This is a genomic window from Streptomyces sp. NBC_00503, from assembly GCF_036346895.1.
In the GTDB taxonomy this organism is placed as follows: domain Bacteria; phylum Actinomycetota; class Actinomycetes; order Streptomycetales; family Streptomycetaceae; genus Streptomyces.
In genome coordinates this window covers 5,206,984-5,662,033 of the sequence record NZ_CP107855.1, presented here as the reverse complement: position 1 = coordinate 5,662,033, position 455,050 = coordinate 5,206,984, and the positions used below count along the sequence as shown (strand labels likewise).

Annotated in this window: 399 protein-coding genes, 3 tRNA genes, 1 pseudogene and 3 riboswitches (2 of these 406 running past the window's edge); of the genes and pseudogenes, 161 read left to right on the top strand and 242 right to left on the bottom strand. The window is 71.4% G+C overall.

Annotation, left to right across the window (positions count from 1 at the left end; translation table 11 throughout):
• Positions 1–347, top strand: the 3' portion of a protein-coding gene (locus OG490_RS26285; RefSeq protein ID WP_330298739.1) for a quinone oxidoreductase family protein. Its footprint begins 577 nt before the window's first position; only the last 347 of its 924 coding nucleotides appear in the window; its start codon lies off the left edge, out of view; it ends in the stop codon at positions 345–347.
• 84 nt (positions 348–431) lie between these two features.
• Here OG490_RS26285 and pruA read toward each other — a convergent pair whose 3' ends face one another.
• Together pruA and OG490_RS26275 are read right to left on the bottom strand one after the other, a co-directional pair.
• Positions 432–2,063: an L-glutamate gamma-semialdehyde dehydrogenase gene (gene pruA, locus OG490_RS26280; RefSeq protein WP_330298738.1), complete on the bottom strand. Its 1,632-nt coding sequence runs from the start codon at positions 2,061–2,063 to the stop codon at positions 432–434.
• 59 nt (positions 2,064–2,122) lie between these two features.
• On the bottom strand, positions 2,123–3,049 hold the full coding sequence (locus OG490_RS26275; RefSeq protein ID WP_330298737.1) for a proline dehydrogenase family protein: 927 nt from the start codon (positions 3,047–3,049) through the stop codon (positions 2,123–2,125).
• Positions 3,050–3,250: 201 nt separating this feature from the next.
• Here OG490_RS26275 and OG490_RS26270 point away from each other — a divergent pair, with 201 nt between their 5' ends.
• On the top strand, positions 3,251–4,519 hold the full coding sequence (locus OG490_RS26270; protein WP_330298736.1) for a PucR family transcriptional regulator: 1,269 nt from the start codon (positions 3,251–3,253) through the stop codon (positions 4,517–4,519).
• A gap of 44 nt (positions 4,520–4,563) precedes the next feature.
• On the opposite strand, the gene OG490_RS26265 is transcribed toward OG490_RS26270, so the two are convergent.
• The gene (locus OG490_RS26265; protein ID WP_330298735.1) at positions 4,564–5,154 is read right to left on the bottom strand and encodes a TetR/AcrR family transcriptional regulator; all 591 of its coding nucleotides are present in this window, start codon (positions 5,152–5,154) and stop codon (positions 4,564–4,566) included.
• A 133-nt stretch (positions 5,155–5,287) separates the two neighbouring features.
• Between OG490_RS26265 and OG490_RS26260 the strand changes: the two genes are divergently transcribed.
• Complete coding sequence (locus tag OG490_RS26260; RefSeq protein WP_330298734.1) at positions 5,288–6,823, top strand: MFS transporter; 1,536 nt, start codon at positions 5,288–5,290, stop codon at positions 6,821–6,823.
• 83 nt (positions 6,824–6,906) lie between these two features.
• Here OG490_RS26260 and serA read toward each other — a convergent pair whose 3' ends face one another.
• The 6 genes from serA to OG490_RS26230 all read right to left on the bottom strand — a co-directional run bounded on the left by serA (position 6,907) and on the right by OG490_RS26230 (position 16,726).
• Positions 6,907–8,496: a phosphoglycerate dehydrogenase gene (gene serA / locus OG490_RS26255; RefSeq protein WP_330298733.1), complete on the bottom strand. Its 1,590-nt coding sequence runs from the start codon at positions 8,494–8,496 to the stop codon at positions 6,907–6,909.
• Between the two features lie 275 nt (positions 8,497–8,771).
• Complete coding sequence (gene ilvC, locus OG490_RS26250; protein ID WP_330298732.1) at positions 8,772–9,773, bottom strand: ketol-acid reductoisomerase; 1,002 nt, start codon at positions 9,771–9,773, stop codon at positions 8,772–8,774.
• Between the two features lie 125 nt (positions 9,774–9,898).
• Complete coding sequence (gene ilvN / locus OG490_RS26245; RefSeq protein WP_053677671.1) at positions 9,899–10,423, bottom strand: acetolactate synthase small subunit; 525 nt, start codon at positions 10,421–10,423, stop codon at positions 9,899–9,901.
• Between the two features lie 31 nt (positions 10,424–10,454).
• Positions 10,455–12,344 (bottom strand): acetolactate synthase large subunit, encoded by a 1,890-nt coding sequence (locus tag OG490_RS26240; protein ID WP_330298731.1) that lies wholly within the window; start codon positions 12,342–12,344, stop codon positions 10,455–10,457.
• 215 nt (positions 12,345–12,559) lie between these two features.
• The gene (locus OG490_RS26235; RefSeq protein ID WP_443065980.1) at positions 12,560–15,496 is read right to left on the bottom strand and encodes a putative bifunctional diguanylate cyclase/phosphodiesterase; all 2,937 of its coding nucleotides are present in this window, start codon (positions 15,494–15,496) and stop codon (positions 12,560–12,562) included.
• A 282-nt stretch (positions 15,497–15,778) separates the two neighbouring features.
• Positions 15,779–16,726: a 2-hydroxyacid dehydrogenase gene (locus OG490_RS26230; protein ID WP_330298730.1), complete on the bottom strand. Its 948-nt coding sequence runs from the start codon at positions 16,724–16,726 to the stop codon at positions 15,779–15,781.
• A 79-nt stretch (positions 16,727–16,805) separates the two neighbouring features.
• Between OG490_RS26230 and OG490_RS26225 the strand changes: the two genes are divergently transcribed.
• The 3 genes from OG490_RS26225 (at position 16,806) to OG490_RS26215 (ending at position 19,508) form a co-directional block, all read left to right on the top strand.
• The gene (locus OG490_RS26225) at positions 16,806–17,807 is read left to right on the top strand and encodes an aldo/keto reductase (RefSeq protein WP_330298729.1); all 1,002 of its coding nucleotides are present in this window, start codon (positions 16,806–16,808) and stop codon (positions 17,805–17,807) included.
• A gap of 261 nt (positions 17,808–18,068) precedes the next feature.
• Positions 18,069–19,286 (top strand): PQQ-dependent sugar dehydrogenase, encoded by a 1,218-nt coding sequence (locus OG490_RS26220; protein WP_330298728.1) that lies wholly within the window; start codon positions 18,069–18,071, stop codon positions 19,284–19,286.
• Between the two features lie 42 nt (positions 19,287–19,328).
• Positions 19,329–19,508, top strand: a complete 180-nt coding sequence (locus OG490_RS26215; RefSeq protein ID WP_330298727.1) for a DUF6191 domain-containing protein — start codon at positions 19,329–19,331, stop codon at positions 19,506–19,508.
• Here OG490_RS26215 and OG490_RS26210 read toward each other — a convergent pair.
• The 6 genes from OG490_RS26210 to OG490_RS26185 all read right to left on the bottom strand — a co-directional run bounded on the left by OG490_RS26210 (position 19,505) and on the right by OG490_RS26185 (position 27,305).
• On the bottom strand, positions 19,505–22,591 hold the full coding sequence (locus tag OG490_RS26210; RefSeq protein ID WP_443065979.1) for a helix-turn-helix transcriptional regulator: 3,087 nt from the start codon (positions 22,589–22,591) through the stop codon (positions 19,505–19,507). The genes OG490_RS26215 and OG490_RS26210 overlap by 4 nt on opposite strands.
• A gap of 80 nt (positions 22,592–22,671) precedes the next feature.
• Positions 22,672–22,839 carry a hypothetical protein gene (locus OG490_RS26205; RefSeq protein WP_330298725.1) on the bottom strand — a complete coding sequence of 56 codons (168 nt, stop codon included), beginning with the start codon at positions 22,837–22,839 and terminating at the stop codon, positions 22,672–22,674.
• A 188-nt stretch (positions 22,840–23,027) separates the two neighbouring features.
• Positions 23,028–23,633, bottom strand: coding sequence for a hypothetical protein (locus OG490_RS26200; protein WP_330298724.1), 606 nt, complete (start codon positions 23,631–23,633; stop codon positions 23,028–23,030).
• A gap of 169 nt (positions 23,634–23,802) precedes the next feature.
• A complete protein-coding gene (locus OG490_RS26195) occupies positions 23,803–24,357 on the bottom strand; it encodes a GNAT family N-acetyltransferase (protein ID WP_330298723.1) in 555 nt (184 codons plus the stop codon).
• A gap of 39 nt (positions 24,358–24,396) precedes the next feature.
• Positions 24,397–26,646 carry an MMPL family transporter gene (locus tag OG490_RS26190; RefSeq protein WP_330298722.1) on the bottom strand — a complete coding sequence of 750 codons (2,250 nt, stop codon included), beginning with the start codon at positions 26,644–26,646 and terminating at the stop codon, positions 24,397–24,399.
• Positions 26,647–26,834: 188 nt separating this feature from the next.
• Positions 26,835–27,305, bottom strand: a complete 471-nt coding sequence (locus OG490_RS26185) for a signal peptidase I (RefSeq protein ID WP_330298721.1) — start codon at positions 27,303–27,305, stop codon at positions 26,835–26,837.
• Between the two features lie 60 nt (positions 27,306–27,365).
• Here OG490_RS26185 and OG490_RS26180 point away from each other — a divergent pair, with 60 nt between their 5' ends.
• Positions 27,366–28,202 carry a GNAT family N-acetyltransferase gene (locus OG490_RS26180; RefSeq protein ID WP_330301074.1) on the top strand — a complete coding sequence of 279 codons (837 nt, stop codon included), beginning with the start codon at positions 27,366–27,368 and terminating at the stop codon, positions 28,200–28,202.
• 185 nt (positions 28,203–28,387) lie between these two features.
• On the opposite strand, the gene OG490_RS26175 is transcribed toward OG490_RS26180, so the two are convergent.
• Positions 28,388–29,086 carry a siderophore-interacting protein gene (locus OG490_RS26175; RefSeq protein ID WP_330301073.1) on the bottom strand — a complete coding sequence of 233 codons (699 nt, stop codon included), beginning with the start codon at positions 29,084–29,086 and terminating at the stop codon, positions 28,388–28,390.
• 142 nt (positions 29,087–29,228) lie between these two features.
• Between OG490_RS26175 and OG490_RS26170 the strand changes: the two genes are divergently transcribed.
• Together OG490_RS26170 and OG490_RS26165 are read left to right on the top strand one after the other, a co-directional pair.
• Positions 29,229–31,349 carry a penicillin acylase family protein gene (locus OG490_RS26170; protein ID WP_443065879.1) on the top strand — a complete coding sequence of 707 codons (2,121 nt, stop codon included), beginning with the start codon at positions 29,229–29,231 and terminating at the stop codon, positions 31,347–31,349.
• Positions 31,346–31,957, top strand: a complete 612-nt coding sequence (locus OG490_RS26165; protein WP_330298719.1) for a GNAT family N-acetyltransferase — start codon at positions 31,346–31,348, stop codon at positions 31,955–31,957. The genes OG490_RS26170 and OG490_RS26165 overlap by 4 nt, the downstream gene beginning before the upstream one ends.
• Here OG490_RS26165 and OG490_RS26160 read toward each other — a convergent pair.
• Positions 31,917–32,720, bottom strand: a complete 804-nt coding sequence (locus OG490_RS26160) for an alpha/beta fold hydrolase (RefSeq protein WP_330298718.1) — start codon at positions 32,718–32,720, stop codon at positions 31,917–31,919. The genes OG490_RS26165 and OG490_RS26160 overlap by 41 nt on opposite strands.
• A 106-nt stretch (positions 32,721–32,826) precedes the next feature.
• The gene (locus OG490_RS26155) at positions 32,827–33,378 is read right to left on the bottom strand and encodes a hypothetical protein (RefSeq protein ID WP_330298717.1); all 552 of its coding nucleotides are present in this window, start codon (positions 33,376–33,378) and stop codon (positions 32,827–32,829) included.
• A 153-nt stretch (positions 33,379–33,531) separates the two neighbouring features.
• On the opposite strand from OG490_RS26155, the gene OG490_RS26150 reads away from it, so the two are divergent.
• Positions 33,532–35,409, top strand: coding sequence for a protein kinase domain-containing protein (locus tag OG490_RS26150; protein WP_330298716.1), 1,878 nt, complete (start codon positions 33,532–33,534; stop codon positions 35,407–35,409).
• 83 nt (positions 35,410–35,492) lie between these two features.
• On the opposite strand, the gene gatB is transcribed toward OG490_RS26150, so the two are convergent.
• The 11 genes from gatB to OG490_RS26095 form a co-directional block, all read right to left on the bottom strand.
• Positions 35,493–37,001, bottom strand: coding sequence for an Asp-tRNA(Asn)/Glu-tRNA(Gln) amidotransferase subunit GatB (gene gatB / locus OG490_RS26145; RefSeq protein ID WP_330298715.1), 1,509 nt, complete (start codon positions 36,999–37,001; stop codon positions 35,493–35,495).
• 15 nt (positions 37,002–37,016) lie between these two features.
• A complete protein-coding gene (locus tag OG490_RS26140; RefSeq protein ID WP_330298714.1) occupies positions 37,017–37,262 on the bottom strand; it encodes a hypothetical protein in 246 nt (81 codons plus the stop codon).
• Positions 37,259–38,761 (bottom strand): Asp-tRNA(Asn)/Glu-tRNA(Gln) amidotransferase subunit GatA, encoded by a 1,503-nt coding sequence (gatA, locus tag OG490_RS26135; protein WP_330298713.1) that lies wholly within the window; start codon positions 38,759–38,761, stop codon positions 37,259–37,261. The genes OG490_RS26140 and gatA overlap by 4 nt, the downstream gene beginning before the upstream one ends.
• A gap of 4 nt (positions 38,762–38,765) precedes the next feature.
• A complete protein-coding gene (gene gatC / locus OG490_RS26130; RefSeq protein ID WP_007266718.1) occupies positions 38,766–39,062 on the bottom strand; it encodes an Asp-tRNA(Asn)/Glu-tRNA(Gln) amidotransferase subunit GatC in 297 nt (98 codons plus the stop codon).
• 186 nt (positions 39,063–39,248) lie between these two features.
• Positions 39,249–39,695, bottom strand: coding sequence for a nucleoside 2-deoxyribosyltransferase domain-containing protein (locus OG490_RS26125; RefSeq protein ID WP_330298712.1), 447 nt, complete (start codon positions 39,693–39,695; stop codon positions 39,249–39,251).
• Between the two features lie 20 nt (positions 39,696–39,715).
• Complete coding sequence (locus OG490_RS26120) at positions 39,716–41,917, bottom strand: putative bifunctional diguanylate cyclase/phosphodiesterase (RefSeq protein WP_330298711.1); 2,202 nt, start codon at positions 41,915–41,917, stop codon at positions 39,716–39,718.
• 388 nt (positions 41,918–42,305) lie between these two features.
• Positions 42,306–44,516, bottom strand: a complete 2,211-nt coding sequence (gene ligA, locus OG490_RS26115; protein ID WP_330298710.1) for an NAD-dependent DNA ligase LigA — start codon at positions 44,514–44,516, stop codon at positions 42,306–42,308.
• Positions 44,517–44,547: 31 nt separating this feature from the next.
• Positions 44,548–45,531 (bottom strand): methionine synthase, encoded by a 984-nt coding sequence (locus tag OG490_RS26110; protein ID WP_330298709.1) that lies wholly within the window; start codon positions 45,529–45,531, stop codon positions 44,548–44,550.
• The gene (locus OG490_RS26105) at positions 45,528–46,217 is read right to left on the bottom strand and encodes an SDR family oxidoreductase (RefSeq protein ID WP_330298708.1); all 690 of its coding nucleotides are present in this window, start codon (positions 46,215–46,217) and stop codon (positions 45,528–45,530) included. Before OG490_RS26105 ends, OG490_RS26110 begins: the two co-directional genes overlap by 4 nt.
• 109 nt (positions 46,218–46,326) lie before the next feature.
• Positions 46,327–46,671 carry a DUF1330 domain-containing protein gene (locus OG490_RS26100; protein ID WP_330298707.1) on the bottom strand — a complete coding sequence of 115 codons (345 nt, stop codon included), beginning with the start codon at positions 46,669–46,671 and terminating at the stop codon, positions 46,327–46,329.
• A 53-nt stretch (positions 46,672–46,724) separates the two neighbouring features.
• A complete protein-coding gene (locus tag OG490_RS26095) occupies positions 46,725–47,714 on the bottom strand; it encodes a GlxA family transcriptional regulator (RefSeq protein WP_330298706.1) in 990 nt (329 codons plus the stop codon).
• A 99-nt stretch (positions 47,715–47,813) separates the two neighbouring features.
• On the opposite strand from OG490_RS26095, the gene OG490_RS26090 reads away from it, so the two are divergent.
• Positions 47,814–48,737 (top strand): NADP-dependent oxidoreductase, encoded by a 924-nt coding sequence (locus OG490_RS26090; protein WP_330298705.1) that lies wholly within the window; start codon positions 47,814–47,816, stop codon positions 48,735–48,737.
• Positions 48,738–48,745: 8 nt separating this feature from the next.
• Here OG490_RS26090 and mnmA read toward each other — a convergent pair whose 3' ends face one another.
• Positions 48,746–49,882, bottom strand: a complete 1,137-nt coding sequence (gene mnmA / locus OG490_RS26085) for a tRNA 2-thiouridine(34) synthase MnmA (RefSeq protein ID WP_330298704.1) — start codon at positions 49,880–49,882, stop codon at positions 48,746–48,748.
• A gap of 69 nt (positions 49,883–49,951) precedes the next feature.
• Here mnmA and OG490_RS26080 point away from each other — a divergent pair, with 69 nt between their 5' ends.
• Positions 49,952–50,647, top strand: a complete 696-nt coding sequence (locus OG490_RS26080; protein WP_330298703.1) for an N-acetylmuramoyl-L-alanine amidase — start codon at positions 49,952–49,954, stop codon at positions 50,645–50,647.
• Positions 50,648–50,749: 102 nt separating this feature from the next.
• On the opposite strand, the gene OG490_RS26075 is transcribed toward OG490_RS26080, so the two are convergent.
• From OG490_RS26075 to OG490_RS26060, 4 genes are all read right to left on the bottom strand, one after another.
• On the bottom strand, positions 50,750–51,832 hold the full coding sequence (locus tag OG490_RS26075; protein ID WP_330298702.1) for a transglycosylase family protein: 1,083 nt from the start codon (positions 51,830–51,832) through the stop codon (positions 50,750–50,752).
• Positions 51,833–52,001: 169 nt separating this feature from the next.
• Positions 52,002–53,339, bottom strand: a complete 1,338-nt coding sequence (locus OG490_RS26070; RefSeq protein WP_330298701.1) for a C40 family peptidase — start codon at positions 53,337–53,339, stop codon at positions 52,002–52,004.
• A gap of 236 nt (positions 53,340–53,575) precedes the next feature.
• The gene (locus tag OG490_RS26065) at positions 53,576–53,827 is read right to left on the bottom strand and encodes a hypothetical protein (RefSeq protein WP_330298700.1); all 252 of its coding nucleotides are present in this window, start codon (positions 53,825–53,827) and stop codon (positions 53,576–53,578) included.
• A 30-nt stretch (positions 53,828–53,857) separates the two neighbouring features.
• The gene (locus OG490_RS26060; RefSeq protein WP_330298699.1) at positions 53,858–54,016 is read right to left on the bottom strand and encodes a hypothetical protein; all 159 of its coding nucleotides are present in this window, start codon (positions 54,014–54,016) and stop codon (positions 53,858–53,860) included.
• Positions 54,017–54,277: 261 nt separating this feature from the next.
• Between OG490_RS26060 and OG490_RS26055 the strand changes: the two genes are divergently transcribed.
• Positions 54,278–55,264 carry a helix-turn-helix transcriptional regulator gene (locus tag OG490_RS26055; RefSeq protein ID WP_330298698.1) on the top strand — a complete coding sequence of 329 codons (987 nt, stop codon included), beginning with the start codon at positions 54,278–54,280 and terminating at the stop codon, positions 55,262–55,264.
• A 51-nt stretch (positions 55,265–55,315) separates the two neighbouring features.
• On the opposite strand, the gene OG490_RS26050 is transcribed toward OG490_RS26055, so the two are convergent.
• The 11 genes from OG490_RS26050 to OG490_RS26000 form a co-directional block, all read right to left on the bottom strand.
• A complete protein-coding gene (locus tag OG490_RS26050; RefSeq protein WP_330298697.1) occupies positions 55,316–56,479 on the bottom strand; it encodes a cysteine desulfurase family protein in 1,164 nt (387 codons plus the stop codon).
• A gap of 121 nt (positions 56,480–56,600) precedes the next feature.
• The gene (locus OG490_RS26045) at positions 56,601–57,467 is read right to left on the bottom strand and encodes a thioesterase family protein (RefSeq protein WP_330298696.1); all 867 of its coding nucleotides are present in this window, start codon (positions 57,465–57,467) and stop codon (positions 56,601–56,603) included.
• A gap of 100 nt (positions 57,468–57,567) precedes the next feature.
• Complete coding sequence (locus OG490_RS26040) at positions 57,568–58,224, bottom strand: trimeric intracellular cation channel family protein (protein WP_330298695.1); 657 nt, start codon at positions 58,222–58,224, stop codon at positions 57,568–57,570.
• Positions 58,225–58,424: 200 nt separating this feature from the next.
• A complete protein-coding gene (locus OG490_RS26035; RefSeq protein ID WP_443065878.1) occupies positions 58,425–59,546 on the bottom strand; it encodes an ABC transporter ATP-binding protein in 1,122 nt (373 codons plus the stop codon).
• A complete protein-coding gene (locus OG490_RS26030; protein ID WP_330301071.1) occupies positions 59,543–60,619 on the bottom strand; it encodes an ABC transporter ATP-binding protein in 1,077 nt (358 codons plus the stop codon). Before OG490_RS26030 ends, OG490_RS26035 begins: the two co-directional genes overlap by 4 nt.
• 68 nt (positions 60,620–60,687) lie before the next feature.
• On the bottom strand, positions 60,688–61,689 hold the full coding sequence (locus OG490_RS26025; RefSeq protein ID WP_330298694.1) for an ABC transporter permease: 1,002 nt from the start codon (positions 61,687–61,689) through the stop codon (positions 60,688–60,690).
• Between the two features lie 182 nt (positions 61,690–61,871).
• The gene (locus OG490_RS26020; RefSeq protein ID WP_330298693.1) at positions 61,872–63,638 is read right to left on the bottom strand and encodes an ABC transporter substrate-binding protein; all 1,767 of its coding nucleotides are present in this window, start codon (positions 63,636–63,638) and stop codon (positions 61,872–61,874) included.
• Between the two features lie 40 nt (positions 63,639–63,678).
• Positions 63,679–64,671, bottom strand: coding sequence for an ABC transporter permease (locus OG490_RS26015; protein ID WP_330298692.1), 993 nt, complete (start codon positions 64,669–64,671; stop codon positions 63,679–63,681).
• Positions 64,672–65,157: 486 nt separating this feature from the next.
• Positions 65,158–65,898 (bottom strand): enhanced serine sensitivity protein SseB C-terminal domain-containing protein, encoded by a 741-nt coding sequence (locus OG490_RS26010; protein WP_330298691.1) that lies wholly within the window; start codon positions 65,896–65,898, stop codon positions 65,158–65,160.
• Positions 65,899–65,965: 67 nt separating this feature from the next.
• Positions 65,966–66,676, bottom strand: coding sequence for an enhanced serine sensitivity protein SseB (locus OG490_RS26005; RefSeq protein WP_330298690.1), 711 nt, complete (start codon positions 66,674–66,676; stop codon positions 65,966–65,968).
• A gap of 90 nt (positions 66,677–66,766) precedes the next feature.
• On the bottom strand, positions 66,767–67,564 hold the full coding sequence (locus OG490_RS26000) for an AAA family ATPase (RefSeq protein ID WP_330298689.1): 798 nt from the start codon (positions 67,562–67,564) through the stop codon (positions 66,767–66,769).
• A gap of 167 nt (positions 67,565–67,731) precedes the next feature.
• Positions 67,732–67,834: riboswitch (glycine riboswitch) on the top strand.
• Positions 67,835–68,018: 184 nt separating this feature from the next.
• On the opposite strand from OG490_RS26000, the gene gcvT reads away from it, so the two are divergent.
• The 5 genes from gcvT (at position 68,019) to OG490_RS25975 (ending at position 74,257) form a co-directional block, all read left to right on the top strand.
• Positions 68,019–69,134, top strand: a complete 1,116-nt coding sequence (gcvT, locus tag OG490_RS25995) for a glycine cleavage system aminomethyltransferase GcvT (RefSeq protein WP_330298688.1) — start codon at positions 68,019–68,021, stop codon at positions 69,132–69,134.
• A gap of 115 nt (positions 69,135–69,249) precedes the next feature.
• On the top strand, positions 69,250–69,633 hold the full coding sequence (gcvH, locus tag OG490_RS25990) for a glycine cleavage system protein GcvH (RefSeq protein ID WP_330298687.1): 384 nt from the start codon (positions 69,250–69,252) through the stop codon (positions 69,631–69,633).
• Between the two features lie 15 nt (positions 69,634–69,648).
• Complete coding sequence (glyA, locus tag OG490_RS25985) at positions 69,649–70,905, top strand: serine hydroxymethyltransferase (protein ID WP_266881241.1); 1,257 nt, start codon at positions 69,649–69,651, stop codon at positions 70,903–70,905.
• Between the two features lie 167 nt (positions 70,906–71,072).
• Positions 71,073–72,731, top strand: coding sequence for an APC family permease (locus OG490_RS25980; RefSeq protein WP_330298686.1), 1,659 nt, complete (start codon positions 71,073–71,075; stop codon positions 72,729–72,731).
• Between the two features lie 143 nt (positions 72,732–72,874).
• Positions 72,875–74,257, top strand: a complete 1,383-nt coding sequence (locus OG490_RS25975; protein WP_330298685.1) for an L-serine ammonia-lyase — start codon at positions 72,875–72,877, stop codon at positions 74,255–74,257.
• A gap of 130 nt (positions 74,258–74,387) precedes the next feature.
• Here the strand turns inward: OG490_RS25975 and OG490_RS25970 are convergent, their stop codons facing one another.
• Together OG490_RS25970 and OG490_RS25965 are read right to left on the bottom strand one after the other, a co-directional pair.
• The gene (locus OG490_RS25970) at positions 74,388–74,909 is read right to left on the bottom strand and encodes a hypothetical protein (RefSeq protein WP_330298684.1); all 522 of its coding nucleotides are present in this window, start codon (positions 74,907–74,909) and stop codon (positions 74,388–74,390) included.
• Entirely contained in the window at positions 74,906–82,165 is a 7,260-nt protein-coding gene (locus tag OG490_RS25965; protein ID WP_330298683.1) for a polymorphic toxin-type HINT domain-containing protein, read from the bottom strand. Before OG490_RS25965 ends, OG490_RS25970 begins: the two co-directional genes overlap by 4 nt.
• Positions 82,166–82,559: 394 nt before the next feature.
• Here OG490_RS25965 and OG490_RS25960 point away from each other — a divergent pair, with 394 nt between their 5' ends.
• The 3 genes from OG490_RS25960 (at position 82,560) to OG490_RS25950 (ending at position 88,107) form a co-directional block, all read left to right on the top strand.
• On the top strand, positions 82,560–86,858 hold the full coding sequence (locus tag OG490_RS25960) for a ricin-type beta-trefoil lectin domain protein (RefSeq protein WP_330298682.1): 4,299 nt from the start codon (positions 82,560–82,562) through the stop codon (positions 86,856–86,858).
• A 270-nt stretch (positions 86,859–87,128) separates the two neighbouring features.
• Positions 87,129–87,443, top strand: a complete 315-nt coding sequence (locus OG490_RS25955) for a hypothetical protein (protein WP_330298681.1) — start codon at positions 87,129–87,131, stop codon at positions 87,441–87,443.
• A 256-nt stretch (positions 87,444–87,699) separates the two neighbouring features.
• The gene (locus OG490_RS25950; RefSeq protein ID WP_330298680.1) at positions 87,700–88,107 is read left to right on the top strand and encodes an SsgA family sporulation/cell division regulator; all 408 of its coding nucleotides are present in this window, start codon (positions 87,700–87,702) and stop codon (positions 88,105–88,107) included.
• A gap of 17 nt (positions 88,108–88,124) precedes the next feature.
• Here OG490_RS25950 and OG490_RS25945 read toward each other — a convergent pair whose 3' ends face one another.
• Complete coding sequence (locus OG490_RS25945; RefSeq protein ID WP_330298679.1) at positions 88,125–88,826, bottom strand: flavodoxin family protein; 702 nt, start codon at positions 88,824–88,826, stop codon at positions 88,125–88,127.
• 116 nt (positions 88,827–88,942) lie between these two features.
• A riboswitch (cobalamin riboswitch) is annotated at positions 88,943–89,136 on the top strand.
• 29 nt (positions 89,137–89,165) lie between these two features.
• Here OG490_RS25945 and OG490_RS25940 point away from each other — a divergent pair.
• The 5 genes and pseudogenes from OG490_RS25940 to OG490_RS25920 all read left to right on the top strand — a co-directional run bounded on the left by OG490_RS25940 (position 89,166) and on the right by OG490_RS25920 (position 92,462).
• Positions 89,166–89,864, top strand: coding sequence for an energy-coupling factor ABC transporter permease (locus tag OG490_RS25940; RefSeq protein WP_330298678.1), 699 nt, complete (start codon positions 89,166–89,168; stop codon positions 89,862–89,864).
• Complete coding sequence (locus tag OG490_RS25935; protein WP_330298677.1) at positions 89,864–90,232, top strand: energy-coupling factor ABC transporter substrate-binding protein; 369 nt, start codon at positions 89,864–89,866, stop codon at positions 90,230–90,232. Before OG490_RS25940 ends, OG490_RS25935 begins: the two co-directional genes overlap by 1 nt.
• Positions 90,233–90,235: 3 nt before the next feature.
• Positions 90,236–90,966, top strand: a pseudogene (cbiQ, locus tag OG490_RS25930) (cobalt ECF transporter T component CbiQ).
• Entirely contained in the window at positions 90,963–91,796 is an 834-nt protein-coding gene (locus tag OG490_RS25925; protein WP_330298676.1) for an ATP-binding cassette domain-containing protein, read from the top strand. The pseudogene cbiQ and the gene OG490_RS25925 overlap by 4 nt, the downstream one beginning before the upstream one ends.
• A 102-nt stretch (positions 91,797–91,898) precedes the next feature.
• Entirely contained in the window at positions 91,899–92,462 is a 564-nt protein-coding gene (locus tag OG490_RS25920) for a PadR family transcriptional regulator (protein ID WP_330298675.1), read from the top strand.
• 64 nt (positions 92,463–92,526) lie between these two features.
• Here the strand turns inward: OG490_RS25920 and OG490_RS25915 are convergent, their stop codons facing one another.
• Positions 92,527–92,739, bottom strand: coding sequence for an EF-hand domain-containing protein (locus tag OG490_RS25915; RefSeq protein WP_330298674.1), 213 nt, complete (start codon positions 92,737–92,739; stop codon positions 92,527–92,529).
• A gap of 254 nt (positions 92,740–92,993) precedes the next feature.
• On the opposite strand from OG490_RS25915, the gene OG490_RS25910 reads away from it, so the two are divergent.
• Both OG490_RS25910 and OG490_RS25905 read left to right on the top strand, forming a co-directional pair.
• Positions 92,994–93,755 (top strand): tRNA-dependent cyclodipeptide synthase, encoded by a 762-nt coding sequence (locus tag OG490_RS25910; protein WP_330298673.1) that lies wholly within the window; start codon positions 92,994–92,996, stop codon positions 93,753–93,755.
• Positions 93,752–94,990: a cytochrome P450 gene (locus tag OG490_RS25905; protein ID WP_330298672.1), complete on the top strand. Its 1,239-nt coding sequence runs from the start codon at positions 93,752–93,754 to the stop codon at positions 94,988–94,990. Before OG490_RS25910 ends, OG490_RS25905 begins: the two co-directional genes overlap by 4 nt.
• 69 nt (positions 94,991–95,059) lie before the next feature.
• Here the strand turns inward: OG490_RS25905 and OG490_RS25900 are convergent, their stop codons facing one another.
• The 8 genes from OG490_RS25900 to OG490_RS25865 form a co-directional block, all read right to left on the bottom strand.
• The gene (locus OG490_RS25900; RefSeq protein WP_330298671.1) at positions 95,060–96,247 is read right to left on the bottom strand and encodes a YncE family protein; all 1,188 of its coding nucleotides are present in this window, start codon (positions 96,245–96,247) and stop codon (positions 95,060–95,062) included.
• The gene (locus tag OG490_RS25895; RefSeq protein ID WP_330298670.1) at positions 96,244–97,074 is read right to left on the bottom strand and encodes a polysaccharide deacetylase family protein; all 831 of its coding nucleotides are present in this window, start codon (positions 97,072–97,074) and stop codon (positions 96,244–96,246) included. Before OG490_RS25895 ends, OG490_RS25900 begins: the two co-directional genes overlap by 4 nt.
• Positions 97,075–97,410: 336 nt before the next feature.
• Positions 97,411–97,914, bottom strand: coding sequence for an ATP-binding protein (locus OG490_RS25890; protein ID WP_330298669.1), 504 nt, complete (start codon positions 97,912–97,914; stop codon positions 97,411–97,413).
• 253 nt (positions 97,915–98,167) lie between these two features.
• Positions 98,168–98,935, bottom strand: a complete 768-nt coding sequence (locus OG490_RS25885; protein WP_330298668.1) for an enoyl-CoA hydratase/isomerase family protein — start codon at positions 98,933–98,935, stop codon at positions 98,168–98,170.
• 105 nt (positions 98,936–99,040) lie between these two features.
• Positions 99,041–100,270, bottom strand: a complete 1,230-nt coding sequence (locus OG490_RS25880; RefSeq protein ID WP_443065877.1) for a L,D-transpeptidase — start codon at positions 100,268–100,270, stop codon at positions 99,041–99,043.
• A 127-nt stretch (positions 100,271–100,397) separates the two neighbouring features.
• Positions 100,398–101,153, bottom strand: a complete 756-nt coding sequence (locus OG490_RS25875; protein ID WP_330298667.1) for a L,D-transpeptidase family protein — start codon at positions 101,151–101,153, stop codon at positions 100,398–100,400.
• 162 nt (positions 101,154–101,315) lie between these two features.
• Entirely contained in the window at positions 101,316–103,484 is a 2,169-nt protein-coding gene (locus OG490_RS25870; RefSeq protein WP_330298666.1) for a choice-of-anchor A family protein, read from the bottom strand.
• Between the two features lie 130 nt (positions 103,485–103,614).
• Positions 103,615–104,835, bottom strand: a complete 1,221-nt coding sequence (locus tag OG490_RS25865) for a L,D-transpeptidase (protein WP_330301069.1) — start codon at positions 104,833–104,835, stop codon at positions 103,615–103,617.
• A 180-nt stretch (positions 104,836–105,015) separates the two neighbouring features.
• On the opposite strand from OG490_RS25865, the gene glgX reads away from it, so the two are divergent.
• Positions 105,016–107,433, top strand: coding sequence for a glycogen debranching protein GlgX (gene glgX / locus OG490_RS25860; protein WP_443065876.1), 2,418 nt, complete (start codon positions 105,016–105,018; stop codon positions 107,431–107,433).
• A 24-nt stretch (positions 107,434–107,457) separates the two neighbouring features.
• Here glgX and OG490_RS25855 read toward each other — a convergent pair whose 3' ends face one another.
• The gene (locus tag OG490_RS25855; RefSeq protein WP_330298665.1) at positions 107,458–108,039 is read right to left on the bottom strand and encodes a TetR/AcrR family transcriptional regulator; all 582 of its coding nucleotides are present in this window, start codon (positions 108,037–108,039) and stop codon (positions 107,458–107,460) included.
• Between the two features lie 81 nt (positions 108,040–108,120).
• Between OG490_RS25855 and OG490_RS25850 the strand changes: the two genes are divergently transcribed.
• Positions 108,121–109,599 carry an MDR family MFS transporter gene (locus OG490_RS25850; RefSeq protein WP_330298664.1) on the top strand — a complete coding sequence of 493 codons (1,479 nt, stop codon included), beginning with the start codon at positions 108,121–108,123 and terminating at the stop codon, positions 109,597–109,599.
• On the opposite strand, the gene OG490_RS25845 is transcribed toward OG490_RS25850, so the two are convergent.
• From OG490_RS25845 to OG490_RS25835, 3 genes are all read right to left on the bottom strand, one after another.
• The gene (locus OG490_RS25845; protein WP_330298663.1) at positions 109,575–110,252 is read right to left on the bottom strand and encodes a hypothetical protein; all 678 of its coding nucleotides are present in this window, start codon (positions 110,250–110,252) and stop codon (positions 109,575–109,577) included. The two genes, OG490_RS25850 and OG490_RS25845, sit on opposite strands and share 25 nt — an antisense overlap.
• Before the next feature lie 13 nt (positions 110,253–110,265).
• Entirely contained in the window at positions 110,266–113,040 is a 2,775-nt protein-coding gene (locus OG490_RS25840) for a LamG-like jellyroll fold domain-containing protein (protein WP_330298662.1), read from the bottom strand.
• Between the two features lie 252 nt (positions 113,041–113,292).
• Positions 113,293–114,768 (bottom strand): sugar transferase, encoded by a 1,476-nt coding sequence (locus OG490_RS25835; RefSeq protein ID WP_443065875.1) that lies wholly within the window; start codon positions 114,766–114,768, stop codon positions 113,293–113,295.
• Between the two features lie 381 nt (positions 114,769–115,149).
• Between OG490_RS25835 and OG490_RS25830 the strand changes: the two genes are divergently transcribed.
• Together OG490_RS25830 and OG490_RS25825 are read left to right on the top strand one after the other, a co-directional pair.
• Positions 115,150–117,420 carry a M4 family metallopeptidase gene (locus tag OG490_RS25830; RefSeq protein WP_330298660.1) on the top strand — a complete coding sequence of 757 codons (2,271 nt, stop codon included), beginning with the start codon at positions 115,150–115,152 and terminating at the stop codon, positions 117,418–117,420.
• Between the two features lie 227 nt (positions 117,421–117,647).
• On the top strand, positions 117,648–119,135 hold the full coding sequence (locus tag OG490_RS25825; RefSeq protein WP_330298659.1) for a nitronate monooxygenase: 1,488 nt from the start codon (positions 117,648–117,650) through the stop codon (positions 119,133–119,135).
• A 73-nt stretch (positions 119,136–119,208) separates the two neighbouring features.
• Here the strand turns inward: OG490_RS25825 and OG490_RS25820 are convergent, their stop codons facing one another.
• Together OG490_RS25820 and OG490_RS25815 are read right to left on the bottom strand one after the other, a co-directional pair.
• Positions 119,209–119,778 (bottom strand): hypothetical protein, encoded by a 570-nt coding sequence (locus OG490_RS25820; RefSeq protein WP_330298658.1) that lies wholly within the window; start codon positions 119,776–119,778, stop codon positions 119,209–119,211.
• Between the two features lie 209 nt (positions 119,779–119,987).
• Positions 119,988–121,535: an MFS transporter gene (locus OG490_RS25815; protein WP_330298657.1), complete on the bottom strand. Its 1,548-nt coding sequence runs from the start codon at positions 121,533–121,535 to the stop codon at positions 119,988–119,990.
• Between the two features lie 138 nt (positions 121,536–121,673).
• Here OG490_RS25815 and OG490_RS25810 point away from each other — a divergent pair, with 138 nt between their 5' ends.
• Positions 121,674–122,684, top strand: a complete 1,011-nt coding sequence (locus OG490_RS25810; protein ID WP_330301067.1) for an Lrp/AsnC family transcriptional regulator — start codon at positions 121,674–121,676, stop codon at positions 122,682–122,684.
• A 35-nt stretch (positions 122,685–122,719) separates the two neighbouring features.
• On the opposite strand, the gene glgP is transcribed toward OG490_RS25810, so the two are convergent.
• Together glgP and OG490_RS25800 are read right to left on the bottom strand one after the other, a co-directional pair.
• Positions 122,720–125,365 (bottom strand): alpha-glucan family phosphorylase, encoded by a 2,646-nt coding sequence (glgP, locus tag OG490_RS25805; protein WP_330298656.1) that lies wholly within the window; start codon positions 125,363–125,365, stop codon positions 122,720–122,722.
• Between the two features lie 110 nt (positions 125,366–125,475).
• Positions 125,476–126,333, bottom strand: a complete 858-nt coding sequence (locus tag OG490_RS25800) for a hypothetical protein (RefSeq protein WP_330298655.1) — start codon at positions 126,331–126,333, stop codon at positions 125,476–125,478.
• 403 nt (positions 126,334–126,736) lie between these two features.
• Here OG490_RS25800 and OG490_RS25795 point away from each other — a divergent pair, with 403 nt between their 5' ends.
• From OG490_RS25795 to glgB, 4 genes are all read left to right on the top strand, one after another.
• The gene (locus OG490_RS25795) at positions 126,737–128,731 is read left to right on the top strand and encodes an alpha-1,4-glucan--maltose-1-phosphate maltosyltransferase (RefSeq protein WP_330298654.1); all 1,995 of its coding nucleotides are present in this window, start codon (positions 126,737–126,739) and stop codon (positions 128,729–128,731) included.
• Positions 128,728–130,422 carry a maltose alpha-D-glucosyltransferase gene (gene treS, locus OG490_RS25790; protein ID WP_330298653.1) on the top strand — a complete coding sequence of 565 codons (1,695 nt, stop codon included), beginning with the start codon at positions 128,728–128,730 and terminating at the stop codon, positions 130,420–130,422. The genes OG490_RS25795 and treS overlap by 4 nt, the downstream gene beginning before the upstream one ends.
• Before the next feature lie 153 nt (positions 130,423–130,575).
• Positions 130,576–132,015 (top strand): maltokinase N-terminal cap-like domain-containing protein, encoded by a 1,440-nt coding sequence (locus tag OG490_RS25785; RefSeq protein ID WP_330298652.1) that lies wholly within the window; start codon positions 130,576–130,578, stop codon positions 132,013–132,015.
• Positions 132,012–134,345, top strand: a complete 2,334-nt coding sequence (gene glgB / locus OG490_RS25780; protein WP_330298651.1) for a 1,4-alpha-glucan branching enzyme — start codon at positions 132,012–132,014, stop codon at positions 134,343–134,345. Before OG490_RS25785 ends, glgB begins: the two co-directional genes overlap by 4 nt.
• On the opposite strand, the gene OG490_RS25775 is transcribed toward glgB, so the two are convergent.
• On the bottom strand, positions 134,323–134,706 hold the full coding sequence (locus OG490_RS25775; RefSeq protein ID WP_330298650.1) for a thioredoxin family protein: 384 nt from the start codon (positions 134,704–134,706) through the stop codon (positions 134,323–134,325). The two genes, glgB and OG490_RS25775, sit on opposite strands and share 23 nt — an antisense overlap.
• A 58-nt stretch (positions 134,707–134,764) precedes the next feature.
• Positions 134,765–135,139 (bottom strand): MerR family transcriptional regulator, encoded by a 375-nt coding sequence (locus OG490_RS25770; protein WP_330298649.1) that lies wholly within the window; start codon positions 135,137–135,139, stop codon positions 134,765–134,767.
• A 398-nt stretch (positions 135,140–135,537) separates the two neighbouring features.
• Here OG490_RS25770 and OG490_RS25765 point away from each other — a divergent pair, with 398 nt between their 5' ends.
• The gene (locus OG490_RS25765; protein WP_443065978.1) at positions 135,538–136,161 is read left to right on the top strand and encodes a helix-turn-helix domain-containing protein; all 624 of its coding nucleotides are present in this window, start codon (positions 135,538–135,540) and stop codon (positions 136,159–136,161) included.
• Between the two features lie 166 nt (positions 136,162–136,327).
• Here the strand turns inward: OG490_RS25765 and OG490_RS25760 are convergent, their stop codons facing one another.
• Complete coding sequence (locus OG490_RS25760) at positions 136,328–137,353, bottom strand: ATP-dependent 6-phosphofructokinase (RefSeq protein WP_330298647.1); 1,026 nt, start codon at positions 137,351–137,353, stop codon at positions 136,328–136,330.
• 362 nt (positions 137,354–137,715) lie between these two features.
• On the opposite strand from OG490_RS25760, the gene pta reads away from it, so the two are divergent.
• The 3 genes from pta (at position 137,716) to pyk (ending at position 142,550) form a co-directional block, all read left to right on the top strand.
• Positions 137,716–139,797 carry a phosphate acetyltransferase gene (gene pta, locus OG490_RS25755; protein ID WP_330298646.1) on the top strand — a complete coding sequence of 694 codons (2,082 nt, stop codon included), beginning with the start codon at positions 137,716–137,718 and terminating at the stop codon, positions 139,795–139,797.
• A gap of 44 nt (positions 139,798–139,841) precedes the next feature.
• On the top strand, positions 139,842–141,056 hold the full coding sequence (locus OG490_RS25750) for an acetate kinase (protein WP_330298645.1): 1,215 nt from the start codon (positions 139,842–139,844) through the stop codon (positions 141,054–141,056).
• A gap of 63 nt (positions 141,057–141,119) precedes the next feature.
• A complete protein-coding gene (pyk, locus tag OG490_RS25745; RefSeq protein WP_330298644.1) occupies positions 141,120–142,550 on the top strand; it encodes a pyruvate kinase in 1,431 nt (476 codons plus the stop codon).
• Between the two features lie 113 nt (positions 142,551–142,663).
• Here pyk and OG490_RS25740 read toward each other — a convergent pair whose 3' ends face one another.
• From OG490_RS25740 to OG490_RS25725, 4 genes are all read right to left on the bottom strand, one after another.
• The gene (locus tag OG490_RS25740; RefSeq protein ID WP_443065874.1) at positions 142,664–143,980 is read right to left on the bottom strand and encodes a hypothetical protein; all 1,317 of its coding nucleotides are present in this window, start codon (positions 143,978–143,980) and stop codon (positions 142,664–142,666) included.
• A complete protein-coding gene (locus OG490_RS25735; RefSeq protein WP_330298642.1) occupies positions 143,970–144,557 on the bottom strand; it encodes a DUF6114 domain-containing protein in 588 nt (195 codons plus the stop codon). Before OG490_RS25735 ends, OG490_RS25740 begins: the two co-directional genes overlap by 11 nt.
• Positions 144,558–144,647: 90 nt before the next feature.
• Complete coding sequence (locus OG490_RS25730; protein WP_330298641.1) at positions 144,648–145,298, bottom strand: DUF6230 family protein; 651 nt, start codon at positions 145,296–145,298, stop codon at positions 144,648–144,650.
• Positions 145,299–145,939: 641 nt separating this feature from the next.
• Positions 145,940–146,944 carry a co-chaperone YbbN gene (locus OG490_RS25725; RefSeq protein WP_330298640.1) on the bottom strand — a complete coding sequence of 335 codons (1,005 nt, stop codon included), beginning with the start codon at positions 146,942–146,944 and terminating at the stop codon, positions 145,940–145,942.
• 266 nt (positions 146,945–147,210) lie between these two features.
• Here OG490_RS25725 and OG490_RS25720 point away from each other — a divergent pair, with 266 nt between their 5' ends.
• The gene (locus OG490_RS25720; RefSeq protein ID WP_330298639.1) at positions 147,211–147,876 is read left to right on the top strand and encodes a TetR/AcrR family transcriptional regulator; all 666 of its coding nucleotides are present in this window, start codon (positions 147,211–147,213) and stop codon (positions 147,874–147,876) included.
• On the opposite strand, the gene OG490_RS25715 is transcribed toward OG490_RS25720, so the two are convergent.
• The 5 genes from OG490_RS25715 to OG490_RS25695 form a co-directional block, all read right to left on the bottom strand.
• Positions 147,806–148,363 (bottom strand): hypothetical protein, encoded by a 558-nt coding sequence (locus tag OG490_RS25715; protein WP_330298638.1) that lies wholly within the window; start codon positions 148,361–148,363, stop codon positions 147,806–147,808. The two genes, OG490_RS25720 and OG490_RS25715, sit on opposite strands and share 71 nt — an antisense overlap.
• Before the next feature lie 92 nt (positions 148,364–148,455).
• Positions 148,456–150,156 (bottom strand): acyl-CoA mutase large subunit family protein, encoded by a 1,701-nt coding sequence (locus OG490_RS25710; protein WP_330298637.1) that lies wholly within the window; start codon positions 150,154–150,156, stop codon positions 148,456–148,458.
• A gap of 95 nt (positions 150,157–150,251) precedes the next feature.
• Positions 150,252–150,581, bottom strand: coding sequence for a DUF3817 domain-containing protein (locus OG490_RS25705; RefSeq protein WP_330298636.1), 330 nt, complete (start codon positions 150,579–150,581; stop codon positions 150,252–150,254).
• A gap of 230 nt (positions 150,582–150,811) precedes the next feature.
• On the bottom strand, positions 150,812–151,321 hold the full coding sequence (locus tag OG490_RS25700; protein ID WP_330298635.1) for a MarR family winged helix-turn-helix transcriptional regulator: 510 nt from the start codon (positions 151,319–151,321) through the stop codon (positions 150,812–150,814).
• 86 nt (positions 151,322–151,407) lie between these two features.
• Complete coding sequence (locus OG490_RS25695; protein WP_330298634.1) at positions 151,408–152,679, bottom strand: MFS transporter; 1,272 nt, start codon at positions 152,677–152,679, stop codon at positions 151,408–151,410.
• 140 nt (positions 152,680–152,819) lie between these two features.
• Between OG490_RS25695 and OG490_RS25690 the strand changes: the two genes are divergently transcribed.
• Together OG490_RS25690 and OG490_RS25685 are read left to right on the top strand one after the other, a co-directional pair.
• On the top strand, positions 152,820–153,809 hold the full coding sequence (locus OG490_RS25690) for an ArsR/SmtB family transcription factor (protein ID WP_330301066.1): 990 nt from the start codon (positions 152,820–152,822) through the stop codon (positions 153,807–153,809).
• Positions 153,810–153,957: 148 nt separating this feature from the next.
• Complete coding sequence (locus tag OG490_RS25685) at positions 153,958–154,974, top strand: glycoside hydrolase family 6 protein (protein WP_330298633.1); 1,017 nt, start codon at positions 153,958–153,960, stop codon at positions 154,972–154,974.
• Between the two features lie 31 nt (positions 154,975–155,005).
• Here the strand turns inward: OG490_RS25685 and OG490_RS25680 are convergent, their stop codons facing one another.
• The 7 genes from OG490_RS25680 to OG490_RS25650 all read right to left on the bottom strand — a co-directional run bounded on the left by OG490_RS25680 (position 155,006) and on the right by OG490_RS25650 (position 161,820).
• Positions 155,006–157,009: a kelch motif-containing protein gene (locus tag OG490_RS25680; RefSeq protein ID WP_330298632.1), complete on the bottom strand. Its 2,004-nt coding sequence runs from the start codon at positions 157,007–157,009 to the stop codon at positions 155,006–155,008.
• Between the two features lie 3 nt (positions 157,010–157,012).
• A complete protein-coding gene (locus OG490_RS25675) occupies positions 157,013–158,767 on the bottom strand; it encodes a glycosyltransferase family 2 protein (RefSeq protein ID WP_330298631.1) in 1,755 nt (584 codons plus the stop codon).
• A 190-nt stretch (positions 158,768–158,957) separates the two neighbouring features.
• Entirely contained in the window at positions 158,958–159,599 is a 642-nt protein-coding gene (locus OG490_RS25670) for a TetR/AcrR family transcriptional regulator (RefSeq protein WP_330298630.1), read from the bottom strand.
• Positions 159,596–160,276: a DUF4166 domain-containing protein gene (locus OG490_RS25665; protein WP_330298629.1), complete on the bottom strand. Its 681-nt coding sequence runs from the start codon at positions 160,274–160,276 to the stop codon at positions 159,596–159,598. The genes OG490_RS25670 and OG490_RS25665 overlap by 4 nt, the downstream gene beginning before the upstream one ends.
• Positions 160,273–161,001: a hypothetical protein gene (locus OG490_RS25660; protein WP_330298628.1), complete on the bottom strand. Its 729-nt coding sequence runs from the start codon at positions 160,999–161,001 to the stop codon at positions 160,273–160,275. The genes OG490_RS25665 and OG490_RS25660 overlap by 4 nt, the downstream gene beginning before the upstream one ends.
• A 181-nt stretch (positions 161,002–161,182) precedes the next feature.
• Complete coding sequence (locus OG490_RS25655) at positions 161,183–161,479, bottom strand: MTH1187 family thiamine-binding protein (RefSeq protein ID WP_330298627.1); 297 nt, start codon at positions 161,477–161,479, stop codon at positions 161,183–161,185.
• Entirely contained in the window at positions 161,476–161,820 is a 345-nt protein-coding gene (locus tag OG490_RS25650) for a DUF3817 domain-containing protein (RefSeq protein WP_330298626.1), read from the bottom strand. Before OG490_RS25650 ends, OG490_RS25655 begins: the two co-directional genes overlap by 4 nt.
• 158 nt (positions 161,821–161,978) lie before the next feature.
• Between OG490_RS25650 and OG490_RS25645 the strand changes: the two genes are divergently transcribed.
• The 5 genes from OG490_RS25645 to OG490_RS25625 all read left to right on the top strand — a co-directional run bounded on the left by OG490_RS25645 (position 161,979) and on the right by OG490_RS25625 (position 165,384).
• Positions 161,979–162,617 carry an AIM24 family protein gene (locus tag OG490_RS25645; protein ID WP_330298625.1) on the top strand — a complete coding sequence of 213 codons (639 nt, stop codon included), beginning with the start codon at positions 161,979–161,981 and terminating at the stop codon, positions 162,615–162,617.
• Entirely contained in the window at positions 162,617–163,267 is a 651-nt protein-coding gene (locus OG490_RS25640) for an AIM24 family protein (protein ID WP_330298624.1), read from the top strand. Before OG490_RS25645 ends, OG490_RS25640 begins: the two co-directional genes overlap by 1 nt.
• Positions 163,268–163,278: 11 nt before the next feature.
• Positions 163,279–164,082 (top strand): AIM24 family protein, encoded by an 804-nt coding sequence (locus OG490_RS25635; protein ID WP_330301065.1) that lies wholly within the window; start codon positions 163,279–163,281, stop codon positions 164,080–164,082.
• A gap of 69 nt (positions 164,083–164,151) precedes the next feature.
• Positions 164,152–164,628, top strand: a complete 477-nt coding sequence (locus OG490_RS25630) for a MarR family winged helix-turn-helix transcriptional regulator (protein ID WP_330301064.1) — start codon at positions 164,152–164,154, stop codon at positions 164,626–164,628.
• Between the two features lie 123 nt (positions 164,629–164,751).
• Positions 164,752–165,384: a PepSY domain-containing protein gene (locus tag OG490_RS25625; protein WP_330298623.1), complete on the top strand. Its 633-nt coding sequence runs from the start codon at positions 164,752–164,754 to the stop codon at positions 165,382–165,384.
• Positions 165,385–165,483: 99 nt separating this feature from the next.
• Here OG490_RS25625 and OG490_RS39230 read toward each other — a convergent pair whose 3' ends face one another.
• From OG490_RS39230 to OG490_RS25615, 3 genes are read right to left on the bottom strand one after another with little or no spacing between them, the layout of a single operon-like run.
• Positions 165,484–165,558: a 50S ribosomal protein bL37 gene (locus OG490_RS39230; RefSeq protein ID WP_099895366.1), complete on the bottom strand. Its 75-nt coding sequence runs from the start codon at positions 165,556–165,558 to the stop codon at positions 165,484–165,486.
• A gap of 40 nt (positions 165,559–165,598) precedes the next feature.
• Positions 165,599–166,585: a methylmalonyl Co-A mutase-associated GTPase MeaB gene (gene meaB, locus OG490_RS25620; RefSeq protein WP_330298622.1), complete on the bottom strand. Its 987-nt coding sequence runs from the start codon at positions 166,583–166,585 to the stop codon at positions 165,599–165,601.
• A 56-nt stretch (positions 166,586–166,641) separates the two neighbouring features.
• On the bottom strand, positions 166,642–167,841 hold the full coding sequence (locus OG490_RS25615) for an acetyl-CoA C-acetyltransferase (protein ID WP_330298621.1): 1,200 nt from the start codon (positions 167,839–167,841) through the stop codon (positions 166,642–166,644).
• A gap of 137 nt (positions 167,842–167,978) precedes the next feature.
• Here OG490_RS25615 and mce point away from each other — a divergent pair, with 137 nt between their 5' ends.
• From mce to OG490_RS25580, 7 genes are all read left to right on the top strand, one after another.
• Positions 167,979–168,407 carry a methylmalonyl-CoA epimerase gene (mce, locus tag OG490_RS25610; RefSeq protein WP_330298620.1) on the top strand — a complete coding sequence of 143 codons (429 nt, stop codon included), beginning with the start codon at positions 167,979–167,981 and terminating at the stop codon, positions 168,405–168,407.
• 180 nt (positions 168,408–168,587) lie between these two features.
• A complete protein-coding gene (gene scy / locus OG490_RS25605; RefSeq protein WP_330298619.1) occupies positions 168,588–173,177 on the top strand; it encodes a polarized growth protein Scy in 4,590 nt (1,529 codons plus the stop codon).
• A 201-nt stretch (positions 173,178–173,378) separates the two neighbouring features.
• Complete coding sequence (locus tag OG490_RS25600) at positions 173,379–174,317, top strand: cellulose-binding protein (protein ID WP_215033977.1); 939 nt, start codon at positions 173,379–173,381, stop codon at positions 174,315–174,317.
• Between the two features lie 85 nt (positions 174,318–174,402).
• A complete protein-coding gene (locus OG490_RS25595; RefSeq protein ID WP_330298618.1) occupies positions 174,403–175,455 on the top strand; it encodes an ABC transporter ATP-binding protein in 1,053 nt (350 codons plus the stop codon).
• A 2-nt stretch (positions 175,456–175,457) separates the two neighbouring features.
• Complete coding sequence (locus tag OG490_RS25590; RefSeq protein ID WP_330298617.1) at positions 175,458–176,234, top strand: ABC transporter permease subunit; 777 nt, start codon at positions 175,458–175,460, stop codon at positions 176,232–176,234.
• A gap of 133 nt (positions 176,235–176,367) precedes the next feature.
• On the top strand, positions 176,368–177,519 hold the full coding sequence (locus tag OG490_RS25585; RefSeq protein ID WP_330298616.1) for an ABC transporter ATP-binding protein: 1,152 nt from the start codon (positions 176,368–176,370) through the stop codon (positions 177,517–177,519).
• On the top strand, positions 177,516–178,379 hold the full coding sequence (locus OG490_RS25580) for an ABC transporter permease (RefSeq protein ID WP_330298615.1): 864 nt from the start codon (positions 177,516–177,518) through the stop codon (positions 178,377–178,379). Before OG490_RS25585 ends, OG490_RS25580 begins: the two co-directional genes overlap by 4 nt.
• A 34-nt stretch (positions 178,380–178,413) precedes the next feature.
• Here the strand turns inward: OG490_RS25580 and OG490_RS25575 are convergent, their stop codons facing one another.
• On the bottom strand, positions 178,414–178,755 hold the full coding sequence (locus OG490_RS25575; protein ID WP_330298614.1) for an ATP/GTP-binding protein: 342 nt from the start codon (positions 178,753–178,755) through the stop codon (positions 178,414–178,416).
• A gap of 272 nt (positions 178,756–179,027) precedes the next feature.
• Between OG490_RS25575 and OG490_RS25570 the strand changes: the two genes are divergently transcribed.
• The gene (locus tag OG490_RS25570; RefSeq protein WP_330298613.1) at positions 179,028–180,071 is read left to right on the top strand and encodes an LLM class flavin-dependent oxidoreductase; all 1,044 of its coding nucleotides are present in this window, start codon (positions 179,028–179,030) and stop codon (positions 180,069–180,071) included.
• A 114-nt stretch (positions 180,072–180,185) separates the two neighbouring features.
• Here the strand turns inward: OG490_RS25570 and OG490_RS25565 are convergent, their stop codons facing one another.
• The gene (locus OG490_RS25565) at positions 180,186–180,578 is read right to left on the bottom strand and encodes an SCO5389 family protein (protein WP_030660337.1); all 393 of its coding nucleotides are present in this window, start codon (positions 180,576–180,578) and stop codon (positions 180,186–180,188) included.
• Between the two features lie 220 nt (positions 180,579–180,798).
• On the opposite strand from OG490_RS25565, the gene nucS reads away from it, so the two are divergent.
• Positions 180,799–181,470, top strand: coding sequence for an endonuclease NucS (gene nucS / locus OG490_RS25560; protein ID WP_330298612.1), 672 nt, complete (start codon positions 180,799–180,801; stop codon positions 181,468–181,470).
• A 63-nt stretch (positions 181,471–181,533) separates the two neighbouring features.
• On the opposite strand, the gene OG490_RS25555 is transcribed toward nucS, so the two are convergent.
• The 3 genes from OG490_RS25555 to OG490_RS25545 form a co-directional block, all read right to left on the bottom strand.
• Positions 181,534–183,981 (bottom strand): ATP-binding protein, encoded by a 2,448-nt coding sequence (locus OG490_RS25555; RefSeq protein ID WP_330298611.1) that lies wholly within the window; start codon positions 183,979–183,981, stop codon positions 181,534–181,536.
• A gap of 188 nt (positions 183,982–184,169) precedes the next feature.
• The gene (locus tag OG490_RS25550) at positions 184,170–184,493 is read right to left on the bottom strand and encodes an STAS domain-containing protein (RefSeq protein WP_031150506.1); all 324 of its coding nucleotides are present in this window, start codon (positions 184,491–184,493) and stop codon (positions 184,170–184,172) included.
• Between the two features lie 200 nt (positions 184,494–184,693).
• Positions 184,694–185,542: a 3-hydroxyacyl-CoA dehydrogenase family protein gene (locus OG490_RS25545; protein ID WP_330298610.1), complete on the bottom strand. Its 849-nt coding sequence runs from the start codon at positions 185,540–185,542 to the stop codon at positions 184,694–184,696.
• Between the two features lie 217 nt (positions 185,543–185,759).
• On the opposite strand from OG490_RS25545, the gene OG490_RS25540 reads away from it, so the two are divergent.
• Positions 185,760–186,332, top strand: a complete 573-nt coding sequence (locus OG490_RS25540) for a cob(I)yrinic acid a,c-diamide adenosyltransferase (protein WP_330298609.1) — start codon at positions 185,760–185,762, stop codon at positions 186,330–186,332.
• A 10-nt stretch (positions 186,333–186,342) separates the two neighbouring features.
• Here OG490_RS25540 and OG490_RS25535 read toward each other — a convergent pair whose 3' ends face one another.
• Positions 186,343–186,894, bottom strand: a complete 552-nt coding sequence (locus tag OG490_RS25535; RefSeq protein ID WP_330298608.1) for a hypothetical protein — start codon at positions 186,892–186,894, stop codon at positions 186,343–186,345.
• 172 nt (positions 186,895–187,066) lie between these two features.
• Here OG490_RS25535 and OG490_RS25530 point away from each other — a divergent pair, with 172 nt between their 5' ends.
• From OG490_RS25530 to OG490_RS25520, 3 genes are all read left to right on the top strand, one after another.
• Positions 187,067–188,320, top strand: coding sequence for a sensor histidine kinase (locus tag OG490_RS25530; RefSeq protein WP_330298607.1), 1,254 nt, complete (start codon positions 187,067–187,069; stop codon positions 188,318–188,320).
• The gene (locus tag OG490_RS25525) at positions 188,317–188,961 is read left to right on the top strand and encodes a response regulator transcription factor (RefSeq protein ID WP_330298606.1); all 645 of its coding nucleotides are present in this window, start codon (positions 188,317–188,319) and stop codon (positions 188,959–188,961) included. The genes OG490_RS25530 and OG490_RS25525 overlap by 4 nt, the downstream gene beginning before the upstream one ends.
• A 201-nt stretch (positions 188,962–189,162) precedes the next feature.
• Positions 189,163–191,028 carry a glycosyl hydrolase family 18 protein gene (locus OG490_RS25520; protein ID WP_443065873.1) on the top strand — a complete coding sequence of 622 codons (1,866 nt, stop codon included), beginning with the start codon at positions 189,163–189,165 and terminating at the stop codon, positions 191,026–191,028.
• An 82-nt stretch (positions 191,029–191,110) separates the two neighbouring features.
• Here the strand turns inward: OG490_RS25520 and OG490_RS25515 are convergent, their stop codons facing one another.
• The 25 genes from OG490_RS25515 to OG490_RS25395 all read right to left on the bottom strand — a co-directional run bounded on the left by OG490_RS25515 (position 191,111) and on the right by OG490_RS25395 (position 217,366).
• Entirely contained in the window at positions 191,111–191,560 is a 450-nt protein-coding gene (locus tag OG490_RS25515; protein WP_330298605.1) for a DUF2550 domain-containing protein, read from the bottom strand.
• Between the two features lie 156 nt (positions 191,561–191,716).
• The gene (locus OG490_RS25510; protein WP_330298604.1) at positions 191,717–192,091 is read right to left on the bottom strand and encodes a F0F1 ATP synthase subunit epsilon; all 375 of its coding nucleotides are present in this window, start codon (positions 192,089–192,091) and stop codon (positions 191,717–191,719) included.
• 129 nt (positions 192,092–192,220) lie between these two features.
• Entirely contained in the window at positions 192,221–193,660 is a 1,440-nt protein-coding gene (atpD, locus tag OG490_RS25505) for a F0F1 ATP synthase subunit beta (protein ID WP_330298603.1), read from the bottom strand.
• A complete protein-coding gene (locus tag OG490_RS25500) occupies positions 193,660–194,577 on the bottom strand; it encodes a F0F1 ATP synthase subunit gamma (protein WP_330298602.1) in 918 nt (305 codons plus the stop codon). Before OG490_RS25500 ends, atpD begins: the two co-directional genes overlap by 1 nt.
• A gap of 20 nt (positions 194,578–194,597) precedes the next feature.
• Positions 194,598–196,193, bottom strand: a complete 1,596-nt coding sequence (atpA, locus tag OG490_RS25495; protein ID WP_330298601.1) for a F0F1 ATP synthase subunit alpha — start codon at positions 196,191–196,193, stop codon at positions 194,598–194,600.
• Positions 196,194–196,323: 130 nt separating this feature from the next.
• Entirely contained in the window at positions 196,324–197,139 is an 816-nt protein-coding gene (locus OG490_RS25490) for a F0F1 ATP synthase subunit delta (RefSeq protein ID WP_330298600.1), read from the bottom strand.
• Entirely contained in the window at positions 197,136–197,675 is a 540-nt protein-coding gene (locus OG490_RS25485; protein ID WP_330298599.1) for a F0F1 ATP synthase subunit B, read from the bottom strand. The genes OG490_RS25490 and OG490_RS25485 overlap by 4 nt, the downstream gene beginning before the upstream one ends.
• Before the next feature lie 42 nt (positions 197,676–197,717).
• Entirely contained in the window at positions 197,718–197,951 is a 234-nt protein-coding gene (gene atpE / locus OG490_RS25480) for an ATP synthase F0 subunit C (RefSeq protein WP_030857147.1), read from the bottom strand.
• 79 nt (positions 197,952–198,030) lie between these two features.
• Positions 198,031–198,870 carry a F0F1 ATP synthase subunit A gene (gene atpB / locus OG490_RS25475; protein WP_330301062.1) on the bottom strand — a complete coding sequence of 280 codons (840 nt, stop codon included), beginning with the start codon at positions 198,868–198,870 and terminating at the stop codon, positions 198,031–198,033.
• A 210-nt stretch (positions 198,871–199,080) separates the two neighbouring features.
• Positions 199,081–199,518: a hypothetical protein gene (locus OG490_RS25470; protein WP_330298598.1), complete on the bottom strand. Its 438-nt coding sequence runs from the start codon at positions 199,516–199,518 to the stop codon at positions 199,081–199,083.
• A 275-nt stretch (positions 199,519–199,793) separates the two neighbouring features.
• Positions 199,794–201,116, bottom strand: a complete 1,323-nt coding sequence (locus OG490_RS25465) for an MraY family glycosyltransferase (RefSeq protein ID WP_330298597.1) — start codon at positions 201,114–201,116, stop codon at positions 199,794–199,796.
• Between the two features lie 117 nt (positions 201,117–201,233).
• Positions 201,234–202,466, bottom strand: coding sequence for a serine hydroxymethyltransferase (gene glyA / locus OG490_RS25460; RefSeq protein WP_330298596.1), 1,233 nt, complete (start codon positions 202,464–202,466; stop codon positions 201,234–201,236).
• Positions 202,467–202,576: 110 nt separating this feature from the next.
• Entirely contained in the window at positions 202,577–203,209 is a 633-nt protein-coding gene (locus OG490_RS25455; RefSeq protein ID WP_330298595.1) for an arsenate reductase/protein-tyrosine-phosphatase family protein, read from the bottom strand.
• A complete protein-coding gene (locus tag OG490_RS25450; protein WP_266881144.1) occupies positions 203,206–203,853 on the bottom strand; it encodes an L-threonylcarbamoyladenylate synthase in 648 nt (215 codons plus the stop codon). Before OG490_RS25450 ends, OG490_RS25455 begins: the two co-directional genes overlap by 4 nt.
• Before the next feature lie 55 nt (positions 203,854–203,908).
• Positions 203,909–204,754, bottom strand: a complete 846-nt coding sequence (gene prmC / locus OG490_RS25445; protein WP_330298594.1) for a peptide chain release factor N(5)-glutamine methyltransferase — start codon at positions 204,752–204,754, stop codon at positions 203,909–203,911.
• 96 nt (positions 204,755–204,850) lie between these two features.
• Positions 204,851–205,930 (bottom strand): peptide chain release factor 1, encoded by a 1,080-nt coding sequence (prfA, locus tag OG490_RS25440; RefSeq protein WP_330298593.1) that lies wholly within the window; start codon positions 205,928–205,930, stop codon positions 204,851–204,853.
• Positions 205,931–206,041: 111 nt separating this feature from the next.
• Positions 206,042–206,257 (bottom strand): 50S ribosomal protein L31, encoded by a 216-nt coding sequence (gene rpmE / locus OG490_RS25435; RefSeq protein WP_254384240.1) that lies wholly within the window; start codon positions 206,255–206,257, stop codon positions 206,042–206,044.
• A gap of 201 nt (positions 206,258–206,458) precedes the next feature.
• Positions 206,459–207,562, bottom strand: coding sequence for an LCP family protein (locus tag OG490_RS25430; RefSeq protein ID WP_330298592.1), 1,104 nt, complete (start codon positions 207,560–207,562; stop codon positions 206,459–206,461).
• A gap of 345 nt (positions 207,563–207,907) precedes the next feature.
• Positions 207,908–210,043, bottom strand: coding sequence for a transcription termination factor Rho (rho, locus tag OG490_RS25425; RefSeq protein ID WP_330298591.1), 2,136 nt, complete (start codon positions 210,041–210,043; stop codon positions 207,908–207,910).
• Between the two features lie 466 nt (positions 210,044–210,509).
• Positions 210,510–211,436, bottom strand: a complete 927-nt coding sequence (gene thrB / locus OG490_RS25420; protein WP_330298590.1) for a homoserine kinase — start codon at positions 211,434–211,436, stop codon at positions 210,510–210,512.
• A 346-nt stretch (positions 211,437–211,782) separates the two neighbouring features.
• On the bottom strand, positions 211,783–212,853 hold the full coding sequence (gene thrC / locus OG490_RS25415) for a threonine synthase (protein ID WP_330298589.1): 1,071 nt from the start codon (positions 212,851–212,853) through the stop codon (positions 211,783–211,785).
• Between the two features lie 6 nt (positions 212,854–212,859).
• Positions 212,860–214,152, bottom strand: a complete 1,293-nt coding sequence (locus tag OG490_RS25410) for a homoserine dehydrogenase (RefSeq protein WP_330298588.1) — start codon at positions 214,150–214,152, stop codon at positions 212,860–212,862.
• 126 nt (positions 214,153–214,278) lie between these two features.
• Positions 214,279–215,670, bottom strand: coding sequence for a diaminopimelate decarboxylase (gene lysA, locus OG490_RS25405; protein ID WP_330298587.1), 1,392 nt, complete (start codon positions 215,668–215,670; stop codon positions 214,279–214,281).
• Positions 215,671–215,767: 97 nt separating this feature from the next.
• Positions 215,768–216,742, bottom strand: a complete 975-nt coding sequence (gene nrtL / locus OG490_RS25400) for an ArgS-related anticodon-binding protein NrtL (protein ID WP_330298586.1) — start codon at positions 216,740–216,742, stop codon at positions 215,768–215,770.
• A 147-nt stretch (positions 216,743–216,889) separates the two neighbouring features.
• Positions 216,890–217,366 (bottom strand): response regulator, encoded by a 477-nt coding sequence (locus OG490_RS25395; RefSeq protein ID WP_371619799.1) that lies wholly within the window; start codon positions 217,364–217,366, stop codon positions 216,890–216,892.
• A gap of 101 nt (positions 217,367–217,467) precedes the next feature.
• Between OG490_RS25395 and OG490_RS25390 the strand changes: the two genes are divergently transcribed.
• The 6 genes from OG490_RS25390 (at position 217,468) to OG490_RS25365 (ending at position 223,970) form a co-directional block, all read left to right on the top strand.
• Positions 217,468–217,539 (top strand) — tRNA-Arg (locus OG490_RS25390).
• Positions 217,540–218,052: 513 nt separating this feature from the next.
• The gene (locus OG490_RS25385) at positions 218,053–219,036 is read left to right on the top strand and encodes an XdhC family protein (protein ID WP_330298584.1); all 984 of its coding nucleotides are present in this window, start codon (positions 218,053–218,055) and stop codon (positions 219,034–219,036) included.
• Between the two features lie 84 nt (positions 219,037–219,120).
• Positions 219,121–219,519, top strand: coding sequence for a DUF6479 family protein (locus tag OG490_RS25380; protein WP_330298583.1), 399 nt, complete (start codon positions 219,121–219,123; stop codon positions 219,517–219,519).
• A 721-nt stretch (positions 219,520–220,240) separates the two neighbouring features.
• Positions 220,241–220,684, top strand: coding sequence for a hypothetical protein (locus OG490_RS25375; RefSeq protein ID WP_330298582.1), 444 nt, complete (start codon positions 220,241–220,243; stop codon positions 220,682–220,684).
• Positions 220,685–220,760: 76 nt separating this feature from the next.
• Positions 220,761–222,977: a hypothetical protein gene (locus OG490_RS25370; protein WP_330298581.1), complete on the top strand. Its 2,217-nt coding sequence runs from the start codon at positions 220,761–220,763 to the stop codon at positions 222,975–222,977.
• Between the two features lie 30 nt (positions 222,978–223,007).
• Positions 223,008–223,970 (top strand): hypothetical protein, encoded by a 963-nt coding sequence (locus OG490_RS25365; protein ID WP_330298580.1) that lies wholly within the window; start codon positions 223,008–223,010, stop codon positions 223,968–223,970.
• Between the two features lie 58 nt (positions 223,971–224,028).
• Here the strand turns inward: OG490_RS25365 and OG490_RS25360 are convergent, their stop codons facing one another.
• Together OG490_RS25360 and ligD are read right to left on the bottom strand one after the other, a co-directional pair.
• Positions 224,029–224,931, bottom strand: a complete 903-nt coding sequence (locus OG490_RS25360) for an ATP-dependent DNA ligase (protein ID WP_330298579.1) — start codon at positions 224,929–224,931, stop codon at positions 224,029–224,031.
• A 145-nt stretch (positions 224,932–225,076) separates the two neighbouring features.
• The gene (gene ligD / locus OG490_RS25355; protein ID WP_330298578.1) at positions 225,077–225,961 is read right to left on the bottom strand and encodes a non-homologous end-joining DNA ligase; all 885 of its coding nucleotides are present in this window, start codon (positions 225,959–225,961) and stop codon (positions 225,077–225,079) included.
• A 31-nt stretch (positions 225,962–225,992) separates the two neighbouring features.
• Here ligD and ku point away from each other — a divergent pair, with 31 nt between their 5' ends.
• The gene (gene ku / locus OG490_RS25350) at positions 225,993–227,069 is read left to right on the top strand and encodes a non-homologous end joining protein Ku (protein ID WP_330298577.1); all 1,077 of its coding nucleotides are present in this window, start codon (positions 225,993–225,995) and stop codon (positions 227,067–227,069) included.
• A gap of 192 nt (positions 227,070–227,261) precedes the next feature.
• Here ku and OG490_RS25345 read toward each other — a convergent pair whose 3' ends face one another.
• Positions 227,262–228,053 (bottom strand): nuclease-related domain-containing protein, encoded by a 792-nt coding sequence (locus OG490_RS25345; RefSeq protein ID WP_330298576.1) that lies wholly within the window; start codon positions 228,051–228,053, stop codon positions 227,262–227,264.
• Between the two features lie 373 nt (positions 228,054–228,426).
• On the opposite strand from OG490_RS25345, the gene OG490_RS25340 reads away from it, so the two are divergent.
• The 3 genes from OG490_RS25340 to OG490_RS25330 all read left to right on the top strand — a co-directional run bounded on the left by OG490_RS25340 (position 228,427) and on the right by OG490_RS25330 (position 231,297).
• Positions 228,427–229,047, top strand: coding sequence for a hypothetical protein (locus OG490_RS25340; protein ID WP_330298575.1), 621 nt, complete (start codon positions 228,427–228,429; stop codon positions 229,045–229,047).
• Between the two features lie 109 nt (positions 229,048–229,156).
• Positions 229,157–230,047, top strand: a complete 891-nt coding sequence (locus OG490_RS25335) for a hypothetical protein (protein ID WP_330298574.1) — start codon at positions 229,157–229,159, stop codon at positions 230,045–230,047.
• On the top strand, positions 230,044–231,297 hold the full coding sequence (locus OG490_RS25330) for a HAMP domain-containing sensor histidine kinase (protein WP_330298573.1): 1,254 nt from the start codon (positions 230,044–230,046) through the stop codon (positions 231,295–231,297). The genes OG490_RS25335 and OG490_RS25330 overlap by 4 nt, the downstream gene beginning before the upstream one ends.
• 23 nt (positions 231,298–231,320) lie before the next feature.
• Here OG490_RS25330 and OG490_RS25325 read toward each other — a convergent pair whose 3' ends face one another.
• The 3 genes from OG490_RS25325 to OG490_RS25315 form a co-directional block, all read right to left on the bottom strand.
• Positions 231,321–231,608 (bottom strand): hypothetical protein, encoded by a 288-nt coding sequence (locus tag OG490_RS25325; protein ID WP_330298572.1) that lies wholly within the window; start codon positions 231,606–231,608, stop codon positions 231,321–231,323.
• Positions 231,609–231,618: 10 nt separating this feature from the next.
• Entirely contained in the window at positions 231,619–232,335 is a 717-nt protein-coding gene (locus tag OG490_RS25320; RefSeq protein WP_330298571.1) for a TetR/AcrR family transcriptional regulator, read from the bottom strand.
• 181 nt (positions 232,336–232,516) lie between these two features.
• Positions 232,517–233,446: an AurF N-oxygenase family protein gene (locus OG490_RS25315; RefSeq protein WP_330298570.1), complete on the bottom strand. Its 930-nt coding sequence runs from the start codon at positions 233,444–233,446 to the stop codon at positions 232,517–232,519.
• A 176-nt stretch (positions 233,447–233,622) separates the two neighbouring features.
• Here OG490_RS25315 and OG490_RS25310 point away from each other — a divergent pair, with 176 nt between their 5' ends.
• Complete coding sequence (locus OG490_RS25310) at positions 233,623–234,729, top strand: ferritin-like domain-containing protein (protein ID WP_330298569.1); 1,107 nt, start codon at positions 233,623–233,625, stop codon at positions 234,727–234,729.
• On the opposite strand, the gene OG490_RS25305 is transcribed toward OG490_RS25310, so the two are convergent.
• The 3 genes from OG490_RS25305 to OG490_RS25295 are packed head-to-tail and all read right to left on the bottom strand — an operon-like array spanning position 234,726 to position 238,097.
• On the bottom strand, positions 234,726–235,175 hold the full coding sequence (locus OG490_RS25305; protein WP_330298568.1) for a DUF3291 domain-containing protein: 450 nt from the start codon (positions 235,173–235,175) through the stop codon (positions 234,726–234,728). The genes OG490_RS25310 and OG490_RS25305 overlap by 4 nt on opposite strands.
• A gap of 43 nt (positions 235,176–235,218) precedes the next feature.
• The gene (locus OG490_RS25300) at positions 235,219–236,694 is read right to left on the bottom strand and encodes a penicillin-binding transpeptidase domain-containing protein (protein WP_330298567.1); all 1,476 of its coding nucleotides are present in this window, start codon (positions 236,692–236,694) and stop codon (positions 235,219–235,221) included.
• Positions 236,691–238,097 carry an FtsW/RodA/SpoVE family cell cycle protein gene (locus tag OG490_RS25295; RefSeq protein ID WP_330298566.1) on the bottom strand — a complete coding sequence of 469 codons (1,407 nt, stop codon included), beginning with the start codon at positions 238,095–238,097 and terminating at the stop codon, positions 236,691–236,693. The genes OG490_RS25300 and OG490_RS25295 overlap by 4 nt, the downstream gene beginning before the upstream one ends.
• A gap of 109 nt (positions 238,098–238,206) precedes the next feature.
• Between OG490_RS25295 and OG490_RS25290 the strand changes: the two genes are divergently transcribed.
• The 3 genes from OG490_RS25290 to OG490_RS25280 all read left to right on the top strand — a co-directional run bounded on the left by OG490_RS25290 (position 238,207) and on the right by OG490_RS25280 (position 240,408).
• Positions 238,207–238,596, top strand: coding sequence for a DUF6325 family protein (locus tag OG490_RS25290; protein ID WP_330298565.1), 390 nt, complete (start codon positions 238,207–238,209; stop codon positions 238,594–238,596).
• Positions 238,596–238,967, top strand: coding sequence for an SHOCT domain-containing protein (locus OG490_RS25285; RefSeq protein ID WP_330298564.1), 372 nt, complete (start codon positions 238,596–238,598; stop codon positions 238,965–238,967). Before OG490_RS25290 ends, OG490_RS25285 begins: the two co-directional genes overlap by 1 nt.
• Positions 238,968–239,079: 112 nt before the next feature.
• On the top strand, positions 239,080–240,408 hold the full coding sequence (locus tag OG490_RS25280; RefSeq protein ID WP_330298563.1) for a C40 family peptidase: 1,329 nt from the start codon (positions 239,080–239,082) through the stop codon (positions 240,406–240,408).
• Here the strand turns inward: OG490_RS25280 and OG490_RS25275 are convergent.
• From OG490_RS25275 to OG490_RS25255, 5 genes are read right to left on the bottom strand one after another with little or no spacing between them, the layout of a single operon-like run.
• Entirely contained in the window at positions 240,321–241,619 is a 1,299-nt protein-coding gene (locus tag OG490_RS25275) for a styrene monooxygenase/indole monooxygenase family protein (RefSeq protein ID WP_330298562.1), read from the bottom strand. The genes OG490_RS25280 and OG490_RS25275 overlap by 88 nt on opposite strands.
• Positions 241,620–241,630: 11 nt before the next feature.
• Complete coding sequence (locus OG490_RS25270; RefSeq protein ID WP_330298561.1) at positions 241,631–242,293, bottom strand: GTP-binding protein; 663 nt, start codon at positions 242,291–242,293, stop codon at positions 241,631–241,633.
• Complete coding sequence (locus OG490_RS25265) at positions 242,274–242,663, bottom strand: DUF742 domain-containing protein (protein WP_330298560.1); 390 nt, start codon at positions 242,661–242,663, stop codon at positions 242,274–242,276. The genes OG490_RS25270 and OG490_RS25265 overlap by 20 nt, the downstream gene beginning before the upstream one ends.
• Positions 242,660–243,151, bottom strand: coding sequence for a roadblock/LC7 domain-containing protein (locus tag OG490_RS25260; RefSeq protein ID WP_330298559.1), 492 nt, complete (start codon positions 243,149–243,151; stop codon positions 242,660–242,662). Before OG490_RS25260 ends, OG490_RS25265 begins: the two co-directional genes overlap by 4 nt.
• On the bottom strand, positions 243,148–246,000 hold the full coding sequence (locus tag OG490_RS25255) for a sensor histidine kinase (RefSeq protein WP_330298558.1): 2,853 nt from the start codon (positions 245,998–246,000) through the stop codon (positions 243,148–243,150). Before OG490_RS25255 ends, OG490_RS25260 begins: the two co-directional genes overlap by 4 nt.
• Before the next feature lie 568 nt (positions 246,001–246,568).
• On the opposite strand from OG490_RS25255, the gene OG490_RS25250 reads away from it, so the two are divergent.
• On the top strand, positions 246,569–247,342 hold the full coding sequence (locus OG490_RS25250) for a hypothetical protein (RefSeq protein ID WP_330298557.1): 774 nt from the start codon (positions 246,569–246,571) through the stop codon (positions 247,340–247,342).
• Between the two features lie 81 nt (positions 247,343–247,423).
• On the opposite strand, the gene OG490_RS25245 is transcribed toward OG490_RS25250, so the two are convergent.
• Positions 247,424–247,909: a MarR family winged helix-turn-helix transcriptional regulator gene (locus tag OG490_RS25245; protein WP_371619797.1), complete on the bottom strand. Its 486-nt coding sequence runs from the start codon at positions 247,907–247,909 to the stop codon at positions 247,424–247,426.
• A 77-nt stretch (positions 247,910–247,986) separates the two neighbouring features.
• The gene (lon, locus tag OG490_RS25240) at positions 247,987–250,383 is read right to left on the bottom strand and encodes an endopeptidase La (RefSeq protein ID WP_330298555.1); all 2,397 of its coding nucleotides are present in this window, start codon (positions 250,381–250,383) and stop codon (positions 247,987–247,989) included.
• A 205-nt stretch (positions 250,384–250,588) separates the two neighbouring features.
• Here lon and OG490_RS25235 point away from each other — a divergent pair, with 205 nt between their 5' ends.
• Positions 250,589–250,999: a DUF4259 domain-containing protein gene (locus OG490_RS25235; RefSeq protein WP_330298554.1), complete on the top strand. Its 411-nt coding sequence runs from the start codon at positions 250,589–250,591 to the stop codon at positions 250,997–250,999.
• An 87-nt stretch (positions 251,000–251,086) separates the two neighbouring features.
• On the opposite strand, the gene OG490_RS25230 is transcribed toward OG490_RS25235, so the two are convergent.
• The 4 genes from OG490_RS25230 to OG490_RS25215 form a co-directional block, all read right to left on the bottom strand.
• On the bottom strand, positions 251,087–251,842 hold the full coding sequence (locus OG490_RS25230) for a DUF4097 family beta strand repeat-containing protein (protein WP_330298553.1): 756 nt from the start codon (positions 251,840–251,842) through the stop codon (positions 251,087–251,089).
• A gap of 105 nt (positions 251,843–251,947) precedes the next feature.
• Positions 251,948–252,817 carry a sulfurtransferase gene (locus OG490_RS25225; protein WP_330298552.1) on the bottom strand — a complete coding sequence of 290 codons (870 nt, stop codon included), beginning with the start codon at positions 252,815–252,817 and terminating at the stop codon, positions 251,948–251,950.
• 124 nt (positions 252,818–252,941) lie between these two features.
• Complete coding sequence (locus OG490_RS25220; protein WP_330301061.1) at positions 252,942–253,349, bottom strand: hypothetical protein; 408 nt, start codon at positions 253,347–253,349, stop codon at positions 252,942–252,944.
• Positions 253,350–253,449: 100 nt separating this feature from the next.
• Positions 253,450–254,892, bottom strand: coding sequence for a hypothetical protein (locus OG490_RS25215; protein WP_330298551.1), 1,443 nt, complete (start codon positions 254,890–254,892; stop codon positions 253,450–253,452).
• A gap of 195 nt (positions 254,893–255,087) precedes the next feature.
• Here OG490_RS25215 and OG490_RS25210 point away from each other — a divergent pair, with 195 nt between their 5' ends.
• The gene (locus OG490_RS25210) at positions 255,088–255,705 is read left to right on the top strand and encodes a hypothetical protein (RefSeq protein ID WP_330298550.1); all 618 of its coding nucleotides are present in this window, start codon (positions 255,088–255,090) and stop codon (positions 255,703–255,705) included.
• A gap of 52 nt (positions 255,706–255,757) precedes the next feature.
• Here OG490_RS25210 and OG490_RS25205 read toward each other — a convergent pair whose 3' ends face one another.
• Positions 255,758–256,456 (bottom strand): TetR/AcrR family transcriptional regulator, encoded by a 699-nt coding sequence (locus tag OG490_RS25205; RefSeq protein ID WP_330298549.1) that lies wholly within the window; start codon positions 256,454–256,456, stop codon positions 255,758–255,760.
• A 151-nt stretch (positions 256,457–256,607) separates the two neighbouring features.
• Between OG490_RS25205 and OG490_RS25200 the strand changes: the two genes are divergently transcribed.
• Positions 256,608–257,894, top strand: a complete 1,287-nt coding sequence (locus OG490_RS25200; RefSeq protein WP_330298548.1) for an MFS transporter — start codon at positions 256,608–256,610, stop codon at positions 257,892–257,894.
• A 12-nt stretch (positions 257,895–257,906) separates the two neighbouring features.
• Here the strand turns inward: OG490_RS25200 and OG490_RS25195 are convergent, their stop codons facing one another.
• The gene (locus OG490_RS25195; protein ID WP_330301060.1) at positions 257,907–259,115 is read right to left on the bottom strand and encodes an RNA-guided endonuclease InsQ/TnpB family protein; all 1,209 of its coding nucleotides are present in this window, start codon (positions 259,113–259,115) and stop codon (positions 257,907–257,909) included.
• Positions 259,116–259,402: 287 nt separating this feature from the next.
• Between OG490_RS25195 and OG490_RS25190 the strand changes: the two genes are divergently transcribed.
• The 4 genes from OG490_RS25190 to OG490_RS25175 all read left to right on the top strand — a co-directional run bounded on the left by OG490_RS25190 (position 259,403) and on the right by OG490_RS25175 (position 267,395).
• Positions 259,403–261,202: a glycoside hydrolase family 3 protein gene (locus OG490_RS25190; RefSeq protein WP_330298547.1), complete on the top strand. Its 1,800-nt coding sequence runs from the start codon at positions 259,403–259,405 to the stop codon at positions 261,200–261,202.
• A 182-nt stretch (positions 261,203–261,384) separates the two neighbouring features.
• Positions 261,385–262,128 (top strand): response regulator transcription factor, encoded by a 744-nt coding sequence (locus tag OG490_RS25185; protein ID WP_330298546.1) that lies wholly within the window; start codon positions 261,385–261,387, stop codon positions 262,126–262,128.
• 62 nt (positions 262,129–262,190) lie between these two features.
• Positions 262,191–263,243 (top strand): HAMP domain-containing sensor histidine kinase, encoded by a 1,053-nt coding sequence (locus tag OG490_RS25180; protein WP_330301059.1) that lies wholly within the window; start codon positions 262,191–262,193, stop codon positions 263,241–263,243.
• 258 nt (positions 263,244–263,501) lie between these two features.
• Entirely contained in the window at positions 263,502–267,395 is a 3,894-nt protein-coding gene (locus tag OG490_RS25175; protein WP_330298545.1) for a multifunctional oxoglutarate decarboxylase/oxoglutarate dehydrogenase thiamine pyrophosphate-binding subunit/dihydrolipoyllysine-residue succinyltransferase subunit, read from the top strand.
• Between the two features lie 200 nt (positions 267,396–267,595).
• Here the strand turns inward: OG490_RS25175 and OG490_RS25170 are convergent, their stop codons facing one another.
• Entirely contained in the window at positions 267,596–268,816 is a 1,221-nt protein-coding gene (locus tag OG490_RS25170) for an aKG-HExxH-type peptide beta-hydroxylase (protein WP_330298544.1), read from the bottom strand.
• A 139-nt stretch (positions 268,817–268,955) separates the two neighbouring features.
• Here OG490_RS25170 and OG490_RS25165 point away from each other — a divergent pair, with 139 nt between their 5' ends.
• Positions 268,956–269,144, top strand: coding sequence for a DUF6104 family protein (locus OG490_RS25165; protein WP_330298543.1), 189 nt, complete (start codon positions 268,956–268,958; stop codon positions 269,142–269,144).
• A 103-nt stretch (positions 269,145–269,247) separates the two neighbouring features.
• On the opposite strand, the gene sodN is transcribed toward OG490_RS25165, so the two are convergent.
• Positions 269,248–269,643 carry a superoxide dismutase, Ni gene (gene sodN, locus OG490_RS25160; protein WP_330298542.1) on the bottom strand — a complete coding sequence of 132 codons (396 nt, stop codon included), beginning with the start codon at positions 269,641–269,643 and terminating at the stop codon, positions 269,248–269,250.
• 206 nt (positions 269,644–269,849) lie between these two features.
• On the opposite strand from sodN, the gene sodX reads away from it, so the two are divergent.
• Entirely contained in the window at positions 269,850–270,332 is a 483-nt protein-coding gene (gene sodX, locus OG490_RS25155) for a nickel-type superoxide dismutase maturation protease (protein ID WP_443065977.1), read from the top strand.
• Here sodX and OG490_RS25150 read toward each other — a convergent pair.
• Positions 270,236–270,865, bottom strand: a complete 630-nt coding sequence (locus OG490_RS25150; protein WP_330298540.1) for a CGNR zinc finger domain-containing protein — start codon at positions 270,863–270,865, stop codon at positions 270,236–270,238. The two genes, sodX and OG490_RS25150, sit on opposite strands and share 97 nt — an antisense overlap.
• Positions 270,866–271,057: 192 nt before the next feature.
• Between OG490_RS25150 and OG490_RS25145 the strand changes: the two genes are divergently transcribed.
• Entirely contained in the window at positions 271,058–271,747 is a 690-nt protein-coding gene (locus OG490_RS25145) for a class I SAM-dependent methyltransferase (protein WP_443065976.1), read from the top strand.
• A gap of 104 nt (positions 271,748–271,851) precedes the next feature.
• Here the strand turns inward: OG490_RS25145 and OG490_RS25140 are convergent, their stop codons facing one another.
• From OG490_RS25140 to OG490_RS25130, 3 genes are all read right to left on the bottom strand, one after another.
• The gene (locus OG490_RS25140) at positions 271,852–272,604 is read right to left on the bottom strand and encodes an amino acid ABC transporter ATP-binding protein (protein ID WP_330301058.1); all 753 of its coding nucleotides are present in this window, start codon (positions 272,602–272,604) and stop codon (positions 271,852–271,854) included.
• A gap of 11 nt (positions 272,605–272,615) precedes the next feature.
• The gene (locus tag OG490_RS25135) at positions 272,616–273,566 is read right to left on the bottom strand and encodes an amino acid ABC transporter permease (protein WP_330298538.1); all 951 of its coding nucleotides are present in this window, start codon (positions 273,564–273,566) and stop codon (positions 272,616–272,618) included.
• Between the two features lie 70 nt (positions 273,567–273,636).
• Positions 273,637–274,581, bottom strand: a complete 945-nt coding sequence (locus OG490_RS25130; protein WP_330298537.1) for an ABC transporter substrate-binding protein — start codon at positions 274,579–274,581, stop codon at positions 273,637–273,639.
• Positions 274,582–275,106: 525 nt separating this feature from the next.
• On the opposite strand from OG490_RS25130, the gene OG490_RS25125 reads away from it, so the two are divergent.
• From OG490_RS25125 to OG490_RS25110, 4 genes are all read left to right on the top strand, one after another.
• Positions 275,107–276,312 (top strand): NAD(P)-dependent malic enzyme, encoded by a 1,206-nt coding sequence (locus OG490_RS25125; protein WP_330298536.1) that lies wholly within the window; start codon positions 275,107–275,109, stop codon positions 276,310–276,312.
• A gap of 267 nt (positions 276,313–276,579) precedes the next feature.
• Positions 276,580–277,542, top strand: coding sequence for a zinc-binding dehydrogenase (locus OG490_RS25120; protein ID WP_330298535.1), 963 nt, complete (start codon positions 276,580–276,582; stop codon positions 277,540–277,542).
• A 68-nt stretch (positions 277,543–277,610) separates the two neighbouring features.
• Entirely contained in the window at positions 277,611–277,820 is a 210-nt protein-coding gene (locus tag OG490_RS25115) for a helix-turn-helix domain-containing protein (protein WP_215015209.1), read from the top strand.
• Positions 277,820–278,383, top strand: coding sequence for a Clp protease N-terminal domain-containing protein (locus OG490_RS25110; RefSeq protein WP_330298534.1), 564 nt, complete (start codon positions 277,820–277,822; stop codon positions 278,381–278,383). The genes OG490_RS25115 and OG490_RS25110 overlap by 1 nt, the downstream gene beginning before the upstream one ends.
• A 338-nt stretch (positions 278,384–278,721) precedes the next feature.
• On the opposite strand, the gene OG490_RS25105 is transcribed toward OG490_RS25110, so the two are convergent.
• The gene (locus OG490_RS25105) at positions 278,722–279,660 is read right to left on the bottom strand and encodes a PadR family transcriptional regulator (protein WP_330298533.1); all 939 of its coding nucleotides are present in this window, start codon (positions 279,658–279,660) and stop codon (positions 278,722–278,724) included.
• Between the two features lies 1 nt (position 279,661).
• A complete protein-coding gene (locus OG490_RS25100) occupies positions 279,662–280,582 on the bottom strand; it encodes a DUF4097 family beta strand repeat-containing protein (RefSeq protein ID WP_330298532.1) in 921 nt (306 codons plus the stop codon).
• Positions 280,583–280,729: 147 nt separating this feature from the next.
• On the opposite strand from OG490_RS25100, the gene OG490_RS25095 reads away from it, so the two are divergent.
• Entirely contained in the window at positions 280,730–281,566 is an 837-nt protein-coding gene (locus tag OG490_RS25095; RefSeq protein WP_330298531.1) for a hypothetical protein, read from the top strand.
• An 8-nt stretch (positions 281,567–281,574) separates the two neighbouring features.
• Here OG490_RS25095 and OG490_RS25090 read toward each other — a convergent pair whose 3' ends face one another.
• Positions 281,575–282,519: a LysR family transcriptional regulator gene (locus tag OG490_RS25090; protein ID WP_330298530.1), complete on the bottom strand. Its 945-nt coding sequence runs from the start codon at positions 282,517–282,519 to the stop codon at positions 281,575–281,577.
• 205 nt (positions 282,520–282,724) lie between these two features.
• On the opposite strand from OG490_RS25090, the gene snpA reads away from it, so the two are divergent.
• Complete coding sequence (gene snpA / locus OG490_RS25085; RefSeq protein WP_330298529.1) at positions 282,725–283,393, top strand: snapalysin; 669 nt, start codon at positions 282,725–282,727, stop codon at positions 283,391–283,393.
• 26 nt (positions 283,394–283,419) lie between these two features.
• Here the strand turns inward: snpA and OG490_RS25080 are convergent, their stop codons facing one another.
• From OG490_RS25080 to OG490_RS25065, 4 genes are all read right to left on the bottom strand, one after another.
• Positions 283,420–283,620 carry a hypothetical protein gene (locus OG490_RS25080; RefSeq protein ID WP_330298528.1) on the bottom strand — a complete coding sequence of 67 codons (201 nt, stop codon included), beginning with the start codon at positions 283,618–283,620 and terminating at the stop codon, positions 283,420–283,422.
• Positions 283,621–283,810: 190 nt separating this feature from the next.
• Positions 283,811–284,413: a GNAT family N-acetyltransferase gene (locus tag OG490_RS25075; protein WP_330298527.1), complete on the bottom strand. Its 603-nt coding sequence runs from the start codon at positions 284,411–284,413 to the stop codon at positions 283,811–283,813.
• Positions 284,414–284,625: 212 nt separating this feature from the next.
• The gene (locus OG490_RS25070) at positions 284,626–285,705 is read right to left on the bottom strand and encodes a family 2 encapsulin nanocompartment cargo protein polyprenyl transferase (RefSeq protein ID WP_443065975.1); all 1,080 of its coding nucleotides are present in this window, start codon (positions 285,703–285,705) and stop codon (positions 284,626–284,628) included.
• Positions 285,696–287,102, bottom strand: a complete 1,407-nt coding sequence (locus OG490_RS25065; RefSeq protein WP_330298525.1) for a family 2B encapsulin nanocompartment shell protein — start codon at positions 287,100–287,102, stop codon at positions 285,696–285,698. The genes OG490_RS25070 and OG490_RS25065 overlap by 10 nt, the downstream gene beginning before the upstream one ends.
• A gap of 227 nt (positions 287,103–287,329) precedes the next feature.
• Here OG490_RS25065 and OG490_RS25060 point away from each other — a divergent pair, with 227 nt between their 5' ends.
• The 4 genes from OG490_RS25060 to OG490_RS25045 all read left to right on the top strand — a co-directional run bounded on the left by OG490_RS25060 (position 287,330) and on the right by OG490_RS25045 (position 290,820).
• Complete coding sequence (locus OG490_RS25060; RefSeq protein WP_330298524.1) at positions 287,330–287,782, top strand: Rrf2 family transcriptional regulator; 453 nt, start codon at positions 287,330–287,332, stop codon at positions 287,780–287,782.
• A gap of 181 nt (positions 287,783–287,963) precedes the next feature.
• Entirely contained in the window at positions 287,964–289,160 is a 1,197-nt protein-coding gene (locus OG490_RS25055) for a globin domain-containing protein (RefSeq protein WP_330298523.1), read from the top strand.
• A gap of 107 nt (positions 289,161–289,267) precedes the next feature.
• The gene (locus tag OG490_RS25050) at positions 289,268–289,858 is read left to right on the top strand and encodes an N-acetylmuramoyl-L-alanine amidase (protein WP_330298522.1); all 591 of its coding nucleotides are present in this window, start codon (positions 289,268–289,270) and stop codon (positions 289,856–289,858) included.
• Between the two features lie 71 nt (positions 289,859–289,929).
• Positions 289,930–290,820, top strand: coding sequence for a 1-aminocyclopropane-1-carboxylate deaminase/D-cysteine desulfhydrase (locus OG490_RS25045; RefSeq protein WP_330298521.1), 891 nt, complete (start codon positions 289,930–289,932; stop codon positions 290,818–290,820).
• A 19-nt stretch (positions 290,821–290,839) separates the two neighbouring features.
• Here the strand turns inward: OG490_RS25045 and OG490_RS25040 are convergent, their stop codons facing one another.
• Positions 290,840–292,420 carry a Na+/H+ antiporter gene (locus OG490_RS25040; protein WP_330298520.1) on the bottom strand — a complete coding sequence of 527 codons (1,581 nt, stop codon included), beginning with the start codon at positions 292,418–292,420 and terminating at the stop codon, positions 290,840–290,842.
• A 64-nt stretch (positions 292,421–292,484) separates the two neighbouring features.
• Between OG490_RS25040 and OG490_RS25035 the strand changes: the two genes are divergently transcribed.
• From OG490_RS25035 to OG490_RS25025, 3 genes are all read left to right on the top strand, one after another.
• On the top strand, positions 292,485–292,745 hold the full coding sequence (locus OG490_RS25035) for a UBP-type zinc finger domain-containing protein (RefSeq protein ID WP_330298519.1): 261 nt from the start codon (positions 292,485–292,487) through the stop codon (positions 292,743–292,745).
• A gap of 227 nt (positions 292,746–292,972) precedes the next feature.
• On the top strand, positions 292,973–293,386 hold the full coding sequence (locus OG490_RS25030) for an anti-sigma regulatory factor (protein WP_053676432.1): 414 nt from the start codon (positions 292,973–292,975) through the stop codon (positions 293,384–293,386).
• A complete protein-coding gene (locus OG490_RS25025; protein WP_330298518.1) occupies positions 293,383–294,480 on the top strand; it encodes an RNA polymerase sigma factor SigF in 1,098 nt (365 codons plus the stop codon). The genes OG490_RS25030 and OG490_RS25025 overlap by 4 nt, the downstream gene beginning before the upstream one ends.
• 60 nt (positions 294,481–294,540) lie before the next feature.
• Here the strand turns inward: OG490_RS25025 and OG490_RS25020 are convergent, their stop codons facing one another.
• Positions 294,541–294,978 (bottom strand): hypothetical protein, encoded by a 438-nt coding sequence (locus OG490_RS25020; RefSeq protein WP_330298517.1) that lies wholly within the window; start codon positions 294,976–294,978, stop codon positions 294,541–294,543.
• Positions 294,979–295,062: 84 nt separating this feature from the next.
• Between OG490_RS25020 and OG490_RS25015 the strand changes: the two genes are divergently transcribed.
• Both OG490_RS25015 and OG490_RS25010 read left to right on the top strand, forming a co-directional pair.
• Positions 295,063–296,028, top strand: a complete 966-nt coding sequence (locus tag OG490_RS25015; RefSeq protein WP_330298516.1) for a diacylglycerol/lipid kinase family protein — start codon at positions 295,063–295,065, stop codon at positions 296,026–296,028.
• Positions 296,029–296,360: 332 nt separating this feature from the next.
• Positions 296,361–296,618 (top strand): WhiB family transcriptional regulator, encoded by a 258-nt coding sequence (locus tag OG490_RS25010; RefSeq protein WP_003953983.1) that lies wholly within the window; start codon positions 296,361–296,363, stop codon positions 296,616–296,618.
• A 170-nt stretch (positions 296,619–296,788) separates the two neighbouring features.
• On the opposite strand, the gene OG490_RS25005 is transcribed toward OG490_RS25010, so the two are convergent.
• On the bottom strand, positions 296,789–298,255 hold the full coding sequence (locus OG490_RS25005) for a sensor histidine kinase (RefSeq protein ID WP_330301057.1): 1,467 nt from the start codon (positions 298,253–298,255) through the stop codon (positions 296,789–296,791).
• Positions 298,256–298,680: 425 nt separating this feature from the next.
• Positions 298,681–299,274 (bottom strand): TetR/AcrR family transcriptional regulator, encoded by a 594-nt coding sequence (locus OG490_RS25000; RefSeq protein ID WP_330298515.1) that lies wholly within the window; start codon positions 299,272–299,274, stop codon positions 298,681–298,683.
• Between the two features lie 82 nt (positions 299,275–299,356).
• Between OG490_RS25000 and OG490_RS24995 the strand changes: the two genes are divergently transcribed.
• Positions 299,357–300,118 (top strand): SDR family oxidoreductase, encoded by a 762-nt coding sequence (locus tag OG490_RS24995; protein WP_330298514.1) that lies wholly within the window; start codon positions 299,357–299,359, stop codon positions 300,116–300,118.
• A 143-nt stretch (positions 300,119–300,261) separates the two neighbouring features.
• Entirely contained in the window at positions 300,262–301,047 is a 786-nt protein-coding gene (gene nagB / locus OG490_RS24990; protein ID WP_330298513.1) for a glucosamine-6-phosphate deaminase, read from the top strand.
• Between the two features lie 143 nt (positions 301,048–301,190).
• Here nagB and OG490_RS24985 read toward each other — a convergent pair whose 3' ends face one another.
• The 4 genes from OG490_RS24985 to OG490_RS24970 all read right to left on the bottom strand — a co-directional run bounded on the left by OG490_RS24985 (position 301,191) and on the right by OG490_RS24970 (position 305,932).
• On the bottom strand, positions 301,191–302,693 hold the full coding sequence (locus OG490_RS24985; RefSeq protein WP_330298512.1) for a glycoside hydrolase family 3 protein: 1,503 nt from the start codon (positions 302,691–302,693) through the stop codon (positions 301,191–301,193).
• 6 nt (positions 302,694–302,699) lie between these two features.
• Positions 302,700–303,581, bottom strand: coding sequence for a carbohydrate ABC transporter permease (locus tag OG490_RS24980; protein ID WP_330298511.1), 882 nt, complete (start codon positions 303,579–303,581; stop codon positions 302,700–302,702).
• Positions 303,578–304,570, bottom strand: a complete 993-nt coding sequence (locus tag OG490_RS24975) for a carbohydrate ABC transporter permease (RefSeq protein WP_330298510.1) — start codon at positions 304,568–304,570, stop codon at positions 303,578–303,580. The genes OG490_RS24980 and OG490_RS24975 overlap by 4 nt, the downstream gene beginning before the upstream one ends.
• Before the next feature lie 75 nt (positions 304,571–304,645).
• Positions 304,646–305,932 carry an extracellular solute-binding protein gene (locus tag OG490_RS24970; protein WP_330298509.1) on the bottom strand — a complete coding sequence of 429 codons (1,287 nt, stop codon included), beginning with the start codon at positions 305,930–305,932 and terminating at the stop codon, positions 304,646–304,648.
• Between the two features lie 295 nt (positions 305,933–306,227).
• Here OG490_RS24970 and OG490_RS24965 point away from each other — a divergent pair, with 295 nt between their 5' ends.
• The 3 genes from OG490_RS24965 to OG490_RS24955 all read left to right on the top strand — a co-directional run bounded on the left by OG490_RS24965 (position 306,228) and on the right by OG490_RS24955 (position 309,563).
• A complete protein-coding gene (locus OG490_RS24965) occupies positions 306,228–306,992 on the top strand; it encodes a GntR family transcriptional regulator (RefSeq protein ID WP_328304082.1) in 765 nt (254 codons plus the stop codon).
• A 223-nt stretch (positions 306,993–307,215) separates the two neighbouring features.
• A complete protein-coding gene (locus OG490_RS24960) occupies positions 307,216–309,369 on the top strand; it encodes a carbon starvation CstA family protein (protein WP_330298508.1) in 2,154 nt (717 codons plus the stop codon).
• Positions 309,366–309,563, top strand: coding sequence for a YbdD/YjiX family protein (locus tag OG490_RS24955; RefSeq protein ID WP_330298507.1), 198 nt, complete (start codon positions 309,366–309,368; stop codon positions 309,561–309,563). Before OG490_RS24960 ends, OG490_RS24955 begins: the two co-directional genes overlap by 4 nt.
• Before the next feature lie 53 nt (positions 309,564–309,616).
• On the opposite strand, the gene OG490_RS24950 is transcribed toward OG490_RS24955, so the two are convergent.
• Entirely contained in the window at positions 309,617–310,201 is a 585-nt protein-coding gene (locus OG490_RS24950) for a Uma2 family endonuclease (protein WP_330298506.1), read from the bottom strand.
• A 78-nt stretch (positions 310,202–310,279) separates the two neighbouring features.
• On the opposite strand from OG490_RS24950, the gene OG490_RS24945 reads away from it, so the two are divergent.
• From OG490_RS24945 to OG490_RS24920, 6 genes are all read left to right on the top strand, one after another.
• Positions 310,280–310,777: a GNAT family N-acetyltransferase gene (locus tag OG490_RS24945; RefSeq protein WP_330298505.1), complete on the top strand. Its 498-nt coding sequence runs from the start codon at positions 310,280–310,282 to the stop codon at positions 310,775–310,777.
• Between the two features lie 66 nt (positions 310,778–310,843).
• Positions 310,844–310,984: riboswitch (cobalamin riboswitch) on the top strand.
• Between the two features lie 157 nt (positions 310,985–311,141).
• The gene (locus OG490_RS24940) at positions 311,142–313,574 is read left to right on the top strand and encodes a ribonucleoside-diphosphate reductase subunit alpha (protein ID WP_330298504.1); all 2,433 of its coding nucleotides are present in this window, start codon (positions 311,142–311,144) and stop codon (positions 313,572–313,574) included.
• 74 nt (positions 313,575–313,648) lie between these two features.
• Positions 313,649–314,605, top strand: coding sequence for a ribonucleotide-diphosphate reductase subunit beta (locus OG490_RS24935; RefSeq protein ID WP_330301056.1), 957 nt, complete (start codon positions 313,649–313,651; stop codon positions 314,603–314,605).
• A gap of 52 nt (positions 314,606–314,657) precedes the next feature.
• The gene (locus tag OG490_RS24930) at positions 314,658–315,203 is read left to right on the top strand and encodes a helix-turn-helix domain-containing protein (RefSeq protein WP_330298503.1); all 546 of its coding nucleotides are present in this window, start codon (positions 314,658–314,660) and stop codon (positions 315,201–315,203) included.
• Positions 315,204–315,250: 47 nt separating this feature from the next.
• Positions 315,251–315,709 (top strand): DUF3703 domain-containing protein, encoded by a 459-nt coding sequence (locus tag OG490_RS24925; protein WP_330298502.1) that lies wholly within the window; start codon positions 315,251–315,253, stop codon positions 315,707–315,709.
• A 129-nt stretch (positions 315,710–315,838) separates the two neighbouring features.
• Positions 315,839–316,819 (top strand): helix-turn-helix domain-containing protein, encoded by a 981-nt coding sequence (locus OG490_RS24920; protein ID WP_330298501.1) that lies wholly within the window; start codon positions 315,839–315,841, stop codon positions 316,817–316,819.
• A gap of 9 nt (positions 316,820–316,828) precedes the next feature.
• Here OG490_RS24920 and def read toward each other — a convergent pair whose 3' ends face one another.
• From def to OG490_RS24880, 8 genes are all read right to left on the bottom strand, one after another.
• The gene (gene def, locus OG490_RS24915) at positions 316,829–317,473 is read right to left on the bottom strand and encodes a peptide deformylase (protein ID WP_330298500.1); all 645 of its coding nucleotides are present in this window, start codon (positions 317,471–317,473) and stop codon (positions 316,829–316,831) included.
• 73 nt (positions 317,474–317,546) lie between these two features.
• On the bottom strand, positions 317,547–318,554 hold the full coding sequence (locus OG490_RS24910; protein WP_330298499.1) for a tetratricopeptide repeat protein: 1,008 nt from the start codon (positions 318,552–318,554) through the stop codon (positions 317,547–317,549).
• Between the two features lie 127 nt (positions 318,555–318,681).
• Entirely contained in the window at positions 318,682–319,941 is a 1,260-nt protein-coding gene (locus OG490_RS24905) for an HD-GYP domain-containing protein (protein ID WP_330298498.1), read from the bottom strand.
• A complete protein-coding gene (locus OG490_RS24900; protein WP_330298497.1) occupies positions 319,938–321,506 on the bottom strand; it encodes an HD-GYP domain-containing protein in 1,569 nt (522 codons plus the stop codon). Before OG490_RS24900 ends, OG490_RS24905 begins: the two co-directional genes overlap by 4 nt.
• 232 nt (positions 321,507–321,738) lie before the next feature.
• On the bottom strand, positions 321,739–322,086 hold the full coding sequence (gene rsrA, locus OG490_RS24895) for a mycothiol system anti-sigma-R factor (RefSeq protein ID WP_330298496.1): 348 nt from the start codon (positions 322,084–322,086) through the stop codon (positions 321,739–321,741).
• A complete protein-coding gene (locus tag OG490_RS24890) occupies positions 322,083–322,727 on the bottom strand; it encodes a sigma-70 family RNA polymerase sigma factor (RefSeq protein ID WP_008741505.1) in 645 nt (214 codons plus the stop codon). The genes rsrA and OG490_RS24890 overlap by 4 nt, the downstream gene beginning before the upstream one ends.
• Positions 322,728–322,992: 265 nt before the next feature.
• Entirely contained in the window at positions 322,993–323,652 is a 660-nt protein-coding gene (locus OG490_RS24885; protein ID WP_330298495.1) for an alpha/beta hydrolase family protein, read from the bottom strand.
• A gap of 24 nt (positions 323,653–323,676) precedes the next feature.
• Entirely contained in the window at positions 323,677–324,492 is an 816-nt protein-coding gene (locus OG490_RS24880) for an SOS response-associated peptidase (RefSeq protein ID WP_330298494.1), read from the bottom strand.
• Positions 324,493–324,545: 53 nt separating this feature from the next.
• Between OG490_RS24880 and OG490_RS24875 the strand changes: the two genes are divergently transcribed.
• The 4 genes from OG490_RS24875 (at position 324,546) to OG490_RS24860 (ending at position 328,165) form a co-directional block, all read left to right on the top strand.
• Positions 324,546–325,259 carry a M50 family metallopeptidase gene (locus OG490_RS24875; protein ID WP_330298493.1) on the top strand — a complete coding sequence of 238 codons (714 nt, stop codon included), beginning with the start codon at positions 324,546–324,548 and terminating at the stop codon, positions 325,257–325,259.
• A 100-nt stretch (positions 325,260–325,359) separates the two neighbouring features.
• Positions 325,360–326,712, top strand: a complete 1,353-nt coding sequence (gene aroA, locus OG490_RS24870) for a 3-phosphoshikimate 1-carboxyvinyltransferase (RefSeq protein WP_330298492.1) — start codon at positions 325,360–325,362, stop codon at positions 326,710–326,712.
• Positions 326,713–326,720: 8 nt separating this feature from the next.
• On the top strand, positions 326,721–327,731 hold the full coding sequence (rsgA, locus tag OG490_RS24865) for a ribosome small subunit-dependent GTPase A (RefSeq protein WP_330298491.1): 1,011 nt from the start codon (positions 326,721–326,723) through the stop codon (positions 327,729–327,731).
• A 110-nt stretch (positions 327,732–327,841) separates the two neighbouring features.
• Positions 327,842–328,165: a DMT family transporter gene (locus OG490_RS24860; protein WP_330298490.1), complete on the top strand. Its 324-nt coding sequence runs from the start codon at positions 327,842–327,844 to the stop codon at positions 328,163–328,165.
• Here the strand turns inward: OG490_RS24860 and OG490_RS24855 are convergent.
• Entirely contained in the window at positions 328,131–328,739 is a 609-nt protein-coding gene (locus tag OG490_RS24855; RefSeq protein WP_330301055.1) for a TetR/AcrR family transcriptional regulator, read from the bottom strand. The two genes, OG490_RS24860 and OG490_RS24855, sit on opposite strands and share 35 nt — an antisense overlap.
• 137 nt (positions 328,740–328,876) lie before the next feature.
• On the opposite strand from OG490_RS24855, the gene hisN reads away from it, so the two are divergent.
• Together hisN and OG490_RS24845 are read left to right on the top strand one after the other, a co-directional pair.
• On the top strand, positions 328,877–329,680 hold the full coding sequence (gene hisN / locus OG490_RS24850; RefSeq protein ID WP_330298489.1) for a histidinol-phosphatase: 804 nt from the start codon (positions 328,877–328,879) through the stop codon (positions 329,678–329,680).
• A 148-nt stretch (positions 329,681–329,828) separates the two neighbouring features.
• Positions 329,829–330,224, top strand: coding sequence for a CBS domain-containing protein (locus tag OG490_RS24845; protein WP_330298488.1), 396 nt, complete (start codon positions 329,829–329,831; stop codon positions 330,222–330,224).
• Between the two features lie 78 nt (positions 330,225–330,302).
• Here the strand turns inward: OG490_RS24845 and OG490_RS24840 are convergent, their stop codons facing one another.
• Positions 330,303–331,757 carry a catalase gene (locus OG490_RS24840; RefSeq protein WP_330298487.1) on the bottom strand — a complete coding sequence of 485 codons (1,455 nt, stop codon included), beginning with the start codon at positions 331,755–331,757 and terminating at the stop codon, positions 330,303–330,305.
• Positions 331,758–331,906: 149 nt separating this feature from the next.
• Here OG490_RS24840 and OG490_RS24835 point away from each other — a divergent pair, with 149 nt between their 5' ends.
• Positions 331,907–332,323 carry a Fur family transcriptional regulator gene (locus tag OG490_RS24835; RefSeq protein WP_330298486.1) on the top strand — a complete coding sequence of 139 codons (417 nt, stop codon included), beginning with the start codon at positions 331,907–331,909 and terminating at the stop codon, positions 332,321–332,323.
• 107 nt (positions 332,324–332,430) lie between these two features.
• On the opposite strand, the gene OG490_RS24830 is transcribed toward OG490_RS24835, so the two are convergent.
• Both OG490_RS24830 and OG490_RS24825 read right to left on the bottom strand, forming a co-directional pair.
• Positions 332,431–332,504 (bottom strand) — tRNA-Met (locus tag OG490_RS24830).
• Between the two features lie 47 nt (positions 332,505–332,551).
• On the bottom strand, positions 332,552–333,169 hold the full coding sequence (locus tag OG490_RS24825) for a TetR/AcrR family transcriptional regulator (RefSeq protein ID WP_330298485.1): 618 nt from the start codon (positions 333,167–333,169) through the stop codon (positions 332,552–332,554).
• A 107-nt stretch (positions 333,170–333,276) separates the two neighbouring features.
• Here OG490_RS24825 and OG490_RS24820 point away from each other — a divergent pair, with 107 nt between their 5' ends.
• Positions 333,277–334,488, top strand: coding sequence for an NAD(P)/FAD-dependent oxidoreductase (locus tag OG490_RS24820; protein ID WP_330298484.1), 1,212 nt, complete (start codon positions 333,277–333,279; stop codon positions 334,486–334,488).
• A gap of 52 nt (positions 334,489–334,540) precedes the next feature.
• Here OG490_RS24820 and OG490_RS24815 read toward each other — a convergent pair whose 3' ends face one another.
• The 3 genes from OG490_RS24815 to OG490_RS24805 form a co-directional block, all read right to left on the bottom strand.
• Positions 334,541–336,469 carry a tetratricopeptide repeat protein gene (locus OG490_RS24815; RefSeq protein ID WP_443065872.1) on the bottom strand — a complete coding sequence of 643 codons (1,929 nt, stop codon included), beginning with the start codon at positions 336,467–336,469 and terminating at the stop codon, positions 334,541–334,543.
• A 235-nt stretch (positions 336,470–336,704) separates the two neighbouring features.
• Positions 336,705–336,778: transfer RNA gene (locus tag OG490_RS24810), tRNA-Met, on the bottom strand.
• Between the two features lie 44 nt (positions 336,779–336,822).
• The gene (locus OG490_RS24805) at positions 336,823–339,720 is read right to left on the bottom strand and encodes a UPF0182 family membrane protein (RefSeq protein ID WP_330301054.1); all 2,898 of its coding nucleotides are present in this window, start codon (positions 339,718–339,720) and stop codon (positions 336,823–336,825) included.
• Positions 339,721–339,868: 148 nt separating this feature from the next.
• Between OG490_RS24805 and OG490_RS24800 the strand changes: the two genes are divergently transcribed.
• On the top strand, positions 339,869–340,441 hold the full coding sequence (locus tag OG490_RS24800) for a PPA1309 family protein (protein WP_330298482.1): 573 nt from the start codon (positions 339,869–339,871) through the stop codon (positions 340,439–340,441).
• A gap of 55 nt (positions 340,442–340,496) precedes the next feature.
• Here OG490_RS24800 and OG490_RS24795 read toward each other — a convergent pair whose 3' ends face one another.
• The 4 genes from OG490_RS24795 to OG490_RS24780 form a co-directional block, all read right to left on the bottom strand.
• The gene (locus tag OG490_RS24795; RefSeq protein WP_330298481.1) at positions 340,497–341,585 is read right to left on the bottom strand and encodes a YlbL family protein; all 1,089 of its coding nucleotides are present in this window, start codon (positions 341,583–341,585) and stop codon (positions 340,497–340,499) included.
• A gap of 80 nt (positions 341,586–341,665) precedes the next feature.
• Complete coding sequence (locus OG490_RS24790) at positions 341,666–341,872, bottom strand: hypothetical protein (RefSeq protein ID WP_330298480.1); 207 nt, start codon at positions 341,870–341,872, stop codon at positions 341,666–341,668.
• A 130-nt stretch (positions 341,873–342,002) separates the two neighbouring features.
• Positions 342,003–342,464 carry a molybdenum cofactor biosynthesis protein MoaE gene (locus OG490_RS24785; RefSeq protein ID WP_330298479.1) on the bottom strand — a complete coding sequence of 154 codons (462 nt, stop codon included), beginning with the start codon at positions 342,462–342,464 and terminating at the stop codon, positions 342,003–342,005.
• Positions 342,465–342,721: 257 nt separating this feature from the next.
• Entirely contained in the window at positions 342,722–343,831 is a 1,110-nt protein-coding gene (locus tag OG490_RS24780; protein ID WP_330301053.1) for an SDR family oxidoreductase, read from the bottom strand.
• Positions 343,832–344,100: 269 nt separating this feature from the next.
• Between OG490_RS24780 and OG490_RS24775 the strand changes: the two genes are divergently transcribed.
• Both OG490_RS24775 and OG490_RS24770 read left to right on the top strand, forming a co-directional pair.
• Positions 344,101–345,516: a zinc-dependent metalloprotease gene (locus OG490_RS24775; RefSeq protein ID WP_330298478.1), complete on the top strand. Its 1,416-nt coding sequence runs from the start codon at positions 344,101–344,103 to the stop codon at positions 345,514–345,516.
• Positions 345,513–346,043 carry an NUDIX hydrolase gene (locus OG490_RS24770; RefSeq protein ID WP_330298477.1) on the top strand — a complete coding sequence of 177 codons (531 nt, stop codon included), beginning with the start codon at positions 345,513–345,515 and terminating at the stop codon, positions 346,041–346,043. The genes OG490_RS24775 and OG490_RS24770 overlap by 4 nt, the downstream gene beginning before the upstream one ends.
• A gap of 73 nt (positions 346,044–346,116) precedes the next feature.
• Here the strand turns inward: OG490_RS24770 and OG490_RS24765 are convergent, their stop codons facing one another.
• The 5 genes from OG490_RS24765 to OG490_RS24745 all read right to left on the bottom strand — a co-directional run bounded on the left by OG490_RS24765 (position 346,117) and on the right by OG490_RS24745 (position 351,372).
• Positions 346,117–346,872 (bottom strand): AIM24 family protein, encoded by a 756-nt coding sequence (locus tag OG490_RS24765; RefSeq protein ID WP_330298476.1) that lies wholly within the window; start codon positions 346,870–346,872, stop codon positions 346,117–346,119.
• A gap of 17 nt (positions 346,873–346,889) precedes the next feature.
• A complete protein-coding gene (locus OG490_RS24760) occupies positions 346,890–347,570 on the bottom strand; it encodes an AIM24 family protein (protein WP_330301052.1) in 681 nt (226 codons plus the stop codon).
• A gap of 29 nt (positions 347,571–347,599) precedes the next feature.
• Positions 347,600–349,252: a TerD family protein gene (locus OG490_RS24755; RefSeq protein ID WP_330298475.1), complete on the bottom strand. Its 1,653-nt coding sequence runs from the start codon at positions 349,250–349,252 to the stop codon at positions 347,600–347,602.
• A 136-nt stretch (positions 349,253–349,388) separates the two neighbouring features.
• Positions 349,389–349,985, bottom strand: a complete 597-nt coding sequence (locus OG490_RS24750; protein ID WP_443065871.1) for a M48 metallopeptidase family protein — start codon at positions 349,983–349,985, stop codon at positions 349,389–349,391.
• 88 nt (positions 349,986–350,073) lie between these two features.
• The gene (locus tag OG490_RS24745; RefSeq protein WP_330298473.1) at positions 350,074–351,372 is read right to left on the bottom strand and encodes a hypothetical protein; all 1,299 of its coding nucleotides are present in this window, start codon (positions 351,370–351,372) and stop codon (positions 350,074–350,076) included.
• 233 nt (positions 351,373–351,605) lie between these two features.
• Here OG490_RS24745 and OG490_RS24740 point away from each other — a divergent pair, with 233 nt between their 5' ends.
• The gene (locus OG490_RS24740; RefSeq protein WP_330298472.1) at positions 351,606–352,772 is read left to right on the top strand and encodes a TOMM precursor leader peptide-binding protein; all 1,167 of its coding nucleotides are present in this window, start codon (positions 351,606–351,608) and stop codon (positions 352,770–352,772) included.
• A gap of 107 nt (positions 352,773–352,879) precedes the next feature.
• Positions 352,880–354,211, top strand: a complete 1,332-nt coding sequence (locus OG490_RS24735) for an ABC1 kinase family protein (RefSeq protein WP_330298471.1) — start codon at positions 352,880–352,882, stop codon at positions 354,209–354,211.
• 100 nt (positions 354,212–354,311) lie between these two features.
• Here the strand turns inward: OG490_RS24735 and OG490_RS24730 are convergent, their stop codons facing one another.
• From OG490_RS24730 to OG490_RS24710, 5 genes are all read right to left on the bottom strand, one after another.
• Positions 354,312–354,518 carry a hypothetical protein gene (locus tag OG490_RS24730; RefSeq protein ID WP_330298470.1) on the bottom strand — a complete coding sequence of 69 codons (207 nt, stop codon included), beginning with the start codon at positions 354,516–354,518 and terminating at the stop codon, positions 354,312–354,314.
• 136 nt (positions 354,519–354,654) lie between these two features.
• Positions 354,655–354,987, bottom strand: a complete 333-nt coding sequence (locus tag OG490_RS24725) for a hypothetical protein (protein ID WP_330298469.1) — start codon at positions 354,985–354,987, stop codon at positions 354,655–354,657.
• Positions 354,984–355,355 carry a WhiB family transcriptional regulator gene (locus tag OG490_RS24720; protein ID WP_214949242.1) on the bottom strand — a complete coding sequence of 124 codons (372 nt, stop codon included), beginning with the start codon at positions 355,353–355,355 and terminating at the stop codon, positions 354,984–354,986. The genes OG490_RS24725 and OG490_RS24720 overlap by 4 nt, the downstream gene beginning before the upstream one ends.
• A 197-nt stretch (positions 355,356–355,552) precedes the next feature.
• Positions 355,553–356,002 carry a hypothetical protein gene (locus OG490_RS24715; protein WP_330298468.1) on the bottom strand — a complete coding sequence of 150 codons (450 nt, stop codon included), beginning with the start codon at positions 356,000–356,002 and terminating at the stop codon, positions 355,553–355,555.
• Between the two features lie 114 nt (positions 356,003–356,116).
• Positions 356,117–358,330 (bottom strand): ATP-dependent DNA helicase UvrD2, encoded by a 2,214-nt coding sequence (locus OG490_RS24710; protein WP_330298467.1) that lies wholly within the window; start codon positions 358,328–358,330, stop codon positions 356,117–356,119.
• Positions 358,331–358,487: 157 nt separating this feature from the next.
• On the opposite strand from OG490_RS24710, the gene OG490_RS24705 reads away from it, so the two are divergent.
• Positions 358,488–358,748, top strand: coding sequence for a mycoredoxin (locus OG490_RS24705; protein WP_330298466.1), 261 nt, complete (start codon positions 358,488–358,490; stop codon positions 358,746–358,748).
• A 74-nt stretch (positions 358,749–358,822) separates the two neighbouring features.
• Here OG490_RS24705 and nudC read toward each other — a convergent pair whose 3' ends face one another.
• The 5 genes from nudC to OG490_RS24680 all read right to left on the bottom strand — a co-directional run bounded on the left by nudC (position 358,823) and on the right by OG490_RS24680 (position 369,073).
• The gene (gene nudC / locus OG490_RS24700) at positions 358,823–359,758 is read right to left on the bottom strand and encodes an NAD(+) diphosphatase (RefSeq protein ID WP_330298465.1); all 936 of its coding nucleotides are present in this window, start codon (positions 359,756–359,758) and stop codon (positions 358,823–358,825) included.
• A 114-nt stretch (positions 359,759–359,872) separates the two neighbouring features.
• Positions 359,873–361,282 (bottom strand): dipeptidase, encoded by a 1,410-nt coding sequence (locus OG490_RS24695; protein ID WP_330298464.1) that lies wholly within the window; start codon positions 361,280–361,282, stop codon positions 359,873–359,875.
• Positions 361,283–361,292: 10 nt separating this feature from the next.
• Positions 361,293–364,913 carry a UvrD-helicase domain-containing protein gene (locus OG490_RS24690; RefSeq protein ID WP_330298463.1) on the bottom strand — a complete coding sequence of 1,207 codons (3,621 nt, stop codon included), beginning with the start codon at positions 364,911–364,913 and terminating at the stop codon, positions 361,293–361,295.
• Positions 364,914–364,957: 44 nt separating this feature from the next.
• Positions 364,958–368,467 (bottom strand): ATP-dependent helicase, encoded by a 3,510-nt coding sequence (locus OG490_RS24685; protein WP_330298462.1) that lies wholly within the window; start codon positions 368,465–368,467, stop codon positions 364,958–364,960.
• Positions 368,468–368,713: 246 nt separating this feature from the next.
• Positions 368,714–369,073 (bottom strand): MGMT family protein, encoded by a 360-nt coding sequence (locus OG490_RS24680; RefSeq protein ID WP_330298461.1) that lies wholly within the window; start codon positions 369,071–369,073, stop codon positions 368,714–368,716.
• 131 nt (positions 369,074–369,204) lie between these two features.
• Between OG490_RS24680 and OG490_RS24675 the strand changes: the two genes are divergently transcribed.
• From OG490_RS24675 to OG490_RS24660, 4 genes are all read left to right on the top strand, one after another.
• A complete protein-coding gene (locus tag OG490_RS24675) occupies positions 369,205–371,892 on the top strand; it encodes a lysylphosphatidylglycerol synthase transmembrane domain-containing protein (protein ID WP_443065870.1) in 2,688 nt (895 codons plus the stop codon).
• Positions 371,893–371,984: 92 nt separating this feature from the next.
• Positions 371,985–372,575 carry a hypothetical protein gene (locus OG490_RS24670; RefSeq protein WP_330298459.1) on the top strand — a complete coding sequence of 197 codons (591 nt, stop codon included), beginning with the start codon at positions 371,985–371,987 and terminating at the stop codon, positions 372,573–372,575.
• Between the two features lie 9 nt (positions 372,576–372,584).
• Entirely contained in the window at positions 372,585–373,736 is a 1,152-nt protein-coding gene (gene solA / locus OG490_RS24665) for an N-methyl-L-tryptophan oxidase (RefSeq protein ID WP_330298458.1), read from the top strand.
• Between the two features lie 15 nt (positions 373,737–373,751).
• Entirely contained in the window at positions 373,752–374,588 is an 837-nt protein-coding gene (locus OG490_RS24660; protein ID WP_330298457.1) for a class I SAM-dependent methyltransferase, read from the top strand.
• Here the strand turns inward: OG490_RS24660 and OG490_RS24655 are convergent.
• Positions 374,568–375,314 carry a YwiC-like family protein gene (locus OG490_RS24655; protein WP_330298456.1) on the bottom strand — a complete coding sequence of 249 codons (747 nt, stop codon included), beginning with the start codon at positions 375,312–375,314 and terminating at the stop codon, positions 374,568–374,570. The genes OG490_RS24660 and OG490_RS24655 overlap by 21 nt on opposite strands.
• A gap of 228 nt (positions 375,315–375,542) precedes the next feature.
• Here OG490_RS24655 and OG490_RS24650 point away from each other — a divergent pair, with 228 nt between their 5' ends.
• The 11 genes from OG490_RS24650 to OG490_RS24600 all read left to right on the top strand — a co-directional run bounded on the left by OG490_RS24650 (position 375,543) and on the right by OG490_RS24600 (position 392,236).
• Positions 375,543–379,238, top strand: a complete 3,696-nt coding sequence (locus tag OG490_RS24650) for a nitrate reductase subunit alpha (RefSeq protein WP_330298455.1) — start codon at positions 375,543–375,545, stop codon at positions 379,236–379,238.
• Positions 379,239–379,242: 4 nt separating this feature from the next.
• Positions 379,243–380,772, top strand: a complete 1,530-nt coding sequence (gene narH, locus OG490_RS24645) for a nitrate reductase subunit beta (protein ID WP_330298454.1) — start codon at positions 379,243–379,245, stop codon at positions 380,770–380,772.
• Complete coding sequence (gene narJ, locus OG490_RS24640) at positions 380,769–381,467, top strand: nitrate reductase molybdenum cofactor assembly chaperone (RefSeq protein WP_330298453.1); 699 nt, start codon at positions 380,769–380,771, stop codon at positions 381,465–381,467. Before narH ends, narJ begins: the two co-directional genes overlap by 4 nt.
• Positions 381,467–382,192 carry a respiratory nitrate reductase subunit gamma gene (gene narI, locus OG490_RS24635; RefSeq protein WP_330298452.1) on the top strand — a complete coding sequence of 242 codons (726 nt, stop codon included), beginning with the start codon at positions 381,467–381,469 and terminating at the stop codon, positions 382,190–382,192. Before narJ ends, narI begins: the two co-directional genes overlap by 1 nt.
• Positions 382,189–383,406 (top strand): TIGR04053 family radical SAM/SPASM domain-containing protein, encoded by a 1,218-nt coding sequence (locus OG490_RS24630; RefSeq protein ID WP_330298451.1) that lies wholly within the window; start codon positions 382,189–382,191, stop codon positions 383,404–383,406. Before narI ends, OG490_RS24630 begins: the two co-directional genes overlap by 4 nt.
• A gap of 63 nt (positions 383,407–383,469) precedes the next feature.
• Positions 383,470–384,849 carry a protoporphyrinogen oxidase gene (gene hemG / locus OG490_RS24625; protein WP_330298450.1) on the top strand — a complete coding sequence of 460 codons (1,380 nt, stop codon included), beginning with the start codon at positions 383,470–383,472 and terminating at the stop codon, positions 384,847–384,849.
• 201 nt (positions 384,850–385,050) lie between these two features.
• Positions 385,051–385,725 (top strand): two-component system response regulator CseB, encoded by a 675-nt coding sequence (gene cseB, locus OG490_RS24620; RefSeq protein WP_443065974.1) that lies wholly within the window; start codon positions 385,051–385,053, stop codon positions 385,723–385,725.
• Positions 385,726–385,730: 5 nt separating this feature from the next.
• Complete coding sequence (locus OG490_RS24615; RefSeq protein WP_330298448.1) at positions 385,731–387,038, top strand: HAMP domain-containing sensor histidine kinase; 1,308 nt, start codon at positions 385,731–385,733, stop codon at positions 387,036–387,038.
• A 133-nt stretch (positions 387,039–387,171) separates the two neighbouring features.
• Positions 387,172–387,951: an ABC transporter ATP-binding protein gene (locus OG490_RS24610; protein WP_443065869.1), complete on the top strand. Its 780-nt coding sequence runs from the start codon at positions 387,172–387,174 to the stop codon at positions 387,949–387,951.
• A 72-nt stretch (positions 387,952–388,023) separates the two neighbouring features.
• The gene (locus OG490_RS24605; RefSeq protein ID WP_330298447.1) at positions 388,024–390,561 is read left to right on the top strand and encodes an ABC transporter permease; all 2,538 of its coding nucleotides are present in this window, start codon (positions 388,024–388,026) and stop codon (positions 390,559–390,561) included.
• An 82-nt stretch (positions 390,562–390,643) separates the two neighbouring features.
• The gene (locus OG490_RS24600) at positions 390,644–392,236 is read left to right on the top strand and encodes an alpha/beta hydrolase (protein WP_330298446.1); all 1,593 of its coding nucleotides are present in this window, start codon (positions 390,644–390,646) and stop codon (positions 392,234–392,236) included.
• A 90-nt stretch (positions 392,237–392,326) separates the two neighbouring features.
• Here OG490_RS24600 and moeZ read toward each other — a convergent pair whose 3' ends face one another.
• From moeZ to OG490_RS24540, 12 genes are all read right to left on the bottom strand, one after another.
• Positions 392,327–393,505 (bottom strand): adenylyltransferase/sulfurtransferase MoeZ, encoded by a 1,179-nt coding sequence (moeZ, locus tag OG490_RS24595; RefSeq protein WP_330298445.1) that lies wholly within the window; start codon positions 393,503–393,505, stop codon positions 392,327–392,329.
• 83 nt (positions 393,506–393,588) lie between these two features.
• On the bottom strand, positions 393,589–394,335 hold the full coding sequence (locus tag OG490_RS24590) for a spherulation-specific family 4 protein (protein ID WP_330298444.1): 747 nt from the start codon (positions 394,333–394,335) through the stop codon (positions 393,589–393,591).
• Positions 394,323–395,360: an NAD-dependent epimerase/dehydratase family protein gene (locus OG490_RS24585; protein WP_330298443.1), complete on the bottom strand. Its 1,038-nt coding sequence runs from the start codon at positions 395,358–395,360 to the stop codon at positions 394,323–394,325. The genes OG490_RS24590 and OG490_RS24585 overlap by 13 nt, the downstream gene beginning before the upstream one ends.
• A 107-nt stretch (positions 395,361–395,467) precedes the next feature.
• A complete protein-coding gene (locus OG490_RS24580) occupies positions 395,468–396,367 on the bottom strand; it encodes a hypothetical protein (protein WP_330298442.1) in 900 nt (299 codons plus the stop codon).
• Positions 396,364–398,034 (bottom strand): DUF3492 domain-containing protein, encoded by a 1,671-nt coding sequence (locus tag OG490_RS24575; RefSeq protein ID WP_330301050.1) that lies wholly within the window; start codon positions 398,032–398,034, stop codon positions 396,364–396,366. Before OG490_RS24575 ends, OG490_RS24580 begins: the two co-directional genes overlap by 4 nt.
• Positions 398,035–398,206: 172 nt before the next feature.
• Positions 398,207–399,997, bottom strand: a complete 1,791-nt coding sequence (locus OG490_RS24570; RefSeq protein ID WP_330298441.1) for an ABC transporter ATP-binding protein — start codon at positions 399,995–399,997, stop codon at positions 398,207–398,209.
• Positions 399,994–400,986, bottom strand: coding sequence for an ABC transporter permease (locus OG490_RS24565; protein WP_330298440.1), 993 nt, complete (start codon positions 400,984–400,986; stop codon positions 399,994–399,996). Before OG490_RS24565 ends, OG490_RS24570 begins: the two co-directional genes overlap by 4 nt.
• Positions 400,983–401,966 (bottom strand): ABC transporter permease, encoded by a 984-nt coding sequence (locus OG490_RS24560; protein WP_330298439.1) that lies wholly within the window; start codon positions 401,964–401,966, stop codon positions 400,983–400,985. The genes OG490_RS24565 and OG490_RS24560 overlap by 4 nt, the downstream gene beginning before the upstream one ends.
• Entirely contained in the window at positions 401,963–403,717 is a 1,755-nt protein-coding gene (locus OG490_RS24555; RefSeq protein ID WP_330298438.1) for an ABC transporter substrate-binding protein, read from the bottom strand. Before OG490_RS24555 ends, OG490_RS24560 begins: the two co-directional genes overlap by 4 nt.
• Positions 403,718–403,945: 228 nt before the next feature.
• Positions 403,946–404,041, bottom strand: coding sequence for an Ms4533A family Cys-rich leader peptide (locus tag OG490_RS24550; RefSeq protein WP_330298437.1), 96 nt, complete (start codon positions 404,039–404,041; stop codon positions 403,946–403,948).
• Positions 404,042–404,087: 46 nt separating this feature from the next.
• Positions 404,088–405,428, bottom strand: coding sequence for a DUF3152 domain-containing protein (locus tag OG490_RS24545; RefSeq protein WP_330298436.1), 1,341 nt, complete (start codon positions 405,426–405,428; stop codon positions 404,088–404,090).
• Between the two features lie 241 nt (positions 405,429–405,669).
• Entirely contained in the window at positions 405,670–406,692 is a 1,023-nt protein-coding gene (locus OG490_RS24540) for an alpha/beta fold hydrolase (RefSeq protein ID WP_330298435.1), read from the bottom strand.
• A 121-nt stretch (positions 406,693–406,813) separates the two neighbouring features.
• Here OG490_RS24540 and OG490_RS24535 point away from each other — a divergent pair, with 121 nt between their 5' ends.
• From OG490_RS24535 to OG490_RS24520, 4 genes are all read left to right on the top strand, one after another.
• Positions 406,814–407,029, top strand: a complete 216-nt coding sequence (locus tag OG490_RS24535) for a hypothetical protein (RefSeq protein ID WP_330298434.1) — start codon at positions 406,814–406,816, stop codon at positions 407,027–407,029.
• Between the two features lie 167 nt (positions 407,030–407,196).
• Positions 407,197–407,835: a TetR/AcrR family transcriptional regulator gene (locus OG490_RS24530; RefSeq protein ID WP_330298433.1), complete on the top strand. Its 639-nt coding sequence runs from the start codon at positions 407,197–407,199 to the stop codon at positions 407,833–407,835.
• Positions 407,836–408,063: 228 nt separating this feature from the next.
• Positions 408,064–408,291 (top strand): DUF3107 domain-containing protein, encoded by a 228-nt coding sequence (locus tag OG490_RS24525; protein ID WP_330298432.1) that lies wholly within the window; start codon positions 408,064–408,066, stop codon positions 408,289–408,291.
• Between the two features lie 131 nt (positions 408,292–408,422).
• Positions 408,423–408,725 (top strand): hypothetical protein, encoded by a 303-nt coding sequence (locus OG490_RS24520; protein ID WP_330298431.1) that lies wholly within the window; start codon positions 408,423–408,425, stop codon positions 408,723–408,725.
• Between the two features lie 114 nt (positions 408,726–408,839).
• Here the strand turns inward: OG490_RS24520 and OG490_RS24515 are convergent, their stop codons facing one another.
• Positions 408,840–409,598 (bottom strand): ferritin-like fold-containing protein, encoded by a 759-nt coding sequence (locus OG490_RS24515; protein ID WP_330298430.1) that lies wholly within the window; start codon positions 409,596–409,598, stop codon positions 408,840–408,842.
• 456 nt (positions 409,599–410,054) lie between these two features.
• On the opposite strand from OG490_RS24515, the gene OG490_RS24510 reads away from it, so the two are divergent.
• The 3 genes from OG490_RS24510 to OG490_RS24500 all read left to right on the top strand — a co-directional run bounded on the left by OG490_RS24510 (position 410,055) and on the right by OG490_RS24500 (position 413,416).
• On the top strand, positions 410,055–412,160 hold the full coding sequence (locus OG490_RS24510; RefSeq protein ID WP_330298429.1) for a DEAD/DEAH box helicase: 2,106 nt from the start codon (positions 410,055–410,057) through the stop codon (positions 412,158–412,160).
• Positions 412,161–412,269: 109 nt separating this feature from the next.
• The gene (locus OG490_RS24505; protein ID WP_330298428.1) at positions 412,270–413,163 is read left to right on the top strand and encodes an alpha/beta fold hydrolase; all 894 of its coding nucleotides are present in this window, start codon (positions 412,270–412,272) and stop codon (positions 413,161–413,163) included.
• A 100-nt stretch (positions 413,164–413,263) separates the two neighbouring features.
• Entirely contained in the window at positions 413,264–413,416 is a 153-nt protein-coding gene (locus tag OG490_RS24500) for a hypothetical protein (RefSeq protein ID WP_330298427.1), read from the top strand.
• A 106-nt stretch (positions 413,417–413,522) separates the two neighbouring features.
• On the opposite strand, the gene OG490_RS24495 is transcribed toward OG490_RS24500, so the two are convergent.
• The 4 genes from OG490_RS24495 to OG490_RS24480 form a co-directional block, all read right to left on the bottom strand.
• Entirely contained in the window at positions 413,523–414,128 is a 606-nt protein-coding gene (locus tag OG490_RS24495) for a MarC family protein (protein WP_330298426.1), read from the bottom strand.
• Between the two features lie 132 nt (positions 414,129–414,260).
• Positions 414,261–415,127: a PHP domain-containing protein gene (locus OG490_RS24490; RefSeq protein ID WP_330298425.1), complete on the bottom strand. Its 867-nt coding sequence runs from the start codon at positions 415,125–415,127 to the stop codon at positions 414,261–414,263.
• A 54-nt stretch (positions 415,128–415,181) separates the two neighbouring features.
• Positions 415,182–415,823, bottom strand: coding sequence for a DUF6758 family protein (locus OG490_RS24485; RefSeq protein ID WP_330298424.1), 642 nt, complete (start codon positions 415,821–415,823; stop codon positions 415,182–415,184).
• Between the two features lie 80 nt (positions 415,824–415,903).
• Positions 415,904–416,488 (bottom strand): suppressor of fused domain protein, encoded by a 585-nt coding sequence (locus OG490_RS24480; RefSeq protein WP_330298423.1) that lies wholly within the window; start codon positions 416,486–416,488, stop codon positions 415,904–415,906.
• 380 nt (positions 416,489–416,868) lie between these two features.
• Here OG490_RS24480 and OG490_RS24475 point away from each other — a divergent pair, with 380 nt between their 5' ends.
• A complete protein-coding gene (locus OG490_RS24475; RefSeq protein ID WP_330298422.1) occupies positions 416,869–417,993 on the top strand; it encodes a magnesium and cobalt transport protein CorA in 1,125 nt (374 codons plus the stop codon).
• Positions 417,994–418,049: 56 nt separating this feature from the next.
• On the top strand, positions 418,050–418,562 hold the full coding sequence (locus OG490_RS24470) for a hypothetical protein (RefSeq protein ID WP_330298421.1): 513 nt from the start codon (positions 418,050–418,052) through the stop codon (positions 418,560–418,562).
• Positions 418,563–418,594: 32 nt separating this feature from the next.
• On the opposite strand, the gene OG490_RS24465 is transcribed toward OG490_RS24470, so the two are convergent.
• Positions 418,595–419,386, bottom strand: coding sequence for a hypothetical protein (locus OG490_RS24465; RefSeq protein WP_330298420.1), 792 nt, complete (start codon positions 419,384–419,386; stop codon positions 418,595–418,597).
• A 222-nt stretch (positions 419,387–419,608) separates the two neighbouring features.
• Between OG490_RS24465 and OG490_RS24460 the strand changes: the two genes are divergently transcribed.
• From OG490_RS24460 to OG490_RS24450, 3 genes are all read left to right on the top strand, one after another.
• On the top strand, positions 419,609–420,916 hold the full coding sequence (locus OG490_RS24460; protein ID WP_330298419.1) for a magnesium transporter MgtE N-terminal domain-containing protein: 1,308 nt from the start codon (positions 419,609–419,611) through the stop codon (positions 420,914–420,916).
• A 193-nt stretch (positions 420,917–421,109) separates the two neighbouring features.
• Positions 421,110–421,616 (top strand): DUF1003 domain-containing protein, encoded by a 507-nt coding sequence (locus tag OG490_RS24455; protein ID WP_330301049.1) that lies wholly within the window; start codon positions 421,110–421,112, stop codon positions 421,614–421,616.
• Between the two features lie 42 nt (positions 421,617–421,658).
• Positions 421,659–422,828: an Mrp/NBP35 family ATP-binding protein gene (locus OG490_RS24450; RefSeq protein ID WP_330298418.1), complete on the top strand. Its 1,170-nt coding sequence runs from the start codon at positions 421,659–421,661 to the stop codon at positions 422,826–422,828.
• 98 nt (positions 422,829–422,926) lie between these two features.
• Here OG490_RS24450 and OG490_RS24445 read toward each other — a convergent pair whose 3' ends face one another.
• The 5 genes from OG490_RS24445 to sigE all read right to left on the bottom strand — a co-directional run bounded on the left by OG490_RS24445 (position 422,927) and on the right by sigE (position 428,153).
• On the bottom strand, positions 422,927–423,646 hold the full coding sequence (locus OG490_RS24445; RefSeq protein ID WP_330298417.1) for a hypothetical protein: 720 nt from the start codon (positions 423,644–423,646) through the stop codon (positions 422,927–422,929).
• Positions 423,647–423,801: 155 nt separating this feature from the next.
• Complete coding sequence (locus tag OG490_RS24440; protein ID WP_330298416.1) at positions 423,802–424,257, bottom strand: sec-independent translocase; 456 nt, start codon at positions 424,255–424,257, stop codon at positions 423,802–423,804.
• Between the two features lie 115 nt (positions 424,258–424,372).
• Complete coding sequence (locus OG490_RS24435; protein WP_330298415.1) at positions 424,373–426,175, bottom strand: S1C family serine protease; 1,803 nt, start codon at positions 426,173–426,175, stop codon at positions 424,373–424,375.
• Positions 426,176–426,684: 509 nt separating this feature from the next.
• Complete coding sequence (locus OG490_RS24430) at positions 426,685–427,377, bottom strand: zf-HC2 domain-containing protein (RefSeq protein WP_330298414.1); 693 nt, start codon at positions 427,375–427,377, stop codon at positions 426,685–426,687.
• Positions 427,374–428,153: an RNA polymerase sigma factor SigE gene (sigE, locus tag OG490_RS24425; RefSeq protein WP_330298413.1), complete on the bottom strand. Its 780-nt coding sequence runs from the start codon at positions 428,151–428,153 to the stop codon at positions 427,374–427,376. The genes OG490_RS24430 and sigE overlap by 4 nt, the downstream gene beginning before the upstream one ends.
• Before the next feature lie 143 nt (positions 428,154–428,296).
• Between sigE and OG490_RS24420 the strand changes: the two genes are divergently transcribed.
• The gene (locus OG490_RS24420) at positions 428,297–428,959 is read left to right on the top strand and encodes an O-methyltransferase (protein ID WP_330298412.1); all 663 of its coding nucleotides are present in this window, start codon (positions 428,297–428,299) and stop codon (positions 428,957–428,959) included.
• Positions 428,960–429,077: 118 nt separating this feature from the next.
• Here the strand turns inward: OG490_RS24420 and OG490_RS24415 are convergent, their stop codons facing one another.
• Positions 429,078–429,245 carry a DUF3117 domain-containing protein gene (locus OG490_RS24415; RefSeq protein ID WP_003966491.1) on the bottom strand — a complete coding sequence of 56 codons (168 nt, stop codon included), beginning with the start codon at positions 429,243–429,245 and terminating at the stop codon, positions 429,078–429,080.
• 330 nt (positions 429,246–429,575) lie between these two features.
• On the opposite strand from OG490_RS24415, the gene OG490_RS24410 reads away from it, so the two are divergent.
• Positions 429,576–430,379, top strand: a complete 804-nt coding sequence (locus OG490_RS24410) for an enoyl-CoA hydratase/isomerase family protein (RefSeq protein ID WP_330298411.1) — start codon at positions 429,576–429,578, stop codon at positions 430,377–430,379.
• A 219-nt stretch (positions 430,380–430,598) separates the two neighbouring features.
• Here the strand turns inward: OG490_RS24410 and OG490_RS24405 are convergent, their stop codons facing one another.
• Both OG490_RS24405 and OG490_RS24400 read right to left on the bottom strand, forming a co-directional pair.
• Positions 430,599–431,177 carry a DNA-3-methyladenine glycosylase I gene (locus OG490_RS24405; protein WP_330298410.1) on the bottom strand — a complete coding sequence of 193 codons (579 nt, stop codon included), beginning with the start codon at positions 431,175–431,177 and terminating at the stop codon, positions 430,599–430,601.
• Positions 431,174–431,527, bottom strand: a complete 354-nt coding sequence (locus OG490_RS24400; RefSeq protein ID WP_330301048.1) for a DivIVA domain-containing protein — start codon at positions 431,525–431,527, stop codon at positions 431,174–431,176. Before OG490_RS24400 ends, OG490_RS24405 begins: the two co-directional genes overlap by 4 nt.
• Positions 431,528–431,604: 77 nt before the next feature.
• On the opposite strand from OG490_RS24400, the gene folP reads away from it, so the two are divergent.
• On the top strand, positions 431,605–432,465 hold the full coding sequence (gene folP, locus OG490_RS24395; RefSeq protein ID WP_330298409.1) for a dihydropteroate synthase: 861 nt from the start codon (positions 431,605–431,607) through the stop codon (positions 432,463–432,465).
• 19 nt (positions 432,466–432,484) lie between these two features.
• Here the strand turns inward: folP and OG490_RS24390 are convergent, their stop codons facing one another.
• Both OG490_RS24390 and dapE read right to left on the bottom strand, forming a co-directional pair.
• A complete protein-coding gene (locus OG490_RS24390) occupies positions 432,485–433,243 on the bottom strand; it encodes a TIGR00730 family Rossman fold protein (protein WP_330298408.1) in 759 nt (252 codons plus the stop codon).
• 64 nt (positions 433,244–433,307) lie between these two features.
• The gene (gene dapE / locus OG490_RS24385; protein WP_330298407.1) at positions 433,308–434,387 is read right to left on the bottom strand and encodes a succinyl-diaminopimelate desuccinylase; all 1,080 of its coding nucleotides are present in this window, start codon (positions 434,385–434,387) and stop codon (positions 433,308–433,310) included.
• 50 nt (positions 434,388–434,437) lie between these two features.
• Between dapE and OG490_RS24380 the strand changes: the two genes are divergently transcribed.
• Together OG490_RS24380 and OG490_RS24375 are read left to right on the top strand one after the other, a co-directional pair.
• Positions 434,438–435,475: a hypothetical protein gene (locus tag OG490_RS24380; protein ID WP_443065868.1), complete on the top strand. Its 1,038-nt coding sequence runs from the start codon at positions 434,438–434,440 to the stop codon at positions 435,473–435,475.
• 247 nt (positions 435,476–435,722) lie between these two features.
• Positions 435,723–436,082, top strand: a complete 360-nt coding sequence (locus tag OG490_RS24375) for an ATP-binding protein (RefSeq protein WP_330298405.1) — start codon at positions 435,723–435,725, stop codon at positions 436,080–436,082.
• 98 nt (positions 436,083–436,180) lie between these two features.
• Here the strand turns inward: OG490_RS24375 and dapC are convergent, their stop codons facing one another.
• Positions 436,181–437,281 (bottom strand): succinyldiaminopimelate transaminase, encoded by a 1,101-nt coding sequence (dapC, locus tag OG490_RS24370; protein WP_330298404.1) that lies wholly within the window; start codon positions 437,279–437,281, stop codon positions 436,181–436,183.
• A gap of 166 nt (positions 437,282–437,447) precedes the next feature.
• Positions 437,448–437,777, bottom strand: a complete 330-nt coding sequence (gene fdxA, locus OG490_RS24365; RefSeq protein WP_030868357.1) for a ferredoxin — start codon at positions 437,775–437,777, stop codon at positions 437,448–437,450.
• Positions 437,778–437,894: 117 nt separating this feature from the next.
• Here fdxA and OG490_RS24360 point away from each other — a divergent pair, with 117 nt between their 5' ends.
• Both OG490_RS24360 and OG490_RS24355 read left to right on the top strand, forming a co-directional pair.
• Positions 437,895–438,890, top strand: coding sequence for a GNAT family N-acetyltransferase (locus OG490_RS24360; RefSeq protein WP_330298403.1), 996 nt, complete (start codon positions 437,895–437,897; stop codon positions 438,888–438,890).
• Positions 438,887–439,681 carry a transglutaminase-like domain-containing protein gene (locus OG490_RS24355; RefSeq protein WP_330298402.1) on the top strand — a complete coding sequence of 265 codons (795 nt, stop codon included), beginning with the start codon at positions 438,887–438,889 and terminating at the stop codon, positions 439,679–439,681. The genes OG490_RS24360 and OG490_RS24355 overlap by 4 nt, the downstream gene beginning before the upstream one ends.
• 20 nt (positions 439,682–439,701) lie before the next feature.
• On the opposite strand, the gene OG490_RS24350 is transcribed toward OG490_RS24355, so the two are convergent.
• The 15 genes from OG490_RS24350 to OG490_RS24280 form a co-directional block, all read right to left on the bottom strand.
• The gene (locus tag OG490_RS24350; RefSeq protein ID WP_330298401.1) at positions 439,702–440,319 is read right to left on the bottom strand and encodes a response regulator transcription factor; all 618 of its coding nucleotides are present in this window, start codon (positions 440,317–440,319) and stop codon (positions 439,702–439,704) included.
• Positions 440,316–441,461: a sensor histidine kinase gene (locus OG490_RS24345; RefSeq protein WP_330301047.1), complete on the bottom strand. Its 1,146-nt coding sequence runs from the start codon at positions 441,459–441,461 to the stop codon at positions 440,316–440,318. The genes OG490_RS24350 and OG490_RS24345 overlap by 4 nt, the downstream gene beginning before the upstream one ends.
• Before the next feature lie 77 nt (positions 441,462–441,538).
• Positions 441,539–442,279: an ABC transporter permease gene (locus tag OG490_RS24340; protein WP_330298400.1), complete on the bottom strand. Its 741-nt coding sequence runs from the start codon at positions 442,277–442,279 to the stop codon at positions 441,539–441,541.
• Positions 442,276–443,241, bottom strand: a complete 966-nt coding sequence (locus OG490_RS24335; protein WP_443065867.1) for an ABC transporter ATP-binding protein — start codon at positions 443,239–443,241, stop codon at positions 442,276–442,278. Before OG490_RS24335 ends, OG490_RS24340 begins: the two co-directional genes overlap by 4 nt.
• Positions 443,242–443,422: 181 nt before the next feature.
• Positions 443,423–445,546 (bottom strand): hypothetical protein, encoded by a 2,124-nt coding sequence (locus OG490_RS24330; RefSeq protein WP_443065866.1) that lies wholly within the window; start codon positions 445,544–445,546, stop codon positions 443,423–443,425.
• A gap of 258 nt (positions 445,547–445,804) precedes the next feature.
• Complete coding sequence (locus tag OG490_RS24325; RefSeq protein WP_330298398.1) at positions 445,805–446,188, bottom strand: DUF6113 family protein; 384 nt, start codon at positions 446,186–446,188, stop codon at positions 445,805–445,807.
• A complete protein-coding gene (mshB, locus tag OG490_RS24320) occupies positions 446,185–447,081 on the bottom strand; it encodes an N-acetyl-1-D-myo-inositol-2-amino-2-deoxy-alpha-D-glucopyranoside deacetylase (RefSeq protein ID WP_330298397.1) in 897 nt (298 codons plus the stop codon). The genes OG490_RS24325 and mshB overlap by 4 nt, the downstream gene beginning before the upstream one ends.
• 76 nt (positions 447,082–447,157) lie before the next feature.
• Positions 447,158–447,352, bottom strand: coding sequence for a hypothetical protein (locus OG490_RS24315; RefSeq protein ID WP_330298396.1), 195 nt, complete (start codon positions 447,350–447,352; stop codon positions 447,158–447,160).
• A 358-nt stretch (positions 447,353–447,710) separates the two neighbouring features.
• Positions 447,711–448,772 carry an ABC transporter ATP-binding protein gene (locus OG490_RS24310; RefSeq protein WP_330298395.1) on the bottom strand — a complete coding sequence of 354 codons (1,062 nt, stop codon included), beginning with the start codon at positions 448,770–448,772 and terminating at the stop codon, positions 447,711–447,713.
• The gene (locus OG490_RS24305) at positions 448,765–449,739 is read right to left on the bottom strand and encodes an ABC transporter ATP-binding protein (protein ID WP_330298394.1); all 975 of its coding nucleotides are present in this window, start codon (positions 449,737–449,739) and stop codon (positions 448,765–448,767) included. The genes OG490_RS24310 and OG490_RS24305 overlap by 8 nt, the downstream gene beginning before the upstream one ends.
• 12 nt (positions 449,740–449,751) lie before the next feature.
• A complete protein-coding gene (locus tag OG490_RS24300) occupies positions 449,752–450,765 on the bottom strand; it encodes an ABC transporter permease (protein WP_330298393.1) in 1,014 nt (337 codons plus the stop codon).
• A complete protein-coding gene (locus OG490_RS24295; RefSeq protein WP_330298392.1) occupies positions 450,758–451,681 on the bottom strand; it encodes an ABC transporter permease in 924 nt (307 codons plus the stop codon). Before OG490_RS24295 ends, OG490_RS24300 begins: the two co-directional genes overlap by 8 nt.
• Positions 451,682–451,711: 30 nt before the next feature.
• A complete protein-coding gene (locus OG490_RS24290; RefSeq protein WP_330298391.1) occupies positions 451,712–453,343 on the bottom strand; it encodes a peptide ABC transporter substrate-binding protein in 1,632 nt (543 codons plus the stop codon).
• Between the two features lie 141 nt (positions 453,344–453,484).
• Entirely contained in the window at positions 453,485–454,411 is a 927-nt protein-coding gene (locus tag OG490_RS24285; RefSeq protein ID WP_330298390.1) for a GNAT family N-acetyltransferase, read from the bottom strand.
• Positions 454,412–454,561: 150 nt separating this feature from the next.
• Positions 454,562–455,050 carry the 3' end of an ABC transporter ATP-binding protein gene (locus OG490_RS24280; protein ID WP_330298389.1) on the bottom strand. 567 nt of this gene lie beyond the right edge of the window, so the window shows 489 of its 1,056 coding nt (coding positions 568–1,056); its start codon lies off the right edge, out of view — the gene reads right to left on this strand; its stop codon occupies positions 454,562–454,564.

Below are 455,050 nucleotides of genomic sequence, written 5' to 3'. Positions count from 1 at the left end.
GCCCGTACGAGGTGATCCTCGACGGCGTCGGCGGAGACCTGCTCGGCCCCGCCGTCCGGGCGCTGGCCACCGGCGGCCGGCTGGTGGCCTTCGGTTCGGGCGGCGGCACGGTCGAGGCGTACGAGCTCCTGCTCCGCGGCGCCTCGGTGATCGGCTTCCAGATGCGGGCGATCGCCACCGGCAAGCCCGCGCTGTACGAGCGCTGGCGGCGCGAGCTGTGGGAGCTGCGCGACGCGGGCACCCTGCGCACCGCCGTGCACGAGGAGATCCCCCTCGCCGAGGCGGCCCGGGCGCATGCCCTGATCGAGCAGCGCCGCAACCTCGGCAAGGTCGTGCTCGTCCCGTAGGGCCGCGGCCGCCGGGAAATGGAAACCGCCCCCGCTCCGGACTTGGGGGTACCGGAGCGGGGGCGGGGTTCGATGGGGCCGGGGTCAGCCCATGTGGGGGTAGCCGTACTCGGTCGGCGGGACCAGGGTCTCCTTGATGGAGCGGGTCGAGGTCCAGCGCTGCAGGTTGGTCGCCGCGCCCGCCTTGTCGTTGGTGCCCGAGGCGCGGCCGCCGCCGAAGGGCTGCTGGCCGACGACGGCGCCGGTCGACTTGTCGTTGATGTAGAAGTTGCCCGCCGCGAAGCGGAGCTTCTCCATCGCGTCGGCGGCCGCGTAGCGGTCCTGCGCGATGACGGCGCCGGTCAGGGCGTACGCCGAGACGGACTCCATCTGCTCCAGCATCGCGTCGAACTCGGCGTCCTCGTAGACGTGGATCGCCAGGATCGGGCCGAAGTACTCGGTCGTGAAGACCTCGTTCGACGGGTCGGTGCAGGCGATGACGGTCGGGCGGACGAAGTAGCCCTTGGAGTCGTCGTACGTGCCGCCCGCGACGATCTCGCAGGTCGGGTCGGCGATGGCCCGGTCGATGGCGGCCTTGTTCTTCGCGAAGGAGCGCTCGTCGATGACCGCGCCGATGAAGTTCGTCAGGTCGCGGACGTCACCCATGGTGATGCCGTCGACCTCGGCCGCGAAGGCCTCCTTGAAGCCGTCGTTCCAGATCGAGGCCGGGACGTAGGCGCGCGAGGACGCCGAGCACTTCTGGCCCTGGTACTCGAAGGAACCGCGGGTCAGGGCGGTCTTGAGGATCGCGCGGTCCGCGGACGGGTGCGCGACGACGAAGTCCTTGCCGCCGGTCTCGCCGACGAGGCGCGGGTAGGACTTGTACTTCTCGATGTTGGTGCCGACCGTCTTCCACAGGTACTGGAAGGTCTTGGTCGAACCGGTGAAGTGGATGCCCGCGAGCTCCGGGTGGGTCAGCGCCACGTCGGAGACGGCGATGCCGTCGCCGGTCACCAGGTTGATGACGCCCTTGGGCAGGCCGGCCGCTTCCAGCAGCTCCATGAGGAGGACCGCGGAGTGGGTCTGCGTCGGGGAGGGCTTCCAGACGACCACGTTGCCCATCAGGGCGGGGGCGGTCGGCAGGTTGCCGGCGATGGCCGTGAAGTTGAACGGGGTGATCGCGTAGACGAAGCCCTCGAGCGGGCGGTGGTCGCTGCGGTTCCACACGCCGGCGGAGTTCGCGCCGGGCTGCTCGGCCAGGATCTGGCGGGCGAAGTGGACGTTGAAGCGCCAGAAGTCGACGAGCTCGCACGGGGTGTCGATCTCGGCCTGCTGCGCGGTCTTGGACTGGCCGAGCATGGTGGACGCGGCCAGCTTCTCGCGCCACGGACCGGACAGCAGCTCGGCGGCGCGCAGGATGATCGCGGCGCGGTCGTCGAAGGACATCGCGCGCCAGGCCGGGGCGGCGGCCAGGGCGGCGTCGACGGCTTCCTGGGCGTCGGCCTGCGTGGCGTTCGCGTAGGTGCCGATGACCGCCTTGTGGTCGTGCGGCTGCACGACGTCGAAGCGCTCGCCGCCGCCCATCCGCTTGACGCCGTTGATGGTCATCGGGAGGTCGATCGGGTTCTCGGACAGCTGCTTGAGCTGCGTCTCGAGGCGCGCGCGCTCCGGGGTGCCGGGGGCGTACGAGTGGACCGGCTCGTTGACCGGCGCGGGGACCTGGGTCACAGCATCCATGGGGCTGGTAACTCCTTGAGCTGGGGGGAGGAGGAGGGGCCTTGAGCTGGCGGGGGTGCCTAGTTCTTGGTGATCATCGAGCGGAGGAAGAAGAGCAGGTTGGCCGGCTTCTCGGCGAGGCGCCGCATGAAGTAGCCGTACCAGTCCGTCCCGTACGCCGTGTAGACGCGCATCCGGTGGCCCTCCGCGGCCAGCCGCAGGTGCTCCTCGCCGCGGATGCCGTACAGCATCTGGAACTCGTACTCGTCGAGCTTGCGCCCCGCCTGGCGGGCGAGCTCCTGGCCGATGGCGATCAGGCGCGGGTCGTGGGACCCGATCATCGGGTAGCCCTCGCCCTCCATCAGGATCTTCATGATGCGGACGTACGCCTTGTCGATCTCGGCCTTGTCCTGGTACGCGACCTCGGCGGGCTCCTTGTAGGCGCCCTTGACGATCCGTACGCGGCTGCCCGCGGCGGCCAGGCGCCGGGCGTCGGCCTCGGTGCGGAAGAGGTACGCCTGGATCACGCAGCCGGTCTGCGGGAAGTCGCGGCGCAGCTCCTCGTGGATGGCGAACATCGAGTCGAGGGTGGTGTGGTCCTCGGCGTCCAGGGTGACGGTGGTGCCGATGGCGGCGGCGGCCTCGACGACCGGGCGGACGTTGGCGAGGGCGAGCTCGTGGCCACCCTCCAGCGCCTGGCCGAACATCGACAGCTTCACGGACATCTCGACGGTCTCGCCGAGGCCCAGGTGGGCGAGCTGCTCGATGAGCTGGAGGTAGGCGTCGCGGGCGGCGTGCGACTGCTCCACGGCGGTGATGTCCTCGCCGACGACGTCGAGGGTCACCTCCAGTCCCTTGCCCGTGAGGTCCTCGACGATCGGGATGACCTGATCGACCGTCTCACCGGGGATGAACCGGTTCACCACGGGCTTGGTCACCGGGGCGGCGGAGACGATGCGGCGCATCTTGTCGCTGCGTGAGGCGGCGAGGATCACGGGACCCAGCACGGGTACCTCCAACGGGTGGCGGGCAGAAGCCGACAAAAGGCCGATGCCGGGGCGACGGCGGCCATCAGGAAAACGTAAGTAAAACCACCGTGAAACCTAGGGATCTCCACGATCCTCTGCCATCGACAGCTGTCACGCATCCGTGGCCCGGATCTCATACATCTGTCTGAAGACCCGGTCGCGAGGTGGGAGAATGTCCGCGTGAAGGGCGATTACCAGGACCTGGTCGACGAGATCTCGGCGCTGCTCGGCGCTCCGGCGACGCTGGAGAACCGGGACTTCCGCCTCATCGCCTTCGGCGCGCACGACAGCGACGACGACTCGGCCATGGACCCCGTACGGACCCGCTCGATCCTCACCCGCCAGTCCACCGCGGCCGTCCGGTCCTGGTTCGAGGGCTTCGGCATCGCCCGTGCCTCCGGCCCCGTCCGGATCCCGGCGGCCCCGGAGGCCGGGGTCTTCCGGGGCCGGATCTGCCTGCCGGTGCGCTACCGCGGGATCGTCCAGGGCTACGTGTGGCTCCTCGATCAGGAGCCCGGCATCGACGCGGGGGCGCTGGCCGCGGCCATGGAGGTGGCCCAGCGGATCGGGATCCTCCTCGCGGAGGAGGCCCGCGCGGGGGCCGACCTGTCCCGGGAGTTCCGCGCGGTGCTCACCGCCGGGCGCGGCTGGCAGCAGGACATGGCGGTGGCGGCGCTACGGGTGGCACTCGGTCCCGGTGCCGACGGACCGCACGCGGCGGTGTGCGTGAGCCCGTGGCCCGGGGAGGCTCCGGCATCGGTCCCCGGCGCGGCGGCGGTCTGCGTGGCCCCCTGGCGGGCAGTCGCGGAGGAGGAGCCCGGCGCCGGCGCGGACGGCCCGGCCGGCGGCAGCGGCCCGTCCGGGCGTTCGCTGGCGGTGCTGGTCCGGCTCCGCGGCACGGACGCCCTGGCTCCGGCCCTGACGGCCGTCTCCCGCCTGCTCCCCCGCGCGACGGCGGGGACGGGCACCACCGGAGCAACCCCTGGGGCCACCCCCGGGACCACCATCGGGGTCACCGCCGGGGTCACCGCCGGGGTCACCGCCGGGGTGTCCGATCCCCTGCGGACCCTCGCCGGGCTGCCGACGGCCTGGCAGCAGGCCGCCGCGGCGGCGCGGGCCGCCATCGCGCAGCCGCGCCTCGGACCGGTCGCGCAGTGGTCCGCGATCGGGCCCTACCGGATGCTGGCCTCCGTGACCGCGGAGGCCCTGGACGACCCGGCGGCCCGCACCCTGCTCGGCCCCGCCCACACCGAACTGGCCCGGACCGCCGAGGTGTTCCTGGACTCCGCCGGGCAGGCGGGCCGCGCGGCGGCGGCCCTGGGCATCCACCGTCAGACCCTGTACTACCGCCTCGCCCGGGTGGAACAGCTGACCGGCCTGGACCTGGACGAGGGCGAGGACCGGCTGTTGCTCCACATGTCCCTCAAGGCGGCCCGGCTGCACGGGTAGTTCCCTGGCGGGCGGGTGGTTCACGACCAGGAAGCCGGCTCCGCTCAGCCCGCGTCCGGCGTCTTCGCCTTCGCCATCGCCTCCACTGCCCGCCGCATCCCCTCGGTCAGGTCCGCCGGGCTCGCGGCCGACGCCGGATCGAAGAGCCACTGGAGCATGAACCCGTTGAGCAGGGCCTGGTAGAAGACGCCGGTCGTCCGCAGGTCGTCCTCGGTCACCTCCTCCTCGGGCACGCCGGTGAACATCGAGATCAGCCCCTTGCGCCCCTCCCCCTGCGAGGCGGCGAGCAGTTTCCGCAGCTCCGGCAGCCCCTCCCGGGTCAGCGCGACCTCCATGCTGGCCGCCCAGATCGGGCCCGACTCCTCATGTCCGGCGTGTACCCCCTCCCACACGGAACGGAAGCGCTCCAGCGAGCCGCCCTCACCTTCCACACCGGCCGTGAACCCGTCGCCCCACTGCTCGACCAGGGCGATGAACGCCTGCGTCAGCAGGGCGTCCTTGGAGCCGTAGTGATAGCCGATGGAGGCCAGATTCGCGCCCGAGGCCTTGACGATGTCGCGCGCGGTCGTGCGCACGAAACCCTTGTCGACCAGGCACTTCTTGGCGCCTTCCAGCAGATCTTCGCGATGTCCCATGGCTCCACGGTAGCAAGACATCCGTATAAGACAACTGTCCCACACAGCCGTCCCATGCCCCCACGGAGGGCGCTCCCAAAAATCTATACAGCCGTACTAGACAGATGTTTATGACGCTTGTACATTACTGCTCATGACGAACCCCGCAGCACGTCTCGCCGGTCGCCGGGAATGGATCGCCTTCACCGTTCTCGTGCTCCCCCTGCTCCTGGTCTCGATGGACGTCTCCGTCCTCTACTTCGCCATCCCGGCCATCACCCGGGAGCTCGACCCCAGCTCCACCCAGCAGCTCTGGATCTTCGACAGCTACGCCTTCGCCCTCTCCGGCCTGCTGATCACGATGGGCTCGCTCGGGGACCGGATCGGCCGCCGCAAGCTCCTGCTGATCGGCGCGGCGGCCTTCGGACTCGCCTCCGTCGCCGCGGCCTACGCCACCAGCGCCGAAATGCTCATCGCGGCCCGCGTCCTGCTCGGCATCGGCGGCGCGACCCTGATGCCCTCCACGCTCGCCCTGGTGCGCAACCTCTTCCAGGACGACAAGCAGCGCGGCAAGGCCATCGCCATCTGGTCCGGCGCCATGACCGGCGGCATCGCGCTCGGTTCGGTGCTGAGCGGCGTGATGCTGAACCACTTCTGGTGGGGCTCCGTCTTCCTGATCAACGTGCCCGCGATGCTGCTCCTGCTCGCCCTGGTCCCGGTGCTGGTCCCCGAGTTCAAGGACCCGGCCCCCGGCCGCTTCGACCTGCTGAGCGTGCCCCTGTCCATGGCCGCCGTACTGCCGGTGGTCTACGGCCTCAAGGAGATCGCCGCCGAGGGCTTCAGCCCGCTCTACGCCGCCTGCATCGCCGCCGGCCTGGCCTTCGGATACGCCTTCCTCCGCCGCCAGCGCACCCGTGACGACGCCATGGTCTCCCGGGCCCTCTTCCGGGTCCGCGGCTTCGGCGCCGGCATCGGCCTGAACACCATCGCCGCCTTCGCCATGATGGGCTCGGCCTACTTCAACACCCAGTACCTGCAGTCGGTGCTCGGCATGGGCACCCTCGAAGCCGCCCTCTGGAGCCTGGCGCCGTCCCTCCTCATCGGCGCCGCCGCCCCGGTCAGCGCCGTGCTCGCCCAGAAGACCGACCGGGCCTACGTCATCGCCGGCGGCTTCGTCCTCGCCGCCGCCGGGTTCGCCCTGATCAGCCTGGTCGCCGTCGACTCCCTGTGGCTGCTGCTGACCGGCGCCGGCGTCCTGGCCAGCGGCATCGTCACCGTGATGTCCCTGGTCTCCGACATGGCGCTCGGCGCCGCCCCCGCCGAGAAGGCGGGCTCCGCCGCCTCCCTGCTGGAGACCGGCCAGGAGTTCGGCGGCGCCCTCGGGATGGCCGTCCTGGGCAGCCTCGGCACCGCCGTCTACCGCTCCGACCTCGCGGACTCCGAGCCCGCCGTACGGGAGACCCTGGGCGGAGCCGTCGCCACGGCGCAGCAGCTCGGCGGCGCACCGGGCGAGCAGGTCCTGACCCTGGCCCGCGAGGCCTTCGTCCACGGAATGCAGTACGCGGCCTGGGGCGGTACGGTCCTGCTCCTCGCGGCGGCGGTGCTCGCCACGGTCCTGCTGCGGGGCCGCGCAGCCCCCGCCCCGGCCGGGGCGGAGCGGGCCGCGGGCGGCGAAGCCCTCGCGCACTGAGCCCCGTAGAGGACGAGGCGCCGTACGCACGAAAGGGCCCGGGGAAACCCCCGGGCCCTTCGCGTATGACTACTGGCGGTGGATCAGCCGAGGCTGACCGTGCGGGCCGAGACGGCGCCGATCTCGGTGGAGATGTCCGCGAGGACGTTCACCGGAACCTCGGCGTCGACGGTGAGGACGACGAGCGCCTCGCCGCCCTCCTCGGCGCGGGCGACCTGCATGCCCGCGATGTTCAGGCCGGCCTCGCCGAGGATGCGGCCGACGGTGCCGACCACGCCCGGACGGTCGGTGTAGCGCAGGACGACCATGTGGTCGGCGAGCGCCAGGTCCACGTCGTACTCACCGATGCCGACGATCTTCTGAAGGTGCTTCGGGCCCACGAGCGTGCCGGAGACCGACACTTCCGAGCCGTCCGACAGGGTGCCGCGGACGGTCACCACGTTGCGGTGGTCCGGGGACTCCGAGGAGGTGGTCAGACGGACCTCGACGCCGCGCTCCTGCGCGAACAGCGGGGCGTTGACGTAGGAGACCGTCTCGTCGACGACGTCCTCGAAGACACCCTTGAGCGCGGAGAGTTCGAGCACCTTGACGTCGTGCTGGGTGATCTCGCCGCAGACCTCGACGTCGAGACGGACCGCGACCTCGCCCGCCAGCGCGGTGAAGATGCGGCCGAGCTTCTCGGCGAGCGGCAGGCCCGGACGGACGTCCTCGGCGATGACGCCGCCCTGGACGTTGACCGCGTCCGGCACGAGCTCGCCGGCGAGCGCGAGGCGCACCGACGTGGCGACCGAGACACCGGCCTTCTCCTGGGCCTCGTCCGTGGACGCGCCGAGGTGCGGGGTGCAGACGACCTGGTCGAGCTCGAACAGCGGGGAGTCCGTGCAGGGCTCCTTCGCGTACACGTCGAGACCGGCGCCGGCGACGCGGCCCTCCTTGAGGGCCGAGTACAGCGCGGCCTCGTCCACGATCCCGCCGCGGGCGGCGTTGACGATGCGCACGGACGGCTTCACCTTGTGCAGGGCCTCGTCCCCGATGAGACCGAGGGTCTCGGGGGTCTTGGGCAGGTGCACGGTGATGAAGTCGGCGACCTCGAGGAGCTCGTCCAGCGTCAGCATCTTGACGCCCATCTGGGCGGCGCGCGCGGGCTGCACGTAGGGGTCGTACGCGACGATCTTCATGCCGAAGGCCGACATCCGCTGGGCGACCAGGACGCCGATGCGGCCGAGGCCGACGACACCGAGGGTCTTCTCGCTGAGCTCGACGCCCGTGTACTTGTTCCGCTTCCACTCGCCGTTCTTCAGCGCGGTGTTGGCCTGCGGAATGTAGCGCGCGGTGGCGACGAGGAGGCCACAGGCCAGCTCGGCGGCGGTGACGATGTTGGAGGTCGGGGCGTTCACGACCATCACGCCGGCCTTGGTGGCGGCGGAGACGTCTACGTTGTCCAGACCGACTCCGGCGCGGGCGACGACCCTCAGCTTCTTCGCGGCGGCGATGGCCTCGGCGTCGACCTTGGTCGCGGAGCGGACCAGGATGGCGTCTACGTCCGCGATCGCGGGGAGCAGCTCAGCGCGGTCGGCGCCGTTGCAGTGCCGGATCTCGAAATCCGGGCCGAGCGCCTCGACGGTCGCCGGCGACAGCTCTTCGGCAATGAGTACGACAGGTTTCGAGCTCACGTGGGTCCTCACAAGTCCAGTGCGGACGGCCGTCCCGACGGCCGCAGGCGGTGGAGGGGGTAGCCGCGTGGAAGACGCACGACACTGTGGGCCTGACGCGTTGTGTTGAGCAGTGTAGTGGCGGAATCGGGAAGGATTTCCGCCGCTACGGAAGGATCACCCGTCCGTGATTGGCCGGGGTGGACAAGCGGGCCTCCGAGAGGCCGCATTCCGCGTGCAGGTGGTGCGGTGCGCAGGGGCCGGGACGCACCGTCCCGGCCCCTCCACGTGCGAGATCAGCTCTCGTCGTTGTCGACCCAGCTCATGAGCTTGCGGAGCTTCTTGCCGGTGGTCTCGAGCAGGTGGGCCTCGTCGGCCTTCTTGTACTCGTTGTACTTCGGCAGGCCGGCCTTGTACTCGGCCATCCAGGTGTTGGCGAACTCGCCGTTCTGGATCTCCGCGAGGACCTTCTTCATCTCGGCCTTGGTGGCGTCCGTGATGATGCGGGGACCGGTGATGTAGTCGCCCCATTCGGCGGTCTCGGAGACCGACCAGCGCATCTTCTCCAGGCCGCCCTCGTACATCAGGTCCACGATGAGCTTCAGCTCGTGCAGGCACTCGAAGTACGCGATCTCCGGCTGGTAGCCGGCCTCGGTCAGGGTCTCGAAACCGGCCTTGACCAGAGCCGAGGCACCACCGCAGAGAACGGCCTGCTCACCGAACAGGTCGGTCTCGGTCTCCTCGGTGAAGGTGGTCTTGATGACACCGGCGCGGGTGCCGCCGATGCCGGCCGCGTAGGAGAGCGCGAGCTGGAACGCGGAACCGGTGAAGTCCTGCTCGACGGCGGCGATGCAGGGCACGCCGCGGCCTTCCTCGTACTGGCGGCGGACCAGGTGACCCGGGCCCTTCGGCGCGACGAGGGCGACGTCCACGTTGGTGGGCGGCTTGATGAAGCCGTAGCGCACGTTGAAGCCGTGACCGAAGAAGAGCGCGTCGCCCTCGTTGAGGTGCTGCTCGATGGACTCGGCGTAGATCTCGGCCTGGAGCGGGTCCGGCGTCAGGATCATGATGACGTTCGCCCACGCGGCCGCCTCGGCGACGGGCAGGACCTTCAGGCCCTGCTCCTCGGCCTTGGCCTTGGACTTGGAGCCCTCGTGCAGACCCACGACGACGTCGACGCCCGAGTCACGGAGCGACAGCGCGTGGGCGTGGCCCTGGCTGCCGTAACCGATGACCGCGACCTTGCGGTTCTGGATGATGGACAGGTCGGCGTCGTTCTCGTAGAACAGCTCGGCCACTGGGAACTCTCCTTGATGCGCTGGTGTTGCTCCCACCGTACGGCGGGGAACGGAATGGGTGTTTCTCGGTCTCGCCATCCGAGCGGCCGGACCGGTCTCCGGTGGACCGGCGCCGCCCGGTCGGCTCAGGCGCTGCGGTCGAGCGCGCGCAGGCTGCGGTCCGTGATGGACCGGCCGCCGCGCCCTATGGCGATCGTGCCGGACTGGACGAGCTCCTTGATGCCGAAGGGCTCCAGCATCTTGAGCATCGCGCCCAGCTTGTCGGTGCCGCCGGTGGCCTCGATGGTGACGGCCTCCGGGGAGACGTCGACGGTCTTGGCGCGGAACAGCTGGACGATCTCGACGATCTGCGAGCGCGTTTCGTTGTCGGCGCGGACCTTCACCAGGACGAGTTCGCGCTCGATGGCGTTGTGCTGCTCCAGCTCGACGATCTTGAGCACGTTGACCAGCTTGTTGAGCTGCTTGGTCACCTGCTCCAGCGGGAGGTCCTCGACGTTCACGACGATGGTGATGCGCGAGATGTCGGGGTGCTCGGTGACACCGACCGCGAGGGAGTCGATGTTGAACCCGCGGCGGGAGAACAGCGCGGCGATCCGGGCGAGGATGCCGGGCGTGTTCTCGACCAGGACGGAGAGCGTGTGCTTGGACATGTGAGTCTTTCTCTCTCTCGGCTCTCTCGGCTCAGTCGTCTTCGTTGTCGCCGAAGTCGGGACGGACGCCCCGGGCGGCCATGACCTCGTCGTTCGAGGTGCCGGCGGCGACCATCGGCCACACCATGGCGTCCTCGTGGACGATGAAGTCGATCACCACCGGGCGGTCGTTGATCGCGTTGGCCTCGGCGATGACCCGGTCCAGGTCCTCGGGGCGCTCACAGCGGATCGCCACGCAGCCCATGGCCTCGGACAGCTTGACGAAGTCCGGGACGCGGGTGCCCTTGCGGGGGGCGCTGGACTCGCCGAGCTGGGAGCCGACCGCCGTGTCCTGGCCGGTCTCGTCCGCGTGCAGCACGGTGTTGGAGTACCGCTGGTTGTAGAAGAGGGTCTGCCACTGGCGGACCATTCCCAGGGCACCGTTGTTGATGATCGCGACCTTGATCGGGATGTTGTTCAGCGCACAGGTGACCAGTTCCTGATTGGTCATCTGGAAACAGCCGTCACCATCGATCGCCCAGACCGTACGGTCCGGCATGCCGACCTTGGCACCCATCGCAGCCGGAACCGCGTAACCCATCGTTCCGGCACCGCCGGAGTTCAGCCAGGTGCGGGGCTCCTCGTACTTGACGAAGTGCGAGGCCCACATCTGGTGCTGGCCGACACCGGCCGCGTAGATGGTGTGCGCGGGGGCCAGCTCGCCGATGCGCTCGATGACCTGCTGCGGGGACAGCATGTCCTCGGAGGGCTTCTCGTAGCCCAGCGGGTACGTGTCGCGCCAGCGGCTGAGGTCCTTCCACCAGGCGGAGTAGTCGCCGGCGTTGCCCTCGGTGTGCTCGGCCTGGACGGCCTGGATCAAGTCGGCGATGACCTCGCGGGCGTCACCGACGATCGGAACGTCCACCGCACGGTTCTTGCCGATCTCGGCCGGGTCGATGTCCGCATGGATGATCTTCGCGAACGGGGCGAAGCTGTCCAGCTTGCCGGTCACACGGTCATCGAAACGGGTCCCCAGCGCGATCAGCAGGTCCGACTTCTGCAGCGCCGTCACCGCGGTCACCGCACCGTGCATGCCCGGCATGCCCACATGCAGCGGGTGACTGTCCGGGAACGAACCCAGCGCCATCAGGGTGGTGGTGACCGGGACGCCGGTCAGCTCGGCCAGGACCTTCAGCTCGGCCGTCGCACCGGACTTCATCACGCCGCCACCGACATACAGCACCGGACGCTTCGCCTGACAGATCAGCTTGGCGGCCTCACGGATCTGCTTGGCATGCGGCTTCGTCACCGGCCGGTAACCCGGCAGGTCCTGGACCGGCGGCCACGAGAACGTGGTCTTCGCCTGCAGCGCATCCTTCGCGATGTCCACCAGCACCGGGCCGGGGCGGCCCGTGGAGGCGATGTGGAAGGCCTCCGCGATCGTCCGCGGAATGTCCTCGGCCCTGGTCACCAGGAAGTTGTGCTTGGTGATCGGCATCGTGATGCCCACGATGTCCGCCTCCTGGAAGGCATCCGTACCGATCGCCTTCGAGGAGACCTGCCCGGTGATCGCGACGAGCGGGACCGAGTCCATGTGCGCGTCGGCGATGGGAGTGACCAGGTTGGTGGCACCCGGGCCGGAGGTCGCCATACAGACGCCCACCTTGCCCGTGGCCTGCGCATAGCCAGTGGCGGCGTGGCCGGCCCCCTGCTCGTGACGGACCAGGATGTGACGGACCTTCTTCGAATCCATCATCGGGTCGTACGCCGGGAGGATGGCCCCGCCCGGGATGCCGAAGACGGTGTCGCACCCCACCTCTTCGAGAGAGCGGATGAGGGACTGCGCACCCGTGACGTGCTCAACTGCAGCGGACTGATGTCCGCCGTTACGGGCCCGCGGCTGCGGATGGTGGGCCCCGGTGGCCTGCTCGGTCATCGGCATTCTCTTCTCGAAGCTGAGGGTTTTACGAGGAGGGTCTAACGAGATTCGACGTTGCCAGTGCAACAAAAAACCCCTCGTGCCGGGAGGCAAGCGAGGGGAGCGCGTCGGGTGCGTTGAGCGGGGACATGCTGGTCCCAGCTTCAGCCGACGCGCTTTCCAAGTACGAGAATTCGGGTGCGCATGGCATTGACCCTCCCTCCGGCGGGAGGGTGATGTCAAGCGGGTGGGACGGGCGTCTCATTATGTGAGCCTCTGTGGATGACCATGGAGCCCCCGAGTGAACCACCGGCCCATGCGGGTTGGGCCGCACCGCCCGGTACTGGGAACGTACCTCTCACGAGCGCGCGGCGCAGCCTGTACTCGTCCAGAGGGCCAGAGAAGGCCATCCCCTGGCCGTGGGTGCAGCCCATCGCGCGCAGGGCCATGACCTGCTCGGGCAGGTCCACCCCTTCGGCCGCGGACTGCATGCCGAGGTCGTTTGCGATCCGCAACAAACCTGCGGTGATCTTGTGGAGGCGGGGGGACTCCACGACCCCTTCCACCAGGCCGCTGTCCAGCTTGAGCATGTCCACCGGGAGCCGCCGGAGGGCGCTGATGGCCGCGTAACCGCTGCCGAAGCCGTCCAGGGCGATCAGCACCCCGAGCCGGCGCAGAGCCGCCAGGCGGCGCTCCAGGTCGTCGAAGGGCACTCTGGGGTCGGAGACCGCGAGCTCCAGGACGAGCGCCCCCGAGGGCAGCCCGTGCCGGGTCAGCAGTGCTTCCACGGAGCCCAGCGGCATCGACCGGTCCAGCAGCCGCTGCGCGGTCATCCGTACGGCGACGGGCACGTCGTGCCCGGCCCGGTGCCGCTCGGCGGCCTGCCCGACGGCCTCCTCCAGCAGCCAGCGGCCCAGCTCGGCGGTGCGCGAGGCGTCCGGCAGGGCGGCGTGCCCGAGCCCTTGCCCTTGCCCGTGCCCCGGCCCCTGCCCGGCGAGCCCGTGCCCGCCGCCCTCGCTGTACTCGGCGACCCGCAGGAACTCGGCCGGAGTGAACAGGATCCCCTGGGCCGAACGCCACCGGGCCTGCGCGGCCACCGCGGCGATCTCGCCGGTGGCCAGGGAGACCACGGGCTGGTGCAGCAGGGCGAACTCCCCGTCGTGCAGCGCGGTGCGCAGCCGCCCCGCCAGCTCGGCCTTGCGGACCACCTCGGCCTGCATCTGGGGCGCGTACATCTCCACCCGGTTCTTGCCGCCCGCCTTGGCCCGGTACATCGCGAGATCCGCGTTGCGCATCAGGTCCGAAGGGGTGATGCCGGGGTCCGCGAAGGCCACGCCGATGCTGGCGGCGACCCGTACCTCGCTGCCCGCGATCCGGTACGGCTGGGAGAGGGTGGTGCGCAGCCGGTCGGCGATCTCGTGGACCTGGTACTCGCGGGCGCTGCGGTCGCGGCTGCCGTCGCCCAGGATCAGCGCGGCGAACTCGTCGCCGCCGAGGCGGGCCGCGGTGTCCCCGGCCCGGACCGATTCCTGGAGCCGGCAGGCGGCCTCGATGAGCAGCTCGTCGCCCGCCTGGTGGCCGATGGTGTCGTTGACGGCCTTGAAGCCGTCGAGGTCGATGAAGAGCACGGCGGTGCTGTGGTCCCCGGCCCGCCTGCCGGTCAGCGCCTGGCGGACCCGGCGGGTGAACAGGGCCCGGTTGGGGAGGTCGGTGAGCGGGTCGTGTTCGGCGCTGTGCTGGAGCTGCGCCTGGAGGCGGACCCGCTCGGTGACGTCGCGGCTGTTGAGGATGAGCCCGCCCTGGTGGCGGTTGACCGTGGATTCCACGTTGAGCCACTCGCCGCCGCCGGACTTGAAGCGGCACTCGATGCGGGTGGTCGGCTCCTCGGTGGGCGGGGCCGCCAGGAAGCGGCGTACCTCGTGGACCACACGGCCGAGGTCTTCGGGGTGGATCAGGGTGGCCAGCTCGGTGCCGACCAGCTCCTCCGCCTCGCGGCCGTAGACCCCGGCGGCGGCGGGGCTGACGTAGCGCAGGGTCCCGGTGGGTGCGGCGATCATGATGACGTCGCTGGAGCCCTGGACCAGGGAGCGGAAGTGGTTCTCCTTCTGGGCCAGTTCCTGGGTCAGCGCGATGTTGTCGAGGAGCATGATGCCCTGCCGGACGACCAGTGCCAGCACCACCGTGCAGCCGGTGAAGACGACGACCCGGTCGACCTTCCGGCCGTCCACCACGTTGTAGAGGATGCCGAGGGTGCAGACGGCCGCCGCGAGGTACGGGGTCAGGGCGGGCAGCGAGCCGGTGATGGGACGGCTGTGCGGCCGCTCGGCGCGTACGGGGGCGGGCGGCGGTACGGGGACCGGGCTTATGCGGCGGGCGCCCCACGGCGCGTACGCGAGGAGCAGGGAGCCCGCGAACCACCCGGCGTCGAGGAGCTGGCCGGACTGGTACCCGTCGCTGAGCAGGGGCGAGGTGAACAGCGCGTCGCTGAGCACGGTCAGTGCGAGGGCCGCGATCGCGGTGTTCACGGCGGAGCGGTTGGCCTCGGAGCGGCGGAAGTGCAGGACGAGGACCATCGAGACGAGCGCGATGTCCAGGAGCGGGTAGGCCAGCGAGAGCGCCGCGCGCGGGACGCTCCCGGGGGCGCCCGACTGCGCGGTGCGCGCCGCGTGCGCGAGGGCCAGGCTCCAGGACAGGGTGAGCAGGGAACCGCCGATGAGCCAGGAGTCGAGCGCGAGGCAGACCCAGCCGGCTCTGGTGACCGGGCGCTTGGCGAGGACGAGCAGGCCCACGATGGCGGGCGGCGCGAAGCACAGGAAGGCGAAGTCGGCGATGGAGGGCTTCGGCACCGCCTCGCCGAGGATCACCTCGTACCAGCCCCAGACGGCGTTGCCGCAGCCGCCCATGAGCGAGGAGAACGCGAACAGCAGCCACGCGGGGCGTTCACGGCTGTCGATGGCCCGCGCGTACGTGAAGCAGGAGACGGCGGCCAGCAGGCCTGCGGCGCTGAGGCCGAAGTCGCCCATGACCTCGGCGAGTTCCTCGGAGCCCCAGCCGAGCGCGGCGCCGACGGCGTACCCGCTGCAGACCACTGCGAGGAGGAGCTGCATCGCCAGGTTCTTGGCGCCGCCGCCGGCGAGGGGCTGACGGGTCAGGAGCGCGACCCCCGGGGCGCTCACCGGTCCCCCTCGCTGGCTGGTTTCGGTGCGGCCCAGTCCCGGCACCGTCGCCTCCGGCGGCTTCGCCGCGTCGGATCCTTCGTCCATTGGCCGTACATCGCCCGTCGCCCCCCAAAGTGTCCGATCACTCCCCAGCGCCAGACGTTCGTGGCGCAGCCCCTTGTTCCGGACGATACACCACTTTCGTCACTCAGGGACATAGCTTCTCTACTCTCCGTCACCAACTGGGGAGTTGTGTCCACTGAGCGCATCCGTCCGACTGCGGAGCGTGCGCACCGGGCGTCACTCCGTGATCAACACCGTGTTCTCCACGGGCTCCCCGGCGGCGAGCCGGCGGAGCTGCCGGGCCAGCAGGCGCTTCGCCCGGGGCTCGAACGCCGAGCTGCTGCCGCCCACATGGGGCGTGATCAGGACACCCGGAGCATGCCAGAGCGGGTGGCCTGAAGGCAGTGGTTCCGGATCAGTGACGTCCAGCGCGGCGCGCAGCCGGCCCGACTCCAGCTCCAGGACGAGGGAGTTGGTGTCGACGACGGGACCGCGCGCCACGTTCACCAGCAGCGCCCCGTCCTTCATGCGGCCGAGGAACCCGGCGTCCGCGAGTCCGCGCGTCTCGTCGGTGAGCGGTGTGGAGAGAATCACCACATCGGCCCGGGGCAGGAGTTGGGGCAGATCGGCGAGGGCGTGCACCGGCCCGCGCGCCGTGGTGCGCGCCGTCCGCGCGACCCGCTCGATCCGCTCGCACTCGAAGGGCGCGAGCCGGTCCTCGATGGCCGCGCCGATCGCCCCGTAGCCGATGATGAGTACGGACTTGTCCGCGAGGGCCGCGTAGAACCCGGAACGCCACTCCTCACGGTCCTGGCCGCGCACCATGCCGGGGATCCCGCGCAGGGAGGCCAGGGTGAGGGTGAGCGCCAGTTCGGCGGTGCTCGCCTCGTGGACGCCCCGGGCGTTGCACAGCCGTACGCCGGGGCGCAGGTCGCCGAGGCCGCCCAGGACGTGATCGATGCCCGCGGTCAGGGTCTGGACGACCCGCAGGCCGGGCATCGCAGCCAGCGGGCGCACGGTGACGGCCGGGGACTTCATGTACGGGGTGACGTAGAAGACGCAGGCGGCCGGGTCCGCCGGGAAGGTCTCCTCACCGTCCCAGTGGCGGTACCGGAAGGAATCGGGCAGGCCCTCGATCTCCTCGGCGGGGAACGGGAGCCAGACGTCCGGAGTCTCTGTAGTCATGATCACGAGGCTATGCCAGGGGATCCGGACCGAGCCGTTAGTTTGTGTGCGGACCGGGAGGACCAGGGGGGACGCACGGGTGGAGCGCAGGTCGATCGGAGCGGGGGCGCTGACGGTGGGCGCCGTCGGGCTCGGCTGCATGCCCATGAGCGGGGCGTACGCGCCTTCGCGCAGGCGGCGCGAGGACTCGCTGCACACCGTGCACACGGCCCTGGACCTGGGCGCGAACCTCCTGGACACCGCCGACCTCTACGGCCCCTACACCAATGAACTGCTGCTGGGCCGGGTGCTGTCGGAGCGCCGGACGGACGCCTTCGTGTCCGCCAAGGCGGGGCTGCGGGCCGACGGGCTGCACGTGGTGGCCGACGGGCGGCCGGGATACCTGCGGCGGGCCTGCGACGCCTCGCTGCGGCGGCTGCGCACCGACGTCATAGACCTGTACCAACTGCACCGGGTGGACCCGGACGTGCCGGTCGAGGAGACGTGGGGCGCGCTGGCCGATCTGGTGGGCGCGGGGAAGGTGCGGGCCCTGGGGTTCTCCACGCTCGGCGCCGGAACCGGGCCGGGCGCGGGACGGCGCGGGGACCGGGCGTACGAGACGACCCTGCGCCACCTGGAGCGGGCGCAGCAGGTGTTCCCGGTGAGCGCGGTGCAGGCGGAGCTGTCGCTGTGGTCCCCGCAGGCGGCCTGGCAGTTGCTGCCGTGGTGCGCGGCGCGCGGGGTGGGGTTCCTGGCGGCGATGCCGCTGGGGAGCGGGTTCCTGACGGGGACCCTGACTCCGGGCGAGGGGTTCGAGCCGCAGGACGTGCGGGCGAGGCATCCGCGGTTCACGGCGTACGCGATGGCGGCGAACCAGGTGCTGGTGGCGGGGTTGCGGCGGGTCGCGCGGCGGCACGGGCCCGAGGTGACGGCGGCGCAGGCGGCGCTGGCGTGGGTGCTGGCGCAGGGGCCGCAGGTGGTGCCGGTTCCGGGGGCCGGGCAGGCGCGGTGGGCGGCGGAGAACGCGCGGGCGGCGGAGGTCAGGCTGACCGCCGAGGACCTGGCGGAGCTCTCGGAGCTGCCGGCGCCGATGGGGGCCTGATACCGGGTCCGGGGCGGGGGCCTGGCGGGATCCGGGGCGGGCCGGGGCGACCCCCACAACCACTCGATCGAGTGTACGAGCGCCGGAACTTCGGGTATGACCGCGGCGGTTGAGACGTGTGAAGGCGTGAGCGACGGACCGGAGGGGTGCAGGACGATGCGAAACGAACGGAACGGCGAACGGAACGACGAGCGGAATCAGGGGCGGAGTCAGGGGCGGGCGGCCACGGCCGAAGGGCGACGGGAGCGGATCCGGGTACCGATGTCGTACGTCGCCCCGCGCGCCCGCGTCCGCGGAGTGCTGACGGCGTTCGCCCTGGCCGGATGCGGGGCGCTGCTGGCGGCGGGATGCTCCCCGCCGGGCGGCGCCGGGGCCCGGCCGGGCGCCTCGCCACCGGGCCCGGAGTCCGGCCGGTCGGCGCCGGGCTCCGCGGACGGGGCCTCCGCGTCTGCGTCCGCGCCGGCCTCGGCCTCGGGCCCGCCCGCCAAGGGCGGGGTGACGGTGACCGGCGTGGTCGCCAAGGACCTGGAGGCCCCGTGGGGCGTGGCTCCGCTCCCGGACGGGAATCTGCTGGTCGCCTCCCGGGACAAGGGCACGATCAGCCGGGTCGATGTGGCCACGGGCGCGGTGACCGCGGTCGGCAAGGTGCCCGGGGTGGCCCCGGGCGGGGAGGGCGGGCTGCTGGGCCTGGCCCTGTCCCCCTCCTTCGCTTCGGACCGCATGGTCTACGCGTACTTCACCACCGAGTCCGACAACCGCATCGCCCGGCTGCGCTACGACGACAAGAGAACGGCCGGCGACCAGCTGGGCGCACCCGACACGGTGCTCCGCGGCATCCCCAAGGGCCTGATCCACAACGGCGGCCGGATCGCCTTCGGCCCGGACAAGATGCTCTACGCCGGGACGGGCGAGAGCGGTGAGACCGGGCTCGCGCAGGACAAGAAGTCGCTGGGCGGCAAGATCCTGCGGATGACCCCGGACGGGCAGCCGGTGCACGGGAATCCCGAGGCCGACTCGGTCGTCTACTCCTACGGGCACCGCAATGTCCAGGGACTCGCCTGGGACAAGGACAAGCGGCTGTGGGCGGCCGAGTTCGGCCAGAACACCTGGGACGAGCTGAATCTGATCGAGCCCGGCGCCAACTACGGCTGGCCCGAGGCGGAGGGGAAGGCGGGCAAACCGGGGTTGCGCGATCCGGTGGCGGTGTGGAAGACCGACGAGGCCTCGCCGAGCGGGATCGCCTGGGCAGAGGGCTCGATCTGGATGGCCGGGCTGAAGGGTCAGCGGCTCTGGCGGATCCCCCTGTCCGGGGCGGACCCGGTGGCGGAGCCCGAGGCCTTCCTGGAGGGTCAGTACGGCCGGCTGAGGACCGTGGTGGCCCTCGGCGGGGACAGGTTGCTGCTGGTGACGAGCGAGACGGACGGGCGCGGGTCGCCGGAAGCCGGCGACGACAGGATCCTGACACTGACGGTGCGATGACCGGCGGGCCCCGACGGGGGGCCGAAAGGCACGGTGGGCGCGATGTTCAACATGATCGAGGAGCTCTTCAGCCCGGGACGCAAGCACGCGCACGACGAGAAGAAGCGGCTGGAGCTTTCCCGGACCGATGTGAACGACAACGATCCGGGAAAGGGTCCGATAGACCTGGACTCCGGCAAGGTGCTCATACGCCCGCAGGAGGACCCGGGAGAGCCGGGCTAGCGCACCGCCTGGGCCTGCCGGTCCTTCTGGGCCGGGCTCGGGGCCGCCTGGCTCGGGGCGGCCGGTCCGAAGAGCCGTAGCCGGTGGGCCAGGGCGGCCGCTTCGCCCCGGCCCGCGACACCGAGCTTCGCCAGGATGTTCGACACGTGGACGCTGGCCGTCTTCGGGGAGATGAAGAGCTCCTCGGCGATCTGGCGGTTGGTGTGGCCCACCGCGACCAGGCGCAGTACGTCCTGCTCGCGGCTGGTCAGGCCCAGCGCCTCGACCGGGTCGGCGCCCGGCGCGGTCCGGCCCTTGGGGGTCCGGTCGGGGGTGAGCGGGAGCCGGGCCCGCTGCGCGAGCAGGGCCAGGTCCTCGCGGAGCCTGCGGGCTCCGAGCTCCTCGGCGGTCGCATAGGCCTCGTGGAGCGGCCCGGCAGCGGCCTCACGGCTGCCTCCGGAGCCGAGCAGGGCCTCCACGAGCCGGTGCCGGGCCCTGGCCAGCAGATACGGGCGCTCCAGGGGGCGTACGGCCTCCTCCACGCCCGTCCAGTCGGCGACGGTGTCCAGGTCCTCGACGCGCAGCAGCTCCGCCCGGACGTACTCCGAGTGGGCGATCCACACCGGGACCGGAGTGGACAGGGTCCGTGCGGCCTCGCGCAGCGTCCTCAGCGCCGCCGCGCGGCCCGCTTCGGCGGCCGGGAGGCCGCGGGAGTCGGCCTCGGCCGAGGCCGCGGCGAGCAGCAGCGGCCAGGCGTAGCGGTGGTGGCCGAGCGGGAAGCCCTGCTCGATGGCGGCGGCCACCTCGGCGCGGACGTCGGCTATCCGCCCCTCCCCCGCGGCCACTCCGACCGCGAGGCGGAAGAGCGGGAGCCGGTGCTGGGGCTGGGCGTCGTGGACGCCGAAGCAGTTGCGGGCCACGGCCAGCTGGGTGGCGGCCTCGGTGAACTCGCCGCGGGCCAGGGCCAGGTAGGCCAGCCGTGCGGCGGCGGAGCCGCGCGGGGTGGAGGTGCTGACGAGGGTCAGGGTCCGCCTGGCCTCCGCCTCGGCTTCCTTCCAGCGGCCGAGGCTGTACAGGCTCTCCGCCAGGTTGCCCCGGACCCATGCCTCGGAGTCCAGCAGCTGGGACCTCTTGACCAGGGCTACACCACGTTCGGCCAGTTCCACGGCATCGCGGGACCGGCCCAGGCTTTCCAACTGAGAGGTGAGGTTGATATGCGCACGTCCCGCGAGTGCGCCGAGCCCGAGCTCGGCGGCCCGGTCCTTGACCGCGAACATCTCGGCGAGGCCGCGTTCGGGTTCCCCGGCATCGGTGAGCAGGCTGCCGATGGTGATCCGGGCGTCGAGCTCGGTCTCTTCGGCTCCGACCATCCGCGCGTACTCCACGGCGCGTTCGGCGGCCGCCAGGTTGTCGGGGCCCGGGTTGTGGAGCATCCCCCAGTTCGCGGCCCGGACCAGGACGTCGGCGTGCACCTGGGACGGGGGCAGCCCCTGGACGAGCTCCTGCGCCTTGGCGAGCTCCTCCCAACCGTCTCCGCGGGCGAGGCCGGCGATCAGCCGGGAGCGCTCGGTCCAGAACCAGGCGGCGCGCAGCGGGTCGTGGCCGTCCTCCAGGGATCGCAGGGCGGTCTTGGTGATCTTCAGGGCCCGTTCGCGTTCGCCTCCGAAGCGGGCCGCGACGGTGGCCTCGGCCAGCAGGTCGAGGCGTTGCAGCGGGGTGGTGGCGGGGTCGCAGCCGCAGGGCGGGTAGACCTCGGTGTAGTCCGCCGGGCGCAGTTCGGCGCGGATCTCCTCCGGGACGCCTTCCCACAGCTCCATGGCCCGTTCCAGCAGCCTCAGTTGTTCGGAGTAGGCATGCCGGCCGCGGGCGGCCACGGAGGCCGCGAGCACGGCGGGCAGGGCCTTGATCGTGTCGTTGGCGTAGTACCAGTAGTTGGCGAGCCGGATGACCCGCTGCTCCTCGGCGCGGATCAGCGAGTCGTCGGCCTCCAGCTCCTCGGCGTAGCGGCGGTTGACCCGGGCCCGCTCGCCGGGCAGCAGGTCGTCGGAGACGGCCTCGCGGACCAGGGAGTGGCGGAAGCGGTAGCCGTCCCCGTCGGGGGTGGCGAGGAGGATGTTGGCGCCGACCGCCGACCGCAGGGCCTCGATCAGCTCGTCCTCGGTGAGCCGGGTGACGGCCCGCAGCAGGTCGTACTCCACCGTGGAGCCGCCCTCGGCGACGATGCGCACGACCCGCTGCGCGGCGTCCGGGAGGACTTCGACGCGCACGAGGAGGAGGTCGCGCAGGGATTCGGTGAGGCCGGTGAGGCAGCCGCTGGAGCGGGAGGCGACGAGTTCCTCGACGAAGAAGGCGTTGCCGTCGGAACGATCGAATACCGATTCGACGAAGTCCTCGTCGGGCTGGGAGGCCAGGATCCCGGCGAGCTGGCGGCGCACCTCGGCCCGGTTGAAGCGGGGCAGCTCGATGCGCTGGACGGTGCGCAGCCGGTCCAGTTCGGCGAGGAGGGGACGCAGCGGGTGGCGGCGGTGGACGTCGTCGGCGCGGTAGGTGGCGACCAGGACGAGCCGTCCGCTGCCGAGCGCGCGGAAGAGGTACGAGAGCAGGTGCCGGGTGGAGGTGTCCGCCCAGTGCAGGTCTTCCAGGACGAGGACGACGGTGCGCTCCGCGGCCAGCCGCTCCAGCATCCGGGCCGTCAGCTCGAAGAGTCGGGCGGTGCTTTCCTCGTCGTGCGGGCCGCGCGGGGTCTCGCCGAGTTCGGGGAGGATGCGGGCGAGCTCGTCCTCCTGGCCGGCGGCCGCGGCGGCCAGCTCGCCCGGGAGCAGGCGGTGCAGGACGCGCAGAGCCGTCGAAAACGGGGCGAAGGGAAGTCCCTCCGCCCCGATCTCCACACAGCCTCCGACGGCCACGACCGCGCCACGGCGGTCGGCCTCGCAGAGGAACTCCTCGGTGAGGCGGGTCTTGCCGACCCCTGCCTCCCCGCCTATCAGCAGTGCCTGCGGCTCCTGGCCGGCGGCACGCGTCAGGGCGTCGGTGAGTATGGACAGTTCGTCGGCTCGGCCGACGAACACCGGGCTGACAGATCTGGTCTCCACGCCGCCGAGCATCGCACAGAGGCCCTGCTCATCGGCACTGGATATCGGTGCGCTTCTCATCACGTGTCGGTCCACGTGGTCCCCCGCCCGGCTTACGCGGCGCGGCTGAAGCGAGCCCGGTGCCCTCTCACCGACCCTTCGGGGTTCTGGCTTCGAGAGAAGACCCGGTGGGCCTTCTTGGCCTCCACGGCCAGGCGGTACGCGTCGGCCTCGCGGATGAGGTCTGCGCGGCGGGCGGTGGCGATCTCGTACTCGAACATCTCGTACTCCCTGGTTGCGTTTCCCGGACACCTCGTTCGGTGTGATCCAAGAATCGCTTCCCAGGGGGTACCGGCACATCGGGAGCATGCCGCATCTGTGCGGGCCGGGGGGCCTTAGGCCGGGGACTTACGTCACCGAGGTGGTCTAAGGCAGTGCCTAGGCGGGCAGCCGGGCGGCATCGAACGGCTTAGACGGCGGGGGCCGTCGGGAGGGGGTAGAAGTACATGACGCCGAAGACGATCACACCGAGGGCCGCGATGGCGACGGCGGCCCAGGACACGGCGCGGACCCAGGTGGGGAGCGTACGGCCGGGAGCGCCGAAGGCGGGGCGGGCCAGGACGAAGACGGCGAGGAGCAGCGCCAGCGTCGACAGGACACCGTTGAACAGGGCGGTCATGTGCCAGGCGTTGCCGTACAGCGCCTCGATCTTCGCCTCGGTGGTGGTGGCGTTGGCCGAACCGATCTGGCCGATGAGGGTCTCGCGCTCTCCGACGATCCGGGAGACCCAGCTGCCGCTGAGGGCGACCAGGCCGAGACCGGCGGCGACGATCGCGGAGGCGCCGGCGCCGACACCGCTGGACTGCGCGGCGGACTCCTCGAGCTCCTCGTCGAGGCCCTCAGCGTCCTCGGCGTCCTTGGCGTCCTCGTTGAGGACCGCTTCGGTGGTGGCGTCCGTGACGTCCGTGTCCGCGTCGGCCGTGGCGGCGCTCTCGGCGGTGGCGTCGGCCTTCTTCAGGTCGGCCGGGGAGTCCGCCTCGGGAGCGGTCGGGGCGGGGGTCTTGGTGGTGTCCATGCGGGGCACCGTAGGCGCCTTGTCTGAGAGGTTTCTGAGAATCCGGCCGAAAGGCCGCCCGCGCCCGGCCACTGGTGCACGGGGTGCCCCGGGAGGGGACGGACGGGGTGCGCCGGCCCCGGGTGCACGGGGTGCCCCGGGGCGGGTGCGGGCCGGGGTGTCGGACCGGTTACGCGGGCTGGGCCGGCGGCCATTCGTGGGTGAGGACCGACCAGACCTCGGTGTCCTGGCGCAGGCCCCGGTAGAGGTCGTTCTCCCGCAGGACGCCCTCACGGGTCATGCCGAGGCGCTCGGCGACCGCGATGCTCTTCTTGTTGGCGGGGGCGACGTGCCACTCGACGCGGTGCATGCCGCGGTCCTGGAACGCCCAGTCGATGATGGTCCGGCAGGCCTTGGTGACCAGGCCGCGGCCGGCGGCCGTGGGCTCCAGCCAGCAGCCGGCCTCGCACGTGCCGCTGCCGGTGTCGAAGGTCCGGAACAGGACCCCGCCGACGAGGACCCCGTCCACGCGGATGCCGTAGAGCCGCCCGGTGTCGTTGGCCGCCCGCTGGGCGTAGGTCCCCAGGTAGGACCGTGCTCCGTCGAGGTCGGCGACCACGTCCGGCAGCCCGACGTACTGGCCGATGAAGGCCCGGCCGCGGTTCATGTGCGCCAGGAACTCCTCGGCGTGGCGGACCTCCAGCGGGAACAGCTGGGCGCCTTCGGCGAGGTCTATCGAGAACATGCGGGCTTGTCCTTGGGTCTCAGGCGGCGGTTGGCCGGGTCACCGGGATGCTGTGGCGGGCTCGGTGCCGTCCTCGCTCGTGGCTTCGCCGGTACCGGTCCGCTGTGCCGGAAGTCTCGCACGCGACCGGCGCTCGGGGGGCTCGATGCTGATGCGGGGCAGCCGCCGGTCCAGCCAGGCCGGCAGCCACCAGTTCGCGCCGCCGAGCATGTGCATCAGGGCCGGGACCAGCAGGGTGCGCAGGACGAACGCGTCGAGGGCGACGGCCGCGGCGAGCGCGATGCCGAACATCGCGATGAGCCGGTCGCCACTGAGCACGAAGGCCAGGAAGACGGAGATCATGATGACGGCCGCCGAGTTGATCACGCGGCTCGTCTCGGCGAGCCCGACGCGGACGGCCCTCTTGTTGTCCCCGGTCTCCAGCCACTCCTCGTACATCCGGCTGACGAGGAAGACCTGGTAGTCCATGGAGAGCCCGAAGAGCACCGAGACCATGATCACCGGCAGGAAGGGCTCGATCGGGCCCGCGCTGCCCAGGCCCATCAGTTCGCTGCCCCAGCCCCACTGGAAGATCGCGACGACCACGCCGAAGGAGGAGGCGACGGCGGCCACGTTCATCGCGGCGGCCTTGACCGGGATGCCGATGGAACGGAAGGCCAGCAGCAGGAGCGCGCAGCCGAGGGCGACGACCACTCCGACGAAGAGCGGCAGCTTGCCGATGATGACGTCGGCGAAGTCGTCGTAGCCGGCGGTCACGCCGCCCACGTGCACCTGCACGGAGCTGCCGTGCCCGGCGTGCGGGATGACGTCCGCGCGGAGCGTGTCGACGAGGTCGCTCGTGGCCCGGGACTGCGGCGAGGAGGCCGGTACGACGGTGACGACGGCGGTGTCGCCGCTCCGGTTGAGGACGGCGGGTCCGGCGGAGGCGACGCCGGGCGTCGTGCGGAGCGCGTCCGCGAGGCGGTCCACGGCCACCCGGTCGCCGGCGCTCTCGAGGCGGGCGACGACGGTCAACGGACCGTTCATCCCCGGCCCGAAGCCCTCCGCGAGCAGGTCGTAGGCCTTGCGGGTGGTGGACGTGGCCGGGTTGTTGCCCTGGTCGGACGTGCCGAGGTGGAGGAAGAGCGTGGGCAGCGCCAGCACCACCATGACCGCCGCGGCGAGGAGGCCGAGCAGCTTCGGACGGCGTTCGACGAAGGCCGACCAGCGGGCGGCGAAGCCGGTGGGCGACTCGGCCCGCGGGCCCTCGGCGGCCAGCTTGCGGCGCTCGCGGCGCGAGAGGGCCCGCATGCCGATGCAGGAGAGGAGGGCGGGCAGCAGCGTCACCGAGGCGGCGACCGTCAGGACCACGGTGAGGGAGGCGGCTATCGCGACACCGTTGAGGAAGTTCAGCCGGAGCACCAGCATGCCGAGCAGCGCGATGCAGACGGTGGCCCCGGCGAAGACCACGGCCCGGCCGGTGGTGGCGACGGCGTTCTCGGCCGCCTCCTCGACCGGGAGGCCGCGCTGGAGGCCCTTGCGGTGGCGGGTGACGATGAAGAGCGCGTAGTCGATGCCCACCCCGAGTCCTACGAGGGTGCCGAGCATCGGGGCGAAATCGGCCACCGGCATCGCGTGCCCGAGGAGGGTGATGCCGAAATAGGCGGTGCCCACGCTGACCAGGGCGGTCGCGATGGGCAGCAGGCTCGCGGCGAGCGAGCCGAAGGCCAGGAACAGGACGAGGGCCGCGATGGCCACGCCGATCACCTCGGCGAGGTGCGCGCCGGGTGCCTCGGTGAGGCCGATGGCCCGTCCGCCGAGTTCGACCTGGAGGCCGTCCGCCTCGGTGGTCGGGTTCTTCGCGGCGTCGACGACGGCCTTCGCCTGGGCCTTGGGGACCGAGTCCGCCTGCCGGTCGAAGGTGACCACTGCGTAGGCGGTGCGGCCGTCGGGGCTGATCCTGGCGGCGCTCTCGGGGTCGGCGCCGTAGGGGCCGGCCACCGAACCGACGCCGGGCAGAGCGGCTATCGAGTCCAGCGCCCGCGCCATGCGTTCCGCGACGGCCGGGGTACGCACGCTCTGCTGGTCCGGGGCCCGCCACACGATGGTGTCGGTGTCGCCGCCCTGGCCGGGGAAGCCCTCGCGGAGCAGGGCGTGCGCCTTGCTGGACTCCGTGCCGGGGACCTCGTAGTCGTTGGAGAACGCCGCTCCGGCGCCGACCGCGGCCGCGGCGGTCCCACCGAACGCGAGGATCCAGAGCAGGACGGCGACGAGGCGGTGCCGCATGCACCACCGTGCGATTGCTGCCAACGGACGAGCTCCCTGGTGGTTCGGATCTTCACCGGGACGGCCCGTCGCAAAGAACACTTGAACACTGAACGCTGAACGTCTCAAGACTTATGACTTGTGGTCTACACCTTCACGATCGCAGCGTTGCGTGATCCTTGGCGGCCATCGTGGGCAGCGTCACAGGCCGCCGGACAGGTGCGGGACCATGGTCACACGGGGTTCGGAGCGGAGGTCCGGCCGGACTGGCCTTCGGGCCGGTCGAGGGGCTGGTTGTCGGTCCGGCTGTCGGATTGGCCATCGGACCGGTCGTCGGTCCGGTAACCCGGCAGCGAGGGCCAGCGGACGGTGAGCACCACCGAGTCCTCCTCCGCGCACCAGGAGTGGTCCACGCCGCGCCCCCACACCACGTAGTCCCCCTGTTCGGCCAGTACGACGCTGCGGCCGGGGAACTCCAGCCGGAACCGGCCGCTGATGAGCACCTGCAGGGCCGTGCGCGACTCGCCGCGCACCCACTGCGCCCGCTCGTCACCCTTGGGGTGGACGCCCCACTTGATCTCCACGTCCTCGCTGTGGCGGGGATCGCCCGGCTCCTTGAAGTGGCCGAGCAGCCAGCCCCGGTCCACGGCCGCGTCCGGGGTGGCCCTGCCCGTGTAGATCGCGGGGGTGGGGTGTGCGTTCACCGGGGTGAGGTTAATGCAGTTGTGGGGGTGGGGGGCGGCTGGTGAGCTGGTCGGATGACGATGAATGCTGATGACCTGCTCGGCGTGCGCGCCGAGTTCGACGCCGAGATGCGCCGCGACGCCCAGCCGGACACCGCCGACGCGCGGGTGGAGCGGGTGGGCGGGGCCGATGGCGCCGGCGGCGCCGGCTGTGTCCTACGGCAGATCGCGCCCGGGGCGGGTGGGAACGCCGTGCTCTGGTCCGACCTGGACGAGCGGACGGCGGACGCGGCGATCGCGGAGCAGGTGGCGTTCTTCACGGAGCTCGCCGCCCGGGGCGAGGCCGCGGACGCGGGGTTCGAGTGGAAGCTCTACGACTACGACCGCCCGGCCGACCTCGGGGACCGGCTGCGCGCGGCCGGCTTCGTCGCCGAGCCGGCGGAGACCCTGCTGATCGGCAGGACCTCGGAGCTCGCGAAGATCCCGGTGGAGCCGCCCGCGGGGATCACGCTGCGGGTGGTGACCGACGAGGAGGGCGTCGAGCTGATGATGGAGGCCCACCGCGGCGCCTTCGGTAAGGACCGCCCGCGCATCAGGGAGGTGATGCTGAACCTGCTGCGGGAAGAGCCCGACACGATCGAAGCGGTCGTCGCGATGGCGGGCGACACCCCGGTGTCGGCGGCCCGGATGGAAATGCGCCCGGGGACCTCCTTCGCCGGCCTGTGGGGCGGCGGCACGCTCCCGCAGTGGCGCGGCCGCGGCATCTACCGCCTCCTGGTGGCCCACCGCGCCCGCGTGGCGGCGGAGCGGGGCATCCGCTACCTCCAGGTCGACGCCTCCGAGGACAGCCGGCCGATCCTGGAGCGGCTGGGCTTCCAGGTGCTGGGGGTCACGGTGCCGTGGATGTGGGAGGGGTAGGAGCGGATGCCGCACGCGGGCCGGGGGCCGCGCGCGGGGCGGGGGCCGCACGCGGGGCGGGGGCCGCACGCGGGGCGGGGGCCGCACGCGGGGCGGGCGCCGCGCGCGCGGGCCGGGCGCCGCGTCATCGCGCAGCGGCTGACGGTCTGCGTGGCCCAGCCGTGTCGCGCCGGCGGCCGCTCCGGTCAAGGGCGCCAGTAGCCCAGGGCGTTGACGCGGTCCTTGGGGATCCCGAGGTCCTTGCGGAGCCAGCCGGTCAGGGTGCGGGTGGTGGCCGTGTCGCAGGCCAGCCAGACGTAGGCCGACCCGGCCTCGCCGAGGAGGGGCGGGAGTTCGGCGCGGACCCGGTCGGTCAGGGCCTTGCCTCCGCCCGCGCCCCGCTCGACCCGGCGTACGTCGTGGCGGTCCGCGTGCGCTCGTAGAGGCAGTTCGGTGTCGCTCGTGTGCTGCGTCTCGAACCAGACGGTCGCCGGGGTGTCCGGGTGGGCGTCCAGCAGGGAGTTGATCGCGGGCAGCGAAGCCGGGTCGCCGATGACCAGGAGTCGGGCGGGCGCCGGGTCGGGGGCGGTGAAGCCGGTGCCCTGGACGGTCGCCTCGATGGTGTCGCCGGGCGCCGCGCGCCGCGCCCAGTGGCTCGCGACTCCGTCGTGCAGGGCGAATTCGAGCGAGAAGGTGCCGGTGGCGGGGTCCGGGTCGACCAGGGTGTAGGCCCGCTGGTGCGGTTTGCCGTCGGCGGCGGCAAACCAGAGCCGGACCCACATCGTCGGGTGCAGCGACTGCCCGGCCGCCGAGAGCAGCCCGCCGTCCTCCAGCCGTACCCGCCGGAAGTGCTCGGTGACCTGCTCGGCCCCCGTGACCGTGAACCGGAAGTCCTTGGCCCGCATCAGTCTGAGGACCACGCCCTCCCAGCCCTTGGCCGTCCGGGCCCTCCTTGCCGTTCCGGCCGTCCCTGCCGTCCCGTCCGCCCCGCTCGCGACGCTCATCGCACTCCCACCTTCCCCTTATAGTTAGGGCAGCCTAACCTAAATGCACTTGGGGAAGAGTGTGAGCCGTGTGAGCAGCACCGACGAGAGCAGCACCGACGACGCGAACGCGTACGGAGAGAACTACGAGCTCTACCGGGACGCCTGGGGCATCCCGCACCTCCGCGCCCCCGATCCGCTGCGCCTGTCCTGTGCCCAGGGCCGCACCACCGCCCTCGACCGCGCCTGGCAGCTGGAGATCGAGCGACTGCGCGCCGAGGGTGCGAGCGCCTCCCTCCTCGGCCCCGAGTCCGTCCCCTGGGACCGCTTCGCCCGCCAGAGCCGCCTCGCCGACACCGCGCGCCAGTGCTATGAGGCCCTCGACCCGGAAACTGCCGACTGGGTCCGGGCCTACGTCGCCGGGGTCAACGACGGGCTGGCCTCCGGCGCCGCCCGCGACCCTCGCTTCGTGCAGGCCCCCGAGCCCTGGGAGCCCTGGGTTCCGCTCGCCATCTGGATCTCCACCCACATCCTCTTCGCCGGCTTCGCCACGAAGCTGTGGCGCGATCGCGTGGCCCGCGTCCTCGGCGACGAGGCCGCCACCCTGTTCGCCACCGACGGCCCCGGCACCGCCGGAAGCAACGGCTGGCTGGTGCCGGGCGGCCGGACCGCCACGGGGGCGGCGATCATCGCGGGCGACCCGCACCGGTTCATCGAGGACCCGGGCGTGTACCAGCAGATACGTATCTCCTGCCCTGAGTACGACGTCCTCGGCCTCGCCGTCCCCGGCGTTCCCGGCCTCGCCCACTTCGGGCACACCGGCGGCGTCGCCTGGGCCATCACCAACGCCATGGCGGACTACCAGGACCTGTACGAGGAGCAGTTGCGGGAGCTCGAGAGCGGCCGGATCGAGGCGCTCGGGCCGGACGGAGTGTGGGAGGGCGTCGACCGCCGCACCGAGACCATCGTCGTGGCCGGAGCCGAGCCCGTCGAGGTGGAGGTGCTGGAGACCGCCCGCGGTCCGGTCGTCGTGCGGCCGGAAGGGGAGCGAAGCGGCCAGACCCTCTCGCTGCGCTATCCGCCCCGCGTCCGTCGCGACCTCGGCTTCGCCGCGCTGCCCGCCCTGCTGCGCGCCCGCAGCGTCGCCGACGTCGACGCCGCCCTCGACGGCTGGGCCGAGCCCGTCAACGTGGTCCACGCCGCCGACTCCGAGGGCGGCCTGCTGCACCGCGTCGCCGGGGCCGTCCCGCTGCGCGACCCCTCGAACCGGCTGCGCCCCGTCCCCGCCTCCGACCCCCGCCACGTCTGGCAGGGCTGGGCGCAGACCCCCGCCGAGCCGGTCCAGGGCTTCGCCGTCATGGCGAACGCGCGGGGGATCGCCTCGCCGCTGGGCGTGGAGTTCGCGCCCCCGCACCGCGCCAACCGCATCCGCGAGCTGCTCTCCGGCTCGGCGGACTGGACGCCGAAGGCGATGGCCGGCGTACACGCGGACACGCATCTCGCCTCCGCCGCGCCGCTGCTCGCCCTGCTGCCCGGGTTCGAAGGCCTCTCCCCCGCCGCCGAAGCGCTGCGCGCCCGACTGCTCGGCTGGGACCGGCACATGGACGCGGACAGCGCCGACGCCACCGTCTTCTCGGCCTTCCGGGCGGCGACCGTACGCCGCTTCGCCGCCGACCCGGTCTTCGCCGGCCTCGCCGACGCACCGGACGGCCCGGAGGTGTTCCACCCCTGGCTGTACCTGCTCCCCCGGGTCGGCTACGCCCTGGAGGGGCTGCTCACCACCAGCCTCCTGCCCGCGTTGGACCGGGCCGGACACGTCCGCGCAGCCCTGGAGGAGACGGCGGCCGCGGGCGCGCCCGACACCCCCTGGTCCGAGGTCCACCGCCTGGCGCCCTGGTCCGCGCTGCCCGATCCGGACGCCGAGTGGCCGGGGCTCGGCGGCGACCACGACTGCGTGAACGCCACCTCCACCGTCCCCGGTTTCACCGACCTCACCGCCCGCGCATCGGCGGCCCGTTACGTCTGGGACCTGGCCCGCCGCGAGGACAGCCTCTGGGCGGTCCCGCTGGGCGCGGACGGAGTCACCGGCAGCCCCCACCACCGCGACCAGCTCCCGCTCTGGGCGCGCTGCGAACTCGTCCCGGTCGTCACCGACTGGGCCCGCCTCACCAAGGAATCCGCATGACCACCTCCCCCGCCACCCGGCCCGCCGTCCACACCCAGACCGTCGAGGGCTTCGGCACCGTCACCCTGGCCCCCGTCGACCCCGCCGCCGACTCCGCGCTGATCCACGGCTGGGTCAACGAGGAGCGGGCCGCCTTCTGGGGCATGGGGGGCGCCAGCCGCGAGCTGGTCGAGGAGATCTACGCGGACGTGGACCGCCGCACCACCCACCACGCGTACCTCGCCCGGCGCGACGGGGAGCCGGTCGCGCTGTTCCAGACGTACGACTGCGCGGAGGACCGGGTGAGCGAGTGCTACGAGGTCCAGCCCGGGGACGTCGGCGCGCACCTGCTGATCGGCCCCGACCACGGCGCCGCGGAGGCCGGTTTCACCGCGTCCCTGATGGCCGTCTTCATGACGTACGTCCTGTCCGACCCCGGCACCCGCCGCGTCATAGCCGAGCCGGACGCCCGCAACGTCAAGGCCATCGTCCGCCTGCAGCGCACCGGTTTCGTGCTCGGTCCGGAGGTGGAGCTCCCGGAGATCGACCTGCCCGAGGTCCACCTCCCGGCCAAGCAGGCCCGTCTGCTCATCCTCGACGTGTCGGGAGCTCTGCCAGAAATCCGCTGACCAGCGCCGCCCACTCCTGCGGGAGCTCGGCGAACGGCAGGTGTCCGGTGGGCAGTTCCGCCCACCGGGCGCCGGGCAGCGCGTCGGCCACCTCCCGCTGGAGCTCCAGCGGTACGAGGCGGTCGGCGGTGGTCGCGATGACGAGCGCGGGTACGTCGATCCGCGCGAGTTCGGCGCTCAGGTCCGCCCCCTTGACCAGCGCGGCGTGGTCCCCGCCGCCGGGCGGGAAGGACGCGGCGGTGGCGCGCACGGCCGCCGCCACCTGCTCCTCGGTCAGCCCCTCCAGCGCCTGCGGGCTGAGGGTGAGCGGTACGAGGAGCTGCGCGAGCAGCTCGTCCTCCCCGCGCCGGGACAGCTCCGACCAGAGGTCGGTGATGAGCCCGAGCCACTGCCCGGCGCGGGCGAAGGTGGCGGTGAGCACGAGCCCGGTGACCCGCTCGGGATACCGGGCGGCGATGCGCACGGCGACGTTCCCGCCGAGGGAGTACCCGAGCACGGCGAACCGCTCCAGCCCCTCGGCGTCGGCGGCGGCCACCAATTCATCGGCGAGCACGTCCAGTTCCAGCGGCCCGGTGGCCCGCGGGGTCCCTCCCGTACCCGGATAGTCGACTCCCACGACACTGTGGCCTTCGGCCAGGACATCGAGGATCGGACCGAAATTCGACTCCACCGAACCGCCTCCCCCGTGCGCGAGCAGGAGGCCGGGCCCGCCGCTCTCCTTGCGGACGGTACGGGCGTAGGTGCTGGTCAGTGCGGTGCCCATGAGGTTCCCCCTAGTTTCCGTAGCGGTCGCTACAGAAAGAACCGTACACGCTTTAACTATCGACCGCTACAGAATCATGTGTTGGGTACGGGTGCCGACAGACCGCTTACATGCGGGGAGGGGGCGGCGGGCCCGGCTGCCCGCCCGACACTCCGAGGTCGGCGCGCATGGCTGCCCGCATCTCCCGGAGCGGGCCCCAGACGCCCTGTTGGGCCTCCGACGCCGACTCCATCGACTCCCCCGGGTCCGGCGCACCCCGCTCCAGGCGCTTCACCTGCCCGTAGACGCCCGACAGGGCGTGATTGACCACTGTGGCGGGTGCGAGGACGGGGTCGGGGGCGATCATCTGGGCTTCGGAGTAGCGATCGCGGAAGGCATCCTTCGCGACGTCCAGCGCGGCCCGGTCGGCGTCCTCCACTCCGCGCTCCCGCATCGCGTGCAGATGCCGGTTGAGGGCGGTGGCGAACTGCCGTGCGTCCCGGTTGAGGTCCGCGTAGCAGGTGCGCCGCAGCAGCAGGTTCTCGCGCAACGCGTCGTGCCTGCGCACGAGTTCGATCTCACGGGCCTTTGCGCGCGCCGCGCCCCGCTGGGACAGCAGCGCGCCCCCCAGCGTGCCCGCGACACCCGTCACGGCGATCACCATCGCACCGATTTCCACCGGTCCCCCTCCCGAGTCCGCTTTCCCCGCGCACAGTCTGCCGGGCCCCTGCCCCGGAGGCCCGATGGGGGTGCGGGGGCCGATTCCCATTGACCCCGCCAACCACCGCACGGGAAGCTGTCAATCCATCAATAACTTGGCGCTGGGGGGAAATTGACCAGCCAGAATCTGCACATCGGGCCGGACGCGGCAGCAGACCGCTACCGCTTGCTCCGTTCCATCGGACGCGGCGGGGAAGCCGTGCTCTATCTCGCGGAGATCGAGCTCGCCGGAGGGTCCGAGCCCGTCGTGGTGAAGGTGCTCGACTCCAAGACCACGATCACCCCGGACGTCTTCGACCGCATCAGCCAGAAGTGGAACGAGCAGGCAGAACTGCTGCGCTTCGTCCACCGGCCGGGCGTCGTGGGCGTACGGGAGCACTTCGAGGGGCCGCCGATCCACCGGCCCGGCGAGTCCGGGACGCTGACCGGGCGGGCCCTCGTGCTCGTCATGAACCACGTCGACGGGCTGGACCTGCGCGACTGGCGGGCCGAGCGGACGCTCGCCACCGCCGCCGAGCGGCGCGAGGTGATGCGCACGCTGGAACAGCTGGCCGACGTACTGGACTGGCTGCACTCGGGGAAGGCCACCCCGTCCGGGCGCCAGGTCATCCACGGTGACCTCTCCCCCGGCAACGTCATGGTCGACGCCCACGGGCAGGCCACCCTGGTGGACTTCGGCCTCAGCAAGCTGACCGCCGACCACCAGACCGCCGAGGTGTGGTTCACCCCAGGCTACGCGGCTCCCGAGGTCTTCGACGGGAAGCGGACCCCGGGCGCGGACCGGTACGCCTTCGGGGCCATCGCGTACTTCCTGCTGAGCGGGGAATCCCCGCCCTCGACCCCGGATCTGCTGGCGCAGGCCCTCGTACGGCTGCCGCAGTTCGCGGTGCTGGACGCGGAGCAGCGGGCGCGGATCGCCTCCATCTACGCCTCCGATCCGCTGAAGCGGCCGGTGAACCTGGCCGGCTGGATGAAGGACATCCGGCATGCCGTGGTGTCCACCACCACCTCCACCTCGCAGCGGGTGGTCCGGGAAGTGCCGCCGGTCCCGGCCGCGCCCCCGGCACAGGCCGCGGCTCCGCCGAAGCCCGTGGCCCCGCCCCAGCCGACCTACACGCCTCCGCCCGCACAGCCGGCGTACACGCCTCCGCCCGCGCAGCCGGTCTACGTCCCGCCGCCTGCCGAGCCCGTGTACACCCCGCCGCCCACCGAGCCGGCGTACAGCCCGCCGCCGGTGCAGGCGAGCGTGCCGCAGGGGTACGGTCCCGCGCCCGTGGCCGAGTCCCGTACGGAACCGGCAGCCGTACCGCCCCCGCGCAAGAAGCGGCGTACCGGGCTGGTGCTCGGGGCAGTGCTCGCGGTGCTGGTCGTGGCCGGCGGCGCGGTGATCGGCGTAAAGCTGATCGGGGACAAGAAGGACTCGGGCGGCGGGAACACGGCGGGCGGCGGGGACAAGGCCGCCTCGTCCCCCGTATCCCCCTCGGCCTCCACGAACCCGACACCCGCACCGTCGGCATCGGCGTCGGCCTCCGAGGCCGGCACTCCTACAGCCCAGCCCACCGCCACGGGCTCCCAGCCCCCGTCGGGGATCGCACCGGACATCAAGGCCGCCGACCTGACGGTCATGGGTCCGGTCAAGGACCTGGGCGGGTTCGACGTCGGGCCCGCCAAGATCAACACCAAGCAGTACGGGGCCGCCTTCATCCAGACCCCCAGCTGCAACTTCGACGCCCAGGCGGAGTTCGACCTCAACCGCGAGTGGAAGACGCTGGAGTTCACCGCGGGGATCGACGACGGCTCGACGAACAAGAAGGGGCGCGTCACCATCTCGCTCGACGGCCAGCCCGCCGCCTTCTCCGAGCTCGTGGAACTGGGCAAGCCGATCACCCACACCGTGGACGTGAGCGGCGCCCTGCGGCTGAGCATCAAGGTGGACAAGGGCTGCGAGAACGGCACGACCGTCATCGCCGCCCCCCAGCTCAAGCGGTAGCCCCCGCAGGCCCGTACGACGGCGGCCCCGCACCGGAGAACCGGTGCGGGGCCGCCGTCTGCGTACGGTGCGAACTACTCCAACTACTCGGAGACGCCCAGGCGCTCCAGGATGAGCTCCTTGACGCGCGCCGCGTCGGCCTGGCCGCGGGTGGTCTTCATGACCGCTCCGACCAGCGCGCCGACGGCGGCGATCTTGCCGCCGCGGATCTTGTCGGCGATGCCCGCGTTGCCCGCGATGGCCTCGTCCACGGCCGCGCCGAGCGCGCCCTCGTCCGAGACGACCTTCAGACCGCGCTTCTCGACGACCTCGTCCGGGGTGCCCTCGCCGGCGAGGACGCCTTCGAGGACCTGGCGGGCCAGCTTGTCGTTGAGCTCACCGGCCGCGACCAGGGCCGCGACGCGCGCGACCTGGACGGGGGTGATGGGCAGCTCGTCGACGACGACGCCCTGCTCGTTGGCGTTGCGGGCCAGCTCGCCCATCCACCACTTGCGGGCGGCGGTCGAGTCGGCGCCGGCCTCGATGGTGGCGACGATGGAGTCCACCGCGCCCGCGTTGAGGATCGACTGCATGTCGTGCTCGGTGACGCCCCACTCCTGGAGGAGGCGGTTGCGGCGCACGCGCGGCATCTCGGGCAGGCCCGAGCGCAGCTCCTCGACCCAGGTGCGGGCCGGGGCGATCGGGACCAGGTCGGGCTCCGGGAAGTACCGGTAGTCCTCGGCGTTGTCCTTGATGCGGCCGGCCGTGGTGGAGCCGTCCTCCTCGTGGAAGTGCCGGGTCTCCTGCACGATCGAGCCGCCGGACGAGAGCACCGCCGCGTGGCGCTGGATCTCGAAGCGGGCGGCGCGCTCGACGGAGCGCAGCGAGTTGACGTTCTTCGTCTCGCTGCGGGTGCCCATGGGCACCTCGGGGCTCGTGCGCAGCGACAGGTTGACGTCGCAGCGCATCTGGCCCTTGTCCATGCGGGCCTCGGAGACGCCGAGCGCCTTGATGACCTCGCGCAGCTCGGCGACGTACGCCTTGGCGACCTCGGGGGCCCGCTCGCCGGCGCCCTCGATCGGCTTGGTGACGATCTCGATGAGGGGGATGCCGGCGCGGTTGTAGTCCAGCAGGGAGTGGGACGCGCCGTGGATACGGCCGGTGGCGCCGCCGACGTGCAGCGACTTGCCGGTGTCCTCCTCCATGTGGGCGCGCTCGATCTCCACGCGGAAGATCTCGCCGTCCTCCAGCTGGACGTCCAGGAAGCCGTTGAAGGCGATGGGCTCGTCGTACTGGGAGGTCTGGAAGTTCTTCGGCATGTCCGGATAGAAGTAGTTCTTCCGGGCGAAGCGGCACCACTCGGCGATCTCGCAGTTCAGCGCGAGACCGATCTTGATGGCGGACTCGATGCCGATCTCGTTCACGACCGGCAGCGCGCCGGGCAGACCGAGGCAGACCGGGCAGGTCTGCGAGTTGGGCTCGGCGCCCAGCTCGGTCGAGCAGCCGCAGAACATCTTGGTCTTCGTGCCGAGCTCGACGTGGACCTCGAGGCCCATGACGGGGTCGTACGACGCGAGGGCGTCCTCGTACGACAGCAGTTCGATGGCAGTCACAGTGGAAATTCCCTCTCAGCCCAGCAGGATGTCGTCGTCGCCGAGACGCTTCAGTTCGCGGTACAGGATCGCGAGGCCGGTGACGATGGCCGCGGCGGACACGACGGCGTCGATCAGCTTCAGCGTGTCGTGCTCGCTGCGGGCCTTCTTGGCCTGCTTGACCACGCTGAAGGCGCCGAAAGCGGTGGTGCCGATCGACAGGTACGTACCGGACTTGGACTTCTTGAAGCCCTTGGCCTTGGACAGCGCACTCGAACTCACAGCGACGGAGCCTCCTCAAGCAGCGGGTGACCCCAGCGTGCGACGAAGGCAGCCTCGACGGCGGCGCCGACCTTGTACAGCCGGTCGTCCTTCATCGCCGGGGCGATGATCTGCAGCCCGACCGGGAGACCGTCCTCCGGGGCCAGGCCGCAGGGCAGCGACATGGCGGAGTTGCCGGCCAGGTTGGTCGGGATGGTGCACAGGTCCGCGAGGTACATCGCCAGCGGGTCGTCGGTGCGCTCACCGATCGGGAAGGCGGTGGTGGGCGTGGTCGGGGAGACGATCACGTCGACCTGCTCGAAGGACTTCTCGAAGTCCTGCGTGATGAGCGTGCGGACCTTCTGGGCGGAACCGTAGTACGCGTCGTAGTAGCCGGAGCTGAGCGCGTACGTACCGAGGATGATGCGGCGCTTGACCTCGTCGCCGAAACCGGCTTCGCGGGTCAGGGCGGTGACGTCCTCGGCGGACTTGGTGCCGTCGTCGCCGACGCGCAGGCCGTAGCGCATGGCGTCGAAACGGGCGAGGTTGGAAGAGCACTCGGACGGCGCGATCAGGTAGTACGCGGCCATCGCGAGGTCGAAGGACGGGCAGTCCAGCTCCACGATCTCGGCGCCCAGCTCCTTGAGGAGCTCGACCGACTCGTTGAAGCGCTGGACGACGCCCGCCTGGTAGCCCTCACCGGCGAACTGCTTGACCACACCGACGCGCATGCCGGCCACCGAGCCGTTGCGCGCGGCCTCGACGACCGGCGGGACCGGGGCGTCGATGGAGGTGGAGTCCAGCGGGTCGTGGCCGGCGATGACCTCGTGCAGCAGCGCCGTGTCCAGGACGGTGCGGCCGCAGGGGCCACCCTGGTCGAGGCTGGAGGAGAAGGCGACCATGCCGTATCGGGAGACCGCGCCGTAGGTGGGCTTCACGCCGACGGTGCCGGTGACGGCGGCGGGCTGGCGGATCGAACCGCCGGTGTCCGTGCCGATCGCCAGGGGCGCCTGGAAGGCGGCCAGCGCGGCCGCGGAGCCGCCGCCCGAGCCGCCGGGGATCCGGGTGAGGTCCCAGGGGTTGCCGGTGGGCCCGTAAGCACTGTTCTCGGTCGAGGACCCCATGGCGAACTCGTCCATGTTGGTCTTGCCGAGGATGACGACGTCGGCCTCCTTCAGCTTGCGCGTCAGGGTGGCGTCGTAGGGCGGGATCCAGCCTTCGAGGATCTTCGAACCCACGGTCGTCGGAACCCCGACGGTGGTGAAGATGTCCTTGAGCGCGAGCGGGACGCCGGCCAGCGGGCCCAGCTTCTCGCCGTTGGCGCGCTTGGCGTCCACGGCGGCGGCCTGGGCGAGGGCGCCCTCGCGGTCGACGTGCAGGAAGGCGTGGACCTTCTCGTCGGTCGCCTCGATGCGGGCCAGGTGGGCCTCGGTGACCTCGACGGCCGTCAGCTCGCCGGAGGCGATCTTCTCGGCGGTCTGGGCGGCCGTGAGCCGGATGATGCTGTGCGTGTCGGTCATGTTCTTAGTCCTCACCAAGGATCTGCGGCACCTTGAAACGCTGCTGCTCCTGGGCGGGGGCGCCGGAGAGCGCCTGCTCGGGGGTGAGCGAAGGACGGACCTCGTCCGCGCGCATGACGTTCGTCAGCGGCAGCGGGTGGGAGGTCGGCGGAACGTCTTGGTCGGCGACCTCGGAAACGCGGGCGACCGCGCCGATGATGTCGTCGAGCTGTCCAGCGAAGTGGTCGAGCTCTTCGCTCTTCAGCTCCAGACGTGCCAGCCGAGCGAGGTGGGCGACCTCCTCGCGCGTGATGCCAGGCATGCAGCGATCCTCTGGGGGTGGTGAGTGTGTAGGTTTCAGGCCCAATCCTATGGGGCTCGGCCCCTGGTCGACGCCCCGGTTTCCTCCGGGGCGGTACGGAGCCTCGTGCGCGGGCCCGATTCCGCCCGTGCGGCGGGGCCGCCTGCGGGCCGCGCCGCACGGGGCGGAGTCCCGCAGGGCGGCGGGTCAGCCGAGGGCGGTCAGCTGGGCTCGGGCCGCGGCCACGGCTTCGGGCAGCGTCCGGTGGACCGGGAGGTCCGGGCGGGCCAGGGCGAGCTGCGCCACGACGTCCGCGCGGCGCGGGTACCCCGGGTCGGCGCCGACGACCAGCCGCCGGGCCGGCACGGCCACGGCCGCGCCGAGCTCGTACAGCGTGATCGGCTGCACCGTCAGCGCAGCGTCACACGCCGGGAACCAGAACAGCGTCACGTCGGCCAGCATCAGGTGCCGGTACTCCCACGCGATCTGGACGTCCGTCTGCGAGGGGTCGGACACGTCGAAGTCCGCCCGGCGCGGGTTGAGGACGACGAAGTCGGCCAGGGCGCGCGCCGCCTGCGGCTGCCACGGCGGGCAGTGGGTGATCCCGCCCGCCAGGAAGACGGACGGCGGATCCTCCGCCGAAGGCACGTGCACCGCCGGTGCCTCGAAGTACCTCACTGCGTCTGCGCGGCCGCGGCCTCCGCCGCCAGTTCCGCCGTGATGTCCGCCGGGCGGCGCCAGCCCCGCTCGCCGCGGGCCAGCAGCCAGGCCGTGGCCTCCTGCGGAGGCATCGCGGCGGCGACGAGCCAGCCCTGGACGGCGTCGCAGCCGAGGTCGCGCAGGCGCTCCCAGGTCTCGTCGTCCTCGACGCCTTCGGCGACGACCAGCAGGCCGAGCGAGTGGGCCAGGTCGACCGTGCAGCGGACGATCTCCGCGTCCTGCGCGTCCACCGCCAGCCGGGCCACGAAGGAGCGGTCGATCTTCAGCTCGCTGACCGGCAGCCGCCGCAGGTGGACGAGGGAGGAGTAGCCGGTGCCGAAGTCGTCCAGGGACATCTTCACGCCGTGGCCCGTCAGGCCCGCCATCGTGTCGGCGGCCCGCTGCGGGTCCTCCAGCAGCACGTGTTCCGTTATTTCGAGCTGGAGCCCGCTCGCCGGGACCCCGTGCCGGGCGAGGCGCGCGGCCACGGCGCCCGCGAAGCCGGGGGTGTGGACGTCGCGCGGCGAGACGTTGACGGCGACCGGGACCTTGAGGCCCTGGGCCCGCCACCGGGCGACCTGCGCGAGCGCGGTCTCCAGTACGTACTCGGTCAGGTGCGGCATCAGTCCGGAGGTCTCGGCGATGGCGATGAACTCGTCCGGGGAGACCCGCCCGCGCTCCGGGTGGACCCAGCGGACCAGCGCTTCGAGTCCCGCCACCTGTCCGTCGAAGCGGACCTTGGGCTGGTAGTGGAGCTCCACTTCGCCCGCGTCGAGCGCGCGCCGCAGGTCGCCCAGCAGGCCGAGCCGGTCGGGGGTGTTGCTGTCACGCTTGGACTCGTAGACCTCGACGCCCGTACGGTCCCGCTTCGCCTGGTACATGGCGACGTCGGCGCGGCGCAGCAGTCCTTCGGCGTCGAGGGCGTGGTCGGGGAAGACGGCGAGGCCGGCGCTGGCCTCCAGGACCAGGGTCAGGCCGTCCAGGTCGAGCGGGGAGCTGAGCTCGGCGACCAGGTGTCGGGCGACCCGCTGGGCGCTGGTGGTGGAGTCGGCGAGCGGGAGCAGGACGGCGAACTCGTCGCCGCCGAGGCGGGCGGCCTCGGCGTCCGGGGGCAGGGCCTGGCGCAGCCGGTCCGCTATCTGCAGGAGCAGCCGGTCGCCGGCGAGGTGGCCGAGGGTGTCGTTGACCGCGCGGAAGCGGTCCAGGTCGATCAGGACGAGCGCCGAGCGGGTGCCCAAACGTTCAGCCTGGTCGAGGGCGCTCCAGGCGCGCTCCAGGAGCCACTGCCGGTTCGGCAGTCCGGTCAGCGGGTCGCGCAGCTGTTCCTCGGCGCGGGCGCGGGCGATCCACAGGGTGGAGTCGAGGGCGATCAGCGGTACGGCGAACAGCGGCAGCAGGACCGGCTGCGCTTCGGCGACCACGCAGATCAGCGGGGCGATGCCGAGCAGGGCGACGGCCACCAGGGCCTGGCGCACCAGTGCGGTACGGGCCACGGTGGGCAGTCCCCCGCCGCTCGGCGCGAGGGCGAGCCAGAGCAGGATGCGGGTGACGAGCAGGTAGGCGAGGGCCACCAGGATGACTTCGGGGATCGCTTCGATCCCCCAGCTGGTGGGCAGCCACGGGTGCTCGACGGAAGGGTCCTGGCCGGAGGCGGCGAGTACGAGGGCGCCCGCGCCGATCCCGAGGATGTCGGTGGAGCCGTGCAGCAGTCCCTGGCGCCAGCGGTGGCGGCGGGCCGCGCCGACGAGGGTGACCACGGCGAGGGAGACCAGGCCGGCGGGGACCCATCCGTAGAGGATGAGGACGCCGAGGGTCAGGGCGGCGCCCGAACCGGTGCCGCCCCACCAGCGGTCGCGGCCCAGCGCGACGAGGTGGCCGACGATGATGCCGGTGAGCAGGGCGAGCGCCCAGCCGACCGCGCCCCCGGGGAACAGGGCATGACTGCTTGTCAGGGCGGTGATGATGCCGACGGCGAGCACCACGGCGGCGACGCCCACGACGACGAAGGGCAGCGCGGCGTGCCGCAGCCCGGCTCCGCCCGCGCCCGGTCCGGTGCCGGTGCCGAGCGGCCGGGAATCAGGTGTCCTGGAACGCAGGACACCGAGTCGGCCCGCCCGCACCGGCGGGAGTTCCCCGCCGAAATCTGGTGACGGGTCGGCGCTTTCGGTGGGTTTCATGCCCGTCCCTCTCACAGCCGGCAATGCCGATGCCACGCAATGGCCCCGATGTCATGCCATCACGACTGGATACGCATCAAGCAGCCGTGCACGACGGGCGCACCCCTCAACAGTAGGACGCGAGAGGCACCCAGGGGCAGCGGTCGGCGGCGGTTGCCCGAATACGACCCAGCCATCCTCATCAGTACGGTATCCGCCGAACGGGTGAGTTTGGACCAGGACCCTCCAGTCACCCGTCTGATGATCCGACAGCCAACCACGCCTCGACCAGCCTTGTACCGGCCTTGCGGCCGCCGTGTACCGGCCGTTCGCCTCCGGGTGCCACCGCCCCGAGCGCCTGGCGTGCGCCCGCTCCCACGGCCGCACGCCACGCATCTGTTCGCCTTCGCTACTCCGCTTCGGCGGCGCCGACCACCGGAAGCGCGGCCGCGCGGGCCGCGTCCGGGCCCTCTTCGAGGAGGACGGCGAACCCGGCGTCGTCGAGGACGGAGAGCTTCAACTGCATTGCCTTGTCGTACTTGGAGCCCGGATTGTCACCGACCACGACGAACGAGGTCTTCTTCGACACCGACCCGGTCACCTTGGCGCCGAGGCTCTGCAGGGCCTCCTTCGCGCCGTCCCGCGTGTGGCTCTGCAAAGTGCCGGTGACGACCACGGTCAGCCCCTCCAGTGGACGCGGGCCCTCTTCCTCGCCGGAACCTTCCTCCTCCATCCGGACACCGGCTTCCCGCCACTTGCGCAGGATTTCCTGGTGCCAGTCGACGGAGAACCATTCCTTGAGGGAGGCCGCGATGATCGCGCCGACCCCGTCGGTGGCGGCCAGTTCTTCCTCGGTGGCCTGTTCGATGCGCTCGATGGACCTGAACTCGCGGGCGAGCGCCTCGGCGGCGACCGGTCCGACGTGACGGATCGACAGGCCGTTGATGATGCGGGCGAGCGGGCGGTCCTTGGCGGCCGCGATGTTCTCCAGCATCGACAGGGCGTTCTTCTTGGGCTCGCCCTTCTGGTTGGCGAAGACCAGGACGATCTTCTCCTCGCCCGTCTTCGGGTCCCGCTTGGGCAGCCCGCTGTCCTTGTCGAGGACGTACGCCTTGATGGGCAGCAGCTGCTCGATCGTCAGGTCGAAGAGGCCGCCCTCGTCGTGCAGCGGCGGGTCGGCCGGCTCCAGGGGGCGGGTGAGCGCGGCCGCGGCCACCTCACCGAAGTTCTCGATGTCCAGGCACTGGCGGCCGCCGAGGTAGGAGAGCCGCTCGCGCAACTGCGCCGGGCATCCCTGCCCGTTGGGGCAACGCAGGTCGATGTCGCCCTCCTTCATCGGCCGCAGCGGCGTCCCGCACTCGGGGCATTCGGCCGGCATGACGAACTCCCGCTCGCTGCCGTCCCGCAGGTCCGTGACCGGACCGAGGATCTCGGGGATGACGTCGCCCGCCTTGCGCAGTACGACGGTGTCCCCGATGAGCACGCCCTTGGCCTTGACGACCTCCTGGTTGTGCAGGGTCGCGAACTCCACCTCCGAGCCCGCCACCGTCACCGGCTCCACCTGCGCGTACGGGGTCACGCGCCCGGTGCGGCCCACGCCGACCTTGATGTCGATCAGCTTGGTGTTGACCTCTTCGGGGGCGTACTTCCAGGCGATGGCCCAGCGCGGGGCGCGCGCGGTGGCGCCGAGGCGGCCCTGGAGCGGGATCTCGTCCAGCTTGACGACGACCCCGTCGATCTCGTGCTCGACGGAGTGCCGGTTCTCGCCGAAGTACGCGATGAACTCCCGGACCTCGGCGAGCGAGGACACCGCCTTGTTGTGCTTGGCGGTGGGCAGGCCCCACTCGTGCAGCAGCTCGTAGGCGTGGGAGAGCTTGTCGATCTCGAAGCCCTCGCGGGCGCCGAGGCCGTGGACCACCATGTGCAGCGGGCGGCTGGCGGTGACCTTCGGGTCCTTCATGCGCAGCGAACCGGCCGCCGCGTTGCGCGGGTTGGCGAAGGGCTTGTCCCCGGCCTCGACGAGGCGGGCGTTGAGCTCCTCGAACTTCTCCATCGGGAAGAAGACCTCGCCGCGGATCTCGACCAGGGCCGGGATCCGGTCGCCCTTGAGGCGGTCCGGGATCTCGGCGATGGTGCGGACGTTGGGCGTGATGTCTTCGCCCGTGCGGCCGTCGCCGCGGGTGGCGGCACGGGTCAGGCGGCCGTTCTCGTAGGTGAGGTTGACGGCGAGGCCGTCCACCTTGAGCTCGCACAGGTAGTGGTAGTCGGAGGTGTTGGCGTCCCGGGCCACGCGCTCGGCCCAGGCCGCCAGTTCCTCGTCGTCGAAGGCGTTGTCGAGGGAGAGCATCCGCTCGCGGTGCTCGACGGAGGCGAAGCCCGTCTCGTACGCCCCGGCCACCTTCTGGGTGGGCGAATCGGGCGTGCGCAGCTCCGGGTACTCCGCCTCCAGCGCCTCCAGGGAGCGCAGCAGCTTGTCGAACTCGGCGTCGCTGACGACCGGCTGGTCGTTCACGTAGTACCGGAAGCGGTGCTCCTCGACCTGCTCGGCGAGCAGCGCGTGCTGTTCGCGCACCGCCGCCGGTACGGCCGTCTCGCTGCCCTGCTTCTGTTCGGCTGCCATGCCGTGTCCTCCCGTGGCCCGTCTCAATCCATCACTCAGGGTTGTCGGCGAGCGACCTCGCCGCCCTGACGCAGTGCGCCTGAACCGCCCGCGCGTAGGCGGGCGAAGCGCCCGCCAGACCGCACGAGGGGGTGACCACGACGGACTCCGCCAGAGTCCCCGGGGCCAGCCCCAGCCTGCGCCAGAGCTTCCTGACCCCCATGACGCTACCGCCCGGGTCCGACAACGGGCCGTCGGTGCCGGGCACCACTCCGGCGAAGAGTTTCATGCCGTCCTCGACGGCTTCCCCGATGACGTCATCCTCGCGCTCGGTGAGCAGGGAGAAATCGAACGACACGCCCGAGACGCCGGCGCGTCGCAACAGCGCGAAGGGGACCTCGGGTGCGCAGGAGTGCACGATCACCTCCCCGTCGTGGACGGCGAACAGCTCGCGCAGCGTCCCCTCGACGACCTGCCGGTCGACGGCGCGGTACGTGCGGTAGCCGCTGGCGGAGCGCACCCGTCCGAGCAGGACCGAGGTGAGCGAGGGCTCGTCGTACTGGAGCACGATCTCGGCGCCGGGGATGCGCTTCTGCACGTCCGCCAGGTGCTCGCGCACGCCTTCGGCGAGGGATCCGGCCAGGTCCCGGCAGGCGCCCGGGTCGTGGAGCATGGCCTCGCCGCCGTGGGTCTCCAGGGCGGCGGCCAGCGTCCACGGCCCGACGGCCTGGACCTTGAGCTTCCCCTGGTAGCCCTGGGTGAACTCCTCGAGGGCGTCGAGGTCCTCGCCGAGCCAGGAGCGGGCCCGCTTGCTGTCGCGGCCGGGCCGGTCGCTGATCCGCCAGCCGCTCGGCTCCACGTGCGCGTACATGTCCACGAGCAGCCCCAGCGACCGGCCGATCATGTCCGCGCCGGGCCCGCGGGCGGGCAGCTCGGCGAGGTACGGGAACTCCTCGAAGGAGCCCGTGACCGTCTTGGCGGCCTCGCGGGCGTCCCCGCCGGGCAGCGAGCCGACCCCCGTCGCCGAGGCGGTCACCGGCCGGGCCGCACGGAGAGGTCGGACACCACGGCGTCGCGGGGCAGGTCCACGGCCATCACGATGGTCGTCGCGACGGACTCGGCGTCGATCCAGTCGGCGGCGTCGTAGGACTCGCCCTCCTGGGAGCGGACCTTCGCCTGCATGGGGGTGGCGGTGCGGCCCGGGTAGACGGAGGTGACGCGGATGCCGTTCGCCTTCTCCTCCTCGCGCAGCGAATCGGCGAGGGCCTTGAGCCCGTGCTTGGAGGCGGCGTAGGCGCTCCACTCGGCGTGGGCGGCGAGGCCGGCGCCGGAGTTCACGAAGACGATGGTGGCGTGCGAGGCGCGCAGGGTGGGGAGCAGCAGGCGGGTCACCTCGGCGGGGGCGATGAGGTTGACGTTGAGCTGCTGGTGCCAGGTCTTGGGGCGCAGTTCGCCGACGGGTCCGAGGTCGACGATCCCGGCGATGTGGAGGAGGGAGTCGATCCGCTCGGGAATGGCCTGCTTGGAGAAGGCCCAGGAGAGCCGGTCGGGGTCGGCGAGGTCTCCGACCAGGGCGGTGGATCCGGGGTACCGGCCGGTGAGCTGCTTGGCGCGGGCGGCGTCGCGTGCGAGCAGGACGAGGTCGTCGCCACGGGCGTGCAGTCGGTCCGCGACGGCGGCGCCGATGCCGGACCCGGCACCGGTGATCAGGTGAGTAGCCATACCGCCCATGCTCGCACCCTGACCGGGTCCGGAGGCCCGCTGGGCCCGGACCGCCGGACCCGCCGGAGGTCCGGGGCCGTCGTCGGGGGCCGTCGTCCGGGGCCCGCCCTCAGAGGCCGGCGGCTTCGCGGAGGCGGGCAGCCGTCGCCGACGCGTCGTAGTCGGGGGCGACGCCCTCGACCAGGACGACCTCGCCCGCTATGTGGCGGGTGCGCTCCGGGAGGATCGCCTGGTAGGCGTCGGAGGCGTACCAGGCGCGGGCGCTCTCGATGTCCGGGAAGGCGATCACGACGACCGAGCCGGGGAAGGGGCCCTCCATGACCTCGACCTGCTTGCCGTGCACCAGGAACCGGCCTTCGAAGGGGTCCATCGTCGACTGGACCACGCCCATGTAGTGCAGGATCTCTTCGTTCATGGTCTCGGGGCGCAGGTGTCCGATGGCGTAGGCGGTCATGTTCTTCTCCCTGGTCCGGGGACCCGGTGTTCCGGGCCGTTGGAACGAGCCTGTCAGCCGGCCGCCGCGCGGTCGATTACCTCCGGGGTCATGCGGAAGGTGCGGCGGTAGCCGATCGGGGAGACGCCGAGGGTGGAACGCATGTGCTGGCGCAGGGAGTTGGCTGAGCCGAAGCCCGAGCGGTGGGCGACCAGGTCGACGGGGAGGTCGCTGGACTCCAGCAACTGGCGGGCGATTTCGATGCGTTGGCCGGTGAGCCACTGCACCGGGGTCATGCCCACCTCGTCGCGGAAGCGCCGGGTGAAGGTGCGCAGGCTCATCCGGGCGTGGGCGGCCAGCTCGGCCAGGGCGATCGGCTCGGCGAGGCGTTCCAGGGCCCAGGCGCGGGTGGCGGTGGTGGTGGCGACGGTGGGCTCGGGGACGGGCCGGACGATGTACTGGGCCTGCCCGCCGTCACGCCAGGGCGGCACGACGCACAGCCGCGCGGCGAGGTTGGCCACCGCGGTGCCGTGGTCGGCGCGCACCAGGTAGAGGAGGAGGTCGATGCCGGCGGCCACCCCGGCCGAGGTGAGGATGTCGCCGTCGTCGACGAAGAGCACGTCCTCGTCGAGCTTGACGCGCGGGAAGGCCCGCCGGAACTCGGCGGCCTTGTACCAGTGGGTGGTCGCGGGCCTGCCGTCGAGCAGTCCGGCCGCGGCCAGCACGTACGAACCGGTACAGATCGACACGATCCGGGTGCCGGGCCGGATCGCGGCGAGGGCGTCGGTCAGCGTCTGCGGGAGGGGTGCGCCGCGGGTCAGCTCGTCCATGGCATGGGTGGGCGGAATGATCACCGTGTCGGCCGCGGCGAGCGCCTCGGGACCCGAGGAGACACCGATGGTGAAGCCCGCGTCGCTGGCCACGGGCTTGCCGTCGGCGGTGCAGACCGTGACCTCGTAGAGGGGGTTCTCGTCGTCGTCATAGGCATTGCCGAAGACCCGGGAGGGCATCCCGAGCTCGAACGGAGGGACACCTTCGAGGGCGAGTACAGCGACACGGTGCATGGCCAGATCCTGTCACATGGTGGCCGTACGGCCAATACCACGGCGGCCTCCCCGCGCCGAAGCTGGTCGCACAGCAACACCGACCGTAGGAGAAACACCATGCGCGCCATCGTCGTCAGCCAGTGGGGCGGACCCGAAGTTCTCACCGAGACCGAGATCGAGCGGCCGGAGCCGGGCTTCGGCGAGATCCTCGTACGGGTCCACGCGGCCGGCGTGAACCCGGTGGACTGGAAGACGCGGGCCTCGGGCGCGCTCATCCCCTGGGGGCCCATCCCGATGGTCGGCTGGGACGTCTCCGGCACGGTCGAGGCCGTCGGACCCGGCGTGACCCTCTACCAGCCGGGCGACGAGGTCTTCGGCATGCCGCGCTTCCCGGTCCCGGCCGGCGGGTACGCCGAGTACGTGGCGGCCCCGGCGCGGCACTTCGCCCGCAAGCCCGCCTCCATCGACCACGTCCAGGCCGCCGCCCTCCCGCTGGCCGCGCTCACCGCCTGGCAGTCGCTGGCCGACACCGCGGGCCTGCGGGCCGGGCAGCGGGTGCTCGTCCACGCGGCCGCCGGCGGCGTCGGGCACTTCGCCGTCCAGATCGCCAAGGCGCTCGGCGCGTACGTGATCGGGACGGCCAGCGCCGCCAAGCACGATCTCGTCCGCTCGCTCGGGGCGGACGAGGTGATCGACTACCGGACCACGGCCTTCGAGGACGCGGTCTCCGCAGTGGACGTCGTGCTCGACACCATCGGCGGCGACTACGGCACGCGCTCGCTGAAGGTGCTGCGCCCCGGCGGGCACCTCATCACCCTCAACGGCCCCGACGAGGTGCCGGCCGAGGCCGAGGGCTTCCGCACCGGCTGGACGCTCGTCGAGCCCGACTACGCCGGCTTGAAGGCCATCGCCGCGCTCGTGGCCGAGGGCAAGCTGCGCCCGTTCGTCGACGCGGTCCTGCCGCTGTCCGAGGCCTCGAAGGCCCACGAGATCGGCGAGCGGGGCCGGACCACCGGCAAGATCGTCCTGACGGTGGTCTGACCGCCGCCTCAGACCGCGGCGGCCGTTGCCCGGGTGGTCGTCGCGATGGTCGCGGAGCCGACCACGCGCGTGCCGTCGTAGAGGACGATCGCCTGGCCGGGGGCCACGCCGCGCACCGGCTCCGTGAAGGAGACCCGCAGTTCGCCGTCGGCCATTTCGGCGAAGACCTCGGTCTCGCCGCCGTGGGCGCGCAGCTGCGCGGTGTACGTGCCCGGGGCGGCGGCCGTGGAGCCGCACCAGCGCGGGCGGATCGCCGTGAGGGCCGTGACGTCGAGGGCCTCTACGGGGCCCACGGTGACGGTGTTGTTCACCGGAGAGATGTCGAGGACGTAGCGCGGCTTGCCGTCGGGGGCCGGGTGGCCGATCCGCAGGCCCTTGCGCTGGCCGATGGTGAACCCGAAGGCGCCCTCGTGGGTGCCGACCTTCTCGCCGGTCGCCTCGTCGACGATGTCGCCCTCGGCCTTGCCGAGCCGGCCGGCGAGGAAGCCCTGGGTGTCGCCGTCGGCGATGAAGCAGATGTCGTGGCTGTCGGGCTTCTTCGCGACGGCCAGGCCCCGCGCCTCGGCCTCGGCGCGGATCTCTTCCTTGGTGGTCAGGGTGTCACCCAGCGGGAAGAGCGCGTGGGCGAGCTGCTTCTCGTCGAGGACGCCGAGGACGTACGACTGGTCCTTGGCCATGTCGGAAGCGCGGTGCAGCTCGCGCGCACCGTCCTCGGTCAGGACGACGGTGGCGTAGTGGCCGGTGCACACGGCATCGAAGCCGAGGGCCAGGGCCTTGTCGAGCAGCGCCGCGAACTTGATCTTCTCGTTGCAGCGCAGGCACGGGTTCGGGGTGCGACCGGCCTCGTACTCGGCGATGAAGTCCTCGACGACGTCCTCGCGGAACCGCTCGGCGAGGTCCCAGACGTAGAAGGGGATGCCGATGACGTCGGCGGCGCGGCGGGCGTCGCGGGAGTCCTCGATCGTGCAACAGCCGCGGGCTCCGGTCCGGAAGGACTGCGGGTTCGCGGAGAGCGCGAGGTGGACACCGGTCACGTCGTGCCCGGCTTCGACCGCGCGGGCGGCGGCGACGGCGGAGTCCACGCCGCCGGACATGGCGGCCAGGACGCGAAGGGGGCGGGTGCTGCTCGGCAGGTTCTCAGTCATAGCACCGTCCAGGGTACGGGGAACCGCGCCGGGTCACAGCGCGTTATCGGCTCTGGGGGGTGGATCACCATGGGGAGCAAGGGCAACAAGGCAGGCAAGGGGACCGCAGGGGGCCCGGCCGAGTCGGGGAGCAGGAAGCCCGGGCGTACGCGCAGGGCGGTGCTCTTCGGCGGGCTGGGAGTCCTCGCGGTGGCGGCGGTCGCCGGGCGCGAGGAGATCGGGCGGGCCTGGTGGCTGGTGCCCGGGGTGACGAAACCGCGCCAGGAAGGTGCGCTGGATCACGCGGGGGCCTCCTGGACGGCCGCCTCGCCGGCGAACTGGCGGCTCGCGGACCGGCCGGCCGACTACCGGGTGGACCGGATAGTCGTCCATGTCACACAGGGCAGCTTCGAGTCCTCGGTGGACGCCTTCAAGAATCCGTTCCACAAGGCGTCGGCCCACTACATAGTCGGCCAGGACGGCCACATAGAGCAGATGGTGCGCGAGCTCGATGTCGCCTTCCACTCCGGCAACCGCTCCATGAACGAGCGCAGCATCGGCATCGAGCACGTCGGCTTCGTCGACCGGCCGCAGGACTTCACCGACGCGATGTACGAGGCTTCGGCGCGACTGGCCGCCGACATCTGCCGGAGGTACGACATACCCGCCGACCGCAAACACATCCTGGGCCACTCCCAGGTCCCGGGCACCGACCACACGGATCCGGGCCCCCACTGGGACTGGAACCGCTACGTCCGCCTCGTCGGAGACGCCCTGCGATCTTGATGCCCCGCGCCCGGCACTGCCGGGTGGCCCGGACCGGGACACCGCGAGGGGCGGTCCCGGGTGGGACCGCCCCTCGAACGGGATGGTGTGGCTCCGTGCGGCTCAGCCGGCGAAGTAGAGGCGGCCCTTCATCCCTGCGTAGCCGCTGCTGACCTGGTGGAAGTCGGTGAAGCCGTCGCCGGTGCTGCGGCCCATGACGACCGTGCCGTCGTCCTGGAGGCCGAGGATGTCGGCCTTGGCGTCACCGTTGACGTCGGCGAAGTAGAGGCGCCCCTCCATGCCCTTGTAGCCCGAGCTGATGGCGTGGAAGTTGGCGAACCCGTTCCCCGTGCCCACACCCATCACGACCGAGCCGTCGTCCTGGAGACCCAGGATGTCGGCCTTGCCGTCGCCGTTGACATCGGCGAAGGACAGCCGGGCACCCATGCCCTTGAAGCCGCTGCTGATCTGGTGGAAATCGGTGAAGCCGTTCCCCGTGCTCACACCCATCACGACCGTGCCGTCGTCCTGGAGACCCAGGATGTCCGCCTTGCCGTCACCCGTGACATCGGCGAAGTAGAGACGACCCTCCATACCCTTGTAACCGGAGCTGACGGTGTGGAAGTTACTGAACCCGTTCCCCGTACCCACGCCCATCACGACCGAGCCGTCGTCCTGCAGGCCCAGGATGTCGGCCTTCCCGTCACCCGTCACATCGGCGAAGGACAGACGCGCACCCATACCCGTGAAACCACTGCTGATCTGGTGGTAGTCGGTGAACCCATCACCGAACCCACGACCCATCACGATCGCGCCATCCGTCTGAAGCCCAAGAATGTCGGCCTTACCGTCACCCGTCAGGTCCAGCGTCCGCTGCGCGGGGAACGGGTCCCGGTGGTCGTCTCCCAGCCCGTACTTCGGTCCACAGTTCGGCCACGCGCCCTCGCCCTGCCCCTTGAGGACCTTCTCCCCGATGAGGATCTGCTGCTGCTTGGTGGCGAGGTGGGCGGAGGAGGCGTAGTCCGTGCCGCCGTACGCGGCCCACGTGGACGGGGTGAACTGCAGGCCGCCGTAGAACCCGTTGCCGGTGTTGGCGCTCCAGTTCCCCGAGGCCTCACATTCGGCGACCTTGTCCCACGTGGAGACTGCCGCCGCGCTGGCGGGAGTTGAGGCCATCAGGCAGGAGCCCGCGATGGTGGCTGCCATCGCGGCGACGGTGGCGGAGTTGCGTATGGTCCGGCGAAGTGTGCGCATGGCGGAAGAGCGACTCTTTCTGGGGTGATGGATCAGAAGACTGCGGAAGGGGTGGCGCGCACGCGGGGCTCCGGTCCGGGCGGAGGGAGCAGAGCCCCACTGCGGGCGCCGAGGCGCGGGGTCAGCCGGCGAAGTAGAGGCGGCCCTTCATCCCTGCGTAGCCGCTGCTGACCTGGTGGTAGTCGGTGAAGCCGTCACCGAAGCTGCGGCCCATCACGACCGTGCCGTCGTCCTGCAGACCCAGGATGTCGGCCTTGCCGTCGCCGTTGACATCGGCGAAGTAGAGGCGGCCTTCCATGCCCTTGTAGCCGGAGCTGATCTGGTGGTAGTCGGTGAAGCCGTCACCGAAGCTGCGGCCCATCACGACCGTGCCGTCGTCCTGCAGACCCAGGATGTCGGCCTTCCCATCGCCGTTGACATCGGCGAAGGACAGCCGGGCACCCATGCCCTTGAAGCCGGAGCTGATCTGGTGGTAGTCGGTGAAGCCGTCACCGAAGCTGCGGCCCATCACGACCGTGCCGTCGTCCTGCAGACCCAGGATGTCGGCCTTGCCGTCACCCGTGACATCGGCGAAGTAGAGACGACCCTCCATACCCTTGTAACCGGTGCTGACCGTGTGGAAATTGCCGAAGCCGTTCCCCGTGCCCACACCCATCACGACCGTGCCGTCGTCCTGCAGGCCCAGGATGTCGGCCTTGCCGTCACCGTTGACATCGGCGAAGGACAGACGGGCCCCCATACCCGTGTAGCCGCTGCTGATCTGGTGGTAGTCGGTGAACCCGTCACCGAACCCACGGCCCATCACGATCGTGCCATCCGTCTGAAGACCCAGGATGTCCGCCTTCCCGTCACCCGTCAGGTCCAGCGTCCGCTGGGGGGCGTCATCGACGATCTTCTTGTAGCGCAGCGCCTTGTAGTCGCCGTTCGGGTGGGCATCGATCGTGGGGTCGCTGATCGACTTGCCCGTGACGTGCTTCACCGGGGTCGAGCCGAACGAGTAGTACGAGAAGGTGGTGTGGGCGGCGTCATCCCACTTCTCGAAGAGCAGGACGTGGTCTTCGTAGCTGTTGAGGATGTCCCCGGCCTTGAGTTCGCCGCGGGAGATCTCGACCGTCTCGCTGTTGGCCAGGGCCCTCGTGTCGGCGCTGTCCGAGAGGTGCCAGGCCATCGAGACGTAACCGGAGCAGTCGGTGCGGTAGTTGCGGCCGCTGGAGTCCGCGAAGAGGCCGCCCTGGTTGTAGGGGATGCCCTTGCCGAGCCAGTACTGGGCCCGGCTGATCACCTCGGTCCGGGTGATCGCGCCGCCGACTTCGGAATCGGCGGCCGCGGCGGCGAGAGCGACCGGTGCCATGGCCGGCGCAGCGGCCTGCGGCGTGGCCGCCTGGGCCAGGCCGGAGCCGGTCAACGTGAGGGCGGCGACGACGGCGGCGGACAGGGCAATGCGGTTGGGCAGGTTCATGCCAAGCTCCTGAAAGGTGTGGTGGGACGGCGGGGTGCGCGGAGCAGTGCCCGGTCGTCGATGAGCGGCGTTCGTGACCGGCTTCCGGTGGCGCTCGGAGCGACCACCAGGCGTCACGAAGGAACGCCGGTGAAGCGGAAGTCTGTTGACGTGCGGCTGGGGGTGTGTCGCCGTACGGGGTCCGGTGCTGCCGCGAGCGGCGGCCTGCGGACCGGGCCTTCGGACGAAGCCCGTGGTCAGTCGGGCAGGTCACCCAAGACGTAGCCGAGGGATTGGAGCGGGGAGCGGGACCGGTCGAGAACCGCTCGGGCACTCAGCAGGGCCGCCGCGTCGGAGGGGGCCTGGAGGAAGAGGAAGACTCGCAGGCCCTGTTCGGCCCGGCGGGACGTGATGTGCTCGAGGCCGTCGGAAGGGAGGGCGTGTGCCCACAGCAGATCGTGTACGACGGCGAGGACCGAATCGGTGGCGCCGGCCGGCGGGGCACCCATAAGGGGGGCTCTGATGACCCTCATGGAAGGTCAGTCCCAGCTGATGCTGTTCACAGCGACCTGCGGCTTCGGCGCATCCCAGCTGATGCTGCCGGGGGTGGTGGTCGCCGCGGCCGCGGTGGTGACGGTGGCGGCGCAGAGCAGGGCGGAGAGGACGGCGGCGGCGGCGAGGCGGCTGGTGCGGAACATCGGGGACTCCAAAGGGCTTCGAATCAGATGGACTTGCTGTGCGCGCCGTGCGGCCCGGAACGTCCTCTCGGCCCTGGCCTTGGGCGGTGCTGGTGCGCCGCCGTTCCGGTGAGCACCATCCTGCTCGGGCCGCCACCGACCGGGAAGGGGTTTCCGGTGGCACCAAAAGGCCTGGCACCTTGAGGTCAGATCGAGGACCGTCGATATGATCACTTCACAGCGTCACAACACGGCGTTCGTATTCGGCTGGGGGGCTGAAAAATGCTGGAAGCACTGGGTCTGGCGCCATGCGTCGAGGCCATATACCGGGGCATGCTGGAGAATCCCGCAGGGGGCGTGGCCGATTTGAGCCAACGGCTGGGACTCACCGAGACCGAGGTCCGCGAGGGACTCGATCGCCTGGTCGACCTGGAACTCTTGAGGCCCACTCGGGAAGTCCACGGCGGATTGCGCGCCGTCAGACCCGATGTGGGATTCGAGACGATCCTGCGCCGCCAGGAAGAGGAACTTGCAAAGAAACAGCAGGAATTGGCCCGCAACAAAGAGGCCGCCGCGCGACTCGCATCCGATTTCGCCGACTTGCTGCCCAATACCGAGATCGACGGCGCGGAGCGCCTGGTGGGTCTGGACGCCATCCAGTCCCGTCTGGAGACCCTGGCCATCGGCATCACCCGCGAATGCCTCGCCATCCTGCCCGGGGGCGCTCAGTCGGAGGCCAGCCTCGATGCGTCCCGCCCGCTGGACGAGCGGGCGCTGCTGCGCGGCGTCGAAATGCGGACCGTCTACCAGGACAGCGTCAGGAACGACCCTGCGACCCTCGGCTACGCGCGCTGGCTCACCGGGCTCGGCGGCCAGGTGCGCACCGGACCGCTCCTGCCGCAGCGCCTCCTGATCTTCGACCGCACCACCGCCCTGATCCCCATCGACCCGAGCAATTCCCGGCTCGGCGCGCTGTGCACCAGGTCGGCCGGCATCGTGGCCCCGCTCGTCACGCTCTTCGAGCAGACCTGGGAGACCGCGGTGCCGCTCGGCGCGGACCGCGCCCGCGCCGACGGCGAAGCGCTCACTCCGGGAGAGCGGGAACTGCTGAAACTGCTCGCGTCCGGGATGACCGACGAAACGGCCGGCAAGCAGCTCGGGGTGTCACTGCGCACCGTGCGCAGGCAGATGTCCGCCCTGATGGAGCGGCTGCACGCCTCCAGCCGCTTCGAGGCGGGGCTCAAAGCCGCCCAACGGGGCTGGCTCTGACCCGCCCGCGCCCCACCCCGTAGCGGGCCTACGGCGCCACCTGACGCGGCACTAGCTCAGTCCCGCCGTGCGGGCTCGGGCCACGGCCGGGCCGATGGCGGCGGCGACCGCGTCGACGTCGGCCTGCGTGGAGGTGTGGCCGAGGGAGAAGCGCAGGGTGCCGCGGGCCAGCTGCGGGTCCGTGCCGGTGGCCAGCAGGACGTGGCTGGGCTGCGCCACGCCCGCCGTGCAGGCGGAGCCGGTGGAGCACTCGATGCCCTGGGCGTCGAGGAGGAGGAGCAGGGAGTCGCCCTCGCAGCCGGGGAAGCTGAAGTGGGCGTTGGCGGGGAGCCGGCCGGCCGGGTCGCCTCCGAGGACCGCGTCGGGGACCTCCCGGAGCACGGCGGCGACGAGTCCGTCGCGCAGCGCGCCGATCTCGGCGGCGAAGTGCTCGCGCCGCTCGGCGGCGAGTACGGCGGCCACCGCGAAGGCGGCGACGGCGGGCACGTCGAGGGTGCCGGAGCGGACGTGCCGCTCCTGGCCGCCGCCGTGCAGGACGGGTACGGGGGTCTGGTCGCGGCCGAGGAGCAGCGCGCCGATCCCGTAGGGTCCGCCGACCTTGTGGCTGCTGACGGTCATGGCGGCGAGCCCGGACTCGCCGAAGCGGACGTCGAGCTGGCCGAAGGCCTGGACGGCGTCGGAGTGCAGCGGGATGCCGTATTCGCGGGCGACGGCGGCGAGTTCGGCGACCGGCATGACGGTGCCGATCTCGTTGTTGGCCCACATGACGGTGGCGAGGGCGACGTCGTCGGGGTCGCGTTCGACGGCCTCGCGGAAGGCCTCGGGGTGCACGCGGCCGTAGCGGTCGACGGGGAGGTACTCGACCCGGGCCCCTTCGTGTTCCGCGAGCCAGTGCACGGCGTCGAGGACGGCGTGGTGCTCCACGGGGCTGGCGAGGATCCGGGTCCGGGCGGGGTCGGCGTCGCGGCGGGCCCAGTAGAGGCCCTTGACGGCGAGGTTGTCGGCCTCGGTACCGCCCGCGGTGAACACCACCTCGCTCGGACGGGCCCCGAGGGCCTCGGCGAGGGCCTCGCGGGCCTCCTCGACGGTGCGGCGGGCGCGGCGGCCGGCGGCGTGCAGGGAGGACGCGTTGCCGGTGACGCCGAACTGCGCGGTCATCGCCGCAGCGGCCTCCGGGAGCATCGGAGTGGTGGCGGCGTGGTCGAGGTAGGCCATGATCCCCCGATTCTACGAGGCCCCGTGCCACGGATTGCCCCGTCGGGACCTTACGGGATGCCTACGAATTCCCGGGGGCTCCCCGGAGTCCCCCGGGGAGCCGCGGCCGGGCCGTCCCGCGTCAGGAGCGCGGAGCGACCCTCGGGGCGCGGGCCAGCTGGCGGGACTGGGCCACCAGGCGGTTCGCGGAGTCCCAGACCTCCGCGTCCTCCTCGAGGAAGCCGCCCGCCAGGTTGCGGGTGGTGATGGCCACGCGGATCGGGCCGGGGGCCGGGCGGGCGCGGACGTGGGCGGTGAGTTCCACCGTGGGGGTCCAGCCGAGGAGTCCCAGGTCGAAGGAGGTCGGCGGGAGCGCGTCGACCGCCAGGAGCAGGGAGATCGGGTCCGCGTCCCGCCCGTCGGCGAGCTCGAACCAGGCCCGCATCTCGCCCTTGCCGGAGGGCGCTCCGAGGGCCCAGCCGGCCGTCGCCGGGTCGAGGCGCAGCCGGAGCCGGTCGACGATGGCGGAGCTGCCGGGGATCGGGGCCGGGCCGGCCTCGGGGCCGAGGCAGTCCTCGTAGCCGGGCATGGCGGGCGGGAGGGCGGTGGTGTGGACGGCGTCCGGGAGCTCGGAGAGGTCCCCGTACGAGGCCACCACGCGCAGGCGCTCGATCTCGGCGCCGCTCTCGTCGTACTGGAAGAGGGAGGCCTGGCCGGTGGAGAGGGAGTTGCCGAGGCGTACGACCTCGGTGCGGATCACGGCGGGGCCGGGCACCGACGAGGTCAGGTAGTGCGCGGAGACCGTGAACGGGTCCGGGTGCGGCAGGGCCGCCGAGAGGGCGCGGCCGACGAGGGCCAGGAGGTAGCCGCCGTTGACGGCCGTGATGATCGTCCATCCGGCGGAGAGGTCCGCGTCGTACACCCCGGGGTCGCCCGTGCGGGCGGTGACGGCGGTGTCGCGGTCGAACTCGCTGTCGCCGATGGAAGCCTTGGCAGCTGCGTGTGACATGGAAATACCGTACAACGACCAAATACTAAGCGGTAGCTTTCCTGGGTTGCGGCCCTGTCACGACCGGGCACCGGGCGTTGCAGGATCCGAAAGAGACGCCCTACGGCTCCTCCGCCACCGCCGAGCGGCGGTTCCAGGCGAGCGGGGCGCGCCAGTGGTAGCGGATCGCCAGCAGCCGCAGCACGAAGGTCGTGACGATCGCCAGGCCCGTGGTGACGGCGTTCAGGGCGTCGAAGCTGATGAAGAGGGCCACCATCGAGGCGCCGATGATGGCCGGGACGGCGTACATCTCGCGGTCGCGCAGCAGCGAAGGCACCTCGTTGACCAGTACGTCGCGCAGGACGCCCCCGCCGACGGCCGTCGCCAGGCCGAGCGCGGCGGACGCGGTGAGGCCGAGGCCGTACTCGTACGCCTTCGTCGTGCCCGTCACGCAGAACAGCCCGAGGCCGGCCGCGTCGAAGACGTTGATCGCGCGGTTGATGCGCTGGACCTCGGGATGCAGGAAGAACACGATCGCGGCGGCGATCAGCGGGGTGACGAAGAAGCCGAGGTCACCGAAGGCGGCGGCGGGAGTGGCGCCGATGACGATGTCGCGGAAGAGACCGCCGCCGAGGGCGGTGACGAGCGCGAGGACGACGATGCCGAAGACGTCGAAGTTCTTGCGCACGGCGAGCAGGGCGCCGGCCGTCGCGAAGACGAAGATGCCCGCGAGGTCCAGGCCGTGCTGGATTCCGGGCGGGAAGAGATCGTGGAGCACGGGCCCATTCTGCCGGTCGCCTGGCGGCGTGCCTGAACGGGTTGGCCTGCCCCCGGCTCCGGGGTTGGCTCCGGGAACCGGCCCGGCCCCGGACACACCCCCCGTGGGGGACGGACCGGGGCCGGGTGCGGCGCCGTTGCGGGGGCTCCGCCCCCGAGCCCCCGCGCCTCAAACGCCGGCGGGGCTGATTTTTGTCCGGGTCAGTCCGAGACCGTCGCGACCGCCTCCGCGGCGCCCGGCAGGGCCGGGTCGCCCGGGGCCTGGTCGGGGGCGTTCTCCGGGTGGTGGCAGGCGACCTGGTGGCCGGTCTTGAGGGCGACCAGCGGGGGTTCCTGCGTCGTGCAGATCTGGGTCGCCTTCCAGCAGCGCGTGTGGAAGCGGCAGCCGGCGGGCGGGGAGATCGGGGACGGCACGTCGCCCTTGAGCAGGATGCGGCCGCTCTTGGCCCCGCGCCGCCTCGGGTCCGGCACCGGCACGGCCGACATCAGCGCGGTCGTGTACGGGTGCATGGGCGCCTCGTACAGGGACTTGCGGTCGGCGAGCTCGACGATCTTGCCGAGGTACATGACCGCGATGCGGTCCGAGACGTGCCGGATGACCGACAGGTCGTGCGCGATGATCACGTACGTGAGGCCGAGCTCCTCCTGGAGGTCGTCCAGCAGGTTGACCACCTGGGCCTGGATCGACACGTCCAGCGCCGACACCGGCTCGTCCGCGACGACCAGCTTCGGGTTCAGGGCCAGCGCGCGGGCGATGCCGATGCGCTGGCGCTGGCCGCCGGAGAACTCGTGCGGGTAGCGGTTGTAGTGCTCCGGGTTGAGGCCGACCAGGGAGAGGAGGCGCTGCACCTCCGCCTTGAGGCCGCCCTCGGGCTGGACCCCCTGGAGCTTGAACGGCGCGCCGATGATGGTGCCCACCGTGTGGCGCGGGTTCAGCGAGCCGTACGGGTCCTGGAAGATCATCTGCACGTCGCGGCGCAGCGGACGCATCCCGCCGACGCTCAGGTGCGTGATGTCCTTGCCCTCGAACTCGACCTTGCCGCCGGTCGGTTCGAGCAGCCGGGTGATCAGCCGGCCCATGGTGGACTTGCCGCAGCCGGACTCGCCGACGATGCCGAGGGTCTCGCCGGGGTAGACCTCGAAGTCGATCCCGTCGACGGCCTTGACGGCCCCGACCTGGCGGCGCAGCAGCCCCTTGGTGATGGGGAAGTGCTTGACCAGGCCGGTCACCCTCAGCAGCGGTTCGGGGGAATCCGCCGCCTGTGCGGGCAGCGTTCCGGCGGCCGCGCCCGTGCCCGTACCCGTCTTCTTCTTATCGGTCACAGCTTCGGCGCAATCTCTTCGGTCCAGATCCGGTTCCGCTGCTCCGGGGAGAGGTGGCAGGCGGCCCAGTGCCGGCCGTCGCCCTCCGCGGATCCGTCGACCAGGGCCAGCTCGGGCCGCTGGGTACGGGTGATGCCGCCCTTGGGGAGGTCGGCGTAGGGGCAGCGCGGGTGGAAGGCACAGCCGCTCGGGATGTTGATGAGGCTGGGCGGCGAACCCTTGACCGGGATGAGGCGTTCGGTCTGGTCGCGGTCGATGCGCGGCATCGAGCCGAGCAGGCCCCAGGTGTAGGGGTGCCGGGGCTCGTAGAAGATCTTCTCGGCGCTGCCGCGCTCGACGCACCGGCCGCCGTACATCACGAGGATGTCGTCCGCCATCTCGGCGACCACGCCGAGGTCGTGCGTGATCATGATGACCGCGGAGCCGAACTCCCGCTGCAGGTCCCGGATCAGGTCCAGGATCTGCGCCTGGACGGTGACGTCCAGGGCAGTGGTCGGCTCGTCGGCGATGAGCAGTTCGGGGTTGTTGACCAGCGACATCGCGATCATCGCGCGCTGGCGCATGCCGCCGGAGAACTCGTGGGGGTACGAGTCCACGCGCTGGTGCGGCTCCGGGATGCCCACGCGGTCGAGCATCTCGATGGCCCGCTTGCGCGCGGTCTTCTTGTCCACGTCCTGGTGGGTCCGGTACGCCTCGATGATCTGCTTGCCGACCGAGTAGTACGGGTGCATCGCGGACAGCGGGTCCTGGAAGACCATCGCCATCTTGCGCCCGCGCAGGGTGCGTACGTGGTCCGCGTCGGCCTGGACCAGGTCCTCGCCGTCGAGGACGACCTCGCCCGAGATCTGCGGGCGGTTGCGGACGTGCCCGGTGCGGTGCAGGCCCATGATGGCGAGCGAGGTGACCGACTTGCCGGAGCCGGACTCGCCGACGATGCCGAGGGTCTTGCCGCGCTCCAGGTCGAAGGAGAGCCCGTCGACGGACTTGACCAGGCCGTCGTCGGTCGGGAAGTGCACCTTGAGGTCGCGCACCGAGAGGAAGGCCCGGCCGGGCACCCCGCCCTGCTCGGGCACGAAGGCGGGGGTGGCGGCAGGGGCGGTCGCGGATGCCGCGTCGGCGTCGGTGGTGGTGTGGTTCTCGGTCACGTCAGCCTCACGCGCGGGTCGATGACGGCGTACAGCAGGTCCACGATCAGGTTGGCCACCACCACGAAGAGCGCGGCGAGCAGGGTGACACCCATGATCACCGGGAGGTCGCCCGCGCCGATGGCGGCGACGGCGGCCGTCCCCAGACCCTGGAAGTTGAAGGTCGTCTCGGTGAGCACCGCGCCGCCGAGGAGTCCGCCGAGGTCGAGGCCGAACATCGTGACGACGGGGGTGAGGGTGGAGCGCAGGGCGTGCTTGCGGATGACCACGCCCTCCTTGAGGCCCTTGGCGCGGGCGGTGCGGATGTAGTCCTCGCCGAGCACCTCCAGCATCGTGGCGCGGGTGATGCGGGCGTAGGTGGCGGCGAAGAGGAAGGCCAGGGTCACCCAGGGCAGGATCAGGGAGTTGAGCCAGGCCACCGGATCCTCGGTGAGCGGTTTGTAATTGGAGACGTCCAGCCAGCCGAGGCTGTAGACGAAGATCGCGGGGGCCACCATGCCGGTGAAGAAGATCGGCAGGGAGACACCGGCGAGCGCGCCGACCATGACGGTGCGGTCGACGACGGTCCGGCGTCTGAGCGCGGAGATCACCCCGGTGGCCACGCCCGCGATCACCCAGATCACGGCCGCCCCGAGGGCGAGCGAGAGGGTGACCGGCATGCGGTCGACCATGGTGTCCCAGACCGGGACCTCGGTCTTGAAGGAGTATCCGAAGCACGGCGCCGGGCAGTGTGTGATCTCTACGCCGGCGTCGTAGTCACGGCCGGCGAAGATGCCCTTGAGGAAGATCAGGTACTGCTCGGAGATGGGCTTGTCGAAGCCCATCTTGACCCGGATGCCCGCCAGGGCGGTCGCGTTGGTCTCGCGTCCGGCATACATGAGCGCCGGGTCGCTGCCGGTCAGCTTCGGGACCGCGAAGAAGATGCCGAAAGTGACCGCGGAGACCACCAGCAGCGTTGCGGCGACGTTGAAAAGTCGCCGTATGAGGTAGACGAGCACTGCAGTCGGCCGCTCGGGCTGACGGCCGCCGCCCCTTGTGGGGACGACAGCCGCCGCCTGCGGCCTTCACCTGCCCTTCGGACTAGCGCATGTGCGGTGAAGGCGTAACCAGCTGTGTCTGACGAGCCGGGGGTCCGGGCCGCCCGAGGGATCGGGCGGCCCGGACCTTGCGGCGGCCCTGACTACTTCATGACGCCGATGGTGGCAAGGTCGATCTTGCCCATCGAGTCGTTGAAGTAGACGTTGGTCAGGCGCGGGTTGTGGTAGACGAAGGCCTTGTCGAAGTTGATCGGCAGGTAGAGGGCCTTCTCCATGATCTTCTGGTTGATCTGGGTGTAGAACGGCGCGGCGGCGTCCGGAGTGGCGGCGGCAGCGGCGGTCTTGAACAGCCCGTTGATCTCAGGGTCGTTGATCATGGTGTAGTTGTTGTTGGCGTTCGGCGCGATGAACGACCCGTCGACCAGCGGCTGCAGGAATCCCGCACCGGAGTTGTAGTCGGCACCCCAGCCCATCACGATGATGCCGTAGCCCTTGGCCTTCACGTTCTCGGGCGAGCCGATGACGGAAGAGGAGAGCTTGCCGTCGTACTGGTCGATCGTGGCCTTGATGCCGACCTTGTCGAGGGCCGCCTGCAGGGACTCGGCGGTCTTGACCTCGGGGGCGCGGTTGTTGCGGACCGCGATGGTGGTCGTGAACCCGTCGGGCTTGTTGCAGGCCTTGAGGGCCTCCTTGGCCTTGTCGAGCTGCGGCTCGCCCTTGGTCAGGTTGAACGGGTCGTACTTCTTGTCCGCGCCGGGGATGCCGGGCGGCAGCATGTTCGCACCGAGGTCACCGCTGGTCGGGCCGCCACGGGCCGTCTGCAGGGACTTGGGGTCGGCCGCGTAGATGACGGCCTTGCGGCACTCGACGTTGTCGAACGGGGCGACGGTCGTCGGGAAGGCGAAGTAGCGGATGTAGCCCGTGAACGGGTTGTCCGCGTTGGCCTTGAGCGCGTCGTCCTTGAGGACCTTGTTCTTGCCGGCCGACTGCATGCCCGTGCCGTCGACCGCGAGGTCGATGTCACCGGAGAGCAGACGCGCGTCCATGTCGTCCGGGTTGGTGGTCACCGTGAAGGTGACCGAGTCCGGCAGGCCCGTACGGATCGTGTCCGTCTTCGGGTCCCAGTTCTCGTTGCGGACGAAGGTCGCGCCCTTGCTCGCCGTGAACTCCGACACCTTGTAGGGGCCGGTGGAGACGGGCTTGTTGGTGTACGTGGCACCCGTGTCCTTGCCGGCCGGAACCGGGGAGGAGGAGGGCATGGCCAGCAGGTACTTGAAGTCGGAGTTGGCGCTCGCCAGGTTGAAGACGATCGTCTTGTCGTCCGGCGTCTCGACGGACTTCAGACCCATCTTGTTGGGGTCGGTGTCCTTGTACGGGCCGGGGTACTTCTGGCCCTGGTCGAGAACGTCGATCAGGTACGTGGGACCGCCCGACAGCACGTCCTGCGCGAAGACGCGCTCGATGCCGTACTTGAAGTCCTTCGAGGTGATCGGCGTGCCGTCCTCGAACTTCACGCCGTCCTTGATCTTGACGGTGTAGGTCTTGCCGTCGTTGCTCAGGACCGGGTCGGCCGCGGCGAGGTCCGGGACCAGCTTGGTGCCCGCCGCGCCCGGCTTGCTGTCGTACGCGAACAGCTGGCGTATGTAGAGCCGCTGCAGGTTCCACACGAAGCCGTAGTAGGCGCGCGCCGGGTCGAGGAAGTCGACGTCCTGCGGGGACCAGAGCTTGAGCTCGCCGCCCTTGGCGGTCGACGGGTTCACGACCCCGGTGGTCGCGGCGTTGAAGCCGCTGGCGCCGGCGGACGCCTTGGCGTCCGGCTTCTTGTCCGCGGCCTTGTCACACGCCACGGCGGACACCGACAGGGCAGCGACCACCGCGGTGATCGCGAGCGCCTTCTTTCTGCGGATCACGTTGTCCAACCTCCATAGGTGGGTGAAGCGTTGAAGCGGTTCAGCTGCCCTTGGGGTCGAGTGCGTCACGCAGCCCGTCCCCGAAGAGGTTGAACGCCAGGACGGTGATGAAGATCGTCATACCGGGAACCACCATGTACATGGGGTCGTCCTGGTAGATGGGGATGGCATCCGACAGCATCTTTCCCCAGGAGGCCGTGGGCGGCTTGACCCCGGCACCGAGGAAGCTGAGGGCCGCCTCCGTCAGGATGTTGGTCGGGATGATCAGCGTCGTGTAGACGAGGATCGGCGCGACCAGGTTCGGCAGCAGCTCCTTGATCAGGATGTATCCGCTGCCCGCGCCGAGGCTGCGCGCGGCCTCGACGTACTCGCGTTCGCGCAACGAGATCGTCTGGCCCCGCACGATGCGGCCGATGTACGGCCAGCCGAAGAAGCCGATGACGACGACCAGCACGCCCATCCGGACGCCGGAACCGGTGAAGCCCCAGAGGGAGTTGGGGACCACCGAGACCAGCGAGATGGTGAAGAGCAGCTGCGGGAAGGCCAGCAGCAGGTCCATCGTGCGGCTGATGAGCCCGTCGACCCAGCCGCCCAGGAAGCCGGCGAGGGCTCCCAGCAGGCTGCCGAGGACGACGGAGACGAAGGCCGCCAGGAAGGCGACGATCAAGGAGATCTGCGAGCCGTAGACGATCCGGCTGAACACGTCGCGTCCGTTGGTCGGTTCGACGCCCAGCAGGTAGTCGGAGCTGATGCCGCCGAACGATCCGAGCGGCGTACCGAACTCCGGGTCGAGCAGATCTTCGTGGAACTCGTTGGGCGGGTGGCCCAGCAGGCTCACGATCAGCGGGGCGAAGACCGCCACCAGGATCAGGAAGATCACGATCACGCCGCCCGTCAGCGCGACCTTGTCGCGCTTGAGCCGCATCCATGCGATGCGGCCGGGCGAGCGGCCTTCGATGGCCTTGGCTGGGACGTCGGCTACGGACACGGGTGCGGGTGTCTCCGCGCTCGTGTCATGCAGTGGTGCCGTCATCGTGGTGGGGACCCCTCTCGGCCGACGGGTGGGCCGGCCCATGCCCGCCGCTGTAGCGGCGTTGGTGCGGAGTGGCGCTCGGAGTGCGGTGTGCGGTGTGCCCAGCAGCGCGGGACTGGCAGTACATGCGTTGCTGGTGGTGCACGTGGTGCTGTGCGAAACGACAAAGGAATTTCACGTGGCGAACCAGCCGTTGGAGGACTGACCCGCTCTTGGGTGGGGAGTCTTCATCGGGCGCTCGATCAGCCGCCAGACCCGCAGGTGAATGGATGCGCAACCGTGATGTGAGGGTCGAGTTCCCGTTATCCGGACTTCACTGCCACCTCAGCGGAGCAAGACAGCCCGTTCGGTACGGAATCGGACATGGCGCCCAACTCGGCGTACTACCATGCCTATTGGGCGTACATCAGGGTCGAAATCAGGACAACGCAAAGGCCGCACGGAACGAGTGTTCCGTGCGGCCTCAGGTGGCTTGATACCGATGTCTCAGTAGGCGGGCGCCTGTCCCTCGCGGTCGTAGAACGGCCGGGTGCGGGCGCGCAGCCACATCGCGACGGGGTCGTGCTCGTCGGCGAGGGCGACCGTGCACACGGGCACGCCCTCGGGGACCACGCCGACCGACTGGCGCATCATTTCCCGTACGGACTCCAGCGCGTGCGAGGAGGCGTCGTACAGGTCGAGCCCCACGGCCAGGTACGGGGACCCGAGCGCGGGCTGCACCCAGGCGCGGCGCAGCGAGCGCACGGCGGGCGTGCGGTGCGCGTGCTGCGTGAGCAGCCCGTAGAACTGCGGGAGCTCGATGGCGGGCTCGGACAGCCGCAGCGGCCCGGCGGGCATCCGCTCCAGGCCGGTGGCGATCCGGCGCAGGTCGGCCCAGGGAATGCCGACGCCGCCGCCCTGGGCGTGCGGGTTGAGCCACAGCCCCCAGCGGTCCGGGTAGAGGGCGCGGGCGATGTCCCGGCCGGTGACCACCTCGTAGCCGCGGTTCCAGCCGCTGGCGGCCAGCTCCTGCGGGGAGGTCACGCAGGGCGCGTACCCGAGGTTCTCGACCTCCATGCCGCCGTACTGGGCGTCCGGGGAGCCGGGCTGCCCTTGCCAGAGCAGCATCCACAGCCGGCCCTCGGCGAGGGCGTGCAGGAGTGACTCGTAGCTCTCATAGCGCCCGGGAGTCACCTGGCGCAGCATGTGCTCGACCTGCCCGACCGCGGCCGTGCCTGACGCACTCACCCGGTACCCCTCTTCGTCTCTTCGTCCGCCCGTCGCCCACGCGTGTCCGTCACCAGCTTAAGCGTGCCTACAGCAGGTGGAAGGGGCGTACGCGCGTAACGATGAAGTCGACGACCGGGTCTTCGACGCCGTCCAGGAGGATCAACTGCACAGGCCAGGGGGCCGGTACCCGGGCCAGCGCGCGCCCCAGGGCTTCCATCGGGGCGTTCCGCATCGCGGGATCCCATCCCACCAATCGGACACCGATGTACAGCTGCGGGGCCCCGCCCTCGACGCTGGCGAGGCAGCGGTGGGCGGCCGCGACGGCTCCGCTCGCCCGGAACTCCTCCGCGGCGGCGGCCAGGAAGTCCACCGGATCCTCCTGCCAGTCGGGCTCGAAGAGCCGGACCCGGCCGCCGGTGGCGGGGCCGTCGAGCGGGCTGCGGCCCATCCGGCAGAGCTCCGCGACGGCGGGCGGGGGCAGTGGGGCTCCGACGGCCCCCTCGGGGTTGAGCGCGATGCCCAGCTGCGGGGGCAGGCCCCGGGCGAAGTCCACGGCGGGGGCGACGGCGAAGTCCATGGCGGGGCCGGCGCAGGCTCGCAGCTGCTCCTCGGAGGTGTAGACGGGCACGTACGCGGCGCCGTTGATCTCCATGGTCGGTAGGTCCAGGCTGTCCACGCCCCCGGGCAGCGGGATCCACACCTGGCTGCGCCCGAGCACTTCGAGGATCCGCCCGCCGGCCTCCGCCTGCCCCAGCGCCGCCCCGAGCACCTGCTCCAGCTCGTTACCCGGCCACATGTACGCCTCCGCTTGCTTGCCCTTGTTCCGCCCCGAGGTTAACGGGCGGAACCGGGCCGTCCGTCGAGGCGGGAGCCGTAGTGGCGCGGCTCACTGAAGGGCCGGTCCGGCCGGCGGCACCCCCTGGCCGCACGGCCGGTGGAAGCCGATCGCCGTCAGGCGGGAGGCCGCCGGGCGGTCCAGGAGGATCACCGAGGCGCAGCCGGCCGGCGGACGGCCCGACTCCGCCTCGCGCAGCAGCCGGGCCACCGCGCCCCGGTGCCGGGCGAAGGCGTACGCCGACACGCCCCGGCCCCGCGCGGCCTGCCCGGCCCGGGCCTCCTCGGGGGTGGTGTCCAGGAGCACCAGGTGCAGGGCGCGGCCCCGGCGCCGGGCGGCCCGGGCGAGGAGGCCGCGCACCCAGCTCTGCGTACCGCAGTCGTGGACCACGACCGAGGCGCCGGAGCGGAGCACCCGCCACAGTCCCCAGTAGTGGGCCATCCGGACCGCGGGTCGGTAGACGGCGTAGGGCAGCGCGGCCGGCATCCGGCGCTCCCACCGCTCGCGCGCGTCCTGGGAGTCGATGCCGCCGCCTTCGGCGGCCCGCTTGAGCAGGGTGGTCTTGCCGCCGCCGGGCAGTCCGGAGACGACCACGATGTCCCCCTCGGCGAAGCGGAGCCGCCCGGGGGCCGCCGAGCCGGTCGCGGCCCGGGCCGCGCGCAGGTCCCGTACCCTCCCCGTCGCTCCGGTCCGTACGACGCTGCGCTGCGTCGGCACCCCGGGGGCCGCGGCGCCGCCGGTGCCGGCGCCCCTGCCCGCGCCCGTCTCCGTACTCGCCGTCTCCGGCCTCGCCGTCTCCGGCCTCGCCGTCTGCGTACCTGCCGCCGCCAGCGCTCCGAATCTCCGCACAGTGATCGCCTCCCCCGCATCGGGTCACGTGGACCCTTCCCCCTGAATGTAAAGAGACGGTAATCCGGGGCCACCGGTTCCGCTCCGCTTCCGGACCCCCTCCCCCATTCGGCCGCACGCCGTGCAATGATGTGCGCCATCTGGACACCAACTGCATACCGGCCGCTTGAATCCACGCGGGAGAGTTCCGACCGGCCGAAAGGCCGTGGCGGACGCCGAAGGAGCAAGTACCTCCCTTGAATCTCTCAGGCCCCGTACCGCGTGGATGAGGCAGATCTGAAAAGCGAGCCGCGCCACCGCCCGTCAGGGCACCGGCGTCGGCTCCACCCAAGGTGCAAGTCGAAGACCTTCCCCTGGAAGCGGGGAACTCTCGGCGAACCTCTCAGGTTCCGATGACAGATGGGGAGGAACTCCTCCTCGTCATGTCATGCCCTGGGACCCGGGAGCCACACCCATGAGCACTGCCCCCCGCCTGACCGCCCTCGATGCGCTGCACCGTGAGCTCGGTGCGACCATGACCGACTTCGCGGGCTGGGACATGCCCCTGCGGTACGCCAGCGAGCGCGACGAGCACAACGCCGTCCGCACCAAGGCCGGTCTGTTCGACCTCTCCCACATGGGCGAGATCACCCTGACCGGCCCCGAGGCCGTCAAGGTCCTGGACTACGCACTGGTCGGCAACATCTCCACCGTCGGCGTCGGCCGCGCCCGCTACACGCACATCTGCCAGGAAGACGGCGGCATCCTCGACGACCTGATCGTCTACCGCCTGGGCGAGACCGAGTACATGGTCGTCGCCAACGCCTCCAACGCCCAGGTCGTCCTCGACGCGATCACCGAGCGCGCCGCCGGCTTCGACGCCGAGGTCCGTGACGACCGTGACGCGTACGCGCTGCTCGCGGTCCAGGGTCCCGAGTCCCCCGGCATCCTCGCCTCCCTCACCGACGCCGACCTGGACGGGCTGAAGTACTACGCCGGCCTGCCCGGCACGGTCGCCGGGGTGCCCGCGCTGATCGCGCGCACGGGCTACACCGGCGAGGACGGCTTCGAGCTGTTCGTCGCCCCCCAGCACGCCGTGGAGCTGTGGCAGGCGCTGACCAAGGCGGGCGAGGGCGTCGGCCTGGTCCCGGCCGGTCTGTCCTGCCGCGACACGCTGCGCCTGGAGGCGGGCATGCCGCTGTACGGGCACGAGCTGACCACCTCCCTCACCCCGTTTGACGCGGGTCTGGGCCGGGTCGTGAAGTTCGAGAAGGAGGGCGAGTTCGTCGGCCGCGCCGCCCTGGAGGCCGCCGCCGAGCGGGCCGCCTCCAACCCGCCGCGCAAGCTGGTCGGCCTGATCGCCGAGGGCCGCCGCGTCCCGCGCGCCGGCTTCTCCGTCACCTTCGACGGCCAGGTCGTCGGCGAGGTCACCTCGGGCGCCCCGTCCCCGACGCTGGGCAAGCCGATCGCGATGGCCTACGTGGACGCGGCGTACGCCGCGCCCGGCACCTCCGGCGTCGGCGTGGACATTCGCGGTACGCATGAGGCGTACGAAGTCGTGGCCCTGCCCTTCTATAAGCGGCAGAAGTAACCCTTCGACGGACTCCGGCCGTACGGGTCGCCCTCGCGGCTTCCCGTAGGGGCGCACGCCCGCGCACGCAAGACCACTGTTCGATCCACTCCCCCGCATCCAGGAGAATCAGGTCATGAGCAACCCCCAGCAGCTGCGTTTCAGCAAGGAGCACGAGTGGCTGTCGGCCGCCGTGGACGGTGTCTCGACGGTCGGCATCACGGAGTTCGCGGCCAACGCGCTCGGTGACGTCGTCTACGCCCAGCTTCCCGAGGTCGGCGACACGGTGACCGCAGGCGAGACCTGTGGCGAGCTGGAGTCGACCAAGTCGGTCAGCGACCTGTACTCCCCCGTCACCGGTGAGGTCGTCGAGTTCAACCAGGACGTCGTCGACGACCCGGCGCTCGTCAACACCGCCCCCTTCGAGGGTGGCTGGCTGTTCAAGGTGCGCATCGCGGAGGAGCCGGCCGACCTGCTCTCCGCCGAGGAGTACGCCGCGCTCACCCACTCCGACAACTGACCTCAGGGGATCTTGATGTCCGTACTGAACACCCCTCTCCATGAGCTCGACCCCGACGTCGCCGCCGCCGTCGACGCCGAGCTCGTGCGCCAGCAGTCGACCCTGGAAATGATCGCGTCGGAGAACTTCGCTCCGGTCGCCGTCATGGAGGCCCAGGGCTCGGTCCTGACCAACAAGTACGCCGAGGGCTACCCGGGCCGCCGCTACTACGGCGGCTGCGAGCACGTGGACGTCGTCGAGCAGATCGCGATCGACCGCATCAAGGCGCTGTTCGGTGCCGAGGCCGCGAACGTGCAGCCCCACTCGGGCGCGCAGGCCAACGCGGCGGCGATGTTCGCGCTGATCAAGCCGGGCGACACGATCATGGGCCTGAACCTGGCCCACGGCGGTCACCTGACCCACGGCATGAAGATCAACTTCTCGGGCAAGCTCTACAACGTGGTCCCGTACCACGTCGACGAGACCGGCGAGGTCGACATGGCCGAGGTCGAGCGCCTCGCCAAGGAGTCCAAGCCGCAGCTGATCGTCGCGGGCTGGTCCGCCTACCCGCGCCAGCTGGATTTCGCCGCCTTCCGCCGCATCGCGGACGAGGTCGGCGCGTACCTGATGGTCGACATGGCGCACTTCGCCGGCCTGGTCGCCGCGGGTCTGCACCCGAACCCGGTGCCGCACGCCCACGTCGTCACCACCACCACGCACAAGACCCTCGGCGGTCCGCGCGGCGGTGTCATCCTGTCGACGCAGGAGCTGGCCAAGAAGATCAACTCCGCGGTCTTCCCGGGCCAGCAGGGCGGCCCGCTGGAGCACGTGATCGCGGCCAAGGCCGTCTCCTTCCTCGTGGCGGCCTCGCCCGAGTTCAAGGAGCGCCAGGAGCGCACCCTGGAGGGTGCGAAGATCCTCGCCGCCCGTCTGGTCCAGGACGACGTCAAGGCCGTGGGCGTGGACGTCCTCACCGGCGGCACCGACGTGCACCTGGTCCTGGTCGACCTGCGCAACTCCGAGCTGGACGGTCAGCAGGCCGAGGACCGCCTCCACGAGGTCGGCATCACGGTCAACCGCAACGCCATCCCGAACGACCCGCGGCCGCCGATGGTCACCTCGGGTCTGCGGATCGGTACGCCGGCGCTGGCCACCCGCGGTTTCGACGCCGAGGCCTTCACCGAGGTCGCCGAGATCATCGCGCAGGCGCTCAAGCCCGCCTACGACGCGGACGACCTCAAGGCGCGCGTCTCCGCGCTCGCCGCGAAGTTCCCGCTGTACCCGACGCTCTAGGCGCCGGCTCGAGGGGGCCCGGTCTTGTTTTGCACAGGGCCGGGCCCTTCTCATGACCAAAGCCCCAGGCGGATGCGGCCCATTGCCACTGAATCGGCCAAAAAATGGCAAATAGGCTCTGGATAAAGGCATGACCCGCACCCCTGGCAGGACGGACACCACACCTCATGGACATGAGCGCGGCCAATAAGAAGGGACTCAGTCTCTTCGCCCTGATCATGATCGGGCTCGGCTCGATCTTCGGCTCGGGCTGGCTCTTCGGAGCGGGCCAGGCGGCCGCGGTCGCCGGTCCGGCGGCCATCATCGCCTGGGTCATCGGCGCCGTCTTCATCGGCATGATCGCCATGTCGTACGCGGAGGTGGGCGCGGCCTACCCGCTGCCCGGCTCGATGGCCCGCTTCGGCACCATCTCGCACGGGCCGGTGCTGGGCTTCATCACCGGCTGGGCGGTCTGGATCGCCATCGCCGCGCTGATCCCGATCGAGTCCATCGCCGGTACGCAGTACATGTCCTCCTGGAACTTCGGCTGGGCCAAGGGCCTGGTGGAGAACGGCGGCCTGACCACCTCCGGCATGGCCATGGCCCTCTTCCTGACCGTGGCGCTGTGGCTGGCCTGCTACTGGTCGGTGGCCCTGCTCGCCAAGGCGAACAACCTGCTCACCCTGGTCAAGTTCGCCATCCCGGTGCTCGCTGTCATCGCCCTGATCGCCTCCGGCTTCCACACCGGCAACTTCACCGACCACGGCGGCTTCGCGCCCAACGGCTGGTCCGCCGTCATGACCGCCGTCACCACCTCCGGCGTGGTCTTCGCCTTCAACGGCTTCCAGGCCGTCGTCAACCTCGGCGGCGCCGCCAAGAACCCCGGCCGTGCCATCCCGCTCGCCCTGGTCGGCGCGCTCTCCCTCGGCCTGGTCATCTACCTGGCCCTGCAGATCGCCTTCATCGGCGGCGTCCCGCCGGAGAAGCTGGCCGAGGCCGGCGGCTGGAGCGGCATCAACTTCTCCTCGCCGTTCGCCGACCTCGCCAAGATGCTGATGCTGCACTGGGTCGTCACCATGCTCCAGTTCGGCGCCTTCATCTCCCCGTCCGGAGCCAACATCGGCAACGTCGCCTCGGCCTCGTACATGGCCCAGAACCTCGCCGACACCGGCTTCTTCCCGAAGAAGATCCGCGAGGTGCACCCCAAGTACGGCACCGCCCGTCCCGCCATGTGGCTCAACCTCGGCTTCTCGATCCTGCTCCTGGTCACCGTCGGCCACAGCTGGGAGGCCCTGGCCAGCGTGGTCTCCGCCGCGATGGTGGTCTCGTACCTGATCGGCCCGATCGCGGTCGGCGTCTTCCGCAGGACCAAGCCCGAGCTGCCGCGCCCCTTCCGGCTCCCGGCGGCCAAGATCCTCTGCCCGATCACCTTCGCCTTCGCCGCCTGCGCCCTGTACTGGTCCAAGTGGCCCGACACCGGCAAGGTCGTGCTGCTCACCCTGGTCGCCGCCCCGATCGCGGCCGTGGTGCTCAAGCGCAAGGGCGAGAAGAACCTGGCCAAGCAGTTCGCCCCGGCCTGGTGGATGATCGCCTTCCTGCTGTGGCTGGGCACGCTGTCGGCGCTCGGCAGCAAGGAATTCGGCGGCCACGGGGTCATCCCCGGCGGCGTGGACATCGCCGTCGTGGGCCTCTCGGCCCTGGGCTTCTACTTCTGGGCCGTACGGTCCGGCGTCAAGGCCCACTACGCGGGCCTGCCGGGCCCCGACCCGGTCCTGGACGCCGCCGACGCCCCCGCCGGGGAGTCCGACGCGGCCGACGCACCGGAGCGCGAACTGACCCACGCCTGAGCATCCCCTTCCCGACCCGTCCGGCGGCCGAGCTGTTCACCTCACCGCGTTAAGCTCAGCTGCCGGACAAAATCCGCAGATCACCCCTCTCCACCCCTCCTGCCCCGCTTTCCACCCACGAGCAGACATAGGAGTCCGCAACCGTGGCCATCTCCGTCTTCGATCTCTTCTCGATCGGCATCGGTCCCTCCTCCTCCCACACCGTCGGTCCGATGCGTGCCGCACGCATGTTCGTGACCCGGCTCAAGAAGGATGGTTTCCTCGCCCAGACCGCCTCCGTACGCGCCGAGCTCTTCGGCTCGCTGGGTGCCACCGGCCACGGCCACGGCACCCCCAAGGCCGTCCTGCTGGGCCTGGAAGGCCACTCCCCCCGCACCGTGAACGTGGAGACCGCCGACGACGAGGTCGAGCGCATCCGCAAGACGGGCCGCCTGCGGCTGCTGGGCACGGAAATAGCCGATGCGCACGAGATCGCCTTCGACGAGCCGAACCAGCTGATCCTGCACCGGCGCAGGTCCCTCCCGTACCACGCGAACGGCATGACCCTCTTCGCGTACGACGCCACGGGCAACCCCCTCCTCGAGAAGACCTACTACTCGGTCGGCGGCGGCTTCGTCGTGGACGAGGACGCGGTCGGCGAGGACCGGATCAAGCTCGACGACACCCCGCTGAAGTACCCGTTCCGCAGCGGCGACGAGATGCTCCGCCTCGCGAACGAGACCGGCCTGTCGATCTCCTCGATGATGCTCGAGAACGAGAAGGCCTGGCGCACCGAGGACGAGATCCGCGAAGGTCTCCTCGAAATCTGGCGCGTCATGCAGTCCTGCGTCTCGCGCGGCATGTCCCGCGAGGGCATCCTCCCCGGCGGCCTGCGGGTCAAGCGCCGGGCCGCCTCCACGGCGCGCCAGCTGCGCACCGAGGGCGACCCGATGATGCACCGCAGCGAGTGGGCGACGATCTACGCGATGGCGGTCAACGAGGAGAACGCCGCCGGCGGCCGCGTCGTCACCGCGCCCACCAACGGCGCGGCGGGGGTCCTGCCCGCCGTCCTGCACTACTACATGAACTTCGTGCCGGGCGCGGACGAGGACGGCGTGGTCCGCTTCCTCCTCGCCGCGGGCGCGATCGGCATGCTCTTCAAGGAGAACGCCTCGATCTCCGGCGCCGAGGTCGGCTGCCAGGGCGAGGTCGGCTCGGCCTGCTCGATGGCGGCCGGAGCCCTCGCCGAGGTCCTCGGCGGCACCCCGGAGCAGGTCGAGAACGCGGCCGAGATCGGCATGGAACACAACCTCGGCCTCACCTGCGACCCGGTCGGCGGCCTCGTCCAGATCCCCTGCATCGAACGCAACGGCATGGCAGCGGTCAAGGCCGTCACGGCAGCCAAGATGGCCATGCGCGGCGACGGCACCCACAAGGTCTCCCTCGACAAGGTCATCAAGACCATGAAGGAGACGGGCGCCGACATGAAGGTCAAGTACAAGGAAACCGCCCGAGGCGGCCTGGCGGTCAACGTCATCGAGTGCTGATGCCGACGCCTTCCTGATCCCGGATCAACGCCGATGGGGCGTGACTCTTCGAGTCACGCCCCATCGGGTTTTCCGGGATCAGAGGAGCAGCTGGGAAATGTCCGAGCTACTCATGAATGGAGTGGCGGAATCACGGCAAGACCTCGCTACCGAGACTCGCCGACCGCTCCCACTCACCGGCCTCCCGCAACAACGGTCCAACCACTGACCGCGCACCGGCCGCATAGGCCATCCACCGCAGCTCCTCGCAGCCGAAGACCGGCTCTTCTTCCGAATCAATCCACATGCACACAGTATTTCCGGATACTGCCGTCACATCCCACCAGGACCAAGCCCGCTGGCCCGGCTCGAATGAATACAGGAGGTCCTGAACTGTCCACTCCTCATCACCCCGATGCGCCGCGTACCTCGCAGCCGCGTGGTTCCAGGCATCGGCAGCCCAAGCCGGCACGTCGGCCTCCGAGATGGTCTCAGCCTTGAAGTCGGCCTCCAATTCGGCCTTGACGCCGGCCCTGACCAACTCCCGCAGCCGCCGCCCGAAAGCCTCCGCCTCGTTCCACGCCTCCACCTCGATGTAGAACGCCGACAACAGGTCGTTCGGGAATACGTCGGGACGGCTGACGATTCTGGCGAGTTCAGCAGATGACGTCACCGAATCACTCTCCCGGAGCCAGGAACCACGGCCTCAATGAACGCGGAGAAGTTCTCCCCGTCGAACATGTCTGCGGGGATGCCGTAAAGGTCATCTGCCACGTGCGGATCATCGATCTGAGGCTTGCCCGCGGATGCGATGTTCCACTTTCGTCGACTGGGACCCCTCCGACGCTGATCGACGGCTGCGGCGCGGACCTTGTCGAGGAACTCCTTCGGAACGTCGAAAGCCACGATCTGGCTCCCCGATCCACGGAATTGCTCGGTGTGCGCGATATTACCGCTCATATTGACGTGGATCATCTTTTCACCACTCATCGTGACGCTCCCGTCGGCGCCGATGTGGATCCGCTCACTGTGCCCACCGGCCTTCTGGGCCCGGTACACCGTGACGTTGCAATTGTGGACCAATACCGACGTGCCGCCTGCGACGACATAGTAGGTGTGGAAGTCGTCGACGGTGAGGTTGTGGGTGGTGACGGCGTAGGGGTAGTTGTGCTTTGCCGCGACCGTGAGGGTGGTGCCGTTGGGCTGGCGGAGTTGTTCGCCGGTGGTGAGTTCGCCGGCGTCGACCCACTGGTGGCGGGTTTCGCTCCAGTAGGGGTGGTGGTAGGTGGAGGTGATCTTCGCCGGCGGGCCGCGGGGGCTTGCCTCGTCGGTGAGGGTGAGGTCGGTGAAGTCCTTGTCGTCGGGGGTGGTGATGGTGGTGGTGACGGTCTTGGGCCGGGTTTCGCCGGTCTGCGGGTCGGTGGCCATGACCACGTCGCCGTCCTTGACGTCCTCGATGGACTTCGCGGACCCGTCGGCCATCAGGACCTGAACGCCGGAGGGGAAGCTGTTGCACGTCGGGTATGCCGGTGCGTCAGAGCCCGCGCCGCTTACTTCGGCGTCGGTGCCTTCCCTGGCCGCATGGCTTTCCGTTCCTGCGGCGTCGCTGGCTGTTTCCTTGCCGGCTTTCTCTGCTCCTGCTTGGGCTGCCTTGGCTTCGGCTTCCCGGGCTTCCTTGAACGCCTTTTTAGCTGTGCTGTAGGCCTCGGCGGCCTTTGCGGCTCCGCGTTCGGCTTCATGGATGGCGTCGTAGGCCTTGTTTACTTCTTTGTAGATCTTGAAGGCCTTGATGCCGATTTTGACGGCCTTGAAGAGTTTGCCCCAGGGGACGAAGTTCAGGGCCGTGTTGATGCAGGCCATGACGTCGCCCTTGGTGAAGCAGTCTCGGGCGTCGTTGTATCCGATCAGGTCGCCGACGATGTCGACGACTTCGTCGATGAGATGGTCGCGCTTCTTCTTGGCGTCGGAGACCTTCTTCGTGGATTCCTTCAGCTCCGTGTCGGACGGGCCGTCGTCATCGGACTTTCCGGGGTGCTTTGCGTACCAATCCGGGTCGTATGTGGAGCCGCTGTCCGTGCCGTTGCTGCCCGAGCAGTACCCGGCTCCGAAACAGCTCTCCAGGCCCGTCGCGTCGGACTTGTTGACGGGGTTGTTCTCGGAGTAGGAGTACGCGTTCCACTGCTGCGGGTTGCCCGCATTGATGACGGGGTCGGGGCTGACGAAGCGGCCTGTGGTGGGGTCGTACTCTCGGGCGCCGAGGAGGGTGAAGCCGGTGGCTTTCTCCTTGGTTCCGCCGACGAAGCCCTTGTCGGTGGCCCAGGCGCCGGGAGCGGGCTGAGTGCCACGCTCGTTGCCGAAGGGGTCGGCCGGGCGGCGGATGTGGGCGAGGTCGGAGGCGTTGAACTGGACTCCGCCGGTGCCGTGGTGGTCCGAGCTCTGGTAGGTGAGCGTGGAGCCGCTGGTGGTGCTGGTGGTGCGGGTGATGGAGAGACCGCCGGGGGCCCCGTAGGTGCGGACGTTGGTGACCTTGCCGCTGGCGGTGTCCAGGGTGATCTGGTCGGTGCCGAGGTTGAGGGTGGTGCTGGTGGGGTCGCGGCGGATGAGCTGGTTGCCACCGGTGTCGTAGAGGTAGCTGGTGCCGGCGCTCTCACTCGTGCCGACGATCTTGTCGAGCTTGCCCTGGCCGTTCCAGGTCAGAGCCTTCGTGCCCGAGGTGTTGGTGACGGAGGCGGTGTTTCCGCCCGCGTCGTAGGTGTAGGAGGTGACCTTGGTGCCCCCGGCGGTGCTGGTTTCCGTGGAGGTCATCAGCGCGTGCGGGCCGCCCGTTCCGCCGCCCGTCTTCGGGTCGGTGGAAGGGGTGTTGGGACCGGTGCCGAAGGTCTGGGTGACCGTCGTGTCCTTGGCCGCGTTGCCGGTGATGTCCTTCTTGACCAGCTTCTTGCGGTTGCCGAGGTTGTCGTAGGTGTACTGCTGCCAGTACGGAGCCGGGCCACCGACGCTGGGCTTGCCCGCGCCGTCGACCGCGGGGCCGGTGGCGTTGGTGCAGCCGCCGATACCGCGCACGCTGGGCTGGGGGGCCGTGGTCTGGGTACCTGTGTCGGTCCAGGCCTGGGTCAGCCGTCCCAGGTAGTCGTGCGTGAAGCACTGCAGGTCACGGGCCGTGCCGTCCTGGGTATCACCGATCGAGGTGAGATCGCCGACCTTGTTGTAGGTGTAGTCCAGGACGTCGACGCTCGCGGTCGCGGCGGTCTGCTTGTCGAGCGTCGAGCGGACCGCGCGGCCGCTGCTGGCGTCGTAGTCGGTCGTGGTCACGACCTGCATGCCGGTGTCGCCGACGGTGGTGCGGATCGGGCGGCCGTAGGGGTCGTAGCGCATGTCCACGAGGTACGGCGTCTTGGCGAGGCCGATCTTCCCACCGAGCGAGGTGAGGTTACCCGCGACGTCGATACCGAAGGTCAGTGTCTCGACGCCGAGTCCGGCCTTGGGAACGCCGGGAAGGGCGGCCGTCTTCAGCTGCCCGTATGCGTCGTAGGTGTTGGTGGTCTGGTAGGTGCCAGCCAGTTCCTTTTCGGCTGTCGGGATGGTGACCTTGGTGCCGAGGGGGCGGTAGCCGCCGTCGTAGCCGGTGACCTCCGTAACGTAGGCGTCGCCCGTTTTGCCGCCCACGTAGCGGGTGGTGGTGTCGGGCTTGCCCAGCGCCTGGGTGTCGTAAGTGAACGCGCCGACCTGCTTGGCCGGGTCGATCGCCGTGCCCTCATAGGTCGCCAGGGCGCGGCCGAGGATGTCCGTGACCGTGGTCGCGCTCTTGCCGCGGGCGTCCGTGGCCGTGACGAGGTTCTTGCTGTCGTCGTAGGCCGTGGTGCTGATGCCCGCGTCGGGGTCGGTGGTCTTCACCGGACGGCCGAGGAGGTCGTAGGTGAAGGTCCACTCGTTGCCGGCGGAGTCCTTCCGCGACAGCTCCTGGCCCTGGGTGTTGGAGACGTACGTGGTCTCGTCGTAAGTACCGGTGGGCGTGTTGGCCTTGTACTGGCGCAGGATCGAGGTGAGGCCGTTGGTGATGGCCGCCGTGGCGAAACCGCCGGCCGGCGGGATCGTGCGGACCTCGTCCACTCCCGGGTACTCGGTCTTGGAGCGGGACTGCTCCACGCCGAAGGACTGAGAGACGGAGTCGGTGACGCGGCCGAGGCCGTCGAAGACCTGGACGGTCTGGGCCGGGATCTTGCTGTCGGGCTGGACCCCGCCATTGGGCAGGAACAGCGCCCCAGAAGGCGAGCCCTGGTCAGTGTAGTAGGCGGCGCTGGTCTTGACCTGGTAGCCGTGGGAGTCGAACAGGGCGTCCGTGATCATCCGGCCGGCCACGCCCGAGGGGGTGCTGGCCTGGGTCTGGCGGACCCGGCCGAGGCCGTCGTAGATGGAGTACGAGGACGTGTAGGAGTTGTCGTTCATGAGCGCCTGGCTCAGAACGGTGGACGGCGCGTTGGTGCCGTTCATCGCGTACGAGTACTTGCGGACCGGGAGGTCCTTCGTGGAGTCCTGACCGGGCTGCCAGATCTTCACGACCCGCCCGAGCGCGTCATACGTGCGCTCGGCGACGTGGTTGTTCTCGTCGGTGGTCTTCAGCGGCTGCGAGCGGCCGATGTCGAGGGTGGTGGTCGACTTCCAACCCAGCGGGTTGGTGTGCGTGATGCTGTTGGGCAGCACGCCGGTGGCCGGGGTGTATGCGGTCGTGGTGACCGCTCCACCCGGGTGAGCGGCGTCCTTGCGGGTTTTGTTGGTGTTGCTGGTGACTCGGCCGTAGGCGTCGTAGGTGGAGGTGGAGTTGAGACGGTAGACCGGCTTTCCGGTCGCGTCGTACTTCTCCAGGACCTCGGTACCCGTGCCGTCAGCCGTGGCTCCGACCTTGCCGTAGGCGAGCCCGTCGAAGTACGAGCGGGTGTCGCCGACGGTGTTCGCGGCGTTCGGCGTCTGACCGCAGACGCCGGAGATGACCAGGGTGCGGGAGGCGAGCTCGGTGACCGCCCCGCCCGGGCCGGTCGGGTACTCGAAGGTGGTACACAGACGCCGGTCCGTGCGCGAGATGTCACTGTTGTCGTCGACCTGGAGCGGACGCGTCGTGAGCGTGGTGTCGTACGTCGACGACCGCTCGCCGGTGCGCCAGGTGCCGTTGGCGAGCTTCGCGCGGCTGGTGACCTTGGCCGTGTTGACCGCGCGGGCGGTGATGGCTGGCATGCCGGCGGATTGGGCACGGGTCGCGGTGACCGGGCCGATCCACGGCGTGGTGACCTCGTCCGAGACGACGGCGCCGCCGTCACGGTCGTAGGTTTCGCTCTGGCGGACGAAGCCCGAGAGGACTTGCTCGTCCTTGATACTGCCGCCCTGCGCATCTGCGACGTTGACGCTGCGCGTGGAGCCGTTGGCGAGGACGTCGCCGTCCATGCCGCGCAGGTAAGTGGTGACGCTCTTGGTGCGCGGGGCTTCGGAGGCGTTGCCGTTGCCGGTGCGGGTCGTCACCGTGGCGAAGCCGCGGAACTGGTCCCAGGTGCGGGTCTTGGGGTCGGTGAACTCGGAGTCGTTGCGGTGCCAGGCGATACCGCCGCCGTACTCATAGTCCGTGACCGTGGAGACCTGGCCGCCGACCTTGTCCTGCTGGGTGACGGACTGGACGACGATCTTGTTGAACCAGTCGTTGACCGGGTCCGCGAAGGACTGGCCGGGCAGGTACCACTTGACCGGCATGCAGGCCATCGTGTTGCCGTCCTCCGAGGACGGCATCGTTCCCGCGAGACGCGAGCACTCGGGGGCCTTGTAGGCGACGTTGATCTGGCCACCGGTCTCGGTGGTGATCGTCTGAATCCGCGGACGACGGTAGCTCGGCGCCGAGGCGTCCGTACCATCCGGGCGCCGGACCACACCATCGACGCGGTTGGGGAACTGGGTCGCCTGGAACGACACGGCAGGGAGCTTGATCGCCGTCTTGCCGTTCGAACCCGTCCGCTCGATCTTGTCGATCCACAGGGTCGGGGACGTGCCGTCACCCGGGTCCTGGAAGGACTGCGTCAGGTCGTAGGTGTCGACCTTGGTCCATGCCGTGCCCGTCCACACCTCGGTGTAGATCTGGGGGAACTTCTTCGTCGTGAAGAAGGTCGGGGAGAGGTTCAGGCACTGACCCGTGGCCTGGCACTCCTGGTCGATCGGGGTGTCCGGCCAGGACTTGGCGTTCGCCTTCACACGCTGAGCGGGATCACAGGTGATCGCACCCGCCGCAACGCAGCGCTCGGCGTTGGTGATCGTGACCTGGGCGGCCGGCTTGGCCGCGCCCTTCGCGGCGATCTGGTCGGGCAGTCGCTGGCCGTAGCCGATCCAGGTCGGGTAGGAGCCGCGCTGGTACTTGGTGTTCGTGCCGGTGCCGTTGTTCTGGCCGCCGCCACGCCCGTAGTAGTTGTCCTCCTGCTCGTAGCGGTAGGTGACCAGGTTCTGGTGCGGGTCCACGACGTAGTCGAGGTTCCACTGCCAGCCCAACTGCTGCCACGAACCGTTCGCGGGAGTATCCGCGCCCAGGCACTTGTCCTGACCGCTGTTGAAGTACACCGGGACCGTGGAGACGGACTTGGCCTCGGGGTCGGTGCCGTCACCACCGGGGAGACGGTTGGCGCCGAAGTAGTACTGGGTCCCGTCGGTCGTGGTGACCTTGAAACCCTCGCCCTTCCAAGCAGCGTTCCGCTGCCCGGTCAGACGCTCGATCTTCGTCCCGTCCTCACCCTGAAGGTGGTAGACGCATGTCGTGTCGTCACGGACGATCTGACCCGCGTGACCCGCAAGCGACAGCGACAGGATGTCGCCCGCCCAGCACTCATCGCCGGATTCGGCGATGCCCGCATCCTTGCAGCCCTTGTAAGAACGGGAGATGGAGCCGGGGCTCCAGTCCCAGCCCTCGCCAAAGCCACTGGCCTGCGCGTTCGTCGACGCCGTACGGCCATCGATGGACGAGGAATCGTAGCCCAGACCCACGCTGGGACCGGCCCCCGCGATGGAGGACGGGACCTCTACGGTGTAGCCGTAAGTGAAGTTCGCCGCGTTCGAACCAGCCTGCCAGGACATCGAAGGCGCGATCGGAGTCGCGGTGTAGTCACCGCTCGCACCCGACGGACCCGCCTCCACCGCAAGCGCCACCGCCTGCGGCGCCAGCACCTGCGGAGCCGCCGCGGGAGCCGACTGCGCGCCCGCCGAGGACTTCAGCAGACTCGGAGCAGCCGCGGCCGTCTTCGGCGCATCGACCTCCGCCACCAGACGACCCGACGCATCCTTGTGCGACGCGACCGGAGTACGGGACGTACAGCCCGCCGCACCAGGAGTCGTCAGCGCGCAGTCGGGCAGCCGCACCACACGTGCACGGTCGCCCCAGTTCGCGCCCGTGGTCTTCGACCACGCCGACACGTCGAAGCCGACCTGCACCTTGCCCGAAGCAGCCGAACCCGCCGCATCGGTCAGAGCTACGAGCGCACCCGAGACACCAGCCGCACGCGTCTTCGCCTCGTCCTTCACCTCGACCCGCAGCGAACCCTCACCGGGTGCGGAGCCAGAGGTGGCGAGTTCCGACAACTTCGCCGAGCGGTTCGGGCCCTTCGCGGGAGCCACCCACACGGGCAGGGCACCGGCCTGGACCGACTTGGAGCCGGTCGCGGTCGTCGGCGAGCCAGAGGTGCCGAGCGGAACGGTCGCGGAGCCGGCCGGAGCCTTTGCCTTCGCGTCCAGGGACCACGGCTTGCTCGCCGGGGCCTTCGCGTCGACCGGCTTGGCATTCGAGCCCTTTACGGGCTTGGTCTGCGGGAGCGCCGTATTCGGCGGCACCCACACCTTCGGCGGCTTCGCCGCCGCTTCGGCCGCGGGCAAGCCCAGGCCGGAGATGAGCACCGCGAGCACGGCGACCATCGCGACACGTGGCCGTCTCGCGCGCACGCGCGAGAACAGGCCACTTTGACGAGACAACAAAATCCCCCCACAAAAAGGAACGAAAGAGTCCGGTTTTGACAGAGTCCGGACAACCGCACCCTAAGGAGGGAGTGATCTATTCACACAGCTTCGACTTAAAGATTCCCTACATGATCAATCCCACTTGACAGCCAATGCCGCATTTAAAGGCATCAACAAGACATACGGGTCCAACAAACCGTTGACAGATTCGCCGACACCAAGCACCGTGCGCGTGACCTTCGTTCACCGACGCACATTGCGAGGACCTCCGCCCATGAGGCCATCACCTTTCTCACTCGAACCCAGGCCGGGCTCGGGGGCCCTCCGGCGTCGGCGGTCATCCGCAGCCGCGATGCTTCCCGTCATCGGCGCAGCTGTGCTGTCCCTGGGGGCCGGGCTGATCACCGCCCCGGACGCCTTCGCGGCCGGGTCGGCGATCCCGGCGCCGAAGCCCGGGGCCAAGCCTGCACCCACCGCCCAGCAGAAGGCTGTTGACGCCGCGTTGGCGAAAGCAAAGAGTACGGGCAAGCCGGTGGCAGTCGACCATCTGACTACCACCGACTCGCAGACGTTCGCCAACCCCGCCGGCACGCTCACCGTCGACACCGCGTCGGCCCCGGAACGGGTGAAGCAGGCGAACGGCTCCTGGCGCGCGATCGACACCACCCTCAAGGCCAACGCCGACGGCACCATATCCCCGGCGGTCGTTCCCTCCGCACTGAGCATTTCCGGCGGCGACAGCGGGCCGATGGCCACGATGACGACCGGCGATGGCAAGAAGCTGGCCTTCAAGGCGCCGTTCAAGCTGCCCAAGCCGAAGCTCGACGGCAATGACGCGCTCTACGAGAACGTCCTGCCCGATGTCGACCTGCGCCTGACGGCGACTCAGCTCGGCGGCTGGAGCCAGGTCCTGATCGTGCGTACGGCGGCGGCCGCCGCCAACCCGGCTCTGAAGAAGATCCGCCTCGGTGTCGATGCCCCGGGACTGAACACCTCCGCCGACGCCGCCGGGAACATCACCTTCAAGGACGGACAGGGCAAGGCACGCTTCACAAGCCCCACCTCCTTCATGTGGGACTCCACGAAGACGGACATACCCGAAGCCGCCGCAGCCCCCCGGAGCGGCGCGAAGGCCAGTAAGTCCGCCACCGTCAGCGGAGCCGACGCCGCCCCCCAGGCCGCCCCGGCCCCTGCCGCCGACGCGGTGGCAGCGTCCAGCGCCGACGGCCCCGGCGACACCGCCAACGTCAAGCCCATCGCCGTCAAGACCGACGCCACCGGCATCGACCTGACCCCAGACACCTCCCTCCTCGGCCAGGGCACCGGCCCCTGGTACATCGACCCGGGCGTCAACCCCTCCGCCGACAACACCACGCGCGCCTGGTCGCAGGTCCAGGAGGCGTATCCCGACACCAATGAGTTCAACGGGACCTCGGACGGCCAGAACACCCCGGCCGCCGGCTACTGCGGCTACTCGAACTGCCCCATCAAGGGCCGCACGCGCGCGTACTTCCAGGTCGGCATCAACTCGGTGTTCTACGGCGCCGAGGTCATCGACGCCCGGCTCCACGCCACCGTCGTCTCCTCCTCAAGCCCCAGCACGTCCACCCCGATGGGCCTCTACCAGACCGGCCCCATCAACAACCCGACCACCTGGAACAACCAGCCCTGCGACAAGAACTCGCGCATGGGCGGCAACTGCTTCAAGATCGGTGGCATCAACATCTCCGGCACGGGTGACGTCCAGTACGACGTCACCAGCCAGATGAAGGCCGCCGCGCGGGACCAGTGGCCCCACTTCACGTTCGGCTTCGCGCCGGACGACGAAGGCAACATGTACTACCGGCAGCGGTTCAGCAACAGCCCGCACGTCACCGTGACGTACGACCGCCGCCCCACCATCACCAACTCCCGCACCAGTCCCACCCCCGGGTTCGCCGCCACCTCCGCCTACGCCGCCTGCCGCACCGCCGGCGCCGTGAACGCCTGGGACAACCCGGGCTGGATCGGCCTCAACTCCAGCACCAAGGTGACCATCGCCACCAACTCCCCCACCGGGCGCCAGCTCCAGTCGAACTTCGCCCTCGTGGACGAGGACAACAACAACAGCGCCCAGTACTACAACGGCCCCTGGCTGGCGTCCTCCGGGGACGTGACCGCCGACTTCGGAGCGCTCACGGACGGGCACAAGTACTACTGGTTCGCGAACACCCAGGACGACACGCTGCAGAGCGCCGACAGCGAGCGCTGCTACTTCTACGTCGACCGGACCTCGCCCTCCGCGTCCGTGACCTCGACGGACTTCCCGGCCTCCGGGACCACCGGAGGTCACCCCAAGAAGGTCGACGAGACGGGCACCTTCACCCTCGCCGGTGCGGACAACCTTCCGACCAACGGCAGTACCCGTAGCTCCGGCCTGGCCTGTGCCCGTTGGACCATGGACCCGGTGAAGGCGGCTTCCGACTGGAACTGCACCGACACCGACCCGCAGATCATCAAGACCTTCACGGGCGGCCAGGCCAGCGTCAACTACACCCCGCGGGCCTGGGGAACCAACTACCTGTACCTGCAGACCCAGGACAACGCGGGCAACATGTCCCAGCCCGTCGCGTACAGCTTCTACGTCCCGTCGAACCCGAACAGCCCGGCGCCGATCTTCGGTGACATCAACGGTGACAAGAAGGCCGACGTCGTCCTCGCCGACTCCGCCGGCAACATCCGCCAGATCAACGGCGGCGCAGACCCCGCAGCCTCCCCCGTCGCCCTGGCCCGCTCCAGCGTGAGCGGCAACGGCTGGAACAACATCCAGCTCACCCACCGCGGCAGCCTCGGCTACAAGAACGTCGACGACCTCCTCGCGCACGAGCCGGGCAAGCCCAACCTCTACGTCTTCACCAACAACAACACCGGCCTCGTCGACGGTCAGGCACCCAACAAGGTGGACAAGCCCGGCTCCTGCGCCAAGACCGACGGCACCCCCATCACCTGCGCCGACTACGGCTTCGGCACCGACTGGTCCAAGGTCACCCAGATCGCCGCCTACGGCTCCATCACCGGCGACAGCAAGGCCGGCCTGCCCAACTCCCTGCCCCAGACCTCACTCCTGTGGGTGGAGAACGGACGCCTGTGGCTCGGCATCCCCGGCGCCACCAACCAGCTCGACTCCCCCGCCTACCTGATCTCCGGCAACGACACCAAGTGGGACAGCTACGAGCTGATCACCCCGGGCCGCGCCAAGGGCACCAACTTCGCGACCCTGTGGGCCCGCAACAAGACCGACGGCGGCACCCTCCACGCCTTCACCATCACCGGCGGCACCCCTGACGCCCCCGTCCTCACCGCGATCGCCGACCCCGCCGCCGGCGTGATCTCGGGCAAGATCGACCCGGCCCGCTACCCCCGCGTCGGCTCCGACGGCGACCTCACCGGCGACAACATCCCCGACCTCTGGGCCGTCGACACCACCCAGCAGCTCGTCTCCTTCAACGGCACCGGCACCGCCCCCAACGGCACCAGCGTGCTCTACCCCACCGTCACGGGAATCGATCAGACTCCGACCCTCCAGGGCAACCTCAACACCCCCACCTTCCAGTGGAAGCTGAACACCGGAGCCGCCAACAAGACCCCCAGCGCCGGTGGCAACACGAACCCCGCCACCACCGCGGGCGTCACCTACCCCGCCGCTGAGACCTTCGGCGGGCGCAGCACCTCGTACGCGGCCTTCAACGGCGCCCAGGCGACGATCACCGCGACCGGGTCCAGCATCGACACCCGCAAGAGCTTCACCATCACCACCTGGGCCAAGGCCGGCCCGAGCGGCGGGCTGATCGCCAGCCAGGACAACACCCGCAACAGCGCCTTCACCCTCTACGCCGACGCGGCCACCAACTCGTGGCGGTTCGCCATGGCCGCCTCCGACTCCGACGGCTGGGCGTACGACTGGTCCGGCCAGGTCAACGACGCAGGGCGGTTCACTCCCAACACCTGGACCCGTCTGACGGCCGTCTACAACGCCGACACCGGCCTGATGAGCCTCTACGTCAACGGCGTCCTCGCCGCCAGCGGCAACCACGCGGCCGCCAACAGCCCGGCTCCGACCGGCCCGCTGGTCTTCGGCCGGTACAAGGTCAACGGACAGCCGGACTACTTCACCACCTTCGTCGGCGGCATCAGCAACTTCGCCGTCTACCCGTACGCGGCCGCCCCCACCGCCACCGACGCCACGACCAAGATCGCGCTGACCTCGACCGCCACCAAGTGCGCGGACCGGGCGTCCGACGGCGACAAGGTGCAGATCTGGGACTGCAACGAGATCAGCGGGGGCCTCGCCCAGAAGTTCGAGGTCCGCTCCGACGGCACCGTCCGCATCCAGGGCGAATGTCTGGACGCGGTGAACGCGGGCACCGCCAGCGGCACCCTGATCCAGGCCATCGTCTGCCACAACCACCCGGCGCAGCAGTTCCTGCCCCGCGCCGACGGCAGCCTCTACAACCCGGTCTCGGGCCGCTGCCTCGACCTGAACCGCGGTGACACGACCAACGGCGTCCAGCTCCAGCTCTGGGACTGCAACCAGTCCGACGCACAGCGCTGGTCCATAGCCGCCCTGTCCACCGCCCCCCTGCCCGTCCCGAGCTACGACGCGGCAGCCTGACCCCTGCACCACAGCGACGGCCGCCCCTCCCACCCGGGAGCGGCGGCCGTCGCCGCTTGGGCGGGTTACGCAAGTAACTGCGTTCGAGATTGGGGGGGATGTGAGGTTTGGGAGGAAGTTGATCACGCTTGAGGGGGAACAAGGCGGTCTGGGCTGGTTTCTTGATGATCACTTGCGCGAGGGTGGGGATGCGACGTCGCGTGCATCCCCCGGCGGTTCGGCCAACCGTCTTGGACCACAGCCCTTTTGCTTAACTGGAGGACTTCAATCATGGCAACCACCCGCAGCATCCGCGTGATGGCGGCTGTCGCATCGCTCCCCCTCGCCTTCGCGCTGCTTTCCGGTGTCGCGCAGGCCGACAACGGGGCCGGTGCGGCCGGGACCGCGTCCAACGCGGCCCTCGCCGGCATCCTCGGCAGCGGCGTAGGCGGCAGCAACCTCGGCAACTCCTCCACCGCTCAGCAGGTCGCCTCCGGCTTCGGTGCGTCCAACCAGAACAACGGCGCGCAGTCCAACGGTTCGGGCTTCACCGCGATCGGGCAGTCCAACTCGCACGAGTCCCTCATCTACAACCCCCTCCCGTAGGACGTAGTCGCGCGTAGTCGTGTGCAGTAGGGCGTAGGCGTACGTAGTCGTATGCACTCGTACGTCGCGCCCGTCGGACGCGACGAAGCCCGCCCCCTCCCGGGGGCGGGCTTCGTCGCGTTCTTGTCACGTTCGGGAGAAAAAAGGCCGAGGGGCCCTCCCGGATGGGACCTTTGCCCCGCGGAGGGGGCCCGGGGGTGGACTAACTTGCCCGAGTGGGTGTGTTTCCCCCACCCCTGAGAGAGAGGCGGCCCCCATGACCGGCACAGAACACCGTGTCCTCCCGCTCCAGCTGGAGGCCTCCCCTTCTCCCATTCCGATGCGGGGCGTCTTCGTGTACCGCTCCGACCGGCCCTACGAGGTCTCCCTCGACTTCGAGGGCGCCGGACTCCACCTCGCGCACTGGGTGTTCTCGCGGGAGCTGCTCCTCGACGGTCAGGTCTGCGCCACCGGGGAGGGCGACATCCAGGTGTGGCCGCGCTGGCAGGGCACCGAACCGCGGATCTACCTCGCCTTCAGCAACGGCAGCCAGGGCTGCGTGGTGTCCGCCCGCTCGAAGGACGTGCGCGAGCTGTGCCGGCGGATGACCACGATGGTCCCGCGCGGCCAGGAGCACCGCCACTACGACCTCGACGCCGAGCTGGACACCCTGCTGCCCAGGTGAGCCGTCCCACGTGAGGATCAGCGGTGCTCCGGGTTCGGGAAGTCGAAGCGGCAGCCCGCGTCCCACTGCGAGCGCTGGTTGCCGTGGGCGGGGATCCCGCCGTTGCGCTTGAGCAGGGCCGCCAGGTGCATGAGGTTCCAGCTCATGAAGGTGGTGTTCCGGTTGGTGAAGTCGTTTTCGGGGCCGCCCGAGCCGGGGTCCAGGTACGAGGGTCCGGGCCCGGCCTCCCCGATCCATCCGGCGTCGGCCTGCGGCGGGATCGCGTAGCCGAGGTGCTGGAGGCTGTAGAGGATGTTCATGGCGCAGTGTTTGACGCCGTCCTCGTTGCCGGTGATCAGCGCCCCGCCGACGCGCCCGTAGTAGGCGTACTGGCCCTGTTCGTTCAGGATCGAGGAGCAGGCGTAGAGCCGCTCGATGACCTGCTTCATCACCGAGCTGTTGTCCCCGAGCCAGATCGGGCCGCACAGGACGAGGATGTCGGCGTCCATGATCTGGCTGTAGAGCACCGGCCACTGGTCCTCCTCCCAGCCGTGCTCGGTCATGTCCGGCCAGACGCCCGTGGCGATGTCGTGGTCGACAGCCCGGATGAGCGAGGTGCGGACGCCGGCCGCCTCCATCACGGCGCGGCTCCTGGCGATCAGGCCCTCGGTGTTGCTGGGCTCGGGTGACCGCTTGAGCGTGCAGTTCACGTACACGGCGGTGAGGTCGGAGTAGTCCACGCCACCACCCTCGGCGGCCCCGGGCGCGGTCGCCACCGGGGAGCGCCCGTACGGGTTCCGGTTCGTCGGCGGGCCGCGTCCGTGCGGTTCCGGTTTGTTACGGTCCGGGCGGCCGACTAGGGTCAATGGGCCTTGGTGTTCGGGAAACCGGTGAGAAACCGGTGCGGCCCTCGCCACTGTGATCGGGAAGTCCGGCTCCACTCCTGCGGGAAAGCCACTGGGCTGCGCGGGAGGTTCCGCGCTGCCCGGGAAGGCGGGGCCAGGACGTCAACCCGTGAGCCAGGAGACCGGCCGGGGCGCGTTGTCCATCCACGAGGTGCTGGAGAGGTCTCCCCACTCATGCATATAGCCGAGGGTTTTCTGCCCCCCTTGCACGCGGCCGCCTGGGGCGCCGCGTCCGCTCCCTTCGTCGTCCACGGCGTCCGCTCGCTGACCCGCGAGGTGAAGGCCAACCCGGAGAGCACCCTGCTGCTCGGCGCGGCCGGAGCGTTCACGTTCGTCCTGTCCGCCCTGAAGATCCCCTCGGTCACGGGAAGTTGCTCGCACCCCACCGGTACGGGGCTCGGGGCGATCCTGTTCCGGCCGCCGATCATGGCGGTGCTCGGCACCATCACCCTGCTCTTCCAGGCCCTGCTGCTGGCCCACGGCGGCCTCACCACCCTCGGCGCCAACGTCTTCTCGATGGCCATCGCCGGCCCGTGGGCTGGCTACGCCGTCTACCGGCTGCTGCGCGGCTTCGGCCTCCCGCTGATGGTGACCGTCTTCTTCGGCGCCTTCTTCGCGGACCTGGTCACCTACTGCGTCACCAGCGTGCAGCTCGCCCTGGCCTTCCCGGACCCGGCCTCCGGATTCCTGGGCGCGCTCGCGAAGTTCGGCGGGATCTTCGCGGTCACGCAGGTGCCGCTGGCCGTGAGCGAGGGGCTGCTGACCGTCCTCGTGATGCGGCTGCTGATGGCGTCGAGCAAGTCGGACCTGGTCCGGCTCGGTGTCGCGAAGCTGACCTCCGGCCGTACCGAGAAGCAGGGGGCGGCAGCCTGATGAGCAGGAACGCGAAGATCAACACCCTGCTGCTGCTCCTGGTGGCCGCGCTCGCCGTGCTCCCGATCGCGCTCGGCCTCGGCGAGGGCAAGGAGGAGCCCTTCACGGGCGCCGATGCGCAGGCGGAGGCGGCCATCACCGAGCTCAAGCCGGACTACGAGCCGTGGTTCTCCCCGCTGTACGAACCCCCCTCCGGGGAGGTGGAGTCGGCGCTGTTCGCCCTCCAGGCGGCGCTGGGCGCGGGCGTGCTCGCGTACTACTTCGGCGTCCGCAAGGGCCGCCGCCAGGGCCTCGCCCAGGCCGCCGCCGGTACGGGTGCCGGTGCCGGTGCCGGTGCCGGCGCCGGTGCCGCCACCCCGGAGTCGTAGGCGGTGCTGCCGATCGACGTGGCCGCGCACAGCAGCCGCTGGAGAAGGCCCTGCTCGGGGTCGGGCTGACGGTCACCGCCGTCTGCCTGCCGCCCTGGCCCGGCGGTCCGCTGGTGGCCGCCGCCACGCTCGCCGTGCTCCTCGGCCCGGCGGGCGTGGCCGGGCGCCAGCTGTGGCGGGCCTTCCGGATCCCGCTCGGCTTCTGCTTCACGGGGGCGCTGCCGCTGCTGTTCGCCGTGGGCGGCCCGCAGGGCCTGGTCGCCATGGCCCCGGACGGCCCGCGGCACGCCGCCGAGCTGCTCCTGCGCACCTCGGCGGCCTCGCTCGGGCTGCTGCTGTTCGCCTTCACCACCCCGGTCTCCGACGTGCTCCCCCGGCTGGTCCGGGCCGGGGTGCCGGCGCCCGTGGTGGACGTGGCCCTGGTCATGTACCGGATCACGTTCCTGCTCCTGGACTCCGTGGCCCAGGTCCGCCGGGCCCAGGCCGCCCGCCTCGGGCACACCGGACGGGCGGCGGTGTGGCGTTCCCTGGCCGGGCTCGCCGCGACCTCCTTCGTACGGGCCTTCGACCGCGCGGCCAAGCTCCAGGCGGGGCTGGCCGGTCGCGGCTACGACGGCGCGCTGCGGGTCCTGGTCCCGGAGGCGGCCCTGTCGTGGCGGTTCCTGGCGGCCACGGCCGGGCTGCTGGCGGCGCTGATCACCCTGACCCTCGTACTGAAGGGGCTCCACCCATGAACCCATCGGCGACCCCCCTGGTGGAACTGGCCGGCGCGGGCTATGCCTACGAGGACGGCCCGGCCGTCCTGACCGGCGTCGACTTCGCCATCCCGGCGGGCCGGGCGCTGGCCCTGCTGGGCCGCAACGGCAGCGGCAAGACCACGCTGATGCGGCTGCTGAGCGGTGGCCTGCGGCCCGGTTCGGGCGCGCTGCGGCTCGACGGCACGCCGGTCGCGTACGACCGCGCCGGCCTGACCCGGCTGCGGACCTCCGTCCAACTGGTGGTGCAGGACCCCGACGACCAGCTCTTCGCGGCCTCCGTCGAACAGGACGTGTCCTTCGGCCCGATGAACCTCGGCCTGCCGACGGCCGAGGTCCGCGCCCGGGTGGACGCGGCGCTCACCGCACTGGACATCACCGCGCTCCGGGACCGCCCCACCCACCTCCTGTCCTACGGCCAGCGCAAGCGCGCGGCGATCGCGGGTGCGGTGGCGATGGCTCCGCGCGTGCTGATCCTGGACGAGCCGACGGCCGGGCTCGACCCGGACGGCCAGGAGCGGCTCCTGGACGTCCTGTCAGGACTCCAGGCCTCCGGCACCACGGTGGTCATGGCCACCCACGACGTGGACCTGGCGGTCCGCTGGGCCGACGACGCGGCGGTCCTGACCCCGTCCGGCATCCGCGTGGGCCCGGCGGAATCCCTCCTCTCGGACCCACCCCTCCTCACCGCGTCGGGCCTGCGCACAGCATGGTCCCCGGCGGTGACGGCCTTCCTGCGGACACGGGGCCTGCTCGACCCCGGTACCCCCGGCCCGAGAACCCCGGACGCGCTGGCCGCCTGGGCGTAGGGGCGGCCCTGGAGGTACTGCCGGCTCGACGGGACCCGTCTGGGCCTCGCTCTGAGCGGCGGGATCGGCGTGCTGGAACTGCCCCGAATCTAGGATGGCCGCATGTCGCTTCCGCACGCCATCCTCACCGCCCTGCTCGAGAAGCCCTCGTCCGGGTTGGAGCTGACGCGGCGGTTCGACAAGTCGATCGGGTACTTCTGGTCCGCGACGCACCAGCAGATCTACCGGGAGCTCGGCCGGCTGGAGGACGCCGGGCTGATCCGGGCGCTGCCCAGCGAGGTGCCCGTGCGGGGGCAGAAGAAGGAGTACGAGGTGCTGCCCGCCGGAAGCGCGGAGCTGGCCCGGTGGGTCGGGGACAGCCAGGACCCGAAGCCGATGCGCGACCCCCTGCTGCTGCGGATCCGGGCGGCGGGCGTGGTCGGGCCGCAGGGGCTCGGGGGCGAGCTGCGGCGCCATCTCGATCTGCACCGGGGGCAGTTGGCGGAGTACGAGGCCATCGAGGCGAAGGATTTCCCCGCGGGCCGGGACGCCGTCGAGGACCGGCTGCGCCGGCTCGTCCTGCACGGCGGGATCGCCCTGGAGAGCTTCTGGCTGGCCTGGCTGGAGGAGGCGCTCGCCGAGGTGCAGGACATGGAGGGAGAGGGAGAGGCTGAGGGCTCGGGCTGACCTGTCCCCCGCCCCGCCCCGGCAGGGGGGCGGGCGGGGGTGGCGCGGGGTCTGCCCGCGGGGCTTACTTGTTCAGGGAGGCCCAGAACTCGTCGAAGCTCAGCAGGCCGTCGCCGTTGGTGTCCTTGGCGGCGATCACGGCTTCCGCGACCGCGCCGGTGACGTACGCGTCACCCATCGCCTTCATGGCAGCGCTGTACTCGTCGGCCGTGACGAAGCCGTCGCCGTCCGCGTCGAACTTGCCGAACGTCGCCCGTGCGCTCTCGATGTCCGCCACTGGGTCCACCCCTTCTTGGTGCTTGTTGACCGGCTCAGGGTAACCGTCCCCGGACACCTCTCCCGCCCCGGGTCCCGTTCGGGCGGCAGATAGAAATTCAATTACCTTTCCGTAGAGTGGAAGTTATATTTATCGCCAACAATTTCGACTTCCACTTGTCACGCTCCGGGGCCACGGCATAACGTACCGACATTGCCGCCACACCAGGAGCGCAAGGCTCCCAGGGACTAGTGGCAACAAGGGCGATCACACAGATGACGATCCATGTCGACGCATCATTCGAAGTTCTGCCCTTCACCCGCACCTGCCGCCATATCTGGGAAGACGGCGACCATGTGCTCATCGGAGTGAGTCCTGGAAACAGCTACTTCAGCTCCGAGCGCATCACCAGCCTCGCCCGATGGGCCACGACCCGCTTCGCCCAGGTGGACTTCGTCTACGCGGACCTCCACGTGGACCGGATGTTCGCCGCCTTCGGCTACACCGAGGAGCACGCGGGGAAGCGTGCGGCGAAGGAGATAAAGGCGGTCCGCCGGAGGATCCTCAAGGGGGTCGAGGAATCGGGGAACCCCGGAACCGAGATCCGCGTACGGGCACTTTCGGAGTTCCTGTCGAATCCCGTCTACCAGCTCCTCCACCGGCGTGTTCTGCATTTCCTGGAGACCGACGACGAGTTCCGCAAGGGCTGCGAGGAAATGGCCCTGCATTTTGTCGGCTCGAAGTTGCCGGAAGGTGAATCGATTACGGACTCGCAGTTGCAGGTCTGTTTCGATTACATGGCAGCCGAACTGCCCTTCTTCATCGACACCCCGAGCATTCTCGACGTGCCGTCCTCGGTGGCGGCCTACCACGTCAAGATGCCGCTGACGGATGTCCTCTTCGCACGCGGTGGAGGACTGCGCGCGACCAGGAATCAGGCTTATGCCGTCGTAAGGCCCGATGCGGAAGAAATAGTTCAGAAAGACACGAATCATCTGAACCACCCGAACCCCACCAGCCGAAGGGACCGTCGATGACCGTCGAGCAGCTCGAGGGCGCCGGGCAGGGCGGCGGGCCCCTCCTCGACTTCCCGCTCTCCCGGCGCGGTGACGTGCTCCCCGAGGAGTGCGGCTGGCTGCGCGAGAAGGCTCCGGTCGCGAAGGTCCGTACCCTGACCGGGGATCCGGCCTGGCTGGTGAGCAGCTATGCGCTGGCCAGGCAGGTGCTGGAGGACGAGCGCTTCAGCCTCCGGGACACCGCGAACGCCGGCGTACCGCGCCAGTACGCGCTGACGATCCCGCCGGAGGTCGTCAACAACATGGGCAACATCAACAGTGCCGGACTGCGCGACGCGGTCATGAAGGCGCTCAGTCCGCGCCAGAAGGGCCTGCGGGACCGGCTGCGCGCCGTGGCCGGGGAGCTCCTCGACGGGATCGTGGCCGAGGGGGGTCCCGCCGATCTGCGGGCGGGGTTCGCCGATCCGTTCTCGGCGGCCCTGCACTGCATGGTGCTGGGGGTGCCGTTCGAGGACTGGCGGCGGCTGATGTCGGGGCTGGACGTGGCGTTCATGACCGCGCGCGAGCCCTTCGCCGACTCGGCGCTCAACTGGTACAAGGACGTCGGCTACTTCGCCGAGCGGCTCCGGGTCCAGCTCGAGCTGCCCGCCGAGGAGCGCACGGGGCTCCTCGGTACGTTCGCCGGGCTGAAGGCGGCCGATCCGGAGTCGGCGCACCTGACCGACGACATGTTCGCGACGGTCGCCGTCTCCCTCTTCGGCGCGGGCGCGGTCTCCACCTCCGCGTTCCTGACCCTCGCGATCCTCGCGCTGCTGCAGAGGCCCGACCTCATCGGGTACCTGCGCGAGCATCCGGAGCGCATGGGAGCGGCCGTGGAGGAGCTGCTCCGCTGGAACCTGTCCGTGGGCGACGGCCTGCCGCGCATCGCCACGGCGGACGTCCAGGTCGGCTCCGTGCTGATCAGGGAGGGTGAGCTCGTACTCGTCCTGCTGGAGGGTGCCAACTTCGACCCGGCGGCCTTCGAGAACCCCGACGAGCTGGACCTGGAGCGCGAGAGCCCGGCCGCCCACCTCGCCTTCGGCGCCGGCCGGCACTTCTGCCCGGCGACCGCCCTCGCCCGGACGCACGCCGAGATCGCGCTGGAGGTGCTGGTCGAGCGGCTGCCCGGGCTGCGGCTCGCGGTGCCGGCGGAGAACCTGGTGTGGCGCACCGGCTTCATCAAGCGCCTGCCGGAGCGGCTCCCCGTCGCCTGGTGAGACGGGGACGCGGCACGCATGAGGGTGCCCCGGGAGCCGTGCGCACGAGCTCCCGGGGCACCTGCGCGCCTACCGGAAGATGCCGGTGTGGCCGAGCGAGTAGCGGCCGGGCTGCGGGTACACGGCGAGGCCGTGGGGGCCGCCGCCCACCGGGATCTTGGCGATCTGCTTGCCGGTGACGGTGTCGATCGCGTAGACCTCGGAGTTGTAGCGGCCCGACAGCCACAGCACCTTGCCGTCGGCGGAGACGCCGCCCATGTCGGGGCTGCCGCCGTCCGGCAGTTCCCACTTCTTCGTCAGCTTGTTCTGGGTGAAGTCGAAGACGGAGATGGACCCTTCGCCGCGGTTGGAGACGTACATCTCCTTGGAGTCGCGGCTGACGTACAGCCCGTGGCAGCCCTTGCCGGTGGGCAGCAGCTTGGGCTCGTCGAACTTGTCGCCGCTGAGCACCCACATGCCGTGCGCCATCATGTCCGCGACGTAGAAGGTCTTTCCGTCCGGGGAGACCTTGACGTCCTGCGGCATCGCGCCCTCGAAGGGCAGCTTCTGCTGGCCGATGACCTCCATCTTCTCGGTGTCGACCTTCAGCAGCTCGCCGGAGAACTCGCAGCTGACGATGAAGTAGCGGCCGTCGGCGGAGAAGTCGGCGTGGTTGACGCCGAAGCAGCTCACCGGGACGGTCTTGACCCGGTCCATGGTGTGCGGGTCGCGGAAGACCAGTTCCTTGTCCATCGAGGCCATGACGATCGCGTACTTGCCGTTGGGCGTGAAGTACAGGTTGTACGGGTCGTGCACCTCTACGGGTGCGCCGGCCTCGCCGGTGGCCGGGTTGATCGGGGTGAGCGTGTGGCCCCGATTGTTGTTGACCCAGAGGGTCTTCATGTCCCAGGAGGGGACCACGTGCTGGGGCTGGGCGCCGACCGGGATGGTGTCGATGACCTTGTACGTCACCGGGTCGATGACCGACACCGTGTTGGAGGTGGTGTTCGGCACGTACACGCGGGACGGGAAGTCCTTGACCACCGGGGAGAGCTTGTTCGGCCGGTCGGCGGCGTACACGTCGTGCGGATCGAGGAGCGGCGGCATCCCGGCCAGGCCCGGCGGCACGGCCGGTACGGCCTTGGCGGGTACGGCCGGCCCCTTCGAGCCGAGGGCCTCGGCGGGTCCCTTGTCGGCTGATCCGCAGCCGGCCAGGGCGGCGAGGACCAGACCGGCCAGCAGCGCGGTGGCCTTGCGGGGAAGGCGGGTGGTCGTCATGGGGTCAGCAGCTCCGTGGTGGTCACCGCACGCAGTTTGCGGCGCGCGAGTTCTTCGAGGAGGGGTGGCATCGCGTCGACCGTGTCCGCGTAGCCGAAGTGCAGGCTCACCACCGATCCGCCTTGGATCGTGCCGATGACGGTGCGGATGACGGCCGCGGCACCGGGCGAGGTGAAGTCGAGGGAGTCGACGTCGTACGAGAGGACGTGCGGGTAGCCCGCCCGCTGGGCCAGCTTTCGCACCAGCGGGGTGGCGTACTGGGTCTGCGACGGCCGGAACCAGGTGCCGATGGACCCGGTGAGCCGCTTGAGCCGGTCGCCGCAGCCGGTGATCTCGGCGTACGCCTCCGCCTCGGGCATGGTGTTGATCGCGAGGTGGCGCTGGGTGTGGTTGCCGAGCTCGTGGCCGCCGTCGAGGACCCGGCGGGCCATCTCGGGGTGGGTGTCGAGCCAGGCGCCGATGGCCAGTACGGTGACCCGCGCGCCCGCGCGCTCCGCCTCCGCGAGCACCGCTTTGGCGATGGCGGGGTCGCCGTTGCCGTGGAAGGTCAGCGCGACCTCCGGGCGGCCGCGGGGACCGTGTCCGATCTCCACGGGCTGTCCGGCGAACCGGCGGGGCGCGGGGGCCGCCTTGGCGGGGGCGGGTTTGTCCGGGGCGGCCTTCGCGGGGGGTGGCGGTGTCACCGGACGGCTGCCCGTGCCGCAGGCGGCGGTGAGGGCACCGGCGGCGACCGCCGCGCCGGCGAGGAGAGCGGATCGGCGGTCCGGGTAGCAGAGCACCTGCTCATTTAAGGGGCGGATGCCCCTGTACGTGATGATTGACCCCATTCGGGACCTTGGACCAATCCGGCCCCACACGGGATCCGTCCGCTATGTGATCAACGATTTACTCATAGCGATCGATACTTATTCATTGATTACGAGGTCAGTGGCCCATCTCACCTAAGATTTAGGTAGAAACTCTTACGATTTGCACACTTATGTCCAACTTGGGACTTTTGGCATTTGGTCCCTCTTCTGCCATAGTCGGAATCACGGCTTCCCGTTGACCCGAGCGAAGTCCCTGCCGAGGATCACACCCCCTTCGATCCTCGGCACCCTCATGAAACCCCCGAAGCGCCCCACACCGGCGACAGGGGGTTTCTGTGTTTCAGGGAAGAGGGGTCAACGGTCGGCCACCCTCATCTCGAACCAGGTGATCTTGCCGCGCGGCAGCAGGTCCGCGCCCCATCGGTCCGAGAGCTTGTCGACGAGGAAGAGCCCCCGGCCGGTGGTGTCCATCTCGTGGACCGGCATCAGGCAGGGCAGCCCGCGCGAGGGATCACCCACCTCCACACGGATCCAGCCGCGGCGCCTGAGCATGCGTAAACCGAAGGACCGGGCCCCGGTGTGCCGGACGGCGTTGCCGACGAGCTCCGAGACCAATAAGACGGTGTGCTCGGCGATCTGCGGCGAGAGGCCCCACAGCCGCACCACCACGCACTGGGTGAGCCGGCGGGCCGTGCCCGCCGACTCGGGCCTGGACGGCAGCATCACTTGGGTCTCGGCCGGGTTCCCGTGCAACTCCAGCAGCTTGAGGCCCTGTTCGTCCTCCAGCGCCGCCGTGAGCCGCACGGCGGGAGCGCTACTGCGCTGCCGCGGCTGTTCCACACCCTCCAGACCCGCCATGCACCCATCATGGACGGCCGGTAGGGCCGTTCGGGCCGTTCCGCAGGAAAACACCCCCCGGAATCATGGATTCCGAGGAGGTGCTCCGGCATATGCGTTCGGCAATCGGAGTGCCGCCGCACCCACCCCGACCTGCGGTGACGCATCGCACAGCAGCGATCACGCTGAGTGGATCAGCTTTTCTCCTTAAGATTCCCTTAAGGCCTGGCTAATCCACCCACAGGGAGGAACAGCGGCCGCCGGGGGGCCGCGCCTAGAGGAACTTGGCCTTGCCGGGCCCCTCTTCCACGAAGCTGCGCATCCCGCGCTCGCGGTCCTCGGTGGCGAACAGGCCCGCGAACCAGCCCCGTTCGATGGTCAGCCCGCTGTCGATGTCGACCTCCAGACCCGCGTCCACGCACTCCTTCGCCGCGCGCAGCGCCAGGGCCGGGCCCTGCGCCAGCTTCGCGGCCCACGCGTGCGCCTGCTCGTAGACCTCGGCGGCCGGCACGACCCGGTCCACGAGGCCCAGCGCGAGCGCCTCTTCGGCCTTGACCATGCGGCCGGTGAAGATGAGGTCCTTGGCCTTGGAGGGGCCGATCAGCCGGGACAGCCGCTGGGTGCCGCCGGCTCCCGGGATCAGGCCGAGCAGGATCTCGGGCTGGCCGAGCTTCGCGTTGTCGCCCGCGATCCGGTAGTCGGCGCACAGCGCCAGTTCGCAACCGCCGCCCAGGGCGTAGCCGGTGACGGCCGCGACCACGGGCTTGGGGATCCGCGCCACGGCGGTGAAGGCGTCCTGCAGACCGCGGGACCGGGCGACCATGGCCGCGTGGTCCATCGTCTGCATCTCCTTGATGTCCGCGCCGGCCGCGAACACCTTCTCGCCGCCGTAGAGGACGACCGTACGGACGTCGGTCCGGTCGGTGGCCTCCATCGCGAGCTCGCGCAGCCGGTCCTGGGTGGCGATGTCCAGGGCGTTCATGGGCGGCCGGTCCAGGCGGATCGTGCCGACGCCTTCGGAGACTTCGAGAGAGATGGTCATACGGGGAAGGTTAGCGCCGGTTAACGCGGGTGCGCCCGGTGCTGTGGGTCACAGCACCGGGCGCACCCGGACTCCGTACGACGGAGGACTACTTGGCGTGAGGTACTACTTGATCCACTCCGCCCAGTCCATGTTCCAGCCGTTGAGGCCGTTGTCGGGGGCCACCGTCTTGTCCTTGGAGTTCTTCACGACGACCACGTCGCCGATCAGCGACTCGTTGAAGAACCACGCGGCCGGCTGGTCGCCGTCGCCCGCGCCGCGCACGTCCTTCAGGCCCACGCAGCCGTGGCTGACGTTCTCGCTGCCGAACGTGCTGGACGAAGCCCAGTAGTTGCCGTGGACGAAGGTGCCCGAGTTGGTCAGGCGCATCGCGTGCGGGACGTCGGAGATGTCGTACTCGCCGCCGAAGCCGACCGTGGCGCCGTTCATCCGGGTCACCTTGTACTTCTCGCTGATGACCATCTGCCCGTTGTACGTGGTGTTCGCGGGGGCGCCGGCGGTGATCGGGATGGTCTTGACCACCTGGTTGTCGCGGACGACCTGCATCTCGTGCTCCGCGGCGTCGACCGTGGTGACCTGGGAGCGGCCGATGGTGAAGGTGACCGTACGGGTCTGCTTGCCGTAGACCCCCGGGCGGCCTTCGACCCCGTCGAGCGCGAGCTTCAGGGTGACCTTGGTGCCGGCCGCCCAGTACTTCTCGGGGCGGAAGTCGAGGCGGTCGTTGCCGAACCAGTGGCCCTCGACGGGTACGGCGGGCTCGGCCGTCACCGAGATGGCCTTCTCGACGGCTTCGGGGTTGGTGATGCCGCGGGAGAAGTTGATCGAGACCGGCATGCCCACGCCGACGGTCGCGCCGTCCTCGGGCGTGTACTGGCCTATGAAGGTGTTGGCCGGGGTGAGGGTGGTGAAGGTGGTGTCCTTCGCGGACTCCCGGCCGGCCTCGTCCTTGGCCACCGCGTGGACCTTGTACTCGGTGGCGGAGGCGAGGTTGCGGGAGGGCTCCCAGCTCGCGCCGTCATCGGCGAGCTTGCCCTCCACCGCGTTGCCCTTGGTGTCGGCGACCGTGACCGTACTGAGCTTGCCGCCGGTGCTCGATATCTTCAGGATGCCGCTGGTGGCGACTTCCTTGGCCCCGTCGTCCGGCTTGATGCTCACGACGGCCTTCGACGCCTCGGTGCCGGTCGTACCAGTACCCCCGGTGCCGCCACCGCTCCCGCCGGCGCCACCACCGTTGCCGCCACCGCCACTGCAGGCGGTGGTGAACAGCAGGGCCGCACCCAGCAGGAGGGCCGGCAGGCCGGTGCGGGCGCGGCCGCGTATCGGCTGCAGGTTCACTCTTGTTCTCCCCATGTCCCCCGCGCACGGACAGTCGCGCGCTTCTCGCCAGGAAATCACAGGCGGGGATGACGGGATGGCACGAACGTGTCACCATTCCGTCCCAAGAGTCGGGGTTATCGGCGTGTCACCCCTCCGTGCCGGGCTTGGTGCCCCATACGTAGACGGCATCGCCCTCGGTGAGCAGGTCCCACAGCCGGGCCGCGTCGGGGACGGAGAGGTTGACGCAGCCGGCGGAGCCGCCGTGTGCGTAGAGGTTCCCGGGGCGTCCGTGGAGCGCCTGGCCCTCGTCGAAGAACTGGGCGTAGGGCATGGGGGCGTCGTCGTAGAGCGTGGACTTGTGGTCCTTGCTGCGCCAGTAGACCTCGTGCCAGCCGGTGCGGGTCTCCTGGTCGTCGCGGCCGGTGCGGACGGGCACGGGAGCGAAGACGACCTTGCTGTCGCGCTGTACCCAGAGCAGCTGCCGCTCCAGGTCCACGCAGGTCACCCGGTGAGGGCGGACGGGACAGGCGCGGGCCGCGTTGGGGTTGGACCGGGCGGCCACGGCGACCATGTTCCGGTAGGTGGCCAGTCCGGCGTACCCGTCCGCGGGCCGGACCCCGTTCCCCTGCTGGAACCGCCGGATCGCCGCGCAGTCCCCCTCGTCCTGCACCCCGTCGGCCTTCCGCCGCAGGTACCCCTCCATCTCCCGCTGGTAGGGCCCGGTCCCGGCGGTGCAGGCCTCCTCGGCTTCGGCTTCTGCGGATGCGACGGCGGCGGAGTCGGGGACGGGATCGGGTCCGGCCGCCGCGGCCGGGGGCAGCGGGCCGAGAGCCGCCGCCGCGAGGATCGCGGCCGTCAGGGCCGCCCTGCCTATCGCGCCTGCCACGCCACCTGTGCTCATACGGGCCTCCTCGCGCCCGCCGGCCGGGCCGCTGGACCCGAGCCAACCGGACCGGGGCCGACCCGGCCCGCCGGGTGCGCCGGTAGGGTCACCGGCCCACCCGGGCGGCCCAGCGGGGCGGGCCGTCCGGGCGGGGAGCCCGCCCTGACGGCCCGGCGGGGATCAGCTGTTTCCGAAGACCCGCCGGGGGCCCTTGCCGTGCTCGTCGCGCTTGTTCTCGAGGGTGACCACCAGACGCCTGCCGGGGGTCTGCCCGTCCAGGTGCAGGGGGCCGGTGACGCGGTTCGGCGGCAGGACGTAACCCTCGGGGACGTCCGTCTCGAGCAGGTAGTACCAGCCGTCCTCCAGGCCGCGGAACTCGCAGACGCCCGCCCGGTCGGTGGCGCAGCCCGAGGCGACCTTGCGGTCGGCGTTGATCCCGCGGGTCTGGAGGCCCTTGGTGCTGTTGGTCTCCTTCCAGACCTCGAACACCGCGCCGCGCAGCGCCTTCTTCGTCTTCGCGTCCTTCTTCAGGACCTTGATCGTCCCGTCGTGCTCGGGCTTCTTCGGCTTCTCGTTCTGGACGTTGACGACGCGGCCGGTCCGCACGTCGCCCTCGTCGAGGTCGAAGGCGATGACCGGGTCCTTGAGCAGGTCGTAGCCGGCCGGTGCCTGCGTCTCCCGCCAGTAGTACCGCTCGCCGATGGGCAGCTGGACCGTGCAACTGCCCTGTGCGTCGGTGGTGCAGGAGCCTTCGAGCTTCTCGTCGGGGTCCCCTCCGCCGGTCTGCAGGCCCGCGACGTCGTTGGTCTCGCGCCACAGCTCGAACCGGGCGCCGGGCAGGAGCGCCCCGCTGTCCTTGTCCGACTTGCGCAGCACCACCTCGGCGCTGACCGGGAGCTTCGCGTTGCTCATGCGGCTGCTCGCGCCCGCGGAGGCGTTCTGCTGGTTCAGGGTCAGCTCGGAGACGGAGTTCTCCGCGAGCTCGTACCCTGCCGGCGCCTTGGTCTCGCGCCAGTAGTACGTGCCGAGCGGGACGGTGCGGGAGCAGGTGCCGTTCGCCGGGGTGACGCAGTCGGCGACCTTGGTGTCACCGCCGGAGGCCGTGAACTGGGCTCCGGCGACCCCGTTGGTCTCGTGCCACAGCTCGTAGGTGGCTCCGGCCAGCGGCCTGTCGGCGGAGTCCTGCTTGAGGACGGAGACCCGGCCCGTGGTCGGGACCTGCTCCCCGCAGGCGGGCAGGTCGCCGTTGAAGGGGTAGGCGTGCAGCTCCTGGCCGCCGCCGCGCAGGCTGGTGTGGACGAGCTCGCCGGTGGTGAAGAAGCGGCCGTTGGTGCCGGGCAGGGTGACCGTGGTCCGCGAGGTCTGCTCGCCGACGAGCACGCTGCCCTGGAACTGCCCGCTGCCGGTCAGCGCGACCTCGGTGGCGTCCGGGAAGTTCCACAGCAGCCGGGTGCGGTAGCCGTTCCACGCGTCGGCGCCCGTCCCGGTGTCGACGATGCTGCCGCTGAAGGTGCTCAGCGTACGGCTGGCGCCCAGGACGTTGACGAGGATGGTGGCGCCGGCCGGGATCCGGTCGAAGCGGATGCCGATGGCTCCGCCGGTCGCGCCCACCATGTCGAAGTCCACGTTGAAGACCTGGAGCCGGGAGGTGTTGTCCCCGGTGAAGACGGTGAAGCCGTTCTGGTTGACGGCGGTGCCCGTGGCGGGGCGGGTGCGGCCGTCGACCCGGGCGTAGCAGTGGCTCGCGGAGGTGAGCTGGTCGCGCAGGCCCGCGTACGGGGTGACGGCGGCGGCGTCGGCCGTCAGGGTGCCCGTGACGGTGCCGGGGCCGGGTGCGGTGCCCGCGTGGCGGACGACGCCGCCGTCGGAGATCAGCCGCTGGTTGGCGGCGATGTTGACGTTGCGGCCGGTGGTGAGGAAGTCCGAGCCCGCCGGGGGCCGCACCAGCGAGCCCGCGCCGACGACGCCGATGTTGTAACCCCCGCCCGCCTCGGCCAGGTTCTTGTTCTGGTCGAAGCTGCCGAGGACCACGACCTTGCCCTCGGCCTCGGCGGCGCGCTCGCGGACCAGGAAGTCGGCGCCGACGAAGATGTTGATGCCCTCGTCGTAGCCGTTGGGGTCGGTGCCGACCTCGATGGGCGGGAACGGATCGGGGCAGCGGGGCCCGAGGCAGGGGCCGAGCCCGCCCGGCAGCGGGGCCCGGCGGGCCGCGGCCTCCCGGGCCGGCGCCGGCTGCTGCCCGCCGGGACCCGGCGCGGCCGGCGCAGCGAGGGCCACCGGGGCCCCTGCGGCCAGGACGGCCGTGAGGGCGAGCCCCAGGGGGCCGAGGGTCCATTTCCTTGCTGACATGACGCTCCGTCCGTTGCCTGCCGCCGCGTGCGGGTGGGCCCGTACAGGCTGGCGGCGGGCACCGGCGCGCCGGGCGGACCGACACTCGTCCGCTACGGCATTCCGGTACGACAATCACCCGACTGGGGCGTCAGCCGATGGCGGAGCCGGCGACCCAGGCCGTCCACGGCATGTTCCAGCCGCCCAGCCCGTTGTCCGCGGCCACCGTCTTGTCCTGCGAGTTCACGACCTCCACCACGTCGCCGACCATGCTGCGGTCGAAGAACCAGCCGGCCGGGGTGTCGGAGCCGCCGCCCTTGTTGTCGCGCAGACCGATGCAGCCGTGGCTGGCGTTGGTGGAGCCGAAGGTGTCCGGGCTGGCCCAGTAGTTGCCGTGCAGGAAGGTCCCGGAGCGGGTGAGGCGCATGGCGTGCGGGACGTCGGGGATGTCGTACTCCCCGCCGAAGCCCACCGTCTGCCCGTTCATCCGGGTGACGTCGAAGAGCTCCATCACCACCATCTTGCCGTTGTAGGTGGTGTTCTTGGGCGCCCCGGCGGTGATCGGCACGGTCGACAGCAGCTCGCCGTCGCGCCGGACCTCCATGGTGTGGGCGGCGGCATCGACCCGGGAGATCTGGGAGCGGCCCACGGTGAAGCGGATGGTCTTGTCCTGGATTCCGTACGAGCCGGACGCGCCCTCCACGTCGCGCAGCTTCATCCGCACCGTGACCTCGGTGCCGGGCTTCCAGTACTGCTTGGGCCGGAAGTCGAGCCGCTCGTCGCCGAACCAGTGGCCCGCAACTTCCACGGCCGGGTCGGAGGTGATGGTGATGGCGCGCTCCACGTCGGCGCGCCGCTCGATGGACCGGTTGAATCCGAAGGAGATGATCATGCCGGTACCGACGGTGGAGCGGTTCTCCGGCTTGAAGTACCCGATGAACCTCTCCTCGGGAACGTAGGTGGTGAAAGTGGTGTGCCGGGCCTGGCGCCGGTTGTGCCCGTCGAGGGCGACCGCGTCCACCGTGTACTTGGCCGCGAGCGCGAGCCGTCCGGACCCCGCGGCGGGGCTCCAGCTGAGCCCGTCGTCGGCGATGGCGCCGGGCACCTTGTCCTCCTGGGCGTCCTCCACCTTGGTGACCACGACGCGCTCGAGGCGGCCCTCGGGCACGGTCACCGTCAGCGGGCCCTCGGCCGGGACCCCCTTGGCGTTGTCGTCCGGGGTGATCCGGATCGCCTCTTCCGGTGACCGGGGTTTGCCGGGCAGCTGGATCTCGATCGGGGAGCCGCCGTTCTCCGTGCATCCGGCCAGTCCTCCGAGGAGGCCCGCCCACACCGCCACGGCGGCCAATCCCGCCCCTGCCCGCCTCTTCAGATGAGTCACGCTCCTCCAACGACCGGGGCCCTGTGGGGGAAACGTGGGCGCGGGCCACGTTCGGGGCAGAACAGTCCGGGCAGAACAGTGGGAAGGACCAGACGGGGGCGGGCCCTGGCCGGGACGCCGGGGCCGCACTTCCCCTGCCCCCGCCGGTACCGAGAGCCGTGGAGGCGGGCAGTGTCGAGCGCAGCCGAGCAAGAGGCGGTGGAAGCCGTCGTGGGTGAGGTACGGAGCGGCGGGACGGCCGCGCCCGTTCCGTCCGCCGACGGGCAGGACGTGCACCCGGGCGTACACCCCGGGGGAACCGGACACGGGAACGGGAGCGGGAACGGGAGGGAGAACGGGAGGGAGAACGGCAACGGCAACGGCAACGGGAGCCGCCAGCTGACCGGCCTGCTCGGGAGCCGTGCCGTACGGGCGCGGACCCGCCCGGGACCGCCGGTGTGGCCCGGGTCCTCCCATCCGCTGGGGGCCCGGTTCCACCGCGGCCCGGACGGCGCCGCCGGGACCAACTTCGCACTGTGGGCCCAGGGCGCGGAAGCGGTGGAGGTGTGCCTGTTCGAGGAGGACGGGACCGAGACCCGGTGCGCCCTGACGGAGCTCACGCACGAGATCTGGCACGGCTTCCTGCCGGGCGTGCGCCCCGGGCAGCGGTACGGGTTCCGGGTCCACGGCCGCTGGGACCCGTGGACGGGAGCCCGGTTCAATCCGGCGAAGCTGCTCCTGGACCCGTACGCCCGTGCCGTGGACGGGGCCCCTGGGAATGATTACGGCACCCTGCCGCCGGAAGTGTACGGACACGTCCGCGACTGGCCGCAGCAGTACATCGCGGACACCGTGCGCGACGACCGGGACTCGGCCCCGCACGTCCCCAAGGGGGTCGTGGTCCACGATGACGACGACTGGGCGGACGACGTCCGGCCGAAGACCCCCTGGGCCGATTCGGTCATCTACGAACTCCACGTGCGCGGGTTCACCATGCGCCATCCCGGCATCCCCGAGCACCTGCGCGGCACTTACGCGGGCCTCGCGCATCCGGCGGCGATCGAGCACCTGACCGGGCTCGGGGTGACGGCGGTGGAGCTGCTGCCGGTCCACCAGTTCGCGCACGAGGACCACCTGCTGCGCCGCGGGCTGCGCAACTACTGGGGCTACAACTCGATCGGCTACTTCGCCCCGCACGCCGGCTACTCCTCCAGCGGTACGGCCGGGCAGCAGGTCGGCGAGTTCAAACGGATGGTCAGGGCCCTGCACGCGGCCGGGATCGAAGTCATCCTCGACGTGGTCTACAACCACACGGCGGAGGCCGGAGAGCTGGGCCCGACCCTGTCGCTGCGCGGGATCGACAACCGCGGGTACTACCGGCTCCAGTCGGACCAGCGCCGGTACGCCGACTACACGGGCTGCGGGAACACCCTGCACGCCGGGCGTCCGCACGTGCTGCGGCTGATCACCGACTCGCTGCGGTACTGGGTGACGGAGATGGGGGTGGACGGCTTCCGCTTCGACCTGGCGGCGGCGCTGGCCCGCTCGATGCACGACGTGGACATGCTCTCGCCCTTCCTCGCGGTGATCGCCCAGGATCCGGTGCTGCGGCGGGTGAAGCTGATCGCCGAGCCCTGGGACGTGGGCTCGGGCGGGTACCAGGTGGGGGCGTTCCCGCCGCTGTGGACGGAGTGGAACGACCGCTACCGGGACGCCGTACGGGACTTCTGGCGGGGCTCGCTGCCCGACGTACGGGATCTGGGGTACCGGCTGTCGGGGTCCAGCGACCTGTACGCGTGGGGCGGGCGGCGGCCGTACGCCTCGGTCAACTTCATCACCGCGCACGACGGTTTCACCCTGCGCGACCTGGTGAGCTACGAGTCCAAGCACAACGGGGCCAACGGGGAGGACGGCCGGGACGGCACCAACGACAACCGGTCGTGGAACTGCGGGGCCGAGGGGGAGACGGACGACGCGCGGATCGGGGCGCTGCGCCGCCGCCAGCTGCGCAACCTCCTCACCACCCTGCTCCTGTCGACCGGGGTGCCGATGCTGGTGGCGGGCGACGAGTTCGGCCGGACCCAGGGCGGCAACAACAACGCGTACTGCCAGGACAACGGGACGAGCTGGGTGGACTGGTCCCTGCTCTCGGACCCGTCCTGGCAGGGGCTGCTGTCGCTGACCCGGCGGCTGCTGGAGCTGCGCCGGGCCCATCCGGTCCTGCGGCGGCGGGCGTTCTTCTCCGGGAACCCTCAGGGCGCGGACGGGCTGCGGGACCTGGCCTGGTTCACCCCGGCGGGGGCGGAGATGACCGAGCGGGACTGGTACGCCCCGGCCGCCGCGGTCGGGATGTACCTGTCGGGGCGGGACATCCCGGGCCGCGACGAGCGGGGCCGGCAGGTGACGGACGACAGTTTCCTGGCGCTGCTGCACGCCGGGGACCGGCCGGTGGCGTGGGTGCTGCCGGGGGCTCCGTGGGCCGCGTCGTACGAGCTGGTCCTGGACACCGCCCGGGAGGACCAGACGGTCGCCCCCGCCACCCGCCACCGCGGGGGCGAGACCTTGACGGTCCCGGCCCGCGCGGTGCTGCTGCTGAAGGTGGTGGACTGAGCCGGCCGACGTCCCGGTCGGGGCTCAGCTCGGGTCGGAGCCGAAGCCCGCTTCCAGGAGGGCGAACAGGGCGCGCATGGCCCCCTGCGGGTCGGCCTGACCGCGGATCAGGCTCGTGGTGTCCAGGGCGAAGCGGGCCAGGGCCGCGGACCTGAGGTCGCCCTCCGGTGCGCCCGAGGCCTCGGCGACGGCCGCGGCCAGGGCGAACTCGTGGCGCCGCCACATCCGGTCCCAGTACTCCTGGAGTTCCGGGGTCTCGCGGACCAGGGTCAGGTGCGCGATGACCGCCGGGTCGTCCATCTGCCGGGTCGCGCGCGTGGCCACGAGGTGGTCGCGCAGGGAGTGCAGGACGGACTGCCCCGGCGCGCGGTCCCGTACGGCCGCGACGAGCGCGGCCTCGATGTCCTCGTCCTCGTCGAAGACCAGCGCTTCCTTGCTCGGGAAGTGCTTGAACAGCGTGGTCACGGAGACGTCGGCCGCCTCCGCCACTTCCCGGACGCCGACCTTGTCGTACCCGCGTTCCTGGAACAGGCGCAGGGCCGCGTCGGCCAGGGCCTTGCGGGTCTGGGCCTTCTTGCGTTCACGGCGTCCCACTGTCTCGGTCATGGCACCACTCTAACGTCATGGTGTATCCGATGCAAAAGTTGAGTGGTTGCACTTATTTATCCGTTGTGTTTTTCTGAAGCCATGACCGAACCCGAAACCCGAACCACCCCCCGGCGAATCCGCCTCACCCTCCTCGGCGTCATGCTCGCGATGCTGCTCGGCATGCTCGACAACATGGTCGTGGGCACCGCGATGCCGACGATCGCCGGCGAACTCGGCGGCCTGGCACACCTGTCGTGGCTGGTCACCGCCTACACCCTCGCCACCGCCGCCTCGACCCCGCTGTGGGGCAAGCTCGGCGACCTCCACGGCCGCAAGGGCACCTTCATCACCGCGATCGTGATCTTCCTCGTGGGATCGGGCCTCTCCGGCGCCGCACGGTCGATGGAGCAGCTGATCGCCTTCCGGGCCCTCCAGGGCATCGGCGCCGGCGGGCTCGCCGTCGGGGCGTTCGCCCTCATCGGCGCACTCGTCTCCCCGCGCGAACGCGGCAGGTACCAGGGCATGTCCGCCACGATCATGGCCGTCGGCACCATCGGCGGACCGCTGCTCGGCGGCTTCCTCACCAGCCACCTCGGCTGGCGCTGGAGCTTCTACATCAACCTGCCGCTCGGCGCGATCGTGCTCGTGTGGATCCAGACGATGCTGCGCCTGCCGAAGCGGGCCCGTACCGACGCACCCCCCATCGACGCACCTCCCATCGACTACGCCGGCGCCGCCCTGCTCACCGCCACCATCAGCGCGCTGGTCCTGCTCACCACCTGGGGCGGCACCCAGTACGCCTGGGGTTCACCGCAGGTCATCGGCCTGGCCGTGGTGGGTGCGGTGGCCCTCGGCGCCTTCCTCCGGTCCCAGACCCGGGCCGCCGAGCCGGTGCTGCCGCTGTCGGTCTTCCGCAGCCGCAACCTCTCCCTGGCCTCGGTCATGGCCGCCGTCCTGGGCGCCGCGATGTTCGGCGCCGTCAGCTTCCTCCCGATGTACCAGCAGTCCGTACAGGGCGCCTCGGCCGCCAACTCCGGGATGCTGCTGCTCCCGATGGTGCTGCCGATCGTGCTCGCCTCGCAGGTCGTCGGCCGGGTGATGTCGCGGACCGGCAGGTACAAGGTCTTCCCCGTCGTCGGCGGCGCGGCCGTCACCCTCGGCCTGTACCTGCTCTCGACGATGGACGCCTCCACCGGCCGGGGCCTGTCCGCCCTCTACATGGCGGTGCTCGGCACCGGGCTGGGCCTGGCGATGCAGATGCCGATGACCATCGCGCAGAACAGCGTGGAGATGAAGGACATGGGCGTCGCCTCCGCCTCCTCCCCCCTCTTCCGCACCGTCGGCGGCTCCCTCGGAGTCGCCCTCTTCGGCTCGCTCTTCGCCCGCCACGTGGACCACGGGATGAGCGCGCGGGCCGTGGCCGCCGGTACGCACTCCCTCTTCCTGTGGGGCGCCGTACTGAGCCTCGCGGGGCTCGCCGCCGCCTGCTTCATCCAGGAGGTCCCGCTGCGCGGCAAGCCCGGCCCGGCCGCTCCCCCGGCCGCCGGGGCGCGTCAGGAAGAGGGGATCCAGGCGTAGCAGCCGCTGGAGACGAACTCCGCCGTGCCCGCCGGGATCGTGGCGGTGATCCTCTCGCCCGGCTTCGGCGGGGTCTGCGGACCCGAGGCGAGGACGGCGCCGTCCTTGCCCCTGGCTTCCCAGCCGCACGTGGTGCTCCGGGTCAGCGCGCGGTACGTGCCCGCCGACGGGGAGCGCTTCGTGCCGTCCGGGAAGCCCTGCCCGGCCGCCGCGAGGACCGGCAGCTGGTCCGGGCAGAGGAAGGCGATCGCGTCCTTCGCGCCCGGGTCCTCCCCGGCCACCAGCGAGCCGACCGCCGCGTCCCGGTCGTGCTCGGCAGTGCGCCGCACCCGCTGGCAGGACTCCTGGCCGCCCTGGAGGACGGCCGCCGGGTCCGTCTTCTCCGGAACCCGCCCGCTCAGGTACTTCTTCTCCGCCGCGGTGAAGCTGCCCGTCTTCGGGGTGAGCCTGGCGTCCGGGAGGAAAGGGCCCGTCGGCCGGGAGTCCGACCCGGGCGGCGCCGGGGCGTCCGCCGGGTCGGCGACCGGGGACGCGGCCGGCGGCTTGGGCTTCGAGGCCGAGGCCTCGGCCCTGCCGCCCCCGTCCGAACCGCAGGCGGTCAGCGTCAGGGCGGCGGCCAGCAGGACGGCGGCCGCCGCGGAGGATCGGTACATCAGGTGGCTCCCGTCACTTCGCGCCGAAGGTGAGGACCAGCTGCGGCATCGCGTCCGCGGCCGTCGCCTCCGAGGACCAGATCCACAGCGGGTCGGTTCCGGTGCTCGTCAGGCCCAGGCTGTAGCTGGTGCCCAGCACGGTGGAGAGCGCTGCCGTGTCCAGCTGCGCGGTCCGCACCCCCGAGCCGTCCGGCACGCCCGCGAAGGAGCCGAGCGGGGCGGTGCCGAGGGTCGGCTTCGTCTTGAAGCTGGTGCCCGCACCGCTCCAGGTGCCGGTGACCGGGACCACGGAGACGGTGTCGCCCGTACCGGCGCCCGCCGCAGTGGTGGTCTTGACCTGCAGCACGGCGGACTTCAGCACCTGGCCGGCCGGGGCCGCCGGGGTGTCGAAGCGCAGGTACGTCTCGTAGGCCGAAGTACCGCGCACCGCGAGCGAGGTGGAGGCTCCGTAGGGGGTGGTGGGTGCACCTTGGTCGATGTAGGTGTCCTCGGTCGCGTTGACCTTGGAGACCGTGTCGGTGGGCGCCTTGGCCAGGTCGAAGTGGTTCTTGGCCTGGGCCTGGGTCAGCACCTTCGGGTAGACGGCCGTCTCGTCGATCTGTCCGGCGAAGAAGTCGCCGGCCGGCCTGGACGGCCAGCTGCCGAGGGCGTCTCCGCCGACGTGCCAGAAGCCCTCGATCGGCCGGGAGCCGGTGACGCCCAGCGTGCCCTTGGCCTGGCCGTCCACGTACAGCGCCATGCCGGAGGGGCCCTGCGTGGCGACGACGTGGTGCCACTTGCCGTCGTTGAAGGTTTCGGTGGGACCGGTGGAGAGGGTCTTCGCCCCGCCGGAGTCGACGCCGAAGAAGATCCGGCCGGTGTCGGTCAGGTAGATCTGCTTGTCGCCTTCGGTGCTGTTGCGGTCGGTGTTGTTGCCGAAGCCGACCAGCTTGCCGCCGCGCGGGGAGTTCGCCTTGAACCAGGTCTCGATGGAGTACGAGCTGCCGACCGTCTCGCGGTGGTCGCTGTACACCTGCTGGCCGGTGCCGTTGAAGCCCATGGCCGTGCTGGCTCCGGTGACGGCGCCGGGGGTCTGGCGCAGCGCCGGGGCGCCCAGTTGGACGCCGCCGGTGTTGCCGCCGTCCGAGGAGTCGGCGACGTAGGGGCTGACGGTGTCGTCGTAGCGCCAGTACAGGCCGGCGCCGTCCGCGCGGATCTGGTTCGGGTACGCGACCACCGCGTGCGGGACCGTCACCGAGACCCCGGCCGACGGGGCGCTGGTGTTGCCGGCGGCGTCGGTCGCGGTCACCTGGTAGCTGTAGGACACGCCGGCCTTGACCGTGGTGTCGGTCCAGGAGACCTGCCGGCGCTGCCATTCGAGGGAGTCCGCGCCGACGGTGGCGACCGGGGTCGTCGAACCGTTGCGGTAGATCCGGTAGGTCAGCCTGCTGTCGTCCTGGTCGTAGCCGGCGCGCCAGCGGACCTGGACCTCGCCGGGCCCGACGCTGGAGACGCTGGCGACCGGGGTGGTGGGGGCGCCGACGTCGCCGGTGGAGGCGAAGCGGGTCAGGGCCCGCTGGGGCGCTCCGTTGACCTGGGTGAACTCACCGCCCACCCACATGTACTTGGTGCCGCTGCGCTCCGCGATGGCCATCACGCGCGCTCCGATGCCCGCGCCGGGCCCCCCGTCGGCGGTGGGGTGCCAGCCCAGCTTCGCGGGGCTGCGCACGAAACCGCCCACCGGCGCGGGGGCGGCGCCCGCGTGGTCGGTCAGCTGCGCGAGCAGGGAGTTGTTCCTGCCGTCGGGGAACTGGCCCTCGAGCGAGCAGTCGTGGGCGCGCGAGGAGCTGTAGAGGACCCCGTCGTACGGCAGGACGAACTGTGTCGCGCCGAGGCAGCGGTCGCGCCACTTCTCGCCGAAGTCGGTGCCGAGGGCGATGCGGCCGCCGAAGGCACCGCCGCCGGTGCCCTCGTTGGCGGTGTAGTAGCCGGTGGCGTCGGCCGCGATGTGGGTGACGACCGAGTCCGGCGGGATGCTGCCGTAGGTCTTGGCGACGGCGCCGGTGGTGGCGTTCACGACGGCCAGCGCATGGCTCTTGGCGCCGTTGACGGTGAAGAAGTCACCGCCCAGCAGGACGTTCTTGCCGTCGTTGTCGACTGCGACGGCGCGGCCGGGCTCGTCGGCGTCGGCGACGAAGGGCCGCAGCGCGCCGGAGGCGGCGTCGACCGCGGCGAACCGTCCGCGGGGCGCGCCTTCGACGGTGCTGAAGTCCCCGGCCGCGTACAGGGTGTCGTCGGAGACGGCGAGCGCGCGCACGGTGGCCGGGAACCTGGGGTGGAACGAGGCCTTGGGGGTGCAGGTCCCGATGTTGATGGCGGCGAGGCCGGAGACCGGGGTGCCGTTGACGGCGCCGAACCAGCCGGCCGCGTACAGGGTCTTCTTGTCCTTGGAGACGGTCAGCGCGCGTACGGTCGCGCCGCCTTCGTCGGCGGTGAAGGAGAGCTTGCAGGAGCTCGGGGCTCCGGTCGCCGCGTCGAGCGCGACGAAGTTCACGGCTTCCTGCTCGGCTCCGCCCGCGCCGTCGGGCGGGCGGACGGCCGAGAAGGTGCCACCGGCGAAGACCGTGCCGTTGGCCTCGGCCATGGCGAAGACGGTGCCGTTCGGCTGCCAGGTCGGCAGGTTGTCGGCGGTGAAGGCCACGGGCTGCGTGATGGCCGACGCCTGCGGTATCAGCACGATGCCTATGCCGGTGCCGGCCCCGGCCAGCGTCAGGGCCAGGGCGGCAGCCAGCCCTCTGGATCTACGCATGAGCCCCCCAGGGCAACGGCCCGGTTTTCAACGGCTGGAACTACCCGAACAGCCATATGTACCGGCGCAGACCAGGGCTCGCGTGAGGGCGGAGGGTGCACTACGGGAATACGGCAGGTTTGGTCCGGCCACACCCGCACACAGCTGCGCGAATGACCGGTACACGGCGAATCGTAGGTGCAATATATGGCCTCGGAGTTCCCTTCGGACGCCTGCCCCCGTCCTTTGGTCCCCGACCCGCCGAATGCCCCCTCAGTACGCTCCGCGTCCGTCGACCACGGCTCGGAGCGTGCGGCCCATGACGTCGACGTCACTGGTGAAGGACCAGTTGTCCACGTACTGCAGGTCGAGCTGGATCGTCTCGTCCCAGGACAGGTCGGACCGGCCGCTGATCTGCCACAGCCCGGTCATTCCGGGCCGCACCGTGAGCCTGCGCAGTTCGACCTCGTCGTACTTCGCCACTTCCTCGGGCAGCGGCGGGCGCGGGCCGACCAGCGACATGTTCCCCGCCATCACATTGATCAGCTGGGGCAGTTCGTCCATGGAGGTGCGGCGCAGCAGCCGGCCGATCCGGGTCACCCGGGGGTCGCGGCGCATCTTGAACATCAGGCCGTCGTTCTCGTTGGATCCGGATAACTCGGCCTTCAGCGCGTCCGCGTCCACGACCATCGTGCGGAACTTCCACATGACGAACGGGACTCCGTCCCGCCCTATGCGCCGCTGCCGGTAGAAGGCCGGTCCGCGCGAGCCGAGCCGGATCGCGAGGACCGTTCCGAGGAACGCCGGCGAGAGCAGCACCAGCCCGACCGTCGCGGCCACCCGGTCCAGTACGGACTTCAGTACGCCCTGCACTCCCCCGCTCACCGGCGGCGCCACCCGCAGCACGGCCAGACCGCCCGCGGACAGGGTCTCCAGCCGCTTGACGGAGACCTCCACCAGTCCGGGGAAGACCGCCAGTTCCAGCCCGGCGTCGTGCAGGGCCCAGGCGATCCGGCGCAGCCGCTCCCCACCGAGCCGTGCCCCCGGGGCGACGAGCACCAGGTCGGCGTGGTGGGCGGCGACGGCTCCGAGCACGGCGCCGGAGTCCCCGTGCGGGGTCGGCGCCATCGCCGGGCCGAGCCGGGCCGCGACGGGCACCCCGCTGGCCATCTCGCCGGGCCCGACCGGGACGACGCCGACGACCACGTAGGGGTGGTCGGTGCGCGCGGCGAGGTGCCCGATGACGGATTCGGCGGCGTCGGGCTCGCCGACGACGAGCACCCGGCTCACCGCCTGGGCCTCGCGCCTGGCGGCGGAGAGGTGGCGGTAGGTCAGTTTGTGGCAGGCGACGGTGACGAACAGGGCGGGCAGCAGGGCGCCGAGCGCGGACAGTCGGGGGGTGTTCTCGTCGGTGATCACGCGGGCCACGGCGAGGACGCCGATCAGAATCAGCCAGTCGTGTACGACCGGGAGGACACCCCGGGATTCGCCGAGCAGGCGGGCCGCGTACCGCCTGCGAAGCGCCTGCACACCGGTCCAGGCGACGGCGGCGCCGAGGGCGCAGTAACCGGGCCTGGCCTGCTGCGCAGCCTCAAAGACCAGGCCAACGGGCACGCCCGCACCGATAAGATCGGCAGTGACGGCGGCCGGCAGGTACCACCGCGCTTTGTCTCCGAGCTTCCGGGCCGACACAACAGCCTCTTTGGCCGTTCTGGCCACTCTTTGCACAGGAATATGGACATGCCTCATGGGCCCCCCCTGGCACGTGGTTTATGACAGTGACGCGAGTCCGCTGCTTCCCCGGGCAGTGAACATCTGACGCACCGGGAAACAGTACGACAAACACCCGTACGGTAATTGGCGTTTCCGCGAACCGGACGTCTTGCTGCCGCAGCGCTGGAGTTCGGTACCGCACATTCCGGATACTGAGCACTCCTGTCCCACATCCAAGTGAATGTTCCGGATACCGGATACGTCACTTCGGACAACGGACCGTTTCCAGCCAACCTTTTGACGCGCCCCTGACATTGCGCCTCTCAAGTGGCACTCTTCGACCGTTCTTCGCACCAGCCCGGTCTGCCCGGAGGCCCACCCAGCCATCCGGAACCCCCCTTGCAGAAGGAGTCTGCGTTGAGTCCCACCCCCCAGCGGCGTGCCACCACGGCCGGCGCGCTTGTTGCCGCGGCCGCTCTCCTCGCCGTAGGCATCCAGACAGGAACCGCCACCGCCGACGCCACCGCGTCCAGGACCGGTTCAGCAGCCCAGGCCAACCCTGCGGCGGCCAACCGCGCACTCAGCGCATCGGAGCGTGCGACGCTCCTGAGCGAAGCGAACTCCACGTCCGTGCAGGCGGCCAAGGCCCTCGGCCTCGCCGACTCGGAGAAGCTCGTCGTCCGCGACGTGGTCAAGGACGCGGACGGCACCACGCACACCACGTACGAGCGCACCTACAACGGGATACCCGTGCTCGGCGGTGACATGACCGTCCACGCCAAGGGCGGCGTCACCAAGAGCGTCACCAAGGCCACCAACGCGGACGTCAAGGTCGCGGACACCACCGCCACCGTCGCCCCGGCCGCGGCCGAGGGCGCGGCGCTCTCCGCCGCCAGTGCGGCGGGCGGCAAGTCGGCCAAGGCCGACAAGGGCGCCCGCAAGGTGATCTGGGCCGCCGACGGCGCTCCGGTCCTCGCCTACGAGACCGTCGTCGGCGGGCTCCAGCACGACGGCACCCCGAGCCAGCTGCACGTGATCACCAACGCCAAGACCGGCGCGAAGATCACCGAATGGCAGTCCATCGAGACCGGCATCGGCAACACGATGTACAGCGGTCAGGTGACGCTGGGCACCACGCAGTCGGGCAGCACCTTCACCCTGAACGACGCCGGGCGCGGCGGCCACAAGACGTACGACCTGAACGGGGGCACGGGCACCGGCACCGGCACCCTCTTCAGCGCCACGTCCGACACCTGGGGCAACGGCGCCGCCTCCAACCGGGCCACCGCGGCCGCGGACGCGCACTACGGCGCCCAGCTGACGTGGGACTTCTACAAGAACGTGATGGGCCGCAACGGCCTGCGCAACGACGGCGTGGCCCCGTACAGCCGGGTTCACTACGGCAACGCGTACGTCAACGCGTTCTGGGACGACTCCTGCTTCTGCATGACGTACGGCGACGGTACGAGCAACACGCACCCGCTGACGTCCATCGACGTGGCCGCGCACGAGATGACCCACGGTCTGACCTCGGTCACCGGCAACATGACCTACTCGGGTGAGCCCGGCGGCCTGAACGAGGCGACCTCCGACATCATGGCGGCGGCCGTCGAGTTCAACGCCAACAACCCGAACGACGTCGGTGACTACCTCGTCGGCGAGAAGATCGACATCAACGGCGACGGCACCCCGCTGCGCTACATGGACAAGCCGAGCAAGGACGGCGGATCCAAGGACTCCTGGTACTCGGGCCTCGGCAACCTCGACGTCCACTACTCCTCGGGCCCGGCCAACCACGTCTTCTACCTGATGTCCGAGGGCTCCGGCGCCAAGGTCATCAACGGCGTGAGCTACAACTCGCCCACCGCGGACAACCTCCCGGTCACCGCGATCGGCCGCGACGCCGCCTCGAAGATCTGGTTCCGCGCGCTGACGGTCGGCTACTTCAAGTCGAACACCAACTACGCGGCCGCCCGTACGGCGACCCTCCAGGCCGCCGCCGACCTGTACGGCCAGGGCTCGGCCACCTACAACAACGTGGCCAACGCGTGGGCCGGCATCGCCGTCGGCGCCCGCATCTCGAACGGTGTCACGGTCACCAACCCCGGTAACCAGAACACCGTCACGGGCAGCGCCGTCAGCCTCCAGGTCCAGGCCACCAGCACCAACGCCGGTGCCCTGAGCTACGCGGCCACGGGTCTGCCGACCGGCCTGTCGATCAACTCCTCGAACGGTCTGATCTCCGGTACCGCCTCCACCGCCGGCACGTACAACGCCACGATCACGGTGACGGACTCGGCGAACCAGACCGGTACGGCCGCCCTCGTCTGGACGGTCGGCACCACGCAGCAGAGCGTGTTCGAGAACACGACCGACTACCAGATCGCGGACAACGCCACGGTCGAGTCGCCGCTCGTGGTCAACCGCACGGGCAACGCCCCGAGCACCCTCAAGGTGGACGTGAACATCGTCCACACCTACGTCGGTGACCTGGTGGTCGACCTGGTCGCCCCCGACGGCTCGGTCTACAACCTGCGCAACCGCTCCGGCGGCAGCGCGGACAACATCGTCCAGAGCTTCACGGTCAACGCCTCCTCCGAGGTCGCGGCCGGAACCTGGAAGCTCCGGGTCGCCGACAAGGCGAGCCTGGACACCGGCTACATCAACAGCTGGAAGCTCACCTTCTGATCCCCACGAGGGAGCAGGACGTGAACCAGAGCTGAACCGCTAGACGACGGGGCCGCCCGGGAGAAGACTCCCCCGGGCGGCCCTGTTCCATTGGCCCCCGCCGCGCAGGGTCCAGTTCCCCCCAGGGCCGGGACCTTCGGCGCCCTTCGGCGGGCCGCGCCGGGGTCATAGTGGAAATCAGCGAACCTACGGAACCGTAGGTTCGGGTGATTCCGAGGACGTGACCCATGCCCCAGCCCCCCACGACCACCCCCGCCGCGCAGCACCCCTGGCTGATCCAGGGCGGCATGGGCGTCGGCGTCTCCGGCTGGCGGCTGGCCAAGGCCGTGTCCGGCGAAGGTCAGCTGGGCGTGGTCTCGGGAACGGCCCTGGACGTCGTACTGGCCCGCGTGCTCCAGACCGGCGACCCCGGCGGCCACGCCCGCCGGGCCCTGGCCGCCTTCCCGCTCCCGGAGCTCGCCCAGAGCGCGCTCGACCTCTACTTCCGCGAGGAGGGCCTCGCGGAGGGCGTCGCGATGCGCACCACCCCGCGGCTGCGGGCGACGGGCGGGGCGCAGGCCGAAATCCTCACCGTCCTCGGCAACTTCGCCGAGGTCTGGCTCGCCAAGGAGGGACATGACGGTGTCATCGGAATCAACTACCTGGAGAAGATCCAGCTCGCCACGGCCCCCGCGATGTTCGGCGCGATCCTGGCAGGCGTCGACTACGTGCTCGTGGGCGCGGGAGTCCCCGGTCAGATCCCTGCCCTCGCCTCGCGGCTGGCGCGGTACGAACGCTGTGTGAGCAAGATCCACGTGGAAGGCGACGAGGAGCCCCTGGAGCACCTCTTCGACCCGTGCGCCCTGCTCGCCGGGCACCTGCCCGGCCCGCTGCGCCGCCCCCACGTGCTGGCCATCGTCTCGCTCCCGGTCCTGGCCACCTACCTGGCCCGGGACGAGATCACCCGCCCCGACGGCTTCGTGATCGAGACCAGCCAGGCGGGCGGGCACAGCGCCCCGCCGCGCGGGCCGATGAAGCTCGACGAGACCGGCGAGCCCGTCTACGGCCCGCGCGACAACCCGGATCTCGCCAAGATGACGGCCCTGGGGCTGCCGTTCTGGCTCGCCGGCGGCCAGGCCAGTCCCGGGGCGGTGGCCGCAGCCCTCGCCGCGGGGGCCACCGGAGTCCAGGTCGGCAGCGCCTTCGCGCTGTGCGAGGAGTCCGGGATGGTCCGCCACCTGCGCGAGGAGCTGCTGGGCCGGGCCCACACGGGCACCCTGTCGGTGCGCAACGACCCCGAGGCCTCGCCGACCTCGTTCCCCTTCAAGGTGGCGGACCTGCCGGGGACCGTCTCCGAGCCGGAGGTGGCCGCGGCCCGGCGCCGGGTCTGCGACCTCGGGTTCCTGCGCACGCCGGTACGGAGTCCTCGCGGCCTGGTCTACCGCTGTGCGGCCGAGCCGGTCGCCGCGTACGTCCGCAAGGGCGGCGAGGAGTCCGACACCAAGGGCCGCCACTGCCTGTGCAACGGTCTGCTGGCCACCATCGGGCTGGCGCAGCGCCGGCCGCACGGCCGGGTGGAGCCCCCGCTGGTGACCATCGGCAAGGACCTGTCGTTCCTGCCGGAGCTCGCCCCGGACGCCGAGCCGTACACGGCGGCGGACGTGGTGCGCTGGCTGTCGGACGGCGCGACCGCCGCGACGGCCGCCTCGACCGCGCCCGCTCCCGCCGCCTGCTGAGCCGCGCCACACCCGTACGCGGGAGGGCCCGGTACCCCTCGGGGTGCCGGGCCCTCCCGCTGTTCGGCGCAGGTCAGCCGATGGTGCGGAAGATGGAGCGGAAGAAGTCCGGGGCCGACTGGGACCGCCCCTGGGTGGCGCGGGGGCCGTGGCTGCGGTCGTCGTCGTCGCGACCGTCACCGCGACCGTCACCGCGACCGTCGTGGCGGCCCTCGTCGTCACGGTCGTCACCGCGGCCGTCGTGGCGCCCGTCGTGGCGGCCCTCGTGGCGGTCGTCGTTGTCCGTCGGCTTGAAGAGGGCGGAGCGCACCTCCGTGTCCCGCAGCACCTCGCCCGGCTCCAGCTCCGCCTCCGCCGTGCCGCCGCAGTTGCGGTCCTGGAAGAGCACCGCGAGGGACTCGGTGTCGTTCTCCACCCGGGTGGCCGGCCGGTTCCAGGTGGTGTTCGTCAGCCGGTAGCAGGTGTCGTTGTCCGCCGGGTGGATCCGCCCGTCACGCCGGTCGCCGTCGTCGTCCACGAAGCGGTAGTGCAGCGTGCCGAGGTGTTCGCGGTCGTCGTGGTCGTTCGCGTACGACAGCCCGGCGGTCGGCAGGACGAGCGCGAGAGCTCCGACGAGTGCGGTGGCGGTGGTGCGAAGGCGCATGGGAAGTCCGTTCCTCGGGTTCCTCGGGTGCCCGGTCCGGTGGGCATCCGGGGGCAGCGTAGGAGCGGACCACCCCGCTGAAACGATTTGGCACGGAGGCGCGTTCGAAGGTTCACCCTCCCGGTCCCCCGCCCCCTCCCGAACGCCCGGACGCCCCGGATCCGCGCGGGATCCGGGGCGTACGGGGCTGCGTGCGCGGCCAAGACCGCTCAGACGGCGGCGCGTTCGGCCGCCGGGACCTCGCCGCTCCGGGGGCCCTTCAGGCCGGCCGGACCGGACGGACCCTGCTGGCCCTGCGGGGCCGCGGCGGGCCGGCGGACCAGCGCCACCAGGATCACCGCGCCCGCCAGGCCCATCGCCCCGGAGACCCAGAAGGTGTCCCGCAGCCCGCTCGCGAAGGCCGACTCCACCCACTGCCCGGCCCCCGGAACCGCCTGCAGCAGCCGGGCCGCGCCGCCCGAGGCCAGCGCCTCGGCCGTGCCGTGCGGCTGACCGGAGCCGGCCAGCCCGTCCTCCAGCCCGGACTGGAAGACCGCGCCGAGCACCGCGATGCCCAGCGCCATGCCCAGCTGGCGCGCGGTGTTCAGGGCGCCGCCCGCCATCCCGGCGCGGGCCGGAGGGACGGCCCCCATCGCGGCGGCCGCCAGGGCCGGGGAGATCATGCCGACGCCCACTCCGGTGACGGCCAGACCGGCCACCAGCGCCGTCCAGCCGTCCCCGGCATCGAGCATCCAGCCCTGGAGCAGGGCCCCCGCGCCGATCAGGAACAGCCCGCCGCCGATGGTCAGCCGGGCCGACGCCCCGTGCATCAGCTTGCCGGTCACGGCGGCGACCACGAAGGCGGCCAGGCTCATCGGCAGCATCGTCAGACCGGCGGCGACCGGGCCCATGCCCTCGGCGCTCTGCAGCCACAGGGAGACGTACATCAGGTACCCGAAGGCGGCGCCGGACATCAGGAGCGCCGCGGCCATGACGGCCACGAAGGTCGGGCTGCGGAACAGCGAGAGGTCCAGCATCGGGCGGGAGCTGCGCAGTTCGACGAGGACGAAGAGCGCGAAGGCGGCGGCGCTCAGCGCGAACAGGGCCAGGGTGGTCGCGGAGGTCCAGCCGTTCTCGCCGACCCGGATCAGGGCGTAGGTGACGGCGGCGGCGCCGGTGGTGAAGGTGACCATGCCGGGCAGGTCCAGGCCCTTGGCGTGCGGGTCGCGGGACTCGGTGACGGCCTTGAGGGTGACGTAGACGGCGAGGGCGCAGACCGGGAGGTTGATGAAGAAGATCCAGCGCCAGCCGAACTGCTCGGTGAGCAGTCCGCCGATGATGGGGCCGGCCGCGGCCGCGGCTCCGTTGACCGCGCCCCAGACGCCGAAGGCGACGCCCCGGTCGCGGCCCTGGTAGGCGGAGCTGAGCAGGGCCATGGTGGTGGCGAACATCGCGGCGCCGCCGATGCCCTGGACGGCGCGGAAGGCGATCAGCGCGGCCGGTCCGCTCGCCAGACCGCAGGCGAGCGAGGCGGCGGCGAAGAGCCCGAGCCCGCCGAGGTAGACGCGGCGGCGGCCGATCCGGTCGGCGAGCGATCCGGCTCCCAGGAGCAGGGCCGCCAGGGCGAGGGCGTAGACGTCCATCACCCACTGGAGGCCCGAGAACCCGGTCTTCATGTCGGCGGCCATGTCGGGCAGGGCGACGGTCACGATCGTGACGTCGACCAGGAGCATGAAGGCCCCGAGGCACACCGCCGTCAGGGGCAGCCATTTACGCATGGGAGTTCTCCTCGGAGCACGGAGGGGCAGGGGTCCAGGGGCGGATCCCCGGTGACGCCAAGGTCTCAGCGAACGACCCCGATCCTCCACCCGGAAGCCCACTCCCGGCGGATTTCCTTCACCAGAGGCTCTGCCATGATGGAAACCGTGAACGACACGGAGCTCGACGCGCTCGACCGGTCCCTGATCCAGGCCCTCACGATCGACGGCCGGGCCCCCTTCAGCCGGCTCGCCGAGGTGCTGGAGGTCTCCGACCAGACCGTCGTACGCCGCTACCGGCGCCTGCGGACCACCGGCCTGATCCGGGTCGTCGGACTGCCGCTGGGCAGCCGGGTCGGGCTCTTCGAGTCCTGGCTGCGGGTGCAGTGCGCGCCCGACGCGGCGCTCCCGGTGGCCGAGGCGCTGGCCCGCCGCCCGGACATCGCGTGGGTGAACCTCAACTCGGGCGGCACCGAGATCCACTGCATGACCAGGGCCCGCACCCGCAAGGACCGGGACACCCTGCTCCTGGAGAAGCTGCCGCGCACCCGCCGGGTGACCGGCATCAGCGCCCACACCATCCTGCGGAAGTTCTTCGGCGGGCCCGACTCCTGGGCCGGCATGGACCTCATGCGCCCCGACCAGATCGCCGCCATGCAGCGGCCCCCCGCCGAGCCGGGGCCGGACCGGTACGTGCTGGACGAGGCGGAGCTCAGGCTGCTCTCGGTGCTGGGCAGCGACGGCCGCGCCGGATATCCGGAACTGGCGCGCGCCAGCGGCCTGTCCGAGTCCACCGCCCGGCGCCGCCTGGAGCGGCTGCGCGATCTCGGGGCGGTCTTCTTCGACGTGGAGTTCGCCCCCGCGCTCCTGGGCTACGAGGCGGAGGCGACGCTGGTGCTGACCGTCCCGCCGGCCCGCCTGGCGCAGGTGGGTGCCGCCCTGGCGAGCCACCGCGAGGTGGCGTTCGCGGCGGCCGTGACCGGGGCGGCCTCCTTGATGGCGGTGGTGCTGTGCCGGGACACCGAGGAGCTCTACACCTATCTGACCGAGCGGATCGGCGCGGTGGAGGGGGTCGGCCAGGTGGAGGTGATCCCGACGCTGCGCAGCGTCAAGCGGGCCGGGATGCTGGTGGAGGACGGGCGGCTGGTGGATCCGCCGCCCGCCCCCTGAGGGCCCTGGGGCCCCGCTTCCCGGTACCGCTACCGCTACCGCAGGAGTACGCCGCCTCCCGCGTCCGTGTCGGTGCTCGCCACGGGGCCCGCGACCAGGCCCAGTTCGGCCGGGGTCGCCAGCAGCGGGTGCGCCGGCAGGATGCGTACGGTGTACCCGAAGGGCCCCGTACGGTCGAGGGCGAGCGGGCCCTCGTACAGCCAGCGGCCCTCCAGGTCCGGTCCGCCGGCGGGCTTGAGCGGGAAGGTCCGTCCGCCCTGGATCACGTCCTGGGCGTCGACCCGGCCCGCGACGGCCTGCACCTCCACGTCCTCGGGCGCGAGTGCGTCGAGCGAGACCTGCACGCGCAGGGTGAGGGTGGCCCCGAGTTCGGCGGTGCCGCCGACCGGGCCCGCCGCCAGGGCCTCCACGTGCTCGACGGTGAGCTGCGGCCAGGCCGCCCGGACCCGTCCCTTCCACCAGGCGAGGTCCCGGGCCGCGTCCGGGGTGAGGGCGCGGTGGGAGAGCGCGGCCGGCGCGTAGAGCCGTTCCACGTACTCGCGCACCATGCGTCCCGCCAGCACCTTGGGTCCCAGTGAGACGAGGGTGCGCCGGACCATCTCGATCCACCGCACCGGGAGTCCGCCGCGTCCGGCCCGGTCGTAGAAGCGGGGTGCGACCCGGCCCTCGATCAGGTCGTAGAGGGCGTTCGCCTCCAGGTCGTCGCGCCGGTCCTCGTCCGTGCCGAGGCCGTCGGCGGTCGGGATGGCCCAGCCGAAGTCCGGCTCGAACCATTCGTCCCACCAGCCGTCCAGGACGGACAGGTTGAGGCAGCCGTTGAGCGCGGCCTTCATTCCGCTGGTACCGCACGCCTCCAGGGGCCGCAGCGGGTTGTTGAGCCAGACGTCGCAGCCCGGGTAGAGCTTCTGCGCCATGGCCATGCCGTAGTCGGGCAGGAACACGATCCGGTGGCGCACGCGCGGGTCGTCGGAGAACCGCACCAGCTCCTGCACGAGCCGCTTCCCGCCGTCGTCGGCCGGGTGCGCCTTGCCCGCGACCACGATCTGCACGGGGCGGTCCGGGTCGAGCAGCAGCCTGCGCAGCCGCTCGGGGTCGCGCAGCATCAGCGTGAGCCGCTTGTAGGACGGGACCCGGCGGGCGAAGCCGATGGTCAGCACGTCCGGGTCGAGTACGGAGTCCACCCAGCCCAGCTCGGCGGCGGCGGCCCCGCGCTGGCGCCAGGAGGCGCGCAGGCGGTCCCGTACCTCTTGCACGAGCTGCTCCCTGAGCACCCGGCGCAGGTCCCAGACGTCCTGGTCGGGGATGTCGGCGACGGCGTCCCAGCGCTGGGAGCCGCCCACGGACAGCGCGTCCTCGGTCCGCCCGGCGCCGATCTGCTTCGCACCGAGCCGGACGACCTCGGGCGCCACCCAGGTCGGGGCGTGCACCCCGTTCGTCACGGAGGTGATGGGCACGTCGGCGGGGTCGAAGCCCGGCCAGAGCCCGGCGAACATCTCGCGGCTGACGGCTCCGTGCAGGGTGGAGACCCCGTTCGCCCGCTGGGCGAGGCGCAGCCCCATGACCGCCATGTTGAACACCCCGGGGTCGCCGCCGGGGTACGTCTCGGCGCCGAGCTCCAGGATCCGGTCGACGGGTACGCCGGCCAGCTCGCCGGCCTCGCCGAAGTGGCGGGCCACCAGGGTCCGGTCGAAGCGGTCGATGCCGGCGGGGACGGGGGTATGGGTGGTGAACACCGTCCCGGCGCGCACGGCTTCGACGGCGGCGTCGAAGCCGAGGCCCTGCTGCCCTTCCAGTTCCCTTATGCGCTCGAGTCCCAGGAACCCCGCGTGCCCCTCGTTGGTGTGGAACACCTCGGGGTCGGGATGCCCGGTGATCCGGCAGTAGGTCCGTACGGCCCTCACCCCGCCGATCCCGAGCAGCATCTCCTGCAGCAGCCGGTGGTCGCTGCCTCCCCCGTACAGCCGGTCGGTCACCTCGCGGGCCGCGGCGTCGTTGTCCTCGACGTCCGAGTCCAGGAGCAGCAGCGGCACCCGGCCGACGCGGGCCTGCCAGATGTGCGCGTGCAGGGCCCGCCCGCCGGGCAGGCTCAGCGAGACCCGGGCCGGAGCCCCGTCCTCCTCCCGCACGAGTGCGACGGGCAGTTCGTTGGGGTCGAGCACCGGATAGTGCTCCTGCTGCCAGCCGTCCCGGGAGAGGGACTGGCGGAAGTACCCGTGCCGGTACAGCAGTCCGACGCCGATGAGGGGGACTCCCAGATCGCTGGCGGCCTTGAGGTGGTCCCCGGCGAGGATCCCGAGCCCGCCCGAGTACTGGGGCAGGGCGGCGGTGATCCCGAACTCGGGAGAGAAGTAGGCGATGGCGGCGGGCAGCTCCTCGGCCGCCTCGTGGCCTTGGTACCACCTCCCGCCGTGGACGTAGTCATCGAGATCGGCGGCGGCGACGGCGAGCCGCCGCAGGAACCGCCGGTCCCCGGCGAGTTCGGCGATCCGCGCGGCGGACACGGCGCCGAGCAGCCGGACGGGATCCCCGCCGGCTGCCTGCCAGCCCTCGGGATCGACGGATTGGAAGAGCTCCCTGGTCTCCGCATGCCAGGACCAGCGCAGATTGCGCGCGAGATCGGCGAGCGGAGCGAGGGGCTCGGGGAGGACGGGGCGCACGGTGAATCGACGGATAGCCTTCACGCGTTCCACCTTCGCAGGGGATTACGGATCGAAGCGGCCGCACCACGCTGTGCACCGCGAGCGTCACCCTCGGAAGGCTAGCGCCGCGACCCCGGCCGGGCCATGGCGCCTCAGCGGGGCTCCTGTTCGAGCAGGTCGTCCAGGTACTCCCGCAGCACCTCGGGCAGCGCGGCCCGGTCCAGCGTGCGCAGTACGGCGAGCGCGGGCTCCGCCAGGTGGCAGGCCAGCTGGAACAGGGCGTGCAGCTCGGACTCCAACGCGTCCGGGTCCCGCTCCCGTACGGCGGCCACGGCCAGCGCCCCGCACAGGTACCGGCCGACCTCGGGCCGCCAGGAGTCCGGCCAGTCCGAGGCCTCGGCGGCGGCGAGCTCCCGCACCCGGGGGTCGGGCGAGCGGAGCCTGTGTGCGTAACCGCGGGGGCCGGGGGTGGCGTCCAGGAGGTCGAGGTGGGACAGGTCCCGCGCGCCGGGGCCGGACAGCGTCAGGCGGGCCGTCATGCCGTGGGACAGGTAGTCGACCTCCCTCCGGGCGAACTCGATGCGCTCCAGCACGACCAGCGCACCGCCCGGCGTACGCAGAGCGAGCCCGCGGTGCGGGGCTCCGCCGAGGGTGCGCACGATGACCCGCGTCGCGTCCGCGAACGGCTCGGGCGGCTCGCAGACCTGCAGCCGCGCCGCCCTCGCGACCAGCCGGGCCAGCGCGGGGGACTCGGAGCGCCGAAAGACGAGCCGGTCCAGTTCCTGGTCGTCCAAGGCCGGTTCCACGCAGGACAGGGCGTCGATCTGCGCGGCCAGGGCCTGCGCGTCCTCCTCCAGTAGGACTGCCGCGGCCAGCGCGGAGGCCAGCTCCCGCTCCGCCTCCGGCGCCCACACCACCGCCGCGACCGCCCGCGCGGCCGCCTCCCGGACCCGGGGGTCGGGCGACCGGAGTCGGGAGGAGAGCTCCTCGTGCCGGTCCTCGGCATGCATGTGCCGTACTCCTCTCCCCGCCACTCGGGAGTGACGGGCTGTCGCCATCTCGCGCGCCCTGCACGCGCGGCGCGGACATCCGTTAGTCCTGTCCGAGTTGATGGAGCATCGATGGATGTCGAGCCGGGCCTTGGGGATACGCGTGCGAGTACGTACGAGTAGTTAACCAAGGACGCGGAATGGTCCGGGCTGGAGTGGGAAGGGCTCCCGGGTACGCGCACGGCGCACCCTCCCCCGAACCTCTCCCGCCACCCGAGTGAACGCGGACAGGAGCGGCCATGCCCGCAGCCCAGCCGTCTTCCGAGCAGCTAGAAACAGAGCGAACAGAGCGTGCACTACCAGCTGCCATGCCGGCTGGCCTGTTGTCACCGAGCCCTGCGAACTGCCCCCAGGTGATCCCATCATGATCGGTCGCATTCCCGTGCTGGACGTCCGCCCTGCCGTCGACTGCGGCGTCAGACCCGCCAAGGCGGTCGTGGACGAGGTATTCGAGATTTCCGCCACCGTGTTCCGCGAGGGGCACGACGCCGTGGCGGCCCATGTCGTGCTGCGCGATCCGAGCGGGCGGCTGCGGCCTCCCGTGCCGCTGTCCGAGCTGGCTCCCGGCACCGACCGGTGGGGGGCCCGGGTGTCCGCCGAGGTCGAGGGGAGGTGGACGTACACCGTCGAGGCGTGGAGCGACCCGGTGGCCACCTGGCGGGCCCACGCGGCGATCAAGATCCCCGCCGGGATCGACGCGGGGCTGACGCTGCTCGAGGGCGCCGAGCTCTACGAGCGGGCCGCCGCGAAGATTCCCAAGCGGGACGGGCGCGAGACCGTGCTCGCCGCCGCCGACGCGATGCGCGACGAGGACCGGGAGGTCGCGGTGCGGTACGCGGCCGCCACCGATCCCCGGGTCGCGCAGACGCTCGCCAAGCGCCCGTACCGGGAGCTGGTCACCGCCTCCAAGCCGCTGCCGCTGCTGATCGAGCGCAAGCGGGCCCTCTTCGGCTCCTGGTACGAGATGTTCCCCCGGTCGGAGGGGGCGGTGCTGGAAGCGGGCGCCGAGCCCGTCAGCGGGACCTTCCGCACGGCCGCCGAGCGGCTTCCCGCCGTGGCCGCCATGGGCTTCGACGTGGTCTACCTGCCGCCCATCCACCCCATCGGCAGCACCTTCAGGAAGGGGCCCAACAACACCCTCTCCGCCGGGAGTTGGGATCCTGGCGTGCCCTGGGCCATCGGTTCCACCGAGGGCGGCCACGACGCCGTCCACCCGGACCTGGGCACCATCGAGGACTTCGACGCCTTCGTGGCGAAGGCGCGCGAGCTGCGCATCGAGGTGGCGCTGGACTTCGCCCTGCAGTGCTCCCCGGACCACCCGTGGGTGGAGAAGCACCCGGAGTGGTTCCGCCACCGCGCCGACGGGACGATCGCGTACGCGGAGAACCCGCCGAAGAAGTACCAGGACATCTTCCCGATCCACTTCGACGCCGACATGCCCGGCATCGTCGAGGAGACGGTACGGGTCCTGCGGCACTGGATGGAGCACGGCGTCCGCATCTTCCGGGTGGACAACCCGCACACCAAGCCGGTGGTCTTCTGGCAGAAGGTGATCGCGGACATCAACAAGTCCGACCCGGACGTCATCTTCCTGGCCGAGGCCTTCACCCGGCCCGCGATGATGCGGGCCCTCGCCGCCATCGGCTTCCAGCAGTCCTACACGTATTTCACCTGGCGCAACACCAAGGCCGAGCTCACCGAGTACCTGACCGAGCTCGCCGACACCCGCTCCGCCTCCGTCATGCGGCCGAATTTCTTCGTCAACACCCCCGACATCCTGCACGCCTACCTTCAGCAGGGCGGCCGCCCCGCCTTCGAGGTCCGCGCGGTCCTGGCCGCCACCCTCTCCCCGACCTGGGGGGTCTACGCCGGCTACGAGCTCTGCGAGAACTCCCCGGTCAAGGAGGGCAGCGAGGAGTACCTGAACTCGGAGAAGTACGAGCTGCGCCCGCGCGACTGGGCCGCCGCCGACCGCGAGGGCCGCACCATCGCCCCGCTGATCACCGCCCTGAACCGGATGCGCCGCCGCAACCCCGCGCTCCAGCAGCTGCGCGACATCCATTTCCACCCGACCGACAACGAACAGGTGATCGCCTATTCGAAGCACTCCGGAGCAAATTCCGTACTGGTGGTCGTCAACCTCGATCCGCACCACACCCAGGAGGCGACGGTCTCGTTGGACATGCCGGTACTCGGCCTCGACTGGCACGCGTCCCTCGCGGTGCGCGACGAGCTCACAGGCGAGACCTATCACTGGGGCAGAGCGAACTACGTACGTCTGGAGCCGGGCCGCACGCCCGCGCACGTACTGGCCGCCCTGCGACCGTCCCCGCCCACCGGAGGGTCACCCACCTCATGATGATCAACGATCCCGTCCACGACACCTTCGAGGACACCCCCGTCAAGGACCGCGACCCCGACTGGTTCAAGCGGGCGGTCTTCTACGAGGTCCTCGTCCGCTCCTTCCACGACAGCAACGGCGACGGCGTGGGTGACCTCAAGGGGCTCACCGCCAAGCTGGACTACCTCCAGTGGCTCGGCGTCGACTGCCTGTGGCTCCCGCCGTTCTTCGCCTCGCCCCTGCGCGACGGGGGCTACGACGTCTCCGACTACACCTCCGTGCTCCCCGAGTTCGGCGACCTCGCCGACTTCGTGGAGTTCGTGGACGCCGCCCACACCCGGGGCATGCGGGTGATCATCGACTTCGTGATGAACCACACGAGCGATCAGCACGAGTGGTTCCAGCAGTCCCGCAAGGACCCGGACGGGCCCTACGGCGACTACTACATGTGGGCCGACAACGACAAGCAGTACCAGGACGCCCGCATCATCTTCGTCGACACCGAGACCTCGAACTGGACGTACGACCCGGTCCGCAAGCAGTACTACTGGCACCGGTTCTTCTCCCACCAGCCGGACCTCAACTACGAGAACCCGGCCGTCGTGGAGGAGATCATCTCCTCGCTCCGGTTCTGGCTCGACCTCGGCATCGACGGGTTCCGCCTCGACGCCGTGCCCTACCTGTACGCGGAGGAGGGCACCAACTGCGAGAACCTGCCGCGCACCCACACCCTCCTCAAGCGGGTCCGCGCCGAGATCGACGCGCACTACCCGGACACCGTGCTGCTCGCCGAGGCCAACCAGTGGCCCGAGGACGTCGTCGACTACTTCGGCGACTTCGCCAAGGGCGGGGACGAATGCCACATGGCCTTCCACTTCCCCGTCATGCCGCGCATCTTCATGGCCGTGCGAAGAGAGTCCCGCTACCCGGTCTCGGAAATCCTGGCCAAGACCCCGGCCATCCCGCAGAGCTGCCAGTGGGGCATCTTCCTGCGCAACCACGACGAGCTCACCCTCGAAATGGTCACGGACGAAGAGCGCGACTACATGTACGCCGAGTACGCCAAGGACCCGCGCATGCGGGCCAACATCGGCATCCGGCGCCGGCTCGCCCCGCTGCTGGACAACGACCGCAACCAGATGGAGCTCTTCACCGCCCTGCTGCTGTCACTGCCCGGTTCGCCGGTGCTGTACTACGGCGACGAGATCGGCATGGGCGACAACATCTGGCTCGGCGACCGCGACGGGGTGCGCACCCCGATGCAGTGGACCCCGGACCGCAACGCCGGTTTCTCCTCGTGCGATCCGGGCAGGCTGAACCTGCCGGTCATCATGGACCCGGTCCACGGGTACCAGGTCACCAATGTCGAGGCGGCCATGGCGTCGCCCTCGTCCTTGCTGCACTGGACCCGCCGGCTGATCGAAGTCCGCAAGGCGAACCCCGCCTTCGGTCTCGGCTCGTACACCGAACTGCCTTCGTCGAACCCGGCGGTGCTCGCTTTCCTCCGCGAGTACGGAGACGACCTGGTGCTGTGCGTGCACAACTTCTCGCGCTTCGCGCAGCCCACCGAACTGGATCTGCGGTCGTTCCACGGACGGGTCCCGGTGGAACTCACCGGCGACGTCCGCTTCCCGCCGATCGGCGAGTGGCCGTACCTGCTGACCCTGGCGGGCCACGGCTTCTACTGGTTCCGCCTGCGCACGGAGTAGGCACCGGACCCGGGGCGGGCGCGGCGAATGGGTCAATCGCCCGCCCCTGTACGGACCATCCTGACCCGACACTCGCACACACCGGAGAAGCAACCACCGCGATCCGGGACACTCTGCGCATTCTTTGACGGCCCGGGGAAAGGACGCGACGCCATGTCGGAGGCTGCATCCGCCCGGGAATGGCTCACGGCCGACCGGGCCGCCGGGCTCGGCCCGCTGGAGCCGATGCTGAGGGCCTGGCTGCCCGCACAGCGCTGGTTCGCGGGCAAGGGCCGCACCATCGGAAGGCTGCGGAGCATCTCGGCCGCCGAACTGCTGCCGCCGGGCTCCTCGCCCGGACTCCTGCACCTGCTGCTGGACGTGGACGGGGACTGCTACCAGTTGCTGCTCGGCATCCGCCCGAGCCCGCTGCCGCCCGCGCTCGCACCCGCGCTGATCGGCCGCGCGGAGCAGGGGCCCTACGCCGGCCAGTCGGTCTACGAGGGCCTGGGCGATCCCCGGATCGCCTCGCTGCTGCTGGAGCGGCTGCGCTCCCCCGGCACCTTCGGCCCGCTCCGCTTCGACCGGGACCCGGCCGCCGTGATCCCCGAGGCCCCCACCCCCCGGCCACTGTCCGGGGAGCAGACCAACTCCTCCCTGATCTACGGGGATTCGTACATCCTCAAGGTGTTCAGACGGGTCGGCCCCGGGGTCAACCCCGATCTGGAGCTCCCCCGCGCCCTGGCCGCCGCCGGCTGCGCGAGGGTGCCCGCGCCGGTCGCCTGGTACGAGGCCCAGCTGCCCGGCTCCGAACCCCTGACCCTGGGCGTGCTCCAGCCGTACCTGCGCGGCTCCGACGACGGCTGGCAGCTCGCGCTGCACCGGCTGCGCGCCGGGGCCGACTTCACCGCCGAGGCGCACGCGCTGGGCCGGGCCACCGCCGAGGTGCACAGCGCGCTGGCCGGAGCCCTGCCGACCGTCGCGCTGGGCCCGGAGCAGACGGCCCGCCTCGCCGCCGGGATGACCGCGCGGCTGGCCGCCACCGCCCGCGAGGTGCCCGCGCTGCGACCCTACGAAGCGGGGCTGCGCGGGGCCTTCGACGCACTGGCCGCCTCCCGCGGGGCCGGGGTGCCCGCCCAGCGGATCCACGGGGACCTGCACCTGGGGCAGACCCTGCGCACCGCCGACGGCAGCTGGGCGCTGATCGACTTCGAGGGCGAACCGGCCCGGCCGCTGGCCGACCGGCGCCGCCCGGAGCCGGCGGTGCGGGACATCGCCGGGATACTGCGCTCCTTCGACTACGCCGCCCGCTCGCACCGGCCGTTCGCCCCCGCCTGGGCGGACGCCTGCCGGGCCGCCTTCTGCGAGGGCTACGCCCGCACCACCGGACGCGACCCGCGCGAGGACCCCGTACTCCTGCGCGCGTACGAGACCGACAAGGCGGTGTACGAGGCCCGCTACGAGTCCCGGCACCGGCCCGACTGGCTGCACGTGCCGATGGCGGCGATCCGCCGGCTGTCCGAGCCGCAGCGTCCCCCCTCCCACCGCACGCATCCCCCCGCCCCCGGCGGAGCCACCCCCCACCCGAAGCCCCCGAGGAGGCCGCTCGCGTGAGCGCCGCACGACAGCCGTCACCGACCGTCCGCGACGAAACCGCTGTCGCCGTCACCACCCCCGCCACCCCCGCCGCGGCCCTTGAAGCGGGTGGTGCGAAGAAGGCCCGGCCCCCTCGGGCCCGCCGGGCCGCCCCGCCGCACGGGGTCCGGCCGGCACCCGCGCTGGGAGCGGAGGAACGGGCCCGGCTCCTGGAGGGCCGCCACCACGACCCCCACGGGGTGCTGGGCGCCCGCGTGCAGCGCAGCGGGGTGTCCTTCCGGGTGCTGCGCCCGTACGCGAAGGCCGTGACCATCCTCGCGAAGGGGCTGCGGGCCGAGCTCTTCGACGACGGGGACGGGCTGTTCTCCGGTCTGCTGCCGCTGAACGGGGTACCGGACTACCGGCTGCTGGTGGCGTACGACAGCGACGAGGTGGAGGTCCACGACCCCTACCGCTTCCTGCCCGCGCTCGGCGAGCTCGACCTGCACCTGATCGGCGAGGGCCGCCACGAGGAGCTGTGGACGGCGCTCGGCGCGGAGCCGATGGAGCACCAGGGCACGGCGGGCACCCGGTTCACGGTGTGGGCGCCCAACGCCCAGGGGGTGCGGGTCACCGGGGACTTCTCGCACTGGGACTCCGTCGCCTATCCGATGCGCTCGCTCGGCGCGACCGGCGTGTGGGAGCTGTTCCTGCCCGGGGTCGGCGAGGGCGCGCTGTACAAGTACGACATCACCCGCCCGGACGGCTCGCACACCCTGCGGGCCGACCCGATGGCCCAGCACGCGGAGGTCCCGCCGGCCAACGCCTCCGTGGTCACCGCCTCCCGCTACGTGTGGCAGGACGCCGAGTGGATGGCCGCGCGCGGCGACCGGCCGCCGCACCAGGCCCCGTTCTCCGTGTACGAGCTGCACCTGGCGTCCTGGCGGCCGGGGCTCTCGTACCGGCAGCTGGCCGAGCAGCTGCCCGCGTACGTCACGGAGCTCGGCTTCACGCACGTGGAGCTGATGCCGGTCGCCGAGCACCCCTTCGGCGGCTCGTGGGGCTACCAGGTCACCGGCTTCTACGCGCCGACCTCCCGGATGGGCACCCCCGACGACTTCCGCTTCCTGGTGGACGCGCTGCACCGGGCCGGGATCGGGGTGATCGTCGACTGGGTGCCGGCGCACTTCCCGCGCGACGACTGGGCCCTCGCCGAGTTCGACGGGCGGCCGCTGTACGAGCACCACGACCCGCAGCGGGCCGCGCACCCGGACTGGGGGACGCTGGAGTTCGACTACGGCCGCCGCGAGGTGCGCAACTTCCTCGTCGCCAACGCCGTGTACTGGTGCCAGGAGTTCCACGTGGACGGGCTGCGCGTGGACGCGGTGGCCTCGATGCTCTACCTCGACTACTCGCGCTCCGAAGGCGAGTGGACCCCCAACGAGCACGGCGGCCGGGAGAACCTGGACGCGGTGGCCCTGCTCCAGGAGATGAACGCGACCGTCTACCGGCGCTGCCCCGGCGTGGTGACGATCGCCGAGGAGTCCACCGCGTGGCCGGGCGTCACCCGGCCCACCGACGGCGGCGGGCTCGGCTTCGGCCTGAAATGGAACATGGGCTGGATGCACGACACCCTGCGCTACGCGTCGAAGGAGTCGGTGCACCGCAAGTACCACCACCACGACATGACCTTCGGGATGGTCTACGCGTTCAGCGAGAACTACGTCCTGCCGATCTCGCACGACGAGGTGGTGCACGGCAAGCGCTCGCTGGTCTCGAAGATGCCCGGCGACTGGTGGCAGCAGCGGGCCGCGCACCGGGCGTACCTGGGCTTCATGTGGGCCCACCCGGGCAAGCAACTGCTCTTCATGGGGCAGGAGTTCGCACAGGGCTCGGAGTGGTCCGAGACGTACGGGCCGGACTGGTGGCTGCTGGACTCCTCCTACGCGGCGGCCGGCGACCACCGGGGCGTACGCAGCCTCGTGGGCGAGCTGAACCGCACCTACCGGGCGGCGCCCGCCCTGTGGGAGCGGGACAGCGTGCCGGAGGGCTTCGCCTGGGTGGAGGCGGACGCGGCGGAGGACAACGTCTTCGCGTTCCTGCGGTTCGCGCAGGACGGCTCGCCGCTGCTGTGCGTCTCGAACTTCTCCCCGGTGGTCCGCCACGCCTACCGGATCGGCGTCCCGGAGGAGGTGCCGCTGTGGCGGGAGGTGCTCAACACCGACCTCGAGCCCTACGGAGGCAGCGGCGTCCACCACACGCAGCCGCTGCGGCCGGAGCCGGTGCCTTCCCAGGGGCGGGCGGCGAGCCTGCGCCTGACCCTCCCGCCGCTGGCCACGGTCTGGCTCAGGCCGATGCCGAAGCGGTAGCCGGGGCCGGCGCGACTGCCGCCGCCCGCGCCATGTGCTCCTCCAGCTCCTGGAGGAGCTTGCGCTTGGCGCGGGCCCCGACCATCTGCTGGACGGGCTCGCCGTCGCGGAAGACGAGCAGGGTCGGCATGGACAGCACCCCGTACCGCACGAGGGTGGCGGGGTTGCTGTCCGCGTCGATCTGGACGACCTTGAGCCGCGCGGCCTCCTCGGCGGCGATCGCCAACAGGACGGGCGCGAGCTGGCGGCACGGGCCGCACCAGTCCGCGGTGAACTCCACGAGGACGGGCCGGCCGCGCTCGCCGAGCACCTCCGCCTCGAAGTCGGCGTCGGTCACTTCTGCCACACCGTGTGCCCTCATCGTTCTTTCCCCTCTTCCTGTCTTCCCGAGTCTTCTGAAGTCTGCTTGTCCTGCGGCCTCAGCCGGTCAGTTCGCATCTGGGCCGCGCCGCCGCTTCGGCCAGCTGGCCCGCCACCTGGTCGCGCACCTGAGTGAGCCGGCCGAGCAGGGCGTCCAGCTCGTCGAGTTTGCGGCGGTAGACGACGAGCGAGGCCGGGCAGGAGTCCCCGGCCGGGTGCCCGGCCCGCAGGCATTCCACGAACGGGCGGGTCTCCTCCAGCTCGAAGCCGAAGTCCTGGAGCGTGCGGATCTCGCGGAGCAGCCGCAGGTCGTCCTCGTCGTAGGTGCGGTAGCCGTTGCCGTCACGCCGCGCGGGCAGCAGCCCCCGTGACTCGTAGTACCGGAGCGTCCGGGTGCTGAGGCCCGCCCGCTCGGCCAGTTCGCCGATTCGCATGGCCCGACCGTAATCCTTGACGTCGACGTCAAGGCAAGGAGCGCATTCCGGGAGGCCCTCGCCACCCCCGTGAGCGAGGGCCTCCGCCCGGGAGTACGTACCGGCCGGATGGCCGGTTCATGGCGTTCTCGAGCTTGTGACGGAGGTCATGCGCGGGGCTATCGCTCCGGGCGGCCGAAAACGTACGCTAGGAAGTGGATCACCGAACGAACCGATTACCGGACAGTCGCAGGGAAAACCGACCAAAGCCCTTTACTCCATAGGACGTTCCTACGAGTTATGGGCTTGTTTGTTTGGTCTGTAGTCGCCGCGCCTCGGCCACTCCTACGGTGTGCCATGTGCACTCCAGCCCACCTTTCAATGCCCCCGCCGCGCGTCGTCTCCGCGCGGCCCTGGGCATGGCGCCCGGTCATGTCGCTTATGGCCTGCGCGCGCAGTACGGACTGATCGTCACGCCCGAGACCGTCATGGGGTGGGAGCGTGGCGAGATATCGCCCACCTCCGCCGAAGTCACGGCCCTCGCCGGTGTGCTCTGGTGCGCCCCCGGCGAACTGCTCGCCGAGCCGGTCACCCTGCGGGAGCACCGGATCTCCAGGAATCTGGCCGCGGACGATCTGGCCCGGCGCATCGGCCTGGACACGAACTCCTACCAGAAGATGGAGGACACCGGCCGCTGGAAGGGCAACGAGCGGCAGTCCGCCGCCCTGGCGACGGTGCTCGGACTGAGCCTGGCCCAGTTCGTGACGGCGACCGGCAAGGACGAGGAACTCGCCGACATGCTGCGCAGTGCGGCCACCACCCGCTGGCAGGCGTATGTGAAACCGCTGTCCAAGCTGCTGCCCGTGCCCAGGGCCCACCTGGAGCGGGTACTGGAGCAGCTGCACATCGACTACCAGTCGAAGATGGTGGCCACCCTCAGCTGGGGCGGCGGGGAGGGCGAGGCCGGCAGCGGTGACGCGGGGCGCCAGTTCCTCGCCGACATCGTGGACCGCTTCTGGCACTCCGCCGGTGGTGCGTCTTAGGACACACCGCGCCGATGAGTTCACTACGGCAAACGGCCCCGGCGCGTCCAGACGAGGACTGCGCCGGGGCCGTTCGGCCGCCGAAGTCAGGGCGGAGGTCCTCCCGGAGGGGGCCTTGGGACCCGCCCGCGGGACCGGTTTCCCGTGATGGCCGGGACTACCGGGACTAGAAGACCGACTCGGCCTCGTACATGCGGTCCTCGGGAACGGTCTTCAGCTCGGTGACGGCGTCGGCCAGCGGGGCCATGACGATGTCGGTGCCGCGCAGGGCGGTCATGTTGCCGAAGTCTCCGCGGTGGACGGCCTCGACGGCGTGCCAGCCGAAGCGGGTCGCGAGCACGCGGTCGTAGGCGGTCGGGGTGCCGCCGCGCTGGACGTGGCCGAGGATGACGGGGCGGGCTTCCTTGCCCAGGCGCCGCTCCAGCTCGACGGCGAGGCGGTTGCCGATGCCGGCGAAGCGCTCGTGGCCGTACTGGTCGATCGCGCCCTTCTCGTACGGCATGGACCCCTCACCCGGATGCGCGCCTTCGGCCACGCAGATGACGGCGAACTTCTTACCGCGGGCGAAACGTTCCTCCACCATCTTGACCAGGGCGTCCACCTCGAAGGGGCGCTCCGGCAGGCAGATCCCGTGGGCGCCGCCGGCCATGCCGGACTCCAGGGCGATCCAGCCCGCGTGGCGGCCCATGACCTCGACGACCATGACCCGCTGGTGCGACTCGGCGGTGGTCTTGAGGCGGTCGATGGCCTCGGTGGCGACCATGACGGCGGTGTCGAAGCCGAAGGTGCGGTCGGTGGAGGAGATGTCGTTGTCGATGGTCTTCGGCACGCCGACGACGGGCATGCCCGCGTCGGACAGCATCCGGGCAGCCGTCAGGGTGCCCTCGCCGCCGATCGGGATCAGGGCGTCGATGCCGTAGGCCTTCGCCAATTCGGTGGCGTTCTCGGCCGCTTCGTGGAGGCGCGCGCGCTCCATCCGGGCTGAACCGAGAATGGTGCCGCCCCGGGCGAGGATGCCACTGACGGCGTTGATGTCGAGGGGGCGGTAGTTGCCGTCGAGGAGGCCCTTGAAGCCGTCCTCGAAGCCGATGACCTCGTCCCCGTGCCCGACCACGGCACGGTGTACGACCGACCGGATGACAGCATTCAGGCCCGGACAGTCGCCGCCTGCGGTGAGAACTCCGATACGCATCGTGCTGTGTCTCCTGCTCCTGGTCGTACCTGACCGTTCGCGTGCGGGCGGACGGCCGGTCGTACATATGAAGGACTGTATGGAAGGCCATGTGAAGGGCGTATTGATGAAGCGTGTCCGATTGTTCCACGGGCAGGGGGTGGAGCGCGCTCTGTGGTGCTCCTCGCGCGGGGTGCCGGGAAGGCCTTTGGACCTGCCCGGACAGGCCCTTTTCCCGGCGGGCGTCCCATCGATCCGCGGGGGTATCGTCAAGAGGTCAAGCCCACACCAACCGGGACATCCGACTCGTAGATCCGCCCCGCAGCGGCGAGGATCATGGTGAGGCTGTACCGACATTCACACGATTGGGACGGAGAGCACGCGTGACGCGCAGCGTGTACGTGACCGGTATCGAGCGGGGGGACGGCCGACAAGTCGTCGAGCTGGGGATCATGGAGCTCCTGACCCGTCAGACGGGCCGGGTGGGCGTCTACCGCCCCTTGCTGCACGACGGGCCCGACCGGCTCTTCGACCTCCTCAAGGGCCGCTACCGGATCGAGCAGGACGCCTCGACCGCCTTCGGCATGGAGTACCAGGAGGCCTCCGCCATCCTGGCCGAGCACGGCACCGACGAGCTGGTCTCGCGGCTCGTCGACCGCTACCACGAGGTGGCCCGCGACTACGAGGTCATGCTCGTCCTCGGCACCGACTACGCCGACACCAACCTCCCCGACGAGCTGGCCCTCAACGCCCGCCTCGCCAACGAGCTCGGCGCGCTGGTCATCCCCGTCGTGGGCGGCACCAAGCACCCCGCCGAGGCCGTGCGCGCCGAGACCCGCAACGCCTACCGCGCGTACGAGAGCCTGGGCTGCCACGTCGGCGCGATGGTCGTCAACCGGGTGGCCCCCGAGGACCGCGAGGCCATAGCCGAACGCCTGGCCGCCCGGCTCCCCGTGCCCTGCTACGTCCTGCCGGAGGACAAGCACCTGTCCGCCCCGACGGTCGCCCAGATCACCCAGGCGCTCGGCGGCGAGGTGCTCCTCGGCGACGAGGCCGGTCTGGCCCGCGACGCCCTGGACTTCGTCTTCGGCGGCGCCATGCTGCCGAACTTCCTCAACGCCCTGACCCCCGGCTGCCTGGTCGTCACCCCCGGGGACCGTTCCGACCTGGTCATCGGCGCGCTGGCCGCGCACACTTCCGGCACCCCGCCGATCGCGGGCGTGCTGCTCACGCTGAACGAGCGTCCCGGCCAGGACATCCTGACGCTGGCCTCGAAGCTGGCGCCCGGCACCCCGGTGATCTCGGTGGCCGGCAACAGCTTCCCGACGGCCGCCGAACTCTTCTCCCTGCAGAGCCGGTTGAACTCCGCGACCCCGCGCAAGCTGGAGACGGCGCTCGGCCTGTTCGAGCGTCACGTGGACACCGCCGAGCTGCGCGAGGTGCTCTCCGTGGCCCGTTCCGAGCGGGTCACGCCGATGATGTTCGAGCACACCCTGCTGGAGCAGGCCCGCGCCGAACGCCGCCGGGTGGTGCTCCCCGAGGGCACCGAGGAGCGCGTACTGCGCGCCGCGGACGTGGTGCTGCGCCGCGGGGTCTGCGACCTCACCCTGCTGGGCGAGGAGCAGACGATCCTGAAGAAGGCCGCGGACCTGGGGATCGACATCTCCTCCGCGCAGCTCATCGACCCGGCGACCTCCCCGCTGCGGGAACGATTCGCCGAGTACTACGCCAAGGCCCGTGCCCACAAGGGCATGACGGTCGAGCTGGCCGCCGACGTGGTCACCGACGTCAACTACTTCGGCACCCTGATGGTCCAGGAGGGCCTCGCCGACGGCATGGTCTCCGGCTCGGTGCACTCCACCGCCGCCACCATCCGTCCGGCCTTCGAGATCATCAAGACCAAGCCCGACGCGTCCATCGTCTCCTCGGTCTTCTTCATGTGCCTGGCCGACAAGGTCCTCGCCTACGGGGACTGCGCCGTCAACCCGGACCCCAACGCCGAGCAGCTCGCCGACATCGCCGTCCAGTCGGCGACCACCGCGGCCGCCTTCGGCCTGGAGCCGCGGATCGCGATGCTCTCGTACTCGACCGGCACCTCCGGTTCGGGCGCCGACGTGGACAAGGTCCGCAAGGCCACCGAGATCGTCCGCGCCCAGCGTCCCGACCTGCTGATCGAGGGACCGATCCAGTACGACGCCGCCGTGGAGCCCTCGGTCGCGCTGACCAAGCTGCCCGGGTCCGAGGTGGCCGGCCGCGCGACGGTGCTGATCTTCCCGGACCTCAACACCGGCAACAACACGTACAAGGCCGTGCAGCGCTCTGCCGGCGCCGTGGCGGTCGGCCCGGTCCTGCAAGGTCTGCGCAAGCCGGTCAACGACCTCTCGCGCGGCGCCCTCGTCCAGGACATCGTCACCACCGTCGCCATCACCGCGATCCAGGCGCAGTCCAGGCCCGTGGCCGGCTGACACTCCCCCACCGAGCCCTCCACCCAGAAGGAAAGACCCTCATCGTGACCGCATCGCGCGTACTCGTCCTCAACTCCGGCTCCTCGTCGGTGAAGTACCAGCTGCTCGACATGGCGGACGCCTCCCGCCTGGCGGTCGGCCTGGTGGAGCGCATCGGCGAGGCGACCTCCAGGCTCACGCACGAGCCGCTGACCGGACCGGGCGCTACCGGTGGCAAGCGCGTGCAGGAAGGCCCGATCCCGGACCACGCCTCCGCGCTGCGGGCGGTCGCGGCGGAGCTGGCCGCCGACGGGCTGGGCCTGGACTCCCCCGAACTGGCGGCCGTGGGCCACCGGGTGGTGCACGGCGGGACCAAATTCACGCACCCGACGCTGATCGACGACGCGGTGCTGGCCGAGATCCGCGCGCTGATCCCGCTCGCGCCGCTGCACAACCCGGCGAACGTGACGGGCATCGAGGTGGCGCGCGAGCTCCGCCCGGACCTGCCCCAGGTGGCGGTCTTCGACACGGCCTTCCACTCGACGATGCCGGAGCACGTGGCCCGGTACGCGATCGACGCGGCCACGGCGGACAAGTACTCCATCCGGCGGTACGGGTTCCACGGCACCTCCCACGCCTACGTGGCCCGCGCCACGGCCAAGCTCCTCGGCAAGGCCGAGGAGGACGTGAACGTGATCGTGCTGCACCTGGGCAACGGGGCTTCGGCCTCGGCCGTGCACGGCGGCGTCTGTGTGGAGACCTCGATGGGCCTGACCCCGCTGGAGGGGCTGGTCATGGGGACCCGTTCGGGCGATCTGGACCCGGCGGTCGTCTTCCACCTGGCCCGGGTGGGCGGCATGTCGATCGACGAGATCGACTCGCTGCTGAACAAGAAGAGCGGTCTGCTGGGTCTGTGCGGCGACAACGACATGCGCGAGGTGCAGCGGCGGGCGGAAGAGGGCGACGCCTCGGCGCGCCTGGCGCTGGCCTCGTACATCCACCGCCTGAAGAAGTACATCGGTGCCTACTCGGCGGTCCTGGGCCGGGTGGACGCGGTCGCCTTCACGGCGGGCGTGGGCGAGAACTCCTCGTCGATCCGGGAAATGGCCCTGGCGGGTCTGGCCGAGCTGGGTCTGGCGCTCGACCTCGAAGCCAACTCGGTACGGTCCCCCGAGCCGCGTCTGGTCTCCGCGGAGTACGCCCGGGTGGCCGTGGCCGTGGTCCCCACGGACGAGGAACTGGAGATCGCCAGCCAGACGTACGCGCTGGTTACCGGTTAGTCACTTTGGACTTTCCGCCAGACGGAATATTCCGCTACGAAACAAACCGATAGGATCCGCTCCATGCGCCGTTCCAAAATCGTCTGCACGCTGGGCCCCGCCGTCGACTCTTACGAGCAGCTGAAAGCGCTCGTAGAGGCCGGTATGAACGTGGCCCGATTCAACTTCAGCCACGGATCCCAGGCAGAACACCAGGAGCGGTACGACCGCGTCCGGAAGGTCTCCGAGGACACCGGGCGTGCCGTCGGCGTCCTCGCCGACCTCCAGGGCCCGAAGATCCGTCTGGAAACCTTCGCCGAGGGTCCCGTCGAGCTCGTCCGCGGTGACGAGTTCACCATCACCACCGAGGACGTCCCGGGCGACAAGTCCATCTGCGGTACCACCTACAAGGGTCTGCCGGGCGACGTCTCCAAGGGCGACCCGATCCTGATCAACGACGGCAACGTCGAGCTCCGGGTGACCTCGGTCGAGGGCCCCCAGGTCAAGACCATCGTCATCGAGGGCGGTGTCATCTCGGACCACAAGGGCATCAACCTGCCGGGTGCCGCCGTCAACGTCCCCGCCCTGTCGGAAAAGGACATCGACGACCTCCGCTTCGCCCTGCGGATGGGCTGCGACATGGTCGCCCTGTCCTTCGTGCGTGACGCCAACGACGTCAAGGACGTCCACAAGGTCATGGACGAGGTCGGCCGCCGGGTCCCCGTCATCGCCAAGGTCGAGAAGCCGCAGGCCGTCGCCAACATGGAAGGCGTCGTAGCCGCCTTCGACGCGGTCATGGTGGCCCGTGGCGACCTGGCCGTCGAGTACCCGCTCGAGAAGGTCCCGATGGTGCAGAAGCGCCTCGTGGAGCTCTGCCGCCGCAACGCCAAGCCGGTGATCGTCGCGACCCAGATGATGGAGTCGATGATCACCAACTCCCGCCCGACGCGCGCAGAGGCCTCCGACGTGGCCAACGCGATCCTCGACGGCGCGGACGCGGTCATGCTGTCCGCGGAGTCCTCGGTCGGCGCCTACCCGATCGAGACCGTCAAGACGATGTCGAAGATCGTCGAGGCGGCCGAGGAGGAGCTCCTGTCCAAGGGCCTCCAGCCGCTGGTCCCGGGCAAGAAGCCCCGTACCCAGGGCGGCGCCGTCGCCCGTGCGGCCTGCGAGATCGCGGACTTCCTCGACGGCAAGGCCCTGGTCGCCTTCACCCACTCCGGTGACACCGCCCGCCGGCTGTCGCGCTACCGCGCCTCCCAGCCGATCCTGGCCTTCACCACCGACGAGGGCACCCGCAACCAGCTCACCCTGAGCTGGGGCGTCGAGTCCTACGTGGTCCCCCACGTGGACAACACCGACGCGATGGTCGACCTCGTGGACGCCGAGCTGCTCAAGCTCAAGCGCTACAACAAGGGCGACACCATGATCATCACGGCCGGCTCGCCCCCCGGCGTCCCGGGCACGACCAACATGGTCCGCGTCCACCACCTGGGCGGCGGCGCCCGCGACTGACGTCGCCCCGCCGTTCGCACTCTGCCGCACAGAGACCGAGGGCGGCACCCCTGATCCGATGAGGATCCGGGGTGCCGCCCTCGGTGCGTGCGGCCGCGCGAGGCCGTACGGTCCTACTCCGCCGGGCCGATGTAGTTCTTGAGGCCGGGGACGGTCAGAGTGCCGCCGAACTGGCCGGCCTGGACGACCTTGACGTTCGTGAAGAACGCGAAGGGGACGTTCAGGGGCGGCGGGCTGTTCGGGGTGAACTCGATCGGGATCAGGCCGAAGAGGTTGCCCTTGAGGCTCTCGGTGTACATCGTCACCTTTTCCCCGCGGATCTTCGACGTCGAACCCGGACGGGACTTCAGGTGGGCGACGTTCTGCCCGGTGCCGACCGTCTGGTACAGGTCCTTGATATCCAGCGAGTCCGCCGTGAACTTCAGGACCTTCTTGGTCTTGCCGCTCCCCGTCTTCACCTCGACGATGCCCGCGTAGTCCAGGCCGTAGAGGGTCAGCAGCGAGCTGTTGAGGTACCAGGGCTCGTCCGGGAGCAGCGGGATGCCCTGCTCCACTTCGGCGTCGGCCAGGGCCTTGGCGTCGTAGGTCGGGCAGGGGAAGGGTTCCTTCCCGTCCGCGTCCTTCGTCGCCTCCGGCTTGGCCTTGGTCTCGTCCCCGTCGGCCGGCTTGGTGGCGCCGGTCTCGTCCTTCGGGGTGGTCGCGGTGTCCTTGACCTCGTCGGAGAGCTCCTCGACCGTGGCGCCCGCCTTGTCCGCGGCGGCGCGGATCGCGGCCGCCGACGGGTCCGGGGCGGGGACGGGCTTGTCCGCCGGCTTGGGGGCCGCCGGGGAGGGCGTCGTGGCGGGTGTCGTGGCCGGTGTCGTGGCCGGGGCGGACGCCGCCTTGAGGGGCTTGCCGAGCTCGTCGAAGAGGCCCTTGAGCGCGTCGCCCACGCCCAGCGGGTCCAGCGGGTTCGAGGACTTGGCCACCGGAGCGGGGGCCGTCTGCTTCTGGGCGGGCGCCGCGGACTTCTCGGCCGGCTTCTCCACCGGCTTGGACGCGGAAGGGCTCGCGCTCGGCGAGGGCACCGCGGTCGGCGACTTGCCCGGCGCGGGCTCCGTCGTCTTCGACGGGCCCTTCGAAGCGGTGTCGGAGGGAGTCTTCGAGGGGGACGAGGACGGCGACGGGGAAGCCGACTCCGCGGGCTCGTCGGACCGCGTCACGCACGGTCCGGGCGCGAAGGGGATCTCCTCGTCGGCCACGGCCAGCTTCGGCGCCATGCTCATGCCGACGAAGACCGCGGTGGGCATGGCCGCCAGCGCCATCGTCTTGCCGACGGGTATCTGGATCTTGGTCAGCAGCGACTTCCTGGGCGCCGCGTGACGCGGACCCTTTCTTTCACGGGACTCCGCGTCCGGGTTCACACCCCGCTGCGTTTGGTCACCCCGCACTGTTCCTCCCGCCATCGGCGTGGGCAGTCGTCTCGCTCGCGTATGCCGTTTCCGTCTCGCGCGGGCCGGGTACGGCAAGGAAGCCGTCCTCCATCGCGTCCGCCTTGCCCAGGTCCACGGCCTGCGCCGCGCCCCGGTCGTCCAGTGGGCCCGCCTCGTCCGTCACCGGACGGGCCGGCACCCAGGACAGCGCGAGACAGCCGCCGACCAGGGCCAGGATGAAGCCCATGCCGAAACCGCCGAGGTTGGACACCGGCAGGGACACCAGTGCCAGCAGGATCGAGGCGACTCCGGCGAAGATGCGTACGCCCTGCTGGAACCAGAGCGTCAGGCCCAGCGTGATCAGCAGGACGCCGATGATCAGCGACCCCGAACCGGCCGTCGTCGCCATCGCGATGGTGACGTTGCCGAGCCGCAGGTCCGCGTACGGGAAGTACGCGATCGGGAGGCCCGCGAGGAGCGTGAACACTCCCGCCCAGAAGGGGCGACGGCCGCTCCAGGCATGGAAGCGGTAGTACACCGCGGTGAGCCAGGCGTCGTCTTCGGCGCGCACGTAAACCGGGGCCTGGGGGTTCATGGACAACAGCTCCCTGGAAACGGGTGGTACTGAACTGTGTGGAGCCCGGTCGTCCGGTCAGGCTCCGGAATGGATCAGCCGATCAGGAGATCAGTTGGTTTCCGAGTCCTGGTAGCACGGCTGGTCGCCACCGAGCAGGCGCAGCTTGAGGTCGGGCAGCTTGAAGGTGCCGGCCGTGGTGGCCCAGGCCTTCTGCTTGACGTTCGTCAGAACGGCCCGCTCGGCGCGCTGCGAGAACGCGTACGGGCTGGCGACCGTACCCGCCTGCGGCTTGGTCGGGTTCGACGGGTCGCCGACCGCGACACCGATGTCCAGCTTGGTGAACTCGGCGTCGGCGTCGAGCTCGGCAACATCCAGGTAGATGTTGTCGGCAACCGCCGGCTTGCCGGCCTTGGTGCCGGTCTGCAGCTTCATCGTGATGTTGCCGAGCGGAGTCGGCGTCACCAGCGACTGGCACATGTTGGTGATTTCGGCGTGGCTGAACCCGGAGATGGTGACCGGGTGGTGTGCCTCGGCGCCCGTCTTCAGGTCGTGGCCGTTGGCGACACTGCCGTACTGGATGAGGTTGGTGCCGTCCAGCTTGTCGGTGGTGACCTTGAAGTCCTGGCCCGACACGGCGAACGAGGCCGCGAGGGCACCCTGCGCCAGACCGACACCGACCACGGCCGTGGCCGCGATGCTCGGCACCATGACGAGCGCGAAGCGCTTCCATCTGGTCCCGCCACGAATCTGAGAACTCATTTCGTTCCTCCTTCTCGGACGTACATCTCCGGTCCGGGCCGTACCCGTCCTGGGATGGGAGAAGTGCTACGTCCTCGGGAAGGAGCGCAAGCGGCCGGGCCGCGGCACAGCCGCGTCCGGAACACCGGCGTTCACCCCCGAGCGACAACCACTTGGCCACGCGTTCGCGCAACCTGGAGGACAGGCACCGCCGTGCGGCGGAGACCCCCCTGTCCCACGGCCGGTGCCACTGCCACCGGCCGGCCCGGTGGGGACCCTCCACCGCGGCTCCGGATGAGCGGCTCTGCGGGAAGGACCGAGCGTCGCCGATCGTGGTCCATTCACGGCCGGGGCACAAGGGGGTTCGTTACTGGCGGGTAACGGCCAGATAACCTACGGAAGACCTGCCGCTGTCGGGCCGCAACGCTGAGTGTCACCCAGGGCCACGACAGATCGGAGGAAGAGTGAACACACCGGACAGTTCACGGGGTTCGATTTACTGCGAGTAACAGCGGCCGCGATTGCCAAGTTTTGGCAAAGTGCGGCCGCTGTTTGTCTGCGTGTCAACAAATCACCGGCGCCGGAGCGGCGCCGGGCCGAGACTCGGGCCGGGCGCCGGGCCGAGCCTTCGACCGGGCGTCGGACCGGGTCCGGACCCGGTCCTAGAAGAGCACCCGGGCGAGCGCCGTACGCGCCGACGTCACGAGCGGGTTGTCCCCGCCGACGGCCTCGAACATCTCCAGCAGCCTCACCCGGACCGCGTCCCGCTCGTCACCGAACGTCACCCGCACCGTGTCCACGAGGCGACCGAAGGCGTCCGCCACGTGTCCGCCCGCCAGATCCAGGTCGGCCGCGGCGATCTGAGCCGCCGGGTCGCGCGGGTTCTCGGCCGCCGCGGTGCGCACGGCCTGCGGGTCCATGTCCTTGACGCGGAGCAGGAGTTCGGCCTGCGCGAGGCCCAGCTTGGCCTCCGCGTTGGCCGGGTCGGAGAGCAGGACGTTCTTGTACGCCTGCACCGCGCCACCCAGGTCGTTCGCGTCCAGCGCCTCGACCGCCGCGTCCAGCAGGGCGTCGTAGGGGCCGGCCGGCTCCTCGGCGGGCTCCGCGGCCTCGCCAGGGGCTCCGCCCTCGCCGCCGGGGGTCACGGGGACACCGAGGACCCCGAAGCGCTCCTCGGCGATCTGGACCACCTGGGCCAGGATCGCGCGGACCTCGTCCTCGGGGGCGAAGTCCTGGAAGAGCGGCATCGCCTGGCCGGCGACCAGCGCGAAGACCGCCGGAAGGGCCTGGATGCGGAACTCGCGGATCAGGTTCTGGCTGGCCGCGACATCGAGCGCGGCCAGAGCCAGGCGGCCGTTCGCCTCGACCGTGAGCCGCTCCAGCAGCAGGCTCAGCTCGCGGCCCTGCTCGAAGCCCTCGGCGCGGAAGTCGAGGATGACCGGGACCTCGTTCGAGAGCGGGACCACGTGGCTCTCGAAGCGGGTCTCGTCGGTGTCGAAGACGAGCGCGGACGACGGGACGGCCCCGGCGGACGCGGGCGCACCGCCCTCGGCGGCCTGCCGGGACGCCTCGGCGCGGGCCTGCTCGGCCTTCGCCTTGGCCTCGCCGGCCGCCTTCACCGCGGCGAGGTCGACGACGCCGCTCATGGACATGTTTCTGGGCTGCATGCGTACATCCTCCCCCGCGTGCGCGCGCCGACGAAAAAGATCGGCTGAAACGAACCGATCGCGGTACTCGTTGTACGTACTGCCGTGTTGTGGCGCCGGGTCCCCACCCGGCACCGGTAGCTCTTCGCGTGGTTGTCGCTCTTACGCTACGAGTCGTAGCGTAACTCCCCCCGCCCGCCCGCGCCCCGTGATCTGAACCACACCGCGAAGGCCGCCGGCGCCGGCACTACATGAACGGCGTACTACCGACGGGTATGGTCTCGGCCATGCGCAACCCCAGTTCAGGCCCCTCCCCCGCCCCGGCCGGCCGCACCGGCCGCCCGCGCAGTGCCGCGGCGGACGCCGCGATCCTCGCGGCGACCCGGGACGCGCTGGTGGAGCTGGGCTGGTCGAAGCTGACGATGGGGGACGTCTCGGCGCGGGCGGGGGTCGCCAAGACCACCCTCTACCGGCGCTGGGCGGGCAAGAACGAGCTGGTCGTGGACGCCGTCGCGGAGCTCTTCGACTCCCTCGAACTTCCCGACCGGGGCTCCCTCGAAGCCGACATCGAGTACGTGGTGCTGCGGTTCGCGGAGCTGCTGCGGCGCCCTGAGGCCCGTACCGCGCTGATGGCGGTCGTCGCCGAGTCCACCCGGGACGAGGCCCTGCGGGACCGGATCCGGTCGGCCATCGTGGACCGGCAGAAACGTCTCGTCGTACTGGGCCGCGAGCGGGCGCAGGCCCGCGGCGAGCTGCCCTACGAGGAGGACGCGGCCCTCGCCGGCCACACCACGGGCCTGATCTTCGACGTGATCGCGGGCACCGTGGTGCACCGCGCGCTGGTCAGCTCCGAGCCGGTGGACGAGATGTGGGTGGCCACCTTCACCGCCCTGCTGATGCACGGCCTCCTGGGCGCTTCCGGCCTCCCGGCCGCCCCCGCATCGCCGGCGTGACCACCGCGGGCCGCCCGTCCGAGAGGGGAAGGAACTCCCGGGACCAGGCCGGGGCCGCCATGAGCAGGGCCTCCGAGCGCGGGTTGTGGCCCGGCCAGGGCCGCTCGCGGCCCGGCCACTGGGCCCAGCGCAGGCTGTCCGCCTCCTCCGGCGGCAGCAGTCCGGAGGCGACCAGGGCCGCGCGGCCCGCTTCCAGCCCGGCGAGCCGGTAGCCGTACTCCGAGGAGTCCACCGGATGGAACCCGGCGTCGGTGAGCAGCACCGCGGCCGCCACCCCCTCCAGCCCGCGCTCGATGCCGGCCCGCACGCAGGACACGTACTCCTCGGGCAGCAGGGCGGCCCCTACGGCGCTGAGGATCTCCGTCCGGCCTCCGGGGCCGGGCGGTTCGAAGTCGGCGGCGATGTACGCGTACGGCCCGCAGTTGGTCTGCATGGCCACGCGGACGCTCACTCCGCGCACGGAAACGGGAAGGTGGCGGCCGTTCATGGCCGCCACCCTAGGGCTTGTGTCGCCCGATGCCCCGTCAGGCGCCGCTCGACGTACCGGCTTTCGACGTCATGACTTTCAACGTCACGGAACTAGAAGCCGGGCGGCTCCGTGTAGGTGCCCCACTCCTCGCGCAGCACGTTGCAGATCTCGCCCATCGTCGCCTCGGCGCGCACCGCGTCCAGCATGGCCGGAATCATGTTGGACCCGTCCCGGGCGGCGGCCAGCATCTGCGCCAGCGCCCCCTTCACCTTCGCGTCGTCCCGGGCGGCCTTGCGCTCCGCGAGCTCCCGCACCTGTACGGTCTCCACCTCGTGGCTGACCCGCAGGATCTCCAGGTCACCGGTGACCGAGCCGTGGTGGACGTTGACGCCGACGACCCGCTTGTCGCCCTTCTCCACGGAACGCTGGTACTGGAAGGCCGACTCGGCGATCTCCCCGGTGAACCAGCCGTCCTCGATGCCGCGCAGGATGCCCGAGGTGACCGGGCCGATCGGGTGCTGCCCGTTCGGGTGGGCGCGCAGTCCGCGCTCCTTGATCTGCTCGAAGATCTTCTCCGCGTCGGCCTCGATGCGGTCGGTGAGCTGCTCGACGTACCAGGAGCCGCCCAGCGGGTCGGCCACGTTGGCCACGCCGGTCTCCTCCATCAGCACCTGCTGCGTGCGCAGGGCGATCTCGGCGGCCTGCTCGCTGGGCAGTGCGAGGGTCTCGTCGAGGGCGTTGGTGTGGAGCGAGTTGGTGCCGCCGAGGACGGCCGCGAGGGCTTCGACGGCGGTGCGCACGACGTTGTTGTACGGCTGCTGCGCGGTGAGGGAGACACCGGCGGTCTGGGTGTGGAAGCGCAGCCACATCGTCTTCTCGGACTTCGCCCCGTACACCTCCTTCATCCAGCGGGCCCAGATCCGGCGGGCGGCGCGGAACTTGGCGATCTCCTCGAAGAAGTCGAGGTGCGCGTCGAAGAAGAAGGAGAGGCCGGACGCGAAGTGGTCCACATCCAGGCCGCGCGAGAGGCCCAGCTCCACGTATCCGAAGCCGTCGGCCAGGGTGTACGCGAGCTCCTGCGCGGCCGTGGCCCCGGCCTCGCGGATGTGGTAGCCGGAGACGGAGAGCGGCTTGTAGGCGGGGATGCCGTTGGCGCAGTACTCCATGAGGTCGCCGATGAGGCGCAGGTGCGGCTCGGGTTCGAAGAGCCACTCCTTCTGGGCGATGTACTCCTTGAAGATGTCCGTCTGGAGCGTCCCGTTGAGGACGGCCGGGTCCACGCCCTGGCGCTCGGCGGCCACGAGGTACATGCAGAAGGCGGGGACGGCGGGCCCGCTGATGGTCATGGAGGTGGTCACGTCGCCGAGCGGGATGTCCTTGAAGAGGACCTCCATGTCGGCGGCGGAGTCGATGGCGACCCCGCAGTGCCCGACCTCGCCCAGCGCGCGGGGGTCGTCGGAGTCCCGGCCCATCAGGGTCGGCATGTCGAAGGCGACGGAGAGCCCGCCGCCGCCGGCGGCCAGGATCATCTTGTAGCGCTCGTTGGTCTGCTCGGCGTTGCCGAAGCCGGCGAACTGCCGGATGGTCCAGGTCCGCCCCCGGTAGCCGGTGGCGTGCAGGCCGCGGGTGTACGGGTACTCCCCCGGCCATCCGATGCGCTCGAAGCCCTCGTACGCGTCCCCGGGCCGGGGCCCGTAGACGGGGTCGACGTCATCTCCGGAGAGCGTCGTGAAATCGGCCTCGCGCTTGCGGGCCTTGTCATACCGGGCCTGCCAGCGACGGCGGCCTTCCTCGATGGCGTCAGCGTCCATACCCATGAATTTACTAGGACGTCCTAGTAAATGTCGATGGCCAACCCCCGGGGAGTCGTCCCGGGGGTGGAAGAGCCGAGCGGAACGCCGGGTCCTCAGGCCTTGGCGGTGGCCAGCGAGTCGGTCACCAGGGGCTCGACCTCGGCGCGGACCTTGCGCTCGACGAAGAAGGCCGCGAGCGGAATGGTGCCGGAGACCAGGACCCAGAGCAGCTTGCCGAACGGCCACTTGGCCTTGGAGCCCAGGTCGAAGGCGAACACCAGGTAGATCATGAACAGCACACCGTGCGCCTGCGAGACCGCGAAGGTCAGGTCGGCACCGGTGTCGAAGCCGTACTTCGCCACCATGCAGGAGCAGAGGATCAGGAGCATGACCGCGGTCACGTAGGCCATGACGCGGTAGCGGGTCAGCACGCTTCGTTTCATGCCGTCGAGCCTAGCCGTCCGGTTTGCACGATCTTGACGGGGGCCGGGTTCCCGGGGCCGAAGGGGATAGTGCCGCGTCAGGCAACGTTTGCCCCTCAAGGAGCGGCGCCCGGTGCGTGCTCTCGGCGTGCCGGCCGGAAGCGCTTGTACTGGACGTACTTGGCTTTTGGCCGGTGCGGCGAGAGTGCGTGCCGGGCGTCGCGACGGGGCGAACGTTGCCTGACGCGGCACTAGCTCTCTTCGAAGTCCGCCGCGGCCACCCGCAGCGGGCGGAGCAGGGCGAAGATCTCCCCGCACTCCTCGGCGTCGTAGGCGCCCAGTCCGAAGTCGATCTCCATCAGCGCCTTCGTCGCCGCCTCGACCACTTCGCGGCCCTTGTCCGTGATCGACGCGAGCGTGCCGCGGCCGTCGTTCGGATTGGGGCGCTTGGCTACGAGACCGGACCTCACCAGCCGGTCCACCGTGTTCGTGACCGAGGTCGGGTGGACCATCAGCCGCTCGCCGATCTTCGACATGGTCAGCTCGCCGGCCTTGGAGAAGGTCAGCAGCACCAGTGCCTCGTACCGCGCGAAGGTCAGCCCGTACGGCTTGACGACCGCGTCGACCTCTCCGAGCAGGATCTGGTGCGCCCGCATGATCGAGGTGATCGCGGCCATCGAGGGCACCGGACCCCAGCGCTGCTGCCACAGTTCGTCGGCGCGGGCGATGGGGTCGAAGGGAAGGCTGAGCGGCTTGGGCACGCATCAGACCCTACCGGGCGGTCATTTGGCGGCGGGATCCGTCTCATGCTTCGGTCCACCGCCCCGCGAACCTTCCTGGAGCCCGCTCAGCCCTTCTGCCCGCTGCCGGCGCCGCCGTCCGCGCCGCCGTCCGTCGCGCGCACCTCGGCCAGCAGCAGCAGGACGGCCCCCGTCCCGAGCACCGCGGCGCCCGTGACCACCACGTGCACCGGGAAGAACTCCGCGGCGACCCCGGCCAGCGCCATGCCGACCCCTTGGAGGGTCATCAGACCGGTGCTGAGCAGGGTCATCGCCCGGCCGCGCAACTCCTCGGGGACGGCGTCCACGTACCAGCCGTCGAGTCCGAGGGTGTAGGCGTGGGCGAGTCCGGCCAGTACGAGCGCGGCCAGGAGCACCAGGACCCCGGGCCGGACGGCGTACACGAGCAGCGGCAGCATCCCGACGGCGGCGAGCGGGGCCACGATCCGCGAACGCGTTCGGGCGGTGAGCGCGGAACCCGCCCACAGCTCCCCCGCGATGGTGCCGACCGGCAGCGCGCACATCAGCAGCCCGAGCACGGCGGTGGAGGCGCCGATTCCGGCGGCGTACGGGGTGAGCAGTGCCTCGGGGACGACGGTGAAGAGCGGCGGCAGCCAGCACAGCAGGGTGAGCGCGCGCAGCCGGCGGTGACCCAGGACGGCGCGCAGTCCGGCGATCGGGGAAGTGCGCGCGGCGCCCTGCCCGGTACGGGCGGGCCGGGCCCGGGTGCCGAAGCGCAGGAGCAGCGCGGAGGCGAGGAAGCCGGCGGCCGTGAGGGTGATGGCCCCGCGCGGGGCGAGGACGGTGAGCAGCAGTCCGCCGAGGCCGAAGCCGATGAGCTGGGCGCTCTGGGCCACCATCCGCAGCAGCGAGCGGCCCAGGACGTAGGCCTCGCCGGGGCCGAGGACGTCGACGAGGGAGGCGGCGCGGGCGCCCTGGAACAGCGGAGCCACGAAGGCCATGGCGCAGCGCAGTACGAGGAGCAGCGCGACCGGGGTCCCCGGCAGGGCCATGGCCGCCGCGCAGGCCGCGCAGACGAGGTCGCAGCCGACGAGCACCCGGCGGGCGGGGAGCCGGTCGGCGACGGGGGCGAGGAGGGTGCCGCCGAGGGCGTAGGGGAGGAAGCCGAGGGCGAAGGTGAGGGCGCTCATCAGGGGCGAGCCGGTGGCCCGGAAGACGAGGACGGTCAGGGAGATCTCGGCGATGACGACGCCGAGCACGGACAACAGGTGGGCGGCGAAGACGGGCCGGAACTCGCGGACGCGGAAGACGGGGCGGTAGCCGGTCCCTGCATCGACTTCGGCATCGGCATCGGCATCGGCCCGGCGTGCGGTGGTCATACGGGCCACCCTGGCGGCGCCTAGTCTGGCGGGACAGAGATTCGAGCCCAGCCGAATCACTCGGCCGAATCACTCGGCCGAATCACTCGGCCGAACCAGTCAGTCGCAACAGTCGGCCGAACCCGTCAGGAGGCCCGGCCATCACCTTCCACTTCCGCTTCGGCCCGGCCGACCTGCTGCGCTGCCGGTTCTCGATCTCCCCGCGCTGGGAGACCCAGGAGGCGGTGCGCGTCCTGCTGCGCCCGCAGCGGCAGGCCTACCACCTGCCCTGGCTGCGCCGGATCCGCGCGGCCGCGGACGGGCTGGACCTGCGGCCGCTGTGGCTGCTGATGCCGCGGGCCGGGCACAATCCGGATTTCCTCAGCCCGCCGCCGACGGGCCCGTCGGTCACCTTCGAGGAGGAGCTGGCGCGGGTCCGGTCCGCCGATCCGGGGGCCGCCCGGGAGGACCTGCGGCGCTCCCTGGTGTGCACCCCGGGGGCGTTGGAGAGCGAGGCCGGGCAGCGGATGCTGGCGGATCCGGAGCGGGCGGTCCGGGAACTGGCCGATCTGTACGAACGGGCCTGGCAGTGCCTGGTCGCCCCGCACTGGCCGCGGCTGCGGGCCCTGCTGGAGGCGGACATCCTGTTCCACTCGCGGCGGCTGGCGGCGGGCGGGCTCCAGGCCCTCTTCGACGGGCTCCACCCGGATCTGCGGTGGTCGGGGAACACCCTGACCATCGACCGGCCGGGCCACCACGACCGCTCGCTCGACGGCCAGGGCCTCCTGCTGATGCCGAGCGCCTTCGTCTGGCCGGAGGTGGTCGGCGGCTACGACCCGCCGTGGCAGCCGACGCTGGTGTACCCGGCCCGGGGCATCGGCGCCCTGTGGACGGCCTCGGCCGGCCCGACCCCCGAGGCCCTGGCCCGGCTGCTGGGCCGGGCCCGCGCCGATGTCCTGTGCGCCCTCACCGACCCGGCCTCCACCACGGCCCTGGCCCACCGCCTGTCCCTGGCCCCCTCCACGGTCTCCTCCCACCTGAAGGCGCTGACGGGGGCGGGCCTGCTGATGCCGTCCCGCCACGGCCACCAGATCCTCTACGAACGCACTCCGCTGGCGATCGCCCTGGCGGAGGGCGCGAGCGGCTCATAAGGGCACGGCCGGGCGGGAATCACATCGTGGCGGGCGGGGATCACGCCCACCCGGCCGCACGCGGCGGTGTCGCAGCTCGCCCCGCCTGACCGTTATGTCACGATATCCCGGCCCGCTGCCCGCCCCTTCGTCCCGAGGAAGCCGCCGGATGCCAGGCCCTCTCAGAGCCCTCGCGGCCGCGCTCGCGCTCGCCGCCGCCGTCACGGCGACCGCCTGCACCCCCGTCCCGACCGCGCAGCCGGAGTCCGCGCCCCCCAACCACCCCGCCGCGGTCGGCCTGGTCGACGAGTCCCCGTTCTGGGTGGACCCGCAGAGCGACGCCTCCCGGCAGGTAGCCGCCTGGGAGGCGCAGGGCCGCAACAGCGACGCGCAGGTGCTGCGGCGGATCTCCGACCGGCCGATGGCCCTGTGGGGTCCGGGGGACGATCCCGGGCCGGAGATCCGCCGGGCCCGGGAGAGCGCCAGGGCCGCCGGGCGCACCCTCGTGCTCACCGCGTACAACATCCCCTACCGGGACTGCGGCCAGCACTCCGCCGGCGGCGCGGGCGACGCCACCGCCTACCGCAGCTGGATCGGAGCCTTCGCCGACAACATCGCCGACGCCAAGGCCCTGGTCGTCCTGGAACCGGACGCCGTCCCGCACATCGTCGACGGCTGCACTCAGGCCGGGCACCACGAGGAGCGGCTGCGGCTGCTCTCCGAGGCCATCGACCGGCTCAAGCGCAACAAGAACACCAAGGTCTACCTGGACGCCGGCAATCCCGCGTGGATCCCGGACCCGATGAAGCTGGTCGAGCCCCTGTACAAGGCCGGGCTGGAGCGCGCCGACGGCTTCTCCCTCAACGTCTCCAACTTCCAGCCCAGCGCGGCCGGCCGGGAGTACGGGGCCGTCATCTCCAAGGCCACCAAGGGCAAGCACTTCGTCATCGACACCAGCCGCAACGGCGACGGCCCGCTCCGGGGCGACCGCTCGCAGGCCTGGTGCAACCCGCCGGGCCGGGCCCTGGGCACCCCGCCGACCGTCGAGACGGGTGACCCGCTCGTGGACGCGTACCTCTGGATCAAGCGGCCCGGCGAGTCCGACGGCACCTGCCGCGGCGGCCCGCCGGCCGGCAAGTGGTGGCCGGACTACGCCCTGGGCCTGGCCCGCCGCTCGACGGACTAGTGCGTCCTTTCGGATCTGCTGCCGGGAGGCGCTAGCTCATCCAGCCGTCCCGGGGCTCCCTCGGTACGGGCTTGGGGGCCTCCCGTACCCGTACCCATTTCGCCACCGACGGCGTCCCGTCCGCGTCCGTCACGAAGAGCATGTACCAGCCGGGCGGCACCAGCGTCGGGTCCGCCGGGACGGTGACCGTCACCGAGCCGGCCGTCCTGCTCAGTCCGAGCTCCACCGAGCGCTGTTCCACGTCCGTGGTGTGCGTGACCGCGCTCGGCCGCATCAGCCGGGCCCGCTCGATGCGCTGCGCCCGCACCGCCCCGAAGGTGGCCCGGCCGCCGAGCACGATCTCCTCGGGCCCCTCGCCGAGGGCCGGCCGCAGTGCGGCGTCCCGGTACAGGTAGGGCGGGGTGTACACCTCCAGCCGGTGTTCGAACTTGCCCAGCTTGGTGTTGTCCTTGTCCGCGAAGAGCGGGTCGGAGCCGAAGGTGGCCACCCGGCCGTCGGGCAGCAGCAGCGCCTCGGAGTGGTAGTTGCGGCCGACGGTCGGGGAGGCGGCGCTCACGAAGGTGTCGGTGCGCGGGTAGTAGAACTGCGCCTTGTGGATGTCGCTGGCGCCCCGGCCGCGGTAGTCGGCGGAGCCGCCCGTGGTGAAGACGGAGTCGTCGGGGAGCAGCACGCTGCTCAGGTAGCGCACCCCTTGCGGCAGCCGGGCGGTCGAGCGGAAGACGGGGTTGTCCTCCTTGAGGTCGACGACGGCCGTCCGGGCGGTCGCGAGCCGGGACTCGCCGACCCCGCCGCCCCCGAGGACCATCACCTTCTGGTCCTGGGCCGGGGGGAGCAGTACGGAGGAGGAGGTTTCCAGCTGGTCGGGGTCGGCCAGTCCGCCGATCTTCTGGAACCGGTTGGCCTTCAGGTCCCACAGGCCCGGCTCGCGGCCCTTGTCCTTGGGCCCGTAGCCCGCGTTGGAGCCGGTGTAGAGCAGTTTGCCGCCCTGGGTGAGGAAGAGGGCGGGGTAGGTGGGGAAGTAGTGGAAGGGCCCCTTGGCCCACTTCTTGGTCCGCGGGTCGTAGTACTCGTTGTCGCCGGGTACGACGTCGCCCACGTCGTTGAGCCCGGACACCGCCAGCACCCGCCCGTCGGCCAGCCCGACCAGGGTCGGGTACCAGCGGGCGTCCCGCATCGGGTCGACCGGTACGTACTTCTCCGCCTTGGGGTCGAACTCGTAGGCGGACTTGATGCCCTGGAAGTCCTGCTTGTCCGCGCTGAGCCGCTCCGCGAGCCCGTAGACGTTGCGCGCGTCCTTGCCGGCGAGGCCGACCACCTCGTACTGCGCGGCCTGGGTGGTCAGTCCGCCGGCGCCTTCCTCGGCCGCTTCGACGAAGACCCTCGCCTCGGCGGCCACCACCTTGGTCTTCCAGGGCATCATCTGCCCGCCGCGCCCGTAGGTGACCTCGAACTGCCGGGTGGCCTTGGGGACGGTGACGTCGAACTTCGAGACGTACTCCACTCCGGACGGGGAGCGGAAGACGGTCCCCTTGGGCAGTTTGACCGCCTGGTCGGGGCTCTCGTTCTTGACCCGCATACCGCCGCCCGCGCGGGTGACCTTGCCGTCGAGCACCTCGTAGCGTGCGGTGCCGCCGGCCACCAGCAGCTGCCCGTCGGGGAGTTGGCTGTGGCCGGAGCAGAAGAAGTCCTCCGGGGTCGGGATCTTCTTAAAGGTGTCGTCCTTCGGGTCCCACAGGATGGTGGAGAAGGTGCCCTTGTCGAAGTTCTGCTGGTTGTTGCCGGATCCGGCGATCAGCAGCACCTTGCCGGTGTGCAGCAGCGCCGCGTGCATGGCGTTGATCCGGTACTCCTCGGGGAGGCCGATGAGCCCCCAGGAGCCGTACTGGATGCGGTAGCTGGACTGTCCGATCTTGTACGAGTGGTACTTGCCCTCGGCGAAGGAGAGCGCGGCGGGCGCGTTGAGGGCGACCAGCAGGACGGCGGCGCCGGTGCCCAGAAGGGTCTTCTTGAACTGCTTGGACGGGCGGTACCCCATGGCTCACTCGCCTCCGGTCGTCGCGAACGCCGGCTCCGGCTCCCCGCCCGGCTCCCCGCCGGGCTCGCGGTCCCCCCGGCGGCCCCGTACGGCCGTGGTCCCCCACGCGGCCAGCGGGGCGAGGGCCACGGCCAGGGCGAGCACCGCCCAGATCCGCATGGCCGCGTGCGTGTGCCCGTAGCGGACGGAGGCGGCGAGGGAGGCGGCGAGGACGGCGGCCCAGAAGAGGTGGATGCGGAAGGTGGCCAGCCGGTCGGGGCTGGCGTCGCCGCCCTTGGGGGTGACGACGAAGCGGCCCCTGGTGCGCAGGACGGCCGAGCCGAGGGACTTCAGGTAGACGGGGGCGCAGATCGCGGACATCGCCATGCCGGCCAGGCCGCCCGAGCCGGCGGGTTCGTGGGGCGAGACGTTGTGGCGGCGGTTCCACAGGTACAGGCCGACCTGGAGGGCGGCGGCGTCGGTGTAGAGCATCAGCCAGACCTCGGAGGAGACCTGGGTGCCGGAGGCGCCGAACCACAGGAAGAGGACGCAGCTGAGGATGCCGAGCATCCAGTTGACGGCCGTCATCGGGTAGTAGACGAGCATCAGCGTGTAGTTGAGCCAGCGGCCCGGGGGCATCCGGAAGCAGCCGTGCCAGTACTGCCGCAGGAGGGTCTCGTAGGTGCCCCGCGACCAGCGCAGCTGCTGGGTGAAGAAGTCGGTCCAGGAGGTCGGGCCCTCCCCCACGGCCAGGACGTCGGGGGTGTACACGGAACGCCAGAACCGCCCGGTGGCGGGGTTGCGGCGGCGGTGCAGTTCGAAGCCTGTGGCCATGTCCTCGGTGATGGAGTCGTAGAGCCCGCCGACCTGTTTCAGGGCGCTGATCCGTACGGCGTTGTTGGTGCCGACGAACATGGGGGCGCCGTAGCGGTTGCCCGCGCGCTGGATCAGGGCGTGGAAGAGGTACTGCTGGGATTCGGCGGCCTTGGTGACCGCGGCGGTGTAGTTGCCGTAGACCTGCGGGCCGACGACGAAGGCGGTGTCGGGGTCCCGGAAGTAGCCGAGCATCCGCTCCAGGTAGTTCGGGAGCGGTACGTGGTCGGTGTCCACGGAGGCGAAGTAGTCGTAGTCCCCGCCGTGCCGGGCCAGCCAGGCGTTGTAGTTGCCGTGCTTGGTCCTCGCCCGGTGGGCGCCCTTCGCGGTGTTCCACTCGGCCACGCCCTTGCGGGTGAAGTGGCGTACGCCGAGCTCCGTGCACAGCGCCCTGGCCCCGGGATCGTCGCCCTCGTCGAGGAGCCAGACGTCGAGCGGTCCCCCGTGGCGGATGCGCACGGCCCCGCGCAGGGTGGCCGCCGCCATCGCCAGGGGTTCCTTGCCGGGCACGTAGGTGGTGAGGAAGGCGACCCGGGTGCCCGGTTCGGCGGGGACCGGTACGGGGTCGCGGGCGACCATCGTGGCGTGGGCGATCGAGACCACGTTGACCAGCATGAAGAGCATGATCAGGGCGATGGAGCCGAGCATCACGGAGTCGAGGTGCACCAGCCAGCGCTCGCCGCCCTCGCGGACGGTCCAGTGCGTGGGCCAGACGAGGTAGAGGAGCAGGCCGGCGGCGGCGAGGGGGGCGAGCGTCATGAGGGCGACGGCCCGTATTCGGGCCCGCGGCTCCTCGCGCGAGAGCAGCGAGCGGTAGGCGACACGGTAGGCGGCGGTGGGATCCGGCTCCTCGAACGGGCCGGCGAGACGGCTGTGGGTCTCGTAGTCGAAGCCTTCCGGCCGCACGGTCCCTCCAGTGCTCGAAACCGAGGTTGATATCCCAACGAAAGGGGACAGACCTAGGCGTGTCGAACTGGATTCGGCCGAGCGGGCGGTTCTCAGGACCGGGGCGCGCGCAGGGCCGTACGGGTACCCGCGCGGCCGTCGGACCCCGAACGCCCCGACCGCCGTACGGGTACCCGTGCGGCCGGAGCCGTCAGCGGCGGGCGCCCTTGCGCAGCCCGTGGCGCACGGCCCGCTGGCTCAGCGGCCCCAGTTCCTCCAGGGTCTGCGCCAGGGCGGCGAGCTGCTCCAGGGAGTCCAGGGCCCGCCCGGCCCCCGCCGGGTCGACCCCCTCGTAGAGCTCGATGCCGACGAAGGAGGCGGCCGCGGCGCGCGCCAGCCCGGCCGGGTCGGCGAACCCGGCGAGCGGGGAGGCCGCCAGCAGCCGGGTGAGCACCGACTCCAGCTCCGCGACCCACAGCCCGAGCCCGGCGGCGGTGGCGGCCGCGAGGGCGGGCTGGGCCTGCCCGGCGGCCAGCAGCTGCCCGAGGACCGCCACATGGCCGCTGCCCCGTTCCTCGGTGTGCATCTGCCGGGCGAAGGCGAGCAATTCGGCGAGGGAGCCGAGCTCCGCGAACCGCTCGCGGTAGCGGGCGACCCGCTGCTCGGCGCCGAAGACGCAGGCGGCGCAGAGGAGCTCCTCGACGGAGCCGAAGTGGTAGAAGATCAGCCCCTGGTTGACCCCGGCGGTGGCGGCGATGGTGCGCGCCGAGGTCTTGCCGATGCCCTGCTCGATCAGGGTGCGCAGGGCCCCGTCGAGGAGCTTGTGCCGGGTGGCTTCGCTGGCGGCGCTCACGCGCGGACCTCCTCGCGGACGGGGCGCAGGTCCGGCCGCAGCTCGCGGCCGCGGACGTCCACGTATTCGGCGGCGAAGGAGCCCTCGTACCCGAAGAGCGGGCCGAAGCGGCGGTTGACCACCCGCACCCGGATCCGGAAGCGGCCGGTGGCCTCGTCGAAGGACTCGCGGACCTCGGCGTCGCCGCCGATGAAGTCGGGGACGCGGACGTCGACGGGGCCTTCGCGGAAGCGGTGCTCGCCGGAGCGGATGAGCAGGGAGCCGTCGGGCTCGGCGCTCAGGTGCAGGTCGGTGGCGAGGTGCTGGTGGGTGCCCAGGTAGTCGAGGATGCTGCCGCGCTCGGGGCTGTGGACCATCGTGGCGTCGAACCGGTGGGGCCCGCCGGGCAGCTGGAACGTGCGCACGAAGGTGACGGTCTCGCGGCCGAAGGAGTCGAGGTAGGGGAAGTTCTCTATGACGAAGGGCACGTCCCTGCCCTCGCGCGGAACCAGGATGTTGCGCATCCCGCCGAGCCGCAGGAACGGCTTGACGTGCGCTCCGCCGTGCCAGATCCGGTCCATCGTGCCGCGCCCGACGCAGGCCTCCCCGCTGTCCAGGCCGACGGAGAAGCGGCGCTGGAGCTGGGGGTGCAGGCGGTCGAAGGCGGCGCCCATGTGGGCGCGGAACATCGAGGTCATGACGGCTCCGGGGTGTTCAGGGGGCTCAGCGTGGCGAGGAGGCGCGGCTCGGGGGCGGGGACCCGGCCGGGCGGGGTGCGCAGGCAGCGGCGGGCGGCGGGGGTGCCGGGGAGCGGCGGGAGCAGCAGGGCGAGGAGGCCGACGGCGAGGGCGGCCGCGAGGGGCGCGTACGCGAGGGCGGTGGCGGTGGCCAGGAGCCGGACGGCGCTCTCGGCGAGGGCCCGGGCGAGGGCGCGGCCCGGGGTGGTTCCGCGTTCGCACCAGAGCCGCAGCCGGTCGAAGGACCAGGCGGTGGCCCAGCCCATGAGCGGCCGGAAGACCAGCCGGTCGGCGAGGGCGCCGAAGCGGCCCCAGCGGGGCCGGTAGTCGTAGCCGGTCAGGAAGCGGATGCCGGGGCCGCCGTCCGGGTCGGGGACGTAGCGCCAGTAGCCGCTGCCCTCGGCCAGCAGCGAGAGCGGGTGGCGCGAGGAGAAGCGCAGGGCGGAGACCCGGGTGCCGTCGGCGCGCCGGCGCTCCCCGGCGGAGATCCCGGTGCCGTGGACGGAGAGGAAGGGCAGCAGGCGCGTCGCGTAGCGGAAGCGCTGCGGCTCGTCCTCGCCCGCCCGCGGCAGGTAGGTGATGGAGGTGAACCGCAGGTCCCAGCGCTGGTGCTGGTCGGGCTCCTGACTCCGGTCCCAGAGCCGCGCCATGTCGGTGCGGATGACGGTCTCGACGTACAGACCCAAGGCCGGCACCCCCCTTTTTCGCGGTTTGAGCGATCGCTCAAACCGCAAGGTAGCCGAATTTGAGCGGCCGCTCAATACCTCCTGGGAAGAGTTTGAGCGCCCGCTCAAAACCGGGAAACGGCAAACGCCCCCGGCCGCTGGGCCGGGGGCGCTGTCGCGAAGAAGAAGAAAGGGGGCGGGATCAGCCCTCGGCGAGGTGCCGCTCGATGGTTTCCATCTTGGAGGTCATCCCGTCGGTCACACCGGGGCGGATGTCGGCCTTGAGGATGAAGGAGACCCGGGGCGCGCGCGCCTCCACGGCCTCCACCGCACGCTTCACCACGTCCATCACCTCGTCCCACTCACCCTCGATGGTGGTGAACATGGCGTCCGTGCGGTTGGGCAGTCCGGACTCCCGTACGACGCGGACGGCGTCGGCCACGTACTCGCCGACCTCTTCGCCGACGCCCAGCGGGGTCACCGAGAAGGCGATCATCATGCGCGGGCCGCCTCACGGGCACGGGCCGCGAGCACGCCGGCCGACTCCTCGCGCTTGAGCAGCCGGTCGCCGTAGAGCCCGCCGAAGGGCAGCAGTGCCAGCAGGAAGAACAGTGCGACCTTCTTCAGCGGCCACTTCGCCGTGATCCAGACGTCCAGCAGGAACACCGCGTAGATGACGAACAGGATCCCGTGGAGGATGCCGAGCGGCATCATCAGGTAGTCGATGTCCGAGATCCGGCTCAGCACCGAGCCGAAGATCAGCAGGGCCGGGAACGACAGCGCTTCGGGTACGGAGATGAGGCGCAGCCGGTGCAGGGCGGTGGCGGTCTTGATGTCCACGTGGAACCTTCGGGGTGGAGGCCGGGGGTCCGTCCCAGTGTCTCAGCCACCCGGGGCGATCTTGCCCCGGGGGCCGATCCCGGCGGAACCGACCATTCCCGGCCGATATCGGCCAACGGGCCCTGTTCCGCCCCGCCCGCTGCCGATAACGTCTTCCCGTGGCTCAGTTCAGACTCCAAGGCAGCAAGGTGCTCGCCGTCGACCTGACCGGGGACGCCGTCAAAGCAAAAAACGGCGCCATGGTCGCGTACGACGGCCAGATGGCCTTCAAGAAGATGACAGGCGGCGGCGAAGGCCTCCGCGGGATGGTGACCCGGCGGCTCACCGGCGAGCAGATGACCGTGATGGAAGTGCAGGGTCACGGCACCTGCTTCTTCGCCGACCGGGCGAGTGAGATCAATCTGGTCAATCTGCGCGGCGAGAAGCTCTACGTCGAGTCCAGCAACCTGCTGTGCACCGATGCCGGCCTGCGCACCGGCACCACCTTCACCGGCCTGCGCGGCGGGGTGACGGGCAACGGCCTGTTCACCACGACCGTCGAGGGCAACGGGCAGGCGGCGATCACCTCCGACGGCCCCGCGGTGGTGCTGCGCGTCAGCGCCCAGTACCCGCTCTCCGTCGACCCGGGGGCGTACGTGGCGCACACCGGGAACCTCCAGCAGTCCTTCCAGTCGGGGATCAACTTCCGCACCCTGATCGGCGAGGGCTCGGGCGAGGCCTTCCAGATCCGTTTCGAGGGCGAGGGCCTGGTCTACGTGCAGCCCAGCGAGCGCAACACCATCGGGGGCGACATCTGATGCCGTTCCGCGAGATCAACTCCAAAGTGGTCGAGGCCCAGGTCGTACCGGGGCAGAAGATGTACAGCCAGCGCGGCGCGATGCTCGCCTACCGCGGCGAGGTCTCCTTCACCCCGAGCCTGACCGGCGGTCAGGGCGGCGTGATGGGCATGATCGGGCGCCGCGTGGCGAACGAGCAGACCCCGCTGATGAGCGTCGAGGGCAGCGGCACCGTGATGTTCGGCCACGGCGGCCACCACGTCCAGGTGATCAACCTGACCGGCGAGACCCTCTACGTGGAGGCGGACCGGCTCCTGGCCTTCGACGGCAGCCTCCAGCAGGGCACGATGTTCATGGGCTCGCAGGGCGGGGTCATGGGCATGGTGCGCGGCCAGGTGACGGGCCAGGGCCTGTTCACCACCACCCTCAAGGGCCACGGCTCGGTGGCCGTGATGGCCCACGGCGGGGTCATCGAACTCCCGATCACCCCCCAGCGGCCGATCCATGTGGACCCGCAGGCCTACGTCGCCCACCACGGCGACGTCCGCAACAAGCTCTCCACGGCGCTGGGCTGGCGGGACATGGTCGGGCGCGGCTCGGGCGAGGCGTTCCAGCTGGAGCTGTCCGGCCAGGGCGCTGTGTACGTACAGGCCTCGGAGGAAAAACTGTGAATTTCGGACCTGTGACCGGCGGCCCCGGTGGCCCGACGGTCTACGACCCGCACACCCTGCCGTCCGACGACAACGTCAACGCCTACACCTTCTGCGTGGAGCTCAAGGGGAGCCAGTGGTTCCTGCAGAAGGGCAAGATGATCTCGTACTACGGGCGCATCGAGTTCAACGGCATCGGCCACGGCCGCTTCGACCGGCTGCTGCGCACCAGCTTCCACTCTCCGCTGCACGCCAGTGACTGGGTGGTGGCCGAGGGGCAGGGCAAGATGCTGCTCGCCGACCGGGCCTTCGACGTGAACTCGTACGACCTGGACAACGGAAACCTGACCATCCGGTCGGGCAACCTGCTCGCCTACCAGCCCACGCTCGCGCTGAAGCAGTCGATCGTCCCGGGTTTTCTCACCCTGATCGGAACCGGGAAGTTCGTGGCGGCGTCCAACGGACCGGTGGTGTTCATGGAGCCGCCGCTGCGCGTGGACCCGCAGGCGCTGGTGGGGTGGGCGGACTGTCCCTCCCCCTGTCACCACTACGACCACGGGTACATGTCGGGCGTGATCGGCGGCCTGCGCTCGCTGACGGGCATCGGGGGCTCCTCGGGCGAGGAGCACCAGTTCGAGTTCGTCGGGGCCGGGACGGTGCTCATGCAGTCCTCGGAGCTGCTGATGGCCGAGCAGGCGATCGGCGCCGTGGGCGCGGGGGCGGCCTCGGGCAACCAGCAGGGGGTGCCGGGAGCCGGTCAGGGTCCGCTCGGGCAGCTGGGCGTGCCCCGGATGCCGGGACAGCTGGGCGATCTCCAGCGGCGTCTCGGCCTGTGACCCCGTCCGCACCCCTCGTCATCTTTGTACGCAATTCAACTTCTTAGGTAGAGTTCTTTCATGGAGACCATCGAGACCGGGACGGCCACGCAGTGGCTGAACGATGCCGAGCAGTGCGCCTGGCGCACCCACCTGGACGTCAACAAGCTGCTGATGCACCAGCTGGAAAAGGATCTCCAGCCCTTCGGGCTCACCAACAACGACTACGAGATCCTCGTGAACCTCTCGGAATCCGAAGACCACCGGATGCGGATGAGCGACCTCGCGACGTCGACCCTCCAGTCCAAGAGCAGGCTCTCCCACCAGATCACCCGCATGGAATCGGCGGGCCTGGTCCGCCGCATGAACTGCGAGTCCGACCGTCGAGGGCTGTACGCCGTCCTCACCCCGGAGGGCATGGAGACCATGCGCAAGGTCGCCCCGCACCACGTGGCGTCCGTCCGCCGGCACTTCATCGACCTGCTCCCGCCGGACGCCCTCGCGGCTCTACGCGCGTCCCTGGGGCCGGTCGCCGAGCACCTGCGGGCCGATCGCGGCAAGGCCTGACCGGGCTGACCTGGCGAACGCGCGGTCCTCGGCGGCGGCCCGGAGAATGGGTGGTAACGCTCGCTCGCCGGCCGCTCGCCGAGCAACCGTAAGCGCTCTGGCCGGCCTGAGGAGGTCCAAGCCATGAAGCGCACGCACAACCGCACGCTGTACGTCTCGTCGGCCGCGGCCGTGGTCCTGCTGGTCGGGGGCCCGGTGGCGGCCGCCGCCGCATCCACCGCCACCACCGACGCGGCCAGAACCGCCCCCGCCGTCTCCGCCGCGCTCCAGCGCGCAGGGGTCGACGCCGGCGGGGCCGCCTCGGCGGCCCTGCAGAAGTACCCCGGAACCGTGGAGTCCCTCGACAAGGACGGCTCCATCTGGCACGTCAACGTCATCGGCAAGAACGGCGGCTACGCCGAGGTGATCGTCGACGGGGCCACCGGCTCGGCCACGGTCGGGAACACCGAGCAGAACAACGACAACGGCGACGAATACACCACCCTGCTCGCCGCGAAGTACAACGCCCAGCAGGCCATGAAGGCGGCCCTCGTCGCCCATCCGGGGACGGTCTGGTCGGTGAACTGGGAGAACGACGACAACTCCGACAACGGCAACGGCAACGGCAACAGCCGCTACTGGGGCGTGGAGATCAAGAACGGCGGCCGCACCACGAACGTGCACGTCGACCCCACGTCGGGCAAGGTCACCACGTCCAACTCCGACTCGAACAACGACTACGGCAACAACAGCGACAACAGCGACGAGAACAACTAGAGCGGCCCAGGGCGGCAGAGCCCCAGGCAGGACATGCCGAAGCCGCACCCCGTGGACGGGGTGCGGCTTCGGCGTGTGGTCAGTTCTCCGGCGGGACGGTCAGGCGTTGGGACGCTTGCCGTGGTTCGCCTTCTTCTTCTTGCGGGCTCGCTTCTTGTTGCCGCGCTTGGCCATGAAACCTCCCTGCGTCGGGGCATTCCGGGCGTTCGCCAGTCTATGACCGGCCCGTCGGCTCCGCATCCGGTTCCGTCAAGGACGCCAGCAGTGCGTCCGCCGCCGCGTACGGGTCCAGCCCGCCCGCGGCCACCCGCGCCGCCAGGTCGTCGAGCCGGGCGTTGCCGTGCAGATCGGCCAGGCGCGCCCGTAGCGCGGTGATCGCGATGGTCTCGACCTCGCGCGCCGCCCGCGCCGTACGGCGCTCCGCCAGCACCCCGCGCTCGTCCATCCAGGCCCGGTGCTTCTCCAGGGCCTCGACCAGCTCGTCGATGCCGGTGGACCGGGCAGCGACGGTCTTGACGATGGGCGGCCGCCAGTCGCCCTTGGACCGGGACTCCCCCAGGCCCAGCATGTGGTTCAGCTCCCGGGCGGTGGCGTCCGCTCCGTCCCGGTCGGCCTTGTTCACCACGTAGACGTCGCCGATCTCCAGGATCCCCGCCTTCGCGGCCTGGATCCCGTCGCCCATCCCGGGGGCCAGCAGCACCACCGAGGTGTCGGCCTGCGCCGCGATCTCCACCTCCGACTGCCCGACCCCGACCGTCTCGACCAGGATCACCTCGCAGCCGGCCGCGTCCAGCACCCGGATCGCCTGCGGGGCCGCCCAGGCCAGACCGCCCAGGTGGCCCCGGGTGGCCATGGACCGGATGTAGACCCCCGGGTCGGAGGCGTGGTCCGACATCCGCACCCGGTCGCCGAGCAGCGCACCGCCGGAGAACGGCGAGGACGGGTCGACGGCGAGGACGCCGACCCGCTTGCCGGCCTGGCGGTACGCGGTGACCAGCGCCGAGGTCGTCGTGGACTTGCCGACGCCCGGAGACCCCGTCAGACCCACCACGTACGCGTTGCCGGTGAGCGGCGCCAGCGCCGCCATCACCTCCCGCAGCTGCGGGGACGCCCCTTCGACCAGCGAGATCAGCCGGGCCACGGCTCTGGGCCGGCCCTCGCGTGCCTGGGCCACCAGCTGGGGGACGTCCGCCGCCGTCATGGGTGCTGCACTCCTCGGTTCTCGTACGGGTACGGGTGCTGCGGCTACGGCCGCGGCTACGGGGCGACGCGGACGATCAGGGCGTCGCCCTGCCCGCCGCCACCGCACAGCGCGGCCGCGCCGACCCCGCCGCCGCGACGCTTGAGCTCCAGCGCCAGGTGCAGCACCACGCGGGCGCCGGACATGCCGATCGGGTGTCCCAGGGCGATGGCGCCGCCGTTGACGTTCACCTTTTCCGGGGTCACCCCGAGGTCCTTCATTGACTGCACGGCGACCGCCGCGAAGGCCTCGTTGATCTCGATGAGGTCCAGGTCCTCGACGCCCAGGCCCTCCTTCTTCAGGGCGTGCAGGATCGCGTTGGACGGCTGCGACTGGAGCGAGTTGTCCGGACCGGCCACGTTTCCGTGGGCGCCGATCTCGGCGAGCCACTCCAGGCCCAGCTCCTGCGCCTTGGCCTTGCTCATCACGACCACGGCGGCGGCGCCGTCGCTGATCTGCGAAGAGGTGCCCGCGGTGATGGTGCCGTCCTTGGTGAAGGCCGGGCGCAGCTTGCCGAGGGACTCCACGGTGGTCTCCGGGCGGATGCCCTCGTCCACCGAGAAGACGACCGGGTCGCCCTTGCGCTGCGGGATCTCGACCGGGGTGATCTCGGCCTCGAAGACGCCGTTCTTCTGCGCGGCGGCGGCCCGCTGGTGGGAGGCGGCCGCGAACTCGTCCTGCGGGGCGCGCTCGATGCCCAGACGGGTGTTGTGCGTCTCGGTGGACAGGCCCATCGGGATGCCCTCGAAGGCGTCGGTGAGGCCGTCGTAGGCCATCGCGTCGAGCATCTCGATGGCGCCGTACTTGAAGCCCTCGCGGGACTTCGGCAGCAGGTGCGGGGCGTTGGTCATGGACTCCTGGCCGCCCGCGACCACGATGTCGAACTCACCGGCACGGATGAGCTGGTCGGCCAGGGCGATGGCGTCGAGGCCCGACAGGCACACCTTGTTGATGGTGAGCGCGGGCACGTTCATCGGGATTCCGGCCTTGACGGCCGCCTGCCGGGCGGGGATCTGGCCCGCTCCGGCCTGGAGCACCTGACCCATGATCACGTACTGGACCTGGTCGCCGGAGATCCCGGCCCGCTCCAGCGCGGACTTGATGGCGAAGCCGCCGAGGTCGGCACCCGAGAAGGACTTCAGCGAACCGAGCAGCCGTCCCATGGGCGTGCGGGCCCCGGCGACGATCACTGACGTGGTGTTGTTCGTTCCGGACATGGAGCACAGCCCCTTGAAGATGAGGAGTGAACGAGGGTTTACCCGAATGTACTGAGCGGTACCCGTGGCGTCATCGGCCCGTCAGTGTGATCGCGCGCACGTTGCGTAACCACCGCTCGTAGCGCTGCACTGTCTCCATGCTGACAAGAATCGACCACATCGGGATCGCCTGCTTCGACCTGGACAAGACGGTTGAGTTCTACCGTGCCACCTACGGGTTCGAGGTGTTCCACTCCGAGGTCAACGAGGAGCAGGGCGTCCGCGAGGCCATGCTCAAGATCAACGCCACGGACGACGGCGGAGCCTCCTACCTCCAGCTCCTGGAACCCACCCGCGAGGACTCCGCGGTCGGCAAGTGGCTCGCCAAGAACGGCGAGGGCGTCCACCACATCGCCTTCGGCACCGCGGACGTCCTGACGGACTCCGAAGCCATCCGCGGCAAGGGCGTCCGCGTCCTCTACGACCAGCCCCGCACGGGGTCGATGGGCTCCCAGATCACCTTCCTCCACCCCAAGGACTGCCACGGCGTCCTGACCGAACTGGTCACGAGCAACCCTGAGCACTGATGCCCCGTTTCCCCGGCCGGTAGAGTGGCGTTTGGCTCGGCCGGGGTTCGGTGCGGACGGGGTCGGGGCCTGTAGTGCCTGACCCGGTATCTGACACCATTCCCCGGGGGCGTCGTTCAGCGGGCGGACGATGCTCATTTGGGAGTGAGCTTGCGACCAGGGGACGGATGGGACCGCGCTGTGCGGGGCTACGAAAGCCAGGAGAGCCATCAGGCCGAGGCCGACCATCTCTCGCGCTTCGAAGCCGAGATGGAGCGGCTGAAGAAGGAGCGCGGGAAGGCCTTCCAGCACGCCGAGGACCTGGGCTACCAGGTCGAGGTGCTGCGCGCCAAGCTCCATGAGGTACGCCGGAATCTGGCGTCCCGCCCCGCGTACGACGGCGCGGACATGGGCTACCAGGCGGAGCAGCTGCTCCGCAATGCCCAGATCCAGGCCGACCAGATGCGCTCCGACGCCGAGCGCGAACTGCGCGACGTGCGGGCGCAGACCCAGCGCATCCTGCAGGAGCACGCCGAACACCAGGCACGCCTCCAGGCCGAGCTGCACGCCGAGGCCGTCAACCGCCGCCAGCGCCTGGACCAGGAGCTGGGCGAGCGCCGCCAGACCGTCGAAGCCCACGTCAACGAGAACGTGGCCTGGGCCGAGCAGTTGCGCGCCCGGACCGAGTCGCAGGCCCGCCGGCTCATGGACGAGTCCCGCGCCGAGGCCGAGCAGACCCTGGCCGCCGCGCGCGCCGAGGCCGCCCGGGTCGCCTCCGAGGCCACCCGCCGGCTCGCCGCCGACAACGAAGCCTCGCGCGCCGAGGCCGAGTCGACGCTGCTGCGCGCCCGCAAGGAGGCCGAGCGGCTGCTGACCGCCGCCTCCTCGCAGGCCCAGGAGGCCACCGAGCACGCGGAGCGGCTGCGCTCGACCACCACCGCCGAAGCCGAGCAGACCCGCCAGCAGACGATGGACCTGGGCCGGGTCGCCGAACAGCGCGCCCAGGAGGCCGACGGGGCCCTACGGGAGGCACGCGCCGCCGCGGAGAAGCTGCTGGCCGACGCCAAGGAGAGCGCCGCACGCCAGCTGGCCTCCGCGGAATCCGTCAACGAGCAGCGCACCCGTACGGCCAAGGAGCAGGTGGCCCGCCTGGTCGGCGAGGCCAACAAGGAGGCCGAGACCCTCAAGGCCGAGGCCGAGCAGGCGCTCGCCGACGCCCGCGCGGAGACCGACCGGCTGCGCGCCGAGGCCGGCGAGCAGGCCCGTACCGCGGCCGCCGAGGACGCGGCGGCCCAGCTGGCCAAGGCGGCCCGCACCGCCGAGGAGGTCCTGAACAAGGCTTCGGAGGACGCCCGCGCCACCACCCGGGCTGCGTCCGAGGAGGCCGAGCGGATCCGCGGCGAGGCCGAGGCGGAGGCCGAGCGGCTGCGCACCCAGGCCGCGACCACGGCCGACGAGCTCAAGGGCGCGGCCAAGGACGACACCGAGGAGTACCGGGCCCGCACGGTCGAGCTCCAGGAGGAGGCCCGCCGGCTGCGCGGCGAGGCCGAGCAGCTGCGCGCGGAGGCCGTCGCCGAGGGCGAGCGGATCCGCGGCGAGGCCCGCCGCGAGGCGATCCAGCAGATCGAGGAGGCGGCCCGCACCGCCGAGGAACTGCTGGGCAAGTCCCGGGCGGACGCCGACGAGGTGCGCGCGAGCGCCACCACCGAGAGCGAGCGGGTCCGCGGCGAGGCCGTGGAACGGGCCACCACCCTGCGCAAGCAGGCCGAGGAGACCCTGGACCGCACCCGCGCCGAGGCCGAGCGGCTGCGCGCGGAGGCCGAGGAGCAGGCCGAGGCGGTACGGGCCGAGGCGGACGCCGCGGCTGCCGTGCGGCGCGAGGAGACCGAGCAGGCGCTGTCCGCGAAGCGGGCGGAGGCCGACGAGGAGCTCGTACGGCTCCACGCGGACGCCGAGGGGCGGCTCTCGACGGCCGAGCAGACCCTGCGCGACGCCCGCGCGGCCGCGGAGAACATCCGCAAGGAGACCACCGAGGAGAGCGACCGGCTGCGCGCGGAGGCCGCCGAGCGGATCCGCACCCTGCAGACGCAGTCGGAGGCGGAGGCCGACCAGCTGCGCACCGACGCGGCGGAAGACGCCGGCCGGGTCCGCGCCGAGGCCGAGCAGGCCGCGGTGCGGCTGACCGGCGAGGCCGAGGCCGAGGCGGAGCGGCTGCGCTCCGAGGCTCAGGAGACCGCCGACCGGCTGCGCGCGGAGGCCAAGGCCGCCGCCGAGCGGGTCGCGCAGGAAGCCGCCGAGGCCCTTTCGGCCGCCCAGGAGGAGGCCGCGCGGCGTCGCCGGGAGTCCGAGGAGACCCTGGCTTCGGCGCGCACCGACGCCGAGAGCGAGCGGGCGCAGGCACGGGAGGAGAGCGAGGAGCTCCTCGCCCAGGCCCGCAAGCGTTCCGAGGAGGCCCAGGCCGAGGCGGTCTGGCTCACCGAGGAGGCCGAGCGGCGCGCGTCCGAGGTGGTCGCGGCGGCCGAGGCCACCGCGCAGCAGGTGCGCGACTCCGTGGCCGGGCTGCACGAGCAGGCCGAGGAGGAGATCGCGGGGCTGCGCAGCGCGGCCGAGCACGCGGCGGAGCGTACGAGGACGGAGGCCGGCGAGGAGGCCGACCGGGTCCGCGGCGACGCGTACGCGGAGCGGGAGCGGGCCACCGAGGACGCGAACCGGATCCGCAGCGAGGCGCGGACCGAGACGGACGCGGCGAAGGCGCTGGCCGAGCGGACCGTGGGCGACGCGATCGCCGAGGCCGAGCAGTTGCGCACTGACACCGCGGAGTACGCCCAGCGGGTGCGTACGGAGGCCACGGACGCGCTGGCCGCGTCCGAGCGCGATGCCGCCCGTACCAAGGCGGACGCCCGGGACGACGCGAACCGGATCCGCGGCGAGGCGGCGGAGTCCCTGGAGTCCTCGCGCGCCGAGGGCGGCCGGATCGTCGCCGAGGCGACGGCGGAGGCCGAGCGGCTGACGGCCGAGGCCCAGGCCGCGGGCGCGGTCACGGTCGGCGAGGCGCAGGCCGAGGCCGACCGGCTCACCGAGGCGGCGCTCTCGACGGCGGAGGACACCCGCGCCGAGGCCGCGGGCACGTTGGACGAAGCCCGCGCCGAGGCCAACCGGCTGCGTACGGACGCCGCCGAGCAGGCGGACCGGCTCATCACCGAGGCCTCTTCTGAGGCCGAGAAGCTCACCCAGGAGACCCGCGCGGCGAACGCGGCCACGATCTCCGAGGCCGAGGCCGCCGCCAAGGCGCTGCGCGCCGAGGCTTCGGACGCCCTGGACGGGGCCCGCGCCGAAGCGGGCCGGCTCACGGACCAGGCGGCGCAGACCCTGGCGAGCGCCGAGCGGGACGCGGCCCGGGTCCTGGTCGACGCCCGCACCGAGGGCGACCGGCTGGTCGACGAGACGCGCGTGGCGAACGAGGCCACGGTCGGCGAGGCGCGGGCCGAGGCCGACCGGCTGCTGGCCGAGGCGGCGCGCACCCTGGACGACGCCCGTGCGGACGGCGGCCGGATCATCGGCGAGGCCACCGCGGAGGCCGACCGGGTCACGGTCGCGGCGAACGAGACCCTGGCGGGCGCCGAGCGGGAGTCCGAGCAGACCCTCGACGAGGCGCGCGCCGAGGCGGGCAGGCTCCGTACCGAGGCCGCCGAGCAGGCCGACCACCTGGTCGCCGAGGCGGTCGCGGAGGCGGACCGGCTCACCGAGCAGACCCGCAAGGACAACGAGCGCACGGTCGGCGAGGCCTCCAACGAGGCGGAGCGGCTGCGTGCGGAGGCCTCGGAGTCGCTGTCTTCGGCGCAGGAGCACGCGACCCGTACCCGGTCCGAGGCGGAGCGGGTCAAGGCGGAGGCCGCGACCGACGCCGAGCGGGTGCGCGGCGAGGCGCGTTCGGAGTCGGAGCGGCTGCTGGACGAGGCCCGCGAGGAGGCCAACAAGCGCCGCAGCGAGGCTGCGAAGCAGGTGGACCGGCTGATCACGGAGGCCTCTTCGGAGGCCGAGAAGCTGACCGGGGACGCGCAGAAGCAGGCCCTGGCCGCGACGACGGCGGCCGAGGAGCAGGCCGACGCGATGGTCGACGCGGCGCGCAAGGAGGCCGCGCGGATCACCTCCGAGGCGACGGTGGACGGCAACTCCCTGGTGGAGAAGGCCCGTACGGACGCCGACGAGCTGCTGGTCGGGGCGCGTACGGACGCGTCGGCCATAAGGGAGCGGGCGGAGGAGCTGCGGGGCCGCGTCGAGGGCGAGGTCGAGGAGCTGCACGAGCGGGCCCGCCGGGAGTCGGCCGAGCAGATGAAGTCGGCCGGCGAGCGCGTGGACAAGCTGGTGCGGGCGGCGACCGAGCAGAGCGTCGAGGCCGAGTCGAAGGCCAAGGCGCTGGTGTCGGACGCGAGCAGCGAGGCGGGCAAGGTCCGCATCGCCGCGGTGCGCAAGGCGGAGGCGCTGCTCAAGGAGGCCGAGCAGAAGAAGGCGGAGCTGGTGCGGGAGGCCGAGGGCCGGCTCGCGGAGGCGAAGGCCGAGGCCGAGCGGCTCGTCGAGGAGGGCCGGCGCGAGCTGGAGGTCCTGGTGCGCAGGCGCGAGGACATTCAGGCGGAGATCTCCCGTGTCCAGGACGTTCTTGAGGCGTTGGAATCATTCGAGGCGCCTTCGGTTGGCGCGAAGCCCGGGGTCGGCGGCCAGGGCGCGGGGGGCGTGAAGGCCGGCGCGGCAGCGGGTTCCACTCGTTCGGGTGGCAAGACGTCAGACGGCTAGTCAGTACACGTGAATGCGTGCTCCTGATAGAAGTTCAGGCGAACGAGTGACAAGCATTCTGTCGCCTTGCCACTCAAAAGGGGTGTCATTGTCCAGATCAAACGCGGATTGACTCGATGACACGCCGTCCTGGCGCCTAGGATTCCCCTTAACATCCATCTCCTCACGTAGCACCTCATCGTCTCATTCGACAGGAACCCCATGAGCGACACTTCCTCCCCCTTCGGCTTCGAGCTCGTGCGGCGTGGTTACGATCGCGGTCAGGTGGACGACCGCATCACCAAGCTGGTCTCCGACCGTGACAGCGCCCTTGGACGTATCAACTCTCTGGAAAAGCGGATCGAGGAGCTGCACCTCGAGACGCAGAACGCCCAGGCCCAGGTGAACGACGCCGAGCCGTCGTACGCCGGCCTCGGTGCCCGGGTCGAGAAGATCCTGCGCCTGGCCGAGGAGGAGGCGAAGGACCTGCGTGAGGAGGCCCGTCGCGCCGCCGAGCAGCACCGTGAGCTGGCCGAGTCGGCCGCCCAGCAGGTGCGCAACGACGCCGAGTCGTTCGCAGCCGACCGGAAGTCGACGGCCGAGGACGAGGGCGTCCGGATCGTCGAGAAGGCCAAGGGCGACGCCTCCACCCTGCGCGCCGAGGCCCAGAAGGACGCGGCCTCCAAGCGCGAGGAGGCCGACGCGCTCTTCGAGGAGACCCGCGCCAAGGCCGCCCAGGCCGCCGCGGACTTCGAGACCAACCTGGCCAAGCGCCGCGAGCAGTCGGAGCGCGACCTGGCCGGCCGTCAGGCCAAGGCCGAGAAGCGCCTCGCGGAGATCGAGCACCGCGCGGAGCAGCTGCGCCTGGAGGCCGAGAAGCTCCGTACGGACGCCGAGCGCCGCGCCCGCCAGACCGTGGAGACCGCGCAGCGCCAGGCCGAGGACATCGTGGCCGACGCCAACGCCAAGGCCGACCGGATCCGCAGCGAGTCCGAGCGCGAGCTGGCGGCGCTCACCAACCGCCGCGACTCGATCAACGCTCAGCTCACCAACGTCCGCGAGATGCTGGCGACGCTGACGGGTGCCGCCGTCGCGGCCGCCGCCTCCCCGATCGACGACGAGCCGGTCACCCGCGGCGTCCCGGCGCAGCAGAGCCGCTAGTCGTCTCACGTTCGACTCGCGCCCGAGGGCCCTGTGACACCTCCAAGAGGTGGCGCAGGGCCCTCGGGCGTTCTAGCGTGGCCCAATGATCGAGCTTGAGGGCCTTACCAAACGATTCGGCGCCAAGACCGCCGTGGACAACCTCAGCTTCCAGGTCAGACCGGGGGTGGTGACCGGCTTCCTCGGCCCCAACGGGGCGGGGAAGTCCACGACCATGCGCATGATGCTCGACCTCGACAACCCGACCAGCGGTACGGTCCGGATCGACGGGAAGCACTACCGGGACCTGCCGGAGCCACTGAAGTACATCGGGGCACTGCTGGACGCGAAGGCGATGAACGGCGGCCGCAGCGCGTACAACAACCTGCTCTGCCTTGCCCAGTCGAACCGGATCCCGCGCGCCCGGGTGTCCGAGGTGCTGGACCTCGTCGGCCTGACGGCCGTGGCGAAGAAGAAGTCGAAAGGATTTTCGCTGGGGATGGGCCAGCGACTCGGGATCGCCTCCGCACTGCTCGGAGACCCGGAGATCCTGATGTTCGACGAACCCGTCAATGGTCTGGACCCGGAGGGAATTCTCTGGATCCGCAATCTTATGAAGGGGCTCGCGGCCGAGGGAAGGACGATCTTCGTTTCCTCCCATCTGATGAGCGAAATGGCTCTGACCGCGGAGCATTTGGTCGTCATCGGACAGGGAAAGCTGCTCGCCGACCTGTCGATGGCCGATTTCATCCAGCAGAACTCCCGCAGTTACGTCCGCATGCGCTCTCCCCAGCAGGAACGGCTGAAGGACGTGCTGCACGAGGCCGGGATCGACGCCATCAGCGTCCCGGCCACCGGCACGCTGGAGATCGACGGCGTGGGGGCCGAGCGGCTCGGCGAGCTGGCGGCCCAGCACCAGATCGTGCTCCACGAACTCAGCCCGCAGCGGGCTTCACTGGAAGAAGCGTTCATGCGGATGACGGCGGACTCCGTCGAGTACCACGCCCACGCGCCGGGGACCCCGGGGTACGGGACCCAGGGAGCGCCGCCACCCGGCATGGCCGCCGACAACCCGGCCCGGCCGGCCGACGTACCCGCGTGGGGCGCAGGCTTCGAAACCGGTCGCGACTCCGCTGCGAAGCGCAAGGGCGGTGCGTGATCATGGCTCTCGCCCCCGTCCTCCAGTCCGAGTGGACCAAGATCCGTACGGTCGCCTCCACGAGCTGGACCCTCGCCGTCGCCTTCCTCGCCACCGTCGGGTTCAGCTCCGGCATCAGCGCCCTGATCAACTCGAGCTTCGACAGCATGAAGCCGGAGGAGAAGGCGACCTTCGACCCCGCCCTGCTGAGCTTCACCGGGATGCAGTTCGGCCAGCTGGCGATGATCGTCTTCGGTGTGCTCGTCGTCAGCACCGAGTACAGCTCGGGCATGATCCGCACCTCGCTGGCCGCCGTCCCCCGGCGGGGCAGCTTCCTGCTGGGCAAGCTCACCGTCGCCACGGTGCTGGCGCTGCTGGTCGGACTGCTGACCAGCTTCGTCTCGTTCTTCCTCGTCCAGGCGATCCTCGGTGACCGCGCCACCGGCATCGGCAAGGAACACGTCCTGCGCGCGGTGGTCGGCGCCGGCCTGTACATGGCGCTCCTCGCCCTGTTCTCCATGGGCGTGGCCGCGATGCTGCGCAGCTCGGTCGCCTCGATCAGCGTGCTGGTCCCCTTCTTCCTGATCGTCTCGAACCTCCTCAGCAGCTTCGAGGCGACCCGGAAATACGGCCAGTACCTGCCCGACAAGGCGGGTTCCAAGATCATGCAGATCGTGCCGGAATCGATGGGCAGCCCCGCGACTCCCTACGGGCCCTGGGGCGGACTCGGGATCATGGTCCTGTGGGTGGCCGCCGCGGTGATCGGCGGCTACCTCGTCCTCAAGAAGAGGGACGCCTGAGGCACTACGGGAGATCCCCGGGTCGGTCTCAGGGGCAGGTCAGGGTCGGGGACGGGGTGGAACCGTAGGAGACTGGATATCCTCTTAACCCTTACAGGGCGAACTTCGTCCCCGCCTGGCAAGGGGCAGAGCAATGATCGAGGCTGTCGGCCTGACCAAGCGCTTCGGCGCGAAGACCGCCGTCGACGACCTGTCCTTCCAGGTCAGGCCCGGTCACGTGACGGGATTCCTGGGGCCCAACGGCTCCGGGAAGTCCACCACCATGCGCATGGTGCTGGGCCTGGACCGCCCCACCTCCGGCCGGGTCACGATCAACGGCCTGCCCTTCCGCGAGCTGCCCAACGCCCAGCGGCACGTCGGCGCCCTCCTCGACGCCAAGGCCATGCACGGCGGCCGCCGGGCCCGCACCCACCTGCTGGCCACCGCGCAGCTCTCCGGTATCCCCGAGAAGCGGGTCGACGAGGTCCTGGGCGTCGTGGGCCTCCAGGACGTCGCCCGCCAGCGCACGAAGGGCTTCTCGCTCGGCATGGGCCAGCGGCTCGGCATCGCGACCGCCCTGCTCGGCGACCCGGAAGTGCTGCTCTTCGACGAGCCGGTCAACGGCCTCGACCCCGAGGGCATCCTCTGGGTCCGAAACCTGATGCGCCGGCTCGCCGCCGAGGGCCGCACCGTCTTCGTCTCCTCGCACCTCATGAGCGAGATGGCGCTCACCGCCGACCACCTGATCGTGATCGGCCGGGGCCGGCTGCTCGCCGACATGAGCACCCAGGACTTCATCACGCACAACTCGGCCGGATTCGCACGGGTCCGCACCGCCGACACCGACCCGCGCGGCTGGGACACCCTGGGCTCCGTCCTGACCAAGGCGGGCGGCCGGGTACTCAAGGAGCCCGACGGGGCGCTGCGGGTGACCGGGCTGGAACTGCCCCGGATCTCGGATCTCGCGCACGAGTCGGGCGTACGGCTGTGGGAGCTGTCCCCGCACCGGGCCTCGCTGGAGGAGGCGTACATGCGGATGACCCAGTCCTCCGTCGAGTACACCTCCACCGAGGACCCCCGCGCCGAGCTGTGGGAGCCCGAGCCGCTCAGCGTCCCCGAGTGGGAGGAGGACGCCGCCGCGGCCCTCGCGGTCCCGCAGGCGGGCTTCTTCGCGCCGCCGCCGCCCGGGGCGGACGGCAGGCCGTTCCTGATGCCCGGCACCCCGGGCGAGCTGGCCTCGGCCGCGCCCGAACCCGTACCCTCCCCGCCCCACGCGCCCGTACCCACCCCCGAGGACTCCCGATGACAGCCCCGACGACCACGGCCCAGGGGGACCAGCGGCAGCCGGAGGGATACAGCTCGCCGCTGCCGAACCCCCAGCCGCACCTGGGCCACGCGCTGGCCTCGGAGTGGACGAAGCTGACCTCGGTGCGCTCCACGATGTGGACGCTCGGGTCCCTGGTGCTGCTCGTGGTCGGCATCGGCGCCGCGGTCATCCTGCAGACCACGTCCGTGGACTACGAGCAGATGCCGTTCCCGACGCCCGCCGTCTTCGGCCTGCTGGTCGGCCAGCTGCCGGTGATGGTGCTCGGGGTGCTCACGGTCACCTCCGAATACGGCACGGGCCTGATCCGCACCACCTTCACGGCGGCCCCCGACCGGTACCGGGTGCTCACCGCCAAGTACCTGGTCTTCGGCATCACCGCGTTCCTCACCATCGCCGGATCGGTCTCGCTGGTCGGGCTGTCCGCGTCGATGCTGCGCGGCGGTCCCGGTTCCGGGGTGCACTCGGGCAGCGAGTGGGTCTCCATGCTGCTGGGCAGTTTCTACGTCACCCTGCTCGGCGTGCTGGCTCTGTCGGTCGGGACGCTCGTGCGGCATTCCGCCGGGGCGATCGCCGTGATGCTCGGCCTCGTCACGCTGCCGCCGGTGATAGGCGCCGTGCTGGGCATCTGGGACGCCCTGGCCCCGATCGGCCGTGCCCTCCTGCAGTACAACGTGCCCACGGCGCTGATCGAGCTGTTCGGCCTGCCGAACAGCGGTGGCAGTCCCGCCTTCGGCGGCTCGCCGCTGCCGGGCAGCGCGGGTCACATGGTGCTGATCCTGGTGGTGACGGGCTGCGCGGTCGCCGCCTCGTACGTGGTGGTCGGCCGCCGGGACGTGTAGGCCGTCTCTTCCGGATCCTGCCGGACCCCGGGTCTCAGTACTTCGGCGCGTTGCGGGACCGCTGCACCTTGGAGGTGCGGCGGTCCTTCGCGTTCCAGCAGGCCTTGTGCCAGTGCCGGCGGTCGTCGACCCCGCCGTACTCCGGCCAGGCCACCAGGTGCGGGGTGCCGGAGGGGATCTCCTGGTCGCAGCCGGGGCAGCGGTAGCGCTTGCCCGCCGCGCTCGCGCCCGCGACGTGCCGGACCTTCCACTCCTCGCCCTGGTACTCCTCCGTGCGCTCCAGTCCGTACCGGTCCAGATTCCCCGGGCCCGAGCCCTGGTCCGAACGATCGGCTGGATTCTCGCCGCCCCTGGGGCGGTTGTGGCGCGGTGACACGTATACCTCACGGATGGGCGGACGGCAGTGACTTTCTCTCAGACTACGCGCAGCGAGACGGGGTACCCGCAGGGTGGCTGAAGGACGACCATCCGGCCGGCCATCCGGCCGACCATCCGAAAAGCGCGTGACTGGCCTGACAATCCCAATAACTTTGCCCCCAGGCCGTGCCTTTGGCACGTGTCAGACGTTGTTGCCGGTAAGACGTTGATACCGAGTGAGGAACCGGTCCGCCTGGGGAGGCCGCGTCAGCCGCGAGGAGGCTAAAGGCGATGCGCGTAGGAGCGTTTGTACTGGCAGCCCAGTTCCCGGGCCAGGGACAGGGAGAGGTTCTGCACCGGTCGGTGCGGACCGCGGAGGTGGCCGAGGAGGCCGGGCTCGACTCGGTCTGGGTCGCCGAGCACCACTTCGTGCCGTACGGGGTCTGCCCGTCGGCCGTGACCCTCGCGGCCCTGATGCTGGGCCGCACCCGGCGGCTGCGGGTGGGCACCGCGGTGAGCGTGCTGCCGAGCACGCACCCCGTGGCCCTGGGCGAACAGGCGGCCCTGCTGCACCTGACCTCGGACGGGCGGTTCACCTTGGGGGTGGGCCGCGGCGGTCCCTGGGTGGACCTGGAAGTGTTCGGCGGCGGGCTCGACGCGTACGAGAACCGCTTCCCGCAGGACCTGGACCTGCTGCGCCGCTGGCTGACGGAACCGCGCGTGGGCACGGCCGGACCGGCCGGACCGGGAGCGGTCGGCGAGCGGTACGGCTTCCGCGAGGTGGCCGTCGTACCGCGTCCCTCGGAGGCGCTGGACGGGGACGGGACGGGGCCTGAAGTGATCGTCGCCTGCACCTCCCCCGCGTCGGTCCGCCTCGCCGCCGAGCGCGGGCTGCCGATGCTGCTCGGCATGCACTGCGGTGACGAGGACAAGGCGGAGATGGTCGCGCTGTGGCGGCGTACGGCGCGGGCCGCGGGCCACTCGCCGGAGGCGGGCCACGTATCGGCCGGGGTGTGCCAGCTGGCGGACCGGACGGCGGACGCCCGGGAGACGCTGCTGAAGGCGATGCCGGGCTGGTTCAAGCAGGGTCTGGACGCCCATGTGACCGTGGACGGGCGGAGGCGCGCGATGCGGGACCCGGTGGCGTACACGGAGCTCCTGTGCGACCTGCACCCCGTGGGCACCCCGGAGCTGGCGGCGGACCGGCTGGCGGCCACGTCGGAGCGTACGGGCATCACGCGGTTCGCCCTGCTGACGGAAGGGTCGGGGGACCTCGCCGCGACCGAGGAGAACATCCGCCGGATCGGCGCCGAGGTCGTGCCCAGGCTCGGCTGAGACGACCGGCGGGGCCGGGAAGCCGGGGAGCCTGGCGGAACCGGGGACCAGGGCTGCCGCTCCGTTGGCACCGGAGCGGCAGCAGGATACCGGTCACACGGCGGTGCGGTCCTGCTAACAGTCGCGCAGCTCCGGCGACTGGTTGAGCAGCTGACCACGGATCGAAGTGAACTTGGCCAGCCGGTCGTCCACCGAGGGGTCCAGCGGGAACACCGCTACCCGGTGGCAGTTCTGGAATGCCAGGCGCACTCCGAAGTGGCGCTGCAGCGCACCTCGTATCGCGTCACTCGCGAGAGCGCGCAGCAGCTGACCGCGCGCCTGCTCGTCGGGCGGCGGCGTCTGGTTGTCGGCGAACTGTCCGCCGTCCACCTTGAGCTGGGCCACCAACGAGCTGATCATCTCCCATGCGTAGGGCAGGGAGGTCCGGACGCAGTCGACGAAAGCGGCTTCGTCGACCTCGCCTCGCTCGGCCTGTTCGAGTAGGGCCGGTGAGACGTCGAGCGACATGGGTTCTCCTCTCGCGACTCCGGCCGATTGGGTTGCCGGAGTCTTACGGGCAGGGAGGGAGATCGCGACGCAGCGTGCACGCGTCGCAACCTCCCGCTCACCACGGTAGGCGCCCGGTGGGGACCGCACCAGGAGAATGCGCATACAACGCGCCATCCGCGAACGGGGCTTTCGGGGGCGAATCGCGTGCAGGGCTCGTCGTCGAGTAGCGTTGCCGACCATGCGTCTCGTCATTGCCCGCTGCTCCGTCGACTACGCGGGCCGGCTCACCGCCCATCTGCCCTCGGCACCCCGTCTGATCCTCGTGAAGGCCGACGGCAGTGTCTCGATCCATGCGGACGACCGGGCGTACAAACCGCTCAACTGGATGTCGCCGCCCTGCACCCTCAAGGAGGGGAGCGGTGACGACGCCGGCGTCTGGACGGTCGTCAACAAGGCTGGCGAGAAGCTCATCATCACCATGGAGGAAGTCCTCCACGACTCCTCCCACGAACTGGGCACCGACCCGGGCCTGATCAAGGACGGCGTCGAGGCCCACCTGCAGGAGCTCCTGGCCGACCGGATCGAAACCCTCGGCGAGGGCTACACCCTGATCCGCCGCGAGTACATGACGGCGATCGGCCCCGTGGACATCCTGTGCCGGGACGCCTCCGGCGGGACGGTGGCGGTGGAGATCAAGCGGCGCGGCGAGATCGACGGAGTCGAGCAGCTCACGCGCTACCTGGAACTCCTCAACCGCGACCCGCACCTGGCCCCCGTGAAGGGCATCTTCGCCGCCCAGGAGATCAAGCCCCAGGCCCGTGTCCTGGCGAACGACCGCGGCATGGACTGCGTGGTCCTGGACTACAACGCCATGCGCGGCATCGAGGACGACAAGCTCCGCCTGTTCTGACCTGGCCGCGGGGCTGGCTCTCCCAGCCCCGCAGGGCCCACCCCCAAGGGGGCGGGCGCGGTCCTAGGGGGTCACCGAAGCCGGAGGACTGGTCGTCGGCGACCCGGACGGGCTCTCGGACGACGACGGGCTCGGCGACCCCGACGACTGGCTCGCCGACGGAGTCACCGGCGGATCCACCGGCGCCGAAGACCGCGGCGTAGCCGAAGGCTTCCGCGAAGGCGACTTCCGCGCGGACGGCGTCGCCCCGGGTTCCTCCGAGACGGCAGCGGCGGGCGCGGAGGAGGAGGCCCCCGGATCCGGCGAAGGATCGTTCCCGCTCGTCCCCGGATCGCTCGGCGAACTCTGCGCCGGCCCCGTCGTCGGAGCGGTGGAGAAGCCCGGACCCTGAGCCGGCGGCGCGGCTTCGTCGCTCGCGGACATCGCCAGCGCGACCACCGTGCCGAGCGCCACCACCGTCAGTGCGCCGGCCACGGCCAGCAGGACCTTCTTACGGCTGGATTCATGCTTCGGACCGGACGCGGGAAGCACCGGTTCCGGCTCGGGGGCGATCGGGAACGCGTCCTCGAACACCTCCGCCAGCGTCGAGGCCGAGACCGAACCCGCCGGAGCGAGCGCCGGTACGACCGTGGTCACCGCCTCCGCGGCCGCGGGATCCGCCGCGACCGGCAGCACGACGGTGCTCAGCGGAGTCACTCCGGAAACGGCGGAAACAGGTGCCCCCTGGGCCCCCGAGGACCGGGACGACCCGGACGCCCGAACCACCCCGGCCGCCCCAACAGGCCCGGCAGACCCAACAGCCCCGACAGCCCCCGGCCCCGACGGACCACCAAAAGCCGACCCCGCAGCCCCGGCCGCCCCGGCCACCGGCGGAGCCAACCGCAGCGGCGGTGACACCTCCACCCCCGCCGTCTCCCGGTCGGTGACCAGCGCCAGCGCCCGCCGCCCGGCCACGGTGCCCCGCTTGTCGGCGAGGGCCCCGCGCAGCCCGATCGAGGTCTCCAGTTCCGCGCGCGCCCGGTCGAGCCGGCCCTCGCACAGGGCCAGTACCCCGAGCTCGTGGTGGAAGTACGCCTGTTCGGCGACCTCTCCCGCCTTGCGCGCGGCCTCCGCGCCCGAGCGCAGCACCCGCTCCCAGGCCTCCCAGTGCAGCGAGGCGGCGAACGCCGGGGCCGCCGTGCGTGCCAGCAGCACCGCGGCCACCACATCGGCTCCGGCCAGCGCCGCGAGCACCGCGTCGGCCTCCGCCGCGACCCGCTCCGGGGTCACGGAGGTGTGCCCGGTCCACCAGGCGTAGTGCCGGGCGGCCGTACGGGCCTCCTCGGCCGCGGTGTCCCCGTACCCGGCCTCCTCGAGCTGGCGCGCGACCCCGGCGGCGAGCCGGTAGCGCGTGCCGACCGGGCTGAGGAGCCCGCAGGCGAGCAGTTCGCCCACCGCCGTGTCGGCGTGGGTGTCCCCGACGAGCGCGGGCAGGTGCGCGTGGTGCGGCAGTTCCCCGCCGAGCGCGCAGGCGATCCGCAGGGCGGCCCGCGCCGATTCGCTGACCCGCGAGGCCAGGAGTTCGGCCGGGGCGGCGCCCTCGGCGAGCGTGGGCAGGGGGACGAAGGCGGCTTCGCGCGGCCGTTCGTCGAAGACTCCGGGCTCCTCGTGCTCGTCCTCGGAGTCGGACCGGTTCAGCTCGTCGCGCCGGCGCAGCAGTGCGGCGGCCTGGACGAAGCGCAGCGGCAGTCCCTCGGAGGCGAAGCGCAGGTCGGCCGCCCAGGCCGTCTCCGCTTCGATCAGGGTCCGTCCGATGCCCGCTTCGAGCAGGGCCAGGCAGTCGGCGTGGGAGAGCCCGCCGAGGAAGACCTCTTCGAGGTGCGAGTCCTCGGAGGGGGCGCGGGTGTCGGGGGTGGCGGCGAGGAGGTAGGCGCACTCCGGGGTGGCCCGGAGCAGTTCGTCGAGGGCGGGGCCGCCCATGTCGAGGTCGTCGAGGAGGACGACGGCGCCGATCCCGCGGACGCGGGCGAGGAGTTCGGCCCGTTCCGGTCGGTCGGCCGAAGCTTCGTAGACGGTGTCGTACAAGGCGTGGAGGAGTTCGCCGGGCTGTTGGTGCCCGTGTGCGCTGAGCCGTACGACCCCGTCGGGGGCGAGGTCCGCGCAGGCGTCGGCGACGGCGTCGAGCAGCGCCGTGCGCCCGGATCCGCAGGGCCCGGTCAGTCGTACGGAGCGGCCGCGCCCGAGGAGGCGTACGAGGCGTTCGCGCTCCTCCTCGCGGCCGAACAGCGGTCGGGGGCCGGCCGGGGCGCCCGGCGGTACGGGGGGCCGTGCGGCGGCCGCCCTGGAGGCGCGGGCGGCGGGGGCGCGCTTGGTCGGTATGCGGGCGGGTTCGCCGCCGGGGCGGTGCGTGGGTTCGATCTCGCTGCCGTCCACGGGGTTCACCGTGAGGGTGAAGTCCCCGGCGGTGAGCGTCACCACCCGTGCGGGTCGTTCCGCCGGATCGGTCTGCCCCTGCGTACTGCTGCGGTCCATGACCAAGTCCCCCGATCGCGCCGTGCGCCGTTGTCGCCGTCTACCGCCCGGCCTTCGCACACGCCGCTGTCGCTACTGGTCCGGTTTCGCCCGAACCCTAGACCGTGCCCGGCCGCGCCGGAACCGCAGGGGTGCCTTCACCACCGGACCGTTACGTTTTTGCAGTCGGTGTACACCTCACGTCCGCATCAGACCCGCGGCAGGGATTCCGCTTCCAGGCCGCCCTCGATCGCGAGGATCCGGTGGAGCCGGGTGGCGACGAGCAGCCGCTGCATCTGCGGGGGCACCCCGCGCAGGACGAGCCGCCGGCCGCTGCGGCCGGCCCGCCGGTGGGCGCCCATGATGACGCCGAGGCCGGTGGCGTCCCAGGAGTCGAGCCCGGTGAGGTCCAGCACGAGGTCGCCGTGACCGTCGTCCAGCGCGGTGTGCAGGACCGTACGGGCGTCCGCCGCGCTGCGCACGTCGAGGCGACCCCCGACAGCGAGTTCGGCGTGGTCGCCCCTGATGTGCATGTGTGCTCCCGGCAGTGCGCTACTGCGTACGTGTGATCCGACTGATCGACTGGCCTGTGGTCGGCAACTCTCACTGCAACTGACTGCCTCGGGGGCGGGGAAGTTGCCGACCGTGAGCGAACCGATACCTAATTCACTCCGAGGGGTGAAGGACGGTGTTCGAACGAGTCGTCCCGGCCCGGGGTTTGGGCCGGACCGTCTCAGTGCTTGTAGAAGCCCTGGCCGCTCTTGCGGCCGATGTCGCCCGCGTCCACCATGCGGCGCATCAGCTCCGGCGGCGCGAACTTCTCGTCCTGCGACTCGGTGTAGATGTTGCTGGTGGCGTGCAGCAGGATGTCCACGCCGGTGAGGTCGGCGGTGGCCAGCGGGCCCATCGCGTGGCCGAAGCCGAGCTTGCAGGCGATGTCGATGTCCTCGGCGGAGGCTACGCCCGATTCGTACAGCTTCGCGGCTTCGACGACGAGCGCGGAAATCAGGCGGGTCGTCACGAAACCGGCGACGTCGCGGTTGACGACGATGCAGGTCTTGCCGACGGACTCGGCGAACGCCCGAGTGGTGGCGAGGGTTTCGTCGCTCGTCTTGTAGCCGCGTACGAGCTCGCAGAGCTGCATCATCGGGACGGGCGAGAAGAAGTGCGCGCCGACGACCCGCTCCGGACGCTCCGTCACGGCGGCGATCTTGGTGATCGGGATGGCGGAGGTGTTGGAGGCGAGGATCGCGTCCTCGCGCACGAGCTTGTCGAGCGCACGGAAGATCTCGTGCTTGACCTCGAGCTTCTCGAAGACGGCCTCGACGACGATGTCGGCGTCGGCGACCGCGTCGAGGTCGGTGCTCGTGGTGATGCGGGCGAGCGCGGCCTCCGCGTCCTCGGCGGTCAGCTTGCCCTTGGCGACGAACCGGTCGTACGAGGCCTTGATCCCGTCCGTCCCACGGGTCAGCGCGGCGTCGGTGACATCGCGCAGCACGACGTCCCAACCCGCTTGGGCGGAGACCTGCGCGATTCCGGAACCCATCAGTCCGGCACCGATGACGGCGAGCTTCCCAGCCACTGCACACCCCACGCTCTTGGAAACGGCACGGCGCCTTCGACACGGCGCAGCCTCGGAAATCGGCACGGACTCGTACCTTCTCCGGCGGAGACTAGCGTCCGTGAGGGGTCGTGTGACCGCGAAGTAACACGCGTCACGTCTCAGATGACGGACATCACACCGGGACGGCCCAGCAGTCCCGCAGGGGGCCCCAGTTGGCCCGCACTACGCTGAGGACATGGTGAACCTCACGCGTATCTACACCCGTACCGGCGACAAGGGCACGACCGCCCTCGGCGACATGAGCCGTACCGCCAAGACCGATCTGCGGATCTCCGCGTACGCCGACGCCAACGAGGCCAACGCGGCCATCGGGACGGCGATCGCGCTCGGCTCGCTGCCGGCCGATGTCGCGAAGGTCCTGGTCCGGGTGCAGAACGACCTGTTCGACGTGGGCGCGGACCTTTGCACCCCGGTGGTCGAGAAGCCCGAATATCCTCCGCTGCGCGTCGAGCAGTTCTACATCGACAAGCTGGAGGCGGACTGCGACCTCTTCAACGAGCAGCTGGAGAAGCTCCGCAGCTTCATCCTCCCCGGCGGCGCCCCCGGCGCGGCCCTCCTGCACCAGGCCTGCACGGTGGTCCGCCGCGCCGAACGCTCCACGTGGGCGGCGCTGGAGGTGCACGGCGAGGCGATGAACCCGCTGACGGCCACCTATCTCAACCGCCTCTCCGACCTCCTCTTCATCCTGGCCCGCACGGCCAACAAGGAGGTCGGCGACGTCCTCTGGGTCCCGGGCGGCGACCGCTAGGAGCTGTTCTTCAGCCCTGGATCCCCGCCTTCGCGGGAGCGCGCTTCGGCCACACCGTGTACGTGGCCGCGATCAGGGCGTGGATGCCGGTCACCCGCAGCGCCGTGAACTGCCACGCGCGCAGCGGGGCGGTGTCGCCCGAACCGCCGACGTACCAGATCGCGGCCTGGAGCAGCGCGATGGCGACGGCCGCCGCGAGGACGCTCCGGGCGACCAGCTTCCACTCGTGCACGGCCCGCGCCTTCCCGTATCCGGCACCGGCCGGCTTCGACCCATCGCCCAGGCGGTACGCCGCGTGGCCGTCGAGCCACTTCACCGTCCAGTGCCCGTAGGCGGCGGTGTAGCCGAGGTACAGCGCGGCCAGCCCGTGCTTCCAGTCCGGCTCGGCGCCCGCGCGCAGGTCCAGGGCCGTGGCCACGAACAGGACCAGCTCCAGCAGCGGCTCGCACAGCAGGACGGCCGCGCCGAGCCGCGGCTTCTTCGCCAGGTAGCGCAGGGCCAGGCCGCCGGTCAGCAGCACCCAGAAGCCGACTTCGCAGACGATGATCAGGGTGACGAGCACGGGACTCTCCGTTCCGGCGGGGTGGGGGACCTCTCCAGCCTCCCGCCCGCCCGGCCCCGTTTCCTCGTCCCCGATGACGAAGCGGGGAGGGGCGCACTGCATCCTTCGATGGAGTGCCGCTCGGCCGAGGTGGCGACGCCCGCTGCCCGCCGCACCCTGTTGGATGGGACCCATGCCCCGGAAGATCGCTCCCCCGCACCGCGACGACATCCTCCTCGCCGTGATCAGCGTGGCCGCCGGCCTGCTCCTGTGGGCGCTCGGGGTCTACAGCTCCCCCTCGCGGAACCTGCTCCCCGACTGGGCGGCGCTGGTCCCCCTCGTGGCCCTCGGCGCGATGGAGCCGCTGCGGCGCAGCGCCCCGAACCTGACCCTGGCCGTCGGCACCGCCGGGGTGATCGCCGACCAGTTCACGGTGGGGAACCTGGGCACCGTGCTGATCTTCACGGACCTGATGTACGCGGCCGTCGTCTACGGCAAACCCGCCATGGCCCGTCGGCTCCCGGTCACCACCGGCCTGATCACCGTGGCCGTCAGCATCGCGGCCGTGGCCTGGCTGCGCACCCCGCAGGCCCTGATGATCGGTGTGATCACCGGCATCGTGAGCTTCGGCCCGGCCCTGACCGGCGCCACCCTGCGCAACCACCGCGAGGCCGCGGTGGCCGCCCGGCTGCGCGCCGAGCAGACCACCCTGCTGGCCGAGATGGACCGGACGCAGGCGGTGGTCGCCGAGCGGGCCCGGATGGCCCGCGAGCTCCACGACATGGTGGCCAACCACCTCTCCGCGATCGCCATCCACTCCACCGCCGCGCTCTCCATCGACTCCCCCGCCACCAGCCGCGAGGCGCTCGGGGTGATCCGGGAGAACAGCGTGCAGGGACTGGCCGAAATGCGCCGACTGATCGGGCTGCTGCGGGACTCGGGCGCGGGCGCCGGGGAGGAGGCGGTCGCCATGCCCTCGCTCGACGCCCTGGACGCCCTGCTGGAACAGGCCCGGACGAACGGGGCCGCGAGCGGGCTGGGCTTCGTACTCCTCGACGGCCTCGACGACCTCGACCGCCGGGAGGGCCGGTCGGGCCGGGAGGGCCGGTCGGGCCGGGAGGGCCGCGAAGGCCGGGAGCCGCTGCCGGCCCCCGTGGAGCTGGCGGCGTACCGGATCGTCCAGGAGTCGCTGACCAATGCCCTCAAGCACGCCGCCCCCGGCACGGTCACCGTCCGACTCGCCCTCACCGACGGGCTGCTGAGCGTCGCGGTCGATTCGCCCTACGGGGACCGGCCCGGCCCGCGCGCCCCCGGCTCCGGGGCCGGGCTGATCGGCATGCGGGAGCGGGCGGAACTGCTCGGCGGCCGGTTCGGGGCGGGGCGCGAGGGAACGGTGTGGCGGGTGTGGGCTCAGCTGCCCGCGGAGGAGAAGGCGGTACGGGCATGACGATCAGGGTCGTGGTGGCGGAGGACCAGAGCGCGGTACGGGCCGGGCTGGTGCTGATCCTGCGCAGCGCGGGCGACATCGAGGTGGCGGGCGAGGCGGCGGACGGGGAGGAGGCGGTGCGCCTGGCCCGGGAACTGCGGCCGGACCTGGTGCTGATGGACGTGCAGATGCCGCGCCTGGACGGGGTCTCGGCGACCCGGCAGGTGGTCGAGGAGGGGCTGGCGGACGTGCTGGTGCTGACCACCTTCGACCTGGACGAGTACGTCTTCGGGGCCCTGCGCGCGGGGGCTTCGGGCTTCCTGCTGAAGAACGCGGAGGCGGCGGAGCTGATCGGGGCGGTACGGACCGTCGCGCGCGGGGAGGGCCTGATCGCCCCGGCGGTGACCCGGCGGCTGATCGCGGAGTTCGCGGCTCCCAAGCCCGTACGGGCCTGCGTGCCGGCGGAGGTGGATTCGCTGACCCCGCGGGAGCGGGAGGTGCTGGGCGCGCTGGGTGAGGGCCTGTCGAACGCGGAGATCGCGGCGCGTCTGGAGATGGCGGAGGCCACGGTGAAATCGCACGTCAGCAGGTTGCTGGGGAAGCTGGGGCTGCGCAGTCGGCTCCAAGCAGCGGTGCTGGCTCAGGAGTTGGGGCTCCACTAGGCGTCGGCTCGGGTGCCGCTGGGGTGACGTCACAAGGAGGTCTGGACCTCTTGACGCTTGGTCCAGACCTTTCTAATCTCCGAGGCAACTGTGGTGAGCGTGCCATGACAAGAACCGTGTCGGGCGCGCTCACGGGCGGCGCAGGTCCCACCCCATGCCGCGGCCGGCCCCACGGCCGCGACGGACCTCGGAGGAGCACCCTTGAGCACAGCACCCCCACGACGCGCACCGTTTTTCCGAAGAGTGGCGGCCGCCCTGGCCGTCCTCACCCTGCCCGTCGCCGGGCTGGTGGCCCTCGCGGGCCCGGCCGAGGCCGCCGCCTCGGCGACCGCGACGTACACCAAGGTCTCCGACTGGGGCTCCGGCTTCGAGGGCAAGTGGACGGTGAAGAACACCGGCACGACCACCCTCAGCAGTTGGACCGTGGAGTGGGACTACCCCGCGGGCACCTCCGTCACCTCCGCCTGGGACGCCGACGTCACCAGCTCCGGAAACCACTGGACCGGTAAGAACAAGAGCTACAACGGCAGCCTCGCCCCCGGCGCCACCATCAGCTTCGGCTTCAACGGAGCGGGCCCCGGCGCCCCCAGCGGCTGCAAGGTCAACGGAGGCACCTGCGACGGCGGCACCACCCCGCCCGCCGACTCCCCGCCCACCGCCCCCGGCACCCCCACGGCCAGCGGCGTCACGGACACCGGGCTGACGCTGGGCTGGTCGGCGGCCACCGACGACAAGGGCGTCAAGAACTACGACGTCTACCGCGGCGGCGCCAAGATCGCCACCGTCACGACCCCCTCGTACACCGACTCCGGTCTGACCAAGGGCACGACGTACAGCTACACCGTCACCGCCCGCGACACGATCGACCAGACCGGCCCCTCCTCGGGCGCCCTGTCGGTGACCACCACCGGCGGCACCACTCCCCCCGACCCCGGCGACCCCGGCACCCCGGGCTCCACGGTCAAGCTCGGCTACTTCACCGACTGGGGCGTCTACCAGCGCAACTACCACGTGAAGAACCTGGTCACCTCGGGCACCGCCTCGAAGATCACGCACATCAACTACGCCTTCGGCAACGTCCAGGGCGGCAAGTGCACCATCGGTGACGCCTACGCCGACTACCAGAAGACCTACGACGCCTCCTCCAGCGTCTCCGGCGTCGCCGACACCTGGGACCAGCCCGTCGCGGGCAACTTCAACCAGCTGCGCGAGCTGAAGAAGAAGTACCCGAACATCAAGGTCCTGTACTCCTTCGGCGGCTGGACCTGGTCCGGCGGCTTCGGGCAGGCGGCCGCGAACCCTGCGGCCTTCGCCCAGTCCTGCTACGACCTGGTCGAGGACCCGCGCTGGGCCGACGTCTTCGACGGCATCGACATCGACTGGGAGTACCCCAACGCCTGCGGCCTGTCCTGCGACACCAGCGGGGCCGCCTCCCTGAAGAACGTGCTCTCCGCCCTGCGCGCCAAGTTCGGCAGCAGCAACCTGGTCACCGCCGCCATCTCGGCGGACGGCTCCAACGGTGGCAAGCTCGACCTGGCCGACTACGCGGGCGCAGCCCAGTACGTCGACTTCTACAACGTCATGACCTACGACTTCTTCGGCGCGTGGGACGCCAAGGGCCCGACGGCCCCGCACTCCCCGCTCACCTCATACACCGGCATCCCGATCGCCGGCTTCAACTCCGAGGCCGCGATCACCAAGCTCAAGGGCAAGGGCATCGCCGGATCCAAGCTCAACCTAGGCATCGGCTTCTACGGCCGCGGCTGGACCGGCGTCACCCAGGCCACCCCCGGCGGCACCGCCACCGGACCGGCCCCGGGCACCTACGAGCAGGGCATCGAGGACTACAAGGTCCTCAAGAGCAGCTGCCCGTCGACCGGCACCATCGCCGGCACCGCGTACGCCAAGTGCGGCAGCAACTGGTGGAGCTACGACACCCCCGCCACCATCGCCGGAAAGATGACCTGGGTGAAGCAGCAGGGCCTGCGGGGAGCCTTCTCCTGGGAGTTCAGCGGTGACACCACGAACGGCGAGCTCGCGAGCGCCATCTCCACCGGCCTGTCCTAACCCCCACGCACCGGCCCGGTGAAAGACCGAAGCCGGGGAGACGGGTCCGCCCCCGTCTCCCCGGCTTCTTCAGGTCCTGCACTCAGGCCACATTCACCCTTTGCCCGGGAGGCGCCGCCTCCAGCCAGGCCAGGAACCCGGTGAGCGCGTCATCGCTCATTGCCAGCTCCAGACGGGTTCCCCGGTGCACGCAGCCGAGTACGACCGCGTCGGACAGCAGGGCCAGCTCTTCCTCGCCCTCGGGGGCGCGGCGGGCGATGACCTCGATGGAGGCGCGCTCCAGCAGCCGGCGCGGCCGGGGGGAGTAACTGAAGACGCGGAACCAGTCGATGCGGTCACCGCTGTAGCGCGCGACCCCGTACACCCAGCCCTTGCCGGAGGTGTCGGGTTCCTCGGACACGTCCCAGCGCATGCTGCAGTCGAAGGTGCCGCCGGACCGCTGGATCAGTCTGCGGCGCAGTCCGAAGACGAACAGTCCGATCGCCAACAGGGCTACTACGACCAGAGCGCTCACAAGCAGAGCGAGGAGCATCTTTCACCGACCTCCTCGCTCATCGAATACCGCAACCGACAGAGTGCCTGCCAGACAGAGTCTGGGCCGGACCTGCATCGCCTCAGCCGCGACCCGCTCCGGAAAATTCCGGAACGGACCGCGGCTGAGGTTTCAAACTCTTACCGGTACCGGGACTCAGCGTCCCGAAACCGCGCGCAGCCGGACATCGGCGCGTCGTTCGGAGACCGAATCGGTCTCCGCCTTCGCGCGCTCCAGTGCCCGCTCCGCCCGCTCGACGTCGATCTCGTCGGCAAGCTCGGCGATCTCGGCCAGCAGGGACAACTTGTTGTCCGCGAACGAGATGAATCCGCCGTGCACCGCGGCGACAACAGTGTTGCCGTCCGTGGTGCGGATGGTCACCGGGCCCGATTCCAGCACACCGAGAAGCGGCTGGTGACCGGGCATGACGCCGATGTCGCCGGACGTGGTGCGGGCGACAACCAGGGTGGCCTCGCCGGACCAGACACTCCGGTCCGCCGCGACCAGCTCGACGTGCAGCTCAGCAGCCAAGGTGGCTCCTCGGGTCACCACCCGGCGGGAAAGCCGGGTGTTGGGTCAAATTCTAATGGGCGTGGGGAGAGAGGCGGGGCATACCCGCCCCTCTCCGTCAATCAGCTGTGCTCAGGATCGAGCCCGGCTTCAGGAGACGCCCAGCTCCTTGGCGTTGGCCTTCAGGTCCTCGATGCCACCGCACAGGAAGAACGCCTGCTCGGGGAAGTGGTCGTAGTCGCCGTCGCAGATCGCGTTGAAGGCGACGATCGACTCGTCGAGCGGAACGTCCGAACCGTCCACGCCGGTGAACTGCTTGGCGACGTGGGTGTTCTGCGACAGGAAGCGCTCGACACGACGGGCACGGTGGACAACGAGCTTGTCCTCCTCGCCCAGCTCGTCGATACCGAGGATCGCGATGATGTCCTGGAGGTCCTTGTACTTCTGCAGGATCCCCTTGACGCGCATCGCCGTGGCGTAGTGGTCCGCCGCGATGTACCGCGGGTCGAGGATGCGGGACGTCGAGTCCAGCGGGTCCACGGCCGGGTAGATGCCCTTCTCGGAGATCGGACGGGAAAGAACCGTCGTCGCGTCGAGGTGGGCGAAGGTGGTGGCCGGCGCCGGGTCGGTCAGGTCGTCCGCGGGGACGTAGATCGCCTGCATCGAGGTGATCGAGTGACCGCGGGTCGACGTGATGCGCTCCTGCAGCAGACCCATCTCGTCAGCCAGGTTCGGCTGGTAACCCACGGCGGACGGCATGCGGCCCAGAAGGGTCGACACCTCCGAACCGGCCTGGGTGTAACGGAAGATGTTGTCGATGAAGAAGAGCACGTCCTGCTTCTGCACATCGCGGAAGTACTCCGCCATGGTCAGACCGGCAAGGGCGACGCGCAGACGGGTGCCCGGGGGCTCGTCCATCTGACCGAAGACAAGCGCCGTCTTGTCGATGACGCCGGACTCGGCCATTTCCTCGATGAGGTCGTTGCCCTCACGGGTACGCTCACCGACACCCGCGAAGACCGACACACCGTCGTGGTTGTTGGCCACGCGGTAGATCATTTCCTGGATCAGAACGGTCTTGCCGACACCGGCACCACCGAACAGACCGATCTTTCCACCCTTGACGTACGGGGTGAGAAGGTCGATGACCTTGACGCCGGTCTCGAACATCTCGGTCTTCGACTCGAGCTCGTCGAAGCGGGGCGCCTTGCGGTGGATGGGCCAGCGCTCGGTGACGTTGGCGTTCTCCTCCGGGTAGTTCAGCACCTCACCGAGGGTGTTGAACACCTTGCCCTTGGTGAAGTCACCGACGGGGACGGTGATGCCCTCGCCCGTGTCGGTCACCGCGGCCTGGCGGACCAGACCGTCGGTGGGCTGCATGGAGATCGTGCGGACCAGGCCGTCACCCAGGTGCTGGGCGACTTCCAGGGTCAGCGTCTTCAGCTTGCCGTCCTCGGCCGGGTCAGCGACCTGGACCTTGAGGGCGTTGTAGATCTCGGGCATGGCGTCGACGGGGAACTCCACGTCGACGACCGGGCCGATGACCCGGGCGACGCGGCCCGTGGCGGCGGCCGTCTCAATGGTCGTCATTACTTGTCACTCCCCGCGGTCGCGTCTGCCATGGCGCTGGCGCCACCGACGATCTCGCTGATTTCCTGGGTGATTTCGGCCTGGCGGGCCGCGTTGGCAAGCCGGGAGAGGCTCTTGATGAGATCCCCGGCGTTGTCGGTGGCCGACTTCATCGCGCGGCGGCGGGCGGCGTGCTCGGAAGCGGCCGACTGCAGCAGTGCGTTGTAGATGCGGCTCTCGACGTAGCGCGGCAGAAGGGCGTCGAGGACGTCCTCCGCCGACGGCTCGAAGTCGAACAGCGGAAGGATCTCGCCCTTACCACCGGTCTCGTCCGCGGCCTGGTCGAGGCTGAGCGGCAGCATCCGGCCGTCCACCGCGTTCTGCGTCATCATCGACACGAATTCCGTGTAGACGATGTGCAGCTCGTCGACGCCACCCTCGGCCGTCTCCGTCTGGATGGCCTCGATCAGCGGCGCCGCGATGCGCTTGGCATCGGCGTAGGCCGGGCTGTCGGTGAAGCCGGTCCACGACTCCGCGACCTTGCGCTCGCGGAAGGCGTAGTAGGCGACACCCTTACGGCCGACGATGTACGTGTCGACCTCCTTGCCCTCGCCGCGCAGCCGCTCTGCGAGCCGCTCCGCCTGCTTGATGGCGTTCGAGGAGTAGCCGCCGGCCAGACCGCGGTCGCTCGTGATGAGCACGACCGCGGCACGGGTCGGCGCCTCGACCTCGGTGGTCAGGGCGTGCTTGGTGTTCGAACCGGTCGCCACCGCGGTCACCGCACGGGTGAGCTCGGTCGCGTACGGCATCGATGCCGCCACCTTGCGCTGCGCCTTGACGATGCGCGAGGCGGCGATCATTTCCATCGCCTTGGTGATCTTCTTGGTCGCCGTGACGGCACGGATGCGACGCTTGTAGACCCGGAGCTGCGCTCCCATGAGTCAGCTTCCTTCCGTCGTCACTTGGAGACGTTGACGGCCGGCGCGTCCTCGCCGAGGAGCTTGCCGTCCGAGGTCTCGAACCCGCGCTTGAAGTCAGCGATGGCGTCGGCAATGGCAGTGAGGGTGTCGTCCGACATCTTGCCGCCGTCGGAGATGGAGGTGAGGAGGTCCTTGCGCGAGACGCGCAGGTGCTCCAGCAGCTCCGACTCGAAGCGACGGATGTCGTTGACCGGGACCTCGTCCATCTTGCCGGTGGTACCGGCCCAGACGGAGATGACCTGCTCCTCGACCGGCATCGGCTGGTACTGGCCCTGCTTGAGGAGCTCGACCAGGCGCTTGCCGCGCTCCAGCGAGTTCTTCGAAGCGGCGTCCAGGTCGGAACCGAAGGCGGCGAACGCCTCCAGCTCACGGTACTGGGCGAGGTCCAGGCGCAGACGGCCGGAAACCTGCTTCATGGCCTTGTGCTGGGCCGAGCCACCGACGCGGGAGACCGAGATACCGACGTTCAGCGCCGGGCGCTGGCCCGCGTTGAACAGGTCGGACTCCAGGAAGCACTGGCCGTCGGTGATGGAGATGACGTTGGTCGGGATGAACGCCGACACGTCGTTCGCCTTGGTCTCGACGATCGGCAGACCGGTCATCGAACCGGCACCCATGTCGTCGGAGAGCTTGGCGCAGCGCTCCAGCAGACGGGAGTGCAAGTAGAAGACGTCGCCCGGGTAGGCCTCGCGGCCCGGCGGACGGCGCAGCAGCAGCGACACGGCGCGGTAGGCGTCGGCCTGCTTCGACAGGTCGTCGAAGATGATCAGGACGTGCTTGCCGGCGTACATCCAGTGCTGGCCGATGGCCGAACCGGTGTAGGGCGCCAGGTACTTGAAGCCGGCCGGGTCGGACGCCGGGGCGGCGACGATCGTCGTGTACTCGAGCGCGCCGGCGTCTTCCAGGGCGCCGCGAACGGACGCGATGGTCGAGCCCTTCTGGCCGATGGCGACGTAGATGCAGCGAACCTGCTTGTTCACGTCGCCGGAGCGCCAGTTGTCGCGCTGGTTGATGATCGTGTCGACGGCCAGAGCGGTCTTGCCGGTCTGACGGTCGCCGATGATCAGCTGACGCTGGCCACGGCCGATCGGCACCATCGCGTCGATGGCCTTGTAGCCGGTCTGCATCGGCTCGTGGACCGACTTGCGGACCATGACGCCGGGGGCCTGCAGCTCGAGGGCGCGGCGGCCCTCGGTCGCAATCTCGCCGAGGCCGTCGATCGGGTTGCCGAGCGGGTCGACGACGCGGCCGAGGTAGCCCTCGCCGACGCCGACGGAGAGCACCTCACCGGTGCGCTGCACCGGCTGGCCCTCCTCGATACCGCTGAACTCGCCGAGGACGACGGCGCCGATCTCGCGCTCGTCGAGGTTCAGGGCGAGACCGAGGGTCCCGTCCTCGAACTTCAGCAGCTCGTTCGCCATGGCGGAGGGCAGGCCCTCCACCTTCGCGATGCCGTCGCCGGCAACGCTGACCGTACCGACCTCCTCGCGCGAGGCCGCGTCCGGCTGGTACGACTGGACAAAGTTCTCCAGTGCGTCCCGGATCTCCTCCGGCCGGATCGTGAGCTCCGCCATCTGGGTTCCCTGCTCTCCTTGTTGGGCCTGAAGCTTCTTAGGGGTCTGGGGGCGACCCCCAGGAATCTTCTGCAAGTTCTGCACGGCCCAACCGGGCCGCTAGGAATGCTTTGTTCTACGTTGTGGCTGGTCAGCCGGCCATGCGGCGCGACGCCTCGGCGATGCGGTCCGCGATGGTGCCGTCGATGACCTCGTCGCCGACCCGCACCTGGATCCCACCGAGGACCGTGGGGTCCACGTCGAGGTTCAGGTGCATCTGGCGGCCGTACAGCTTGGCCAGCACCGCGCCGAGACGCTGCTTCTGCACGTCGCTGAGCGGAACCGCGGTGGTCACCGTGGCGACCATGCGGTTGCGGCGCTTGGCGGCGAGCGTGGAAAGGGACTCGAGGCCCGCTTCCAGGCTACGTCCACGCGGGTGCGTGACGAGACGCGTGACGAGACGCTCGGTGACGGCGTCCGCCTTGCCTCCGAGCAGGCTGTGGAGCAGCTTGCTCTTGGCGGCGACGGTCGCGGCACGGTCGGTCAGCGCCGAGCGCAGCTCGGTGCTCGAGGAGACGATCCGGCCGAACCGGAACAGCTCGTCCTCGACGTTGTCGAGCGCGCCCGAGGTCTGGGCCGCGGTGAAGTCGGCGGTGTCCGCCAGCTCCTCCAGCGCATCCACCAGGTCACGCGAGCGCGACCAGCGGGACCGGACCATTCCGGACACCAGGTCGAGGGTTTCCCCGCCGACCTGGCCGCCCAGCAGGCGGTTTACCAGCTCGGCCTTGGCCTCGCCGGACTGCGCCGGGTCCGTGATGACCCGACGCAGCGAGACCTCACGGTCGAGCAGCGCGGTGACGGACGCCAGCTCGCCGGCGAGCTTCGCCGCGTCGACGGACGTGTTGTCCGTCAGCGCGTCGAGACGCTCGCGGGCGGTGGCCAGCGCGTCGCGGCTCGCTCCGTTCATCGGGCCGCCTCGGCCTTCTCCTCAAGCTCGCTGAGGAAGCGGTCGATCGTGCGGCTCTGCCGGGCGTGGTCCTCGAGGGACTCGCCGACGAGCTTTCCGGCCAGGTCGGTGGCGAGCTTGCCAACGTCCTGACGCAGCGCCTGAGAAGCGGCCTTGCGGTCGGCCTCGATCTGGGCGTGACCGGCAGCGATGATCTCCTCACGCTGCCGCTGGCCCTCTGCGCGCAGTTCTTCCTTGAGCGCAGTGCCCTGCTCCAGCGCGTCCTGGCGCAGGCGCGCGGCCTCGTGCCGGGCTTCGGCGAGCTGGGCCTTGTACTGCTCCAGCACGCTCTGAGCCTCGGTCTGAGCGGCCTCAGCCTTTTCGATACCGCCTTCGATGGCCTCGCGGCGCTCGTCCAGAACCTTGTTGATGTTCGGGAGGAGCTTCTTCGCGAGGAAACCGAAGACGATGACGAAGGCGATCAGACCGATGACGAGCTCGGGGATCGGCGGAATGAGCGGGTTTTCCGTCTCAGCCGCGAGAACCAGGAGGTTCACATCAGTGCCTTTCGTCGAATCGGACTAGTCGTTGAGTTCGTCTTAGTAGACGAACGGCATGACCAGACCGATGAGGGCGAGCGCCTCACAGAAGGCGAAGCCGAGGATCTGGTTGGCGCGGATCAGACCGGCAGCCTCGGGCTGACGGGCGAGAGCCTGCGTGCCGTTACCGAAGATGATGCCGACGCCGACGCCGGGGCCGATGGCCGCGAGACCGTAACCAACGGAGCTGAGGGAACCGGTGACGCCTTCGGCGGCAGCGAGGATCTGGGACATGCCAGTTCTTCCTTCTCTTTCACGGACCGGTGGGGGTTGGCCACCGGACGACAAGGGGTATGTGGGGGGCGGGCCGGACTCAGTGGTGCTCGGCGAGCGCGCCCTGGATGAAGCTGCAGGCCAGGAGGACGAAGACGTACGCCTGGACGGCCTGGATGAAGAGCTCGAAGGCGGTCATCACGATGACCATCACGAACGAGACACCCGCGTAAGCGATGCCGATGCCGTTCAGCAGGTACCAGCTGGCGATCGTGAAGAGCAGCAGCAGGGTGTGACCCGCGAACATGTTCGCGAAGAGTCGGACCGCGTGGGTGAACGGGCGCACCAGGACGTTCGAGAAGAACTCGATGACCATGACGAGCGGGAGAACCGGGCCGAGCGACTTGTCGTAGCCGGTCAGGTTCTTGAAGCCGCCGACGAAGCCGTGACGCTTGAAGGTCACCGACATCCAGGTGAAGTACACCAGGGCCGCGAGGATCGCGGGGTACGCGATGATCGCCGTCGCGGGGAACTGAGCCACCGGGATGATCGACCAGAGGTTCAGGATCCAGACGAAGAAGAACAGCGAGACCATGAAGGGGACGTACTTCTCGCCCTCCTTCTTACCGAGCGTCTCGTAGACGATGCCGCGGCGCACGAAGTCGTAGCCGGCCTCGGCGACCATCTGGAGCTTGCCCGGGACGACCTTCGGCTTGCGGAAGGCGGCCCAGAAGAAAGCGACGATGACGACGGTGCCCAGGAGCGCCAGCAGCATCGGCTTGTTGAAGTACGCGCTGGTCTGGCCGGCCGTGCCCCACATCGGCTCGAAGAGGAACGAGTGCAGGCCCGGGCCGGGGAAGCCACATCCGTCGAAGATGTGACAGTCGGTCTCGAAAGCGAGCACCTGCGTCGGGTCAGCACTCACCGCGGGCTCCTTCAGCGTGGCGCATAGGTACGGCAACCTCGTTGTGTCGGCGCGGCGGACAGCCGCTGTTCGGCACTGGACTGGTGTAACGGATGTGGGGGCGGCGGTCGGGTATCGAGCCTCGCGATGGATCAGGCGTCAGCTCAGATGCCCGCGCCCGCATTGCCACAGTTGAAACCGGACGATAGCAGCATCCCGAACGCGCATTTATTCCGCCCCTACCCCTCACGACTTCTGGCCCGAATTTCCGGGCTTGTCGCCCTTCATCGAGTCAGGTTCGACGTAGAGGATCTTGGCCTTCATATGAGCACGCGCCTGCGCGGCGATCCACACGAGGGTGGTGGCGACGAGCGTGATCGCGAAGGCCCGGGGGTTGAAAAGCGTCGTGTTCTTGAACACGGCGAGGAAGACGAAGAGCAGCAGGATCTGGGCCGTGTAGAGCATGAGCCCCATGGCCTGGAACAAGTGCGGCAGTGATTTCGCCGTGCGCTGCAGTACGAGGAACCCGATGCCCATGAACAGCATCACCAACACCGTCGCTACGACGGCGCCCACGGCCCCCTTGCCACCGACGACGATCCCACTGATGACGGCGGCGAGAGCGCCGGCGGCAGCGGTGGGTACGGCGGATTGCAGGAGGGATCGGACGTCATCTGACCGCATGGCGGTTTGCTCCGCGTGGTGGTGGGGGCACAGGGACTCGTACAGGACGAGCGTAAGCCCGGTCCGAGAGGGAACCTCGGGCCAATGGACCGTCGCACTACGGTCCTTCGGCTCTGTCGCCGGGTTTAGTGAACGGTATCACAAAGTATTTGATGAGAGCTTTACCCGTGGAGTGTGCCGACTGTCACACATGAGAGTGACCCTGCGCGTGTGTGCGCGACAGCCAAGTGGGTTGTCTGGTAAAGGGCGTTCATGTCCGACATGCGCTCACCGCGTCAGCGCGAGGACTCCGCCTTACGCCGGTCGGGGAAGCGCGAACGGGGGCCTACCGCGGTCGCCCCGTTGACGCCTGACACACCCGCCGCGATCGGCCGCACCGGCTCCGGCTCCACGGCGGAGGCGTCCTGGAGGGCTGCCTCGGCAGCGCGTTCCGCGTGCCGGTAGCGCGGCGGGACCAGTCGCTCGGCCCACTGGGGGGCCCTCGGGGTGAAGCGCGGCAGCAGGAGCAGGAGCAGGCCCACGGCGCTCAGGGCGGCGATCGCCAGCACGATCCACATAGAGGTCGAATGCACCGAATACGCCACCACGCCGAAGGCGATCAACCCTGACCAGAAGTACATGATGAGCACCGCGCGACTGTGCGAATGCCCGAGCTCCAGGAGCCGGTGGTGGAGGTGTCCGCGGTCCGCCGCGAACGGGGACTGCCCCTTCCAGGTGCGCCGCACGATGGCCAGGACCAGGTCCGCCATCGGGATCGCGATGATCGTCAGGGGCAGGATCAGCGGGATGAAGACCGGCAGCATCGCCTTGGTCGCGTTGCGCTCGCCGCCCGCGAAGAGCGCCATCGCGTCCGGGTCCACCTGTCCGCTGATGGAGATGGCGGCGGCGGCCAGCACCAGGCCGATGAGCATCGAGCCGGAGTCGCCCATGAAGATCCGGGCCGGGTGCATGTTGTGCGGCAGGAAGCCCAGGCACATGCCCATCAGGATCGCCGCGAAGAGCGTCGCGGGCGCCGCCGCCTCGATCCCGTAGCCGAACCAGATCCGGTAGGCGTAGAGGAAGAAGGCGCAGGCCGCGATGCAGACCATGCCGGCGGCGAGGCCGTCCAGGCCGTCCACGAAGTTCACCGCGTTGATGGTGATCACCACGAGGGCCACGGTGAGCAGGTTGCCCTGCCACGGGGTGAGGGCGACCGTGCCGATGTACGGCACCGGGATCCACAGGATGGTCAGGCCCTGCATGCACATCACGCCGGCGGAGATCATCTGCGCGCCGAGCTTGATCAGGGCGTCGAGCTCGAACTTGTCGTCGAGCACGCCGACCAGCCAGATCAGGGCCGCACCGGAGAGCAGGGCCCGCGGCTCGTTCGACAGCTCGAAGACCCCGTTGAGGTTCTGCAGGTGGTCGGCGACCAGCAGGCCGGCGCACAGTCCGCCGAACATCGCGATGCCGCCGAGCCGCGGTGTGGGCTCCCGGTGCACGTCGCGGGCGCGGATCTCCGGCATCGCGCCGACCGCGATCGCGAACTTCCGCACGGGCCCGGTGAGTAGATAAGTCACCGCGACCGTGACGCAAAGCGTCAGCAGATATTCACGCACGGGCTGCCCCAGATGTATCGCCGGCCATCTCAGCCCCACACACTAGCTGCGATGTACTCGCTGTCGGGGACGCGCGGGGGCGGTATCCCGGTTGCGGTCCCTCCCCTTTGTCCCTACTTAAACCCCATACGGTGGAAAAACGGCCACCATTTCGTTGACGTCCCTACGGATCTTCGCGGGCTCCCCGCCCGCCAGCGCGGCCGTGAACAGCGCGGCGATCGCGCCCATCTCCCGCTCCCCCATCCCCTGCGTGGTCACCGCCGCGGTTCCGAGGCGGATCCCGCGCCGGTCCCCGTAGGGCAGGGCGCAGGTGTCCAGCACGATCCCGGCGGCGGCGAGCCTGCCCCGGGCCGTCGGACCGTCGATGCCCAGCGGCGCGGGGTCGGCCGTGATCAGGTGGGTGTCGGTGCCGCCGGTGGTGATCTCGAACCCGCGGGCGGCGAGCGCGTCGGCCAGGGTTCGCGCGTTGGCGACCACCCGGTGGGCGTACGAGGTGAACGCGGGCCCGGCGGCCTCGCCGAAGGCCACCGCCTTGGCGGCGATGGTGTGCATCTGGGCGCCGCCCTGGGTGAAGGGGAACACCGCCCGGTCGATCCGCTCGGCGAACTCCTGGCCGCACAGGATCATCCCGCCGCGGGGGCCCCGGAGCACCTTGTGGGTGGTGGCGCACACGATGTCCGCGTAGGGCACGGGACTGGGCGCGGCCCCGCCGGCGACCAGCCCGATGGGGTGGGCGGCGTCCGCGATGAAGTAGGCCCCCACCTCGTCGGCGATCTGCCGGAAGACGGAGTACTCCGGGTGGCGGGGGTAGGAGATGGACCCGCACACGATGGCCTTGGGCCGGTGGGTGTGCGCGAGCTCCTGCAGCTGCCCGTAGTCGATGAGCCCGGTCTCGGAGTCCACCCCGTAGGCGACGAAGTCGAACCAGCGTCCGGAGAAGTTGGCGGGCGACCCGTGCGTGAGGTGTCCCCCGGAGGGCAGCCCCATGGCCAGCACGGTGTCCCCGGGCCGCAGCAGCGCCGCGTACGCGGCCAGCATCGCAGCGGAGCCGGAGTGCGGCTGCACATTGGCGTGCTCTGCGCCGAAGAGGGCGCAGGCCCGTTCCACGGCGATCCGCTCGGCGAGGTCGGCGTACTCGCAGCCGCCGTGGTGGCGGGCGCCGGGGTAGCCCTCGGCGTACTTGTTGGCGAGCACCGACCCGAGCGCGGTGAGCACGGCGGGAGAGGTGAAGTTCTCGGCGGCGATCAGCTGCAGGGAGCCCGCCTGCCGCTGCGCCTCGCCGGCGAGCACGTCGGCCAACTGGGGATCCTGCTGGCGCAGCAGGTCCAACGGCTCGGTGATGACGCTCATGGCGCGACTCCAGGGGGTACCGCGTACCGGGTACCAGCCACTGTAGGCCGCAGCCGCGGATCGCGCCTCGCGACGGTCCGGCCTCGCCGGTCCCACCCCGCCGACCGGGGTCAGCGCGAAGCGGTGACGCCCGTCAGGGCCGTGACCACGGGGTCCAGCGCCTGGTTGATCTCGTCGCCGATCGACCGGAAGAAGGTGATCGGCGCCCCGTACGGGTCGTACACCTCGTCCGCGTCCGGGGACGGCGCCAGGAGCCAGCCGCGCAGCGCGGCGGCGGCCCGGACCAGCGCCCGTGCCCGCTCCACCATTCCGTCTTCCAGCGGCGGCAGCGTCGCCGGGTCTATCGCCCGGACCAGCCGGGTGAACTCCTTCAGCGTGAAGGTCCGCAGCCCCGCCGAGTGGCCCATGGAGATGACCTGCGCCCGGTGGTCCCGGGTGGCGGTCAGCACCAGGTCCGCCCGTATGACGTGCTCGTCCAGCAGCTCCCGCCCGGTGAAACCGGACGCGTCCGCTCCGAAGTCCGCCAGCACCGCGGCGGCGTTGGCCTCCATCGGCGCACCCTCGTGCCCCCACGTGCCGGCGCTCTCGACGATGAGGTCCCCGGTGACGAGGCCGCCCAGCCGGTGCGACAGCGCATGCCGCGTCAGCCGCTCGGTGATGGGCGAGCGGCACACATTGCCGGTGCTGACGTGGAGTATGCGGAAGGTGCTGCTGCTCGCTATGCCACGCCCCTCAGGGCTCACGGGGCCACCTCTAGGTCGGGTACGACCTCCCGCAGCTGCTCGGCGGTCAGCGCCCCCTCGCGCAGCAGGACGGGAACCTTCCCGGTGACATCGACGATCGACGAAGGCTGCATGCCCGGAGTCGGTCCGCCGTCCAGGTACACGGACACGGAGTCACCGAGCATCTCGCGCGCCGCGTCGCAGTCCTCGGGCGCCGGGTGCCCGGTCAGGTTCGCCGAGGACACCGCCATCGGGCCGACCTCGGTCAGCAGCTCGATCGCGACGGGGTGCAGGGGCATGCGTACGGCCACGGTCCCGCCGGTCTCCCCCAGGTCCCAGGCCAGCGAGGGCTGGTGCTTGGCGACGAGGGTCAGCGCGCCCGGCCAGAAGGCGTCGACGAGCTCCCACGCCTGCTCGGAGAAGTCCGTGACCAGCCCGTGGAGGGTGTTCGGGGAGCCGATGAGCACAGGGGTGGGCATGTTGCGGCCGCGCCCCTTGGCGGCGAGCAGGTCACCGACGGCCTCGGCGCTGAAGGCGTCCGCACCGATCCCGTACAGGGTGTCGGTGGGCAGCACGACGAGCTCGCCGCGGCGCACTGCGGATGCGGCTTCGCGCAGACCCGTCTTGCGGTCCGTCGCGTCGTTGCAGTCGTATCGCCGGGCCATCAGCGGGCCTCCTCGTGCAGCAGGGTGGTCTCGGGCGTCCTCGCGGCCGTGCCGGTCACGGCATGGCCTTGCGAGCGGTCGCGAAGCGCGGCCGGTTGTTGAGGTCGGGGTGGTCGGCGGCGTCGGCCCAGCCCCGCTCCTCGGCGAAGATCCACGGGACCTGGCCGCCCTGGGTGTCGGCGTGCTCGATGACCACGATGCCGCCGGGCCGCAGCAGGCGGTGGGCGGTGCGCTCGATGCCGCGGATGGTGTCGAGGCCGTCCTCGCCGGAGAAGAGCGCCATCTCGGGGTCGTGGTCCCGGGCCTCGGGGGCCACGTACTCCCACTCGGTGAGCGGGATGTACGGCGGGTTGGAGATGACCAGGTCGACCTGTCCGTCGAGCTCGGGCAGCGCGCTGAGCGCGTTGCCCTGGTGGACCTCGACCCGGGAGCCCTCGGCGTTCTTGCGGGTCCACTGCAGGGCGTCCTCGGACAGCTCCACGGCGTGCACGCGCGAGCGCGGCACCTCCTGCGCCATGGCGAGCGCGATGGCGCCCGATCCGGTGCACAGGTCCACGATCAGCGGTTCGACGACGTCCATGGCCCGGACGGCCTGTATGGCCCAGTCCACGACCGACTCGGTCTCGGGCCGGGGCACGAACACCCCGGGCCCGACCTGGAGCTCCAGGTACCGGAAGAAGGCGCGGCCGGTGATGTGCTGGAGCGGCTCGCGCGCCTCGCGGCGGGCGACGGCCTCCCAGTAGCGGGCGTCGAAGTCCGCGTCCTTGACGTGGTGCAGTTCCCCCCGCTTGACGCCGTGCACGAAGGCCGCGAGCTCCTCCGCGTCGAAGCGCGGTGAGGGCACGCCGGCGGCGGCCAGCCGCTGGGTGGCCTGGGCCACCTCGGCAAGCAGCAAGTTCACGCTGGTCCTCCGGGCTGCTGTCGTACGGGGTTCGGTGCGGGGGGTCCTGCAGGGGTACTGCGCTGGTCGGGCAGGTCAGGCCGGCTCACGCACGGGTCAGTGCGCGGACGCCAGCTTGGCGGCGGAATCCGTGTCGACACAGGCCTGGATGACCGAGTCGAGGTCCCCGTCGAGCACCTGGTCCAAGTTGTACGCCTTGAAGCCCGTCCGGTGGTCCGAGATCCGGTTTTCCGGGTAGTTGTACGTACGGATCTTCTCGGAGCGGTCCACGGAGCGCACCTGGCTGCGGCGCACGTCGGAGGCCTCCTGCTCGGCGGCTTCCTGGGCGGCGGCCAGCAGGCGCGAGCGCAGGATGCGCATCGCCTGCTCCTTGTTCTGGAGCTGGCTCTTCTCGTTCTGGCAGGAGGCGACCACACCGGTCGGCAGGTGCGTGATGCGCACCGCGGAGTCGGTGGTGTTGACGGACTGGCCGCCGGGGCCCGAGGAGCGGTACACGTCGATGCGGAGGTCGTTCATGTTGACCTCGACCTCGACCTCCTCGGCTTCCGGAGTGACGAGCACGCCGGCGGCGGAGGTGTGGATGCGGCCCTGGGACTCGGTGGCCGGAACGCGCTGGACGCGGTGCACGCCGCCCTCGTACTTCAGGCGGGCCCAGACGCCCTGGCCGGGCTCGGTGGCACCGTTGCCGCCCTTGGTGCGGACGGAGACCTGGACGTCCTTGTAGCCGCCGAGCTCGGACTCGGTGGCGTCGATGATCTCGGTCTTCCAGCCCACGCGCTCGGCGTAGCGCAGGTACATGCGCAGCAGGTCGCCGGCGAACAGGGCCGACTCGTCGCCGCCCGCGCCCGCCTTGACCTCGAGGAGCACGTCCTTGTCGTCGCTGGGGTCGCGCGGTACGAGCAGCAGGCGCAGCTTCTCGGTGAGCTCCTCGCGCTGTGCGCTCAGTACCTTGACCTCGGCCGCGAAGTCCGGGTCGTCGGCCGCGAACTCCTTCGCCGTCTCGATGTCCTCGGCGGACTGCTTCCAGGCACGGAAGGTCGCGACGATCGGGGTCAGCTCCGCGTAGCGCTTGTTGAGCTTGCGCGCGTTGGCCTGATCCGAGTGGACCGAAGGGTCGGCGAGCTTCTTTTCAAGATCGGCGTGCTCGCCGATCAGTTCCTCGACCGCCTCGAACATCGGGGGCTCCTGATGGTGAAAGTGAAGAAAAGGGCTGCGGGACGAGAAAGGCGCCGGTCCGGCTGCCCCCGTAGCAACAGGGTGCAGCCGGAAACCGGCGCCGGAGGCTCGCTACTTCTGTGCAGCCTTGCCGAAGCGGGCCTCGAAGCGGGCCACGCGGCCACCGGTGTCGAGGATCTTCTGCTTGCCCGTGTAGAACGGGTGGCACTCGGAGCAGACCTCGGCACGGATGGTGCCTTCGGTCAGGGTGCTACGGGTGGTGAACGACGCGCCACAGGTGCAGCTGACCTGGGTCTCGACGTACTGGGGGTGAACATCGCGCTTCAAGGTGTCTCCTAGATTCGGGAGGGCGCCGGGTCGCAGGAGCCGAATTGCGCGCTGCGTGAACCGGGGCCGACAGACCAGTCTGCCAGGACCGGGCTGCCTGTCAAAATTCTGAGGACGCCTCCCTCAACGGCAGGGGTCCGTGAACTATTCCGCGCCCGGGCGGAACCCTTGTGACCAGGCGTTTCGCCGGTCCGGGCGGCCCTACTGGACGATCGAGCCGATCGCGCCCTTGTCGCCGGCCGAGTTCGCGGTGGCCTCGGCGGGGACCGGCTGGTCGGCCAGGAGGGCGTCCCAGACCATCTTGGACTCCTTGGTGAGCGGGACCACGCGGTTGGGGTCGCGCAGGTCCCCGGTCACCGGGAGGGTGATCATCTGCATGCTGTCGGGGCCGATGCCCTGGAGGCCCTGGGCGAAGCCCATGAGGGACTTCACGTCGCCGAGGGCCTTGTCGGTGGTGAGCGCCTTGGTCGCGGAGTCGGCGATGTCGAGGAGCTTCTTCGGGTTGTCGAAGACGCCGATGGACTTGACCTGCTTGATCAGGGCCTTGATGAAGGCCTGCTGGAGCTGTATTCGACCGAGGTCGCCGCCGTCGCCGACGCCGTGGCGGGTCCGGACGAGGCCGAGGGCCTGCTCTCCGTTGAGCCGGTTGGTGCCGGCCGGCAGGTCGAGGTGGCTGTAGTCGTCCTTGATCGGCTTGCTGGTCGTCACCTCGACGCCGCCGAGGGTGTCGATGATCTTCTTGAAGCCCGTGAAGTCGACCTCGAGGTAGTGGTCCATGCGGATCCCCGACATCTTCTCGACCGTCGCGACCGCGCAGGCCGCCCCGCCGACGGTGAAGGACTCGTTGAACATCCGGCGCGTGCCGCCCGGGTCCGTCCTGCCGTTCGACGTCTTGCAGGCGGGCCGGGTCACCAGGGTGTCGCGCGGTATCGATACGACGCTGGCCCGGCTGTGGCCCTCGTTCAGGTGGACGATCATCGCGGTGTCGGAGCGGGCGGAGCCGCCGTCGTCCTGGCCGTACTCGCCGTTGGCGCCGCCGCGCGAGTCGGAGCCGAGGACGAGGATGTCCATGGAGCCGTTGTCCACGTTCTGCGGACGGTCCTTGCCGAGGGCCGCGTTGATGTCGACCGTCTTCAGGTTCCCGTTGAGCTTGAAGTAGAAGTAGCCGAGCCCCGCCCCACCCAGGACGACCACTCCGGCAGCGGTCCACGCGACGATGGCGACAGCACGGCGCCGCTTGGCCGGTTTCCGTCGCCGTCGGCCCGCAGCGGCCCTGCGGCCACCGCCCCTGTTGTCCTGGCTCATGCTTCTGCCTGCCTACCTGTCTCTGCTCGGTTCCGCTCCCCATTCCCCCTGACACAGACGGACGGACGCCTTCAAGGGTTCCACGCCCGTCGCGGCGCCGGAACCGGGCCGGGGAACCGGACGGACCCGCACAAACACCGCGTAATCCCGCGCCTACCTGCGGTTTCCCTCCGGGGCGCGGAGTGACTGCGAGGGCCCGGGCGGGTACGGAGTGTGGCAAAGGTCGCACCCGCGCACGCAGCCCCGTACCGGCGGACCGCAGGCCGCGGCTCCCGGAAAGGCCGACCGCCCCCGTCGCGGGTGCGGCGGGGGCGGTCGGGTTCAGGCAGGTGCTACGGGGAGACCTCAGTCGTCGTTCTTGCCGGCCGGGGTCGTCTTCGCGATCTGCATGAGGAACTCGGCGTTCGACTTCGTCTGCTTCATCTTGTCGAGGAGCAGCTCGATGGCCTGCTGCGAGTCGAGCGCGTGCAGCACCCGGCGGAGCTTCCAGACGATGGCGAGCTCCTCGCTGTTGAGGAGGATCTCCTCCTTGCGGGTGCCCGAGGGGTCCACGTCCACGGCCGGGAAGATGCGCTTGTCGGCGAGCTTCCGGTCGAGCTTGAGCTCCATGTTGCCGGTGCCCTTGAACTCCTCGAAGATCACCTCGTCCATGCGCGAGCCGGTGTCGACCAGCGCGGTGGCCAGGATGGTCAGCGAGCCGCCGTCCTCGATGTTGCGCGCGGCACCGAAGAAGCGCTTCGGCGGGTACAGCGCGGTCGAGTCGACACCACCGGACAGGATGCGTCCGGAGGCGGGGGCCGCGAGGTTGTACGCACGGCCCAGGCGGGTGATGGAGTCCAGCAGGACGACCACGTCGTGACCCAGCTCGACGAGGCGCTTGGCGCGCTCGATGGCCAGCTCGGCGACGGTGGTGTGGTCCTCGGCCGGGCGGTCGAAGGTCGAGGAGATGACCTCGCCCTTCACCGACCGCTGCATGTCGGTGACCTCTTCCGGACGCTCGTCGACCAGGACGACCATCAGGTGGCACTCGGGGTTGTTGACCGTGATCGCGTTGGCGATCGCCTGCATGATCATGGTCTTACCGGTCTTCGGCGGGGCCACGATCAGACCGCGCTGGCCCTTACCGATCGGCGACACGAGGTCGATGATGCGGGTGGTCAGCACGCCCGGGTCGGTCTCCAGGCGGAGCCGGTCCTGCGGGTAGAGCGGGGTCAGCTTCTGGAACTCCGGGCGGCCGCGGCCGGATTCGGGCGCCATGCCGTTGACGGAGTCCAGGCGCACGAGCGCGTTGAACTTCTCGCGGCGCTCGCCGTCCTTGGGCTGGCGGACCGCGCCGGTGGTGTGGTCGCCCTTGCGGAGCCCCGCCTTGCGGACCTGGGCGAGGGAGACGTACACGTCGTTCGGACCGGGCAGGTAGCCCGAGGTCCGGATGAACGCGTAGTTGTCGAGGATGTCGAGGATGCCCGCGACGGGGATCAGGACGTCGTCGTCGGCGACCGGGGTCTCCACCGGCGCGAACTCGTCGCGGCCACGACGGCCACGGCGGTCGCGGTAGCGGCCGCGACGGCCGCGACGGCCGTCCTCGTCGAAGTCGTCCTGCGGACCGTTGTCCTGACGGTCCCGGTCCTGACGGCCGCCCTGCTGGCCCTGACCCTGGCCCTGGCCGCGGCCGCCCTGCTGCTGACGGTCCTGACGGTCGGTCCGGTCCTGCCGGCCGCCGCCCTGGCCCTGACCGGCCTGGCCCGACTGACCGGCCTGGGCCTGGCCCTGACCCTGGCCGCCCTGACCCTGGCCGCCCTGGCCCTGGTCGTCGGCCTTGGCACCGCGGTCGCGGCGCTCGCGGCGCTCGCCACGGTCGTTGCCGCGCTCACGGCGCTCGCGACGGCCGCGGCCTTCGCCTTCCTGGGCCGGGGCCTGGCCGGAGACGGCGGTGGCCGCCTCGGCCTTGACCTCGACCTGAGCCTGGGCGACCTGGGCGGCCGGAGCGGCCTCGGTCTTCTGCTCGACCTGTACGACGGCGGCGGGGGCCGAGCCCTCGGGGCTGCCGGACGGGGCGGTCGCACGACGGCGGCGGCGCTCGCCGACGGGGGCATCGTCACTGGCCGGCTGGCCCGGGATGTCGATCTGCGCCTGCGCGGCGGTCTTCTCGGCGGGGGCCTCAGCGGCCTCGCCCGTACGGGCCTTGCTGGTGGCACGGCGCTTCGGCTTGGCCTCGGCGGCGGTGTCGGCGGGCGCGGAGGCCGCGGCCTTGGGGGCGCTGCTGCCCGCCTGCGCCTCCTTGATGACCTCGATCAGCTGGCCCTTGCGCATCCGCGCGGTGCCCCTGATGCCGAGGCCCGACGCGACCTGCTGCAGCTCGGCCAGGACCATGCCATCGAGGCCGGTGCCGGAGCGGCGACGCTTGGTCGCGGCGCCCGCGGCGGGGGCACTGGTGTCGACATTGGTGTCGGCAGCGCCCATCAGATCGGTGGTGTCGCTCACGAAGGGTCCTTCCCTGGAGCGGACGTCGGCCTGTCTGGCTCGGCGACCGGTTGTGCTGTCCGACGGCGGTCCGTGACCTGATGGGTCGTGGACTGCAGCCGGGGCGGTGGTCCGCCCGTATAGATACGGCGGAGAGAAACGTGCATGTGCGTGGGTGGTTCCGGCGAGAAGCCCCCGAGCTGGAAGCGTGGGAATGTCACGCCGATTCCGGAGCGTGCTCGAAACTGCTGGCAGCGATCAAAGCAGTCGGGGAGGCTCCCGGAAGAAAGGTGGTCCCTGATAGGGACACTGTGCACCAAGCCATGGCGGCTTCGGATGCGCACTTGAGACTAACACTACCGGATCCAACAGACATTCCCCCTCTCAATCACCGGCAATCGCGCCCTTCCGAGGGGGTGGACTGCCCGGTCCACCCGCCTCTGGGAGCCGGCGGTGGGTTTCCCTGTCCCACCGCCTACGGCAATTCTCAGCCGCCCTGCGTTCCCAGCGGAAGTACGCTCGCGCCCGCGGCGTCGAGTGCGAGGCGGTTGGCCGCCCACCCCTCGCCCGCGAGCTGCGCGACCTTGTCGGCCGCGCCGTTGTCGACCAGCGCGAGGACCGTGGGGCCCGCGCCGGAGATGACCGCGGGGATGCCGTCCGCCCGCAGTCGGGCCACGAGCGCCACGCTCTCGGGCATCGCCGGGGACCGGTACTCCTGGTGGAGTCGGTCCTCGGTGGCCGGCAGCAGGAACTCGGGACGCCTGGTCAGAGCCTCGACGAGCAGGGCCGCACGGCCCGCGTTGACGGCCGCGTCCACGTGCGGGACGGTGCGCGGCAGCAGGCCGCGCGCGGTCTCCGTCAGGACCGGCTTGGAGGGGACGAAGACCACCGGAACGATGGAATCGGCGGGCTCCATGCGGATCGCCTTGGCGCTGCCGCCGTCCATCCACGCGAGGGTGAAACCGCCGAGCAGACAGGCGGCGACGTTGTCGGGGTGGCCCTCGATCTCGGTGGCGAGCTCCAGCAGCGCCGCGTCGTCGAGCTTGGCCTCTCCGCCTATGGTCACGGCGCGGGCGGCGACGATGCCGGCACAGATGGCGGCGGAGGAGGATCCCAGGCCGCGGCCGTGCGGGATCCGGTTGGCGCAGACCACCTCGAGGCCGCGCGGCTGGCCGCCCAGCAGGTCGAAGGCGGTACGCATGGAACGTACGAGGAGGTGGCTCTCGTCCCGCGGGAGGGTGTCGGCACCCTCGCCCGCGATGTCGATGTCGAGGCCGGAATCGGCCACGCGGACGACGACATCGTCGTAGAGCCCCAGGGCCAGGCCCAGGGCGTCGAAGCCCGGGCCGAGATTGGCACTGCTGGCGGGGACGCGCACCCGTACGGCGGCGGCGCGGAACGCTGGACCGGCCATCGTCCGATGACACTCCTTGTGACTGTGCGAGACGAGATATTCGCTGGCTCGCTGTGAATGTACTGGAGAACGTACGACACCCGAAGGCCCTGTGGGCAGCACCGCGGACATATGCGCGGCGGCGGATGTAAGGACAGCCTATCGAAGGAAGGTTCTTCTCCGACATAGGGCGCACGGCAGGCGCACGGTGCGTGTCGCGCCCGCCCGTCGGCCGGACCGGGCTTCCTGCGGGGCTATCGGTGCCGTACGGCCCGAGTTGCCGGATTCCTCAGCCTTCGAAAGACTTCCGGAATCCGGCAACTCGACTACTGCCGTACTTCTGTGCCGCGGCAGCGACTCGGACGGGTCAGAGCAGTCCGAGGCGCAGGGCGGCGGCCTCGGCGTCGACCGGGATGGTGATCGGCTGCGGAGCGCCGGCGACCGCCCAGTCGGGGTCCTTCAGGCCGTTGCCGGTGACCGTGCAGACGATCTTCTGGCCGGGGTCGACCAGTCCGAGCTCCGCGGCCTTGAGCAGGCCGGCGACCGAAGCGGCCGAGGCGGGCTCGACGAAGACGCCCTCCTGAGCGGCCAACAGGCGGTAGGCGGACAGGATCTGGCGGTCCGTCACCTCATCGATGAAACCGCCCGACTCGTCCCGGGCCGCCAGGGCGTAGTCCCAGGAGGCCGGGTTGCCGATCCGGATCGCGGTGGCGATGGTGTGCGGCTCCTTGACGACCTCGCCACGCACGATCGGCGCGGAACCGGAAGCCTGGAAACCCCACACGCGGGGCGTACGGGAGGCAAGGCCATCGGCCTTGTACTCCTTGAAGCCCTTCCAGTACGCGGTGATGTTGCCCGCGTTGCCCACGGGCAGCACGTGGATGTCGGGGGCGTCGCCGAGCGCGTCCACGATCTCGAACGCGGCCGTCTTCTGGCCCTCGATGCGCACCGGGTTGACCGAATTGACCAGCGCCACCGGGTAGTTGTCGGACAGCGCGCGGGCGAGGTCGAGGCAGTCGTCGAAGTTGCCGTCGACCTGAAGGATCTTCGCGCCGTGGATCAGGGCCTGGCCCATCTTGCCCAGCGCGATCTTGCCGCGGGGCACGAGTACGGCGCAGACCATCCCGGCGCGCACCGCGTAGGCGGTGGCGGACGCCGAGGTGTTGCCCGTGGAGGCGCAGATGACGGCCTTGGCGCCGTCCTCCTTGGCCTTGGTGATCGCCATGGTCATGCCGCGGTCCTTGAAGGACCCCGTGGGGTTGGCGCCTTCGACCTTGAGGTGCACCTCGCAGCCGGTGCGCTCGGAGAGCACCTGTGCGGGGACGAGGGGAGTGCCGCCCTCGCGGAGCGTGACCACGGGAGTCGCGTCCGTCACCGGCAGGCGGTCCCGGTACTCCTCGATGATGCCGCGCCACTGGTGGGTGCGATTGCTGGTCATGGGTCCTTACTCCCCTTCAACACGCATGATGCTGGCCACACCGCGGACGGTGTCCAGCTTCCGCAGCGCCTCGACGGTCCCGGAGAGGGCGGCGTCGGGTGCGCGGTGAGTGACGACGACGAGGGAGGCCTCGCCGTCCTTGCCCTGCTGGCGGACGGTGTCGATCGACACCCCGTGCTCGGCGAAGGTGGTCGCCACCTGGGCGAGGACGCCCGGCTTGTCCGCCACATCGAGGCTGATGTGGTAGCGGGTGACGACCTCGCCCATGGCACTGACCGGCAGCTGGGTGTAAGCGGACTCGCCCGGCCCCGTTGCCTGGGCGAGCTTGTTGCGGCAGACGGCGACCAGGTCGCCGAGGACCGCCGACGCGGTCGGCGAACCGCCCGCGCCGGGCCCGTAGAACATGAGCCGCCCGGCGGCCTCCGCCTCGACGAAGACGGCGTTGTACGCCTCGCGTACGGAGGCGAGCGGGTGGGTCAGCGGAATCATCGCCGGGTGCACGCGGGCGGTGACGGACTCGCCGTCGGCGGCGCGCTCCAGGATGGCGAGGAGCTTGATCGTGCAGCCCATCCGCTTCGCGGAGGCGAAATCGGCGGCGCTGACCTCGGTCATGCCCTCGCGGTAGACGTCGTCGAGGCGGACCCGGGTGTGGAAGGCGATGCCGGCCAGGATCGCGGCCTTGGCGGCGGCGTCGTAGCCCTCCACGTCGGCGGTCGGGTCGGCCTCGGCGTACCCGAGGGCGGTGGCCTCGTCGAGGGCCTCCTGGTAGCCCGCGCCGGTGGAGTCCATCTTGTCGAGGATGAAGTTCGTCGTGCCGTTGACGATGCCCATCACCCGGTTGATCTTGTCGCCCGCGAGGGACTCGCGCATCGGGCGGACCAGCGGGATGGCGCCGGCGACGGCGGCCTCGTAGTACAGGTCCAGCCCGTGCTGCTCGGCGGCGGCGTGCAGCGCGGCGCCGTCCTGGGCGAGCAGCGCCTTGTTCGCCGAGACCACGGAGATGCCGTGCTCGAAGGCGGTGGTGATCAGGGTGCGGGCCGGCTCGATGCCGCCGATGACCTCGATGGCCACGTCGATGTCGCCGCGTTTGAGCAGAGCGGTCGCATCGGTGGTGATGAGGGCCGGGTCGATGCCCTCACGGACCTTGGAGGGACGGCGCACGGCCACGCCCGCGATCTCGACGGGCGCGCCGATCCTGGCCGTCAGATCGTCGGCGTGCGTCGTCATGATGCGGGCCACCTCTGAGCCGACCACTCCACAGCCCAGCAGCGCCACCTTCAGCGGACGCGTACGCATCATTCGACCTACGCCTTTCGATCTTCACAGCAGTACCCGGGGAACGGCTTGCACCCCAGGTGTGAACCAGTCTCACTCAATGGACAGCAGTTTCCACCCTCGGTCCATTGAGTGAGACACCAATTTCATTTATCCGAGGTCGAGGCGCAGGAGATCTTCCTCCGTCTCACGGCGGACGATGACACGGGCCTGTCCGTCGCGCACCGCGACCACCGGCGGACGCAGCGCGTGGTTGTAGTTGCTGGCCATCGAACGGCAGTACGCACCGGTCGCGGGCACCGCCAGGAGGTCCCCCGGAGCCAGGTCCGCGGGCAGGAAGGCGTCCTTCACCACGATGTCACCGCTCTCGCAGTGCTTGCCGACGACACGGACGAGCATGGGCTCGGCGTCGGAGGTGCGGGAGACCAGCGTGACCGCGTACTCGGCGTCGTAGAGGGCCGTGCGGATGTTGTCGGACATGCCGCCGTCGACGGAGACGTACGTACGCAGTCCCTCCAGCGGCTTGATCGTCCCGACCTCGTAGAGCGTGAAGGCGGTCGGCCCGACGATGGCCCGTCCGGGTTCGACGGAGATCCGCGGTGCGGCCAGTCCGGCGCTCTCGCACTCACGGGCGACGATCTCGTGCAGGGCCTTGGCGATCTCGTGCGGCTCGCGCGGGTCGTCCGCGGAGGTGTAGGCGATGCCGAGCCCGCCGCCGAGGTCGATCTCGGGCAGCTCGACCCCGTGCTCGTCGCGCACCGCGGCCAGCAGCCGCACCACGCGCTTCGCGGAGACCTCGAATCCGGCCATGTCGAAGATCTGCGAGCCGATGTGCGAGTGGACGCCGAGCAGCTCCAGGCTGTCGTGGCCCAGCGCGCGCCGTACGGCCTCGGCGGCGGACCCGTCGGCGACGGCGATCCCGAACTTCTGGTCCTCGTGCGCGGTGGCGATGAACTCGTGCGTGTGCGCCTCGACGCCCACCGTCACGCGGATCTGCACGGGCTGGCGCACGCCGAGCTCGCGGGCGATGTGCGCGACGCGGGCGATCTCCTGGAAGGAGTCGAGCACGATCCGCCCGACACCGGCCTCGATCGCCCGGGTGATCTCGGCGGCCGACTTGTTGTTCCCGTGGAAGGCGATCTGCTGGGCGGGCATCCCGGCGGCGAGCGCGGTGGCGAGCTCCCCGCCGGAGCACACGTCCACGTTGAGCCCTTCCTCCCGCAGCCACTTCACGACGGCCTTGGAGAGGAAGGCCTTCCCGGCGTAGAAGACGTCGGCGCCGGGCCCGAAGGCGTGCGCCCAGGCGCGGCAGCGCGCGCGGAAGTCCTCCTCGTCCATGAAGTACGCGGGCGTCCCGAACTCCTCGGCGAGCTTGGTGACTTCGATCCCGCCGACGGTCACGACGCCCTCGTCGTTGCGCCGGACGGTCCGGGCCCAGACCTTCTCGTCCAGCGCGTTGAGGTCGGCGGGCGGCGGGGAGTAGTGCCCCTCGGGCAGGACATCGGCGTGGCGGGGCCCGGCGGGGTGTGCGGAACGGCTCATCTCGGCAATCTCTCTTCGCAAATCATCCGGAACGCGAGCGACTCGCATCGCGGGCGAATCACATCGCATCGCGCGCGCATCACAGGCATCACAGGCATCACAGGTGGTCGGGTGCGTCTATACCGAGCAGGGCCAGGCCGCCGGCCAGCACCGTCCCGGCGGCTTCGGCAAGGGCCAGCCGGGCGCGGTGGGCGGCCGAGGGTTTCTCGTCCCCCTTGGGCAGGACGCAGTACTGGAACTCGAGGAGGGCGTCGGCCAGCACGACGAGGTGCCGCACGAGCCGCTCGGGCGCACGGTGGTGCGCGGCGGCTTCGAGGACGAGGGGATAGTCGACGAGCGCACCGAGCAGCACGTCGGCGCTGCCTTCTTCGACCTCGCCGGGCTCCGCACAGACCCCCAGCTGCCCGGCATTACGGGTCAGCGCCCGGGCGCGGCCGTGGGCGTACCGCACCCGGAAGAACTCACTGGACTCGTCCTGCACCAGCAGCCACGCGGGAAACACCGGGGTCTCGTGCGCGGGCACGCAGAGCATCGCCCAAGCGGCGGCATCGGCGCCGTAGCGGCCGAGCACGTCCCCGTCCCGCTTGGCGACGGGGGCGACGGCGACGGGCCCGCCGCCTGCGGTCCGCCCCTGGCTCCGGGCTGCCTGACTCTGGGCTGCCTGACACCACTCGATCCGCTGCACGGCATCGCGCACGACCCGCTCGCGCGGCTCCCCGTCGGGGGCGAACCCGTACCGCCGGCCCCGGGCGCGCACGTCCCGTACGACCTCACCTACGGAACTCCCCGCGAGCACGAAATTCAGGAACCCGGCGCCGGTGACCTCCACGCGCTCGATCCCGGGAAGGGCCGCCAGCCGCGGGGCCAGCACCTCGGCCACGCCACGGGGCGCGACCCCGGCACCCTTCCCGACCCCGAAGGCGACGGGCGAGGCGTAGTCCCCCACTCCCCCGGGCCGGGTCCGCTCGACGACGACCCGCTCGGGCACGACCACACCGGCGGGCAGCTCCCCGTCCTCGACGGCGCAGCGCACGGCGCGCACGACGGAACGGGAGAGGTCAGCGGGGGTCACGTGACCAGCCTAGGGGAGAAGCCCCGAGGTCACGCGAAGGGTTTCGCCATGTGAACAGAGACAGAGCGATGCGAACGGAACAGAGAGGACCCCGACCCCAAGGAGCCGACACCCAACCAGAACCATCTACCCCTCTATCCCCTGCCTCTATCCCCTGCCTCTCCCGGCGGGAGCGCCTTTCCGCTCCCTCCGGTCGCGCCGCTCGATGAGCCGCCGCACGACCCGTACCAGCTCGGTGGGCTCGAAGGGCTTGGCGAGGAAGGCATCGACCCCGGCCGCGATCCCGGCCTCGACCTCCTGCTGCGTACAGGCGCTCACGATCGCGACGGGCAGATGCCGCGTCCGGGGATCGGCCCGCAACTGCGCGGCCGCCCCGAAGCCGTCCAGGCGAGGCATGACCACATCAAGGGTGATCACGTCGGGCATCACGTGGTGCACGACATCCAGACACTCGGCACCATCGTTCGCGGTCACGACCTCGAAGCCCTCCAGCTCGAGATTGACCTTGATCAGCTGCCGGATGACCTTGTTGTCGTCGACAACAAGCACCCGGCCCGAGGTGCCTGACACAACTCGAGAGTAGGTCGACCCCGGCCCCCGCGTCCGGGTTTTCGCCACTTCCACCCCCTCCGAGCGACCCACCCCCCATCCACCCGCAAACGGGTTCCTGATCACTCACCGGAAGCTGGTAGTGTTCAACCCGTCGCAGCAACACCAGCGACAGCGCCCCCGTAGCTCAGGGGATAGAGCAACGGCCTCCGGAGCCGTGTGCGCAGGTTCGAATCCTGCCGGGGGCACTTCGCAGGAAGTGCCCGAGACCCCGCCATCAGCGAGTTCGCTGAGACGGGGTCTTCGCGTTTGTGTGGCCAACTGCCGCCGTGCGCACCCGTATGTCGCTTCGGCGTACGGCTCCGTGGGCAGGGGCAGGGACTGGCCGTTCGGCAAATCGGTGTGGTGGCGTGCCCGTTCTGGGGATTGGACGGCGCCGCCGGGATCGGCCTCGTCCGGTCAGTGCGGGGCCGCGGTGCGGGTGACGTTCCGCCAGGAGCCGGGGCGTTGGTCGCGGTTCGCGCCCGTGGCGCCCGGGGCGTCCGTTTGTGGGGTGGGGCCGTCCGCCGAGGTCTGAAGTTCCGTGGCCCATGCCCTTCCTCCGGTTCCGGTGGTCCGTACGAAGGATGTGGGGGTGGGTCTGTGGGTTTTGGGGGGTGGGGGGCGGGGGTGGGGGTGCGTAGGTTGGAGTTGAGGCCACTTTGGGTCGCTGACCTGGTGCTTTGTGGCGTGCTCTGACGGTGAGGATGGGGCGGCGCGAAATGCGTGACTTGGTGGAGACGGCGCAGCGGTGGGTGGCCGAGGGGCGGGCCGGGTTCCTGGCCCGGCCCGTGACCGAGCAGGGGTTCGGGCCGCGGGATCCGGCCGGGGCGGTGCTCGTGGATGCGCGCGGGGAGTGCGTGGGGGCCCTGTACCGGGGGGTGTTCGACGCCGAACTGGTCGCGGAGGCCGCGGCGATGGGGGCCGGGGAGAGCGCACGGGTGTGCGAGGTGTCCGTCGGGATCGGCGAGGCCGTGGAGGCGAAGCTGACGTGTGGCGGGCAGGCGGAGGTGCTGCTGCAGCCGCTGGGCGCGATTCCCCGTGAGTGGTGGGAGCTGCTCGGGCAGGGGGTCGGGGTCGCGCTCGTGACCGAGCTGAATGAGCGGGCCGACAGGGCCGTCAGTGTCGTGGTGCGCGGGGCGGACGTGCCCTCCAGTGACGCCGAGCGGCGGGCCGGGGAGGTGCTGGGGACCCGGCGGCCGGGCCGGGACGCGCTGTACGGGGGCTCGGGGCTGGTGCTCGTGGAGGCGTACCCGTCGGCCCCGTACGTGGTCATCGGCGGGTCCGGGGAGCTCGCCGAGGTCATCGAGGCGCAGGCCCGGCTGCTCGGGTGGGAGGTCAGTAGCGTCGTCTCCGTGGGCGAGGCGGAGAAGCTGCTGGAGGCGCGGAGGGATGCCGCCTGTCTGGCGATGCTCAGCCATGATCCGGAGTTCGACGTGCCGACGCTGCGGACCGCGCTCGCGCTCGGGATCCCGTACGTCGGCGCGCTCGGCTCCCGCAAGACCACCACGCGGCGGCGCGACGCGCTCCTCGCGGCCGGGGTGGGCGAGGCCCGCATCGCGACGGTGCACGGGCCGATCGGGCTGGATCTCGGCGGCCAGACCCCGGCGGAGACGGCGCTGGCCATCTGCGCCGAGATCCTGGCGGTGCTCGGGGGCCGGGAAGTGCGCGGGGTGCGGGATTCCGACGGGCCGCTGAAGGGGTAGGCCCTACGACCCGCTTCCCTCCCGGAGGACAGCGGGTCGCTGCCGACTGGGTGGATTTTCGCGCAATGCGGGAAAATGGGAAGTATGAACACGACCCTGACCTACATCGCGATGGACAGGACACTGACCAACATCGCGTGGTTCCTGGTCGTCGGGCTCATCGTGGTCGGATTCCTGCTCGGCGGCTTCATGCTGGGCAAGCGGGTCCGGGCACAGGAGCCCGCACCCCCCACTCCGGAGAGCCAGCCCCACCTGCCCGACGGCGGTGCGGTCTACGAGGTCTCCGAGGAGCGGGAGTACGTCGAATTCCCCGAGCGCGGACTGCGCCCGCACGAGATGCAGGGGTACGGGAACTTCGGCTCCCGGACCTCCAGCCATCAGGAGGAGGCGCGGGCCGAGCGGGAATCCGGGTACGAGCATCCCAATCCGAGGCCGCGGAAGCCCCCGACCATGCCGCCGCTGGGCGGCATGAAGCCTGCGTGAAGCCTGCCTGAGACCGTCCGACACCAGCAGGTCACTCCCTCCGACCAGGCACTGTGACCCGCGGCCGGCCGCCGCGGGTCACAGCTCCGTCCGCAGTCGCAGCACCTCCGGCCGCGGGTGGCGGGTGGAGGTGTGGCGGACCTCGGCCGTCAGCGGCGGGTCCAGCGGGCGGAAGGGGACCTCGCCGACCCCGATGGCCGTGACGGTGGCGCCCTGGGCCGCGGCCCGTCCCCGGCCTGTCTCCCGGCCGCTGCCCCGCCCGCTCCCCCGGCCCGGGTGGCCACCGCCGCCGCCACCTCGACCCGTAGCGCCGCCGTCAGCGGGCTCGACACCAGCGGGGTCTCGTCCCCGACCGGCAGGACCAGGACCAGGGGGCGGCTTAGCTTCGCCGTCGACCCAGAGTGGCCGCCCTGTAGCTGCATGCGTTCTGCGGCGACATCGATCTCCGTGCAGGCAACGAGCCGCTTGATGCGACGATCCCCGCCTCCGCCATCGCCGACCGGATCAGCTGGGAACTCGATCCTCAAGGAATGCGTACGCAAACTGCAGCTGGCTTGTCCTCCTGTCGACCCGGTCTCCAGGACGCTCTATCAGCCCGGCGATCCGATCGACTGCCGCTGGCGCCTTGGGCCTTGCACCTTGGGCCTTGCGCCTTGGGCCTTGGGTCTTGGCATGTGTGCAGTTGCCATGTCTATGATCAAGGAATGTCGACGGGAGGCGCATGGTGGGGGATTTCGATCGGGAGTGGGCTCAGTCGCACGCCGGCGCGGCCGATCAGCAGGTGGACATGCGGTTGAACGGTACGGGCGCTCCCGCAGGACCGTTGGCGCCCGGGGGGTCGGGCAGCTTCGGGTCCACGCCGGCCGAGAAGACCGCGGCGGCGAACACAATCGAAACCGAGCTGCAGCCGAACACCAAGACGGCCACAGAGCACGCGGACGAGGCGACCAACGCTGCAGTGAAGGGCTTCGAGGGTTGGGACACCGCCCCGGGCCTGAAGAAGGTCGCAGACACGTGGGACAAGCAGGTCAAGGTCCTGATGGGCCGCCTCGGCTCCGAGAAGAGCTCCCTGCGGGGCGCCTCGGGTCTCTTCGTTCGCAATGACATCGGCCTGGGTGAACAGTTCCGGCCGCTCGGCGCCGAGTCGAAGCTCAACGGTCTGTAGGGGGAAGCAGTGCTGACGTACTACGAAGTCCACCGACCTGGGCCTGCTGACCACGGCCGCGGACAAGTGGGACTCGATGGCCGGTGAACTGAAGAAGGTCGAAAGCCGCTACGGCGACAGCGTCCAGAAGATCACCATGGGTCAGAGCTGGACCGGTATCAGTGTCGGGGTGGCTCATACGAGCTTCGCCGCCACCCGCTACGAGTACTCCGCCGCGCAGATCCAGGCCAAGGCCGTCGCCAGCCTGCTGCGCGACGCGCACAGCCAGTTCACCGACCTCAAGAAGCGGGTCGAGAGTGCGCGGGACGATGCGATAAAGGCCGGCATGACCGTCTCGGAGCAGGGCAACGTCGCCTACGACTACGCGAAGCTCACCGCGCAGGAACGCAGCGCGATCCACCACGACCCGGACGGTGAGACCAGCATCCGCAATGCGGTTTCCCAGTGGCAACAGCACATTAACGACTGTGTGAAGGCTGTATCCGAGGCCGACCAGGGCGTGAAGATCGCCCTCGACGCGGTGGGCGTCGACAGCAACAAGGACGCCTTCGGCAAGGGCGACGACGAGACCCTCGATGGCTTCAACGCCGGCGCGCAGGGCGACATCGAGGTCTACGAAGCCCGCAACGCCGAGGAGATCGCCACCCGCATCAACAGCGGTGGCAACGTCTCGGCCGCCGACTACGCGGAACTCGACCGTTCCTTCCGCGACAACTCCTCGCGCCCCGAGTTCACCCAGACGTTCCTGAACGGGATGGGCGCGGAGAACACGCTGAAGCTCACGAACAAGCTCAACGACCACGCGTACGGCGACGACAAGGGCAACAGGCAGCGCTACCTGGACGTGGAGAAGGGGCTCGCCAACTCCCTCTCGAACGCGATGCAGGACCCCAAGTCCGACTTCTACAAGAACTTCCGAACGCAGCTCGACAAGGCCGGGCTCGCCTCGTACGACCTCAAGGTGGCCGGCGAAGCCGTCAACACGGTGGCCTCGGGACACGGCCAGCAAGTCCGCGGCTACCAGAGCCTGGTCACCCTGATGCAGCAGGGCGACGGCTACTCGGCCCCGTTCCTGCACGACATGGCGGACGACATCCGCAAGGCCGAGGACAAGAAACAGGGCGGCAATCCGGATATCTGGGACCTGTACGGAAACTACGGCGGCAAGGACCGGGCTTGGTTCGCCCACGACCCCCTCGACGGCCTCCTCGACATCATGAGCCGCGACCCCGCCGCCTCCACCTCGTACCTCGATCCGGGTCCCGACGGGAAGAACGACAACCTCCACTACCTGCTCAAAGAGCGGGACTGGGAGATCACCAACACCACGAACTGGCACGGCAACATCGAGACGGACGGCCACGACACCGTCGACGCCAACAACCGGACCGGCCTGGGCGCGGCCATCGAAGCGGGCGCCACCGGCTACCCGCCGCTGGCCGCCGGCCAGGATCCGTGGCCCGCCCTCAAGCACACCGACCCGCAGGCCCGGCTCATGCACAGCGTCATCGAGCAGCTCGGCCCCGCCCAGAGCGTGGACGCGAACCTGCGCGAACCGCTGGCCCAGGCACTTGGCACGTACACGGCGGACACCCACGAGATCCTGGCCGGCCTCGACCGTCGCTACGTGTCGGCAGCGGACACCGGCATCTTCCAGGATGGCGGCTCCACGCACATGTCGGCAGACGCCAAGGACCTGGTGCAGTTCATGCGCGGACTCTCGGAGGACCCTGAGGCTTACGGCACGCTCCACAAGGCGGAGTCCCGGTACATCGACATCTCGCTGGAACAGATTCCCCACGGAGCACATGGATCGGAGATGACCAACCCCCTCAACAAGGCAGGCACGGCCCTCGGCGCGTTGGGCTCCATCAGGGAGGACGTGATCAACGACGGCCGGATGGCGGGCTACAGCGCAGCGGACTGGAAGGCCAAGGTCGCTTATCACGTCATCGGCGGCGCCGTGACCCCGCTGTACTTCACCACACCCGTCGGTGCTGCCGGCGCCACCATGTCCGTCGCCTTCGGCGACTCGCTCCAGCGTGGCGTCGACACCTGGGCCTGGGAATGGGACAACCGCATGAAGGCTGCGGTCGACGCCAAGGCCAATCCCGAGATTGCCGACACCTATCTCTCCATCAACAAGCAGGTACCCATCATGGTCGGTGAATGGGCGAAGGAGCGGCCCGACATCCCCGAGGCCGACGTCCAGAACTACACCCGCAACGTCCTGGACGGACGGGTGCGCGGGACCGAGACCGCGCAGAAGTACCTGACAGACACGGCCAACTGAGCCGGACGACGAAGAGGAATGGGGCCAGCCATGACGGGGAAGACGACCCGCCGTACGGTGCCGGTCAAGATGTGGTCCGTGCTGCTGGTGGGTCTGGCCCTGTTGGGGGCGCTCGGCGCATGGCTCACCTTCGGGCGCGATACGGCCGCTCCCTGCAACGGCCTGCCCGAGGACGGGCGCGTACAGAAATCCGTGGGGGCGGACGTACATCCCGGTATGAGCTGTGCCGCGCTCGGTCAGGCCATCGTGAAGGCCACGGCCGCCGAGCAGGGCAGGCATTCGCAGGCACAGGCGCAGGCCGTGAAGGATGTGCTCTTCTCTCCCGGGCTCGGCTACACGAAGAACCTCCGGATCGACCCCGCCCTCCGCGTGCCGCTGGCCACCGTGCTCGCGGACTATGCGGTCGACACTCATGAGATGCTCGCCGGACTCGACTCCCAGTACGTCTTCAAGATGGGCCCGGCCGACGCCCCATGGGAGTCCTCCGGCACCTATCACCTGGCAGTCGAGCACCTCGTCTTCCGCAACGTCGTGCGCGCCGTCTCCCAGGATCCGCAGGCGTACGCGATCCTGCGCCTGGCGGAGACCCGGTACGCAGCGCAGCAGCTCGCCGCCGTCCCGGGCGACGCGACGGGCGCTGCCTTCTCCCTCCCGCCGACGAAGAACGCCCGCGCACTCGGCATCCTGGACGGCCTGACCGACGGGTACGCCCGTGACCAGGCGTGGCGGACCGCCGTACACGACGGCTTGCTGCGCGAGCCGACCACCCAGGGCAGCTACCAGGAGAACCCTTCCGCCTACCTCACGGCGACATGGCTCCAAGGCCTCAGGAACACGCCGGAGGCGGAACTGGCCAACCGCCTCCGCACCCAAGGAGTCGACATCGCCCGCGCATGGACCCAGGCACGGAACACTGACGAGTCCACTCGGCAGGATCTGCTCGCCGAAGTGGATCGGAGCGCGCTGAGCGCCTACAGCGAGGCCAAGCCGTAGCCCATGCATGGCGCTCTTCACCGAAGGAGTGGCTGCGACGAGGCTGGGACCCGCCGCCTCACCCTTCGAACCGGACACGCACGAACTTCGCCGTCTCGTGGCGCCCGACCGTCTCGCGCACCTCGACCAGGACAGGCTCGACCAGAAGGGTCACGAGCCCGTGGTCGGGATGTTCGGTCCGCTCTCCCAGGCAGCCGCGTACCGATTCGCCGACCTGCCGCGCCTGCATTCCAGTCAGACGCGGCGAAGTCTTCACGGTTCGGCCGTCGGGGAGCTCCACGAGAAGAGCATGCGGTCGCTGTTCTGGACCGAACACGCCGAGGAGTCTGCCGTCCCGGGTATCGGAGTGCCTGATTTTCCTCCAAGCCCATGTTTCCCCCGGCTGATAGGTCGAATTGAGCGACTTCGCCACGATGCCTTCGACGCCCACGGCCCTCATCTCGCGAAACCAGAGGCGTGCGGTCTCCTCGTCCAGCGTGGCCAGCACACGCTGAAGGGGTGGCTCGGCATCACCCAGAGCCCCACCGAGAAGCTCCCACCGCTCCCACAGGGGCAAGCCCCTGACGTCCGTCCCGGGGATGGCGAGGATGTCGAAGGCGATGTAGTAGACCGGAATTCCTGACCGCTCGCGATCGGCGCGGGACCGAAGCAGATCGGTGAAGTTCAGTCGCCCGTCACGGTAGGCGCAGAGCTCGCCGTCCAGGACAGTTCCGGGCGGGAGATTCTCTTGCAGGTATGCGGAAATCCGCGGGAACTCTCCGGTGAGGTCCCTTCCGGATCGCGACTGCAAGAACACTCCTCCGCCCTCCAGGATGAAGGCGAGTGCGCGGAACCCATCCAGCTTGAGGGAGTACTGAAGACCCCCGGGCACACTGTCCTGCTCAGGGATCTCGTCGGCCGGTCGCGGACGCATGACATTGAGGGGCGGCTGGAGGACGGCCTTCGGCGAACTCTCTTCCATGCTGCCAGGGTCTGTCCGTCCGGTCTTGGGGACGGAGCGGGGCTCGCTGGTCCGGTCGGCCTGTCACCGGAACGGCCTCGCCCGACGCCGGCGAGCCCCGGCCCGCGCGGCAGGCTCCGTACGGCGGCGGCCAGCGCGACGGTGATCACGGCAGTCGCCCGGCCCGCTCGGGGAGGAGCAGGGGGCCGAAGAGGTCGCCGTCCCGGGCCAGCCGGGGCGGGATGTCGTCGGCGAGGAAGAGCAGGTCGGAGGGGGTGCGGCAGGTCTCGACCTCGGCCCAGGCGAGCGGGGTGGAGACGGTGGGCAGCGCGCGGGCGCGCAGGGTGTAGGGGGCTGCGGTCGTCTTGGCGGCGGCGTTCTGGCTGTGGTCGACGAAGACCTTCCCGGCGCGCAGCGCCTTGGTCATCCGGTGCACCACGAGCTCGGGGAGCGCGCGCTCGGCCTCCTGGGCGAGGGCCTTCGCGTACGCCGACACCTGCTCGGAGGGGGTCGGCTCGAGCGGGACCGCCAGGTGCAGGCCCTTGGACCCGGAGGTCTTGGCACAGGCGTACAGCCCGTCGGCGGCGAGGCGCTCGCGCAGCCAGAGGGCGACCGCGCAGCATTCGACGGCCGTGGCGGGCGGGCCGGGGTCGAGGTCGAGGATCAGGCGGTCGGCGAGGGCGGGGTGGCCGGCCGGCCACTGGGGGGTGTGGAACTCGACGACGAGGTTGGCGGCCCACATCAGGGTGGCCATGTCGGCGACGACCACCTGCTCGGCCCGCAGGTCCTCGGAGCGGGGAACCGGGGTGGTTTTCACCCAGGCGGGGGTACCGGGCGGCGGGTTCTTCGTGAAGAAGAGCTGGCCGTCCGGGCCGTCGGGATAGCGCAGGAACGACACCGGCCGGTCATGGACGTGGGCCAGCAGCGAGGGCGCGACGGTGGCGTAGTAGTGCAGCACCTCGCCCTTGGTGAAGCCGGTCTCCGGGTACAGGACCTTGTCGAGATTGCTGAGCGCGATGCGACGCCCCTCCACCATCGTGATCGGCGTCATACGATGAGATTGCCACGAATCAGGAGGAACCGTGCGATCCATATGGAACGGGGCGATCTCCTTCGGCTTGGTCAGCATCCCGATCAAGCTCGTGAACGCCACCGAGAGCCACTCGATCTCCTTCCGCCAGATCCACGTCAGCGACGGCGGACGCGTCCGCTACCGCAAGGTGTGCGAGCTGGACGGCGAGGAGGTGTCGACCGCCGAGATCGGCAAGGGGTACGAGGAAGCCGACGGATCCCTCATCCCGATCACGGACGAGGACCTGGCGCAACTGCCGATCGCCACGGCGAGGACGATCGAGATCGTCTCCTTCGTGCCGGCCGACGAGATCGATCCCCTGCAGATGGACGCGGCGTACTACCTCGCGGCGAACGGGGCGACGGCCTCCAAGCCGTACACCCTGCTGCGGGAGGCGCTGAAGCGCAGCCGCAAGGTGGCCATCGCGAAGTACGCGCTACGGGGCCGGGAACGGCTGGGCATGCTGCGGGTCGTCGGCGACGTGATCGCGATGCACGGGCTGCTGTGGCCGGACGAGATCCGAGTACCGGAAGGCGTCGCCCCCGAGGGGACGGTGTCGGTACGGGAAGCCGAACTGGACCTGGCGGACGCGCTGATGGCGACGCTGGGCGAGGTGGAGATGGCTTCGCTGCGCGACGACTACCGCGAAGCGGTGGAGGCGATGATCGCGGCGAAGGTGGACGGCGGTGGCGGCGAGGCGGTGCCCGCGGCGGCGGCCGAGCCGGCCGGGGGTCAAGTGATCGACCTGATGGCGGCGTTGGAGAACAGCGTACGGGCGGCGAAGGCGTCTCGCGCGGGCGGGTCGGAGGAGGTCGCGGAGGTGACCCCGATCCGTCGGGGGCCTGCGGCCCGGGGCAAGAGGTCGGGTGCGGGTACGACTGCCTCTGCGGCTACGGGTGCGGCTGCGGCTGCGGCTGCGCCGAAGGCGGCCGGCGGGAAGAAGTCGACTGCGTCGACTGCTGCCGCGAAGAAGAAGCCGGCGGCCGCCGCAGCGAAGAAGACCACGTCCACGAAGTCGGCGGCGGCCGGGGCGGCTTCCGCTACCGCGAAGAAGGCAACGCCCCCGCGCAAGCGGACCTCCGCCTGAGCCCCATCCCTACGGGGCCAGTCCCCGACCCGCCCTTCCCCCGTTCCCCGGGCGCCGCCCGGACCCGGTCCTCAAACGCCGGACGGGCCGAAGGTGCACCCCGGGCAGCGCCAGACCCCGGTCTCTCAAACGCCGGACGGCTGGGGGTGCACCCCGGGCTGCGCCCGTGCCCGGGGCTGCGCAAGGCCCCGGCTACGTCCACGTAGTCCAGTCACGCGCCGCCGCGAACAGCGCCTCCACGTCCGGGGGTTTGAGCGTTGCGGGAGCAGCGGTCAGGAAAGGGGTCAGCGTCGGCGGCGTCAGGACGCGGACGTCGCGGAGGGTGGGGGCCACGTCCACCCGGGACGCGTCGGCCACCACCAGGACGGGGGTCACCGTGGCCGACAGGGCCCGGGTCGCGTACGCCGCCGCCCGGCGGCATGCGCGCGGGTCCGGGCGGGGTTCGGCGCGGCCGACCGTGAGGAGGAGCTCCCCGACCACCGCCCGCTGCCGGCGCCCCGGCACCGCGCGGATGCAGAAGACGCCCGGCGGGCCGATCACCAGGTGGTCCGTGATCCCGCCGAGGGAGTGCAGGACCCGCCACTCCTCGGACTCCGACAGCCCGTCCAGCACCTCGCCGATCCGCTCCCGCGCGGCCAGTTCCTGGCGGAGCCGGTGCCGGGCGCGGGCGCCTGCGGAGCCGTGGGCGAGTTCGCCCAGGAGGTCCTCCCCCGGCCGGTTCGGGGCCAGGTCGTCGTCGGGCCGCAGGGCCAGGCGGCGCAGGTCCGCGGCCGTCGGGACGGGCGGCGGACCGATCGCGACCGTTCCGGTCAGGTACGGGCGCAACGCCGTGAGGATCTCCTCCCTGCGCTCGTCCGCCAGCACGCTGATCCGGTTGGCCTTCCGGTCGTACCAGGCCACCGCCCGGCCGTCCGGCAGATTGACGTACAACCGCCCCCGGCCGGGCCGGCCGCTCGGCGCCACTGCGAGTCCCCGCTTGGCCATCGCCCTCACCCCCGCCGTCCATGGGAGCAGCACCGGCGCCCGGCGGCAATCCCCCGGTCACGGATAGGGGATGGGGAAACGAGTACGGATACGGGGGCGGGGGCGGGGGCGCATACGGGCGCGAGGACTCCTACGCGTACCCGCGCGGCCGCGGCCAGGGCCGAAGGTCCGCTCCCGGCCGGGCCCCGTCCCGGCTTCGCGCCGTGTAACGACTCCGTCGGGTCGCTGCCGTACGGCTGTTACAAATGCGCGGCGAAACCGCAACGGCCGGTGCATACGTTTATCCCACCTAGACACACACCTGGACACACACCTGGATGCCTCCGGACGCACCTGGACGCAGCAGGGCCGGACCCGTACCGAAGGACGCCCCGTGAACACCGTGAGCCGCAGCCGCCGCACTCTCGTTCGCGTCGCCGCCGTGGCCGCGTGCGCCGGCCCGTTGCTGGCGTTCCCGGCGGCGGCCGCGCTCGCGGACGGGCTTCCGTCCGCGACCTCCGCGCACGCCGGTGCCGCCCCTCGGACCCTGGTCCAGACGCTCTCCCTCGCGGACGGCGTCTCCAAGGCGAAGGTCTATCGCGTCGCCAAGGGTGCCTTCCAGGCCGACGTGCTCACCGCCGACGGGACCAGGACCACCACCCTGACCAGCAGCGACGGCATCGCGAGCTTCGGCGACGCCGGAGAGCTGCACCTCGCGCTCCAGGCCGACGGGCGGCTCAGCTCCTGGGTCGGGGACGACGTGCCCACCGTCGAGCACGCGGTCGCCGGGGCCGGGCACAAGACCGCGAGCCGGGACGGGGTGGTCGTACCCGCCTCCGACGTGACCGACCGCGCGGGCGCCTCCCGTCCCGCCGAGGCCCTGCGCCTGCACACCCTGGCCGACGGTCCCGGTGGCGGCGTGCTGCTGCTCGCCGCGGGCGGCGGCATCGCGGCGATCGGCGCCGCCGGGCTCGGCTTCGCGATGCTGCGCCGGGGGCGCACGGAAGAGGCGTAGGCCCCGCTCCCCCACCCAGCCCGGCGCAGCCCGCCGCACGGGCAGAAACGATGTTCCTCTGCATACTGTGGACACCCACACGGCCACGGGAGAGGAGGGCGCAACCGTCGTGAGCCCGAACCCGAACCCGAGCGCGAACACGCACCCGAGCCCCACCCGCTCCCGCCGCAGCCGCGGGCGTCTCGCCCTCCTCCTGCTGCCTCCGCTCCTGCTGCCGCTGGCCACCGGCTGCGGCGATTCCGGCGGGCTGGCCGGGGCCGGTGCGACGCCGACCGCGAGCGGGCCCGTACATCTGTGGCCGGGGCGCAAGGGTGCCGTCGTACCGCCCGCCGATCCGGGGGGCGCGCCGCCCGAGTACGTACCCGGCATCGCGCCCGTCCAGGACCAGAACGTGCACGCCATCGACCCGGTGACCCTGGTCCAGGCCGAGGTACGGGCGCACTCGGACACCGTGACCGGTCCCGACGGGATGCCCAAGGAGACCGTCCGCGCGATCAGGGCGTGCGGGGAGCCCGGCTCCGATCCCGCCAAGTGCCCGGTGCTGACGCCGTACTACCAGGACCTCACCGGCAACGGGAAGGACGAGGTGATCGTCGGCATCCAACTCCCCGACCAGATGATGTCCGTACGGGTCTACACGGCGGACGACGCGGGCCGCCTCAACCGGATCATGGCGACCACCGACACCGTGATCAGCGTCGAACTCGCCAACGAGGACGTGATCCTGCACGTCCCGAGCGCCAACCCGGGCTACGAGGTGAACACCACCTGGTCCTGGGACGCGAAGCAGCGCTCGATGCTGCCCACGCACGAGCAGATCGTACGAGTGAACCCGCCGAACCCCCCGAACGCCCCGAATCCCACGAGTCCCCCGAACCCCACGACCGGTCCGGGCACCGGTCCCGGCACCGGTCCCGGCACGGGTCGGGGCTCCGGCACGGGCCGTGGCGCCGGCTCCGGCACAGGCACCGGCCCCACCCCCGCGAGAACCTCACCGTGAGGCTCCGGCTGCCCTCCTGGACGGCCACGCTGACCTGGAAGTCGGCGTGCTTCATCGCGGTGATGTGCTGCTCGCTCGCGGCGGTGCTGGGCGCGCTGGTGCACGTGGAGGTGACCCGGCAGACCGTGGCGGCCGCCCGGGAGAAGGCGCTCGGCAAGCTGACCGACGCCGTAAGCGCCTACGAGGCCGGCGAAACCCTGCCCCCCGAGTCCGGGCTGGATCCGGCCGGGCTCCCGGCGGAGCTGCGGGCGCTGGCCCTGTCCGGGCAGCGCGGGACCCTCGTGGCCGATCACGACGGCCGGCCGACGATGTGGGCGGCGGCCCCCGCCGACGGGCAGGCGCTGGCCACCGCAGTCGACTACGGGCAGAGCACGCGGGCCATCAGCGGGCTGGACAACGCGATCATCGGGTCTTCGGTGCTGGCGATCGGCGGCACCCTGCTGGTGGGCGCCTTCGCCGTGACCCGGGTGACGCGCCGGCTGCACCAGACGGCGACGGTGGCCCGGCGGATCACCCAGGGCGACCTGGACGCAAGGGTCGGCGACCCGCGCACGAAGGACCCGGCGCGCCACCAGGACGAGGTGGCGATCGTGGCCGGAGCCCTGGACACGATGGCGGGGAGCCTGCAGGCGAAGCTGCAGAGCGAGCAGCGGTTCACCGCGGACGTCGCGCACGAGCTGCGCACTCCGCTGACGGGACTGCAGGCGGCCTCGGAGCTGCTGCCTGAGAGCCGGGCCACGGAACTGGTGCAGGAGCGGGTCCGCACGATGCGGCAGCTGACGGAGGACCTGCTGGAGATCTCCCGCCTCGACTCGGGCAGGGAGGTCGTGGAGACGGACCTGCACCAGCTGGGGCGCCTCGCCCAGCGGGTGGTACGGGCCTCGGGGACGGCCACGGAGGTGTCCGTGGTGCGGGACGCACACGTGGAGACGGACCGGCGGCGCCTGGAGCGGGTGCTCGGGAACCTGGTCGCCAATGCCCACAAGCACGGGCGGGCGCCGGTCGTGGTGACGGTCGACGGGCCGGTGGTGACGGTACGGGACCACGGGGACGGGTATCCCGAGTACCTGGTGACCCACGGGCCCCAGCGGTTCCGGACCGAGGGCGCGGGCAAGGGGCACGGGCTGGGGCTGACGATCGCGGTGGGGCAGGCGGAGGTCATCGGGGCGCGGCTGGCGTTCCGGCAGGCCCGGGACGGCGGGGGCGGGGCGGAGGCCGTGCTCACCCTGGTCGAAGCCGTGGTGCCGTAACCCCGACCCACCGGGCCCCCCGGTCAGGCCTCGGGCCGCTCCGGCTTCGCCTTCGGCTTCGTCCAGGGCCAGCGCGGGCGGGGCTTCTCGCCCGCGGGCGAGAAGGCGTACTTCCAGCCCTTCTGGAGCCCCAGCCGCTTCGAGTACCCGGACGGGACCCGCTCGTAGAGCAGCACCGTCGGGGCTCCGCCGTCCGGGTCCGGGACCGGGATCTCGTACCACTTCGGCGGATGGCCGGTCGGGCCGAGGAGGATCGGGAGGGTCCGGCCGTCCATCGGGCCGCCCTCGAAGGAGGTGGGTTGGCTTCTCACCCCTCCAGTCTCACAGCAGGTGGGCCGCCTCGGAGACCACCGGGATCACTCGCCGCGCCAGCACCCCGACCGGGCCTTCCGCCGATTCGAGGGCCAGGGCCGCGCGGGCCGCCGCCGCGGTCTCCGGGTCGGTGGCGGCCGTCGCCGTCAGGAGGGCGATGAACTGGTCCACCAGCCAGTCCCGGAGCGAGGAGACCTCCGGCTGCTTGCCCTCGTCGATCCAGATCAGCGAGGCGGCCTCGACGGCCGTGATCCACGTACGCACCATCATCCGCAGCCGCGCGCCGGGCGCCGGGACGCCGAGGTGGAAGAGGATCGCCTCGGCGGCCGCGCGGCGGATGCCGTCGACGGTGGCGGTGGTGCGGGAGGTTTCGACCACGCTGCCGCCCTGGAGGAGGGCGGAGAATCCGGCGTCGTGTTCGTCGACGAAGGCCAGGTAGCGGTCCAGGGCCCGGGAGAGCCGCTGGGTCAGCGGGCCGGCCTGGGGTTCGGCGAAGCAGAGCTGCAGGACGTCGGCCGCGGAGCGCAAGGCGGCCTCGTAGAGCTGCTGTTTTCCGCCGGGGAAGTAGCGGTAGACGAGCGGGCGCGAGACTCCGGCGGCCTCGGCGACGTCGTCCAGCGAGACCTCCTCAGGCGCCCGGTGCGCGAACAGCGACAGGGCCGCGTCGAGGAGCTGGGCCCGCCGCTCCTCGACGCTCAGCCTGCGGTACGCACGCGCGGTGGTCATGTCCGCAGGGTAGCCCCACCCGGTGGCCTTCAGGCGGGGAGTACCGGCCGGACTTCGGGCCGGACTTCGGGCCGGACTTCGGGCAGGGCTCCAGGCCCGGAGTTCAGGCCCGGACTCCCGCCTCGGACTCCCGCCCCGGACTCCCGCCCCGGACTTCAGGCCCTCGGTCCCGGGAGGTCCCTCAGGCGAGCAGTCCCGAGCTCTTCCAGAGCTTGCGGCCGACCCCGCGCATCACGCCGATGTCGTCCAGGAAGTCGGTGAGCCGCTTCGCTCCGGTCTGCATGACCTCCCGGCGGTGGCCGCTGGCCTTGACCTGGGCCAGCGCCTCGTGCCGGTCGATGCCGATGTTGTCGTAGACCTGGGGGTTCACGAAGGCCTGCGAGAAGACGCGGGCGGCCTGGCCGCAGCTGACGCGGGTGAGTTCCTGTTCCCAGCGCGGGGCGGTGAGCATCTGGCGGCGCAGTTCCTCGCGGGCGTAGCGGACGTGGCGCGCCTCTTCTATGACGTGGATGCGGGTGACTCCGCGGACCAGGGGCTGGATCCGCTCGTCGGGGAAGGTCAGCCGCTGCATCCAGTCGAGGACCTCCTCGCCCAGGAGGGTGCAGGCGAAGGAACCGGGGGTGGTGGAGACGGTCTTGAGGACGCGGGCGAGGTTGTGGTTGGTGCGGGAGACCGGGTACTCGGGGGCGCCGCCCGTCTTGATCATGCGGGCGAACATCATCGAGTGGCGGCACTCGTCGGCGATCTCGGTGAGCGCGTAGCGGACGTGGTTGCTGGTCAGGGACTTGTCGTAGACGTGCCGGACCAGCAGCTGCATGAGGATGATCTCGAACCAGATGCCGAGCGAGGCGAGCGCCGCCGCCTCGTGGCGGGAGAGTTCGATGCGCTGCTCCTCGCCCATCTTCTTCCAGAGCGGGGTGTCGAAGAGGGAGAGCAGCTCGGGCGGCCAGTAGTACTTGCCCTCGATGGGCGGGGCGTCCCAGTCGAGCTCCTTGTCCGGGTCGAAGGAGTGCTTGGCCGAGGATTCGAGCAGCCGCTCGGCCGTCTGCTCGCGGTCCTTGAGCAGGCCGAGGGCGTCACGCAGCTCGGCTCGTTCGGTCACGGTGGTCATGGCTTCGGACACCTCGTCGTCGAGTTACCGGCGGTCACTCCTTATGAGACTGCCTGTCAGCAAGACCGTCAATCCCTCGCGCACGACTTGTTGACCGCGCGTCTACCAACGTGTGACGCTGCCAACTGTCCGGTCCTGTACGGAAGTACACGGCTACGTGAGACGAGGGGGCGTCAGTGTCGACGCACGAGCTCTACACCAATGACCCGGGCGCAGCCGTCTGGCCGGTCCCCGCGTCCGGCAGCGCCCGCTTCAGCTGGGAGTACGACGGCGGTCGCGAACGGCTGCTGGCCCTGTACCAGAAGGGCAAGGACAAGCAGTGGGACGGCGCCAAGCGCATCGCCTGGGACATCGAGGTGGATCCGTACGATCCGCTCGGCACCCCCGACGAGGCGCTGACGCTCTACGGCACCCGGCACTGGGCCAAGCTCTCGGAGCGGGACAAGGGCGAGCTGCGCCGGCACTACAGCGCGTGGAACTTCAGCCAGTTCCTCCACGGCGAGCAGGGCGCGATGGTGTGCGCGGCGCGGATCGTCGAGTCGGTGCCGGACCTGGACGCCAAGTTCTACTCCGCCACCCAGACCATGGACGAGGCCCGGCACGCCGAGATCTTCGGACGGTTCCTGCACGAGAAGGTCGGGATGCTCTACCCGATCAACGACAGCCTCCAGGGGCTGCTCGGCGACACCCTGCGCGACTCCCGCTGGGACATGCCGTACCTGGGCATGCAGGTGCTCATCGAGGGCCTCGCACTGGCCGCCTTCGGCATGATCCGCGACACCACCGACAAGCCGCTGCCCAAGCAGATCCTGGCCTACGTGATGCAGGACGAGGCACGGCACGTGGCGTTCGGGCGGATGGCGCTGCGCGACTACTACCGGCAGCTGTCGGACGCGGAGCTGCGCGAGCGCGAGGAGTTCGTGATCGAGGGCTGCTACCTGATGCGCGACCGGCTGCGCGGGGTGGAGGTGCTGGAGAATTTCGGCATCTCCCGCAAGGAGGCCGAGGAGTTCAGCGAGCAGTCGGAGTTCCTGGCGCTCTTCCGCAAGTTGCTGTTCAGCCGGATCGTGCCGTGCGTGAAGGACATCGGGCTGTGGGGCGAGCGGCTGCAGAAGGCGTACCTGGACATGGGCGTCTTCGAGATGGGCAACTCCAACCTGGACCTGCTGATGAGCCAGGACGAGGAGATCGCCGAGGCCCTCGACCGCGAGCGGTTCGCGGCCGAGGAGGAGCAGCGGGTGGCGGAGGTGGCCGAGGCCATCGCGGAGGGGGCGGGAAGCTAGGCCGTCTCCGGCGGGAACTGCTCGCGGAAGGTGAAGGCGTACCGGGTCAGGCCGTGTTCGCGCAGGTGGGTCAGGCGTTCCTCGGCGTCCGCGACCGTGGGGCGCTCGCCCGCCGGGACCCACCACAAGGCCGTCATGGCCTCCTTGACGGGCTCGAAGAACTCGCGGCGCCGCGCCATCAGCTCCCGGTGGCGCCCGGCGTACATGAAGGTGTTGAGGGATGCCGCGTCGCGCCAGACGGACAGGTTGATGATGATCCACTCGTCGTCGAAGACGGACACGTCGGTCGCGTCGCCGCCCTCGCCCTCCAGCCGCCAGACGAAGCCCTCCGCCGCGTCGGCGACCGCGTTGACGTGGTCGAGGCCGTCGACGAAGTCCTTCAGCTCCGGGGAGTCCAGGGGGTACTTGAGCCGGGATATGTTCACCTGCGCCAGTTCGTGGGTCATCCCGCCAACGTAATCATGGAACTGCCGCTTCCCCCCGGGCGTTTCAGGGGGTGGACGGTGCGGGGGCGGCCAGCGCCGCTTCCATCACAGCGCGCGCGATCGGCGCGGCCGCGCCGTTGCCGCTGATGTCCCCGCGCACCGCCGAGGCGTCCTCGACGACCACGGCCACCGCGACCGCGGGCGGTGCCCCGCCCTCCTTGGCCGCCCAGGAGATGAACCAGGCGTAGGGGGTGCCCGCGTTGCCGACTCCGTGCTGGGCGGTGCCGGTCTTGCCGCCGACCACCGCGCCGGGGATCTCCGCGTTCTTGCCCGTGCCGTTCTCCACCACCTTCACCATCAGCTCCTGCATCCGCATCGCGGTCAGCGGGGTCATGGCCCGGCCGAGCGTGTGCTGGTCGGTGCGGCGGACCGGGTCGCCGTCGTCCTGCGTCGTGCGGTCCACCAGGTAGGGGGTCTTGAGGACGCCTCCGTTGGCCACGGCGGCCGCCACCATCGCCATCTGCAGGGGCGTGGCCTTGGTGTTGAACTGCCCGATGGAGGACAGGGCCAGCTGGTCCGGGCTCATGTCGGTGTCGAAGTTCGAGCGCGAGACCCAGGCCGGGACCCGCAGCCCGTCGTCGTTGAAACCGAACCGGCGCGCGGCCTCCGTCATCCCGCGCAGGCCGACCTGTACGCCGATCTTCGCCATCACCGTGTTGCAGGACCACTGCACGGCGTCCGCCATCGAGGCGTCCGCGCAGCCGGTGCCCGCGTTCGGGAGCAGGGTGTTCGTGCCGGGCAGCGGGTAGGGGTCCGGGGTCTGGGTCGGCGCGTCCACATCGGTGACCGTGCCCGTGTCCAGGGCGGCCGCCGCCGTCACGATCTTGAAGGTGGAGCCGGGCGGGTAGGTCTCGCGCAGCGCGCGGTTGAGCATGGGCTTGGCGGGGTCCGCGTTGAGCTTCTCCCAGGCCTCCTTGACCTTCGCCCCGGTGCCGGAGAGCAGCGCCGGATCGTAGGAGGGGCTGCTGACCAGCGCGAGGATCCTGCCCGTGGCCGGCTCGACGGCCGCGACGGCGCCCCTCTTGCCCGCCAGCCCGGTGTACGCGGCCAGTTGCATGCTCGCCCGGATGGTGGTGGCGGCGTTGCCGCCGCCGGGGCGGCCGCGCGCCAGTTCGTACCAGAGCGGGAAGGCGGAGAGCCCGGGGTCGGTGCCGGAGAGGACCGGGTCCTCGGCGCGCTCCAGGAAGCTGGTGCCGTAGGTCTGGGAGGAGAAGCCGGTGACGGGCGCGTAGAGCGGGCCGTTCTTGTACGTCCGCTCGTAGCGCAGGAGTTGGCGGCTGTCCCGGGAGCCGGTGACGGGCCGGCCGTCGACCGTGATGTCCCCGCGCGGTTCGGCGTAGCGCTCGATGGCGGGGCGCTTGTTGGCCGGGTTCGCGCCGTAGCCGGCGGATTCCCAGACCTGCACGCGGGCCACGTTGACCAGCAGGGCGACGAGCAGCAGGGCGCAGAAGTACGCGCACCAGCGGATGTAGCGGATCACGCGTCGGCCTCCTCTGCCGACCGGTCCGACCGGTCCGGCCCGTCCGGCCCGCCGGGGCGGGGTCTGCGGGCGCTGTCGCTGAGCCGGATCAGCAGGGCGACGATGATCCAGTTGGTGACGACGGAGGAGCCGCCTTGGGCGAGGAAGGGCATGGCCATGCCGGTGAGCGGGATCAGGCCGGTGACTCCGCCGGCGATGACGAACACCTGGAGCGCGAGGATCGAGGCGAGTCCGGTGGCGAGGAGGCGGCCGAAGGGGTCGCGCAGCGCGAGTCCGGCGCGGAAACCGCGGGAGACTAGGAGCCCGTAGAGGAGCAGGATCGCGGTGAGGCCGACGAGGCCGAGCTCCTCGCCGGCGGTGGCGAGGATGAAGTCCGATTTGGCGGCGAAGCCGATGAGGAAGGACTGGCCGTGGCCCAGGCCCGCGCCCAGGAGTCCGCCGGCCCCGAAGGCGAAGAGGGACTGGGCGAGCTGGCCGGGTCCGTCGCCGCGTTCGATGGAGGCGAAAGGATTCAGCCAGTCGTCCACGCGGCTGTTCACGTGCGGTTCGAACGTCCCGACGGCGTACGCGCCCACGGCCGCGAGCAGCAGCCCGACGGCGATCCAGCCGATCCGGCCGGTGGCGGTGAACAGCATGATGACGAAGAGGCCGAAGAAGAGCAGCGAGGTCCCCAGATCGCGCTCCAGGACGAGCACGCCGACCGAGAGCAGCCAGACGGCGAGGATCGGGCCCAGCACCCGGCCGGGGAGCAGCTTCAGCCTCCAGAAGAGGGTGCGTCCGGTCAGGGCCAGGGCGGTGCGGTTCGCGGCGAGGTAGGCGGCGAAGAACACGGCGAGCAGGATCTTGGCGAACTCCCCCGGCTGGAAGGAGAGTCCGCCGAACCGGATCCAGATGTGCGCGCCGTTGACGGCCGGGAAGAAGACGGGCACGAGCATCAGCGCGAGCGCGGCGGCCGCGGCGAGGTACGCGTACTTCTGGAGCACCCGGTGGTCCCGGAGCGCCACCACGGCGAGCACGAACAGCGCCACCCCGAGGGCCGACCAGCGCAGCTGCTCCCCGGCGGTGACGTGGCCGGGCGTGGTGGCGTCGAGCCGCTGGATGAGGACGAGGCCGAGCCCGTTGAGCAGGACGGCGATCGGGAGCAGCAGCGGATCGGCGTACGGGGCGCACAGCCGGACGGCCAGATGGGCGGCGAGCGCGGCGACGGCGAGGCCGGCGGCGTAGTGGGAGGCGGGGTGCGGGATGTGGCCGGTGGTGGTGAGGCCGACGTAGAGGTGGCCGAGGACCGCGATCGACACGGCGCCGAAGAGCAGCGACAGCTCGACGCCGCGACGCTTGGGGGCGTGGACATCGGGGGGCGGGGGCGGGGCGGGCTCCGCCACCTTTGCCGTCAGAGCGGTCATACGGGGAAACGTAGCAAGCAGGCGGCCCGTATGTCCGCTTATGTCATAGTGTGCCGAAGAGTCGTCAGAACCGGTCGGAAGCGAAGTAGCGGATCAGGAGCCTCTCCCCATGGGACCTGCGGAGTTCATCGTCCTGGCCTTCCCCGAGGAACAGTTGCGGGTCGCGGCGGTCGAGGCGGTGATGGGACTGCGCAAGGCCGGGGTCGTGCGGCTGATCGACGGTCTCGTGGCCACCAGGACGGCGGCCGGGGAGGTGCTGGCCGCGGAGTTCGACGAGTTCGTCGAGCTCAGGGGCCTGCTCGCGCACCGCGAGGCGGCCCCGCTGATCGGCCCGGAGGACGTCGGGGAAGCCGCGGACCTGCTGGAACGCGGCAGCTGCGCACTCCTCCTGGTGATCGAACACGTCTGGGCCGAGGACGCGGCCGTCGCCGTGCGCGCGGCGGGCGGCCGCATCGCGGGCGCGGTCCGGCTCCCGGCCGACCGGCTGGGGGTGGCCTGATGTTCATCCGCCCCATCGGCTCGGTCGTCAACCCCGCCCAGCGCCCGGCGGGCAACCCGCTGCTGCGCGGGATCCTGAAGCGCGGGGCGTACGTATGGGACACGGCCCGGCCGCAGCCCGCGGCCTCCGCCGCCGCTCCTGCCGCCTCGCACGCCGCCCCGGCCGCCACCTCGTCAGCCGTCTCGTCAGCCGTCTCGCCCGTCCCCTCCGCCGCCGCCTCGGCCTCCGGTCCGCGGAGCTCCGGACCGGCCGCGGCCGGAGCCGAACTCACCGACCAGCTGACCCGGCTGGCGGCCCTGGCCCGCGAAGGCCTGCTGACCCCGGAGGAGTTCTCGACGGCCAAGGCCCGGCTGCTGGGCCCGGGGGGCTGAGCGGACGGCAGGGCGGCCGTACGCCACTCGGGTGAGCGGTGCGGCACGGCCGACTCGGGTGGCCGAATTGTCATACCGGGCGTGGCAGCATCGGCCGCCTGGAGGTGACCACATGTCACGTCGACATCGGAGTCGGCTGCTTCGCGCCGCCTGCGTCGCCGCAGTCCTCGCCACCGCGGGCCCGGTCCCCGCCGCCCAAGCCGTCCCGGCCGTACCGGCCACCCCGGCCGCACCCGACATCCCCGGCACGCCCGGCGCCCCCGAATCCCTCACCGCCCCCGGCGTCCCCGACGCCCTGGCCGCCCCCGGTCTCCCCGGCGCCCCCGGCGCCCCGGCCCCGGCCGAACCCGTCGGGGTCCTCCTCTCCCGGCTCCAGGGGCTCTACCAGCAGGCCGAGCAGGCCACCGAGGCCTACAACGCCGCCGAGACCGCGCTGACCGCCCGCCAGGGCGAGGAGCACCGGCTCGCCACCGAGCTCGGGAAGGCCCGTACCGCCGTCACCGAGGCCCACACCACCACCGGCAAGCTGGCGCGGGAGCAGTACAAGGCGGGCCGGGGGTTCTCCCCGTACGCCCGGATGCTGTTCGCCGGGGACCCCCAAGGGGCCCTGGACCAGCGGCGGCTCGCGGAGCGCGAGGGCACCCGGCGGGCCGCGGCGCTGGAGCTGCTGGGCCGCAGCGAGCAGCAGGCCGACGTCCTCGCCGTGGCCGCACGCAAGGCCCTGGATTCCGAGCAGAAGCTGGCGATCGAGACGAAGAAGCGCAAGGAGACGGCCGCCGCGCAGCTCAAGGAGGTCGAGCGGATGCTCGCTTCCCTCTCCCCCGCCCAGCTCGGCGAACTCGGCACCCGCGAGGCCGAGAACACCGCCACCGCGCAGCGGGAGCTGGTGGATTCGGGGAAGCTGGGCACGAAGCCCCGTAACCCCACGGCGGCCGGCGGCTCGGCGCTCACCTACGCGGCCGCGCAGATCGGCAAGCCGTACGTCTGGGGCGCCGAGGGCCCGGCGTCCTTCGACTGCTCCGGGCTGACCTCGCAGGCCTGGGCGCACGCGGGCCGGGCGATCCCGCGGACCAGCCAGGAGCAGTGGGCGCAGCTGCCCAGGGTGCCGCTCGACGAGCTCCGGCCGGGCGATCTGGTGGTGTACTTCCCGACCGCCACGCACGTGGCCCTGTACGTCGGCGAGGGCAAGGTGATCCAGGCGCCGCGGCCGGGCGCGAAGGTCAAGGTCTCGCCGATCGCGGCGAATCCGCTGCTCGGCGCGGTGCGGCCGGACCCGGACGGGGCGCCGCTGCGCGCCTTCACCCCGCCGCCGCTGCCCGCGTCCTCGGGCGGGGCGGCGGGGGACGACTCGGGTTACTCGGAGACGGAGGCGCCCGCGTCCGAGTCCGCGTCCGAGTCCGCGTCCGAGCCGGCGACCGAGGCCGCGACCTCGGCCAGGTAGTCGGCCGCGTCCTCGGGGTCGTAGAAGAACGCGTCGAAGTCGGCCGGGTTGTCGAAGCCATTGGCGAAACGATCCGCCACAGGCTGGAGCTGCCCGGCCGCACCGATCAGATTCAGCACGTGCTCCGGCGGGACGCCGAGCATGGCGTTGGTCCACTGGGTCGTCGGCTTGCCGCTGGTGAACCAGTACTTGTCGAAGGTGGCCTTCATCCAGGCCTCGTCGAACGGGTTGTCCCCGTGCATGATGATCGACGACAGGTACGAAGCCGCGCACTTGGCGGCGGAGTTCGCGCCCTGGCCGGTGATCGGGTCGTTCGCGACGACCACGTCCGCGACGCCCAGCACCAGGCCGCCGCCGGGCAGCCGGCCGATCGGGTTGCGCACGACGGGGGCGTAGCGGCCGGCGAGCGTGGCGCCCGCGTCCGTCAGCTCCACCTTGGTGGCGCGCGCGTACTCCCAGGGCGTGAACTTCTCCATCAGTTCCAGCGTCAGCGCCAGGTGGTCGGCCGGGTCCTGCACGCCGTTGAAGACGTCCAGCGGACCGCCCGGGACGCCCTCCCAGAAGAGGATGTCGGCCCGGCCGGAGGTGGTCAGCGTCGGCATGACGAACAGCTCGCCGACGCCCGGGACCAGGTTGCAGCGCACGGCCTCCGTGTCCGGGTGCTCGGGGCGCGGGCCGAGACCGTGGACGTAGCTGACGGCGAGCGCGCGCTGCGGGGCGTCGTACGGGGAGCGGGCGGCGTCCCGGCCGAACAGCGAGACCAGCTCGCCCTTTCCGGCCGCGACCAGCACCAGGTCGTACGTACGGGAGAAGAAGTCCAGGTCGGAGACGGTGGCCCCGTGGATGACCAGCTGGCCGCCGCGCTGCGCGAAGGTGTCGAGCCAGCCGGACATCTTCACGCGCTGGTCGACGGACTGGGCGAAGCCCTTCAGCGTGCCGAGCCAGTCGACGGCGCGGCCGGCGTCGGGGGCGGCGACCGAGACGCCCAGACCCTCGATCTTCGGGGCCTGCTGCTCCCAGAGGTTGAGCTGGAGGTCCCGCTCGTGCCGCAGCGCGGTGTCGAACATGCACTGGGTGGACATGACCCGCCCGGTGCGTATCTCGTCCGCCGTCCGGTTGGACATGAGGGTGACCTCGTACCCCTTCGACTGGAGTCCGAGGGCGAGCTGGAGACCGGACTGGCCGGCGCCGACGACGAGTATCTTGCGCATCTGCACGTTCTCTATTCGGGGGTCGAGTCGAGGGCGTGGCCCACGAGGGTCAGCAGGGATTCCACGACCGTGACCCGGCTCCGGGCATCCATGATCACCACGGGAACCCCGGCCGGTATGGACAGCGCCTCCCGCACGTCGTCGGGTTCGTAGGACCGGGTGCCCTCGAAGTGGTTGACGGCGACGGCGTACGGCAGCCCGCAGCTCTCGAAGTAGTCGAGGGCCGGGAAGCAGTCGCGCAGCCGGCGGGTGTCGGCGAGGACGATCCCGCCGATGGCGCCGCGCACCAGGTCGTCCCACATGAACCAGAAGCGCTCCTGGCCCGGCGTCCCGTACACGTACAGGACGAGGTCGTCGTCGAGCGTGACGCGTCCGAAGTCCATCGCGACGGTGGTGGTGTGCTTGTCCGGGGTCGAGGACAGGTCGTCGGTCGGGACGCTGGCCTGCGTCATCACCGCCTCGGTGCGCAGCGGCGCTATCTCGGAGACGGACCCGACGAAGGTGGTCTTGCCCACCCCGAACCCGCCCGCCACCAGCACCTTCACGGCCACGGGCGCGCGCGAGCGGTCGTACTGCCAGGGCTGTACGGGCTCGTCCCCGGGGACGGGGGAACCGGCCCGGGAGAAGAGGTCGGACGGGGGGAGGAACCCGGTTTCAGAGACGGCGGAGCCCACTGAGCACCCTTTCGAGCAGCGCGCGGTCGGGACGGCCGGTGCCGTGCCCGGTCCCGTAGACGCGGATCCTTCCCTGGTCGGCGAGATCGCTGACGAGGACGCGCACCACACCGAGCGGCAGCTTCAGCAGCGCGGCGATCTCGGCGATCGTGCGCATGCGGCGGCAGACCTCGACGATGGCCGGCATCTCGGGCATCCGGTCGGGCTTCTGCGGCGCGGACACCTTGGTGTCCAGGGCGGCGACGAAGGTCTCGACGTTCAGGACCTGGGTGAAGCGGGTGCGGCCGCCCGTCAGCGAGTACGGGCGTACACGGGCGGGGCGGCGGTCGGCGCCGCGTATCGGCAGCCGGTCGGAGGCCGGACTCCTCACGGGGTTTTCTCCATCGACTGGCGCAGCTCACTGCGGACTTCGGGGGTCAGGACGTGGCCGGCGCGGCCCACGAACAGGGCCATGTGGTAGGCGACGACGCTCATGTCACAGTCGGGCGTGGCGTGCACTCCGAGGAGCGAGCCGTCGCTGATGGACATGACGAACACGGAGCCGTGCTCCATCGCCACCATCGTCTGCTTGACCGCGCCGCCGTCCATCAGGGCGGCTGCGCCCGTGGTGAGGGAGCCGAGGCCGGAGACGATGGTCGCGAGGTCGGCGGAAGCGCCGCGGGGGCCCTTGGGGCGGGCCGCGGCGGCCTCGGCCGGGGGCGTGTCGGGTGCCACCGGTTCGGAGGACAGCAACAGGAGCCCGTCCGAGGACACGACGGCCACGGAGTTGACCCCGGGGACCTCCTCGACCAGGTCGGTCAGCAGCCACTGAAGGTTGCGGGCCTGGGTGCTCAGTCCGTACGTACTGGGCGCGGTCATGTGCGTGCCTCCTGTGCGGTGTCCCCCCGGTCGGTCTGCCCCTGGTCGTGCCGTTGGTCGTGCGGTTCGTGCCCCGGGTCCTGCCTCAGGTCCTGGGCGAGCTCCGCCTCCACGACGCGCCGCCCGTCCTGGGCACCGCGGTAGAACCCGCCGAGCCGGCGGCGCAGCTCGTCGGCGTCCACCCGGCGCGGCGCGGCCGGTACTTCTTCCGCCCGCCCGGCGGCCACCACGCGGGGGGTCCGCTTGGGCAGGCCCTTGTCGGTGAGGGCCTCGTCCTCGACGGGTACGGGGACCTCGGCGGGTACGGGGACCTCGGCGGGCGCGGGCGCCTGCGCGGGGACGTGGACCTCGGCGGGGGCCGTTGCCTCGGCGGGGGCCGGGGCCTCCGCCGGGGCCTCCGCCGGGGCCGGGACGCGGAAGACCTGCTCGGCGGGCGGCAGCTGCTCGGCCGGGGGCGCGAAGGCCGCCGGATCGGGCTCCGGGACCACCCGGGCCAGCAGTTCCTCGGCCGGAGCGGGTGCGGGCTCGTGGACCAGCTCGGGCTCAAGGGCCGTCGCGGGCTCGTACACCGAAATCTCGGGCTCGGGGGCCGTCGCGGGCTCACCGATCGGCTCGGTGATCCAGCGCGGCTGCTCCGCGGGGGCCGCCTCGGGCTCGGGAGCCGCCTCGGGCTCCGCGGCCTGTGCCGGGGCCGCCTCGGGCTCCGCGGCCCAGCTCGGCTGCTGTTCCGCCGGAGCGGCGGGGTCCGCCGGAGCCGGGTCGGCCTCGGTGGCGGCGCCGGTGGCGGCAAGGCCCCGTAGGCGGGACGGGAGGGTGTTCTCGTTGGCCTCCGCGACCACGCCGGGCAGGTGCAGTGCGGGGGCTCCCGGGGTACCCAGGGTGTGGACGGGCGAAACCGGCGGAGCGGTCGGCAGCAGGGAGACCGGTACGACGACCAGCGCCTCCGTACCGCCGTGCCGCGAGGTCCGCAGCTCCGCCGTCACCCCGTGCCGGGACGCGAGCCGGCCGGCCACGTACAGGCCGAGGCCCAGGCCGTGTTCCGACTCCGGCTCCTCGTCGTACGCGTCCGGGGTGGCCAGGCGGGCGTTGAGCGTCTCCAGCCGGTCCCCGGTGACCCCGATGCCCTCGTCCACCACGGACAGCACCACGTCGCCGGAGTCCAGCAGCCAGCCGGACACCTTCACCTTGGCGTCCGGCGGCGAGAAGGTCGTCGCGTTCTCCAGCAGTTCCGCGAGCACGTGCGAGATGTCGTCGGCCGCGTGCCCGGCGATCTGCGTGTACGAGGGCAGCGTCCCGAGGTCGACGCGCTCGTAGCGCTCGATCTCGCTGACCGCCGCACGCATCACGTCGACGAGCGGCACCGGCAGGCCCTGCCCGTGGCCGTGCTCCTGGCCCGCGAGGACGAGGAGGTTCTCGTTGTGGCGGCGCATCACGGTCGCCAGGTGGTCGAGCTTGAAGAGGGTGGCGAGCCGGTCCGGATCCTGCTCCTCGGACTCCAGCTCCTCGATGACGGCGAGTTGGCGCTCGACGAGCCCCAGGGTCCGCAGGGACAGCGACACGGAGGTCGTCGACATGATGCGGCGGTGCTCCTCCAGCCCGGCCCGCAGCTGCCCGAGTTCGTCCTCCAGGGCCTCGCGGCCCGAGGAGAGCGCCTCGTTGCGGCCGATCAGGCGGCGGCGGTCGGCGTCGAGCCCGGCGATCCGGGTGTGCAGGGAGACCGTCTGGTCCCGCACGGAGTTGAGGCTCCGTACGACCTCGGCGAACTCGTCGTTGCGGCCGGTGAACCGGACCGGCTCCACCGAGCCCTCGGGCGTCGCCAGCCGCGCGGCGCCGCGCCGCAGGACCGACAGCGGGCGGGTCAGCGAGCGGGCGATGGCCGTGGCGACGCCGATGGTGACCAGGAACAGCGCGCCGAGGAAGCCGAGCAGGGTCTCCAGGGCGGTCACGTCGTCGTCCCGCAGCGTGGCGAGGGCGGTGGCGCGCTGGCCGGCGAGGGTGGCCTCGACCGAGCGCATCCGGTCGATGCGGGCGGTGAGGGACGGAGCGACGGCCTCGGAGTCGAGCCTGCGGTCGGCGGAGGAGAGCGTCGGCCGGTCGGTGAGCCGTCTGAGGTACTCGTCGGCCGTCTTGACCTCGGGTCCGGCGACGGTGGCGGCGAGGGTCTGGCGCACGTCGGGGCGCGCGGCCCGCGCGAAGTCGTCGAGGGCGCCCAGCTCCCGTACCCGCGTCCGCTGGGCGGCGGTGGTCAGTTCGTCCACGGCCGCGGCGCCCGTGGTCTCGCCGCGGGGCACGTCCAGCGCGGCGAGGATCAGTCCGCGGGTGGCGGAGGCCTGCTCCACGGCCTGGCCGAGGGGGGCGAGCGGCCGGGTGGTGACGAGGGCGTCCTCGGCGCGCGGCGGGGTCAGCTCGGCGAGCCGGGCACCGGGTGCGAGGAGTTCGGCGATGACCCCGGAGTAGGCCTGGTGGGCGGCGAGCGCGCTGCCCTTGCCCTCGACGGCCTCGGTGCGCACGGCGCGGACCCGGCCGAGGGCGCGGGCCAGTTGCCCGTCCTGCCCGTCGGCACCGGCCTCGGCCCGGACCTCGGCGAGCTGGCGGTCGGTGCCCGCGGTGCGCTCCTGGACGGCGGCCGGCGCGCCACCGGGGCGGCCCTTGGCCACGTACTCGGTGACGGCGTCGCGTTCGTCGCCCAGGAGGTGCGCGAGGGTGAGGGTGGCACCGGTCTGCTCCGCGAGGGTGACCAGGTGCTGGGAGTCCTTCAGGTCCGCCGAGGCGGACAGGACGGCGGGCGCCCCGGCCGCGAGGACGGCGAGACCGGCCACGGCAACTCCGATGACCAGCCTGCGGCGCACGCGCACCCGGCGCCCCGCGGGAGCTCCCGCTGGGGCTCCCGTCCGGGCGTGGGCGGTGGCGGTGCCTTCGGGGGCTGGTCGGTCGGTTGCGGTGCCACCGGGTGCGGTGCCGTTCGCGACGGTGCCGTTCTTCCGAGGCCGCTTCTTCTGCACCGGTGCTCGCAATCCTGTACGTGTGCTGCTCGTGCTCGTCTACTCGTGTGGCCGAGGTAACGGCCGGTCAACAAGTAAACGCCCCCCGCCCCTGTCGTCTCGCGCTGCTGTGCCGCCGTACCGCCTCAGACCTTCGCAGTGCCCCGGGAAGCGGGCCGCACATCACCCACCCGGCCACACGAAGGAGTGAACATCACGGACGAGTTGGCGGCCAACTCGGCGAACCGGCGTCAGAGCCCCGCCGTGGACGGGTGGTTGAAAGATCGATGCGGCTTTTGGCAGGATGCCCGCCCACATACCGACGGTCACCCCACTGGGCCCGGGGATTCCCTCCCGCCCCACCCGCACCGCTTTGGTCCGCACTCGCCCCGACCCGTCCCGCCCCTCCGGCACCTCGCACGGGCAGAATGTCCGTATGCGCATCGACCTCTCTTCCGCCCCCGGCGATCCGGAACGCCCCAACGAGGACTGGCTGTCGGCCGCGATACCCGCGTCGGGCGGCGGAGTCCTGGTCGCCCTCGACGGGGTCACCCCGCCACCGGGCGAGGTCGGATGCGTGCACGGAGTCCCCTGGTTCGCGGCCCGGCTCGGCGGCCGATTGACCGAACTGTCCGGATCGCGGCGGGACATGCCGCTCGACCGGGTCCTCGCGGAGTCCATCGCCGCCACCGCCGACGCCCACCGCGAAACCTGTGACCTTTCTCACGTCCGCACTCCGCAGGCGACGGTGGTCATCGTCCGCTGGGACGAGTCCTGCGTCGAACACCTGGTGCTCTCGGACTCCGTACTCCTCCTCCAGGCGCCCGGCGGCGAGGTGCGCGCGGTCCTCGACGACCGGCTGGACCGCATCCCGCGCGAGCAGCTGCGTACGAACGCCTCGGCGGACCTGCTGCGCAACGCGGAGGGCGGTTTCTTCACGGCCGCCGCGGACCCGGCGGTGGCCGCCCGCGCGGTGACCGGGCGCACGCCCCGCGCCGAGGTCCGGGCGGTGGCGGCGCTCACGGACGGGGCGAGCCGGTGGACGGACACCTTCGGGGAGGGCGACTGGGCCGAGTGCCTGGCCGTGCTGCGCAAGGAGGGCGCCCAGTCCCTGATCGACCGCGTCCGGACCCTGGAGACGGACCCCGCCCGGCAGCACGGCCGCGGCAAACGGCACGACGACGCCTCGGCGGCTTACGCGGAGCTGTAGGGGGCGGACGGGGAGGGGGCGGCGGCGGCCTGGGGTGGCGGCGAGCCGCTCCCGCCCCCGCCCGGCTCCTCCCCTGCTCCCCTACTCCACGCCCGCGTTCAGCTGGTTCAGCAGCCGGGCCAGCTCCGCGACCTCGCCGCGGTCCCAGTCCGCGAGCTTGCGCATGTACTGCTCGCGCCGGGCGTCGCGGACCCGCAGGAAGCGTTCCCGGCCCTCGTCCGTGAGCCCGACCAGGAAGGCGCGGCCGTCCGCCGGGTCCGGTTCGCGGGCCACCAGGCCCAGCACCTCCAGCGCCCGCAGCTGCCGGCTCATCGTGGCCTTGCCGACCCCGAAGTACCCGGCCAGCTCGGTCGCCCGCTGCCGGCCGGCGGCCTCCAGGCGGACGAGGAGCCCGTACGCGGCCGGTTCCAGCTCCGGGTGCAGCTCGCGCGCCATCTCCCCGGACGAGGCGCGGGCGCGCCGGAGGAAGACGGACAGCTCCCGCTCCAGGGCAAGGAACTCCTGGTCTTCGCTCCCGTGCACGTGTCCCGCTCCTTCGGTGGTGTGTGGGCCACCAGTATTTCGCAGCGGGTACGCCGAGGGCCCGGGGCCCCGCCGGTCGGCGGAATCCCGGGCCCTCGGGCCTTTCGTCGGGGTGGGGCGGATCAGGCGACCGCGGTCACCGTGACCGCGTCGGGGACCAGGGCCAGCGCCAGGACCTGGCGGACATCCGTCACCGGGTGCACCTCCAGCCCCTCCAACACCTCGGCCGGGACGTCGTCCAGGTCGGCCTCGTTGCGCTTGGGGATGATGACGGTGGTCAGCCCGGCCCGGTGCGCGGCCAGCAGCTTCTGCTTGACCCCGCCGATGGGCAGCACCCGCCCGGTCAGCGAGACCTCGCCCGTCATCGCCACGTCCGTGCGGACCTGCCGCCCGGACAGCAGCGAGGCCAGCGCCGTGGTCATCGTGACGCCCGCGCTCGGGCCGTCCTTGGGCACCGCGCCCGCCGGGAAGTGGATGTGCACGCCCCGGTCCTTCAGGTCGGCGACCGGGAGCTCCAGCTCCGCGCCGTGCGAGCGCAGGAAGCTGAGCGCGATCTGCGCCGACTCCTTCATCACGTCGCCGAGCTGCCCGGTCAGCGTGAGCCCGGCCGCGCCCGTCTCGGGATCGGCCAGCGAGGCCTCCACGAACAGCACGTCCCCGCCCGCCCCGGTCACGGCGAGGCCGGTGGCCACGCCGGGCACGGCGGTGCGCCGCTCGGCCGGATCCTGCGCGGACTCCGGTACGTGGTGCGGCCGCCCGATCAGCGCCCGCAGCTCGCCGGACCCGATCCGCACCGGCAGCTCGCGCTCTCCGAGTTCGTGCTGGGATGCCACCTTGCGCAGCAGGCGGGCGAGGGAGCGCTCCAGGGTGCGTACGCCCGCCTCGCGGGTGTACTCCCCGGCCAGCTTGCGCAGCGCCTCGTCCTCCAGGACCACTTCCTCCGCGCCGAGGCCGGCGCGCTCCAGCTGGCGGGGCAGCAGGTGGTCGCGGGCGATGACCACCTTCTCGTCCTCGGTGTAGCCGTCGAGGCGCACCAGCTCCATGCGGTCGGCCAGGGCCTCGGGGATGGCCTCCAGGACGTTCGCGGTGGCCAGGAACACCACATCGCTCAGGTCCAGTTCCACCTCCAGGTAGTGGTCCCGGAAGGTGTGGTTCTGGGCGGGGTCGAGCACCTCCAGCAGCGCGGCCGCCGGGTCCCCGCGGAAGTCGGAGCCGACCTTGTCGATCTCGTCGAGCAGGACGACCGGGTTCATGGAGCCGGCCTCCTTGATGGCCCGGACGATCCGGCCGGGCAGCGCGCCCACGTACGTACGCCGGTGGCCGCGGATCTCGGCCTCGTCGCGTACTCCGCCCAGCGCGACGCGGACGAACTTGCGGCCCATGGCGTGGGCCACCGACTCCCCGAGGGAGGTCTTGCCGACCCCCGGAGGGCCTACGAGCGCCAGCACGGCCCCGCCGCGGCGGCCGCCGACGACGCCCATCCCGCGCTCGGAGCGGCGCTTGCGCACCGCGAGGTACTCGGTGATCCGGTCCTTCACGTCGCCCAGCCCGGCGTGCTCGGCGTCCAGGACGGCGCGGGCGCCGCGGATGTCGTACTCGTCCTCGGTCCGCTCGTTCCAGGGCAGTTCGAGCACGGTGTCCAGCCAGGTGCGGATCCAGGAGCCCTCGGGGGACTGGTCGCTGGAACGCTCCAGCTTCTCGACCTCCTTGAGCGCGGCCTCCCGTACCTTCTCGGGCAGGTCGGCGGCCTCGACGCGGACCCGGTAGTCGTCGGACTCCTCGCCCTCCTTCTCGCCGCCGAGCTCGCGCAGTTCCTTGCGGACGGCCTCCAGCTGGCGCTTGAGCAGGAACTCCCGCTGCTGCTTGTCGACCCCGTCCTGGACGTCCTTGGCGATGGACTCGGCGACGTCCTGTTCGGCGAGGTGGTCGCTGAGCGCCTTCACCGCGAGCTTGAGCCGCGCGATCGGGTCGGCGGTCTCCAGGAGCTCCACCTTCTGGGCCGTGCTCAGGAAGGGCGAGTACCCGGAGTTGTCGGCGAGCGCCGAGACCCCTTCGATCTGCTGCACCCGGTCGACGACCTGCCAGGCCCCGCGCTTCTTGAGCCAGCTGGTGGCGAGCGCCTTGTACTCCTTGACCAGCTCGGTGACGGCCCCGGGCAGCGGATCGGGGACGCTCTCGTCCACGGTCTCGCCCTCGACCCAGAGCGCAGCCCCGGGCCCGGTGGTCCCGGCCCCGATACGGACCCGCCCGCGCCCCCGGATCAGCGCCCCCGGGTCCCCGTCCGACAGCCGTCCCACCTGCTCCACGGTGCCCAGCACCCCGGTCCCGGTGTACTTCCCGTCGACCCGCGGCACGAGCAGCACCCGCGGCTTCCCGCTCCCGGCGGCAGCCTGAGCCGCCTCCACGGCCGCGCGGGCCTCGGAGTCGGTCAGGTCCAGCGGTACGACCATTCCAGGCAGCACGACCTCGTCGTCGAGCGGCAGCACGGGCAGGGTGAGCGTTACGGACGTCGAAGCCATGATCTTCCCTCCGGCAGTGAAGTTGAGCTATGCCGACTCAATGCACGTGCGCGCCCCAATGTTCCCCAACCCCCGTTCGCCGGGGGCGAACAGGGGTTGGGGCAGCCGTCCGCTCCAGGGGCCCGGTAGCCGGGACCGGGGGCCGACGGCGTTGTCAGTGGCCCCTGCGACGATCCGCGGACATCACCACGAGCGGGAGAAGAACATGGGTACCTGGGACGTCGGCCCCTTCGACAACGACACCGCCGCGGACTTCTGCGGAGACCTCGACGACGCGCCGGAGAACGAGCGCGAGGCCCGCATCCGCAGCGCTCTCGGGGAAGCGATCGACACGCTCGACTACCTCGACCAGGACATCGCCGTGCAGGCGGTCGCCGCGGCCGCGCTGGTTGCCGCACAGTGCCCCGGCGGCACGCCCGTCACCACCCCCTACGGCCCGGACCTGCCCCTGCCCCGGCTCTCCGGCGACCTGCGCGCGTTCGCCGTCAGGGCCCTCGACCGGGTGGTCACCGAGCCCTCCGAGCTCATGGAGCTCTGGGAGGAGGCGGAACGGCCCGGGCCCTGGCGGGCCGGCATCGGTGAACTCCGGGCCGTCCTCGCACCGCAGCAGGCGTAGGTACGGACGTAGGGCTCGGCCGTCTCTTTCGGATCTTGTCGGTCGAGCCCGCGTCGTCCGGTGCCGTGCCTCGGTGCGCTGCCGGCCTCAGGCCGCCGAGATCTGGATGTCGCCCGAGTTCGTCTTCACCGACAGGCGGGCCGGGGCCGCCGGGTCGGTGGGGACGGTGACCTTGCGATCGCCCGAATCGGTGGAGATCTCGACCCGGTACGGGGCCGAAGGGACCTTCAGCTTCGCGTCGCCCGAGGTGGAGTCCACCGTGACCGAGGCAGGAGCCTTCGAGAAGGCCAGGTCGACGGCGCCGGAATCGGAGCGGGCCTCCACGGTCTGGCCGGCCAGGTTCCCGGCGGAGATGTCGCCGGAGGAGGTACGCACCTTCAGCGGCCCGGCGATCCCGTCGGCCTTGACCTCGCCGGAGGAGGTCACCAGGTCGGCCGCGGCCACCCCGGCCACCGTGATGTCCCCGCTGTCGCTGTGGAGTTCGACCTTGGCGGAGGCCGGCACCTCGAGGCGGTAGTCGACGGCGCACCTGCCCGAGCAGTCCCCGTTGGTGAGGGTCAGCACTCCCCCCGAGACCCGCTGGGCGGGCTCGGGCTTCGTGTCGCCGTGGTAGCGCACGGTGCGGTGGACGACGACACCCGGCCCGGAACCGACGGTGACCTCGATGTCGCCGCTGTGCGCGTCCGGCACTTGGACCGCGGTGACGGCCTCCGCGACGGTGGTGTCGGAGGCCGCCTTCTTCTCCGGGCCCAGGGAGAGGGAGAAGGAGCAGCCGGTGAGGAACAGGCCCGCGGCGAGGGCGACGGCGGTCGAGGTGACGGCGGTACGAGCAGTCAGGGTCATGAGGACGATCGTCCCCGCGGACCGGGTGCGGCGGCCATGGGGGCCACGCCCGGATCCCGGTGGGGTTATCCCCCGGGACCGGCGGAAGCGGGACCCGCGGAACCCCTACGAACCGGCCCCGGCCCCCGTCACCACCGGCCGGTCCGGTGACGGCATGCCCCATTCGCTCCAGGAGCCGTCGTACACCGCGAGCCGCCCGTACCCGGCGAGGTCCGCGCCGAGGGCGAGGACGCAGGCCGTGACCCCGGATCCGCAGCTGAAGTAGAGCTGCTCCCGGTCCCCCGCCACCGCCCCGATCGCCTCGCGGAGCTCCGCTGCGGGGCGCATCAGGCCGTCGGCGTCCTGGAGTTCCCCGAACGGCAGGCTGAGCGCTCCCGGCATGTGGCCGCCGCGCAGGCCCGGGCGGGGTTCGGGGGCGGTGCCCGCGAAGCGCTCGCGGGTGCGGGCGTCGAGCACGGCGGCGGCCGGATCGGCCAGGGCCGCCGAGACGGTGGCGGCGTCCACCAGGAGCCCGGTGCGGGGGCGGGCGGCGAAGGAGCCGCGGGGGCCCTCGTACGCCGCCGCGCGCTCCTCCACCGGCCGTCCGGCGGCGAGCCACGCGGGGAGCCCGCCGTCGAGGACGGCGACCCGGTCGAAGCCCATGGCGCGCAGCATCCACCAGGCGCGGGCGCTGGAGTAGATCCCGGCGCCGTCGTACGCGACGACGGTGCTGTCCTCGTCGACCCCGAGGGCGCGCATGGCCCCGGCGAAGGCCTCGGCGCCCGGCATGGTGTGCGGGGCGGCGGCGGTGTGGTCGGACAGATCGCCGTCGAGGTCGAAGGGCCGGGCGCCGGGGATGCAGCGGCCGCCGTCGCGGTGAGCGCCGACGGAGGCGTCGAAGACGACCAGCCCGGGGGCCCCGAGGCGCTCGGCGAGCCAGTCGACGCCGACCAACGGGCCGGGCGGCACCAGGGAGTGGGAACGGACCGCGCTCATACGACACCTCCGGAAGAAGCCAACGGGCCTCACCCCGCCGGCCCCTTCCGCCCCATCCTCCTACGAGGCTTCGCGAGTTGCCGGGGCGGGCGGCCGACCGGGCCCACGGGCAGCCCGGTTGGGGTCAACGGACCGTGCCGGCCGTCCAGGCCGAGATCTCCGCGGCACCCCGACGGACGGCCCCCTCCTGGTCGCGGGCGAGCTTCCCGCAGGCCGCGGCGACGTCCGGCAGGCCGTCCGGTCCCTCGCACGCGTCATGCACCCCGGTCTGCAGCCAGTCGGCCTGGTCTCCGTCGGCCTCGACCACCGCGAGAGCGATGAGCCGCACCGCGGCCGCCGTCCCCGTTCGGGCCAGGGCCTCCGCCGTCTGCCGCGTCACCGCGATGTCCTGGGCGTCCAGCAGCAGCCCCACCAGCGCGCCCGCAGCTTCCGGAACATCGGCGAAGGCGGCCAGATCACGCCCGGCGCGGGCACGTCGTATCCACGAAGGGGACGACGCCTCGCCCAAGGCCGACTCCAGCCCACCCGTCATCTCCGGCACGACCAGACGGTCTCACGCCCCGCGAAGAAGATCGGATCTGGGGCCTAGGCGGACGCGGCGGACGGCTACGGAACGGCCCCCGCGGCTACGCCTACCGGCAGCCGCCCGGCCTGGCGAAGAGGGCCACTCGGGCGCCGCGGACCTCCGTCACCGAGCACAGGTCGAAGGAGGAGACCAGGGTCTGCCGTTTCACCGCCTCCGCCGGGTCCCCGTCCAGCGGTTGGCCCGACGGGTCCAGCAGGGCCACCACCCGTTCGGTGGCGGGGTCGAGCAGGGCCTCGCGGATCTCCTGCGCGGTCCGCTCCACCCCCTGGAGGCTCCGCGAAGCCGCCGGGGTGCGGGCCAGGGCCGGGTCGCGCAGGGACCCGTAGACCTCCGGCGAGGACAGCAGCCATTCGCGCCGCCGTGCGGGCATGAAGAGCACCGCGTCGCCCGGCCGGGCCCGCTCCCGCACCGCCGCCGCCACGGCGAGCGCGTCGTCCTTGCGGCTCTCCGGGGTACGCAGCCACGCGGACCAGAACCCCACCGGGACCAGGAGCACCACGGCCACAAGCCAGGGCCACCGGTCCCGGGCCCGCACCGGCCGCCGCACCTGCGCCAGCCGGGTCCCCGCGAGGAGGGCGGGACCGGCGAGCGAGTAGAGGACGTACCGGTCCACGTACCAGGGGTGCACCAGCGAGACCGCGAGCAGCACCCCGGGCGGCAGCAGCGCCAGCGGCAGGGCCACGCGTACGAGGTCCCGCGCGGCCGCGGCGGCCGGCGTCGCCCGGCGCGGCACCAGGAGCAGCACCGCCGCCGCGAGCACCCCGTAGGCCGCCCAGTCCTGCCAGCCGGGCCGGCCGAGCCAGCCCAGCTGCTGCTGCGCCTGCCGTGCGCTGACCAGCGCGAGCGGCAGCAGCCCGGCCACGACGGCGGCGGCGCTCCACCGCCAGCCGCGCGAACGCCACGCGGTGAAGGCGTGCGCGGGCAGGGCCAGTACGGCGAACTCGTGCAGCCAGCACCCCAGCACCAGGACCACGGCGTAGCCGACCCACCGCTCGCGCAGCATCAGGTACGTCGCCCAGATCACGGCCGCGGCGACGAGGGCGTACGAGCGCCCCTCCTGGGCGTACATCTGCACGGGCGGCAGCACGGCGTACCCGACCCCGGCGAACAGCGCGGCCCGTTCCGCGGCGCCCCGTTCCACGGCGGGCCGGCCCCGGGACGGCTGGTCCGCAGGCGGCCGGCCTCCGGACAGGCGGTCCGCAGGCAGCCCGTCCCCGGACGGCCCGTCCCCCGGCGCCCGCCGCACCGCCAGCCGGTGTGCCACCGCGGCCACCCCGGCCGCGGCCAGGGCGGTGGCGGCCACGGAGGGCAGGCGCAGCGCCCACAGGCCGGCGGAGGCCTCGTCCGCGCCGCCGCCCGTCACCGCGAAGACCGCGTGCATCAGCAGGTAGTAGAGGCCGTGAACGGCGTCGACCTGGCCGAGGAGTTCCCACAGCGCACCGAGCGGGCGGTGTGCGACCTGCCAGGTGACGGACTCGTCGCGCCACATCGAGCCGCCGCGCGGGAGGCCCCAGAGGCCGAGCGCGAGGGCGGTGAGCGGCGGCAGCCAGCGCCAGAGGGCGAAGCGGCGGATGTCGGGCCTCCGGGTGCTATCCGTACGGGTGGTGCCGACTCCATACTCGGGGTTCGAGCCGAATACCTGCGGGGGTGGGACGTGCGAGCACGTGGATGGCGAGTCGGTCTGGTGGCCGCGACCGTGGCACTGGCCCTTGCACCGGCCCTGACCGGGTGTTCCTCCGACGGGTCGAAGGACGGGGCCGGCCCGAAGGCGACCCCGTCGGGCCAGGTCCTGACCCCGGGCCCGGGCGGCGGCTCCGGAGCGCCCACGGCCACCCCGGGCGGGAGCCCGGACCCGAGCGCGACGGGCTCGGGCGCGGGCACCGGCGGGACCGGCACCACCCCGCAGCCCTCGGCCGGCGGCTCCGTGCCCGCTCCCGCCCCCAGCGCCTCGGGGCCCTCCTCCACCGCGACCCTGGTCACGGTCACCCGGAGCGGGGGCATGAAGGGGCAGACGAGCAGTCTGGTCATCAAGGGCGACGGATCGTTCCTGCGGCTCGACGCCCAGGCCAAGGCGGTCTCCGGGGACAAGCTCTCGGCGGCGGCCCTGGCGAAGCTGCGGACCGCCCTCCAGGAGGCGGACTTCGCCCACCTCCCCCGGATCTCGATGCCCGACCGGCCCGTGGCCGACGCGTTCACGTACGCCTTCGCGTACGGCGGCTACGAGGTCGCCGCGGCCCAGACCACGCTCCCGGCCCCGTTGTCGAAGGTCCTGGGCGCCCTGCCGCCCTTCGACCCGCGCTAGGCCGACTCTTTCGGATCTTGCCGGGTCCGAAAGAGACGACCTGGCCGCGCCGCTACAGCCCCGTCCCCGCCACCGTGATCTCCCGTAGCCGCCGGTCCAGGTACCCGCGCAGCAGGGCTGCCATGTCCACGCCCTCCGGATCCAGGACCCACTGGATCTGGAAGCCGTCCATCACCGCGAGGGTCTCCCGGCAGACGGCCTCGCAGTCCGTCCCGGGCCGCAGTTCGCCGCGCGCTACGCCCGCTTCCAGCAGGTCGACGCTGTAGCCGAGGACCCGTGCGTAGCGGCGGCGGAAGTAGTCGTGCGCGGGGTGGCCCGGGTTCCCGGACTCCCCGACCAGCGTGTTGAACATCCGTACGAGGCCGGGCCGGCGGGCGTTGTCCTCCGCGAGGGCGACGACGGCCGCGAAGTGGGCGGCGACCGAGGGGACGTCCTCGGCGGGTTCGGCGAAGAGCCGGTCCATGTCGTGCTGCTCGCTCTGGCCCAGGACCGACAGCAGCAGGTCCTCCTTGCTGCGGAAGTGGTGCAGCAGGCCGCCCTGGGTGATCCCGCAGTCGTTGGCGATCCGGGCGAGCGAGGAGGCGTGGAAGCCCCATTGCGCGAAGTGCTCGACCGAGGTGTCGAGGATCTTCTGGCGGCGGGCGTCGCCGACCGCGTAGCTGCCCCGACCCCGCGCCGACGGCGCCTTCGGGGCCGCGTCCGGGGCCGTTCGGTCCTTGTCCTGTGCCGTTCGGCCCTTGTCCTGTGCCATGCCGACCACCCTAGACGCAGTGCGTTTTCGGCCACGCCGGGAGAGTGACCCAGGTCACCAAACCAAAACCTAGTAGGTGCATGGTTTTCGCGCTTACGGTGAAAATGCCGGGTCGGCGACGAGGCCGATCGCGGGAACGCTGGAGTACCCCATGACGCTCACGCAGGACGCCAGAGGCACACACCGAACCGAAGACCGGCCGGATCAGGCCACCCCCGCCGACGCACCCGCCAAGCTGATCTTCGGCTTGGTCGCCGCTCAGCTCGGCATCTGCATCGCCGTCTTCACGCCGATCGTCGTGACCCTGGCCCTGCGCGTCGCCCAGATCGTCCCCGAGGCCGAACGCGGCGCCGCCCTCGGCAAGGTCCTCTCCGTCGGCGCGCTCCTCGCCCTCATCGGCAACCCGCTCTTCGGCGCCCTCTCCGACCGCACCACCAGCCGCTTCGGCCGCCGCCGCCCCTGGCTCGTCGGCGGCATGGCGGTCGCCGCCGTCGGCCTGACGGTGGTCGGCCTCGGCTCCAGCGTGCCCACGCTGCTCATCGGCTGGGCCATCGCGCAGCTCGGCTGCAACGCCGCCCTGTGCATGGTCACCGCCTGCATCCCGGACCTGATCCCGGACCACCAGCGCGGCCGGGTCTCGGGCATGGTCGGCATGATGCTGTCCGTCTCGATGGTCGCGGGCAGCTTCCTCGCACAGGTCTTCACCGACAACATGGCGCTGGCCTTCATCGTCCCCGCCGTCGTCGGCGTCCTCGGGGTCTGCGTCCTGGCCTCGGTGATGCCCGACCGGCCGGCGTGCGCCGCGTCCGTGGCCCCGTACAGCTTCAGGGAATTCCTGCACAGCTTCTGGGTCAACCCGCGCAAGAACCCGGACTACGCCTGGAACTTCGCGAGCCGGTTCCTGGTCTTCATCGGCATCGCCTGCGTGACCAGCTACCAGGTGTACTTCCTGATGGACCGCCTCGGGGTCGCCGAGGGCGACGTCGCCTCGAAGATGTTCACCACCACCCTGGTCACCGTCGGCGGCGTGGTCGTCGGCTCCCTCGCGGGCGGCTGGCTCTCCGACTCCACCGGCCGCCGCAAGCCCTTCGTGCTCGCCTCCGCCTTCGTCATCGGCGTCGGCCTGTTGCTGATCGCCACCGCCGGCACCTTCGGGATGTTCCTCTTCGCCGTAGCCGTCTTCGGCTTCGGCGAGGGCCTCTACCTCGCGGTCGACGTGGCGCTGGCCGCCGCCGTGCTGCCCGACCCCGCGAGCGCCGCCAAGGACATGGGCGTGCTCAACATCGCCAACGCCCTCCCCCAGTCGCTCGTCCCGATGCTCGCGCCCTTCGTCCTCGCCATCGGCGGAGGGGGCAACTACGGAGCCCTCTTCCTCTTCGGCGGCATCGCGGCGGCCGTCGGTGCGGGGCTCGTCCAGCTGATCCGCTCGGTCAATTGAATCCTCCCCTCCCTAAGGGGAGGGGATTCCTGGCTCACTTCGCCTGCGGCCCGGCGGGCGCACAGGTCTTACAAGATCGACACCAGCCGGGTTGAGACCAGCCCGGACCAGCATCACGCGGGCGGAGTTCTTGTCCCGGGGGGACACGGCTCCACACACGGTGCAGGTGTAGGAACGTTCTGAGAGAGGTAGTGCGTGCTTGGTTCTCGCTCCGCACTGCGCGCAATCCATAGTGGTGTGCGCGGGATGGACAAGGTGCACGATGCGCCCGTGCTTACGGGCCATCTCGATCAGGGCCCTCTTAGCGCCGCCAATCGCCGCGTCTGCCGCCTTCCGCGCCATGGTCGACTTGGCAAGGAACTTCGGCTGGAAGTCCTCCACCGCCAGCACATCGTGGTCGCGGACTACGGACTTGGCCCACTTGCGACCGGTGTCCTGCCGCTGCCGGGCCACCTTCTTGTGGAGCTTCGCCGTCAGCTTCTTAGCCTCGCGGTAGCCCCTCGAGCCCGACTTGCCCTTCGCCGGTTTCCGGCGGGCCATCATCCGCTGATAGCGGGCGAGTCCGGCGGCCGCCTTCTTGCCGTGCGCGGGGTACCGGAGGTCGTGGGCGTCGCTGGTGGTGGTCGCGGTCTCCCGCACACCCCAGTCGATCCCGATCACCGCGCCCGTCTCCGGGAGCGGCTGCACTTCGGCGGGGACGACGAAGGAGGCGTACCAATGGCCGAGGCCGTCACGATAGATCCGCACAGACGACGGGTCCGCCGGGAGATCGCGGGACCACACCACCGTCAGGATGATGCCGCCCGCAAGATGCAGGCGGCCGTCCTTGATGCGGAAGCCGCGCTGGGTGTAGTTGAGGCTCGGATCCGCCTTGGCCTTCTTCTTGTACTTCGGCATCCCGGCCCGCTGCCGCACCGGCAACCGGGCCTTGATGTCCTTGAGCGCCTTGGCGCGGGACTTGCCGAAGTCCCGGATGAGCTGCTGCTGCGGAACGCTGCTGCCCTCACGCAGCCACCCGTTCACGCTGCGGGCCCCCGTCAGCATCCTGTCCAGCCGCGCCGGACCACACTCCTCGCCCGCGGCACCAGCCTTCTTCGACTGGGCGCAGCACTCGTTCCAAATCCACCGGCACCGCGCCCACTCCGCATCCAGAGCGGCACGGGCAGAGGAAGGCACGCGAAGCCTGTAGGTGTACCGGACATACCCGGCATCCCCAGCCATCCGCGCTCTCGTCACGTCAGCAACCTAAACGAGGCCACTGACAATCCAGGAAAGTGCAGACCACAACAGATGCGCAGTGCGCTCCGCCGCATCGCGGCTCCGAGTCAAGGACCCATTCCTCACCGGGCTGAAGCCCGGGGCACCCTGGGAGAAATCAGGTGACCGCTCCCCGGTCCAGCTCCTGCGGCGTGGCGAACGGCCCCGCGACTGCACCCCCGACAGCCCCCGCGACCGGCACCGCACCCGACTCCGCGGCACTCCCATCCACCCCTCTCAGGAGCCAGCCCATGACCACCGCCTCCCACGGCCTGCCCGCCTACAAGGACTCCGCGCTCCCCGTCGACCGGCGCGTCGAGGACCTGCTGTCCCGGATGACCCTGGAGGAGAAGGCCGGCCAGCTCTTCCACTCGATGCTGATGATGAACCCGGACGGCACCCCGGTCACCGAGACCGACGGCTCGATCCTCCCGTTCACCACTCCCGAGCTGATCGAGGGCCGCTTCCTCACCCACTTCAACCTCCTCGGCTCCTACGGCGCCCGCGAGATGGCGATGTGGCAGAACGCCGTCCAGGAGATGGCCGCCGCCACCCGCCTCGGCATCCCGGTGACCCTCTCCACCGACCCGCGGCACTCCTTCACCGACAACGTCGGCGCCTCCTTCAACGCCGGCGCCTTCTCCGCCTGGCCCGAGGCCATCGGCCTCGCCGCGATCGGCGACCCGGAGCTGGTCTTCGCCTTCGCCGACATCATGCGCCGCGAGTACCTCTCCGTCGGTTTCCGCGTCGCCCTGCACCCGCAGATAGACCTGGCGACCGAACCCCGCTGGGCGCGCCAGTCGGGCACCTTCGGTTCGGACGCGAAGCTGACGGGCGAACTGGTCCAGGCGTACGTACGGGGTCTGCAGGGCGAGGAGCTGGGCGCGGGCTCGGTCTCCGCGATGGTCAAGCACTTCCCGGGCGGTGGCCCGCAGAAGGACGGCGAGGACCCGCACTTCGCGCACGGCAAGGAGCAGATCTACCCGGGCGGGCTGCGCGAGCACCACCTGGAGCCGTTCAAGGCGGCCATCGCGGCCGGCTGCTCGCAGATGATGCCGTACTACGGCCAGCCCATCGGCACCGACTGGGAAGAGGTCGGCTTCGGCTTCAACAAGGGCGTCGTCACCGGCCTGCTCCGCGAGGAGCTCGGCTTCCAGGGCATCGTCTGCACCGACTGGGGCCTGCTCACGGACTCGACGATCTTCGGCGAGAAGCACCCGGCCCGCGCCTGGGGCCTGGAGCACCTGTCCACCGCCGAGCGGACGGCGCGTTCGCTGGAGGCGGGTTCGGACCAGTTCGGCGGCGAGCAGTGCCCCGAGGTCATCGTGGAGCTGGTCCGCTCGGGCCGGATCCCCGAGTCCCGCATCGACGAGTCGGTACGGCGGCTGCTGCGCGAGAAGTTCGTCCTCGGCCTGTTCGAGAACCCGTACGTGGACCCGGACGCGGCGGCCGAGACGGTCGGCCGGGCCGACTTCGCGGCGGCCGGCGCGGCGGCCCAGCGGCGCTCTCTGACGGTCCTGACCAACACCGGCGGGATCCTCCCCGTCACCTCCGGCCCCGCCGCCTCCGCCTCCGCCTCCGCCAGGCCGAAGCTGTACGTCAAGGGCGTGGACGAGGCCGTCGCCGCCGGGTACGGGGACCTCGTGTCCGACCCGGCCGGGGCGGACCTGGCCGTGCTGCGGCTGCGCACCCCGCACGAGCCCCGCACGAACATCTTCGAGTCCTTCTTCCACTCGGGTTCGCTGGCCTTCCCCGAGCCGGAGCTCACGGAGATCCTGGCCCTCCTGGACACCGTGCCCACCCTGGTCTGCATCAACCTGGAGCGGGCCGCGGTGATCCCCGAGATCGCGGAGCGGGCGGCGGCGCTGATCGCGGATTACGGTGCTTCGGACGCCGCGCTGCTGGACGTGGCCTTCGGGCGGGCGGTGGCCGAGGGGCGCCTGCCCTTCGAGCTCCCGCGCTCGATGGAAGCCGTGGCGGCATCCCGCCCGGACGTCCCGAACGACACGGTCGATCCCGTGTTCCCGTACGGGCACGGGCTGCGCCTCTGACCCTGCGGGGCCTGCCCCCTCTCCCCTCTGCCCCGGACTCCGCGCCTCAATCGCCGGCGTGGCTGGAATTTCCAGCCACGCCGGCGTTCGAAGCGGAACCCCCTGTTGAACCCGTCATAGCCGGAGGCCAGCCGCTCCTCTACGCTGCACCCCTATCCACGCGGGATCTTCAGGGGCGGGACATGGAACAGACGCACACCACCACCCACAACGGCGCCGCGGCCACCCCCGGCGCGCAGCGCCGGGTGCTCGTCGTCGAGGACGACCACACCATCGCCGAGGCCATCGCGGCCCGGCTGCGCGCCGAGGGCTTCCAGGTGCAGACGGCCGCCGACGGCCCGGCCGCGGTCGCCGCGGCCGAGAGCTGGCTGCCGGAGCTGCTCGTGCTCGACGTGATGCTGCCGGGCTTCGACGGCCTGGAGGTCTGCCGCCGGGTCCAGGCGCAGCGGCCGGTCCCGGTGCTGATGCTCACCGCCCGGGACGACGAGACCGACATGCTGGTCGGGCTCGGGGTCGGCGCCGACGACTACATGACGAAGCCCTTCTCGATGCGCGAGCTGGCCGCGCGGGTCCACGTACTGCTGCGAAGGGTGGAGCGGGCCACGCTGGCCGCGCACGCTCCGCGCGGGGCCACGCTGCGCCTGGGCGATCTGGAGATCGACCACGCGCAGCGCCGGGTACGGGTGCACACGGAGGACGTGCACCTGACGCCGACCGAGTTCGACCTGCTGGTGTGCCTGGCGGGGACCCCTCGGGCGGTGCTCTCACGGGAGCAGTTGCTGGCCGAGGTCTGGGACTGGGCCGACGCTTCGGGGACCCGTACCGTCGACAGCCACATCAAGGCCCTGCGCCGGAAGATCGGCGCCGAGCGGATCCGTACGGTCCACGGCGTCGGGTACGCCCTGGAGACCCCGGCGCAGCCGTGAGCCGCCCCGGCGGGGAGCGCGGCGTCAGCCGCTCCGGTGGAGCCGGTGCCGGCACCGGGGGGCTGCGGCCCTTCTCACCGTTTTCGATCAAGACCAAGCTGGGCACGCTCGTCGTGGTGTCGGTCTTCATCACCACGGGTCTGCTGATGGTGGCGATGCGCACCGCCACCGAGGTCCGCTTCATCACGGTGTTCTCGGTGATCGCCTCGATGCTGATCACCCAGTTCGTGGCGCACAGCCTGACGGCTCCGCTGGACGACATGACCACCGTGGCGCGTGCGATATCCCACGGGGACTACACGCGCCGGGTGCGCGGGGCGGGCCGCCGCGACGAGCTGGGCGACCTGGCCTCCACCATCAATCTGATGGCGGACGACCTGGAGGCGGTGGACCGGCACCGCAAGGAGCTCGTCGCCAACGTCTCGCACGAGCTGCGCACCCCGATCGCGGCCCTGCGGGCGGTACTGGAGAACGTGGTCGACGGGGTCTCCGCCGCCGATCCGGAGACGATGCGGACGGCGCTGAAACAGACCGAGCGGCTCGGCCGGCTGGTGGAGACCCTGCTGGACCTGTCCCGCGTGGACAACGGGGTGGTGCCGCTGCGGGCCCGCCGCTTCGAGGTGTGGCCGTACCTCTCGGGGGTGCTGAAGGAATCGGGGCTGGCGGCGTCCGGCCGGCCGGGGCTCTCCTCCGGCTCGGGCGGGCACACCCGCAACGACGTCCACCTCCACCTCGACGTGTTCCCGACCGACCTGGCGGCGTACGCGGACGCCGAGCGGCTGCACCAGGTGGTGGCGAACCTGATCGACAACGCGGTCAAGCACAGCCCGCCGCACGGCCGGGTCACGGTCCGCGCGCGAGCCGGCGACGCGCCCGGGAGCCTGGCCCTGGAGGTCCGGGACGAGGGTCCGGGAATTCCGGAGGAGGAGCGCCACCGGGTCTTCGAGCGGTTCAACCGGGGCAGTGCCCGGGGTGGTGACGGCGGGACCGGGCTGGGCCTGGCCATCGCCCGCTGGGCGGTCGGGCTGCACGGCGGGCACATCGGGGTGGCCGAATCGTCACGGGGCTGCCGCATCCTCGTCACGCTTCCGGGCAGCTCACAGGCGCCGGGTTGACGTAGGGTTCTGGTGGGAAGGACATGATCTCGGCCACACATACCGGGGTCCGTCAGGGGTGCGAGGCCTAGGGGGTCGCAACCGCGGTGCCTCCTGCCCGAACCACGCTTGTTTCCCGCCATTTCAAGCGGTGAAACCCGCCGTTCGGTGTGACCTACGCGACGGAAGTCCCGCCCGGTCTGCATCACACGGCCCGGGAGGCGTAGCCTTTATTCCCGCTGTCCATACCTTGTGAAGCGGAAGAGGGCGGTTGCCGCCGTGTCGCCACAGTCCCCCAGTAACTCGAGCACCACGACCGAAGCATCAGAGGGCGGGAAGAACCCCGCTCCAGGCTTCGGCGCGAATGAGTGGCTCGTCGACGAGATCTACCAGCAGTACCTCCAGGACCCGAATTCTGTCGACCGGGCCTGGTGGGACTTCTTCGCCGACTACAAGCCCGGGGGCGCCATCGCCCCCGTGAAGGCCGAAGAGCCGAAGAAGTCCACGCCGACGACGGATGGCGCCTCCGCACAGGCCGCCACCTCCGTCGTGCAGAACCCGCAGGCCTCCGACGCCGCCCCGGTGAGTGCCACGCCACCTTCTGCCGCCGCGCCCACGACGCCTGTGTCAGCACCTGCCCCTGTACCTGCCACCCCCTCTGGTGCCCCTGCTGTGACTGTCACCTCCCAGGCCCCGGCCGCCGCCGCACCGGCTGCCCCCGCCCCTCAGGCTCCGGCTCCCGCCGCCGCTCCCACTTCCGTAGCCGCCCAGAAGGCCGCGCCCGCCACCGAGGCCCCCGCAGGCCCCGCACTGGTGACGCTCCGCGGCCCGGCGGCTGCCGTGGTCAAGAACATGAACGCCTCCCTCGAAGTGCCGACGGCCACCTCCGTCCGCGCCGTCCCGGTGAAGCTGCTGTTCGACAACCGCATCGTCATCAACAACCACCTGAAGCGCGCCCGGGGCGGGAAGATCTCCTTCACCCACCTCATCGGCTACGCGATGGTGCAGGCCATCAAGGCCATGCCGTCGATGAACTACTCCTTCGCGGAGAAGGACGGCAAGCCGACCCTGGTCAAGCCGGAGCACATCAACTTCGGCCTCGCGATCGACCTGGTGAAGCCGAACGGCGACCGCCAGCTCGTCGTCGCCGGCATCAAGAAGGCCGAGACCCTCAACTTCTTCGAGTTCTGGCAGGCGTACGAGGACATCGTCCGCCGCGCCCGCGTCGGCAAGCTGACGATGGACGACTTCACCGGGGTGACGGTCTCCCTCACCAACCCCGGCGGCCTGGGCACCGTCCACTCCGTGCCGCGCCTGATGCCCGGACAGTCGGTCATCATGGGCGTCGGCTCGATGGACTACCCGGCCGAGTTCCAGGGCACCTCCCAGGACACCCTGAACAAGCTGGCCATCTCCAAGGTCATGACCCTGACGTCGACCTACGACCACCGGGTCATCCAGGGCGCGGCCTCCGGCGAGTTCCTGCGCATCGTCGCGAACATGCTGCTCGGCGAGAGCGGCTTCTACGACGACGTCTTCGAGGCGCTGCGCATCCCGTACGAGCCGGTCCGCTGGCTCCGGGACATCGACGCCTCGCACGACGACGACGTCACGAAGGCCGCCCGCGTCTTCGAGCTGATCCACTCCTACCGGGTGCGCGGCCACGTCATGGCCGACACGGACCCGCTGGAGTACAAGCAGCGCAAGCACCCCGACCTCGACATCACCGAGCACGGCCTCACCCTGTGGGACCTGGAGCGCGAGTTCGCGGTCGGCGGCTTCTCCGGCAAGTCGATGATGAAGCTGCGCGACATCCTCGGCGTGCTGCGCGACTCGTACTGCCGCACCACCGGCGTCGAGTTCATGCACATCCAGGACCCCAAGCAGCGCCGCTGGATCCAGGACCGCATCGAGCGCCCGCACTCCAAGCCGGAGCGCGAGGAGCAGCTGCGGATCCTGCGCCGCCTGAACGCGGCGGAGGCCTTCGAGACCTTCCTGCAGACGAAGTACGTCGGCCAGAAGCGCTTCTCCCTGGAGGGCGGCGAGTCCGTCATCCCGCTGCTCGACGCCGTCATCGACTCGGCCGCCGAGGCCCGCCTCGAAGAGGTCGCGATCGGCATGGCCCACCGCGGCCGCCTGAACGTCCTCGCGAACATCGTCGGCAAGTCGTACGCGCAGATCTTCCGCGAGTTCGAGGGCAACCTCGACCCGAAGTCCATGCACGGCTCCGGCGACGTCAAGTACCACCTGGGCGCCAACGGCACCTTCACGGGCCTGGACGGGGAGCAGATCAAGGTCTCGCTCGTCGCCAACCCCTCGCACCTGGAGGCGGTGGACCCCGTCCTGGAGGGCGTGGTCCGCGCCAAGCAGGACATCATCAACAAGGGCGGCACGGACTTCACGGTCCTGCCCGTCGCCCTGCACGGCGACGCGGCCTTCGCGGGCCAGGGCGTCGTCGCCGAGACGCTGAACATGTCGCAGCTGCGCGGCTACCGCACCGGCGGCACCGTGCACGTGGTCATCAACAACCAGGTCGGCTTCACCGCCGCCCCGGAGTCCTCGCGTTCCTCGATGTACGCGACCGACGTGGCCCGCATGATCGAGGCGCCGATCTTCCACGTGAACGGCGACGACCCGGAGGCCGTGGTCCGCATCGCGCGCCTGGCCTTCGAGTTCCGTCAGGCGTTCAACAAGGACGTGGTCATCGACCTCATCTGCTACCGCCGCCGCGGGCACAACGAGTCCGACAACCCGGCGTTCACGCAGCCGCTGATGTACGACCTGATCGACAAGAAGCGCTCGGTGCGCAAGCTGTACACCGAGTCCCTCATCGGTCGCGGCGACATCACCCTGGAAGAGGCGGAGCAGGCGCTCCAGGACTTCCAGGGCCAGCTGGAGAAGGTCTTCGCGGAGGTCCGCGAGGCCGCCACGCAGCCCGCGGTCGCCCCGGTCGCGCCCGTCCAGGTCGCGCAGGAGTTCCCGGTCACCGTGAACACCGCGATCTCGCAGGACGTCGTCAAGCGGATCGCCGAGTCCCAGGTCACCATCCCCGAGGGCGTCACCGTCCACCCGCGCCTGCTGCCGCAGCTGCAGCGCCGCGCGGCGATGATCGACGAGGGCACCATCGACTGGGGCATGGGCGAGACCCTCGCCTTCGGCTCGCTGCTGATGGAGGGCACCCCGGTCCGGCTGTCCGGTCAGGACTCCCGCCGCGGCACCTTCGGCCAGCGCCACGCGGTCCTCATCGACCGGGAGACGGGCGAGGACTACACCCCGCTCCTCTACCTGTCGGACGACCAGGCCCGCTACAACGTCTACGACTCGCTGCTCTCCGAGTACGCGGCCATGGGCTTCGAGTACGGCTACTCGCTGGCCCGCCCGGACGCGCTGGTCCTCTGGGAGGCCCAGTTCGGCGACTTCGTCAACGGCGCGCAGACCGTCGTCGACGAGTTCATCTCCTCGGCCGAGCAGAAGTGGGGCCAGACGTCCGGCGTCACGCTCCTGCTCCCGCACGGCTACGAGGGCCAGGGCCCGGACCACTCGTCCGCCCGCCCGGAGCGCTTCCTGCAGATGTGCGCGCAGGACAACATGACGGTCGCGATGCCGACGCTCCCGTCGAACTACTTCCACCTCCTGCGGTGGCAGGTCCACAACCCGCACCACAAGCCGCTCATCGTCTTCACCCCGAAGTCGATGCTGCGTCTGAAGGCGGCGGCGTCGAAGGCCGAGGAGTTCACGACCGGCGGGTTCCGCCCGGTCATCGGCGACTCCACCGTCGACCCGAACGCGGTCCGCAAGGTCGTGTTCTGCGCGGGCAAGGTCTACTACGACCTCGAAGCCGAGCGCGAGAAGCGCGGTATCACCGACACCGCGATCCTGCGCATCGAGCGCCTGTACCCCCTCCCGGGTGCGGAGCTCCAGGCGGAGATCGCCAAGTTCCCGAACGCGGCGAAGTACATCTGGGCCCAGGAAGAGCCGGCGAACCAGGGCGCGTGGCCCTTCATCGCCCTCAACCTGATCGACCACCTCGACCTGGCGGTCGGCGCGGACATCCCGGCCGGCGAGCGCCTGCGGCGCATCTCCCGCCCGCACGGCTCGTCCCCGGCGGTCGGCTCCGCGAAGCGCCACCAGGCGGAGCAGCAGCTCCTGCTGAACGAGGTCTTCGAGGCGTAACCGCTGCGCTCGGCCAGCACGACGGAAGGCCCGGCCCCCCCCTCACGGGGAGCCGGGCCTTCCGGCAATTCCGTGGCTGCTTCCAGCCCCACCGGGCAAAATCCAGCCCCGCCGGCGTTTGAGGCGCGGGTCTGGGCAGAGCCCGGGGAACGGTGGAAGGGCGGGTAGGGGACACTGCCCCGCGCAGCGGCCCCGAAGCGTCAGCCGACCGTGTACGAGGCCAGGTTCGGATGCGCCGCACACCAGTCCAGCCGCTCCCGCTCCACCGCCCCGCGAGCCACCGCGTACCGACCCCCCGGCGCCGGCACCCCGTCCATGCCCCGCTCGGCCGCAGCCATTGCGTCCACGAACACCCGGCCCCCGGCGGTGAGTTCCGGGCAGGACACCAGGACCGGCAGGACCACCGCCACCTGGCTGCGGATCCGCGCGTGCTGCGCCCACGCCCCCCTGGCCCCGTAGAGCGCGGCGCGCTGCCAGTACCCCGCCAGTGCCAAGTGCGCGTACGCGCCCCGCAGGATCCCCTCCAGCGGCCGCGGATCGGCCCGCCAGGGGGCCCAGTACCTCGCGGCGCGATCGGCGGTGTGCAGCGGGAACGCCCCGGCCAGCGCGGCCAGTTTCCCGTGCTGCACCTCGTGGACGAGGGCCGCGGCCAGCGTGGGCGGCGGCTGCGCCCGCGCCAGTACGGATCCCTGTGCCGCGGGCAGGGTCCCGCCGGACGGCCGGGCGCTGCCGGACAGCGGGACGACGGAGCGCAGCAGTCGGCCGGTCTCCTCCGCGCGGGCGGCGTCGTAGCGGTGCAGCAGGGTCAGGGCGCCCGACCACTGGGTGTCCCAGCGCTTGTGCCCCTTGGGGGTGAGCCGGCGGGCGGCGGGGACGGCCGCCGTGGCCCGGTAGGGGTCGAGGTCGTCGAGCGCGGTGTGCCCGTCGGGCAGTGCGTGCAGGGGCAGCACCGCCGGGTCGCCGGGGTCCCAGGAGTGCTCGGTGAGGGCGAGCGGGCCGGGGCGGGTCGGGCGCAGCAGTCCGAGCGTGGGCAGGACGAGGCGGCCGTTCGGGGCCCGCAGGGTGACTTTGAAGCCGATCCCGGCGCGCAGGGCCGCGGCGGCGGCGAGCGCCCCGAGGTGCCCGAGGTCGGCCGGTGGCCCGTACGGGGCGTGCAGCCGGCGCAGCGTCTCCTCGGCCCATGTCCCGGTGGCCGGATACTGCACCACGTCGGCGGCGGCCGCGGGGTCGCACCGCTCGGCTTCGTCGAGCAGGGCCCAGTGCTCGGCGGCCTCTCCCCCGGGTACGGCTTCGCGCACCTCCTGGAGCAGCCCCAGCCGCCGGTCCCGCCGTATGCCGCACACCAGCCGGGTCCCCTCGGCGGACGGCTCGGTGGACCCGAGCGCCCGCAGCACCCCGTCGATCGGCTCCGGGTGCCTCATCGCCTCACCTCCAGCCGTGGACCCTCCATCCCTGCCCTGGGGACGAGCTCCACGAACGGCGGAAAGCGGTCAAGTCCGCCCCCGGGCACCGGGCGGATTATCCTGGCGGGAAACACCCCACCACCGCACGGAGCCCGACTTGTACTTCACCGATCGCGGCATCGAGGAGCTGGCGAAGCGGCGCGGCGAGGAGGAGGTCACCTTCGAGTGGCTCGCCGAGCAGCTGCGCACCTTCGTCGACCTGAACCCGGACTTCGAGGTCCCGGTGGAACGCCTGGCCACCTGGCTGGCGCGCCTGGACGACGAGGACGACGACGAGGACGCGTGAAAACGGCCCTCGCCGCTCCCGCTCCATGACGAAGGGGCCCGACCGCTGATGCGGTCGGGCCCCTTCGTCATCGTCCCTGGGGACAAGGAGGACTAGGTCGCGATCAGGCGGCCTTGGTCTCCCAGAAGATGCGGTCGATCTCGGCGATGAGCTCCAGCGCCTTGGCGCCGGTCGCCGGGTCGTTCGACGCCTTGGCGGCCGAGAGGGCCTTCAGGGTGTCGTTGACCAGCGCGTGCAGCTGCGGGTACTTCTCGAAGTGCGGCGGCTTGAAGTAGTCGCTCCACAGCACCGAGACGTGGTGCTTGGCGAGCTCGGCGCGCTGCTCCTTGATGGTGATGGCGCGCGCGCGGAAGTCGGCGTCGTCGTTGGCCTGGTACTTCTCCTGCACGGCCTTGACGGACTCGGCCTCGATGCGGGCCTGGGCAGGGTCGTACACGCCGCACGGCAGGTCGCAGTGGGCGGAGACCGTGGCCTTGGGGGCGAACAGGCGGGAAAGCATGGGGTTTGTCCTCCTCGTGATCGTCTTCTCAAGGGGGAGATTACTCCGTGAGAGAGACGTTTTCGCGGCCGCCCCCATGCGGTTGGGACAAAAGTCCAGGGCGCTCCCCGGGGCGGTGAGCGAATGTACGGACGCGTGCGGCAGCATGCGAGGTGGGACGAGACCCGGCGAGCCGGGCGAGGAGGTCGGGTATGTCGGGGTCGCGCATGTCGGGGTCGCGCATGTCGAGGAGCGCGCGCTCGCGCCGGGGGACGCGGGAGTGGAAGTCGCCGCTCAGGCAGATCGGTGTCGTGGCGGTGCAGGGGCCTTCGATGGCTCCGACGCTGGAGAACGGGGACCAGGTGGTGGTCCGGTACGGGGCCCCGGTGCGGCGGGGCCACGTGGTGGTGCTGCGCCACCCGTTCCAGCAGGACCTGCTGGTCGTCAAGCGGGTGGCGGAGCGGCGGCCGGGCGGCTGGTGGGTGCTGGGCGACAACCCGTACAACGAGACGGGCGACAGCACGGACTACGGGCCGGTCCCCGACGAGCTGGTGCTGGCGACCGCGGTGGCGCGCTTCAGGCCCCGCCCGCGGCCGGAGCACGCGGCGCAGGATCAGCGCTCGCTGAGGGCGTGGCTCTCCTGGGCGGCCTCGGCGCTGCGTCCGCTGCGGGCGGACTCCTCGGCCTCCAGCCGCTTGCGGGCCCGGTAGGCGGCGACGTTGGCGCGGGTGGCGCACCGGTCGGAGCAGTAGCGCCGGGAGCGGTTGGTGGAGGTGTCCAGGTAGGCGTTGCGGCAGGGCGCCGCCTGGCAGAGGCCGAGCCGGTCCGGGCCGTGCTCGGTGAGGTGGAAGGCCAGCCCGAAGCACGCGATCGCGGCGTAGCCGGCGGAGGCGTTGGAGGGGTGGTCGGCCAGGTGGATGTGCCAGTCGGGGCCGCCGGCCTCGCCGAGCGTCTCGTGGCCGGAGACCTGGGGGCTGACGGGGAACTCCATGAGCAGGGAGTTCAGCAGGTCGACGGCGAGGACGTGGTCTCCGCCGTCGGCGGCCTCGAAGACGCTGCGCAGCCGGCCGCGGACGTTGCGGAAGCGGGTGACGTCGCCGTCCGTGACGCGGCGGGCCATCTGCACGCTGGCGCCGAAGAGCGCGCGGACGGCGTCCACGGAGGTCAGCGAGTCCTTGTTGCGGGCCGGCTCCTCGGTGTTGACCAGGCGCACGGCGTAGTCCGAGTAATGGGCCAATTCCACTTGTAGTCCTTACGGCTGCGGATTAGTCTCGCGGTAACGGCTGAGATAGGTACGAGGGTATTACGCATGGAGGACTTCGTGGCGGAAACCGCACGCTCCGGTACGGCAGGATCCGATACCGCACGCTCCGATACGACATCGCCCGACTGGCAGGCCTGGCAGGACAGCTGGGACCGCCAGCAGGAGTGGTACATGCCCGACCGCGAGGAGCGGTTCCGGGTGATGCTGGACATGGTCGAGGCACTGGTCGGCACCGCCCCCCGCGTGCTGGACCTGGCGTGCGGCACCGGAAGCATCACGGACCGCCTCCTGAAGAGGTTCCCGGAATCCACCAGTACGGGAGTCGATCTCGACCCCGCGCTGTTGACGATCGCCCGGGGCCACTTCGCGGGCGATCCCCGCGTCACCTTCGTGACCGCCGACCTCAAGGCCCCCGACTGGCGCGCGGCCCTCCCCCACGACTCCTACGACGCCGTTCTGACGGCCACGGCCCTGCACTGGCTGCCCAGCACGGACCTCGCCGTCCTGTACGGGCAGCTCGCGCCCCTGGTCCGGTCCGGCGGGGTGTTCATGAACGCCGACCACATGCCCGACCCCGCCACCCCCCGGATCAACGCCGCCGAGCGGGCCCACCGGCACGGCGGGATGGACCGGGCGAAGGCCGTCGGCGCCGTCGACTGGCGCGAGTGGTGGGAGCTGGCGGCCGCCGACCCGGCGCTCGCCGAGCCGACGAAGGCCCGGTTCGAGATCTACGGCGAGCACGCCGACGGCGACACCCCGCCCGAGTCCTGGCACGCGGCCACGCTGCGCGCCGCCGGGTTCACGGAGGCCCGTACCGTCTGGCGCTCGCCCTCGGACGGGCTGGTGCTGGCCCTGAAGTAGCCGGCCCGCAAGGAGTAGGGCCCGCTACCAGTAGGGCCCGGACATGCGTCAGGGGCGGTACGGGAGGACCCGTACCGCCCCTGCCACATGCCGGTCGGCGCCGGTTACAGCACCTTGGACAGGAATGCCTTCGTCCGGTCGTGCTGCGGGTTGCCCAGGACCTCGCGCGGGTGACCGGATTCGACCACCACGCCGCCGTCCATGAAGACGAGGTTGTCGCCGACCTCACGGGCGAAGCCCATCTCGTGGGTGACCACGATCATGGTCATGCCCGACTCGGCCAGGTCCCGCATGACGTCGAGGACGTCGCCGACGAGCTCCGGGTCGAGCGCCGAGGTGGGCTCGTCGAAGAGCATCAGCTTCGGCTCCATGGCCAGCGCGCGGGCGATGGCCACGCGCTGCTGCTGGCCGCCGGAGAGCTGGGTGGGGTAGTTCCCGGCCTTGTCGCCGAGGCCGACCCGGTCGAGCAGCTTGACGGCGCGCGCCCGCGCGACCGCCTTGCTCTCGCCCTTGACCATGACGGGGGCTTCCATGACGTTCTCGATGGCCGTCATGTGCGGGAACAGGTTGAAGCGCTGGAAGACCATGCCGATGTCCCGGCGCTGGGTCGCGACCTCGCTGTCCTTCAGCTCGTAGAGCTTGTCGCCCTTCTGGCGGTAGCCCACCAGCTGGCCGTCCACCGAGAGCCGCCCGGCGTTGATGCGCTCCAGGTGGTTGATGCAGCGCAGGAAGGTCGACTTGCCGGAGCCGGACGGGCCGACCAGGCAGAACACCTCGCGCGGGGCGACTTCGAGGTCGATGCCCCGGAGGATGTGCGCGGGACCGTACGACTTGTGGACGGCCTCGGCCTTGACCATCGGCTGGGCGGTCACTTCGCCACCTCCGTACGGCGGAACATGTTCAGGTTGGCCTTCAGCCGCTGGAGCGGCGTGGGCGGCAGGGAGCGCAGCGAACCGCGTGCGTAGCGGCGTTCCAGGTAGTACTGGCCGACGCTGAACACGCTGGTCAGGGCCAGGTACCAGATGGAGGCCACGAACAGCATCTCCATGATGGCTCCGGCCGTGGACCCGATGTTCGACGAGGCCCGCAAGAGCTCCGTGTACTGGACCGCGGACACCAGGGACGAGGTCTTCAGCATGTTGATGAACTCGTTGCCCGACGGCGGGATGATCACGCGCATCGCCTGCGGGAGGATCACCCGGCGCATGGTCTGCGTCTGGGTCATGCCCAGCGCGTGCGAGGCCTCTGCCTGGCCCTCGTCCACGGACTGGATGCCCGCACGCACGATCTCCGCCATGTACGCGCCCTCGTTCAGGCCGAGGCCCAGCAGGGCGACCATGAAGGGGGTCATGAGGACGACGGTCTCTTGCTTGTAGATCGGCCCGAGGTCGATGTACTGGAAGATCAGCGAGAGGTTGAACCATACGAGCAGCTGCACGTAGACCGGGGTGCCGCGGAAGAACCAGATGTAGAGCCAGGCGACGGAGTTGGTCACCGGGTTCTTGGAGAGCCGCATCACCGCGAAGAGGATGCCGAGGATCAGACCCAGCGCCATGGCCGAGACGCTGATGATCACGGTGTTGCCGAGGCCGCTGATGATGGAGGGGTCGAAGAGCTTGTCTCCGACCGTCTTCCAGATGATGTTGCCCTGCGAGAACGCGTAGACGAGCCAGACCAGCAGTCCGACGACCACCACGCCGCTGATCCAGCGGCCGTAGTGCCGGACGGGGATTGCCTTGATGGCCTCGTACGGGGTGCCCGAGGCGCCGGGTCCGGCCGGCGGGGTGTCTGCCGGACCCTTGTCGATCTTGTCAGTCACGATGACTGCCCTTCAGTGGAACTCAGGACCGTCGAACGCCGGGCCGCGAGGGCCCGGCCGTCCGCTCGGGTCACTTGCCTGCGTTGACCGTGGCGGCCGTGACCGCGCTGTCCTTGACGTTCCACTTCTCCAGGACCTTGGCGTAGGAGCCGTCCTTGATGATCGCGTCGAGCGCCTGCTTGAGGGCGTCGCGCAGCTGGGTGTTCTCCTTGCTGACGCCGATGCCGAAGAGACCGACGTCGCTCTGCGCGCCGCCGACCTCGAAGTCGTTGCCGCCGCCGGAGGTCTTCGCGATGTACGCGGCGACCGGGAAGTCGTTCAGGTCGGCCACGGCGCCGCCGGCCTTGACGCGGGTCTGGGCCTCGGCGTCGGTGTCGAAGGCCTCGATGGTGAGCTTCTTGTCACCGCACTTCGTGGCCTGCGCCTTGAAGGTGTCCTCGTAGATCGTGCCGCGCTGGACGGCGACGGTCTTGCCACACAGGTCGTCCAGGGACTTGATGCCCTGCGGGTTGCCCTTCTTGACCAGGAGCGAGACGCCGGAGGAGAAGTAGTCGACGAAGTCGATCCCCTTGCCGATCTGCTTGCCCGAGTCGTCCAGGCCCTTCTGGCGCTTCTCGTTGTCGGTGACCGAGGACATGATCGCGTCCTGGCGGCCGGTGTAGATCGAGGTGATCAGGCCGTCGAAGGCACCCGCGGTGAACTCGAACTTCACACCGAGCTGCTTGCCGAGCGCCTCGGCGATGTCGGGGTCGACACCGACGATCTTGCCGCCCTCGGTGAACTCCATCGGAGCGTAAGCAGCGTCCGTGCCGACCTTGATGACGCCCGCGTCCTGGATCTTCTTCGGCAGGGCCGAGAAGAGCGGGGCGCTGTTGGTCTTCGAGCCACCGCCGTCGTTCTTCTTGGTCTGGTCGCCACAACCGGTGAGGATCAGGGCGCCGGCGACCGCGATGGCGCCGACCGCGGCGATCCGGGACCGGGCGGCGGTCGTACGACGGGTGGTGCTTGCGGTCATGAGCTGATTCCTCCGGCAGTGGGGAAAAACGCGTCCGAGAGCGGTCGGGCACGCACCATCGAGTGTCGCGACCTTGTGTGATTACGGCATCTTGCCATTCGGACTGAGACATTCAGGGTGCCCGTCAGGTCAAAATCGGATAACGGACACCCCCCGGCGCCCAACAGCCCTGCGGATATGGGGCTTCGAGGCCGGATTAAACGCTGTGACCAGGCGTTTCCACCGCAGTTTTTGCGGTGTGTCTCGCCTATCGGACGCCAAGGTTTGGACTTTTCGCCAAAACCGGGGCAAGGAGCCTATGGTCGAGGGGGAATCGACTCGTCTGGGTGAGTGTTCTTCGGGTAGAACAGATCCTTACACCCCTCATCCGGGGCTCAGGGCGCGCGTGCGGCGCGCCCGCGCGTACGAACCTCCCCTTCGCGGAGACGGGCAAACCGTTGACGCGGAGTACGGACGCGGTGCCCGCCCACCCCTTAACAAGGAGTGGTCACCCTCAACGATTCAAAGACTTAAGGGGTCAACACAGTGGCAGCGGAGATCGTCAATCCTCGCAGCGACAGCGTGACGGACAACAACCCGGATGCGGTGTTCGCGCTGCACCGGGGCGGCAAGATGGCCATCGTGGCCACCGTGCCGGTCCACAACAAGGACGACCTGTCCCTGGCGTACACGCCCGGCGTTGCGAAGGTCTGCAGCGCCATTGCCGAGCAGCCCGACCTGGTGAACGAATACACCTGGAAGTCCAACGTGGTCGCCGTCGTCACCGACGGTACGGCCGTGCTCGGACTCGGTGACATCGGTCCGGAAGCCTCCCTCCCCGTGATGGAGGGCAAGGCCATTCTCTTCAAGCAGTTCGGTGGAGTGGACGCGGTTCCGATCGCGCTCGCCACCAAGGACACGGACGAGATCATCGAGACCGTGATCCGCCTCGCACCGTCCTTCGGCGGGGTGAACCTGGAGGACATCTCCGCCCCCCGTTGCTTCGAGATCGAGCGGCGTCTCCAGGAAGCCCTGGACATCCCGATCTTCCACGACGACCAGCACGGCACGGCCATCGTGACGCTGGCCGCCATGCGCAACGCCGCGAAGCTCACCGGTCGCACCCTCGGCGACCTGCGCGCCGTGATCTCGGGCGCGGGCGCGGCGGGCATCGCCATCGCCAAGATCCTCGTGGACGCGGGCATCGGCGACGTCTGTGTCACCGACCGCAAGGGCGTCGTCTCCGCCGACCGCTCCGACCTGACGGACGTCAAGGCGGAGATCGCGGGCCTGACGAACAAGACGAACCAGACCGGTTCCCTCGAGGACGCCCTCGTGGGCGCCGACGTGTTCATCGGCGTCTCCGGCGGTACGGTCCCCGAGGCCGCGGTGGCGACGATGGCGAAGGACTGCTTCGTCTTCGCCATGGCCAACCCGAACCCGGAGGTCCACCCCGACGTCGCGCACAAGTACGCGGCGGTCGTGGCCACGGGCCGCTCGGACTTCCCGAACCAGATCAACAACGTGCTGGCGTTCCCGGGCATCTTCGCGGGTGCCTTCAAGGTCCGGGCCTCCCGGATCACGGAGAACATGAAGATCGCCGCCGCCGACGCCATCGCCGGTGTCGTCGCGGACAGCGAGCTCACGGCCGAGTACGTGATCCCGTCGCCGTTCGACACGCGCGTCGCGGAGGCCGTCACCGCGGCCGTCGCGGCGGCCGCCAAGGCCGACGGCGTGGCCCGCCTCGTCTGAGCGGTATCGCATTGAGCTGCACGCAGCGGGGCCCGGCCGGAACCATTCCGGCCGGGCCCCGCTGCCGCATTTCCGGCCCCGCCGGCGTACTTCCAGCCCCGCCGGCGTTTGAGGCGCGGGGTCCGGGGCGGAGCCCAGGGGAACGGGCGAAGGGCGGGTAGGGGACAGCCCCCGCAGGGCCCGACCCCGCAGCCGATCTCGTACAGCCGCCCGCCGGACCGCGGCCAGGCCTGGATCCCGAGGCTACCGGGCGGTAGCCTCGCGGCCATGTTCGCTGCCTACGCCGCCCGAATCGACCGTGACCAGCCGCTGAGCGGCCTTGAGCTGGGCGAGCGCCCAGCGCCAGGGAGCCGCCCCGGCTGGGTGACCGTGAACGTCAAGGCCGCCTCCCTCAACCACCACGACCTGTGGTCGCTGCGCGGAGTCGGCCTCTCCGGGGACAAGCTCCCCATGATCCTCGGCTGCGACGCCGCCGGGATCGACCAGGACGGCAACGAGGTCGTCCTGCACTCCGTCATCGGCCAGAGCGGCCACGGGGTCGGCCCCGACGAGCCCCGCTCGATCCTGACCGAGCGCTACCAGGGGACCTTCGCCGAGCAGGTCACCGTCCCCGCCTGGAACGTCCTGCGCAAGCCCCCCGAGCTCTCCTTCGAACAGGCCGCCTGCCTGCCCACCGCCTGGCTCACCGCCTACCGCATGCTCTTCACCAACGCCGGGGTCCGCCCCGGGGATTCGGTACTGGTCCAGGGCGCGGGCGGCGGCGTCGCCACCGCCGCGATCGTGCTGGGCAAGGCCGCCGGCCTACGGGTCTTCGCGACCAGCCGGGACGAGGCCAAGCGCAAGCGCGCCGTCGAGCTGGGCGCGGTCGAGGCCTACGAGCCGGGTGCGCGGCTCCCCCAGCGGGTCGACGCCGTCATCGAGACGGTCGGCGCCGCCACCTGGTCGCACTCGATCAAGTCCCTGCGCCCCGGCGGGACCCTGGTGATCTCGGGCGCCACGAGCGGCGACCGCCCGGCGCACGCGGAGCTGACCCGGATCTTCTTCCTGGAGCTCAAGGTGGTCGGCTCGACGATGGGCTCCAAGGACGAGCTGGAGGACCTGCTGTCCTTCTGCGCGGCGACGGGCGTCCGCCCGGTGATCGACGAGACCCTGCCGCTGGACCGGGCCCGCGAGGGCTTCGCGAAGCTGGAGTCCGGGGACCTGTTCGGCAAGATCGTGCTCACGGTGTAGCCGCACCCACCACCCACGGCCGTCAATGCAGGTTGACACCTCCCGCGCGTCAACCTACATTGACATCCATGACCGAAGCCACCGATCTCGCCGAACGGGCCGGTGACCGTGACCCGCGTGTGGGCCTGCGTGCCGTGGCCGCCCTCCGGAGGCTGCTCGAGCAGCTGGAGGCCGTCCAGGTACGCAGCGCCCGCGCGCAGGGCTGGTCCTGGCAGGACATCGCGGCCGAGCTGGGCGTCAGCCGGCAGGCCGTACACAAGAAGCACGGGAGGCTCTGATGTTCGAACGCTTCACCCACGACGCGCGCGCCGCTGTGACCGGAGCGGTGGCCGAGTGCGGCCGCGCCGGTGCCGCCGCAGTCACCGAGGAGCACCTGCTGCTCTCCCTGCTGGCACTGGGCGCCCTGGAACCGGCGGGCGTGGACCCGGCCGCGATCGCCGCCGACCTCGCCGAAGCCCGCCGCCGGGGCGGAATGTCCAGGGCCGACGAGGAGGCCCTGGCGGGTCTCGGGATCGACCTCTCGGAGATCGTCACCCGCATCGAGGAGACGCACGGCGAAGGCGCCCTGGCCGAGCCGCAGCCCCGTCGGCGGGGCGGACTGGCGGCCTCGGTCCGCTCGGCGCTGGGCCGCCCGGAGCCGGACCGGCGCCACTTCCCCTTCACCCAGGGCTCGAAGAAGGTCCTGGAGACGTCCCTGCGCATCGCCCTGGGCCGCAAGGACCGCCACATCGGCACCCCGCACCTCCTGCTGGCCCTCCTGTCCCGGCCGGGCCCCGTCGCCGAGGTCCTGGCGGACCACGGCGTCACCTACGCCACGACCGAGGCGAACCTGGCGGCCTGACCGCCGGACGCCCGATCTCGCTGCCCCGTACAACCATCTGCGCGGACCCCGAGTCCCCTACGGCGAAAAGAACGTTTTCCAGGGGTTTTTCTGTGAAGTTGTCCCGGATCGCCACTGCGGTCACCGCTGCTCTGGCTCCGGCCGTCCTCCTGGCATCGCCGGCCTTCGGCGCCGGTCAGGATTCCGCCGCGCCCGCCAATCCGACGGGTCCGACCGCGCGGATGCGCCGCGCCGGGTCCGCACGCTGACCCACCACGCACCAGCCGTCGGGCACAGGCCCCGGTCACCACGTCAGGCCCCGCCGCATCGTGCGGCGGGGCCTGACGTGCAAAGACGCTCTAGCGCTGCGGGCCGAGGGTGGCGGCGATGCGGGCGGCGGCCTCCGCCAGGTGGGTACGGGCCTGCGCCAGCTGCTCGGCTCCGATCCCGTGGTCGCGGGCCGCGTCGCGGATGTCGTCGCGGAAGCGGTCCAGCAGCCGGTCCAGGTCACGGGCCGGGTCACCGGTCTCGAGCACGTCCCGAGCCCAGTCCGCACCGGCACCGGCACCGGCACCGGCGGCCGAAGGCTTCGCCGTGTCCGAAGCGCCCGAAGCGCCCGAAGCGCCCGGCGCGCCCGGCGCGCCCGGGGTGGAGCCGCCGAGCCAGGCTCCCGCCAGGGAGCCGAGGACCCCGCCCGACTTCGCGAACTGCTCCTGCAGCTGGCCGGCGATCCGCTGGACCTCCTCGCGGGCCCGGTCCTGCGCCTCCTTGGCCTGGCGGCGGGCCTGTTGGGCCTCCTCGCGGGCCCGGCGGCTCTCGTCCTTCGCCCGGCGCGCCTGTTCCTTCCACTCCGCCTTCGCCTTGCGGAACTCCTCCTTGGCGACCTTCCAGGACTCGTCCTCCACCGGCGTGGCCGACGCGTTGGCCGCGGCCCGCATCTCGCGCCGCAGGTCGCCCGCGGCGCCGCTCACGTCGGCGCGGATCTCGGCGGCCAGTTCGGAGACGGAGTCGCGGATCTCCAGCTCCAGGTCAGCCAGTTCACCGCCGCGGTCGGCCAGTTCCGCGCGGCCCGCCTCGGTGATCGAGTACACCTTGCGCCCGCCTTCGGTGGCGTACGTGACCAGCCCCTCGGCCTCCAGCTTCGCGAGGCGCGGGTACACGGTGCCCGCGGAGGGTGCGTAGAGCCCCTGGAAACGCTCCTCCAGCAGCCGGATCACCTCGTACCCGTGGCGCGGAGCCTCGTCGAGCAGCTTGAGGAGGTACAGGCGGAGGCGGCCGTGGGCGAAGACGGGCGGCATGTCAGAGCACCTTCTTGTCGAGCGCGAGGGGGGCGGCCTGGGCGGCCGGGCGCCGCAGCAGCGCGATGGATCCGGAGACGGTGGTGGCGCGCAGGGTGCCGGTCCCGGCGCCCAGGGTGCCGGTGATGCGCTTCGCGCCGAGCTGGCCGGAGACGCGCAGGTCGTCGAAGGCGTTGGAGACGCCTCCGGTCGCGGTGCTGGCCTCGACGCGGGCGTCGGCCGGGTGCGGGAGGCGGATGGCGACCTGCCCGGAGACGGAGGTGAGGGAGATGTTGACCGGGCTCTGCCCGGCCCGGTCCTCGAGGGCCAGGTCGATGAGCATGTCGCCGCTGACCGAGTCGGCCCGTACGTTGCCGCCGGCGCCGTCCACGACGGTCAGGCCGCCGGAGACCGTGTGGAAGCCGAGCTCCCCGGTGACGGACTGGGCCTCGACGCTGCCGGAGACGGTTTTGGCCTTGACCTTGCCGGACAGGCCGACGAGCGTGGCGTCGCCGGAGACCCCGTGGATGTCGGTGGCGCCGCCGATGCCGGAGACGAAGGCGGTGGCGCCGACGGTGGCCAGCTGGACGCGGGTGGCGGCCGGGACCGTGAGGGTCACGGTGGCGCTGCGCTCCCAGGCCTTGCGGCCGGTGCCGGAGGAGGACCAGGCCTTCCACGGCTTGCCCTCGAACCACTCCTTGAAGCCCTGGGAGCCGTTCCAGGGGAGGTCCTCGTAGGAAACGGTGAGGATGCCGCCCTCCTGCACCACGTACAGCGGCGGTCCGTCGACCTCGGCCACCTCCAGGCGGGCCGGGCCCTCATCAGCCGCGACGACGTTGACGGTTCCGCCGACCATGCGGACGCGGACTTCGGCGACCGGCTCCTCGAAGGTGAGCTTCTGCGGTTCGGCTACCGACCACGTCTTCTGCGCTGACTCTTCCATGGTGCTGGTCCTCCTCGGCCTAGGCTCTCCAAGCACGCAACATATCGCGTCTTCTGGCTAACACGATATATCGCGGTTGTGGGAAGTCAAGCGCGTCAGGAAGATCCAAAATCATCACTTTGGGGTGATTTGGCTTAGCGTGTGGGCATGCCGATCTCCAAGACCACGACCGGCGGGCTGCTGCTCTGCCGCGCCGAGCCGCTCGCCACCCGCCCCGCCGCGCACATGCTGCGCGAACGCCTGCTGCTCGCTCCGGCCGGCGGTTGGACCGCACTGGTCCCCGAGGGCAAGCCCTGGCTGGAGGGCGAGGAATCGGTGGCCGAGGTCCTCTCGGGATGGGGTTCGGCGGTCGCGATGGGAACCAACTGGCCGGTGCTGAGCCTGTGGTGGGAGGACGGCCGGACCGGCTTCGTCCTGTCCTCGGGGTTCCGGCGGTCCGCGGCCTACGAGTGGGACGCGGCGGGCCGTCCCCACGGCGGCCCCGACTCCGCCGCCGCCGACGCCATGCGGGTGCTGGCGGCGCGGCTCGGGCTGGATCCGGTCCTGGACCTGGAGGAACTGGAACGCCTGACCCGCCCCGACGAGGCGGCCGACGGCCCCGCCCGGCTCCTCGGGGTCATCGCCCTGCTGGCCCGCGCCGGGCTGGCGCTGCCCGCCGGCCTGGCTCCGGGCGAACCGGCCGACCGGCTGCGCGAAGCGGCCCGGGTCGCGCCCGGATCGGAGCCGGTGGAGTGGTCCGGCTGGCGCGACGCGATGCGGGCGGAGCTCGCGGTGGTCGAGGACGGCCCCCTCGGCCGGCTGCTGCGCGGCCCCGGGCTCCGCCTCGCGGGCACGGCCCAGCTCACCGCGGGCGCACCCCTGATGCTCTGGGCGGCCCGCCGCCGCGACCCGGGCTGGCTGGCCGCGGGCACCCTCCTGGTCGCCCACGGAGCGGGCGCCCTGGCCTACGACCGCGCCCGCACCCGCCTGCGCGGCCGCCCCTGAGCCACGGCCTACGCCGCCAGCAGCGGGCTCGCGTGCCGGTGCAGCCAGGCCCGGTACGGCGGGATCCCGAGGGCCGCTTCGCGGTAGGCCGCGCGGAGGTCCTCGTACACCTCGGCGTGGAACTGCGCGTGCGCGCCGGGCCGGGTCGCGAGGAGGAGGCGTACGGCGAGCGGGTCGCCCGAGAGCGGCCGGATCGCCATGTCCTCGCGCGGCCCGGACGTGGGCTGGCAGGGGGCGACGGCCTCGCCCGAGACGATCAGCGACGTGGCCGTGTGGTAGTCGGCGTGCAGCAGCGGCGGGTCGAGGCCGGCGACCGCGAACACCCGGCGCAGGCCGTCCCATTCGCCGTCCACGGAGGGGTCCACGGTCCACCGGTCGGCGGCCAGGTCCCGTAACTCCACCACCGGCCGTGCCGCCGCCGGGTGGTCCCGGGACATGGACACGAACTGCGGCTCCCGCTCCATGAGCACGCGCAGCTCCAGCCCGGCCGGCACCCGCAGCGGGCTGCCCTCCACCTCGTGCACGAACGCCACGTCGAGCTGGCCCGAAGCCGTCATCCGCAGCAGGGCGTTGGCGGAGACGTCGACGACCAGGTCCGTCTCGGTGTCCGGCAGCCGCCGGTGGAGGCGGCGCAGCCAGCCGGGCAGGGCGCGGCTGGCCGTGGAGCCGATCCGCAGCCGCGGCCCCTGGGACAGCGAGCGGGCCTCCGCGACGAGGGCGGCCATTTCGGCGAGGAGCGGCCGGGCCCGGCCGAGTACCGTGCGCCCGAAGGGAGTCGGCCGGCAGCCGGTGCGTTCGCGCAGGAACAGTTCGCCGTCCAGGGCGCGTTCGATGCGCCGGAGCTGGGTCGTCAGCGAGGGCTGGCTCACGCCGAGCTGCCGGGCGGCCTTGTGCAGGCTGCCGGCGTCAGCGATGGCGCACAGGGCGCGCAGGTGCCTGACCTCAAGCTCCATCCCCCGAGAGTAGGCCGGTCGCGGCTGACCGCACCAGCCACCGGTATCCCCCCGAATCCCGCCATTCTCACGGGAGTCGGCCTGTCGAAAACTCCCCGATAGCCCCGCGCTATCGGCCTCTGGCATCATCCGTCGGCCGCTCCCGCTCCCGCAGACTCCGGTACCGAACACCCCCCACCGCACCGGATGAGCAGGAGTCCCCCACATGCGTCACTCCCGCAAGACCGTCATGTCCGCCGCCACCCTCGGCCTCGGCCTGGCCGCCGCCCTCGGCGGTGTCGTCCCCAGCGCGAGCGCCGTCACCCCGACCGGCAGCCCGGCCACGTACGCCGCGTACGAGCGTTCGCAGGAGAACCAGGCCGCCAACCGCGCCTTCTTCGAAGCGGTCCAGCGCTCGGTGTCCGAGCAGCGGGCCGCCAACCCGGGCCTGCAGGCCGTCACCGTCACCTACAACACCCGCAACGCGCCCAGCTTCCGCAGCCAGATATCCCGCTCCACGCAGATCTGGAACAGCTCGGTCGTCAACGTCAAACTGCAGGAGGTGTCCTCGGGCGGGAACTTCTCCTACTACGAGGGCAGCGACTCGCGCGGTTCGTACGCGAGCACGGACGGCCACGGACGGGGCTACATCTTCCTCGACTACAGCCAGAACCAGCAGTACAACTCCACCCGCGTGACCGCGCACGAGACGGGCCACGTGCTCGGCCTGCCGGACCACTACTCCGGCCCGTGCAGCGAGCTGATGTCGGGCGGCGGCCCCGGCACCTCCTGCCAGAACACCAGCCCGAACTCCGCCGAGCGCTCGCGCGTCAACCAGCTCTGGGCCAACGGCCTCGTCGGCTCGGGCGCCGCGGGCCTGGACTCGAAGGGCTAGCCGCCGGCCGCCGTGCCCGGGGCGGGTCAGCCCTCCCCGGGCACGTAGGCCGCGCAGTCCGGGTTCCGGCAGGAACCCGGCACCCACTCGGGGATGAAGATCCCGAGCGCCTTGCGCCGTCTGACCACCGTGTCGACGGGGCTTCCGCAGGCCGGGCACGTCTGCTGCTCGTGTCCGGCGTGCGGGGCGACCGTTTCGTGCGTGCGCTGCTGCTGTTCACCGGCCATACCTCCACGGTAGGCCGCTTTCGCGCGTCCGGCGGGTCGTGAGCCCCGCCGGCGCCCGGGGGTCAGCGCTTGACGGCGTACGAGGTGACGACCTGGCCGCCGCCGAGGACCGCCTGCGCAAGCGATTCTCTTACGTTCGACAGTGCACCCCTATCGGAGCACGTCGATGAAAGCACTTCGCATGAAGTTGTTACGCAAGGGATTCCTGCGGCTTGCGCCACATCGGCCACATCAGCGGACCCTCCGGCAGCCGCACCGCCGCACCCGTGAACTCCCAGCCGAGCCGCTCGTAGAGCCCCTTGCTCCGCTCGCTGCTCGCCTCCAGGTACGCCGGCACGCCCTCGCGGTCGCACCGCTCCAGCACCGGCGCCATCAGCTGCGTGCCCAGCCCCTCCCCCTGCCGGTCCGGCGCCACCGCGATCATCAGCAGGTACTCGTGCTCCTCGGCCGTCGGGTGCACCTCGCCCGTCAGCCTGCCGACCAGCTCGCACCGCTCGTTGCCCGGATCGGCCGCCGCCCGCATCTTCGCCGGGATCTCGTCCTCGCCCTCCGGCTCCCCGGCCGGGATCCGCAGCCAGAGCGCCGCCGCCGAGCCGTCCACCGCGTAGTCGATCCGCCCCTCGGCCAGCGCCACGTCGACGAAGACCCCGAGGAACTTCCCGTGCACCGCCGCCCGGTGCGCGGGGTCCGGGAACACCCAGCTGCTCACCGGGTCCTCGCGGAACGCCTCGTCCAGCAGCCGCGCCACCGCATCGCGGTCCGACCGATCCGCCCGACGTATCTCCAGCACCACGGGACCAACCCCTCACTCGCGTTTCAACGTCCGCCAGTGATCCTAGAGTTGGGCCGAGAAACCCGGAAAGCCCCGTTCCGGCACCATGAGATGCCGGAACAGGGCTTGCGCCTTCCCCCAGGAGGCCTACGGGGCCTGCGCGCCGGCCGGGATCACGAGGCCCGCCGGGTCACGGGGCGCGCCGGACCCGCCGGGTCACAGGGTCCGCCGGGTCACAGGGTCCGCCGGGTCACGAACTCCGCGAGCGCCAGCAGCCCGCCCGCAGCCCCGAGGTCCGGAACCGCCCGCGACAGCTGCTGCACCGCCCGCCCCATCCGGTCGGCGGCATGGGCCTGCGCCCAGTCCCGCCCGCCGGCCCGCTCCACCGCGTCGGCGGCCCTGCGCACGTCGTCCCCGGTCATGGGACCCGCGTACAGCGCGGCCAGCTCCTCCCCCGCCGCGGTGCCCGAGGTGAGGGCGGCCACGACCGGGAGGGACTTCTTGCGGGCCAGCAGATCGGCTCCCGCGGGCTTCCCGGTGTGGCCGGGGTCGCCCCAGATGCCGATCAGGTCGTCGATGAGCTGGAAGGCCAGCCCGGCCTCCCGCCCGAAGGCGTCCATGGCGTCGACCTCGTCCGGCCCGGCCCCCGCGTACAGGGCGCCGAGCGCGCACGCGCAGCCCAGTAGGGCCCCGGTCTTGGCCGTGGCCATGGTCAGGCACGCGTCGAGCGGGACGTGGGACTGGCGCTCGAAGGCGCAGTCGGCCTGCTGTCCCGCGCACAGCTCGACCACGCAGGCCGCGAGCCTCGACGAGGCCTGGGCCGAGGCCGGGTTCGGGTCCTCGGCGAGCAGTCGCAGTGCGAGCGCCATCATGGCGTCGCCCGTGATGATCGCGTCCGGTATCCCGAAGACCGTCCACGCGGTGGCGCGGCCGCGCCGCCGGACGTCCTTGTCGATGACGTCGTCGTGCAGCAGCGTGAAGTTGTGCGCCAGTTCCACGGCCACCGCCGCCCGCACCGGCGCCGCGACCCCCGCCGGCTCCCCCGCCCGGCCCCCCGCGCCGTGCAGGGCCTGGGCCGAGGCCAGCACCAGGGCGGGCCGGATCGCCTTGCCGGCGTTGCCCGTGGCCGGGGTTCCGTCCTCCCGCTCCCAGCCGAAGTGGTACATCGCCACGCGCCGCATCGAGCCCGGCAGGCCCTCGACGGTGCGGCGCAGTTCCGGGTTGACCGTTTCTCGTGTCCGTTCGAGCAGGAAGGCGGCTTCCTGTCCCTCGCCGGTGGTGATCGCCTCGGTGGCCGACACGTTCAGCGCCAGCGCGCGATCTCGACGTTCTCCAGGACGCCGAGCGCGTCCGGGACCAGCACGGCGGCGGAGAAGTAGGTGGTGACCAGGTACGAGATGATCGCCTGCTCGCTGATGCCCATGAACCGCACGGAGGTGCTCGCCTCGATCTCGTCCGGGATCCCGGGCTGGTGCAGGCCGATCACCCCGGACTCGTCCTCGCCGGTGCGCATGCACAGGATGGACGTCGTACGGGCGTCGCTGATCGGGATCTTGTTGGACGGGAAGATCGGCACCCCGCGCCAGGTCGGCACCCGGTGTCCGCCGATGTCGATCGACTCCGGGTACAGGCCGCGCTTGTTGCACTCGCGGCCGAAGGCGGCGATGGCCTTGGGGTGCGCGAGGAACATCTTGGAGCCGCGCCGCATGGAGAGCAGCTGGTCCATGTCGTCGGGGCTGGGCGCGCCGTCGTGCGGCTGGATGCGCTGGTCGTAGTCGGCGTTGTGGAGCAGGCCGAAGTCGCGGTTGTTGAGCATCTCGTGCTCCTGGCGCTCGCGCAGCGCCTCGACCGTCAGCCGCAACTGCTGCTCGGTCTGGTTCATCGGCTGGTTGTACAGGTCGGCGACACGTGTGTGCACGCGCAGGACCGTTTGTGCAATGGAGAGTTCGTACTCGCGGGGGCGGGCCTCGTAGTCCACGAAGGTGCCCGGGAGCACGGCCTCGCCGACGTGTCCGGCGGAGAGGTCGATGGCGGCCTCGCCGTACTTGTTGGTGCGCTGCTCGGGCAGGGAGCGTACGGAGTCCACGTGCGCGCGCAGCGATTCGACCCGGTCGGCGAGGAGCTGGAAGTCCTGGCGGGAGAGGACGAGCGCGGTGCCGGCGGTGGCGGCGCGGGCGGTGTACTCCCAGATGGACTCCTCGTCGACGAGGGAGTCCTCGCCGAAGAAGGCGCCGTCGGCCACGGTCTGCAGCACGGCGTCGTCCCCGTAGGGGCCGGTGCCGATCTGGTCGATGCGTCCGTGGGCGAGCAGGAACACCTTGTCGGCGGGGCTGCCGAAGGAGGTGAGCTCCTGGCCGGCCTCGAAGTCGATCTGGTGGCAGCGCGCGGCGAGTTCGGTGAGGACGTCGAGGTCCTCGTAGTCGCGCAGGAGCGGGAGCTCGCCGAGCTCGGCCGGGATCACCTGCACCTGTGTGCCGGTCTTGATGAATTCCACGATGCCGTTGCCGACCGAGTAGCTCAGGCGGCGGTTGACCCGGTACGTACCGCCCTGGACGGACACCCACGGCAGCATCTTCAGGAGCCACCTGGAGGTGATCTCCTGCATCTGCGGCGCGGACTTGGTCGTGGTTGCCAAGTTCCGTGCTGCCGATGTCCCGAGACTGCGCTGCGGTGCCTGGGCCTCGGATTCGGAACCTGCCTGGACCGACATGTATTTCCCTTTCGATCACTCCATGGATCTGCGGGACGGAAGCCTTCCAGTACGGACCGTGGTGAGACCATTACACAAAAGGGTGGGACTACTCCGTTCGTGGCTGGGCACTCTCTAGAGTCAACCTCCTCACCAGGAGGCCCTTGCACCCCACCCGTTTCAGCCAACTCCGGTGACGGCCGGGGTTTAAATTTGCATAGAAGATGCAAGTTTTCTACGGTGGACCCATGCGGCTGACCCGATTCACCGACCTGGCACTGCGCGTCCTGATGCGCCTGGCCGTCGAGGAGACGGACCTCCCCACCACCCGCGAGGTCGCGGCGACCATGGAGGTCCCCTACACGCACACGGCCAAAGTGGTCGCCAAGCTGCAGCACCTCGGCCTGGTCGAGGCCCGGCGCGGCCGGGGCGGCGGCCTCGGCCTGACCGCCGCCGGACGCACGGCTTCGGTGGGCGGACTGATCCGCGAACTGGAGGGCGCCGGCGACGTCGTGGACTGCGACGGCACCGTCCCGTGCCCGCTGCGCGGTGCCTGCGTCCTGCGCGGCGCGCTGCGCGGGGCCCAGGAGGCCTTCTTCGCCGCACTGGACCCGCTGACGGTGAACGACCTGGTCGCGGCGCCGACCGGGCCGCTCCTGCTCGGCATTTCGGGCGGATCGACCGGGGCCACAAGGCCCTGACGGCGGGGGCCGAATGGCCGATTCGCACCGACGGCCGGCCCGCATAGCCTGAACCCGACAGGGCTCTCGAACACAAGTCCGCACCGCGGTGGACCTTGTGCGCCTGTTTTCAAAAATAAGCATTTCATATGCCGATTTAGAAGATCGCCTTGAAGATCCACCCCTACGCGAGGAGTCACCGATGCTTTCCGAGAAGTCGACCGCGACCGTACGAGCCACCCTGCCCGCCGTCGGCGCGGCGATCGGCGACATCACGGAGCTCTTCTACGGGAAGCTCTTCGCGGCCCACCCCGAACTGATCCGCGACCTCTTCAACCGCGGCAACCAGAACGCCGGCCTCCAGAAGCAGGCCCTCGCCGGCTCCATAGCCGCCTTCGCCACCCACCTCGTCGACCACCCGGACGCCCGCCCCGACGTGATGCTGGGCCGCATCGCCCACAAGCACGCCTCCTTGGGCGTCACCCGCGAGCAGTACCCGGTGGTCCACAAGTACCTCTTCGAGGCCATCGTGGAGATCCTCGAAGACGCCGTCACCCCCGAGGTGGCCGAGGCCTGGGACGAGGTCTACTGGCTGATGGCGAACGCCCTCATCACCATCGAGGAGCGCCTCTACGCCGAGCAGCAGGTCCTCGCGGGCGACGTCTGGCGCGAGTGGACCGTGGCCGCCCGCGTCGAGGAGACCGCGGACTGCACCACCTTCCACCTCACCCCCGCCGACGGCGCCCCCGCGCCCGGCTTCAAGCCCGGCCAGTACGTCTCCGTCCAGGTCGAACTGGCCGACGGTGCACGCCAGATCCGCCAGTACAGCCTCTCCAGCGCCCCCGGCTCCCCGGTCCGCTCCATCACCGTCAAGCGCGTCCACGGCCCGGCCGCCACCGGCCCCGACGGCGAGGTCTCCAACCACCTGCACGCCCGGGTCCGCACCGGCGACACCCTGCGCGTCTCCACCCCCTACGGCGACCTCGTCCTCCAGGAAACCACCGCGCCGGTGGTCCTCGCCTCCGCCGGGATCGGCTGCACCCCGATGCTCTCGATGCTCGAACACCTCGCCGACACCGGCCACGCGGCCCCGGTCACCGTCCTGCACGCCGACCGCTCCCCCGCCGACCACGCCCTGCGCACCGACCACCGGGCCCTGACGCACAAGCTTCCCGACGCGAGCGCGCACTTCTGGTACGAGGCCGACGCCGAACCGGGTGACCACGACGGCCTGCTCGACCTGACGGAGATCCCGGTCGCCCCGGACACCAAGGCCTACCTGTGCGGGCCGCTCCCCTTCATGCGGGCCGCGCGCCAGCAGCTGATCGCCAAGGGCGTGGCCCCCGCGGACATCCACTACGAGGTCTTCGGCCCCGACCTGTGGCTCGCCTCGGCGTAACCCCCGCCCGCCCCCGGCACCCGCCCCTGCGCGCCCTTGCGGCGGAACGGCCGCCTCCACTAGACCGTTGAGTGACCGATCACTCACACAGAGTCAAGGAGGCGGCCATGTCCGCACCCATGTCCGCGGACCGGTTCATCGGCGTCCTGCGGGGCGAGGGCCTCACCGTCGTCGAGGTCGGCGCCTGGCGCACCCACAACCGCAACCACAAGGGACCCTGGGGCCCGGTGAACGGGGTGATGATCCACCACACCGTCACCCACGGGACCGCGTACACCGTCCAGCTCTGCCGCGACGGCGACGAGGCCCTCCCGGGCCCGCTCTGCCACGGGGTCATCACCAAGGACGGCCGGGTCCACCTGGTCGGCTACGGCCGCGCCAACCACGCGGGCGCGGGCGACTCCGACGTACTGGCGGCGGTCGTCGCGGAGAAGCGCCTGCCACCGGACCGGCAGGCGGACACCGACGGCAACCGCCACTTCTACGGTTTCGAGTGCGAGAACCTCGGCGACGGCGAGGACCCCTGGCCGGCGGTCCAGCTCGACGCGATCGCCCGCGCGGCGGCTGCCCTGTGCCGGTTCCACGGCTGGACCGCCCGCTCGGTGATCGGCCACCTGGAGTGGCAGCCGGGCAAGATCGACCCGAAGGGCTTCACGATGGACTCGATGCGCGCCCGGATCGAGGAGCGCCTGAAGTGACCGGCCCGAACGGCGCGCGCCCGGCGCACTGACGTGCGACGGCGCGGGCGGGAGCGGCCCACAATGGACGCGTGGAACGTCCAATCGACCCCGACCTGATCCTGCGGCCCCGGCCGCCCTCCCCGCTGCGCGAGGTCCGTGACGAGCGCTTCGAACGGCACGGCGTACGGCTGCTGCTCAAGCGGGACGACCTGGTCCATCCGGAGCTGCCGGGCAACAAGTGGCGCAAGCTCGCGCCGAATCTGCGGGCGGCCGTCGCGGGCGGGTATCCGGGGCTGGTGACCTTCGGCGGGGCCTACTCCAACCACCTGCGGGCCACCGCCGCGGCGGGCCGGCTGCTGGGGATGGCGACCGTCGGGATCGTACGGGGCGACGAGCTGGCGCGGCGGCCGCTGAACGAGTCGCTGGCCCGGTGCGCGGCGGACGGCATGCGGCTGCACTTCGTGTCCCGGTCGGCCTACCGGGACAAGGCCGGGCTCCCGGCGGAGGCCGGTGCGGGCGACGCGTACGTGATCCCGGAGGGCGGCAGCAACGCCCTCGCGCTGACCGGCTGCGCCGAGCTGGGGCGCGAGCTGCGCGGCGGCTGCGACGTGGCCGCGGTCGCCTGCGGCACCGGGGGCACGCTGGCCGGGCTGGCGGCGGGCCTGGATGCCGGTCAGCGGGCGGTGGGCGTGCCGGTGGTCGGGGGCGGCTTCCTGGAGGCGGAGATACGTTCCCTCCAGACGGCGGCGTTCGGCGGTCCGGCGGGCGACTGGTCCCTGGCGGAGGGGTTCGCGCACGGCGGCTACGCCCGGGTCCCCGAAGCCCTGTCGGCCTTCGCCGCGGACTTCGGGGCCCGGCACGGGCTCCCGGTGGAGCGGATCTACGTGGCGAAGCTCCTCTGGGCGCTGCTCGCCCTGACCCGCGAGGGTGCGTTCCCCGAGGGCACCACGTTGGCGGCGGTCGTCACCGGGCGCCCGTGACCTGCTGAGGGAGGCGGGGCTACGCGGACTCCTCGCGGTAGGCCGCCGCCTCTTCCAGGTCCAGGCGGCGCAGCAGGACGCGCAGCATCTCGTCGTCGATGCGCCGCGCGTCCCGCAGGGAGACGAAGACCTCGCGTTCCGCCGCGATCATCTCCCCCGCCAGGCGGCGGTAGACGTCGTCCGCCGACTCCCCCGTCACCGGGTTGACCTCGCCCAGCCGTTCCCACACCGCGTTGCGCCTGCGCTCCAGGACCGTCCGCAGCCGGTCGGCCAGCGGTGGCGGGAGGGCGTTGGAGGGGGAGGCGAGGAGTTCCGTCAGGCGGTCGTCCGCCGCCCGCGAGGCCTCGCTCTGAGCCTGGGCCTCGGCCAGGGTCTCCGCCTGCGCGTCCCGGGCGGGCAGCCGCAGCAGCCGGATGAGCGGGGGCAGGGTCAGGCCCTGCACCACCAGCGTGCCGATCACCGTGGTGAAGGTCAGGAACAGGATCAGGTTCCGGTGCGGCACGCTGACCGGCACGGAGAAGGCGATCGCCAGCGAGACGACGCCGCGCATCCCGGCCCATCCGACGATGACCGGGGCCTTCCAGTTGGTCTCCGGTTCCCGCTCCCGGACCCGCCGCGAGAGCAGGCGCGGCAGGAAGGTCGCCGGGAAGACCCAGGCGAAGCGGGCCACCACCACGATCACGAAGACGGCCAGCGCGTACCCGGCCGCGGCCGTGCCCTCGTAGGGCCCCAACCCCTTGAGGACCACCGGCAGCTGGAGTCCGATCAGGGCGAAGACCACCGATTCGAGGATGAAGGCGACCATCTTCCAGACCGCCTCCTCCTGGAGCCTGGTCGCGAAGTCCACCTGCCAGGCCCGGTGCCCCAGGTACAGGGCGACGACCACCACCGCCAGGACCCCCGAGGCGTGCACCCGCTCGGCGGCCGCGTAGGCCACGAACGGGATCAGCAGCGACAGGGTGTTCTGCAGGAGCGGTTCGCGCAGCCGCTGGCGCATCACGTGGATCGGGACCATCAGCAGCAGGCCCACGCCCACCCCGCCCACCGAGGCCAGCAGGAACTCCGCGATCCCGCCCGCCCAGCCGGCGCTCGCCCCGATCGCCGCCGCCAGCGCCACCTTGTACGCGGTGATCGCGGTGGCGTCGTTGACCAGGGATTCCCCCTGGAGGATGGTCGTGATCCGGTTCGGCAGCCCGAGCTGGCGGGCGATGGCCGTCGCCGCGACCGCGTCGGGCGGGGCGATGACCGCGCCCAGCACCAGGGCCACCGGGAGCGACAGATCGGGCACCACCAGGTACGCGGCGTACCCGACGGCGAGCGTCGCGAAGAGCACGTAGCCCACCGAGAGCAGCGCCACGGGGCGCAGGTTGGCCCGCAGGTCCAGGTACGAGCTGTCCACCGCGGCCGTGTAGAGCAGCGGCGGGAGCAGCAGCGGCAGCACGATGTGCGGGTCCAGGCCGTACGCGGGCACGCCCGGGACGTACGCCGCGATCAGCCCGGCGGCCACCAGCATGAGCGGCGCGGGCACCGGGGTGCGGCGGGCCAGACCCGCCACGATCGCGCAGCCGGCGACCAGCGCCACCAGCGGCAATACCTCCATCGAAGATCATCCTCGCTTGATTCGCGTCATCCTCGGGCGCCCACACCTCAGTACGCTGGCCATCATGAGCGAGTGCACCCACGTTCCCGAACTGCCGCGCCCCGAGCCCGACCCCCTTGCCCCGACCTGCCCCGAATGTCTGGAGCTCGGCAGTCATCCCGTGCAGCTGCGGATGTGCCTGCAGTGCGGGTACGTCGCCTGCTGCGATTCCTCGCCGCACCGGCACGCCACGGCGCACCACCACGCGACCGGCCACCCCGTCATGCGGAGCTTCGAACCGGGCGAGACCTGGCGATGGTGTTTTGTCGACGGTTCGATCGTCTGAAGCGGGGTAGGTCAACCCTCCGCCGGTTCCCCTGATTTGGGCCCGCAGACCCCTAGCCACTGTGCGTACCCATGGGCTTACCATCAGTCACTGGTCGCAGGCATGGCCTTCCGGCCAGTCGTGTTCGACGGGGCCCTGCGCTCTCCAGCACGGGGTGCCGCGACACGATCGCCCGGATCGCGATAGCGTCACCGGCGAACAGAGCTCGTACCACCTTGGAGGTGAGGGTGTCCCAGATCGCAGGCGAGCCCGGGACCCAGGACTTCGTGGAAGTCCGGCTGCCCGCTGCGGGTGCCTACCTGTCGGTGCTGCGGACGGCCACGGCCGGCCTCGCGGCACGTTTGGACTTCACCCTCGACGAGATCGAGGACCTCCGCATCGCGGTGGACGAGGCCTGCGCGATCCTGCTCCAGCAGGCCGTGCCCGGCTCCGTCCTCAGCTGCGTCTTCCGGCTGGTGGATGATTCGCTGGAAGTGACCGTCTCCGCCCCGACCACCGACGGGCGGGCACCGGAGCGCGACACGTTCGCGTGGACGGTCCTCTCGGCCTTGGCCGGGAAGGTCGAGGCCACGGTCGAGGAGGACCGAACGGTGAGCATCAGCCTCTACAAACAGCGCGGCGCGGGACCAGGCCCGGCGTGAGCGGCGGGGAGGTCCCGGTGCGGGGCGGGGATCGGCCCCGGGTACGGCACGAGGTCGACGGCGGCATTCCGGAACAGCAGCACGCCCGGCCGCACCCGGCTGACACGGATGCGGAAGACGGCTTTTTGGACTCGGCGGAGCGACGGGCGGGCCCTGTGAGCGACAACCAGCACGACCAAACACTGCCGGTCCAGCCAGCGGGGGCCGCTGCCACGGCCCCCGGGGCCCCGGCCCGGGCCGCGGCTCCACCTGCCGCGGCTCCACCTGCTGCAGACCGGCCGGACGCACCGGAAGCCCTGCAGCCTCCGGTGTTCACGGCCCCGCTGCCGCTGCCGGATCCGCGCGACCGCAGTGGCGCGCGGGCCCTGTTCATCGAGCTGCGGGCGCTGCCCGACGGCTCGGTGGAGAAGGCCGAGCTGCGCAACCGGCTCGTACGGATGCACCTGCCGCTGGTCGAGCACCTGGCGCGGCGCTTCCGCAACCGCGGCGAGCCGCTGGACGACCTGACCCAGGTCGCCACCATCGGCCTGATCAAGTCGGTGGACCGCTTCGACCCGGACCGCGGGGTCGAGTTCTCCACGTACGCCACGCCCACGGTGGTCGGCGAGATCAAGCGCCACTTCCGCGACAAGGGCTGGGCGGTACGCGTCCCGAGGCGGCTCCAGGAGCTGCGGCTCTCGCTGACCACGGCGACGGCCGAACTGTCCCAGCAGCACGGCCGCTCCCCCACGGTCCACGAACTGGCCGAACGGCTGGGGATCTCCGAGGAGGAGGTCCTGGAGGGCCTCGAATCGGCCAATGCCTACAGCACGCTCTCGCTGGACGTCCCGGACACCGACGACGAGTCGCCGGCGGTCGCGGACACCCTGGGCTCGGAGGACGAGGCGCTCGAGGGCGTCGAGTACCGCGAGTCGCTCAAGCCGCTGCTGGAGGGGCTGCCGCCGCGGGAGAAGCGGATCCTGCTGCTGCGGTTCTTCGGCAACATGACCCAGTCGCAGATCGCGCAGGAGGTCGGCATCTCCCAGATGCACGTCTCCCGGCTGCTGGCCCGCACGCTGGCCCAGCTCCGCGAGAAGCTCCTCGTCGAGGAGTAGGAGCGAGGAGCGGGGCCACCGGCCCCGCTCACCCGTACGGCCCCGCGGGGGCCGGTGCGGCTATCGGGTCTGCTCTTCGGGCCCGATGCCCAGCGCCCCGGTCGCCGTCGGGTTCACCAGCAGCCCGATGACGGCCACCGCGGCCAGCGCCAGGGCCACGGCGGCGGCCTTCATCGCGCCGCCCGTGGTCCAAAGGGTCCAGGCCACCGGCAGGGACATCAGCTGGGTGATCAGCGCCGGGCCGCGGCTCCAGCGGCGGCCCAGGCGCAGCCCGCGCGCCGCGATCAGCGGCAGTGCGGCGAGGACGAGCAGGGTGATCCCGCCCGTCTCGGCCGTCGTGAAGGAATCGGAGTCGCCGCCGATGCCCACGTACAGCACGCGGACGCCGAGGCCGGCCAGGGCCAGGCCCTCCAGCGCGGTGAGCGCGGCGGCCGCGGTCAGCCTGCGGGGCAGGGAGGCGGGGACGGCGGGCGCGGCGGGGGTCGGCTTCGTACTCACCCCAGCAGGGTATCCGCGCGTCCCGCGCTCCCCGGAGGGACGGGCAGTATGGGACGTGTACGAACGGGTCGGTAGGCTGCGCTCATGCGTGCACTTCTCGTGGCCAACCCAGCAGCGACGACCACCAGTGCGCGCACGCGCGATGTCCTGACCCACGCCCTGGCCAGCGAGATGAAGCTGGAGGCGGTCACCACCGAGTACCGCGGGCACGCCCGGGACCTGGGGCGCAGGGCCGCCGAGACCGGAATCGACCTGGTCGTGGCCCTGGGCGGGGACGGCACAGTCAACGAGGTGGTCAACGGGCTGCTGCACGAGGGCCCCGATCCGGAGCGGCTGCCGGGCCTGGCCGTGGTCCCCGGCGGTTCCACCAATGTCTTCGCCCGTGCGCTCGGCCTGCCCAACGACGCGGTCGAGGCCACCGGCGCCCTGCTGGACGCGCTGCGGGAGCGGCGCGAGCGGACCGTGGGCCTGGGGCTGGCGGCGGGTACGCCGGGCACGGAGGACGAGTCGGTGCCGGCCCGCTGGTTCACCTTCTGCGCGGGCTTCGGCTTCGACGCGGGCGTCGTGGGTCGGGTCGAACAACAGCGCGAACGGGGCAAACGTTCGACGCACGCCCTCTACGTACGACAGCTGATGCGCCAATTCTGGGAAGAGCCCAACCGCCGGCACGGCTCGGTGACGCTGGAGCGCCCCGGCGCGGATCCCGTCACGGACCTGGTGCTGTCGATAGTGTGCAACACCTCACCCTGGACGTATCTGGGCAACCGGCCGCTCTACGCCTCCCCCGAAGCGTCGTTCGATACCGCACTTGACGTATTGGCACTGGACCGTTTGTCAACTCCGGCGGTCGCCCGGTACGCGACGCAGCTGCTGACCTCGACTCCTGAGCGCGGTCCGCACGGAAAGCATGCGGTGTCTCTGCACGATCTGACCGACTTCACCTTGCATTCCAAGGTGCCGCTTCCGTTCCAGATGGACGGAGACCACCTCGGACTGCGCACCAGCGTTCGGTTCACAGGCGTACGCCGGGCACTGCGTGTGATTGTGTGAGTGGAAGGGCCCAAAGTCCTTTCACTCGAACGTTTACACGCCGGTCCACCCCCACGAAGTAGGGCTGTGACCTAGTAGACACCGACGAATCAAAAAAAACTTTCCGGAAGGGGTTGTATCCCCGTCCGAGGTTTGCGAATCTCTACATGGCGATCGGGACAGCCCGCAGAACCCGGCACCCACACAGATCGCCAGAACCCCTCCACGAATCTCCGGCAGCCCAGGGCGAGTTTTTCCCCAAACTGGGCGGTCACCCTTCCCTCACGAAGGGATTCGTGAAAGCGTTCACATTCACAAGCAACCTGCCCGCAATACAAGGAGATGGAGCAGCCATGGACTGGCGTCACAACGCCGTTTGCCGCGAGGAAGACCCGGAACTCTTCTTCCCCATCGGCAACACCGGTCCTGCGCTGCTGCAGATCGAGGAAGCCAAGGCCGTCTGCCGCCGTTGCCCCGTCATGGAGCAGTGCCTGCAGTGGGCGCTTGAGTCCGGCCAGGACTCCGGTGTCTGGGGCGGTCTCAGCGAGGACGAGCGCCGCGCAATGAAGCGCCGCGCCGCTCGCAACCGGGCGCGCAACGCCAGCGCCTGATATCGACTTTCGAGCCTCGAGCCGCAGCGCGTAGTACCCCTGATAAGCGCTCAGCAACGTGCTCTTGAGCCCCGGACCGAAAACCATTCGGTCCGGGGCTCAGTGCTGTCCGGGGCCCACCACTTCACTCCGAGTGACGGAGCCGCTGCTCCGGCCCGGCGGTGCGCCGCCTACTTCTGCGAGATCACCGGTATGTCGAGGACGACCTTGGTGCCGCGCGGCTCGGCCGCAACCATGTCGAAGCTGCCGCCGAGCTCGCCCTCCACGAGGGTCCGTACGATCTGCAGCCCGAGGTTGCCGGCCCGCTTGGGGTCGAACCCCTCGGGCAGACCGCAGCCGTCGTCGATCACCGAAATCAGCAGCCGGGCATCGCTGCGGCTCCCCGAGCGGGTCGCCGACACCTCCACGGTGCCGCCCTCCCCCTGGGTGAAGGCGTGTTCCAGGGCGTTCTGCAGGATCTCCGTGAGCACCATCGCCAGCGGAGTGGCGACCTCCGCGTCCAGGATTCCGAAGCGTCCGATGCGCCGGCAGTCGACCTTGCCCGGGGAGATCTCGGCGACCATCGCGATCACGCGGTCGGCGATCTCGTCGAACTCGACCCGCTCGTCCAGGTTCTGAGACAGCGTCTCGTGCACGATCGCGATCGAACCGACGCGGCGGACCGCCTCGTTCAGCGCCTCGCGCCCCTGCGGGGAATCCATCCGCCGGGCCTGGAGGCGCAAGAGCGCGGCCACGGTCTGGAGGTTGTTCTTCACCCGGTGGTGGATCTCCCGGATGGTCGCATCTTTAGTGATCAATTCACGTTCGCGACGGCGCAGTTCCGTGACGTCGCGGCACAGGACGAGGGAACCGATCCGGGTCCCCTTGGGCTTGAGCGGAATGGCCCGCAGCTGGATGACCCCGCCGTTGCCCTCGGCCTCGGTCTCGCGCGGGGCCCAGCCGCTGGCGAGCTTGACCAGGGCCTCGTCCACCGGGCCGCGCGAGGGGGCCAGTTCGGAGGTGATGTTGCCCAGGTGCTGGCCGACCAGGTCGGAGGCGAGGCCGAGCCGGTGGTAGGCGGAGAGCGCGTTCGGGGACGCGTAGGTCACCACGCCGTCGGCGTCGAGCCGTATCAGGCCGTCCCCGACCCGCGGGGAGGCGTCCATGTCCACCTGCTGGCCCGGGAACGGGAAGGAGCCCGCCGCGATCATCTGGGCCAGGTCGGAGGCGGACTGGAGGTAGGTGAGCTCCAGCCGGCTGGGTGTACGCACAGTGAGCAGATTGGTGTTGCGGGCGATGACGCCCAACACCCGGCCCTCCCGGCGCACGGGGATCGACTCGACGCGGACCGGCACCTCCTCGCGCCACTCCGGGTCCCCCTCGCGCACGATGCGGCCCTCGTCGAGCGCGGCGTCGAGCAGCGGACGGCGGCCGCGCGGGACCAGGTGGCCGACCATGTCGTCCTGGTACGAGGTGGGGCCGGTGTTCGGGCGCATCTGCGCGACCGAGACGTACCGGGCGCCGTCGAGGGTCGGGACCCACAGCACGAGGTCGGCGAAGGAGAGGTCGGAGAGCAGCTGCCACTCCGAGACCAGCAGGTGGAGCCACTCCAGGTCGGTTTCACTGAGAGCGGTGTGCTGGCGTACGAGGTCGTTCATGGAGGGCACGTGGCGAGCGTACCCCGGGTATGGGCCATGACTTTCCGCAGCGCGATACCGCGGAGTATCCAGGAGCCCCGGGTTCCGCGTAGGGTTGGAGGAAGTGACGGGAAACAGGGTCCGGTCATTGGATGGACAGAACAGATTGGTCTAGTCCACAATTGCTTCATACTTCCGCCCTCCCCGCACAGGAGGACGGATCGAGGTAAGCCGCGCGCTCTGCCCTGACCGCGCGGGACCTCCCCACAGGCCGCCGGGAACCGCACACCCGTCGGTCGCAAGTACTCCGGGCTACGGTGCCGGGCGGGCTGAGGGTCCCACCCGGCACCGTGCCCAGAGGAATGACTGCGCATGAGGAATGACCGCGCAGCGACTGCGGAGCGACCGCGCGATGACCGCCGGGCGACCCCGCACTCCCCCGGCCCCTATCGCGGCCAGGCGAGCATCGCCAGTTCCGCCACCGCCTCCAGCTCCTCCCGGCCCGCCCCGTCGCGCGACTGCTGGGACATCCCCTGCAGCACGGCTCCGGCATAGCGGGCCAGCGCCCGCGCGTCCGTGGCCTCCGGCAGGGCGCCCGTGGCCATGTCGGCCCGGATCCGGGTCTCGAACATCACCAGGTTGGCCTCGCGCCGTTCGCGCAGCGCCTGCGCCACCTCCTTCGAGGTGGTGTTCACGGCCGCGCTGATCACCATGCAGCCCGGCGGGTGCGCCGGGTCGGTGTAGACCTCGGCCGCCTCGTGCAGGATGCGGCCCAGGGCCGCGCGGGCGGTGGGCTCCTCGGCGAGCGCCACGGCCGCGAAGTCCCCGTACCGGCCGCCGTAGACCACCACGACCTCGTCGAAGAGCTTGCGCTTGTCGCCGAAGGCCGCGTAGAGGCTCGGCGCGCCGATGCCGAGCGCGGCGGTCAGGTCGGAGATCGACGTGGCCTCGTAGCCGTTCTCCCAGAAGGCGAACATCGCCTTGTCCAGGGCCGCGTCGCGGTCGAAGGAGCGGGGCCTGCCGCGCTGTCCGGTCACCATGAACTCATTCTATAGCGCTCGCTATGAAATCTGGTACGGTCATCGAGTTCTGTATCGATCGCTACCGAATGGGGGGTTCGCCATGGGCGTGCTCAAGGGGAAGACGGCACTGGTCACGGGCGGCAGCCGGGGCATCGGCCGGGCCGTCGCGGAGCGCCTGGCCCGGGACGGCGCACTGGTCGCGGTGGCCTACGGGCGCAACGCCGCGGCGGCCGAGGAGACCGTGAAGGCCGTCGAGGCGGCCGGCGGGCGGGCCTTCGCGATCGGGGCCGAGCTCGCCGTCCCGGGCGGCGCACAGGCGCTGTGGGAGGCGTACGCGGCCCATCCGCTGGCCACGGAAGGGGTGGACATCCTGGTGAACAACGCGGGCGGGGCCACCTTCGCCGGGATCGACTCGACGGACGAGGAGACCTACGACCGGACGCACGCGCTCAACGCGAAGGCGCCCTTCTTCGTGATCCAGCACGGCCTGGCGCGACTGCGGGACGGCGGCCGGATCGTGAACGTGACCGGCACCCCCGACATCGCCCTGCCCGCGATCCTCGCCACGATCATGGCCAAGGGCGCGGTGAACGCACTGACGGTGTCCCTGGCCGCCGAACTCGCCCCCCGGGACATCACGGTGAACTCGGTGGGCCCCGGCATCGTCGAAACCGATCTCAACGCGGGCTGGCTCGCCGACCCGGCGGCCCGCGCGCACGCCGCCTCCCGCTCCGTCTTCGACCGGCTCGGCACCCCGGAGGAGGTCGCGGACGTGGTCGCCTTCCTCGCCTCCCCCGACTCCCGCTGGGTCACGGGCCAGCACCTCGCCGTGACGGGCGGGCTCCAGCTCTCGCTGCTCTAGGGCCCGCCGCGGGCCCGGCTCCCGGGAGGCCGGGAGCCGGGATCCGGACCACCATGGGAGTGTGCGAAGACAGGCCGCGGAGGGCCTCTCTCTGCTAGATTGGTCTATACCACAACGTCACACTCCAGATCGGCAGGCCCCGCGTGGAAGTTGTCATCGTCCCGGACGCCAAAGCAGGCGGCGAGCTCATCGCGGAGGCCATGGCCGCCCTGGTCCGCCGCAAGCCCGAGGCCCTGCTCGGCGTGGCGACCGGCTCTACCCCGCTGCCCATCTACGAGGCGCTGGCCGCCCAGGTCAAGGCCGGCAAGGTCGACGCCTCGAAGGCCCGCATCTGCCAGCTCGACGAGTACGTCGGCCTGCCCGCCGGCCACCCCGAGTCCTACCGCGCCGTGGTGCTGCGCGAGGTCGTCGAGCCGCTGGGCCTGTCCGAGGCCTCCTTCATCGGCCCCGACGGCAGCGCCGCCGACATCGTCGGCGCGTGCGACGCGTACGACAGGGCGCTCGCCGAGGCCGGCGGCGTCGACCTCCAGCTGCTGGGCATCGGCACCGACGGGCACATCGGCTTCAACGAGCCCTGCTCCTCGCTCGCCTCGCGCACCCGCATCAAGACGCTGACGGAGCAGACCCGCGTGGACAACGCGCGCTTCTTCGACAACGACATAGAGCAGGTGCCCCACCACGTCATCACCCAGGGCATCGGCACCATCCTCGACGCCCGCCACCTGGTCCTGCTGGCCACCGGCGAGGGCAAGGCCGAGGCCGTGGCGCAGACCGTCGAGGGCCCGCTGTCCGCCCTGGTCCCGGCCTCCGCGCTCCAGCTGCACCGCCACGCCACGGTCGTGGTGGACGAGGCCGCCGCGTCCAAGCTCAAGCTCGCGGACTACTTCCGCCACACGTACGCCAACAAGCCCGCCTGGCAGGGCCTGTAGCCGCACCGGGTACGCGAGAAGGGCCGGGCTTCCCCAGTGGGAGCCCGGCCCTTCTTCTGTGCCGGCGTCAGCCAAATCCAGCCCCGCCGGCGTTTGAGGCGCGGGGTCCGGGGCAGCGCCCCGGCAGCCGGCCCGCAGGGGCCCTACACCCCCGCGATCACCTCAGCGGCAGCCTTGCCGCAGACCCGGGCAGCCCCATGCGTCGCGATGTACAGCGCACCCCGCGGCGCAGCCCTCGGCAGGCCCATCTCAACCACGATCGTCTGGGGTCGCACCGCGACCAGCGCGTCCAGGGCCTCGGTCATCCAGGGGTGGCGGTGCGCGTCGCGGACCACCGCGACGACGGTGCGGTTGCCCGCGGCCGCCAGGATGTCGGCGGCCGAGGAGCCCTCGGGGTACACGCCCGACTCGGTGCCCGGGATCAGCGCGGCCAGTTCCCCGGCCACTCCCCACGGGGTCTCGTCGCCCACGGCGACGTTCGCGACGGGCGCGAGCGTGGCCACGTACGGGGCGTTCACCGGGGAGGCGGCAGCGGGCGAGCCCGAGACCGTCACCGCGCGGCGTGCCGCGGCCAGGCCGATGCCGGGCGCGCTCCCCTCCTGGTGCGCGCCCGGCGCGGCGAGGGCGGCGCGCGAGCGCCGGGTCCATTCGGCCAGGGACCGCACCCGTGCGGCTGCCTCGGCGAGCCGCTCCTCGGGGAGCGAGCCCTCGCGCACGGCCGCGACCAGGGCGTCGCGCAGGCGCAGGACGGTCTCCTCGTCGGCGAGCCCGCCTCCGACACAGATCGCGTCGGCGCCGGCCGCGATGGCCAGCACCGAGCCGCGCTCGATGCCGTACGTCCCGGCGATGGCGTTCATCTCCATGCCGTCGGTGACGATCAGGCCCTCGTAGCCCAGTTCCTTGCGCAGCAGACCGGTCAGGATCTGCGGGCTCAGGGTGGCCGGGCGGGTCGGGTCCAGGGCGGGCACGAGGATGTGCGCACTCATGACGGCCAGCGTGCCGGCCTCGATGGCCGCCCGGAACGGTACGAGTTCGCGCGCGGCCAGGGTCTCGAGGTCCACGTCGATGCGGGGCAGCGCGTGGTGCGAGTCGACGTTGGTGTCGCCGTGGCCGGGGAAGTGCTTGGTGCAGGCGGCGACGCCGGCGGCCTGGAGGCCTTCGACGTAGGCGGCGGTGTGCCGGGCCGCGAGCTGGGTGTCGGCGCCGAAGGAGCGTACGCCGATGACCGGGTTGTCCGGATTGGAGTTGACGTCCGCGGACGGGGCCCAGTTGAGGTTGACCCCGCACTCGGCGAGGCGGCGGCCGAGTTCGCGGGCGACGTCTCGGGTCAGGTCGGTGTCGTCCACGGCGCCGAGCGCCAGGTTCCCGGGGAAGGAGGAGCCGCCCCGGACCTCCAGGCGGGTGACGTCGCCGCCCTCCTCGTCGATGGCGACGAGGACGTCGTCCCGCTCGCGCCGCAGCTGCGCGGTGAGCGCGGCGAGCTGGTCGGGCGAGGCGATGTTGCGGCCGAAGAGGCCGACGGCGGTGAGCCCTTCGGAGACCCGGCGCAGCACCCAGGCGGGGGCGGTGGTGCCCTCGAAGCCGGGCTGGAGCACCGCGAGGGCGTCGCGGGTGAGCGTATCGGTGCGGTGCGCAAGGACAGTCATGGGCCGTTATCCCTTCACGGCGCCGGCGGTGAGGCCCGCGGCCATCTTGCGCTGGACGATGAGGAAGAGGACGACGATCGGGATCGCCATCATGGTGGAGCCCGCCATCATCGGGGCGAACTCGGTGCCGTTCTTGGTGGTGAAGTTGCCGAGCCAGACGGTGGCCGTCTGGTTCTGCTGGCTCATCAGCATCAGGGCGTAGAGGTACTCGTTCCACGCCTGGATGAAGCCGTAGACGGAGGTGGCGACCATGCCCGGGGCGAGCAGCGGGAAGACCACCCGCAGGAAGGCGCCGGTCGGGGTGCAGCCGTCGACCTGGGCGGCTTCTTCCAGTTCCTTGGGGATGTTGACGATGAACCCGCGCAGCGTCCACACCGTGAAGGGCAGGATGAAGGTCAGGTACGTGATGATCAGGCCGGTGAGCTTGTCGTACTGACCGAGGTCGTTCAGCAGCAGGAAGACCGGGATGATCATCGCGACGAGCGGGATCATCTGGACGGCGAGGATGCCGACGATCACGATCTTGCGACCACGGAAGGCGAAGCGGGAGATGGCCAGGGCGGCCAGCATGCCGACGGCGATTCCGATGGTGACCACCACCAGCGACACGATCATGCTGCGTCCGACGGGGCCCCAGAAGTCCGAGATCTGCAGCGCGCGCCGGAAGTTGTCCAGCGTGAAGGTGCGCGGGAAGAAGTGGGGGTTCGGGTCGATCGCGTCCTTGGCCGGTTTGAAGGCCGTGTTGAGCATCCAGTAGACCGGGAAGCCCATGACGGCGAAGACCAGGAGTCCGATGGCGTTCCAGCCGAGCTTGGACTTCCTCAGCAGCCCGCTCCGCCGGCGGCGTGCGGCGGGAGGGGTCGCGGTGGACGTGGTGGTGATCGTCATTCCACCTCTCCGATCTTGAGCATCTGGCGCATGTAGACGGCGACGACTCCGAGCAGCAGCAGGACGGTCACCAGGGCGATCGCGGAGCCGCCCGAGTAGTCGTTGACCACGAAGGCCTGCTGGTACGAGTACGTCGTCAGCAGCTGGAACTCTGCTTCGGGGTTGCCGTTTCGCATGACGAAGACCTGCGGGAAGACACCCATGTCCCAGATCACCGAGAGGGTCGTCAGCATGACGATGATCGGCTTCAGGATGGGGAGGGTGACGTGCCGGAAGACTCCCCAGGCGCCGGCGCCGTCGAGGCGCGCGGCCTCTTCCAGCTCCTTGGGCACCTGGGTCAGACCGGCGCTGAGGGTGATGACCACGAAGGGCACCGCACCCCAGACCACGAGGAGCATGATCACCACGAGGCCCTGGGGGCCACTGGCGAACCAGTTGTGGCCGATCATGTCCACGCCGGGGAGCTGGCTCAGCAGGTAGTTGAGGACACCGTAGCCGGAGTCGAAGAGCCACTTGAAGACGGCCGTGGCGACGATGATCGGCATGCCCCAGCTCGCCACGAGGGCGATGCTGATGAGCGCCTTGACCAGGCCCGAGACCTTCTGCAGCAGCAGTGCGATGAGCATGCCGATGACCATGGTCAGGATGACGGCGCCGGCCGCGAAGACCACGGTGCGCAGGACGACGGTCCAGAAGACCCCGTCCCCGAGGATCTTCGTGAAGTTGTCCAGGCCCACGAACTCGGCGTCCTTGAACCCCCAGAGTTCCTTCTTGCCGAAGCTCTGGAAGGAGAGGGTCACGAGTCTGTAGAGCGGGTACCCCATGATGAGGGCGATGATCAGCATGCACGGAGCCAGCAGCAGCCAGGGGGTCGCGCCCGAACCCTTGCGGGCGGGCTTGCCCGGCTTGCCCTTGCTCCCCGTACCGGCTCCGGCGGAAGTCTTCTTCGCCGGCGGCAGGTCGGCGGTGGTTGTCTGTGCGGCACTCATCGCGCGCTCCTCGGGAGTCCCTCTCTTGACGGGCAGCGGGGCCCCGCCGATCCGGCGGGGCCCCGCTTACTCAGGTCACTTGGTGTTGATGACCTTGTCGATCTCGGCGTCAGCGGCCTTGGCCGCGTCCGCCACCGACTTCTTGCCGGTGCCGATCTCCTGGAGCATGGTCTGGAGGACCTTGCCCTTCTCGATCTGGCCCCAGCCCACGGCGGTGGGGACGAACCAGGAGGACTCGGCCGCCGTGGCGGAGACCGTGGTCTTCGGGTCGGCCTTCAGCGGAGCGAGGTCCGTCTTGTTGTTCGGCAGGTTGCCCTTGCCGATCAGGCCCTTCTGACCCTGCGCACCGGTGAAGACGTTGATCCACTCGGCCGCGACGTCCTTGGCCTTGGACTTGGACGGAACCGCCAGGTCCGAGCCGCCGAGGAAGACGGGGAGGTTCTTGCCGTTCGGACCGGGCTGGACGAAGTTCTCCAGCTTGTCCTTCAGGCCGCCGACCTTGTCGCTCTTCGGGTCGGCCGCGGTGGCGCCTTCCCAGCCGGCGGCGAAGATCGCGGCGGAGTTGCCCTGGCCGAAGACGACCGGACGGTCGGACTCGTCCTTGGTCTTGTCCGCGTGCATGTACTTGTCGAGGAGGTCCTTGTACTGCGTCAGACCCTTCAGCGACTCGGGGGAGGACAGGTTGCCCTTCCACTTGTCGCCGTCCTTCTTGGCGATCGAGCCGCCGGCGTCGTAGACGTAGGACATCGCGGCGTACCAGTCCGGGGAGGGCTGGTAGAGCGCGCTGAACTTGTCGCCCTTCGCGGCCTGGATCTTGTCCAGGGCGGAGGTGTACTCGGCCCAGGTCTTCGGGGCGGCGGTGACGCCGACCTCGGCGGCGATGTCCTTGCGCCAGGTGCCGACACGGCCACCGGCGTAGTAGGGGACGCCGTAGGTCTTGCCCTCGTAGGTGACCGACTGCTTGAGGGCGTCCAGCCAGGTCGCCGAGTTCTCGAACTTCGAGGCGTCGAGCTCGGAGAAGGCTCCGGTCGACATGTAGCCGATCATCTCGGAGTTGCCCATTTCGACAACGTCCGGGGCCTTGTCCGTGGCGAGGACCGCGTCCAGCTTGGCGTTCTTGTCCGGCCAGCCGTAGTACTCGTGCTTGATGGTGATGCCGGGGTGCTTGGCGACGATCGCGTCGTCGGCCGCCTTCACCAGCTCCGGCCAGTTGTTCTGGGCGTCGACCGTCAGCCAGACGGTGAGCTCCTTGGCGTCGGAGGCCTTGTCGGCGGTCCCGCCCTTGCTGTCAGACCCACCACACGCCGCGAGGCCGATAACCATGCCCGCGACTCCGACTGCCGCAATGAGCTTGCGCTTCACGCCACCCTCCTCAGGGATGCTGCCTGCAACTTCCCTTGCCCGCCGCGGTGACTCAAAAGCACCAAGTACTGCCCGTGGGGCCGGGATCTGATCCATATTGGTGTAGACCAGTAACGGGAGCTTGGCCTAGACCTTTAGGGGTGTCAAGGGTCTAATGAGCGGGTGCTCGGTCCGTTATCGGACCGACACCTGGGGGAGGGAGGAGGCCTGTCCTCCCGCCCGTGTCACGATGTGACCGCACATATCGGAGGAGCCGGTGACGGCAACGAAACTGGAGTCGGGAAGGCGGGCGGCGATGGCCACCGAAGGGGCGACCACGGAGCCGGATGGCGGGGCGGCCACCCGTACGGCGCGCGTGCCCAAGTACTACCGACTCAAGCGGCACTTGCTCGACATGACCGAGACGCTGCCGCCGGGCACGCCGGTACCGCCCGAGCGCACGCTCGCGGCCGAATTCGACACCTCGCGGACCACGGTCCGACAGGCACTCCAGGAGCTCGTCGTCGAAGGACGACTGGAACGGATTCAGGGCAAGGGCACCTTCGTCGCCAAGCCGAAGGTCTCCCAGCCCCTCCAACTCTCGTCCTACACCGAGGACATGAGGGCCCAGGGCCTGGAACCCACGTCCCAGCTCCTGGACATCGGCTACGTGACGGCCGACGACACCCTGGCCGGCCTGCTCAAGATCGCCACGGGGGGCCGGGTCCTGCGCATCGAGCGGCTCCGGCTGGCGAGCGGCGAGCCGATGGCCATCGAGACCACCCATCTCTCGGCCAAGCGCTTCCCCGCACTGCGCCGCTCGCTGGTCAAGTACACCTCCCTCTACACCGCCCTCGCCGAGGTGTACGACGTGCGCCTCGCCGAGGCCGAGGAGACCATCGAGACCTCGCTGGCCACTCCGCGGGAGGCCGGACTGCTCGGCACGGACGTCGGACTGCCGATGCTGATGCTTTCCCGCCATTCGCTCGACGCCGACGGGGAGCCCGTCGAATGGGTGCGTTCGGTCTACCGCGGCGATCGTTACAAGTTCGTCGCCCGACTCCAGCGCCCCGCGGTCTGATTCGTAGTTGACTCTCGTTCCGCTATGCGGACGGGGGGTTACGTCCACCGGGCGGTCCCCCGTAGATTCCCTGCGCTTACGCAGATGATCAACGAGGGGACCAGGGATCATGCCTGAACCGGAAGCAACGGAAACAGAACGGAACGCGGCGAGTCCGGGCACCACGCCGGGCTCGCCTTCGCCGTCACAGGGGCCCGAGGGCGCCACGGGGGCACTGGGGCGCATGTCTCCCCGGTCCGTGGCCCTGTGGGTGCTCGTAGGGCTCGTCGGCGCCGTCGGCTGGGGCGTGCTGGCGCTCTCCCGCGGCGAGGAGATCTCGGCCGCGTGGCTGCTCGCCGCCGCGCTGGGCTCGTACGCGATCGGCTACCGCTTCTACGCGCGCTTCATCGCGGACCGCGTCCTGAAGGTGGACAGGACCCGCGCCACCCCCGCCGAACGCCTCGACAACGGTGTCGACTTCCACCCGACCGACCGACGGGTGCTTTTCGGCCATCACTTCGCCGCCGTCGCCGGCGCCGGCCCGCTGGTGGGCCCCGTACTCGCCTCCCAGATGGGCTACCTGCCCGGCACCATCTGGATCGTGGCGGGCGTGATCTTCGCGGGCGCCGTCCAGGACATGGTCACGCTCTTCTTCTCCACCCGGCGCAACGGCCGTTCGCTCGGCCAGATGGCCCGGGACGAGATCGGCCCCGTCGGCGGCGCCGCCGCACTGGTCGCCGTGTTCGCCATCATGATCATCCTGCTGGCGGTGCTGGCACTGGTCATCGTCAACGCCCTGGCGCACTCCCCGTGGGGCGTCTTCTCCATCGGCATGACCATCCCGATCGCCCTCTTCATGGGCTTCTACCTGCGCGTCCTGCGCCCGGGCCGGGTCACCGAGGTCTCCGTCGTCGGCGTCGCACTGCTGCTGCTCGCCATCGTCGCGGGCGGCTGGGTCGCGGAGTCCTCGCTGGCGGACACCTTCACCCTGGAGAAGGAGACGCTGGTCATCTGGATGATCGCGTACGGGTTCGTGGCCTCCGTACTGCCCGTGTGGATGCTGCTCGCCCCGCGCGACTACCTCTCCACCTTCATGAAGGTGGGCACCATCGGCCTGCTGGCCGTGGGCGTGGTCGTCTCGATGCCGGTACTGAAGATGCCCGCGGTCACCGACTTCGCCTCGCGCGGCGACGGCCCGGTGTTCGCCGGCTCGATGTTCCCCTTCGTCTTCATCACCATCGCCTGCGGGGCCCTGTCCGGGTTCCACTCGCTGGTCTCCTCCGGCACCACCCCGAAGATGATCCAGAAGGAGACCCAGGTCAAGGTCATCGGCTACGGCGCGATGCTGACCGAGTCCTTCGTCGCCGTCATGGCGATCATCGCGGCCTGCATCATCGATCCGGGCCTGTACTTCGCCGTCAACTCCCCCGCCGGAGTCGTCGGCGCCACCGTCCAGACCGCCTCTCAGGCGGTGACCCACTTCGGGTTCGCCATCTCCCCCGACGCCCTCGCGCAGGCCGCGAAGGACGTGGAGGAGGCCAGCCTGCTGTCCCGTACGGGCGGCGCACCGACCTTCGCACTCGGAATGTCGGAGATCTTCTCCACCGTGGTCGGCGGCTCCTCGATGAAGGCCTTCTGGTACCACTTCGCCATCATGTTCGAGGCCCTGTTCATCCTGACCACGGTCGACGCGGGCACCCGCGTGGGCCGGTTCATGCTCCAGGACACCCTCGGCAACGTGCACAAGTCCTTCAAGGACATCAGCTGGAAGCCCGGCGTCTGGCTCGCCAGCGCGGTCGTCGTCGGCGGCTGGGGCTACTTCCTGTGGGTCGGCGTCAAGGACCCGCTGGGCGGCATCAACCAGCTCTTCCCGCTGTTCGGAATCGCGAACCAGCTGCTCGCGGCGGTCGCCCTGGCCGTCTGCACCACGCTGCTGGTCAAGTCGGGCCGGCTCAAGTGGGCCTGGGTGACGGGCGTTCCGCTGGCGTGGGACGTGGCAGTCACCCTCACCGCCAGCTACCAGAAGATCTTCTCCGACAACGCGAAGATCGGCTTCTTCGCGCAGCGGGACCTCTACCAGGACGGCATCGACGCCGGCAAGATCCTCAAGCCCGCCAAGAACATGGACGAGATGCACACCGTGGTCACCAACGCCACGGTGGACGGGGTCCTCTCGGTGCTCTTCGCACTGCTGATCATCATCGTCCTGCTCGACGCCGCCCGGACCTGCATCAACGCCGTCCGCAAGCCGGAGTCCGTCACCCTGGCCGAGACCCCGTGGGAGGAGTCCCGGATCATCGCCCCGGCCGGGCTGATCCCGACCGCCGAGGAACGCGCGGAGCTCGCCGCCGCCGGACTCGACTCGGGCGGGGGCCGCGTGAAGGAACCGGTCGCGTGACGGGCCTTCGCCACGCGCTGGGCCGGGCCCGGTACTTCGTACGGGAGTTCTCGGGCGAGGCGGCGTACGACCGCTACGTGGCTCACGCCCGCACGCACGACCCGGAGGCGGAGGTTCCGACCCGCCGCGAATTCGAGCGCGCCCGCACGGACGCGCGCGAGGCGGACCCCCGCGAGGGCTTCCGCTGCTGCTGAACGGCACCTGGAAGGGCCCCGCCGAGTTCCATCGGTGGGGCCCTTCGAAATGCTCAGCGCACCCAGTCCTTGAGAGGCTCGGTCTGGAGGGTGATGCCGACGGGGTCGGGCAACTCGACGTCCTTGCCGTACGGAACGGTGCGGACCGTCTCGTACCGCCGCCCCGCCGGCTCGCTGTAGACGGAGATCTCGCACTTGGCCCGGTCGACCAGCAGATACAGCGGGATGCCTGTCTCCGCGTAGGCGCGCGGCTTTTCGACGTGGTCCCGCCGGTGGGTGTCAGAGTCCCAGGAAGTCACCTCGACGACCATGAGAATCGAATCCGGGTCGACCCAGTCCCCCTGCCCGACGAATGCCTCGGAGGGTGCGAGCGCCGCATCCGGGATCGCCCTGCCTGCCCGGTACTCCTGCGCTTTGATCCCCTGCCCGGGGTGCAGCCAGAGCTCGGGCCGATGCTGCATGCAGATCCGGGTGAGCCACTGGATGATCATCTGGTGGTCGCCGTCCGGCATGGCCTTGCTCCTGATCACCCCGTCGATGAACTCCAACCGTGTGCCCACTCGCTCGCGAGCCGCTATGCGCGCGACGGCCTCGAAGTCCTCGGTCAGCATGTGGGGCCTGTCGGTCATCACGGTCATGCCTCGCTCACCTTCATCGACGGTGCTGCCTCCGACGATAGCGCCGGGCACCGACACCCGTATTGCACACTCGACCGCATGGACATCGTCATCAGGGCGGCAACGGCCGCCGAATACGAAGAGCTGGGCGAGCTCACCGCACAGGCCTACCTCGGCGACGACCTGCTGGACTTCGCCGAGGACGACCCCTACCTGGACCGGCTGCGCGACGTCGCCGGCCGGGCCGCCGACGCCGAAGTGATCGTCGCGGAGTACGAGGGCACGCTGCTCGGCAATGTGACCTTCGCCCCTCCCGGCAGCCCCCTCGCCCAGATCGCCGGCCCCCACGAGGCGGAGTTCCGGATGCTGGCCGTCTCCCCCGAGGCCCGCGGCCGGGGCGCCGGCGAGGCCCTGGTGCGCGCCTGCATGGCCCGCGCCCGGGAGCTGGAGGGCGTGACCCACCTGGCGCTGTCGACCACGGAGAAGATGCTGGGGGCACACCGGATCTACCACCGGCTGGGCTTCGTCCGGACCCCGGAGCGCGACTGGTACCCGGTCCCCGGCCTTCCCCTGCTCACCTACCGCGTCGAGCTGTAACGGCGCGCCACCACCGACGAGCGACACAACATGTGGGGGCTACCGCAAGCGGTGGCCCCCACATGTATGCTCGACCTCGCTGTCGTCGCAGGGGAATCCGGTGAGAATCCGGAACTGTCCCGCAACGGTATGAAATGCCCGGACCTGGTCGAACCTGGTCGGAGGGCATCCACAAGTCCGAGGACCTGTCGACAGTGCGCCCGGATCGACCGACCCGGGTGCCGATTCGTCCGGGCCTCGCGGTTGGGCCGGTGGACGTCACGTGGCGTATGCGTGCCCTGCCAGGCCCGCACTCCCCCGCGTGCGCCCCCTCGCGCCCCGCACCAGCGGTGTTCCCGGAGCCGAGCGAGGGAGAGCTCCCCCCGTGACCATCGCGCCTTCCGCACCGCGCGCCGAGTCCGACCCGTCCGCCTACGAGGGTCCGGGGGCCGCGCTGTTGCGCACGCTCACCGAGCTGACCGCCGATCTGCCCGACACCGACCCCGGCCGGGTCGCCGCCGCCGCCCTGCGCGGCCGCAGCGCCGCCGCCGACGAGGCGGAGCTGCGCACGCTCGCCACCGAGGCGGCCGCCGGCCTGATCTCCGAGGACCCGGCGTACTCCCGGCTCGCCGCCCGCCTGCTGACGCTCGCCGTCCGCGACGAGGCCGCCGGCCAGGGCTCCCTCTCGTTCTCCGGCTCCGTCGAGGTGGGCCACCGCGAGGGCCTGATCGCCGACCGCACCGCAGACTTCGTACGGCTCCACGCGAACCGCCTCGACGCGCTGGTCGAGCACGCGCTCACCGAGGGCGCCGACGACCGCTTCGGCTTCTTCGGCCTGCGCACCCTGCACAGCCGCTACCTGCTGCGCCACCCGATCACCCGCCAGGTCATCGAGACCCCGCAGTTCTTCATGCTGCGCGTGGCCTGCGGCCTCGCCGAGAACGAGAGCATCGCGGCCGTCGAGGAAGTCGCCTCCCTCTACCGGCTGATGAGCCGCCTGGACTACCTGCCGTCCTCCCCCACGCTCTTCAACTCCGGCACCCGGCACCCGCAGATGTCCTCCTGCTACCTGCTGGACTCCCCGCTGGACGAGCTCGACTCCATCTACGACCGCTACCACCAGGTCGCCCGCCTCTCCAAGCACGCCGGCGGCATCGGCCTGTCCTACTCGCGCATCCGCGCCCGCGGCTCCCTGATCCGCGGCACCAACGGCCACTCCAACGGCATCGTGCCGTTCCTCAAGACGCTGGACGCCTCCGTCGCCGCTGTGAACCAGGGCGGCCGCCGCAAGGGCGCCGCGGCCGTCTACCTGGAGACCTGGCACGCCGACATCGAGGAGTTCCTGGAGCTCCGTGACAACACCGGCGAGGACCAGCGCCGCACCCACAACCTCAACCTGGCCCACTGGGTGCCGGACGAGTTCATGCGCCGCGTGAACGCCGACGCCGACTGGTCGCTGTTCTCCCCGGCCGACGTCCCCGACCTCGTCGACCTGTGGGGCGACGAGTTCGACGCCGCCTACCGCAAGGCCGAGGCCGGCGGCCTGGCCCGCAAGACCATCCCCGCCCGCGACCTGTACGGCCGGATGATGCGCACCCTCGCGCAGACCGGCCAGGGCTGGATGACCTTCAAGGACGCCTCCAACCGCACGGCCAACCAGACCGCGGAGCCGGGCACCGTCGTCCACTCCTCGAACCTGTGCACCGAGATCATCGAGGTCACCAACGACGGCGAGACCGCCGTCTGCAACCTCGGCTCGGTCAACCTCGGCGCCTTCGTGCTCGCCGAGACCGGCGACATCGACTGGGAGCGCCTGGACGAGACCGTCCGCACGGCGGTCACCTTCCTCGACCGCGTCGTGGACATCAACTTCTACCCGACCGAGCAGGCCGGCCGCTCCAACGCCCGCTGGCGCCCGGTGGGCCTGGGCGCGATGGGCCTCCAGGACGTCTTCTTCCAGCTGAAGCTGCCCTTCGACTCCGCCGAGGCGAAGGCCCTGTCCACCAAGCTCTCCGAGCGCATCATGCTCGCCGCGTACGAGGCCTCGTGCGACCTGGCCGAGCGCAGCGGCCCGCTCCCCGCCTGGGAGCAGACCCGTACCGCCCGCGGGGTCCTGCACCCCGACCACTACGACGTCGAGCTGAACTGGCCGGAGCGCTGGGACGCGCTGCGCGCCCGGGTCGCGAAGTCCGGGATGCGCAACTCCCTGCTCCTGGCCATCGCCCCGACGGCCACCATCGCCTCCATCGCGGGCGTGTACGAGTGCATCGAGCCGCAGGTCTCCAACCTCTTCAAGCGCGAGACGCTGAGCGGGGAGTTCCTCCAGGTCAACGGCTACCTGGTGCAGGAGCTCAAGCGGCTCGGCGTCTGGGACGCCCAGACCCGCGAGGCGCTGCGCGACGCCTCCGGCTCGGTCCAGGGCTTCGGCTGGATCCCGGCCGAGGTGCGCAACCTCTACCGCACGGCGTGGGAGATCCCGCAGCGCGGCCTGATCGACATGGCGGCCGCGCGCACCCCCTTCCTCGACCAGTCGCAGTCGCTGAACCTGTTCCTGGAGACGCCCACCATCGGCAAGCTGTCGTCGATGTACGCGTACGCCTGGAAGCAGGGCCTGAAGACCACGTACTACCTGCGCTCGCGCCCGGCGACGAAGATCGCCCGCGCCGCACAGGCCACCACCCCGGTGGCGCTCCCGCAGCCGGTCAACAACCAGCCGGTCAACGCCGACGCAGCCGCCCAGGCCGCCGCCGAGGCCGCCGCCGCGGAAGCGCTCGCCTGCTCCCTTGAAAACCCCGAGTCCTGCGAGGCCTGCCAGTAATGAGCTCCACCGCCGTGACGTCCTCACCGAAGAAGAACCTCCTGGACCCGGGCTTCGAGCTCACCCTCCGCCCCATGCGCTACCCGGACTTCTACGAGCGCTACCGGGACGCGATCAAGAACACCTGGACCGTGGAGGAGGTCGACCTCCACTCGGACGTGGCCGACCTCGCCAAGCTCACGCCCGGCGAGCAGCACATGATCGGACGCCTCGTCGCCTTCTTCGCGACGGGCGACTCGATCGTCTCGAACAACCTCGTGCTGACCCTGTACAAGCACATCAACTCCCCGGAGGCGCGCCTGTACCTGTCGCGCCAGCTCTTCGAGGAGGCCGTGCACGTCCAGTTCTACCTGACGCTGCTCGACACCTACCTGCCCGACCCGGACGACCGCGCGGCCGCCTTCGACGCGGTCGAGGAGATCCCCTCGATCCGCGAGAAGGCCCAGTTCTGCTTCAAGTGGATCAACGAGGTCGAGAAGCTGGAGCGACTGGAGACCAAGGCCGACCGCCGCCGCTTCCTGCTGAACCTGATCTGCTTCGCGGCGTGCATCGAAGGCCTGTTCTTCTACGGGGCGTTCGCGTACGTCTACTGGTTCCGCTCGCGCGGCCTGCTGCACGGCCTGGCCACGGGTACGAACTGGGTCTTCCGGGACGAAACGATGCACATGAACTTCGCATTCGAGGTCGTGGACACGGTCCGCAAGGAGGAGCCCGAGCTCTTCGACGACGAACTCCAGCAGCAGGTCGTGGACATGCTCAAGGAGGCCGTCGAGGCGGAGCTCCAGTTCGGCCGCGACCTGTGCGGTGACGGCCTGCCGGGCATGAACACCGAGTCGATGCGCGAGTACCTGGAGTGCGTCGCGGACCAGCGCCTGGTCCGCCTCGGCTTCGCGCCGATCTACGGATCGCAGAACCCGTTCTCCTTCATGGAGCTCCAGGGCGTCCAGGAACTGACCAACTTCTTCGAGCGCCGCCCGTCGGCCTACCAGGTCGCGGTGGAAGGCACCGTCGACCTGGACGAGGACTTCTAAGTCCCGCCGGGCAGCACCGCTTGATAGCGTCCCCGCCCATGGGGAGATCGACTTGGGTGACCAAGGCACCGGGCGGGGGCGCTTCGCCGTTCCCGGCTCCGGGATGACCCTCGACGGGTGGGCCGGGCGGGCGCGGCTGAGGCCCGGGGGGTTGTTGTACGGCGGGGCCGTGGGGCCCGCGTCCGCCCACGCGCACCATTCCGTGCAGCTCATCGCCACCCTCGGCGAGGACGAGCTGCTGCTGTCCGGCCCCTCGGGGGAGCCCTTCGGCTCCCGGGCGTACGTGATTCCGGCCGGGGTAAGCCACTGCGTGCTGCCCGGGCGGGAGCGGGTGCGGCTGGCGGAGGCGGCCGGGGTGGCGCGGCTGTCGGAGAGCCGGCTCTCACACCTGTTCCGGGCGGAGCTGGGACTGCCGTTCCGCTCGTACGTCCTGTGGCTGCGCCTGATGCGGGCCGCCGAACTCACCACGCAGGGGCTGAGCGTGACGGAAGCGGCGCACGGTGCGGGCTTCGCCGACGGGGCCCACCTGAGCCGGGTGTGCCGCCGGATGTTCGGGATCCCGCCGTCGGAGTTCACCCGGCGGACCCTGTGGACGTAGCAGGTTCGTTCAAGCGCTCGCGGGGGCCCCGGCCGCAGGGTTGACCCATGACGAACCTGATGAAGCGGTCCGTACGGACCTGCGTGAACGCGTGCACGGGCAAGCGACGGGCGATGCCCGAGACCGTGCGCGAGGCCTTCGAAGCCGAGCTGGACCGTGCCCGGGGCGCCGTCCCCGATACGGCGGCCATGTGGACGGCGCTGGAGCGCGCGCACATCCTGTCCCAGGCCTGGGCCTGGCCGCACACCCGGGCGCACTGGCACATGTTCCGCCTCGCGGTCCGCTGCCGGGACCGGGCCGAGGCCGCCGGGCAGGTGGTGCGGATCCTGGTGGCGGGGGTCGGGTCAGCGACCGGGCGCGTGCCGCACGGCAATACGGGGCGTACGAGCGCGGGCCTGCTCACTCCGATGCCGGTCCCGCCGGACCTGCGGGCCCTGCTGGGCCGTACGGATCTGCCGGTCGAGGCGGTGGTCGCGGGCGGCTCCGTAGAGGGCGGGGCCCAGTAGGAGGGCGGCTGTGGCGAGGACGACGAGGAAGTCGAGGAATGTGGTCATGCGTCCACTCTCGCCAGTGCGGCGAAAAGCGAACAGTGGCAGGACTGTCATAGGAGAGGGAATTACTGCCACACTGGGTTCATGCTGAAGACTTCCTCGCTGAACAACGTGGCCGTGGCCGTGGTGAACGGGGTCGCCCCCTTCGAGATGGGCATCTTCTGCGAGGTCTTCGGGATCGACCGCAGTGCGATGGGGCTGCCCACCTACGATTTCGCCCTGTGCGCGATCGAGGACAATCCGCTCACCGCCGGGGACGGCCATTACGGCCTCACGCTGCCCTACGGGCCCGAGCGGCTGGAGGAGGCGGACCTGATCTGTCTGCCCGCCGACCGGGAGGCCCCCACCCGCGACTATCCGGAACCCTTCCTGGAGTCCCTGCGCCGGGCCGTGGACCGTGGTGCGCGCTTGCTGAGCGTGTGCAGCGGCGCCTTCATCCTGGGCGCGGCCGGCCTGCTCGACGACCGGCGCTGCACCACGCACTGGATGCACGCCCCGGCCCTGGCCCGCCGCTTCCCCCGGGCGCGGGTGGACCCGGACGTGCTCTACGTGGACGAGGGCCCGGTGATCACCTCGGCGGGCACCGCCTCCGGGATCGACGCGTGCCTGCACCTCGTGCGGCAGGAACAGGGCGCCGAGGTGGCCAACACCATCGCCCGCCGGATGGTGGTGCCGCCGCACCGCGACGGCGGGCAGGCCCAGTACATCCAGCGCCCGCTCCCCCGCACGTCCTGCGACACGGTCGGCGAGGTGATCGACTGGATGGCCCGCCACCTGGACGAGGAGATCACGGTCGAGCAGCTCGCGGAGCGCGCGCACATGTCGCCGCGCACCTTCGCCCGCCGCTTCCTGCAGGAGACGGGGACCACCCCGTACCAGTGGGTCCTGCGCCAGCGGGTGCTGCTGGCGCAGGAGCTGCTGGAGTCCACGGACGACACGGTCGACGCGATCGCGGGCCGCAGCGGCTTCGGCAACGCGCCCGCGCTGCGCCACCACTTCCTGCGGACCCTGGGAACCACCCCGAACGCCTTCCGGCGTACGTTCCGGGGGCCGCAAGCGGCTTAGGCGGGCGGCTCAGGCGTTCGGGACCGTCTCGTAGCGCGGGGTGCCCTCTTCCATCTGCTTCAGGGCGTCCTTGCGGTCCCGCTTCGAGAGCCGGTCGATGTACAGGTACCCGTACAGGTGGTCGGTCTCGTGCTGCAAGCAGCGCGCGAAGTAGCCGGTGCCGCGCACCTTGATCGGGTTGCCCTGGGCGTCCTGGCCGGTGACCTCGGCGTAGTCCGGGCGGGCCAGCGAGGCGTACGCGGTCGGGACCGACAGGCAGCCCTCGTTCGAGTCGTCCAGGACCCGCGCGGCGGCCGGCAGCTCGACGAGCTTCGGGTTGATCACGACGCCCGTGTGGCGGTTGCCGTCGTCGTCGGGGCAGTCGTAGACGAAGACCTTGGCGTCCACGCCGATCTGGTTCGCGGCCAGGCCCACGCCCTCGGCGGCCTTCTGGCTGGCGAACATGTCGTCGATCAGCTGCGCCAGCTCGTCGCCGAACTCGGTGACGTCCTTGCACTCCCGGTGCAGGACCGGGTTGCCGACCACCGTGATCGGGCGGGCCGTGCCGCGCTCGCGGTGGGCGAGCTCGCGCGCCTCACAGTCCTCAGTGTCGACGACGTAGCCGTCGTTCACCTCACCGATCACACCGACAACGTCGTTCTCCTGCTGCGCCATGTCCGCCGTACGCCTTCCGTAAGTCCGCCGAGCACCAAGTCACTGATGTGCCGGTACAGCCTACGTGCCCCCGTCAGCAGACTTCTTCGAGATCCCGCCACTCCCGGGTGTCCGGGCTGTCCGCGACCCATCCGTCGAGCAGTCCGCGCACCAGGCCGGCCGGGGCCGCGATGCCGCATTCGCGCTCGGGGACCCACAGGGAGCCGGAGCCCGTCGTGCGGTGGCCCAGGGGGCCGGGGTGGCCCGGTTCGCTGTGGTCGTGCGGGTCCAGGTGCTCGCCGTCGCCCTCGCCGCTCGGCATCGCGCTCTCCGAGCAGGTGCGGCACAGCAGCCGCACCGACGAGGACCAGTCCTCGGCGGCGAAGCCGGCGTCGGAGGCCAGCTGCTCCAGGGCGTTGCGGTCGGCCTCGGTGGCCGCCTCCAGCAGCACCACCCAGGTGGGCACCGGGGAGGGCGCCCAGAGCTCGATCTCGTCGAAGACCGGGTACGAGGGCCCGGCCGCGGTGACACGCTCGCCGTGCGGGACCCCGTCGTGCAGGACGACCTCGCCCCAGCGCCGCCCCGAGGAGGGCAGCGGGATCGACAGGACCTCCATGCGGGCCGGGTCCAGCCTGCGGCCCCAGACCACCTCGGCCTCGCCCTCGGGAGAGAGCCGTACGGCCGCGCTGCCGAGCTCCATGCCGACCGGTTCGCCGTTGGCGTGGCCGCCGCCGCCCGCGCCGTGCGGGTCCCCGGGCACCTTCAGCCCGTACGCCTGCCACGCGCGGCGGGCCAGCGGCCAGTCCTGGAGCGCGGTGGCGGCGATGCCCACGTTCCACCAGTCCGGGGCGCCGGTCTCCCGGTCGAGGAGGGCCACGGCGCGCAGCCCGGCGGTCCGGGCCTGTTCCCAGTCGTGGCGGAACTTGTGGAGCAGCGCCAGGTTGAACCAGGACTCCGAAAGCCAGGGCTCCAGGTCCGCGGCTCTGGTCAGGAGCGCGCCCGCGTCCTCGTACCGCCCGTCGCCGATCAGCGTGAACGCGCGGTCGGTGGCCTGCCGCCACGAGGCGGAGGGCCTATGCCGTACCTTCCCGAAGATCCTCACGATTCCCGCCTGCCGGTCCGACGATTCAACGGTGCAGCCTTGCGGACTCCCACACACCAGTCTTGCTGGGGACACCCTTACTGGCATCCAACCATGCCCACTCGGACGGCCGCTCATTACCCATGGGTTACCCAGGCGGGACGGGTACGACTCTGGCACGTCCGCCCCGGGCGAGCACCCTGGCCAGACACTCGACGACCTCTGGCTGGTAGTCGTGCCCGGTGCCCAGCCTGAGCCGCTCCAGGGCCGCCAGTGAGCCGCCCGGGTGACGGGCCCCGCCGACCAGATCGTCGTACGCGTTGACCGTGCGTACGATCCGGGCGGCGACGGGCTGCTCGCGGTACGGGTCGGCCTGGCGCTCCACGACGACGGCGACCTCGGCCGGGACCCCGGTCTGGCGGGCCACCTCCCCGCCCAGCCCGGCGATCCGGCGGGCCTCGGCGGCGGGCAGCTCGGCGGTGGCCCCGTCCGGGACCGGGTCGACGAGGGAGAGCTGCCCGATGTCGTGCATGAGGGCGGCGTACTCCAGCACCGTGAGCTCCCGCTCCGAGAGCCCGAGCTCCCGGCCGACGGCGCAGCTGAGCGCGGCGACCCGGCGGGCGTGGCCGGGGCGGGTGTAGCCGGCGATCTCGGTGGCGCGGGCGAGGGAGGTGATGGTCTGGCGGTAGGTGGTGCGGATCGCGGTGATCCGGTGGAAGGACATCTGTGTCAGCAGCAGCGGCACGCTGAAGACGGGGACCGCCCACAGGCCCGCCACGGCGACGCCGAGGGCCATGACCACCCCGGTGGCGCAGATCGCCGAGCCGACGCCGAGCTGCGCGCGCAGCTCGTCGCGGAGCAGCGGGCCGTAGGGCCAGCCGGTGCGGGCTCCGGAGAGGACGGCGGCGAGCACGGCGTCGCACAGGGCGGTGAGGCCGAGCAGGAAGAGCAGGAAGAGGACGAGGTACGGGCCCTGCCCGACCCAGTCCTCCAGTCGGCCGGAGTTGTAGAGCGGCTGGAAGCAGACGGCGGCGAAGGTGACGGTGAGGACCCGGCGGGCGAGGTGGTCCAGGGCGGGGCCGCCGCCCCGGGCGATGTGCGGGACGATCCCGACGAGGGCGGCCGCGACGACGACGGCGACGATCTGCAGGACCCCGTGGTGGGTGGTCTGGCCGGCGTTCTGTCCGAGCAGGGCGTAGGCGAGGGCCCCGGCGGAGCCGAGCGGCGCGGGCTGCTGGCGGCCGGCTCCGCCGCGGTCGCGGCGGGCGAGTTCGCCGATGGTGATCAGGGTGCCGAAGGCGAGGGCGATGCCCGGTTCGACGAGGCCGTTCCACAGGGTGTGCGCGAGTGCGGCGGCTGTCAGCAGCCCGGCGGCCCCCCGCACGGCCCAGACGGCCCAGCCCCTCACGCCGTGGCTCCCGCTGCGGGGGCGGACGGAGGACCCCCGGTGTCGGCGCCGTCCGTGCCCTGGCCGGGCCGGGCCTGCGGCGAGGCGGTTTTGGTCTGGGTGGGGAGCCCGGCGAGCACGGGACCCGCCTGGTCCTCGTGGTCCCCGTCCGAGGACGGCGCCGCGGGTGCGGGGTGCGGCGACGGCGCCGCGGGTGCGGGGTCCGGCCCCGGACTGCTCGCCGGGATCACCTGGAGGTCCTCGTCCGAGGTGACCACCGGGTGCCAGCCCTGTCGGCCGATGGCGTCGCCCAGCGCCCGGACCATGTCGGGGTCGAACTGTGCCCCGGCGCACCGTTCGAGCTCGGCCAGCGCGACGGGTACGGGGCGGGCCCGGCTGTACGAACGGGTCGAGGTCATGGCGTCGAAGGCGTCGGCCACCGCCACCACCCGGGCCAGCACCGGGATCTGTTCTCCGGTCAGTCCGTAGGGGTAGCCGGAGCCGTCCACCCGCTCGTGGTGGTGCAGGATCGCGGAGCGGGCTTCACCGAGGAAGCCGATGCCGCGCACCATCTCGTGTCCGTATTCGGGGTGCAGTTCGATGATGCGGCGTTCCTCGGGGGTCAGCGGTCCGTCCTTGCGCAACAGTCGGGTGGGGACTCCGAGTTTGCCCACGTCGTGCAGGATTCCGGCGATGCGGACGACTTCGAGGCGGTCCTCGCCCATGCCCAGTTCGCGGGCGATCATCGCGGAGGCCTGGCCGACGCGTTCGCTGTGGCCGCGCGTGTAGCGGTCCTTGATGTCGACGGCCTGGACCAGGGCCCGGATGGTGGCCTGGTGGGCGGCGCGTTCGCGGTGGTACTGGGCGAAGACCCAGCAGGAGATGTACATCGGCAGCAGGACGAGCAGCGCGGCCGGGAGCCCGTAGGGGCTGCGCCACATGACGGCCATCATCAGTCCGGCGAGGCCGTGTACGCAGTGCGGGGCGAGGGAGCGGGTGAGCAGTCCGCGCCAGGCGGTGGCGGCGGGCCGGCGTTCGGCGGCGGCCAGGATGCCGCCGTCGAGGGCGGTGAGCACCAGGCAGAAGGCGATGGCCGCGGCGGCGGCGGGGAACATCACGTAGGGGAAGTCGGCGATCCAGGTGGCGGTGGTGTCGCCCGGTGGCCCGGTCGCGCGCAGCGGGCCTCCGGCCACGGCTTCGGGTCCGCCGAGCAGTCCGTAGGTCCATCCGGCGGTCCAGGCGGCTATCGCCTGCTGTGCGGCGTGCCAGGCGCGGCGTACCCGGGCGGGCCGCTGCATCACGGTTCCGGCGAGCCCTCCGGGCAGTGCGACGAGCGCGGCGGCGGCGGGCGGCAGCAGGAACACGGCGGCCAGCACCACGGGGAAGAAGGAGCCGAGCCCTTCGGGTACCCGGGGGCCCAGGAACGGGCAGACCTTGACGAGTTCGCAGCCGAGGTAGAGCAGGGCGAGCAGCGCGACGGAGGGCCACGGAGTGGCGGAATCGACGAGGGCCGGGGCGGCGCACCCGGCGGCGGCGAGAACCGCGCACGCGATGTAGGCGCGCGCCATCGGCGGAAGTACCCGCATGGCGCTCTCCTCCCCCTGAGCCGTGCAAGCCAGGTACTGAATCAAACCAGTACCGAAAGGGGAGAATAAGTGGGGCCGGGAGCGAGGTGGGCCACATTTTCGCATTGCGCCATGCGGACGCCCCCGGATTACCACCTTCGGGTGAAGGAAGTGCCCTTCCGGGGGCGGCTGTTCGAGATCGTTCAATCGGGTACTACTCAGCGGGAACGCCGGAAATCGGGCCGCCCCGATTTCAGCCCGTCGCGGATCCCGGCATCGGCTCGGCGACGGAGGACGCGGTGGGCGCGACCGGACCGGCCGTGATGTCGTGGTCCGGCACTGCCTGCCCCGAACGGATCAGTTCGATCCGTCCCATGACCTTCGACCGCAGATCGGTCGGCACGTCGTCGGACCCGCAGCAGCGCTTGACCAGCTTCTTCACGGCCTGTTCGAGGCCGTACTTCTCAAGGCAGGGATTGCACTCGCCGAAGTGCGTCTCGAACTTCGTGCAGTCGCTGTCCGGCATCTCGTGGTCCAGGAACTCATAAAGGTGGTCCAGGACCTCAGAGCAGTCCGTCTCGTGCGGATCTCCGCAGCTCATGAGCCCGAGCCTTTCAGGTCGTTCGACTCTCCCGCGCCGGCCGGGACGAGCCCGCGCTCGCGGGCATAGTCCTCCAGCATTCCGCGGAGTTGACGGCGTCCACGGTGCAGTCGCGACATGACCGTACCGATGGGTGTACCCATGATGTCCGCGATCTCCTTGTACGCAAAGCCCTCTACGTCGGCGAGATAGACCGCGATGCGGAACTCCTCCGGAATGGCCTGGAGGGCTTCCTTCACATCCGAATCGGGCAGGTGATCGAGCGCCTGCGACTCGGCGGAACGCAGTCCCGTCGACATGTGGGACTCGGCGCGCGCGAGCTGCCAGTCCTCGATCTCCTCCGCCGCACTGCGCTGCGGTTCGCGCTGCTTCTTGCGGTAGGAGTTGATGAAGGTGTTGGTCAGAATGCGGTACAGCCACGCCTTCAGGTTCGTGCCCTCACGGAACTGGTGGAACGACGCGTATGCCTTCGCGTACGTCTCCTGGACCAGGTCCTCGGCGTCGGCCGGGTTGCGCGTCATGCGCAGCGCGGCCGAGTACATCTGGTCGAGGTAGCCGAGGGCGTCCCTCTCGAAGCGCGCGTTGCGCTCCGGGGTCGTCTCCTCCGCGTGGCCTTCGTCGGTCCCGGCGACAGGACCCACCTCCTCCGACTGCGTGGCGACTCCGAAAGCGGACCCGCTCGAATCGGAGAATAGTCGACCATCCCGGTCGTCCGCCGCCCGAAGCTTGCCGCGCTTGGGAGCGGGCAGCACTGTCCAGTCCAGGTCAGCGGCCTGCGGACGGTTGTGGCTGATGACCTGGGTCATGCGCTTCCTCTCCTGGCGACGTTGCCGTGCGTTCCGACATCCGGGACAACAGAAGGGCCGGGCGGCGCATTCCCCGCAGGGCGCCGGTTTCGGGCCAATGTCAGACCGGGAGCCGTCCGAGCCACCCGGCCACCGCCCCGGTGATCACCTCCAGGGCCTCCTCCTGGGTCGAGCCTGCCTTCTTCGGCACGGCGAAGCCGTGGTCTGCGAAGGCCACTTCCACCAGTTCGTACGGGGCTTCGCGCGCGCCCCGCCCCGGGAACTCCTCGGGACGCCCGAAGGGGTCGCGGCCGCCCTGGAGCACCAGCGTCGCCACACCGGCGCCCAGCAGCTCCTCGGCCCGGGACTTCTCCGGCCGGCCCGGCGGGTGCAGCGGGAAGGCCAGCGCCAGCACCCCGGCGGCGCCGAGCTCGGTGGCGGTCCGGCAGGCCACCCGGGCCCCGGCGCTGCGGCCGCCCGCGACCACGGGCAGCCCCGGCTTCGCGAGGGCGGGCCACAGGGCGCGCCAGCCCTCGTCCAGCACCTTGGGCGCGGCGGCGACCTTCTTCCCGGCGACCCGCCAGGGCTGTTCCACCAGCGCCACGGTGATCCCGTGGGCGGGCAGGGCGGCGGCCAGGGCCTGGAGGTCCCGGGCCTCGATCCCGCCGCCGGCCCCGTGGCCCAGCGCGAGCACCAGGCGGGCGCCGCCCGCCGGGGCCGGGTGCCAGGTGATGCGGGCCTCGCCGGCCGGGGTCTCGACGCTCTCGGTACGCGTGCTCATGGGCCCATCCTGCCCGGGGGCGCCTCAGAAGAGCGTGCTCTCCTCCGGCGCGGCCAGCTCCTCCAGCAGTTCGGGCCCGTTGTTGCGGACGTTGCTCACGGCCGTGGACACCGGGTAGGCGCGCATCAGCCCGCCGGGCGGCGGGGCGAGCAGGGCCTGGAGCTCGTCGGTGTCGGTGCGCGCCGGGTCCAGCCAGGCGTCCCACCGGTCGGGGGTGAGCATCAGCGGCATCCGGGGGTGGATCTCGGCGAGCGAGCGCGGCCCCTCGGCCGGGGCCACGGCCAGCGGTCCGGTCTCGGCCTCCGCGGTGAGCACCGAGCAGGTGGCCCACCAGGCGAGCGGGTGCTCGTCGGGCAGGGTCCGGTCGCGCCAGAACTCGTAGATCCCCGCCATGGCGAAGACGGTGCCGTCGGCGGGCAGGACGAAGTAGGGCTGTTTGCGGGCCCGCTTCTTCTTGCCCTCGACCTCCAGCTGCCGCTCGTCGTGGGCGGTGACCCACTCGTAGTAGCCGTCCGCCGGGATGATGCAGCGGCGCTGCGCGAAGGGGCGGCGGAAGGAGGGCTTCTCTGCGACGGTCTCGGAGCGGGCGTTGATCATCCGGGCCGCCCCCTCGGGGTTCTGGGCCCAGGACGGGACGAGTCCCCATTTCAGGACCCTCATCTGGCGAACCGGACGCGGGCTCCCGGCGTCTTTCAGTGGACGGTCGAGGATCACGTGGACCTCTTTCGTCGGGGCCACGTTCCAGTCGGCGGCCAACGCCTCCTCGGGCTCCCACCGCTCCACCCCGAAGACCTCCACCAGGTCCTCGGGCCCACTGCTCGCTGCATACCTTCCGCACATGGCTGCCACACTGCCATGGCCCCCGATCGCCACCGCAAGGAGTCCGCCACCTCATGTTCAGCAGCACCACGGCCGGCCTCTGGGACCGGCTCACAGGCATACAGACCGCACCCGGCCAGTGGCTGGTGATCGCTTGCGGACTGGCGGCCCTGGCCGCCGTGGGACCGCGCCCGCTCTGGCGGCTCTCGCGCAACGCGATCACCATCGCGCACGAGGGCGGCCACGGGCTGCTCGCCCTGCTGACCGGGCGGCGCCTGGACGGGATCCGGCTGCACTCGGACACCAGCGGGGTCACCGTCAGCCGCGGCAGGCCCACCGGCATCGGCATGATCCTCACCGCCGCCGCCGGATACACGGCCCCCTCCCTGCTCGGCCTCGGCGGGGCGGCGCTGCTCTCCGCGCACCGGATCACGCTGCTGCTGTGGGCGGCGACCGCCCTGCTCGCGGCGATGCTGGTGATGATCCGCAACGCGTACGGGCTGCTGACGGTGGTGCTGACGGGCGCCACCTTCGTCCTGGTCTCCTGGCTGGCCCCGGCCGACGTCCAGGCGGTCTTCGCCTACGCCGTGGTGTGGTTCCTGCTGCTGGGCGGGGTCCGGCCGGTCTTCGAGCTGGGGGCCAAGCGCAGGCACGGCGGGGCCCCCGATTCGGACGCGGACCAGCTGGGCCGCCTCACCCATCTGCACCCGGTGGTGTGGCTGCTCCTCTTCCACGTGGTCGCGCTCTGCTCGCTCGTCGGCGGCGGCCGCTGGCTGCTGGCGCTGTGACCGATTGCGCTGGGACCGATTGCGCACCCTGGGCCGTCCGCCCCGCGAGACGGCCTCGCGATCAAGATCTGTTGCCATGGGAAGCCACTAAAGTGGGGGCATGACCGAGACCCCCGCGCTCCACGCCCTCTGGCCCGCCCCGACCGCCGACTCAGCCGTCCAGGCCACCGTCACCGTGCCCGGGTCCAAGTCGGTCACCAACCGCGCCCTGGTGCTCGCGGCGCTGGCCTCCGAGCCGGGCTGGGTCCGCCGCCCGCTGCGCTCGCGCGACTCCCAGCTGATGTCCGACGCCCTGCGCGCGCTGGGCGTGGGTATCGAGGAGACCGTCTCCTCCAGCTCCGCCGGCGAGGGCGACAGCGGCGAGGCCTGGCGGATCATCCCGGCCGCCCTGCACGGCCCGGCCACCGTGGACGTCGGCAACGCGGGCACCGTCATGCGCTTCCTGCCGCCCGTCGCCACCCTCGCCACCGGCGACATCCGCTTCGACGGCGACCCGCGCTCCTACGAGCGCCCCCTCGGCCAGGTCATCACCGCCCTGCGCACGCTCGGCGCCCGCATCGACGACGACGGCCGCGGCGCGCTGCCGCTGACCGTCCAGGGCGGTGGGGCCCTGGAGGGCGGCACCGTCGAGATCGACGCGAGCAACTCCTCGCAGTTCGTCTCCGCGCTGCTGCTCTCCGCCCCGCGCTTCAACCAGGGCGTCGAGGTCCGGCACGTGGGCACCAACCTGCCGTCCATGCCGCACATCCGGATGACGGTGGAGATGCTGCGCGCGGCGGGCGTCCAGGTGGACACCCCCGAGTCCGGCGGCGAGAAGAACGTCTGGCGGGTGGCCCCCGGCGCCCTGCTCGGCCGCGACCTGATCGTCGAGCCCGACCTCTCCAACGCCCAGCCGTTCCTGGCGGCGGCCCTGATCACGGGCGGTACGGTCACCATCCGCGACTGGCCGCGCCGCACCACGCAGCCCGGTGACGCGCTGCGCCGGATCTTCACCGACATGGGCGGCTCCTGCGAGCTGACCGACGCGGGCCTGGTCTTCACCGGCACCGGCAAGATCCACGGCATCGACGTGGACCTGAGCGAGGTCGGCGAGCTGACCCCGGGCATCGCGGCGGTCGCCGCGCTGGCGGACTCCGAGTCGGTGCTGCGCGGAGTGGCGCACCTGCGGATGCACGAGACGGACCGGCTGGCGGCGCTGACCAAGGAGATCAACGGGCTGGGCGGCGACGTCACGGAGACCGGGGACGGTCTGCGGATCCGGCCGCGCCCGCTGCGCGGCGGCACGTTCCACACGTACGACGACCACCGGATGGCCACCGCGGGCGCGATCATCGGCCTGGCGGTGCCGGACGTGCTCATCGAGAACGTGGCGACGACCGCGAAGACCCTGCCGGACTTCCCCAAGATGTGGGCCGACATGCTCGGCCAGGAACCTTCGGGAGCGGGAGCGTAGGGCCCGCCATGCGCAGGTACGGCAAGAACACCGACGAGGACGACATCCGCCAGCGGCCCAACCCCAAGGGCAACCGGCCCCGTACGACCATCCGCCCCAAGCACGAGGACGCGGCCGAGGGCTTCGTCCTGACCGTCGACCGGGGCCGGCTCACCTGCCTGGTCGAGGACCGCCCGGTGCACGCCATGAAGGCCCGCGAGCTGGGCCGCAAGGCGGCGGTGGTCGGCGACCGGGTCTGGATCGTCGGTGACCTGTCCGGCAAGAAGGACACCCTGGCCCGCATCGTGCGGATCGAGGAGCGCAAGTCCGTCCTGCGGCGCACGGCCGACGACGACGACCCGTACGAGCGGGTGGTCGTCGCCAACGCGGACCAGCTGGCCATCGTCACGGCGCTGGCCGATCCGGAGCCGCGGCCCCGGATGATCGACCGCTGCCTGGTGGCCGCGTACGACGCCGGTCTGGAGCCCCTGCTGGTGCTCACCAAGTCCGACCTGACCTCGGCCGACAAGATCCTGGAGATCTACTCGACCTTCGGCCTGAACTACGTGGTCACCAACCGGGACGAGCTGGCGACGGGCGACGCGGCCGAGCGGGTGCGCGAGCACCTCAACGGCCGGATCACCGCCTTCGTCGGCCATTCGGGCGTGGGCAAGACCACGCTGGTGAACTCGCTGGTCGCCGAGGGCCGCCAGCGCGCCACCGGAGTGGTGAACTCGGTGACCGGCCGGGGCCGGCACACCACCACCTCGGCGCTGGCGCTGCCGCTGCCGGGCGCCGACGGCTGGGTCATCGACACCCCGGGCGTGCGCTCGTTCGGCCTGCACCACGTGGACCCGTCCCGGGTGATCCTGGCCTTCCCGGAGCTGGTGCCCGGGACGGAGGGGTGTCCGCGCGCGTGCAGCCACGACGAGCAGGACTGCGCGCTCGACAAGTGGGTGGAGGACGGTCACGCGGACCCGGCACGGCTGTACTCGCTGCGACGGCTGCTGCAGACCCGGGAGCGGCGCGAGGGCGACTGATCGGCCCGGCGGGGTTTGCCGTGCGACAAATCCGGTCAATGCATAATCGCATCGAGTGGCGTGGCGGCCGAGGCCGCGGGCGCGCCACGTGACGCGGGGAGGCATGCGCCATGGCGTGGCTGTTGGTCGTGGTCGCCGGAATCCTGGAAACGGGCTTCGCGGTCTGCCTCAAGCTGTCGCACGGATTCACCCGGCTGTGGCCGACCATCGCCTTCGCGTGCTTCGCGCTCGGCAGCTTCGGCCTGCTGACGCTGGCCCTGAAGAAGCTGGACGTGGGTCCGGCGTACGCGGTGTGGACGGGCATCGGGGCCGCCGGGACCGCCATCTACGGCATGGTCTTCCTCGGCGACCTGGTCTCCACCCTCAAACTCGTCTCGATCTCGCTGGTCATCCTCGGCGTCATCGGCCTTCAGCTGTCGGGCTCGACCCACTGAAGCCCTGCTCGGCGCCGCGGCCCGCCCCGTTGAACAGCCGCAGCAGTTCGAGGGAGCCCGGACCCGGCGGTTCGGCCGGGGCGACCAGGTAGGACATCGCGAGCCGGACGGCCAGCTCGCAGCGCTGCGCCCATTCGGACTCCGCCGGGGCGAAGGCGGCGTCGGCCCGCTCGCGCACGGAGCGGAGCAGTTCGGCGGGCCCGAGCGCCGGCAGCCCCGGCCGGACCCCGCGGCCGGCCGGCACGGGTAAGTTCCCGTTCCAGCAGCCCGTCAGCAGGGCCCGTACGAGGGGACGCGCGTGCGAGGCCGTCACGGTCCACTCCGCGACCTCCGCGAGACGGGCGGCGCAGGGCCTCGGGGAGGCCAGGGCCCGGTCCACCCCGTCGAGGTACCAGGCGGCGTCGCGCCGGACCAGGGCGTGGCCCAGGCCCGTCTTGCCCGCGAACTCGTTGTAGAGGGTCTGCCGGGACACCCCGGCCACGGCCGCCACGTCGACCATCCGCACGGCAGGCCAGGGGCGCGCGGAGAGCGCCGCTCCCGCCGCTTCCAGCAAGGACTCCCGGGCCGTCGGCACCATTGCTCCCCCTTTGACGTCTCCGTCAGAGTCAGAGTTGACGGACCGACAGGAACTGTCAAGGGTGCAGTGGGACGCCCGGGGTGCTCCCGTGGACGCCGCTCGCCCGGTTCCGGCCACGTCGGTACTGTTCGGGCATGCCCGAGTATGACGATGACCTGCGCCTTGCCCTCGAACTCGCCGACGCGGCGGACGCCGCCACGATGGAGCGGTTCCGCGCCCTCGACCTGAAGGTCGAGACGAAGCCCGACATGACCCCGGTGAGCGAGGCCGACACCGCCACCGAGGAGATCATCCGCGCCGGGATCGCGGCCGCGCGGCCCTCCGACGCCATCCTGGGCGAGGAGTACGGCCTCAAGGGCGAGGGCCCGCGCCGCTGGGTCGTGGACCCGATCGACGGTACGAAGAACTACGTGCGCGGCGTCCCGGTCTGGGCCACGCTGATCTCCCTCATGGAGGAGGGCGCCGACGGGGTCTTCCGTCCCGTCGTCGGCGTGGTCTCCGCTCCGGCCCTCGGCCGCCGCTGGTGGGCGGCGCGCGGCCTGGGCGCGTACGCGGGGGGCGCACTGGGCGGGACCACGGCGCTCGGCGTCTCGAAGGTGGCCACCCTGGGTGACGCCTCGTTCGCCTACTCCTCGCTGAGCGGCTGGGAGGAGCAGGGGCGGCTCCCCGGCTTCCTGGAGCTGACCCGCGCGTGCTGGCGCACCCGCGGCTACGGCGATTTCTGGCCGTACATGATGGTCGCCGAGGGCTCCCTCGACCTGTGCGCCGAGCCGGAGCTGAACCTGTGGGACATGGCGGCCCTGGCCGTCGTGGTCGAGGAGGCCGGCGGCCGCTTCACCGCCCTGGACGGGGTGGACGGCGTACACGGCGGGAACGCGGCGGCCTCGAACGGGCTGCTGCACGAGGAGATGCTGGACCTCCTTCGCCCGCGCGACTGATTCCGTAGCGCGCCCTCTTGATGACACTCCGTGTCCATGGGAATCTGGGACTCCTCCGCTTGTGCGCTTGTGAAGGCCTTCTCTAAGTGCGGGCTTCCACGGCGCACCCCACCCAAGCGGAGGGACTCACCAGGAGGTGGCTCTCTTCATGTTCGTCCGTGACGCCATGAGTACCGTGATCCTCACCCTCGGACCCACTCACACCCTGCGTCAGGCGGCCTGCCTGATGTCCGGCCGGCGCGTCGGCGCGGCCGTCGTCCTCGATCCCGAGCACAGCGGCATCGGCATCCTGACCGAGCGCGACATCCTCAACTCACTCGGCGCGGGACACGATCCCGACCGGGAGTTCGTGGGCGCCCACACCACCAACAACGTGGTGTTCTGCACCCCGGACGCCAGCGTGCAGGAAGCCGCCGAGGCGATGGCGCACGGCGGCTTCCGGCATCTGATCGTGCTGGAGCACGGCGGGCCCGTGGGCATCGTGTCCGTGAAGGACGTCATCCGCTGCTGGGCGCCGGCCCGACGCAGCGCCGTACCCGCCTAGGAGACGCGAACGGCCGACGGGCCGGCGCCCCTTTTCGGGGGCACCGGCCCGTCGGCCTGCAACGACAAGCGGTCAAAACTAGCCGCGGAGGGCCTGGACCGCGGCTTCCAGACGCTTGCCGAAGTCGCCGTCCGCCTGGCGGAAGTTGTTGATCGCGCGCTCGACGATGTCGTCACGGGAGACCTTGGCGATGAAGCCGGAGAGGTTCTCGATCAGACGGGCCTTCTCGTCCTCCGAGTACAGGCGGTAGAGGTTGCCCGCCTGGACGAAGTCCGTGTCCTCGGAGTGCGAGGGCGCGGCGTGGTTGCCCGTGCCACCGGTGACGGCGGAGGAGACCCACAGCGGACGGTCCGTCTGGTGCGGGCCGCCGAAGCTGTTGGGCTCGTAGTTCTTCGCGCCCGCGTGGCGGCCGTCGTAGAGGTAGCCGTCACGGGAGTTGGTGCGCGCCTCGGTGGCGTGCGGACGGTTCACCGGCAGGTGGTCGGCGTTGATGCCGACGCGGTAGCGGTGGGCGTCGCCGTAGCCGAAGAGACGGCCCTGGAGCATCTTGTCCGGGGACGGACCGATGCCGGGGACGAAGTGCGCCGGGGAGAAGATCGACTGCTCGACCTCGGCGAAGACGTTCTCCGGGTTGCGGTTGAGCTCCAGCTTGCCGATCTCGATCGGCGGGTAGTCCTCGTGCGGCCACACCTTGGTGAGGTCGAACGGGTTGAAGCGGTACTCGGCCGCCTCGGCCGCCGGCATGATCTGGACCTGGACGGTCCAGGACGGGAACTCGCCGCGCTCGATGGACTCGCGCAGGTCGCGCTGGTGCGAGTCGGGGTCCTCACCGGCGAGCTGGTTGGCCTCGGCCTGGGTGAGGTTCTTGATGCCCTGGTCGGTCTTGAAGTGGTACTTGACCCAGAAGACCTCGCCGGCCTCGTTGTTCCACTGGAACGTGTGCGAGCCGTAGCCGTTCATGTGGCGGTAGGTCGCCGGGATGCCGCGGTCACCGAAGAGCCAGGTCACCTGGTGGGTGGACTCGGGCGACAGACCCCAGAAGTCCCAGACGTTGTCCGCCTCCTGCGAGCCCGTGTACGGGTCGCGCTTCTGGGTGTGGATGAAGTCGGGGAACTTGATGGCGTCCTTGATGAAGAACACCGGGGTGTTGTTGCCGACGAGGTCGTAGTTGCCCTCTTCGGTGTAGAACTTCAGCGCCCAGCCGCGGGGGTCGCGCACGGCGTCGGCGGAGCCGAGGTTGCCCGCGACGGTGGAGAAGCGCAGGAAGGTCTCGGTCTCCTTGCCGACCTCGGACAGGAACTTCGCCCGGGTCCACTGCGAGACGTCACGGGTGAGCGTGAAGGTGCCGTACGCACCGGCGCCGCGGGCGTGGACGACGCGCTCCGGGATGCGCTCACGGTTGAAGTGCGCGAGCTTCTCCAGCAGCAGCTGGTCCTGGACCAGAACGGGTCCGCCGATGCCGGCGGTCTCGCTGTTCTGGTTGTCAGCGACCGGAGCCCCTGCTTCCGTGGTGAGCGGTCCCTGCGTCGTCACTATGCGCCTCCTGCGTAAATTTGCTGCAAACCTGTCCTGCGCCCTAACGTAACCGATCCTACGATGGACTTTGTCTAAGTCAAGTAAGCATCCAAGTCGACACAGATTCGGGAGTTACACCGAATCCCCTCGCTGTTAGGCTGGCGTCTATGAGTGACCTGCTGGAACGACTTCGCGGACGCGGATGGCGCATGACCGCTCAGCGGCGTGTCGTGGCCGAGGTGCTCGACGGTGACCACGTTCACCTGACGGCCGACGAGGTGCACGCACGCGCGGTGGCCAGGCTGCCGGAGATCTCCCGCGCCACCGTCTACAACACCCTGGGCGAGCTCGTGACCCTTGGCGAGGTCCTGGAGGTTTCCACGGACCGGCGCGCCAAGCGGTACGACCCGAACGCCCACCGCCCCCACCAGCACCTGGTGTGCGCCCAGTGCGGCGCGATCCGCGACGTCCACCCGGCGGGCAACCCGCTGGCCGACCTGCCGGACACGGAGCGCTTCGGCTTCGTGGTGTCGGCGGTCGAGGTGACGTACCGCGGGGTCTGCCCGAACTGCGCGGCGGCGTAGAACCCGAAAGGCCGGGGGCTCATCGAGCCCCCGGCCTTTTTGCTGCCTTGGCAACCGGAAACGACTGAAGGCCCGGATCCATGGGATCCGGGCCTTCGAGCCTTCAGTAGCGGGGACAGGATTTGAACCTGCGACCTCTGGGTTATGAGCCCAGCGAGCTACCGAGCTGCTCCACCCCGCGTCGGTAAACCTGACTTTACGGGACGCCACCCGGCAGATGCAAATCGGTTAACGGGGCGGTTCGCCGGGCCCGCTCAGGCCGTGCAGGAGCAGCTCGGTGAGGGTGTCGACCACCTCGTCGTCGTCGAGCTCGACCCCGGCCGTCATCGCGGCGTACCCGAGCGTCGAGATCATGCCCCCCATGGCGGCGGCCACCAGCAGCGGATCCCCGGGGAGCCTGCGCCCGCGCTCGCGCATGTACTCCAGGTGCTCCCGCAGCGGCCCGGTCTCCCGCGTGAGCCGTTCCCACGCCCCGCCCTCGGCGGGCGGCTCGGTCATCGACCGCTGGAGCAGGGCCACGACCACGGGCAGGTGCTCCCGGAAGGCGTTCCAGGTGACCGCGACGTGCGTACGCAGCTGCGCGCGGTCGGCGAGGTCGTGCTCGCGGGGATGTCCCGCGCCGGCCCCGATCTCCGTGTCGACCTGGTCCCCCATGTCGGCCAGCAGCGCCTGCAGCAGCTCGTCCTTGCCGGCGAAGTGCTCGTAGAAGGACCCGGTGGAGCGGCCGGCCGCCTTGGTGATGTCGGTGATCTTCGTCTGCGCGTAGCCGCGCTCCAGGAAGAGCGCCCGCGCGGCCTCCTTGAGCGCCGCCCCGGTCCCGGCCGCCCGCTCCTTGCGCACTCCCACGCCCTGCCTCTTCTCCTCTTGACGCCGCCTCGGAGCCCTCAGCATACTGAACCCGGTTTCACTGAATACAGATTCAGTGAATGTTGATTCAGTCGGAGGACCGGTCCATGAGCCGAAACGTGAACGGCAGCGACAGCGACAGCGGTGGAGCCCTGCGGGCAGCGGTCATCGGGGGCGGCGTGGCCGGAACGGCCGGCGCGATCGCGCTGCGCCGCCGCACGGGCGCCGAGGTCACGGTCTACGAGGCGTACGAGGACCCGGCCGGGCCGGTGGGCTCGTTCCTGAGCCTGGCGGTCAACGGCCTGCGCGTGCTGGAGGAGCTGGGACTCCTCGCCCAGGTCCAGGCGGCCGGATTCCCGGTCCCGGACCAGTGCCTGTGGTCGGCCTCCGGCAAACTCCTCGGCCGGGTCCCCCGCGGCCGCCCCGCCTCGGAGGCCCTGCACAGCACGACCCTGCGGCGGAGCCGGCTGGTGGAGGTTCTGCGGGCCGAGGCGCTCCGGGCGGGGGTCCGCATCGAGACGGGCCGCCGGATGACGGCGGACTCCGTGGACGCGGACCTGGTGGTGGCCGCGGACGGGCTCTGGTCGGCCACCCGCGCGGCCCTCGACCCCGGGGCCCCGCACCCCGAGTACGCGGGCCTGTACAGCGTCTCGGGGAGGGTCGGCGGCTCCCGGAGCCCCGCCCTCCCGACCGGGCGCGCCCTCCCGACCGGGGACGCCCTCCCGACCGGGGACGCCTTCCACATGATGGTCGCCCGAAAAGGCGCCTTCGCCTGGATCCCGGCTCCGGACGGCACGATCTGGTGGTCGGCCCAGGTGGCCTCGCCGCAGCCGCCCGACCTGGCGGAGGTGGACCTGCCGCTGCTGCGCGAGCTGTACGCGACCTCCGGTGCGCCCGCGGCCCTGCTGGCCGCCGCCACGGGGTTCGAGCGGCCGACGCTGATGCACAAGCTGGCCGAGGTGCCCGTCTGGCACGACGCCCGCACGGTCCTGATCGGCGACGCGGCCCACCCGGTGGGCGCGGGGCAGGGGGCCTCCATGGCCCTGGAGGACGCGGCGGCCCTGGCCGACTGCGTGGCCTCGGCCCCCTCGATCGCCTCGGCCCTGACCGCCTACGACCGCCTGCGCCGCTCCCGCGTCACCCGCATGGCCAAGGCCGCCGCCGCCAACCGCGGAGCCAAGACCCCGGGCCCCCTCCAACGCCGCGCGAACGACCTCTTGATGCCGTTCTTCTTCCGCTACGCCTACCCGCGCGCCACGTCCTGGCTGTACACGCAGGCCCCGTACGGCCCCGGCGGATCCGGCTCGGCCGGGGCCTGAGGCCCGGGGCGGAGGCAGGGGCCGGGACCGGGGCGGGGGTCTACGCGGATAGCTAGGCGGACAGTTCCTCCGCCAGGGCTTCGCGCAGTCGGGCCGCCCGCTCCGAGACCTCCGCCGGGCCCAGCTCCATGGCCCGCACGCACCACTTCTGCCCCTCCGTCAGATCACCCTGCCGGGCCGCGAGCAGGCCCAGCCGCAGCGCGGCCCGGCCGTGGCCGGCCACCGCGGCGCGGGTCCACCACAGCGCCGCCTCCGGCTCGTTGCCCTCGCGCGCCAGCAACAGCCCCAGGTTGAAGGCCCCGTTGCGGGAGCCGGCCTCCGCCGCCTCCCGGTACCAGCGCGCGGCGGCGCCCAGCTCGCCCCGGGCGGCGGCCAGCATGCCGACCCGGACCTGGGCGCGCCGGTGCCCCAGCTCCGCCGCCCGCTCGTACCACTCCTCGCTCTCGGTCCGCGCGGCTCCGCCGACCGGCTCGCCCAGCGCCACCGGCTCCGGCGGCGGAGCCAGCGATTCCAGCAGTGCGGCCAGCCGGAAGCAGGCCTCCGCGCTGCCGCCGCCCGCCGCGCAGCGCAGGTGCCGTTCCGCGGCCCGGTCCTCGCCGTCGCGGACCAGCGCGATGCCGACCTGGAGCGCGGCGTCGGTGTGTCCCGCCGACGCGGCCCGCTCGTACCACTTCAGGGCCGTGCGGTCCTCGTCCCGGCTGGCGAACAGGATCCCGAGGTTGAAGGCGGCGTCCACGCTGCCCGCCTCGGCCGCCTTGGAGAACCACGGCTCCGCGCCCGCCGCGTCCCCGCCCTGGAGCAGCAGGATGGCCAGCGCGTTGGCCGCCTCGCGGTGTCCCGCGTAGGCCGCGCGCCGGTACCACTGCTCCGCCTGCGCGGTCCGCTCCTGCGCGGCGCACAGCAGCGCGAGGTTGTACGCGCCGTTCTGGTCGCCCGCGTCCATCGCGGCCCGGTACCACTTCTCCGCGGTCTGGGTCTCGCCCCGGGCGGCGTGCAGCGCGCCCAGTGCGTTCGCCGCGTTGCCGTCGCCGTCCTGGGCGGCCCGCAGCCACCAGGTCGCCGCGTTCTCCTCGTCTCCGGCGTCGCGCAGCAGGAAGCCGAGCGCGCACGCGGCCCGCGGCTCGCCCTGCTTGGCGGAGGTCAGGTACCAGCGCCCGGCCTCCTTGAGCTCGCCGCGCGCCTCCAGCAGGGTGCCCAGGTGGAGCCCCGCGCGCCGGTGGCCGCGCGCGGCGGCCTGCCGGTACCACTGCTCGGCCTCGGCCGGGTCGCCCTTCCTCAGGTGTCGGGCCAGCCGGTACGCGGCCTCGCGGTGCCCCTGCTCCGCCGCGGCGCGGAACCACCGCTCGACGCCCTTGTCCCCGCGGTGCTCCAGCAGGTCCGCGAGTCCGTACGCACCGAGGGCGTGGCCGGATTCCGCTGCCTGGCGCATCCAGTACTCGGCCGCGGGCTCGTCCCCGCGCTCGCGGTAGTGGCGGCCCAGGGCGTGTGCGGCCGGAGCGGATCCGGCCACGGCGGCCACGCGCCACCAGCCGGCGGCCTCTTCGGGGTAGCCGCGCTGGTGCAGGAGCACGCCGAGGTTGTTGGCGGCCGCGCGGTCGCCTTCCGCGGTGGCCCCGCGCAGGTACGGCTCGGCTCCGGTCAGGTCGCCGCGGCGCAGCAGGAGCGCCCCGAGCACGCTCATCGCGCCCGGGTCCCCCTTGTCGGCGGCGACCCGGTGGCGGGCCTCCAGCTCGGCGTCGCTGGCGGCGTCGGTCAGCGCGAAGGCCTCGTCGTCGAAGACGTCGTCGGCCGGAACCTGCCGTGTGATCGGCAGGGCAGGCGTGATCGGCGCGGCAGCCGCGGCCGCCGTGGTCCGCGGTGTCTGCGTGGTCATCGCAGTCCTCGCGTCAACAGCCTGAGCCGCCCCATCGGACTCCGCACCCGATTCGGCTTCCGCCCTCACAAACCGCCCTGTCTCCAGCAGAGTTGACCTGTCCCCCATAAATCCCATCGTCGCATCACCTGCTACCCGCGTACACCTGGTATGTCGCAGCCCGTGAGGTCACTACAGCGTTTTGTCGACATGCCCACAGAGAGATAAGTCAAACACGCTCGGACCCCAACTCACCCACCCCAGCGACCCCGTGTCCGCCACGTGTTCACCACACGCCCCGTCGTACATCCACCCCGGGCATGACGAAGGCCCGGATCCATCGGATCCGGGCCTTCGTCTTCAGTAGCGGGGACAGGATTTGAACCTGCGACCTCTGGGTTATGAGCCCAGCGAGCTACCGAGCTGCTCCACCCCGCGTCGGTAAAACCACAGTAGCACGACGCGGGGTGGAGCCTTGACCGCTATCCGGTCGGCGGGGTGGGCGCCTTCAGCTTCGCCTCCGCGTCGATCGCCCGCTTCAGCGCGGCCTGCAGGTCGCCCTGGGCCTTGCCGTACGCCGTCCAGTCGCCGGCCTTCAGCGCCTTGTCGGCCTCCTCGAGCGCCTTCTGCGCGTCGCCGAGAGCAGCCTTGACCGTCGGGTCCTGGTTGACCGGCGGCGTGGTGGTGCCGTCACCGGGCGGGGTCGTCGGATTGGTCGGGTTGACCGGCGTGGTCGGAGCCTCGGCCCCGAACACCACGTTCAACGCCTTCTCCAGCGTGTCCTCGAAGGCGGTCTGGCCGCCGTAGGTCACGAGCACCTTGCGCAGCAGCGGGTACTTCAGCCCGGAGCTGCGGACGTACACCGGCTCCGCGTAGAGCATGCCGCCGTCGAGCGGCACCGCGAGCAGGTTGCCGTACTCGACCTCGGAGTCGCCACCGCGCAGCAGGCGGATGGACTCGGCGATCTTCGGCTCCGACTGGAACTTGCTCTGCACCTGCTTGGGGCCGTCGACCGGCTTGCTGGTCGGCAGCTTCAGGATTCTGATCTTGCCGTAGTCCGGGGTGCTCGGATCGGCGTTGACCGCCATGAAGGCGCTCAGGTTGTCCCGCTCGTTCGGCGTGAGCGTCGTGGTGAGCGAGAAGACCTGGTCCTTCTCCTTCTGGCCCGGCATCTTCATCGACAGGTAGTACGGCGGAACCGCCGTACCGGGCTTGTTCGTCGGGTCGTCCGGGACGGCCCAGGCCTCGCTGCCGCTGAGGAAGGTCTGCGGGTCGGTGACGTGGTACCGGGTCAGCAGCTCGCGCTGGACCTTGAAGAGGTCCTGCGGGTAGCGGATGTGGTCCATGAGCGTCTTGGAGATCTCGCTCTTGGCCTTGACCGTGCCGGGGAACGCCTTCATCCAGGTCTTGAGGACCGGGTCCTGGGTGTCCCACTGGTACAGGCTGACCGTGCCGTCGTAGGCGTCCACGGTGGCCTTCACCGAGTTGCGGATGTAGTTGACCTGGTTCTCCTGGGCCACCACCGCGCGCTGGTTGTTGGTCAGCGAGTCGTGGGTGCTCTCGCCCAGCGTGGTGCGCGAGGCGTAGGGGTAGCCGTTGGTCGTGGTGTACGCGTCGACGATCCACTTGATCCGGCCGTCGATGACCGCCGGGTACGGGGCTCCGTCGATGGTCAGCCACGGAGCGACTGCCTCGACGCGCTCCTTGGGCGTGCGGTTGTACAGGATCCGCGAGCCCTCGCCGATGGCTCCCGAGTACAGGATCTGCGGCTCGCTGAAGGCGAGCGCGTACGCGGCACGGTTGACCGGGTTGTCGAGATTGACGCCGGAGTCGCCCTTGTAGCTCGTCTCCTTCTCGCCCTTGAGGTCGTCCGAGTAGTCGAGCTCCTTCTGCGGTCCGCCGACGATCGAGTACTGCTTCGTCTGCTCGCCGTAGTAGACGCGCTGCTCGAAGTCCGTGCCGAACATCCCCTTGGAGGGCAGGTCGGACTGGGTGAAGTCGGGGGCGCCCTGGTCACCGACGGTGGTGCCCTTGGCCGCGACCACGCCGTAGCCGTGCGTGTACTTGAAGTGGTCGTTGATCCAGTTGTTCTTCGGGATGCCGCCGATGTTCAGCTCGCGCAGACCGATGACCGTGTCCTGGCCGTTGTACCGGTCCACGGCGAGCGTGGACGGGAACGCGTAGTAGCCCTTGACCTGCTGGAGCTGCTGGAAGGCCGGGGAGACGATGTTCGGGTCGAGGAGCCGGATGCTGGCGGTCGTGTCGGCCGCCTTGCGCAGCTGCTGCTTGTCGGTCCCCTCGGCCGGGACGCCCGCGTAGTCCGAGACCTCCGCGTCGGCGACCCCGTAGGCGTCGCGCGTCGCCTTGATGTTCTTCTCGACGTACGGGGATTCCTTGGCCTGCTCGTTCGGCTGGACCTGGAACTTCTGCACGATCGCCGGATACAGCCCGCCGATCAGGATCGCCGAGAGCACCATCAGGCCGAAGCCGATGACGGGCAGCTGCCAGGTGCGGCGCCAGAGCGTCGCGAAGAAGAGCAGCGCGCAGATCGCCGCGATGGCGACCAGGATCGTCTTGGCCGGGAGGTAGGCGTTGGCGTCGACGTAGCGCAGGCCGGTCCAGTTGTCCGCGGCCTTGAAGTCGCTGGACTTCACCGCGAGGCCGTACCGGTCGAGCCAGTAGGCGACCGCCTTGAGCGTGACGAAGAGGCCGAGCAGCACCGACAGGTGCCCGGTCGCCGCGGCGGTGGCCCGCGCACCCGGGCTCGTGACGCGCAGTCCGCCGTAGAGGTAGTGCACGACGGCCGCGGCGATCACCGAGAGCACGACGGCGGCGAAGCCGAAGCCGAGCAGGAAGCGGTACCAGGGCAGGTCGAAGGTGTAGAACGACACGTCCAGGTTGAACTGGGGGTCCTTCTGTCCGAAGGACACCCCGTTCACGTACATCAGCCAGGTCTTCCACTGGCCGGCCGCCGAGGCGCCCGCGATCAGTCCGACGAGCGCCGAGATGCCCAGCAGCAGCCACACGCGGTACGGCGCGACGCTCATCCGGTACCGGTCGAGGCTCTGCTGCTCCATCGACATCGCGCTGAGCGGCGGGCGCAGCCGGTGGGCCAGCCAGACGTTCAGCCCGACGGCACCGGCCATCAGCAGGCCGAAGACGGCGAAGAGGCCGACCTTGGTCCACAGCGTGGTGGTGAAGACGGTGGAGTACTTCACGGAGCGGAACCAGAGCCAGTCCGTCCAGAAGCCCGCGAACATGATGAACGCCATGGCCAGGACGGCCAGGACGCCCAAAGTCATCAGAAGAGTCCGGGCGCGCCGGGACGGGCGGCCGACTCTCATCCGTGGCCCGGAAGGGCCTCCGCCGCGGTCCGGCATCTGGAAAGCCAAGGTGCGCACCTCGAAAGTCGCTGTGTGTAATTGATGCTGAAATTTCTTCAAAGCATGGGCCCCCGATCGTAGGGCCCTCTCATGCAACTTACTGGGGCTTTAGTCAGTTCCCGGTATCCGGTGGAAAGGAGGCAGGATGTTGCCCATGTCCAACCTTTCGCCGTCCCCCGGCACTCCGATGGCCGCCACCCCGCTGACCCGTGCCGTCCTCGAGATCGACGAGTACGCCTCCACCCTCGGCTGGGACAAGCCCGCCCGGCTCTTCGCCCTGGTCGACACGGCCAGGCTGCGCAAGGAGGCCCCGGGAGTCGCCCGCCAGCTCGGCCTCGACCAGGACGACACCGGCAAGAACCAGCTCACCCCGATCGAGCAGGACGAGGTCCCGGCCGGGACCCCGCTCGACAAGTTCCTGGGAACCATCGCCTGGCCCCCGTCGATCCTCGGCTGCGCGCTGACCGTGGAGCGGCTGATGCTGCCGCCGTCGGCGGAGTCCTCCGTACCGGAGGGGCTCACCGACAAGCAGCTCGCCAAGTGGGTCGCCGGTCACCCGGAGCGCCAGGAGGTGCGGCTGACCGTGGGCGTCCTGCGCGACGGCTCGCGCGAGTCCGCCGTACGGCTGCGCGAGAAGGACTCGTCCAACGAGGTGCTCACGGGCGCGACCCTGGTCCCCGGGCTCGCCGAGGCACTGGCCGCGACCTTCCTCGACTAGGCCGTCGTTTCCGGATCGGCAGGTGGGCGGCCCGGTGCGGGCCGCCCGGACACGGTCAGGGCTTGGTGCACTGCGGCAGCCCGGCCGTGTCCCCCTTGCTGATCTTCTGCAGCGCCTTCACCGCGTCGTCGATGGTGGCGACCTTCACCAGCTTCAGCCCGTCGGGCACGTTGGTCAGGGCGGAGGCACAGTTGTCGGCGGGCGTCAGGAAGTACTCGGCGCCGGCCTGCCGGGCGCCGATGGTCTTCATCTGGATGCCGCCGATCGGGCCGACCTTGCCCGCGTCGTCGATGGTTCCGGTGCCGGCGATGAACTTGCCGCCGGTCAGGTTCTCCGGGGTGAGCTTGTCGACGATGCCCAGCGAGAACATCAGGCCCGCGCTCGGGCCGCCGACGTCGGCGAGCTTGATGTCGATCGTGAACGGGAAGGTGTGGTCGGTACCGGCCCGGATGCCGACGACGGCACGGCCCTCGGGGCCCGCCTTGCCCGCGACGACCGTGATCTTCGTGGTGGCGGTGGGCTCGCGGTTCGCCTTCTCGGCCTCGGCGGCTTCCGCCGTGGGCACGATGAGGAACTCGACCGGCTCCCCGGGCTTGTGCTTGGTGACGAGCTTGGCCACGTCCTCGGGGGCCGTGACGGGCGCGCCGTCCACGCTCTTGATCACGTCACCGGCGTGCAGCTTGCCCTCGGAGGGGCTGCCCTTGACCACCGAGGAGACGACCACGCGGGAAGCGACCGGGATGCCGATCTGCTTGAGGGCGGCCACCTTGGCGCTCTCCTGCGACTGGCTGAACTCCTCGGCGTTCTCCTGCGTGGACTCCTGGTCCGTCTTGCCGTCCGGGTACAGGTTCTCGTGCGGGACGACGATGTTGTCGCCGGCCGCCCAGCCGTAGACCGCCTCGAGCAGGTTCATGTCGTAGTCCGCGCCGGTGACGCGGACCGTCGTCATGTTCAGGTGCCCGGTGGTCGGGTACGTCTTGTGCCCCGAGATGTTCAGGACGGGCTCGCCGTGCGAGTCCCCGAGCGTGTTCACGGTCGGTCCCGGACTCATCTCGGAGTACGGGACCTTCATGAACACCCCTGCGCAGAGCAGGGCGAAGAGCATGAGGGTGGAAGCGAGCATCGTCGCAGTGCGGCGTGGCATGGATCGACAGTACGGGACGGCCCTCGCGCGCGGCCCCCGGGGCCGGTCCGTACGGGGCCGGTCCTTACGTGGGGCGCGCCTCAGACGGTGTCGACCGTGTCCTTCTTCCAGTGCGCGTCCGCCGTCGGCCGGGTCTGTTCGGCCTTGCCCATCGCTTCACGGAATCTCGCGTAGCCCGCGAGTTCGGATATGTCACCTGATGTACGGTCGCGTGCCGCCCAGCTGCCCCATATCGCCGCTCCGACCGCGGCGAACAGCGGAATCAGCAACCACGCCAGTGACGCCATGGGCGTGCCTCCCTACCCCGAATTACTTGTTGTTGGTGGCTTCAACGCTGGTGCCCGGGAGGGGGTTACGCAAATCGAGGGCGTGTTGCGCGTCCGAACGGGTGCGTCCGGCCCGCCGGACGTCGCCGCCTCAGCAGGCGCCGACCCACTCCTCCGTGCCGTCCGCGAAGGTCTGGTGCTTCCAGATCGGGACCTCGTGCTTGAGGTCGTCGATCAGCATCCGGCAGGCCTCGAAGGCCTCGCCGCGGTGCGGGCAGGAGACGGCGACGACGACCGCGAGGTCGCCGACGGCCAGGTCGCCGATGCGGTGGACGGCGGCGAGGGCGCGGACCGGGTACTTCGCCACGACGCGCTCGGCGACGCGGCGCATCTCCGCCTCCGCCGAGGGGTGGCAGGAGTAGCCGAGCTGATCGACGTCCGACCCGCCGTCGTGGTTGCGCACGGTGCCGACGAAGAGCGTGGTGCCGCCCGTCGCGTCGTCGCCGACGGCCTGGAAGACCTCGTCGATCGAGAGCGGGGTCTCACGGATTTCGAGGAGCCGGATCGGGTCCGATGCGGCCTGCTCGCCGGGGTGGTCGAAGTGCGGTGCCATACCTCCATCGTGCCCTAGCCCGCCAGCCCGGCGGAATAGCCGTTTCACCAGGGCGGCGCCCGCGCGCTTGGGAGCCTCCTACAGAAGGCCGCGCACCAGCTTCTCCGGCGTCTGCCCTCCAGCCCCGCCAGCAAAATCCAGCCCCGCCGGCGTTTGAGGCGATCTTTCAGCCCCGCCGGCGTTTGAGGCGCGGGGGCCCGGGGGCAGCGCCCCCGGCAACGGCGCCGCACCGGGACGGCAGCCCGACCCCGCCGGGGTCAGATCCCCCGACGCCGACGGGCGGCGCGAATCGCCGCGGCAGCGCCCAGCAGAGCCACCGTCGCGCCCGCGGCACCGGCGGCCGTGGCGTCCTTGCGCCCCAGCCTGCGGCCCGCGACCGTGTGCCGTCCGGCGACCTCCTGGAGGAGCTCCGCCAGCACCTCCTCATTGGTCCAGCGCGGCCGCCAGCCCGCCGCGTGCAGCGCGCTGATGCTGACCACCCACGGGTGCATCGTGTACGCGAGGTCCCCGGCCGGGGACGGTGTCAGGCCGATCCGGTGCAGCCGGGCCGCCGCGCCGAGGGCCACGGCCGACGGGAGCTCCATGCGGCGGATGCCGCTGAGCTCCTCGACCTCCTCCTGCTCCAGCCAGCCCTCGCAGCCGACGGCCAGCTCGCCCTCGACCTTCTCCAGCGCCGCGTACTCCAGGGCGCTGACCAGGTCCTCCACGTGGCAGAACTGCCAGGTCGGGCGGGAGCCGGTCACCACCAGCAGGCGCGGGGACTCGAAGTACCGGGTCAGCGCCGTGTCCGTGCCGCCGACCAGCACCGCCGGGCGGACCACGGTGACGTTGAGGCCGGGGTGCGCACGCGGTGCACGGCGGCCGAGCCGCTCGATCTCCAGCAGGTCCCCGACCCCGGTCGCCTCGGCGGTGGCCCGCAGCTCGGCGTCCTCGGAGAGCGGGATGTCGTTGTCGGGCAGGGCCCCGTAGACCATCGCCGAAGTGCAGAGCACGACCCGGTGCACCCCGGCCGCCGCGGCGGCGGTGAGGACGGTCTGGGTCCCCCGCACGTTGTACGCCGTACGGGCCGCCGGGTCCGTCTCCAGGTCCAGGTCGAGCGCCAGGTGCACCACGACGTCCGCGCCGCGCAGCTTCTCCGCGATCGCGGGGTCGCGCACGTCCAGGAGGTGCCACTGCGCGGCCGTGCACTCCCCGCGCCGCTCGTCGATCGCGACGACCTGCTTGACCTCGTCGGACGCGGCCAGTCTGGCCACCAGGGCCGCGCCCACTCCCGACGCGGCGCCGGTCACGGCGATCACGGGTCCTCGGACGGCCGGGTTACGCGGCTGGCGAACGCCCTGGGCGCTGTCACCGGGCTCAGGGCGGATTTCGGCGTCCTGCGGCGCGCGACCGGGCTTTTCCGAGCCGTTCTTGTCCAAAGCGTGCGGATCTGGGGAACTCACCAGGCGTCTCCAGCGGTTGTCTTCAGTAGGAGACGCGCCGTGACGCGTACCTACCAGGTGATGTCCATCCTGCCGCAGCCCAGGAGTCGGCGGAGCACCGAGCCCGGAAGCGGGTCTGGTGTCTACGCTGGGTGGTGTTGTCGATTCCATTGCCCGCCGGCACCCACCGGCGGCCCTACGAGCCGAGGAAACCCGTGAGCGACACCCCATTCGGATTCGGTCTTCCGCCCGAGGAGCCTACGAACGGCGACGAAGGCAAGAAGAAGGGCAATGAGGGCGGTCAGAGCGGCCCGAATCCGTTCGGGTTCGGATCGGGCATGCCCGGCGGACTGCCGGGAGGCGCCGGCGGTCAGGGCGGCGCCGACAACCCCTTCGCCGCGATGTTCGGCTCGATGAACCCGAACGACCTCGGTGCCGCCTTCCAGCAGCTCGGCCAGATGCTGAGCTACGAGGGCGGCCCGGTCAACTGGGACATGGCCAAGGACATCGCCCGCCAGACCGTGGCCCAGGGCACCTCGGACGGGGTGAAGGACGCCAGCGTCGGCCTCGCCGAGAAGTCGGCGGTGGAGGAGGCCATGCGCCTCGCCGACCACTGGCTCGACGGGGTCACCTCGCTGCCCTCCGGCGCCGCGACGGCCGTCGCATGGAGCCGTGCCGAGTGGGTCGAGGAGACCCTCCCGGTGTGGAAGGAGCTCGTGGACCCGGTCGCCGAGCGCGTCGGCGCGGCCATGGGCGGCGTACTGCCCGAGGAGATGCAGGCCATGGCGGGCCCGCTGCTCGGCATGATGCGCTCCATGGGCGGGGCCATGTTCGGCCAGCAGATCGGGCAGGCCGTGGGCACCCTCGCGGGCGAGGTCGTCGGCTCCACCGATATCGGCCTCCCGCTGGGCCCGGCCGGCAAGGCCGCGCTGCTCCCGTTGAACATCGAGGGCTTCGGCAAGGACCTGGGCGTCTCCTCGGACGAGGTCCGGCTGTACCTGGCGCTGCGCGAGGCCGCCCACGCGCGCCTCTTCGCGCACGTGCCGTGGCTGCGCTCGCACCTCTTCGGCGCGGTCGAGGGCTATGCGCGGGGCATCAAGATCGACACCTCGAAGCTGGAGGACGTGGTCGGCCAGCTCGACCCGTCGAACCCGGAGCAGCTGCAGGAGGCCCTCCAGGGCGGCATGTTCCAGCCGCAGGACACCCCGGAGCAGAAGGCCGCGCTGGCCCGCCTGGAGACGGCGCTCGCGCTGGTCGAGGGCTGGGTGGACGCGGTCGTGCACGAGGCGGCCTCGCCCCGGCTGACCTCGGCGGACGCCATGCGCGAGACCATGCGCCGGCGGCGCGCCTCGGGCGGCCCGGCGGAGCAGACCTTCGCGACCCTGATCGGGCTGGAGCTGCGGCCGCGCCGACTGCGCGACGCCTCCCGGCTGTGGGCCTCGCTCACCGACGCCCGCGGTGTGGACGGGCGCGACGGGCTGTGGGAGCACCCGGACATGCTGCCGACCGCCTCGGACCTGGACGACCCGGACGGGTTCGTGCACCGGGAGCAGCTGGACTTCTCCGAGATCGACAAGATGCTCGGCGAGGCCGCTGAGAAGCGCGAGCAGGACGGCGACGACAAGAAGTGAGCCTGCACGAAGACGCGGTGCTGGTCCTGAAGACGTATGAGGACCAGCCCGACCTGCGCGACCTGTATCTGGAACACCTGGCGGCCCACCCGGACGGGGTCTACAAGCCCTGCCAGGCCGGGCACGTCACCGGCAGCGCCCTGGTGATCGACCCGGCGCGCGGCCGCGTACTGCTGACCCTGCACAAGAAGCTGGGCATGTGGCTGCAGATGGGCGGCCACTGCGAGACGGGCGACGCGACGCTCGCGGGAGTCGCCCTGCGCGAGGCCGTGGAGGAGTCGGGCATCGCCCACGGGCTGACGCTGCTGGCGGGCGGACCGGTGCGGCTCGACCGGCATCCGATCCCGGCGCCGTGCAACTGGCACCTGGACGTGCAGTACGCGGCGCTGGCGCCCGCCGAGGCGGTCGAAGCGATCAGTGACGAGTCGCTGGACCTGCGCTGGTTCCCGTACGCGGAGGTGGCGGCGGTGGCCGACACCTCGGTGGTGCGGCTGCTGGAGGCGACCTTGGCGCGGCTTTCGGGCTGAGTCGGCCGGACGACAGAAGGGGCGGCTCCGCGGTGGTCCGCGGAGCCGCCCCTCGTCCGTTCCCGTGGCGGGATCAGTTCCAGGCGTTGTTCTGGTTCTGCGCGTGGGCGCCGTGCTGGCCCATGCCGAACTGCGCGGCCGCGCCCTGCCCGATGGTGGCATTCTGCGGCGGGAGCACCTCGCTGGGCTGGACCAGGGCGAACCCGGTGCCGAGGAAGCTGAGCTCCCAGCCCTCTCCGGTGTTGCCGCGCCGGCGCCACACCCCGCTGGAGTGCGTCTGGGCCTGCATCTGCACGCGCAGCGAGGTGGACCAGGCGACGATGGCGTCCGCGTCGGCGTTGACGTACTTGTCGGGCGTGACCTGCATCATCAGCGGCTGCCCGGAGGTCATCAGCGCGACCTTTCCGCGACCGGTGATGTTGAGCTGGTACTTGCCGGTGCCGGAGACCCCGTACTGGCTGTCCACGGCGATGACCTCGGTGTGCAGGGTCGAGTCGAGGGCCAGTACGTAGCTGCTGTCGACCGTGAGGCCGTCCTGGTCCACGTCCACCACGTGCACGTACTGGGCGAGGTTGGCCAGGTAGACCGTGCCCTGACCCGAGCAGCGCATCAGGTCCAGGCCCTCACCGGTGCGGGCGCGGGCGCCGCGCTGGGTGGTGTTCTGGTACTCGCCGTCGAAGTCGATGATCCCCTGGTAGGCGACCATGGCGCCCTTGCGGGCGAGGACGTCGTCGGAGCCGCTCAGGGAGACCCGCAGCAGCTGCGGGTTCTGGACGGCGTACCGCTCCTGGGACTGCGCCTCGGCGTGGGCGAAAAGTGAGCTCTGCATGATGTGTCTTCTCCCCCTCAGCCCCGGGCCCGGAGCCGGTCGGTGCTGTCCTCGCTGGGCTGTACGACGACGATGCCCTGGCCGGAGAAGGCCATCTGGTAGGCCTCCCCGCTGCCCCGGCCGATCAGCGACGAGGCCTTGAAGCTGCTCTTCCCCTTGACCTTGAGGTTCGGGGACCAGGCGACGAGCGCGTCGGGGTCGACGTACGTCTCGTCCTCGCCGCGGCCGCACTCGACCACGATCGGGGTTCCCCGGGAGGTGACGGCGACCCAGCCGGTGCCGGAGACCTGCACGTTGAACAGGCCCTGGCCGGCGAATTTGGCCATGCCCTTGACCCGCTCGACGCCCCACTGGAGTTGGGCGTCGAAGGCCAGCAGGTTGGTGCCGTTGACCGAGAGGGCGTCGTTGTTGAGGTTGATGCAGACGACGTTCGCGCCGTAGTCGGCGAGGTAGAGCAGGCCGTCGCCGGTGCACTTCATCAGCGGCGCGCCTTCGCCCGTGAGCCACTGCGAGGCCATCTGGCGCAGGGCCGGCGGGTTGGGCTCGTACTGCACGAAGCCCTCGTAGGCGACCATCGACCCGGTGCGGGCGAAGAGGTCCTGGCCGCTCTGCATGGCGACCTTGAGCATGGCCGAACCGTGGTTCTCCATGCGGGCCGTGACGGGGGTCGGGGCGTAGCCCGCGAGCTGCTGGTTCATCGAGTTCATCGCATTCATGTGGGGCTCCCTCAGACCTCGTACGGCTGGACGACGATGAAGTTTCCGGGGGCGCCGCGGAACTGGAGGTTCACGGTCTCCCCGCTGTGGCCGGGGTACGCGTTGCGGCGCAGCCGGACCTGACTGGAAATGATCACCTGGGAGGCGGCGGACCAGGCGACGATGGCGTTGCTGTCCGCGAAGGTGGTCGGGGTGACGGGCAGGACGACGGGGGTGCCGTGCGTCTTGACGATCACCGTGCCGGTGCCCTGGAAGAGCATCGTGAACAGCGCGCCGCCGGGGATGCCGTGGCCCTCGATGCGGCGCACCTCGTGCTGGAGCGACTCGTCGAAGGCGAGGACGGACTCGGCGGAGACGCAGATGCCGTCGCCCTGGAGCTCGATGGCGTGCAGGTGGGTCCCGTTCTCGGCGAGGAACACCTGGCCGCGGCCGGTGCAGCGCATGAGCTGCATCTCCTGGCCGGTGGCGTTGCCCACGATGCGGCCGGCGAAGCCCGCACCCTTGTAGCTGAAGTCGACCTTGCCCTGGTAGAGGACCATGCTGCCCTGGCGGGCGAGGACGGCCTGGCCGCCCATCGACAGGTCCACCCGCATGAGCTGCTTGTTCTGCGGGGTCCAGCGGGCGCCCGTGGGGGCTTCCTTGTACGGCTGGAGGGCCGCGGCGAGCCCGGCGCCGACGGCGGGGACCGCCTGCATGGGCTGCTGGCCGTAGCCGGGGGGCTGCTGGCCGTACGGGGGCGGCTGCTGGCCGGGGTACTGCCCCGACTGCTGGCCGGGGACCTGGCCGTACGAGGGGTGCGGCTGCTGGCCGTACGGCGCGGGGGCCGGGGCGGGCGGCGGGACCTGGCCGTAGGGCGCGGGCGCGGGAGCCGGCGGTGCCAGCGGGATGCCCACGGGCGTGGCCATGGTGGGGGCCGCGTGAACGGGCTGCTGGTACGGCGCGGGAGCCGGCGCCGGGGCCTGGTACGGCGCGGGGGCCTGGGCCGGAGCCTGGTACGGGGCGGGAGCCTGGGCGGGGGCGCCGAATCCGGGCGCCGGAGCAGCGGCCTGCGGCGGCGGGGCGAAGCCGGGCGCGCCGGACTGGGCCGGGGCCTGGGCCGGGGCCTGGGCCTGGGCCTGCTGCGCGGGCTCTTCCTCCTCGGCGACCTCGCCGCCGAAGTTCTTGAGCAGGGCTGCGAGCCCGCCGTCGAATCCCTGGCCGACGGCGGCGAAGCGCCACACGTCCTTGAGGTAGAAGTCGCCGATCATCAGGGCGCGCTCGGTGCTGAACTCCGAGCCGGTGAAGGAGTAGCGGACGACTTCCTCACCGCCCGCCACGATGCGGATGTAGCCCGGTCCGATCTGCGACATCTGACCGGCGCCGTCGATCGAGGCGGCGAAGGAGAGCTTGTGGATGTTCGCCGGAATGCGGTCCAGGGTCACCCGGAAGGATTCCGCGTCACCGGACTGCGCGCCGAGCAGCTGAATGGACTCTTCCGGCGACTTCGGCTGGTTGAAGAAGACGAAGTAACGGTCGTCCGAGAGCTGCTCGTTCGCGTCGAGGCCGAAACAGCTGATGTCGATCGCGAGTCCGGGCCCGGCGATCTGGACGCCCACGTACAGGTCCGTGCCCGCCGTGAGATCGCTGATTTTGGCCTTGTGACCGCGTTGGAATTCCCTGGCCATACCTAAGACCGTCCCCCATCCCGACTGTGAATGCGTGGCGCTCAGGCTAACGGCAACCTCGGACATCCGGCCAAGTCGGTACCGACCCGGTACATATCACGGTGGGCTCCATCCGGGGCAAGCGGGAATTAGGGGACTATTCGTCGCGGGCGGCCGGCACCTGCGGCAGGCGCTCGGCGGCCACGATCCCCTCGAGGTACCCGCGGGCCCTCTCGGTACGCGGGTACTCCTCCAGCAGCTCCCAGAATTCGGCTCCGTGGCCGGGTACGAGGAGGTGCGCCAGCTCGTGCAGCAGCACGTAGTCGACGACGTACTCCGGCATCCCCTGGAGCCGGTGGGAGAGCCGGATGCTGCCTTCGGCCGGAGTGCAGGAGCCCCAGCGGGTGTTCTGGTTGGTGACCCAGCGGACGGAGCGCGGGCGGGCGCGACCGTTGAAGTACTGCTCGGACAAACGCTCGGCCCGCTCGGTGAGTTCCGCGTCCCCGAGGGTCCGCTTGCTCTCCTGGGCCGCCAGTTTGTCGAGCATGACGCCCACCCAGCGCTGCTCCTCCGCCTCGGACATCCGGGCAGGGATGAGGACGACCGTACGATCACCCTCGCGGTAGGCGGATACGGTCCTGCGGCGGCGCGCGCTCCGGCGGACTTCGACGGCGCGCTGTGGCGGATCGGCGGACACGCCACGACGGTACCCGCTCGCCCCTGCGGAAGTCCCGCCCCTCCGGGGTTCGAACATGATCGATTCGCGGACGGCTCCCCGCAGGCCCCAATTGTTCGGCTCATGGGGTGATTGCTCGTGAATTGTGGATTTGCCCGGCTCGGAACTAGCCGCAGTCGGCGAGGATCGCACGGCGGGCATCGACGGCGGCTGCGAGCATCCCCTCGTCCAGCATCATCTCGCCGTCCCGCGAGGGATCGTTGACCGGTATGCGGGTACGTCGGTCGATCAGCGCCGTCAGCGACGGCAGCGCGGGCGCCGCTCGACGGCCCATGCGCGCGAGGCCTTCCGAGTAGTACTCGCCGATGCCGTACTCACCGAGGTGCGGGGTCATGAGTGCGAGAAGGCGGGGAAGAGCCGTGGGACCGGCGTGTCGCAGCCACAGCGGAGCGCACACCCCCTGCATGCGGCTGGGACGCTCGAAGGTGAGGCCGTACAGCTGGGCTGCCTGCCGGAAGGTCAGCGGGCCCGCGTCCAGCAGGGCCCCGAAGATCTCAGGGGCATGTCGGAGTCGCCCGATGCCCACGGGCTTGGCTTGTAGGACCGCTGCGGCGGTGGCACTGTCGTACGACGGCCGCGGGCTCCCGGAGGGCCGGCGGTCCCTGGGATACGGGGTGAAGGGGAGCTCGGCGATCAGCGCGCCGTGTGTGCGCATGGCGGCTTCCGAGATGGAGGCGGTGGTGAGGGCTTCGGCCATGGCCGGGCTGATCCCCTCTCCGCAGTGACGGACCAGCAGGGGCAGGAGCACGACCGGAGCCGCCCGCAAGTTATGGCACGTCTCCCGGGCCAGGCCGGCGCCGATGTCCCGGGCGGCGGGATCGGCGACGAGCCGCGCCACCAGGGCGTAGGCATGATCCTCGCGCCCCATCCCGCACAGGACCCGGCCCCAGCGCCACCCGACGCCGTCCAGGTGGCGCGAGGCCTCCAGGGCATCGGCGAGCAGCGCCGTGTCGAGCTGCGCCCACTGCTCCAAAGTGGCGAGCCGCAGGGCATCCAGGCAGGCAAGGAAACGGACGGAGGCCAAGGGGTCCGCGCGCAAGTGCGCGACGGAACCGCCGAGCAGATCGGCGAGGGCGGTGCGCACCACGGGTTCAGTGAGTTCGCCGAGAGCCCTGAGTGCGATGTCACGGCTTCCCGCGTGCACGACGAGAAACGCGGCCCTGCGCCGTACCTCTTCATCAGGGTCGGCGAGTCGAGCGAGCGCGGCCTCGGCGGCCTCGGGCCAAGGGGTCCGGCCCCTGGCGGACGACAAGAGCTCCATGGCCTCACGGCGTACGAACGCGTCGTCGGACCGTGTGAGCTGAAGCAGGCGGACGGCTGCGGGGCCGGCGCGATCGGCGAGGACCGCGTCGAGGGCCGCTACACGGGCGGGGTGGGCGGCGGTCGTGGCGTGTCCGGCGGACACGGCCTCGTCCAGCCACTTCAACGGACGGGGCGGTGGCCGCCCTTCCGTTCAGAGGATTCGGTCATGCGGCTGATCGTGCCAGGCGCAGCACCTGCCGGGCCAGGAGATTTGCGCTCCGAGGTTATCCACAGGGAATGCGGCCGGGTTCCCACCTTCCCTACTCTCAGTAATGGATGGACCTCGCCGAGTCGGCGGAGGGCGCGGGGAGATGGACACGGACGAGGGGGATCACGGTGTATCCGAAGATGAAGCCGGCGCTGGCGCGGGCGTGGCGGGATCTGCAGACGGTGCAATTCGGGGTCACGCCCGCCCATGCGGTGGTGCTCGGTCCGGTGGATACGGCGACGGGCGCGCTCCTCGACCTGATCGACGGGACGCGGGGCATGGAGCTGCTGCGCCAACAGGGCAGGGCGATGGGGCTGCCGGACGGCCGGGTCGACGACATGGTGCGGCGGCTTGCTTCGGCCGGGCTGCTCGACGACTCCACGGTCGGCGGGCCGCGGGCCCAGGCGGTGCGGGCGCGGCCGGAGGCCATGGCCCGGCTGGGCCCGGACCTGGGTTCGCTGTCCCTGGTCCATCCCGAGCCGGGCGGGGACCTACTGGGTGTCGCCGCCCGGCGGGGGATACGGGTCCAGGTGCGCGGGAGCGGCCGGGTGGGCGGGGTGATCGCCTCGGTCCTGGCGGGAGCCGGGGTGGGCCGGGTCGAGGTCCTCGACGGGGGCCGTGCGCAGCCCGCGGACGTGGCACCGGGCGGGCTGGGTCCCGCCAGCGTGGGCCGACTGCGTGCCGAAGCCGCCAGAACGGTGGTCCGCGAAGCGGCCCCGGGGCGCGCACCGCGGACCGCGGAGAGCCGGGGACCGGAGCCGGGGCTGGCCCTGGTGGTGGTCGCGCCCCGGGACGGGCTGCAGTCCTGGGCCCCCGATCCGCAGAGCGCGGAGGACTGGGTCGCCACCGGAACCCCGCACCTGTACGCGGGGGTGCTGGAGGGGACCGGGCTGGTGGGGCCGCTGGTGTTGCCCGGAGCCACGGCGTGCGCCGGGTGCATGGAGCGCGATCGGGTGGACCGGGATCCGGCCTGGCCGCGGATGCTTGTCCAGTGGCGCTCGATCCACCACCGCCGGGACTCGGGCGCCTGCGATCTGGGGCTGTCCACGGCGGTGGCCGGCCTGGCCGCGGCCCACGCCCTGTCCTTCCTCGACGGCGAACTCCCCGCCTCGACGGCCACCCGCTGGGAGGCCTCCTTGCCCGGCCTCCACTGGCGGCCCACCCCGGTCCGGTCGCACCCCGAGTGCCCGTGTGGGGCGAGCGGCCACGATGGGCCCGCCGAAGCGGAGCCCGCTGCCCGGTCCTGGCCGGAACCTGCCGTGGCAGTGGGCTCGGAGAGGCGGGGAGGGCCATGACAGGATTGCCGTGGTCGGGGCCCCGTGGTCGGGGCAGCGTCCGAGTTCGTCGGGGGCTCCCCCGAACCGCCGCTTGCGGCTCAGCTGTCTGGGAATTGGAGGGGCACATGTCTGATCTTCCCCGGAAGGCGGTCACCCGCACCGTCAAGCTGGCCACGCTGCCGCTCGGCATGGCCGGCCGGGCCACTTGGGGACTCGGCAAGCGGATCGGGGGCAAGTCGGCGGAGATCGTCGCGCGCGAGCTCCAGCAGCGCACCGCCGATCAGCTGTTCCGTGTCCTGGGCGAGCTGAAGGGGGGCGCGATGAAGCTCGGGCAGGCGCTCTCGGTCTTCGAGTCGGCCCTGCCCGAGGAGGTCGGCGGGCCCTACCGGGCGGCGTTGACGAAGCTTCAGGAGGCCGCGCCGCCGCTGCCCGCGGCCACCGTTCACCAGGTGCTGACGGACCGGCTGGGTGCGGACTGGCGGGACCTGTTCGAGGAGTTCGAGGACAAGCCCGCCGCGGCCGCCTCGATCGGGCAGGTGCACCGGGCCGTGTGGCACGACGGCCGGCAGGTGGCGGTCAAGGTCCAGTACCCGGGGGCCGGCGAGGCCCTGCTGTCGGACCTGAAGCAGCTGAGCCGGTTCGCGGGGCTGCTGGGACCGCTGATCCCGGGCATAGAGATCAAGCCGCTGATCAAGGAGTTGCGCGACCGGGTCGCCGAGGAGCTCGACTACGAGCTGGAGGCGGAGGCGCAGCAGGCGCACGCGGACGCCTTCGCCGGCGACGAGGACGTGGTGGTCCCGGACGTCGTGCACCAGGGCGAGCAGGTGCTGGTGACGGAGTGGATGGAGGGGACTCCGCTGTCGGAGGTGATAGCCGACGGCACCCGGGAGGAGCGCGACGGCGCCGGACAGCTGCTGGCCCGGTTCCTCTTCTCCGGCCCCGCCCGCACCGGGCTGCTGCACGCCGATCCGCACCCGGGCAACTTCCGGCTCATCACCGGGGCGGACGGCCGGATGCGGCTGGGCGTCCTGGACTTCGGGACCGTGGACCGGCTGCCGGGCGGCTGGCCCAAGCCCATCGGCAGGTCGCTGCGTATGACGCTGGACGGTGACGCCGAGGGGGTCTACGGACACCTTCGCGCGGAGGGGTTCGTACGGGACGCCAAGGAGCTGGACCCGGATGCGGTGCTCGACTACCTGAAGCCCATCATCGAGCCCGCCGAGGCCGAGGAGTTCACCTTCACCCGGCCGTGGCTGCGCGGCCAGGCGGCACGCATAGCCGATCCGCGCTCCCCCGCGCACCAGTTGGGGCGTCAGATCAACCTGCCGCCCTCGTACCTGCTGATCCACCGCGTGACGCTGAGCACGATCGGCGTGCTGTGCCAACTGGGCGCGACGGTCCGGCTCCGCGACGAACTGGAGTCCTGGCTCCCGGGGTTCCTGCCCGACGAGGACTGAGCGGGCCGGGGCCGACCCCGCCTAGGGCCGAGCGGGCCGGGGCTGACCCGGCCGGACCGGGAGGGTCCGGATCGGGCGGGTCCGGATCGGGCGGGGCGGGTCACCACCAGGCGGAGTCGAGGCGGCCTTCGATGGCGCGGAGGTTGGCTCGCGCGCAGTCGACGCAGAAGTACTGTCTGGTCCCGTTCTCCACGGAGCAGGTCCAAGTGGGCGGGGGGCCTGCCGGGGACTGGGCGCCGCAGCGCGCGCAGACGACGGGCGGGGCCTCGGAACCCGGCGGAGCCGGGTGGGAATTCGGCTGGTCCACCTCCAGACGATATCCCCGCCGCCCCCGCCGTGGGTGACGGCGCTCCGCAACGCACCGGGGGGACCGGTCCGTTCGGACCGGTCCCCCCGGGCGGTGTTGCCGAGCTGCTCCGGCCGCCGTGGCGGCCGTGGCGGTCTCAGTTCATGACGGCCATGGCCAGCGCGCGCCGGGCGCGCAGGGAAACGCGCTCGGCTCGCCGCTGCATGCGGCGCGCGGCGACCACGCGCAGGGCGCGACGTTCGACGTCGACCTCACGCATACGGTCGGCCATATGGGCACGAGCCATGGCTTCTGGGATGAGTTGCATTTCGCGGGTCCTGTTCTGACGCGAGGTGATCGCGCCGGCGGTGATGAAGGCTGCGGTGGCGGAGCCGTGCGGCTGCTCGCTCGTGGTGGCGTGGGGGGACATGAGGGCCTGCTTCAGGGGGTCGTGCGTCAGGGGGCGGTCGATGGTTCCGTGGGCGGTCATGCCGCGACAACCGGGTTCTTGCGCGGACGGCCACGGGGGCGCTTGCGGGCCACGACCACGCCCTGGACGAAGAGCTCGCCACCCCAGACACCCCAGGGCTCGCGGCGCTCGAGCGCACCGGCGAGGCAGGCCTCGACCAGCGGGCAGGTGCCGCAGAGGGACTTCGCGTACTCGACGTCCGCCGGGGACTCGGCGAAGAAGACCTCGGGGTCGTAGGTGCGACAGGCGACGGGTACGCCGAGGTTCTCGATGGCGTCGTCGAGCGCGGTGAGCGCGGTGAGGGGAGTCAAGGTGGAGTCCTCCGGGACTGCGGGCGGGGAGAGGGTCTGGGTCTTCGGTACGGACGGGGCGTGCGCTTCGAGTTGCACGGTGGTTTCTTCCTCGTCTTGTTCGTCTAGTCGTTCCGGCCGGTCGGCCGGGGGCGGCTGGGCTACCTCGTCACACCGACTGGACTTGCCAGTCCCGAGGCCCCTTCACTCCGTCGTCCCTGTTCGGGGACAAACAGAAGGGCCGCGGATCCCGGGTGGGGTTCCGCGGCCCTGAAGGCGCCGGCCTGATCATGCGATCAGGCTGGATCACTCCAGGGTTCGAGCCCGCGGAAGGCCCACATCAGGTGGTGCTGCTGCTTCTTCGTCTGCGTCGTCTTCTGCGTCTTGAATCCGACACTGTCGGCACCGGCACCGGCACCGGCTGCGGCCGCAAAGGCATAGGCGCCATGCGCCCCTGCTTCTGCTGCCAGTACTGCCACCGGTGCCTGGGTCGGTCGCTCATTACGCTCACTGGCCCTCAGCGCGACGGGAGCGCCGGCGGAGACCAGGGCCAGGGCAGGGCTGTCGGCGCAAATGGCGGACAGACCGGTACCCGTGAGACCCGTGAGCGGAAGGAGCGAGGAGGAGCCGAGCGTGCAGGAAGCGGCAACCGAGCGATCGGTCATTTTGGTGGTGGTCATGAAGCTGGTCACTGGTCTCGCCTCCTCTCGGCGTCTCGGGGACTCGGCCCGGAGGCCTGGTCCCATGCGTATTCGGATAAGTACAGCACGGATCCGGGGCTTCGGAGAAGCCACCGTTTCCGTTGCTAAGAACCTATGGGGATTCGCTGGGCATGTGCAAACTATTTTTCCGACGAGTTTCTACGCGTCGTCAGGATCTTGGCCTTCGGGGTCCTCACCTGCGCAGATGGCCAGCACGTCGGCTCCGTACCGCTCGAGCTTGCGCGCGCCCACTCCGGAGATCATCGAGAGCTCTCCGTCCTGCGAGGGCGCGGCCTCCGCGATGGCCATCAGCGTCTTGTCCGTGAAGACGCAGTAGGCCGGCATGCCCTGGTCCTTCGCCTGGACCGCCCGCCAGTCGCGCAGCCGCTCGTAGAGGCCCTCGTCCATGTCCGAGGGGCAGTCCTCGCAGCGCATCAGTTTGAGCTCGCCGGCCTCGGTCAGGGTCTTGCCGCAGACCCGGCACAGGACCGGTCCGCGGCGGACGCGCTTGCGGACCGGGCCGCCCGGCGCGCTTCCCGGGGCCATGGAGCCCGGCCGCAGGCCGCTCAGGAAGCGGCTGGGGCGTCGGGACCCCCGGCCGCCCGGAGTGCGGGAGAGCGCCCAGGAGAGCGTCAGGTGGTGCCGGGCCCGGGTGACGCCGACGTAGAGCAGCCGGCGCTCCTCCTCGACCTGCTCGTCGGTCTTCGCATAGGTGATCGGCATCATGCCGTCGGTCAGGCCGACGAGGAACACCGCGTCCCACTCCAGGCCCTTGGCCGCGTGCAGCGAGGCGAGGGTGACGCCCTGGACGGTCGGGGCGTGCTGGGCGGCCTTGCGCTCGTCCAGCTCGATCGTGAGGTCGGCCAGGGTGGCGCCCGGGCGGGCCCGGGCGAAGTCCTCGGCGAGCCGGACCAGCGCGGCCACGGACTCCCACTGGTCGCGGACGGCTCCGGAGCCGGCGGGCGGCTCGTGGGTCCAGCCGGTCGAGCTGAGCACGGCCCGGACCTGGGGGCCGAGTTCGACGATGTCGTCGAGCAGGGGGTCGTTGCCGCCGGAGCGGGCGGCTCCGCGCAGGGCGAGGATCGCCTTCTGCACCTCGGCCCGCTCGAAGAAGCGCTCGGCTCCGCGCAGCTGGTACGGGACCCCGGCGTCGGCGAGGGCCTGTTCGTAGACCTCGGACTGGGCGTTGATGCGGTAGAGGACGGCGATCTCGCCGGCGGGGACTCCGGCGGCGATCAGGTCCCGGATCCGGACGGCAATGCCCTCGGCCTCGGCGGGCTCGTCGGAGTACTCGGCGTAGACCGGGTCGGGGCCGGCCTCGCGCTGGGAGATCAGCTCGAGGCGGTGCTCGGCGGCCCGGCCCTTGGCTTGATTCAGCAGTCCGTTGGCGAGGTGGACCACCTGGGGGGTGGAGCGGTAGTCGCGGACCAGCTTGACCACGGTGGCCTGCGGGTACTTGGTGCGGAAGTTCAGCAGGTGGTCGGGGGTGGCGCCGGTGAAGGAGTAGATCGTCTGGCTGGCGTCGCCGACCACGCAGAGGGTGTCGCGGTCGCCGAGCCAGAGGTCCAGGAGCCGCTGCTGGAGCGGGCTGACGTCCTGGTACTCGTCGACCACGAAGTGCTGGTACTGGGTGCGGATCTGGTCGGCCACGGCGGGGACGTCGTGCAGGATGCCGACGGTGAGGAGCAGCACGTCCTCGAAGTCGATCATGTTGCGGTCGCGCTTGAGCTGCTCGTACATCCCGTAGATCTGGGCGATCTCGGCCAGGTCCCGGGGGGCCTCGCGGCCGGATTTGAGAGCGGCCGCCGGATAGTCGGCGGGCACGGTCTGGGTGACCTTCGCCCACTCGATCTCGCCGGTGACATCGCGCAGCTCGCCCCGGTCGAGGCGGATGCGGCAGCGCGCGCCCGCCTCGGCGACGAACTGGATCTTGCGCTCCAGCAGTCGGGGCACCTCGCCGCCGACCGCCCGGGGCCAGAAGTACTGGAGCTGGCGCAGGGCGGCGGAGTGGAACGTGCGCGCCTGCACCCCGCCGGCGCCGAGCTCGCGCAGGCGGCCGCGCATCTCGCCCGCGGCGCGGTTGGTGAAGGTGACGGCCAGCACGCTCGCCGGCACGAGTTGGCCGGAACGCACCCCGTAGGCGATGCGGTGGGTGATCGCCCGGGTCTTGCCGGTACCCGCACCGGCCAGTACGCACACCGGCCCGCGCAGGGTCGTCGCGACCTCGCGCTGCTCCGGGTCCAGGCCCAGGAGCACCGCGTCGGCCGAGTCGGCGCCGGCCGTGAAGGATGAGGAGTGCGTTGCTGCTGTCACCCCGCCATGCTGCCAGGTCCGGAGGGGAGGGAGGGGAAGCCGTCCACAGGGCACCCGCATTCTTCATACCGGAACCGGCCGGCACGGGCCGCGGAGCCGTTCCCGGAGCCCGGTCCGGAGCCCGGTCGGAGCCCGGTCCGGCCCCCGGGAATGGCCGCGCCGTCCCGTACGTTCGACTACTCGGACCAACGAGCACCCCACGAATGGAGAGCGCAGCATGCAGGACGCGGGCACGGTCACGATGTACAGCACGACCTGGTGCGGCTACTGCCGTCGGCTGAAGAGCCAGCTGGACCGGGAAGGCATCGCCTACAACGAGATCAACATCGAGCTCGACCCCGAGTCCGCGGCGTTCGTGGAGAAGGCGAACGGCGGCAACCAGACGGTTCCCACCGTCCTCGTGAAGTCCTCCGCGGGCAACGAGTCGGTCATGACGAACCCGAGCCTGGCCCAGGTCAAGCAGGCCCTCGCCGTCTGATCCGCCCGCCGGTGTGCGCAATCGCACTACAGAAAGGCCCCCGCCTCGGCGGGGGCCTTCTGCTGTGACGAGGGTTACGCGGCCGGCCTCGGCAGCGGCTTGCCGTACCAGAGCTCGACCAGCCGGGCCGCGATGGAGATCCCGGCCGGCGGGAGCACCTCGCCCGCCTCGATCGCCGCGAGCAGGTCGTCGCGGGAGAACCAGCGGGCCTCCTGGATCTCCTCGCCGTCGACCGTGATCTCGGAGGTCACGGCGCGCGCCGTGAAGCCCAGCATCAGGCTGTACGGGAACGGCCAGGGCTGGCTAGCGACGTAGTCGACCTCGCCGACCTTGACGCCCGCCTCCTCCCAGACCTCGCGGATGACGGACTGCTCGATCGACTCGCCCGGCTCCACGAAGCCGGCCAGGGTCGAGAAGCGGCCCTCCGGCCAGTGCACCTGGCGGCCCAGCAGGGCGCGGTCCTGATCGTCGGTGACCAGCATGATCACCGCCGGGTCGGTGCGCGGGTAGTGCTCGGCGCCGCAGCCCGGGCAGCGGCGGATGTGCCCGGCGGCCGCGACCACCGTGCGCTCGCCGCAGCGGGAGCAGAAGCGGTGCATGCGCTGCCAGTTCTCCAGCGCCACCGCGTGCACCATCAGTCCGGCGTCCCGCGCGCTGAGCAGCATCCCGGCCTCGCGCAGACCGGCGGGGCGGGCCGACTGGTCCATGCGGCCGGGCAGCGAGTCCTTCTGCAGCGCGAAGTACCGTACGCCGTCCTCGTCGGTGCCCAGGAAGTACCGGTGGGTCTCGGTGACCGGGGCCTCGAAGGCCGGGGTCATCACGATGGAGGTGGAGCCGTCGGGGGCGTCGTCGATCAGGACCTGGCCGCCGGAGACCACGAAGACCCGGGTCGTCGGGTGGGACCAGGCCGCGGCGAGCCACGCCTCGTCGAGGCGGTGGTGGGCCTCGCGGTCGATTCCGCTGGGCGCGGCCAGCGAGATCGGGCGCTCGGGCTCGGTATGGGTGCTCACAGGTACTTCCAACTCCCCCGGTGGTAGGACACAGGCAGGCTCAGCAGGACGGGTGTGCGGTGGCAGTGGTTCTGCCGTGGCAGAGGCTCCACGGCGGCAGGGCTCTACGGTGTTTCAGCCGGACGCCGGCTTCCAGTGGGCGGCCAGGTCTCCCCAGAGGTACGCCGTCGTCTCGACTCCCTTGGCGAGCAGATCGAGCTCCACCTTCTCGTTCGGCGAGTGCCAGCCGTCGGAGGGTACGGAGATTCCGAGGAACAGGACAGGGGCGTCCAGTACGTCCTGGAGGTCCGCCGCCGGTCCGGAGCCGCCCTCGCGGGTGAAGCGCACCTTCTGGCCGAAGGCCCGGCCCATGGCCCGGACCACCGACTGCAGCGCCGGGTGGTCCAGCGGGGTCAGGCAGGGCCGGGTGGGGGCGCCGAAGGTGATGGAATGCCGGATTCCGGCCGGGATCCGCTCCGCGACCCAGTCCTTGACGGCCGCCTCGACCTCGTACGGGTCCTGCCCGGAGACCAGGCGGAACGACAGCTTCAGGTGCGCCGAGGCGGGCACGATGGTCTTGCCGCCGGGGCCCTGGTAGCCGCCGCCGATGCCGTTGACCTCGGCGGTCGGGCGGGCCCAGACGCGCTCCAGCGTGGAGTAGCCGGCCTCGCCCGAAGCCGCGTAGGACTTGGCCGTACGGAGCCACTCGGCCTCGTCGAAGGGCAGCTCCGCGATCAGCTCGCGCTCGGCGTCCGTGAGCTCGGCGATGTTGTCGTAGAAGCCGGGGATCGTGACCCGCTCGTCGGCGTCGTGCAGGGCCGCGACGAGGCGGGCGGCGACGGTGGCCGGGTTCGGCACGGCGCCGCCGAAGGCGCCCGAGTGGATGTCCTGGTCGGGGCCGTGCAGGTCGATCTCGCAGTCGGCCACGCCGCGCATGCCCGTGCAGACGGTGGGGGTGGTCTCGGACCACATGCCGGTGTCGGAGACGATCACGATGTCGGTGGCGAGGCGGGCCGCTTCGCGCTCGACGAGGGCGCGGAAGTTCGGGGAACCGGACTCCTCCTCGCCCTCGATCAGGAGCTTGAGGCCGACCGCGGGGGCCGCGGCGCCGGTCGCGGCGAGGTGGGCCCGCACGCCGAGGGTGTGGAAGAACACCTGCCCCTTGTCGTCGGCGGCGCCGCGCCCGTACATCCGGCCGTCCTTGACGACCGGATCGAACGGGTCGGTGTGCCAGCCGTCGGCGAGGGCGGCGGGCTGTACGTCGTGGTGCCCGTAGACGAGGACGGTGGGAGCGGCGGGATCCGCGCTCGGCCACTCGGCGAAGACGGCGGGCGCGCCGTCCGTCTCCCAGACCTCGGCGACCGGGAAACCGGTCTCCTTGAGCTTCGCGGCCAGCCACTCGGCGCTGCGGCGCACGTCGTCCGCGTGCTCGGGCTGGGCCGAGACGGAGGGGATGCGGAGCCAGTCGGCGAGGTCTTCGAGGAAGGCGGCGCGGTGCGTGTCGATGTACGTGCGGACGACGCTGTCCGCCGGGGTGTCGCTCATGCCCACGAGCCTAACCGTCCGTTCGATGGTCACTTTCCGTGTCCGGTTTCCCTTGGAGGATCCGCTCAAGACGGGCCCGGTCGGGGAGGTTGCCCGGCCGGATGACGCGGCCGCTGCGGACGTGCAGGAAGGCCGCGGTGATGTCGGCGAGCGGGGTTCCCGTGGCTTCCGCCCAGGCCAGGCGGTAGACGGCGAGCTGGAGGGGGTCGGCGTCGGTGGTGCGGCCGGTCTTCCAGTCGACGATCTCGAAGCCGCCCTCGGAGTCGCGGTAGACCGCGTCGATCCGGCCGCGGATCACCCGGCCGGCGAGGGTCAGCTGGACGGGCACCTCCATCCGGTACGGGGTCCGGTCGGCGTACTCGCTGCGCTCGAAGGCCGCCTTGAGGGAGTCGAGGTCGGCCTCGTCGGCGATGTCCTGGTCGGAGCCCGCGCCGGGCAGCTCGGTGGCGGGGTCGAGGAGGTCGAGGTGCGGCAGCGGAAGCTCGTCGAAGCGGGCCTCGACCCAGGCGTGGAACCGGGTGCCCTGGCGCGCCGCGGGCTGCGGGGGCTTGGGCATGGGGCGGGCGAGGTCGCGCACGAAGCCCTGCTCGTCGGCGGCGAGGCGCATCAGCTGGCTGGCGGAGAGCGCGGAGGGCAGCTCCACGTCGCGGACGGCCGCGCGGGCACGGCGGAGCTCGCCCTCCAGGGCGTCGAGGTCCCGGTCCCAGGAGGCCATGGTGCGGGCTTCCTCGGGGGTGAGGCCGGTTCCTCGGGCGGGGCCGGCTCCTCCGCCGGGTGCGGTCCGTTCCCCGTCCTCGGGCCACAGGTCGTCGCCACCTGGCGGGGTGGTGCGCGGCTCGGGTGCGGCCCAGCCGTTGGCGTCGGCCTCCGGCCAGAGGTCGTCGGGGGCCGGGGTGCGGGCGTTTCCTTCCCCCACCCCGCCCCTTCCCGAAACCGGGGCTGCGCCCCGGACCCCCTGCGGGGTCCCGCCCGTGGCGGGGTACGCCTCCTCCGGATCCGGGGGTTCCTCGTCGTAGGCGGGTTCCTCGTCGTAGGACGGGTCCTCGCAGTCCGGAGGCCAGAGGTAGTCGTCGGCGGGGTCCGCCACCGGGGCCGGGGTGTCCGCGGCGGTGGCCAGGTGGGATTCCACCAGGGCCGCCGCCCGGCGGCGCAGGGTGAGGGAGTCCGGGTCCAGGGGCAGGGGCCAGGAGTGGTCCGGGGTGGAGTCCGTGGCCAGGGCCGGGTTCTCCGCGTCCGGCTCCGGGGTGTCCGCCCAGGCTTCGATCTCGCCGTGGCCCGCGGCGCAGTGGTCGTGGAGGGCCGAGAGGAAGGCGGACGGGCCCCGGGGCTTCTTCTGGGTCGGCCCCCACCAGTGCCCCGAGGCGAGGAGGAGGGAGCGGGGCCGGGTGAAGGTGACGTACCCGAGCCGGAGCTCCTCGACGGCCTTGTGCGCCTTGAGGGCGGACTTGAAGGAGCGCAGGCCCTGCGAGGTCCATTCCGGGGACCCCGGGAGGGTGGCCGCGTCGCCGCGCAGGTCGTACGGGAGGACCTTCGCGTACGAGGTCCAGGCCTCCGGGGCCTTCTCCTTCGGGAAGGAGCCCGCGCACAGGTCGGGGACCACGACCACGTCCCACTCCAGGCCCTTGGACTTGTGGGCGGTGAGCACCTTGACCGTGTTCTCCCCGCCCGGCAGCGCGTGGTCCAGGCCCTTCTCGTACTGGGCCGCCGTGCGCAGGAAGGCCAGGAAGGCCAGCAGGGAGGCCTCCCCGTCCAGGGAGGCGAAGCCGGCCGCCACGTCCATGAAGCTCGACAGGGTCTCCCGGCGGCGGGCCGCCAGCGCGTGCGGGGACGCGGCCAGCTCCACGTCGAGGCCGGTCGTGGACAGCACCCGGTGCAGTACGTCCATCAGCGGGTCGGCGAGCGAACGCCGCAGGTCGCGCAGTTCCTGGGCCAGGTGCGCGAAGCGGACCCGGGCGGCCGGGGAGAACGGCAGGTCGTCCGGGGCTCCGGCGGATCCGTGGCCCGCGCCGTCAAGGAAGGTCTCCAGGGCGTCGGCCAGGGAGACGACCTCCGAGGGGTCCACCCCCTCCACCGCGGCCGCCAGCCGGTCTTCGCCGCCCCCGTCCTGTGGAGTACGGGCTATCAGCGTGCGCGCCCGGCGGCCCAGCAGCGCCAGGTCCCGGCCGCCGATCCGCCAGCGCGGGCCGATGAGGAGCCGGACCAGCGAGGCGTTGGCGCCCGGGTCCTGGAGGACCTCGCAGACGGCGACGAGGTCCGCGACCTCGGGGAGGTGGAGGAGCCCGGAGAGGCCGACCACCTCGACGGGGACGTCGCGCTCGACCAGGACGGCCTGGATCCGCGCGAAGTCTCCGGCGGAGCGGCACAGTACGGCGATCTCGCGCGGCTCCGTACCCGTGCGGACCAGGTGGGCGACCGAGTCGCCGAGCCAGTCGAGCTCCTCGGCGTGGGTCTCCAGCAGTGCGCAGCGCACCGAGCCGGCCTGCTCCTCGCCCGGCGCGGGGCGCAGCGCCTCGACCCCTTCGTGCATGGCGCGCAGCGGGGCGGCGAGCTCGTTGGCCAGGTCGAGGAGGCGGCCGCCGCTGCGCCGGTTCTCGCTGAGCGAGAACCGGGTGGCTGGGCGGCCGTCCGCGTGCGGGAAGTGCTCGGGGAAGTCGTCGAGGTTGGCCACGGAGGCGCCGCGCCAGCCGTAGATGGCCTGGCAGGGGTCGCCGACGGCGGTCACGGCGTGCCCGGTGCCCCCGCCGAAGAGCCCGGACAGCAGCAGCCGCTGGGCGACGGAGGTGTCCTGGTACTCGTCGAGCAGGACGACCCGGAACTCCTCGCGCAGCAGCGCGCCCACTTCGGGGCGGGTGGTGGCCAGCTGCGCGGAGAGGGCTATCTGGTCGCTGAAGTCGAGGAGGTCGCGGGAGCGCTTGGCGGCGCGGTAGCGCTCGGTGAGCTCCAGCAGTTCCAGGCGGCCGCGCACGGCCTCGGGAACCTTGCGCAGGTCGTCGTTGGTGAGCTTGGTGTCGGCCAGGACCGAGAGCAGGTCGGTGTCGTACGCGCGCAGTCGCTCGGGCGGTACCAGGTGCTCGGAGAGCTCCCCGTCGAGCGCGAGCAGGTCGCTGACCAGGTCGGGGACGGATTTCGTGAGGGAGGGGTAGGGGCCGGGGGCCTCGCGGAGCACGCGGGCGGCGAGCTGGAAGCGGGTGGCGTCGGCGAGCAGCCGGGCGCTGGGTTCCAGGCCGATGCGCAGGCCGTGGTCCTTGAGGAGCTGTCCGGCGAAGGCGTGGTACGTCGAGATGCGCGGCTCGCCGCCCACGGAGTCGGCCTCGGCCGGGGAGGGGTCCGGGTCGCTGATGCCGGCCCGCCCGAGGGCACCCCGTACGCGCTCGGCGAGCTCGCCGGCGGCCTTGTTGGTGAAGGTCAGGCCGAGGACCTGCTCGGGCGCGACCGCGCCGGTGCCCACCAGCCAGACCACGCGGGCCGCCATCACGGTGGTCTTGCCGGAGCCGGCGCCGGCCACGATGACCTGCGGGGCGGCCGGGGCGGTGATGCAGGCCATCTGTTCGGGCGTGAAGGGGATCCCGAGGAGCTCCTTGAGCTGCTCCGGATCGGTGAGTACGGGCTGGGCGGGCGGACGCACGGACACCTCAAAAGGCTAGCCGCCCCCACCGACACTCCCTGCCGGACCGGTCACTCCACCGTCTGGCGGCCCTCCGGCCGGGCGCTGCACGAGCTGCGGAAGGAGCAGTGGTCGCAGTGCTTGCCGATGGCGGGGGCGAAGCGTTCGTCGAGGACCCGCCCGGCGGCGGTGGCGAGCAGGTCGCCCACCCATTCGCCGTGCAGGGGCTCCTGCGCCTGGATCTTCGGCACCTCGTCGCCGCCGTCCTTCTTCGGCGCGCCCTGGCGCAGCTGTACGAGCTCGGCCCCGCCCGGTTCGGGGCGCAGGCCGTCGAAGACCTCGTCCACGGCGCCCTCGCGCACGGCGAGCTGGTAGACGGCGAGCTGCGGGTGGCGCGCGACCTCGTCCTTGGTGGGCGCACCTTTGCCCGTCTTGAAGTCGACCACGTACGCCCGTCCCTGCGGGTCCGCCTCGACCCGGTCCATGGAGCCGCGGATCCGGACGGCGTACTCCCCCGCTTCGAGCGTGACGTCGAAATCGTGCTCCGTGGCCACCGACTCCCGGCCCCCGCGGTCGGTGGTGTGCCAGCGCAGGAAGCGTTCCAGGGCGGCGCGGGCGTTGTCCTTCTCCTGGCGGGACTTCCAGGGGGCGTCGAAGGCCAGCGAGTCCCAGACGGAGTCGAGGCGTTCCATCAGGACGGCGAGGTCGGCGGGGGTCCGCCCGGAGGCGACCTCGTCGGCGAGGACGTGGACGACGTTGCCGAAGCCCTGTGCGGCGGTGGAGGGGGCGTCGGCCTTGACCTCGCGGCCCAGGAACCACTGGAGGGAGCAGGTGTTGGCGAGCTGGTCCAGGGCGGAGCCGGACAGGGCGACGGGCCGGTCCCGGTCGCGGAGCGGGACGCTGCTGCGGGTGGGCTCGTACAGGCCCCACCAGCGCTGCGGGTGCGCGGCCGGGACGAGCGGGCGGTCCTCGTCGTCGGTGAGCACGGCGAGACGGGCCAGGCGCCGGGCGGCGGCCTCGCGCAGGGCCTCGGAGGCCTCGGGGTCGACGGTGGTGGCGCGCAGCTCGGCGACGAGGGCGGGCACGGCGAGGGGGCGGCGGGGCCGGCCGGTGACGTCCTTGACGGGTACGCCGAGCTCGGTCAGGAACCGGGACGGCTGGTCGCCGTCGTCCGCCGGAGCCTTGACGGCGGTGACGACGAGGCGGTGGCGGGCGCGGGTGGCGGCGACGTAGAAGAGGCGGCGCTCCTCGGAGAGCAGCGCACCGGGGGTGAGGGGTTCGGCGAGTCCGTCGCGTCCGATGCGGTCGGCTTCCAGGAGGGAGCCGCGGCGGCGCAGGTCCGGCCAGAGCCCTTCCTGGACGCCCGCGACGACGACGAGTCCCCACTCCAGGCCCTTGGAGCGGTGGGCGGTCATGAGCCGGACGGTCTCGCGGCGGACGGCGCGGGGGGTGAGGGTGTCGCCCGCGATGTCCTCGGCTTCGAGCTGTTCGAGGAAGTTGAGCGCGCCGGCGCCGCCGGTACGTTCCTCCGCGCGGGCGGCGGTGTCGAAGAGCGCGCAGATCGCGTCGAGGTCGCGGTCGGCGTTGCGGCCGGCGGAGCCGCCGCGACGGGCGTTGCGCTCGAGCCGCTGCGGCCAGGGGGTGCCGTCCCAGAGGGTCCACAGGACCTCTTCGGCGGTGCCACCGCCGGCGAGGAGCTCACGGGCCTTGCGCAGGAGCAGGCCGAGGCGCTGCGCGCCGCGGGCGTAGGCGGGGTCGTGGGCGACGAGCCGCTCCGGCTCCGCGAGGGCGCGGGCGAGCAGCACGTCGGAGGGCGCGGGCGTCCGGATCCCGGCGGCCCGCTCCTCGTCGCGCAGCGCACGCCCGAGCCGCCGCAGATCGGCGGCGTCCATCCCCCCGAGCGGCGAGGCCAGCAGCACGAGCGCGGCCTCGACCCCGACCCACCCGGCGTCACGACCGGTGTCCTGGCCGTCCGTGGAACCGGGGGCGGCGTCGGACGCGGACCCGGCGGAGTCGGGGCCGATGTCCTGGCCGTCCGTGGAACCGGGGCCGTCGGACGGGCGGTCCGGGGCGCCGGTCCCGGCTGCGGACGCAGGCGCAGCCTCAGACGCAGGCGCGGCCTCAGACGCGGCCTCGAGGTCAAGCCCGGACCCGGCCCCGGCCCCCTCGGCGGCGTCGGGCTCGTCGGCCTGGGCCTCCGGGGCCTGCGGGGCGGGGCGGAGGGCGGACTGGGCCAGGGTGCGCAGGGCCGTCAGGAGGGGGGTGACGGCCGGTTCGTGGCGGAGGGGGGTGTCCGTGCCGTCCGTTTCGGCCGGGACGCCCGCCGCGATCAGGGCGCGCCGCATCTGCGGCAGGGTGCGGCCGCCCGCGCGGACCAGGACGGCCATGTCCTGCCAGGGCACGCCGTCCTCCAGGTGGGCCCGGCGCAGGATGTCGGCGATGTTGTCCAGTTCCGCGCCGGCCGTGGGGTAGGTGAAGACCTCGACCCGGCCGCCCTCCCGGCTCGACGCGAGCGCGCGGTGGGCCCGTACCGCCGCCGAGGGGAGGCGGGGCACCGGCATGCGGGCGGTCAGCTGCCGGGTGGCTGCCAGGAGCACGGCGGGCGAGCGGCGGGAGACCGTCAGGGCGTGGATCCGCGCACCCGGGAAGGAGGTCTCGAAGTCGAGGATGTTGTTGATGTCCGCGCCCCGGAAGGCGTAGATCGACTGGTCGGGATCGCCGAAGGCGGTCAGTCGGCCCGCCGGTCCGGCCAGGACGCGCAGCAGCCGCAGCTGCGAGGCGTCGGTGTCCTGGTACTCGTCCACGTAGATCGCGTCGTAGGACAAGGACAGCGTCGGGGTGCGCTCCGCCAGCAGGACCGCGCGGTGCAGGAGCTCGGCGTAGTCCAGGGTGCCCTGGAGGTCCAGGACGTCCAGGTACTCGGAGAGGAAGGCCGCCGCCGCCTGCCAGTCCGGCCGGCCCAGGCGGGCGGCGAAGTCGGCGAGGGCGGCGGGGCCGAGGCCCAGTTCGCGGGCGCGGGCCAGGACCGCGCGGACCTCGTCGGCGAACCCGCGCGTGGTCAGCGCGGCCCGCAGGTCGTCGGGCCAGCGGATGGCCGCGCCGGGGCGCAGCCGGCGCTGTCCCTCCAGGAGGGTGCGGACCATGACGTCCTGCTCCGGGCCGGACAGCAGCCGCAGCGGGTCGGCGAACAGTTCGGTGTCCTGGTGGGCGCGGACGAGTCCGTAGCAGAAGGAGTGGAAGGTGGTGGCCTGCGGGGCGCGGGCGCCGCCGAGCCGCAGGGCGGTGCGGTCGCGCAGTTCCACGGCCGCCTTGCGGCTGAAGGTGAGGATCAGGATCCGTGCGGGATCGGTGCCCGCCTCGACGCGGGCCGCGACCGCTTCGACCAGCGTGGTCGTCTTTCCGGTGCCCGGTCCGGCCAGTACCAGCAGCGGGCCGCCGGTGTGCTCAACCACCGCGCGCTGCGCTGCGTCCAGCACAGGAGGATCCACCCGTTCCGGCCCGGTACGCACGAGGCGGTACGCGTCCGGGGTCCGCGTACGCCGCCGCTCGGTGCGGTGGCCGTCGGAGGAAGAGGTGTTCACGTGGGGTGCCGGTCCTGGTGGGTCTGCCGTCGCAGCGGTCGCTGCCGTGGTGACGGCCGCAGCCGAAGCCGAGGCCGAAGAGGCAACGCTACGGCAACCCGCGCGGCCCGCGCAGTCTCCCCGGGTCGGCGGTACGGACCGCCGTCAGGGGTGCCGTCCGGGCTGCCGTCCGGTCCCGCGCACGGCTCGTACGGGGCTTCGGACGCTCCTTCGACCGCCCGTTCGGGCCGCGCATGGCCGAAGCTGTCAGATGTGACCTTCGTCCTGCGCCGCGACCGCCCCGGCGGATCCGCCCCAGCGCGCCCGCCGCATGTCCAGCCGCGGTTCGCCGTCGGCGGTCAGGCGCAGCGGGGTGGCCTCGGCGCGGTAGTTCTCCAGCGCCCGCCCTTCGCTGCCGGGCAGCGGGCGGCCGTCCGCCCGCACCACGCGCCACCAGGGCACGGCCGCGCCGTACAGTGCCATGACGCGGCCGACTTGGCGGGGTCCGCCCTCGCCGAGCCACTCCGCGACGTCGCCGTACGTCATCACCCGGCCGGGCGGAATCCGCTCGGCCGCCTCCAGCACCCGCTCCGCATAGGCGGGCAGCTCTTCGCTCATCCGGCCCATGGTGCCGCACGGGACCGACAAGGCGGCGGAAGCCCGCGTTCCGCACCGGCTCGCACCCTGATGCCCCGAGCGGCCGCCGGTCCGTGCCACCATCTTCCGGGCGGTGACGCGTGATAGGTGATCAAGAAGAGATGGAAGTGACGGAAAAGGAGCAGGGTGTGAGCCCTCCGGACGACGGCGCGACGGAGCACTCCGGCGACTCCGCCGAGGCCCCGCACGGGCACACCCCGACCGCCGCCGACCAGGTGGAGGTCGACGAGCCGCTGCTGGCCGCCCGGGTGCACCGCCCCTCCGACCTCGTACGGCTCCTCGTCGGCGTCCTCGGCATCGCCGTGGTCCTCGGCATCGCGGCCTTCGCCCACGGCACCACCGCGGGCCTGGAGGCCGACATCAGCAACGGCACCGGCCAGGCGCCGGACGTGCTGATCAAGGTCGCCGGGCTGGTCTCCAGCATCGCCGTGCTCCTCGTACCGGTGGCCTTCGCCATCGAGCGGCTGATCAAGCGCGACGGGCTGCGCATCGCCGACGGCGTGCTCGCCGCCGTGCTCGCGCACGGCGTGACCCTCGCCACCGACCTGTGGGTCTCCCAGGGCGCCTCCGCGACCATCCAGGAGGCCCTCACCCGGCCGACCGGGGCCGGCGGGGCCCTCACCGATCCGGTCCACGGCTACCTCGCGCCCGTGATCGCGTACATGACCGCCGTCGGGATGACCCGGCGGCCGCGCTGGCGGGTCGCGCTGTGGGTGGTCCTGCTGCTGGACGCCTTCGCGATGCTGGTCGGCGGCTACACCACCCCCTTCTCGATCATCCTGACCGTGCTGATCGGCTGGAGCGTCGCGTACGGAACCCTGTACGCGGTCGGCTCGCCGAACGTCCGGCCCACCGGGCAGAACCTCCTCGCGGGGCTGCGCCGGGTCGGCTTCCAGCCGGTCAGCGCGATGCGCGCCGAGTCCCCGGAGGGCCCCGACAGCACCGAGGTCAGCGACCGCGGGCGGCGCTACCACGTGACCCTGGAGGACGGCCCGCCGCTGGACGTCACCGTCGTGGACCGCGAGCAGCAGGCGCAGGGCTTCTACTACCGGGTCTGGCGGCGCCTGACCCTGCGCGGGATCACCACCCGGCGCAGTCTCCAGTCGCTGCGCCAGGCCCTCGAGCAGGAGGCGCTGCTCGCCTACGCGGCCATCGCCGCCGGGGCCAACGCGCCCAAGCTCATCGCCACCTCCGAGCTCGGCCCGGACGCCGTGATGCTGGTCTACGAACACCTCGGCGGCCGGAGCCTGGACTCGCTGGCGGACGAGGAGATCACCGACGACCTGAGCCGCAACGCCTGGGAACAGGTACGGGCCCTGCAGTCGCGGCGCATCGCGCACCGGCGGCTGACCGGGGACGCCCTGGTGGTGGATCGTTCCGGCAGCACGGGTCCGGGCAGCATCACCCTGACCGACCTGCGCGGCGGCGAGATCGCGGCCGGCGACCTCGTGCTGCGCATGGACATCGCGCAGCTGCTCACCACCCTCGGCCTGCGGGTCGGCGCCGAGCGTTCGGTCGCCTCGGCGGTGTCCGTACTGGGCCCGGACGCGGTGGCGGACTGCCTGCCGCTGCTCCAGCCGATCGCGCTGAGCCGCTCCACGCGGGCCACGCTGCGCAAGCTCGCGCGGGAACGGGCGGACCGGGAGCGGGAGGCCGTCCTGGAGTCCTCGCGGGTGGCGAAGGCCGCGCGCGAGGCGGACTCCGCTTCGCCGACCGCGCGCTCGGCGGCCGACCGCAAGGCCGAGAAGAAGGCGCTGGACGACGCGTACGACGCGGCCCGCGAGGAGGACCTGCTGAGCCAGATCCGCCAGCAGGTGCTGCTGATCCGCCCGCAGGCCCCGGTGGAGCCGGCCCGGCTGGAACGGATCCGGCCGCGCACGCTGGTGTCGTTCATCGCGGGCGCCTTCGGCGCGTACTTCCTGCTCACGCAGCTCGCGCACGTCAACTTCGCCACCATCGTCAGCGAGGCGCGCTGGGGCTGGGTCGGGGCCGCGCTGGCCTTCTCGGTGCTCACGTACTTCGCGGCGGCGATGAGCCTGCTGGGCTTCGTGCCGGAGCGGGTGCCGTTCCTGCGGACGGTACTGGCGCAGGTCGCCGGATCCTTCGTGAAGCTGGTGGCTCCGGCGGCGGTGGGCGGTGTCGCGCTGAACACCCGCTTCCTCCAGCGGGCCGGCATCCGGCCGGGGCTGGCGGTGGCCAGCGTGGGCGCCTCGCAGCTCTTCGGGCTGGCCAGCCACATCCTGCTGCTGCTGTCCTTCGGCTATCTGACGGGCACCGAGAAGACCCCGGAGATGACCCCGTCCAGGACGGTGATCGCCGGTCTGCTGACGGTGGCCGTGCTGGTGCTGGTGGTCACGGCGGTGCCGTTCCTGCGGAAGTTCGTGGCGACCCGGGTACGGGCACTGTTCGCGGGCGTGGTGCCGCGCATGCTGGACGTCCTGCAGCGTCCACAGAAGCTCCTCACCGGCATCGGCGGGATGCTGCTGCTGACCGGCTGCTTCGTGATGTGCCTGGACGCCTCGATCCGCGCCTTCGGGGGCGGCGAGGCCATCAGCTACGCGAGCATCGCGGTCGTGTTCCTCGCGGGCAACGCGCTGGGTTCGGCGGCGCCCACTCCGGGCGGCATCGGCGCGGTGGAGACCACGCTGACGCTGGGTCTGATCGCGGCGGGGCTGGAGAACCAGGTGGCGATCTCCGCGGTGCTGCTGTTCCGGCTGATGACGTTCTGGCTGCCGGTGCTGCCGGGATGGATTTCCTTCAACTTCCTGACGCGCAAAGAGGCGATCTGAGAAGGGCCGGTATGGCCGGAAAGTCCCACGTGTAGCGCACGCTTTCCCGGGCACGATATCGGGACGCGGAACAGCGGACCGGGGGGACTGCGATGATCCATTACCTGAGCGCTTCCGAAGAGCCCAACTGGATCATCAGTGCTCTACTGGGCGCGATCATCGGCGCCCTCATTTCGCCCGCCGGAAAGGCCGTGCTCTATCCGGTGCGCCGGATGAAACCGCACCCCATGGCCGGGAAATGGTATTCGTACCACGTGAGTTTTATGGCGGGGCAGCCGATATTCCGATACGGCACCATCACCGTCAAGACGGGTATGCGCACCCGGTACAGCATCCAGCGGACCACTTCGGCGGCCCCCTTCGGAGCCGACGGCAGGCCGACCCCGCCCGTCCTCACGTACAGCGGCGGCACCCTCACCGAGGAGGCCGACCACATCGTCATGACCTTTCTCGGCAGCTCGCACCGCGAAACTCTCACTTATAGATTCCCGAGCCGCATTCCATCGAACTCCAGTGTTATACCGGGAGTCTGGATGGCCTATGACCACGATTTGAACCCGGCGGCCGGCACCGCTATTCTCAGCCGCGATCCGCTGACTGACGAGGGTGAAGCCCGCCGGGTTCTCGGCTCCTGGGTGGTCAGCGAAGGTCTCGCACTCCATCTCAGGAAATCTCCGCAATGAGGCACACTCATGATCAATTCAATTGACGCGGACGTCATTGTCGTCGGACTCGGCGCGATGGGCAGCCAGACGCTCTGGCGCCTCGCCGAGCGGGGCGTCGACGTGATCGGCATCGAGCAGTTCACGCCGGGCCACGACCACGGGGCCAGCCACGGCGAGTCCCGGATCATTCGCAGCGCCTACGCCGAGGGAGCCTCGTACGTCCCGCTCGTCAAAGAGGCGTGGCAGCTGTGGAGGGACCTGGAGCACGCCTCGGGGCGGGCCCTCCTCGAACAGACCGGCGCGCTGATGCTCGGCCCGGCCGACTCGCCGGTCATCGTCGGACCGCTGGCCTCCGCACGGGCCTGGGACCTGAAGTACAAGGTGCTGGACACGGAGGAACTGCGCGGCGCCTTCCCCCAGTACGCGCCGCTCGACGGACTGATGGGCTTCTACGAGGAAGACGCGGGCTACCTGCGCCCCGAGGCCTCGGTCACCGCGGCCGTCGAGGTGGCCCGCGCCCGCGGGGCCGAGGTGCTCCAGGACACGGCCGTGACCGGGATCCTCCCGGACCCGGGCCGCCCCCGGGTCCGCATCGGCGACCGCGAGCTCACCGCACGCCACGTGGTCGTCGCGGTCGGCGGCTGGCTCCGGCGGCTGCTGCCCGCCACCGCACCGCTGATGACCGTCGAGCGCCGGGTGATGGGCTGGTTCCGCCCGACGGACCCCGCCGCCTTCGGCGCCGACCGCTTCCCCGTGTTCGTGCACAGCGACGCCTCCGGCGATCACAACCTCTACGGTTTCCCCTCGCTCGACGGCGAGACCCTCAAGATCGGCCTGCACACCTGGCCCGGCATCTACGAGACCATCGACCCGGCCGCCGGACACCGCCCCCCGGACGCGGCCGACGCACAGCGTTTCGCCGAGGCCGTGCACCGCACCTTCGTCGGCGTCGACCCCCAGCCCGTCCGCATGGAGTCGTGCATGTACTCGCTGACCCCCGACCGGCATTTCCTCGTCGGCCCCCGCCGGGACCTCCCCGGGCTCACCCTGCTCGGCGGCTTCTCCGGTCACGGGTTCAAGTTCGCCAGCGTGATCGGCGAGATCGCGGCGCAGTTCGCCGTCACCGGGAAGACGGGCCTGCCCGTGGACAAGTTCGACCCCCACCGATTCGACTCGTGACCTGGAGGCCGCCACATGTTCTCGGACGCCGATTACGGTGAGCACGTGGCGGCCTCGTACCAGCACGGCCAGGGCCTGCCGCCGCGGACCCTGGACATGTGGCTGGACGTCTTCGCACGCCACGTCGGCCCGGACGCCCCGGACACGGTCATCGATCTGGGCTGCGGCACCGGGCGCTTCACCCCGCTGCTGGCCGACCGGTTCGGGGCGCGGGTGTTCGGTGTGGAACCCTCCGAGCCCATGCTCGAAGTGGCCCGCGAGAGCCATCCGCACCCGTGCGTGACCTACCTGCATGGCCAGGCGGAGCGCATCCCCCTGCCCGACTCCTGCGCGGGACTCCTCGTGCTCTTCCAGGTCGTCCAGCACTTCTCGGACCCGGTGAAGGCCGCCGCCGAGATCGCACGGGTCCTGCGCCCCGGCGGCACCGTCGTCCTGCACGCCTTCTTCGCCGGCCAGAACTTCACCACCACGCACTCCCGCTGGTTCCCCGGCGCCCACGCGATCGAGGAGGCGCGGCTGCCGCGCCTCGACGACACCGTCGCGCAGCTGCGGACCGCCGATCTCCGGCCGACGGCCGTGGAGCGGCACGTGATGGACCTCGCGGACGGGCTGCGGTCGTACGCCGAGCGGATGAGCCACAGGGCGCTGTCGATCTTCCAGTACCTGCCCGAGGAGGAGATCGAAGCGGGGCTCGCCCGGCTCCGCGCGGAAGCCGCGCTCGAGACCCACCCGGTGCCGGTCCGCACGGCGGCGCAGCTGATCGTCCTGCGCAAGCCCCCTTCCGGCGGGACCCGCCCCCACCGGCCGCGGCCGGGCCGCCGGGTGCTCGCCCTAGAAGAGCAGCAGGAGTGATGCCAGGAGGGCCGTCGAGCAGGCGAGCTCGACGGCTCCGACCAGCGGCACCTTGAGGCCCCGCCCGGGCAGGGCGACCGCCCTGGCCAGGTAGGCCCCGAAGGGGAGCGCCAGCCACGGGGAGAGGAAGGCCGCCGACAGGGCGAGGGCCGCCGCGTGGTGGGCCACCGATCCGCGGTAGTACGTACGGGAGTTCCGCTCCCGGATCATCGTCTTCACGTAGGGGACGGTGCCCGCGAAGTAGAGCAGGCAGGCCGCCGCCGGGGCCCACAACCACCCCGCCCCGCCCAGGCGTGCGGCCACCAGCAGCATCCCGCAGGCCGGGACCACCGCCACCAGCCCGTTGAGCAGCGCCCGCTCCCGGTTGCGGTGCGCGTACCAGGTGGTGGTCGCCGGGAACGGGGCCGCCGCCGCGCCGGCGAGGAGCAGCCAGGGGTGTGCCACCGCGAGCGGGATGCCGGCCGCCGCGCACGCCGCGCCGAAGACCACCGCGGGACGTACGTGCCTCCGCGCCACCGCCGGGCGCCGCGCCGCGGCCCGGCGCAGGCGCAGCCACTGCTGGGCGTGGAAGAGGGCGCAGTAGCCGAGGAGCCAGGCCGTGAGGAGCAGCACGTGCGCCCGTCCGGGCCGGGGCGCCAGGAACGTGCCCGCGAGGAACGGCACCGTCAGCATCGCCCAGGCCCCGTGCTGGTCCGGTATCCAGGCGGTGGCCTTCTTGGGCGACACGTTCCGGGTCCTTCCTCTCATTGGTATGCGGGCTCGTAATTTTCCGGATTCCCACCGGAGTTGGCCTCTTCCAGCGTGACATCCACATGACCTGTGAAAGACCGGAATTAGGTCATGCCCGCCCGGGACCTTTGTCATCGGATTCGCCTCCGGACCGGGCGTAGCGTCGTGTCCGGGCCTTCTTGTCCTGGCCCTCGCACCGCCTTTATTCCGGCCTGGAGGGTCGCCTTGCACGAGCGCCACGGACGTCAGGAACACCAGGACGCCGCCGAATCTCTGATCAAGGCGGGCAGTTTCTTCACGCGCGGCGAGGTCTCGGACGACCTGCGCACCGTCCACAGGACCGGCGGCCGGGCCGCGGAGGCGTTCTACCGGGACCGATGGAGCCACGACAAGGTCGTGTACTCCACCCACGGCGTGAACTGCACCGGTTCCTGCCGGTGGAAGGTGTACGTCAAGGACGGGATCATCACCTGGGAGACCCAGTCCACCGACTACCCCTCGGTCGGCCCGGACAGCCCCGAGTACGAGCCCCGCGGCTGCCCGCGCGGAGCCTCGTTCTCCTGGTACTCCTACTCCCCCACCCGGGTGCGCTACCCGTATGTCCGCGGCACCCTCCTGGAGATGTACCGCGAGGCCAAGCAGCGGCTGGGTGATCCGGTCGAGGCCTGGGCGGACATCCAGGCCGATCCGGTCCGGCGGCGTACGTACCAGCAGGCGCGCGGCAAGGGCGGGCTGGTGCGCGCGACCTGGGAGGAGGCGACGGAGATCGTCGCCGCCGCGCACGTACACACCATCAAGGAGCACGGCCCGGACCGGGTCGCCGGTTTCTCGCCGATCCCGGCGATGTCGATGGCCTCGCATGCGGCGGGTGCCCGTTTCCACTCGCTCATCGGTGCGCCGATGCTGTCCTTCTACGACTGGTACGCCGACCTGCCGGTCGCCTCCCCGCAGGTCTTCGGCGACCAGACGGACGTGCCCGAGTCGGGCGACTGGTGGGACGCGGCCTATCTGATGATGTGGGGCTCGAACGTCCCCGTCACCCGCACTCCGGACGCGCACTGGATGACCGAGGCCCGCTATCGCGGCCAGAAGGTCGTCGCCGTCTCCCCCGATTACGCGGACAACACGAAATTCGCCGACGAATGGATGCACCCGCACCCCGGTACGGACGGTGCGCTGGCCCTCGCGATGGGCCATGTCATCCTCAAGGAATTCTTCGTCGAGAAGCAGACCCCCTTCTTCACGGATTACGTCCGGAAGTACACGGACCTTCCTTTCCTCGTGTCCCTCACCGAGACGGAACAGGGTCTGGTCCCCGGAAAGTTCGTCACCGCAGCCGATCTCGGACAAGACACCGAGAACGCCCAGTGGAAGACCGTACTGATCGACGACACGACCGGTGAGGTCGTCGTCCCGAACGGCACGCTCGGGCACCGCTGGGGCAAGAACGAGAAGCCGGAGTGGAATCTCGAACTCGGCGACACCGTCCCGCGCCTGACCCTCCACGGCACCGCCGACGACAGCGTGGAGATCGTCCTGCCCCGCTTCGAGGACGACGAGCGGGGTGTGGACGAGGACGGCGGGCCGCGCGGCACGATCCGCCGCGGCGTGCCCGTACGGCGTCTCGGGGACCGGCTGGTCACCACCGTCTTCGACCTGATGCTGGCCCAGTACGGGGTCGGCCGCGAGGGTCTGCCCGGCGTCTGGCCGACGGGGTACGAGGACGCGTCCGCGCCCGGTACCCCCGGCTGGCAGGAGTCGCTGACCTCGGTCCCGGCGGCCCAGGCGGCGCGCGTGGCACGGGAGTTCGCGCGGACCGCCGAGGAGTCCCGGGGCCGCTGCATGATCCTGATGGGCGCGGGCACGAACCACTGGTTCCACTCGGAGACCATCTACCGCTCCTTCCTCGCCCTGCTCACCCTCACCGGCTGCCAGGGCCGCAACGGCGGCGGCTGGGGCCACTACGTGGGTCAGGAGAAGTGCCGCCCGGTCACCGGCTGGGCCACCCTCGCGGCGGCCTCCGACTGGTCGCGCCCGCCGCGCCAGATGATCGGCGCGGCCTGGTTCTACCTGCACACCGACCAGTGGCGCTACGACACCCTGCCGGCCGAGGCCCTCGCCTCCCCGCTCGCCAGCGGTGCCTTCGAGGGGATGACGGGCTCGGACTGCCTGGCGGCGAGCACCCGGATGGGCTGGATGCCCTCGTACCCGACCTTCGACCGCAATCCGCTGGAGCTGGCGGAGGCCGAGGACCCGATCGCGGAGACGGTCCGGCAACTCAAGAGCGGGGAGCTGGGCTTCGCCGGCGAGGACCCGGACGCCCCGCACAACTGGCCGCGCGTGCTCAACGTATGGCGCGCCAACCTGCTGGGCTCCAGCTCCAAGGGCAACGAGTACTTCCTCAAGCACCTCCTCGGCACGCACTCCAACCTCCCCGAGGACGGGCCGCGTTGCACCCCGAAGGACGTGACGTACCGGGAGGAGGACGTGGAGGGCAAGCTCGACCTGCTCATGTCCATGGACTTCCGGATGACGTCCACGACGCTCCTGTCCGACGTGGTCTTCCCGGCGGCCACCTGGTACGAGAAGCACGACCTGTCCTCGACGGACATGCACCCCTTCCTGCACGCCTTCACCCCGGCCGTGGACCCGCCCTGGCAGGCGCGCTCGGACTACGACGCGTTCAAGGCCCTGGCCGAGCGCTTCGGCGAGCTCGCCTCCACCCACCTGGGCGTACGCAAGGACCTGGTCGCCACCGCGCTCCAGCACGACACCCCGGGCGGCGAGATGGCCCAGCCCGGCGGGGTCGCGCTGGACTGGTCGAAGGGCGAATGCGAGCCCGTACCCGGCCGGACCATGTACAACCTCCAGGTCGTCGAGCGGGACTACGGGGCTGTCGGCGAGAAGTTCGCCGCGCTCGGCCCGCTCGTGGACGAGCTGGGCGTGACCACGAAGGCGGTCACCTTCGACGTGGCCGAGGAGGTCGCCTACCTCGGCGCGAAGAACGGCACGGTCCGCGGCGGAGTCGCCGAGGGCCGCCCGCGCCTGGAGACCGCCCAGCAGGCCTGCGAGGCGATCCTCTCCCTCTCCGGCACCAGCAACGGCCGCCTCGCCACCCAGGGCTTCGAGACCCTGGAGAAGAAGGTCGGCACCCCGATGGCCCACCTGGCCGCCGAGGCCGAGGGCAAGCGGATCACCTTCGCCGACACCCAGGCCCGCCCGGTCCCGGTGATCACCTCGCCCGAGTGGTCGGGCTCCGAGTCCGGCGGGCGCCGCTACACGGCCTTCACGATCAACACCGAGCACCTCAAGCCCTGGCACACCCTCACCGGCCGCCAGCACTTCTTCATCGACCACGACTGGCTGCACGAGGTCGGGGAGTCCCTGCCCGTCTACAAGCCGCCGCTGAACATGCACACCCTGTACGGGGAGCCCGAGCTCGGCACGGTCGACGAGAAGGCCAAGTCGGTCGCGGTCCGGTACCTGACCCCGCACAACAAGTGGGCGATCCACAGCCAGTACCAGGACAACCTCTACATGATGACGCTGGGCCGCGGCGGCCAGACGGTGTGGATGTCCCCGCAGGACGCCGAAGCGATCGGGGTCGCGGACAACGACTGGATCGAGGCGGTCAACCGCAACGGCGTGATCACCGCCCGCGCGATCGTCTCCCACAAGATGCCGCCCGGCACGGTCTACATGAACCACGCGCAGGAGCGCACGGTCGGCGTCCCCAAGACGGAGAAGACCGGCCGCCGCGGCGGCATCCACAACTCGCTGACCCGGGTGATGCTCAAGCCCACCCACCTCATCGGCGGTTACGCCCAGCTGACCTGGGCCTTCAACTACCTCGGCCCGACCGGCAACCAGCGCGACGAGGTGACGGTCATCCGCCGCCGCGACCAGAAGGTGGAGTTCTAAAACTATGCGCGTGATGGCACAGGTCGCGATGGTCATGAACCTCGACAAGTGCATCGGCTGCCACACCTGCTCGGTCACCTGCAAGCAGGCGTGGACCAACCGGCAGGGCACCGAGTACGTCTGGTTCAACAACGTCGAAACCCTCCCCGGGCAGGGCTACCCGCGCCGCTGGGAGGACCAGGAGAAGTGGAAGGGCGGCTGGGAGCGCACCCGTTCCGGCAAGCTCCGCCTCAGGGCCGGCGGCCGGCTCGCCAAGCTGGGCAAGATCTTCGCGAACCCGGACCTCCCGGAGATCGACGACTACTACCAGCCGTGGACCTACGAGTACAAGAACCTCACCGAGGCCCCGGCGGGCGACGACATGCCCACCGCCCGGCCCGTCTCGCAGCTCACCGGCGAGCCGATGGACAAGATCGAGTGGGGTCCGAACTGGGACGACAACCTCGGCGGCGCCCCCGCGCACGCGCCGAAGGACCCGATCGTCGAGAAGATCCGCGACGAGGTCGGCGAGAAGATCCGCTTCGAGTTCGAGCAGAGCTTCATGTTCTACCTCCCCCGCATCTGCGAGCACTGCCTCAACCCGGCGTGCGTCTCCTCCTGCCCCTCGGGCGCGATGTACAAGCGCGAGGAGGACGGCATCGTCCTGGTCGACCAGGACCAGTGCCGCGGCTGGCGCATGTGCGTCAGCGGATGCCCGTACAAGAAGGTGTACTTCAACCACCGGACCGGCAAGGCCGAGAAGTGCACCTTCTGCTTCCCGCGCATCGAGGTCGGCATGCCGACCGTGTGCTCGGAGACGTGCGTCGGCCGGATGCGCTACCTCGGCGTGATGCTCTACGACGCCGACAAGGTCGCCGAGGCCGCGGCCGTCGAGGACGAGCACGACCTCTACCCCGCGCAGGTCGAGTGCTTCCTCGACCCCGAGGACCCGGCCGTGATCGCCGCCGCCCGCGCGGCCGGCATCACCGACGAGTGGCTCGACGCGGCGCGCAGGTCCCCGGTCTACGACCTGATCGCCACCTACCAGGTCGCCCTCCCGCTCCACCCGGAGTACCGCACGGTGCCGATGGTCTGGTACGTGCCCCCGCTCTCCCCGGTGGTCGAAGCGGTCGCCGCCACCGGCAGCGACGGAGAGGACGCCGGCAACCTCTTCGGCGCCATCGACGCCCTGCGCATCCCCGTCGAGTACCTCGCCGCGATCCTCACGGCCGGTGACACCCAGCCGGTGGAGGCGGTGCTGCGCCGGATGGCCGCGATGCGCGCCTACATGCGACGGATCAACCTCGGCGAGGAGAAGGACGAGTCCATCGCGAGGGCGGTCGGGCTGTCCGGGCAGGAGATGGAGGACATGTTCCGCCTGCTGGCCATCGCCAAGATCGAGGACCGCTTCGTGGTCCCCACCGCCGCCCGCGCCGAGGCCGAGGCCCTCTCGGACTCCCACCCGATGGACGCGATCGACCAGGGCTGCCCGGTCGGCGAAGTGACCGAACCCCGGGTGATGCTCAACCTCAGTCCCACCAGGAGGAGTTCGTGAGCAGATATCCGAGCACCGGGCATGCGCTGGTACGGCTGGTCGCGGGCTGCGTGCTGCAGTACCCCGGCGACTACTTCCACGACGAGCTCCCCCGGCTCCGTGCGGCCCTCACCGGGGCGCCCGCCGAACCGGCCGCGCTGCTCGGCGCGTTCCTCGACGAGGCCGAGGCGCAGACCCCGATCGAGCTGTGCTCCCAGTACACCTCGACCTTCGACACCCGCAACCGGCGCTGCCTCTACCTCACCTGGTGGGTGGACGGCGACACCCGCCGGCGCGGGCTGTCCCTGGTCCGGCTGAAGCGGATCTACCGGGACTTCGGGCTGGAGTTCGCGAGTGAGGAACTGCCCGACTTCCTGCCCGTGGCCCTGGAGTTCGCCGCCCGCGAGGAGGAGGCCGGCACGGAGCTGCTGCAGGAGCACCGGGCCGGGCTGGAGCTGCTGCGGCTCGCGCTCACCGAGTCCGGATCCCCGTACGCCCGGGTCCTGGAAGCCGTCTGCGCGACGCTGCCCGGGCCCTCCCCCGAGACCAGGGCCGAGGCTAAGGCGCTCGCGAAGAACGGGCCGCCGCAGGAACTGGTGGGCGCGGGCTCGGCGCTGGAGCCGTTCGGGCCGGGCATCGACATGCCGCTCGACTTCCCGTCCTCGGCCCCCACCGACCTTCCGTGGCCCACCACACCCGAAAGGATCCCCGCCTGATGGACCTCCTCCTGTGGGGCGTGCTCCCGTACGTCTCGATCGCCCTGCTGATCGCGGGCACGGTCTGGCGGGCCCGGTTCGACAAGTTCGGCTGGACCACCCACTCCTCGCAGCTGCACGAGTCGCGGCTGCTGCGCATCGGCTCGCCGCTCTTCCACTTCGGCATGCTCTTCGTGGTCCTCGGCCACGTCGTCGGCCTGCTGATCCCCAAGAGCTGGACCGACGCGGTGGGCCTGAGCGACCACGCCTACCACCTGATGGCCGTCTCCACCGGCACCGTCGCGGGCCTCGCGGCCGCCGTGGGCATCGGCATCCTGGTCTACCGGCGCTTCAAGGTCCCGGCGGTGCGCAGGGCCACGCTGCGCAGCGACCACCTGATGTACACCTTCCTGCTCGGCGCGATGGTCCTGGGCCTGACCGCGACGATCATGAACTCCACGGGGATGACGAACGACTACAACTACCGCGACGGCATCTCGCTGTGGTTCCGCAGCCTGTTCACCTTCACCCCGGACTACCACCTGATGGCGGGCGCCCCGCTCGCCTTCAAGATCCACATCCTGTTCGGCTTCACGCTGTTCGCGCTGATCCCGTACTCGCGGCTGGTGCACATGTTCTCTGTGCCGCTGAAGTACCTGTTCCGGCCCTACGTGGTCTACCGCAAGCGGGATCCGAAGCAGCTCGCCAACCGCCCGAGCAAGCGCGGCTGGGAGCGCGTCTCATGACGCGGCCCCCGACGCACCCGGCCCGCCCCGCGAAGACGGTGGTCCGCCGGCCCCGGCACGACGTGTCCGACCGGCCCTTCATCGTGATCTGGGAGGCCACCCGGGCCTGCCCGCTGGCCTGCCTGCACTGCCGGGCCGAGGCGCAGACCGCCCGCCACCCCGAAGAGCTGGACGGCGCGGACGCCCGCCGGGTGATGGACCAGATCGCCGCCTTCGGCAAGCCCGGCCCGCTCTTCGTGATCACCGGCGGGGACCCCTTCCAGCGCGCCGACCTCACCGACCTGGTGGCGTACGGGACCTCGCTGGGCCTGCGGGTCGCGGTGTCCCCGTCCGGTACGCCGACGCTGACCCGGGAGAACCTCGTAGCCGTGCGGGAGGCGGGCGCCATCGCGCTCTCCCTCTCCCTGGACGGTTCGACGGCCGAGCGGCACGACGCCTTCCGTGGGGTGCCCGGGGTGTACGACTGGACGCTGGAGGGCTGGCGGGCGGCGCGGGAGCTCGGGCTCAAGGTCCAGATCAACACCACGGTCACCCGCGACAGCCTGGCGGACCTCGCCGACATCGCGGCCCTCGTCAAGCGCGAGCGCGCGATGCTGTGGTCGGGGTTCATCCTGGTCCCGACCGGGCGCGGCGAGCAGCTGGACTCGCTCACCGCCGCGGAGATCGAGGACGTACTGCACTTCCTGTACGACTGCGGGGCGGTGATGGCCACCAAGACCACGGAGGGCCACCACTTCCGCCGGGTCGCGCTCCAGCGCACCGTCCTCGACGCCCGCGGGGAGCGACCGGTCCTGGGAGAGCTCTACGAGCGCCTCACCGCCCGCGCCCGCGAGCTGGGGTTCTTCGAGGGCGAGCAGCGGGCCGTGCGCCGGCCGCCGATGGACGTCTCCTCGGGCCGCGGGTTCGTCTTCATCTCGCACACCGGCGAGGTGCACCCCAGCGGGTTCCTGCCGGTCTCGGCGGGCAACGTGAAGAACCACCCGCTGACCGAGATCTACCGGGGTTCGGCGCTGTTCACCAAGCTCCGCGACCCCTCGCTGCTGCGCGGGAAGTGCGGGGCGTGCGAGTTCAAGACGGTGTGCGGGGGGTCGCGCTCGCGGGCGTACGGCTTCACGCGCGACGTGCTGGAGGCCGACCCGTACTGCGCGTACGAGCCGGGCAGCTTCCCTTATCAGGAGGACCTCAGGGCTTTGGCCGAAAGCATGAGGCGCTGAATCACTGGGTTCTCATATGTTTCATATGGGAACATATCGGCCTCGTGGCCACAGGAGAACACAATGCGTTCATTGATCGTCATCGGTGGCGGAATCAGCGGCCTGGCCGCCGCGTGGCAGTTGCGCGGCCAGGCCGACGTGACCGTTCTGGAGAGCAACGCCAAGGTCGGCGGGAAGCTCCGTACCGGCACCATCGCCGGAATCACCGTCGACGAGGGCGCGGAATCCCTGATGGCCCTGCGCCCGGAGGCCGTGGAACTGGCCGCCGCCGTCGGACTCGGCGGCGCCCTCTGCGACCCCGCGAAGGCCCCCACCACCATCTGGACCAACGGCGCACTGCGCCCGCTGCCCGCCGGGCACGTGATGGGCGTCCCGACCGACCCCTCCGCACTGATCGGCACCGGCCTCCTCTCTCCCGAGGGCGTCGCCCGCGTCACCGCCGAGGAGACCCTCCCCGCCACCCCGCTGACCGAGGACTGCTCGGTCAGCGCCTACCTGGGCGGCCGCTTCGGCCAGGAGGCCGTCGACCGCCTCATCGAGCCCATGCTGGGCGGGGTCTACGCCGGCCTCGCCGACCGGCTCTCGCTGCGCGCCGCCATGCCGCGGATCGCGGCCCTCGCCGAACAGGGCACCCCCCTGCTCCCCGCCCTGCGCCGGATGCGCGCCGCGGGCGCCCCGCGCTCGGCGGCCGTCGCCGTCCAGGGGGTCGTCGGCGGCACCGGACGCTTCCCGGCCGCCGTCGCCGAAGCCTGCGGAGCCCGCATCCTCACCGGTACGACGGCCCGCTCGCTCCAGCGCGTGGCCGGCGACCGCTGGCGCGTCCAGGCGATGACCGGCGACGGAGCCCTGACGATGGAGGCCGACGCCGTCATCCTGGCCCTGCCCGCCTTCGCCTCGGCGGAACTGCTGCGCCCCCACTCCCCGCTGGCCGAGGCCGAACTCTCCTCGATCCCGCACGCGTCGACGGCCGTCATCACCATGGCCTTCTCCCGCGCCCAGGCCCACTTCCTCCCCGAGGGCAACGGCTTCCTGGTCCCGCCGGTCGACGGACACACCCTCAAGGCCGCGTCCTTCCTCTCCAACAAGTGGTCCTGGCTGCGCGACGCGGCCCCCGACACCTTCGTCCTGCGCGCCTCCATCGGCCGCATCGGCGAGGACGAGCTCCTCGGCCGCCCCGACCGCCACCTGGTCCGCTCGGCCATCGCCGAACTCCACCACGCGGTGGGCCCGATGGGCGAACCCCTGGCCACCCGCGTCACCCGCTGGGACCGCGGCCTGCCCCAGTACGGCGTGGGCCACCGCGAACGCGTCGCCCGCATCCGCGAGGCCGCCGCCAAGCTCCCGGGCCTCGCCCTGTGCGGCGCGGCCTACGAGGGCGTCGGCGTCGCCGCCTGCGTCGCCACGGGCCGCAGCGCGGCGAGGCAGATCCTGTCGCAGCCGTAGGCGGTGCCCGCCTTTTGTATCGAGCGGGTATCGGGAAGCACTTGACCAGTCATCTCATCGGGATACCGGGTCGTGGTGCGAGGGGCAGCGGCCACCGCTGCCATATCGTTCCCAACAGGTAGCCGCCCACCGAACAGGAGTCATCCGCCCGTGTCCTCCCCCACTCCCGTCCGCGTGCTGCTGGTGGAGGACGACGACCTGATGCGCCGGTCGTTCGGCGTCTCCCTGGAGCGCTACGGCTACCGGGTGACGGCCGCCGCCGACGGCCTCACCGGCCTCGAATCCTTCCGCGACGGCACCTTCGACGTGCTGATCCTGGACGTGATGCTGCCCGGCCTGGACGGGATCGGCCTGTGCCGCCGGGTCCGGGAGAGCAGCCAGGTGCCCATCCTGATGATGTCGGCCCGCGGCGACGGGCTGGACATCGTCGCCGGCCTGGAGGCCGGGGCCGACGACTACGTGGTCAAACCCGTGGACACCAACGTGCTCGTGGCACGCATCCGTTCGCTGCTCCGGCGCGCGACCTACGCACCCGCCCCGGCAGCCGGACAGGCCGCGGGCGACGGACCCGCCCCGGCCCCGGCCGAGGGCGAACTGCTGGCCTTCGGGGACCTGACCATCCACACCGGCGGCCTGGACGTGTCCGTCAACGGCAGCCCCGTGGCGCTGACCCCGACCGAACTGAAGCTGCTGCTGGAGTTCGCCGCCCACCCCGGCATCGTCCTGGAGCGGCACACCCTGCTGCGCAACGTCTGGGACTACGGCTGGGACGGCGACAGCCGGGTCGTGGACCTGTGCGTGCAGCGGCTGCGCGGCAAGCTCGGCCGGGACCGGATCGAGACGGTCCGCGGCTTCGGCTACAAGCTCAGGCGCTGAGAGCGGTGCCCCCGTTCGACCGGCCGCGACGGCCCCGGGTGACCCTGCGCTGGAAGATCGCCGCGCTGGCGGCCGCCACGGCCTGCCTGGTGGCGGTGGTGGTGGGGCTGCTGGTCCACGCGTGGACCGCCCACGACATCCGGCACCGGGCCGAACGGCAGGCCGTCGACGCCGTGGTCTCGGCCACGGACGTCTACCGGCGCACCGGGACCCTCACGAACAACGCCCGGCTCGATCCGGCCGAGCTGCCGTACGCGCTGAGCAACCCGACCGACGACCACCCGCACCAGTCCTACGGCGGGAACCTCCCCGGGAGCACGGACCCGACCGTCTGGGGCGCCCAGCGCACCGGCGGTCCGGGCAGCCCCGTGCTGGCGGTCCGGATCGCCATCAACGCGGAGTTCCGCGAGCTGTACCGGCTCGACCTGACCATGGCGGTGGCCTCGCTCATCGCCCTCGCGGTCACCACGCCCCTGGCGGCCTACGGAGCCGGGGTGCTCGCCCGCCGGCTGCGGCGGGTCTCGCAGACGGCGGTCCGGATCTCCGCCGGGGACCTGGACGCCCGTACCGGACCCACCAGGGGCCGTGACGAGGTGGCCGACATCGCCGCCACCGTCGACCTCATGGCCGACACCCTCAGCCGACGGCTGCACGACGAGCGACGGTTCACCGCCGACGTGGCCCACGAACTGCGCACCCCCGTCGGCGGCCTGCTGGCCGCCGCCGACCTGCTGCCCGCCGGTGAGACGGAGGACCTGCTCCGGGCCCGGGTGCGCGATCTGCGCGGCCTGGTCGAGGACCTGCTGGAGATCTCCCGGCTGGACGCCGGAGCCGAACAGCCGGTCCGCGCCCGGGTGCCGCTCGACGCGGTCGTACGGGAGGCCGTGGTGCGCACCGGCTTCGACGCGGAGGTCACCGTCACGGGCGCCGGGTCCGGGTCGGGGTCCGAGTCCGGGTCGGGGGCCGGGTCCGAGTCCGCCTCCGCCTCCGCGCAGACGGTGGAGACCGATCCGCGCCGCCTCGAACGGATCGTCGGCAACCTCGTCATCAACGCCCACCGGCACGGGCGGACCCCGGTGGAGGTAACCGTCGAGGACCACACCGTGGTCGTGCGCGACCACGGCTCCGGCTTCCCCGAGCACCTGCTGCGCGACGGCCCCCGCCGCTTCCAGACGGGTGCCACCGAGCGCGGCTCGGGCCACGGCCTGGGCCTGACGATCGCCCTGGGCCAGGCCCGGCTCCTCGGCGCCGAGCTCCGTTTCACCAACGCCCCGGACGGCGGCGCCGTCGCCACCCTGCGCCTGCCGCGCTGAACGCCCGGCCCCTACAGCCCCTACAGAACCGATACAAACCGGAGCGACCGCCGATACGAGGAGCCCCGGGGCCCCGATACGTTCCCCCGACACCCTTCGGAGTGCACCGTCCGCACCCGTAGAGGAGTCCTCCGTGACCGCCCCCCTTGCCCCGAACACGCTGCAGGCGCCGACCGGCATCGCGGCCGCCACCACCGGCCTGTCGAAGGTCTACGGCAGCGGAGACACCCGCGTCGTCGCCCTGGACGACGTCAGCGTCTCCTTCCGCGAGGGCGAGTTCACCGCGATCATGGGCCCCTCCGGCTGCGGCAAGTCCACCCTGATGCACTGCGCCGCCGGGCTCGACTCCTTCAACTCCGGCTCCGTCCGGATCGGCACCACGGAACTGGGCACGCTGGGGGACGAGCAGCTCACCCGGCTGCGCCGCGACCGGGTCGGCTTCATCTTCCAGGCGTTCAACCTGCTGCCGACCCTGACCGCACTGGAGAACATCACCCTCCCGCTCACCGTCGCCGGCCGGAAGCCCGACCGGCAGTGGCTGGACCACGTGGTCTCGATGATCGGCCTCTCCGACCGCCTCGGCCACCGCCCCGGGCAGCTGTCCGGCGGGCAGCAGCAGCGCGTCGCCGTGGCCCGGGCCCTGGTCGCCCGGCCCGCGATCATCTTCGGCGACGAGCCCACCGGCAACCTCGACTCCCGCGCCGGGGCCGAAGTGCTCGGCTTCCTGCGCGATTCGGTGCGCGAGCTGGGCCAGACCGTGGTCATGGTCACCCACGACCCCGTCGCCGCCGGCTACGCCGACCGCGTGGTCTTCCTCTCCGACGGCCGCCTGGTCGACGAGATGACGCAGCCCACCGCGGACCGGGTCCTGGACCGGATGAAGGCCTTCGACGCCCGCTCCCGCACGAGCTGACCCGTCCGCCTTCCCGCACCGCACCAGCCGCCCGCCCGCTCCCCCGGGCCCGCCTCCCAGGATCCGCATCCCATGTTCCGAACCGCCCTGCGCAACGTGCTCGCGCACAAGGCCCGCCTGCTGATGACCGTCTTCGCGGTCATGCTCGGGGTCACCTTCGTCACCGGCAGCCTCGTCTACGGCGACAGCATGAAGCAGGCCACCGCCGACCGGGCGAGCGCCGGCTACGACCGCATCTCCCTCAACGTCTCGCCCGACACCGCCCCCGGCGCCCCGCCCGCCACCCTCGACGCCGGCACCGCGGCCACCCTGGCCGGGGTCCCGGGCGTCGCCGCCGCCGCGGGCCGCGTCAACGGCTTCGCGGCCGTCGCCGACCACGAGGGCCGGCTGCTGGGCAACAACGACTCCCGCAAGGGCGGCAACTTCGCCCCGGGCGCGAACGGAGCGGACCCGGCCTACGAGTTCGAGGAGGGCACCGGACCGGTCGGCGACAAGGCCGTCGCCCTCGACGAAGCCTCCGCCGCCCGGGGCGGATACCGTGTCGGCGACACCGTGCGCGTCGGTACGAGCACCGGAGCCGAGTCCTACCGGCTCAGCGGCGTCTTCCGCACCGACGCCTCCAAGCTCTCCCCCGGCGGCAGCCTCGTGCTGTTCGACAATGCCACCGCCCAGCGGCTGTACCTCCAGCCCGGCCGGTACACGGACATCGAGATCACCGCCACGCCCGGCACCGACGCGAACCAGCTCCTCGGGCGCGTCGAAGCGCTGCTGCCCAAGGACACCAGCGCGATCACCGGCGCCCGGCTCGCCCGGATCCAGGCGAACCTCGCCTCCAGCGGCAGCGACACCATGAGCCAGATCATGGTGGGCTTCGCGGCGGTCGCCCTGTTCGTGGCCACCTTCCTCATCTCCAACACCTTCACCATGCTGATCTCCCGGCGCACCAGGGAGCTGGCCCTGATGCGCGCCGTCGGCGCTTCCCGCAAGCAGGTGCGGCGCATCCTGCTGGCCGAGTCCGTCCTCGTCGGCCTGATCGCCTCCGTGGCCGGCATCGTGGCCGGCACCGGGGTCGCCGCCCTGCTCCAGACGCTCTTCGCCCCCGCCGACAGCCCGGCCGCCCCGCTGGTCCTCCTCCCCGCCACCGTGATCATCGCGCTGGTGGTCGGCACCGCCCTGCCCGTGATCGCCGCGTGGGTCCCGATCCGCCGCGCCATGGCCATCCCGCCCGTCGCCGCGCTCAGCGCGGCCGAGCCCCCCGCGCCGGCGCGGGCCGGCTCCCTGCGCACCGGCATCGGCGCCGCTCTGGTGCTCACCGGCGCCGCCGCCATGCTGTACGGAGCCCTCGCCGCGGATTCGGACGCGAAGGACGCCCGGACCGTCATCGGCCTCGGCGCCGCCCTCATCCTGACCGGCACCATCGCCCTCATCCCGCTCCTGTCCCGGCCGTTCGTCGCCCTGTTCCGGCCGCTGCTGATCCGCCTGCGTCCGGTGGACGGGGACCTCGCCGCCCGCAACACCGTGCGCGACCCGCGCCGCACCGGCGCCACCGCCGCCGCGCTCGCCATCGCCCTCACCCTCGCCTCGGGCCTGTCCGTACTCGGCGCCTCCGCCACCCAGTACCTCGACGGCGCGACCACCCGCGACCTCACCGGCGACTACCTGGTGCAGGCCCCCTCGGGCGGGCAGCGGATGACCCCCGCCACCGCGGAGCCCCTCAAGAAGCTGACCGGCGCCACCTACAGCCCGCTCAACCAGTCCACCGAGTACCGGATCGGGGGCGTCAGCTCCGTACTGACCGGCGTCGACCCCGCCGCCATAGGCCGCCTCCTGCGCTACGAGGTGACCGAGGGCTCCCTCGACAGCCTGGGCCAGGGGAAGATCGCGGTCGCCGAGTACAAGGCCAGGGCCAACGGTTGGAAGGTCGGCCAGCAGCTCACGGTGAAGCGGCAGGACAAGCAGGGCGAGGTCACCGTCGGCGCGATCTACCGGGCGGAGGAGCAGAGCAAGGTGCTGCCCAGCATCACCGCACCCGATTCCCTGGTCTCCCGGTACGACGCCACCCCGTACACCGACGCGATCGTCGTGGCCACCGCCGGCGGCCCCGGCCGGGCCCAGCTCGCGAGCATCGTCAAGGCCCTCGGCGACAACCCCGCCCTGTCGGTCCTGGACAAGGAGGGCATCCGGGCCGAGGACACCAGCGGCATCGGCGACCAGCTCAACATCTTCTACGCCCTGCTCAGCATGGCCCTGGTGATCGCCGCCCTCGGCATCGCCAACACCCTCGCGATGTCCGTCCTCGAACGCCGCAAGGAGATCGGCACGCTGCGCGCCATCGGCCTGGACCGCGCCGGAGTGACCCGGATGATCCGCACGGAGGCGCTGCTCGTCGGCGCCCTCGGCGCGGTCGTCGGCACGGTCATGGGTGTCTTCATGGGCTGGGCCATGGGCCGCACCCTCCAGGAGAGCGTCGTCGGATACTCCCTGGTCATCCCCTGGGGACGGCTGGCCCTCGGTGTCCTGCTGGCCATGGCCGGCGCGCTGCTCGCCTCGCTCTGGCCGGCCCGCCGGGCCGCCCGGGTCGACATCCCCGCCGCCACGGCCGCGCACTGACGGTTCGCTCCCCGCGCCCCCGCGCTGACCCGGATGGGTCAGCGCGGGGGCGCAAGTGGCGAGGCACGCACAGGATGAGGACATGCCGACAAACGCCCTGCGGGTCGCCGCTTCCGCCGCCGTCGCCGCCGCACTCCTCGCCACCAGCGCCTGCTCCGACGGCGGCGGCAAGGAGAAGAGGGGCAAGGACGGCGCCGCCCAGGGGGCCAAGGCCCTGAAGTGGGGGGACTGCGAGGCCCCCACCGCCGCCGAGGGCGGCGGGCAGGTGCCCGGGAAGGACTGGCAGTGCGCCGTCCTGGAGGTGCCCCTCGACTACGCGAAGCCCGAGGGCGAGACCATCGAGCTGGCGCTCATCCGGGCCAAGGCCCGCGACAAGGACAAGCGGATCGGGTCCCTGGTCTTCAACTTCGGCGGGCCCGGCGGCTCCGGCATCACCACCCTGCCCGGCGCGGCCAGCGAGTACGCGGCCCTGCGAGACCGGTACGACCTGGTCAGCTTCGACCCGCGCGGGGTCGGCCGCAGCGCGCCCGTGAAGTGCGAGGACGACAAGCAGCTGGACGCGTACTACGCCTCCGACTCCTCCCCCGCCACCCCGGAGCAGGAGAAGGCCTTCCTGGAGAGCATCGACAAGTACCAGAAGGCCTGCGAGGCGAACTCCGGCAAGGTGCTTCCCCACGTGGGCACCGAGAACGCCGCCCGCGACCTGGACCGGATCCGCCAGGCCCTCGGCGACGAGAAACTGAACTACTTCGGCATCTCCTACGGCACCGAACTCGGCGGGGTCTACGCCCACCTCTTCCCCAAGAACGTCGGCCGGGCCGTCTTCGACGCCGTCGTCGACCCGACCAAGACCTCGGAGGAGGGGGCGCTCGGCCAGGCCAAGGGCTTCCAGCTCGCGCTCGGCAACTTCGCCCAGGACTGCGTGAACCGCGGGGACGCCTGCCGGCTCCAGGGCAGCACCGCCAAGGAGATCGAGGCGAACGTCATCGAGCTCCAGAAGAAGCTGGCGGCCAAGCCCGTCACCGGCATCGGCGACCGCATGCTGACGGAGACCGCCGCGACCAACGGCATCGCCCAGTCCCTGTACTCCAAGGAGCTGTGGCCGCTGCTGGAACAGGGCCTCGACGAGGCCGACGGCGGACAGGGCCAGCTGCTGCTCGCCCTCTCGGACGCGCTCAACGGCCGGGACCAGCAGGGCCGGTACAGCAACATCGGCGCCGCGAACGCGGCGATCAACTGCGCCGACTCCAAGGAGCGGCCCACCCTCGCCCAGACGAAGGCGAAGCTGCCGGAGTTCCGTGCCGCCTCCCCCGTCTTCGGGGACTTCCTCGGCTGGGCCATGATGAGCTGCACCGACTGGCCCGTGGCCGGAGCCTGGAGCACCCCGGACGTCTCCGCCCCGGGCTCGGCCCCGATCCTGGTGATCGGCAACACCGGTGACCCGGCGACCCCGTACGAGGGCGCGCGCAAGATGGTGGAGCGGCTCGGCCCGGGCGTCGGCGTGGAGCTGACCTACAAGGGCGAGGGCCACGGGGCCTACAACAGCGGCGACAAGTGCGTGCAGCAGGCCGTGAACTCCTACCTCGTGGACGGCAAGGTGCCCGGCGCGAACACCGTCTGCACCCCCTCGCCCTCGACCTCGGCCTCGCCGTCGCCCTCCGTGTCGGCGCTCTGAGCCCCGCCCGCAACGCCGTGAGGGCCGTGCTCCGCTCGAAACGAGCGGGGCACGGCCCTCACGGGTGACACGACTGCTGGGCAGAGCGGTTTAGTAGACCGGCTTCTCGGGCTCGATCTGGTGCACCCAGCCGATGACGCCGCCGCCGACGTGGACCGCGTCCGCGAAGCCCGCGGACTTCAGGACCGCGAGGACCTCCGCACTGCGGACACCCGTCTTGCAGTGCAGGACGATGCGCTTGTCCTGGGGCAGGTCCGCCAGGGCGGTGCCCATCAGGAACTCGCCCTTGGGGATCAGCTTCGCGCCGGGGATCGAGACGATCTCGTACTCGTTGATCTCGCGGACGTCGATGATCTCGATGTTCTCGTCGTTGTCGATCCACTCCTTGAGCTGCTTGGGAGTGATCGTCGACCCGAGCGCGGCCTCCTGGGCCTCCTCCGACACGACGCCGCAGAAGGCCTCGTAGTCGATGAGCTCGGTGACGGTCGCGTTCGGACCGCAGACCGCGCAGTCGGGGTCCTTGCGGACCTTGACCTGGCGGTACTGCATCTCCAGGGCGTCGTAGATCATCAGACGGCCGACCAGCGGCTCGCCGACGCCCGTGAGGACCTTGATGGCCTCGGTGACCTGGATGGACCCGATGGACGCGCAGAGCACGCCCAGTACGCCGCCCTCGGAGCAGCTCGGGACCATGCCCGGCGGGGGCGGCTCCGGGTAGAGGCAGCGGTAGCACGGGCCGTGCTCGGACCAGAAGACCGAGGCCTGGCCGTCGAAGCGGTAGATCGAACCCCATACGTACGGCTTGTTCAGCAGCACGCAGGCGTCGTTGACGAGGTAGCGCGTGGCGAAGTTGTCCGTGCCGTCGACGATGAGGTCGTACTGGCTGAAGATCTCCATCACGTTCTCGGCTTCGAGCCGCTCTTCGTGAAGGACCACGTTGACGTACGGGTTGATGCCCAGCACGCTGTCACGGGCGGATTCGGCCTTGGAACGGCCGATGTCCGCCTGGCTGTGAATGATCTGGCGCTGCAGGTTCGACTCGTCGACCTCGTCGAACTCCACGATGCCGAGCGTGCCTACGCCGGCCGCGGCCAGGTACATCAGGGCGGGCGAGCCGAGTCCGCCGGCACCCACCGCGAGCACCTTGGCGTTCTTCAGGCGCTTCTGCCCGTCCATCCCGACGTCCGGGATGATCAGGTGGCGGGAGTACCGACGGACCTCGTCGACGGTGAGCTCAGCAGCTGGCTCTACCAGGGGTGGCAGCGACACGGGCACTCCGGAGATGGGGATCATCCCCGCATGCGCGGGGACCACGGTTGGTTACTCTCCCCACAACACTGCCACGCACCCTTTCATTCCGAGACACCTGTCCCGATCCGCGAGACGATTTCGTCCCAGTACCCGGGCATCGAGGCCCACGGGTCCCGGTCGCCGGCGCCGCGCCGGTCGGTGAACCAGATGGTTCCGGCCCCCTGCCAGCGGGCGATCCGGACCGCCTCCTCCAGGTGCGTGCGGGGCACTCCGTGGACCAGGTGGCAGAACCGCTCCGGCGGGTGGTCCGCCGTCCATTCCGCCACCTGCGACCAACGGTAGTCGGCCCAGGTCCCGGAGAAGGTGACCAGCTGGTCGGCGGTCTCCGCATAGCCCTCGCACGGGTGGGTGCCCTGTCCGAGGACGATCCGCAGGTCCTCGCCGAGCCCCCGCAGGGTGTCCACGACCCGGCGCACGGAGGCCAGTTCCGCCGGGCCGGACGGGGCCTCGGCGAGGTAGAAGCCGCCGACCCGGTACCAGTCCCGGTAGCGGTGGGCGTCGGAGACCAGCTCCCCGAAGGACCGCTCCCCGTCCCGCATCGCGAGATGGCCGAGGACCACGCCGCCCGCGTTACGGAGCTTCGCGGCCGCCTCGGTGCAGTGCGGGTCGGGCCGGCCGCCCGGCCCGTCCGTGACGTTGAGCACGGCCCAGTGCAGCGGGGTCCCGGGCCGGGTCAGCTCGGCCCACTCCACCGGGGCCAGCAGCGGATGCGCGTACCCGGGGACGCCGAGGCCGAGCCGGCCCGTCCCGGTGGCCGCCGCGGCCGCCGGGGTGCTCAGATGCGGCACGCCGCCTCCATCCAGATGTCCGCGAGGGACTCCTCCAGGTTGATCCTGGGCCGCCAGCCGAGCCGGTCGCGGGCGGTGCGGACGTCGGCCTGCTGCCAGGCTCCGCAGCCGTCCGGGTAGGGGTACGGGGGCTGTGCGGCCTGGGCTGCCGCCAGCTGCTCGGCGGTGGCCTCGGAGCGCGGGGAGCCGATGGCGGCGAGCCCCGGAGGGCGGCCCCCGAGCCCGTGCTGGCCGTGCTGCTGGGGGTGCTGGCCGTGCTGGCCGTGCTGCGGTACGTCGAGCTCGTGCAGGGAGCCCGCGTACCCGGCGACCCGCGCCAGCACGGCCGCCGCGTCGCGCAGCCGGACCGCCCGCCCGGTGCCGATGTTGACCACGCCCTGGGCCGCGGACAGCGAGGCGGCGTGCACCGCCCGCGCCACGTCCCGTACGTCGACGAAGTCGCGCTGGACGCCGAGCCCGCTGAGCTTGAGCTCGCCGTCCCCGGACTGCATCGCGCGCCGCATGGCCTCGGCGAGGCGGCCGAGCGGGGATCCTGCCGGGGTGCCGGGGCCGACGGGCGAGAAGACCCGTAGGACAACGGCGTCGAGCCCGGAGCCCAGCACCAGTTCGGTGGCGGCCAACTTGCTCACCCCGTACGGTCCGCCCGGTCTGGGCACGGCGTCCTCGGCCGTGGACGATCCGGGCTGGCTGGGGCCGTACTCGGCGGCGCAGCCGAGCTGGACCAGCCGGGCGCCGCAGCCGCTGCGGCGCAGCGACTCGCAGATGGTGGCCACGGCGACGGTGTTGTGCCGGGTCAGTTCCCGGGCGCCGCCGCGGGTGGCGCCCGCGCAGTTGATGACCACGCCCGGGTGGACGGCGTCGAGGAACCGGGTGAGCGCGCCAGGACTGCCGCTGGCGAGGTCGAACCGGACGTCGGCGTCGTCGCCCCGGCCGAGCACGGTGAGCTGCACCGCGGGGTCGGCGAGCAGGCGGTCCGCCACGTAGCGGCCGAGGTATCCGTTGGCTCCGATCAGCAGCACCCTCATCGCGCGGCCCCTTGGTTGGTTGGCTGGCCGGTCATGTCCTGTTTCTCCTTGCTGGGTGGGATGGGTCGGTACGGGGGTACGCGCTTCGGTGTCGGCTTCCGAAGGGCTCAGGAACGCGCATGCGCGGAAGCCCGCGACAGGGCGAGGACGGCGGGTACGAGGAGTCCCGCGGCGGCGAGGAACGCCGCCGCCGGGATCGGGAGCACGGCGAGGACCAGCCCCGCCAGGACGGCCGGGCGCGGGGCGCCGTGGCCGAGCATCAGCCGGGTCAGGAACAGCAGCACCGCGAGCGGTACGGCGACGGCGTACGGGGCTGCGGCCAGCGCGGCCGCCCCCGCGGCGGCCGCGGTGAACAGCAGCACGGTGCCCAGCAGCAGCGGCCGCACCCCGTCGGCGAAGTCCTCCAGGGCCCGGCTGCCGGCGAGCCTGCGCCGCGCCCTGGCCGCGAAGACGGCGCCGGCCAGGTGTCCGGGGGCGACGGCCACGGCCAGGGCGACCCCGAGCGGGGTCCCGTGGCGCAGGACGGCCCAGCCGACGACGACGGCCGCGAGCAGGTACACCCCGGCGGGGAACCTGCCCCCGGCGGCCCGGCCCGGCCACCCGAGGGCGGCGACGGTGGCGGCCGCAGCCAGGGCTCCGGCCCAGGGCACCCCGGCGGCCGCAGCTCCGAGGGCGAGGGCCCCGGGCAGCAGGGCGCATCCGAAGCCCCGTACCGCCCGGGGGTCGACCGGGATCCCGGCGAACGGGGCGGGCGGGGTCTGGGCGCGGGGGGTCCGGGCGTAGAGCTCCTCCGCGAGGGAGAAGACGTCCCGGTGGCGGAACCGGGCGGCGGTGCGGTCGGTGATCCCGTGCGCCTCCAGGCCGGCCGCGATCTCCAGGGAGTCCACGGCGCGTTCGCACAGGTCCCGGTGGCGGTGGAGCAGCGCCTTGACGGGATCCCCGCCGAGTCGGGGCCTGCGCCGCTGGGCCGGGTCGACGGGGACGGCTTCGTCCAGGGGGACGGTCATCCCGAGACCTCCGAACTCGTGAGGGGGGTGCTCTCCGGCAAGGTGCTGTCCGGCGGTGTGCTCTCCGGCAGGGTGCTGTCCGGCAGGGCTGCCCAGGTCGGGGTGGCCCAGCGGCCCGGGACCCGGGCTTCGGGGGGCTGCTCGAAGGGGACTCCGGTGGCGGCTCCGTCGGGGCGGGCCGGGCCCCGGGCCAGCAGCCGCAGGTAGGACTCCTGGAAGGCCTCGACGTTCTGCTCGACGGTGAAGAGTTCCAGGGCGCGCGCCCGGGCGGCGGCCCCCAGCCGCTGGGCCCGCTCGGGGTCGCGCAGCAGCGAGACGCAGGCTTCGGCGAGCGCGCGCGGGTTGCGCGGGGGCACCACGAGCCCGGTTCCGCCGATCACCTCGCAGACGGCGCCGACGTCGGTGGAGACGGTGGCCCGGCCGCAGAACATCGCTTCGACCAGGGTGATCGGGAAGCCCTCGATGACGGAGGAGAGCACGACGACCCGCCCGGCGCCGTACGCGTCGGCCGCGGACGGGGCCTCGGGGGCTCCGACCACCTCGAAGGTGACCGGGTTCTCGCCGACCGCGTGGGCGTCGGCGGCCTCGTCGGGGAAGAGCTGGGCGGCGAGCGAGCGGCAGTCGGCGAGGTACTGGACCGAGGCCTCTCCCGCGGCGACGGAGGTCGCGAAGATCCGCAGCCGCGCGGCCGGTTCGGACCTGCGGACCTCGGCGAAGGCGTGGAGGAGGGCGATCAGGTCCTTGGCGGGCTCGATCCGGCCGATCCACACGAGCGTGTCGGGGTCCCCGCAGGAGGTGTCCTCGCCGACGGCGGCGAATCGGTCCGCCTCCATCCCGGGGTAGACCGTGCGCAGCCGCTCGCGCGGGGCCCCGCAGCGTTCCTGCCAGCGCCGCGCGTGCGCGTTGCCGGGGGTGAGCAGATCGGCCTGGGCGTAGATCTCCCCGGCGAGGCGGGTGTGGAAGGCGGCGAGCAGGGCCCGTACGGCCGGCCGCTCGCCTGGCGCCGGCTGCTCCAGGTAGTGGGCCCGGAGCTGGACCCCGTACTCGGTGACCAGGAGCGGCACCCCGAAGAAGCGTTTGGCCAGGAGGCCGGGCAGCGCCGCCACCCCGCCCGCGGCCGCGTGGCAGACGTCGACCTCGCGGAGGTCCTCGTACCAGTCCAGGGACAACGGGCGCAGCAGCCGCTCCAGTTCGTCCACGAACTCCAGCAGGTCGGCGACCTGCACCCGCTGTACGGTCCTGCTCGATCCCGGCGCGCGGCAGGCGGACTCCACCGCCCGTACGGCGGTCTCGGAGCGCAGCGCCGCGCACAATCCGCCCTGGTCACCGGCGAGTTCGGCCAGTGCGTACAGGCCGTCCGCGAACCGTCCGGCGTCGGCGCCGCAGATCCCGCGGACCAGTTCCGTGAAGGCGGCGGCGAAGCGGCGGCGCTCGCGGCGCCCGTAGCTGCGGCCGTCGTCGGCCGGGGCCCACAGCGGGGCGGTCAGCACCCGGGTGACGTGGGCGGGCAGCGGGACGCGGCCGCGCTCTTCCTGCTCGGCGCTGCGGCTCAGGGCGTAGAGCTCGAACTCGTGCTGCGGGAGCCCGCGCACGAGCCGGTCGCACCACAGCCTCGCTTCCCCCGTCGCATACGGATAACCACCTTCCGTGAGCAGTCCGATCCGCACGAGTGGCACCCCCGATCTCCCGTTGCAGGCGGTCTCCGTCGGTCCGGCGACCCGCCGGATACGAACTCAAGCGGATATGCCGAAGGCGCGACGGACGGTTGTCCGTCGCGCCACCGGAAGGGGTGAAGAGTCGTAACTTTCCCGTACGGTTCGCGTTCGAGCACGCTAAGAACTACTTCGAGCGCGCCACGACCTCCCGGGGGCCCGCGAGGACCGAGCCGGCGAGGACCCCTTCACCGAGGCCCCCTTCGCCCAGGACCCCGTCGCCCGGGACCCGGTGCCTGCCGAGCCGCCGCTCGGCGGCCAGGGACGGATCGAGGGCGGGAACGGCGGCGAGCAGCTGGCGGGTGTAGGCGTGCGCCGGGCGGTCGTAGACCTCGTCGACCGGCCCCTCCTCCACGATCACGCCGCCCCGCATGACGGCGACCCGGTCGCTGACCTGCCGCACCACCGCGAGGTCGTGGGCGATGAAGACCAGCGCGATGCCCAGCTCCCGCTGGAGCTCGGCCAGCAAGGCGGTGACCTGCGCCTGCGTGGTGACGTCGAGGGCGGAGACGGGTTCGTCGCAGACGATCAGCCGGGGCCGGGGCGCGAGGGCGCGGGCGATGCCCACGCGCTGGCGCTGGCCGCCGCTGAACTCGTGCGGGTAGCGGTCGTAGTGCGCGGCCTCCAGCCCGACGCGGACCAGCAGTTCGCCGACGCGGGCCCGGACCGCGGCCTCGTCGCGCCTCCCGGCCGCCCCCGGCGCGCGCAGTGGATCGGCGATCGACTCGCCGATCGAGCGGCGCGGGTTGAGCGAGGACACCGGGTCCTGGAACACCATCTGGACCCCGGACGCCACCCCCGCGACCCCCCGGCCACCGCGGCGGACCTGCCCCGAGTCGGGCTCCAGCAGCCCGACGAGCATCCGCCCGAGCGTGCTCTTGCCGCTGCCGCTCTCCCCCACGACCCCCAGCGTCTCCCCCGCCCGCACGGCAACCGAAACCCCACCCACGGCAACCACCCGCCGCTTCCCCCGCCCGAACTCCTTCCGCAACGCGAACGCCTCGACGACAGGCAAATCCAGCCCCGCCGGCGTTTGAGGCGCGGGGTCCGGGGCGGAGCCCCGATCCTTGAGCCGCACCGGCACATCCGGCCCCGCCACATCCCGCCCCGCCGGCGCGTCAAGCCTCGGCACGGCGGCCAGCAGGGCCCGGGTGTACCCGTGGGACGGCTGCGACAGCACATCCCCCACCGGCCCCCGCTCCACCACGGCCCCGTCCTTCATCACCAGCACCTCGTCCACGCTCTCCGCCGCGACCCCCACGTCGTGCGTGACCAGCACCAGCCCGAGCCCCCGCTCCTCGCGGAGCCCGTGCAGCAGGTCGAGGATCTGAGCCTGCACGGTGACGTCCAGCGCCGTCGTCGGCTCGTCCGCGATCAGCAGCCGCGGCTCGCACGCCAACGCCATCGCGATCAGGGCCCGTTGGCGCATGCCGCCGCTGAACTCGTGCGGCCGCGAACGCGCCCGGCGCACCGCGTCGGGGATGCCGACCCGGTCCAGTACCTCCACCGCCCGCGCACGGGCCGCGCGCCGGGTGCCGCCCGCGTGGATCCGGTACACCTCGGCGATCTGGTCGCCGACGGCGTAGTACGGGTCGAGGGAGCTCAACGGGTCCTGGAAGACCATGGCGGCGACGCCCCCGCGCAGGTCCCGCAGCTCCGACGGCGAGGCCGCGCCCACATCGGTGCCGCCGACCCGGACGGATCCGCCGAGCCGCGCGCCGGTCCCGCGGTGCAGCCCCAACAGGGCCGCCGCGACGGTCGACTTGCCGCTTCCGGACTCCCCCACGATGCCCAGGGCGCGCCCCGGGTCCAGGGTGAAGGAGACTCCGTCCACGGCCCGTACGTGCTCCCCCGGTCCGCCGACCGGGAAGTCGACGACGAGGCCGGTCACCTCCACCAGCGGTTCGGTCGTCGTCATGACAGGGCCACCCTTCGGTCCGCGACGGCGTACAGCAGGTCGGCGACGACGCCCGCGAGGACCACGGCCGTACCGATGGCCAGGACCACACCCACCACCACGGGCAGGTCCACCACCCGGACCCCGTCGATCAGCGTCTTTCCGAGTCCTGGGATCCCGAACAGCGATTCGGTCAGCACGGCGCCGCCGATCATCGTGCCGAAGTCCACGGCGCTGAGCGCGATCACCGGGGCCACCGCGCCGCGCACGGCGTGCCGGGTCACGACGGCCCGCTCCCCGACCCCGTAGGCGCGGAAGGTGCGGATGTGGTCCTCGGCGAGGGTTTCCAGCGTGGAACTGCGGGTCAGTCGGGCGTACTTGGCGCTCTCGAAGAAGCCGAGGGTCACCCAGGGCAGCAGCAGGTTCCAGGCCCACTGCTCGGGATCGTCGCCGAAGGCCACGTACGTCGGGAACGGCAGCCACTGGAGGTAGGCGCAGACGGCCATGAGCAGCAGCAGCCCGAGGATGAAGACGGGGGTTCCGGTGGCGGCGAGGGTGAGCACGGTCAGCACCCGCTCGGTGAGGCCGCCCCGGCGCAGTGCGGACAGCAGGCCGGTGCCGACGCCGATGACGAGCCAGATCACCAGGGCGCCCAGCGCCAGCGACAGGGTGGCGGGGAGCCGCTGCAGGATCAGCTCGGCGACCTGCTGGTCGTTCTGGTACGAGAATCCGAGGCAGGGCGCGTCGCAGTGCAGGACGACCCCGGCGCCGCCGGAGTAGTCCCGGCCCACCAGCAGTCCCTGGAGGAAGTGCAGGTACTGCGCGGGCGCCGAGGCGTTCAGCCCGAGCTGTTCGCGCACCTGGGCGATCTGCACCGGGTTGCAGCGCTCCCCGCAGGCGAGGCGGGCGGGGTCGCCGGGGGCGAGGTAGAAGAGGGCGTAGATCAGGACGGACAGGGTGAGCAGCACGAGCAGTGCGCCGCCGGTCCGTTTGAGTACGAAGCGGGTCACGCCGCGCGCTCCTTTCGGGTGCCGACCCGCAGGCGCGAGCCCGCGCGCGGGTCGAGGGCCGTGCGGACGGCGTCGCCGAGCACGGTGAAGGCGAGCACGGTGACGAAGAGCAGCCCGGCGGGGAGCAGGACGTAGGTGGGGTCGGCGCGGAACCAGGTCTGGGCGCTGGAGAGCATCTGCCCCCAGGACGGGGTCGGCGGCTTCACTCCGACGCCGAGGAAGGAGAGCGAGGCCTCGGCCACCATGTTGCCCGGCACGTGGAGCGCGGCGAGGGTGATGACGGGTGCCGCCAGCGAGGGCAGCAGTTCACGGCGGGCGATCCGCAGCGTGCTGCTGCCGGACAGCCGGGCGGCGTCGACGAAGTCCAGGCCGCGCAGCGACAGGGTCTGGGCCCGCACCATACGGGCGGTGGAGCCCCAGCCGAGCAGCCCGATGACGAGGATCAGCAGCAGTGGGCGCGGGAAGTCGGGTGGAACGACGGCGGTCAGCGCGATCGCGATCACGAGCATGGGCAGCGCGATGAGCACATCGGTGAGGCGGCCGATCAACCCGCCCGTGAAGCGGTTGCCGAGGGCTGCGGCGAGCCCCGCGGCCACGCCCACACAGACCTGCACGACGGTGGCGCCGAGCGCGACGAGCAGCGAGACCCGTGCCCCGTAGATCAGACGGGTGAAGAGGTCGCGGCCGGTGCCCGGCTCGACGCCGAGCCAGTGGTCGCCGGAGATCCCGCCGAAGGAGCCGAGGGGGACGCCGCCGCGTGCGGAGTCGACGAGTTCGTCGTGGTAGGCGTTCGGGTCCTGGCCGGCGAGCTGCGCGAGCAGCGGCGCGGCGAGGGCGAGGAGGACGAGGAGCGCGAGGACGGCGGCGGCCGCCACGGCCGCGGGCCGTGTGCGCAGCCGCCGCCAGACCTGGCGTCCGGCGCCCGGACCCGGGGCGGTGGCCCCGGGCACGGACGCCGACGGGTGGGCGAGGAGGGTCACTTGACCGAGACCTGCGAGATGTCGAGGACGCCGGTCCAGTCGCTGATCACGACGTTCTTGATGTCCTTGCCGACGATCCGCTTGTAGACCGGGTGGAAGAGCGGCACGTCGAGGGCCTGCTCGCCGATCTTCTTGTCGAGCGCGCCCCAGCGCTTGCCGGCCGCGGCGAGGTCGGTCAGCTTGGCGATCTCGTCGATCTCGGCGTTGACCGCCGGGTCGTTGAGCTGCGCGTGGTTGTAGTTGGTGCCGTTGGTGACGATCTGGCGGCCGTCGTAGATCGGGGCGAGGAAGGGTGCGCCGGAGGGCCAGTCGGCGCCCCAGCGGGAGAGGAAGAAGCCGGGGGTGTTCTTGGCGTCCCAGCGCTTCTCGTTGAAGGCGTTGTTCTCCAGGCCCTCCAGCTTGACGGTGATTCCGGCGGCGGCGAGCGCCTGCTGGACGGCCGTGGCCACCTCGGGGCTGGTCTGGCGGTTCTGCGCGGTGGAGTGGGTGAGGGTGACGGTGAGCCCGTCCTTGTAACCGGCTTCGGCCAGCAGCTCCTTGGCCTTGGCCGGGTCACCGGTCTTGCCCGCCGGGAAGTGGTCGTACTTGGTGAAGCCGAAGGCCTCCTGCTCGGGGAGGAAGGTGGTGGCGGGCTCGGCGAGCGCGGAGCCGCCGGCCGCGTTGATCACGCTGGTGCGGTTGATGGCGTAGGAGATGGCCTGGCGCACCTTCGGGTTGTCGAAGGGGGCCACCTTGGGGTTGAAGGCGAGGTAGTTGATGTAGCCGAAGTGCCCGGTGCCGACCCGGCCCGCCAGCTCCTTGTTGTCGCCTATCTGGGCGAGTTCAGCGGGGCCGAGGTTCGTGTCGGTGGTGACGGCGGCCGAGTCGGCGCCGGAGCTGGTGGAGAGGCGCTGGTTGATGACCGCCGCGTCGAGTCCGGACCGGACGTCGATCTTGTCCGGGTAGGCCTTGCGCTCCTCGTCGGTCTTCTCGTCCCAGTTCTCGTTGCGCTCCAGGGTGAGGTGTTCGCCGTCGTTCTCGTTCTTGGCGACCTTGTACGGGCCGGAGGAGACGGGGTGCTCCTCGTACTTGACTCCGGTGTCCTTGGCCTTGGGTACGGGCGCGAACTGCGTCTGCGTGGCGAGGAAGGGGAACTCCCCTTCGGGCTTGCGCAGTTTGAAGACGATCGTCTTCGCGTCGGGCACGACGATCGAGTCGAGCCCCTTACCGCCGTCCTTGTACGGGCCTTCGTAGGTCTCCCCGCCGACCAGCCAGTCGCGCAGGTACGGGGCCCCGCCCGACAGCTCGGCGGCGAAGGACCGCTCGATGCCGTACTTGATGTCGGCGGTGGTGATCGGCGTGCCGTCCTCGTACTTCAGCCCGTCCTTGAGCGTGTACGTCCACTCCGTGGCGTCGGCGTTGGCCTTGCCGAGGTCGGTGGCCAGGTCGGGCACGACCTTGGTGCCGGCCGGTCCGGCCTCGCGGTTGCGGGTGGTCAGGGTGCGGAAGACGAGCGAGGGAACGTTTCCGCCGCCGGAGGTGTAGAGCCGGGCGGGGTCGAAGTCGTTCTGCGGTTCGGCGTTGAGGACGGTGAGGGTGCCGCCCTTCTGCGGCGTGCCCCCGGCGGCGCCCGCGGCGCCGGTCTTCTGCGCCCCCTGGTCCGAGCCACCCTTGGGCCCGCAGGCCGCGGCGCCCCCGGCCAGGACGAGGCTGACGGCGACCACGGCCAGGCGGCGTGCTGTCTGATGGCGGGCGGAACCGGCGGAAAGCATGGGAAAACGACCTCTCGGCATGCAAGGGATTCAGGATGCTGATGCTGAATGCGGATTGCGGAGCGGGCCACGCGAGGGGCGGCGGTCGTGATCGACGTCAGCGGGGCCGGCGGAGTGCCGACGGCCGGGACGGAGAACGTGAAGAAGCCGCGCCTGCGGGCTGGAGAAAGCCCCCGGGCACGGCGCGGGAATTAGGAAGGGAGAAGGCCGCGCGCGCTCAGGGAGGCGTCAGCGACAGAAGATGTCGGCCACGCTGTGCGCGGTCACACCGAGCAGCGCCAGCTCAATGGCGGCGCTCGCGGCGGTGGTGTGATGGTGCGACATGCGGAGAACAATTACCGACCATCGGACGGCTTGTCAACGCGGTTCGTCAACTCCCGGGGAACACCCACGGGTTGGGCTTGCACTGGATTCCGTTGATGTCCAGGGACTTGGTCTGCTGCTGCATGATCGGCGCGAGCGCGCCCGGTGTCTGGCAGCTCACGTGCCCGTGTCCGAGCCGGTGGCCGACCTCGTGGTTGATCAGCATCTGGCGGTAGGCGAACATCTGGTCCGCGCCGTAGGTGACCGAACCCTGGGCCCAGCGGTACGCGTTGATCATCACGCGGTTGGTGGACGCGGAATCGCAGGAGACGTTGTCGACGGTGGTGTCGAGCCCCGATTTCGCGCACCAGACCCCGGTGGTCCCGGGACTGGCGAGCGTGATCACGAATTCGGCCTCGCCGCCCGGCACCCGCTCGAAGGTCTTCGTACCGCCGTGGCCCCAGCTGCGGTCGTCGTTGAGCGTGCGCTGGACGGCCTCGGCGAACAGCTGCGGGTCCAGGCCGAGCCCCTGCTCCACGTCGACCCGGTAGCGGATCACCTGGCCCTTGCCGGGCGCGGGCGCCACCCCGGGCACGGTGTCGAAGGTGCCGGGCCCCTTCAACTTGGCGTCGATGGGGAACTGCTGGGCCATCTTCTGGTCGTACGAGAGCTCCTGCGCGGGAGCCGCGGCCGCACCGGAGCTGTCCGGGGTGGGGCGGTCCTCGGAGCGGGAGGCCGCGGAGTTCCCCTGGGCGGCGTGACTGTTGGAGCCGTCGGTGGCGGCGCGGGCGGCGCTCTTGTCGGTGTCGCTCTCCGAGGCCACCTGGCCCGCGACGACGACGGCGAGCACGGTGGTGACGGCCGCGGCGGCCATACCGGTGTACGTGCGCACCTTGAGCCCGCGCCCGGACCCGGCCGGCGGCGCCTCTGCGGGGGCGACGGGAGCGACGGGAGCGACCGGCGTACGGGGCGCGGGAATCCGGCGGTGGGAACCGGTGGCGGTGAGGGCGGATTCCGGGACGGCCGTCTCGGCAACCGAGACCCGGCGGTGCGAGCCGGTGGCGGTGAAGGCGGTTTCGGGGAGGGCCGTCTCAGGGAACGCGGTTTCGGGGACCGGGATCCGGCGGTGCGAGCCCGTGGCGGTCAGCGGCGAGTCCAGGTCCAGTCGGGGGAAGCCGACCGCGGGGGTGCCGAAGGCCGGGGTGTCGCCGTCCCGGACCGGTACCGCGGTGGCCGCACCCGCCGAGGACCGGCCGCGCGGCGCCCCGCGCCAGTCCCCGTACACGGAGGCGGAGGAGGCGGAAGGGGACCCGGGCACGGAACCCGAGCCCCAGGCCCCGCCGGACTCGTGCTGCTCGGGATGCCCGCCGCGCGCACCGAACCCCGGACCGGGGCGCGACGGGGGCACGTGGCCCCGGTGGGCGGCGGGAGGCTCGGCCCATCCGGAGGCTGCGGGAGCCTGGGGTTGGGCGTGGAGCTGGGCATGAACATGAGGCTGGCCATGAGGCTGCGCATGAGCCTGGGCCTGGGCATGAACGGCTGCCTGCCCGGCCTGTGCCGGACGGCCTGAGCCGGAGCCCGGACCGCCGCCGGGGCCGGAGGCAGCGGCCGGGGCAGGGTCCTTGCGACTATGTCGTCCCACGGTGTCCTCAGCCCTTGCCGTCTTCGTCATCGGTGTCCCGAGCCGGATCCGGGTCCGGCGCGGTGTCGCGCACGCCGCCGGAGTCCTCCAGCAGCTCCCGGAAGGCGGCCGCGACCACCTCGGGGTACTCCATCATCGCCACGTGTCCGGCCTCGGGCAGACTCAGCAGCCGCGAACCCCGGAAGGACGCCGCGGCCTTGCGGGCCATACGGTACGAGACCAACTGGTCCCGGCCACCGTAGACCAGCAGCGTCGGCGCCAGTACCCGCTGCGCCTGGCGCCACAGTCCGTGCTGACCACCGAGGGTGTAGGCGTCGACGATGCCGCGCGAGGAACGGGCCAGCGCGTCCCAGAAGTACGGCAGCGCGATCCGGCGCTCCATCTCCTCGACGGCCGCCGCGAACGCCTCCGGCGTCACCCGTGAGGGGTCTCCGTAACAGAGGTCCGTCACCCCCCGGGTGCGCTGTTCGGCGCTCAGACCCCGGGTGAGGCGGTCCACGAGCACGCCCATGCCCGGTACGGCGAGCAGCGCCGTCGGCACCGCCGACTTCTGCACCCGCAGTTCCGGCAGGGCCGGGGAGATCAGCGTCAGCGTGCTCACCAGGTCGGGGCGGGCGGCCGCGACCCGGGTGGAGACGGCTCCGCCGAGGGAGTTGCCGAACAGGTGCACCGGCCCGCGCCCGGCGGCGTCGAGGTGGCGGATGACGGCCCGGGCGAGCCCGGTGACGGAGTAGTCCCGGTCGGCGGGCGGCGGGGACCAGCCGAAGCCCGGCAGGTCGAGGGCCTCGCCGTCGACGGTGTCGGCCAACTTGGCCATCAGGGCGGACCAGTTCTGCGAGGACCCGCCGAGCCCGTGTACGAATAGGGCGGGCGGCAGGCCGGCCCGGACCGGCGGGCGGACCCGTACGGACAGTTCCAGCCCGGGGAGCCGGTCGGTGCGCAGCTGCTCCCCTTCGGCCATCCGCACGGCTCCCACCTGGGGAGACGACTCGGCGGTGGACCGCACACCCGGCAGCTCGGTCGAAGACATGGGGGCAATGTTACGAGAGGATCACGCCCGGCCTGTTGTGTTCGGTGTCACAGGCGCTTCGGAAGCCACCTAGCGGGGTATCCGCGATCCTCCTAGGCTCGTAGGTGGAAAGGGGAGCCCCATGACTGTCGACCCTGCGGAACCGGACACCTTCCAGGCCGAGCTGCGGGAATCCCTCGACGCGGAAGCCCCCGAGGCGGACGCGGCGGAGCAGAACACCGAATTGAGCCCGGTCGAGGACGACCCGCTCACCGGCCTGGGCCTGCGCGAAGCCGGCGCCGCCGATACCGCGGAGCAGGCCCGGGTGGTCGCCCTGGACGAGGACGACTACCGCTGAACCGCGACCGAACCCCGCCGGCCTTGCCCTGACCAGCATCTCCGGCGGGTTACCGGAGGTCCGTACCGCGAGAAAACTCGGCTTGGACCCTCCAGATTCGGTTACCGAAAAGTACGATGGCGGCGCGGCGCAAGGCGCACTGTGTTCTAGAGAAAGTGGGAGGCGGCGTGACAGCCATCGAGCAGACCGAGGCAGCGCGTCCGCGGGGCACGCGACTTCCGCGCCGGGCCCGGCGCAACCAGCTCCTGGGCGCGGCCCAGGAGGTATTCGTCGCGCAGGGTTACCACGCCGCGGCGATGGACGACATCGCCGAGCGCGCCGGCGTCAGCAAGCCGGTGCTGTACCAGCACTTCCCGGGGAAGCTCGACCTGTACCTGGCGCTGCTGGACCAGCACTGCGAGTCGCTGTTGCTCGCCGTGCGCACCGCGCTGGCGTCGACGAGCGACAACAAGATGCGCGTCGCCGCGACCATGGACGCCTACTTCGCCTACGTCCAGGACGAGGGCGGCGCCTTCCGGCTCGTCTTCGAGTCGGACCTGACGAACGAGCCGGCCGTGCGCGAGCGCGTCGACCGCGTCTCGCTCCAGTGCGCGGAGGCCATCTCCGACGTCATCGCCGAGGACACCGGCCTGTCGAAGGACGAGTCGATGCTGCTGGCCGTGGGCCTGGGCGGGGTCTCGCAGGTCGTGGCCCGGTACTGGCTGTCGAGCGAGAGCCCGGTCGCCCGCGATACGGCGGTGGGGCTGCTGACCTCGCTGGCGTGGCGCGGAATCGCCGGCTTCCCGCTGCACCCCACGGACGTCTGAACGAACGTCTGAGACGGACGTCGGTACGAACGTCCGAGCCGATGTCCGCCCGGAGGTCCGGGCGGACGTCCGGGCTGGCCTTTGGGCGGCGCCGGTCCGGCCCTGACCGGCCTGCTGTTCGCTGCGAGCGTGGCCGCCCTGCGGCGGACACCTCGTCTCTCCGGGCTAATGTGGACCGGGTAACGGCGCGGCAGATCGCGCGAACCGGACCGTCGGAGGGACAAGGCCGTGGAGGTCAAGATCGGCGTGCAGCACGCACCCCGGGAGATCGTGCTTGAGAGCGACCTGAGCGCCGAGGAGCTGGAGAGCATCGTCACCGCCGCCCTGTCCGGCTCGGCGCCGCTGCTCAGCCTCACGGACATCAAGGGCCGCAAGGTCCTGGTGCCGTCCGACCGCCTGTCGTACGTCGACCTGGGCGAGCCCAGCGCGCGGAAGGTCGGTTTCGGCGCGCTCTGAGCAGCGCACCGAGAACGTCCGAAACGGCCCGGTGGATGACTCCACCGGGCCGTTTCCGTTTCCTCCGCTTCGGGTAGGAGCCAGTTGAGGCACCACCCCGGTACGCCCCCGTCGCTTTGGGAGGATCCCCCATGCTGCTGATCGAGGCGCTTGGCTCCGCTCTCCTGGGCCTGGCCCTGTCCGGGGCGGCCGTCCGAGCGCTCGCCCAGCGGCTGCCCTCACCGCGGATGGTGCTGGTGAGCGGGGTCTCCGGAGCACTCTTCGGCGCGTACCTGACACACACGGCCCTGGGCCCCGGGCACAACACCCTGCTCGCGACCTTCACCGGCGGGGTACTGGTTTCCGCGGTGGTCCTGTCCCTGCTGCTGCGCCCGGCCCAGCTGCCCGGGAGGCCGTCCCCCCGGACTCCGTTTTCGGTTCCGACGCGGGGCTGACCGACGCCGCGGGCCCGGATGACGACGGCCCCGGACCGCACGACTGACGACGTACGCCGGCCCCGGCGCGGAATGATCCCGCGCCGGGGCCGGCGTGCGTACGGCTAGGTCGGGTCAGGCCGCGAGGCCCAGGGCCGCCATCCGCTTGGTGTGCGCCTTGGTGATGCGGGTGAACATCTCGCCGACGGCCGCGAGGTCGAAGCCGGCGGCCATGCCGTCGACCCCGCCGACCAGCATGGTGGAGAGCGCGTCGCGCTCGGCGACCACGCGCTGCGCCTGCGACAGCGCCTCGCCCATCAGCCGGCGGGCCCACAGTGCGAGCCGGCCGCCGCAGCGCGGGTCGGCCTCGATGGCGGCGCGGACCTTCTCGACGGCGAAACCGCCGTGGCCCGTGTCGTCCAGCACGCTCACGACGAGCCCGCGGGTGTCGGTGTCGAGGTGCGTGGCGACCTCGCGGTAGAAGTCACTGGCGATCGAGTCGCCGACGTAGGCCTTGACCAGGCCTTCCAGCCAGTCCGACGGCGCGGTCTGGCGGTGGAAGTCGTCGACGCCCTTCGCAAAGGGTTCCATGGCCGCGGTGGGGTCCGCGTCGATAGCGGCGAGACGGTCGCGGAGCCTCTCGAAGTGGTGGAATTCGGCGGAGGCCATCTTCGCGAGCTCGGCCTTGTCGCCGAGGGTGGGCGCGAGTTTCGCGTCCTCCGCGAGGCGTTCGAAGGCCGCGAGTTCGCCGTACGCGAGCGCCCCGAGGAGATCGACCACAGCAGCCTTGTACTGCGGCGATGCGGAGGCCGTGGCCCAGTCCTGGGCGGCGATTCCGGCCGCCTCTGCGGGGGCGCTGCCGTCGGCGGGCGATGCGTTTTCAACGGTCGACATGCTCCGCACAATAGCTCGCCGAAAGGCACTGCGAACCACCTGCTCAGTCCACGTAAACGCGCCTACCTGATGAATTCACCCGACACAGCTGCGAGATTCCGGGGTACAGTGGTAATGCGCCTGCCGAACACTCGGCGGGCCATCCGAATGAGGATGCCCGGTCGGTGGCCCGATCGGCTCCACCCGACCGCCCTCGGCGTGAAGCGTACGTTCATACGTACCGCCTCCCACGAGGGGCCCCCTCAGCGGCATAAAGCGCCTGAGCGATGGCTCGTGGTCCCGCGCAGTTTGCACGGCCCGCCCAGATTTGGGTGGGCGTAGTACTGCAAGCCCGGCACGGTACGACCCCCTTCGCCGCCTCGCGCCGCGTCTCACAGAAGAGGCAGCACCCTGACTACGTTCCGTGACCTCGGGATTCTCCCCGAGACCGCCGAAGCCCTCGAGGCCGTCGGCATCGTGTCCCCCTTCCCGATCCAGGAGATGACCCTCCCCGTCGCCCTTTCCGGCACGGACGTCATCGGCCAGGCCAAGACCGGTACCGGCAAGACGCTCGGTTTCGGCCTTCCCCTGCTGGAGCGGGTCACCGTCCCCGCGGACGTCGAGGCGGGCCGGGCCCGGCCCGACCAGCTGACCGACGCCCCGCAGGCGCTCGTGGTGGTTCCGACCCGCGAGCTCTGCACCCAGGTCACCAACGACCTCCTGACCGCGGGCAAGGTCCGCAACGTCCGCGTCCTCGCCATATACGGCGGCCGCGCGTACGAGCCGCAGGTCGAGGCGCTCAAGAAGGGCGTCGACATCATCGTCGGCACCCCGGGCCGCCTGCTCGACCTGGCCGGACAGAAGAAGCTCGATCTCTCCAAGATCCGCGCCCTCGTCCTGGACGAGGCCGACGAGATGCTCGACCTGGGCTTCCTGCCCGACGTCGAGCGGATCATGAGCTACCTGCCGCCGAAGCGTCAGACCATGCTGTTCTCGGCGACCATGCCGGGCGCGGTCATCGGTCTCGCCCGCCGCTACATGACGCAGCCGACGCACATCCGCGCCGTCTCCGAGGACGGCGAGGGCGCGACCGTCGCCAACACCACGCAGCACGTCTTCCGTGCGCACAACATGGACAAGCCGGAGCTCGTCTCCCGCATCCTGCAGGCCGAAGGCCGCGGGCTCGCCATGATCTTCTGCCGCACCAAGCGCACCGCGGCCGACATCGCCGAGCAGCTCGAGAAGCGCGGCTTCGCGTCCGGCGCCGTCCACGGCGACCTGGGCCAGGGCGCCCGCGAGCAGGCGCTGCGCGCCTTCCGCAACGGCAAGGTCGACGTGCTGGTCTGCACCGACGTCGCCGCCCGCGGTATCGATGTCGAGGGTGTCACCCACGTCATCAACTACCAGACGCCCGAGGACGAGAAGACCTTCCTGCACCGTGTGGGCCGCACCGGCCGCGCGGGCAAGAAGGGCATCGCCGTCACCCTGGTCGACTGGGACGACATCCCGCGCTGGCAGCTGATCAACAAGGCGCTGGAGCTGGACTTCCACGACCCGGTGGAGACGTACTCCACGTCCCCGCACCTGTACGAGCTGATGAACATCCCGGCCGGCACCAAGGGCATCCTGCCGCGCGGCGAGCGCACGCGGGCCGGCCTGAAGGCCGAGAACCTGGAAGACCTGGGCGAGACCGGCGGCCGCGGTGGCCGTGGCGGTCGCGACGGCGGCCGTGACAGCGGTCGCGACAGCGGCCGTGGTGGTCGCGACGGCGGCCGCGATGGTGGCCGTGACGGTCGCGGGGCTGCCCCCGCCGCCGCTCCGGCGGCCGAGGAGCGTGCTCCCCGTACGCCGCGCCAGCGCCGCCGCACCCGCGGTGGTTCGGAGTCGGGCGTCGTCGAGGCCGTGGCCACGGCCGCCGTGGTGACCCCGGTCGCCGAGGCTCCGCAGGCCGCGCAGGTCCCGGCCGCCGCGCAGGCTCCGGCCGTCGAGGAGGCGCGCAAGCCGCGCCGCCGCCGGACCCGGTCCGCCGCTCCGGCCGCCACCTTCGTCGCCCCCTCGACGGTGCTGGAGCCCCTGGCCCCGTTCGTCGTGGAGCCCGAGCCCGACTTCCAGATGGCCCCGATGGTGGAGCCGGTCCGCGCCCCGCGGAGCAGCGCCCCGCGGAGCAGTGCCCCCCGCAGCAGCGCCCCGCGCGCCCGTGCGCCCCGCAAGGCCGCGGCCGCCCCGGTGACCCCGGTCGCCGAGGTCGTCGCCCAGGCAGCCGTGGTCGAGGCTCCGGTCGCTCCGGCCGTCGCCGCGGTCGCGGTCGCCGAGGAGGCCCCGGTCAAGCCGAAGCGCACGCGGACCCGCAAGGTCGCCGCTGCCGCCCCGGCCGCCGAGGTCGTCGCCGAGGCCGCCGCTCCGGTGGCGGAGGAGGCTCCGGTCAAGCCGAAGCGCACCCGCACCCGCAAGGTCGCGGCCGCCGCCCCGGAGGCTCCGGCCGCCGAGGCCGCCGCTCCGGTCGCCGAGGAGGCTCCGGTCAAGCCGAAGCGCACCCGGACCCGCAAGGCCGCTGCCGCTCCGGTGGAGACCCCGGAGGCGTAACGCCCGCCCGATGGCCCCGATCCCCTTCCGAGGGGGCCGGGGCCATCGGCGTGTCCGGGCCCGTCCGGTCGTACTGCCGTACGAGGCTACGGGCCGGTAACCTCGGGCCATGAGCAAGCCGCCGAGCCTCACCCTGCCCCCCGCAGCCCGTGCGTACCGCCTGTCCACCGCCCGCGGCGAGTTCGCCGTGCACGAGGCCTCCCCCGGGCTCGGCTCCGGCGGGCCCGTGCGCGGCACCGCCCTGCTGGTCCCCGGCTACACGGGCAGCAAGGAGGACTTCATCGGCCTCCTCGCGCCGCTGGCCGCGGCGGGCTACCGGGTGGTCGCCGTCGACGGGCGGGGCCAGCACGAGAGCGGCGGCCCGCGCACGGAAGCCCCGTACGCCCTGGAGGAGCTGGCCGGGGACGTCCTCGCACAGACGGCGGCCCTGGCCGACGGGGGCCCGGTGCACCTGCTGGGGCACTCGCTGGGCGGGCTGATCGCCCGGGCGGCCGTGATCCGCGATCCGGCCCCCTTCGCGAGCCTCACGCTGATGAGCAGCGGCCCGCGCGCGGTCTGCGAGGACCAGCAGGCCCGTACGAAGATGCTGATCTCCGCTCTGGAGGTGATGGGCGATGACATGCCCGGCATCTGGGAGGCCATGCGCGCCATGGATCCGCGCGACGAGGCCCCCGACTCCCCCGAGCTCGCCCAGTTCCTGCGCGAGCGCTGGCTGGGGACGGTCCCGGAGCAGCTGATCGTCACCGGCCGGGCGCTGGTCAGCGAGCCGGACCGGACCGCGGAGCTCGCCGCCGCGGCGCCCGGGCTGGCGAAGCTGGTGCTCTCGGGGGCCTCGGACCCGGTGTGGCCGGTGGAGTGGATGGACGACACGGCGCGGTTGCTGGGCGCTTACCGGGTAGTGGTCGCGGGTACGGCACACTCGCCGAACGCCGAGGATCCGCTGGCCACGGCGGCTGCCCTGGTGGGGTTCTGGGACTCCTGCGGGGACTCCGATACCCAGTAGTACTTAGCCAGTGAAAAAATTTCCTTAGCGTAGGGAATGTTTGCGGCTTACACTTCGTTAACCCTGTACGTAGGAGAAACACGACGAAGGGAGAAGCCCCATGCGCTTCGAGATTCTGCGCCTGGACGACGTCGACGGATCTGCCGTGGACAGCACCGTCGTGGACGCGGCCTCCGTCAACCGGATCGTGCAGCAGGCCGCGGCCATCGGCCAGCGCATCCTGATCCGACCGGCAGCGACCGCTTCCAACTGACGACCGCGCCCGACCGACGACTGGCACAACGCCACCGTGAATCAGAACGCCCCCGTACCGGATCGGTACGGGGGCGTTCGCATGCGCGCCGGTCGCGGCCGGAGCACTAGGCCGTGTGGATCACCTGGATCACGCCGTTGATGATCTGCTGGACGGCGATCGCGGAGAGCATCATGCCGGCCAGCCGCGTCACGAGGACCACGCCGCCGTCCTTGATCACGCGGATGATGACGAGCGAGTAGCGCATCACCACCCACAGCACGACGTGCATCGCGATGATCGCGCACCAGACGGAGAGCTGGCCGCTGAATCCGTCGGCCTTCTGCACCGCCAGGATGACCGACACGATCGCGCCGGGTCCGGCGAGCAGCGGCATGCCGAGCGGGACGAGCGCGACGTTCACGTCCTTGGTCTGCTTCGGCTCGTCGGTCTTGCCCGTGAGCAGGTCGAGCGCGATGAGCAGGAGCAGCAGGCCGCCCGCGATCATCAGGGCCGGCACGGAGACGTGCAGGTAGTCGAGGATCTGCTGGCCGCAGATGCCGAAGACGGCGATGACGCCGAAGGCGACGCAGACGGCCTGCCAGGCCATCCGGCGCTGCACCTTGGCGGGGCGGCCGGAGGTCAGGGCGAGGAAGATGGGCGTGATCCCCGGGGGGTCCATAATCACAAAAAGCGTGAGAAAGAGGGATCCGAAGACGGCGAAATCGAGCACAGTGATGCCTTGCAGGAGAGGGGTGTTACGAAAAAGGGCGTGGTGGCGTGCGGCGCGGGCAGCGCTCGGCCGCCACGAAGGGGTCCGGGTACAGGGACGGGTACGAGTACGGGTGGTGCGTGCCGGCGGCCGTCAGCCGCGTACGCGTCCACCCGCGCCGGGAACGGGGAACGCCCCGGTCGCGCGGCGCGTGATCTCGCCGTAGATCTCGGGGTCGGTCGTGTGGTCCCCGAGGCGGCAGGTCTTGCGGCCGCCGTGGTAGTCGCTGGACCCGGTGGTCAGCAGACCGAGCTCGCCGGCCAGGCCGCGCAGGCGCGCGCGGGTGGGGGCGTCGTGGTCCATGTGGTCGACCTCGATGCCGTCGAGTCCGGCTTCGGCGAGCGCCGCTATCGCGTCGTCGGAGACGCACGTACCGCGCTTGACGGCGGCCGGGTGCGCGAAGACGGTGACCCCGCCGGCCGCCTTGACCAGGCGGACCGCGTCGAAGGCGTCGAACTCGTGCTTCTCGGCGTAGGCGCGGCCGCCGTCGGCGAGCCAGTCCGGCGTGAACGCGTCGGAGACGGTGCGGACCACGCCGAGCTCCACGAGCGCGGTGGCGATGTGCGGCCGGCCGACGGAACCCTCGCCGGCGATCCGGTCCACCTGCTCCCAGGTGACGGGGACCCCGAGGTCCTGCAGCTTGCCGATCATGGCCAGCGCGCGGGGGGTGCGGTCGTCGCGTACGAGTTCCCGCTCGCGGAAGAGCTCGGGCTCCTCGGGATCGAAGAGGTAGGCGAGCATGTGCAGCCCGATCCCGTCGAGGCGGCAGCTCAGCTCGGCGCCGGTGACCAGGGTCAGCCCCTCGGGCAGCGCCTCGATGGCCTCGCGGTAGCCGCTCACGGTGTCGTGATCGGTCAGCGCGACCACGTCGAGCCCGCCGGCGGCCGCGTTGCGGACCAGCTGGGCGGGGGTGTCCGTACCGTCGGAAGCCGTGGAGTGGGCGTGCAGGTCGATGCGCACGGCCGGGCTCCAGGTGGTGGTGGGTATGACGGGGGACGCTCAAGGATACCCGGGTCAGGAGGACAAAATGCGCGGACTCAGGGCTCCGCAGGGCAGGAGCTCCACCTCGGCTCCGGCGTCCCGCAGGTCCGTCAGGACGAGCTCGTCGTACATCAGGAGCCCCGACTGCTCCGGCCAGACGATGGCCCACAGCCACAGCCCGCGCGCCTCGCCCGCGAAGACGGCCCGGTCCTCCGGGACGCCGCTCACGTGCCACAGCGGCGTCGGGCGGCCCGCGGCGACGACCTTGGTGTCCGGCGGGGCGGAGACGTTCATGTAGGAGCCCGGATCGGGGGCGTCGATGCCCGCGAACCGTGCGCCCAGGCCCACGCCCAGTTCCTCCGCGATCAGCACCAGCTCGCCGATGCCGCCCAGCGGGCCGGGGCCCGAGCACGCCACGGCCGTGGCCCGGCCGCCGCTGCGGTCGTCACCGGCGGACGCGACCCCGGTGAACAGCCATCCCACGGGCAGCGGCCACGGCATCCAGACCGGGACCTGGGCCCGGTTGACCACCACGCTCAGACCCTCGACGCTCGGCGGGATCACCGGCTGCAGGGGGTGCACCGTGCCGTGCACCGTGCACTGCCAGGAGTCGGCGAAGAGGCCGGGCGCCCTGACCCGGCCACCGCACTTCGGGCAACTCGGTTCGCCCCTCATACGAAGCCACGCTCCTCCCCGCCGCGCGCCCCGTCAAGACGCGATCACCCGTCCGGGCGGCCGGGTTCCGTTGAGGATCTTCAATCCAGTGCGACGGCCGTACGCAGAGGGTCCCGCAGATCGGTGCCGTGCGCGAGCCAGCGTTCCTGGAGGGCGGCCGCGCCGTGCACCCGCTTCCACGCCGCCTCGTTGGCCGTCATCGGCAGGAGCGGGAAGAAGGCCACCGGGTCCATGGGGTCGTCGAGGGCGAGGTCCTCCACCAGTCCGCCGGACTCCGCCACCAGTACGGAGGTGAACGCCGCCCCGTCCCACAGCGGTTCCCCCACGTCCAGCGAGGCCCCGGGGGCCACGATCAGCCCTTCGACCTGGGGCGCCGCGCCCAGCACGGCCAGCGGCCGCAGCAGCTTGTCGGTGGGCGCGAGTCCGCCCCGTACGGTCAGTACGAGCTCGGCGCGGGGACCCCGTACCGGATCGGCGACCACCACGGTCGGGTCGCCCATCGGATGGGCGGACATGCCGAGGGTCGCGTACCGCACCAGGTCCCCTTCCGTGAAGCGGAGTACCTCGATGCGGTCGGTGCCCAGGAAGGTGACGGCCGCGCGTGCGTCGGGTTCGCCGAGCGCGCTGCGCAGCCGGGCTTCCACAAGGGCCAGAATTTCTGCCATGGAGTGAGCATAGAACTCGTATCAGCCGGGTAAAGGGCGGGTCTTGACCATCCGTCGGCTGATATCGTTGACCGCTGGTCGGGGACGCTCTCAGAAGAGAAGTTTCAGTGCTCCGGCGACAGGACGTCCCCCACGGGGGACCGGCCGGAGGAGGTGGGGTCTGCGGTGGATCGAAGTCGATCGTGCAGTACCAATCGCTCTTCCACTTCGCTGACGGGCGTTTCGCGCCCCCTTTGATCCCCTCACCCGGATCAGTCGAAGAGCGACGGCAGAACTGTGTCCTCCGTCCTTTTCCTTCCGCCTGACCGGGCCCTGCCGGCCGCGGCGGCGGAAGCCTCCCACCCGTACGGTCCGCAGCCGTGCGCGAGAAGGAGCCTGCCATGTCGATGCTGCCCTACCTCCGTGCCGCCGTCCGTCCGGCACTGCGCCGGTCCACCCCCGTACAGCCCGGCTACGACACCACCCGCGACCCCTCCGCGAGCACCGCGGTGGTCGACTGCGCCGTCTACCGCGACGGGCGGCGCGGCGGGTCCGCGAGGGACGGCGGGCGCCTGACGCCCCGTGAGGCGATGCGCCAGGTCCGCGAGGACGGCGGTTTCGCCTGGATCGGCCTGCACGAGCCGACCGAGGACGAGTTCGCCGGGATCGCCGCCGTGTTCGGCCTGCACCCGCTCGCCGTGGAGGACGCGGTCCACGCCCACCAGCGGCCGAAGCTGGAGCGCTACGACGACACCCTCTTCACCGTCTTCAAGACGATCCACTACGTGGAGCACGCCGAACTCACCGCCACCAGCGAGGTGGTGGAGACCGGCGAGGTGATGTGCTTCACCGGCCCCGACTTCGTCATCACCGTCCGGCACGGCGGCCAGGGCTCCCTGCGGGGTCTGCGCCACCGCCTCCAGGACGACCCGGCGCTCCTCGCCCGGGGTCCGTCCGCCGTCCTGCACTCCCTCGCCGACCACGTGGTCGACGGTTACATCGCCGTCGCCTCGGCCGTCCAGGACGACATCGACGAGGTGGAGAGCGAGGTCTTCGCCGCCCCTGCCAAGGGCAGTGCGCGCGGCGGCGACGCGGGCCGCATCTACCAGCTCAAGCGCGAGGTGATGGAGTTCAAGCGGGCCGTCTCCCCGCTGCTGCGGCCCATGGAGCTGCTCAGCGAGCGCCCGATGCGGCTGGTGGACCCGGACATCCAGAAGTACTTCCGCGACGTCGCCGACCACCTGGCGCGCGTCCACGAGCAGGTCGTCGGCTTCGACGAGCTGCTGAACTCGATCCTCCAGGCCAATCTGGCCCAGGCGTCCGTCGCCCAGAACGAGGACATGCGCAAGATCACCTCGTGGGCGGCGATCATCGCCGTGCCGACGATGATCTGCGGGGTGTACGGGATGAACTTCGAGAACATGCCGGAGCTGCACTGGCGCTACGGCTATCCGATGGTGATGGCCGCCATCGCCGGCAGCTGCTTCACCATCCACCGGGCCCTGCGCCGCAACGGCTGGCTGTAGCCTCCGGCCGGACGTCCGGCTGCGGGGGCGCACCCGCCGCTGGCTACCCTGTGCGCATGACTCTCAGCGCGCTCGATCTGGCCCTCGTCGAGGAGGCCACCAAGAAGTCCGGCCTCATCTGGGTCCGCGGCTCCGGGGCCGACCGCGGGCTCTGGCACGCCTGGGTGGACGGCGCGGCGCACGTATTGGGCGACGGGCCCGGCGAGCAGCCGTTCCCGGGCCTCGCGGACGGCGCGGCCGCCGAGGTGACCGTACGCAGCAAGGACAAGGGCGGCCGGCTCGTCGCGTGGACGGCGACCGTACGGGAGCTCGTGCCCGGGAGCGAGCCCTGGCAGGCCGCGGTGGCCGAGCTCAAGGGCAAGCGGCTCAACGCCCCCGACTCGGCGGAGATGACCGACCGGTGGGCCCGGGAGTGCCGGCTGCTGCGCCTGGAGCCGGAGTCCGTGCGGGCGGAGCTCCCGTCCGGGTCGCTGGCTGCGGTTCCGCTGGACTCCCCGGCGATCACCCGCCGGCCCGCCCCCGCGGCGCTGCCCAAGCTGCTGCTCAAGCGCAAGAGGGCGGCCCGCTAGGTCGTCTCTTTCGGATCTAGTGCTGTGGCCGGTCAGCTCTTGGGGGCGGTGCCCTGGCCGGAGCCCTTGGAGGCGGACGGGGCCGGGCTGGCCCCCTGCTCCTTGGTCGTCGGCAGCTGGGACCCGTAGTCCACCGTCTGGTCCTGCGCCGGGGGCTTCAGCTCGACGGGCTTGCCCCAGTCCTCCAGGACCAGCCGGCCGGCGCCGCCCGCGCGTTCCATCAGGACCGGGTAGGGGACGCCCTCCAGGGAGACCGAGACCTTGCCGCCCTTGCCCTTGTCCGCCGAGACCTGGACGACCCGGGTGTGCCCGACCTTGGTGTAGTCGCCCTTGCTGAGCTGCCCGTCGAGCCCGAGGAGCCCGTCCAGGAGCACGTGCATGTCGGTGAAGACGAGGAACTGCTTGTAGGAGGGGTCTGCCTCGGGCACCTTCACGAACTTGTCGCCGAGCTTGCCGGCCGCCTCGGACTGGCCCCAGAACTTGGCGCCCGCCTTGAGGTACAGCTGGGAGCCCACGCGCAGCAGCTCGAAGGTGGTGTCGTCCTGCGACTTCACCTCGCCGGAGCCGCCGTCGGCCCCCAGCTTCATGTCGAGGGTGAAGGATTTGCCGCCGCTGACGAGGACGCCGGACAGGTGGACCGACGTGGCCCCCGTGGCGGCCGCCTTGGCCTTGTTCTCGATCTGCTCGGCGGAGAGCTTTCCGACCCCGTTCGTACCCTCGTCGGGGTCCGCCCCGCATCCCGTACCGACGACGGCCAGGCCGGCGCACAGGGCTCCGGCGAGGGCGGCCCGGCGCAGCCGTGCGGAGGGGAGATAGGCAGTCACGGGCAGGTGCCTCTCGTCGTTCGTCTTCGAGCAGCTGGCAGCGTACCCGGCCAGGGGCGGAGGCCCTCGCGATGCCCCTGGCGGTGCCGGTGCGTGGCCGTTCGGCGCCCGTGCGTGCCCGTGCGGACGGCCCCACCAGGAGGTTGCGGCGGGCACGGGCTAACCTGAGGGACGGCAGTACCGGTGATCGACGGATGACGCACGCTCGTAGGAGGCGCTCGGATGGCGGCAGGCGCCCCACGGATCTTCGTCTCGCATCTGTCGGGTGTGCCCGTGTTCGACCCCAACGGCGACCAGGTGGGCCGCGTCCGCGACCTCGTCGCGATGCTCCGCGTGGCCGGCCGGCCGCCGCGGCTGCTCGGCCTGGTGGTCGAGGTGGTCAGCCGGCGCCGGATCTTCCTGCCCATGACCCGGGTGACGGGCGTCGAGTCCGGGCAGGTCATCACCACGGGCGTCGTCAACATGCGGCGCTTCGAACAGCGCCCCACCGAGCGGCTGATCCTCGGCGAACTGCTCGACCGGCGGGTGCGGCTGGTCGCGGACGACGAGGAGGTCACCGTCCTCGACGTGGCCATCCAGCAGCTGCCGGCCCGCCGGGACTGGGAGATCGACCGGATCTTCGTGCGGAAGGGCAAGTCGGGCGCGTTGCGCAGGCGCGGCGAGACCCTGACCGTCGAGTGGTCGGCCGTGACGGGCTTCTCGCTGGAGGAGCACGGGCAGGGAGCCGAGAACCTGGTCGCCACCTTCGAGCAGATGCGCCCGGCGGACGTCGCGAACGTCCTGCACCACCTGACGCCCAAGCGGCGCGCCGAGGTGGCCAACGCCCTCGACGACGACCGGCTCGCGGACGTCATGGAGGAGCTGCCCGAGGACGAGCAGGTGGAGATCCTCGGGAAGCTGAAGGAGGAGCGCGCGGCCGACGTCCTGGAGGCGATGGACCCGGACGACGCGGCCGACCTGCTGTCCGAGCTGCCCGAGGACGACAAGGAACGGCTGCTGACGCTGATGCGGCCCGACGACGCGGCCGACGTGCGGCGCCTGCTGTCGTACGAGGAGAACACCGCGGGCGGTCTCATGACCACGGAGCCGATCGTGCTGCGGCCCGACGCCACGGTCGCGGACGCGCTGGCCCGCGTACGGCAGGCGGACCTGTCGCCGGCGCTGGCGGCGCAGGTGTACGTGTGCCGGCCGCCGGACGAGACGCCGACGGGCAAGTACCTGGGCACGGTGCACTTCCAGCGGCTGCTGCGGGACCCCCCGTTCACGCTGGTCAGCTCGATCGTGGACACCGGTCTGGCGCCCCTGCGGCCGGACTCCTCGTTGCCGGTGGTGACCAGCTACTTGGCCGCGTACAACATGGTCGCCGTGCCGGTGGTCGACGAGAGCGGCTCGCTGCTGGGCGCCGTCACCGTGGACGACGTACTGGACCACCTGCTCCCGGACGACTGGCGGGAGACGGACTTCCATTCGGAGGGAGCCGGCGGGCCCGAGGATCCCGAGCGTGCGGAAGAGGCCCTACGTGACCACTGACCGGGGGCGCGGCGACCAGGCCGCGCGCGAGCGCAGGCGCGAACAGATCCGGGAGCGGCGCGAGCAGGCGAGGCTGCAGGCCCGCGAGCACGGGCTGTCGGCGGAGTCGGCGGAACGTTCCTCCGACGCGCACCGCGAACGGGCCAAGAGCGGCGGCTCCACCACCTCCGGGTCCGGAACCGGATCGAGCGCGCTGACCCGCTCGCGCGCGCGGCTCGACCTGCCGCGCCCGGCGCGCCGGCGGCTGCTGCCCGAGTACGACCCCGAGGCGTTCGGACGGCTGTCGGAGCGGGTGGCGCGGTTCCTCGGCACGGGCCGGTTCATCGTCTGGATGACCGTCGTCATCATCGTCTGGGTGCTGTGGAACATCTTCGCGCCGCAGCACCTGCGCTTCGACACGTACCCCTTCATCTTCCTGACCCTGATGCTGTCGCTCCAGGCCTCCTACGCGGCCCCGCTGATCCTGCTCGCGCAGAACCGGCAGGACGACCGGGACCGGGTCAACCTGGAACAGGACCGCAAGCAGAACGAGCGTTCGCTGGCGGACACCGAGTACCTGACGCGCGAGATCGCGGCCCTGCGGATGGGTCTGGGAGAGGTCGCCACGCGCGACTGGATCCGGTCCGAGTTCCAGGACCTGATCAAGGAGATGGACGAACGGCGGCTGTTCCCCGCCGAGAGTGACGAAGGCGACCGCTAGCAGCCTTTCCTGCGGCACGCTACCGAGCCGTACCATCGGGGCATGGCTACCGACACAAGCTCCGCCGGCACTGCCGCCGTGCCCGAGCAGGACGCGATCCTGGACGCGCTGGCGACGGTGAACGACCCCGAGATCCACCGGCCGATCACCGAGCTCGGCATGGTCAAATCGGTGGAGATCGGCGACGGCGGCGCGGTCGCCGTCACCGTGTACCTCACGGTGTCCGGCTGTCCCATGCGCGAGACCATCACCAACCTCGTCACCGAGGCCGTACAGCGGGTCCCCGGCGTCACCTCGGTCGCCGTCACGCTCGACGTGATGAGCGACGAGCAGCGCAAGGAGCTCGCCAGCACCCTGCGCGGCGGCACCGCCGAGCGCGAGGTCCCCTTCGCCCAGCCCGGCTCCCTGACCCGCGTCTACGCGGTCGCCTCCGGCAAGGGCGGCGTGGGCAAGTCCTCCGTCACCGTCAACCTGGCGGCCGCGATGGCCGCCGACGGCCTCAAGGTCGGCGTGGTCGACGCGGACATCTACGGCCACAGCGTGCCGCGCATGCTCGGCGTCGAAGGCCGCCCCACCCAGGTCGAAAACATGATCATGCCGCCGTCGGCGCACGGCGTGAAGGTCATCTCCATCGGCATGTTCACCCCCGGCAACGCGCCGGTGGTCTGGCGCGGTCCGATGCTCCACCGGGCCCTCCAGCAGTTCCTGGCCGACGTGTTCTGGGGCGACCTGGACGTACTGCTGCTCGACCTGCCGCCGGGTACGGGCGACATCGCGATCTCCGTGGCCCAGCTGGTGCCCAACGCCGAGATCCTCGTCGTGACCACCCCGCAGCAGGCCGCGGCCGAGGTCGCGGAGCGGGCCGGCTCGATCGCCGTGCAGACGCACCAGAAGATCGTCGGCGTCGTCGAGAACATGTCCGGGCTGCCCTGCCCGCACTGCGACGAGATGGTCGACGTCTTCGGCTCCGGCGGTGGCCAGCGGGTCGCCGACGGCCTGACGAAGACGATCGGCGCGAACGTGCCGGTGCTCGGCTCGATCCCGATCGACGTGCGCCTGCGCGAGGGCGGCGACGAGGGCAAGCCGGTCGTCCTCTCCGACCCCGACTCCCCGGCGGGCGCGGCCCTGCGCGCCATCGCCGGCAAGCTGGGCGGCCGCGCACGCGGCCTGGCGGGCATGTCGCTGGGGATCACGCCGCGGAACAAGTTCTGATGTAGCGGAGGTGTGGCCCGCAGGGGCCGCACAGCGCAAAGGGCACCGCCGACCGGCGGTGCCCTTTCCCGTACCCGTACCCGTACCGGCCCGCGCGGCTACTCGTACGCGCCGAAGTCCCCGATCGCGGAGAACCCGATCCCGTACGCGCTCATCCCGCGACCGTACGCGCCCAGGTGCACCCCACTACTGGTGGAACCCGCCAGCACCCACCCGAACTCCGACTCCCGGTAGTGGAACGGCGTCGGCTCCCCGTCCACGGGCAGCGACAGCGTCGACCACTCCTCCCCGTCGAGCGCGTCCGCCAGCTCCCACGCGGCCTCGGTCTGCTGGTCGAGCCAGTCGTCGCGCAGGGTGTGGTCCATCTGCACGGGCCAGCTGTACGCCAGCAGCCCGGAGCCGGCCAGCCAGGCCGCCGAGGAGACCGAGGTGGCCTCCAGGACGCCGGTACCGTCCGAGCTGCGGCGCAGCGGGTTGCTCGCGACGGTGACGACCACCGCGAAGCGCTCCTTCTCGCCGGTGGCGATCTCGCCGCGGGCGGAGGGCTCGTCGCCGTGGCCCGTGGAGCCGTGCTCCACGCTGCCGTCCGCGCCGGTGCCGACCTGCATGAGCCAGCGGGGGCCGGTGAAGGCCCCGTCCAGCCCGTACCAGGGGAAATCAGCCCGCAGGTAGCCCTCCGCCGTGCGGCGGGCCGCCGGTACGGGCGCTGCGGCTGCCTCCTGGGGCAGCCGCGGATGCTCCTGCGGTGCCGGCTGCGCGGGTGCTGTCGCCGTGTCGGCGGGCTGCGTGCCCACCCGGCTACTGCTCGTCGTCTCCATCTGAGCGGCCTCTCGTTCCGTGGGGTCCGGAACGGCCCTCCCCCGTGGTGCTGGGGGGACCCCCTCCCTGGGGCGTCCTGGGTCCGGACTCATGGAGGATAGCCACCGGACCCCGGATCACCGGGCAGGCAGGCTCGCGCGTGGTATCGGGTGGCTCAGGTGGCGTCCGCGTCGAAGGCCGTGCGCCGCTCCTGCGCCGGGGCCGCGGGCTTCTTCAGCAGGTCCGGACCGCCGCTCGGAGCGGGCGCGGCCGTGTCGCCGGCGGTGGCGGGGGCCGGGACGGGTTCGGCTTCCTTGCTGTTGACGGCGTCGGTGACCTCGTTCAGCTCCTTGCGGAGGTCGAAGGAGCTGCGGATGTCCTTGAGGTCCTCGTTCTCCGCCAGCTGCTTGCGGATGAAGTTCTTCGGATTGAGGTCCTCGAACTCGAAGTCCTTGAACTCCGGGCCGAGTTCGGAGCGGATGTCCTGCTTCGCGCTGTCCGAGAACGCGCGGATCTTCCGGATGACGCCCGTGACGTCCTGGATGACCTTGGGCAGCTTGTCCGGGCCGAAGATGAGAATGGCCAGCACTACGATCGTGACCAGTTCGAGTGCGCCTATGTCGTTGAACACCTTGCCGCTCCTCGGCTCTCTTCGGGTCAGGCCCGACACACGGTACCCGGCCGGGTCCACCGGCCCATACATCAGGACCGCTCATTCATGGAACGGTCCCGCTTTCACGCTCCCGTCACGACCCGTTCGCCGACCCGAGGACCACTTCCAGCGTGCGCTCCCGGCCGTCCCTGAGCACGGTGAGGGCGAGGGCATCGCCCGGCCGGTGGGACCGGATCTTGATGACGAGCTCGTCGCCCCCGTGGACCCGTACCCCGTCCACCTTGGTGATCACGTCGCCGGGCTTGATCCCGGCCCGGGCCCCCGGACCACCGGCGACCACGGCCGGCTTCCCACCCTCGCCCTTCTCCCCCACCCGGGCCCCATCGCCGGAGTACTCCATGTCCAGGGTGACGCCGATCACGGGGTGGGTGGCGTGGCCGGTGCGGATGAGCTCCTCGGCGACGCGCTTGCCCTGGTTGACGGGGATGGCGAAGCCCAGACCGATGCTGCCGCGCTGCTGGCCGGAGCTGTCGCCGCCGTCACCGCCGTCGCCGCCTCCGCGGATGGCGCTGTTGATGCCGATGACCTGGGCCCTGGCGTCGAGGAGCGGGCCGCCGGAGTTGCCGGGGTTGATCGGGGCGTCGGTCTGAAGCGCGTCGACGTAGCTGACGTCGCTCCCGTCGCCCTTGTCCCCGCCCGCGGTGATGGGGCGGCCGGTGGCGCTGATGATGCCGGCGGTGACGGTGTTGGAGAGGTCGAAGGGGGCTCCGATGGCCACGACGGGGTCGCCGACCCTGACGTTCTCGGAGTTCCCCAGCGCGAGGGGCCGCAGCCCCCGTACGCCGGTGACCTGGACGACGGCCAGGTCGTAGCCGGTGTCTCCGCCGACCAGCTCGGCGGGGACGCTCTCGCCGGTGCTGAAGGTGACCGTTATGTGCTGGGCGCCGTGGACCACGTGGTTGTTGGTGAGGATGTGGCCCTGCCCGTCGAGCACGAAGCCGGTGCCCGTCGCACTGCTCTGCGCGCCGCTCACGTGCAGGGTGACCACCCCGGGCAGCGCGGTGGCGGCGATCCCGGCGACGCTGTCCGGAGCCCGGCCGCGGTCCGCCACTGCGGCCTGCGGGAGTTCCAGACGGGTACTGGCCTTCCGCTCGGCGAGCACACCGACGACACCGCCGATCGCACCCGCGAGGAGGGCGATCCCGACCCCGAAGACGACCCCCTGCCGAACCCGAAGCCGCCGGGGCCCCGCCTTCCCCCGATCCGGCACCTGCAACGGCCCCACGGACCAGGGGTCATAACGCGGCGCCGCACCATCCTCAGCCCCCTCCCCCGCCCCACCGTCCGACACGGCCGCGACGCCCCCCTCCCCCGGCCGCCCGCCCTCCGCGGGCCGACTCCACCACACCGGCCCCGAGGCACCCCCACCCCGCCCGGAACCCGAGCCCGCGCCGGGGGCCGGGGCGGCCCCGGCATCAGGGGCCGGAGCGGCCTCGACATCCGGGGTCGGATGCGGGCCGGCCTCCGCGCCAGCCTTCGGAGCGGCCTCGTCGGCGGCGGCCCGAGCGGCCTCCGCGCCCAGGTCCGGGTGCGGGAGGGACTCGACTTCCAGCGCCGGATGCGGCCCGGTGACCCCGGCGCCGGGCTTCGCGGCAGCCGACGCAGCGACGCCCGGGGACGAGGGAGTCTCGGCGTCCCCCGTCGGAGCAGCCTCGACATCGGGGTCCCGGTGCGCGAGGGGCTCGGCTTCCGGGGTGGGGGTGCGGTCCTGTGCGGTGCGCGGGGCCGGTACGGGGGCTTCGGCCGTCCCGGCGGCGGGGCGATCGGCGCGGCTCCACCATCGGGGGAGGCGGGACAGCCTGGGCGGCCGGGGCGCGGGAGCTTCGGCCGGGGTCGGCGTCTGGGCCGCCGGATCGGTCTGCTGACTGTCGGACATGGGCGCTCCCCGCGTACCTGACTCCGCCGGCCGCCCGGAGCGGCACATCTGGCGCAGATTCAACCAGGTCACCCATCCACCCCATCACCCCGCCCGCCCACGGGCGGTGAGAAGCCCGAGCGTGCCCGCCAGGCAGCTGCCCGCGCCCGACGGGGCAAAGGGGCACCAGCGCCCGCGCAGGGAGGCGCACGCCCCCCGACGCCACGGCACCCGGCCAGGCCCAGCACCGGCCACCACGGACCCGGCGCGGGACGGCGCGGGACGGCGCAGCCTGGGACGGGCGGACGGCAGGCGGCGGGCAGCGGACGGCGGGCAGCCGGAAGCGGGCGGCAGGCGGCGGGGCGGCAGGCAGCAGGTGGCGGGGCGGCAGGCAGCAGGTGGCGGGCGGCGGACGGCAGGCAGCAGGCAGCAGGCGGCGGGCGGCGGGCGGCGGGCGGCGCGGGCCCGGCAGGGTCCGGAAGGGACGGCCCCCGCGCCGCGTGGCCCGGCAAGGGCTTCCGGTCGTACCGCTAGCGCGACAAGGAGACCGGGCGGGCCGAGGCCGGGGTGGCGGTGGGGGAGGTGGAGGCCAAGGGGGGCTCCGGGCGGAGGGTGGGGACGGTGCCCGGGCGCGGGATCCGGTTTTCGCGGGCCACGGCGTCGAACACCGACACCACGGGGCCGGTCCGCGCGGCGGGGGCATCGCCCCGGGTGTTGGGCTCGACGGCGTCCATCGGCAGCGAGCCGCCCAGCGCGATCGCGGCGAGCGATACCGCCCCGGCCGCCACGAACGCGAAGCGGCGCCGCGAGCGGCCCGCCTCCTGGCCGCCCATCTTGTGTATGGGGAAGCCTCCCTGCGGCCCGCCCGCGGCCGCGGGGGGCGCGTAGGCGAAGGAGGAGAAGGGGTCGGCGCCCGGGGGCGGGCCGAAGGGGCCCGACGGACCGGAGGGGCCGTCAGGACTGCCTCCGGGCAGCCCCTGGAGCCGCGCCAGCAGCCCCGCGGACAGCGGGGGCGGCGCGCTCTCCACGAACATGGTCTTCAGGCGGCGCTGCGCATCGGCCTCGGCCTTGCACTTGGAGCACGTCGCCAGGTGCGCCAGTACGCGCTCGCGCGCGTCATGGCCCAACTCCCCGTCCACGAGGGCGGCGAGCCGGTCGCCCAAATGCCGCTCGGCGGAGGACGCCTGTTCGGCGGGCGACGGGGAAGGACTGATCCCGCTCACTCGGCTCCGCCCTCTCCCCCGGCGCCCGGGGCGCCCACTGCCACTCCCGCCAGCGCACGCTGCTCCGCACGGGCCTCGGGAGACCGGTGCTTGAGCGCCTTGCGCAGGTGCGAACGGCCTCGGTGGATACGGCTGCGCACGGTGCCGAGCTTCACGCCGAGCGTGGCCGCGATCTCCTCGTACGAAAGACCCTCGATGTCACACAGCACCACGGCCGCGCGGAACTCGGGCGCGAGCGTGTCCAGCGCCTGCTGCACGTCCGCGTCGAAGTGCGTGTCGTGCAGCACCTGCTGCGGGGACGGCTCGCGGCTCGGCAGCCTCTCGGCGGCGTCGTCGGCGAGGGCGTCGAAGCGGATCCGCTGCTTGCGGCGGACCATGTCCAGGAACAGGTTCGTCGTGATCCGGTGCAGCCAGCCCTCGAACGTGCCGGGCGTGTACGTGGACAGCGAGCGGAAGACGCGGACGAAGACTTCCTGCGTCAGGTCCTCGGCGTCGTGCTGGTTGCCCGTCAGCCGGTAGGCGAGACGGTAGACCCGCGCACTGTGCGTGCTGACGATCTCCTCCCACGAGGGAGGGGTCCACGCCTGGGAGCCCGCATCGGCGGCAAAGGTCGCGGTGGTTGCGGTGTCTACGGTGCGGAAACGGTCAGCAATGTTGGTCACGGATTTCGGCTCACCGGCCGACCAGAAGAGGCGTCGGAGAACACCCCCACGATCCACAGGCGCAGCCGCACCTCCCCTGTCGGCTCTGGTGGTGTCCAGCGGATTCCCTACCATAGCCACCCCTCCCGTCAGCTCCGGATAAGCATTTTTGCAGTAACTTTGCACGGGCCGAGAGTCCCGGACCGCCCTTCCCTCTCTACTGCTCTCAACGCCCGGTCCCATCTGCGGGTTCCCGACTCCAGCGGATACAGTCACCGTTGCGCCAACTATGGGGACAGGAGAGGGTCATTACCGGCAACCGGCAGACGAGCTGGGCGTTCGCCGACGCGTTTGTCGCCGAAGACGACGCTCTGCGATGGGCCCGCGACCGGTCCAGGGAAGCGGGCCTGCGCTCCGTCTCCCCCGGCACCGGGGCCGCGCTGCGCCTGCTCGCCGCCACCGCGGACGCCAAGGCGGTCGCCGAAATCGGCACCGGCACAGGCGTGTCGGGCATCCACCTCCTGCACGGAATGCGTGCCGACGGGGTCCTGACCACCGTGGATCCGGAACCCGACCGGCAGGCCTTCGCCCGTCAGGCCTTCCGCGCCGCCGGCTTCGCGGGCAACCGCGCCCGCTTCATTCCGGGCCGCGCGCTCGACGTCCTACCGCGGCTCGCCGACGGCGGGTACGACCTCGTCTTCTGCGACGGGGACCCGTCCGAGTCCCTCGACTACCTCGCTGAATCGTTGCGCCTGCTGCGCCCCGGCGGACTGGTCTGCTTCGAGGGAGTCTTCTCCGACGGCCGTACGGTCGACTCCGCGGCCCAGCCGGTGGAGGTGCTCCGCGTCCGCGAGCTGCTGCGCACCGTCCGCGAGAGCCCGGCCCTGGAGGCCGCGCTGCTGCCGGTGGGCGACGGCCTGCTGTGCGCCGTCCGACGCTGACCGCACGCCCTTCCAAGCGGACCGACCCGGAAAACAACACTGCCCCGGACGCGGTGAGCGACCGGGGCGGTGCAGAGTCTTCAGTTGGCGTCAGTGCGCCCTCAGTACCGACGAGGGGTCAGCCGACGACCTTCTTCAGGGCGTCACCCAGGGCGTCCGCTTCGTCCGGGGTCAGCTCGACGACAAGTCGACCGCCGCCCTCAAGCGGTACGCGCATGACGATGCCCCGCCCCTCCTTGGTGACCTCGAGCGGGCCGTCGCCCGTCCGCGGCTTCATGGCCGCCATGCTCGTTCCCCTTCCTGAAACCAGCTCATCGTCAGCCGACGGCCCCAGTCAGGCGCCTAGTACCGGCATCGAACACATTGCTTCCAGGCCATTATCCCGCATGTCAGGACCCGATGACCAACATCGGGTGGGAACGCTTGCGCAACGCGCTCGACCAAAACCACTCATTTCGGGGACCTGCCTGCGATACTCCGCCGCCGCACCCCGGATCCGCCCTCCGGTTTGTTTGACGCACATCACATGTGGAACCGCGGCCCGGTCCGCCATGCTGACCCTTGCACCGGCCGGTACCGGCCGGTAGCCAGCCCGCGACGAAGGGGGACCCCCGACATGGCCGACAGCGTGCTCTACGAAGTGACCGACGGACTCGCGACCATCACGATCAACCGTCCCGAAGCCATGAACGCCATGAACACGCAGACCAAGGTCGCCCTGCGCGACGCGGTCGAAGCGGCCGCCGCCGACACGGCCGTACGGGCGGTCCTGCTCACGGCGGCCGGCGACCGGGCGTTCTGCGTCGGCCAGGACCTCAAGGAACACGTCGGGTTCCTGAAGGCCGACCGCGAGAGCGGTTCCTCGCTCACCATGAGCACGGTCGCGGAGCACTACAACCCGATCGTCCGGGCCCTGACGCAGATGCCGAAGCCGGTGGTCGCGGGCGTGAACGGCGTCGCGGCGGGCGCGGGCTTCGGCTTCGCGCTGGCGGCGGACTTCCGGGTGGTCGCGGACACGGCCTCCTTCAACACCTCCTTCGCCGGGGTCGCCCTGACGGCCGACTCGGGCGTCTCCTGGACCCTGCCCCGCCTGATCGGCGGCTCGCGCGCCTCGGACCTGCTCCTCTTCCCCCGTTCGGTGAAGGCCCAGGAGGCGCTGGAACTCGGCATCGCGAACCGCGTCGTCCCCTCGGCCGAGCTGGCCGCGGAGGCCCTTGCCGTGGCCCGGCGGCTGGCGGAGGGCCCGACGGTGGCCTACGCCGCGCTGAAGGAATCCCTGGCGTACGGGGCCTCGCGGTCGCTTTCCGAGGCGCTGGAGCACGAGGACACCCTCCAGACCCGTGCGGGGGCCTCGGAGGACCACGGGATCGCGGTCGCCGCCTTCCTCGCGAAGCAGGCGCCGCGGTACCTGGGGCGCTAGCCGCGCCCTGGTGGGCGCAGCCCGGCTCCCACTGCGCGTGGCCCGTCGCCCCGCTGCCCCGCTGCCCGGCCGCGTCCGCCCGTCAGTGCGCGGTGCGGGGCCGGGGCCGGGCTGCGGGTGTTCCGCTGCGCGGAGCCTGTCCCCTACCCGCCCTTCCACCGTTCCCCGGGGCTCCGCCCCGGACCCCGCGCCTCAAACGCCGGCGGGGCTGAAATTTCCTCAGGCGGTTTCGCGGGAGGTGCAGTGGGCCAGGTGGTCGTTGACCAGGCCGCAGGCCTGCATGAGGGCGTAGGCCGTCGTGGGGCCGACGAAGCGGATGCCCGCCTTCTTCAGCGCCTTCGCCAGGGCCGTCGACTCAGCCGTGACCGCCGGCACGTCCTCGGTGGTCTTCGGCGCCTTCTTCCGGGCCTCGGGGGCGTGGGACCAGATCAGTGCGTCCAGTTCGCCCGCGCCCCACCCGGCCAGGGTCCTCGCGTTGGCGAGGGTCGCTTCGATCTTCATCCGGTTGCGGATGATCCCCTCGTCCGCGAGGAGGCGCGCCACGTCGGCCTCGCCGAACTCGGCGACCTTGCCGATCTCGAAGCCCGCGAACGCCGCCCGGAAGCCCTCCCGCTTGCGCAGGATCGTCAGCCAGGACAGCCCCGACTGGAAGGCTTCCAGGCACAGCCGCTCGTAGAGCTCGTCGTCCCCGTGGACCGGACGGCCCCACTCGGTGTCGTGGTACGCGATGTAGTCCTCGGTGGCCAGCCCCCACGGGCAGCGCAGCTCCCCGTCGGGTCCGGCGACGACCCCGCTCACTGCTCGTCGGCCTTGATGAGGTCCACCGGGCCGGGCGCGGCGGCCCCCGCGGCGGCGACGGCCCCGGCCGCGCTGAGCTCCGCGATCCTGGCGTCCCGCTCGGCCAGCTCCGCCGCCAGCCGTTCCAGTACGTCGTCCACCTCGGCCATCCGGTAGCCGCGCGCGGCGACCGGCAGGCGCAGTTCGTCGATGTCCGCGCGGACGACGGGGCGGTTCTCCGGCAGGCCGTCGGACACCCGGTCCGGCTCGGCTTCCGGCAGGACGGCCTCGGATCCCCCGCCGGCCACGGCCAGGGTGACCGCGGCGACGACCACGACCAGCGCGATGAGCAAGAACGCGAACACGATCAACTCCCCTGAGAAGACTCCGGCCACCAGGTTAAGGTCGCAGACGAGGCGCAAGGGCCGCCGAAGGAGGAAAGAGCAGGATGCTGCGACTGGGCAGGCGCGAGTTCGAGACGCACGAGCCGGTGATCATGGCCATCGTGAACCGGACCCCTGACTCCTTCTACGACCAGGGCGCGACGTTCCGCGACGAGCCCGCCCTGGACCGCGTCGAGCAGGCGGTCGCCGAGGGCGCCGCGATCATCGACATCGGCGGGGTCAAGGCGGGGCCGGGCGAGCACGTGGACGCGGTGGAGGAGGCCCGGCGGACGGTCGGCTTCGTCGCCGAGGTGCGCCGCCGCCACCCGGACGTGGTGATCAGCGTCGACACCTGGCGGCACGAGGTCGGCGAGGCGGTCTGCGAGGCCGGGGCCGACCTGCTGAACGACGCGTGGGGCGGGGTGGATCCGAAGCTCGCCGAGGTCGCCGCGCGCTACGGCGCGGGAATCGTCTGCACCCACGCGGGCGGGGTCGAGCCGCGTACCCGGCCGCACCGGACCTCGTACGAGGACGTCATGGAGGACATCCTGCGCGTCACGGTCGGGCTCGCCGAGCGGGCCGCCGCGCTGGGCGTCCCCCGGGAGTCGATCATGATCGATCCGGGCCACGACTTCGGGAAGAACACCCGCCACTCCTTGGAGGCCACCCGCCGGCTGGCGGAAATGGCCGATACCGGCTGGCCGGTGCTGGTCTCGCTGTCCAACAAGGACTTCGTCGGCGAGACCCTCGACAAGCCGGTCAAGGAGCGTCTGCTGGGCACCCTCGCCACCACGGCCGTCTCGGCCTGGCTCGGCGCCCAGGTCTACCGCGTCCACGAGGTCGCGGAGACCAAGCAGATCCTGGACATGGTCCGCTCCATCCAGGGCCACCGGCCCCCGGCGGTCGCCCGCCGGGGACTTGCGTAGCCCCTCGGAGCTGGCGGAGTTACTTGCCGACTTCCTTCGTCACGAGCGAGATCGCCTCGTCCACGTCGTCCGTGACGTGGAAGAGGTACAGGTCGCGCTCCGAGGCCTTGCCCTGCGCGATCACCGTGTTCTTCAGCCAGTCGATGAGCCCGCTCCAGTACTCCGTGCCGAACAGCACGATCGGGAAGCGGGTGATCTTCTGCGTCTGGACCAGGGTCAGGGCCTCGAAGAGCTCGTCGAGGGTGCCCAGGCCGCCCGGCAGGACCACGAAGCCCTGGCTGTACTTCACGAACATCGTCTTGCGGACGAAGAAGTAGCGGAAGTTGAGCCCCAGGTCCACGTGCTGGTTGAGCCCCTGCTCGAAGGGGAGCTCGATGCCCAGGCCCACCGAGACGCCGTTGGCCTCCCGGGCGCCCTTGTTGGCCGCCTCCATCGCGCCCGGACCGCCGCCCGTGATGACGGCGAAGCCGGCGTCCACCAGCGCTCCGCCGATCCGCACGCCCGCTTCGTACTCGGGTGAGTCCACCGCGGTCCGGGCGGAGCCGAACACGCTGATCGCCGGCGGCAGCTCCGCCAGCGTGCCGAAGCCCTCGATGAACTCCGACTGGATGCGCAGGACCCTCCAGGGATCGGTGTGCACCCACTCGGAGGGCCCGGCCGAATCCAGCAGCCGCTGGTCCGTCGTACTGCCCGCCTGCACCTGGCCCCGCCTCCTCAGCACCGGCCCGAGCTGCTGCTCCTCGGGCCGACGACGAGCGGAACTTTCGGGGTTGCCCATGATGTGCTCCCTCCTGCTGATCGTTGGATCAGGGTAGGCGCACAAAGGTGACGAGAAGCGGAATTCAGGAGGTCAGCCAGGCGCGGAGTCGTTCCTCGCAGTGCAGGATCGCCTTGGTCTCGACGCGCTCGTCGACCTTGTGGGCCAACAGGGCGTCCCCCGGGCCGTAGTTGACCGCCGGTACGCCGAGCGCGCTGAAGCGGGAGACGTCCGTCCAGCCGAACTTCGGCATGGCGCGGCCGCCGACCGCTTCCATGAAGGCCGCGGCCGCCGGGTGGCCGAGCCCCGGGAGTGCGCCGCCCGAGGAGTCGTCGACCACGATCTCGGCGATGTCGCAGTCCGCGAACACCTCCCGTACGTGGGCGAGCGCCTCGGCCTCGCTGCGGTCGGGGGCGTAGCGGAAGTTGACCGTGACCGTGCACGCGTCGGGGATGACGTTGTTGGCGACGCCGCCCTCGATGCGGACCGCGTTGAGGCCCTCGTGGTACTCCAGGCCGTCGATGACGGGCCTACGGGGCTCGTAGGCGGCCAGCTTCGCCAGGATCGGGCTCGCCGCGTGGATGGCGTTGGAGCCCATCCAGCTGCGCGCGGAGTGCGCGCGCTCGCCGGCGGTGCGCAGCAGGACCCGCAGGGTGCCCTGGCAGCCGCCCTCGACCTCGGCGTTCGAGGGCTCCAGCAGGACCGCGAAGTCGCCGGTCAGCCAGTCGGGGTGGGCTTCGGCGACCTTGCCGAGGCCGTTGAGGTGGGCGGCGACCTCTTCCTGGTCGTAGAAGACGAAGGTGAGGTCGCGGTTGGGCTCGGGCACGGTGGCGGCGATGCGCAGCTGCACGGCGACGCCCGACTTCATGTCGGTGGTGCCGCACCCCCACAGGACGTCGTTCTCGTCGAGCCGCGAGGGCACGTTGTCGGCGATGGGCACGGTGTCGAGGTGGCCGGCGAGTACGACGCGTTCGGCGCGGCCGAGGTTCGTGCGCGCGACGACGTTGTTGCCGAAGCGGTCCACGGTCAGGTGCGCCAGGCCGCGCAACGCGTGTTCCACGAGGTCGGCGAGTACCTTCTCGTCGCCGCTCACGGAAGGGATGTCGACGAGCCGGGCGGTCAGCTCGGCGGCGTCCAGGGTGAGGTCCAGCTCGGATTCGGGCATGGGACCGACCCTAACGCCCGGGGTCGGGCGCATCGGTGTCCGTCCGGCCGATGGACGTGCCGAATGGCTCAAGTACGGTGGGCGGCGTGCCGCAGACCGCTGATCAGCCCCGTGCCCGCCGCCGCCGTCACCCGCTCCGCTGGGTTGCCGGTTTCCTGGTGCTGATCGCGGTGGTCGGCTACTTCGTCGTGCAGCGCGAGTCGAACGGCGGCGGTGGTGCGCCGTACTGCACGGCCAGCGTCCACGGTCCGAACGAGGACAAGGGCAGCCCCGACGAGTACGTCGAGATGTCCCCGGACCAGGCGGCCAACGCGGCGACGATAGCGGCCGTCGGGGTCTCCAAGGGGATGCCGGACCGGGCCGTGACGATCGCCCTGGCGACGGCGATGCAGGAATCGCAGCTGAACAACCTCGACCACGGCGACCGGGATTCGCTCGGGCTCTTCCAGCAGCGGCCCTCGCAGGGCTGGGGCACGCCCGAGCAGATCATGGACCCGGTGTACTCGGCCGGGATCTTCTACGACCGGCTGGGCGAGATCAAGGGGTACTCGCGACTGCCGCTGACGGTGGCGGCGCAGAAGGTGCAGCTGAGCGGTTTCCCGCAGGCGTACGCGAAGCACGAGCCCGACGCGACGGTGCTGACGACGGCGCTCACCGGCGCGGGCCACCTGGTGTGCACGGGCCCCGCGCCGGCCCTGGCCGGGGACCCGGCAAAGGTCCGTACGGAGCTGTCCCGGCTGATCGGCAAGAGCGGGCTGCAGACCATGCCGACCGTGCAGCGGGACGCGTCGCGGACCGGGGACGAGGGCGCCGGCGGCAGCAAGGCCGTCGCGGAGTCCGAGGTCACCCTGGTGGAGAAGCGGGGCGGCGGCGACGCGGCGGTGCGCGCCAGCAGGGTGCTGTCGGGGTGGGCGGTGGCCAACGCCCGCGCGCTGGCGATCACCCGGGTCTCGTACTCCCAGAACGCCTGGATCGCGGGCAAGGACGGCGACCGCTGGCAGCAGAAGGGCGGCACGGGAGCCAAGGACGGGGACGGCGACCGGCACAACGCCGAGTCCGGCGAGATACGGATCTTCGTGCGCGGCTGAGCGGCCTCGCGGGCCCGCAGGCCCGCCCGCTCGACTGTACGAGGTGTCCCCCGTGCGGGGGTGACCCGAACGGCGGACACCGGGGCCCCGGCGGGCATACAAGCGCAGGTGAACGCGTATCCGGTGCGGTTGTCGCGGAAGCCGATTAAACGATGCGTTACTGATCCTTTACCCACCGGCTCCGCAACTCACCGCCCCCTGCGAGCGGTTGTACCGGCGTACTCAGCCGCTACCGCTTAGGAGCAACATGTCCCTCCCCCTGACCCGCCGGATCGCCCGTACCGCGCTGCTCCTCGCAGCCGGGGCAGCGCCCGTGGTCGGTGCGGCCGGCGTGGCCAGCGCCGCGGGCCTGGAGTCCGTGCCGCAGCTGGGCGCGCTCACCGCGCCGGACGCGACGGTCGCCGCCGCGGGTGACACCGCCACCGAGACGGCCGCCCAGGCCGCGCCGGCCGCCACCCACGCGGTCCCCGCCTCGCCCACCGATGCCGCCACGGGCCTGCTCGGCGGTCTGCCGACGAGCGGGCTCACCGCGGGCGGTCTGCCCACGAGCGGGCTCCCCACGGGTGCGCTGGGCAGCCTCCCCGGCGGCCTGCCGCTCGGCGGCTGACCTTCCGGAGCACGCACGCCGGAACACGCACGCCGAAGGGCCCGGGAGCACGAACTCCCGGGCCCTTCGGGCTGTCGGCCGCCAGGCGGCCGGACCGGCTAGCCGGCCAGCCGCTTGACCGCCGCTTCGACGCGCTCGTCCGTGGCCGTGAAGGCGACGCGCACGAAGTGCGCGCCCGCCTCGCCGTAGAAGTCGCCCGGCGCCACCAGGATGCCCAGGGAGGCGAGGTGGGCGACCGTGTCCCAGCAGGGCTCGTCGCGGGTCACCCACAGGTAGAGGCTGGCCTCGCTGTGCTCGACGCGGAAGCCGTGCGCCTCCAGGGCCGTGCGCAGCGCCGCGCGGCGGGCCGCGTAGCGCACCCGCTGTTCCTCGACGTGCGCGTCGTCGCCGAGCGCCGCCACCGTGGCCGCCTGCACGGGGGCCGGGGTCATCATGCCGCCGTGCTTGCGGATCAGCAGCAGCTCGGCGAGGACCTCGGCGTCACCGGCGATGAAGGCCGCCCGGTAGCCGGCCAGGTTGGAGCGCTTGGAGAGCGAGTGGACCGCCACGAGGCCCTCGTACGAGCCCCCGCAGACCTCGTCGTCCAGGACGGAGACGGGCTCGGCCTCCCAGCCCAGTTCCAGGTAGCACTCGTCGCTGAAGATCAGGATCCCGTGCTCGCGCGCCCAGGCCACGATCCGGACGAGCTCTTCTTTAGTGAGGACCTTGCCGGTGGGGTTGGACGGGGAGTTGAGCCACAGCAGCTTCACGCGGGCCGGGTCGAGATCGGTGGTCGGGTCGTCGTAGACCACGGGCTGCGCCCCGCACAGCCGCGCGCCGACCTCGTAGGTCGGGTAGGCGAGCCGGGGGTAGGCGACCTGGTCCCCGGCGCCGAGGCCGAGCTGGGTCGGCAGCCAGGCCACCAGCTCCTTGGAGCCGACGACGGGCAGGACGTTGCCGTGCCCGGCGGCGCTCGCGCCGAGGCGGCTGCGCACCCAGCCGGTGATCGCGTCGCGCAGGGCGGGCGTGCCCCACACCGTGGGATAGCCCGGGGAGTCGGCGGCCTCGACCAGGGCGCGCTGGATCAGCTGCGGTACCGGGTCGACGGGGGTGCCGACGGACAGGTCGACGATTCCGTCCGCGTGGGCCGCCGCCGTCGCCTTGTAGGGCTCCAGCTTGTCCCAGGGGAAGACGGGGAGACGGGCTGAGACTGCGGCCACGATGCGCTCTCGCTTTCCGGGTGTTCCGTGCGTTCCAGAAATCCTGCGGGTCCTACGTGTCTTACGGGTCTTACGTGTCCTGCGGGCGGCGCGGGGTGAAACACCTCGGTCCCGTCCGGCTGCGAGGCCGGACGGGACCGAGGGGCGGTTCAGGCGGCGGGGACCGTCAGTGGGACGGGTTGATGTCCGCCGGAAGCGCTGCGATGAAGGGGTGGTCGCGCTCGATCAGACCGAGCTTGGAAGCACCACCGGGCGAACCGAGCTCGTCGAAGAACTCGACGTTCGCCTTGTAGTAGTCCTTCCACTCCTCCGGGGTGTCGTCCTCGTAGAAGATGGCCTCGACCGGGCACACCGGCTCACACGCGCCGCAGTCGACGCATTCGTCCGGGTGGATGTACAAGGACCGCTGGCCCTCGTAGATGCAGTCGACGGGGCACTCTTCGATGCACGCCTTGTCCTTGACGTCGACACAAGGCTCCGCGATGACGTAGGTCACGCTCTCGTTCCTCCTCATAAGGGCTGTCCATATCGCGCGGGAGCGCGGCGTCGTCGATGCCCGCCTCTAGTATCTCCGTTCCCGGGCACGATCCGAACAGGAGGGGCGGACAGAGCTGTGGAAATCACTGCCGGTGGACGGCTGGAGATCCGGATCACCCCCGCTGACGTGGGTAAACGAGTCTCTGTACGACGGGTGGAGCGCGAGCTGAGCGGGGCCCCCGTGTTCACGGACGCCGTAGGGGTTCTCACATCCTGGAACACGGGTGTGCTGACGATCACACGAAAGACCGGCGAGTCCGTCCGAATCGCGGAATCCACGCTGGTCGCGGGCAAGGTCGTGCCCGCCGCGCCGGCCCGGCGCAGGGGTCCCGCGGCCTCCTTCGAGGAGCTCGCGCGGGCCTGCGCACGGTCCTGGCCGCCCCTGGAAACCGAGCCGCTGGGCGAGTGGACGCTGCGTGCGGCGGGCGGATTCACCCGGCGGGCCAACTCCGTGCTGCCGCTCGGCGACCCCGGGACGCCCCTGGACGATGCACTCGCGCGAGTGACCTCCTGGTACGCGCACAGAGGACTTCCGGCCTACGTCCAGGCCGCCACGGGGGCCGCGGGCACCCAGGAGATGCTCTGTGCGGAGCTGGAGGCCCGGGGCTGGGTCCGCGAGGTGTCGGCGGAGGTCCGGACCGGCGGGCTGGCGGCGCTGACGGACGTGGACGACGCGACGGCTTCGGCCGCCGCCGAGGTACGTCTGACCCGTACGCCGGACGAGGACTGGCTGGGCCGCTACGGGCGGGTGGACGACCCGGAGACCGCCCGCCGGGTGCTGACGGCCGGGCCGTCGGTGTGGTTCGCGGCGATCCCCGGCCGGGCGATCGGACGGCTCGTGGTGGACGGCCGGTGGGCCGGGTTCGCCGCGGTCGAGGTGGACCCGGCCCACCGGCGCCAGGGCCTGGCCACGGCCGTGATGGCGGCGCTGGCCGGACGCGCACTGGAGGAGGGCGCCTCGGCGGCCTGGCTCCAGGTGGAGAGCGCCAACACGGGGGCGCGGGCGCTGTACGACCGGATGGGCTTCGCGGTCCACCACAGCTACCACCACTACCGCCGGGCGGCGCTGTGAGCGGGCAGGACCGGCGCGAGCAGTTCGCGGCCGAGGCGCGGGCGGAGCGGCCGGACCTGTCCGTGCTGTGCCTGCTGCTCGCGACGGAGGGCGATCCGGAGCTCGACGAACGGGTCATGGACTGGGCGCAGATCGAGCTGGACCGGCTGGCCGGGATGCTGCCGTACGGGCTGCGGGGCCCCCGCGCGTGGGCCTCGGCGGTGACCGAACTACTGGGCGGGCAGCAAGGGTTCCACGGCACCCCGGCCGACTACGACCGGCTGCCGTCCTCGTTCCTGCACGAGGTGCTCAGGCGCCGCCGGGGCCTGCCGATCCTGCTGTCCGTGGTCTGGATGGAGGTGGCCCGGCGGGCCGGGGCCCCGGTGTACGGGCTGGCCCTGCCGGGGCACTTCGTGGTCGGCTTCGGCGATCCGGAGGAGGCAGTGGTCGTCGATCCCTTCGCGGGCGGTGCTTCGCTCGGCGCGGGTCCGGCGGAGCTGGCGCAGGGTCCGCGGGTCGCGGCCCGGACCCTGGACATCGTGCTGCGGATCCTGAACAACATCCGCGCCTGGGCCTCCGCACGGCCCGAGCACTCGGGGGTGGCGCTGTGGGCGCTGGAACTGGCCCTGCTGCTGCCCTCGCATCCCGCGGCCCTGCGCTACGACCGGGCGAAACTGCTGGTGGAGCGCGGCCAGTTCGCGTACGGGGCCGCCGAGCTGGAGTCCTACGCCCTCGTCATCGACGCGATCGACCCTCCGGCGGCGGGCCGGATCCGCGCGGAGGCCCTGTCGGCCAGGGCCCTGCTGAACTAGACCGGCCGGAGCCGACGGGGCTACAGCCAGCCCTTCTCGCGGGCCACGCGCACCGCTTCCGCCCGGTTGCGGGCCGCCAGTTTCTGGATGGCCGTCGAGAGGTAGTTGCGGACCGTGCCCTGGGACAGGTGGAGCCGGGCGGCCAGTTCCGCGTTGGTGGCGCCCGACTCCGCCTCGCGCAGGACCTCCCGCTCGCGGTCGGTGAGCGGATTGGCGCCCTCCGCCAGGGCCGCCGCCGCCAGGGTGGGGTCGATGACGCGCTCGCCGGCCAGGACCTTGCGGACGGCCGCCGCGAGTTGCGCGGCCGGCGCGTCCTTGACCAGGAACGCGGAGGCCCCCGCCTCCATCGCCCCGCGGAGGTAGCCGGGGCGGCCGAAGGTGGTCAGGATGACGATCCGCAGGGACGGGAGGGCCACCCGCAGGGCCGCCGCCGCCTCGATGCCCGTCATGCCGGGCATCTCGATGTCCAGCAGGGCCACGTTCACGTCGTGGGAGCGGGCCGCCGCCACCACCTCGTCGCCGCGCGCGACTTGGGCCAGGACCTCGATGTCCGGCTCCAGGCCGAGGAGGGCCGCCAGCGCCTCGCGGACCATGGACTGGTCCTCCGCCAGGAGGATGCGGATCGGGCGTGGGCTCATGAGGCAGATCCTAGGGGGACGGGAACGCCGGCCTGGAGTCGGAAGCCCGCCCTGCCCCGGTTGTGCAGCCCGGTTGGGCCCGCGGTCAGGGTGCCGCCCACCGCCGCCAGGCGTTCCCTCAGGCCCGTCAGGCCGTTGCCCGCGACGGAGGGGCCGCCGGCGCCGTCGTCGGTGACCGTCAGCTCCGCCATCCGCCCGGCGAGGGTCTGGGTGACGGCCAGGCGGACCGTGCAGCGCTTCGCGCCGCTGTGCCGGACCACGTTGGTGATCGCCTCGCGCAGCGCCCAGGCGAGCGCCGACTCGATCTCCTCGGGGAGTTCCAGTTCCTCCACACCGTCGGCGGGGAGGTCCGCCAGGATTCCGGCCGCCGTCAAAGCGGTGCGCGCACCCGCCAGTTCGCCCGGCAGCGTCGCCCGCCGGTAGCCGCTCACGGCCTCCCGTACGTCGACCAGGGCCTGCCGGCTCACCTGCTCGATGTCCGCCACCTGACGGGCGGCCGCCTCGGGCTGGTCCGGCAGCATCCGCCCGGCCAGCTCGCTCTTCAGCGTGATCAGCGACAGCGAGTGCCCCAGCAGGTCGTGCAGGTCCCGGGCCATCCGCAGCCGTTCCTCGTTGGCCGCGAGCTGGGCCACCGTGGCCCGCGCCTCGCGCAGTTCTATCGTGGTGCGGATCATCGCCCGGACGCCGATCATCGCGAAGCCGCCCATCAGGGACGGGATCAGCAGTCCGGCCAGGTACTCGTCGCCGTCCGGGACGGCGTTGGCCGTCACCGCGAGCAGGGCGGTGGCGCCGGGGACCGTCCAGCGGGAGATCTCCCCGGGCAGCGCGGCCCCGGAGGAGATGGCCACGTAGACGAAGAGCACGAGCCATTCGCGGCCGAGGGTCAGGGACAGCAGGGTGGCCTGGGCGGCCAGGACCGACACGGAGAGCAGGACCCGGCGGACCGGCATCGGCCGGGCGGTGCGCAGGACCAGGATCAGGTACCAGGTGACGAAGGCCGCGAGGCCCAGGCCGCCGAGCACCCGGGCCCCGGTGCTGTGTCCGCCGCGGACGAGGTCGACGACGGGGGCGCTGAGGTAGAAGAGCCACAGGCCGGTCCACGTCAGCTTCACAGCCTTGTGGCGGCGGGTCTCCGGCCGCATTCCGATCCGGGGGCCGCCGGGCCCCTGGATGTCCGCCTCGTCGGCTCTGTACCGCGCGTCGGTCACGCTCGTCACCGTCATGCCTTCAGGGAGTCCTTGCGGTACAGCCAGGCGGCGGCACCAGTGAACAGTACGAAGTACGCGACGAGGATGGCCACGTCCTTGGCGTGCGGCGCGCCGCCCAGCTCGATGGCCTGGCCGAGGCCGGCGTAGGCGTGGGTGGGGAGCCATTCGCAGATGTTGCGCAGCCACTGCGGGAAGTTCGCGGTGGGCATCCACAGGCCGCCGAGGATGGAGAGGCCGAAGTAGAAGAGCATGGTGATCGGGCGGACGGTGTCGCCGCTCGCGAGGTAGCCGAGGGCCACGCCGAGCGCGGCGAAGACGAGGCTGCCGGCCCAGATGGAACCGGTCAGGGCGAGCCACTGCCAGAGCTCGAAGCGGACCCCCTTGACGCCCGCGGCCACGGCGAAGACCACGAGGATCGCGGGGAGCGAGAGCACTCCGGCGCTGGCGGTCTTGGCGAGGACGTAGCCGCGGCCGGGCAGGGAGGTCAGGCGCAGCTGGCGGACCCAGCCGGCCTCGCGCTCCTTGGCGATGCGCTCGCTGTTGCCCATGAGGACGGCGGTCAGGGCGCCGAAGGAGGCCATCGCCACCATGTAGAAGGCGGGCATGGTGAGGTCCGTGCCCATGACCTTCGTCGTGCCGTTCAGCGTGCCGCCGAGCATCAGGAAGAGGGCGGCCGGGTAGAGCACGGTGAAGAACAGGTACTTCTTGTTGCGCAGGGCGCGGGTGATTTCGAGCTTCACGAGTTGGTTCATGACGTGGCCTCCTCGGCCTCGGTGAGGGCGATGAAGGCCTGCTCCAGGCCGAGGCCCGCGACCTCCAGGTTGCGGGGGTAGGCCCCCAGGGCGTACACGGCGTGGACGGTCGCGTCGGCGTCCGTCGACTGGATGCGGACGGTGTCGCCGTGCCGCTCGTAGCCGGTGAGGTACGGGAGTTGGCGCAGGGCGAGCTCGTCCACCGAGCCCGGGGCGAGGTCGAAGGCGATCCGGCGGGCGCCGGCCTTGGCCTTGATCTCGGCGGCGGTGCCGTCGGCGAGGAGCCGGCCCTTCTGCAGGACCAGGACCCGGTCGGCGATCGCGTCGGCCTCTTCCAGGTAGTGCGTGGCGAAGAGGACGGTGCGGCCCTGGGCGGCCTGTTCGCGCATGGTGGCCCAGAAGGCCTGGCGGGCGGTGACGTCCATGCCGGTGGTCGGCTCGTCGAGCACGATGAGGTCGTTGTGGCCGGCGGTGGCGAGTGCGAAGCGCACCCGCTGCTCCTGGCCGCCGGAGAGCTTGTTGACCATCCGGCCGGAGATGTCGGCGACACCGGCGAGGGAGAGCACCTGCTCGACCGGGTAGGGCCGGGGGTGCAGGGCGCAGGTCAGCGTGACGAGTTCGCGTACGGTCACGTCCTCCATGAGGCCGCCGGTCTGGAGCATGGCGCCGACCCGGCCGGCCGCGATGGCCTCGCGGGGGGTGGTGCCGAAGAGCCGGACGGATCCGGAGTCGGCGGGGCGCAGGCCGAGCAGCAGGTCGAGGGTGGAGGACTTGCCGGCTCCGTTGGGGCCGAGGAGGGCCACGGTCTCGCCGGGGTGCAGGTCGAGGCTGAGGCCGTCGACCGCCCGGACCTGGCCGTAGCTCTTCGTCACGTTCTGGAAGCTCACCACGGCGCTGCCGGCGCCCTGTCCGGCTGCGGGCCCTGTGGCGGCGCCGGTCTGCGTCGCGCTCTTCGTCTTCATGGCCCAAGCTTCGCCGGGACGGGGGTCCCCCCGGCAGTGTCCCGCGTCGTGGGAGCCGCATGACAGATGTCATGCGGCCGGGGTGACGGGGATGCGCCGGAGCCCCTCCCCGGTGACCGGGAAGGGGCTCTGGGCTGCGGGCCTGCGGGCTGTGGGCTGCGGGCTGTGGTTTGGCCGCGGATCAGCTCGGGTTGGTGTCGATGACCGCGATCCGCTCGGCGGTCGTCTTGCCGCGCAGGGCCTTGCCGAGGGCCACGGCTACGTCCTGCGGGGTGACGGCCGTCTTCTCGCCCGTGCCGCGGGTGATGAGGATGCCGTCGAAGGTGTTCCCGTAGGTCGCCTTGAGGGCTTCCAGGTCGTACTTCTCGACCAGGTGGCCGTCCACCGCCTGCATGCTGAGGATCTTGGGCAGGGACTTGGCGCCGAAGGGCAGGGACTTGGCGCCCACCTTGACGGTGGCGGGGGCGGACATCGCGGGTTCGGCGAAGTCCTTCATGGCCCGGTCCAGTTCGGCCTTGTCGATGACCGGGTCCTTGGTGGCGGTGGGCAGTTCGACGGGGGTGGCCTTGCCGGTGGCGACCATGTCGCGGAAGGCCTTGGTGACCAGGTCGGCGGAGGCGCCCACGTCGAGGGTGGTGCCGGCCTTGCCGGGTACGGCGACGGCCTTGCCGGTGTCGAAGGTGATGGTGCCCTCGGTGGCCGAGCCGGCGGTGCCGGCCAGTTCCTGGAGGGCGACCTGCAGCTTCTCGTCGTCGACGGGCATGACGGCCTCGGCCTCGCGCGCGCTGCCGAAGAGGGAGCCGATGACGGTGACGGGGTTGTAGTCGCTGCCGGCCGCGTTGCGGACGGTGGTCTGGCTGTCGAGGCTCAGGCCGGCCTTCTCGGGCTTCAGCTCGACCTGCTTGCCGCCGACGGTGAGCTGGATGGGGCCGGCGGCGCGGTTGCCGAAGGCCGTCTGGAGCTTGGCGACGGCCTCGTCGCGGGTGCCGCTGATGTCGACGTCGAGGACGGTGGTGCCCTTGGGGACGTCGGAGTGGTTGAGGAGCAGGCCCGCGCCGTAGGCCACGCCGAACAGCGAGACGGCCGCGACGGCGAGCAGGAGCAGCTTGCTGCGGCCCTTCTTCGCGGGCCGGGCGGGGGCCTTGGCCTTCTTCTCGGGCGCCGGGGCGGGCACTTCCTGCAGCGGGTCGGGGCCGGGGAAGGCGGACAGGTCCGGGCCGCGGTCCACGCCCGGGGCGGGCCCGGGGCCGGGACCGGGCGCGGGGTACGCGGCTCCGGCGCCGAGTTCGGGGCCGGGCCAGCGGGGCTCCTGCGCCTCGCCCACGGGTACGGTCCCCAGCGCGGGCCCGCCGGTCGGACCGGCCGGTCCTGCCGGGCCGGGGCCGTACGGGGGCATGCCCTGGGTGGTTCCGACTCCGGTTCCGACTCCGGGGCCGCCGGGGCGGTGTCCCGCGGGCACGGCGAAGCCGGGCCCGGCCGGGTGGGGAGCTCCCTGGGCGGGGGCTCCGGAGCCGGGGCCGTACGCGGCGCCGGGTCCGGCGGGCAGCGCGGGGGCTCCGGGGCGCTGCCCGGAGCCGGGGCCCTGCGCGGGGCCCTGGCCGTAGCCGGGGCCCTGGCCGGGGCCTTGGCCGTAGCCCTGGCCCGGAGCTCCCTGGCCGGGGCCCGCGGGACCACCCGTACGGGGACCGGTGCCCGGGCCGGGGCCGACGCCGGAGCCCATCGGGGCACCCGGGCGCGGGCCCGCCGGAGGCTGGGCGAAGCCCTGTGCGGGGGTGTCGTAGCGCGGGGCGGAACTACCCCCGGCCGGAGCTCCCGCCGCCGGGCCGCGGCCCTGGGCCTGGCCCTGGACCGGTGCCGGAGTCGGCGCCGGTGCGGGTGCCGCTGACGTGGGCGTCGGGCCCGGAGCGGCCTTGCGCGGCGCGAACCAGTTGCTGGCCGGCTCCTCGCCGGTGGCGGGGGCCTCCTCGGCAACGGGTGCCGGGGCGGCGGCCGGTGCGGGCTCCGGCTCGGCGGTTTCGGGCATGGGCGTGCGGACGACCACGGGCGGAATCGGCCGCGATCCGGGGATGTTGATCCGGATCCGGGTCGTCAGGGTGGTCTCCGTTTTCGGCCCGTCGGAATCGGGCGTGGACGGCTTGGCAGGCGTAGTCACAGAACTCTCCTCCGGGGCGGTCGCCGCACCAGGACCATTCGGCTCGGTCGTGGACGGATACTGGCCGGTTCCATACGGCGGCGTACCCGAGGGGTAAGCAGCTCCACCGCGCCCGTTGGGCCCGGAGGACGAACTGTCGGTTGGACGACTCAAGGCAGGTTCTCCCGGTTGGCTCCGCCGCCCGTCATACCGTGCGCGGGCAGCTCGGCGGCCCGTCCACCATACTGGCCGCCGCCCGCACGTACCCGACCACCGGGAACGAAGGGTTCCCCTTGACCCCCTTCACGCCCCCTCGAAGGGGGCGTGAAGCCGCCCGGAGCCGCCGTCCGGGTGTCCGCCGGTTGGACTCCGAGCCTCTGTCGGGCGCCTGACACGCAGCTAGTCAGGGCGCCGGGCGGTTCCGACGGCCCGTCACCTGGCAGGCCCGGCGGCCGAAACCACTCGGTCCCCCGGCCCGCTGATCGTGGCGCACATCACAGCGAGCACCACGCCGCCCAAAAGGTAGACGTACATGCTGATTCCGGACGAACTGAGCAGGAAGTCCCCTTCCGGCCTGGGGGCGCTGAGCACCACGTAGGCGAGGAACCAGCCGATCGCGCCCGCCCCCACCCCGATGCCGGTGCCGAGGGCGATCCGGCCGCCGAGGAACAGTCCGAAGAGCGCGAGCAGGGCCAGCAGCAGCCCGCCCGGGAACCACAGGTCCACCACGAGCCAGCCGGCCGCGCCGGTCAGGGCTCCGGCCACCAACAGGCCCAGCAGGGCGGCGATCCGCCCGGGGGTCCACGTACGGGTCATGCCCGCACCCCCGCGAAGAGGTCCCGCTCGCGCTCGCCCGCCGGGGCGCCCGGACGGCCCGAGGCCAGCTCGTAGTACTCGCGGGTGAACAGCGGCTGCGCGAGGTCGTTCGAGAGGGCGAAGAAGGGCCCGTCCACGGCGATCTGGGTGGCGTGGGCCCGCATCGCGGCGGACTTCGCGGCCACCAGCGCCTCGTCGGCGCCGATCTCGGTGGTGATCCGCTCGTCCGCCACCACGCCCGGTACGTCGTCCGGTTCGGCCAGCCCGGGGAAGGGCGCCTTCGCTCCGGCCGCGCGCAGCCGGGCGAAGCCCTCCTCGACGACCGAGCGCGGTACGCGGTTCCAGTAGAGCTTCTCGACCGTGTGCGGCGCGCCCAGATCCCGTCGGTACGCGCTCTCCGCGGCCAGTTCGGCGGCGCGGGTGGCGACGCGGTGGGCCTGGATGTGGTCGGGGTGGCCGTAGCCGCCGTCCGGGTCGTAGGTGACGAGGACCTGAGGGCGGAGCTCGCGGATCACCTCCACGAGGTACCCGGCGGCCTCGTCCAGGTCGGCGGACCAGAAGGCGCCGGGCCGGCGGTTCTGCTCGGCGCCCATCATCCCGGAGTCCCGGAAGCGGCCGGGGCCGCCGAGGAAGCGGTGGTCGGTGACGCCCAGTTCGCGCATCGCGGCGGCGAGTTCGCCGATGCGGTGGGTGCCGAGGGTGTCGTCGCGGTCGGCCGCCAGATGGGCGAGGCCGGGCGGGATGACCTCGCCCTCCTCGCCCAGCGTGCAGGTGACCAGCGTGACGTGGGCGCCCTCGGCCGCGTACTTGGCCATGGTGACGCCGTTGTTGATCGACTCGTCGTCCGGGTGCGCGTGCACGAGGAGGAGCCGACGGGCGGGAAGACCGTTCATGGGGGCAAGCCTACGAGGGCTGGGCGGGCGGAGCGCCCCGCCCCACAAGGCGGCGCCCCGCGGCCGGAGGGACGGCCTACAACTTGAGCCCGCTGATCATGCTCGCCACGTTCGAGGTGAGCTGGGAGAGCGTCGGAGCCACCGTCGAGCTGGCCAGGTAGAAGCCGAGCAGCACGCAGACAGCTGCGTGACCCGCCTTCAGGCCCGAGCGCCGGACCAGCAGGAAGACGATGACTGCCAGTAGCACCACGGCCGAGATCGATAGTGCCACGGCGTTTCACCTCCACGTCGAGCGGACATCGGTACGCGTATTCGCAACTCGCTGCTCGGCAGATTCATACCCACCGTGCGCTACGGATCATAACTTTCCGTACCAGAGCATGGATCGATTCCGGCAGCACGAGGGGCGCACGCCGCGCATGCCCGGGGGCACGAAAACGCCGGACGGGGAGGCGGTACGCCTCCCCGTCCGGCTGTCGGCACCCGCACGGCCGTACCGGAACCAGGCTGCCCGGCCCATATCTCGGGGCAGAAACGGTCAAGTTGCCTACATGTAAACGGGGTTGGGGAACCGTTCGGCGCTGTGGCCGGAAATGAGCGCTACCGCGGGCCAGAGCTCCGGCCCCCGATCAGTCCTTCGTCAGGGGTCCCGCCTTCGGCGGTTCCTCCCCCGGCGGCGGGACGGCCCGCTTTTCGGATGCGAAGTGACAGGCCGAGGGGTGGGCCGTCGGGCCGCCAGGGAGGAAGGAGGGGATCTCCAGGAGCGGGACCTCGCTCGCACACCGCGCCTCGGCCTTCCAGCAGCGGGTGCGGAAGCGGCACCCCGAGGGCGGGTTGGCCGGGGAGGGGACGTCGCCGGAGAGGATGATCCGGTCGCGGTGGGTGCGGGCCCGGGGGTCCGGGACCGGTACGGCGGAGAGCAGGGCCTGGGTGTACGGGTGGGTGGGGTGGTCGTAGATCTGGGTGTCGGTGCCGATCTCGACGATCCGGCCCAGGTACATGACGCCGACCCGGTCGGAGATGTGGCGCACGATCGAGAGGTCGTGCGCGATGAACACGTAGGAGAGGCTGAACTCGCTCTGCAGCCGCTCCAGCAGGTTGATGACCTGGGCCTGGACGGAGACGTCGAGCGCGGAGACCGGCTCGTCCGCGACGATGATCTCCGGCTGGAGGGCCAGGCCGCGGGCGATGCCGATGCGCTGGCGCTGGCCGCCGGAGAACTGGTGCGGATAGCGGTTGATGTACTCGGGGTTGAGGCCGACCACGTCGAGCAGGTCCTGGACCTTGCGCCGCCGGTCGCCCTTGGGGGCCACCTCGGGGTGGATCTCGTACGGCTCCCCGATGATGTCGCCGACCGTCATCCGGGGGTTGAGCGAGGTGTACGGGTCCTGGAACACCATCTGGATGTTGCGGCGCACGGCCTTGAGGGCCTTGCCGGAGAGCTTGGCGATGTCCTCGCCCTTGTAGGTGATCGCGCCCGCCGTGGGGCGTTCCAGGTTGACCAGCATCTTGGCCACGGTCGACTTGCCGCAGCCCGACTCCCCGACGATGCCGAGGGTTTCGCCGGCCCGCAGGTCGAAGGAGACCCCGTCGACGGCCTTGACCGCGCCCACCTGCTTGCGGAAGACGATGCCCTGGGTCAGCGGGTAGTGCTTGACCAGGTCCGTCACCTCGAGGATCGACTCAGCCACCGAGGCACTCCTTCCAGAAGAAGCACGCGCTGGCGCGGTCCGGTCCGACCTCGGCCAGCGGCGGTACGTCGGTGCGGCAGGCGGCCTGCGCCATCGGGCAGCGCGGGTTGAAGGCGCAGCCGGGCGGGATGGCGAGCAGGTTGGGCGGCAGGCCCTTGATCGCGTAGAGCTCCTGGCCCTTCTGGTCCAGGCGCGGGATGGAGTCGAGCAGGCCGCGGGTGTACGGGTGCGCGGGCGCGGCGTAGATCTCGTGGACGGGGGCCGACTCGACGATGCGGCCGGCGTACATGACGGCGATCTTGTCCGCGACGTCGGCGACGACGCCGAGGTCGTGGGTGATGAGGATCAGGCCCATGTTGAGCTCGCGCTGGAGCTCCGCGAGGAGGTCCATGACCTGGGCCTGGACGGTGACGTCCAGGGCTGTGGTCGGCTCGTCGGCGATGATCAGCGAGGGTTCCAGGGCCATCGCCATGGCGATCATGATGCGCTGGCGCATGCCGCCGGAGAACTGGTGCGGGTAGTCCCCCACCCGTTGCCTCGCGGCCGGGATCTTCACCCGGTCCATCAGCTCGACGGCCTTGGCCCTGGCGTCCTTGCGGGACATCCCGCGGTGGACCTCGTACATCTCGCCGAGCTGCGCGCCCACGCTCAGCACCGGGTTCAGGGAGGACAGCGCGTCCTGGAAGATCATGGCCATCTCGGCGCCGCGGATCTTCCTGCGCTCCTCCTCCTTCATCTTCAGCAGGTCTTTGCCCTTGAAGAGGATCTCGCCGCCCGCGATGCGGCCCGGCGGCATGTCGAGGATGCCCATCACGGCCTGCGCGGTGACCGACTTGCCCGAGCCGGACTCGCCGAGCACGGCGAGCGTCTCCCCCTCGTCCACCGAGTAGTTGACGCCGTTGACGGCCTTGGCGACCCCGTCGCGGGTCTTGAACTCCACGTGCAGGTCGCGCACTTCGAGCAGCATGTACGGGGCTCCTCAGCGCAGCTTGGGGTCGAGGGCGTCGCGCACCGCGTCGCCGAGCATGATGAAGGCGAGCACGGTGATGCTGAGTGCGCCGGCCGGGTAGAGCAGCATGTGCGGGGCGTTGCGGATCTGCGAGGCGGCGTTGGAGATGTCGATGCCCCAGGAGACGGTCGGCGGGCGCAGGCCGACGCCGAGGAAGGACAGGGTGGCTTCCAGGGCGATGTAGGTGCCGAGCGCGATGGTGGCGACGACGATGACGGGCGCGACGGCGTTGGGCGCCACGTGCCGCAGCAGCATCCGGCCGTTGCCCGCGCCGAGGGCCCGGGCCGCCTGGACGTAGTCGTTCTGTTTGGCGGTGATGACCGAGCCGCGGGCGATGCGGGCCAGTTGTGGCCAGCCCAGCAGCACGATGAAGCCGACGACGGGCCAGACGGTGGTGCTGGTGACCACCGACAGGAAGACCAGGCCGCCGAGGACGACGGGGATGCCGAAGAAGATGTCGGCGACCCGGGAGAGCAGTGCGTCGCCCCAGCCGCCGAAGAACCCGGCGAGCCCGCCCAGCGCGGAGCCCAGGAGGGCCGCGCCGAGGGTGGCGCAGACGCCCACGGTGATGGAGGCGCGGGCCCCGTAGACGGTACGGGTGTACACGTCGCAGCCCTGGGTGTCGTAGCCGAAGGGGTGGCCCGGGGCGGAGCCCTGCTGCGATTTGGACAGGTCGCACTTGAGGGGGTCCCCGCTCGCGATGAGCTGGGGCCAGATCGCGATGACGACGAGGAAGAGGATGAGCAGGGTGGAGACGATGAAGACGGGGTTGCGGCGCAGCTGGTGCCAGGCGTCGGACCAGAGCGACCGGGCCTTCTCGGTGGGTCCCGCGGGGCCCGCGCCGGCGGGGTTCCCGCCACCCGGCTCCAGGCTCTCGGCCTCTTCCAGCGCGAGGTCCATCGCTCCGCCCTGTCCGGTGGGTGCGATGACCTCGTGGGGTCCGGGCTGGAGCGGATCGTAGGCGGGGCGCTCGGGCTCAGGCATAACGGATCCTCGGGTCCAGGACCGCGTAGAGCAGGTCGACGAGCAGGTTCGCCAGCAGGAAGACGATGACGAGGATCGTCACGAAGCCGACCACGGTCGGGGAGTTGTTGCGCAGGATGCCCTGGTAGAGCTGGTAGCCGACGCCGTGGATGTTGAAGATCCGCTCGGTGACGATGGCCCCGCCCATCAGGGCGCCGATGTCGGTGCCGATGAAGGTGACGACGGGGATCAGCGAATTGCGCAGCAGGTGGCGGGTGATGACCCGGCGCCGGGGCAGGCCCTTGGCCACGGCGGTGCGGACGTAGTCGGCCTTGACGTTCTCCGCGATGGAGGTGCGGGTCAGCCGGGTGACGTAAGCGAGGGAGACCAGCGCGAGGACGATGCCGGGCAGGATCAGCTCGTTGAAGGGCGCGTCCGGGGAGACGGTGGGCCGTACCCAGCCCCATTTGACGCCGAAGACGAACTGGAGGAGGTAGCCGGTCACGAAGGTCGGTACGGAGATCACCACGAGGGTGAGCACCAGCAGGCTGGTGTCGATGGACTTGCCGCGCTTGAGGCCGCTGACCACTCCGAGGGTGATGCCCACGACGATCTCGATGGCGATCGCGACGATGGTCAGGCGCAGGGTCACCGGGAAGGAGGTGGCCATCAGCTCGGTGACCTTCTGCCCGTTGAAGGCCGTGCCGAAGTCGCCCTGGAAGATCTGCCCCATGTAGTGGAGGTACTGCTTCCACAGGGGCTGGTCGAGGTAGAGGTCCTTGCGGATGCGCGCGGCGGTGGCGGGGTCGGGGGCCTTGTCGCCGAAGAGGGCGGCGACGGGGTCACCGAGGGCGTACACCATGAAGAAGATCAGGAACGTGCTGCCGATGAACACGGGGATCATCTGGAGCAGTCGCCGGATCACGTAACGTCCCATGGACTGCTCCAGGATCGATCCGACGGAGGGTCAGCTGACCTTGATCTGGTCGTAGACGGGGACGCTGAACTGGTTGAGCGCCACCTCGGAGATGCGCTCGGAGTGGCCGGCGCTGCCGTTCTGGTACCAGAGCGGGATCGACGGCATCTGGGCGGCGAGGACCTTCTCGGCGTCCTGGAACTTCGTGATCGCCTTGGCCGGGTCGCTCTCGCGGTTGGCCTCGTCGACGAGCTTGTCGAAGTCCGGGTTGCTGAACTTGCCGTAGTTCGAAGAGGCGCCGGTGTAGTACAGCGGCTCCAGGAAGTTCTGGATCAGCGGGTAGTCGGCCTGCCAGCCGGAGCGGAAGGGGCCGGTCAGCTTGAAGCTGCTCTGCTGGTTCCTGAAGTCGGCGAAGGTGCCGACCGGGTTGACGGTGCAGACCGGGCCCTCGCCCAGGGCGTTGTTGATGCTGTTGCAGACGGCGTCCATCCACTCGCGGTGCGAGCCGGTGTCCACGTTGGAGGTCAGCGAGACCTTGCCGCCGGGCAGTCCGCCGGCCTCCTGGATGAGCTTCTTGGCCGCCGCCGGGTCGAAGGAGCAGGCCTCGCCGCAGGCGGTGGCGGAGAAGCCGCCCTTGTCGCCGAGGGCCGGGGAGGTCCAGTCCTTGGCGGGGGTGCGGGTCTCCCGGAAGATCTGCTTGGTGATCTCGTCGCGGTTGATCGCCATCGAGATGCCGCGGCGGACCTTCTCCATGCCCTCCTTGCTCCACTGCGGGTCGTACAGCGGGAAGGTGAGGGTCTGGATGATGAGGGCCGGCTGGTTGATGTAGCGGTCGCCGAGGTCGTTCTTGACGTTCTTGAGCTGCTGCGCCGGGATGTCGTCGACCAGGTCGAGGTTGCCGGAGATCAGGTCGGTGTAGGCGGTGTTGTTGTCGGTGTAGACCTTCAGGTCCACGCCGCCGTTGACCGCCTTGTCCGCGCCGGTGTACCCCTCCCACTTGCGCAGCTTCATGCCCGTGCCCTTGGTGTACGAGTCCACCGTGTACGGGCCGTTGCCGACGGGCTTGGCCAGCCAGCCGTCGTGGTCGGTGAAGAAGGACTTGGGCAGTGGGGAGAACGCCTGGTAGCCGAGGGTCTCGGGCCAGGTGGAGAACTTCTCCTTGAGGGCGACCGTGAAGGTCTTGGCGTCCTTGACCACCAGGCCGGACATGGTCTTGGCCTTGGGGTCGCCGGTGGCCGGGTGCACGTCCGCGTAGCCGACGATGTCGGAGAAGAACGGCGAGTTGTTCTGCTTCTTGGAGACGTCCGCGCCGTAGTTCCAGGCGTCCACGAAGGACTGGGCGGTGACGGGCTCGTCGTTGCTGAACTTCCAGCCGTCCTTCAGCGTGATCGTGAAGTTCTGGCTGTCGGTCGTCTCGATCTTGTCGGCGAGGAAGTTCTTCGCCTCACCGGTCTTCGGGTCGTACCGCTTCAGACCCCGGAAGAGCATGTCGAGGACCTTGCCGCCCTGCACCTCGTTGGTGTTGGCGGGCTCCAGCGGGTTCTGCGGGTCACCCCACGAGGAGCTGACGATGCCCGCCGCGCCACCGCCTCCGCCGCTGTCGCTTCCGCCGCCGCAAGCCGTCGCCGCGAGGGCTACGGCCGCCGCACATGCGGCCCACTTGGCGTGGGTGGCTCCGCGCATGGAGTGCCTCCTACTGGATCCCAAGACTCACTTAGGGCCCAATGTCACCCTATGTGGGGTCCCGTACACGCGCCGTTGGACCGATTGCACCCTCGCGTCCCCCGGCTGTCACCCCTGCGAGTGCAAAGTGGGCCCCGGCGGTCACAGCTCCAGCTCCCAGGTGTCCACCGCGTAGTGCAACGCCATGCCGTGCGCCTCGTACAGCCCGAGCGCCCCGGTCTCGTTGCCCGTGTCCACGCCGAGGCCGACCGTGGTGCGGCCGCGCGCGGCGTAGGCGGCGAAGCCGTGGCGGAGCAGGAAACCGCCGATGCCCCGGCCGCGCACGTCCGCCCGTACGCCGAGGTGGCTGAGCCAGCCCATGCTGGTGCGGTCGTCGCGGGTCAGCAGGACGCCCACGTCTCCCCGGCCGGGCAGGGCCGCGATCCACACCAGCGACCAGTCCAGGCCGCGGCCGTCGATGTGGTCCAGCCAGGGCTCGTACGGGCGCTCCACGTGGCCGAAGTGCTCGGCGAAGGTCTCCTCGATCAGGGCGTGGGCCCGGCGGCGCTCGGCCCCGTCCCCGTCGCAGGGGCGCAGGGTGAGCCCGGCGGGGGCCGCCGGGGGCCGGTCGGCGGCCGGGTCCAGGGCGCGGGTCATCACCTGGTAGCGGCGGACCGTGCGGTAGCCGCGGGCCGGGAGCAGGGTGGTGTCGAAGGTGGGCGCCACGTTGAGCTGGAGCCGCAGGAAGCCGCCCGGGGCTCCGGCGGCCAGTTCCCGGGCCCGGGCCTCCACCAGCTCCAGCAGCCGGCGGGAGACCTCCCGGTGTCCCGGCAGGACGTAGTGGTCGGAGTCGATCCGGCCGGGCCCCGAGTCGGCCCAGACCAGGGCGTAGGCGATGAGGCGTCCGCCCTCGAAGGCCAGCCAGGAGTCCCTGGCCAGGTCCACGTCGGGGTGGTGGAGATCGGCCTCGACGGCCGCGAGGTCCGTCTCGGGGCGGCCGATCTCGATCAGGTCGACGGCGTTGAGGAGCCCGCAGATGTCCTCGGCGTCTCCAGGCCCGGCGGGCCGTACGGTCAGCATGTCGGTCATCACACCACCATCGGACCGGCCGGCGCGGCCCCGCAACCGCCTTTGCGCGCCGCGGCGGTGGACCTCCAGGTCGCGGCAGCGAACGCCGAAGCGCCCGGCGCCGGATCGAGATCCGGTGCCGGGCGCTTCGGTGTGATCGCCTGTGCGAGGTCAGACGGCCAGAACGGCCTTCTCCTCGGCGAAGTGGCAGGCCGACTCGTGCGCGGCCAGCGACTTGGAGCCCTGGAAGCGCTCCGGGATCGCCAGGAGCGGCTCCTCCGTGGAGCACTTCTCCTCGGCCTTCCAGCAGCGGGTGCGGAAGCGGCAGCCCGACGGCGGGTTGGCCGGGGAGGGGACGTCTCCGGTGAGGAGGATCCGCTCGCGGCCCTCGCGGGCCTCCGGGTCCGGCACCGGCACCGCGGAGAGCAGCGCCTGGGTGTACGGGTGGGTCGGGTGGTCGTAGATCTGCGCGTCGGTGCCGATCTCGGCCATCTTGCCGAGGTACATGACGCCGACCCGGTCCGAGATGTGCCGGACGATCGACAGGTCGTGCGCGATGAAGATGTAGGAGAGGTTGAACTCCTCCTGCAGCTTCTCCATCAGGTTGATGACCTGGGCCTGCACCGATACGTCGAGCGCGGAGACCGGCTCGTCGCAGAT

What these genes read in the sequence shown, in the direction of transcription:
- OG490_RS24380 (WP_443065868.1), top strand. Translation starts at nt 434,438, where the DNA reads ATGGACGTGCCGAATGGCTCAAGTACGGTGGGCGGCGTGCCGCAGACC.
- OG490_RS25640 (WP_330298624.1), top strand. Translation starts at nt 162,617, where the DNA reads ATGCCGTTCCGCGAGATCAACTCCAAAGTGGTCGAGGCCCAGGTCGTA.
- OG490_RS26070 (WP_330298701.1), bottom strand. Translation starts at nt 53,339, where the DNA reads ATGAACCTGCCCAACCGCATTGCCCTGTCCGCCGCCGTCGTCGCCGCC.
- OG490_RS25695 (WP_330298634.1), bottom strand. Translation starts at nt 152,679, where the DNA reads ATGACCACCGCACGCCGGGCCGATGCCGATGCCGATGCCGAAGTCGAT.
- OG490_RS25795 (WP_330298654.1), top strand. Translation starts at nt 126,737, where the DNA reads ATGATCGGTCGCATTCCCGTGCTGGACGTCCGCCCTGCCGTCGACTGC.
- snpA (WP_330298529.1), top strand. Translation starts at nt 282,725, where the DNA reads ATGCGTCACTCCCGCAAGACCGTCATGTCCGCCGCCACCCTCGGCCTC.
- OG490_RS24705 (WP_330298466.1), top strand. Translation starts at nt 358,488, where the DNA reads ATGCAGGACGCGGGCACGGTCACGATGTACAGCACGACCTGGTGCGGC.
- OG490_RS25810 (WP_330301067.1), top strand. Translation starts at nt 121,674, where the DNA reads ATGGAAACCGTGAACGACACGGAGCTCGACGCGCTCGACCGGTCCCTG.
- OG490_RS24445 (WP_330298417.1), bottom strand. Translation starts at nt 423,646, where the DNA reads ATGGAGACGACGAGCAGTAGCCGGGTGGGCACGCAGCCCGCCGACACG.
- OG490_RS25295 (WP_330298566.1), bottom strand. Translation starts at nt 238,097, where the DNA reads ATGACCGCTCTGACGGCAAAGGTGGCGGAGCCCGCCCCGCCCCCGCCC.
- OG490_RS24885 (WP_330298495.1), bottom strand. Translation starts at nt 323,652, where the DNA reads ATGAGCACGCGTACCGAGAGCGTCGAGACCCCGGCCGGCGAGGCCCGC.
- OG490_RS24980 (WP_330298511.1), bottom strand. Translation starts at nt 303,581, where the DNA reads ATGACGATCACCACCACGTCCACCGCGACCCCTCCCGCCGCACGCCGC.
- OG490_RS25500 (WP_330298602.1), bottom strand. Translation starts at nt 194,577, where the DNA reads ATGGGAGCGCAGCTCCGGGTCTACAAGCGTCGCATCCGTGCCGTCACG.
- OG490_RS25290 (WP_330298565.1), top strand. Translation starts at nt 238,207, where the DNA reads ATGGGACCTGCGGAGTTCATCGTCCTGGCCTTCCCCGAGGAACAGTTG.
- OG490_RS25765 (WP_443065978.1), top strand. Translation starts at nt 135,538, where the DNA reads ATGGCGCCCGGTCATGTCGCTTATGGCCTGCGCGCGCAGTACGGACTG.
- OG490_RS25685 (WP_330298633.1), top strand. Translation starts at nt 153,958, where the DNA reads ATGCCAGGCCCTCTCAGAGCCCTCGCGGCCGCGCTCGCGCTCGCCGCC.
- OG490_RS24695 (WP_330298464.1), bottom strand. Translation starts at nt 361,282, where the DNA reads ATGAGCGACACCCCGGCGGACAGCGTCGTCCGCACGTACATCGACACG.
- OG490_RS24880 (WP_330298494.1), bottom strand. Translation starts at nt 324,492, where the DNA reads ATGTGCGGAAGGTATGCAGCGAGCAGTGGGCCCGAGGACCTGGTGGAG.
- OG490_RS26165 (WP_330298719.1), top strand. Translation starts at nt 31,346, where the DNA reads ATGACCACCTCCCCCGCCACCCGGCCCGCCGTCCACACCCAGACCGTC.
- OG490_RS25885 (WP_330298668.1), bottom strand. Translation starts at nt 98,935, where the DNA reads ATGACCATCTCTCTCGAAGTCTCCGAAGGCGTCGGCACGATCCGCCTG.
- OG490_RS25895 (WP_330298670.1), bottom strand. Translation starts at nt 97,074, where the DNA reads ATGGGGTCAATCATCACGTACAGGGGCATCCGCCCCTTAAATGAGCAG.
- OG490_RS24820 (WP_330298484.1), top strand. Translation starts at nt 333,277, where the DNA reads ATGAGCCGAAACGTGAACGGCAGCGACAGCGACAGCGGTGGAGCCCTG.
- OG490_RS25935 (WP_330298677.1), top strand. Translation starts at nt 89,864, where the DNA reads ATGAGCAGGAACGCGAAGATCAACACCCTGCTGCTGCTCCTGGTGGCC.
- OG490_RS25850 (WP_330298664.1), top strand. Translation starts at nt 108,121, where the DNA reads ATGACCGAACCCGAAACCCGAACCACCCCCCGGCGAATCCGCCTCACC.
- OG490_RS25940 (WP_330298678.1), top strand. Translation starts at nt 89,166, where the DNA reads ATGCATATAGCCGAGGGTTTTCTGCCCCCCTTGCACGCGGCCGCCTGG.
- OG490_RS24765 (WP_330298476.1), bottom strand. Translation starts at nt 346,872, where the DNA reads ATGCAGAGCTCACTTTTCGCCCACGCCGAGGCGCAGTCCCAGGAGCGG.
- OG490_RS25235 (WP_330298554.1), top strand. Translation starts at nt 250,589, where the DNA reads ATGGGTACCTGGGACGTCGGCCCCTTCGACAACGACACCGCCGCGGAC.
- OG490_RS24965 (WP_328304082.1), top strand. Translation starts at nt 306,228, where the DNA reads ATGGCCACCGAAGGGGCGACCACGGAGCCGGATGGCGGGGCGGCCACC.
- OG490_RS25110 (WP_330298534.1), top strand. Translation starts at nt 277,820, where the DNA reads ATGTTCGAACGCTTCACCCACGACGCGCGCGCCGCTGTGACCGGAGCG.
- OG490_RS26175 (WP_330301073.1), bottom strand. Translation starts at nt 29,086, where the DNA reads ATGCGGGCCAAGGACTTCCGGTTCACGGTCACGGGGGCCGAGCAGGTC.
- OG490_RS25775 (WP_330298650.1), bottom strand. Translation starts at nt 134,706, where the DNA reads ATGAGGGCACACGGTGTGGCAGAAGTGACCGACGCCGACTTCGAGGCG.
- OG490_RS25000 (WP_330298515.1), bottom strand. Translation starts at nt 299,274, where the DNA reads ATGGTGACCGGACAGCGCGGCAGGCCCCGCTCCTTCGACCGCGACGCG.
- OG490_RS25820 (WP_330298658.1), bottom strand. Translation starts at nt 119,778, where the DNA reads ATGCGCCTTCGCACCACCGCCACCGCACTCGTCGGAGCTCTCGCGCTC.
- OG490_RS25100 (WP_330298532.1), bottom strand. Translation starts at nt 280,582, where the DNA reads ATGGAAGAGTCAGCGCAGAAGACGTGGTCGGTAGCCGAACCGCAGAAG.
- OG490_RS25595 (WP_330298618.1), top strand. Translation starts at nt 174,403, where the DNA reads ATGATCGAGCTTGAGGGCCTTACCAAACGATTCGGCGCCAAGACCGCC.
- folP (WP_330298409.1), top strand. Translation starts at nt 431,605, where the DNA reads ATGCTGCGACTGGGCAGGCGCGAGTTCGAGACGCACGAGCCGGTGATC.
- OG490_RS25305 (WP_330298568.1), bottom strand. Translation starts at nt 235,175, where the DNA reads ATGACCCACGAACTGGCGCAGGTGAACATATCCCGGCTCAAGTACCCC.
- OG490_RS24540 (WP_330298435.1), bottom strand. Translation starts at nt 406,692, where the DNA reads ATGTCTTCGACCGAGCTGCCGGGTGTGCGGTCCACCGCCGAGTCGTCT.
- prfA (WP_330298593.1), bottom strand. Translation starts at nt 205,930, where the DNA reads ATGTTCGAGGCGGTCGAGGAACTGATCGGCGAGCACGCCGATCTTGAA.
- OG490_RS25185 (WP_330298546.1), top strand. Translation starts at nt 261,385, where the DNA reads ATGGAACAGACGCACACCACCACCCACAACGGCGCCGCGGCCACCCCC.
- OG490_RS25225 (WP_330298552.1), bottom strand. Translation starts at nt 252,817, where the DNA reads ATGAGCGCGGTCCGTTCCCACTCCCTGGTGCCGCCCGGCCCGTTGGTC.
- OG490_RS26260 (WP_330298734.1), top strand. Translation starts at nt 5,288, where the DNA reads ATGACGAACCCCGCAGCACGTCTCGCCGGTCGCCGGGAATGGATCGCC.
- OG490_RS25955 (WP_330298681.1), top strand. Translation starts at nt 87,129, where the DNA reads ATGGCAACCACCCGCAGCATCCGCGTGATGGCGGCTGTCGCATCGCTC.
- OG490_RS24550 (WP_330298437.1), bottom strand. Translation starts at nt 404,041, where the DNA reads ATGTCGCACCATCACACCACCGCCGCGAGCGCCGCCATTGAGCTGGCG.
- OG490_RS26160 (WP_330298718.1), bottom strand. Translation starts at nt 32,720, where the DNA reads ATGGGCACCGCACTGACCAGCACCTACGCCCGTACCGTCCGCAAGGAG.
- OG490_RS25585 (WP_330298616.1), top strand. Translation starts at nt 176,368, where the DNA reads ATGATCGAGGCTGTCGGCCTGACCAAGCGCTTCGGCGCGAAGACCGCC.
- OG490_RS25910 (WP_330298673.1), top strand. Translation starts at nt 92,994, where the DNA reads ATGACGATCCATGTCGACGCATCATTCGAAGTTCTGCCCTTCACCCGC.
- OG490_RS25345 (WP_330298576.1), bottom strand. Translation starts at nt 228,053, where the DNA reads ATGGCCAAGCGGGGACTCGCAGTGGCGCCGAGCGGCCGGCCCGGCCGG.
- OG490_RS25555 (WP_330298611.1), bottom strand. Translation starts at nt 183,981, where the DNA reads ATGGACCGCAGCAGTACGCAGGGGCAGACCGATCCGGCGGAACGACCC.
- OG490_RS24670 (WP_330298459.1), top strand. Translation starts at nt 371,985, where the DNA reads ATGATCCATTACCTGAGCGCTTCCGAAGAGCCCAACTGGATCATCAGT.
- OG490_RS24805 (WP_330301054.1), bottom strand. Translation starts at nt 339,720, where the DNA reads ATGCCGGACCGCGGCGGAGGCCCTTCCGGGCCACGGATGAGAGTCGGC.
- OG490_RS24900 (WP_330298497.1), bottom strand. Translation starts at nt 321,506, where the DNA reads ATGCGGGTACTTCCGCCGATGGCGCGCGCCTACATCGCGTGCGCGGTT.
- OG490_RS25365 (WP_330298580.1), top strand. Translation starts at nt 223,008, where the DNA reads ATGACGGGGAAGACGACCCGCCGTACGGTGCCGGTCAAGATGTGGTCC.
- OG490_RS24800 (WP_330298482.1), top strand. Translation starts at nt 339,869, where the DNA reads ATGTTGCCCATGTCCAACCTTTCGCCGTCCCCCGGCACTCCGATGGCC.
- OG490_RS25215 (WP_330298551.1), bottom strand. Translation starts at nt 254,892, where the DNA reads ATGTGGCGCGACGAGTCCGTCACCTGGCAGGTCGCACACCGCCCGCTC.
- OG490_RS25190 (WP_330298547.1), top strand. Translation starts at nt 259,403, where the DNA reads ATGACCACCGCCTCCCACGGCCTGCCCGCCTACAAGGACTCCGCGCTC.
- OG490_RS25140 (WP_330301058.1), bottom strand. Translation starts at nt 272,604, where the DNA reads ATGGTCAAGGCCGAGGCCGTCCACAAGTCGTACGGTCCCGCGCACATC.
- hisN (WP_330298489.1), top strand. Translation starts at nt 328,877, where the DNA reads ATGCCCGAGTATGACGATGACCTGCGCCTTGCCCTCGAACTCGCCGAC.
- OG490_RS25200 (WP_330298548.1), top strand. Translation starts at nt 256,608, where the DNA reads ATGACGCTCACGCAGGACGCCAGAGGCACACACCGAACCGAAGACCGG.
- OG490_RS25580 (WP_330298615.1), top strand. Translation starts at nt 177,516, where the DNA reads ATGACAGCCCCGACGACCACGGCCCAGGGGGACCAGCGGCAGCCGGAG.
- ligA (WP_330298710.1), bottom strand. Translation starts at nt 44,516, where the DNA reads ATGGCAGCCGAACAGAAGCAGGGCAGCGAGACGGCCGTACCGGCGGCG.
- OG490_RS24815 (WP_443065872.1), bottom strand. Translation starts at nt 336,469, where the DNA reads ATGGGGGACAGGTCAACTCTGCTGGAGACAGGGCGGTTTGTGAGGGCG.
- OG490_RS26210 (WP_443065979.1), bottom strand. Translation starts at nt 22,591, where the DNA reads ATGCTCGGCGGCGTGGAGACCAGATCTGTCAGCCCGGTGTTCGTCGGC.
- OG490_RS25565 (WP_030660337.1), bottom strand. Translation starts at nt 180,578, where the DNA reads ATGTCGCTCGACGTCTCACCGGCCCTACTCGAACAGGCCGAGCGAGGC.
- OG490_RS24605 (WP_330298447.1), top strand. Translation starts at nt 388,024, where the DNA reads ATGTTCCGAACCGCCCTGCGCAACGTGCTCGCGCACAAGGCCCGCCTG.
- OG490_RS26205 (WP_330298725.1), bottom strand. Translation starts at nt 22,839, where the DNA reads ATGTTCGAGTACGAGATCGCCACCGCCCGCCGCGCAGACCTCATCCGC.
- OG490_RS25730 (WP_330298641.1), bottom strand. Translation starts at nt 145,298, where the DNA reads ATGAGTTCTCAGATTCGTGGCGGGACCAGATGGAAGCGCTTCGCGCTC.
- OG490_RS25410 (WP_330298588.1), bottom strand. Translation starts at nt 214,152, where the DNA reads ATGATGCGTACGCGTCCGCTGAAGGTGGCGCTGCTGGGCTGTGGAGTG.
- OG490_RS26265 (WP_330298735.1), bottom strand. Translation starts at nt 5,154, where the DNA reads ATGGGACATCGCGAAGATCTGCTGGAAGGCGCCAAGAAGTGCCTGGTC.
- OG490_RS26060 (WP_330298699.1), bottom strand. Translation starts at nt 54,016, where the DNA reads ATGTTCCGCACCAGCCGCCTCGCCGCCGCCGCCGTCCTCTCCGCCCTG.
- lysA (WP_330298587.1), bottom strand. Translation starts at nt 215,670, where the DNA reads ATGAGCCGTTCCGCACACCCCGCCGGGCCCCGCCACGCCGATGTCCTG.
- atpE (WP_030857147.1), bottom strand. Translation starts at nt 197,951, where the DNA reads ATGTCCCAGATCCTCGCTGCCGCCGAAGGCGTCACCGGTTCCCTCAGC.
- OG490_RS24675 (WP_443065870.1), top strand. Translation starts at nt 369,205, where the DNA reads ATGGAAGTGACGGAAAAGGAGCAGGGTGTGAGCCCTCCGGACGACGGC.
- OG490_RS25960 (WP_330298682.1), top strand. Translation starts at nt 82,560, where the DNA reads ATGCTTCCCGTCATCGGCGCAGCTGTGCTGTCCCTGGGGGCCGGGCTG.
- OG490_RS24925 (WP_330298502.1), top strand. Translation starts at nt 315,251, where the DNA reads ATGACGAACCTGATGAAGCGGTCCGTACGGACCTGCGTGAACGCGTGC.
- OG490_RS26065 (WP_330298700.1), bottom strand. Translation starts at nt 53,827, where the DNA reads ATGGGTGCCCCGCCGGCCGGCGCCACCGATTCGGTCCTCGCCGTCGTA.
- sigE (WP_330298413.1), bottom strand. Translation starts at nt 428,153, where the DNA reads ATGGTAGGGAATCCGCTGGACACCACCAGAGCCGACAGGGGAGGTGCG.
- OG490_RS24975 (WP_330298510.1), bottom strand. Translation starts at nt 304,570, where the DNA reads ATGAGTGCCGCACAGACAACCACCGCCGACCTGCCGCCGGCGAAGAAG.
- OG490_RS24470 (WP_330298421.1), top strand. Translation starts at nt 418,050, where the DNA reads ATGACTCTCAGCGCGCTCGATCTGGCCCTCGTCGAGGAGGCCACCAAG.
- OG490_RS26055 (WP_330298698.1), top strand. Translation starts at nt 54,278, where the DNA reads ATGCTGGAAGCACTGGGTCTGGCGCCATGCGTCGAGGCCATATACCGG.
- OG490_RS25260 (WP_330298559.1), bottom strand. Translation starts at nt 243,151, where the DNA reads ATGACCGCGCCCAGTACGTACGGACTGAGCACCCAGGCCCGCAACCTT.
- OG490_RS26105 (WP_330298708.1), bottom strand. Translation starts at nt 46,217, where the DNA reads ATGGCTACTCACCTGATCACCGGTGCCGGGTCCGGCATCGGCGCCGCC.
- treS (WP_330298653.1), top strand. Translation starts at nt 128,728, where the DNA reads ATGATGATCAACGATCCCGTCCACGACACCTTCGAGGACACCCCCGTC.
- OG490_RS25050 (WP_330298522.1), top strand. Translation starts at nt 289,268, where the DNA reads ATGTCCGCACCCATGTCCGCGGACCGGTTCATCGGCGTCCTGCGGGGC.
- hemG (WP_330298450.1), top strand. Translation starts at nt 383,470, where the DNA reads ATGCGTTCATTGATCGTCATCGGTGGCGGAATCAGCGGCCTGGCCGCC.
- OG490_RS25015 (WP_330298516.1), top strand. Translation starts at nt 295,063, where the DNA reads ATGCGTGCACTTCTCGTGGCCAACCCAGCAGCGACGACCACCAGTGCG.
- OG490_RS24475 (WP_330298422.1), top strand. Translation starts at nt 416,869, where the DNA reads ATGTCGATGCTGCCCTACCTCCGTGCCGCCGTCCGTCCGGCACTGCGC.
- OG490_RS24415 (WP_003966491.1), bottom strand. Translation starts at nt 429,245, where the DNA reads ATGGCGGCCATGAAGCCGCGGACGGGCGACGGCCCGCTCGAGGTCACC.
- OG490_RS24570 (WP_330298441.1), bottom strand. Translation starts at nt 399,997, where the DNA reads ATGACGACGACCGAACCGCTGGTGGAGGTGACCGGCCTCGTCGTCGAC.
- mshB (WP_330298397.1), bottom strand. Translation starts at nt 447,081, where the DNA reads ATGAACGGTCTTCCCGCCCGTCGGCTCCTCCTCGTGCACGCGCACCCG.
- OG490_RS25725 (WP_330298640.1), bottom strand. Translation starts at nt 146,944, where the DNA reads ATGCAGCCCAGAAACATGTCCATGAGCGGCGTCGTCGACCTCGCCGCG.
- pyk (WP_330298644.1), top strand. Translation starts at nt 141,120, where the DNA reads ATGCGCCGTTCCAAAATCGTCTGCACGCTGGGCCCCGCCGTCGACTCT.
- glyA (WP_330298596.1), bottom strand. Translation starts at nt 202,466, where the DNA reads ATGAGCGTCATCACCGAGCCGTTGGACCTGCTGCGCCAGCAGGATCCC.
- OG490_RS25490 (WP_330298600.1), bottom strand. Translation starts at nt 197,139, where the DNA reads ATGAACGGAGCGAGCCGCGACGCGCTGGCCACCGCCCGCGAGCGTCTC.
- OG490_RS24505 (WP_330298428.1), top strand. Translation starts at nt 412,270, where the DNA reads ATGAGCAAGCCGCCGAGCCTCACCCTGCCCCCCGCAGCCCGTGCGTAC.
- OG490_RS25430 (WP_330298592.1), bottom strand. Translation starts at nt 207,562, where the DNA reads ATGAGCCAGGACAACAGGGGCGGTGGCCGCAGGGCCGCTGCGGGCCGA.
- OG490_RS25615 (WP_330298621.1), bottom strand. Translation starts at nt 167,841, where the DNA reads ATGTCCGGAACGAACAACACCACGTCAGTGATCGTCGCCGGGGCCCGC.
- OG490_RS25375 (WP_330298582.1), top strand. Translation starts at nt 220,241, where the DNA reads ATGGTGGGGGATTTCGATCGGGAGTGGGCTCAGTCGCACGCCGGCGCG.
- OG490_RS24725 (WP_330298469.1), bottom strand. Translation starts at nt 354,987, where the DNA reads ATGACCGCCCACGGAACCATCGACCGCCCCCTGACGCACGACCCCCTG.
- ligD (WP_330298578.1), bottom strand. Translation starts at nt 225,961, where the DNA reads ATGACGCCGATCACGATGGTGGAGGGGCGTCGCATCGCGCTCAGCAAT.
- OG490_RS25280 (WP_330298563.1), top strand. Translation starts at nt 239,080, where the DNA reads ATGTCACGTCGACATCGGAGTCGGCTGCTTCGCGCCGCCTGCGTCGCC.
- OG490_RS25680 (WP_330298632.1), bottom strand. Translation starts at nt 157,009, where the DNA reads ATGGGGTACCGCCCGTCCAAGCAGTTCAAGAAGACCCTTCTGGGCACC.
- lon (WP_330298555.1), bottom strand. Translation starts at nt 250,383, where the DNA reads ATGGCTTCGACGTCCGTAACGCTCACCCTGCCCGTGCTGCCGCTCGAC.
- OG490_RS24845 (WP_330298488.1), top strand. Translation starts at nt 329,829, where the DNA reads ATGTTCGTCCGTGACGCCATGAGTACCGTGATCCTCACCCTCGGACCC.
- OG490_RS25320 (WP_330298571.1), bottom strand. Translation starts at nt 232,335, where the DNA reads ATGACCACCGCGCGTGCGTACCGCAGGCTGAGCGTCGAGGAGCGGCGG.
- OG490_RS25530 (WP_330298607.1), top strand. Translation starts at nt 187,067, where the DNA reads ATGCCCCGGAAGATCGCTCCCCCGCACCGCGACGACATCCTCCTCGCC.
- OG490_RS24515 (WP_330298430.1), bottom strand. Translation starts at nt 409,598, where the DNA reads ATGTCGACCGTTGAAAACGCATCGCCCGCCGACGGCAGCGCCCCCGCA.
- OG490_RS26120 (WP_330298711.1), bottom strand. Translation starts at nt 41,917, where the DNA reads ATGAAACCCACCGAAAGCGCCGACCCGTCACCAGATTTCGGCGGGGAA.
- OG490_RS24340 (WP_330298400.1), bottom strand. Translation starts at nt 442,279, where the DNA reads ATGAACCAACTCGTGAAGCTCGAAATCACCCGCGCCCTGCGCAACAAG.
- OG490_RS25040 (WP_330298520.1), bottom strand. Translation starts at nt 292,420, where the DNA reads ATGGAGGTATTGCCGCTGGTGGCGCTGGTCGCCGGCTGCGCGATCGTG.
- narH (WP_330298454.1), top strand. Translation starts at nt 379,243, where the DNA reads ATGCGCGTGATGGCACAGGTCGCGATGGTCATGAACCTCGACAAGTGC.
- OG490_RS24410 (WP_330298411.1), top strand. Translation starts at nt 429,576, where the DNA reads ATGGCCGACAGCGTGCTCTACGAAGTGACCGACGGACTCGCGACCATC.
- OG490_RS24950 (WP_330298506.1), bottom strand. Translation starts at nt 310,201, where the DNA reads ATGACCGTGATGACCGACAGGCCCCACATGCTGACCGAGGACTTCGAG.
- OG490_RS26170 (WP_443065879.1), top strand. Translation starts at nt 29,229, where the DNA reads ATGCACTTGGGGAAGAGTGTGAGCCGTGTGAGCAGCACCGACGAGAGC.
- OG490_RS25370 (WP_330298581.1), top strand. Translation starts at nt 220,761, where the DNA reads ATGGCCGGTGAACTGAAGAAGGTCGAAAGCCGCTACGGCGACAGCGTC.
- OG490_RS24935 (WP_330301056.1), top strand. Translation starts at nt 313,649, where the DNA reads ATGCGCTACCCGGACTTCTACGAGCGCTACCGGGACGCGATCAAGAAC.
- OG490_RS24555 (WP_330298438.1), bottom strand. Translation starts at nt 403,717, where the DNA reads ATGCTTTCCGCCGGTTCCGCCCGCCATCAGACAGCACGCCGCCTGGCC.
- OG490_RS24305 (WP_330298394.1), bottom strand. Translation starts at nt 449,739, where the DNA reads ATGCTGCTCGAAGTGCGCGACCTGCACGTGGAGTTCAAGACCCGCGAC.
- solA (WP_330298458.1), top strand. Translation starts at nt 372,585, where the DNA reads ATGATCAATTCAATTGACGCGGACGTCATTGTCGTCGGACTCGGCGCG.
- OG490_RS24285 (WP_330298390.1), bottom strand. Translation starts at nt 454,411, where the DNA reads ATGACCGACATGCTGACCGTACGGCCCGCCGGGCCTGGAGACGCCGAG.
- OG490_RS26075 (WP_330298702.1), bottom strand. Translation starts at nt 51,832, where the DNA reads ATGGCAGCCACCATCGCGGGCTCCTGCCTGATGGCCTCAACTCCCGCC.
- OG490_RS26090 (WP_330298705.1), top strand. Translation starts at nt 47,814, where the DNA reads ATGCGCGCCATCGTCGTCAGCCAGTGGGGCGGACCCGAAGTTCTCACC.
- OG490_RS24755 (WP_330298475.1), bottom strand. Translation starts at nt 349,252, where the DNA reads ATGGCCAGGGAATTCCAACGCGGTCACAAGGCCAAAATCAGCGATCTC.
- OG490_RS25360 (WP_330298579.1), bottom strand. Translation starts at nt 224,931, where the DNA reads ATGGAAGAGAGTTCGCCGAAGGCCGTCCTCCAGCCGCCCCTCAATGTC.
- sodN (WP_330298542.1), bottom strand. Translation starts at nt 269,643, where the DNA reads ATGCTTTCCCGCCTGTTCGCCCCCAAGGCCACGGTCTCCGCCCACTGC.
- OG490_RS25815 (WP_330298657.1), bottom strand. Translation starts at nt 121,535, where the DNA reads ATGCGTAAATGGCTGCCCCTGACGGCGGTGTGCCTCGGGGCCTTCATG.
- OG490_RS25590 (WP_330298617.1), top strand. Translation starts at nt 175,458, where the DNA reads ATGGCTCTCGCCCCCGTCCTCCAGTCCGAGTGGACCAAGATCCGTACG.
- OG490_RS24710 (WP_330298467.1), bottom strand. Translation starts at nt 358,330, where the DNA reads ATGCGGGTGCCCTGTGGACGGCTTCCCCTCCCTCCCCTCCGGACCTGG.
- OG490_RS24680 (WP_330298461.1), bottom strand. Translation starts at nt 369,073, where the DNA reads ATGGGCCGGATGAGCGAAGAGCTGCCCGCCTATGCGGAGCGGGTGCTG.
- nucS (WP_330298612.1), top strand. Translation starts at nt 180,799, where the DNA reads ATGCGTCTCGTCATTGCCCGCTGCTCCGTCGACTACGCGGGCCGGCTC.
- OG490_RS24835 (WP_330298486.1), top strand. Translation starts at nt 331,907, where the DNA reads ATGAGTGACCTGCTGGAACGACTTCGCGGACGCGGATGGCGCATGACC.
- OG490_RS24450 (WP_330298418.1), top strand. Translation starts at nt 421,659, where the DNA reads ATGGCTACCGACACAAGCTCCGCCGGCACTGCCGCCGTGCCCGAGCAG.
- OG490_RS25005 (WP_330301057.1), bottom strand. Translation starts at nt 298,255, where the DNA reads ATGAACGACCTCGTACGCCAGCACACCGCTCTCAGTGAAACCGACCTG.
- OG490_RS26200 (WP_330298724.1), bottom strand. Translation starts at nt 23,633, where the DNA reads ATGGACACCACCAAGACCCCCGCCCCGACCGCTCCCGAGGCGGACTCC.
- OG490_RS24985 (WP_330298512.1), bottom strand. Translation starts at nt 302,693, where the DNA reads ATGACTGTCCTTGCGCACCGCACCGATACGCTCACCCGCGACGCCCTC.
- OG490_RS25315 (WP_330298570.1), bottom strand. Translation starts at nt 233,446, where the DNA reads ATGACCACCGTGACCGAACGAGCCGAGCTGCGTGACGCCCTCGGCCTG.
- OG490_RS25010 (WP_003953983.1), top strand. Translation starts at nt 296,361, where the DNA reads ATGGACTGGCGTCACAACGCCGTTTGCCGCGAGGAAGACCCGGAACTC.
- OG490_RS25720 (WP_330298639.1), top strand. Translation starts at nt 147,211, where the DNA reads ATGCGCAACCCCAGTTCAGGCCCCTCCCCCGCCCCGGCCGGCCGCACC.
- OG490_RS25080 (WP_330298528.1), bottom strand. Translation starts at nt 283,620, where the DNA reads ATGGCCGGTGAACAGCAGCAGCGCACGCACGAAACGGTCGCCCCGCAC.
- OG490_RS25470 (WP_330298598.1), bottom strand. Translation starts at nt 199,518, where the DNA reads ATGCGGTCAGATGACGTCCGATCCCTCCTGCAATCCGCCGTACCCACC.
- OG490_RS24960 (WP_330298508.1), top strand. Translation starts at nt 307,216, where the DNA reads ATGTCTCCCCGGTCCGTGGCCCTGTGGGTGCTCGTAGGGCTCGTCGGC.
- OG490_RS25760 (WP_330298647.1), bottom strand. Translation starts at nt 137,353, where the DNA reads ATGCGTATCGGAGTTCTCACCGCAGGCGGCGACTGTCCGGGCCTGAAT.
- OG490_RS26050 (WP_330298697.1), bottom strand. Translation starts at nt 56,479, where the DNA reads ATGGCCTACCTCGACCACGCCGCCACCACTCCGATGCTCCCGGAGGCC.
- mnmA (WP_330298704.1), bottom strand. Translation starts at nt 49,882, where the DNA reads ATGACTGAGAACCTGCCGAGCAGCACCCGCCCCCTTCGCGTCCTGGCC.
- OG490_RS25840 (WP_330298662.1), bottom strand. Translation starts at nt 113,040, where the DNA reads ATGCGTAGATCCAGAGGGCTGGCTGCCGCCCTGGCCCTGACGCTGGCC.
- OG490_RS25130 (WP_330298537.1), bottom strand. Translation starts at nt 274,581, where the DNA reads ATGACCGCAAGCACCACCCGTCGTACGACCGCCGCCCGGTCCCGGATC.
- OG490_RS25450 (WP_266881144.1), bottom strand. Translation starts at nt 203,853, where the DNA reads ATGGCCCGGCGATACGACTGCAACGACGCGACGGACCGCAAGACGGGT.
- narI (WP_330298452.1), top strand. Translation starts at nt 381,467, where the DNA reads ATGGACCTCCTCCTGTGGGGCGTGCTCCCGTACGTCTCGATCGCCCTG.
- OG490_RS25380 (WP_330298583.1), top strand. Translation starts at nt 219,121, where the DNA reads ATGAACACGACCCTGACCTACATCGCGATGGACAGGACACTGACCAAC.
- thrB (WP_330298590.1), bottom strand. Translation starts at nt 211,436, where the DNA reads ATGGCCGGTCCAGCGTTCCGCGCCGCCGCCGTACGGGTGCGCGTCCCC.
- OG490_RS25920 (WP_330298675.1), top strand. Translation starts at nt 91,899, where the DNA reads ATGTCGCTTCCGCACGCCATCCTCACCGCCCTGCTCGAGAAGCCCTCG.
- OG490_RS25250 (WP_330298557.1), top strand. Translation starts at nt 246,569, where the DNA reads ATGCGCATCGACCTCTCTTCCGCCCCCGGCGATCCGGAACGCCCCAAC.
- OG490_RS25855 (WP_330298665.1), bottom strand. Translation starts at nt 108,039, where the DNA reads ATGACCGAGACAGTGGGACGCCGTGAACGCAAGAAGGCCCAGACCCGC.
- OG490_RS25835 (WP_443065875.1), bottom strand. Translation starts at nt 114,768, where the DNA reads ATGAGGCATGTCCATATTCCTGTGCAAAGAGTGGCCAGAACGGCCAAA.
- atpA (WP_330298601.1), bottom strand. Translation starts at nt 196,193, where the DNA reads ATGGCGGAGCTCACGATCCGGCCGGAGGAGATCCGGGACGCACTGGAG.
- OG490_RS24460 (WP_330298419.1), top strand. Translation starts at nt 419,609, where the DNA reads ATGGCGGCAGGCGCCCCACGGATCTTCGTCTCGCATCTGTCGGGTGTG.
- OG490_RS24760 (WP_330301052.1), bottom strand. Translation starts at nt 347,570, where the DNA reads ATGAACCAGCAGCTCGCGGGCTACGCCCCGACCCCCGTCACGGCCCGC.
- OG490_RS25060 (WP_330298524.1), top strand. Translation starts at nt 287,330, where the DNA reads ATGCGGCTGACCCGATTCACCGACCTGGCACTGCGCGTCCTGATGCGC.
- cseB (WP_443065974.1), top strand. Translation starts at nt 385,051, where the DNA reads ATGCGCCGGTCGTTCGGCGTCTCCCTGGAGCGCTACGGCTACCGGGTG.
- OG490_RS25705 (WP_330298636.1), bottom strand. Translation starts at nt 150,581, where the DNA reads ATGAAACGAAGCGTGCTGACCCGCTACCGCGTCATGGCCTACGTGACC.
- meaB (WP_330298622.1), bottom strand. Translation starts at nt 166,585, where the DNA reads ATGACGGCGGCGGACGTCCCCCAGCTGGTGGCCCAGGCACGCGAGGGC.
- OG490_RS25845 (WP_330298663.1), bottom strand. Translation starts at nt 110,252, where the DNA reads ATGTACCGATCCTCCGCGGCGGCCGCCGTCCTGCTGGCCGCCGCCCTG.
- dapE (WP_330298407.1), bottom strand. Translation starts at nt 434,387, where the DNA reads ATGCCCGAATCCGAGCTGGACCTCACCCTGGACGCCGCCGAGCTGACC.
- gatC (WP_007266718.1), bottom strand. Translation starts at nt 39,062, where the DNA reads ATGCCTGGCATCACGCGCGAGGAGGTCGCCCACCTCGCTCGGCTGGCA.
- OG490_RS24335 (WP_443065867.1), bottom strand. Translation starts at nt 443,241, where the DNA reads ATGAAGACGAAGAGCGCGACGCAGACCGGCGCCGCCACAGGGCCCGCA.
- OG490_RS24375 (WP_330298405.1), top strand. Translation starts at nt 435,723, where the DNA reads ATGTCCCTCCCCCTGACCCGCCGGATCGCCCGTACCGCGCTGCTCCTC.
- OG490_RS25785 (WP_330298652.1), top strand. Translation starts at nt 130,576, where the DNA reads ATGTCGGAGGCTGCATCCGCCCGGGAATGGCTCACGGCCGACCGGGCC.
- OG490_RS24790 (WP_330298480.1), bottom strand. Translation starts at nt 341,872, where the DNA reads ATGGCGTCACTGGCGTGGTTGCTGATTCCGCTGTTCGCCGCGGTCGGA.
- OG490_RS25570 (WP_330298613.1), top strand. Translation starts at nt 179,028, where the DNA reads ATGCGCGTAGGAGCGTTTGTACTGGCAGCCCAGTTCCCGGGCCAGGGA.
- OG490_RS25950 (WP_330298680.1), top strand. Translation starts at nt 87,700, where the DNA reads ATGACCGGCACAGAACACCGTGTCCTCCCGCTCCAGCTGGAGGCCTCC.
- OG490_RS25095 (WP_330298531.1), top strand. Translation starts at nt 280,730, where the DNA reads ATGCCGATCTCCAAGACCACGACCGGCGGGCTGCTGCTCTGCCGCGCC.
- OG490_RS24350 (WP_330298401.1), bottom strand. Translation starts at nt 440,319, where the DNA reads ATGAGCCCACGCCCGATCCGCATCCTCCTGGCGGAGGACCAGTCCATG.
- OG490_RS26220 (WP_330298728.1), top strand. Translation starts at nt 18,069, where the DNA reads ATGTCGTACGTCGCCCCGCGCGCCCGCGTCCGCGGAGTGCTGACGGCG.
- glyA (WP_266881241.1), top strand. Translation starts at nt 69,649, where the DNA reads ATGTCCGTACTGAACACCCCTCTCCATGAGCTCGACCCCGACGTCGCC.
- OG490_RS25735 (WP_330298642.1), bottom strand. Translation starts at nt 144,557, where the DNA reads ATGAACCCCCAGGCCCCGGTTTACGTGCGCGCCGAAGACGACGCCTGG.
- OG490_RS24345 (WP_330301047.1), bottom strand. Translation starts at nt 441,461, where the DNA reads ATGCGGCCGGAGACCCGCCGCCACAAGGCTGTGAAGCTGACGTGGACC.
- OG490_RS24390 (WP_330298408.1), bottom strand. Translation starts at nt 433,243, where the DNA reads ATGGGCAACCCCGAAAGTTCCGCTCGTCGTCGGCCCGAGGAGCAGCAG.
- OG490_RS25980 (WP_330298686.1), top strand. Translation starts at nt 71,073, where the DNA reads ATGGACATGAGCGCGGCCAATAAGAAGGGACTCAGTCTCTTCGCCCTG.
- OG490_RS25065 (WP_330298525.1), bottom strand. Translation starts at nt 287,102, where the DNA reads ATGTCGGTCCAGGCAGGTTCCGAATCCGAGGCCCAGGCACCGCAGCGC.
- OG490_RS24520 (WP_330298431.1), top strand. Translation starts at nt 408,423, where the DNA reads ATGCTGCTGATCGAGGCGCTTGGCTCCGCTCTCCTGGGCCTGGCCCTG.
- OG490_RS24500 (WP_330298427.1), top strand. Translation starts at nt 413,264, where the DNA reads ATGCGCTTCGAGATTCTGCGCCTGGACGACGTCGACGGATCTGCCGTG.
- rsrA (WP_330298496.1), bottom strand. Translation starts at nt 322,086, where the DNA reads ATGAGCTGCGGAGATCCGCACGAGACGGACTGCTCTGAGGTCCTGGAC.
- OG490_RS24435 (WP_330298415.1), bottom strand. Translation starts at nt 426,175, where the DNA reads ATGTCCGACAGTCAGCAGACCGATCCGGCGGCCCAGACGCCGACCCCG.
- OG490_RS25540 (WP_330298609.1), top strand. Translation starts at nt 185,760, where the DNA reads ATGGTGAACCTCACGCGTATCTACACCCGTACCGGCGACAAGGGCACG.
- OG490_RS24585 (WP_330298443.1), bottom strand. Translation starts at nt 395,360, where the DNA reads ATGAGGGTGCTGCTGATCGGAGCCAACGGATACCTCGGCCGCTACGTG.
- def (WP_330298500.1), bottom strand. Translation starts at nt 317,473, where the DNA reads ATGGCGCAGCAGGAGAACGACGTTGTCGGTGTGATCGGTGAGGTGAAC.
- OG490_RS24715 (WP_330298468.1), bottom strand. Translation starts at nt 356,002, where the DNA reads ATGGGACCAGGCCTCCGGGCCGAGTCCCCGAGACGCCGAGAGGAGGCG.
- OG490_RS24660 (WP_330298457.1), top strand. Translation starts at nt 373,752, where the DNA reads ATGTTCTCGGACGCCGATTACGGTGAGCACGTGGCGGCCTCGTACCAG.
- OG490_RS25385 (WP_330298584.1), top strand. Translation starts at nt 218,053, where the DNA reads ATGCGTGACTTGGTGGAGACGGCGCAGCGGTGGGTGGCCGAGGGGCGG.
- OG490_RS25170 (WP_330298544.1), bottom strand. Translation starts at nt 268,816, where the DNA reads ATGAGGCACCCGGAGCCGATCGACGGGGTGCTGCGGGCGCTCGGGTCC.
- OG490_RS25625 (WP_330298623.1), top strand. Translation starts at nt 164,752, where the DNA reads ATGAAGCGCACGCACAACCGCACGCTGTACGTCTCGTCGGCCGCGGCC.
- OG490_RS25825 (WP_330298659.1), top strand. Translation starts at nt 117,648, where the DNA reads ATGCCCCAGCCCCCCACGACCACCCCCGCCGCGCAGCACCCCTGGCTG.
- OG490_RS25035 (WP_330298519.1), top strand. Translation starts at nt 292,485, where the DNA reads ATGAGCGAGTGCACCCACGTTCCCGAACTGCCGCGCCCCGAGCCCGAC.
- OG490_RS25120 (WP_330298535.1), top strand. Translation starts at nt 276,580, where the DNA reads ATGTTCGCTGCCTACGCCGCCCGAATCGACCGTGACCAGCCGCTGAGC.
- OG490_RS25055 (WP_330298523.1), top strand. Translation starts at nt 287,964, where the DNA reads ATGCTTTCCGAGAAGTCGACCGCGACCGTACGAGCCACCCTGCCCGCC.
- OG490_RS24920 (WP_330298501.1), top strand. Translation starts at nt 315,839, where the DNA reads ATGCTGAAGACTTCCTCGCTGAACAACGTGGCCGTGGCCGTGGTGAAC.
- OG490_RS24875 (WP_330298493.1), top strand. Translation starts at nt 324,546, where the DNA reads ATGTTCAGCAGCACCACGGCCGGCCTCTGGGACCGGCTCACAGGCATA.
- pruA (WP_330298738.1), bottom strand. Translation starts at nt 2,063, where the DNA reads ATGGATGCTGTGACCCAGGTCCCCGCGCCGGTCAACGAGCCGGTCCAC.
- atpD (WP_330298603.1), bottom strand. Translation starts at nt 193,660, where the DNA reads ATGACGACCATTGAGACGGCCGCCGCCACGGGCCGCGTCGCCCGGGTC.
- OG490_RS25285 (WP_330298564.1), top strand. Translation starts at nt 238,596, where the DNA reads ATGTTCATCCGCCCCATCGGCTCGGTCGTCAACCCCGCCCAGCGCCCG.
- OG490_RS26080 (WP_330298703.1), top strand. Translation starts at nt 49,952, where the DNA reads ATGGGGAGCAAGGGCAACAAGGCAGGCAAGGGGACCGCAGGGGGCCCG.
- OG490_RS24325 (WP_330298398.1), bottom strand. Translation starts at nt 446,188, where the DNA reads ATGACCCGTACGTGGACCCCCGGGCGGATCGCCGCCCTGCTGGGCCTG.
- OG490_RS26100 (WP_330298707.1), bottom strand. Translation starts at nt 46,671, where the DNA reads ATGACCGCCTACGCCATCGGACACCTGCGCCCCGAGACCATGAACGAA.
- OG490_RS26005 (WP_330298690.1), bottom strand. Translation starts at nt 66,676, where the DNA reads ATGTGGCCGGGTAACGAGCTGGAGCAGGTGCTCGGGGCGGCGCTGGGG.
- OG490_RS25600 (WP_215033977.1), top strand. Translation starts at nt 173,379, where the DNA reads ATGAGCGACACTTCCTCCCCCTTCGGCTTCGAGCTCGTGCGGCGTGGT.
- OG490_RS25875 (WP_330298667.1), bottom strand. Translation starts at nt 101,153, where the DNA reads ATGAGCACAGGTGGCGTGGCAGGCGCGATAGGCAGGGCGGCCCTGACG.
- OG490_RS26195 (WP_330298723.1), bottom strand. Translation starts at nt 24,357, where the DNA reads ATGTTCTCGATAGACCTCGCCGAAGGCGCCCAGCTGTTCCCGCTGGAG.
- OG490_RS24485 (WP_330298424.1), bottom strand. Translation starts at nt 415,823, where the DNA reads ATGAGGGGCGAACCGAGTTGCCCGAAGTGCGGTGGCCGGGTCAGGGCG.
- OG490_RS24735 (WP_330298471.1), top strand. Translation starts at nt 352,880, where the DNA reads ATGTCTGATCTTCCCCGGAAGGCGGTCACCCGCACCGTCAAGCTGGCC.
- OG490_RS25205 (WP_330298549.1), bottom strand. Translation starts at nt 256,456, where the DNA reads ATGGCACAGGACAAGGGCCGAACGGCACAGGACAAGGACCGAACGGCC.
- OG490_RS24795 (WP_330298481.1), bottom strand. Translation starts at nt 341,585, where the DNA reads ATGCCACGCCGCACTGCGACGATGCTCGCTTCCACCCTCATGCTCTTC.
- OG490_RS26180 (WP_330301074.1), top strand. Translation starts at nt 27,366, where the DNA reads ATGAATGCTGATGACCTGCTCGGCGTGCGCGCCGAGTTCGACGCCGAG.
- OG490_RS25715 (WP_330298638.1), bottom strand. Translation starts at nt 148,363, where the DNA reads ATGAACGGCCGCCACCTTCCCGTTTCCGTGCGCGGAGTGAGCGTCCGC.
- OG490_RS25900 (WP_330298671.1), bottom strand. Translation starts at nt 96,247, where the DNA reads ATGACGACCACCCGCCTTCCCCGCAAGGCCACCGCGCTGCTGGCCGGT.
- OG490_RS24295 (WP_330298392.1), bottom strand. Translation starts at nt 451,681, where the DNA reads ATGGGACGTTACGTGATCCGGCGACTGCTCCAGATGATCCCCGTGTTC.
- OG490_RS26095 (WP_330298706.1), bottom strand. Translation starts at nt 47,714, where the DNA reads ATGCACCGTGTCGCTGTACTCGCCCTCGAAGGTGTCCCTCCGTTCGAG.
- gatA (WP_330298713.1), bottom strand. Translation starts at nt 38,761, where the DNA reads ATGACCGACACGCACAGCATCATCCGGCTCACGGCCGCCCAGACCGCC.
- OG490_RS25770 (WP_330298649.1), bottom strand. Translation starts at nt 135,139, where the DNA reads ATGCGAATCGGCGAACTGGCCGAGCGGGCGGGCCTCAGCACCCGGACG.
- OG490_RS26215 (WP_330298727.1), top strand. Translation starts at nt 19,329, where the DNA reads ATGTTCAACATGATCGAGGAGCTCTTCAGCCCGGGACGCAAGCACGCG.
- OG490_RS25220 (WP_330301061.1), bottom strand. Translation starts at nt 253,349, where the DNA reads ATGACGGGTGGGCTGGAGTCGGCCTTGGGCGAGGCGTCGTCCCCTTCG.
- OG490_RS25965 (WP_330298683.1), bottom strand. Translation starts at nt 82,165, where the DNA reads ATGGTCGCCGTGCTCGCGGTGCTCATCTCCGGCCTGGGCTTGCCCGCG.
- OG490_RS24995 (WP_330298514.1), top strand. Translation starts at nt 299,357, where the DNA reads ATGGGCGTGCTCAAGGGGAAGACGGCACTGGTCACGGGCGGCAGCCGG.
- OG490_RS25275 (WP_330298562.1), bottom strand. Translation starts at nt 241,619, where the DNA reads ATGCGCAAGATACTCGTCGTCGGCGCCGGCCAGTCCGGTCTCCAGCTC.
- OG490_RS25800 (WP_330298655.1), bottom strand. Translation starts at nt 126,333, where the DNA reads ATGCATGCCGAGGACCGGCACGAGGAGCTCTCCTCCCGACTCCGGTCG.
- OG490_RS25195 (WP_330301060.1), bottom strand. Translation starts at nt 259,115, where the DNA reads ATGGCTGGGGATGCCGGGTATGTCCGGTACACCTACAGGCTTCGCGTG.
- OG490_RS26015 (WP_330298692.1), bottom strand. Translation starts at nt 64,671, where the DNA reads ATGACGGCACCACTGCATGACACGAGCGCGGAGACACCCGCACCCGTG.
- gcvT (WP_330298688.1), top strand. Translation starts at nt 68,019, where the DNA reads ATGAGCACTGCCCCCCGCCTGACCGCCCTCGATGCGCTGCACCGTGAG.
- sodX (WP_443065977.1), top strand. Translation starts at nt 269,850, where the DNA reads ATGTCGGGGTCGCGCATGTCGAGGAGCGCGCGCTCGCGCCGGGGGACG.
- OG490_RS24300 (WP_330298393.1), bottom strand. Translation starts at nt 450,765, where the DNA reads ATGCCTGAGCCCGAGCGCCCCGCCTACGATCCGCTCCAGCCCGGACCC.
- OG490_RS25905 (WP_330298672.1), top strand. Translation starts at nt 93,752, where the DNA reads ATGACCGTCGAGCAGCTCGAGGGCGCCGGGCAGGGCGGCGGGCCCCTC.
- gcvH (WP_330298687.1), top strand. Translation starts at nt 69,250, where the DNA reads ATGAGCAACCCCCAGCAGCTGCGTTTCAGCAAGGAGCACGAGTGGCTG.
- OG490_RS24580 (WP_330298442.1), bottom strand. Translation starts at nt 396,367, where the DNA reads ATGACCGTCCCCCTGGACGAAGCCGTCCCCGTCGACCCGGCCCAGCGG.
- OG490_RS26240 (WP_330298731.1), bottom strand. Translation starts at nt 12,344, where the DNA reads ATGCCGATGACCGAGCAGGCCACCGGGGCCCACCATCCGCAGCCGCGG.
- OG490_RS25090 (WP_330298530.1), bottom strand. Translation starts at nt 282,519, where the DNA reads ATGGAGCTTGAGGTCAGGCACCTGCGCGCCCTGTGCGCCATCGCTGAC.
- OG490_RS25710 (WP_330298637.1), bottom strand. Translation starts at nt 150,156, where the DNA reads ATGGACGCTGACGCCATCGAGGAAGGCCGCCGTCGCTGGCAGGCCCGG.
- OG490_RS24750 (WP_443065871.1), bottom strand. Translation starts at nt 349,985, where the DNA reads ATGTTCGAACCCCGGAGGGGCGGGACTTCCGCAGGGGCGAGCGGGTAC.
- OG490_RS25550 (WP_031150506.1), bottom strand. Translation starts at nt 184,493, where the DNA reads ATGCACATCAGGGGCGACCACGCCGAACTCGCTGTCGGGGGTCGCCTC.
- thrC (WP_330298589.1), bottom strand. Translation starts at nt 212,853, where the DNA reads ATGACCAGCAATCGCACCCACCAGTGGCGCGGCATCATCGAGGAGTAC.
- OG490_RS25515 (WP_330298605.1), bottom strand. Translation starts at nt 191,560, where the DNA reads ATGCTCCTCGCTCTGCTTGTGAGCGCTCTGGTCGTAGTAGCCCTGTTG.
- OG490_RS25870 (WP_330298666.1), bottom strand. Translation starts at nt 103,484, where the DNA reads ATGTCAGCAAGGAAATGGACCCTCGGCCCCCTGGGGCTCGCCCTCACG.
- OG490_RS26045 (WP_330298696.1), bottom strand. Translation starts at nt 57,467, where the DNA reads ATGTCACACGCAGCTGCCAAGGCTTCCATCGGCGACAGCGAGTTCGAC.
- rsgA (WP_330298491.1), top strand. Translation starts at nt 326,721, where the DNA reads ATGCGCAGGTACGGCAAGAACACCGACGAGGACGACATCCGCCAGCGG.
- OG490_RS24860 (WP_330298490.1), top strand. Translation starts at nt 327,842, where the DNA reads ATGGCGTGGCTGTTGGTCGTGGTCGCCGGAATCCTGGAAACGGGCTTC.
- mce (WP_330298620.1), top strand. Translation starts at nt 167,979, where the DNA reads ATGCTGACAAGAATCGACCACATCGGGATCGCCTGCTTCGACCTGGAC.
- OG490_RS26230 (WP_330298730.1), bottom strand. Translation starts at nt 16,726, where the DNA reads ATGACTACAGAGACTCCGGACGTCTGGCTCCCGTTCCCCGCCGAGGAG.
- OG490_RS25665 (WP_330298629.1), bottom strand. Translation starts at nt 160,276, where the DNA reads ATGACCTCGATGTTCCGCGCCCACATGGGCGCCGCCTTCGACCGCCTG.
- OG490_RS25145 (WP_443065976.1), top strand. Translation starts at nt 271,058, where the DNA reads ATGCCCGACCGCGAGGAGCGGTTCCGGGTGATGCTGGACATGGTCGAG.
- OG490_RS24630 (WP_330298451.1), top strand. Translation starts at nt 382,189, where the DNA reads ATGACGCGGCCCCCGACGCACCCGGCCCGCCCCGCGAAGACGGTGGTC.
- OG490_RS24535 (WP_330298434.1), top strand. Translation starts at nt 406,814, where the DNA reads ATGACTGTCGACCCTGCGGAACCGGACACCTTCCAGGCCGAGCTGCGG.
- OG490_RS25115 (WP_215015209.1), top strand. Translation starts at nt 277,611, where the DNA reads ATGACCGAAGCCACCGATCTCGCCGAACGGGCCGGTGACCGTGACCCG.
- OG490_RS24945 (WP_330298505.1), top strand. Translation starts at nt 310,280, where the DNA reads ATGGACATCGTCATCAGGGCGGCAACGGCCGCCGAATACGAAGAGCTG.
- ilvN (WP_053677671.1), bottom strand. Translation starts at nt 10,423, where the DNA reads ATGTCCAAGCACACGCTCTCCGTCCTGGTCGAGAACACGCCCGGCATC.
- OG490_RS25230 (WP_330298553.1), bottom strand. Translation starts at nt 251,842, where the DNA reads ATGACCCTGACTGCTCGTACCGCCGTCACCTCGACCGCCGTCGCCCTC.
- OG490_RS24290 (WP_330298391.1), bottom strand. Translation starts at nt 453,343, where the DNA reads ATGCGCGGAGCCACCCACGCCAAGTGGGCCGCATGTGCGGCGGCCGTA.
- aroA (WP_330298492.1), top strand. Translation starts at nt 325,360, where the DNA reads ATGACCGAGACCCCCGCGCTCCACGCCCTCTGGCCCGCCCCGACCGCC.
- OG490_RS25525 (WP_330298606.1), top strand. Translation starts at nt 188,317, where the DNA reads ATGACGATCAGGGTCGTGGTGGCGGAGGACCAGAGCGCGGTACGGGCC.
- OG490_RS25890 (WP_330298669.1), bottom strand. Translation starts at nt 97,914, where the DNA reads ATGGCGGGTCTGGAGGGTGTGGAACAGCCGCGGCAGCGCAGTAGCGCT.
- OG490_RS24480 (WP_330298423.1), bottom strand. Translation starts at nt 416,488, where the DNA reads ATGGCAGAAATTCTGGCCCTTGTGGAAGCCCGGCTGCGCAGCGCGCTC.
- OG490_RS25105 (WP_330298533.1), bottom strand. Translation starts at nt 279,660, where the DNA reads ATGCCGCCCGTCTTCGCCCACGGCCGCCTCCGCCTGTACCTCCTCAAG.
- OG490_RS25925 (WP_330298676.1), top strand. Translation starts at nt 90,963, where the DNA reads ATGAACCCATCGGCGACCCCCCTGGTGGAACTGGCCGGCGCGGGCTAT.
- OG490_RS25655 (WP_330298627.1), bottom strand. Translation starts at nt 161,479, where the DNA reads ATGATGATCGCCTTCTCGGTGACCCCGCTGGGCGTCGGCGAAGAGGTC.
- OG490_RS24600 (WP_330298446.1), top strand. Translation starts at nt 390,644, where the DNA reads ATGCCGACAAACGCCCTGCGGGTCGCCGCTTCCGCCGCCGTCGCCGCC.
- OG490_RS24785 (WP_330298479.1), bottom strand. Translation starts at nt 342,464, where the DNA reads ATGGCACCGCACTTCGACCACCCCGGCGAGCAGGCCGCATCGGACCCG.